This window comes from Bdellovibrionales bacterium, assembly GCA_016716765.1.
In the GTDB taxonomy this organism is placed as follows: Bacteria; Bdellovibrionota; Bdellovibrionia; order Bdellovibrionales; family UBA1609; genus JADJVA01.
On record JADJVA010000020.1, the window covers coordinates 980,415 to 1,441,787 of the forward strand.

The 461,373-nt window shown below is 45.3% G+C and carries 437 protein-coding genes, 5 tRNA genes, 3 rRNA genes, 1 other RNA gene and 6 pseudogenes (1 of these 452 cut by a window edge); 189 read left to right on the plus strand and 263 right to left on the minus strand.

All coding sequences use genetic code 11. The features are described from left to right. Positions 1 to 249: 249 nt before the first annotated feature. Positions 250 to 522 (plus strand): type II toxin-antitoxin system RelE/ParE family toxin, encoded by a 273-nt coding sequence (locus IPL83_13345; GenBank protein MBK9040126.1) that lies wholly within the window; start codon positions 250 to 252, stop codon positions 520 to 522. 574 nt (positions 523 to 1,096) lie between these two features. Here IPL83_13345 and IPL83_13350 read toward each other — a convergent pair. The 3 genes from IPL83_13350 to IPL83_13360 all read right to left on the minus strand — a co-directional run bounded on the left by IPL83_13350 (position 1,097) and on the right by IPL83_13360 (position 4,053). After that, entirely contained in the window at positions 1,097 to 2,212 is a 1,116-nt protein-coding gene (locus IPL83_13350) for a hypothetical protein (protein MBK9040127.1), read from the minus strand. Between the two features lie 15 nt (positions 2,213 to 2,227). Then, the gene (locus IPL83_13355; GenBank protein ID MBK9040128.1) at positions 2,228 to 3,352 is read right to left on the minus strand and encodes a hypothetical protein; all 1,125 of its coding nucleotides are present in this window, start codon (positions 3,350 to 3,352) and stop codon (positions 2,228 to 2,230) included. Positions 3,353 to 3,612: 260 nt separating this feature from the next. Continuing rightward, positions 3,613 to 4,053, minus strand: coding sequence for a DUF333 domain-containing protein (locus IPL83_13360; GenBank protein MBK9040129.1), 441 nt, complete (start codon positions 4,051 to 4,053; stop codon positions 3,613 to 3,615). 65 nt (positions 4,054 to 4,118) lie between these two features. Here IPL83_13360 and IPL83_13365 point away from each other — a divergent pair, with 65 nt between their 5' ends. From IPL83_13365 to IPL83_13405, 9 genes are all read left to right on the plus strand, one after another. Beyond that, positions 4,119 to 4,400, plus strand: coding sequence for a helix-turn-helix transcriptional regulator (locus tag IPL83_13365; protein ID MBK9040130.1), 282 nt, complete (start codon positions 4,119 to 4,121; stop codon positions 4,398 to 4,400). Beyond that, entirely contained in the window at positions 4,370 to 4,912 is a 543-nt protein-coding gene (locus IPL83_13370) for a DUF4423 domain-containing protein (protein MBK9040131.1), read from the plus strand. Before IPL83_13365 ends, IPL83_13370 begins: the two co-directional genes overlap by 31 nt. 124 nt (positions 4,913 to 5,036) lie before the next feature. Beyond that, positions 5,037 to 5,399, plus strand: a complete 363-nt coding sequence (locus IPL83_13375; protein ID MBK9040132.1) for a winged helix-turn-helix transcriptional regulator — start codon at positions 5,037 to 5,039, stop codon at positions 5,397 to 5,399. Beyond that, positions 5,383 to 6,348, plus strand: coding sequence for an SRPBCC domain-containing protein (locus IPL83_13380; GenBank protein MBK9040133.1), 966 nt, complete (start codon positions 5,383 to 5,385; stop codon positions 6,346 to 6,348). Before IPL83_13375 ends, IPL83_13380 begins: the two co-directional genes overlap by 17 nt. A 963-nt stretch (positions 6,349 to 7,311) precedes the next feature. Then, positions 7,312 to 7,902 carry a hypothetical protein gene (locus tag IPL83_13385; protein MBK9040134.1) on the plus strand — a complete coding sequence of 197 codons (591 nt, stop codon included), beginning with the start codon at positions 7,312 to 7,314 and terminating at the stop codon, positions 7,900 to 7,902. A 59-nt stretch (positions 7,903 to 7,961) separates the two neighbouring features. Beyond that, positions 7,962 to 9,542: a hypothetical protein gene (locus IPL83_13390; GenBank protein MBK9040135.1), complete on the plus strand. Its 1,581-nt coding sequence runs from the start codon at positions 7,962 to 7,964 to the stop codon at positions 9,540 to 9,542. Between the two features lie 73 nt (positions 9,543 to 9,615). Next, complete coding sequence (locus tag IPL83_13395) at positions 9,616 to 10,284, plus strand: response regulator transcription factor (protein MBK9040136.1); 669 nt, start codon at positions 9,616 to 9,618, stop codon at positions 10,282 to 10,284. Next, positions 10,281 to 11,765, plus strand: a complete 1,485-nt coding sequence (locus IPL83_13400; GenBank protein ID MBK9040137.1) for a hypothetical protein — start codon at positions 10,281 to 10,283, stop codon at positions 11,763 to 11,765. Before IPL83_13395 ends, IPL83_13400 begins: the two co-directional genes overlap by 4 nt. Before the next feature lie 433 nt (positions 11,766 to 12,198). Continuing rightward, positions 12,199 to 13,446 carry a hypothetical protein gene (locus IPL83_13405; GenBank protein MBK9040138.1) on the plus strand — a complete coding sequence of 416 codons (1,248 nt, stop codon included), beginning with the start codon at positions 12,199 to 12,201 and terminating at the stop codon, positions 13,444 to 13,446. A gap of 36 nt (positions 13,447 to 13,482) precedes the next feature. Here IPL83_13405 and IPL83_13410 read toward each other — a convergent pair whose 3' ends face one another. From IPL83_13410 to topA, 6 genes are all read right to left on the minus strand, one after another. Beyond that, the gene (locus tag IPL83_13410; protein MBK9040139.1) at positions 13,483 to 15,636 is read right to left on the minus strand and encodes a S9 family peptidase; all 2,154 of its coding nucleotides are present in this window, start codon (positions 15,634 to 15,636) and stop codon (positions 13,483 to 13,485) included. Positions 15,637 to 15,729: 93 nt separating this feature from the next. Next, entirely contained in the window at positions 15,730 to 16,542 is an 813-nt protein-coding gene (locus tag IPL83_13415) for a class I SAM-dependent methyltransferase (protein MBK9040140.1), read from the minus strand. 84 nt (positions 16,543 to 16,626) lie between these two features. Further along, on the minus strand, positions 16,627 to 17,682 hold the full coding sequence (locus tag IPL83_13420) for an alpha-ketoacid dehydrogenase subunit beta (protein ID MBK9040141.1): 1,056 nt from the start codon (positions 17,680 to 17,682) through the stop codon (positions 16,627 to 16,629). Next, complete coding sequence (locus IPL83_13425; GenBank protein MBK9040142.1) at positions 17,682 to 18,746, minus strand: thiamine pyrophosphate-dependent dehydrogenase E1 component subunit alpha; 1,065 nt, start codon at positions 18,744 to 18,746, stop codon at positions 17,682 to 17,684. Before IPL83_13425 ends, IPL83_13420 begins: the two co-directional genes overlap by 1 nt. A 143-nt stretch (positions 18,747 to 18,889) precedes the next feature. Next, positions 18,890 to 21,163 (minus strand): carboxy terminal-processing peptidase, encoded by a 2,274-nt coding sequence (locus IPL83_13430; protein MBK9040143.1) that lies wholly within the window; start codon positions 21,161 to 21,163, stop codon positions 18,890 to 18,892. Positions 21,164 to 21,426: 263 nt separating this feature from the next. Next, the gene (gene topA / locus IPL83_13435) at positions 21,427 to 24,228 is read right to left on the minus strand and encodes a type I DNA topoisomerase (GenBank protein ID MBK9040144.1); all 2,802 of its coding nucleotides are present in this window, start codon (positions 24,226 to 24,228) and stop codon (positions 21,427 to 21,429) included. A 229-nt stretch (positions 24,229 to 24,457) separates the two neighbouring features. Here topA and IPL83_13440 point away from each other — a divergent pair, with 229 nt between their 5' ends. Further along, positions 24,458 to 25,249, plus strand: a complete 792-nt coding sequence (locus IPL83_13440; protein MBK9040145.1) for an HAD-IIB family hydrolase — start codon at positions 24,458 to 24,460, stop codon at positions 25,247 to 25,249. A 54-nt stretch (positions 25,250 to 25,303) separates the two neighbouring features. Here the strand turns inward: IPL83_13440 and IPL83_13445 are convergent, their stop codons facing one another. The 3 genes from IPL83_13445 to IPL83_13455 form a co-directional block, all read right to left on the minus strand. Continuing rightward, entirely contained in the window at positions 25,304 to 27,769 is a 2,466-nt protein-coding gene (locus IPL83_13445) for a helix-hairpin-helix domain-containing protein (GenBank protein ID MBK9040146.1), read from the minus strand. A 94-nt stretch (positions 27,770 to 27,863) separates the two neighbouring features. Then, entirely contained in the window at positions 27,864 to 28,082 is a 219-nt protein-coding gene (gene infA / locus IPL83_13450) for a translation initiation factor IF-1 (GenBank protein MBK9040147.1), read from the minus strand. A gap of 122 nt (positions 28,083 to 28,204) precedes the next feature. Further along, on the minus strand, positions 28,205 to 28,855 hold the full coding sequence (locus IPL83_13455; GenBank protein ID MBK9040148.1) for a hypothetical protein: 651 nt from the start codon (positions 28,853 to 28,855) through the stop codon (positions 28,205 to 28,207). A gap of 183 nt (positions 28,856 to 29,038) precedes the next feature. On the opposite strand from IPL83_13455, the gene lpxD reads away from it, so the two are divergent. The 4 genes from lpxD (at position 29,039) to IPL83_13475 (ending at position 32,790) form a co-directional block, all read left to right on the plus strand. Continuing rightward, a complete protein-coding gene (lpxD, locus tag IPL83_13460) occupies positions 29,039 to 30,109 on the plus strand; it encodes a UDP-3-O-(3-hydroxymyristoyl)glucosamine N-acyltransferase (protein ID MBK9040149.1) in 1,071 nt (356 codons plus the stop codon). Positions 30,110 to 30,204: 95 nt separating this feature from the next. Further along, complete coding sequence (metG, locus tag IPL83_13465) at positions 30,205 to 31,758, plus strand: methionine--tRNA ligase (GenBank protein ID MBK9040150.1); 1,554 nt, start codon at positions 30,205 to 30,207, stop codon at positions 31,756 to 31,758. A 114-nt stretch (positions 31,759 to 31,872) separates the two neighbouring features. Beyond that, a complete protein-coding gene (locus IPL83_13470) occupies positions 31,873 to 32,235 on the plus strand; it encodes a hypothetical protein (GenBank protein ID MBK9040151.1) in 363 nt (120 codons plus the stop codon). A 387-nt stretch (positions 32,236 to 32,622) separates the two neighbouring features. Beyond that, positions 32,623 to 32,790: a hypothetical protein gene (locus IPL83_13475; GenBank protein ID MBK9040152.1), complete on the plus strand. Its 168-nt coding sequence runs from the start codon at positions 32,623 to 32,625 to the stop codon at positions 32,788 to 32,790. Between the two features lie 176 nt (positions 32,791 to 32,966). Here the strand turns inward: IPL83_13475 and IPL83_13480 are convergent, their stop codons facing one another. From IPL83_13480 to rpmB, 7 genes are all read right to left on the minus strand, one after another. Next, positions 32,967 to 34,097, minus strand: a complete 1,131-nt coding sequence (locus IPL83_13480; GenBank protein ID MBK9040153.1) for an RNA methyltransferase — start codon at positions 34,095 to 34,097, stop codon at positions 32,967 to 32,969. 72 nt (positions 34,098 to 34,169) lie between these two features. Next, the gene (locus IPL83_13485; protein MBK9040154.1) at positions 34,170 to 34,511 is read right to left on the minus strand and encodes a hypothetical protein; all 342 of its coding nucleotides are present in this window, start codon (positions 34,509 to 34,511) and stop codon (positions 34,170 to 34,172) included. 109 nt (positions 34,512 to 34,620) lie between these two features. Then, complete coding sequence (locus tag IPL83_13490) at positions 34,621 to 35,205, minus strand: hypothetical protein (GenBank protein MBK9040155.1); 585 nt, start codon at positions 35,203 to 35,205, stop codon at positions 34,621 to 34,623. 83 nt (positions 35,206 to 35,288) lie between these two features. Then, positions 35,289 to 36,167: a carbon-nitrogen hydrolase family protein gene (locus IPL83_13495; protein MBK9040156.1), complete on the minus strand. Its 879-nt coding sequence runs from the start codon at positions 36,165 to 36,167 to the stop codon at positions 35,289 to 35,291. A gap of 162 nt (positions 36,168 to 36,329) precedes the next feature. After that, positions 36,330 to 36,602: a hypothetical protein gene (locus IPL83_13500; GenBank protein ID MBK9040157.1), complete on the minus strand. Its 273-nt coding sequence runs from the start codon at positions 36,600 to 36,602 to the stop codon at positions 36,330 to 36,332. 83 nt (positions 36,603 to 36,685) lie between these two features. Further along, entirely contained in the window at positions 36,686 to 36,943 is a 258-nt protein-coding gene (locus tag IPL83_13505) for a KOW motif-containing protein (protein MBK9040158.1), read from the minus strand. After that, a complete protein-coding gene (rpmB, locus tag IPL83_13510) occupies positions 36,940 to 37,242 on the minus strand; it encodes a 50S ribosomal protein L28 (protein MBK9040159.1) in 303 nt (100 codons plus the stop codon). Before rpmB ends, IPL83_13505 begins: the two co-directional genes overlap by 4 nt. Positions 37,243 to 37,391: 149 nt before the next feature. Here rpmB and rpsR point away from each other — a divergent pair, with 149 nt between their 5' ends. Further along, on the plus strand, positions 37,392 to 37,664 hold the full coding sequence (rpsR, locus tag IPL83_13515; GenBank protein ID MBK9040160.1) for a 30S ribosomal protein S18: 273 nt from the start codon (positions 37,392 to 37,394) through the stop codon (positions 37,662 to 37,664). A 49-nt stretch (positions 37,665 to 37,713) separates the two neighbouring features. Here the strand turns inward: rpsR and IPL83_13520 are convergent, their stop codons facing one another. From IPL83_13520 to IPL83_13530, 3 genes are all read right to left on the minus strand, one after another. After that, positions 37,714 to 38,322: a hypothetical protein gene (locus IPL83_13520; protein ID MBK9040161.1), complete on the minus strand. Its 609-nt coding sequence runs from the start codon at positions 38,320 to 38,322 to the stop codon at positions 37,714 to 37,716. A gap of 10 nt (positions 38,323 to 38,332) precedes the next feature. Next, the gene (locus tag IPL83_13525; protein MBK9040162.1) at positions 38,333 to 38,962 is read right to left on the minus strand and encodes a DUF3347 domain-containing protein; all 630 of its coding nucleotides are present in this window, start codon (positions 38,960 to 38,962) and stop codon (positions 38,333 to 38,335) included. Positions 38,963 to 39,200: 238 nt separating this feature from the next. Continuing rightward, positions 39,201 to 40,568, minus strand: a complete 1,368-nt coding sequence (locus IPL83_13530) for an alginate export family protein (GenBank protein MBK9040163.1) — start codon at positions 40,566 to 40,568, stop codon at positions 39,201 to 39,203. 417 nt (positions 40,569 to 40,985) lie between these two features. Here IPL83_13530 and IPL83_13535 point away from each other — a divergent pair. Continuing rightward, positions 40,986 to 41,062: transfer RNA gene (locus IPL83_13535), tRNA-Pro, on the plus strand. 63 nt (positions 41,063 to 41,125) lie between these two features. On the opposite strand, the gene IPL83_13540 is transcribed toward IPL83_13535, so the two are convergent. Next, complete coding sequence (locus IPL83_13540; GenBank protein ID MBK9040164.1) at positions 41,126 to 42,139, minus strand: TerC family protein; 1,014 nt, start codon at positions 42,137 to 42,139, stop codon at positions 41,126 to 41,128. Positions 42,140 to 42,266: 127 nt separating this feature from the next. On the opposite strand from IPL83_13540, the gene IPL83_13545 reads away from it, so the two are divergent. The 4 genes from IPL83_13545 to IPL83_13560 all read left to right on the plus strand — a co-directional run bounded on the left by IPL83_13545 (position 42,267) and on the right by IPL83_13560 (position 45,229). Then, a complete protein-coding gene (locus IPL83_13545; GenBank protein ID MBK9040165.1) occupies positions 42,267 to 43,151 on the plus strand; it encodes a LysR family transcriptional regulator in 885 nt (294 codons plus the stop codon). A 112-nt stretch (positions 43,152 to 43,263) separates the two neighbouring features. Then, entirely contained in the window at positions 43,264 to 44,406 is a 1,143-nt protein-coding gene (locus tag IPL83_13550) for a hypothetical protein (protein ID MBK9040166.1), read from the plus strand. Then, on the plus strand, positions 44,403 to 44,795 hold the full coding sequence (locus tag IPL83_13555) for a hypothetical protein (GenBank protein ID MBK9040167.1): 393 nt from the start codon (positions 44,403 to 44,405) through the stop codon (positions 44,793 to 44,795). The genes IPL83_13550 and IPL83_13555 overlap by 4 nt, the downstream gene beginning before the upstream one ends. A 44-nt stretch (positions 44,796 to 44,839) precedes the next feature. Further along, on the plus strand, positions 44,840 to 45,229 hold the full coding sequence (locus tag IPL83_13560; GenBank protein ID MBK9040168.1) for an HPF/RaiA family ribosome-associated protein: 390 nt from the start codon (positions 44,840 to 44,842) through the stop codon (positions 45,227 to 45,229). A gap of 46 nt (positions 45,230 to 45,275) precedes the next feature. Here the strand turns inward: IPL83_13560 and IPL83_13565 are convergent, their stop codons facing one another. The 6 genes from IPL83_13565 to IPL83_13590 all read right to left on the minus strand — a co-directional run bounded on the left by IPL83_13565 (position 45,276) and on the right by IPL83_13590 (position 50,559). Then, the gene (locus IPL83_13565; GenBank protein ID MBK9040169.1) at positions 45,276 to 46,403 is read right to left on the minus strand and encodes a PQQ-dependent sugar dehydrogenase; all 1,128 of its coding nucleotides are present in this window, start codon (positions 46,401 to 46,403) and stop codon (positions 45,276 to 45,278) included. Between the two features lie 115 nt (positions 46,404 to 46,518). Then, positions 46,519 to 47,253, minus strand: coding sequence for an ATP-binding cassette domain-containing protein (locus tag IPL83_13570; protein ID MBK9040170.1), 735 nt, complete (start codon positions 47,251 to 47,253; stop codon positions 46,519 to 46,521). Further along, positions 47,226 to 48,044 carry an ABC transporter permease subunit gene (locus IPL83_13575; GenBank protein MBK9040171.1) on the minus strand — a complete coding sequence of 273 codons (819 nt, stop codon included), beginning with the start codon at positions 48,042 to 48,044 and terminating at the stop codon, positions 47,226 to 47,228. Before IPL83_13575 ends, IPL83_13570 begins: the two co-directional genes overlap by 28 nt. After that, a complete protein-coding gene (locus tag IPL83_13580; protein ID MBK9040172.1) occupies positions 48,041 to 48,886 on the minus strand; it encodes an ABC transporter permease subunit in 846 nt (281 codons plus the stop codon). The genes IPL83_13575 and IPL83_13580 overlap by 4 nt, the downstream gene beginning before the upstream one ends. Beyond that, positions 48,852 to 49,643, minus strand: a complete 792-nt coding sequence (locus IPL83_13585; GenBank protein ID MBK9040173.1) for a phosphate ABC transporter substrate-binding protein — start codon at positions 49,641 to 49,643, stop codon at positions 48,852 to 48,854. The genes IPL83_13580 and IPL83_13585 overlap by 35 nt, the downstream gene beginning before the upstream one ends. A gap of 4 nt (positions 49,644 to 49,647) precedes the next feature. After that, entirely contained in the window at positions 49,648 to 50,559 is a 912-nt protein-coding gene (locus IPL83_13590) for a sulfurtransferase (GenBank protein ID MBK9040174.1), read from the minus strand. A gap of 291 nt (positions 50,560 to 50,850) precedes the next feature. On the opposite strand from IPL83_13590, the gene IPL83_13595 reads away from it, so the two are divergent. Both IPL83_13595 and IPL83_13600 read left to right on the plus strand, forming a co-directional pair. Next, entirely contained in the window at positions 50,851 to 51,993 is a 1,143-nt protein-coding gene (locus IPL83_13595) for an ATP-binding protein (protein MBK9040175.1), read from the plus strand. A gap of 553 nt (positions 51,994 to 52,546) precedes the next feature. Next, the gene (locus tag IPL83_13600) at positions 52,547 to 52,846 is read left to right on the plus strand and encodes a winged helix-turn-helix transcriptional regulator (GenBank protein ID MBK9040176.1); all 300 of its coding nucleotides are present in this window, start codon (positions 52,547 to 52,549) and stop codon (positions 52,844 to 52,846) included. A 24-nt stretch (positions 52,847 to 52,870) separates the two neighbouring features. Here the strand turns inward: IPL83_13600 and IPL83_13605 are convergent, their stop codons facing one another. The 4 genes from IPL83_13605 to IPL83_13620 are packed head-to-tail and all read right to left on the minus strand — an operon-like array spanning position 52,871 to position 55,773. Then, complete coding sequence (locus IPL83_13605) at positions 52,871 to 53,323, minus strand: hypothetical protein (protein ID MBK9040177.1); 453 nt, start codon at positions 53,321 to 53,323, stop codon at positions 52,871 to 52,873. Between the two features lie 49 nt (positions 53,324 to 53,372). Further along, positions 53,373 to 53,912 (minus strand): hypothetical protein, encoded by a 540-nt coding sequence (locus IPL83_13610; GenBank protein ID MBK9040178.1) that lies wholly within the window; start codon positions 53,910 to 53,912, stop codon positions 53,373 to 53,375. Between the two features lie 23 nt (positions 53,913 to 53,935). After that, a complete protein-coding gene (locus IPL83_13615; GenBank protein ID MBK9040179.1) occupies positions 53,936 to 54,439 on the minus strand; it encodes a response regulator in 504 nt (167 codons plus the stop codon). After that, the gene (locus IPL83_13620) at positions 54,436 to 55,773 is read right to left on the minus strand and encodes a HAMP domain-containing histidine kinase (GenBank protein ID MBK9040180.1); all 1,338 of its coding nucleotides are present in this window, start codon (positions 55,771 to 55,773) and stop codon (positions 54,436 to 54,438) included. Before IPL83_13620 ends, IPL83_13615 begins: the two co-directional genes overlap by 4 nt. Before the next feature lie 272 nt (positions 55,774 to 56,045). Between IPL83_13620 and IPL83_13625 the strand changes: the two genes are divergently transcribed. Genes IPL83_13625 through IPL83_13635 form a run of 3 tightly spaced genes read left to right on the plus strand, consistent with a single transcriptional unit; the run spans position 56,046 to position 57,952 of the window. Then, positions 56,046 to 56,627 (plus strand): redoxin domain-containing protein, encoded by a 582-nt coding sequence (locus IPL83_13625; protein ID MBK9040181.1) that lies wholly within the window; start codon positions 56,046 to 56,048, stop codon positions 56,625 to 56,627. Then, positions 56,617 to 57,084 carry a hypothetical protein gene (locus IPL83_13630; GenBank protein ID MBK9040182.1) on the plus strand — a complete coding sequence of 156 codons (468 nt, stop codon included), beginning with the start codon at positions 56,617 to 56,619 and terminating at the stop codon, positions 57,082 to 57,084. The genes IPL83_13625 and IPL83_13630 overlap by 11 nt, the downstream gene beginning before the upstream one ends. Continuing rightward, a complete protein-coding gene (locus IPL83_13635) occupies positions 57,056 to 57,952 on the plus strand; it encodes a hypothetical protein (protein ID MBK9040183.1) in 897 nt (298 codons plus the stop codon). Before IPL83_13630 ends, IPL83_13635 begins: the two co-directional genes overlap by 29 nt. A gap of 100 nt (positions 57,953 to 58,052) precedes the next feature. Here IPL83_13635 and IPL83_13640 read toward each other — a convergent pair whose 3' ends face one another. From IPL83_13640 to IPL83_13655, 4 genes and pseudogenes are all read right to left on the minus strand, one after another. Next, a complete protein-coding gene (locus tag IPL83_13640; GenBank protein MBK9040184.1) occupies positions 58,053 to 58,622 on the minus strand; it encodes a VTT domain-containing protein in 570 nt (189 codons plus the stop codon). Then, a complete protein-coding gene (locus IPL83_13645; GenBank protein ID MBK9040185.1) occupies positions 58,619 to 59,590 on the minus strand; it encodes a TerC family protein in 972 nt (323 codons plus the stop codon). Before IPL83_13645 ends, IPL83_13640 begins: the two co-directional genes overlap by 4 nt. A 15-nt stretch (positions 59,591 to 59,605) precedes the next feature. Continuing rightward, complete coding sequence (locus IPL83_13650; GenBank protein MBK9040186.1) at positions 59,606 to 60,136, minus strand: TIGR00645 family protein; 531 nt, start codon at positions 60,134 to 60,136, stop codon at positions 59,606 to 59,608. Positions 60,137 to 60,228: 92 nt separating this feature from the next. After that, positions 60,229 to 61,137 (minus strand): annotated as a pseudogene (locus tag IPL83_13655) (LysR family transcriptional regulator). 105 nt (positions 61,138 to 61,242) lie between these two features. Between IPL83_13655 and htpX the strand changes: the two are divergent. The 7 genes from htpX to IPL83_13690 all read left to right on the plus strand — a co-directional run bounded on the left by htpX (position 61,243) and on the right by IPL83_13690 (position 67,610). Further along, positions 61,243 to 62,151 (plus strand): protease HtpX, encoded by a 909-nt coding sequence (gene htpX / locus IPL83_13660; GenBank protein ID MBK9040187.1) that lies wholly within the window; start codon positions 61,243 to 61,245, stop codon positions 62,149 to 62,151. Positions 62,152 to 62,225: 74 nt separating this feature from the next. Next, entirely contained in the window at positions 62,226 to 62,501 is a 276-nt protein-coding gene (locus tag IPL83_13665; GenBank protein ID MBK9040188.1) for a zf-TFIIB domain-containing protein, read from the plus strand. Positions 62,502 to 62,549: 48 nt separating this feature from the next. Further along, positions 62,550 to 63,170: a carbonic anhydrase gene (locus tag IPL83_13670; protein MBK9040189.1), complete on the plus strand. Its 621-nt coding sequence runs from the start codon at positions 62,550 to 62,552 to the stop codon at positions 63,168 to 63,170. A gap of 217 nt (positions 63,171 to 63,387) precedes the next feature. Beyond that, positions 63,388 to 64,974 carry a PAS domain S-box protein gene (locus IPL83_13675; protein MBK9040190.1) on the plus strand — a complete coding sequence of 529 codons (1,587 nt, stop codon included), beginning with the start codon at positions 63,388 to 63,390 and terminating at the stop codon, positions 64,972 to 64,974. Positions 64,975 to 65,097: 123 nt separating this feature from the next. Further along, positions 65,098 to 66,120: an ABC transporter substrate-binding protein gene (locus IPL83_13680; protein MBK9040191.1), complete on the plus strand. Its 1,023-nt coding sequence runs from the start codon at positions 65,098 to 65,100 to the stop codon at positions 66,118 to 66,120. Between the two features lie 115 nt (positions 66,121 to 66,235). After that, positions 66,236 to 66,886 (plus strand): ATP-binding cassette domain-containing protein, encoded by a 651-nt coding sequence (locus IPL83_13685; GenBank protein ID MBK9040192.1) that lies wholly within the window; start codon positions 66,236 to 66,238, stop codon positions 66,884 to 66,886. Next, positions 66,849 to 67,610 (plus strand): ABC transporter permease, encoded by a 762-nt coding sequence (locus IPL83_13690; GenBank protein ID MBK9040193.1) that lies wholly within the window; start codon positions 66,849 to 66,851, stop codon positions 67,608 to 67,610. Before IPL83_13685 ends, IPL83_13690 begins: the two co-directional genes overlap by 38 nt. A 95-nt stretch (positions 67,611 to 67,705) precedes the next feature. Here the strand turns inward: IPL83_13690 and IPL83_13695 are convergent, their stop codons facing one another. Next, a complete protein-coding gene (locus IPL83_13695) occupies positions 67,706 to 68,782 on the minus strand; it encodes a serine hydrolase (protein MBK9040194.1) in 1,077 nt (358 codons plus the stop codon). Positions 68,783 to 68,897: 115 nt separating this feature from the next. On the opposite strand from IPL83_13695, the gene IPL83_13700 reads away from it, so the two are divergent. Beyond that, entirely contained in the window at positions 68,898 to 69,932 is a 1,035-nt protein-coding gene (locus IPL83_13700) for a hypothetical protein (protein MBK9040195.1), read from the plus strand. A gap of 2 nt (positions 69,933 to 69,934) precedes the next feature. Here IPL83_13700 and IPL83_13705 read toward each other — a convergent pair whose 3' ends face one another. Genes IPL83_13705 through IPL83_13730 form a run of 6 tightly spaced genes read right to left on the minus strand, consistent with a single transcriptional unit; the run spans position 69,935 to position 75,824 of the window. Then, complete coding sequence (locus IPL83_13705; GenBank protein MBK9040196.1) at positions 69,935 to 71,290, minus strand: MBOAT family protein; 1,356 nt, start codon at positions 71,288 to 71,290, stop codon at positions 69,935 to 69,937. After that, a complete protein-coding gene (locus IPL83_13710) occupies positions 71,287 to 72,471 on the minus strand; it encodes a hypothetical protein (protein ID MBK9040197.1) in 1,185 nt (394 codons plus the stop codon). The genes IPL83_13705 and IPL83_13710 overlap by 4 nt, the downstream gene beginning before the upstream one ends. Next, positions 72,464 to 73,897 (minus strand): AMP-binding protein, encoded by a 1,434-nt coding sequence (locus IPL83_13715; protein MBK9040198.1) that lies wholly within the window; start codon positions 73,895 to 73,897, stop codon positions 72,464 to 72,466. The genes IPL83_13710 and IPL83_13715 overlap by 8 nt, the downstream gene beginning before the upstream one ends. Positions 73,898 to 73,908: 11 nt before the next feature. Then, on the minus strand, positions 73,909 to 74,178 hold the full coding sequence (locus tag IPL83_13720) for an acyl carrier protein (GenBank protein ID MBK9040199.1): 270 nt from the start codon (positions 74,176 to 74,178) through the stop codon (positions 73,909 to 73,911). 37 nt (positions 74,179 to 74,215) lie between these two features. After that, positions 74,216 to 74,452, minus strand: coding sequence for an acyl carrier protein (locus IPL83_13725; protein MBK9040200.1), 237 nt, complete (start codon positions 74,450 to 74,452; stop codon positions 74,216 to 74,218). Further along, positions 74,445 to 75,824: an acyl--CoA ligase gene (locus IPL83_13730; GenBank protein ID MBK9040201.1), complete on the minus strand. Its 1,380-nt coding sequence runs from the start codon at positions 75,822 to 75,824 to the stop codon at positions 74,445 to 74,447. Before IPL83_13730 ends, IPL83_13725 begins: the two co-directional genes overlap by 8 nt. Positions 75,825 to 75,887: 63 nt before the next feature. Here IPL83_13730 and IPL83_13735 point away from each other — a divergent pair, with 63 nt between their 5' ends. Continuing rightward, positions 75,888 to 77,327: an MBOAT family protein gene (locus IPL83_13735; protein ID MBK9040202.1), complete on the plus strand. Its 1,440-nt coding sequence runs from the start codon at positions 75,888 to 75,890 to the stop codon at positions 77,325 to 77,327. Here IPL83_13735 and IPL83_13740 read toward each other — a convergent pair. Further along, complete coding sequence (locus IPL83_13740) at positions 77,263 to 78,630, minus strand: hypothetical protein (protein MBK9040203.1); 1,368 nt, start codon at positions 78,628 to 78,630, stop codon at positions 77,263 to 77,265. The two genes, IPL83_13735 and IPL83_13740, sit on opposite strands and share 65 nt — an antisense overlap. Before the next feature lie 14 nt (positions 78,631 to 78,644). Between IPL83_13740 and IPL83_13745 the strand changes: the two genes are divergently transcribed. Further along, positions 78,645 to 80,084, plus strand: a complete 1,440-nt coding sequence (locus tag IPL83_13745; protein ID MBK9040204.1) for an MBOAT family protein — start codon at positions 78,645 to 78,647, stop codon at positions 80,082 to 80,084. Positions 80,085 to 80,107: 23 nt separating this feature from the next. Next, positions 80,108 to 81,133: an SGNH/GDSL hydrolase family protein gene (locus IPL83_13750; protein ID MBK9040205.1), complete on the plus strand. Its 1,026-nt coding sequence runs from the start codon at positions 80,108 to 80,110 to the stop codon at positions 81,131 to 81,133. Positions 81,134 to 81,153: 20 nt separating this feature from the next. Here IPL83_13750 and IPL83_13755 read toward each other — a convergent pair whose 3' ends face one another. The 7 genes from IPL83_13755 to IPL83_13785 form a co-directional block, all read right to left on the minus strand. After that, entirely contained in the window at positions 81,154 to 82,176 is a 1,023-nt protein-coding gene (locus IPL83_13755; protein MBK9040206.1) for a TRAP transporter substrate-binding protein, read from the minus strand. Positions 82,177 to 82,399: 223 nt separating this feature from the next. Beyond that, the gene (locus tag IPL83_13760) at positions 82,400 to 84,079 is read right to left on the minus strand and encodes a DEAD/DEAH box helicase (protein MBK9040207.1); all 1,680 of its coding nucleotides are present in this window, start codon (positions 84,077 to 84,079) and stop codon (positions 82,400 to 82,402) included. A gap of 169 nt (positions 84,080 to 84,248) precedes the next feature. After that, complete coding sequence (locus IPL83_13765) at positions 84,249 to 85,181, minus strand: hypothetical protein (protein MBK9040208.1); 933 nt, start codon at positions 85,179 to 85,181, stop codon at positions 84,249 to 84,251. Positions 85,182 to 85,200: 19 nt separating this feature from the next. Then, positions 85,201 to 85,722 (minus strand): tRNA (adenine(22)-N(1))-methyltransferase TrmK, encoded by a 522-nt coding sequence (locus tag IPL83_13770; protein MBK9040209.1) that lies wholly within the window; start codon positions 85,720 to 85,722, stop codon positions 85,201 to 85,203. Between the two features lie 104 nt (positions 85,723 to 85,826). Continuing rightward, positions 85,827 to 87,017 (minus strand): serine hydrolase, encoded by a 1,191-nt coding sequence (locus tag IPL83_13775; protein ID MBK9040210.1) that lies wholly within the window; start codon positions 87,015 to 87,017, stop codon positions 85,827 to 85,829. A gap of 17 nt (positions 87,018 to 87,034) precedes the next feature. Beyond that, on the minus strand, positions 87,035 to 88,057 hold the full coding sequence (locus IPL83_13780) for an ATP-grasp domain-containing protein (GenBank protein ID MBK9040211.1): 1,023 nt from the start codon (positions 88,055 to 88,057) through the stop codon (positions 87,035 to 87,037). Then, positions 88,054 to 89,067, minus strand: coding sequence for a putative zinc-binding metallopeptidase (locus IPL83_13785; GenBank protein MBK9040212.1), 1,014 nt, complete (start codon positions 89,065 to 89,067; stop codon positions 88,054 to 88,056). Before IPL83_13785 ends, IPL83_13780 begins: the two co-directional genes overlap by 4 nt. A gap of 287 nt (positions 89,068 to 89,354) precedes the next feature. Between IPL83_13785 and IPL83_13790 the strand changes: the two genes are divergently transcribed. Beyond that, the gene (locus IPL83_13790; GenBank protein MBK9040213.1) at positions 89,355 to 90,098 is read left to right on the plus strand and encodes a response regulator transcription factor; all 744 of its coding nucleotides are present in this window, start codon (positions 89,355 to 89,357) and stop codon (positions 90,096 to 90,098) included. A gap of 11 nt (positions 90,099 to 90,109) precedes the next feature. Here the strand turns inward: IPL83_13790 and IPL83_13795 are convergent, their stop codons facing one another. Further along, entirely contained in the window at positions 90,110 to 91,261 is a 1,152-nt protein-coding gene (locus tag IPL83_13795) for a hypothetical protein (GenBank protein MBK9040214.1), read from the minus strand. Between the two features lie 389 nt (positions 91,262 to 91,650). Between IPL83_13795 and IPL83_13800 the strand changes: the two genes are divergently transcribed. Beyond that, positions 91,651 to 92,289 (plus strand): hypothetical protein, encoded by a 639-nt coding sequence (locus IPL83_13800; GenBank protein ID MBK9040215.1) that lies wholly within the window; start codon positions 91,651 to 91,653, stop codon positions 92,287 to 92,289. A 79-nt stretch (positions 92,290 to 92,368) separates the two neighbouring features. On the opposite strand, the gene rrf is transcribed toward IPL83_13800, so the two are convergent. The 4 genes from rrf to IPL83_13820 all read right to left on the minus strand — a co-directional run bounded on the left by rrf (position 92,369) and on the right by IPL83_13820 (position 97,382). After that, positions 92,369 to 92,485: ribosomal RNA gene (gene rrf / locus IPL83_13805) — 5S ribosomal RNA — on the minus strand. A 67-nt stretch (positions 92,486 to 92,552) separates the two neighbouring features. After that, positions 92,553 to 95,542: ribosomal RNA gene (locus tag IPL83_13810) — 23S ribosomal RNA — on the minus strand. 145 nt (positions 95,543 to 95,687) lie between these two features. After that, positions 95,688 to 95,764: transfer RNA gene (locus IPL83_13815), tRNA-Ile, on the minus strand. 104 nt (positions 95,765 to 95,868) lie between these two features. After that, a 16S ribosomal RNA gene (locus IPL83_13820) occupies positions 95,869 to 97,382 on the minus strand. The 16S, 23S and 5S rRNA genes sit together here with 1 tRNA gene alongside, the layout of an rRNA operon. A 696-nt stretch (positions 97,383 to 98,078) precedes the next feature. Here IPL83_13820 and IPL83_13825 point away from each other — a divergent pair. From IPL83_13825 to IPL83_13845, 5 genes are read left to right on the plus strand one after another with little or no spacing between them, the layout of a single operon-like run. After that, on the plus strand, positions 98,079 to 98,360 hold the full coding sequence (locus IPL83_13825; protein MBK9040216.1) for a hypothetical protein: 282 nt from the start codon (positions 98,079 to 98,081) through the stop codon (positions 98,358 to 98,360). Then, positions 98,324 to 99,079, plus strand: a complete 756-nt coding sequence (locus IPL83_13830) for a hypothetical protein (GenBank protein MBK9040217.1) — start codon at positions 98,324 to 98,326, stop codon at positions 99,077 to 99,079. Before IPL83_13825 ends, IPL83_13830 begins: the two co-directional genes overlap by 37 nt. After that, positions 99,076 to 100,581, plus strand: coding sequence for a DUF1588 domain-containing protein (locus IPL83_13835; protein ID MBK9040218.1), 1,506 nt, complete (start codon positions 99,076 to 99,078; stop codon positions 100,579 to 100,581). The genes IPL83_13830 and IPL83_13835 overlap by 4 nt, the downstream gene beginning before the upstream one ends. Further along, a complete protein-coding gene (locus tag IPL83_13840; GenBank protein ID MBK9040219.1) occupies positions 100,578 to 101,387 on the plus strand; it encodes a hypothetical protein in 810 nt (269 codons plus the stop codon). Before IPL83_13835 ends, IPL83_13840 begins: the two co-directional genes overlap by 4 nt. 13 nt (positions 101,388 to 101,400) lie before the next feature. Continuing rightward, a complete protein-coding gene (locus IPL83_13845; GenBank protein MBK9040220.1) occupies positions 101,401 to 102,675 on the plus strand; it encodes a DUF1501 domain-containing protein in 1,275 nt (424 codons plus the stop codon). Between the two features lie 203 nt (positions 102,676 to 102,878). Here IPL83_13845 and IPL83_13850 read toward each other — a convergent pair. Continuing rightward, positions 102,879 to 102,954 (minus strand) — tRNA-Ala (locus IPL83_13850). A gap of 139 nt (positions 102,955 to 103,093) precedes the next feature. Beyond that, on the minus strand, positions 103,094 to 103,612 hold the full coding sequence (locus tag IPL83_13855) for a hypothetical protein (GenBank protein ID MBK9040221.1): 519 nt from the start codon (positions 103,610 to 103,612) through the stop codon (positions 103,094 to 103,096). A gap of 149 nt (positions 103,613 to 103,761) precedes the next feature. On the opposite strand from IPL83_13855, the gene IPL83_13860 reads away from it, so the two are divergent. Then, positions 103,762 to 104,067 (plus strand): cupin domain-containing protein, encoded by a 306-nt coding sequence (locus tag IPL83_13860; protein ID MBK9040222.1) that lies wholly within the window; start codon positions 103,762 to 103,764, stop codon positions 104,065 to 104,067. Positions 104,068 to 104,165: 98 nt separating this feature from the next. Here the strand turns inward: IPL83_13860 and IPL83_13865 are convergent, their stop codons facing one another. Beyond that, positions 104,166 to 105,500 carry a replication-associated recombination protein A gene (locus IPL83_13865; protein MBK9040223.1) on the minus strand — a complete coding sequence of 445 codons (1,335 nt, stop codon included), beginning with the start codon at positions 105,498 to 105,500 and terminating at the stop codon, positions 104,166 to 104,168. Positions 105,501 to 105,752: 252 nt separating this feature from the next. Here IPL83_13865 and IPL83_13870 point away from each other — a divergent pair, with 252 nt between their 5' ends. Continuing rightward, the gene (locus tag IPL83_13870) at positions 105,753 to 106,304 is read left to right on the plus strand and encodes a hypothetical protein (GenBank protein ID MBK9040224.1); all 552 of its coding nucleotides are present in this window, start codon (positions 105,753 to 105,755) and stop codon (positions 106,302 to 106,304) included. A 23-nt stretch (positions 106,305 to 106,327) separates the two neighbouring features. On the opposite strand, the gene pilQ is transcribed toward IPL83_13870, so the two are convergent. The 22 genes from pilQ to lptC all read right to left on the minus strand — a co-directional run bounded on the left by pilQ (position 106,328) and on the right by lptC (position 129,935). Further along, a complete protein-coding gene (gene pilQ, locus IPL83_13875) occupies positions 106,328 to 108,589 on the minus strand; it encodes a type IV pilus secretin PilQ (GenBank protein ID MBK9040225.1) in 2,262 nt (753 codons plus the stop codon). Positions 108,590 to 108,617: 28 nt separating this feature from the next. Further along, a complete protein-coding gene (locus IPL83_13880) occupies positions 108,618 to 109,316 on the minus strand; it encodes a pilus assembly protein PilP (GenBank protein ID MBK9040226.1) in 699 nt (232 codons plus the stop codon). Between the two features lie 20 nt (positions 109,317 to 109,336). Next, positions 109,337 to 109,969, minus strand: coding sequence for a type 4a pilus biogenesis protein PilO (pilO, locus tag IPL83_13885; GenBank protein MBK9040227.1), 633 nt, complete (start codon positions 109,967 to 109,969; stop codon positions 109,337 to 109,339). Then, positions 109,966 to 110,565 (minus strand): PilN domain-containing protein, encoded by a 600-nt coding sequence (locus IPL83_13890; GenBank protein MBK9040228.1) that lies wholly within the window; start codon positions 110,563 to 110,565, stop codon positions 109,966 to 109,968. Before IPL83_13890 ends, pilO begins: the two co-directional genes overlap by 4 nt. Positions 110,566 to 110,606: 41 nt before the next feature. Beyond that, positions 110,607 to 111,089, minus strand: a complete 483-nt coding sequence (locus IPL83_13895) for a hypothetical protein (protein ID MBK9040229.1) — start codon at positions 111,087 to 111,089, stop codon at positions 110,607 to 110,609. Then, positions 111,086 to 112,141 carry a type IV pilus assembly protein PilM gene (pilM, locus tag IPL83_13900; GenBank protein MBK9040230.1) on the minus strand — a complete coding sequence of 352 codons (1,056 nt, stop codon included), beginning with the start codon at positions 112,139 to 112,141 and terminating at the stop codon, positions 111,086 to 111,088. The genes IPL83_13895 and pilM overlap by 4 nt, the downstream gene beginning before the upstream one ends. An 84-nt stretch (positions 112,142 to 112,225) precedes the next feature. Then, positions 112,226 to 113,038, minus strand: a complete 813-nt coding sequence (locus IPL83_13905) for a prepilin peptidase (protein MBK9040231.1) — start codon at positions 113,036 to 113,038, stop codon at positions 112,226 to 112,228. Further along, positions 113,031 to 113,798 carry an ABC transporter permease gene (locus tag IPL83_13910; protein ID MBK9040232.1) on the minus strand — a complete coding sequence of 256 codons (768 nt, stop codon included), beginning with the start codon at positions 113,796 to 113,798 and terminating at the stop codon, positions 113,031 to 113,033. The genes IPL83_13905 and IPL83_13910 overlap by 8 nt, the downstream gene beginning before the upstream one ends. After that, positions 113,795 to 114,676 carry an ABC transporter ATP-binding protein gene (locus IPL83_13915; GenBank protein ID MBK9040233.1) on the minus strand — a complete coding sequence of 294 codons (882 nt, stop codon included), beginning with the start codon at positions 114,674 to 114,676 and terminating at the stop codon, positions 113,795 to 113,797. The genes IPL83_13910 and IPL83_13915 overlap by 4 nt, the downstream gene beginning before the upstream one ends. 127 nt (positions 114,677 to 114,803) lie before the next feature. Then, positions 114,804 to 117,938: a carbamoyl-phosphate synthase large subunit gene (gene carB, locus IPL83_13920; protein MBK9040234.1), complete on the minus strand. Its 3,135-nt coding sequence runs from the start codon at positions 117,936 to 117,938 to the stop codon at positions 114,804 to 114,806. Further along, positions 117,939 to 118,601 (minus strand): hypothetical protein, encoded by a 663-nt coding sequence (locus tag IPL83_13925; GenBank protein MBK9040235.1) that lies wholly within the window; start codon positions 118,599 to 118,601, stop codon positions 117,939 to 117,941. Further along, positions 118,598 to 119,668 carry a glutamine-hydrolyzing carbamoyl-phosphate synthase small subunit gene (carA, locus tag IPL83_13930; protein ID MBK9040236.1) on the minus strand — a complete coding sequence of 357 codons (1,071 nt, stop codon included), beginning with the start codon at positions 119,666 to 119,668 and terminating at the stop codon, positions 118,598 to 118,600. The genes IPL83_13925 and carA overlap by 4 nt, the downstream gene beginning before the upstream one ends. A gap of 1 nt (position 119,669) precedes the next feature. Further along, positions 119,670 to 120,617, minus strand: coding sequence for an aspartate carbamoyltransferase catalytic subunit (locus IPL83_13935; GenBank protein MBK9040237.1), 948 nt, complete (start codon positions 120,615 to 120,617; stop codon positions 119,670 to 119,672). Positions 120,618 to 120,651: 34 nt separating this feature from the next. Further along, positions 120,652 to 121,377, minus strand: a complete 726-nt coding sequence (gene lepB / locus IPL83_13940; GenBank protein MBK9040238.1) for a signal peptidase I — start codon at positions 121,375 to 121,377, stop codon at positions 120,652 to 120,654. 15 nt (positions 121,378 to 121,392) lie between these two features. Beyond that, positions 121,393 to 122,181 carry a signal peptidase I gene (gene lepB / locus IPL83_13945; GenBank protein ID MBK9040239.1) on the minus strand — a complete coding sequence of 263 codons (789 nt, stop codon included), beginning with the start codon at positions 122,179 to 122,181 and terminating at the stop codon, positions 121,393 to 121,395. Next, entirely contained in the window at positions 122,171 to 122,929 is a 759-nt protein-coding gene (gene lepB, locus IPL83_13950; GenBank protein ID MBK9040240.1) for a signal peptidase I, read from the minus strand. The genes lepB (IPL83_13945) and lepB (IPL83_13950) overlap by 11 nt, the downstream gene beginning before the upstream one ends. After that, a complete protein-coding gene (gene lepA, locus IPL83_13955; protein ID MBK9040241.1) occupies positions 122,926 to 124,752 on the minus strand; it encodes an elongation factor 4 in 1,827 nt (608 codons plus the stop codon). Before lepA ends, lepB (IPL83_13950) begins: the two co-directional genes overlap by 4 nt. A 92-nt stretch (positions 124,753 to 124,844) precedes the next feature. After that, a complete protein-coding gene (locus IPL83_13960) occupies positions 124,845 to 126,008 on the minus strand; it encodes a methionine adenosyltransferase (GenBank protein ID MBK9040242.1) in 1,164 nt (387 codons plus the stop codon). Between the two features lie 151 nt (positions 126,009 to 126,159). Continuing rightward, positions 126,160 to 126,561, minus strand: a complete 402-nt coding sequence (raiA, locus tag IPL83_13965; protein ID MBK9040243.1) for a ribosome-associated translation inhibitor RaiA — start codon at positions 126,559 to 126,561, stop codon at positions 126,160 to 126,162. 245 nt (positions 126,562 to 126,806) lie between these two features. Further along, entirely contained in the window at positions 126,807 to 128,264 is a 1,458-nt protein-coding gene (rpoN, locus tag IPL83_13970) for an RNA polymerase factor sigma-54 (GenBank protein ID MBK9040244.1), read from the minus strand. Between the two features lie 13 nt (positions 128,265 to 128,277). Then, complete coding sequence (gene lptB / locus IPL83_13975) at positions 128,278 to 129,000, minus strand: LPS export ABC transporter ATP-binding protein (GenBank protein ID MBK9040245.1); 723 nt, start codon at positions 128,998 to 129,000, stop codon at positions 128,278 to 128,280. Next, the gene (gene lptC, locus IPL83_13980; protein MBK9040246.1) at positions 128,997 to 129,935 is read right to left on the minus strand and encodes an LPS export ABC transporter periplasmic protein LptC; all 939 of its coding nucleotides are present in this window, start codon (positions 129,933 to 129,935) and stop codon (positions 128,997 to 128,999) included. Before lptC ends, lptB begins: the two co-directional genes overlap by 4 nt. 225 nt (positions 129,936 to 130,160) lie before the next feature. Between lptC and IPL83_13985 the strand changes: the two genes are divergently transcribed. Further along, positions 130,161 to 130,862 (plus strand): PilZ domain-containing protein, encoded by a 702-nt coding sequence (locus IPL83_13985; GenBank protein MBK9040247.1) that lies wholly within the window; start codon positions 130,161 to 130,163, stop codon positions 130,860 to 130,862. Positions 130,863 to 130,924: 62 nt separating this feature from the next. Here the strand turns inward: IPL83_13985 and IPL83_13990 are convergent, their stop codons facing one another. The 14 genes and pseudogenes from IPL83_13990 to ysxC form a co-directional block, all read right to left on the minus strand. Beyond that, entirely contained in the window at positions 130,925 to 131,515 is a 591-nt protein-coding gene (locus tag IPL83_13990) for a biopolymer transporter ExbD (GenBank protein ID MBK9040248.1), read from the minus strand. Then, a complete protein-coding gene (locus IPL83_13995; protein ID MBK9040249.1) occupies positions 131,515 to 131,991 on the minus strand; it encodes a biopolymer transporter ExbD in 477 nt (158 codons plus the stop codon). Before IPL83_13995 ends, IPL83_13990 begins: the two co-directional genes overlap by 1 nt. A 26-nt stretch (positions 131,992 to 132,017) precedes the next feature. After that, the gene (locus tag IPL83_14000; GenBank protein ID MBK9040250.1) at positions 132,018 to 132,614 is read right to left on the minus strand and encodes a MotA/TolQ/ExbB proton channel family protein; all 597 of its coding nucleotides are present in this window, start codon (positions 132,612 to 132,614) and stop codon (positions 132,018 to 132,020) included. Between the two features lie 101 nt (positions 132,615 to 132,715). After that, entirely contained in the window at positions 132,716 to 134,833 is a 2,118-nt protein-coding gene (locus IPL83_14005; GenBank protein MBK9040251.1) for an AgmX/PglI C-terminal domain-containing protein, read from the minus strand. Next, a complete protein-coding gene (locus tag IPL83_14010) occupies positions 134,830 to 135,117 on the minus strand; it encodes a hypothetical protein (GenBank protein ID MBK9040252.1) in 288 nt (95 codons plus the stop codon). The genes IPL83_14005 and IPL83_14010 overlap by 4 nt, the downstream gene beginning before the upstream one ends. Before the next feature lie 11 nt (positions 135,118 to 135,128). Then, positions 135,129 to 136,007: a hypothetical protein gene (locus IPL83_14015; GenBank protein ID MBK9040253.1), complete on the minus strand. Its 879-nt coding sequence runs from the start codon at positions 136,005 to 136,007 to the stop codon at positions 135,129 to 135,131. Beyond that, positions 136,008 to 139,235, minus strand: a complete 3,228-nt coding sequence (locus IPL83_14020) for a tetratricopeptide repeat protein (GenBank protein MBK9040254.1) — start codon at positions 139,233 to 139,235, stop codon at positions 136,008 to 136,010. Beyond that, complete coding sequence (locus IPL83_14025) at positions 139,210 to 140,823, minus strand: hypothetical protein (GenBank protein ID MBK9040255.1); 1,614 nt, start codon at positions 140,821 to 140,823, stop codon at positions 139,210 to 139,212. The genes IPL83_14020 and IPL83_14025 overlap by 26 nt, the downstream gene beginning before the upstream one ends. Continuing rightward, a complete protein-coding gene (locus IPL83_14030) occupies positions 140,820 to 141,713 on the minus strand; it encodes an outer membrane beta-barrel domain-containing protein (GenBank protein ID MBK9040256.1) in 894 nt (297 codons plus the stop codon). The genes IPL83_14025 and IPL83_14030 overlap by 4 nt, the downstream gene beginning before the upstream one ends. A gap of 100 nt (positions 141,714 to 141,813) precedes the next feature. After that, positions 141,814 to 142,542, minus strand: coding sequence for an outer membrane beta-barrel domain-containing protein (locus IPL83_14035; GenBank protein ID MBK9040257.1), 729 nt, complete (start codon positions 142,540 to 142,542; stop codon positions 141,814 to 141,816). Between the two features lie 166 nt (positions 142,543 to 142,708). Next, complete coding sequence (locus tag IPL83_14040; protein ID MBK9040258.1) at positions 142,709 to 143,701, minus strand: KpsF/GutQ family sugar-phosphate isomerase; 993 nt, start codon at positions 143,699 to 143,701, stop codon at positions 142,709 to 142,711. After that, positions 143,701 to 145,436 (minus strand): annotated as a pseudogene (locus IPL83_14045) (CTP synthase). Before IPL83_14045 ends, IPL83_14040 begins: the two are co-directional and overlap by 1 nt. Positions 145,437 to 145,487: 51 nt before the next feature. Continuing rightward, positions 145,488 to 146,246, minus strand: a complete 759-nt coding sequence (gene kdsB, locus IPL83_14050) for a 3-deoxy-manno-octulosonate cytidylyltransferase (protein MBK9040259.1) — start codon at positions 146,244 to 146,246, stop codon at positions 145,488 to 145,490. Continuing rightward, positions 146,243 to 146,827, minus strand: a complete 585-nt coding sequence (gene ysxC, locus IPL83_14055; protein MBK9040260.1) for a ribosome biogenesis GTP-binding protein YsxC — start codon at positions 146,825 to 146,827, stop codon at positions 146,243 to 146,245. The genes kdsB and ysxC overlap by 4 nt, the downstream gene beginning before the upstream one ends. Positions 146,828 to 147,032: 205 nt before the next feature. Here ysxC and IPL83_14060 point away from each other — a divergent pair, with 205 nt between their 5' ends. After that, positions 147,033 to 148,343 carry a sigma 54-interacting transcriptional regulator gene (locus tag IPL83_14060; GenBank protein ID MBK9040261.1) on the plus strand — a complete coding sequence of 437 codons (1,311 nt, stop codon included), beginning with the start codon at positions 147,033 to 147,035 and terminating at the stop codon, positions 148,341 to 148,343. Between the two features lie 25 nt (positions 148,344 to 148,368). On the opposite strand, the gene IPL83_14065 is transcribed toward IPL83_14060, so the two are convergent. Beyond that, entirely contained in the window at positions 148,369 to 149,361 is a 993-nt protein-coding gene (locus IPL83_14065) for a flagellar basal body-associated FliL family protein (protein MBK9040262.1), read from the minus strand. An 81-nt stretch (positions 149,362 to 149,442) separates the two neighbouring features. Here IPL83_14065 and IPL83_14070 point away from each other — a divergent pair, with 81 nt between their 5' ends. Next, the gene (locus IPL83_14070) at positions 149,443 to 150,096 is read left to right on the plus strand and encodes a hypothetical protein (GenBank protein ID MBK9040263.1); all 654 of its coding nucleotides are present in this window, start codon (positions 149,443 to 149,445) and stop codon (positions 150,094 to 150,096) included. Positions 150,097 to 150,114: 18 nt separating this feature from the next. On the opposite strand, the gene polA is transcribed toward IPL83_14070, so the two are convergent. The 11 genes from polA to IPL83_14125 all read right to left on the minus strand — a co-directional run bounded on the left by polA (position 150,115) and on the right by IPL83_14125 (position 160,406). Next, positions 150,115 to 152,706, minus strand: coding sequence for a DNA polymerase I (gene polA / locus IPL83_14075; protein ID MBK9040264.1), 2,592 nt, complete (start codon positions 152,704 to 152,706; stop codon positions 150,115 to 150,117). Further along, entirely contained in the window at positions 152,707 to 152,997 is a 291-nt protein-coding gene (locus IPL83_14080; GenBank protein ID MBK9040265.1) for a helix-turn-helix transcriptional regulator, read from the minus strand. 44 nt (positions 152,998 to 153,041) lie between these two features. Further along, positions 153,042 to 153,251: a cold shock domain-containing protein gene (locus tag IPL83_14085; GenBank protein MBK9040266.1), complete on the minus strand. Its 210-nt coding sequence runs from the start codon at positions 153,249 to 153,251 to the stop codon at positions 153,042 to 153,044. An 86-nt stretch (positions 153,252 to 153,337) separates the two neighbouring features. Then, complete coding sequence (locus IPL83_14090; GenBank protein MBK9040267.1) at positions 153,338 to 153,676, minus strand: septum formation initiator family protein; 339 nt, start codon at positions 153,674 to 153,676, stop codon at positions 153,338 to 153,340. A gap of 96 nt (positions 153,677 to 153,772) precedes the next feature. After that, positions 153,773 to 155,044 carry a phosphopyruvate hydratase gene (gene eno / locus IPL83_14095; GenBank protein MBK9040268.1) on the minus strand — a complete coding sequence of 424 codons (1,272 nt, stop codon included), beginning with the start codon at positions 155,042 to 155,044 and terminating at the stop codon, positions 153,773 to 153,775. Between the two features lie 29 nt (positions 155,045 to 155,073). Then, positions 155,074 to 156,081: a hypothetical protein gene (locus tag IPL83_14100; GenBank protein ID MBK9040269.1), complete on the minus strand. Its 1,008-nt coding sequence runs from the start codon at positions 156,079 to 156,081 to the stop codon at positions 155,074 to 155,076. A gap of 215 nt (positions 156,082 to 156,296) precedes the next feature. Continuing rightward, positions 156,297 to 157,409, minus strand: coding sequence for a CpaF family protein (locus IPL83_14105; protein ID MBK9040270.1), 1,113 nt, complete (start codon positions 157,407 to 157,409; stop codon positions 156,297 to 156,299). Between the two features lies 1 nt (position 157,410). Beyond that, positions 157,411 to 157,917, minus strand: coding sequence for a cupredoxin domain-containing protein (locus IPL83_14110; GenBank protein MBK9040271.1), 507 nt, complete (start codon positions 157,915 to 157,917; stop codon positions 157,411 to 157,413). Position 157,918: 1 nt separating this feature from the next. Continuing rightward, a complete protein-coding gene (locus IPL83_14115; GenBank protein ID MBK9040272.1) occupies positions 157,919 to 158,197 on the minus strand; it encodes a cytochrome in 279 nt (92 codons plus the stop codon). Positions 158,198 to 158,326: 129 nt separating this feature from the next. Next, entirely contained in the window at positions 158,327 to 159,655 is a 1,329-nt protein-coding gene (locus IPL83_14120; GenBank protein MBK9040273.1) for a PhoH family protein, read from the minus strand. A gap of 178 nt (positions 159,656 to 159,833) precedes the next feature. Next, positions 159,834 to 160,406 carry a PilZ domain-containing protein gene (locus tag IPL83_14125; GenBank protein ID MBK9040274.1) on the minus strand — a complete coding sequence of 191 codons (573 nt, stop codon included), beginning with the start codon at positions 160,404 to 160,406 and terminating at the stop codon, positions 159,834 to 159,836. An 88-nt stretch (positions 160,407 to 160,494) separates the two neighbouring features. On the opposite strand from IPL83_14125, the gene IPL83_14130 reads away from it, so the two are divergent. The 3 genes from IPL83_14130 to IPL83_14140 all read left to right on the plus strand — a co-directional run bounded on the left by IPL83_14130 (position 160,495) and on the right by IPL83_14140 (position 163,168). Further along, positions 160,495 to 161,439 carry a hypothetical protein gene (locus IPL83_14130; protein MBK9040275.1) on the plus strand — a complete coding sequence of 315 codons (945 nt, stop codon included), beginning with the start codon at positions 160,495 to 160,497 and terminating at the stop codon, positions 161,437 to 161,439. 188 nt (positions 161,440 to 161,627) lie between these two features. Further along, a complete protein-coding gene (locus tag IPL83_14135; protein ID MBK9040276.1) occupies positions 161,628 to 162,119 on the plus strand; it encodes a hypothetical protein in 492 nt (163 codons plus the stop codon). Positions 162,120 to 162,181: 62 nt separating this feature from the next. Further along, on the plus strand, positions 162,182 to 163,168 hold the full coding sequence (locus tag IPL83_14140; GenBank protein ID MBK9040277.1) for an aminopeptidase: 987 nt from the start codon (positions 162,182 to 162,184) through the stop codon (positions 163,166 to 163,168). 158 nt (positions 163,169 to 163,326) lie between these two features. Here IPL83_14140 and IPL83_14145 read toward each other — a convergent pair whose 3' ends face one another. Continuing rightward, on the minus strand, positions 163,327 to 168,276 hold the full coding sequence (locus tag IPL83_14145) for a hypothetical protein (GenBank protein MBK9040278.1): 4,950 nt from the start codon (positions 168,274 to 168,276) through the stop codon (positions 163,327 to 163,329). Between the two features lie 172 nt (positions 168,277 to 168,448). Here IPL83_14145 and IPL83_14150 point away from each other — a divergent pair, with 172 nt between their 5' ends. Beyond that, complete coding sequence (locus IPL83_14150; protein ID MBK9040279.1) at positions 168,449 to 169,564, plus strand: LysM peptidoglycan-binding domain-containing protein; 1,116 nt, start codon at positions 168,449 to 168,451, stop codon at positions 169,562 to 169,564. 80 nt (positions 169,565 to 169,644) lie between these two features. Here the strand turns inward: IPL83_14150 and IPL83_14155 are convergent, their stop codons facing one another. Further along, positions 169,645 to 170,805, minus strand: a complete 1,161-nt coding sequence (locus tag IPL83_14155; GenBank protein ID MBK9040280.1) for a hypothetical protein — start codon at positions 170,803 to 170,805, stop codon at positions 169,645 to 169,647. A gap of 25 nt (positions 170,806 to 170,830) precedes the next feature. Between IPL83_14155 and IPL83_14160 the strand changes: the two genes are divergently transcribed. Next, on the plus strand, positions 170,831 to 171,016 hold the full coding sequence (locus IPL83_14160) for a hypothetical protein (protein MBK9040281.1): 186 nt from the start codon (positions 170,831 to 170,833) through the stop codon (positions 171,014 to 171,016). 101 nt (positions 171,017 to 171,117) lie between these two features. Here the strand turns inward: IPL83_14160 and IPL83_14165 are convergent, their stop codons facing one another. The 8 genes from IPL83_14165 to rfaE1 all read right to left on the minus strand — a co-directional run bounded on the left by IPL83_14165 (position 171,118) and on the right by rfaE1 (position 180,208). Then, on the minus strand, positions 171,118 to 172,053 hold the full coding sequence (locus IPL83_14165; GenBank protein MBK9040282.1) for a GGDEF domain-containing protein: 936 nt from the start codon (positions 172,051 to 172,053) through the stop codon (positions 171,118 to 171,120). 30 nt (positions 172,054 to 172,083) lie between these two features. After that, positions 172,084 to 173,262: a glucose-6-phosphate isomerase gene (locus tag IPL83_14170; protein ID MBK9040283.1), complete on the minus strand. Its 1,179-nt coding sequence runs from the start codon at positions 173,260 to 173,262 to the stop codon at positions 172,084 to 172,086. A gap of 67 nt (positions 173,263 to 173,329) precedes the next feature. After that, complete coding sequence (locus tag IPL83_14175; protein MBK9040284.1) at positions 173,330 to 174,412, minus strand: metallophosphoesterase; 1,083 nt, start codon at positions 174,410 to 174,412, stop codon at positions 173,330 to 173,332. Beyond that, positions 174,412 to 175,803 carry a diguanylate cyclase gene (locus IPL83_14180; protein ID MBK9040285.1) on the minus strand — a complete coding sequence of 464 codons (1,392 nt, stop codon included), beginning with the start codon at positions 175,801 to 175,803 and terminating at the stop codon, positions 174,412 to 174,414. The genes IPL83_14175 and IPL83_14180 overlap by 1 nt, the downstream gene beginning before the upstream one ends. A gap of 3 nt (positions 175,804 to 175,806) precedes the next feature. Then, entirely contained in the window at positions 175,807 to 176,901 is a 1,095-nt protein-coding gene (locus IPL83_14185) for a hypothetical protein (protein ID MBK9040286.1), read from the minus strand. Positions 176,902 to 177,042: 141 nt separating this feature from the next. Then, positions 177,043 to 177,951 (minus strand): bifunctional hydroxymethylpyrimidine kinase/phosphomethylpyrimidine kinase, encoded by a 909-nt coding sequence (locus tag IPL83_14190; protein MBK9040287.1) that lies wholly within the window; start codon positions 177,949 to 177,951, stop codon positions 177,043 to 177,045. A gap of 47 nt (positions 177,952 to 177,998) precedes the next feature. Next, positions 177,999 to 179,081: a 23S rRNA (adenine(2503)-C(2))-methyltransferase RlmN gene (gene rlmN, locus IPL83_14195; GenBank protein MBK9040288.1), complete on the minus strand. Its 1,083-nt coding sequence runs from the start codon at positions 179,079 to 179,081 to the stop codon at positions 177,999 to 178,001. An 89-nt stretch (positions 179,082 to 179,170) separates the two neighbouring features. Then, positions 179,171 to 180,208 carry a D-glycero-beta-D-manno-heptose-7-phosphate kinase gene (rfaE1, locus tag IPL83_14200; GenBank protein ID MBK9040289.1) on the minus strand — a complete coding sequence of 346 codons (1,038 nt, stop codon included), beginning with the start codon at positions 180,206 to 180,208 and terminating at the stop codon, positions 179,171 to 179,173. Positions 180,209 to 180,424: 216 nt separating this feature from the next. Between rfaE1 and IPL83_14205 the strand changes: the two genes are divergently transcribed. The 6 genes from IPL83_14205 (at position 180,425) to IPL83_14230 (ending at position 186,202) form a co-directional block, all read left to right on the plus strand. Beyond that, a complete protein-coding gene (locus tag IPL83_14205) occupies positions 180,425 to 181,681 on the plus strand; it encodes a Glu/Leu/Phe/Val dehydrogenase (GenBank protein MBK9040290.1) in 1,257 nt (418 codons plus the stop codon). Between the two features lie 5 nt (positions 181,682 to 181,686). Beyond that, positions 181,687 to 182,703, plus strand: coding sequence for a quinone-dependent dihydroorotate dehydrogenase (locus IPL83_14210; GenBank protein MBK9040291.1), 1,017 nt, complete (start codon positions 181,687 to 181,689; stop codon positions 182,701 to 182,703). A gap of 8 nt (positions 182,704 to 182,711) precedes the next feature. Continuing rightward, a complete protein-coding gene (locus tag IPL83_14215) occupies positions 182,712 to 183,119 on the plus strand; it encodes a (deoxy)nucleoside triphosphate pyrophosphohydrolase (protein MBK9040292.1) in 408 nt (135 codons plus the stop codon). 15 nt (positions 183,120 to 183,134) lie between these two features. Then, the gene (locus IPL83_14220; protein MBK9040293.1) at positions 183,135 to 184,253 is read left to right on the plus strand and encodes a hypothetical protein; all 1,119 of its coding nucleotides are present in this window, start codon (positions 183,135 to 183,137) and stop codon (positions 184,251 to 184,253) included. A gap of 102 nt (positions 184,254 to 184,355) precedes the next feature. Then, positions 184,356 to 185,687, plus strand: a complete 1,332-nt coding sequence (locus IPL83_14225) for a glycosyltransferase family 4 protein (GenBank protein MBK9040294.1) — start codon at positions 184,356 to 184,358, stop codon at positions 185,685 to 185,687. Positions 185,688 to 185,920: 233 nt separating this feature from the next. After that, positions 185,921 to 186,202, plus strand: a complete 282-nt coding sequence (locus IPL83_14230; GenBank protein ID MBK9040295.1) for an integration host factor subunit beta — start codon at positions 185,921 to 185,923, stop codon at positions 186,200 to 186,202. Positions 186,203 to 186,218: 16 nt separating this feature from the next. Here IPL83_14230 and genX read toward each other — a convergent pair whose 3' ends face one another. Continuing rightward, positions 186,219 to 187,568 carry an EF-P lysine aminoacylase GenX gene (gene genX, locus IPL83_14235; protein MBK9040296.1) on the minus strand — a complete coding sequence of 450 codons (1,350 nt, stop codon included), beginning with the start codon at positions 187,566 to 187,568 and terminating at the stop codon, positions 186,219 to 186,221. Between the two features lie 142 nt (positions 187,569 to 187,710). On the opposite strand from genX, the gene IPL83_14240 reads away from it, so the two are divergent. From IPL83_14240 to IPL83_14265, 6 genes are all read left to right on the plus strand, one after another. Beyond that, positions 187,711 to 188,154 (plus strand): hypothetical protein, encoded by a 444-nt coding sequence (locus IPL83_14240; protein MBK9040297.1) that lies wholly within the window; start codon positions 187,711 to 187,713, stop codon positions 188,152 to 188,154. Between the two features lie 92 nt (positions 188,155 to 188,246). Continuing rightward, positions 188,247 to 188,744 (plus strand): Crp/Fnr family transcriptional regulator, encoded by a 498-nt coding sequence (locus tag IPL83_14245; protein ID MBK9040298.1) that lies wholly within the window; start codon positions 188,247 to 188,249, stop codon positions 188,742 to 188,744. A gap of 50 nt (positions 188,745 to 188,794) precedes the next feature. Continuing rightward, positions 188,795 to 191,671 carry an aminomethyl-transferring glycine dehydrogenase gene (gene gcvP, locus IPL83_14250; protein ID MBK9040299.1) on the plus strand — a complete coding sequence of 959 codons (2,877 nt, stop codon included), beginning with the start codon at positions 188,795 to 188,797 and terminating at the stop codon, positions 191,669 to 191,671. Continuing rightward, the gene (locus IPL83_14255; GenBank protein ID MBK9040300.1) at positions 191,634 to 193,115 is read left to right on the plus strand and encodes a twitch domain-containing radical SAM protein; all 1,482 of its coding nucleotides are present in this window, start codon (positions 191,634 to 191,636) and stop codon (positions 193,113 to 193,115) included. Before gcvP ends, IPL83_14255 begins: the two co-directional genes overlap by 38 nt. Beyond that, positions 193,112 to 194,455 (plus strand): twitch domain-containing radical SAM protein, encoded by a 1,344-nt coding sequence (locus tag IPL83_14260; GenBank protein ID MBK9040301.1) that lies wholly within the window; start codon positions 193,112 to 193,114, stop codon positions 194,453 to 194,455. Before IPL83_14255 ends, IPL83_14260 begins: the two co-directional genes overlap by 4 nt. Positions 194,456 to 194,642: 187 nt before the next feature. Beyond that, entirely contained in the window at positions 194,643 to 195,689 is a 1,047-nt protein-coding gene (locus tag IPL83_14265; GenBank protein MBK9040302.1) for a L,D-transpeptidase, read from the plus strand. Here the strand turns inward: IPL83_14265 and IPL83_14270 are convergent. Then, a complete protein-coding gene (locus IPL83_14270) occupies positions 195,686 to 195,880 on the minus strand; it encodes a hypothetical protein (GenBank protein MBK9040303.1) in 195 nt (64 codons plus the stop codon). The genes IPL83_14265 and IPL83_14270 overlap by 4 nt on opposite strands. A gap of 77 nt (positions 195,881 to 195,957) precedes the next feature. Here IPL83_14270 and IPL83_14275 point away from each other — a divergent pair, with 77 nt between their 5' ends. Further along, positions 195,958 to 196,194: a hypothetical protein gene (locus IPL83_14275; GenBank protein MBK9040304.1), complete on the plus strand. Its 237-nt coding sequence runs from the start codon at positions 195,958 to 195,960 to the stop codon at positions 196,192 to 196,194. 112 nt (positions 196,195 to 196,306) lie between these two features. Here the strand turns inward: IPL83_14275 and IPL83_14280 are convergent, their stop codons facing one another. Together IPL83_14280 and IPL83_14285 are read right to left on the minus strand one after the other, a co-directional pair. Beyond that, positions 196,307 to 197,167 carry an MTAP family purine nucleoside phosphorylase gene (locus IPL83_14280; protein MBK9040305.1) on the minus strand — a complete coding sequence of 287 codons (861 nt, stop codon included), beginning with the start codon at positions 197,165 to 197,167 and terminating at the stop codon, positions 196,307 to 196,309. A 34-nt stretch (positions 197,168 to 197,201) separates the two neighbouring features. Beyond that, entirely contained in the window at positions 197,202 to 197,861 is a 660-nt protein-coding gene (locus IPL83_14285) for a class II aldolase/adducin family protein (GenBank protein MBK9040306.1), read from the minus strand. A gap of 90 nt (positions 197,862 to 197,951) precedes the next feature. Between IPL83_14285 and IPL83_14290 the strand changes: the two genes are divergently transcribed. Next, positions 197,952 to 199,016: a hypothetical protein gene (locus IPL83_14290; protein MBK9040307.1), complete on the plus strand. Its 1,065-nt coding sequence runs from the start codon at positions 197,952 to 197,954 to the stop codon at positions 199,014 to 199,016. Positions 199,017 to 199,061: 45 nt separating this feature from the next. On the opposite strand, the gene IPL83_14295 is transcribed toward IPL83_14290, so the two are convergent. Both IPL83_14295 and IPL83_14300 read right to left on the minus strand, forming a co-directional pair. Then, a complete protein-coding gene (locus IPL83_14295) occupies positions 199,062 to 200,270 on the minus strand; it encodes an ankyrin repeat domain-containing protein (protein MBK9040308.1) in 1,209 nt (402 codons plus the stop codon). Between the two features lie 76 nt (positions 200,271 to 200,346). Further along, positions 200,347 to 201,369, minus strand: a complete 1,023-nt coding sequence (locus IPL83_14300) for a TIGR01212 family radical SAM protein (GenBank protein ID MBK9040309.1) — start codon at positions 201,367 to 201,369, stop codon at positions 200,347 to 200,349. 34 nt (positions 201,370 to 201,403) lie between these two features. On the opposite strand from IPL83_14300, the gene IPL83_14305 reads away from it, so the two are divergent. Continuing rightward, positions 201,404 to 202,171, plus strand: a complete 768-nt coding sequence (locus tag IPL83_14305; GenBank protein ID MBK9040310.1) for a hypothetical protein — start codon at positions 201,404 to 201,406, stop codon at positions 202,169 to 202,171. A gap of 10 nt (positions 202,172 to 202,181) precedes the next feature. On the opposite strand, the gene IPL83_14310 is transcribed toward IPL83_14305, so the two are convergent. Beyond that, positions 202,182 to 203,342 (minus strand): hypothetical protein, encoded by a 1,161-nt coding sequence (locus IPL83_14310; GenBank protein MBK9040311.1) that lies wholly within the window; start codon positions 203,340 to 203,342, stop codon positions 202,182 to 202,184. Here IPL83_14310 and IPL83_14315 point away from each other — a divergent pair. Further along, a complete protein-coding gene (locus tag IPL83_14315) occupies positions 203,325 to 204,254 on the plus strand; it encodes a penicillin-insensitive murein endopeptidase (GenBank protein ID MBK9040312.1) in 930 nt (309 codons plus the stop codon). The two genes, IPL83_14310 and IPL83_14315, sit on opposite strands and share 18 nt — an antisense overlap. A gap of 7 nt (positions 204,255 to 204,261) precedes the next feature. Here IPL83_14315 and IPL83_14320 read toward each other — a convergent pair whose 3' ends face one another. From IPL83_14320 to IPL83_14335, 4 genes are all read right to left on the minus strand, one after another. Further along, positions 204,262 to 204,546 (minus strand): metal-sensitive transcriptional regulator, encoded by a 285-nt coding sequence (locus IPL83_14320; GenBank protein MBK9040313.1) that lies wholly within the window; start codon positions 204,544 to 204,546, stop codon positions 204,262 to 204,264. Continuing rightward, entirely contained in the window at positions 204,546 to 205,253 is a 708-nt protein-coding gene (locus IPL83_14325) for an HAD-IC family P-type ATPase (GenBank protein MBK9040314.1), read from the minus strand. Before IPL83_14325 ends, IPL83_14320 begins: the two co-directional genes overlap by 1 nt. A 126-nt stretch (positions 205,254 to 205,379) precedes the next feature. Next, positions 205,380 to 206,522, minus strand: a complete 1,143-nt coding sequence (locus IPL83_14330; GenBank protein MBK9040315.1) for an HAD-IC family P-type ATPase — start codon at positions 206,520 to 206,522, stop codon at positions 205,380 to 205,382. 22 nt (positions 206,523 to 206,544) lie between these two features. After that, positions 206,545 to 206,838, minus strand: a complete 294-nt coding sequence (locus IPL83_14335) for a heavy-metal-associated domain-containing protein (GenBank protein MBK9040316.1) — start codon at positions 206,836 to 206,838, stop codon at positions 206,545 to 206,547. A 179-nt stretch (positions 206,839 to 207,017) separates the two neighbouring features. On the opposite strand from IPL83_14335, the gene IPL83_14340 reads away from it, so the two are divergent. After that, on the plus strand, positions 207,018 to 207,413 hold the full coding sequence (locus IPL83_14340) for a 6-pyruvoyl tetrahydropterin synthase family protein (protein MBK9040317.1): 396 nt from the start codon (positions 207,018 to 207,020) through the stop codon (positions 207,411 to 207,413). A gap of 260 nt (positions 207,414 to 207,673) precedes the next feature. Here the strand turns inward: IPL83_14340 and IPL83_14345 are convergent, their stop codons facing one another. The 3 genes and pseudogenes from IPL83_14345 to IPL83_14355 all read right to left on the minus strand — a co-directional run bounded on the left by IPL83_14345 (position 207,674) and on the right by IPL83_14355 (position 208,992). After that, positions 207,674 to 207,949, minus strand: a complete 276-nt coding sequence (locus IPL83_14345; protein ID MBK9040318.1) for a hypothetical protein — start codon at positions 207,947 to 207,949, stop codon at positions 207,674 to 207,676. 134 nt (positions 207,950 to 208,083) lie between these two features. Continuing rightward, complete coding sequence (locus tag IPL83_14350) at positions 208,084 to 208,284, minus strand: hypothetical protein (protein ID MBK9040319.1); 201 nt, start codon at positions 208,282 to 208,284, stop codon at positions 208,084 to 208,086. A gap of 246 nt (positions 208,285 to 208,530) precedes the next feature. After that, a pseudogene (locus IPL83_14355) lies at positions 208,531 to 208,992 on the minus strand (cobalamin-dependent protein). Positions 208,993 to 210,097: 1,105 nt separating this feature from the next. Here IPL83_14355 and IPL83_14360 point away from each other — a divergent pair. Next, entirely contained in the window at positions 210,098 to 210,412 is a 315-nt protein-coding gene (locus tag IPL83_14360; protein MBK9040320.1) for a hypothetical protein, read from the plus strand. Between the two features lie 899 nt (positions 210,413 to 211,311). Here the strand turns inward: IPL83_14360 and IPL83_14365 are convergent. The 4 genes and pseudogenes from IPL83_14365 to gcvT all read right to left on the minus strand — a co-directional run bounded on the left by IPL83_14365 (position 211,312) and on the right by gcvT (position 213,309). Beyond that, positions 211,312 to 211,593 carry a YheU family protein gene (locus IPL83_14365; GenBank protein ID MBK9040321.1) on the minus strand — a complete coding sequence of 94 codons (282 nt, stop codon included), beginning with the start codon at positions 211,591 to 211,593 and terminating at the stop codon, positions 211,312 to 211,314. A gap of 75 nt (positions 211,594 to 211,668) precedes the next feature. After that, positions 211,669 to 211,751 (minus strand) — tRNA-Leu (locus IPL83_14370). Between the two features lie 40 nt (positions 211,752 to 211,791). Further along, positions 211,792 to 212,180: pseudogene (gene gcvH / locus IPL83_14375) on the minus strand (glycine cleavage system protein GcvH). Positions 212,181 to 212,211: 31 nt separating this feature from the next. Then, positions 212,212 to 213,309 (minus strand): glycine cleavage system aminomethyltransferase GcvT, encoded by a 1,098-nt coding sequence (gcvT, locus tag IPL83_14380; protein ID MBK9040322.1) that lies wholly within the window; start codon positions 213,307 to 213,309, stop codon positions 212,212 to 212,214. A gap of 183 nt (positions 213,310 to 213,492) precedes the next feature. Here gcvT and IPL83_14385 point away from each other — a divergent pair, with 183 nt between their 5' ends. Both IPL83_14385 and IPL83_14390 read left to right on the plus strand, forming a co-directional pair. Next, positions 213,493 to 214,632: a hypothetical protein gene (locus tag IPL83_14385; protein ID MBK9040323.1), complete on the plus strand. Its 1,140-nt coding sequence runs from the start codon at positions 213,493 to 213,495 to the stop codon at positions 214,630 to 214,632. Next, positions 214,629 to 216,011: a hypothetical protein gene (locus IPL83_14390; protein MBK9040324.1), complete on the plus strand. Its 1,383-nt coding sequence runs from the start codon at positions 214,629 to 214,631 to the stop codon at positions 216,009 to 216,011. Before IPL83_14385 ends, IPL83_14390 begins: the two co-directional genes overlap by 4 nt. 4 nt (positions 216,012 to 216,015) lie before the next feature. On the opposite strand, the gene folD is transcribed toward IPL83_14390, so the two are convergent. Then, positions 216,016 to 216,879 (minus strand): bifunctional methylenetetrahydrofolate dehydrogenase/methenyltetrahydrofolate cyclohydrolase FolD, encoded by an 864-nt coding sequence (gene folD / locus IPL83_14395; GenBank protein MBK9040325.1) that lies wholly within the window; start codon positions 216,877 to 216,879, stop codon positions 216,016 to 216,018. Between the two features lie 181 nt (positions 216,880 to 217,060). Here folD and IPL83_14400 point away from each other — a divergent pair. The 6 genes and pseudogenes from IPL83_14400 (at position 217,061) to IPL83_14425 (ending at position 220,489) form a co-directional block, all read left to right on the plus strand. Next, positions 217,061 to 217,246, plus strand: a pseudogene (locus IPL83_14400) (hypothetical protein). 191 nt (positions 217,247 to 217,437) lie between these two features. Then, complete coding sequence (locus IPL83_14405; protein MBK9040326.1) at positions 217,438 to 217,716, plus strand: Flp family type IVb pilin; 279 nt, start codon at positions 217,438 to 217,440, stop codon at positions 217,714 to 217,716. After that, a complete protein-coding gene (locus IPL83_14410; GenBank protein MBK9040327.1) occupies positions 217,713 to 218,069 on the plus strand; it encodes a hypothetical protein in 357 nt (118 codons plus the stop codon). Before IPL83_14405 ends, IPL83_14410 begins: the two co-directional genes overlap by 4 nt. Continuing rightward, positions 218,066 to 218,770, plus strand: a complete 705-nt coding sequence (locus IPL83_14415; GenBank protein MBK9040328.1) for a hypothetical protein — start codon at positions 218,066 to 218,068, stop codon at positions 218,768 to 218,770. Before IPL83_14410 ends, IPL83_14415 begins: the two co-directional genes overlap by 4 nt. Positions 218,771 to 218,888: 118 nt before the next feature. Next, positions 218,889 to 219,401, plus strand: a complete 513-nt coding sequence (locus IPL83_14420; protein MBK9040329.1) for a hypothetical protein — start codon at positions 218,889 to 218,891, stop codon at positions 219,399 to 219,401. Continuing rightward, positions 219,398 to 220,489: a hypothetical protein gene (locus tag IPL83_14425; GenBank protein MBK9040330.1), complete on the plus strand. Its 1,092-nt coding sequence runs from the start codon at positions 219,398 to 219,400 to the stop codon at positions 220,487 to 220,489. The genes IPL83_14420 and IPL83_14425 overlap by 4 nt, the downstream gene beginning before the upstream one ends. Positions 220,490 to 220,611: 122 nt before the next feature. Here IPL83_14425 and IPL83_14430 read toward each other — a convergent pair whose 3' ends face one another. The 4 genes from IPL83_14430 to IPL83_14445 form a co-directional block, all read right to left on the minus strand. Continuing rightward, on the minus strand, positions 220,612 to 220,752 hold the full coding sequence (locus IPL83_14430) for a hypothetical protein (GenBank protein MBK9040331.1): 141 nt from the start codon (positions 220,750 to 220,752) through the stop codon (positions 220,612 to 220,614). A gap of 402 nt (positions 220,753 to 221,154) precedes the next feature. Continuing rightward, positions 221,155 to 222,489 carry an amidohydrolase family protein gene (locus tag IPL83_14435; protein MBK9040332.1) on the minus strand — a complete coding sequence of 445 codons (1,335 nt, stop codon included), beginning with the start codon at positions 222,487 to 222,489 and terminating at the stop codon, positions 221,155 to 221,157. A gap of 58 nt (positions 222,490 to 222,547) precedes the next feature. Next, entirely contained in the window at positions 222,548 to 223,066 is a 519-nt protein-coding gene (locus IPL83_14440; GenBank protein MBK9040333.1) for a hypothetical protein, read from the minus strand. Next, a complete protein-coding gene (locus IPL83_14445; GenBank protein ID MBK9040334.1) occupies positions 223,057 to 224,487 on the minus strand; it encodes a hypothetical protein in 1,431 nt (476 codons plus the stop codon). Before IPL83_14445 ends, IPL83_14440 begins: the two co-directional genes overlap by 10 nt. A gap of 215 nt (positions 224,488 to 224,702) precedes the next feature. On the opposite strand from IPL83_14445, the gene IPL83_14450 reads away from it, so the two are divergent. From IPL83_14450 to IPL83_14465, 4 genes are all read left to right on the plus strand, one after another. Beyond that, positions 224,703 to 225,812, plus strand: a complete 1,110-nt coding sequence (locus tag IPL83_14450) for a hybrid sensor histidine kinase/response regulator (protein MBK9040335.1) — start codon at positions 224,703 to 224,705, stop codon at positions 225,810 to 225,812. A 74-nt stretch (positions 225,813 to 225,886) separates the two neighbouring features. Further along, positions 225,887 to 226,642 (plus strand): hypothetical protein, encoded by a 756-nt coding sequence (locus IPL83_14455; protein MBK9040336.1) that lies wholly within the window; start codon positions 225,887 to 225,889, stop codon positions 226,640 to 226,642. Continuing rightward, entirely contained in the window at positions 226,578 to 227,246 is a 669-nt protein-coding gene (locus tag IPL83_14460) for a type II and III secretion system protein (protein MBK9040337.1), read from the plus strand. The genes IPL83_14455 and IPL83_14460 overlap by 65 nt, the downstream gene beginning before the upstream one ends. Further along, positions 227,236 to 228,342, plus strand: a complete 1,107-nt coding sequence (locus IPL83_14465; protein ID MBK9040338.1) for a CpaF family protein — start codon at positions 227,236 to 227,238, stop codon at positions 228,340 to 228,342. The genes IPL83_14460 and IPL83_14465 overlap by 11 nt, the downstream gene beginning before the upstream one ends. Before the next feature lie 5 nt (positions 228,343 to 228,347). Here IPL83_14465 and IPL83_14470 read toward each other — a convergent pair whose 3' ends face one another. Together IPL83_14470 and aspS are read right to left on the minus strand one after the other, a co-directional pair. Beyond that, positions 228,348 to 228,779, minus strand: a complete 432-nt coding sequence (locus tag IPL83_14470) for a hypothetical protein (GenBank protein MBK9040339.1) — start codon at positions 228,777 to 228,779, stop codon at positions 228,348 to 228,350. A 135-nt stretch (positions 228,780 to 228,914) separates the two neighbouring features. Next, complete coding sequence (aspS, locus tag IPL83_14475; GenBank protein ID MBK9040340.1) at positions 228,915 to 230,735, minus strand: aspartate--tRNA ligase; 1,821 nt, start codon at positions 230,733 to 230,735, stop codon at positions 228,915 to 228,917. Positions 230,736 to 230,973: 238 nt separating this feature from the next. On the opposite strand from aspS, the gene IPL83_14480 reads away from it, so the two are divergent. The 3 genes from IPL83_14480 (at position 230,974) to IPL83_14490 (ending at position 233,149) form a co-directional block, all read left to right on the plus strand. Beyond that, positions 230,974 to 231,282 carry a polyhydroxyalkanoic acid system family protein gene (locus IPL83_14480; protein ID MBK9040341.1) on the plus strand — a complete coding sequence of 103 codons (309 nt, stop codon included), beginning with the start codon at positions 230,974 to 230,976 and terminating at the stop codon, positions 231,280 to 231,282. Between the two features lie 11 nt (positions 231,283 to 231,293). Further along, complete coding sequence (locus IPL83_14485) at positions 231,294 to 232,529, plus strand: RNA polymerase factor sigma-32 (GenBank protein MBK9040342.1); 1,236 nt, start codon at positions 231,294 to 231,296, stop codon at positions 232,527 to 232,529. A gap of 146 nt (positions 232,530 to 232,675) precedes the next feature. Then, positions 232,676 to 233,149, plus strand: a complete 474-nt coding sequence (locus tag IPL83_14490) for a hypothetical protein (GenBank protein MBK9040343.1) — start codon at positions 232,676 to 232,678, stop codon at positions 233,147 to 233,149. Positions 233,150 to 233,222: 73 nt separating this feature from the next. Here the strand turns inward: IPL83_14490 and IPL83_14495 are convergent, their stop codons facing one another. The 13 genes from IPL83_14495 to IPL83_14555 all read right to left on the minus strand — a co-directional run bounded on the left by IPL83_14495 (position 233,223) and on the right by IPL83_14555 (position 245,605). Continuing rightward, positions 233,223 to 234,014, minus strand: a complete 792-nt coding sequence (locus tag IPL83_14495) for a FliA/WhiG family RNA polymerase sigma factor (protein MBK9040344.1) — start codon at positions 234,012 to 234,014, stop codon at positions 233,223 to 233,225. Between the two features lie 64 nt (positions 234,015 to 234,078). After that, positions 234,079 to 234,918: a MinD/ParA family protein gene (locus tag IPL83_14500; protein ID MBK9040345.1), complete on the minus strand. Its 840-nt coding sequence runs from the start codon at positions 234,916 to 234,918 to the stop codon at positions 234,079 to 234,081. Positions 234,919 to 234,932: 14 nt separating this feature from the next. Beyond that, positions 234,933 to 236,456, minus strand: coding sequence for a flagellar biosynthesis protein FlhF (locus IPL83_14505; protein ID MBK9040346.1), 1,524 nt, complete (start codon positions 236,454 to 236,456; stop codon positions 234,933 to 234,935). Further along, positions 236,446 to 238,542: a flagellar biosynthesis protein FlhA gene (flhA, locus tag IPL83_14510; protein ID MBK9040347.1), complete on the minus strand. Its 2,097-nt coding sequence runs from the start codon at positions 238,540 to 238,542 to the stop codon at positions 236,446 to 236,448. The genes IPL83_14505 and flhA overlap by 11 nt, the downstream gene beginning before the upstream one ends. Continuing rightward, positions 238,543 to 239,610: a flagellar biosynthesis protein FlhB gene (gene flhB / locus IPL83_14515; protein MBK9040348.1), complete on the minus strand. Its 1,068-nt coding sequence runs from the start codon at positions 239,608 to 239,610 to the stop codon at positions 238,543 to 238,545. A gap of 24 nt (positions 239,611 to 239,634) precedes the next feature. Continuing rightward, on the minus strand, positions 239,635 to 240,414 hold the full coding sequence (locus IPL83_14520; GenBank protein ID MBK9040349.1) for a flagellar biosynthetic protein FliR: 780 nt from the start codon (positions 240,412 to 240,414) through the stop codon (positions 239,635 to 239,637). Beyond that, positions 240,414 to 240,686: a flagellar biosynthesis protein FliQ gene (fliQ, locus tag IPL83_14525; protein ID MBK9040350.1), complete on the minus strand. Its 273-nt coding sequence runs from the start codon at positions 240,684 to 240,686 to the stop codon at positions 240,414 to 240,416. Before fliQ ends, IPL83_14520 begins: the two co-directional genes overlap by 1 nt. Before the next feature lie 11 nt (positions 240,687 to 240,697). Then, positions 240,698 to 241,375, minus strand: a complete 678-nt coding sequence (gene fliP / locus IPL83_14530; GenBank protein ID MBK9040351.1) for a flagellar type III secretion system pore protein FliP — start codon at positions 241,373 to 241,375, stop codon at positions 240,698 to 240,700. A 77-nt stretch (positions 241,376 to 241,452) separates the two neighbouring features. Continuing rightward, positions 241,453 to 242,553 (minus strand): FliO/MopB family protein, encoded by a 1,101-nt coding sequence (locus tag IPL83_14535; protein ID MBK9040352.1) that lies wholly within the window; start codon positions 242,551 to 242,553, stop codon positions 241,453 to 241,455. A 32-nt stretch (positions 242,554 to 242,585) separates the two neighbouring features. Next, positions 242,586 to 242,963 carry a flagellar motor switch protein FliN gene (gene fliN / locus IPL83_14540; protein ID MBK9040353.1) on the minus strand — a complete coding sequence of 126 codons (378 nt, stop codon included), beginning with the start codon at positions 242,961 to 242,963 and terminating at the stop codon, positions 242,586 to 242,588. Positions 242,964 to 242,977: 14 nt separating this feature from the next. Further along, positions 242,978 to 243,970 carry a flagellar motor switch protein FliM gene (gene fliM, locus IPL83_14545; GenBank protein MBK9040354.1) on the minus strand — a complete coding sequence of 331 codons (993 nt, stop codon included), beginning with the start codon at positions 243,968 to 243,970 and terminating at the stop codon, positions 242,978 to 242,980. A 15-nt stretch (positions 243,971 to 243,985) separates the two neighbouring features. Beyond that, positions 243,986 to 244,516, minus strand: coding sequence for a flagellar basal body-associated FliL family protein (locus IPL83_14550; protein MBK9040355.1), 531 nt, complete (start codon positions 244,514 to 244,516; stop codon positions 243,986 to 243,988). A 249-nt stretch (positions 244,517 to 244,765) separates the two neighbouring features. After that, the gene (locus IPL83_14555) at positions 244,766 to 245,605 is read right to left on the minus strand and encodes an inositol monophosphatase (GenBank protein MBK9040356.1); all 840 of its coding nucleotides are present in this window, start codon (positions 245,603 to 245,605) and stop codon (positions 244,766 to 244,768) included. 116 nt (positions 245,606 to 245,721) lie between these two features. On the opposite strand from IPL83_14555, the gene IPL83_14560 reads away from it, so the two are divergent. Further along, positions 245,722 to 246,516 (plus strand): SPOR domain-containing protein, encoded by a 795-nt coding sequence (locus tag IPL83_14560; protein MBK9040357.1) that lies wholly within the window; start codon positions 245,722 to 245,724, stop codon positions 246,514 to 246,516. A gap of 179 nt (positions 246,517 to 246,695) precedes the next feature. On the opposite strand, the gene IPL83_14565 is transcribed toward IPL83_14560, so the two are convergent. Further along, complete coding sequence (locus IPL83_14565) at positions 246,696 to 247,082, minus strand: hypothetical protein (protein MBK9040358.1); 387 nt, start codon at positions 247,080 to 247,082, stop codon at positions 246,696 to 246,698. Positions 247,083 to 247,183: 101 nt separating this feature from the next. Here IPL83_14565 and IPL83_14570 point away from each other — a divergent pair, with 101 nt between their 5' ends. After that, positions 247,184 to 248,002: a LysR family transcriptional regulator gene (locus tag IPL83_14570; GenBank protein ID MBK9040359.1), complete on the plus strand. Its 819-nt coding sequence runs from the start codon at positions 247,184 to 247,186 to the stop codon at positions 248,000 to 248,002. A gap of 15 nt (positions 248,003 to 248,017) precedes the next feature. On the opposite strand, the gene IPL83_14575 is transcribed toward IPL83_14570, so the two are convergent. Then, the gene (locus IPL83_14575; protein ID MBK9040360.1) at positions 248,018 to 248,653 is read right to left on the minus strand and encodes a hypothetical protein; all 636 of its coding nucleotides are present in this window, start codon (positions 248,651 to 248,653) and stop codon (positions 248,018 to 248,020) included. Continuing rightward, on the minus strand, positions 248,653 to 249,888 hold the full coding sequence (locus tag IPL83_14580) for a hypothetical protein (protein ID MBK9040361.1): 1,236 nt from the start codon (positions 249,886 to 249,888) through the stop codon (positions 248,653 to 248,655). Before IPL83_14580 ends, IPL83_14575 begins: the two co-directional genes overlap by 1 nt. Before the next feature lie 173 nt (positions 249,889 to 250,061). On the opposite strand from IPL83_14580, the gene IPL83_14585 reads away from it, so the two are divergent. Then, a complete protein-coding gene (locus tag IPL83_14585; protein ID MBK9040362.1) occupies positions 250,062 to 252,335 on the plus strand; it encodes a UvrD-helicase domain-containing protein in 2,274 nt (757 codons plus the stop codon). On the opposite strand, the gene IPL83_14590 is transcribed toward IPL83_14585, so the two are convergent. Further along, on the minus strand, positions 252,318 to 252,755 hold the full coding sequence (locus IPL83_14590) for a DUF4442 domain-containing protein (GenBank protein ID MBK9040363.1): 438 nt from the start codon (positions 252,753 to 252,755) through the stop codon (positions 252,318 to 252,320). The genes IPL83_14585 and IPL83_14590 overlap by 18 nt on opposite strands. Positions 252,756 to 252,831: 76 nt before the next feature. After that, positions 252,832 to 254,106, minus strand: coding sequence for a KamA family radical SAM protein (locus tag IPL83_14595; GenBank protein ID MBK9040364.1), 1,275 nt, complete (start codon positions 254,104 to 254,106; stop codon positions 252,832 to 252,834). 329 nt (positions 254,107 to 254,435) lie between these two features. On the opposite strand from IPL83_14595, the gene IPL83_14600 reads away from it, so the two are divergent. Beyond that, positions 254,436 to 255,755 carry a hypothetical protein gene (locus tag IPL83_14600; GenBank protein MBK9040365.1) on the plus strand — a complete coding sequence of 440 codons (1,320 nt, stop codon included), beginning with the start codon at positions 254,436 to 254,438 and terminating at the stop codon, positions 255,753 to 255,755. Positions 255,756 to 255,774: 19 nt separating this feature from the next. Here the strand turns inward: IPL83_14600 and IPL83_14605 are convergent, their stop codons facing one another. The 5 genes from IPL83_14605 to IPL83_14625 all read right to left on the minus strand — a co-directional run bounded on the left by IPL83_14605 (position 255,775) and on the right by IPL83_14625 (position 259,352). Beyond that, on the minus strand, positions 255,775 to 256,431 hold the full coding sequence (locus IPL83_14605; GenBank protein ID MBK9040366.1) for a hypothetical protein: 657 nt from the start codon (positions 256,429 to 256,431) through the stop codon (positions 255,775 to 255,777). 181 nt (positions 256,432 to 256,612) lie between these two features. Then, on the minus strand, positions 256,613 to 258,049 hold the full coding sequence (locus tag IPL83_14610; protein ID MBK9040367.1) for a hypothetical protein: 1,437 nt from the start codon (positions 258,047 to 258,049) through the stop codon (positions 256,613 to 256,615). Positions 258,050 to 258,116: 67 nt separating this feature from the next. Then, a complete protein-coding gene (locus tag IPL83_14615) occupies positions 258,117 to 258,473 on the minus strand; it encodes a co-chaperone GroES (GenBank protein ID MBK9040368.1) in 357 nt (118 codons plus the stop codon). A gap of 295 nt (positions 258,474 to 258,768) precedes the next feature. Then, positions 258,769 to 259,041, minus strand: a complete 273-nt coding sequence (locus IPL83_14620; protein MBK9040369.1) for a DUF507 family protein — start codon at positions 259,039 to 259,041, stop codon at positions 258,769 to 258,771. Further along, positions 259,038 to 259,352, minus strand: a complete 315-nt coding sequence (locus IPL83_14625; protein MBK9040370.1) for a DUF507 family protein — start codon at positions 259,350 to 259,352, stop codon at positions 259,038 to 259,040. The genes IPL83_14620 and IPL83_14625 overlap by 4 nt, the downstream gene beginning before the upstream one ends. Before the next feature lie 257 nt (positions 259,353 to 259,609). Between IPL83_14625 and IPL83_14630 the strand changes: the two genes are divergently transcribed. Further along, positions 259,610 to 261,703: a PBP1A family penicillin-binding protein gene (locus IPL83_14630; protein MBK9040371.1), complete on the plus strand. Its 2,094-nt coding sequence runs from the start codon at positions 259,610 to 259,612 to the stop codon at positions 261,701 to 261,703. 70 nt (positions 261,704 to 261,773) lie between these two features. Then, positions 261,774 to 262,265 (plus strand): hypothetical protein, encoded by a 492-nt coding sequence (locus IPL83_14635; GenBank protein ID MBK9040372.1) that lies wholly within the window; start codon positions 261,774 to 261,776, stop codon positions 262,263 to 262,265. A gap of 41 nt (positions 262,266 to 262,306) precedes the next feature. Here IPL83_14635 and IPL83_14640 read toward each other — a convergent pair whose 3' ends face one another. After that, positions 262,307 to 262,534: a hypothetical protein gene (locus IPL83_14640; protein MBK9040373.1), complete on the minus strand. Its 228-nt coding sequence runs from the start codon at positions 262,532 to 262,534 to the stop codon at positions 262,307 to 262,309. Positions 262,535 to 262,842: 308 nt separating this feature from the next. Between IPL83_14640 and IPL83_14645 the strand changes: the two genes are divergently transcribed. The 10 genes from IPL83_14645 to IPL83_14690 all read left to right on the plus strand — a co-directional run bounded on the left by IPL83_14645 (position 262,843) and on the right by IPL83_14690 (position 275,461). Further along, positions 262,843 to 263,052 carry a hypothetical protein gene (locus IPL83_14645; GenBank protein MBK9040374.1) on the plus strand — a complete coding sequence of 70 codons (210 nt, stop codon included), beginning with the start codon at positions 262,843 to 262,845 and terminating at the stop codon, positions 263,050 to 263,052. Further along, positions 263,000 to 263,842, plus strand: a complete 843-nt coding sequence (locus IPL83_14650; GenBank protein MBK9040375.1) for a hypothetical protein — start codon at positions 263,000 to 263,002, stop codon at positions 263,840 to 263,842. The genes IPL83_14645 and IPL83_14650 overlap by 53 nt, the downstream gene beginning before the upstream one ends. 175 nt (positions 263,843 to 264,017) lie before the next feature. Beyond that, on the plus strand, positions 264,018 to 265,328 hold the full coding sequence (locus IPL83_14655) for an SPASM domain-containing protein (protein ID MBK9040376.1): 1,311 nt from the start codon (positions 264,018 to 264,020) through the stop codon (positions 265,326 to 265,328). A 137-nt stretch (positions 265,329 to 265,465) separates the two neighbouring features. Further along, entirely contained in the window at positions 265,466 to 267,349 is a 1,884-nt protein-coding gene (locus IPL83_14660; protein MBK9040377.1) for a CHASE2 domain-containing protein, read from the plus strand. 23 nt (positions 267,350 to 267,372) lie between these two features. Then, positions 267,373 to 268,866 carry a sigma-54-dependent Fis family transcriptional regulator gene (locus IPL83_14665; GenBank protein MBK9040378.1) on the plus strand — a complete coding sequence of 498 codons (1,494 nt, stop codon included), beginning with the start codon at positions 267,373 to 267,375 and terminating at the stop codon, positions 268,864 to 268,866. A gap of 168 nt (positions 268,867 to 269,034) precedes the next feature. After that, positions 269,035 to 269,844, plus strand: coding sequence for a hypothetical protein (locus IPL83_14670; protein MBK9040379.1), 810 nt, complete (start codon positions 269,035 to 269,037; stop codon positions 269,842 to 269,844). A gap of 107 nt (positions 269,845 to 269,951) precedes the next feature. After that, entirely contained in the window at positions 269,952 to 272,723 is a 2,772-nt protein-coding gene (gene ileS, locus IPL83_14675) for an isoleucine--tRNA ligase (protein ID MBK9040380.1), read from the plus strand. A gap of 2 nt (positions 272,724 to 272,725) precedes the next feature. Beyond that, complete coding sequence (gene lspA / locus IPL83_14680; GenBank protein MBK9040381.1) at positions 272,726 to 273,289, plus strand: signal peptidase II; 564 nt, start codon at positions 272,726 to 272,728, stop codon at positions 273,287 to 273,289. 18 nt (positions 273,290 to 273,307) lie between these two features. After that, on the plus strand, positions 273,308 to 274,087 hold the full coding sequence (locus IPL83_14685) for a prolipoprotein diacylglyceryl transferase (protein ID MBK9040382.1): 780 nt from the start codon (positions 273,308 to 273,310) through the stop codon (positions 274,085 to 274,087). A gap of 147 nt (positions 274,088 to 274,234) precedes the next feature. After that, positions 274,235 to 275,461: a hypothetical protein gene (locus IPL83_14690; GenBank protein MBK9040383.1), complete on the plus strand. Its 1,227-nt coding sequence runs from the start codon at positions 274,235 to 274,237 to the stop codon at positions 275,459 to 275,461. 12 nt (positions 275,462 to 275,473) lie between these two features. On the opposite strand, the gene IPL83_14695 is transcribed toward IPL83_14690, so the two are convergent. Next, entirely contained in the window at positions 275,474 to 275,836 is a 363-nt protein-coding gene (locus IPL83_14695) for an RNA-binding protein (protein ID MBK9040384.1), read from the minus strand. A 300-nt stretch (positions 275,837 to 276,136) separates the two neighbouring features. Here IPL83_14695 and IPL83_14700 point away from each other — a divergent pair, with 300 nt between their 5' ends. The 7 genes from IPL83_14700 (at position 276,137) to IPL83_14730 (ending at position 282,877) form a co-directional block, all read left to right on the plus strand. Beyond that, positions 276,137 to 276,721: a hypothetical protein gene (locus IPL83_14700; GenBank protein ID MBK9040385.1), complete on the plus strand. Its 585-nt coding sequence runs from the start codon at positions 276,137 to 276,139 to the stop codon at positions 276,719 to 276,721. Between the two features lie 308 nt (positions 276,722 to 277,029). After that, positions 277,030 to 277,755: a hypothetical protein gene (locus IPL83_14705; GenBank protein ID MBK9040386.1), complete on the plus strand. Its 726-nt coding sequence runs from the start codon at positions 277,030 to 277,032 to the stop codon at positions 277,753 to 277,755. 247 nt (positions 277,756 to 278,002) lie between these two features. Next, positions 278,003 to 278,275 (plus strand): HU family DNA-binding protein, encoded by a 273-nt coding sequence (locus IPL83_14710; protein ID MBK9040387.1) that lies wholly within the window; start codon positions 278,003 to 278,005, stop codon positions 278,273 to 278,275. A 129-nt stretch (positions 278,276 to 278,404) separates the two neighbouring features. Next, positions 278,405 to 279,268 (plus strand): 6-phosphofructokinase, encoded by an 864-nt coding sequence (gene pfkA / locus IPL83_14715; GenBank protein MBK9040388.1) that lies wholly within the window; start codon positions 278,405 to 278,407, stop codon positions 279,266 to 279,268. A gap of 264 nt (positions 279,269 to 279,532) precedes the next feature. Next, the gene (locus IPL83_14720) at positions 279,533 to 280,696 is read left to right on the plus strand and encodes an ABC transporter substrate-binding protein (GenBank protein ID MBK9040389.1); all 1,164 of its coding nucleotides are present in this window, start codon (positions 279,533 to 279,535) and stop codon (positions 280,694 to 280,696) included. A gap of 162 nt (positions 280,697 to 280,858) precedes the next feature. Then, a complete protein-coding gene (locus IPL83_14725) occupies positions 280,859 to 281,365 on the plus strand; it encodes a hypothetical protein (protein MBK9040390.1) in 507 nt (168 codons plus the stop codon). A gap of 153 nt (positions 281,366 to 281,518) precedes the next feature. Then, positions 281,519 to 282,877, plus strand: a complete 1,359-nt coding sequence (locus IPL83_14730; GenBank protein ID MBK9040391.1) for a carbohydrate porin — start codon at positions 281,519 to 281,521, stop codon at positions 282,875 to 282,877. Positions 282,878 to 282,999: 122 nt separating this feature from the next. Here the strand turns inward: IPL83_14730 and IPL83_14735 are convergent, their stop codons facing one another. The 15 genes from IPL83_14735 to IPL83_14805 form a co-directional block, all read right to left on the minus strand. After that, positions 283,000 to 284,298, minus strand: coding sequence for a flagellar hook protein FlgE (locus tag IPL83_14735; protein MBK9040392.1), 1,299 nt, complete (start codon positions 284,296 to 284,298; stop codon positions 283,000 to 283,002). 130 nt (positions 284,299 to 284,428) lie between these two features. Beyond that, the gene (locus IPL83_14740; GenBank protein MBK9040393.1) at positions 284,429 to 284,863 is read right to left on the minus strand and encodes a hypothetical protein; all 435 of its coding nucleotides are present in this window, start codon (positions 284,861 to 284,863) and stop codon (positions 284,429 to 284,431) included. Continuing rightward, complete coding sequence (locus IPL83_14745; GenBank protein MBK9040394.1) at positions 284,857 to 285,858, minus strand: flagellar biosynthesis protein FlgD; 1,002 nt, start codon at positions 285,856 to 285,858, stop codon at positions 284,857 to 284,859. The genes IPL83_14740 and IPL83_14745 overlap by 7 nt, the downstream gene beginning before the upstream one ends. A gap of 18 nt (positions 285,859 to 285,876) precedes the next feature. Further along, positions 285,877 to 287,763 (minus strand): flagellar hook-length control protein FliK, encoded by a 1,887-nt coding sequence (locus tag IPL83_14750; GenBank protein MBK9040395.1) that lies wholly within the window; start codon positions 287,761 to 287,763, stop codon positions 285,877 to 285,879. 6 nt (positions 287,764 to 287,769) lie between these two features. Further along, positions 287,770 to 288,639, minus strand: a complete 870-nt coding sequence (locus IPL83_14755; protein MBK9040396.1) for a hypothetical protein — start codon at positions 288,637 to 288,639, stop codon at positions 287,770 to 287,772. Further along, complete coding sequence (locus IPL83_14760; protein MBK9040397.1) at positions 288,636 to 289,085, minus strand: flagellar FliJ family protein; 450 nt, start codon at positions 289,083 to 289,085, stop codon at positions 288,636 to 288,638. The genes IPL83_14755 and IPL83_14760 overlap by 4 nt, the downstream gene beginning before the upstream one ends. Positions 289,086 to 289,088: 3 nt before the next feature. Further along, positions 289,089 to 290,414 (minus strand): FliI/YscN family ATPase, encoded by a 1,326-nt coding sequence (locus IPL83_14765; protein MBK9040398.1) that lies wholly within the window; start codon positions 290,412 to 290,414, stop codon positions 289,089 to 289,091. Positions 290,415 to 290,420: 6 nt separating this feature from the next. Continuing rightward, positions 290,421 to 291,197: a hypothetical protein gene (locus IPL83_14770; protein ID MBK9040399.1), complete on the minus strand. Its 777-nt coding sequence runs from the start codon at positions 291,195 to 291,197 to the stop codon at positions 290,421 to 290,423. A gap of 21 nt (positions 291,198 to 291,218) precedes the next feature. Then, on the minus strand, positions 291,219 to 292,256 hold the full coding sequence (fliG, locus tag IPL83_14775) for a flagellar motor switch protein FliG (protein MBK9040400.1): 1,038 nt from the start codon (positions 292,254 to 292,256) through the stop codon (positions 291,219 to 291,221). Next, entirely contained in the window at positions 292,257 to 293,906 is a 1,650-nt protein-coding gene (gene fliF, locus IPL83_14780; GenBank protein ID MBK9040401.1) for a flagellar M-ring protein FliF, read from the minus strand. It abuts the gene before it with no gap. A gap of 58 nt (positions 293,907 to 293,964) precedes the next feature. Then, entirely contained in the window at positions 293,965 to 294,300 is a 336-nt protein-coding gene (gene fliE, locus IPL83_14785; protein ID MBK9040402.1) for a flagellar hook-basal body complex protein FliE, read from the minus strand. 60 nt (positions 294,301 to 294,360) lie between these two features. Continuing rightward, complete coding sequence (gene flgC, locus IPL83_14790) at positions 294,361 to 294,798, minus strand: flagellar basal body rod protein FlgC (GenBank protein ID MBK9040403.1); 438 nt, start codon at positions 294,796 to 294,798, stop codon at positions 294,361 to 294,363. Beyond that, positions 294,798 to 295,178 carry a flagellar basal body rod protein FlgB gene (gene flgB / locus IPL83_14795; GenBank protein ID MBK9040404.1) on the minus strand — a complete coding sequence of 127 codons (381 nt, stop codon included), beginning with the start codon at positions 295,176 to 295,178 and terminating at the stop codon, positions 294,798 to 294,800. Before flgB ends, flgC begins: the two co-directional genes overlap by 1 nt. A 31-nt stretch (positions 295,179 to 295,209) precedes the next feature. Next, on the minus strand, positions 295,210 to 296,169 hold the full coding sequence (locus tag IPL83_14800; GenBank protein MBK9040405.1) for a sigma-54-dependent Fis family transcriptional regulator: 960 nt from the start codon (positions 296,167 to 296,169) through the stop codon (positions 295,210 to 295,212). Between the two features lie 3 nt (positions 296,170 to 296,172). Next, entirely contained in the window at positions 296,173 to 299,097 is a 2,925-nt protein-coding gene (locus IPL83_14805; protein MBK9040406.1) for a tetratricopeptide repeat protein, read from the minus strand. A 255-nt stretch (positions 299,098 to 299,352) separates the two neighbouring features. Here IPL83_14805 and IPL83_14810 point away from each other — a divergent pair, with 255 nt between their 5' ends. The 4 genes from IPL83_14810 to IPL83_14825 are packed head-to-tail and all read left to right on the plus strand — an operon-like array spanning position 299,353 to position 302,217. Continuing rightward, complete coding sequence (locus IPL83_14810; protein ID MBK9040407.1) at positions 299,353 to 299,877, plus strand: hypothetical protein; 525 nt, start codon at positions 299,353 to 299,355, stop codon at positions 299,875 to 299,877. Next, positions 299,877 to 300,653, plus strand: coding sequence for an ABC transporter permease (locus IPL83_14815; GenBank protein MBK9040408.1), 777 nt, complete (start codon positions 299,877 to 299,879; stop codon positions 300,651 to 300,653). The genes IPL83_14810 and IPL83_14815 overlap by 1 nt, the downstream gene beginning before the upstream one ends. After that, positions 300,641 to 301,378 carry an ATP-binding cassette domain-containing protein gene (locus IPL83_14820; GenBank protein ID MBK9040409.1) on the plus strand — a complete coding sequence of 246 codons (738 nt, stop codon included), beginning with the start codon at positions 300,641 to 300,643 and terminating at the stop codon, positions 301,376 to 301,378. Before IPL83_14815 ends, IPL83_14820 begins: the two co-directional genes overlap by 13 nt. A 20-nt stretch (positions 301,379 to 301,398) precedes the next feature. After that, positions 301,399 to 302,217: an MCE family protein gene (locus IPL83_14825; GenBank protein ID MBK9040410.1), complete on the plus strand. Its 819-nt coding sequence runs from the start codon at positions 301,399 to 301,401 to the stop codon at positions 302,215 to 302,217. Between the two features lie 5 nt (positions 302,218 to 302,222). On the opposite strand, the gene IPL83_14830 is transcribed toward IPL83_14825, so the two are convergent. Then, positions 302,223 to 302,633: a DUF721 domain-containing protein gene (locus tag IPL83_14830; GenBank protein ID MBK9040411.1), complete on the minus strand. Its 411-nt coding sequence runs from the start codon at positions 302,631 to 302,633 to the stop codon at positions 302,223 to 302,225. A gap of 17 nt (positions 302,634 to 302,650) precedes the next feature. Between IPL83_14830 and trmFO the strand changes: the two genes are divergently transcribed. Continuing rightward, positions 302,651 to 303,988, plus strand: a complete 1,338-nt coding sequence (gene trmFO / locus IPL83_14835) for a methylenetetrahydrofolate--tRNA-(uracil(54)-C(5))-methyltransferase (FADH(2)-oxidizing) TrmFO (GenBank protein ID MBK9040412.1) — start codon at positions 302,651 to 302,653, stop codon at positions 303,986 to 303,988. Positions 303,989 to 304,215: 227 nt separating this feature from the next. On the opposite strand, the gene glmS is transcribed toward trmFO, so the two are convergent. After that, positions 304,216 to 306,099 carry a glutamine--fructose-6-phosphate transaminase (isomerizing) gene (glmS, locus tag IPL83_14840; GenBank protein ID MBK9040413.1) on the minus strand — a complete coding sequence of 628 codons (1,884 nt, stop codon included), beginning with the start codon at positions 306,097 to 306,099 and terminating at the stop codon, positions 304,216 to 304,218. Positions 306,100 to 306,149: 50 nt separating this feature from the next. Then, positions 306,150 to 307,610: a bifunctional UDP-N-acetylglucosamine diphosphorylase/glucosamine-1-phosphate N-acetyltransferase GlmU gene (glmU, locus tag IPL83_14845; protein MBK9040414.1), complete on the minus strand. Its 1,461-nt coding sequence runs from the start codon at positions 307,608 to 307,610 to the stop codon at positions 306,150 to 306,152. Between the two features lie 49 nt (positions 307,611 to 307,659). On the opposite strand from glmU, the gene IPL83_14850 reads away from it, so the two are divergent. The 3 genes from IPL83_14850 to IPL83_14860 all read left to right on the plus strand — a co-directional run bounded on the left by IPL83_14850 (position 307,660) and on the right by IPL83_14860 (position 311,884). Continuing rightward, the gene (locus IPL83_14850; GenBank protein ID MBK9040415.1) at positions 307,660 to 308,349 is read left to right on the plus strand and encodes a DUF2817 domain-containing protein; all 690 of its coding nucleotides are present in this window, start codon (positions 307,660 to 307,662) and stop codon (positions 308,347 to 308,349) included. 335 nt (positions 308,350 to 308,684) lie between these two features. Continuing rightward, positions 308,685 to 310,301, plus strand: a complete 1,617-nt coding sequence (locus IPL83_14855) for a hypothetical protein (protein ID MBK9040416.1) — start codon at positions 308,685 to 308,687, stop codon at positions 310,299 to 310,301. A 170-nt stretch (positions 310,302 to 310,471) separates the two neighbouring features. Further along, positions 310,472 to 311,884, plus strand: coding sequence for a sigma-54-dependent Fis family transcriptional regulator (locus tag IPL83_14860; GenBank protein ID MBK9040417.1), 1,413 nt, complete (start codon positions 310,472 to 310,474; stop codon positions 311,882 to 311,884). Between the two features lie 9 nt (positions 311,885 to 311,893). Here IPL83_14860 and IPL83_14865 read toward each other — a convergent pair whose 3' ends face one another. The 3 genes from IPL83_14865 to IPL83_14875 form a co-directional block, all read right to left on the minus strand. Then, the gene (locus IPL83_14865) at positions 311,894 to 312,481 is read right to left on the minus strand and encodes a hypothetical protein (GenBank protein ID MBK9040418.1); all 588 of its coding nucleotides are present in this window, start codon (positions 312,479 to 312,481) and stop codon (positions 311,894 to 311,896) included. A gap of 254 nt (positions 312,482 to 312,735) precedes the next feature. Then, complete coding sequence (locus tag IPL83_14870; GenBank protein ID MBK9040419.1) at positions 312,736 to 313,344, minus strand: hypothetical protein; 609 nt, start codon at positions 313,342 to 313,344, stop codon at positions 312,736 to 312,738. 29 nt (positions 313,345 to 313,373) lie between these two features. Continuing rightward, entirely contained in the window at positions 313,374 to 314,552 is a 1,179-nt protein-coding gene (locus IPL83_14875; GenBank protein ID MBK9040420.1) for a prepilin-type N-terminal cleavage/methylation domain-containing protein, read from the minus strand. A gap of 226 nt (positions 314,553 to 314,778) precedes the next feature. On the opposite strand from IPL83_14875, the gene IPL83_14880 reads away from it, so the two are divergent. The 3 genes from IPL83_14880 (at position 314,779) to IPL83_14890 (ending at position 317,477) form a co-directional block, all read left to right on the plus strand. Beyond that, positions 314,779 to 315,789, plus strand: a complete 1,011-nt coding sequence (locus IPL83_14880; GenBank protein MBK9040421.1) for a prepilin-type N-terminal cleavage/methylation domain-containing protein — start codon at positions 314,779 to 314,781, stop codon at positions 315,787 to 315,789. Then, positions 315,790 to 316,695 carry a hypothetical protein gene (locus IPL83_14885; GenBank protein ID MBK9040422.1) on the plus strand — a complete coding sequence of 302 codons (906 nt, stop codon included), beginning with the start codon at positions 315,790 to 315,792 and terminating at the stop codon, positions 316,693 to 316,695. It begins immediately after the preceding gene. A 65-nt stretch (positions 316,696 to 316,760) separates the two neighbouring features. Beyond that, positions 316,761 to 317,477 (plus strand): glycosyltransferase family 2 protein, encoded by a 717-nt coding sequence (locus IPL83_14890; GenBank protein ID MBK9040423.1) that lies wholly within the window; start codon positions 316,761 to 316,763, stop codon positions 317,475 to 317,477. Between the two features lie 40 nt (positions 317,478 to 317,517). On the opposite strand, the gene IPL83_14895 is transcribed toward IPL83_14890, so the two are convergent. After that, positions 317,518 to 318,528 (minus strand): NAD-dependent epimerase/dehydratase family protein, encoded by a 1,011-nt coding sequence (locus IPL83_14895; protein ID MBK9040424.1) that lies wholly within the window; start codon positions 318,526 to 318,528, stop codon positions 317,518 to 317,520. Positions 318,529 to 318,642: 114 nt separating this feature from the next. On the opposite strand from IPL83_14895, the gene IPL83_14900 reads away from it, so the two are divergent. Then, the gene (locus IPL83_14900) at positions 318,643 to 319,764 is read left to right on the plus strand and encodes a glycosyltransferase (protein ID MBK9040425.1); all 1,122 of its coding nucleotides are present in this window, start codon (positions 318,643 to 318,645) and stop codon (positions 319,762 to 319,764) included. On the opposite strand, the gene IPL83_14905 is transcribed toward IPL83_14900, so the two are convergent. Continuing rightward, positions 319,664 to 320,266: a threonylcarbamoyl-AMP synthase gene (locus IPL83_14905; protein MBK9040426.1), complete on the minus strand. Its 603-nt coding sequence runs from the start codon at positions 320,264 to 320,266 to the stop codon at positions 319,664 to 319,666. The genes IPL83_14900 and IPL83_14905 overlap by 101 nt on opposite strands. Further along, positions 320,266 to 321,531 carry a phosphoribosylamine--glycine ligase gene (gene purD, locus IPL83_14910; GenBank protein ID MBK9040427.1) on the minus strand — a complete coding sequence of 422 codons (1,266 nt, stop codon included), beginning with the start codon at positions 321,529 to 321,531 and terminating at the stop codon, positions 320,266 to 320,268. Before purD ends, IPL83_14905 begins: the two co-directional genes overlap by 1 nt. A gap of 196 nt (positions 321,532 to 321,727) precedes the next feature. On the opposite strand from purD, the gene IPL83_14915 reads away from it, so the two are divergent. Then, positions 321,728 to 322,669, plus strand: coding sequence for a glycosyltransferase (locus IPL83_14915; protein ID MBK9040428.1), 942 nt, complete (start codon positions 321,728 to 321,730; stop codon positions 322,667 to 322,669). Between the two features lie 24 nt (positions 322,670 to 322,693). Continuing rightward, entirely contained in the window at positions 322,694 to 325,027 is a 2,334-nt protein-coding gene (locus IPL83_14920; protein MBK9040429.1) for a glycosyltransferase, read from the plus strand. A 23-nt stretch (positions 325,028 to 325,050) separates the two neighbouring features. On the opposite strand, the gene IPL83_14925 is transcribed toward IPL83_14920, so the two are convergent. From IPL83_14925 to IPL83_14960, 8 genes are all read right to left on the minus strand, one after another. After that, positions 325,051 to 325,416, minus strand: a complete 366-nt coding sequence (locus IPL83_14925; protein MBK9040430.1) for an SPASM domain-containing protein — start codon at positions 325,414 to 325,416, stop codon at positions 325,051 to 325,053. Continuing rightward, positions 325,413 to 326,066 (minus strand): radical SAM protein, encoded by a 654-nt coding sequence (locus tag IPL83_14930; GenBank protein ID MBK9040431.1) that lies wholly within the window; start codon positions 326,064 to 326,066, stop codon positions 325,413 to 325,415. Before IPL83_14930 ends, IPL83_14925 begins: the two co-directional genes overlap by 4 nt. A gap of 74 nt (positions 326,067 to 326,140) precedes the next feature. After that, complete coding sequence (locus IPL83_14935) at positions 326,141 to 327,064, minus strand: glycosyltransferase (GenBank protein ID MBK9040432.1); 924 nt, start codon at positions 327,062 to 327,064, stop codon at positions 326,141 to 326,143. Between the two features lie 123 nt (positions 327,065 to 327,187). Further along, positions 327,188 to 328,318, minus strand: a complete 1,131-nt coding sequence (locus IPL83_14940) for a hypothetical protein (protein ID MBK9040433.1) — start codon at positions 328,316 to 328,318, stop codon at positions 327,188 to 327,190. Positions 328,319 to 328,451: 133 nt separating this feature from the next. Then, positions 328,452 to 329,114: a hypothetical protein gene (locus IPL83_14945; GenBank protein ID MBK9040434.1), complete on the minus strand. Its 663-nt coding sequence runs from the start codon at positions 329,112 to 329,114 to the stop codon at positions 328,452 to 328,454. A 168-nt stretch (positions 329,115 to 329,282) separates the two neighbouring features. Next, complete coding sequence (locus IPL83_14950; GenBank protein ID MBK9040435.1) at positions 329,283 to 329,525, minus strand: hypothetical protein; 243 nt, start codon at positions 329,523 to 329,525, stop codon at positions 329,283 to 329,285. A 36-nt stretch (positions 329,526 to 329,561) separates the two neighbouring features. Further along, positions 329,562 to 331,397, minus strand: a complete 1,836-nt coding sequence (locus tag IPL83_14955; protein ID MBK9040436.1) for a carbamoyltransferase — start codon at positions 331,395 to 331,397, stop codon at positions 329,562 to 329,564. A 101-nt stretch (positions 331,398 to 331,498) separates the two neighbouring features. After that, positions 331,499 to 332,806, minus strand: a complete 1,308-nt coding sequence (locus tag IPL83_14960) for an HD domain-containing protein (GenBank protein MBK9040437.1) — start codon at positions 332,804 to 332,806, stop codon at positions 331,499 to 331,501. Between the two features lie 131 nt (positions 332,807 to 332,937). On the opposite strand from IPL83_14960, the gene IPL83_14965 reads away from it, so the two are divergent. Continuing rightward, positions 332,938 to 333,732, plus strand: a complete 795-nt coding sequence (locus tag IPL83_14965; protein MBK9040438.1) for a thymidylate synthase — start codon at positions 332,938 to 332,940, stop codon at positions 333,730 to 333,732. Next, entirely contained in the window at positions 333,732 to 334,259 is a 528-nt protein-coding gene (locus IPL83_14970; protein ID MBK9040439.1) for a dihydrofolate reductase, read from the plus strand. The genes IPL83_14965 and IPL83_14970 overlap by 1 nt, the downstream gene beginning before the upstream one ends. On the opposite strand, the gene IPL83_14975 is transcribed toward IPL83_14970, so the two are convergent. Beyond that, entirely contained in the window at positions 334,198 to 335,589 is a 1,392-nt protein-coding gene (locus IPL83_14975) for a radical SAM protein (GenBank protein MBK9040440.1), read from the minus strand. The two genes, IPL83_14970 and IPL83_14975, sit on opposite strands and share 62 nt — an antisense overlap. A gap of 207 nt (positions 335,590 to 335,796) precedes the next feature. On the opposite strand from IPL83_14975, the gene IPL83_14980 reads away from it, so the two are divergent. Beyond that, a complete protein-coding gene (locus IPL83_14980) occupies positions 335,797 to 336,645 on the plus strand; it encodes a flagellin FliC (GenBank protein MBK9040441.1) in 849 nt (282 codons plus the stop codon). Positions 336,646 to 337,037: 392 nt separating this feature from the next. After that, positions 337,038 to 337,871: a flagellin FliC gene (locus IPL83_14985; protein ID MBK9040442.1), complete on the plus strand. Its 834-nt coding sequence runs from the start codon at positions 337,038 to 337,040 to the stop codon at positions 337,869 to 337,871. Between the two features lie 83 nt (positions 337,872 to 337,954). On the opposite strand, the gene IPL83_14990 is transcribed toward IPL83_14985, so the two are convergent. From IPL83_14990 to IPL83_15015, 6 genes are all read right to left on the minus strand, one after another. Then, entirely contained in the window at positions 337,955 to 339,481 is a 1,527-nt protein-coding gene (locus IPL83_14990; GenBank protein MBK9040443.1) for an AarF/ABC1/UbiB kinase family protein, read from the minus strand. A 16-nt stretch (positions 339,482 to 339,497) separates the two neighbouring features. Next, complete coding sequence (rnr, locus tag IPL83_14995; GenBank protein ID MBK9040444.1) at positions 339,498 to 341,558, minus strand: ribonuclease R; 2,061 nt, start codon at positions 341,556 to 341,558, stop codon at positions 339,498 to 339,500. A gap of 55 nt (positions 341,559 to 341,613) precedes the next feature. Next, positions 341,614 to 342,114 carry a hypothetical protein gene (locus tag IPL83_15000; GenBank protein MBK9040445.1) on the minus strand — a complete coding sequence of 167 codons (501 nt, stop codon included), beginning with the start codon at positions 342,112 to 342,114 and terminating at the stop codon, positions 341,614 to 341,616. Between the two features lie 34 nt (positions 342,115 to 342,148). Next, positions 342,149 to 343,123 (minus strand): MBL fold metallo-hydrolase, encoded by a 975-nt coding sequence (locus IPL83_15005; protein MBK9040446.1) that lies wholly within the window; start codon positions 343,121 to 343,123, stop codon positions 342,149 to 342,151. A gap of 22 nt (positions 343,124 to 343,145) precedes the next feature. Then, on the minus strand, positions 343,146 to 343,886 hold the full coding sequence (locus IPL83_15010) for an outer membrane beta-barrel protein (GenBank protein ID MBK9040447.1): 741 nt from the start codon (positions 343,884 to 343,886) through the stop codon (positions 343,146 to 343,148). A gap of 109 nt (positions 343,887 to 343,995) precedes the next feature. Further along, positions 343,996 to 344,853, minus strand: coding sequence for a hypothetical protein (locus IPL83_15015; protein ID MBK9040448.1), 858 nt, complete (start codon positions 344,851 to 344,853; stop codon positions 343,996 to 343,998). Between the two features lie 100 nt (positions 344,854 to 344,953). On the opposite strand from IPL83_15015, the gene IPL83_15020 reads away from it, so the two are divergent. Continuing rightward, positions 344,954 to 345,751, plus strand: coding sequence for a glycerophosphodiester phosphodiesterase (locus IPL83_15020; GenBank protein ID MBK9040449.1), 798 nt, complete (start codon positions 344,954 to 344,956; stop codon positions 345,749 to 345,751). Here IPL83_15020 and IPL83_15025 read toward each other — a convergent pair. The 3 genes from IPL83_15025 to IPL83_15035 all read right to left on the minus strand — a co-directional run bounded on the left by IPL83_15025 (position 345,743) and on the right by IPL83_15035 (position 350,097). Further along, positions 345,743 to 348,433: a valine--tRNA ligase gene (locus tag IPL83_15025; protein MBK9040450.1), complete on the minus strand. Its 2,691-nt coding sequence runs from the start codon at positions 348,431 to 348,433 to the stop codon at positions 345,743 to 345,745. The genes IPL83_15020 and IPL83_15025 overlap by 9 nt on opposite strands. A gap of 87 nt (positions 348,434 to 348,520) precedes the next feature. After that, a complete protein-coding gene (locus tag IPL83_15030) occupies positions 348,521 to 348,883 on the minus strand; it encodes a rhodanese-like domain-containing protein (protein ID MBK9040451.1) in 363 nt (120 codons plus the stop codon). Next, positions 348,880 to 350,097, minus strand: a complete 1,218-nt coding sequence (locus IPL83_15035) for an MFS transporter (protein ID MBK9040452.1) — start codon at positions 350,095 to 350,097, stop codon at positions 348,880 to 348,882. Before IPL83_15035 ends, IPL83_15030 begins: the two co-directional genes overlap by 4 nt. 27 nt (positions 350,098 to 350,124) lie before the next feature. Here IPL83_15035 and IPL83_15040 point away from each other — a divergent pair, with 27 nt between their 5' ends. Further along, the gene (locus IPL83_15040) at positions 350,125 to 351,222 is read left to right on the plus strand and encodes a hypothetical protein (protein ID MBK9040453.1); all 1,098 of its coding nucleotides are present in this window, start codon (positions 350,125 to 350,127) and stop codon (positions 351,220 to 351,222) included. A gap of 11 nt (positions 351,223 to 351,233) precedes the next feature. Here the strand turns inward: IPL83_15040 and IPL83_15045 are convergent, their stop codons facing one another. The 4 genes from IPL83_15045 to maf all read right to left on the minus strand — a co-directional run bounded on the left by IPL83_15045 (position 351,234) and on the right by maf (position 354,048). After that, positions 351,234 to 351,809: a DivIVA domain-containing protein gene (locus tag IPL83_15045; protein ID MBK9040454.1), complete on the minus strand. Its 576-nt coding sequence runs from the start codon at positions 351,807 to 351,809 to the stop codon at positions 351,234 to 351,236. 111 nt (positions 351,810 to 351,920) lie between these two features. Continuing rightward, complete coding sequence (locus IPL83_15050) at positions 351,921 to 352,757, minus strand: pyrroline-5-carboxylate reductase (protein ID MBK9040455.1); 837 nt, start codon at positions 352,755 to 352,757, stop codon at positions 351,921 to 351,923. A gap of 9 nt (positions 352,758 to 352,766) precedes the next feature. Continuing rightward, positions 352,767 to 353,477 (minus strand): YggS family pyridoxal phosphate-dependent enzyme, encoded by a 711-nt coding sequence (locus IPL83_15055; GenBank protein ID MBK9040456.1) that lies wholly within the window; start codon positions 353,475 to 353,477, stop codon positions 352,767 to 352,769. Beyond that, entirely contained in the window at positions 353,455 to 354,048 is a 594-nt protein-coding gene (gene maf, locus IPL83_15060) for a septum formation protein Maf (protein ID MBK9040457.1), read from the minus strand. The genes IPL83_15055 and maf overlap by 23 nt, the downstream gene beginning before the upstream one ends. 29 nt (positions 354,049 to 354,077) lie before the next feature. On the opposite strand from maf, the gene IPL83_15065 reads away from it, so the two are divergent. The 6 genes from IPL83_15065 to IPL83_15090 all read left to right on the plus strand — a co-directional run bounded on the left by IPL83_15065 (position 354,078) and on the right by IPL83_15090 (position 360,735). Beyond that, positions 354,078 to 354,983, plus strand: a complete 906-nt coding sequence (locus IPL83_15065) for a type II secretion system F family protein (GenBank protein ID MBK9040458.1) — start codon at positions 354,078 to 354,080, stop codon at positions 354,981 to 354,983. Next, positions 354,983 to 355,330 carry a DUF192 domain-containing protein gene (locus tag IPL83_15070; protein MBK9040459.1) on the plus strand — a complete coding sequence of 116 codons (348 nt, stop codon included), beginning with the start codon at positions 354,983 to 354,985 and terminating at the stop codon, positions 355,328 to 355,330. Before IPL83_15065 ends, IPL83_15070 begins: the two co-directional genes overlap by 1 nt. Continuing rightward, the gene (locus IPL83_15075; GenBank protein ID MBK9040460.1) at positions 355,317 to 356,963 is read left to right on the plus strand and encodes an FHA domain-containing protein; all 1,647 of its coding nucleotides are present in this window, start codon (positions 355,317 to 355,319) and stop codon (positions 356,961 to 356,963) included. The genes IPL83_15070 and IPL83_15075 overlap by 14 nt, the downstream gene beginning before the upstream one ends. Continuing rightward, positions 356,963 to 357,988, plus strand: coding sequence for an FHA domain-containing protein (locus IPL83_15080; GenBank protein ID MBK9040461.1), 1,026 nt, complete (start codon positions 356,963 to 356,965; stop codon positions 357,986 to 357,988). Before IPL83_15075 ends, IPL83_15080 begins: the two co-directional genes overlap by 1 nt. 473 nt (positions 357,989 to 358,461) lie before the next feature. Next, a complete protein-coding gene (locus tag IPL83_15085; GenBank protein ID MBK9040462.1) occupies positions 358,462 to 360,054 on the plus strand; it encodes an FHA domain-containing protein in 1,593 nt (530 codons plus the stop codon). Then, positions 360,055 to 360,735 (plus strand): hypothetical protein, encoded by a 681-nt coding sequence (locus tag IPL83_15090; GenBank protein MBK9040463.1) that lies wholly within the window; start codon positions 360,055 to 360,057, stop codon positions 360,733 to 360,735. Here IPL83_15090 and IPL83_15095 read toward each other — a convergent pair. After that, positions 360,732 to 361,691, minus strand: a complete 960-nt coding sequence (locus tag IPL83_15095) for a hypothetical protein (GenBank protein MBK9040464.1) — start codon at positions 361,689 to 361,691, stop codon at positions 360,732 to 360,734. The two genes, IPL83_15090 and IPL83_15095, sit on opposite strands and share 4 nt — an antisense overlap. A gap of 79 nt (positions 361,692 to 361,770) precedes the next feature. On the opposite strand from IPL83_15095, the gene IPL83_15100 reads away from it, so the two are divergent. Continuing rightward, positions 361,771 to 362,574: a radical SAM protein gene (locus IPL83_15100; GenBank protein ID MBK9040465.1), complete on the plus strand. Its 804-nt coding sequence runs from the start codon at positions 361,771 to 361,773 to the stop codon at positions 362,572 to 362,574. Positions 362,575 to 362,596: 22 nt separating this feature from the next. Here IPL83_15100 and IPL83_15105 read toward each other — a convergent pair whose 3' ends face one another. Then, positions 362,597 to 364,447 carry a sulfatase-like hydrolase/transferase gene (locus IPL83_15105; protein MBK9040466.1) on the minus strand — a complete coding sequence of 617 codons (1,851 nt, stop codon included), beginning with the start codon at positions 364,445 to 364,447 and terminating at the stop codon, positions 362,597 to 362,599. A gap of 134 nt (positions 364,448 to 364,581) precedes the next feature. On the opposite strand from IPL83_15105, the gene IPL83_15110 reads away from it, so the two are divergent. Both IPL83_15110 and IPL83_15115 read left to right on the plus strand, forming a co-directional pair. After that, positions 364,582 to 365,214, plus strand: a complete 633-nt coding sequence (locus tag IPL83_15110) for a MotA/TolQ/ExbB proton channel family protein (GenBank protein MBK9040467.1) — start codon at positions 364,582 to 364,584, stop codon at positions 365,212 to 365,214. A gap of 11 nt (positions 365,215 to 365,225) precedes the next feature. Continuing rightward, entirely contained in the window at positions 365,226 to 365,621 is a 396-nt protein-coding gene (locus IPL83_15115; protein ID MBK9040468.1) for a biopolymer transporter ExbD, read from the plus strand. Here IPL83_15115 and lipB read toward each other — a convergent pair whose 3' ends face one another. The 4 genes from lipB to lipA all read right to left on the minus strand — a co-directional run bounded on the left by lipB (position 365,622) and on the right by lipA (position 370,218). Continuing rightward, complete coding sequence (gene lipB, locus IPL83_15120; protein MBK9040469.1) at positions 365,622 to 366,323, minus strand: lipoyl(octanoyl) transferase LipB; 702 nt, start codon at positions 366,321 to 366,323, stop codon at positions 365,622 to 365,624. Then, on the minus strand, positions 366,316 to 367,770 hold the full coding sequence (lpdA, locus tag IPL83_15125; protein MBK9040470.1) for a dihydrolipoyl dehydrogenase: 1,455 nt from the start codon (positions 367,768 to 367,770) through the stop codon (positions 366,316 to 366,318). Before lpdA ends, lipB begins: the two co-directional genes overlap by 8 nt. 30 nt (positions 367,771 to 367,800) lie before the next feature. Beyond that, positions 367,801 to 369,165, minus strand: coding sequence for a 2-oxo acid dehydrogenase subunit E2 (locus IPL83_15130; protein MBK9040471.1), 1,365 nt, complete (start codon positions 369,163 to 369,165; stop codon positions 367,801 to 367,803). 93 nt (positions 369,166 to 369,258) lie between these two features. Next, the gene (lipA, locus tag IPL83_15135) at positions 369,259 to 370,218 is read right to left on the minus strand and encodes a lipoyl synthase (protein MBK9040472.1); all 960 of its coding nucleotides are present in this window, start codon (positions 370,216 to 370,218) and stop codon (positions 369,259 to 369,261) included. Between the two features lie 167 nt (positions 370,219 to 370,385). Here lipA and IPL83_15140 point away from each other — a divergent pair, with 167 nt between their 5' ends. After that, positions 370,386 to 371,171: a DNA/RNA nuclease SfsA gene (locus tag IPL83_15140; protein MBK9040473.1), complete on the plus strand. Its 786-nt coding sequence runs from the start codon at positions 370,386 to 370,388 to the stop codon at positions 371,169 to 371,171. 50 nt (positions 371,172 to 371,221) lie between these two features. Here the strand turns inward: IPL83_15140 and IPL83_15145 are convergent, their stop codons facing one another. Further along, positions 371,222 to 371,962 carry a thioredoxin domain-containing protein gene (locus IPL83_15145; GenBank protein ID MBK9040474.1) on the minus strand — a complete coding sequence of 247 codons (741 nt, stop codon included), beginning with the start codon at positions 371,960 to 371,962 and terminating at the stop codon, positions 371,222 to 371,224. A 245-nt stretch (positions 371,963 to 372,207) separates the two neighbouring features. Here IPL83_15145 and IPL83_15150 point away from each other — a divergent pair, with 245 nt between their 5' ends. Both IPL83_15150 and IPL83_15155 read left to right on the plus strand, forming a co-directional pair. Further along, positions 372,208 to 372,984, plus strand: coding sequence for a hypothetical protein (locus tag IPL83_15150; protein ID MBK9040475.1), 777 nt, complete (start codon positions 372,208 to 372,210; stop codon positions 372,982 to 372,984). Positions 372,985 to 373,179: 195 nt separating this feature from the next. Continuing rightward, on the plus strand, positions 373,180 to 373,704 hold the full coding sequence (locus tag IPL83_15155; protein MBK9040476.1) for a hypothetical protein: 525 nt from the start codon (positions 373,180 to 373,182) through the stop codon (positions 373,702 to 373,704). On the opposite strand, the gene IPL83_15160 is transcribed toward IPL83_15155, so the two are convergent. After that, positions 373,679 to 374,560, minus strand: coding sequence for a hypothetical protein (locus tag IPL83_15160; protein MBK9040477.1), 882 nt, complete (start codon positions 374,558 to 374,560; stop codon positions 373,679 to 373,681). The two genes, IPL83_15155 and IPL83_15160, sit on opposite strands and share 26 nt — an antisense overlap. Before the next feature lie 199 nt (positions 374,561 to 374,759). Between IPL83_15160 and IPL83_15165 the strand changes: the two genes are divergently transcribed. The 5 genes from IPL83_15165 to IPL83_15185 all read left to right on the plus strand — a co-directional run bounded on the left by IPL83_15165 (position 374,760) and on the right by IPL83_15185 (position 379,707). Continuing rightward, positions 374,760 to 375,395 carry a hypothetical protein gene (locus tag IPL83_15165; protein ID MBK9040478.1) on the plus strand — a complete coding sequence of 212 codons (636 nt, stop codon included), beginning with the start codon at positions 374,760 to 374,762 and terminating at the stop codon, positions 375,393 to 375,395. A 35-nt stretch (positions 375,396 to 375,430) separates the two neighbouring features. Next, positions 375,431 to 376,288 (plus strand): CDP-diacylglycerol--serine O-phosphatidyltransferase, encoded by an 858-nt coding sequence (pssA, locus tag IPL83_15170; protein MBK9040479.1) that lies wholly within the window; start codon positions 375,431 to 375,433, stop codon positions 376,286 to 376,288. After that, complete coding sequence (locus tag IPL83_15175; GenBank protein ID MBK9040480.1) at positions 376,285 to 377,313, plus strand: aspartate-semialdehyde dehydrogenase; 1,029 nt, start codon at positions 376,285 to 376,287, stop codon at positions 377,311 to 377,313. The genes pssA and IPL83_15175 overlap by 4 nt, the downstream gene beginning before the upstream one ends. A gap of 245 nt (positions 377,314 to 377,558) precedes the next feature. Then, on the plus strand, positions 377,559 to 378,866 hold the full coding sequence (locus IPL83_15180) for a hypothetical protein (protein MBK9040481.1): 1,308 nt from the start codon (positions 377,559 to 377,561) through the stop codon (positions 378,864 to 378,866). Next, positions 378,850 to 379,707: a hypothetical protein gene (locus IPL83_15185; protein MBK9040482.1), complete on the plus strand. Its 858-nt coding sequence runs from the start codon at positions 378,850 to 378,852 to the stop codon at positions 379,705 to 379,707. Before IPL83_15180 ends, IPL83_15185 begins: the two co-directional genes overlap by 17 nt. Positions 379,708 to 379,718: 11 nt before the next feature. On the opposite strand, the gene IPL83_15190 is transcribed toward IPL83_15185, so the two are convergent. Next, complete coding sequence (locus IPL83_15190) at positions 379,719 to 381,224, minus strand: hypothetical protein (protein MBK9040483.1); 1,506 nt, start codon at positions 381,222 to 381,224, stop codon at positions 379,719 to 379,721. 70 nt (positions 381,225 to 381,294) lie between these two features. On the opposite strand from IPL83_15190, the gene IPL83_15195 reads away from it, so the two are divergent. From IPL83_15195 to rpsI, 5 genes are all read left to right on the plus strand, one after another. Then, positions 381,295 to 382,011 (plus strand): hypothetical protein, encoded by a 717-nt coding sequence (locus IPL83_15195; GenBank protein MBK9040484.1) that lies wholly within the window; start codon positions 381,295 to 381,297, stop codon positions 382,009 to 382,011. Between the two features lie 279 nt (positions 382,012 to 382,290). Next, positions 382,291 to 383,493 carry a hypothetical protein gene (locus tag IPL83_15200; protein ID MBK9040485.1) on the plus strand — a complete coding sequence of 401 codons (1,203 nt, stop codon included), beginning with the start codon at positions 382,291 to 382,293 and terminating at the stop codon, positions 383,491 to 383,493. A 200-nt stretch (positions 383,494 to 383,693) separates the two neighbouring features. After that, positions 383,694 to 384,500, plus strand: coding sequence for a tRNA pseudouridine(38-40) synthase TruA (gene truA / locus IPL83_15205; GenBank protein MBK9040486.1), 807 nt, complete (start codon positions 383,694 to 383,696; stop codon positions 384,498 to 384,500). 62 nt (positions 384,501 to 384,562) lie between these two features. Then, a complete protein-coding gene (gene rplM / locus IPL83_15210; GenBank protein MBK9040487.1) occupies positions 384,563 to 384,997 on the plus strand; it encodes a 50S ribosomal protein L13 in 435 nt (144 codons plus the stop codon). Positions 384,998 to 385,012: 15 nt separating this feature from the next. Next, on the plus strand, positions 385,013 to 385,408 hold the full coding sequence (rpsI, locus tag IPL83_15215) for a 30S ribosomal protein S9 (GenBank protein ID MBK9040488.1): 396 nt from the start codon (positions 385,013 to 385,015) through the stop codon (positions 385,406 to 385,408). 107 nt (positions 385,409 to 385,515) lie between these two features. On the opposite strand, the gene IPL83_15220 is transcribed toward rpsI, so the two are convergent. Beyond that, a complete protein-coding gene (locus IPL83_15220; GenBank protein MBK9040489.1) occupies positions 385,516 to 386,523 on the minus strand; it encodes a M23 family metallopeptidase in 1,008 nt (335 codons plus the stop codon). A gap of 194 nt (positions 386,524 to 386,717) precedes the next feature. Then, complete coding sequence (locus IPL83_15225; protein ID MBK9040490.1) at positions 386,718 to 387,449, minus strand: Stp1/IreP family PP2C-type Ser/Thr phosphatase; 732 nt, start codon at positions 387,447 to 387,449, stop codon at positions 386,718 to 386,720. A gap of 142 nt (positions 387,450 to 387,591) precedes the next feature. Here IPL83_15225 and IPL83_15230 point away from each other — a divergent pair, with 142 nt between their 5' ends. From IPL83_15230 to IPL83_15270, 9 genes are all read left to right on the plus strand, one after another. Further along, positions 387,592 to 388,539, plus strand: a complete 948-nt coding sequence (locus IPL83_15230) for a TonB family protein (GenBank protein MBK9040491.1) — start codon at positions 387,592 to 387,594, stop codon at positions 388,537 to 388,539. After that, complete coding sequence (locus IPL83_15235) at positions 388,536 to 389,123, plus strand: nucleotidyltransferase family protein (GenBank protein ID MBK9040492.1); 588 nt, start codon at positions 388,536 to 388,538, stop codon at positions 389,121 to 389,123. Before IPL83_15230 ends, IPL83_15235 begins: the two co-directional genes overlap by 4 nt. A gap of 117 nt (positions 389,124 to 389,240) precedes the next feature. Further along, positions 389,241 to 392,048 carry a pyruvate dehydrogenase gene (locus IPL83_15240; protein ID MBK9040493.1) on the plus strand — a complete coding sequence of 936 codons (2,808 nt, stop codon included), beginning with the start codon at positions 389,241 to 389,243 and terminating at the stop codon, positions 392,046 to 392,048. Further along, entirely contained in the window at positions 392,036 to 392,863 is an 828-nt protein-coding gene (locus IPL83_15245; GenBank protein MBK9040494.1) for an alpha/beta hydrolase, read from the plus strand. The genes IPL83_15240 and IPL83_15245 overlap by 13 nt, the downstream gene beginning before the upstream one ends. Continuing rightward, complete coding sequence (locus IPL83_15250) at positions 392,860 to 393,504, plus strand: HAD hydrolase-like protein (protein MBK9040495.1); 645 nt, start codon at positions 392,860 to 392,862, stop codon at positions 393,502 to 393,504. The genes IPL83_15245 and IPL83_15250 overlap by 4 nt, the downstream gene beginning before the upstream one ends. A gap of 110 nt (positions 393,505 to 393,614) precedes the next feature. After that, the gene (locus IPL83_15255; protein ID MBK9040496.1) at positions 393,615 to 395,402 is read left to right on the plus strand and encodes an ABC transporter substrate-binding protein; all 1,788 of its coding nucleotides are present in this window, start codon (positions 393,615 to 393,617) and stop codon (positions 395,400 to 395,402) included. After that, positions 395,402 to 396,337: an ABC transporter permease gene (locus IPL83_15260; GenBank protein MBK9040497.1), complete on the plus strand. Its 936-nt coding sequence runs from the start codon at positions 395,402 to 395,404 to the stop codon at positions 396,335 to 396,337. Before IPL83_15255 ends, IPL83_15260 begins: the two co-directional genes overlap by 1 nt. Positions 396,338 to 396,353: 16 nt before the next feature. Beyond that, positions 396,354 to 397,271 (plus strand): ABC transporter permease, encoded by a 918-nt coding sequence (locus tag IPL83_15265; GenBank protein MBK9040498.1) that lies wholly within the window; start codon positions 396,354 to 396,356, stop codon positions 397,269 to 397,271. A gap of 66 nt (positions 397,272 to 397,337) precedes the next feature. Further along, complete coding sequence (locus IPL83_15270) at positions 397,338 to 399,065, plus strand: ABC transporter ATP-binding protein (protein MBK9040499.1); 1,728 nt, start codon at positions 397,338 to 397,340, stop codon at positions 399,063 to 399,065. A 30-nt stretch (positions 399,066 to 399,095) separates the two neighbouring features. Here the strand turns inward: IPL83_15270 and IPL83_15275 are convergent, their stop codons facing one another. From IPL83_15275 to IPL83_15290, 4 genes are all read right to left on the minus strand, one after another. Beyond that, positions 399,096 to 399,809 (minus strand): hypothetical protein, encoded by a 714-nt coding sequence (locus IPL83_15275; GenBank protein ID MBK9040500.1) that lies wholly within the window; start codon positions 399,807 to 399,809, stop codon positions 399,096 to 399,098. 150 nt (positions 399,810 to 399,959) lie between these two features. After that, positions 399,960 to 400,460 (minus strand): response regulator, encoded by a 501-nt coding sequence (locus tag IPL83_15280; protein MBK9040501.1) that lies wholly within the window; start codon positions 400,458 to 400,460, stop codon positions 399,960 to 399,962. Positions 400,461 to 400,513: 53 nt separating this feature from the next. Beyond that, the gene (gene trxB / locus IPL83_15285; GenBank protein ID MBK9040502.1) at positions 400,514 to 401,449 is read right to left on the minus strand and encodes a thioredoxin-disulfide reductase; all 936 of its coding nucleotides are present in this window, start codon (positions 401,447 to 401,449) and stop codon (positions 400,514 to 400,516) included. Between the two features lie 78 nt (positions 401,450 to 401,527). Beyond that, the gene (locus IPL83_15290) at positions 401,528 to 402,226 is read right to left on the minus strand and encodes an SDR family NAD(P)-dependent oxidoreductase (GenBank protein MBK9040503.1); all 699 of its coding nucleotides are present in this window, start codon (positions 402,224 to 402,226) and stop codon (positions 401,528 to 401,530) included. 146 nt (positions 402,227 to 402,372) lie between these two features. Between IPL83_15290 and IPL83_15295 the strand changes: the two genes are divergently transcribed. Continuing rightward, the gene (locus IPL83_15295) at positions 402,373 to 402,618 is read left to right on the plus strand and encodes a (2Fe-2S)-binding protein (GenBank protein ID MBK9040504.1); all 246 of its coding nucleotides are present in this window, start codon (positions 402,373 to 402,375) and stop codon (positions 402,616 to 402,618) included. A 63-nt stretch (positions 402,619 to 402,681) separates the two neighbouring features. Beyond that, positions 402,682 to 404,142 (plus strand): hypothetical protein, encoded by a 1,461-nt coding sequence (locus IPL83_15300; GenBank protein MBK9040505.1) that lies wholly within the window; start codon positions 402,682 to 402,684, stop codon positions 404,140 to 404,142. A 43-nt stretch (positions 404,143 to 404,185) separates the two neighbouring features. Here the strand turns inward: IPL83_15300 and IPL83_15305 are convergent, their stop codons facing one another. Next, positions 404,186 to 404,881 carry a tRNA (guanine-N7)-methyltransferase gene (locus IPL83_15305; protein ID MBK9040506.1) on the minus strand — a complete coding sequence of 232 codons (696 nt, stop codon included), beginning with the start codon at positions 404,879 to 404,881 and terminating at the stop codon, positions 404,186 to 404,188. Positions 404,882 to 405,038: 157 nt separating this feature from the next. On the opposite strand from IPL83_15305, the gene ggt reads away from it, so the two are divergent. Beyond that, a complete protein-coding gene (gene ggt / locus IPL83_15310) occupies positions 405,039 to 406,700 on the plus strand; it encodes a gamma-glutamyltransferase (GenBank protein ID MBK9040507.1) in 1,662 nt (553 codons plus the stop codon). On the opposite strand, the gene IPL83_15315 is transcribed toward ggt, so the two are convergent. Next, on the minus strand, positions 406,697 to 407,764 hold the full coding sequence (locus IPL83_15315; protein ID MBK9040508.1) for a cation transporter: 1,068 nt from the start codon (positions 407,762 to 407,764) through the stop codon (positions 406,697 to 406,699). The genes ggt and IPL83_15315 overlap by 4 nt on opposite strands. 26 nt (positions 407,765 to 407,790) lie before the next feature. Next, a complete protein-coding gene (locus tag IPL83_15320) occupies positions 407,791 to 408,783 on the minus strand; it encodes a diguanylate cyclase (protein MBK9040509.1) in 993 nt (330 codons plus the stop codon). A 245-nt stretch (positions 408,784 to 409,028) separates the two neighbouring features. Here IPL83_15320 and IPL83_15325 point away from each other — a divergent pair, with 245 nt between their 5' ends. Next, entirely contained in the window at positions 409,029 to 411,434 is a 2,406-nt protein-coding gene (locus IPL83_15325) for a leucine--tRNA ligase (GenBank protein MBK9040510.1), read from the plus strand. A gap of 6 nt (positions 411,435 to 411,440) precedes the next feature. Beyond that, the gene (speA, locus tag IPL83_15330) at positions 411,441 to 413,366 is read left to right on the plus strand and encodes a biosynthetic arginine decarboxylase (GenBank protein ID MBK9040511.1); all 1,926 of its coding nucleotides are present in this window, start codon (positions 411,441 to 411,443) and stop codon (positions 413,364 to 413,366) included. 55 nt (positions 413,367 to 413,421) lie between these two features. Here speA and IPL83_15335 read toward each other — a convergent pair whose 3' ends face one another. The 3 genes from IPL83_15335 to IPL83_15345 are packed head-to-tail and all read right to left on the minus strand — an operon-like array spanning position 413,422 to position 417,184. Further along, positions 413,422 to 414,441 carry an ABC transporter permease subunit gene (locus tag IPL83_15335; protein ID MBK9040512.1) on the minus strand — a complete coding sequence of 340 codons (1,020 nt, stop codon included), beginning with the start codon at positions 414,439 to 414,441 and terminating at the stop codon, positions 413,422 to 413,424. Further along, a complete protein-coding gene (locus tag IPL83_15340) occupies positions 414,441 to 415,466 on the minus strand; it encodes an ABC transporter permease subunit (GenBank protein ID MBK9040513.1) in 1,026 nt (341 codons plus the stop codon). The genes IPL83_15335 and IPL83_15340 overlap by 1 nt, the downstream gene beginning before the upstream one ends. A gap of 53 nt (positions 415,467 to 415,519) precedes the next feature. Next, on the minus strand, positions 415,520 to 417,184 hold the full coding sequence (locus tag IPL83_15345) for a peptide ABC transporter substrate-binding protein (GenBank protein MBK9040514.1): 1,665 nt from the start codon (positions 417,182 to 417,184) through the stop codon (positions 415,520 to 415,522). Positions 417,185 to 417,360: 176 nt separating this feature from the next. On the opposite strand from IPL83_15345, the gene IPL83_15350 reads away from it, so the two are divergent. After that, positions 417,361 to 417,816: a YkgJ family cysteine cluster protein gene (locus tag IPL83_15350; GenBank protein MBK9040515.1), complete on the plus strand. Its 456-nt coding sequence runs from the start codon at positions 417,361 to 417,363 to the stop codon at positions 417,814 to 417,816. Here the strand turns inward: IPL83_15350 and IPL83_15355 are convergent. From IPL83_15355 to xth, 4 genes are all read right to left on the minus strand, one after another. Next, positions 417,794 to 418,189 carry a TraR/DksA family transcriptional regulator gene (locus IPL83_15355; protein MBK9040516.1) on the minus strand — a complete coding sequence of 132 codons (396 nt, stop codon included), beginning with the start codon at positions 418,187 to 418,189 and terminating at the stop codon, positions 417,794 to 417,796. The two genes, IPL83_15350 and IPL83_15355, sit on opposite strands and share 23 nt — an antisense overlap. Positions 418,190 to 418,479: 290 nt before the next feature. Beyond that, complete coding sequence (locus tag IPL83_15360) at positions 418,480 to 418,938, minus strand: SH3 domain-containing protein (GenBank protein ID MBK9040517.1); 459 nt, start codon at positions 418,936 to 418,938, stop codon at positions 418,480 to 418,482. 47 nt (positions 418,939 to 418,985) lie between these two features. Further along, positions 418,986 to 419,495, minus strand: a complete 510-nt coding sequence (locus tag IPL83_15365; GenBank protein ID MBK9040518.1) for an FxsA family protein — start codon at positions 419,493 to 419,495, stop codon at positions 418,986 to 418,988. Next, positions 419,496 to 420,269 (minus strand): exodeoxyribonuclease III, encoded by a 774-nt coding sequence (xth, locus tag IPL83_15370; GenBank protein ID MBK9040519.1) that lies wholly within the window; start codon positions 420,267 to 420,269, stop codon positions 419,496 to 419,498. It lies immediately after the preceding gene. A gap of 208 nt (positions 420,270 to 420,477) precedes the next feature. On the opposite strand from xth, the gene IPL83_15375 reads away from it, so the two are divergent. From IPL83_15375 to IPL83_15395, 5 genes are all read left to right on the plus strand, one after another. After that, complete coding sequence (locus tag IPL83_15375) at positions 420,478 to 420,999, plus strand: peroxiredoxin (GenBank protein ID MBK9040520.1); 522 nt, start codon at positions 420,478 to 420,480, stop codon at positions 420,997 to 420,999. A gap of 11 nt (positions 421,000 to 421,010) precedes the next feature. Beyond that, positions 421,011 to 422,231 carry a hypothetical protein gene (locus IPL83_15380; protein MBK9040521.1) on the plus strand — a complete coding sequence of 407 codons (1,221 nt, stop codon included), beginning with the start codon at positions 421,011 to 421,013 and terminating at the stop codon, positions 422,229 to 422,231. 133 nt (positions 422,232 to 422,364) lie between these two features. Then, positions 422,365 to 424,269, plus strand: a complete 1,905-nt coding sequence (locus tag IPL83_15385; GenBank protein MBK9040522.1) for a hypothetical protein — start codon at positions 422,365 to 422,367, stop codon at positions 424,267 to 424,269. A gap of 102 nt (positions 424,270 to 424,371) precedes the next feature. Next, positions 424,372 to 425,343 carry an ADP-glyceromanno-heptose 6-epimerase gene (gene rfaD, locus IPL83_15390; protein ID MBK9040523.1) on the plus strand — a complete coding sequence of 324 codons (972 nt, stop codon included), beginning with the start codon at positions 424,372 to 424,374 and terminating at the stop codon, positions 425,341 to 425,343. Between the two features lie 131 nt (positions 425,344 to 425,474). Next, on the plus strand, positions 425,475 to 426,275 hold the full coding sequence (locus IPL83_15395; GenBank protein ID MBK9040524.1) for an RNA methyltransferase: 801 nt from the start codon (positions 425,475 to 425,477) through the stop codon (positions 426,273 to 426,275). 5 nt (positions 426,276 to 426,280) lie between these two features. Here the strand turns inward: IPL83_15395 and IPL83_15400 are convergent, their stop codons facing one another. The 8 genes from IPL83_15400 to ribD form a co-directional block, all read right to left on the minus strand. Then, complete coding sequence (locus IPL83_15400; protein ID MBK9040525.1) at positions 426,281 to 426,730, minus strand: hypothetical protein; 450 nt, start codon at positions 426,728 to 426,730, stop codon at positions 426,281 to 426,283. Next, positions 426,731 to 427,849, minus strand: a complete 1,119-nt coding sequence (locus IPL83_15405; GenBank protein MBK9040526.1) for a hypothetical protein — start codon at positions 427,847 to 427,849, stop codon at positions 426,731 to 426,733. It abuts the gene before it with no gap. Beyond that, entirely contained in the window at positions 427,837 to 428,217 is a 381-nt protein-coding gene (locus IPL83_15410; protein ID MBK9040527.1) for a response regulator, read from the minus strand. Before IPL83_15410 ends, IPL83_15405 begins: the two co-directional genes overlap by 13 nt. A 91-nt stretch (positions 428,218 to 428,308) precedes the next feature. Beyond that, positions 428,309 to 428,716, minus strand: a complete 408-nt coding sequence (locus IPL83_15415; GenBank protein ID MBK9040528.1) for a response regulator — start codon at positions 428,714 to 428,716, stop codon at positions 428,309 to 428,311. Positions 428,717 to 428,746: 30 nt separating this feature from the next. After that, the gene (locus IPL83_15420) at positions 428,747 to 430,711 is read right to left on the minus strand and encodes an Hpt domain-containing protein (GenBank protein ID MBK9040529.1); all 1,965 of its coding nucleotides are present in this window, start codon (positions 430,709 to 430,711) and stop codon (positions 428,747 to 428,749) included. Beyond that, a complete protein-coding gene (locus IPL83_15425; protein ID MBK9040530.1) occupies positions 430,711 to 431,193 on the minus strand; it encodes a hypothetical protein in 483 nt (160 codons plus the stop codon). Before IPL83_15425 ends, IPL83_15420 begins: the two co-directional genes overlap by 1 nt. A gap of 22 nt (positions 431,194 to 431,215) precedes the next feature. Continuing rightward, complete coding sequence (locus tag IPL83_15430; GenBank protein ID MBK9040531.1) at positions 431,216 to 432,097, minus strand: hypothetical protein; 882 nt, start codon at positions 432,095 to 432,097, stop codon at positions 431,216 to 431,218. Positions 432,098 to 432,262: 165 nt separating this feature from the next. After that, the gene (gene ribD / locus IPL83_15435) at positions 432,263 to 433,390 is read right to left on the minus strand and encodes a bifunctional diaminohydroxyphosphoribosylaminopyrimidine deaminase/5-amino-6-(5-phosphoribosylamino)uracil reductase RibD (protein ID MBK9040532.1); all 1,128 of its coding nucleotides are present in this window, start codon (positions 433,388 to 433,390) and stop codon (positions 432,263 to 432,265) included. A gap of 170 nt (positions 433,391 to 433,560) precedes the next feature. Between ribD and IPL83_15440 the strand changes: the two genes are divergently transcribed. The 8 genes from IPL83_15440 (at position 433,561) to IPL83_15475 (ending at position 440,246) form a co-directional block, all read left to right on the plus strand. Then, entirely contained in the window at positions 433,561 to 433,932 is a 372-nt protein-coding gene (locus tag IPL83_15440) for a rhodanese-like domain-containing protein (protein ID MBK9040533.1), read from the plus strand. A gap of 2 nt (positions 433,933 to 433,934) precedes the next feature. Next, on the plus strand, positions 433,935 to 435,323 hold the full coding sequence (locus tag IPL83_15445) for an HAD-IG family 5'-nucleotidase (protein ID MBK9040534.1): 1,389 nt from the start codon (positions 433,935 to 433,937) through the stop codon (positions 435,321 to 435,323). Between the two features lie 200 nt (positions 435,324 to 435,523). Continuing rightward, entirely contained in the window at positions 435,524 to 436,318 is a 795-nt protein-coding gene (locus IPL83_15450; GenBank protein MBK9040535.1) for a DUF2520 domain-containing protein, read from the plus strand. Further along, positions 436,297 to 437,085, plus strand: a complete 789-nt coding sequence (gene panB / locus IPL83_15455; GenBank protein ID MBK9040536.1) for a 3-methyl-2-oxobutanoate hydroxymethyltransferase — start codon at positions 436,297 to 436,299, stop codon at positions 437,083 to 437,085. Before IPL83_15450 ends, panB begins: the two co-directional genes overlap by 22 nt. Then, positions 437,085 to 437,849, plus strand: coding sequence for a pantoate--beta-alanine ligase (gene panC, locus IPL83_15460; protein ID MBK9040537.1), 765 nt, complete (start codon positions 437,085 to 437,087; stop codon positions 437,847 to 437,849). The genes panB and panC overlap by 1 nt, the downstream gene beginning before the upstream one ends. Beyond that, positions 437,833 to 439,092: a bifunctional phosphopantothenoylcysteine decarboxylase/phosphopantothenate--cysteine ligase CoaBC gene (gene coaBC, locus IPL83_15465; GenBank protein MBK9040538.1), complete on the plus strand. Its 1,260-nt coding sequence runs from the start codon at positions 437,833 to 437,835 to the stop codon at positions 439,090 to 439,092. Before panC ends, coaBC begins: the two co-directional genes overlap by 17 nt. After that, positions 439,089 to 439,859 (plus strand): type III pantothenate kinase, encoded by a 771-nt coding sequence (locus IPL83_15470; GenBank protein MBK9040539.1) that lies wholly within the window; start codon positions 439,089 to 439,091, stop codon positions 439,857 to 439,859. Before coaBC ends, IPL83_15470 begins: the two co-directional genes overlap by 4 nt. Positions 439,860 to 439,883: 24 nt before the next feature. Next, positions 439,884 to 440,246 (plus strand): aspartate 1-decarboxylase, encoded by a 363-nt coding sequence (locus IPL83_15475; GenBank protein MBK9040540.1) that lies wholly within the window; start codon positions 439,884 to 439,886, stop codon positions 440,244 to 440,246. Positions 440,247 to 440,255: 9 nt separating this feature from the next. Here the strand turns inward: IPL83_15475 and IPL83_15480 are convergent, their stop codons facing one another. Next, positions 440,256 to 440,675, minus strand: a complete 420-nt coding sequence (locus IPL83_15480) for a hypothetical protein (GenBank protein MBK9040541.1) — start codon at positions 440,673 to 440,675, stop codon at positions 440,256 to 440,258. Between IPL83_15480 and IPL83_15485 the strand changes: the two genes are divergently transcribed. Continuing rightward, a complete protein-coding gene (locus IPL83_15485; protein ID MBK9040542.1) occupies positions 440,665 to 440,958 on the plus strand; it encodes a hypothetical protein in 294 nt (97 codons plus the stop codon). The two genes, IPL83_15480 and IPL83_15485, sit on opposite strands and share 11 nt — an antisense overlap. On the opposite strand, the gene IPL83_15490 is transcribed toward IPL83_15485, so the two are convergent. From IPL83_15490 to IPL83_15515, 6 genes are read right to left on the minus strand one after another with little or no spacing between them, the layout of a single operon-like run. Continuing rightward, complete coding sequence (locus tag IPL83_15490; GenBank protein MBK9040543.1) at positions 440,922 to 441,851, minus strand: hydroxymethylglutaryl-CoA lyase; 930 nt, start codon at positions 441,849 to 441,851, stop codon at positions 440,922 to 440,924. The genes IPL83_15485 and IPL83_15490 overlap by 37 nt on opposite strands. A 3-nt stretch (positions 441,852 to 441,854) precedes the next feature. After that, on the minus strand, positions 441,855 to 442,235 hold the full coding sequence (locus IPL83_15495) for a hypothetical protein (protein MBK9040544.1): 381 nt from the start codon (positions 442,233 to 442,235) through the stop codon (positions 441,855 to 441,857). Beyond that, entirely contained in the window at positions 442,232 to 443,749 is a 1,518-nt protein-coding gene (locus IPL83_15500) for an ATP-grasp domain-containing protein (GenBank protein ID MBK9040545.1), read from the minus strand. Before IPL83_15500 ends, IPL83_15495 begins: the two co-directional genes overlap by 4 nt. Continuing rightward, positions 443,746 to 444,534, minus strand: coding sequence for an enoyl-CoA hydratase/isomerase family protein (locus IPL83_15505; GenBank protein ID MBK9040546.1), 789 nt, complete (start codon positions 444,532 to 444,534; stop codon positions 443,746 to 443,748). Before IPL83_15505 ends, IPL83_15500 begins: the two co-directional genes overlap by 4 nt. 57 nt (positions 444,535 to 444,591) lie before the next feature. Then, positions 444,592 to 446,199: a methylcrotonoyl-CoA carboxylase gene (locus tag IPL83_15510; protein ID MBK9040547.1), complete on the minus strand. Its 1,608-nt coding sequence runs from the start codon at positions 446,197 to 446,199 to the stop codon at positions 444,592 to 444,594. Between the two features lie 50 nt (positions 446,200 to 446,249). Next, a complete protein-coding gene (locus IPL83_15515) occupies positions 446,250 to 446,891 on the minus strand; it encodes a hypothetical protein (GenBank protein MBK9040548.1) in 642 nt (213 codons plus the stop codon). 67 nt (positions 446,892 to 446,958) lie between these two features. On the opposite strand from IPL83_15515, the gene IPL83_15520 reads away from it, so the two are divergent. Both IPL83_15520 and IPL83_15525 read left to right on the plus strand, forming a co-directional pair. Beyond that, positions 446,959 to 447,384, plus strand: coding sequence for a hypothetical protein (locus IPL83_15520; GenBank protein MBK9040549.1), 426 nt, complete (start codon positions 446,959 to 446,961; stop codon positions 447,382 to 447,384). Continuing rightward, a complete protein-coding gene (locus IPL83_15525; GenBank protein ID MBK9040550.1) occupies positions 447,381 to 448,421 on the plus strand; it encodes a methyltransferase domain-containing protein in 1,041 nt (346 codons plus the stop codon). The genes IPL83_15520 and IPL83_15525 overlap by 4 nt, the downstream gene beginning before the upstream one ends. A 60-nt stretch (positions 448,422 to 448,481) precedes the next feature. Here the strand turns inward: IPL83_15525 and rnpB are convergent. The 7 genes from rnpB to IPL83_15560 form a co-directional block, all read right to left on the minus strand. Beyond that, positions 448,482 to 448,841: RNase P RNA component class A (gene rnpB / locus IPL83_15530), an RNA gene on the minus strand. A 288-nt stretch (positions 448,842 to 449,129) separates the two neighbouring features. Beyond that, positions 449,130 to 449,450 carry a hypothetical protein gene (locus tag IPL83_15535; GenBank protein MBK9040551.1) on the minus strand — a complete coding sequence of 107 codons (321 nt, stop codon included), beginning with the start codon at positions 449,448 to 449,450 and terminating at the stop codon, positions 449,130 to 449,132. 20 nt (positions 449,451 to 449,470) lie between these two features. Further along, a tRNA-Ile gene (locus tag IPL83_15540) sits at positions 449,471 to 449,547 on the minus strand. Between the two features lie 138 nt (positions 449,548 to 449,685). Further along, complete coding sequence (rpoD, locus tag IPL83_15545; protein MBK9040552.1) at positions 449,686 to 451,536, minus strand: RNA polymerase sigma factor RpoD; 1,851 nt, start codon at positions 451,534 to 451,536, stop codon at positions 449,686 to 449,688. A 21-nt stretch (positions 451,537 to 451,557) separates the two neighbouring features. After that, positions 451,558 to 453,417 (minus strand): DNA primase, encoded by a 1,860-nt coding sequence (locus tag IPL83_15550; GenBank protein MBK9040553.1) that lies wholly within the window; start codon positions 453,415 to 453,417, stop codon positions 451,558 to 451,560. 109 nt (positions 453,418 to 453,526) lie between these two features. Beyond that, the gene (locus IPL83_15555) at positions 453,527 to 453,973 is read right to left on the minus strand and encodes a GatB/YqeY domain-containing protein (GenBank protein ID MBK9040554.1); all 447 of its coding nucleotides are present in this window, start codon (positions 453,971 to 453,973) and stop codon (positions 453,527 to 453,529) included. 35 nt (positions 453,974 to 454,008) lie between these two features. Then, entirely contained in the window at positions 454,009 to 454,215 is a 207-nt protein-coding gene (locus IPL83_15560) for a 30S ribosomal protein S21 (protein MBK9040555.1), read from the minus strand. A 171-nt stretch (positions 454,216 to 454,386) separates the two neighbouring features. Between IPL83_15560 and IPL83_15565 the strand changes: the two genes are divergently transcribed. The 3 genes from IPL83_15565 (at position 454,387) to IPL83_15575 (ending at position 456,994) form a co-directional block, all read left to right on the plus strand. Further along, a complete protein-coding gene (locus IPL83_15565; GenBank protein ID MBK9040556.1) occupies positions 454,387 to 454,851 on the plus strand; it encodes a nucleoside deaminase in 465 nt (154 codons plus the stop codon). Between the two features lie 135 nt (positions 454,852 to 454,986). After that, complete coding sequence (locus IPL83_15570) at positions 454,987 to 455,745, plus strand: hypothetical protein (protein ID MBK9040557.1); 759 nt, start codon at positions 454,987 to 454,989, stop codon at positions 455,743 to 455,745. Positions 455,746 to 455,779: 34 nt separating this feature from the next. Beyond that, complete coding sequence (locus IPL83_15575; GenBank protein MBK9040558.1) at positions 455,780 to 456,994, plus strand: hypothetical protein; 1,215 nt, start codon at positions 455,780 to 455,782, stop codon at positions 456,992 to 456,994. A 1-nt stretch (position 456,995) separates the two neighbouring features. Here the strand turns inward: IPL83_15575 and IPL83_15580 are convergent, their stop codons facing one another. Beyond that, positions 456,996 to 457,295, minus strand: coding sequence for a YggU family protein (locus IPL83_15580; GenBank protein ID MBK9040559.1), 300 nt, complete (start codon positions 457,293 to 457,295; stop codon positions 456,996 to 456,998). Between the two features lie 278 nt (positions 457,296 to 457,573). Here IPL83_15580 and IPL83_15585 point away from each other — a divergent pair. Further along, positions 457,574 to 458,751 (plus strand): annotated as a pseudogene (locus IPL83_15585) (aminotransferase class V-fold PLP-dependent enzyme). Between the two features lie 54 nt (positions 458,752 to 458,805). Here IPL83_15585 and IPL83_15590 read toward each other — a convergent pair. Further along, a complete protein-coding gene (locus IPL83_15590) occupies positions 458,806 to 459,468 on the minus strand; it encodes a hypothetical protein (protein ID MBK9040560.1) in 663 nt (220 codons plus the stop codon). A 214-nt stretch (positions 459,469 to 459,682) separates the two neighbouring features. On the opposite strand from IPL83_15590, the gene IPL83_15595 reads away from it, so the two are divergent. Then, complete coding sequence (locus IPL83_15595) at positions 459,683 to 460,519, plus strand: phosphatase PAP2 family protein (protein ID MBK9040561.1); 837 nt, start codon at positions 459,683 to 459,685, stop codon at positions 460,517 to 460,519. Between the two features lie 7 nt (positions 460,520 to 460,526). Further along, on the plus strand, positions 460,527 to 461,373 hold the 5' portion of the coding sequence (locus IPL83_15600; GenBank protein ID MBK9040562.1) for an ATP-binding cassette domain-containing protein. It continues 134 nt past the right edge of the window; only the first 847 of its 981 coding nucleotides appear in the window; its start codon is at positions 460,527 to 460,529; its stop codon lies off the right edge, out of view.

The window sequence follows — 461,373 nt, forward strand, 5'->3', positions numbered from 1 at the left end:
AAACTTGTTTTTCCAAGGTTTTTCATGGATAATAAAGATATGGAAAAACAGGCAACTCTTTCTACAAGTATTGATTCTGATCTTAAAAAAGCTTTGGCTGCATTTTGTAAAAGCGAGGGCTTAAAATTCAAAGTGTTGTTGAGAATGCTATTCGTGAGCAACTCGAAGATGAAATTGATCTTGCTAGCTATGACGAACGAAAGAACGAAGAAGAAATTCTCTGACTGCGGTACTGAAGAAGCTCAAAAAATGAGTTCTAAGGTTTACGAAGTCGTTTTTAAAAAGAGTGCAGCTAAAGAACTCCAGGGGTTGCCGCAAAAAATCCAGCGGAAGATAATAGATGCAATTCAGCTTATTTCATTAAATCCATACACAGAACTACTTCAAATAAAAAAGATGAAGGGTGCTGAATCCCTCTATCGAATTCGTATTCAAGATTATCGTGTCATCTACTTGATTGAAAACAAAATGATTAAAGTCACGATTATCAAAATCGGTCATCGCAAAGAGGTTTATGAGTAGACGACGCGTGTAGATCAAATTTCAAGAAAAAACAATAGTATCTGCCGCCCTTGTCGCGGATAATTTTTAGCTGAGAATGTCAAGATATATGTTTAGAAGAAACCCTCATTTCGCTGGAATTCTGTTCGAATCATCGGAAAGTATTCAAACGAGTTTTATGAATTTTGATCTCGATGTCGTTTTTCTTACGAAAACAAACTCCATTAGTAAGACCTTCTAAACCCTTATATAAGTCGGCCAGTCAGGAGAAATGGGTGCGATATTTAGAAACCTGCACACGCAGTTCTAAACGACTCAAGCTGGCCGCACCAATTTGTCAATTTGCAGTCCAAAAACGTTGGGTTTTAGACAACTTCAAAGAAATCTATTCCAAACGCCACAAGAGATTCCTCAGGAGACTTTTTAATTTTCTGTGAGACCTCCTCTATAAATTCTGAAATACGTCTCTGCAGTGATTTGATATCATCTTCGCTCAAAGTTACAACCATTGAAAGGTGCACATCAGTATTACGTGCAAGACGCATATTCTGCAGCGTTTGAAGCCGCCAGTTTTTATGAATCCAAGAGAACGCGTCTAATAGACGTAACTCATGGCCACGCGAGACATGATATTTCCACCAGTCAGAGTGCCACCGGAAGTTCCAAAACTTCCGTCGAGTTTGAACCCGCTAAAGTGAAGAGTCATACCACAGGCCACCGAAGTGGTGTCGGGATTGGACCTGTCCACAGACGAGGAACCCGTTACCTTGACTTTGTATTGATTGAGCAGAGTCGCCTGCGTAGCGGAGCCACGTAAACTCAACCATTTCGCGACTTGCCCTTCCGCCCCTAATCCAAGCTTAAGATCTAAGATGTCCGTGTTCTGGGTCGCTGCCCCTGAACCCATCTCCATATTCATGCTACGGAGTTCAGAGAAATAAAAGATCATCGACCGCTTGCCAAATTCCTCAACATGAGCCACTCCCGCCATCAAAAGAAGAGATCCAAAATCGGTGCTCGTCGAACTGGCGTCCGGCGTGTATTCCGCACCCTTTTTGAACAGACTCCCATAAAAACGATAGTGCTCCCCTTTATAGATGGCATTGAGTTGCAATCCCATTTCACCTTTGTAGTCGTCGCCGTCGGCCGCTGCTCCATCGGCTTCGTCAAACAGGTGTAAGATTCCAAAGAATTCGAGGTTATCGCCGATATAGGCTCCCGCACGCACTCCGGCGAAGGTCTCAGAACGATCAATTCCACCGGTAGTTTCATCGACGTTTTTGGAATAATTAAATCCAAACCCAAAACGATTGGCCGCACCAACATTGGTTCCCCAAGTCACATCGATGGTATTGTCAGGCTTTAAAAGCGAAGTGCTCAGAATGTTTCGTACAAAAATGGCTTCTTCGTTCTCGTTGCCTAAGTAAATCGCAAAGGGGATGCTGGCCTTGCCATCCCACCAGCCGCCCTCCCCCTTGGGGGTCGCGACGGTGTCTTCTTTGTTTGCTGTGCCGCTGACACCCCACTCAAAGCTGAGACGCCGATCTAGATTATGAATATAAGCGGGATTGAGAAAAATGTTGCGTTCATCCTGAATATAGAATGAACCCGATGAATTTTGTCCTAGAGCTTCCAGCCGCGACTTCGTCGCCCAAGCCACTGGCATCGGCAAAAAGGCCCCGCAGATAAAATAACAAATCACTCGCATCATCTAAAATCCACCCTGTTAATAAGTGTAGGCCATCGCAACGCGAGACATGAGGTTACCGGCATTCAATGTCCCACCGGCTGTCGTGAAACTGCCGTCGAGACGGAAGCCATTGAGTAGCACGGACATACCGCCCGCAACAGTCGCGGAATCCTCAATCGAGTTGGTGGTGGACGGAATTCCCGTCGTCTTATTCGTTTCATCATTGAGAAGCACCCCTTGAGTGACCGAACCACGCAGCGACAACCATCTTTTCACTTGGCCTTCAACACCAAAACCAACCAACAGTTGAGTGGTTTCACGCTTACGCTTGACGGATTCCCCTTGTTCCAAAGACTCACGCTCCAGTTGCGCGAAGCACATCAGAAACGCATGGCGGTTGCTCAATTCCTCCGTATGACTCGCGCCCACGGTCAACTCAAGTGCGCTTAAGTCCTGACTCGTGCCGCCGGCGACTTCATACCCAGAATCCTTTTTGCGGATTTGCCCCCAGATTCGGTATTTGTCGAGATTATAGATCGCACCTGCCTTCAATCCCAACTTGCCTTTGTAGTCATCGTCATCAACCGCCGCCCCTTCTGCTTCATCAACCAAAGCCAGATGACCGTAAAACTCCCAATTTTCACCCAAAAGAACACCCGCACGGAAACCAACAAAGGTCTCTGATTTTTCTACACTTGCGACGGTGGCTTCATCTTTGTTTTTTGAAAGAGTCGCTCCAAGGCCCCAGCGATTGGTCGTTTCCGACCCCATTCCCCAAGTAAAATCAAGAGTGTTATCAGGCATCAGGAACGTACCCGAAGCGGCAGAGCCGGCCAGATTTCGAAAGTAAATGGATTCATTATCCTCGTTACCGAGATAGATTGTGTATGGAAAAGAACCCTCATTTTCAAACCATCCGCCTTCTGCTTTCGGTGCAGTAACGGTATCGGTTTTACTGGCCCCTCCGTCATTGCCCCACTCGAGATTGATCCGTCGATCGATCTTATGAACATACGCCGGATTCAAAAAGATATTGCGCTCGTCTTTGATAAAGAAGGAGCCCATCGAATCTTGACTCAGAGCCTCGAGACGTGACTTGGTTGCAAAAGCCGGTGTTCCCCCGATGACTGCCGCGACCAACAAAAACCAAAACTCCCACATGATTTCGTCCCTCCCGAAAACACGAACATTGATGTAATGAACAGGAGGATTAAACACTCGGACAGCAAAAGAGCAATTCAAAAAAGCTGGAGAAAAAATCAATATTTCTAAAAGCAGACTCCTCTGTTCTCACTCAATCACCCAGGCGAGACTCTGTCGGACTTATTTGGAAAGTCCGACAGCAACTGGCAACTAGCAAATGGTGAACGGTGAATGGTTTCGCCGCTCCGCCCCTCTAGCCATTGCGGAAATCAGCAGGTTTAGGGCCGGGTGACAACATCGATGACGCGAAAGAGCGCCCACTGGTTTACTACGCAGTAGCCAGCTGTTCCTTCAGGCGTCTCGATCATCCTGAGAGTGCCTGCGATATCGAGGCAATTAACTGCTGCCGGGTTGGGCATCCCGCCTGGGCCGTAATTGTGGTCCTTGACTAGCCCCCGCTCCAACATAGCATGGAAGAGTGTCCATTGCTCGATCACGCAGTTGGCGTTTTCTCCCTCTGGCGTAACGACAGACTCCAAGGCGCCGCCTAGTTGAATGCAATTGACCGCAGCCGGATTGGCCGGACCGATACTAGACCCACCGCCCGCATGGGCTATGCCCTTCATTGAAGTAAGGATGAAAACTGACAGAATTAGTTTTTTCATTTTTGGTTCCCCTCTTTCTTCACTTGTTTTCGACCAATTCTTGTGAGAACTCAATTACCATGTTATCAAAATATGAAGGCTAAATTTGATAAAATATTAAATAGTAATGCAGACGAGTTATGCAGATCTTTAGACACAAAACTTACCATGCGATTCTTCAGGAATGGATTGCCCATGAAAAATCAAAGGGACCCCGGCTTCAGCTGGCACGAGCTGCAGGGTGTAGTCCGTCCTGGCTCACCCGGGTATTGGCCGATGAAGTTCAACTCACCCCGGACCAAGCTGCTGGGATCGCTGATTACTTGCATCTCACTGATGATGAAACGGACCCTTTCTGTTGCTTGTCGATCTGGAGCGGGCAGCAACGCCCTTGCTCAAGAGGTGGATCCAGCGCAAGCTGACGGAGCTTAGCCGCGAAAGCCGCAAACTGCGGAGTGCGCTTAAGGGCGAATCAGCAGTTTCACAAGAAAATGCGATCAAATATTATTCAAGTTGGATTTACGCAGGAGTCCACGTTGCTTGTATGATCAAAGTTCAGTCTCCCAGTGAAGTTGCAAAACTTTTGAATCTTTCTGAATCAAGGGTCGGGAGAGTCATCAAGGAACTGCGGGATATGGGACTTGTGAATTCTGAAAGTGAGGGATTTATAGCTGTTTCAAAGGGTGTGCACCTGCCGGCTGGTTCCGACCATGGCAATTCGGGTCACGCCATCTGGAGACAAAAAGTGATCCAGTATTTTCAGGAAGGGGGCGGGGAGGGCCTGCACTACTCCGGTGTCCACTGTCTCTCTCGGGCCGATATTGATCGTATTCAGGAGTTGCTAAAAAGCGCTGTGCTCAATTGCCGAGAAGTGATTAGGGATTCGCCATCAGAGACGCTAGCAGTGATGTGTGTTGATTGGTTTGAGTTGTGATCCCTTAAGGTGGGAGGAAAGGAAGGCCATTGACAGACACAAAGCCATCTCAATTTGACACGATTGACAAATTCTCTTTCTCCTTTATAATTAACTTATTGGCTAATTAACCGATAAGGTAATTATGAGGCAAGGCGAGGATAAATTAAATCTGACTTTTATGGCTCTCTCAGATCCTACTCGTAGAGCAATATTAGCTCAATTGTCCAGAGGCGAAAGTACTGTGCAAGAGCTCTCCAAGCCATTTGATATTTCCGCTCCGGCAATAACCAAACATCTTAAAGTCCTCGAAAAGGCCGGGCTTATTTCCAGAAGTAAAGAGGCTCAATGGCGCCCGTGCCGTATAAAAGCCGAGGCACTTAAAGACGCCGCAGATTGGATTGGTAACTATAGAATATTTTGGGAAGAAAGTTTCGACAGACTTGATACTTATTTAAAGAAATTAACAGGGAAGAAGAGGGGAAATAGAAATGGCCGCAAAAAATAAACCAAATGAACTCTATATCGAACGCATTTATGATGCTCCACTTAAGATGGTCTGGGAGGCTTGGGTTGACCCCAAACAAGTGGCTCAATGGTGGGGGCCGCGCGGGTTTACTCTGACCAGCCATAGTAAAGACGTGCGAACAGGCGGCCATTGGAACTACACAATGCATGGACCGGATGGGGTCGACTATCCCAACAAGACAAAATATCTTGAAGTCGAAAAATATTCTCGTATGGTTTATGATCATGGTGGGAACGATGATCAGCCGCCCCTGTTTCGTGTGACTGTCAATTTTATTGATCTTAAAGGCAAAACCAGAATGGAAATGACTATGGCCCTAGCTACAGCTGAAGCCGCATCTGAAACCAAGAAATTTATCAAAAAAGCTGGAGGAAATTCGACTTGGGACCGGCTTGCTGAATTCTTAGAAATGGAATCTACAAATCAAGATGTTTTTGTGATCAATCAAACTTTTGATGCTCCATTAAACTTGATGTTTGAATTGTGGACCGACCCAAAGCACCTTGGTCTTTGGATGGGGCCAGCTGGTTCTAGAATAGATTATTTAAAAGCTGACATTAAACCTGGTGGAAGTGCCTTTTATTGCATGACAGGCGCCGGAGACACAAAGATATACGGAAAAGCAAACTATCTAGAAATTGTTAAACCCCATCAACTTGTCTATACCCAACATTTCTGCGACAAAAATGAAAAGATGGCTCGTCACCCAATGGCCCCTACTTGGCCTGAGGTCATGAAGACAATTGTTAAACTGGAGGCTGAAGGCCCTGATAAAACCCGTGTGACTGTCAAATCTTGGTACTTCTATTCATATTGTGGAAAGCAACGAGAATTGAGGTTTTGGCCAAGCTTGCCTATCGCAATTCGAAAGGCGCATCTTATTGCAATTTTCCTGATAGAAATGACATTTATGGGCTCATTTTTGTAACACTTGACAATCATGAAGGATTACATAGTCATTCCATGATCTTCAAAAACCAACGTAATCTCGCTACTTAATCTCTGTCACCACTTTTGGTACTTCGCTTGCTTTGATATTCGATTACTATGAAAAGAAAAAATATCTTATTAAAATATATCATAAGCATCTCAATCGCAATTTTTCAAGTTGGCTGTGGCAAAGATCGCTCTAGTAGCACCTCAAACACAGGAACCACTACAGCATTCCAATGTTATTCAACATCTGGGACGGCAGTGACCAATAGCTCCTGTGCAAATACCACTGGATACTACTGTATTCAAACAAATGGTGGAACGACCGTATCAAACACTAATTGCTCCAGCAGTACATCGACGTATCAGTGCTACACGAGTACTGGTTCTTCAGTTGCAAACAGCTATTGCTCAAATTCGACAGGCTATTATTGTCTGTCGAATGGTGTTGCCGTCGCAAATAGTTATTGCGCGAGTAACTCCTCCACAACAACAAATGGTGTGTGCGCTGGATTCTATTATTATTCTGGCGGGTATGTAGGTGGATATTATTATCCGGCCGGTCAGTATTACTGCAACCCAACATCAACTAATTACAATAATTGTTCCGGCGTAACGATGACAAGCATGAACTCGTCTACATACGGTCAAACTATGACGTGTCAGTAAATTGTAATCGTATCAAATTGAGATAGTTCTTCTACCCAGATTGCCATGCCACATAATTCTAATCTTCGGAGTTTACGCAAGCCGTAAAGGCCATGAATGACCAGTCATTGAATGTCTTTAGGTCATCATGACTCAAAAGCAAGCCTATTTCGTTAAAGTCATTTTTCTATAAAAATATTTAGTTAGAAAGTCGGTTTTTTCCACAATTGCTCACAGTTTATGCTCGATGCTGTACATAAGGGAGCGAACTAAAATGTGCTCGAACTAATACGTACTATTGGAGAAAAATATGAAAATAAAAACACCCTTTGTCGCAAGCCTTCTAATTGGAGTGGTTTGCGCTCACGCAGAATCCCCCCGCCCAGAACTAAATCTAACCTCAGAACAGCGCAGTTGCCTAGAAGGCGAAATCGGCAAACCAGGTGAAGGCAGCCGCCCATCTAGAGAGCAAATGGAAGCGGCTTTCAACGCCTGCGAAGTACAAGCACCACAAGTTCCTCCTGGCGGCAGATTGAGGGGGCGTCAATTTACAGATCAGCAAAAAACCTGTCTTGAAGGAAAAATCGGTAAGCCTGGCGACCGAGGCAGCCGTCCTTCGAGAGAAAAAATGGAAGCCGCATTTAAATCTTGCGGAGTTCAACCGCCAAAACGACCTGTATTTTCGCGCGACCAATCTCTTAATTTTGATTCACTAAGCGAACGATTCGCAGCAGCAACTAATGATGATGAAAAATCAGCAATCCGAGAATCTATGAGTATCCTATTTCAAGCGACATCCGATGAGACGAAAAGAGATCAGATTAGAGAGTTCCTAAAACAAAACCCAGAAAATTGGATAACGCCAACAACTGAAAGACAGGCGTCGAGTGCAGTGAAATAACAATTCCTCTGAAACTAAATGAAATTCGGAAGCGAGATGAATATATGAGCCCTAATACAATGATTCAGAAATCTTTATTAATAACTGTGCTGGCACTTGGATCTGCCGCTTGGGCAGCGGGCGACTTTCCGCCTGGAGGCATGAGAGGTGGCCCTCAACTTTCTAACACTCAAAAAACCTGTTTAGAAACCAAGATGGGAAAGCCTGGCGATGAAGGGAGTCGGCCTTCGAGAGAAAAAATGGAAAGTGTCTTCAAGGAATGTGGAGTAACTCCGCCTTCGTCAGGTATACCCAGACTTCCGAGCAGGACAAATCAAAATCTTGGTGACACTCAAAAGACTTCAGCGACAAAGATAGATCCTTCCGCCGTCATTTCTGAATTAAAGCCATTGCGTGGTGAAAACAATGATTATCTGCGACTTGATGGAAAAATTCCAAAAGCATGCAAAGAAAAAATATCTATAAGGATGACCTGTGCGGATGAGGACAAGGTCTCATTCGCAATAAGTGAGCTAACCCAAGATGCCTTCGCCTGTTTGAAAGACAATCAAAAAAAATGCCAAGCCAAAAATTCTTCAGCGGAATGTATTTCATTTGATGAATTATCTAAGGACAGACAACTGCAAGGCAAGTTTACGTCCAAACTTGAGTTAAAAACGGCTAAGTCAGAATGTTCAAAAATTAAAATTCAATCTGCCAAAGTCACAATTCTCAAAAATTATTTCGATCCAAGTCTTGCGAAAACAGAGGCAGGCAAATGTACTGAGTGCCAATCGCAAAGTGGTCAATTTGAAAAGCTACAAGCTCAAGTTCAGGCGCTAAAGAACGTTGTTAATAAGCAGAACGAAACTCTCTCAAAAATGCCCGATCTTTCCAAGGGGCCTCCTGGCGGCAGAGATGATTTAGAAAGGAAATTTGCTGGTGGCCGACGCCCACCACGAGATGAAGATATGGATGAAAATTTCGATGAGGATATGCCAAAGCGCCCTCGCAGAGAAGCTGGAGGAGATCGAGGCATGATGGGTGGCATGAATATGGGCAGAGCTAATGGCGGAATGAACGCTATGGGCATGGGCGGAATGTCGTCCATGATGGGTGGCTATGGTGGCGGAATGAATATGATGGGCATGGGCGGAATGTCGTCCATGATGGGCGGTTATGGTGGCGGAATGAATATGATGGGCATGGGCGGAATGTCGTCCATGATGGGCGGTTATGGTGGCGGAATGAATATGATGGGCTTGGGCGGAATGTCGTCCATGATGGGCGGTTATGGTGGCGGAATGAATATGATGGGCTTGGGCGGAATGTCGTCCATGATGGGCGGTTATGGTGGCGGAATGAATATGATGGGCTTGGGCGGAATGTCGTCCATGATGGGCGGTTACAGTGGCGGAATGAATATGATGGGCTTGGGCGGAATGTCGTCCATGATGGGCGGTTACGGTGGCGGAATTGGAGGGATGTCACCGTACTCCAGCTACGGCAGCACAAATATTATGCCAATGGGTTGGATGGGCAGGATGAACAACAGGTCCTCTTACATGGGTTACTCTGGTGGCTCCTCATATTTAGGTGGGTATGGTAATTTTAATTTATCGTTGCCTAGTTCTTACTCAACTTATTTTAGGGGTTATTGAGTAAGACCAAATTATTAATTTCAGGTTTGTTCTAAATATGGCGAAAAAATCGTTAAGAATAGGAATGCAATATATGAATGTGCTTTTAGTTGAAGATGATCCAGCTTTAGCTCGAGGAATCCAAGTCATTTTAGAGATTGAGGGCTACCGGACCTTCTGGGCGTCCAATTTAAAATCAGCTTACGAAATTAATGAAGGAGAAAAATTAGGACTTGTCATACTCGACCTAGGGCTTGCGGATGGCAGTGGATTTGATTTTTTGACTAAAGTCCGAGAATCTGGCTCACGACTGCCGATCATTGTACTCACCGCAAAGACAGATGAAGACTCGATCGTTGAAGGACTTCAGCGCGGGGCTAATGATTATATGAAAAAGCCCTTTGGCAACCGGGAACTTTTGGCGCGAATCAAAGCTATTCTTAGGGAGCCGCAGTTAAGGGAAAATCAATTTCGCTTTGGTGATCTTCTTCTCTTGGTTGACCAACGAGTTGTAAAATATAAGGAAAAATTAATTGAAGTCAACCGACGCGAATTTGATATCCTTCTGTTTTTAGTTCAGCGTGCAAATACGATTGTTAATCGTGAAATCCTGCTTCAAGCTATGGACAAAGATGGTCAGATTTTTGATCGCACAATAGATTCGCACATCAGCCATCTTAGATCTCGATTCCGTAGTGCTAACATATCAACAATTAAAATTTCATCTGTCTATGGTCTCGGATATAGATTGGAAAAAGTATGATTCGCAACAAGATATTTCAAAAATATTTTCTGTTAGCATTTTCTTTGTTGGCTATATTTGTCGTTCTAGGTTTTATCTTCAATGGCGTTCTTATAAAATTGATGATACCAAGTCGAGAAATGGTCCCCCCAACCTTTATTGCCAAAATTATTGACAGAATTAACCCCTTAAACAAAGTGGACGCCATTAAAGAATTGCCTTCATGGCAGGGTGATATGCCTGGACCACAATTGGTCTTATTAAATGAAAATGGCGATGTGTTATATCCAGATGGGTACCAGCGAGATTTCAATTGGCAAGAAACAATAAAGCCAGAACAAGTTTATGATTTTACTTATATTGGGAAAGAAAATGAGCGAAGGTCGTCCCCCTCGATGTTTTTGACGGGAATTCCTTTGCCCGGCATGGGACCTGGCGGACCACGCGAAATGCAATCGGCCTTAGTTCGGCTCAGCGGCAGTTCTCCTCAGTTTCTACTTATCAATCCGCCATCATTTCCTCATGAGGATCGCCCTGCTTTTCTTCCATTTATCGGTTTAGCATCGTTAGTTCTATCTCTACTATTAGGAATTGGTGCAACAATTGCGATTATTTATAACTCAGTCAACAGAAGCGTGATTGTTGCGGATAATGTCATTTCGGAACTTCACAATGGAAATTTAAAGGCGCGCTTCCCAATTGGCAGGAAAGATGAGTTTGGTCAGGCCATGATGAGATTTAACTTCATGGCAGATGAAATTGAAAAGCTAGTGACCAATTTGCGAAACGTTGAACAAGCCCGAACAAAACTCCTTCAGGAACTTGCGCATGACTTGAGAACACCAATTGCGTCACTTAGAAGTCTGATGGAAACACTCGATTCGGATCGAAGCAGCCTTGATCCTCAGGTGCAACAGGAGCTAATGACACTATCCTTAAAAGAAATAGATTATTTTGGTCGCCTTGTCGAAGATCTATTGTTCCTGGCTCAAGTGAACGAACCAGCCTATCAGAGGAAAGGCCAATCGCTTAATTTATCCGAAATTCTTGCGGAGGAAGCTGATGATTGCCTCCATCGATATGAACATCAAGGCAAGAATGTAGTTCTCGATGAAGATATTAAGGATAAGAACATTTGTTTGGTTGGAGACAGTGCCCTGATTCGTAGGTTATTCAGAAACGCACTCGAAAATGCATTTTCATTCTCCAAATTCAAAGTTTCTGTCATGGCAGAATTGTCTGATTCCGGTCGAGTTCATATTACAATTGAAGATGATGGACCTGGTTTTAGCCAAGACAGTCTTAATTCATTTGGATATCGAAGAGTAACACGCAAAGTAGATAATAAACCAAATGGACGTCTGTCCGTAGGCCTTGGTTCAGTTGTTATGAAGACTATTTGCGATGCCCATCGCGGCACGATTGAGGTTTCCAATGCCATTGACTCAGAAAATCAGATCATGGGTGCAAAGATTAATATATCATTGCCTCAGCGGACTTGATTTGCTCGATCTGGCCTAAACGCGACAATAACTTGAGGGACGTTGAGGCTGCTCGAGTTTGTCGCGAAGATAGTACACTGCATTACCCCAGCCAGGGACTGACTTCGCGATCCGAAAGCAGACTTTTGAGACAGAATCTGGGATTAGAGATACCCCTATGATTGCAAGCTGAGGACTTACGCGGCAAACTCCGAAGCTATGCCGCTACGCTTCTCTTTCTAACCGTCTACAAATCTCTGAAATTTCTCTCTAGGCAAAAAGTCAATTTACATGGTTCAGAGAATAGGAACGACACGAAACGGTTTTCAGCTGGTTAAGTGTTGTGCACGATTCTTGCTTTGGAGGTTCCCTTTAATCCAATCTTCTCGCTCCCGCTAGGGCAATCAAGTTCAATGGATATTGGAATGGTGCTAAAAGCAAAAAGGAAAAACATATGAAAAACTACTTAGTCGTTATTTTAGGGCTGATTGCAACCTCATCGGCAATAGCAAATCCGATCGATTATTCAAGTTTATCGAAGAGATTCACTCGATTTCAAGATTCAAAACCTAAAGATTCAGCACCTAAGAAGTTAGTGGCTCCACCTGACGATCGCGTTGATTTGAACGAAAATTTCTTAAATCGAGACTATTTTTCGTCTGACGAATTGGTTTGGACCCAACCACTTCAGTATCTATTAAATCACATTCAAGAGTCAGTCACACTTCCTCAGACCGTTTTGCGCACTTTCATCTCAGTAGCGGAAAAATCACTCAAGCCTAAAGAAAACAATTATCCGATATCTCTAGATTCTTACCCTGAAGATTCCATATCTAGAACGTTTATTCAAGAGAGCATCTCTGCAGCTTTCTACTACCTTAAAGGATATTACCAGTTGCCGCACAGGATGCTCAGGCTTCTTTCCGATAGCTCTGAGAGAGTATCCCCACGGGTTTTGAGTGAAGTCCTAAGCGATTCATGGCACGAACGAGGAACTATTCAGGTTCTACTTGGAGATGAGGGAGCTAGTGGGGTTAGCAGTCTCGTCACTGAATATGCCAAAGCGAGTGAACGTCAACTTGTGCAAATTCATCCGAGGTGGAATTCTGATATCAGCGATTTAGCGGGGGAAATTCAGAGCCATGTTCGTCAGGGAAATGCTCCTATTCTATTTTTTGACCAACTGGGAAGACATCCTGCTGAGGTGCTTGAAGCGGTGGCAGCCTTGACCGAAAATCGAGCTCTCATTGGAAATGCCAGCTTGATCGTCTCCTTCAAGCCAGATGCCTTCAATATGAACAATAGTCATATTAAAAGAATAGTTTCTAGCTCAGAAGCTGTTCACATTGTAGGTCATCCAAGATCTTGGCATTATTATGCAGATTTCATTCAAATCAATCTGCCGGCCGCCTTGAATCAGATCGCTAGAAGAAATGATCACGCTAAAAATCTAAGCTTGATTAATGAGGGATTGATCGTAACTGAACTTGCAAAGGCCGCATGGGAACTCCAAGAGGCTACAGGACGTTCGACTTTTAGAGATCTGCAGTTGGCTCTCCGTAGTTTAGACCCTCAGGGATTTTTTGATAGTAAATGTGGGGGTATATTGAGATTCGCACTGTATCCCCAACACAATTTTGATCAAGCGGTAAGGCGATACAAAAGTGCGGTTCAAAAATCACTAGGAAACGGAATAGACTGAGTTTCGACAAAAAAACTTGTATTCGCTCGAGTCGCTCTACCTCAATCTGTTCCAAAAGTAAGTGTATTCCATGGCCATCACATGGGCTGTCTCTTCCAGGTTTGCTCGGCCCGCATGCCCTCCGTTGATATTCTCATAATAAAAAACAGAATGTCCTTGCTCCAACATGCGCGCAGCCATTTTACGTGCATGTCCAGGATGAACTCGATCATCCTTTGTTGAAGTTGTAAACAGGGGCTGAGGATATTGCGTTTTGGGATTGAGATTGTGATAGGGAGAATACTTCAACAGATGAGCACATTGCTTGGGATCATCTGGATCGCCGTATTCGGCCATCCAGCTGGCCCCTGCGAGTAATTTTGAATACCTCACCATATCAAGCAAAGGAACCTGCACAAGTGCCGCCTTATAGAGCTCTGGCCTTTGCACCATCGTCGCACCGACCAATAATCCTCCATTGCTTCCGCCTTCAATCCCCAATTTTTCAGGTGAAGTAATTTTGCGATCAATTAGGTCCCGCGACACAGCGATAAAATCGTCAAAAGCCACCTGACGATTTTCCCTCAGAGCGGCCTGATGCCACTCGGGCCCAAACTCGCCTCCTCCCCTAATATTAGCAATGACATAGACTCCTCCACGCTCTAGCCATATCTTCCCTATGGAAGCCGAATAATAAGGCGTCAGTGAAATTTCAAAGCCACCGTATCCATATTGAATTGTCGGGTGAGTCCCATCGAAGGCCATGTCTTTTGGTTTTAGAACAAAGTAGGGGATTTCAGTTCTATCTGAGCTCCGAGCAAAATATTGAACCACCTCATACTTGCTGGCATCAAATCGATCGGGAGATTTCTTAATCAACTCGAGCTCAAAGCTGTTATCTCCATCATTCACTAAATATTGGCTAGTCGGAGTTAAGTGATCAGTGTAGGTCATCGTCGTGATATCAGCAGGCTCCTCATCGCTCTTAAGGGCGAATGTAATGACTCCCGTGGTCGGGAAGGGAAGCTGGGTGGACACCCATCGGCCCTCCTGATCCAGTTTGATATCGAGAATCTTCCCTCTGATATTATCTAGAACATTCACGAAAACTCGATTTTTTCGTACTTGAACATCTTCTATTGACTGCCGAGGACCTGCTGTAAATACTGTTTCTACGCCATCAAGATTCGTGGCTTCTCTTTTGAAGCGAACAATTGAATTGACTGGAATTGTTCGCTTTTCCAGAACCAATTTTTCTTTCAAGATTAAGAAAATGTGATTTTCCTTTATTCCAAGAAAACTGGAACTTAAAGGCTTTGGAATTTGCCGAAGAGATCCATCTCCCTCTTGGATAAACAATTCGGTATTGTAAAAATCCATGATTCGATGAAATAGCACATGTTCTTTTTCTTCGTCCCGAATCAAAGAGGAATCGGCTTGTATATCTGACTCCTTTACCTCAAATTTGATCACCGCCTGATCGAGAGGCTGACCACGATGCCAAAGCCTAACCGTTCGAGGGTACCCAGACTTGGTTAAAGAACCTTCTCCAAATTCGCCCGCAATCAGAACGGTATTCTCATTTAATCCCACCAAAGAAGATTTTGATTCAGGCACAAAAAATCCATCCGTAACAAACTGCCGCGACTCAAGATCGAACTCTCGAACGACAGCAGCATCCTTTCCTCCGCGTGAAAGAGTGACCAGCAATCTCTGAGAATTTCTGGTCAGCCATTCGTATCCCTTAAAGACCCAGTTTTCTCCCTCTGCCTGAGACAATTTATCCAAATCCAGAATAACATCCCAGTTAGGACTTTCCTTCTTATATTCTTCCAGACTTGTTCGACGAATCACCCCATGCTTGTGCACTTCGTCCTGCCAAAAATTCCAGAAATATCCTTTGTGAAAGGAGGAAAATGGCACCCGGTCCGCGGCAAACAAAATGCCCTTTATGTCTGCGAAAATTGAGTGATAGGCGGGATCGGCTTCTAAGACATCGGTCGTCTTTTGATTTTGCCCGAGAACCCAAGCCATCGACCCTTCCCCCTCTATGTCCTCAAGACCATAAAATGGATCAGGAGGAACCTGGGTGGCTGCTGCCGAAAAGGGGAGGAGCACAGCCATAACTCCAGAAATCAGTGCAACTTGAAAAAGCTCCCTGAAAATCGAAAAAACAAAATCTTCTATTTTTGTTGGAAAAAAATGAACCACGAGCCCCCCCCGTACTACCAGATTTTCTTTTACTACTTATTTGGATTTCGAAGTACCACGAGTCTCAAGCCCACACAACGCCTGACAGGCTATTTACTTTTCCCCTACAATGTAGGCAACCCATGCGTCACAGTTTTCGTTGGTGACCTCTGCTCTCGTGAATTCACCATTCCCGTCACCGCTCTTGGTCGTTCCTTCCCAATAGACATGTGTTCGACGAAACCCGACTTCCTCCATAATGTCTCTCAACTCAGGGATAGACCACATTCTCCAATCGTAAGAAAACACATTCTTTCGCTTTCGTCCCTCACCCTTAACCTTGAAATGAATATGAAAAACAGCATGATGAGTGATGGCATCAAAACTTTCTTGATCCCAAAAATAGGAAAACCCCTTGTGAACGACCTTTTCTACGTTGGGCTCCTGACAGGCCGGCCCCCCAAAACAGTCGACGATGAAAAGTCCTCCCTCGTTCAGACAAGAAAACGCATTAGAAAAATACTCCTTCATGGACGATCGGGTCTTAAAAATAAAATAGGAGAAATTCATGGCCACTATGATGTCAGCCTTGGCCAGTTTTTTTGATAATACATTTTCGTTGTAGATCTGTACGTTTCTCTGCTGTGCGGGCTTGAGTCTTGCCAAATGGTGAGCCTTTCCATAGTCGGTAGGCTCATGATCCAAATCAAGTCCAACTCCAAGATAGGAAGGATGGAGCTTCACCCATTCACACAAGATCGAGAAAGTTCCGCAAAAATCTTCCCGGAGAACAGTCGGCCTTTTGCCTCTCAACTCCTTATAAACGTCTCGCAAAAACAAAACATCTGTGTCGGGAGATTGAACTGATTTGAGATAATAGGCATATTTGTCAAAGTTATCAGACGCACTCTTTCGATTTTTACTCATTCACCACGACCCAAAATTTGATGGTTATTCTCACGACAACAGGATTCTCTTAAATAAAAAAACTCAACTTCTGAAGCTTGATCTTCAAGGAGCTTCCTCAAGAAGCTCAAGAATGGCTTGTTTGATATCACCCACCTGTGGCACCGTCGCCTCCTCCAAATTTGGATGCAAGCCAATACCAGGAAGATTCTTTGCTGCCAATACCCGAGGAGCAGCCAAGAGCTCATAAAAAAGCTCCTTCGTCATTCGACAGGCCAGATGCTCTCCAAAATTTGTCACCTCGGTGTCTTCGTTGACAAACAAAACGCGCCCGGAACGGCGAACTGACTCTCGTATTGTGTCCCAATCATAGGGTATAAGACTTCGCAAATCGATCACTTCAATATTGATTCCATCGCGCTGGAGTTCATCAGCAACCTGATTGCACATGAGCACGTTTCTTCCATAGGTAACCACCGAAAGAGCTCTTCCATGACGAGTGATCTTAGCTTTTCCAATTGGCACCGCGTACTCAGCCAATTGCGGCCATTGAGGTCGCCATTGACTTCGATCTCCAACCGGTGCGTCAATCATTTTCTTCAATTGCTTTTCATCCTCAGGCTCACCGGGAAGCAATTCCTCACCTCTGACTCGCATGAGAGCTTTTGGCTTCAAAAATAACACGGGATTGGGGTCCTGAACGGCCGAGATCATCAAGCCATAGGCGTCCAGTGGTGTGCTAGGAAAAACTACTTTCCATCCAGGAAGTCGAGTGGCCCAGGCATCAAAACTGTGGCTATGGTAAATCGATCCTCGAATCCCCGCACCAACTGGAGTCATCACAACAATGGGAAGATGATAGGCACCGTTTGAAACCCAATGGGTATTGCCAGCAATCTTTAACAAATCAATTGTGTTAAAGATGTAATCACCGAACTGAATTTCAGCAACACAGCGATCTCCTGATAGACCGAGGCCAATTGCCATCCCAATGATACCTCTCTCATCCAAGGGTGAATTCCAAGCGGTCTCCAAACCTTGAGTTGCCGTAAAAACACCGCCTAAAGGAGGACCAACGTCCTGACCAAACACATCTTTCAAGTCTAAGTTCGTCTCACAGTAATGCAGAGCCATGCGGATCGCCTGTGCCATATTTGCCATCAGAATTTTCTCCAGTCCGCGTTTTCATTTTCGAAATACACGTGCTCCCAAATACTTTCTCTCGCTGGAGGAGCTTCGAGGCGCACCGTCTCCTGAGCTTCTTTGGCTTCTGCTTCATATTCCTTCCAAAGAGACTGAGCCTGTCGATCCGATAAAATTCCGGCCCGCTTCAATTTCTCCTCGAAAATTTCTACACAATCTTCCTCCGGTCGCCGAGAAGCTCCATCAGCAGAGGAGTGGCCGTAAAGGCGCGACACCTTTGCCTCAAGTAGGACAGGCTTTCTCTTAAGCCGAATGTAATCAAGGGATTCACGTAGCTTTATGTAGGACTCAATGGGGTCATTTCCGTTGATGACCAAAGTTTTTATATTAAAGGCCTTACCTCGATCAGCAATGTGACTTTCACCATGTTGCCCTTCGAAAGCTGTTGAAATTCCCCAACGATTATTTTGAACTGTGATGAGCATTGGCAACTCGGAACCCTTTCGAGAGGCCCAAACCAAACAGCTTGCGAAATCACCTTCGGCTGTCCCAGCATCTCCCCCCGTAACAATGGAAACTCCCTGACCACCGAAACGTCGCTGTGACCACGCCGTCCCCAATGCGATAGGGTACTGAACCTCTATTGGCGAAGACACCGGAGTGACATTCATTTCAGGAAAGCAATAATGATTAGCAAAATTTCTTCCGCCAGTGCAAGGATCAGTGGACCTGTTCATGATCAATCTGATGGAGTCGATCATGGGCATCCCCATCGCAACCAAAGTTGGTGAGCACCGATAATGAAGATGAAGGAAATCGTAGGCAGGGCCCTTGCCCTTGTGAATCAGTAGCCCAAGCGGAACGCCAAAGGCTTCCTCCCCCGGTCCGCCAATCCAAAAATAGGCATCTCCCGCCTTATATATCTTGATCAGGCGATCTTCCAGAACTCGTGATTTCACCATCAAACGATGGATGTTCAATAATAGATCTTTGGGCAAATCCAATTTCGAATTTGCCATCGATTTTTTCGCTCCAAGTCTAGGCGCGGAGGTCTTGCTTTTCTTCGCCTTTGAAGTGGCCATCTTAGAGCCTTGGAAGCCCTTCTTCTTTTCTTTGCCGCGTGCGGTTTGCACACTTGACATGACTACCTCTAAATATTTTCGTGGAACACGATCTGTGTCCCACAGAGTTACCGATCCTATTCTTTCTTGTCAAAACCAAATAGTCAGTTTGTTTTATCTTCTATTTTTGAATTTCCAGGTTTGGCGCCTATTGTGACCGTAGGGCTTGAACTGTATTCTGCCAACAGATCAACAGCAATATCAACAGCCTCTTGAACATCAGGACGCTTAAGATATTTTTCCTTGCGTTGCTCTCTGGTCAAACTGGTATCCTCATCATCAATTCCAGAAGAATCTGGATCTACAGCTTCTCCAGACGCTAGCGGAGCGATGGGGGTCCCTGAAGACACGGGAGCTGAATCCGCTGGCTGGTGTCCCTTTTTCTCTCCGGCAAGCTTCCCCGAACTATCAGGCTTATCGGTTTTGTTTGCCTTTGCGGATTTGCCTGACTTTCCGGGGCCATCGCCCTTCTTTGCCTGAGTCTTAAGTTTATATTGTTCGGCCACATCAATAATGTGTCCGCGCTTCTTCGCCTTAGCAATCTCTGTCTCTAGTTTCTTAAATTCCTCGTTCGACTTTATTCTCAAAGCCGATTTCTTCCGCAAAACACCCATCAACTCATTATTGACCGGTTTCCAAGCGCCCTCGCCCTCAGCAACATATGCTTTGCGGGAAAGAAACGGAGCAACCTGTTTTGGAGGCAAAGAATAGTCAAGATTCTTCTCCCCAATTTCATCTGTCGAGTAAGCGCTCGGCATCACAACATCCGAATCCACTCCAACATGCTGAGTTGATTTTCCACCGGCCGTAAAGAACATGCCCACTGTCGTTTTCATTGCTCCAAGTCCCTGCGGCAGTTTTTCAACTGACTGCACAGTGCCCTTTCCAAAAGTATGGTCACCACCAACCACGACGGCTCTCTTGTAGTCTTTCAAAGCTCCAGATACAATTTCCGAAGCGCTCGCCGAAACCCGGCTAATCAATACGACCAGCGGTCCAGCCCAATCCACATCCGTATCCCTGTCGGGAAGAATGAGTGGTTCCTGACTCTCTATGTCTCGACTCGACTGCTTAACGACATTTCCAACTCTGAAGAAAAGCCCAGCAATACGGACAGCATCATCAAGCGAACCTCCTCCGTTGCCACTGAGATCCAGAACCATTGCATCGGCTTTTTTCTCACGGGCTTCTGCAAGGAGTTTCTTCATGTCGTCAGCTGCCGAACGTCCCTTTTTTCGGCTATCCGAATAAAATGAGGGTAGGGTCAGTAGGGCAATTTTCTTCTTGGTTCCATTGAGCTCACGATCAAAATAAGAGATCTGGGCGGCTTCGTCTTCTAACTTGATTTTGTCTCGAGAAAGAACGACTTGAAAACGTTTGCTGCCATCAGCTTCTTTGCGAAGAATTGTGAGTTTAACCTTGGTACCTTTCTTCCCGCGTATCAAGCGCACAACATCTCTTAAATCCATTTCAATCACATTTTGAGGTTCGCCCTCTTCGCCTTGGGTCACTTCTATGATCTTATCCTTTGGCTTGAGTTTTCCCGATTCGTAAGCGGCACCGCCTGCGATCAACTGCTCGATGACAGTAAAACCATCCTGAGAACTTAAAGTGGCACCAATCCCCTCCAAGGACAAAGCCATTTGAATTTCAAAATCTTCGAGAGCATCCTTCGAAAGATAGGACGTATGTGGATCCAGGGCCCTCGCGAAAGAATCAAGATAGTTCGACCAAACCTCTCGTTGTGGTGTCTCTTCAACTCGGTGCATAACTCTCTCGTAGTTTCTCATCACACGTTGCTTGGATTCTTCGAGAGACATATCCGAGGCCATATAGCTGGCCACCTGGTATTGAAGATAGTTTTCATGAAAAGCATTTAATTCTGCCAAATTTTTTGGACGCTTGCGCTTTTCTGGGTCTAAAACAAACTTTATATTAGGATTGAACTTAAATTTGGGACCCAGAGCCTTTTTAACGAAGGCCACTCTCTCTGCCATCCTTTTAACAAAGAGCGCATTTATTTTGGTTATGGCCGAACAATCGTTGACTCGTAATTTCTCAAACAATTGAGCTGTCAGATTGTTAACGTCAGCCTCATCTTTTTCAAGGAGGTACATTTTACTTCCATCGAGGCGTTTAATAAACTGATCCGTCGTTCGCCTTTCAAGATTTGGAGCCCGAATGCTCGTATAATTTATATGACGACTAAGATAACGCTGCTGAATCTCATACAAGTGTTCACACCTTAACTCTAAAACCTGAGGGCTCATCAGCTGCGCCTGCACTAAGCGTGAACTGCTCGCTGTTGCACAGACGATGAACAAAACGGCCCAGACAGATCTTAAAAAATGGCCTGACCACTGTATCTTCTGATTCATAGAATTCCTCATTTGATAAATTGAATATCTCTTATCACTTCATCGGCAACAAGATTGCTAATCTATCGTATTATTTGTCCTTTATCAGTTACCTCGACGATTGACCAGTTGATATCTTCAGAGCGGAGTCCGTCTCGAGATGGTTTGAAAAGCTTCCACTCAATTGGCCTGTCCTCCGAGCCAGCAAATAGGCTAGCAGCGCGACAATTATTGTCGCGGCGTGATAAAACTGGAGCGCAAATGAAATTATATACTGCAGCGTATTATCTGCAGAGTTGAATGACGCGTCGATCCTGAGTTCTGTTCGAATCAATCTCTTCGATCCACCTTCTCAGTGGATGCCCGGCGCACATGACTCTTTTTGCAGACACCGGAGGAATCTTTTCGCTCTCAATCTCCTTCATGCTTGATTTTGATTTTGTCTTTCCTCTTGTCTTGGTCTCAGACTTTGCAACCGAGGGGACTTTTTTCCCTCTGGTGCTCTCAGCCTTTTTTACTGTTTTTTTATCCCCACCAAGCTTCTGGTTGATAAGTCCCAGGGCCATTTCCAGAGTGAGTGACTCAGGGTTCATTTTCTCAATCAGTGAGGCGTTTATTTTGCCACACTTCACATAGGGCCCGTACTTGCCCGAAAACAAGTTGATCTCCTCTCCTGTCTCCGGGTGTTTCCCTAACTCCTTCAAAGGCTGCGCCTTCCCTCGAAGCTTTTTCTCTTGAGCAAGAAGCTCCAGCGCAAAATTCAGGTCCACCAGAAAAAAATCCTGCGCTTTTGGCACGGACCGAAAATCTCCGTCGTGCACAATGTACGGACCAAACCGTCCAAGCCCCTTTTTGATTTCCTTTTTTGTCTCTGGATGAAGCCCAAGTACCTTCGGCAATTCTAGCAATTGAAGAGCCTGTTCAAGAGTCACGTCTTCGGGCGGAAGAGTGACAGGCAAAGCCATTCGCTTTGGTTTCTCATTCTCTCCTTGGCTGTCACCCAGCTGGACATAGGGTCCGTATCGACCCGACAACACATAAACAGACTTTCCCGTCACAGGATCCTGACCTAAGGCATCGGCCCCATTTATTTTTTGGTCTATCAGTTTATTGGCAATTTCAGAAGTGATGTCTCCCGGAAATTGATTGTCAGGCAAGGAAGCGCAGACTTCCTCTCCCGTTTTTGGCTCCACTCGACAAACATAAGCTCCGTAGCGCCCGATTCTGAAACTCAACTTTTCGAGCCCCTCTAAAACAATCGCACGTGAATCATCAGTTATTGATTTTTCCCTTTGGGCGACTTGGTTTCTGAGGCCACGATCTCCAAAGTAGACACTCTTCAAATATTTTCTGTGATCCAGGTCCCCTTGAGCCACTTCATCCAAGGATTTCTCCATCTCAGAAGTGAAACTCACGTCGACGTAATCTGGAAGATGGTTGCTCAAAAGTTTTGATACCACAAGCGCGGTAAAAGTCGGAACCAGGGCATTGCTCACTTTCTTCACGTAACCCCGATCCTGAATTGTCCCGATGATGGCCGCATAAGTTGAAGGGCGTCCGATGCCTTCCTTCTCCATCGTTTGGACCAAAGTTGCCTCCGTGTATCTCGCTGGCGGCTTTGTCTCATGTTCGGTCGATTTTAAATCACGACCGACAATCGTTTCTCCAACTTTCAGAGGAGGCAAGCGCACTTCTCTGTTGTCCAATGCGGCGTCAGGATCATCGCTTCCTTCGACGTAGGCTTTTAGGTATCCAGGAAATTCAATCGTCATACCCGAAGCTGAAAATACGGCATCTTCTACCGCAAACTTAACACTCACTTGTTTTTGACGGGCATTGACCATTTGGCTGGCCACGGTCCGTTTCCAAATAAGATCATAGAGTTTAAACTGAGATCCATCGAGTTCTGCATCCTCTGGTTTGACAAACTGGGTCCCAGCCGGACGAATTGCCTCATGAGCCTCTTGAGCCCCCTTCGCCTTCTTTCCTGAATAGTCACGCGGCGTTTCGGGAAGATAGTCCTTTCCATAAAGATCAAGGATGCAGCTCCGGGCTGCCTCAATCGCTTGCTGAGAGAGGTTCGTGGAATCTGTACGCATGTAGGTGATAAACCCTTTTTCGTAAAGCTTTTGAGCGAACTCCATGGTTTCGCGAGAACTGTATCCCAGCTTGCGATTCGCTTCCTGTTGAAGGGTTGAAGTAATGAAAGGAGGATATGGTTTGCGCGAAACGGGCTTTTCTTCAACCTCAGATACCTTGAACGGCTTTCCTTTGAGGCCAGTCACGAGTTTTTCGGCAGCTAATTGATCAAGGGCGACCACCGAAGAAGCCCTTTCGCTTGAAAGCTTCCCAGTCCGACTGTCAAAATCCTTTCCAACAGCTATCCTTTTATCTCCCAGACCAACCAAACGAGTTTCAAACTCGATTTTATCTTTTTCACACTTCGATGATATTCCCCAATATTGAGATTTCACAAAACGAATCCGCTGGTGTTCTCGTTCCGCAATCAGCCTCACAGCCACTGACTGAACACGTCCAGCCGACAGCCCATAGGCAACCTTCTTCCAGAGCAAAGGAGAAATGGTGTAGCCCACCAAACGATCCAAAATACGACGTGCTTCCTGCGCTCTCACCAAATTTTCGTCGATATCACGAAAGCTGCTCAGAGCTTTTTCAATGGCACCTTTTGTGATCTCGTGAAAAACCATTCGCTTTATTGGAACGCGAGGTTTCAATACCTCAACCAAATGCCAACTGATGCTCTCTCCCTCACGATCTTCGTCCGTTGCAAGAATGAGTTCGTCGGCATTCTTTAATTTGTCTTTTAATTCTTTGACAATTTTCAGCTTTGTTTTCGGAATGCAGTAAACAGGATCAAATCCCTCGTCCACATTCACTCCAAGGCTGGCCCACTGTTCCTTTTTTACCTTTTCAGGAATGTCCTTCGCAGATTGAGGCAAATCTCGCACATGTCCCATGCAGGACTCGACCACGAATCCTTTTCCTAAAAATTTCCTTATCGTTCGCGCCTTTGTGGGCGACTCAACGATGACCAACTTGATCCCGGTATCAGGTGATTTTGCCATGAGTATTGTTATCTCCGATTTGACCAGAACCCTTCGCCGCACAAACTCTCAAGATATCTATATATAATCGATACAGACACGACCGATAATTAAAGTCAGCGCAGGGCTCCTTTTATTCTTTGATCTCTGGCAATAAGATAGGAGATGTCACGAAATAGATTCAAGTCCTTATTGAGAAAAGGTAATATATCCCTTCATGACTCAGCGCAAACTCGACCTTGGAGCAGCCATGAAAAGCCTCAGCCATTTGGTGGACCACAAAATAAGGGTTCTATTTTCAGACATCGACGACACAATTACGACAAACGGAAAATTAAGACCTGAAGCTTACAGAGCAATTTGGGATCTACATGATCATGGTATTTCTGTCGTGCCAGTCACGGGAAGGCCAGCGGGCTGGTGTGAAATGATTGCCCGATTCTGGCCCGTAGCTGGTGTCATCGGCGAGAACGGAGGCTTTTACTTTCGCTACTCGGCCGAAACAAAAAAAATGAAACGCTTCTTTTGCCTCGATGCAAAAACAAGATCTGCTCATCAAAAGGCGCTCGAAACAATAAGGGAGGAGATTCTCAAGGAAATTCCAGACTCCGCCGTGGCCTCCGATCAATTTACCCGCATCTGTGATCTCGCCATCGATTTTTGTGAGGATATTCCTCCCCTCAACAATCAAGCCATCAAGAAAATCGTCTCAATTTTCGAGAAGCATGGTGCCATAGCCAAAATCAGTTCAATTCATGTCAATGGCTGGTTCGGAGGCTACGATAAACTTTCCACCTGTCAAGAATTCTGCCGCAATGAATTCGGTTGGAATTTGTCGGATCGCCTCAACGAAACCGCTTTTGTCGGTGACTCCCCCAATGATGAACCCATGTTTTCATTTTTTAAGCATTCATTTGCCGTGGCAAATATCCGCAGTTTTGTGAATGATCTTAAATATCAGCCCCACTACGTCACGAATGCAGAAGGCGGAGAAGGTTTTGCTGAACTTGCAAACAGGCTGCTTGTGACCAAACAAAGCTAATAAAACCAACGCCAACAAAATTAAATACGAGAGCAAAGATCGAGCGAGAGAGCGCTACCTCTCCCGTTTTGTGTTTCCCAATTGCAAAGCAGCGAACGGATTATTAAAGGGCTTCGCCGCAGGATGGCGCCCCTGTTGTTCACGATTGCGTTGCCTGTTATCTCCTCCACCTTTGTGAGGACCGGGCTTCTGTTGGCCACCGGCTTTGGCTCTGTCTCTATCTCTGTTGTTGCTATTGTCATTTTTATTATGGCTACCACGAGGGGCCGAGGCTCCAGCGGATCTACCTTCCTTCGAGCGATCGGCACGGCGAGGCTCGGCGGGGGGACGAGGCTCGGGCCTTCGTTCCGGCCTGTCTTCCAGCAGCATCGTGAGAGAAATTTGATTTTTATCCTTATCAACGCCCAAGACCTTTACGGTGACCTGATCCCCGGGTGCAACCACCTTGCGAGGATCATCAACAAAACTATGCGCCAATTGAGAAATGTGCACCAAACCATCCTGATGCACTCCAATATCCACAAACGCGCCGAAGTTAGTGACATTTGTAACGAGACCTGGACACACCATGCCATCCTTTAGGTCAGCTACCTCATGAATATCCTCTCTAAATTGAAATACCTTAAAAAGATCCCGAGGGTCCCTCCCTGGCTTCTTAAGTTCTTGAGTGATGTCATCAAAGGTAAATTCACCAATTAACTGGGCCCACTTGGGTTTCAGTTTTTCTAAGTTCGCGGCACTCTCGCCTGCCAATTGACGAGGCGTCAAGCCCAACTCATGGGCCATGTCCCGTACTGCCTGATACCTCTCAGGGTGGATTCCTGTTTCATCTAAAAAAGACTTGCCCCCGCGAATTCTCAAGAAACCGGCCGCTTGCTCAAATCCCTTCGTGGAAAATTTAGTCACATTTAAGAGATCTTGGCGATCTTGAAAAAGGCCATTTTTCTTTCGGTACTCAACAATGTTTTTGGCAAGGGCAGGACCGATGCCCGATACATACTGAAGCAAGGACTCGGAGGCGGTATTAAGGTCAATTCCAACTTGATTCACGCAGCTTTCAACGACGTCATGCAAAGATTTCTTCAACTGCACTTGACCCACATCATGCTGGTACTGACCAACCCCAATACTCTTAGGATCAATTTTTACAAGTTCCGCCAGAGGATCCTGCAGCCTTCGTGCAATTGAAATTGCTCCGCGAACTGTGATGTCCAATTCAGGAAACTCTTCGCGTGCAACATCAGAAGCTGAATACACACTGGCACCAGATTCGTTCACCATGATGACCGGTACGTCTGAACCAAGATCCTTCATCACTTTTCGAATAAACGACTCGGCTTCTCGCCCACCCGTTCCATTTCCAACCGCTATAGCTTCAATTTTGACCTGCTTAATCACTTCGCCGAAAAGTTTTTTCGCCGTTTCCTCAGCTCCATCTCCATGAACCTGAAGCACCGTTGATGACATATAAGAACCTGATTTATCCAGAAGGGCCAACTTACATCCAGTTCGAATACCTGGATCCACCCCGAGAACAACCCGAGCACCATAGGGACTTGACATCAAGACTTTACGAAGATTTTCTGCAAAAACGAGAATTGCATCCAAATCTGCCTTTTCTTTCAGTAACCGATGAACCTCATTTACAATTGATGGAATCACATGAACTTGCAGAGCAACTTTCGCCGCTTCCATCAAAAAAGCCTCAGCAACATGGCCCTTCGAGGAGCATGAAGCCCTCTCAAAATAGGATAACATCTTCGGCTCATCGGCCTCGATGGAAACCTTGAGCTCTTCTTCCTGCCAACCGCGCCGAATGGCCAAATAGCGATGAGAAGCCTTCGCCTGCTGAAGATTCTTTACTGACTCCTTGAAATCCGCATACATGTCAAATTTGGAGTGCGTTTTAAATTTTGTCGATTTTACCGAAGTCACAATGCCGTGGGTCATAAACTCGGCACGGACTAACTCTCGAAGTTCAGTGCTGTTGTTAAGGCGCTCGACAACAATGTGTTGGGCTCCCCTCAACACTTCATCGTAGGTAGCGTAACCAGCCATGGGATTAATGAATTCTTTGGCCTTTACTTCGAGAGCTACACTGCCCGAACTCTCTCCATGCCCAACGGCCCACAGCCAATCCGCCAGAGGCTCCAATCCCGCCTCGCGAGCCAAAGTTGCCTTTGTTTTCTTTTTTCTTTTATAAGGTCGGTAAAGTTCCTCGATATCTCCCAAATCCCAAGAACTCTCTATTCTTTCTCTCAGTGCCTGGGTCAGATTTCCCTGTTTCTCTATTTCAGAAAGGACAAAGCTTTTACGCTTTACCACCTCTGTCCAGGTCGCAAATGAATCTAAAATGCCCCGAATTTCCACTTCATCAAGGTTTCCGGTTTTTTCTTTGCGGTACCGAGCCATGAAAGGAACGGTAGCTCCCTCGGCACTCAATTCAAGAACAGCTTGAATCGACCTCTCACCGATTTTAGGAAACGATTTATGAAAATAAACTTTGTAGCTCTGATCCAAAAGAACAGCCATAATTCACTCAATTATTATAGTTATTATTTGATAAGGACTATGAACAAAAAGATGAACTCCATTAGCAATCATAATCGCAACATCACTTATGACGGTACATAATCAGTCCGTGCGAAGGGTCGTAGGGGGATACTCCAACGGTCACTTTATCTCCAACGACGACCCGAATATTAAAGCGTCGCATCTTTCCACAAAGTTTCGCCGAAATCTGAACATCATTCTCTAACTTAACCTTGTAGATTCCGCCAGCTGCAGCATCCACAATTTGTCCTTCCAATTGCGCCAAGTCATCTTTTGCCATGCAGGTACTTTTATCCTTATCTAAATCTAAAAATTCAAAAATCTCTAAAACCGAATTAAAATACAATGAAACAAAACTGATTAAATCCAACTTAACGCAGGACAGGAAAGAGCGCCGCGAACCTATCGGTAATTAGAAATCAAATACCGAACTCCATCCTTAAACAAAACCTCAAGACGATCATTTTTATTCGCCAAAATATAACCCCACCCCAAAACCTTGTGGTGAATGGCCGTCTTCGCCTCGTAAGTCCCGCGCATGCTATAGGGAGCTGACTCAATATCTTTTGCCTTACGGTTCAAAGATGTCCATTTTTGCGCGAGCCGACCCAACTTTTCGGAAGCTTGCGACTTGGACCGCCCTGCTTTTCCAGCTACTTCGACTTCAGCGTTTACTTGTGTTTCATTCTCAAGGCAAGGATCATTCGCAGCTAGCTCCCTTACTTTTGCCCCAGATTGGTTGCGATTCACGCTTTCCCTGCCCCGTCCTCTTTTGCCCCCAGCCTGGGTTTTACCTAAAACCGCCGGTTTGGAGCTTGCCTTGGTCATTGGCTCCGCTTTTGGCTTCTCTTTCTTCGCGACACTGATTTTCACCGCCTGCTTTGCGCTCGGATGCGGGGATTTCCCGTCTCGAAGAACCTTCGCCAAGGATTTCTTGGCTTTTTCTAATGGTTTGGCTGCAGCTGAAAGCTTTGACTTCACCTGCCCCTTCCGCTCACTCGATTTCTTTTTTAAAGTCTCTTTGCTCTTTGACATCTTTTCTTTTGACGGCATCGTTAATCCCCCCGGGTAGCTGTCACCTCTTACCGCAATTTCAATTAAATGGGTAGATTCAAAGGCGGTAAAAATGGATCTCCCAATATTCCTTCACAAATTAATGCTTTGTTTCACCGATTGTGACTGGACTCAGCTTACTGTTAGAGTAGGCATTTTTTCAAAGGCCTTATGAGGTTTCGATTGGGAATAATACTTGGCGACATAGTGAAAAGGTTTTCAGATCTCCTCGAACTTCGCCGAGGATCGGTCAAAACCGAATTGACCCGAATCAGCGATCCCGGTTCAGGAGAGACGGGATCAATCGCCTTTGCTTCAGGTCCGGAACACTTAGATAACTTGCGAACCGGAAATCCTTCCGCAGTGGTTATCCCGAAATCAGCAGAGCTTCAAATGAACGATATCCCTGAAGGAACGTCGGTCGTTCTGAGCCAAAATGTGAAACTCGCGATGGCTCTCGTCGCTAAAGAATTTTTTCCCCATCCGTTGGCGAAACAGACCTACGGAGGTGAGGGAGTGCATCCCAAAGCTGTCGTCGATCCAACCGCCCGGATTGGCCATCGAGTTACAATTGGTCCCCATTCAGTTGTCGGCCGAAATGTCATTATTGGGGACGATGTTTTCATTGGTCCCAATACAGTGGTCGAAGCCGGCTCAACACTCGGTTCCGGAACTTATCTTCATGCTCAGGTTTATATAGCCTACGATACCCACATCGGCCGCTATTGCGAAGTCCTCCCTCAATCGAGTCTTGGTTCAGAGGGTTTCGGTTACGCAACCGACGCTAAAGGACAACATCACCGGATCACACATTATGGGCGTCTTATTTTGGAGGATTTTGTTCACATTGGTTCTTGTGTCTGTATTGACCGGGGGACCTTCAAGGATTCCGTGATTGGGGCCGGAACAAAAATTGATAATCTCTGCCATCTCGGACACAACATCACGACGGGAAAAAACTGTTTTCTCACAGCTGGATTTATTTCCGCTGGATCAGCGACCTTGGGCAATAATAACTTTATGGGAGGGCGAACCTCGGTCGCAGGACACATTGTGATCTGCGACAATGTCCAAGCCGCAGGAGTGTCAACCATTCACAAAGATGTCCTTAAACCCGGAACCTACGGAGGATATCCCTTTATTGCGCTGAAGGATTTCTTAAAAGTACAGGCCTCCCTCGTTCATTTGCCTCGGATGCGCCGCAATCTTTCTCAAATAATGAATAAGCTGGGCCTGACAGACGAGTCAGACTAAGGAATACTGAGGAGTAATAAGAAAGACGGAACCTGATCGAAATGCACTCATTTGGTAAACCCGCGATTCATAGAGACTCAAGAAAGGTTCATTCCATGAAGCGATTCTACATCACGACTCCGCTCTACTATGTCAATGACCGTCCTCATATAGGAACGGCCTACACCACGATTATCGCTGACGTCTTGAATCGCTATCATCAGCTGTTCGGTGAGGAAACTCTTTTCCTGACGGGTACAGATGAGCACGGCCAGAAGTGCCAGCAAGCCGCCGAGAAGAGAAATCTCACTCCCCAGGCCCATTGCGACGACATGGTCCAGAATTTCAAAGCCGCTTGGAATAGCCTGAACATTAAATATGACATATTTTTCCGCACCACCGACGATTATCACAAATCAGCCGTCCAAAAAATCCTGCAAGAGCTTTACGAGCGGGGTGATATCTACGAGGCCACTTACGAAGGCTGGTACTGTGTCAGCGAAGAAATTTTTTATACCGAAAAAGAAATCATTGATGGGAAAAGTCCAACGGGTAAAGAGGTTCAGCGAATTTCCGAAAAGAATTATTTTTTCAAAATGTCCAAATACCAAAATACCCTCATCTCTCACATTCAAAATAATTCTGAATTTATTCAGCCAGAAAGTCGACGAAACGAAGTTCTAGGTTTCCTAAAAAAACCGCTCAATGATTTGTGTATCAGTCGTCCGAAGAGTCGCTTGAGTTGGGGAATTGAAATTCCTTTCGATCGCGACTATGTCACCTATGTGTGGTTTGACGCTCTGCTCAACTACGCAACGGGCGTTGGTTTGCGACAGGAAGGCCAGGATTCTCAGTTCAAAAAGTGGTGGATGGAGACGAGGCCAATCCACATTCTCGGAAAGGACATTATCACCACTCACTCAGTCTACTGGACCACTATGCTTCTCGCGATCGGTATCCCTCTGCCGACCACGATTTTTGCTCACGGGTGGATTCTTAACAAGGACAACGCCAAGATGAGCAAATCATCAGGAGAGGTCATTGATCCCTTGAGTATGAAAGACTTGGTTGGAGTGGACGCCTTCAGGTATTTTCTTGTTCGTGACATTCATTTTGGAAACGATGCCCCCTTTTCTCAGAGCCTTTTGATCAATCGAGTGAATACCGATCTTGCCAATAATCTTGGAAACCTTCTCAGTCGGACGGCCAATCTGATCACCAAGTTTTTTGACGCAAAGGCTCCTCAGTCTTCAGGCCAAGACGAAAAATCTCAAAATGTCAGAGCGATTGCATTGGCAACAGCAGGGGAAGTTCGCCGTGACATCGAAAGGCTGGCGCCTAGCTATGCCCTCGAACACATCGTCAAACTTCTCAACGAAGCCAACCGCCACCTAGAAGAGACGGCTCCATGGAAGCTTGCCAAAGAGAACTTGGAAGCAGCAGGCCAATCTCTTTACACGGCTCTTGAGTGTTTGCGAATTTCGGCCATTCTACTGCATCCGGTCATGCCGTCGAAAATGGAAGACTTACTGGATCGCCTCGGAAAGTCCAAAAATGATTTTTCTCTGGCGTCTCAGTGGGGCGTCATCCCAAAGGGAGCCCCTATTTTGAAAGGCGATCCTCTCTTTCCTCGATTGGACAGCTTAGATAGTAATGGCTTGGAATCATAGATTTGAACCCTCGAGAAACTACTGGCCAAGAAGTGATCTTTAATTCATAACCTGGAATCATTGAAAGACGCTGGTCAACAGTGGTCAACCCAAGTCACTCCCAAGGAGGCTCTCGTGAGTTACACCTTTTATATTTGTTTGCATCTCATTGGCCTTATTTCTCTGTTTTATGCGCTTGGAGGCGTTGCCCTTCACCTCAAAAATGGGGGAACAAGGGATTTTAAGCACCGCCGCTTTATCATGATCACCCACGGTGTCTCTTTGCTTGTGGTTTTCATTTCTGCCTTCGGCTTGCTTGCCCGAATTAATATCACCTGGCCATGGCCTCTCTGGGTATGGGCAAAATTAGTCTTGTGGCTTTCGTTGGGCGGCGTCGTTCGACTTTTTTTCAAGAAGCCTCAGCTCGCCGGGATTTTATATTTTGTCGTTTTGACATTAGGAGCTTTGGCCGTGCTCTTGGTTGAACTAAAGCCCTGAACCACAAGAGACCCCATCTTATTATAAACTGGCCCACTTGATTGTTGTTCCAAACTCCAAGGGCGCCTGGCTGAAGCAAATCTCAGGAGTCCAGGATCTTCAAACATGCGTCCGGCAGCAGCGCTCACGTTGTGAGCACTGCACCAAGCCGAACTCGATCCTGAACCCCTGAGATTGCTTCAGCCAGCTCCCTGTGTCTTTTGGACACAACAGAATCACTGACGGCTTGCGGGCCACAGCCAAGGATTCCAACTTCGGATGGCGATCATGACATATGATTTTTAAGGCTTCTGGAATCTCTCGTTGCACACCAAGTTTTGCGGATGAGGGGATTGACCTCCCCTTGGCCGGCATTCGATTCATGCAAAAATCAATATTCTATCGTCCATGACAAATGACCGTGAAAGCTTCGAGAAGAAGGATCTCGATTTTAATACAGTGGTTGGCCCGCAAGCCGTCAGTGATTCTGTTGTGTCTAAAAAACACAGGGAGCTGGCTGAAGCAATCTCAGGGGTTCAGGATCGAGTTCGGTTTGGTGCGGTGCTCACAACGTGAGCACTGCTGCCGGACGCATGTTTGAAGATCCTGGACTCCTGAGATTTGCTTCAGCCAGGCGCCCTTGGAGTTTGGAACAACAATCAAGTGGGCCAGTTTAAGCCTATTATCTTATTTGATGGCCCCCAAGTCTAAGCGGCCTTTCCTTTCAGAGAACCAAAATAATCTCAGCGATCTCAACGAATGTTGTATTCCAAAAAGCGACAGTCGAGATTCCCGTTGTAAACTTTTATTTTTCGCTCCGCCTTCAACCTCATGGCTCCCGTTAACTCTTCATTGCCTGAAAGCAAAAATAGCTTCCAGCCCTTGAAGTTCTGTTTGAGTGAGAAGGCCAAATCCCTGTAGACGTCTTTCAAATCCTCGCTGATCCCCATGCGTTCTCCGTACGGAGGATTGACAATGACAATTCCTGGAGGTGCTCCGGGAATTGCTTGAAGGGTCGTTACATTTCCTTTTTCAAAGATAATAGATTCTCTGACCCCTGCCGCCTCCGCGTTTTTTTTGGCTGATATCAATGCCTTTCCATCGCGATCATAACCATAAAGTTTGGCAGGAATATTATCGAATTCGCCTTCGACGACTTCGTCTAGGACTTGTGACCAAACTTCTGGCTGAAAAATCAAATGACCTTGAAAGGCAAAGTGCCTCCGAAATGTACCGGGCGCGACATTGAGAGCTTTGAGAGCTGCCTCGGTCAGAAAAGTTCCGGAACCACACATGGGGTCGAGCAAGGGCACTTTTCCATCCCATCCCGTCATCGCCAGAAGTCCCGCGGCCAAATGCTCACGAATCGGAGCCTCCACGGCGTGTTTTCTGTAACCGCGAATTGAAAGACTATCTCCCGACGTATTGATGGCAACTGATACCGTATTTTTTAACACGCGAACAACAATTTCTAGATCTGGATTGTCCCTCTCGACATTTGGACGAATATCAAATTTCTCCCGAAATTGGTCGACAATTGCGTCTTTGGTCTTCATGGCCACAAGACGCTGATCCTGAAGCGCACTTTCTCGAGTGTGGGCATCGACAGAAATCGTTTGGTCAGGTCTAATGTATTTCGTGAAATCATGTTTACGCAGATTATGATAGAGATCCTCTGGTTTGTAGGCCGGAAAGTCGAGAACCGGCAACAAGATCTTGGTTGCCGTTCGCAAACAGAGGTTAGCCCGATAGCAGCCAGCCCAATTGGACTCAAAGCTTAAGCCTGTTAAGTCCTTCTCAATAACCTTAAACCCTAAATCATTCAGTTCTTCTTCAAGAACGTCACGAAGCCCTATCGATGTGAGCGCCAAAAACTTTGCCATAACATCCCCTATCCCTTTTCATATTGAATTGCAAAGAATTGGGGCATTTAGGGAAGGATTACAAGAGTCTACTTACTCATCACTCTGAGGTTCCTCGTCATCCTGAATCTTGATTTTTAGGATCTCAGATTGAATAGCTTTGACGTTTATTTTTCTCTCGGGGACAACAAGAGTGGCCTGAACTTGAAGATTTTCCTCATCCGCACCTCCTGGATAGGTCCGATTTTTCGCCCTTTCTCTCATTGCCTCCACGTCGATCTTGGTCTGAGCTGTCGCAGATCCAAAAGAGACTAGCCGGGAATTCGAGGCCAGTATATGAGAGCGCTTAAGCAGATAACTGAAACCCGCATCCGACGCCAAAACAAAGAACAACACGATAACAAAAAAGAAAGCGTTTTTAAAAGGACCTTCCATTGGGGACCCTCCCTCATTTGCTGGCTCTGGCTCAGCTCAATCTTAACGAGTCATTCTAGCACTGACTCCGCCAGGCGAAAATCAGAATTGCGAGTAAATAGGGAACTAGCTATTTCTTTTTGGAAGATGGCTTGCGAAGGTTTATCTTGCTTGTCTGCGCGGCTTTGGTTGTCTTTTTTGGAGACTTTGCCGACGAAAGAGGCGTCTTTTTTCTGCCTTTTGCTGAAGATGCAGATTTTACTCCAGGTTTTTTTAACTTGTTGTCTGATAAATTCCCGGCGGGGCCTTGAGGGGATTTTCCCGACTCTGCAGCCTGTAACCGAGCGACGCTTTCTTCATTTTTGCGCTTTTTTTCCATTTCCATTTCATAACGAAGACGTAGTTTTTGATTTTCCTGAGCCATTTTGACTTTCTCGCGGTCATCTGGAGTGAAGGGTCTCTGTATCTGCCCCTGAAAGCCGTCAAACACCTGAGGTGCCAAGGGCGAAGGCGGTTCGGCACCATCCTTTAAACTTATATTTGCCTCTGGCTGCAATTGCTTGGCTTTCTCAATTCGCTGTCTCACAGCTTCAGTGATCGGATTGACAGCTTCAGAAGCAGTTACTTTTTCTTCAGCTAGGCTCAGGCAAGGGATTGACAGCAGCGTCAAAAAGCTACTTAAAAATAGGATTGAGAAAAAAGTGCCAAATTCCATTGTTCTCTCTTCGGATTTTCAAACGCGGAACTGATTGGATCTTGGTCCTGATGTCCTGCCCAATCTGTAAAACCTCAATGGGATCAGAGGCGACGGTGACTCTTCATTGGAATTTGATTGCGCACGGAGCTAATAAGTGAGGGATCAAGAGTGCTCTCAATGATCTGAGGAGACTCCTCTCCTTCATTTTTTGCCTGAGATAAGACCACTCCCCAGGGATCCACGATCATCGTGTGTCCCCAAGTTTTTCTGAGATCGCCCCTGCTGTTCAGGTGACTTCCTCCCTGGGCAGGAGCTAAAACGTAAGCCTGACTTTCGATGGCCCTCGCTCGCAGCAAGACCTCCCAATGGGCTCGTCCTGTCGGAACCAAAAAGGCCGAGGGGACCATCAACACATCAACTTGATGTTTCGCATAATTCAAGAATAGTTCAGAAAAACGCAAATCATAACAAATTGATAGGCCGATTTTCCAACCATCTATGTCGATGATTTTTGGCTCAGTTCCAGCGGTCAATTCATCCGATTCACGCGTTTGCTGAACTCCCAAGACGTTCACATCAAAAAGGTGGATCTTTCGATACACGACCTCAGGACTCTGATCACTTCTCAATCGAATCGTGGCGTTTACAGTCTGACCATTTTCCTCTAAAAGTGCCGTGGTGAGTAAAATGTCGCAAGCATGAATCCGACAGAACTCCATGAGTCGTAAAAACACCGGATCTTGAAGTCTTGGAGCCTGTAATATGGCATTTCGATCCAAACGCATAAAGAGAGAATTCTCTGGAAGCACGACCAGTCGAGCCCCACCCCGTTCAGCCAGCTTCCTCAATCCAAAAAAAATTCTCTCCTCGTTGAGTGCCATATCATCGACTGAGGTGAGCTGAAAAAGAGAGACTCTGAGAGGTTTAAGCCCAATCCCAGAACCAGTACCTTTTGAGTCCTTTTCTGCCTTATTACGCATAGAGCTATTCAGTTTTGGTAGCCGATGGTTCCGGCAAAGGGGAAATCGAAGATTTCGCTGTGATATCCTGACATTTCCAGTCCGCAACTTCCAAATTGCGACGAATATTTTCAGCAAATCGAAGACAACTGGACACGTTAATTCCAGAGCCCACACTGCGGTCTACCCCGATTTGGTATAGACCGTCTCACAAGTCCCATTATCTGCGGGCACGCGTTCAACTCGAATCGTGCGAATCATCTTTTTATTGCGAGAGAGAAAATAGGTCGAGGTCTCCTCTGCAAAAGCAAAATTCGAAGCCACCCGCAGAGAAGCCGAAAATGAAAATAAAAACAAAAATATAAAGGAAAACACCCAAATACGAGGATTTTTCGTCCAAGCCATAGGGAGCAGAATAACAAAGTGCGACTTGAAGCTCAAAACAATTATGAGCATAGAGCCACAAAGCCAATAAAAAGGCCAACCTTAACGATTAGCCTAAGAAAAAGCCTGACGACTTTTTTGAGGTGACCACTCTATTACTTACGAGCGGAAACTTTCTTTTTAGCTGTTTTCTTAGCGGCTGCAACTTGCTCAACCAATTTGACGTTTGAGTAGTTTAAATAGCCTTCCAAGGTTTTAAGTCCGTCTTTTTTATCAAAGTGAGTCTGCATCCTCACACCCTGAACACGGACAAGTAACTTACCAGGGTTGATTTCCAAAACAGAACCACGCTTGCCTTTGTCTGCTCCGGCTATCACTTCAACGGTTGCACCCTTTTTTATTTTCAATTTCATTTCTGGTCCCCTTTAGCGGGTCGATTGAGTTTCTTCATGATCCGACCCTTTATTTCCAATGCTCGTTTGGAGAGCACCTTGTCAGGCTGATTCAAAATAAAAGTATCAAAACCACCCACATGTTCCAGCGATCTGATCGTTCTGACTGCCATCTTGAGACTCACCAAAGAATTCAATGATCGGCTAAATACACGTTTTTGCTGAACATTAGGGAGCGCTCGAGACTTGGTTTTGATATTTGAATGGCTCACCAAATTTTTTACAATGGGGCCTTTTCCGGTCAATTCACAGCGAGACATTTTAAACTCCTCATCAGCTGGGCCTTCGCAATTTTCAAGAAGGACAATCTATATTTTAAAAAGGCCCTTGTTGGCAACCGATTTCTATCGTATAGAAACCCCATACTCTGGGTGCAGAGCAATTATCATAAAGTTATGGGTGAAACGTAATGGTTAAAAGAAATATGAGGACGAAGTTTCGTCCTGAATTCCCTGGTGATTTTAACTTTGACTATAAAGATCCGGTTACACTTGGTCGATTTTTGATGGAAGGTGGCAAAATCATCCCTTCGCGCATCAGTAAACTGAGTTTTAGCCAACAAAAGGCCGCTGCAGCAGCCGTCAAGAAGGCACGTAACCTGGCCCTCTTACCCCAGGGAACAATTGCTTATGACGCAAACTATCGCGCAGAAGCCATCTCTCCAAGACCTTTTGAAATTTAGAAGTAAAATTTAGAAATAGAATAGGGAATTGGTTTTTTGAACCTTTTCCTTATCGGTAAGCCTCACAGTTGGTGGAGAGCAGCATCATCTCCCAGCCTGTGGCCCGGTCGAGTTTATCGATACCGGGCAGGTTCTTGAACATTTTCTCTCGGAACTGCTCCCAGTTTGAATTTCCATATAAACGTTCTGCAGCCCTTTTCAGCCGGCAGTACAGCAGCACGTCTGGTGGCTCCAACCAATTTAGCTTGTTGTGATAGACCTCAGGCGGTTTTTGGCCCCAGGCCAACCGGGTCAATAGATCCAATGAATCCCAGATGGTCTGCCGAATCTTTGTATCTCCTCCAGCTTGCCCAGAACACTCAGGCGGCACTGAATCCAAATCTTTGAGAAGAGTTTTGAGGCGAAAAAAAAGCTCATAACAGCCGCCAGGACTATTGCTGGTTTTACAGCGATACATATCCAGCTCAAAATTTGTGGTTTTCTTTATTTTGTCCTTCGGGTCCAAATAGATGAAGTTCATTTGGGCGCTCTTAAAGGAGCCCATTTGAGAATCGCAGAGAGTGTGAGGAGGATTCATCGTGACGATGACGAAGATTCCCCCAAGAATGGCGGCTGCCGCGAGAATATTCTTGGGAAGGTTAGAAATAAAACGATCCAAGTCATCCTCACTATTTTACAAGTTTACCACAAGATCCATATTTCTCGGGGTGTATGGGATTGCTCGGCTTATAGCCTTTTTGCATCCAAACAGATTTATCCGAGGGGCAGAAAAAGATACGGTATTCCTCAAGCTTATAAACCTTAGCTATTTGAACCAAGTGATTGAAGGCTTCTTTAAGACTTTCCCGTCTTTTCTCTCCCGACCTGTTGAGCGTCATCATCAGGTGGCTAGATGCAGCGTTTAACATTCTATCAAGGTGAGGCTTTTGATCCTTGGCCAATTTGGATTTCTGCCCAGCCTTTTTTAGATTTTCAAGGAGGGCCCGAATCGATCGATCTACCTGTTTGCTGTTTTTTGAAAGACAGGACTTATGCAAATTGTCTGTGGCCTTCAACACTCCATTGAGTTCCTTTTCAAGAGATCCTTTGACATCAATCTTCCCGTATTTTCCCTTCGCCGCACTCGCTGGTTGAGAAGCCACCAACATCACAAGTATCACAAACGTCAGACCGGCAGTCCAACTCAAGCAACGCAGAAGCTCAGTCTCTATTCTATTCAAGTATTCCATGAGCTGAACTTGACTCTCCTTCTGATCTCGACGCAGAGGCCGACCACGCATCCGCAAAAAATTATGCACATCTATATAATCTCCATAGCCTGCTACCCTACAATCGGCTTCCTGGAAACAATTCTATCCATTTCAAGATCAGATTTTTTAACAGATGGCCAAAAGGCCAGATGGACCGGGTTATTGAATCGCCTGAGTTCGGCCCTGAGAACCATGCAGTCCTCACAAAATATAAGAGCCAGACCTTAAGTCCGGCTCTCCCTCGGCTTCTCTCCATTTCTCAAACCCATCGCCAATCGAGCGATTCTTAGAAAGCCATTTTGCCTTCAAGAAAGAGTTGGGTGTAAGCGTCGCTGTTTGTGCTCGCATACTCAGCGCCTGGGCTGAACATTCCGGCACGAGCTGTGATGGTGAGTCCACCCTCATATTTTTTTGCTACGGCAAGATCTAACTCAGTTCCGAGCGCATCCTCGGTGGCGTTAGTTGCTGCAGCTGCTCCTCCTGCAAAGGCGTTGCCCCCAGCCGATGTCGATCCAGTTTTTTCAGTTTGGCTAAATATCAAATATTGGGCTGCGAAGCTAAGGTCATCCATGATGTCCATAGTGTATCGCAATTGCATATAGGTCAGGTTGCCCCAAAGGTAAATATCCATCCATCCTGCATTGTCGTGTCTCTCATAAAAGTAAGGGTCATAAGTAGTTGCCTTGTTATCTGTAGCGCCATCCTTGTCTCCCGTGTCTGTGTGGTAGAGAAAAGAAATGCGACTGTTCATCCAATCAGGTAAACGGTAACCGAACTCGGCATCAATCATGCTGCCTTCGCGGTCAGTTGTTGTTGATGGCGCACCTGAATAGTTAGTGTATTTTCCAGTGTGGGCCGCATAGGTCAATCGGTAGTCCACATTCATGGCATCACCCGAAACAACAAGCCCATATCTCATTCGGCTTTCTTGGGGAATAGTTTGAACAGCAGTATTGGCCGCACCCATGCCTGCATCCACATTCACCTGAATCGCGTGAAAATTAACCATTTTTAGAAATTCAGGAAGAGTCTTCCAGTCCACATTCAAACCATAGGAATTGATCTCTGGATCAGAAACGCTAGGGCCGGGGTCGCTGCTGGCTAAGAGCTGTGCAAACTTCACCCCATAAGCATTGAATCGGGCGAACTCTTTATCCCAAGTGAACAACACTCCCTCAAAAGCATTGGGAGTTGGTCCCCAGTCATTGACTCCAATCACTCGGCCATCAGCCATCGCCAAGGCACCTCGACCAAAGCGAATCAACAATTCATTGGAAGCCATCCAAGAGCCATAGGCTTCATTCACAAGAACAAGATTTTCGCCATTCGCCACCCCATCCATTTTTGCCAGTTCTGAGTCTCCAGTCACACCAGCTACGGGATAGGTGGCAGCAGTATTACCCAACCCTGAATGTCCCCAAGTGGAATTGTGAAGTAATGTGAGTTGCCCTGTCAGCTTTTCGCCCGAACGAAAAGTAGAACCTAACTTAAATCTCTGCTTCCAATCGTTTGTGCTTCCTTTGCCACCTGATACACCATCTTTATCCTGATCCACCTGGTAGCGAAGTCGATATTCAGCACTGTGTGCCAGTTCACCAGCTTGGGCGCTTGGCAATAGCGCAAGCGCAGCGAGCAATCCTACTAATTTTTTCATGTGTTTCTCCTTGTTGTAATCTTGCTGTTGCCTAGTTCATCTATGCCCCAGCCTAATGCTTCAATATCTCCAAAAGGAATTCTCCGGGACTTTTCTCCAGCTGTTCCTCAAACTCCATTTCAAGCCCCAATTCAAACCCTGGCCTCACCCGCATCCCGCAGTTAAGCCCACCCGCTTAACCTCTCTACCCTTAAGTCCAAGCTTGACTGAGATTAATCCATCGACTGAACTGGACTGCAACGATTTTATTTAAGATGCCCATCCTCTATCGAGGCGCAATGCATAAAGACATTCGTTTGAGATTCGATCTCTAAAATAGACTTCATTTTCGAACATTTAACTGCTAGCGTCGCTTTGGAATAATTGACAACAAATGTTAATTCGCCTATTGATCCTCAAAAGAAAATAGCCAGTCGTCGGGGAGTAGCGCAGTCTGGTAGCGCATCTGGTTTGGGACCAGAGGGTCGCAGGTTCGAATCCTGTCTCCCCGACCATTTTTGGTTCTATTTTTTAATTTTCAACCACCAATTGTGGCTCTACGTTTCTGACTCCACGGTTCAAGTTAGCTTTTTTTTGTTTTTACGGTCAATGACGATCGAAGCCAATATGGATGAGCCGATCAGTGTCGCAATAATCATCAAAGACCAGTTGATTGGAAATTTTCCACCAAACATTTCGTTGAGCCAAACCATCTTAATCCCGACGAACACCAACACTGAAGCCAATCCATATTTTATATAGGCAAATCTATCCATAACACCCGCGAGCATGAAGTACATCGAGCGAAGTCCTAAGATGGCAAAGATATTAGAAGTAAAAACAATAAGCGGTTCTTTCGTTAAGGCGAAAATTGCCGGCACGGAGTCAACTGCAAAAATGATATCGGTGAGCTCTAAAAATACCAGAGCAAGAAATAGCGGAGTCACATAGGTAAGTCCCTCTTTTTTAAAGAAAAACTGCTGACCTTCAATCTGTGGATGAACTCGAAAAACCTTTTTTAGCTGCCTTACAATAAAGTTGTTTTCTAAATTTTGCGGCTTCGTACCTGCAAAAAACATCTTAAGACCTGTCAAAATCAATAAGGCACCGAAGAAAATCACAACCCAATGGTACTGCATAAGCACAGAGCCCATTGCGACAAAAATCCCTCGGAAGATAAGAGCGCCAAGAATTCCCCAAAACAAAACTCGGTGTTGATACACTTTAGGAATTCCAAAGTATGAAAATACCACAGCAAAAATGAAAATGTTGTCTATTGCCAAAGACTTCTCAACTACAAAGCCAGTAAGAAACTCCAAAGCCGTCGTCCTAGCTTGGGCATCGGGATCAAATCCTGATATTGAAGTGTAACGCTCATGAGTTGAAAACCGATATTGAGCATAAAGATAGAATAAATAATTGAAGATAAGGGCTAATCCAATCCAGACTGTAGTCCAAACGGAAGCCTCTTTAAAACCGACCTCGTGAGCTTTCTTGTGGAATACGCCAAGGTCAAGGGCAAGTACCACGAGCACAAATGCTGTAAAGCCTAAATAAAACCACCAATAGTCCAAAAAAGGGAATAGTATCATTGGGTATTTTCTCCTTGTCATTCTGACTCTTCCAATATCGCCGTGTATTTAGTATTTATCAAATCGATAATAGAATTGACTTGTATGCTTACAGACGATACTAAAAAGAGAAAGGGGGGAGGTAATTATGAATCAGTGGATTAACTATCACCATCTCTTTTACTTCAAAACCATTGCAGAAGAAGGGACTGTCTCAAAAGCGGCCGAAAAATTGCGCCTTGGCCAGCCCACTCTGTCTGCACAACTTAAACAGTTTGAAGAGACGCTTGGGGTTCAGCTGTTTGAAAGACATCACAAGAAACTTGTACTTACCGAGCAGGGTAAAGTCGCACTCGATTATTCAAAAAGCATCTTCAAGATGGGTTCCGAGATGTATGAGGTGCTACATGATCGCCTCAAGCCATTAAAACCTTCTCTTCACCTTGGTGCCTTAGATAGCGTACCAAAACAAATTGTCCTTCAACTTGTTAAGCATGCCTTTCGTATATCTCCCTGCCAAATCACTCTCTCCGAAGGGAAATCAGATGAGCTCTTAAGAGAGCTTACTTCACATCGTATGGATCTTATGGTGACTAACTTTTTACCGACAGGGACAGACGGCAAAGGACTCTACCCAAAATCAATTACAAAAAAAAATGTAGCATTTTACGGAGCACCTAAATTTAGAATTCTAAGAAAGGGCTTTCCAAAATCAATCTCAGGAGAGCCAATGATTCTTCCCACCTACGATAGCCGTCTGCGACAAGACCTCGATCATTGGGCGAAGCTAAATAAAATTGAACTTAATATTATTACTGAAAGCCAGGACATCTCTGTAAAGAAGCTTATGGCTGTGAGTGAGCTTGGATTAATTCCTACCGCAACTCACACGGTCACAGGTCAAGTCTTGCGAGGGGAACTAGTTGAAATTGGTCAACTTCAGGGCGTACATGAAGAACTTTTTTTAGTTACGGCTCAAAGAAAAATCGAAAATCCAATTGCCGCAAAACTGAAGGATTCATTCGTTGTATAGTTTTTAGCACTACTAATCAGCACTTTTATCTATTTTAACAATTCATAAATATTCCGTAAAGTAGTTTGTGTGAAGGCATAAAGCCATCACATGCAACCTACGGAGGATTTTTATGTTGACCTCAAAAAAGATGACTTTAAAGCCCCTACTCGAGTCATCAGATGGAGTTCATTTGACTGTTTACCTCGTTAATCCGGGCAAGCTGACTGATTTAAAAATTCAACTCCGCGAGGCAATCAATCAAGCCTCCGATTGGCTTCATCCAGTCATGTCCGTCGAAGAGCGAATTAAATTTCTAGAACCGCTGGATGCACTTCTTCTAGATACGCGGATTTTAAAGCAGATGAAGGGTAACATCGGATTATTTCGCAATCAAAGCTCATTCAGGGCATTAAATATTCCTGTCGATGTTGAACAAACATGTCAGGTCGCAACGAGCTTCCATGTCAAACCCCTGCTTCGATGGCTCCAAACAGACCAGGAGTTTTTACTATTGGGTCTAGAGAACAAAGCCGCCCACCTCTATTTAGGCAGCCAAGACTCGCTAAAGCTCGTGGATTCTGTTCTATTTCCTGAGTCATTCAAAAATGAAGATTCTCTGTGTGACTATTCAAGTCTAAAAAAATCGAGGCAGCAAAGTCTCAAACAAGACGAGACATTTGCTTGGCTCAACAACTGGATTTCTCAGCTCACCAAAAGGTCTAAACCAAAACTATTTGTGGCCGGAGAAAAGTCGCTGGTTGATCGCATGAATAGGAGTCTTAAGTACAAAATTGCAGCTAAAGCTCCTGTTGTGAACTTCTTTAGCAAGGACAAGGCTAGCGATATTTGCTTGGTCATTAGAAAAGCAATGAAAGCTGAGTCCAGAGCCTCTATTGAAAGGGCATTGCTGGAATTTCGATTTGCTGAAGAAAGTAAGATGACTCGAAAGAATGTATTTCAAATATCCAAGGCAGCTGTTGAGGGTCGAGTTAGAAAACTGATGGTCTCAGACGATTTGAGTATCTTTGGGAAAGTAGACAAAAAATCTGGTGAGCTTGCCATTCATCCCTTCGACCTCGACCACGAAGACGATGACATATTAGATGACTTAGCTCAGATAGTTCTAAGCCGAGGGGGTGAGGTTATAATTGCATCACGAAGTGAAATCCCGAACGGTCGCCCCATTCTAGCGATTTTGGATAATGACGGAACGGAATTGGAAAAGAGGAAAAACATTCAACAGGTCGAAGTCCTGCAAGAGAGGTTCGGATGAAACAGGATATATTTTTTGAACTTTCAAAAAAGTTAAAGTCACAACCAAGACTAAGGCGAAAAATTATGATTTTTGCCGTGGTAGGAGTTATTGGTTTATTCACGATAGGAGCATTGGCAGTCTGGGCGGGCATTTCAGTCATTAACTATGTGGCATCATCCGCTGGTCAAGTTGCTCAGTCACCGATAGCTCAGAGTCATGTTGAAAAGGTGAAGGGAGAATTAAAGAGTCTTCCCAAGTTTCAGCTAGTCAACTGCTGGGGCAAAGCTCAGGGCCTTTTGGTTGTTCAGCCTTGGATTGAACAAGCTGCTCTTGTTAATCTAGCTGACTTGAAACTTGCCTGTTTTGAACAGAAGCCAACCGCCTGCCAGGGAGCGGCCTGTGAATAGACATAGTGCTTTTACTTTATCAATACAATCGAAGGGAGAACGATATGATTCACATTAAATTTAAGAATTTAGATAAATCAGAGATGGCTCGTGAGGCGGTGCAGGATAGAATCGAAGCCTTGAAAGACAAGTTTCCTGACTTGAGTGAAAGTAAAGTACACGTCATTTTAGAAATGGAAAACTCTCCAACTCAAGCAGGTCCTGACCTTTTCAATGTTAAGGTTCGCGCTTTTCGTGGAAGGTATCATGGAATTGCGGTCGAAAAATCAGATTCAAATCTCTATGTCGCCTTGGCAGAAGTTGTTGACCACATGCTTGAGGCCATCAATCGATTCGGCGACCGAGTACGAGTTAAAGAAAGAAAAAATGCGCGGGAAATAGCCCGTAAAGCGGAACAAAATCCTGATTTTGGAGAAAATTTGCTTTCCAGATAGCCTGGGATTTGGAGTCTTTAGAATCTGTTTCAAAGCTCGGAAATATTCAGTTGCGTAATGACGCTGGAATAAGGCGGACAATTTTCCCATCGTCAGTCGATAGATAGAGCAATCCATCAGGACCGGTGCGTACGTTTCTCATTCGCATGAATTGGTCTTTTAGGAGTTCCTCTTGCTCGAGAACTCTTGAACCATCCAATTTCAAGCGACGGAGGTGCATGCCACTGAGGTTTGCAATAAAAATCTGACCTCTCCATTTGGAAAAGACTCGACCCGTATAGAAAGCCAAAGCCGAGGGTGATATGGACGGCACCCAGTAGGCGATTGGCTGTTCCATCCCTTCCTTCTTTGATCCCTCACCAATTTTAAATCCAGAATACTCTCGCCCATAAGTAATGATCGGCCAACCATAGTTTGCCCCGGCTCGAATGAGATTCAGCTCATCGCCACCCTTGGGACCAAGCTCTGTTGACCACAGTTCATTGGATTCGAAATTTCGAGCCAAACCCTGCGGATTTCTGTGACCAAAACTCCAGATCTCGGGTCTAGCCTCCTTGTTGTTCACAAAAGGATTATCACCAGGAATACTGCCATCTTCATTGAGTCGGATAATCTTTCCATTGTGATACTTCAGACTCTGCGCCCGAAAACGTTCATTCCTTTCTCCAACCGAAATCCACAAGTGACCTTTGCCATCAAATTCGATTCTGGAACCATAATGGACTTCTTTTGGACTCGGTTCATAGGCCGAAAATATCTTTCTGAAATTCTTGAGACTATTCTCCTCGACAATCGCAACACCCAATGCTGTTGTGGCACCGTTTTTCGATGGCTCTGAGTATGTCAGAAAAATTTTTGATTTTTGCGTTGGATGAACTCGTACGTCTAACAATCCACCTTGTCCTGAAGCGTTTACCTGGGGAACCCCTCTCAAATCCGTGACAAGCTTTGACTTTAGACTGAGTACTCGCAAAGAACCCCCACGCTCAGTAAAGATAATTTGGTCACTATCTAGAAAGTCAAAGCCCCACACGACGTCTTTCTGCTGAGTGAGAAGCTCCATTTGAAACTTCTCTCCTGCCGATTCGTAAACTTTTTTTGCATCACTCTGACTGGGAATTGAAACAATTATTACTATTATTATTATGGGGAGGCTAGCTATCAGTCGTGACATTCGATCTCCAAATCAAAATCATAACGATACGCTAAGCCAACAGTTTTAGTAAAGAGAACTCTGCACGTTGGCCCTGTCGATCAAATCATTTAGAAACCAATAGACAAAGCAATATCTAGCCGAGAAAACCGTTAAAATACTGACGAACAACTTCAAGTTTCGGATTGATGAAAATCTCTTGAACGCCCCCTTTCTCGACAATGGTACCGCCGAAACCCATGTCCCAGAGGACCATTACGTTTTGCGAAAGACGTCGCGCTTGACTCAGATTATGGGTGACGATCAGAACTGTTGTTTTTGATGATAGCCTCAATAATGTCTGCTCTATGCCTTGGGTGGCAATCGGGTCTAGACTCGAGCAGGGTTCATCCAGCAAAAGAACGGATGGCCTCAGCGCAAGTGTACGCGCTAAGCACAAGCGTTGCTGCTGCCCCCCTGAAAGCTTCAGTGCAGATTCATTGAGGCGATTTCTAACTTCAGACCACAGGCCGGCATCCGTGAGGGCTTCTTCGACTCGATGGCGAACGTCCCTTTCAGATGCTGTTATTTCACGCAATGCGAGTGCGACATTTTCATAAATTGACAGGCGAAAAGGCAGAGGTTTTTGAAATACAATTCCGAGATGTTCGCGCTCAAACCCTTCAATGGCTCCTCGGACATGTACCGAAGGAGCCTCTTCAAGTAGGCCCGCTAACACCAAGAGCAGCGTGCTTTTGCCGCATCCGGAAGGGCCAACAACCGAGGTGATTGCGTTGAGACACAATGAAAACGAAACCTCCGACAGCACTGCCTTGCAACCGTAACTGACAGATAAATGTCTAACTAGGTACTTTGATATCGAAGCTGCCAAGTAACTAAACCTTTCACAAAAAGACGACAGATCAAAATGAATGCAACCGTGATTAAGATCAATACAAAGGCACCTTGATATGCCATTTGATCAGCTCCTGTGATATTCAGGCTCAAATCGAAAATGTGAACAGACAAAGTTCGCCCGGAGTCAAACATCGACCGTGGCCATCTCATGGAGTACCCGGAAGTAAAAAGCAAAGCTGCTGTTTCACCCAGAGCTCTGGTCCAAGACAAGACAATTGCAGCGGTGATCGCCGGCCAAACCGATGGGATGAGAATTTGAAATGCGAGCGTTGTTGGGCTTAGACGAAGCGATTTCGCAATGAGCCGATATTCATTGGGCAATTCACGAAGCGAATCTTCAACAAGACGAATGAATAACGGCAAGGTCATCAAAGTGAGGGTCAACGAGCCGGCAAGAATAGAATAGCCCATACCTAAAGTACGGCAAAAAAATGCGTGCCCAAAAAGTCCGAAGACAATGGAAGGCGTACTTGCGAGAAGATCAAGTGAGACGGCCATCATTTTTTGAAACCTGGAGGCGGGGAGCTCTGCCAGTCGAAGCGAAACAGGCAAACCTAAAGAAAATGTCAATACCAATGCAAGGCCATTCATCCAAACTGTCGTGACAATGAGAGGAGCTACTCCACCTTCTCGCCCCATCACCAGGGGGTCGCTCGTTAAATAATTCCAATTGACAGCTGGCCACCCGTGCAACGCAATCGGACCCAAGACCATCGCCACAAAAGTACAAAAAAACAACATGGCAAAGATTGAGAGCCATTTCATGAGGCGTGCTTCTCCCGTGCGAGTAAACAAAGAGCAAGCGCAAGAACAAAGACTAAAAGCCCTAGAAAGAAAAGCGATGATCGATGCAAGCCGAGTGCGTACGGAATCTCGAGAGCAATTGTTGCGTTCACAGTCCGAAAAGATTCAAAGGCATTGCCCGGAATTTGTATCACGTTTCCAGCGACCATGAGAATAGCCAAAGTTTCTCCAACGGCCCGACCCATTGCAAGAACAACCGATTTCAAAAGTGGAACTCTCTTAGTTGGCCAGATCAATCGGGTGATGATGTGATGAAGTGGAATTCGCAAACTCGCTCCAACTTCCAGAGTTTCCTTGAGATCGATGCTCAATATTTCGACTGTATTGATAATTAAGGCTGGGATCAATAAGAAACTCAATACGGTACTTGCACACAATAGACCGTACCCAGGCGGAAAATGAACGGCCACCCACGGAACCAAAATCAATATTCCAAACAACCCAACGATAACAGATGGCGTTCCCGAAGCCACCTCAACAACAAAGCGAAGTATTTTTGTCGACCTAGAAGAAGTGTAGAAGACCAAGGCAACCGCGCTCAGCCAGGCAAAAGGAACGGCAATAACAACCCCTCCAAAAACCACGGCTAGAGTTCCAAAGGCAAGACTCAGCACGCCGAATTGATTTTCGGTTGGATACCACTTTGTCGATGTAAAAACCTGAGCGAAAGATCCTTGTTGAATGAACGGGAACGCTTCTTTCGCCACGAATAGAAAAACGACAAGAACGACAAATCCTACAACAAAGGTCGTCGCTCTTAGCCAGAAATTAAAGAGGAATGTACTTAAGCTTCTCAATGACACTTTGGCCTTCAGATGAGATCACATAATCAATAAATTTCTGAGTCGAGGCCTTTGCTTTTCCACAGACAACAAGATTTAAATAACGTGAAAGATGGTATTCCCCTTTTCGAACGGAAGCCATTTTCGGTTTTTGCCCATCCAGCTGTACTGTAAGAATTCGACTTTTACTATTAACCGCATTTTCAGCGGTGCTCACTGAAAGATAACCGATGGAGTTCGGGGTATTCGCAACTGTTTTAACTCCCTGTTCTTCGTCGCCAATGATGACCGAGGCTTTGATCTGAGATGACTTCAACTCAAAATAATGCATGAAAAGTTCAAGCGCAGCCCGTCCCTCTGCTTTGCTCATGACGAAGATTTTTGCATCCTTACCGCCAAGATCCCTCCAGTTGGTGATCTGGCCAGTGTAAATCTTGATGACTTGCTCGCGCGTGAGTTCTCGCACGGGATTTGATTCATGTACGATGAAAGCAAGTCCGTCGCGCGCGATTGGGGTTGCCGTGACATCTTTTTCGTCATCTTTCAAACTCCGAGAAATCATTCCAAAATCGTTGAGACGATCGCGACAATCGGTGATTCCGCGAGCAGAACCACCCGTCTGAACTTCAACTAGGATATTTGGCGATTTATTTTCAAAGTGCTTGGCGAGCTCGGCCACCAGCGGAGCGACCGTGCTTGAGCCCGTCGCAAGCAGCTTTTCGTTCGCGAGAGCAAAAGTCGAAACGACGACAAACAAAGAAATGGTGATATTTCGCATTGTTCTACCTTCTTGTACTGATTGGTGATGCTTCTGTGGAAGCAGGAAGTTCTTTCAACGCAGCATATTCCTTCCAGGACCCTTCGTACAATTTCACGTTCGGATACTGCGCCAAATGACTTAAATAGAAGCGCAAAAGACTTCCCTCTCGGGAAGTCCCGCAGTAAACAATCACCTCTTTATCAGGAGTCAATCCAAGACTTGAAAACAAAGCCTTAACCTCTGCAATATCTCGAAATTTGTGCGTGTTCTTCTCATCCATTACTTTTCGCCAAGGCAAACTAATAGCACCAGGGATGTGCCCTTTGCGCGGCCAAACTGTGTCATTTCCCAGGTATTCATTTTCAGGTCGGGCGTCCAACAAGACAACGTTGGGCTGCTCTTTCTTCTTCAAGACTGTCTTTACGTCGACTCCAATATGAGTGTTCATTTTGGTCGGAAGTTGGCCTTGCTTGGTTTTTGGATATTCTTGGGATAGCGGGAACTTCGCTTTGTAATCAGGTAAGCCCCCGTCCACAATCTTAATATCTTTGACGCCGTACTTTTCGAGCACATAGGCCACCATTGTAGTACTCAGAATTTCATCGCCAGTGCCGCCTTCGGCGTAAAGAATGTGAGTTCGTTCGCGATCAATTCCAGCCATTGTCAAAAGTTCTTTGGTTAACTTGATTGGCAAATACTGCACAGGCACACCGTTAACGTCAGTAGCACGTAGTGTGTCGAAATTGATGTGGCGTGCGTTGGGCAAGTGTCCACTAATATAGTCTTTGTATCCTCCTCGCGTATCAAGAATAACAGCCTTTGAACCGCCCTCTTGGGCAATTTGTGCCGCTTGCTCTGGCGAAATAAGACCAATCGAGGCATTGGCTTGGTGAAAAAACAAAAGGCTTAGTGCAAGCAAGACAAACCGACTCATAGATTGTGCCTCCAGATTGATTATATTTGGACAAGGATCGCAATCGACTTTTAAAGAATCAACTAAATAGTTGAATATATATTCATGTATTATCGCGTTAAGCTTGGATCGCTGCCGCTGATCAGATATGCTTTGAACGGTCAAACACGCGAGGGTCTGCAATTGAAAATTATGATTGGTCATCCTTCCTAACGGGTAGGCCGAGCTAGTGCTTCACTCCAATGCCACCTCAACGTCGAATAAGGATTCTAGGTTGACAAGGCAACAAAAAACGCCGTAATATGACGGCTTATGTATCAACGCTTAATCCAGCCACCTAAGGGCAGTTTTTTTCTATTGGGGCCGAGGGGCTCGGGAAAGTCGACGTGGGCCAAGTCGGTATTTGAAGGGGAAACTTACGTTAACCTGCTTCTCGAACGGGAATTCACGAAGTTTCTGGTTCGCCCGGACGCTTTGATTTCTGAATTGAGCGTTCTGAAAGCCGGTTCATGGGTGGTCATTGACGAAATTCAAAAAGTGCCTGCACTTCTAGATGCCGTACATCATCTCATTGAAGAAAAAAAACTTCGCTTCTGTTTGACGGGTTCATCTGCACGAAAAATTAGAAGAGGTGGAGCTAATTTATTGGGCGGGCGCGCAGTAAGTCGTGTCATGTTTCCATTTCTTCCCGAAGAATTGGGATCAGACTTTGATATTCGGGAGGCCATGCAATTTGGAACTTTGCCAATCGTTTTTGCTGCCGAAGATAAGATTGATGTTTTGCGATCTTACGTCCAAACCTATCTTAAGGAAGAAATTCAAGCCGAAGCCTTGGTAAAAAATTTACCTGGTTTCGCTCGCTTTTTACCAGTTGCGGGAATCTTTCATGGGCAGGCATTAAACGTTTCAAATGTTTCTCGGGAAGCTGAAGTTGCTCGGACTACCGTTCAGGCCTATTTCGAAATTCTTGAAGATACTCTTCTTGCTAATCGATTAGAAGCTTTTGCTCCAAAATTGAGGGCTCGAGAAAAGTCTCGTCCAAAATTTTATATCATTGATCCAGGTCTGGCCATGGCATTGAAGCAACGTCGGGGGGAGCCTTCAAATGAGGAGTTTGGTCATCTCCTTGAGGGGTTCATCTACATGCTTTTGCGCGCTTATAATCAAAAAAATGACCTTTACGACGAAATCAATTTTTGGAGTCCGGCTGAGGCAAAAATGACTGAAGTAGATTTTCTGTTATCGCGAGGTCAGGAAAAAATTGCGATTGAAATTAAGGCAAAAGAAAAGTGGTCGACCACTGACCTCAAAGGCCTCCATGCGGTTTCCGAGCTCAAGGGTCTTAAGAGAAAAATTCTCGTTACGTTGGGAAGTCGTAGAATGAAATTGGATTCGGGAATAGAGGTGTTTCCATTTTCCGCGTTTAATGAGCTCCTGAATAAGAATCAACTCTAACGGTCTTGCACTGTCATCAAACTTCTCCTTCCTATTCCTAATGGAGGTTTAGGAAAATATTTTATATTTCTTCATCAATCCCAAGTTCTTTCGCGATCCGATTTACACGTTTATTACGCACAGCCACTATCTTTGGGTTAAGAGATTGGAAATATGTCCCTTGCCAAAACCCGAAGTGCAGTCTCGGTTTCTGAATTGAGTTGGCGACTGAGCAGAACGCCCCTTGCGTTTCCAATTTTTTTTATTGTGTTGAAGAAAATTGTAAAATGTCGCTGAACGCCGACAAAATAATTGGCCCCGTAACGAGATCACGGTCGTGCTATGTCGCTTCTGAGTAGGACCCTCAATTAGCTGAAATGAAATTAAATTTTGAAGATTTAGGCAGCATTCTGGGCGTAACTCAGCCCTGGTGGGTGGCGAATAGACGATCGCAATCCACTTTTAAAGAATCAACTAAATAGTTGAATATATATTCATGTATTATCGCGTTAAGCTTGGATCGCTGCCGCTGATCAGATATGCTTTGAACGGTCAATCACGCGAGGTCCTGCAATTGAAAATTCTGATCGGCAATCCTTCCTATCTGTTCTCCGTGATTGGAGAACAAAGTCGCTTACAGGTTCTGGCGCTATTGCTCCAAAAGCCCAGTTTCGTTGAAGATATTCGTAAAAAACTAAAAGTCGAAGAAACTCTTCTTTCGAAACACCTCAAGGCCCTGCGAGACTCGGGCCTTGTGCAGGTGACCAGACATGGGCGAAGAATACTTTATGAAATTAACCCGTCAGTACGAAAAGGCAACTCTAAAGACTACCTCTGTTTGGATTGCTGCGAGATTAAGTTGAAGAATATCTAAGCGATCACTTGGTTTGACGGCCGCTCAATGATTGTGTCCACCGTGATCATCGCCTTCCACTACAATTGGCCATGTCTGAGTCTCTTCGCGATCGTCAGGGTACTTCATGGTGACCCGGATTTCCCAATCGGCCATCCTCAGAAAATACATGTTGGTTACAAGGTAGGTCCCGGTGACCACTTCTCCGTTTCTATTGAGAACAGCTTGGATCTGAGTGGGCCCGGATCCGTGACCCATCGAAGGCATCCAAAGAGAGACTGAGAACGGGAGACCAGGTTCAAACAACGCGTGAGTCGCGCCATCATGCCATTCCAACCTCATTTTTGATTCGCCACCGCTGCCATCAGGGCCATGCTCCCAAGAGAGGTGAGCATGGATTTTTCCGTCAGCGAACACGAGATGGCCTTCATGCCCAGAGTGGGCGAATGCACTCATCGAAAAAAATATTGCGCACAGAGAAAAAAGAACCGCTTTCATAGATGACTCCTTAGGTTTACTTATATAATTAATTTCAGCATTCATCGTTTCACATCTTTTCCAGGCGAACACAATCAAAGTTTCTTTCGGTTAAGATTTTTAGAACATGAATACGAGCACGCACAAGATCCTTTGTCTTAGGAGAGACTGTCAAAAAATAGTCATATTGGATGCCATCCTGCTTCTTGCCACCGCCAAAACTCTGGTTATAAAGACTCTCGGTGTCCTCTCCATAGATTTCATCACCCGATGTGGAGCCATCCACATTCATCGCGCAGGTGCGCAATCCCGGGTACTCAGAACGATGCAAGTTTGTGACCCGCGAATCGACGCGAAGAGCTTTCTTGGGGACATCTGTCCTCTCTGAGGCAAAAAGAAAATCAATGGAATGGCAATGCATGCCTTTTTCGGGAGCGAGGTCCACTCTGTGGATGGTGATAAAGCAGGAATTTCCGGTCAAGCGCTCATTCAGAGACTCTTTCCCCATGTAAACTTGTCCAGGCCTGAGATTCAAAATCGAGGCGTCTGCCTCAGAACAGATGACACTAAGACCGAGACCCATGCTCAGCAAAAAGAAGACTGTTTTCATTTTATTCCCCGTATTTCCTTTCATTAAGTGTACTTTTTGAGTTTTCTCTGAAGGCTTTGACGGTGAAGCCCCAAAGCTCTAGCTGTCTTTGAAATGTTCCCCTCATTTTTGGTCAGAATGAAATCGATGTAATCGTGCTCGACTTGAGAAAGCGAAGGAGCTTTGAACTCAGGGTCAGGAAGTGTTCGTTTGCCCAAAAGCGCAGCCTCAATGAGAGCGTAGCTCGCTGGCTTAGTGATATAGTCCACCGCCCCTCGTTTTAGCGCCTCGACCGCAGTTGCAATGCTGCCATACCCAGAGAGAATCACAATTCGGCTCTCAGGAGAGAACCGTTTGATCTTTTCTATAGCTTCAAGACCAAACTCTCCACCAAGCCTGAGATCAACGATAGCGAACAAAACCGGACGCTCAGAAATTTCTCGAATAGACTCCGCAATCGACACCTCATACCCGTGGTCTTCAAATTCTCTTGCCAAAGAACGGGCCAATCGGAGGTCATCTTCGAGAATGAGAAGGGACTTTTTCATGCCCGTTCCCTTTGTCTGGGCCACTCAAGGTGCACCTCCGCACCACCGAGTTCTTCAGATTGCCTAATGGTAAGTGATCCACCCAAAGACTGGCAAAAAAGATGCGACACATAGAGGCCGAGGCCCGTTCCCGTAGCCTTGGTCGTGACAAATGGTTCTCCAAACCGAGCGAGAACAGAAGCAGTGAAGCCTGGCCCTTGATCCGACACCTGCAGATGAAAACGGTCGTTTGAACATCGCAAAGCAACGTCGATTTCTTTTGCTGGTGCAGCTTCTCCGGCGTTGTCGAGCAGATTCAAAACAGCTTGGGCGAAGTTGATGGGAGGAATCATACCCGAAGAACGGTCCTCATAATTAAGTCGGACAGAGGTTTCTGGATGCTCTTCTTTCCAAGAATCTACGATATCTTTCAATAAATCAGCAAGTATGACCTCCCTGAACGCGAAATCACGGCTGTCCATCTGAGAGGAATTCATCTGGTGAACAACGGTTTCGCACTCCTTCACGGCTTCGAGAGCTTCAGTGATGTCCTCCGTGGGATGCTCGTGGCACGCACGCTCTAGACGAATCTTTGCGGAATTCAAAGGACTTGCAAATTCATGCGAAAAGCCTGCGGCGAGAGCACCAATGGCACGAAGCCGGTCCTGTTTTTCGATGATCATCTGCGCCTGAGCTTCGCGCTTGAGCTGACGCTCAAGGTGCACTCCGAGCGAGCGCATCACGAGCCAAAACGCCAAGACGAGAAAGTGACAAACGACAAATGTCCCCAACAGACTTGAATTGATTTCACCAATATCTTTTATCGCAAACTGAAACTGGAGGAAGGCCAGAAAGGTATGGGCCAGAAAAAGAAACGGCCAACTCAGGCGTCCTGGAATGAGCAGCCCACCGATTGCTACGTTAAGGAGGAACAGAACGACGAACGGATTCGCAAGTCCACCCGTGATCACAAGAAGAGTCGTCAAGACGCAGAGGTCGAACGCCATCTGAAAACAAATCCAGAATGGACCGATCCAACGCCCTTGCTCTGCGACGACCAACTGGGTCAATAAGTTCACCACGAGCAAGACACTCACCATTGCCAGGTAGACAAAAACAGTTTCTCGAGACAACAACCCCATCATCAAAGCTGGCCCAGTCAGCACAAAGAACAAGCCCACGGCGAGCCACCGCATTCGAATGAGCCAAAGTAGCTTGGCCAACTCACCCCCTGCAGGAATGTCCGCGAAGCGAAAGAAGCGGCCGAGCATTGACGTCACCCAATTGAAAGTGCGAGTCACAGGCTCAAATGGATTTTCGTGCAGATTAGAAATATCGACCTCGGTGAGTGGCATCAGTCCCGTTTTGTAACTGAAATCGAGGGAATTGGAAATACTTGACTTCCTGATGCAACATCATGTTGCGCTGCCATTCCATTTATCTGTTTTTCGTGCTATCTCACGAACCTCATGTTCATTCCACTTGCAATAGCTTTACTGGGTTACGATATGATTGACGTCACCAGTAAACTTGGTTCAGAGTTGAAACACAAATCGAAGAGCCTGATGGGTAGCAAGCGCCCGTTCGGCTCTCAGAGGAGCTGTGGGCGGAGACGCCTACTGTTGACTTGATGAATTCTGTCGCCTTGTTCTTTTCATTTTTTTTCGCGTTTCTTTTTCTCTTGAATGGATCTGGTGCGGCAGCACTTCCTCATCAGATTTCGGGTAAATCTGTCGTTGATGACCGACCAGTCCAGGCGGGAAAATCTCCAAAACGGGGGCTCGTGGTCGTGTTTCTTTCAGCTGTTTGTCCCTGTTCAAACAGTCATCTCGTCGAACTAAAAAACCTGAGTAAAGACTTCTCAGATTTTGATTTTGTCGGAATTCATTCAAATACAACTGAGAGCCAGGAAGTCACAGCCACTTACTTCAAGACCGCAAATCTTCCTTTTCCTGTCGTGCGGGATTCGGGAACAAAACTCGCTGATGAGTTCAAGGCACTCAAAACGCCCCATGCATTCGTGGTTTTGAAAGATGGAACGACAGCCTATCAAGGCGGCGTTTCAAGCAGTCGCCACTTTGATGACAAGACCGATCAAAAGTACCTCAGAGAGGCATTGAATGACCTTGCGGCTGGACACAAGGTCAAAACCCCTGAGGGCAGAACTCTCGGCTGCGTGATCTCCCGAGGAGGCAGTCATGTCTGGTAGAAAAAATCTGACACTGGCTTTTTTAGTCATTGGATTTTTTGGTTGCGCAAAACCCAGATACGAGACTGCACAACCGACTTCTTCAGGAAACACCTCTCAGATTCAGAAAGTGACAGATTGTGAAAGTCGTTTTCAAAATTCCGGTTATTGTTTATTATGGCAGTGGGAAAAAATGCCAACATCAACTCAGGTTGGCTCTCTCCTTTTTAAGGTCGTCCGGGCCAATGCCCTCGATGACTCTCCAATTCCTGTCGACCTACCCTCCGTTCCCGTATTGGTATTGCGGATGCCCTCGATGGGCCACGGCTCAAACCCCACCTTCGTTGAGCAGGTTGACACCGGAAGCTATCGAGCGAAGAATGTCTTCTTTGTTATGCCTGGCGAGTGGGAACTGAAATTTCAAGTCAAAGATGGGAATACGGTTCAAGATGAAACTGTGGTTACTCTTATTTTCTAACTTTGTCTTTGCTCCTTCGCTTTCATGGGCCGCCGCTTGCTGCGGAGGAGGGGTTGCCGCGCCTGCGATCATCGCGGGAGACGATAAAGCTCAACTGACAACCTCGTACTCATTTACAGAAGTCGCGATTGATAATGTCGACTCTCGCGGTATTTGGAGAAAATGGGACGAGCATCAGATGATACAGTCTTTCAGAATAGAAGGCGCTCATCTCATCTCCGATCGTTGGCAGACTGGATTCGCGCTGCCTCTCGTTCAGCGATCACGCATGAATCAAGATTTCTCAGGACTTGGGGATATCTCCACAACAATCGGCTACGAATATCTTCCAGATTGGGACTATAACCTGATCAGACCGAAAGGGATTGGCTATATTCAGCTGACACTTCCGACAGGCAAATCTCGCGCTGAATCGGAGGTCGGAGGCTTAGACAGTCGCGGCAATGGATTCTGGGCCCTCGGACTAGGAACTCTTCTCACGAAGGCCGTTGGCAAATACGATCTTTTTAGCTCATTGGAAATTCATCGTTCGTTTTCAAAGAGTGTTTCTAATTCCCAAATCCAAGGCAGCCTTGTGCCAGGTTTTGGTGGAAATTTTGGATTGGGGGGCGGGTACAATCTTCAATCCATTCGCATCGGAGGATCTCTCACATGGACCTATGAAGATCCCATTGATGTTCGAGGGAATACCGCATCCAAGGGTTTGCCCGAGAGACATACCACAGCACTCCTCTCTGCAAGCTATTTGACAAATGATGAGTGGGCCGGGAATTTGAGCTATTCAGACCAGACTCTTTTTGGGAGTCCCGTTAACACAAGCCTAGGGAAATCCGTTGTTTTGATGATTCAGAGGCGCTGGGGACGGTGATCTCAATGAAAAACTCTGAATCTAAGCGGAGAATAGTCCACTGCAATCATGATTGAGATCATGAATTTAAGAAGCATTTGGCCATTTAGGTATCTAGGCGCTATTTTAGTTTGATACCGACATCTTTCAGTTCGCCCTTAACTCCCCACATTTTTGTCAGCAAACGGGGAGCGTGAGAACCAATGTAGGCCATAATGAGAAATTTGATAAGGCGACCCAAAAAAATAACGGCAACAAGCTGAAAGAGAGGAGTGTCCGCAAGGCTCGCCAGAATGATTGCTGGTTGCTGCACGAAGGGCGTGGCCGCTACAACGAAAACTAAAAGAAGACCGTATTTTTCAAAAAATTCCAATGACCATTGCCATGCTTGAGTTTCATTGACCCCAGGATACATTTCAAGAATCAAAGGAAGCCCTTGGAGCTCGACCAGAGCGGCCAATACAAGCGCTCCAAGACTCGACCCCACAGCCACACTCAGAGCAAGAACAAACCAGCGCTTTGGAGTTAGCATGGAACTTGAAATCAAAATCCCATCGTTTGGAATAACAATTACAATGTTGTCGAGGGCAGCAAGAAATCCTATGAAGGGCGGATACCAAGAACGGTCGACAAAACGCTGAAGCAACCGAATGTAGTCTCTCACTCTCTGATGAATTCTTTCTGAGATCATATAAATGGATCCGTCTTCTCCCTATGCTTTGTCTCTATCCTTGCCACATACCACGAGCTGAGAGCCGCCGTTGTCAGGATGGAAAAAATAACAAGCAAAGAAATCCAGCTGGGAATTTTGAAGAAATCAACCAAAAGCATTTTAACACCTATAAATCCCAAAATGGCGGCAAGACCCGGCTTCAGATAGCGCATTTTTCCAACCCAATCCGCAAGAACAAAATAAAGAGCCCTAAGACCCAAAATTGCTAGGATATTCGAGGCAAAGGCAACGAAGGCATCTTGTGTGACAGCAAATACTGCGGGAATGGAATCCACTGCGAAAACGAGATCAGTGGCTTCAATCACAACAAGCGCGAGGAAAAGCGGTGTGGCCTTTCGTACACCGTTTTCCAAAACAAAGAAATGACCTCCACTTGATTTGTCGGTCGTGGGAAGAATTTTTTTCAAGAGGCGAATCGACCAATCCTTCTTAACATCAACTCTTTCATCGGTTTCACGCAAAAATTTAATTGCTGTGACAACAAGAATGAGTCCAAAAATATAAAGAACCCAATGAAACGAATGGAGCAGATGAGCACCCAAAAGAATAAATACAGCTCGCAGTACGATAGCGCCCAAGACACCATAAAAAAGGACTCGATGTTGATGAACTTCAGGGATTCGGAAGGAGCTGAAAATGAGTAAAATCACGAAGAGATTATCAACGCTCAGGCTCTTTTCCACCAGATAGCCCGTCAAGAATTCGAGCCCAAGTTCAGCCCCAAATGACACCGCAAACCAGGCATTGAAACAGATTGCAATCGCTATCCAGATTCCACTTTCAATCAAAGCTGTCTTCGTCTGAATCTTTTTATTTCCACGCCCAAATAGACTTAAATCAATGACCAACAACACAAGAACGCCAAGGGTAAATGCGACCCAAAGCCATGATGGTGCAGCGGAAACTTCGGAGGCGAATCCCGACATTCTCAACCCCCCTTTTTAGGAATGCTTTATTTTCGTGGAACCGCCTTCAGCTAAATGAAGTACCCTTTCAGTGTAGGCAAGCGCGAGAGTGGAAAATAGAAACACGACATGGATAATAATTTGCCATTTTATCTGATCTGTATCTTTCTTGCCAATGTCGACAAATGATTTCAGAAGATGGATTCCGGAGATACCGACCAAAGCTCCAGCCAATTTCACCTTCAGAGTTCCAGCGTTGATTTTTTCCAGCCAGTCAGGACGGTCCTCATGATTTTCCAGATGGATACGACTGACGAATGTTGCATACCCACCAATGATGACCATAATAAGCAGGTTCAAAACCATCGCAATATCCACTAGGGTTAATATTCCAAGCATGAGAACTTCTTCCGTAACTGAATTTACATTCACGCAGAGGTGTACAAGCTCGACCAGAAATTTATAGGTATAAAGAACGGACCCTACGATAAGACCGCCATAAATGGGCGCCTGTATCCATCTGCTGGAAAAAATGACAATTTCGAAAATATTCTCTAACTTCTTCAAGGTTGTCCCCCAATTCAAAAAACGTGACTCTAACGAATTTACTCTATTATTAAAATTAGATAAATCTAATACGACGCTTCGTATTAACCGAACTAATACAATGTGAAGCTTTTTACGAGCTTTGCAGCGATCGGATTTTCAAGTTTCCTTTGAGCTGAAACAAGCCACACTTCTTCGTAGACACCCTTTAACGTCCCAATCCGCTGAAGAGCTCCCGCTTGAACTAAATTCTCTGTCGATACCTCGGAAAGGGGCGCAAGCCCGATCCCCTGTTTTGCGAATAATATTTGCAAGCTCGTGTCTTGAGTCTCAGCGACAGGAATGATGGAAATATTTTGGAGCCTAAAATAGTGATTAAGATCATGTCTGAGCTTGCTGTGTGCCGTTGGAAGCACAAAGGGTTTTTCGTTGAGAGAATGCGGAAAGGATCTCTTGAGTGTGCGAAAAGTTGCGGCACCAAATATAGCTACAGGTAGCTTTGCCACAGATTTGGAAAAAACTTGCCTTTGCTCCAAGGCTGGCGGCGGAAAATTAGATAGAATGAGGTCGAGCTTATGGTTGTAAAGCTCACGAAAAAGCTCATCACCTTTTCCCTCTAAAATGGACACCGTGCACGATGGAGATATTTTATAAGCCTCTTTCACTAAAGAAAGGATGACACTTTTTGGTACGCTATCAAGCGCGCCAACCTGAAGGTGGATCTGATTGCCAATGCTCCGATCCTTGAGAACCTCAATCATCTCGTCGCCAAGTCTGAAAATCTCGTTGGCATAGTCAAGAGCGGCTTTCCCAGCGTCAGTGAGGATCATTCTTCGATTGCGACGCTCAAACAGAGATTTTCCAAGCATTTCTTCGAGCTGCTTGAGTTGGGTACTAAGAGTCGGTTGACCCAAGCGGAGCCTTTCGGCGGCCTTTGCAATTCCACCCTCCGTTGCAATCATTCGGAAATAGTAAAGGTGATGATAGTTCAACCACTGCATCGCTCAAACTCCGATAGGAATATAAATTTAATAATTTGTTTAAACAAAACTATATGATCGAATTTATCGTCTTTTAATAAGTTTTCGTCAAGGCTATACTGGCTGTATTCTTGGAGGTGCTCTTTTATGGCTTGGGCAAAAAGAATTGGTTTGTTTTTAGGTGTGAACCTGCTCGTGATGGTCACCATTTCTCTCATTTTGAATTTGTTGGGAGTCAAACCGTATTTAACCCAATATGGCCTCGACTTCCAATCGCTCATGATCTTCTGCCTTGTGTGGGGCATGGGTGGAGCCTTCATTTCACTGGCGCTTTCTCGAATCATGGCTAAGTGGATGATGGGTGTTCAAATTATCGATCCTGACACAAGAGATTTCGATCAGCGAGAACTCCTTCAAATGGTCCACGACCTCGCAAAATCGGCCCATTTGCCGGCTATGCCTCAAGTTGGAATCTTTGACTCTCCGGAAGTGAACGCATTCGCTACGGGACCAACCAAATCACGATCTCTTGTCGCTGTCTCCACTGGGCTGCTTCAAAGCATGAAGCGAGAGGAGATCAAGGGCGTTTTGGGGCATGAAATCGCCCATATTGCCAATGGCGATATGGTAACTATGACGTTGATCCAGGGCGTAGTGAATGCCTTTGTGATGTTCCTTGCGCGCGCGATCGCTTTTGCTCTCGTCATGGCTGGCAACAAGACTGAGGACAGGGAGGGCTCTGGTGCCCCGATAGCCTACTATGTGATTCAGTTTATTTTGGAGATTGTTTTCATGATTCTCGGTTCAATGGTGGTCGCCTGGTTTTCTCGTTATCGGGAGTTTCGGGCAGATAAAGGAGGTGCTCGTTTGGCGGGCCGTCAAAATATGATACAGGCGCTTCAAAGTTTGCAGCGAAACTTCGAGGAGATCGACCCAGCCGCTCAACCATCTATTCAAGCCCTTAAAATATCAAGTCGGCCAGGTGGAATTATGCGACTCTTCTCAACCCATCCGCCGCTGGAGGAAAGAATCGAACGTTTGAGAACAGCTGTCTAGACAAAATAGCCCTAGATCGATCAATCGAATGTGGTCTATAAAGTGAACGCAAACAAAAACGCGGAGGAAGGACAATGAACTGCCCAAATTGCAAGGAAGTTAGGCTGGTGATGTCAGAGCGACAAGGGATTGAAATTGACTACTGCCCCGAATGTCGTGGTGTATGGCTAGATCGTGGTGAACTTGACAAGCTTATCGAACGGGCGATTCCGGCCAATCCCATGCCCATCATTCAGGACTCGCCAAAGAAAAGTTATTACAGAAGAGACGACGACGACCGCGACCACGGCCATAAAAATGAGCATTACTATAAAAAGAAAAAATCCTTTCTTTCTGACATATTTGATTGAACTCAGCTGTTGACTAGGCTTGGCATTTAGTTGATTTTCAAGGGAGATATGGCCATTGAAAGTAGACAAAACCAAATCATACAAGAATTGAAGGAAGGAAATAAAAGATTTCTTGAAGGAAGATCACTCCAGACCTCAAAATCTTCGTTAAGAAAACTCAAAGAGTTTGCAATATCTGGCCAATCGCCAAAAGTGATCGTTTTGTGCTGCTCTGACTCTCGAGCCCCTGTGGAGATGATTTTCGATCAAGACATCGGAGATTTATTCGTCATCCGTGTGGCGGGCAATGTAGTGGCGCCATCCCTCATTGGAAGTGTGGAATTTGCGGCCAGCACATTTAAAACAAATCTAGTCTTGGTGATGGGACATACTCAATGTGGAGCAGTCACTGCAACACTCAAGCATATTGAAAGTTCCCTGGCGTCTTCTTCCGATAACATTCAGGATATTGTCAGTCGGATTCGACCTCACATATATCCTATTTCACAAATTTCGGGGATTTCACCTGAAGAAAAATTGAATCGCGCCATCGAGGCAAATGTGCGAGCTTCTGTCAGTCAACTATCGAATTCGAGCCGTTTGATCGAGGAACTTGTTTATAAAAATCAGCTCAAAATTTGGGGCGTTGTATTGAATCTTGCTTCGGGCCGGGTGGACTTTCTGAAGTGAGCGCCGAGACGGCAACCGAGCGATGGTCTTTACTCGGAGCCGTCGGAGACAATCCCCTTAGATCTAAGAAAAGCAGTGCACATCCTTAGGGCCAAAATGACCCATTTTAAGACTGGACTCAGCCGCCCACAATTACCGTCCGACAAATTAAGTGGGTATTTACGCATTGAACGAAACAGAAAGAACTAAGGACACTTAGCAAAATTCAGGAGACCATTTGTCCTCTTCAGGCGGATCGAAAAATTCTCATTCCCCAAAATCAAGTGCACATTTCGATGCTATCATTTCATCGCTTGTCACAGGCTTTGTCCTCCATGACAGCAGGGGCGGTATCATCGACTTCAATCCTGCAGCTCTTGAAATACTAGGCCTCACCTCGGATCAGTTACTGGGTCGAACTTCCATGGATCCCAGATGGAAATCCATTCGTCAGGATGGCTCCCCTTTCCCGGGAAACGAGCACCCCGCAATGCTGGCTCTAAAAACGGGCCAAAACCAAAAAAATGTCATTATGGGAATAGAACAGCCCAATTCTGCGAGACGATGGATAAAAATAAATGCGGTTCCGCTCTTCTCTCAAAGAAATTCATCGGAGCGGGGACCCGATCAAGTGATTTCGACATTCAATGACGTGACCGAGTTGGTAAACTTGAACCAAGCCCTTACCAAACTTAAAGAACGCCATGAAGTCGCTGTTCGATCCGTAACATTTTGCCTCTGGGAATGGGATTTAAAAACGGGAACTATCGTCTGGGATAAGAACATGTACGACCTCATGGAAATCGAGTGTGACAAGTTTTCTCCAGATTACGACACTTTTTTCAGATCGATTCTTCCGGAAGATTCTGAAAAAATAAAAAGTGTTATGTCACTCGCCTTCTCCAAAAAAGAACCAAATGTCCGATCGGTATTTAGAATTAGAACAAAAGCTGGAAGAATTAAGTATATCGAGTTCTACGCGGAGTGTTTTTATGACAACGAAGGAAAGATTGTACGGGTCCTAGGAAGTGATTGGGACGTCAGTAACTCTATCCAACAACAGCTCGAAAACGAAACCCAACGCACACGCCTCAAAGAGGCCTCAAAAATGGCCACATTGGGACAAATGGCGGGCGGAATCGCACATGAAATCAATAATCCATTGGCTATTATTCAAGGGCTATCCTCTCGGATTCATAAAATACTCACTCGAAATTCAATTGGTCCACTGGAACCAAAAGCCTCAGCAGAAGCCTTTAAGCACCTTGATACAATTATGTCTACTTGTGACAGAATTTCGCAAATCATTAAGGGTCTCAAGTCATTCTCGCGAAACGCAGACCGGGACCCTTTCGCGTTGACACCCTTAAAAGATACACTGAACGAAACCATTGAGCTCTGCAGAGAGAGATTTCATCTCTCCGGGATTGTCTTCAAAATTGCAACCATTCCAGATGTCAACATAAGCACACGCTCGTGCCAGATTTCTCAGGTCCTCTTGAACTTACTGAGTAACTCATACGACGCGACAAAAGATCAGAAGGAAAAGTGGATCGAATTGGGCATTTTGCGAGTCAACGAGTATCTGATTGATCTCAGCATCACTGACAGTGGTCATGGGATTCCAAAGGAAATTGCAGAAAAAATAATGAGCCCATTCTTTACCACCAAGCCAGTCGGAAAAGGTACGGGACTTGGCCTAAGCATTTCAAAAGAGATTATTGAAGGCCACTCTGGAACCCTCTCTCTTGATGATTCGTCACCTCACACGAGATTCGTGATTCGTCTTCCACTTGCCTCCGAATCACAAAAGATATCGGCATAATATGAGCCGACATCAATCGGCCTTCTCTTCTTCTTTCAGGTCAAATCACAATAATGCAGATCTCCCTTGCATTTTATTAGATATTTTTTGAATATAGTCGTTCCCTTTTCAAGGAGTCTCATTTTGAATAATTACTATAAGCTCTCCTTATCTCTATTTATTCTTCTTTCTTTTCTTTCTTCAGGGGCGACAGGTAATCGGCCCATAAAAGTTGGATCTTCTCCAGTTGTCAGCAGTGTCGGGATCTATATCGCTATGGATAAAGGATATTTTAAAGATGAAGGACTCGATGTAAATGTCACTGACTTTAAAAACTCCGGAGCCCCCATGACTCTTCTACTCGCCAAGGGAGAGTTAGATGTCGGAGCGGGAAATCTGACTTCTGGCCTCTTTAATGCGATGACAGAGGGACAACAGTTCAAGCTCGTCGCTGATAAAGGTCATTTGGCATTAGACCGCGACTACATAGGTCTCCTCGTTCGTGAAGATCATCTTGCCAATGGACGATATAAGAATTTCGGAGATCTAAAGGGATTCAAGATGGGTCTTACTGCTTTGGACGGAGTATCCCAACAAATAATCGCCGAAAGATTTCTTGCAAAAGCAGGCCTTACGGCCAAAGACGTAACTTTCGTTAAGCTTTCCTATGCCGAAATGAATGTTGCGCTCAGAACAAAACAAATCGACGCTTGCATTCAATTAGAACCATTCCTGACTCAAGCAGAAAAAGATGGCATCGGAAAAAGAGTGGTGGGCGGGGTGGAAGTGCACCCTCGTCAACAAAGTGCAGCTATTTTCTTTTCTCCCAATTTTATTTCTGAACGCCCTGCTGATGGAATTAAATTTATGAAGGCATATTTGCGAGGGGTTCGACTTTACAACAAGTCAATTGAAAACAAGTCTTTTGATAAGGATCTCCTTGTATCCCTGAAAAAACACATTCCGGTCGGTCAAGATACCTTATGGACTGAAATGCGACCCGTCGGATTAAATAACAATGGTCTTCTCGACTTAACCTCACTTCAACAGGATTTGGAATGGTATCGGAATAGGAAATACTTAACTAAGCCTCTCAAAGTCGAGGAAGTTGTAGAATTAGAATTTGCAAATCAAGCGACCACACTTTTAGACAATGCCACCAATTGATAATTTGTCGCCGCCTAGAAATGAGTTGATTGTATTTAAGGATGTTCACTTCTCCTTTGGAACCCGAGAAATTTTTAGGTCGCTCGACTTTGAATTGAGGCCTAAAGAGATAGTCGTGCTCATCGGTGGAAGTGGCTCTGGAAAAACGACCTTTCTTCGATTGGCGGCCGGCCTACTTAAGCCAGATTTGGGACAGATTCAGCTTTCTTCCCAAGTGCAAGAATGGGGGTACGTTAGCCAAAATTCAGGACTTGTTCCTTGGCTTGATGTCATGCAAAATCTTCGGGTTTTTCTAAAGAACACCAGTGAGACTTTTGAAAAATGTAAGGAATTGCTAAATCGTTTTGGATTGAGTTCCTACGAGGCTCTTTATCCCCGTGATCTCTCGGGGGGAATGAAACAAAAAGTTTCACTGATTCGAGCTTTTGCATCAAATCCTGAGATTGTTCTGATGGATGAGCCTTTTTCTCACCTCGACATGGCACTAAAAAGCGAGCTCTATCTTTTTGCACGCGAACTCTGGCAAACGACGGGGGCTGCCGTGATACTGGTGACCCACGACATAGATGAGGCCCTTCTTTTAGCCCATCGAATTCTTATTTGCTCAGCCCAAGACAAAAATCTTGCCGCGAGTCCTTCACCTCCCATTTTAGCTGATTCAATTGTTGAGTTACGTGCCAATCCTTCTTACATAGGCGAGTATTCTGCTCTTTTTAAGGTTTTAATTGATGAATATAACAAACAGAATTGGAATAGGCTTCATTAGTCTGTTCTCAGTGGCATTCATTTGGGAGATCCTTGCGCGACAAAACTTTGTCGACTCCAGTATCTTTCCCCCTCCCACGAGAATACTTTGGCGTCTTTGTGAACTTCTGTTTCAGGACCCTGATTTTTCGGTTCATCTCATCTCGAGTTCGCGGCGCTTTTTGATTGGTGGACTTCTTGGAGCTACTTCAGCCGTGATTTTAGCCTACCTGGTTAAGTCAAAAGACTTCTTTCAAAAATTCATTGATCCATGGATAGCTGTTCTCTATCCTCTTCCAAAAGTGGCTTTGGTCCCATTCTTTCTTCTCATTTTTGGCCTAGGGGACCTATCCAAAATTGCAATGATTGCCATGGGCGTATTTTTTCTGGTTTACATTAATATTTACGCAGGATTTTTGCGACTGAATCAATCGGCCTTACTCGATTTATTTCGCATCTATCATGTAAGTCCCTTTAAGACCCAATATGAATTCTATGGAAAAGGCGTTGTTCCTGATTTGTTGATCGGCCTTAAAACGGGGGCGGGTTACGGCCTTACCCTCATGGTTGTATCTGAATATACTGGCGGCCAAAATGGAATAGGCTACTTTATTTGGCGATCTTGGGATCTCTTCAAAATATTAGACCTTTACAGTGGAGTTATTTTCATAGGTGTCGCGGGTCTTCTGATCAATTCACTATTTGACTACGCAATCAATAAGATAAGTCGCCAATATGCTCTCTGAACCCTTCTCATGGAGGCCTCTCCCTCTGTTTGATTGGCTCTGTTCGATCGGTTCTATTTGAACGCTCGGCCTATTTATGGTAGATCACATCAACTCTAGGATTCTCGCTGGTTCCCCAGCCAAATCTTTCTAATAAACCAAGCCGCCTTCTCTACCCAAGACAATCTCGCCGCCAAGAAACTTTTGCACACCTCAGCCATCTGCTCATAGGACACTCCTTTGGATTCCTCTCCAAACTTTACGTCCGTCAGATGAATGAGGATCAGCTCGCTGGAGGGAAACAAAATGAGATGCTGTCCTCCAAAGCCCCAGCTTGAAAAAACCGGCTCTTTAAAAAGATTTTGTCCAAAGTGTCTACCTCCTGGAGAGGTCCACCACAATAAACCGAATCCTCCAAGCCGTCCCAAATCAGAGTAGGTGCTTGTGCTCAGATGAATCCAAGGTTTGCTCAAAAGGTTTTTTCCGTTCACTGGGCTACCGAGCATAACCCGCCCATATTCTGCTAATTCGACTGCCGATGTTCGCAAACCAAAACTTGAATAACGATGCTCCTTATCACTCAGAACAGAGTGCCGATCCCTTTTGGGAATTCCAAGGGGAAAAAGAAGTCTCTTGTCAATTGCACTTGCAATCGTCTCTCCCGAGATCTTCTCAAAAATATACCCCAGAACATCAAAGCCCCAGTCATTGTAGTGCCACTGTTCGCCCGGACGGTCACGCCCTCTCGGGGGCCGCCGGTTGATGTAGTATTGCATTTCTCTGACTGGCTCAATATAGACTCCAGATCGAGACTTTAAAAGATCGAAAATCGTAGCCTGAAGCTCTACTCTTGTCAGTGGAGCCTGGTCGTCATTGATTCCAAAATCGGCAAGAGAAGCATTCAGATCTATCAGATTGCTGTCCCAAAGAGTTCCAAATAGACCATTGAGAAAGGCTTTCTTTATCGAGTGAATATCAAATAATTCGTTGACTCGTCCATGAGAAATTAAAATACGGCCACGAATGTCCATAACTAAAAACGCGGCCGTATTGAGTTGGTCCAATTCCCTTAACAGAATCTCGACACGATTTTCGGATAAACCCAAGTCCTCATAGGTCGCCAAATCGGCTCGGGCTGAAAAGCCAATTCCAATCAGAAACAACAATAGAAACAGCATTGCAATGAATTTCAATCAACTCCCCAAGATTTCGCCCGCCTCAAAAAGTGGATCGCGCTTTACTGGGCAGCACTTCAACCATAGAATTCCAGTGTAATCAGCTTCCAAATGAGAGTGAAGGAAATTTGTCATGAACCAAATATTTAGCTTCCTTAATTTTTATCGCCGCTTCTTGTGCTTCATCTCTGTTACGCTCCTGATTTATTTTTGCTTTAGCTACCTTTTTCGACTCCATTTTCACCATGCATCAACTCACAAGCTTATCTACAACCAAAATCAAATTGAAAACAAATCACTTCCGTTCTACGAGAACCTCATTCTCGGAGACTCCACTGCTACTTTTTCTCTTTTCCCTAGGATCGTTCCGAATAGTCTCAACCTCTCTCAATTGGCCGGAGGAACAACAGAGGCCTTCATCCTACTCCGTAGGTATTTGAATCGCCACATCAAGCCAAAGAGAATTCTCATGAGTTTTTCCTTTAACGAGGGGTTTCGAACCTCGCACTTTTGGACGACATACGTCAGAAGCGGATTCTATTCATTGCCCGAGCTTTTTCAGGTTCTGAATGAATCCAGGAGATTTAATAGCTTTCCGGGCAGCCAGATTTCGCCCTTGCTCGCATTTCTTAAATTCTTCCAACATCACCTTTACCTTGACCAGACCTGGATAGCCAGCATCAGGTCCACCTTCTTCAGAGCAAAAAGACCCTCAGATGAAGATTCGTACGAGATAAATCGCGCCACTGAGGGACTCTTGGAGACCAGTGGAGGATCTCTCGGTGTTCAATACTTCAATTCGCCCGATATGAATGAATATAGCTATTTGCAAAGAGATTTTTCTCCCAGCCAGGACTACCTCCATTCTCTTGAAAAAATTCTGGATCTCTGTAAGGAACTGAAGATTGTGGCGCACCTTTCAATGTCCCCCTATTTGGATACCTTCAAAGCACCAATTGAATACCCATTTTTTTATGGATTGAACCGCTATCTGGAATCCATCAAAAATAGATACCCCCAACACCTTGTCTCATCAGAAATTAGATTTTTTCCCAATTCAAAAATGGCAGGTGGACACCACACAAACAACACAGGCGGAACGGAACTTTCACAGGCTATCGCAAGTGAAATATACCCGAAGACACCCCATGACCCGCCAGCCTTTTAGAGCTAAAAGGACAAATAGATGAACTCATATGAATTTGACCGACCCAAAGAGGCAATGAGCACAATAAGGCATGCTAACCGAAGATAATCTAGCATTGGCCATTCCTTTGCGCTTTCCCAATAAACTTCAACAAATAAAAGAAAAATCAGGGAAAAGAAACCAATTCCAAATTCGGTCGTCTGCAATCCCTCCAACCGCCAAAAACTGGAAAAAACTTCGCTCTCCCAGCTAAATAGTCTCAAGAAGTGAGACCAAAAATTTCCAGGAGAATGGCTCATAAAAAACAACGTACTAAAAGAAAGGCAGGCCAGCACATAAGCCCGTTTTAGCAAGACAGGTATCTTCTCCTTAAATCTGTGAAACCTGCGAGATTCGCTATCTAGAATTGTTAGACCCGTCCAGTAAAACGCCCACACAACATAGCTCCAGCTCAAGCTGTGCCAGATTCCAGTAATTAAAAATGAGATCAGCATAGCTGGATAAATTCGCTTGCCCTTTAAGACAAGCGGATAAAATATGAAATCCTTGATCCATGCGAGTAGGGACATATGCCAGCGACGCCAGGCCTCAGGAACTGAGGTCGCTAAGTACGGACGATCAAAATTAGGAGACAACCTAAATCCCAATAGTCGAGCTGATCCCTCGGCAATATTGGTATATCCCGAAAAATCGCAATACAGTTGAAAGAACGACAAAAGCAGGTAAAGCATCAAGCTCAGCCCGGCCAGTTTCTCCTCTCCTGGAGCTCCAAGCTTAATAAAGTCAAGAAACCGATCTGCCACGACAATCTTCTTAAATAGCCCAAGAAAAATCAGAGACAAGCCAATTCGAAAATCCTGTGAGGTTACTTGACCTTCAGTACGTATCTGACTTGCCATTTCACGAAATCGTTCAATCGGTCCAATCGTGACTTGAGCAAAAAAAGAGTTAAAAAAAAGGTACTCAGAAAACTTAAAAGGCTTCGCGATCAACCCGCGCTGGGATTCAATCAGGTAGGCCACCATTTGAAATACATAATAGGAAAGACCAACAGGTATGAGATTATCTCGAAGGACATCCACCCCGTAAGAACCAGCGACGGAGTTCATCAAACGCCACTTGTAAAAAATGAGTGCTCCAAAATTTCCAATGATAGCACCAGAAAAAATAAAAGCAGATCGATTTTGGCGATACCACCAAACCGCACAAGCGTTCATCATAAAAAGTGCGAAAAATACAATGAGAGTCAAACTGCCCCAAGAGCCCAAATAGATGAGGCTAGAAACAGTGATGATTATTTTCTTATGTCTCGAAAAAATGGAGCTTAATAATATTACGATCGATAAGAACAAAAAGTAATCAAGCGATGCGAAACTCATATAAAAACTTCACCCGGCTTTTTGCCGCACAAAAACTCAGTGGGACTAAACGATTTGCCGTAAGCTCCACTATTACAAACAAAAATATAGTCCCCCACTTCCAAACATGGCAACATGATGTCTTCCACCAAAACATCGGCCGAGTAGCAAGAGGGGCCTACCAAAGTCACCAGTTCCTCTGGCCGGTCATCGGGATGACCCAGAACGCGAAAAACATGTCTCTTCTTTATGATTTGATCAAAACCGACCAAACCCATATTTTGGGAAAATCCCCCATCCAAAATGGCCACACTTCTCTGGCCTATTTTTTTCTTTCGCAGCACCTTCATGACGAAAATCCCTGCAGGCGCCGAAATGTATCGACCCAACTCAAAGATAAAATTAGCCTGTTTAAGATATTCGTTCTTCTTTCTCTGCGAAAGATCTCGGGCAAGAAGTCTACAAAATCCAGGCAAGTCAAATTCGCTTTGTCCGGGAAAAACAGCTAACCCAAAACCACCCCCAAGATTCACCAATTGGGGAGAAAATCTAAACTCGACAGCGAGCCTTTCGACGAAATCAAGAAAGATCGCCAGATTTGATATCACTAAACTGTGATTCAAATAATTTGAACCCGCATGGTAATGAAAACCGAGCAGATTAACGAATGGCGCGGCGAGATAGTACCGAAATTCGCGTTCTACTTCATGCTCAGTTATTCCAAATTGAGAAAAATGCTCCTTCACCTTTCGGCCTGAGGCCAGATACGCCATGGACATATGCAATCGAATCATCACGTTGATTTTGAGATTGAGTGATCTACCCAATTTGGATACGTCATGAAGCTCTTCAGTTGACTCAACCACAACATGGGTGTGTGGGAAATCCTTCAAAACAGTCGCGATGTCTGCCTTTGTCTTTGCTGGCCCAACATAGCTCAAGTAGTTTGGAGATTTCTCAATCTCCAAGATGCGAGCGGCCTCTCCGGGTGTACTGATATCAAAGCCATCAACGAGATTTTTAAGATGGCCTAGAATATCGGAGTTCGGGTTGGCCTTCAGAGAGTATAGAATTTTTGTCTCCAGAGGTAAGTTTTCTCTTAATCTGTGTATCTGATCATTGAGTTTATCCCTCGAGTAAATGTAGCAAGGGGTGAGGAGCTTTGATAAATTTTCGTTTAAGTAAACTTCAATGCTATCCATTTTGGTCCACCATGGAGATCAGCTTTACCGTATCAATTTTATGAGATCGTGTTTCAGGCCAATCTTTAATTTGAATGATTTGATCAGGAATAAAAGGCTTACGAATAATGCTTGAAATATCTCCCTGCAAACTCTTCACAGAAGAAGTACCCCTCATTTCTACAAAGGCAAGAATTCTCCCCTTCGTTCCCCATCGATTTTCTCCCTCATCTGTCAGAACAACCACTCTTTCAATGGATTCGATTTTACCAAGGTCTCGTTCGATTTGTTCGAGATGAATTCTCTGTACAAATCTTTTGATCATCCTATCTTTTCGACCCAGAAATAAATATCCCTCGCTGGAAGTCCCGCGAAAATAATCTCCCGTTTGATGGCCACCTTGAAAATTTTCCGCATCCAAGCTTGCCTCTTTGCTCAATCCCTTTCCAAAATGAACCAAATTTCCCTCATTCGTTTTCCCTCCTATCTTCTTCGCTTTGTTTTCTTCATCTTCGATGAGTTGGACTTGCACTCCTGGAACGGGAAACCCAAGGTCATTAGGACATTCAAAATTCGGATTTGGATTGTAGAGCGTTCGCCCGGTTTCGGATTTTCCATATGTGCGAATGATCTGCTCAGGGAGGAAACATTCAGAAATCCGCTTGTGATTGAGTGACGAGAGCAGACCTCCTGAAATAGAGACCCAACGAGGAGTTTTTCCAGACAAACTATTTTTGGGAACAGTCTGGAGAATTCTCTCCCAAAAAAATGGAGTCGCCACAATGCCGGCAGGACGAATTTCTTTGATGGCAAGTAATATTTCACCACTGAAGGCTGCCGGAACTATATGCAAGCTCGCTCCTTGCATAAGAGTTGAAAAAATTTGAGTGAGTCCCAGCTCATGGGAAAATCCCAAGACGTTGAAGTTTACATCTCCCCTTCGAATACCGAATATCTTGGATTCAATCAGCGCACGGTCAAATACGGTGTTGAGAGGCAAAGTGACTAATTTATAATCTCCCGTACTTCCTGAGGTGAGGACAATGAGAGACCCCACTTCCTCTCCCATGGTAGGTTGCTGGAGATTCTTCCTCATTTTAGGCTCAGGAATGATAATTCCATTGGTCTCCTGATCCAGCCGAATAACTCCATTAAACTTATCCTCTAATGCAGCCACCCCTTTGACGACAAAGGATTGAGGGTCAATGACGAGAAAATTGAGACCATATGTCAGGCCAGCCAAGAGAAAAAGTGGAACGCGATCATCCGGGTATCCCACTAAGATAGCAGAATCCCCCATTTTCCAATTTCTTTCTCTAAATAGATTGTGAATTCTCTGAGTAAATAAAAAGGAATCTCTATAAGTCATCACTTTTTGTTTAAATACCAAAAACGCAGATCCGAAATTTCCTGCGTCACTCAGATGAGAGTGCACCCAATTATCCACTTTTGAAAACCTCATGTCTCTTGGAGAATTTCTCTCTTCTTCTGAATCCAGTTAGCAATTCTATTTAAATTTAGAAAGTTATCTTCAACTAAATCTGCCACTTCAATTGGAACTTGAAATTTCTTTTCAATATAAATGATGAGATTCATCATCCCTAGCGAATCAAGTGCACCACTGCGAACAAGATTGAATTCGTCAGAAAAATCAGTTGGCAAAATGGCTCTGTACATTTCATCGCCCAGGAGCTTCATTCGTATGTCCTCTTTAATATCCCACGTCATCAAACCCTATCCCTCTCGTTAAGGTAATTGAACTCTCCTAATTGGACTTATTTTTTTCGATAGCGAAATAAAAGTCACGCAAACTCGATGACTTGATAATAAGACCTGCATCCAGCTTCAAGGCAAATTCCTTTTGTAACTGAATTGCAAGTTCGATAACCTTGAGCGAATCCCACTGGGGAACTTTGTCTTTAAATATGTTTTCGTCACTGTCCAGGTATTTTGTGCCCATAACTCGGTTGAAGATCTCTATTGTCCTCTTCCAGCTATCCATTTCCGTCAAGCTTTCCAAATTCTTGTGCCACTTTCCTTCGATCAGTTTTACCTCGACTAGTTTTTGCAATATTTTGACAAAAATAGTAGATCTTTGGACACTTCGAAAATTCAATTCGGGAAGAAATCCAGGCATGCAGCTCGTTGGAACTGAGATCTGTCGTAATTGCCGCATAGACCTCTTCACCAACGGTTTCGTTCTGCTTTGAAAAGACACATACGTCATTTACCCGAGGATGTGACAAAAGCAGCCCCTCAAGACCCTCAATGCTGATCTTCACTCCAGCCCGATTGATAACATTCTTCACTCGCCCTCGAACCCTTAGTCTCCCATCGCCATCCAGAGCACCTATGTCACCCGTATTCAACCAATCCTCCCCGCTGTAAAATTCCCAGGTTTCATTGATCCTACAAGCGTCCATTATACCTTGAGAACGAAGGCTCACTTCCCCCCCATGACCAATCCTTATATCGCATCCCCATCCAGAACCCACCCCTCCAACTTTTCTGCCTACTCCCTGATGCTCACCACTGACCCAACTCCCCATCTCAGTCAATCCATAGACATTGTAAATTTCGGCATTTCCAAATCGCTGTGTGAGCCCATGACAAAGAGAGTCAAAAAGAGGTTCGGAAGCCGAATGAACCCTCAGAACCGACTCTCCCAAATTCAATGCCTCATTTGAAATAAGAAGAGTGCGCCAAATCGAGGAAGTGCCCGTCACAAAGCTAATTTGATATTTTTGAATGACTTCTTTTAAAGCTTCAGGAACCAGAATGTCTTGCAAGGGGTACAAAATGACGTGACAACCCGCAAGCAGCGGCATGAGGCAATTGGCGATGAGGCCATGACCAAATTGAAGCGGCATAAAACAAAGCGAAACAGTTAAGTCACGAGGAGGAATAAATCGATGAAGACTCTCAATTCTATGATTTAGACGACCCAGAGAATAGTAGCATGGCACGCCTAAGGAATGGGTCCCTGAAGTGAAAAGAATAAGACCTGGCCCCTCAATTTTCTTCAGAGAGAGATGACTAATTTCAGTGAGTTCTCTCGTGTGCCTTTGAATAGAATGCTGGTTCCAGTGAAAATCAATTTCTGCCCTCTGTTGCAGGTACTCCCTTTCAAAATCCTTGAGATTTTGAGAGCAGGAAACAACGACTGAGCTGTTTCTCCAAAGAGCAAATACCTTTGCAAGATTCGCAATCGAGCCGTCCATTTCAACTGACACGCGATCGTGAGCACCAACCCCCGCTTTCCTGACAACCTCCAATTCCTGTTCAACAACGGCTCTAAATTCGCTTGCTTTCAGCTTTTGATTTGAAAAGCCCTCAGTCAACTCACCAACCTGATTGAGCCACCTGTTCACCACTTGTATTACTCCCTCCCCTCGTGAATAATTCGATCCTAAGCCTTTAAACTGTGGTGGTAAACTGTGCAGGAAGTCAATCTTTCCATTTTCTCAAATGGATTTCTACTTCTTTTACTTGCATTGGTCGGGCACCTTCTATTGAAGTGGCTACCTCGCATTAGAAAGGAGATTTCCTTAGTTGGAATCTCTCTCGTTTTTTATTTATTCGTATCGGCACAGACCATTTGGATTCCGATTTACTGCACAACAGTTTGCTATTTTTCCACAATCCATTTTCAGAAAAATGGACGATTCCTGAAGAGATGGCTTTTCTGTTCAGTGGTTCTTCTCCTTATTCCGTTGGGGACTTACAAATACCTTCCCACTCTGCTGTCAAAGACATGGGCAACGCCCTTTGAGGCAATTGGCCTGCCTCTGGGAATATCCTTTTTCACCTTTCAAGCCGTCAGCTATCTGGTGGACCTTTCTCGCCTCTCTGTTTCTGCGCAACCTCATTGGATGAATCTATTCCTCTATCTATTGTATTTTCCTAAAATGCTTGCAGGACCAATTGAAAGGGCTGGGAGCTTTTTTGAGCAACTCAATCGCCGTTCATCTATCAGCTACGATCAGTCGCGAAGTGGAATTTGGCTCCTCAGCCTCGGCTTTTTTAAGAAATGCGCATTGGCCGATCCTCTTTTTCCCTTGGTCGACACGATATTCCGGAATCCTCAAAACATGAGTTTTGGAACTATTTTTATGTGCCTTGTGCTCGCTCGTTATCAGATTTTCTTCGATTTTTCCGGATACACGGATATCGCACGAGGAATCTCGAGGCTTTTGGGCATTGAGTTGATGTCCAACTTTGATGCTCCTTTTCAAGCGACCAATATCTCCAGCTATTGGCGTCGATGGCATATTTCTCTGTCCAGTTGGATTCGTGACTATGTCTTCGTGCCTCTCGCGCTTTACTGTAGGCAAAAGTGGCAGATTTGGCTCATCGTCGTCCTTAGTTTTATCGTCCTGGGCCTGTGGCACGGACCAAGCTCAAATTTTATAATCTATGGATTGATCCAGGGCCTTTTGATTGCCGCCTTCGAGTTAATTCGGCCACTTCTCGACGGGTTTAAAAGCAAATTTACATTTCCCTTTTCGAAAGCCGCTTACTCAGTGATCGGGTGGGGAATTACATTCCTCTTTTTCGTTTGCCCGCCCGTCGTTTTCTTCTGGCTCAGAGATCTCGTGATGATTAAGGACGTGTACGCACAAATGTGGACAAGCTTGATCTCAAACAAATTAACTAGCTCAACTAATCTCGCGTTGCATCAGGATTTTTATAAGTTTTTTATTTTTATTATCTTTGTCGAAGCCATGCAGTTTCTTCACCGACGACATCCGATAGACGCTTGGTTAAAATCACAGCCAAGTCTTATTCGCTGGGGAATCTACTGGCTTGGCCTTATCTTATTCTTCCTTTTTGTTGACCTCGGAAGTCCAATGACATTTTCATATTCGCACTTCTAAATGCAGGAATCCGAACGGGGCCCCGGCCGATATTCCCAGAAATATTCTCTAGTGCCCTTTCCATATATTCTATCACTAGCTCATTGATTCTCTTGGCAATCAGGCGATGACCTGCATCGACGTAGTGATTTGGGTCAGAATAGACCTGCTCGTGGTGAGGATTAAATATGCAGGTAAAATCATGAAAGTTTTCCTTTTTTGAATCCTTAATCTCATCCCTTAAAATAGAAAATATCTTTTGAGAACCAGAGATATAGTCGTTCCAACTTATCTTCCAGACCTCCCGCTCGAAAAATGACTTCATAGAGGCTTCACTTTCAAGAAGAACTTCCCCAGAACAAATATCCATCTGAGGATTTAGTACCCATAAAAAGTCAGCACCCACAGATCGAGAAATAGCCTCCATCTGCTTAATTTTCGAAATAAAGAGAGGGCCATAAGGCATTTTTGGATAGTTACTTTGTCGGTATCCGTAAACGGATTGGTGAGATCCCTTGACAAGGTGGCTCAACAAGACTGACGTGTAAGGAAGTATATTCAAGGGCATAAATATACTGTCAATTTTCGAAGCCTCCAAAAGAAGCTTTTGGGAGAAATGAGTCGAGAAATCAATCGAATTGCCGAAAAAATTCAGCTGACTCTTTGTCGGCCCGTTAAATGAAATAATCAAATGCGGATTCCAGTAACTTGTTTCCGCTGAAAGCCTTAATACCTCTTGCGCAACATTATGGGAAAAAACCGTGGTGTTAAAAACATAGACTCGAGAGATTCCCTTCCGTTTGAGCAATTCAAGATTATCGTTGAGTAGACGGTGAAGCTGCGAAGGCCAGGTATTTTCGTTGTTAGATGCACCCCAAATCGATGTTGAGGATCCTGAAATAACAATTCTGAAAATTGATGGATCTGAGACTATCTTGGACAAGTCGTAATCTTGGTCTTCGATCTTCGACGTGTGAGCAATCAAACCATATTTGTCGGTACGAAATCCGTTTGGAGAATAAATCGCTTTTCCATTTTCATCTGGAATGATCGCGAAAACCTCGGCGTTTGACTTGAAGCGAATACCCAAGATAGGGTCTATGACAAAATAGTCCATTCTCTTTCTATTTAGATCTGAATTTCTAAGCAACGAGTAATGGTTGTTCTCTGTGAAATCCACGAAGGGTGTGCGATGAGTAGCTGCAGGCGTTTTTTGTCGACCCGTTGGAGACAAATAGAACCAAACGGCAGACCCCAATTCAAGGAAAACAAGAACCACGAAAACAGCAGCCAGAAAATTGATAATGACTCTGAATAATTTCATCCCTAGAATTTAACATGCTTTTTGTCAGCAGCCAGTTTTTAATTTTTCTCACAGTTGTAATGATTTTATTTATTCTTATCCCGTGGACGAAGGGACGGCGACTTTTGCTGCTCGCAGCCAGCTATTATTTTTATGGATGCTGGGGATTACGATTTATTGTCTTTCTAGCTGTTATCACTCTTGTTTCTTATGTGACGGGCCATCTCGCTCTTCGCAAGGAAGCCTCGAGGCAGAAGTCTCTCATCAAGGCCGTAGGGATTGGCATTATTGTTCTAGTCGTGTTCTCCTGTAAAATCCCATCTTCCATAATTGACGCCGCGTTTGAGTTTGTCAGTCGCTCCCATGATTCAAATAGAATCTCTCTCCTCTTTCTGCTTCCGGCAGGGCTCTCCTTCTATTCTTTTCAAGCGATCTCCTATATTGTTGATCTCGAGAAAAAGGTGCCCAAGGATCATAGCTTTCTCGATTATGCTCTTTATCTCAGTTTTTTTCCTCAGATTCTTGCTGGTCCCATTGAAAAGCCTGACAATATGATCACTCAGTTGATCGGCCCACTGCGGTTTTCGAGGAATAATTTCTGTGCTGGCCTCGAAATCATTCTTCTCGGTCTATTTAAAAAAGTGGCAATTGCAGATCAACTTTTGTTTCTCACTGAGCCGCGCTTGGTTTCCTATTCGAGTCTATCCCTGCTTGAAACCTGGGAGTTGATGATTGCGTTTGCTCTCCAAATATATTTTGATTTTTCTGGATACACCAACATTGCAAAAGGTGTGGCACTGATGTTTGGCATTCGTTTATCAAATAATTATTATGCCCCATACATGGCAAGAAATATCTCCATCTATTGGCAAAGACGACACATGACACTTTCTCGCTGGTTCCGCGATTACCTGTACTTCCCCTTAGGGGGCAATCGCAAAGGACCCATTCGCCAAGTGGGAAATATTTACTTTATCATGCTGCTTTCTGGGATATGGCACGGATTCCAAATGGGGTATGTCGCTTGGGGTTTGCTTCATGCCACGGGCATATCTCTAAATAAAATTTATACCAGATTCAAACCCACCTTGATGAAATTCCCGATTTCAGCCGCTCCGAGGGCCGCCGCATTTAGACTATTGGGTTTTCTTGGTCCACAAATTCTTACATTTCTCGTCGTTGTCTCATTTTTTTCCTTTTTTTCTGCAGACAAATTCACAACCGGATGGACGATATTTGGAGATTTATTTTGGAACCATCGTTTGGGTGATTCTCGTCATCTTTTCACTATTTTCGGTCTCATGTTTGTCCTCTACTCAATGGACCTCCCTGTGTTACTCAAAAAAGATGAATGTTTTACCCAATATCTTTCAATCCCCTCTCGCATCGCAGTGAATGGCTTTATGCTCATAGCAAGCGTGTCCTCTCTGGGCTTGGGAGCCCCTCCCGGTCGATTTATGTATTTTGATTTCTGACCACCATCACAAATGAGGAAAATATGGAGAATAACTTGAAACAGATCATTTACCCAATTTTGGCTCTCGCTTTCTCACTTGCTATTGCGCTGGTCGGCGCAGAAATTTTTGTTAGATTAATTTCCCAATATCATCGCGTGTATTCAATCGAAATGTTGCGTTATTCAAACCAATTGAAGGTACCCAGTTCAATACCTGGCTTGTCCCACGTGCATAAAAGGGACCAATTGGCTGAACTGATGGGGGTTTCAATAAAGACAAATGATCTTGGAGCAAGGTCAGAGTCAATGAGTACACTTAATAACAGTCGTCTTCTCGCATTTTATGGAGGTTCTATTACCCTGGGATGGGGGGTTTCTTCGGATAGGACATTTTCTTCTGTGGTCGTGTCTAAGTTAAATGATTCTCTGGGAACCCATTTCAAACCAATTAACTTTGGGGTCGGAAATTACAATTTGGAGTCTTCGTTGAGGCTCTTATTAGAAAGCTCAAAGCAGTATGACGGAGAACATTTTTTTGTTTGTGTCTATCCCGATGATTTTGCAACGAAGAATCAAGGCGGAAATTCCTATTTTTTTCGCCATTCCTATTTGGGAAACTTCTTGTTTTATCGCTTTCATCAGATCTTAAATCCTCTTCTACAAGACTCAGAGAAGAGCCAGGAGCCCTCTCATGAGGCGGCGGTGAGCAAGGTTCTCCATGGACTCATTTTTCAAACACACGATTACCTTACCTCGAGAGGTGCAAGCTTAAGCTTTGTCTTTTTGCCAAGTTTACTTCTGGGAGGAGAAAAAAATGTGGAGGGGAAAATATTGGCAGAATTCTCTCAACTGTCTAAGGAATTGAATTTCTCAATTCTTGATATTCGAGGGGCTTTCGCCAACACTAACGATAAAAAGAGCCTCTGGGTGGCTCAGGACGACCCACACCCAAATGAGTTGGGCCACCGTCTCATCGCTAATGCCATTTTTGATATGCTCATTCAAGAAAAAAATCGTGACCAACAGACAAGCAAAATTGAGAAAGAGTCCCATCGGTTGTCGAATTGATGGGACCTTTACAGAAGAAACTATAGGTTGACGATCTCTTTGATCAAGCCTTTTGGAAATTCAGAATCAAACTTGTCATAAACAGGCTGCATTGCTGACCGAAAACGCTGACGCTCTTTTTGAGACATTTCAATAATCTTTATGCCTCGTTTTTGAATTTGTGCGCGAATGTCAGTGGTATCGCTCAAAGTTGTTGCCCGCTCATCACGTCCTGCCTGAATTGCAGCCTTTTTGAGACTTTCTTTGTATTTTGCAGGAAGCTTTTCATAAAAAGAATTATTAACAAGAATGCCTGTTAAGAAGAGCGTATGAAAAGTTTCATTCATGACAGGAGCTTTAGATTCCAAGTCAGAACTATACCGAACATAGGTCGTCTCCAACCCATCGAGCTTTCCCTTTCCGGTCAACTCAGCACCGGCATCAATTGAACCCGGAACCGAAACTGCGCCCAGACGCCGATAAACTTCTTCAGTAACAGGACTCAAAGCTGTTCTCACTTTCAGGCCTTTGAAATCCTCGTATCGGTTAATCTGTTTTGTCGCAGTTGGAATGATGCGATATCCACCGCTGTAGGTAAATGCCAATCCGCGTATGTTATGGGCGACCAAGCTCTCCATAAGCCGATTGCCCGTTGGCCCCTCGAGCACCCGTGCCGCATGTTCGTGGTCTCTGAACAAAAATGGAAGATCGAGCACATAAAAGGATTTCTCCAGCTGGCCCATCTGAAATGTATATGTTTGCGTCATTTGAATCTTGCCGGCCTGTACATCCTTGATCAGTCCCTCGATTGTGGCACCCTCACCCCCATACTCTTTGAGAGTCATGATCTTTACGCTCATTTGTCCTTTGGTTTCATCTGCCAATATCTTCTGAAAATTTACTGCAGCATGCCTGAAAACGGAAGAAGGTTCATGGGCAAGCACCCACTTTATCTCAATCTTCTCGGGTTGAGATTCTGCCGCCCAGCCAAGACCAGATCCCGCCATAGCACAAAATATTGCGACGCCAAAAAAGCTCAATAGTCTCCCTACTCGATTTTCCATGCTTTGCCCCCCAAAATAATTCTTACACCTGACAAGACGCCAAATGTCGACCACGAATCTCTAGATTCCTCTATAAATAAATCCGATTGGTAACAAACAACTTCTCAGCCTGTTCAGACTATACAAGTAAGTTCTGTTTTACCATTGATTCAGGAGAAGTTCTGGACCTTGGTCCTGTTTTACCAGAGCAACGGCCAAGTTGCTCTGGTTTTACAACTTCAGACTATCTCGCTCGAAAGCTGATCTTTGTTTTGTTCGTCGCAGATTTTTTATCCGTTTGCTTACGCGTCATCCAAAATGGCTGCTTGGCTCCATCACTTTTCGTCGAATTTTTACGCGAAAAGTCCATGTCTCTCTCACCAAATGGGCTTTTCTCCCTTTTACGACCTTCAGGCTTCACATCTGAATCACGGTGAACAGGACCTTTTCGGCCAATAAAACTTCTCTCTTGACTGCTCCGAGCGGTGGTCCGCCCATTTTCCGAGCGGCTGCTATTCTCTTGCCCCCGCCAAGACCCACTCTTCGCGGCGCCACCACGGCCCTCCGAACGAGGAGGAGGAGACCCAAATGGTCTGCTGCCATTCCCTCGAACTCCACCACGATCCTCCGGCTGATGAGATCCGCGGGGTCGGAATTCCTCTCTTCTTGGCTGAAAACGACGATCGCGTTCACCTTCGCCAGCGCCCTGATTTCGAAGGCCCCTCTCACCAGATGACCGGTAATCTGACGATGTTCTCTCTCGGCGCTGACCTCCTGCTGGCCTATCTCGACGATCTTTCTCAAAAGAGCCTGATCGTCCTCCCAATGGCAAATCTACGCCTTGAATTCGATACTTTTGAGCAATCACTCTCCAAGTTCGCACTTCGTTAGGAAGAACAAACGTGAGCGCCTCACCGCTCGCTCCATTACGGCCTGTTCGGCCAATGCGATGAACATAGTCCTCATCGACCATAGGGAGATCATAGTTAATCACATGCTCGATTGTGGGGATATCGAGACCTCGTGCCGCAACGTCTGTAGCGCACAAAATTCTAAATTTTCCCTCTCGAAATCCACGAATAACTTGATTTCTCTGTCCTTGAGTGCGCCCGCCATGAATGAGAGAAACTTCGTGACCATAATCCTTCAGAAACTTTGCTAAGATGTCTGTCTTTCTTTTGGTCTTAAGAAAAATAATGACGGAGCCCTTTCGCTGATTGAGTTCATCAAGAAGTTTATCGTTCTTCTCCCCAAGAGTCGTTTGGATGACTGATTGTTTGATGGTTGTGACAGGACGAGAGATCTGCCCAGCAGAAATACTCACAGGAAGATGCAAATAGGACTCTGCCAATTTGCGAACCTTAGCTGTAATGGTAGCTGTAAAAAAAACGGTCTGCCGTTGCTTTGGAAGAAACTTCAGAATCTCGTCTAACTGCGGAGCGAAACCCATGTCGATCATGCGGTCCCCCTCATCAAGAACTAAGACTCCTGTGCTTAAAAGATTTATCGATCTCCTGTTGAGGTGATCGATCAGTCTACCCGGAGTCGCAATGACGATGCGAGGGCCACGCTTAAGAGACGTCAATTGTCTTCTGATATCAGCCCCACCGACCAAGGTGCAAGAACTGACTTCCCTCGTGTGTATCGTCAAGCTTCTGATCACATCAGCTACTTGCTGGGCAAGTTCCCGCGTGGGCACCAGAAAAAGTGCGTTTTTCTTTGGATCACTTAAGACGCTCACAATAGCAGGCAAACCATACGCAGCTGTTTTTCCTGATCCTGTTTCAGCGCAAGCTATGAGATCCTTTCCTTCAAGAGCGAGGGGTATCGCCTTTGATTGAATTTCGGTTGGCTCAGTAAAATTTAGATCCTTTAGCGCCTTTTGTAGGGGCGCCGGGAACGGCATACTTTGAAATGTGGACATTTTTACCTCTGTTTTAGACATTAAGCCGCAAAAAAGAGGTCTGCTGACAAATTGAGCGAACTCTCGATAACGACAGCGCAACCTATCGTGATATATCGCGTCATGTCAAATGGCATTTTCTGTAATCGTAGGAGCTTGAATTGACTGATATTCAACCCATTTTGGCACCTTAAGATGGCAGTTGATTTGAACCAATTTCGATTTGAAGTAAACTATTTGGGCGAACCGGAAACTTCCTTAAGCTCTCGAGATAGATCTCGTAAGCGGGACGAAAAAGGTTCACGTAGGTCCTTATGAGTTCGGCGGACATTCCCTCGCGTCCCATAGCCACCATCGCTTCCTCCGCTCTTATCCTCCAGTTCGATATGAAATCCAAACTCTTGGGAGTCAGTTGAATAAAACTATCCAATATTTTGTACCAGACTTCATATTTCGGCAAAAATCCGTTGATGGCCCTCATGTGAACCTCGGATATTTGAGAAGAAGCAAGTGGTCTAAAACCAAGCATCCAACCTTCAAGAAATACAATGCTCAATGGTCCTGCAACTTTTGGCCACTCTGAAGTGGGTCGACGATCTCCCAATCCTTGATAAGCCGATTTATCATACCGAGGAATTTGAACCGTGCCGGCCTTCCCAAGACCTTTGAGATCGCTCAGCACTTGAAGACCCAATTCAATGTCATGAGTGCCAGGATATCCTCTCATCTGAAGATACGGATTCTCTCTATATTCTCTCGCCAATGCCACCTGCTGATCTCGACGAAGATAAAAATCGTCAATGGATAAGGATATCGCCTTCTCCCCATCAATCTCAAAACACTGACGTAAGGCCTCTGTCAGAGTCGTTTTTCCAACTCCCTGAGGGCCATTCAAGCCAATAAACAATGGATAGTCAGATTCATGATCTTTGAGTTTGCTGCGACACCAAAAGTAAACCGGCAGATAAAGTTGAACGGCCCTCTCTTCAAATTGATCAGATTTATGAGAGGGGTCGACTTTAGATCTAAGAGCCCGCAAGACCCGATCAAAGTCTTCTCTTCCTATGGGAGAATCCATTTCAAGTGAATCCAACAGACTCCTCACTTGCGGAGACAGCCCCATGTTCAATTTATCCTCAGAGTTAAACAATTTGTGCCTGCATGATCCAACGTTTTCGTCCCCTTTCAATGATTTCCTCATCAGTACGGATGGACCAGCCTCGCCTCTTCAGCTCGCTACGAACCATTTCAGGTGATTTGTTCGGCCCTAATACCAAATTTATATGTTTAACCGGTCCCAAACGCGACAAAAATTTAACAATGAGATGAGCGCCGACCCCGGATATCACAATATTTGCTCGCTCTGATGGCATTGCCATTTTTAACATATCGCCAACCCTCAGTTGAAGGGCGGCTCCAACACTCAGCAAGTCATACTGATATTTGTTCAACAAATTTCTCAACGGACCTACCGCAAGTTCTGACTTATCAACAAATATCACACCGGGAAACCGTCCCGACATCAAACATCTTCTCCCTACCAATCCGTGGTCACAACAAAGGTCCCATACTTCATAGGAAGGATCCAACAATTGATAAATTCTCTCCAATCGTTTGCTGAGCGACAGCTTCCTGACGTCCGTCCTCTCCTTCAAGTTCTCCACTCTGGGGACACCTCATTCTCCTCTGTTTCAGATGATTCTATTTGAACACCCACCTTGGGGCCATTTTGAGCTTTCTGCATCCAAGGCTCGATGTTTTTCCTAATTTAAAAATTCCATTGCTGCAAAAAAACTCTCACCTCATTTAATATTCGCCACGATCTTAAAGCAGGCTCTGCCTGTTTCTGTAAACGATCGTGGCCTTCTAAAGCCGCTAATACCCCGTAGTAGCCCCTACTAAAATCAACAAATGGATACCATCCAAAAACCCCCGGACACGAACGAGCATTCAGAGTTGAGCAGCCCTCTTTGCCACCAGGTTCGCATTCAATCCAATTGCCCAGACCAAAATGATAATTCTTTCCCAAGAGAGTCTTCATTGGCGATGCGTCCACCAACGTGGATGTTGAAAACTGGTCTGACATCATTTTATCCACTAAGGTATCCGAAATAAAACCATTTCTCTCGGCAATGAGTGCTTTAAGTATTCGAACAAAGTCCATCATGTTGATCACCAACCCCTCAAATCCGGACGGGTTTATTTCACCCTCACGATCGATTGGATCAGTGAAATAGGTTGTCTCCCGCTCCAAATCCAATGGCAATATCAGCTCACTTTTCACTATTTCCTTCCATTTTTTCTCCGCGGCCCTTTCAGCCATGGCCATTGCAATCTGGATATGAGAGGGGCCATAAGAAAAGGCCTCTCCCTCTTTGCGCAATGGAATTTTTTCCTCATAGAGATTCTTCTTAACTTCCACTGCGCAGCCTTGGAGGGTGCGATCAGAACGGCCAAAGCAATTAAAATTCTCGATTCTCCCTGGCAATCCTGATGTCATACTCAACAAGCCCCGAAGCGAAATCTTTCCCGCATCACCGGCCCACCCCAAGACAGATCCCGTCGTGCTGCTGAGCTTCAAATCTCCCTTATCCACTAACCTCAAAAGAACAACCGTTGAAACCCAAACAGAAGATGACCCAGCCGGAATCAAATCGGTGCCAGAGAAAGGTCGCTGCCCGCTCGGGCTCTCAATGTGACCGAGAGCTTTTGCAAATATCAGCTGCCCATCTCGACGAAACAAAAACAAACCCACACCTGTTCGTTTTTCTTTACCCATTTGATCCACGAGAAGAGCGGTCAATTCATCTTTGAATTTCTGACTATCCACTCGAGCTACTTTAGTGTGTCCTCCGCGACGATGTTTAAGCCATCCTTCGTCTTGTTCCTCTCGCACAGAATGACAAGATAATAGAAAATGAAGCAATATTACTGTTAAGACAAAAAGAGATCCATTCAAAGTTTTTTGCCCCCTTATTAAGTTCCTACTGGTTTCCAGGTCAATCCTAATGAAAGAATTTTATCAATAAGAATCGTGTAGCTGAGGCCATAGGCAACTGCTGATGCCGCAAAGTCCTCCCCGTTTCCAATATCCGGATTTGGATTGGCTTCAATGACATAAATATTGCCTTCGGCGTCCATGCGCATATCGATTCGAGCATAGCCACTCAATCCCAAAGCCGAATATGTTCTCTTTGCCACTTTTTGCATGCGGATCAACAAAGACTGATTTAGGTCTTGAGCAAGTCCAGTATCTATTCCAAATTTTTTGCGATATCGAGAGTCCCACTTTACCCTGCGGGTCGCCACCTTTGGCACTCGTTCTGAAGTGTTCTTAAAAGTAAGTTCCCATAGCGGGAAGACTTGAAGTCGTTTATTACCAATGACTCCTACATAAAATTCTCTTCCGTCTATATAAGATTCTACGATGACATCCGAATCTACTTTTTCTGAAAAATAGGATATTCTCTCTCGTAAATTCGCCTCATTCCAAACAACGCTATCCTGAGTGATTCCCATACTGGCCTCTTCGGTCAGCGATTTAACAAACAACGGATATTGCAACTTTTTAGGGAGGTGATGGGGGCCCGATTTTGAAAAAACCAAAAAATCAGGGGTTGGAATCCGATGAAATCTCATTAATTTTTTTGCTAAATCCTTGCTCCTTGCGATAATCAATCCACGCGGATTGCACCCCGTATAACTAACACCTAACATTTCAAGGTAACTCACCACATGCTGATCAAAAGTCGCCTGTCCCGCAAATTCCTCAAGAAGATTGAAAATGATATGAGGCGAAAAACTCTGAATTGTCTGACGAATCACATGGGTATCATCTCTGACGCCAAGAAGACTGACTTCGTGACCCGCTTCAACGAGGCCCTCTCGAACATTATATTCTGTCTTCCAAGAAACATCGTCCAAATCCTGGCCAACTGGAACCTTCTCCGGAGGAACAAGGTCTTCATGGACGAGCACAAGAACCCTTAATCTTTTCATAGAATTATATGGTGCCGCTTTCCTGCAAAGTCATCAAGAGCCTGAGCCGTCACAATGTCCAGAATAGGACCTATTTTTTGATCTGGAGCAACCCTCAAACCAAGTTCTCTCGCACGATGGGTCAACCGCCGAATGACTTGATTCACCCGATATTTGTATTCTCCCAATCCTTCAGCCACCTGACCGCAAAGATAGGATCGATTTTCCATGATGAATTGGTCCACCTTTGGTCCACTAAAACATGAGCGGCCAAATGCAGTAGATAATTTCTCGTCGAGATCGATGACATTATCAAGACCCAGTTGGCGTCGCTTCTTCATAAAATACTGACCCAAGGTAAGCTGGCTGCGATGAAGGGGTTCATAGGTGCTCTTTAATCGATTTAACGGCCTCCGTCCCTTGATGCTGGTCATTATTGCGTCCATCGCTTGAACTTTTTTGAGAGCAGACCATCCGCTGTATCTGGTTCTCCAGTTTGAAGTCGGGTCTAGCCAGACCGCAAAGGTTTCTGCAAAGTCCTCGTCTGGATGACTTTGGGCATAGTTATTTGCCAAATGCCGGACAAATCTCCGACTATATGGCTGAGGCAAATAAGAGCGAGGATAGGGGGTCTGAGAAGAGCCAAAGACCTCAATTCTCAATCGATCCTTGCGGAGCCGGTAGGCATTCTCAAGGGCGTGCCCTGTTTCATGCCGCAATACCCTCAGAAGATCCAACGGCTTTTCTCCCTCCGCAAATCCGATAAATCTCTTTTCTAATTCCAATAATCGAGAATCTAATAGATAGAATGGAATTGAAATTCCCGGAATATAATCGGGACAAAACCACTCTTCTCCAATCCAAAAATGAGGAGCAAATACCAAACCCTTTCTTTGCAATTCACTACGAAGAGTTCTGATACCACGAACAAGGTTTGGCATCTCCAGGCTCAACTGAAAGGACCTTAAGGGCCTGTTCAATAGCTCTTGATCTGAACCTTGAACTCCACTTTTCACCTGCCGACCCTTCACAGCTGCTCCTATTGCTATTCCAAGCCAAACGCGAGAGCCAACCCAGCCATGCCCGATTTAACTCGAACATGGCAGCTGATCAAGTGCGGAGAATTTACCCCTCTGCGGAAAGGATATATCGGGTACCCAATTGAAAAATTTATTCAATTTGTCTCAAGGACGCGCTGAACTGTATCATCTTGACCCGCCTGAATCCTGGCAGTTCTCCTCAGGGGCCCCGTCCTTTCGTTTTGATGGATCAATAATGATACCTTCAGCAGAGCAGGCAGAATGTCGATAAACATTCGATGGGTAAAACTAAGACCAAAGTTCTAGTAGCCTCGACAGATTCCGGTTTCCTTCAAGAAACAATGGGCCCTCTCAGGATTGACTACGATGTCCAAGTGGCTACTTCGACCGAAGCTGCCACTTTTTTAATCAGAGAATGGGAACCCTTAATTCTACTGATTGACGGCGATTCTCTCATTTTTAATTCTCTCTCTCAGATTCGCCACTTGGTGCCTATTGCTCAAATGGGAATAATGGTTTTAAGTTCCTTCCAAAATCCAGAAAAGGAGGAGAGATCCTTTCGGGACGGTTCGGACTATTTTCTATCATCAAACTCATCGCCTAAAGGATTGCGACTTAGAATCTCCTCACTTTTAAGAAGAATTTCATCCGGGAGCTCCTCTCTTCCGGTTAATACCCCTCTCACATCGATGGGAGGGTCCTGGAATGCCGAAAATAATATGATTAAATTTAATGATATCCTCATTTATCCCAATGATTTCTTGGTCAAAAGAAATAGCGAAATCATCAACACTACGCCAACTCAATTTAAGTTGCTATTGGCCTTTGTTTCTCGGCCCGAACATCTTCTGTCACGCCAGTGGTTAAAGGAGAATGTTTGGGAGAACGCAAGTATATCCTACAGGTCAATTGACGCGCAAATCTCAAAACTAAAACGCCAAATTCCAGAGCTTGAGAACATATTGATAAATATTTACGGAAAAGGCTATATCCTAACGAAGCCACACAATCTCGCAGCCTAAAAGAAATTCAATTACTTTGGACAAGTGACATCTACACTTACTGTCGTTCCTGGTGGTGGCTGAGGATTAAAGGTCAATAATCGCTCACTATTTACATTAAAGTTTATTTGAGTCCCTGGGGTCGGGGAAAAGGCCACCTTGATCTTATCATTGGTCGGAACGCATGGAAGTACTTTTATATTGGCATTTACAGCTGCCAGGTTTCCAATATCTCCCATCTGTGCACCATAGTCTCCTGCACAAATGCTCCCCGAGCGCCCGGCAAGAAAGCTGGAATGTGCCGCCTTTAACTCAGGATCTTGGTTAGCATTTGCAAGCCTGGCGTACTGATAACCATAATACCCTTTCACTCCCGTTTGACTATTCTGAATGTTAAAGCAAGAAGTGTCTCCTGGCTGAATAATAATAGTATGGACGCTCACCGTCTTGCTGGCCCCCAACTGGGTATGAATTTTTTGTGCAAAAGTCAGGGGCAGATCATAGGTTTCGAGAGGATACCCAGATATATTGCCCCCATTTGTTCGCTCATCTTCATCCGACAGAATGACGACAGCCAAATGCGAATCACTCCGAAAAAATTTCCCATCTGCCTGATCCAAAGCCATATTGAGAGCAAATATTCCACGTTCATCGCCCGAGGGACATGCGCTTCCTGTTGCGGTATCACAGTCCGAGGTTTCGTTTCGTTTTATCGTTTCCCTAAATTTCTGAACCACTTCAGGAGTATTGGCGCTGATAAGCGTATCGCCGTTCGAAAACTTCAGAAACTTTCCATCTTGAAAGGCTCCGTTGCCGTTTGCTTTCCGAGGGGCACTATTACCGGGGCTGGAGGAAATATCTGTTGTGACAATTGCAATTTGATAGTCTAGACCTGAGATTTCGTTCAGTAAGTTTGGAAATCGATCAGCCATAGAAGTCTGTTCGACATACATGGATCCAGAATTGTCATCAACGAAGAGTATGTCCATTCTACCAACCTTGAACTCAAAATGGTAATTCAGCCAACCTGGGGCCTCAAAACAGGAACTGTTAGTCGGATCACTATTTGCCTCCGCACATTGATCACTGGGAACCGACTGAAACTTAACGTCGGAGCATCCCACATAGATAGTGATTGCGGTCATTACTATAAGGTGTCTGCTGTATTTTCTAATAAAACTCATATTTGAGCCTTCCTGCTATTACACCTCCCTAAGTCCAATTGTTGTGCCATTTTGGCTCAATTCATAAGGCATTGTTTTTATTGATATTTTTTAAACCATCTGAGTTCCTCATTCCAATTAAGAGATGTAAACGAACATGAAATGAGCCAATAATTGTCCCATATTACGACATAACTCTTCGCCCCTTTAGAGAAACCAATTCTCTTCTCCATCACATTGCCGGGCGAACCAGCAGCGAGTTGTAAAATCCCCTCAAACATTCAATTTGCTGAATACTTCAGCGGCCTTACAGAGACCTAAGTCCACTATAGCGGAGTTGGAGCTTGGCATTCTAAGGTCCAATTGAGAAAATCAGTCACCACCCCAGCAAGGAAAGAGAAAAAAACTCAATGCCCAAGTCACGGCTCCTCAAGACGTTGAAAGCAATTAACAATATTGCTCCCCTCATAGTTATCTTTCTCGCTCTCGGTTGGACCTTGAGTTCCCTCTTGACTCAAGCGCAGTTTCTCAACTCAACTCAAGTAGAAAGACTTCAATCTCTATGGAACCAAGATGTTACTGATTTGGAGAATGCAAAAGCCCTTCCTGAGGGATGGTATCGTATCAAAAGTATAGAATTCTATTCGGGAGACAATGGGGCCCAAAAATGGATTGATGAAAAGCTGCGTCCACCTCAAAAAACACTACCTAATGGCACGCACAGATTGGAGATTCTACTCCTATCATTTGAAGATAAGGGAAAAATCGGTGCTATCGTCCAGTACAATTTGGTTGATATAAAAACTCAAAATATGGAATGGGAACTCGGTCGAACATTCTACCTAAATAGCAATAAAAATGAATGGATTGAATGGTATGAAGAAAAAAAGGAGAGTATTCAAAATCATTTTGCCCACTATCTTCCTATTACTCAAAATCCACCAAATCAAAATTCTTCTCTCTCTCATCCATCGGCGCCAAAAGTACCAAATACACCGCCATCAAAGAATTCAGCGCCATTAAGGGAAGAAAAAACATCCGACAAATAATCTCTGAATAAATATTTCAATACAAATTTTAGACATAAAAAAAACCCAACCGGTTTTCACCGATTGGGTTCAAAAAAAGAGCTGGCATCGTGCTACTCTCCCACAGGGTTACCCCTGCAATACCATCGCCGCTGGCGGGCTTAACTTCTGAGTTCGGAATGGGATCAGGTGTACCCCCGCCGCTAGAGACACCAGCAAAACTGCTTAAATTTTCATATCCAATTGCACTCAAGTCATTCTTAGCAAGAATATACCTAAAGTTATAAAAAAAGCCTCACGAACAATTAGTACAGGTCAGCTAAACACGTTACCGTGCGTATACCTCCTGCCTATCAACCTTCTAGTCTCGAAGGAGTCTTAAGGGGGCCGAAGCCCCAGGGAAAATTAATCTTGTGGTTGGCTTCCCGCTTAGATGCTTTCAGCGGTTATCCGATCCAAACATAGCTACCCTGCGGTGCCGCTGGCGCGACAACAGGAACACCAGAGGTTTGTCCATCCCGGTCCTCTCGTACTAAGGACAGCTCCACTCAATTTTCCTACGCCCACAGAGGATAAGGACCAAACTGTCTCACGACGTTCTGAACCCAGCTCGCGTACCTCTTTAAATGGCGAACAGCCATACCCTTGGGACCTGCTCCAGCCCCAGGATGAGATGAGCCGACATCGAGGTGCCAAACACCGCCGTCGATGTGAACTCTTGGGCGGTATCAGCCTGTTATCCCCGGAGTACCTTTTATCCGTTTAGCGATGGCCCTTCCACGCGGGACCACCGGATCACTTTGACCTGCTTTCGCACCTGCTCGACTTGTAGGTCTTGCAGTTAAGCTCCCTTATGCCAATGCACTCGACGCCTGGTTTCCGATCAGGCTGAGGGAACCTTCGTACGCCTCCGTTACTTTTTTGGAGGCGACCGCCCCAGTCAAACTCCCCACCAGACAGTGTCCCTCGCCCAGATAATGAGCGCAGGTTAGATCTCAAAGCCAACAAGGGTGGTATTTCAATGATGCCTCCACCAAGACTAGCGTCCTGGCTTCAAAGGCTCCCACCTATGCTACACATATTGAATCTAAGATCACTGCCAAGCTAGAGTAAAGGTTCACGGGGTCTTTCCGTCCATCTGCGGGAACGCAGCATTTTCACTGCGAGTTCAAATTCGCTAGGCACCTGGTTGAGACACCGGAGAAGTCGTTACGCCATTCGTGCAGGTCGGAACTTACCCGACAAGGAATTTCGCTACCTTAGGACCGTTATAGTTACGGCCGCCGTTTACTGGGGCTTCGATTCTCTGCTTCGCCGAAGCTGACAAATCCTCTTAACCTTCCAGCACCGGGCAGGCGTCAGCATGTATACGTCGTCTTGAGACTTTGCACATGCCTGTGTTTTTGATAAACAGTCGCTACTCCCTAGCCTCTGCGACCACCGAAAGCTTCAGCCGTAAAGGCTTACACTCGCGATGGCACACCTTATCCCGAAGTTACGGTGTCAAGTTGCCGAGTTCCTTAACCAGGTTTAACCTAATCGCCTGAGAATTCTCATCTCACCCACCTGAGTCGGTTTACGGTACGAGCGATTCTGAAAACATACCGAAGATTTTCTTGGAACCATAGATTCTACCACTTCCGGGGATAACCCCCTCGCATTCACGCCTCAGAGTTAATGTGGAGCGGATTTGCCAACTCCACCTCTTACACGCTTACACCTGAATCCAATAACAGGCTGGTATATCTTAGTCCGTCTCTCCTGTACTTACATCAAAATCGGTAACGGAATATTAACCGTTCATCCATCGACTACGCCAATTGGCCTCGCCTTAGGTCTCGACTAACCCTGGGAGGATTATCCTTGCCCAGGAACCCTTGGGTTTTCGGCGGACGGGTTTTTCACCCGTCTTTAAACGCTACTTATGTCAGCATGATCACTTCTAGTTCGTCCAGCTGTCCTCACGGTCAACCTTCAGCCTACGCTAGAACGCTCTCCTACCGCTTATAGAATAATTTCTATAAGCTCGCAGCTTCGGTAACATACTTTAGCCCCGTTAAATCTTCCGCGCAGAGCCACTAGACCAGTGAGCTATTACGCTTTCTTTAAAGGCTTGCTGCTTCTAAGCCAACCTCCTGGTTGTCTCAGTAGCTCCACAACGTTTACCACTTAGTATGTATTTTGGGACCTTAGCTGGCGATCTGGGCTCTTTCCCTCTCGTCTCATGACCTTATCACCCTGAGACTGCCTCTTGGGATAACTATCACCGGCATTCGGAGTTTGATTGGGTTTGGTAATCTGGTAAAGACCCCTAGCCCATTCAGTGCTCTACCTCCGGGATAGAATTTCCCAAGGCTATACCTAAATATATTTCGGAGAGAACCAGCTATCACCCGGTTTGATTGGCCTTTCACCCCTAATCACAGCTCATCCAAAGAGTTTTCAACCTCAACTAGTTCGGCCCTCCACGCGGTATTACCCGCGCTTCACCCTGGCCATGATTAGATCACCGGGTTTCGGGTCTATTCTCTGCAGACTAACGCCCATTTCAGACTCGCTTTCGCTACGGCTCCACCTAACGGCTTAACCTTGCCTGCAACAATAACTCGCTGACTCATTATGCAAAAGGTACGCGGTCACACTGGCACATTCGTGCATAGTGCTTCCACTGCTTGTAAGCCTATGGTTTCAGATTCTATTTCACTCCCCTCTCGGGGTTCTTTTCACCTTTCCCTCACGGTACTAGTGCACTATCGGTCATCAGGGAATATTTAGTCTTAGAGAGTGGTCTCCCCAAATTCCCACCGGGTTTCACGTGTCCGGTGGTACTCGGGATCCTTTCCAGAGGCTAAAGCTTTTTATTTACAGGGCTATCACCTTCTATGGCCGATTTTTCCAAATCGTTCTACTAAACTTTAACTTTTAACTCTGCGAAGTCATCCTAGCGACTTCTGAAAGTCCCGCGACCCCTCTTGTACAACGCCTAGGAGCTTTAACATACAAAAGGTTTAGACTTTTCCCCGTTCGCTCGCCACTACTGAGGGAATCTCGTTGATTTCTTTTCCTGAGGGTACTGAGATGTTTCACTTCCCCTCGTTCGCTTCTTGAAACTATGTATTCGTCTCAAGATACCAGTAAAACTGGTGGGTTTCCCCATTCGGACATCTCCGGATCAAAGCGTGTGTGCCGCTCCCCGAAGCTTATCGCAGCTTACCGCGTCCTTCATAGCTTCCTGATGCCAAGGCATCCACCATAAGCTCTTAGTAGCTTCATAACTTAATAGGTATTTACCTTGCTAAAAACTAAAACTAAATTAAGCAATTTCTAATATCTAAATCACAATCTATTTAATTTTCAAAGATCAATTCAAACTTTCCAAGCTCATCATGTAATCATCCAAAACAAATTGGCGAATTACATGGTGGGCCTGGGAAGACTTGAACTTCCGACCCCACGCTTATCAAGCGTGTGCTCTAACCAACTGAGCTACAGGCCCAAGTCACCTGAACGAGTTCACTCTCTCAAAACTAAACAGCTAGTCAAAGGTCTTGGGTTGACCATAGAATGGAGACTTTCTTACGAAAATCTCTGCATCCTTAGAAAGGAGGTGATCCAGCCGCAGGTTCCCCTACGGCTACCTTGTTACGACTTCACCCCAATCATCGACCATACCTTGGGCGCCTGCCTCCTTGCGGTTAGCACAGCGACTTCTGGTACAACCAACTTTCATGGTGTGACGGGCGGTGTGTACAAGGCCCGGGAACGTATTCACCGCGGCGTGCTGATCCGCGATTACTAGCGATTCCAACTTCATGGAGTCGAGTTGCAGACTCCAATCCGAACTTAGATCGGCTTTTTGGGATTTGCGAGATCTTGCGATTTTGCTTCCCTTTGTACCGACCATTGTAGCACGTGTGTAGCCCTGGACATAAGGGCCATGAGGACTTGACGTCATCCCCACCTTCCTCCGACTTAACGTCGGCAGTCTCTCTAGAGTGCCCAACTTAATGCTGGCAACTAAAGACAGGGGTTGCGCTCGTTGCGGGACTTAACCCAACATCTCACGACACGAGCTGACGACAGCCATGCAGCACCTATATAGCGGCCCGAAGGCGACCCTGTCTCCAGGTGTCTTCCACTACATTTCGAGCCCAGGTAAGGTTTTTCGCGTTGCATCGAATTAAACCACATGCTCCACCGCTTGTGCGGGCCCCCGTCAATTTCTTTGAGTTTTAACCTTGCGGCCGTACTTCCCAGGCGGGATACTTAACGCGTTAGCTACGGCACTGAAGGGGTCAATACCTCCAACACCAAGTATCCATAGTTTACAGCGTGGACTACCAGGGTATCTAATCCTGTTTGCTCCCCACGCTTTCGGGTCTGAGCGTCAGTGTTGGGCCAGATAGCCGCCTTCGCCACCGGTATTCCTCCTGATATCTACGTATTTCACCACTACACCAGGAATTCTACTATCCTCTCCCACACTCAAGCCAACCAGTTTCAAAAGCACTTCCCGGGTTGAGCCCGGGGCTTTCACTTCTGACTTAGTTGGCCGCCTACACCCGCTTTACGCCCAATGATTCCGAACAACGCTAGGACCCTTCGTATTACCGCGGCTGCTGGCACGAAGTTAGCCGGTCCTTTCTTCTGCGGTACCGTCATTTATTTCTTCCCGCAGAACAGAGCTTTACAACCCGAAGGCCTTCATCACTCACGCGGCGTCGCTGCATCAGGGTTTCCCCCATTGTGCAATATTCCCTACTGCTGCCTCCCGTAGGAGTCTGGACCGTGTCTCAGTTCCAGTGTGGCTGATCATCCTCTCAGACCAGCTACCGATCGTCGCCTTGGTAGGCCATTACCCCACCAACTAGCTAATCGGACGCGGACTCATCTTTTGGCGATAAATCTTTGACCCCTATATCCGAAGATATTGTGGTCTCATGCGGTATTATCTAATCTTTCGACTAGTTATTCCCCACCAAAAGGCAGATTATCCACGTGTTACTCACCCGTGCGCCACTAGTACTCATTCCGAAGAACTTTCCCCGTTCGACTTGCATGTATTAGGCACGCCGCCAGCGTTTGCTCTGAGCCAGAATCAAACTCTTCAGTTAAAAAATGAAATTCAAATTTCAACAACAAGAGCGTAATCTGCCTCCAAATTTTTGGAGCTTAATATACGCTTGCTTAAAAAATTGACCCTTACAGTTGTAACTATTTCTAGCTACTTCTGAAGGGACCCAAAACCATTATTTTGACTAGCTATTCAGTTTTCAAAGATCGAAATTCGAGAGGCTGAGAAAATAGGGCAATGAGGCGATTAGGTCAATAGTCTTTTTTATTTTAATTGGAATTCTGGAATATTTATTTTCAAAGGAGAGTTAGTCTTTTTTAATCCAATATAAGCCATTGATTTTACGATGTTTTATGAATTTTGCTGGACAGGGCAGCTTCAAGAGCGGTGAGTCGATAACACTCGACATGGTGTGTTTTCTGCTCACCAGTGCGATTTCTTGAGCTCTCTTCTCAAATTGCGCGAAGCGGCACTTTCTTCTTTTTTGAAAATTGCTGAGGCTCAAGGCTCAATCTTGAAACGTGATTCTCACCTACTGTGGATAGACGGCATCCGTAACGGATGGTGTGCGTATCGGGGTCCCGCTTGAATGACAAATTTTGCCCATCGGTGACATTTCACGTGAGTCCTGTTTTGTTTTCCCGCATTTTCCGTCTAGACAATAATCCTGAATTGAAATGCAGATGGGGCGTCTTTTGCATACCAACCTGCAACTAACCCATTTCTTGAGGATCACATGTTGAGCGTGGAACAGATAGTCTCGAAGCTAGCCCGTGCAGCAGTTTGTCTCATTCTTTGTCAAACTGGTTTGGCCGAAGATCAGAACGAAAACCCCATAATTGTTAAAAAGGTTGGTGAACCCGTTATCATACAGTTGGCGAACGGCAACACTGTTGAACTGAAACAAGTGGAAAGGTTGATCCCTTTGTCGTCAACGATCACTCTCTCTGAAAATTCTTGTTCCAACAAACTGGGATTGAAATGGGGATACGTGGTTCCAGTCGTCGTAAAAGCTTGATTCCCATCTGGAAGACCCACCCTTCAAAGCAAGGTGAATTGGTAACTAGATTCAACACAGATGAAAAAAAGTATGAGGTCGCATCCGAAACCTCACTGCAGTCGAGAAATGGCAGAAGTAGTTTTTTTGAAGCGGACTTGGCGAGAATGATTTCACAAGACATACAAGTTCAAGAGATTCAAAGAATCGCCGTTGAAAACCCTTCTGCTGTCGGTTGGTTTGAATGTAAAGAATCATGTGAAGGCGTCTTGCCTAAAGACGTCACGGCCCTTCTTTGGGACGAGAATTTCGAGATGGAAAATCGCGAGCTCGACCTAACTCGAAAGTCACAGACCACTGCAGTCAATCAAATCACGAGCCGCTTTGAAGGCATACCACTTAAGGTCAGTGGCAACCGGATCGAGTTCGGGCGTCCACGCAAGGCATATGGCGTCATCTCCGCATTTCTTCCAATGGGCGTAACTTATCAAATCCAGCTCAGCTTCCAAGCCCCAAATCTCGTTGATCCAGATGATGATCTCTGTCAGATGAAATGGGACATGGATTTTACAAGTATTTTCACCGAGTTTACACAAGCGCTTAACCAAGTCAGAGACACCGAAAGGATTAACCTACTGGAGTTAACAAATTACTCATTTCGAGCCGAGGACGAAGCAAATGCTTCCTTCAATGGGTTGTTTTCAGATTGGACGTACAGAGGAGAGGAGTACAAGAAATGAAATTCCTCATTTCTTTCGCCGTGGGTTTGGTGATAACTACCTCATCTATTGCCAAGCCGTTGAGCACGGAAGGCTACCTCACCAAAATTTCGGAGCGCTTAACAGGAAAATGGCCCTCACCACATGAGTTTTCAAAGCTCAAAAACGAAAAGTTGCGAACGGGCTGTTCTCAAGTGCCTTGCCTACAAGACTTCTTTCGGACGTATATTCGCGAAAAAATGGACTCCGGCGATTTTTACTCGGAGGCCGTTCTTAAAACTTACGAGCGCTTTGGGTTGAGAGCACCCGAGCGCCCACCGTTTCCAATAGATGGGAATGGAATCACTTCTTTTTATAATGATTCGACTGAAGATCTTCTCATCTACCGAGTCTTTAAGCTCAATCGTCCAATTGATGAGTTATTCACTAGTCAGGTCTATTGGCGCAGATTTGTCCCTAGTGACGGGCCCTTTGCCGACTACATTGGGCTTGATATTGACGGCAAGCGCGAAAGTGCCATTCAGGAGATGGGCGAGGACGAGCGTAAGCGGTATCCGGAAATCAGCAGTCTTGTTCCTCAGGTGATAGACCTCAACGGTCATCCCAATATAGCTGGACTCTTTTCTACCAAGCGCTTTTTGGAACGCTACTGGAATAGTCCGGCCAACGGCAATCGCAAACGTGCGGCAGCTATCTTCAAAATCATGCTCTGTGACCAAATGGCACCCGCACTCGAGCGTGACCAGCAGCAAGGGCGCGAAGAGGCATTGGCTCTCGGCGTGAGCGAGGCACAAACCACAGTTCGTAGCCTTGAGGAAATTCACCGCACCCGCCACGCCAATCAGAAGGACTGTCGGCAATGCCACATGCGCCTTGATCCGATGGCGCGAACTATGCGCCCTCTTGAACTTGGCGTAGCGGCATTCCCTTCACCTGGGAATCTCAAGTTCTACAATTCCTTTGATGATATCCAAGACATTCCCGTCAAGAATTTCTCGGATTTGATCAGGAAAGCGACGCAACAGCAAAAATACCTCGATTGCCAGCTCAATTGGCTAGTGACATGGATAATGGGGAGGGACGTGAACATCCATCCCGTCCGGTTTGCAACACTCATTGAGGACTTCGAGAAATCTGGCCGCAATATTAAATCATCAGTTGAAAACCTCCTTTTGTCTCCCGAATTCCAGGGAATTCCCAGCCAATTTGAGGAACCAACCTCGTTGACCAAATCGAATGTCGTATTTGAGGAATGTCAGTTCTGTCACGGATCGTTCCTGAAAACTCGGGGTGACAAGTTAAAACTGAACCTCGCAAAGATTGCGGTTGCTTTGGACTTGACCAATGACGGCGCGAACCGAACCATGCCGCCCAAGAGCCATTGGTGGGAACCGACAGAACAAGAAGTCCAAGATGTGAAGACTTGGATCCAAGAAGGTGCACCGCTCGTTAAAGGAGAACATCCGATCCTGAGCCCCGATGAAATTCAGCGTCTCTTGCAAAATCCAAGGAGTAAGAAATGACAATCCGCCAGTTTGCCATGATTTTTTCATCTGCGGTGATCGCATCCCAGGTCTCTGCTTTTTCAAAAAAGCCAGAGGCGAATCGGATGCGAAATTCGCTGCCTAATACTGCGAGTTTTGAGGAAAATTATGAAAGATTTCCGTCACCCTATGGAGTAATACAACAATTTCAGCGCATTTTCCCGGTGATAAATGACTATGTTAGGTCATCGTCCTGCTTGAGGATCGATGAGAAATCCGCTCCCGTTATCGGAGCCATTGATCCCCTTCAAGGCAGTGCTTTGGAAAAGGAGCCCGGAGCCCTTTTTTATCAGTTCTATCAAGATTGTGTCTACGAGTTATCGAAGAGCACATTTATGGACCAAATGCTTGCACACCAGAATTCGCAATTGATTCTTGGCAACGAACTGGACGCAGCGATCTCAAAGCGCTTGGAAAAATTTCCTTGCGATCAAGAAATGGGATTGGCTGAGGCTTGCGCCTATTCTGAGAGACAAACAAAAAAATGGGCCTTTTGGACTCGCGTTCAGTTTCACAGTCTTGATATGGATTTGCGTCTTTCTATGATGAGCCAATTTATCGAATTCCTCATCGGACCAGAAGAGATTCTGGAGGAGCGGAGCTACATCGGCCAGAAGACAGTTTTCGGTTTGTCGATCGCACACAAAGGTGAGCTTGCCCGCTTTATTTTAAAACAACTTGCCGATCTTGAAAGTCGTGACGGAAACGCAAAGTCGCCACTCGTTTATGAAATTTATGCCGAAACTGCGATCTTGCTACGCTTGGGGCCGGTATTGCAGGTTTGAGAGAGGATCAGTCATGTCAGATCGTCGCGAATTCTTAAAAAATATTGGTGGGCTGACTTGCCTGTCGGCCTTTGAGCACCTCGTACCTCCTTCATTGTCTTCACTTGTTTTAGGTGCTCAACGGGCCTTGGCGTCAGGACAGACTGATCCAAGTGCTCGCTTTGTGCTGTTCCGAGTGCATGGAGCTATGGACTCCACTTTGGGACTTCACCCACACCTTGGCTCTATACAAGGGATTGATCCCCAGGATTTGTTTCTTGGGTATGAAGGTGAAAACCAGCCACTCGAGAAAGTGGATGGCACTCAGATTTCACTCGGTCCATCCGCTCGTGCAATAGCACCTTTCGCCAAAGAGATGGCCATCTTGCGCGGGATTTACGTTGGACCCAACGACCTTGGCCACCCATTTGCTATTCAACATATGTCGAGTGGCCGCACTCAAGAATCAGCACCTCATTTTAGCGCCTATATCGGAAATCAGTTCGCTCACACAGGTGCATACGTCGTAACCAATTCCCCCCTTCAAACTGGCCATATCACATCTTTCCCAACGCTGCTGACCTCCGTCTTAAGGGAACAATTGATCAATATGGCTCACGGGACGAAAAGTTCAACACTGTCAGTTTACGTAAACTCAAAACAAAGTGTGACACGCTTTCTCGATCTCCAAGGACAGACCGAGAAGTTGGCTCGTTTTGTTGAGATTCTGGGTCATCAGGAAGGTGAACTTGACCAGCAGGAGTATGATCAACAAATTCGCAGAGGCGCTTCCCCCTCCATGGCCAGCGCGAGGGCCAAAGCTAAAAATTTGAAAGATGAGGATCTCGCTTTTGCAAGTCTTTATTCCGGCATCGCAAGGGTCGCTCAAATTGATCTGCGTACGGAAGAGGAACAGACCCTTGATACTCACGTCCAGCACGCGGAGACACATCTTGCCGCTCAAAGAAAACGCTGGGAACGCATTGCCAAATTTTTGGGCAACTTGCGACAGCATGATCTCCTGAAACAAACGCTCGTTGTGGTCGTGAGTGAGTTCAATCGCACGCCTGGACTCAACGCGAACGGCGGCAAGGATCATAATTACAGCGACAATGCTGTGGCTCTATTTGGCCGCGGAGTCAACGGAGGGACTGTCATTGGTGATCGGAGCCTTTTAAACGAAGCGATGGGTTTCCCTACGCTTTCTGGGCCGGGTCCTTCATTGACTTCGACTCAGGGGAGGTCGTCCCAATCAGCAAAGAGCTATGGCAGTCGGAGGGGCGCGCCACAGCAATACCGCAAAACGTAAATTTGATTCGTCCTGGGGATCTTTGGGCCTCGGTGATCCAGAGTCTCGACCCCAAGATGACGCGCTTAGCTCCCGATTCCTCACTCGGCATTCCGAGAATCTTTCACCGCAGTTAGGATGTGACACATTGCGCTAGACCATCGGATCAATGCAGCCTGGGTTACCGATTCGTCTGTGATTTCTTTGAAATTTCAAGGATTCTTTGGTGGAGGCAACAGGGATCGAACCTGCGACCTTCTGAATGCAAATCAGATGCTCTCCCAGCTGAGCTATGCCCCCACTTGTATTTAAGAGACGGTGGCAACATTGCCCAATTTAATCTGCGCGGTCAATAGGAAATAATTATCGTGATGATCCCATTTTGCCGGCCTGCTTTAATTTTTGAAAAAGGGCGAAAATGGGGGCTAAATTCAAATATTCAGGCTGAGTGTTTGCTGTTGACGTGGCTGATTCGGGTCAGCCATATCCTTTCCGACGAGAGATCAAAGCCGATGGCTTCGCCGCCCTCTAGAACGCTTCCAAAGACACGCCTCAAAATCTCTAACTCTTCGACTTGCGTCGCTCCAGAGCTGAGGGATTCCTCAATGGCGTCAACAACACTGATCAGGTCTGGGGTTGTCACCACAGAAGGTAGCTTTGCCATGTCGAGGCCCGGATTCACTGCGGGCTTGAATCCAACTAAACTTTCAGTTAATAAGATTTTCTTTCCTGAGTTAAAATTTATCTGTAGAAACGGATTTCCATCAGCGTCTGCTCGAGGAATCACTTCTTCGATTTCAGCCACCGGAAAACTGATGCTTTTGCCATCTGCTTTCTGAAATATCTTGAGAACAGAAGAAGAAGAGCCCTGATTGACCAAACCATCAGAATCTTCGATGTAATCAAGAATTTCAATCGCTGTTGGGTGCGGCCCAGCGGGCTTTTCTCTTTTTTTCAAAAACACAATCTCCTCAAGCAAAAGAATCCTGTCTGTTTTTCGACTTCTGCCCCTAAGACTTGAGGTTTTCTATTATTTTTGGTTTATTGTCCTGTGTCCGATTACGACGTTTCAAGGTGGAACAATATTCCTCAAGTTTGGAGTAGCTGATGTTAGTGACAAGATGGCAAGCCGCAATAGTCCCCGACATCAAGCAAATCACTGCAGTTTTTCAGGCTGAGGGTCTCGAGCCATTTGAGGAAGGTCTGGATCCTGACTCAGTTATTGGCGACCATCGCCATCCCTTCGACGAGGTCAGGATGGTGGCGTCTGGTCAGATGTTGATTGATATTTCTGGCAACAAACTGCTCTTACGGGCGGGGGACCGAATTGTTATTCCATCCAACACAAGGCACTCAAAAAAAGTGGAAGGCCCTCATGCCTGTGTTTGTATTTGTGCTTACAAGACCTACTGAGCACTGGCTCAGTCTCACTCAATTTCTATCTCATCTGACTTTGCATTGCGATTTTTAGGTAATGATCTCACTTTGGATAACAATCTCGAAAGACATCCTCAGGGCTTGGACTTTCCTTTCATCCAATCTAAGTACTGTTGCATGTTCTTTTCAAAACCACGAGAACACGGCTCGTAAAACTTATGCCCTATCGCCTCCTCAGGTAGAAACTTCTGATCGACCCATCCCGTTGGTCCCTCGTGGGAATAGGCGTATCCCAGGCCAAATCCCAACTGTTTTCCTGCCAAATTATTCTCAGATCGCAGAGATTTTGGAATAGCCAGAGAGCCTGTTTTTCTCACAAAGGACTGAGCCTTCCTGAAACCAAGGTAACTGCGGTTAGACTTTGGCGCGCAAGCCAAGTAAGTCACAACTTGAGCCAAATTAATTCCAGCTTCTGGCAATCCAACGGCTTCCACTGCCTGCAGCCCAGAAACAGCTACCCCAAGGGCCCGCGGGTCTGCATTGCCAACGTCCTCAGAAGCCAATACGATCAATCGTCGAGCAATATAAACTGGATCTTCGCCACCTTCTAACATTCTTGCAAGGTAGTAAAGTCCCGCATCAGGATCGCTTCCTCGAATGCTTTTTATGAAGGCAGAAATTGAATCATAATGAGATTCACCCGAGCGATCATGCCTCACCAAACTCTGAGAACAAACCGCCCACACAGATTTTTCATTTAAAGGGAAATTCCAATTGCTATCGCTTGCGGGAAGTTGAAAGGCCTCCACAAGCTGTTCAATCCAGGTAATAAATCGGCGCGCATCCCCATCTGCACTTTCAGTCAGTACTTTCAAAGCTTCTTCTGATAGAACTTCGAGAGAATTGAGCTTCAACAATTCAAACGCGCGCATGCTAATTTTTTTCAACTCCCCAGCTAACAGGGGGGCAAAGACAACAAGGCGACTACGGCTCAGCAGCGAGTTATTTAATTCATACCCAGGATTTTCAGTTGTGGCGCCAACAAGAACGAAGTCTCCTCTTTCCATATAGGGCAGAAGTACGTCCTGCTGCGCTTTGTTGAACCGATGGATTTCATCAACAAACAATAAAGTCTTTTGTCGATGCCCAAGCCTCCGAAATCGGGACTCCTCGCCAATATTTTTTAAAATTTTAACGCCTGTATCTACTGCGCTGACTTCCAAGAATTGGGCATTGACGTATTTTGCAAGCAAGCGACTGAATGTCGTCTTTCCCGTGCCAGGCGGCCCCCATAGAATGAGATTTGGCACTTCGGCCTTCTCCTCTATCTGTCGTCGGAGCGGAGAATTCTCGCCCAGTGCGCTTGTTTGCCCAACAAACTCGGCAAAAGACTGGGGCCTCAATCTTTCTGGCAACGGCTGATTGCTGCCCATTCGGCTGAGGCTATCTTGTGCTGAAAAAAGATCCATGCCTTGGTGATAGGGCCTGCAAGCCAGAAGTGCAAGACTGTAGCGACACTCTTTTTTTAGCCATGGCCTTCGCTTGCTTCTAAAACAAGTGCTTGCGCTATTCTGAGACATCCCTTGAACTTTATAAGTTGACATTTCGCATTAATGTTCCATCCCACTGATGAATCCCCATATACAACTGAAAGATTTTTGAGCTGAATCCTCCAAAAATCCCAGGAATAGGTCGATAGAGTACCAAGGGGGGCAGAGGGGATGAACCCAAATAGACTGATACTCTGTGGGCGCACAGTTCTTTTGACCTTAAGTCTTTCGCTCGCCCAGTGCAGTAGCGATTCTGGAGTGAGCAGCAAGGTTGCTTTCGATAACAATCCCAAGCAACCCGTTGTTATTGACACTGACTTCATTATCAAACGAGACGATGGCGACGGAGACCCGACCACTTTTGAAACTGAAACCATAACAGGACCTTGGTTTTTATTTGGTTACACAGTCAAAAATAGCTCAAGTAAAACAATCACTATCGTTAATTTTAAACTTCTTATCACCGGGAAGAAGGGAGGACTCGACGTGGAATATGAAAAAGAATTGGATCTAACAGACCTCGGTGACAACGTGACATTTTTGGAAGAAATTGCCCCGGGCAGTTCAGCTAGCAATTACACAAACTATCGATGGTACATTGGAGGCCTTCCAAAAATCGACAATTTTGCCTATTCGGTGAAAGTAACTGTACAAGGATGGGTAGGAAAATCGACGGAGCCAGAGGAACGCCTTACCGGGTCCTGGTCTTTTACTACTGAGTAACCTAAGCCAAGTGAGAAATCGGTTCAGCCGACGGCGAAGTTGAACCTTTGAGATATTGACGACGTTTCGATGTCCTCCTGTTTGCCCTGTTCTCCAAAGTTAATAACTCGTGGAGTCAAAAAGATCAGTAATTCGTTTTTCTGAGAATCTCGCTGGCGATACTTGAAAAGCCAACCGAGCACAGGGATGTCCTTTAACACAGGCACCCCCGTTTCGCCTTGTGAGGCATCGCTTTGATAAACACCGCCAATCACAGCTGTCTGGCCATTGTCGACCAGTACTTTCGTTTTTGCCTCCCGAGTATTGATCGCTCGCGCCAACGATTCTGGGTCCACAATCCCTGTCGCAAACTGACGTTTTACAAGAACAGAAAGTATAACGCTTCCTACGGCGGTGATTTGAGGAGTGACGGTCAAATTCAAGGTTACTGGATTTCGCTCTATGGAAGACTTCTTGTTTCCAGTTGGATCCGTAACCGTAGATCTTGTTAACACCTGCCCCTCTTGAGTGATTTGAGCAGATTCCTTATTGAGAGTTACAATACGAGGAGAGGACAGTATCTTAATTGTTGATTCTGTTTCTGCAAGAGAAAGGACAGCACCCAGTTCACCAAGAAAATCAAGCCTACCAACAGTTAAATCCAGAGCCAATGGATTTCCTAGCAGTGATGCTCGACTTATTGGGTTGATACTCAGGCCAGCCCTTAAGTCCAAGGGTCCCCCATTAGTTCCACCACTAGGGCTGAGGTTCACTTTTTCACCATCAAAACTCCAGTTAACTCCGACGCTCCTCTGAAACTCTTCGGTGGCTTCGACAATCTTTCCCTCAATCATCACTTGCAGTGGAGGAACATCAAGGCTTTTTACTAACTTTGCAATTCGGTTGATGATTTCGTCTGTATCAGTAATTATCAACGAGCTTGTACGATTATCGAAGGCGATTTTTCCTCGTTTATCGGAGAGAAATGGGCCCAGTTGCTTTGTCAAACTGTCAACGTCAGCATAGCTAACTGGAATAACTTTCACGCGGACCGGCGTGAGAGATTTTTGAGATTCAAGAATAGCTCGAGAAGAATCCGCCTCGGCCTGCAAAGTTGTCAAGGTGGAAATCCGAATAACATTGCCCTGGCGAATATATCCCAAGCGCTTCGATCGCATGATTGTCACAAGGGCTTGGTCCCATGGAACCTGACGCAATTTCAATGAAATTGTGCCAGTGACGTCATCCGAGATAATCATATTCACACCAGAATATTCTGCGATAAAATTGAGCGCATCACGGACATCGGCATCTTTGGTTTGGATAGACAGACGTCTACCATAAAATCTATTGTCTCCAGAAAAATATTCTTCCAAAGATTTTGCCCCGAGCATTTTCTCGTTCCGTTCGGCCGACTGAACATCATAAGATGCTTCTTTTGTTTCTTTTTTTTCTGCGGTTTCCGCATCTTCGGGATTAACAGCATCTCCAGCCTCGGCATCATCGACAGATGCCGCCAAATTATCAGCGGTTGGAGGCAATACCAAGATGGAATTCCCTTCTCTCTGAACCAGAGCCTTACCTGGATTGCGCATCTGCACAACAATCCTCGCTGTTGAGGAGCCCGCTGATTGGTAAGCATTTATCGCGGCAAACTCTCCCTCAAACTCTTTCATAATGTAAGGCCGCTTGAGCCGACTTGGGAGATTTACGTTGGCAATTTCCAAAACAAACTGATTCGTGGATTCGTTCACTCGAGTTTTATATTTCGCTGGCCCCGTGGTATCAACGACGACTGTGCCTCCGGCCTGATTGGCTAAAAACTTAATATCAGAGATAGAATTTCTGTTCTGATTGCTTTCGCCTTCCAAAGGCTCCCCTTCATTACTCGCAGACTCAATGGGAAGTTTTTCAGATGCAACTCCTTGTGGCTCGTCAGGAGCATTTGCAAAAGGGTCTTCTCCTTTTTCGCTCGTACTATCAAGCTCCCCGTCACCATCCTTCAAATCATCTTTCGCAAATTCTTCATCTTTAAACTCACTCGAACCGGATTCCTCATCAGACGGCGTATCGCTGTCCAGCTCATTGGCAATATCACTGTCCTCTGTGCCATCTTTGGTATTATCAGACGGGAGGCCTTCTGAAGGGTCATCGCCATCTTCCCCGGCTGTAAAGTCATCACCATCTGAATCGAGAACTAGATCATCTGAACTCGAGGAACTATTCGGCGATGTCGTGGTACATGAGACCAGACATGATAGAGCCAATAAAAAAACTAAGAGGCATTTCAAATTTAATTGTATCATCCCTGACACCCCTCTTATCTATAACAGACTATCTTGAAATTTTCATCACGGTCGTTGTATAAATCACTTCATCCTCTTTGCGAGTCGCCTCGACGATCACAACCTCGCCCTCACGAATCATAGCAATATAACCGTTGTTTCGGCCAATCCTTTCGTTCTTACCTATGATATGAACCGTATTGGTTGGATCAAGGAACATCGCCTGCGGTGATCCTACGTCCCAGATAATACCCACCAAATGGATCTCGTTGAGATCAAATCTCTGCAAAGGAAGCAGAGGGCCTTGCATCTCGCCCTGATCGAGCGAATCAATCTCGACGTAGGGCTTGAATGGGTCCTTGCGGTTTTTCGGATCATAAATGAAGGGCTCCAGAAAGGTTTGAAAGTCAGTAAACCGAGGAACGGGAGCTTTGGCCTCATTTTCTCCTCCCGTCTGCGTAGGAACACCAGTCGCACCTGGAGGAGTAAAAGAAGCCTCTGGAGCTGAAGCACCAGCAGGAACCTGCGCAGGTGCTGGGTTAATAGACCCATCTGGCGATGCAGATGTTGTTGGATTTGGATTCACAGTCAAATTCTCTGGTCCCTCCGAATTTGGAGGTGTATTGCTTCCCTGGGGAGTTGGAGCTGGACTCTGAGAAAAGGATGGAGTGATAAACTGCGAGGCCAAATACATAGCAAGGCCAAATCCAACTACGCCTACGCTAAAATACTGAATTTTCCCGGTCATAGAGCCACCCCTCCTAAGGTTCATTGCTTCGCGGGTTCGGTTGACGCAGTCGGCTCATTCTTTACGTAGCGGTAACCTTTGATCTGACACCTAAAAGTGATGATTGGCGATTCCCTATCTCCAATCTTGGCCTGACTGACCATGGATAATTGTGAAATAGTTAGAATTTTGTCCAACTTTGTTAAATACGAAAGAAACAATAGAATTTGAGAGTAAGTGCCTTGCAGTTCAACTTCAACTCCCATCTCTTCATAGAACTGACGATCAGCCCCAGGCTGTTTAGCCTGGGCAGTCAGATTCTGAAGTTCTCCAATTCCATTCACGCTGACCCCCGCGGCTCGGGCCTCCGTTGAGATCATCCGCATAAGCTCAGGTAAACTGAGTTTCTCTGGTATATAAGAGAGAAAAGACTCAAACTCCTCGCCCAGAACTTCCATCACTTTCCTCATCGTAGCGATTCGGCTGATCTGATTTTCTAAAGTTTTTATTTCAGTTTCAGAATCCTGAATCTGCTCCTTAGCTTTCTCAATGGCCAACTTCAGCGTAGACCCACTGTTATATCCGATAGAATAGTAAAGACCGGCGAAAAATAGTCCTAATCCAAGCGCCTTACCAAAAGTCAATTGCTGCTGGAGACGTTCCGCTAAGGTCATTCCTGCCCCTCAATGGTTGTCGTCAACTCAAAATTCTTTAAGGTACCATCTCTTGACGTCGTTTCTTTCGCTTGCAAAAGCACAACCTCAGAGAAAAATGAGCTCTTATCTAGAGCCTGAATCAAATCGGTCAAATCGTCATCAGTTAGGGCTAGGCCTTTCAGGCGAAACTTCTCGTCGATATAATCCAAACTATTTAGCCAAACTCTTTCAGGTATCATTGTTTGCAAAAAATCCAGTGCCTTCAACTCCCTCAATCGTGTTCTAGAAAGAGCCTTCATGATCTTCATCTTGTCTTCAAGCTCTTTTCCTTGCCTTTCAAATTCAGAGACCTTGTTCGCTTCTTCCTTTAGCTTTTTTACCTTTGCTTGTAACTCTTCAAGCTGTATAGCAAAAACCTGTTCTTCTTTTTTTAAATTGTCTACGTTATTGCTTTCAAAGAACACGAGAATCACAGTGAAAACTGACATCAGCATAATCTTGATGACGGCTTCTTTTTGAACTTCGCTTCCAGCCCCTTTTTCAACCGTAATAGCATAAGTGGTATCACCACCGCTCGCTATCGATCTATTTTTAAGCAGGTTTATCCTAATCATTTTTCCTCTGACTCACTCAATCCAAATAGGAAATTCTAAGATCACTTCCATTGCAACACATTCTGTTGCATGTGCTTGGCCCCCTCAATGACGGGCATTAAATCAAAATCTCTCAAAATGATATCCTCTGAAATCACATTACTATCCTCCACTGGAGGTTTCCCATAAGATTTTGGCTTCTTGTCTAAAGATTGAACCAGATCCCCAAGATCCGAATCAGTGAGGGCCACGCCCTGAAAACAAAATTTCTTATCAGTGTATTCAAAATTTGTCAGCCAAACCCGCTGGCGCACAATTTTTTTCAAGAAGTTCCAAACATTCAAGTCTCCCATTGAGGTCCTTGAAAGAATCATTATGACCCTGGTGATCAACAGAAAAGTCGTGAACAAAGAAACCAAAATGATCTTCAGAGAGCTCTCCCTCTTAAGGCCAATTGCTTCCCTCGCATCAGCCGGAACTTGGAAGGGATGAAGATCGCCACCTCCGCCTGTCGATTTGTCTCTGAGTAGATTCAATTTGATCATGAATCCCCTATCTCCCGCATTCCGAGCCCAATAGCAACGGCCGAAAAATCACGAACCTGTGCGATGTAATCTGGTGAAAAAACCCGATCATTGTAGGTAATGGAAATAAAGGGATTGAAGCTCTCGATTCGAACACCCATCCGCTTGGATAAGGCATCCACCAAACCTCCGGTTCGCGATCCGCCACCAGTCACAAAACATTGTGTTATCGCACCGGAATTCGAGGTATTTCTAAAAAAATCAAGACTGGCCTGGACCTCATCGCAAACGACATCGTGAGTACTAAGAATGATTTTGCCCAATTCCTCGGGTCCTGGCTGCCCAGAAGAAAACGCAATTTTCAAGGCCTCCGCCTCCTCAATAGTGACTCCCATTGCCTTTTGAATCTCAGCGTTATAGGTCCCGCCGCCCACAGGCACATCTCTACAAAAAACAACCTCTCCATTTTCAAAAACAACATAATTTATAACGCTTGCGCCAATGTTGAGCAAACAGACAACCTGTCCCTCCATAATCCCGTAATTTTTCTCAAAACAATTGGCTAAGGCAAATCCGCCAACATCCAAAATCGAACAGATCAAACCCGAACTCTCAACGATCTCTGCGTACCGAAATACATGTTCCTGCCGAGCTGCAATAAGAATGATGTCCATTGTTTCAGCGCTCTGATTGATCTTCTCCAAGACCTTGTATTCTAGGTTAACGTCATTCACATCGAAAGGAATATACTGTTCAGCTTCCCATCTGATCTGCTCGGCAACTAAACTCTCATCCATGCGTGGAATCGAAATTTTCTTGACGATGACCGAAGAACCCCATAGCCCCGTTGAAACGTGGCGACGCTTTGTCTTTACCTCGCTCATCATTCTGCGAATTGCATCGGCAACAATTTGAGAATCCAAGACTTCGCCACTAGAAACTCCACCAGCGGGAGTCGGCGTAAGTCCAAAAGAAACCAATTTTGCTCCCGAACGACTAACATCAAGTTCAGCAATCTTGATCGTACTGGTACCAACGTCGAGGCCGATGATCTTTTTGCTCGAGAAAAACATTTCTAGTTACCCTTTAAAGATGAATGCTTCGGCGCAGTAAATACGCTAATACTTTAGAGATTAAATCGAACGACACATTAAATGTCAATTGGGGGGAAAAAGGCTTGGCAGAAAGAACCCGAGATACCACCGCCCGATACTTTCTCCGCCAAAAATGTAGAGAACTGCTGAAAATGCGAGATAAGGACCAAATGGAATCGTGCTCTTTAGCCCACCCTTTCTCCTAATTGCTAGGGCTATACCGACAAGACTACCGATTATGCTGGAAGCTAGAATCACAAATGGAACGCTTTGCCAACCTAAAACGGCCCCAATCCAACCCATGAGCTTAATATCTCCGCCTCCCATTCCTTCCTCTTTGCGCAATACCAAGTAGACATAGGCCACGGCCCATAGAAATCCAAATCCCATCCCAAATCCAGCCAAGGATTCATAAAAGCTTCTCTCAGGAGAAATCGCAGCCCCCAGAAGCCCAAGCGCAATTCCAGGCCAAGTAAAAACATCGGGCAAAAGCATGTGATCGCAATCGATAAAGGAGACAACGATCAATCCAAAGACAAACAGAGAATACTCTGCAAAGGTCCAGGAAAATCCCAGACGAAGGTACAAGCTTGCCAAAAGAATACCTGAAAGGAACTCGACGAATGGATATCTAAAGGAGATGGACTGCTGACAATTTCGGCACTTTCCCTTAAGCACCAACCAAGAGAGAATCGGAATATTGTCTCTCCAAGAAATCGAAACACCACATTTTGGGCAGGCGCTTCCTGGCCAAGCTACGTTTTTCTTTAGCGGCACTCGGTGGATTAAAACATTGGCAAAGCTGCCAAAAATGGAACCAAACAAAAAAATAGAAACAAAGACCAGCCAAGTTTCAAGGCTTGCAAAGTCAGGCAAAGTCTTTTCTCCGCAAAATGATCGAAGTGAGCGTCATAAGAAGCACAAACCAAGCAAGAGAATATCCAAGTGCAGCAATTACTTCAACTCCGCTTATCTTTTCCTGGTATATAACGGCCGAACGCCAATTGAACTTCTCTAGGTTTGGAAGGAAGGACGAAACCAAATCACTAAATCTAAGAAAGGCCTCAGATTTACTTTTACTGGCGAAAAAACTTAAATCGTTGAGCCAATGGCCAATTAAAAAAAATCCAATCGAAGAAGTTACGACCATGGCTGGACTCGCAAAACTGCCGAAAAATATCGTCAGCCCCAAAAGAACAAAAGATTCCAAAATAATTCCGAAAAGCGCCGTAAGATATTGAATATCAATGGGTACGCTCAGTCCCAAAAAAACAAAACACAGCATGACGGCCAATCCCATAACAACCGTCAATGTGACCATTGTGAGTCCCAAACATTTACCCAAAAGGAACTGAGGACGCGACAAAGGACGTGCAAGAAGAGTAAAAATAGTTTTCTTGTCCAATTCCTTGGCCACCAAGGTACTTCCAACAAAGATGCTCAGCACGACCATGCTGAGGTGAATCGCCGTAAAGCCAAAGTTAGCCGATATTCGGGACTGTTCCGCAAAGCTCAGTTGCCCAAGAGCGAGACTCAAACCAATCAACAATACAGCAAAAACCAAAAGACCATACAAAATGCGGTCTCGAATCAATTCAAGGAAAGTGTTTTTAGCCAAAACCCAGATGCTGTTCATGGAGAGTTTTCTCGCATTGCCATACGGACAAAAGCCTCTTCAAGGCTTATCCTTTCCTGCCGCACTTCAAAGATCTGCGCTCCCCCTTTGAGCAAATTGGCCAAATTCAATTGAATTTCGTTTGGGCTCGATGCAGAGAGAACCTTCTTGTGCCCATGATCAAAATAGGTGATTGTTGCGGCACTCTCCATACTGCCCAAAAGAGCTTCGGTCTTTCCCTGGTACACAACCTGGCCCGATTTCAAAATGACCAAGTCCTCACAGAGTCTTTCAGCATCCAATAAATGATGGCTGCTAAAAAACACAGATTTGCCCATTTTGGCTGTTTCCTTAATTATCTCAGCCAAATAATATCGACCATCGGGATCCAACCCACTCATTGGCTCATCAAGAATGATAAAATCTGGGTCATGAATAAGTGCCTGAGCGACGCCAATTTTCTGCAACATTCCCTTAGAATATTCGCGCAATTTTCGATTTTGCGCATAAACCAAATCGACCCGCTTCAAAAGACTCTCAATCCTGATTTTTAAATCCCTTGCCTTCAGATTTGCAGACAATTCACCATAAAAACGAAGAAACTCAAACCCTGTCAGATAATTGTAGAAATAGGGGTGCTCCGGCAGGAAACCAATGCGTCTTTTTATGTTCTGAGAAATCGGCTGACTGCCAAAATATTCTATTTGGCCTGAATCAGGGAATACTAAGCCAAGAAGACACTTCATTGTCGTTGTCTTGCCAGCGCCATTTGCACCCAGAAACCCAGTTATGGTCCCCTCGGCCACATCAAACGACATTCCCTTTAGAACTTCATGTCTTCGAGGAATGAATCCCTTCTTAAAGGACTTCTTCAAATTTCTCACAGTAACGACTGACATGAAATCATTGGATCACAATCAACTTCAACAAGCAACGGAGGTAATAAGCCAACAAGGCAGAAAAACTCCAAGCTGGATTTACTGAAATCCCCAGACCTGGCTCGTTAGGACCTTTGTCGGGATTTGCCTAAACCAAGCTCTGCGGTTTAGGTAAAGAGAAAACATCAAAATCACCCGCGTGGTGTTTCCTGAGAGCAATTAAAAATGCTCTCACCGCGTCACTCTCGGTAATGCACGGAATAGAATAATCAATACAACTGCGCCGAATTCCAAAACTGGTTTCGATGGATGGCCTTCCAGATGTCGTATTGATCACCACCGCCACTTCTCCCGAACGTATGCGATCGACGCAATGAGGCCGACCCTCTTGAACCTTCTTGACGACAGTAACAGGGAGACCTAGGGATTTTATGAATGTGGCCGTACCTGAGGTTGCCGAGAGCGTATAACCCATGTCACACAAATCACGAATGACAGGAGCCAATTCAGTCTTATCTTTGTCACGCAAAGATAAGAAGACCTCGCCGTCCATTGGGAACGTCATCTGACTTGAAAACAGAGCCTTCAACAGAGCTTCTGAATAATCCGCTCCGCGCCCCATGCTTTCTCCCGTTGACTTCATTTCTGGACCCAGAATTGAATCAGCCTCAGCAAATTTTTTAAATGGAAAAACGACTCCCTTCACCGCTACGTGCGAGATATCCCTCCAGTTGAAACGCTCAGGCCTCACGCGAGCTCTATCCCAACCAAGAAGCGCCAACACACCAAGGTCCACCAGAGGTATTCCTGTGGCTTTGGCTATAAAAGGGATGCTCCGAGAGGACCTGGGGTTGGCCTCAATCATGAAAATCTCATCATCTTTGATGGCCAACTGAAGATTCAGAAAACCAATGACCCCAAGACGATCCGCCAGTTCAAGGCTGAGCTGCTCGATCCGTTCCAAAGTATCATCCCTCAATCTTTGAGGAGGAATGACTCCCATACTGTCACCACTGTGAACTCCAGCCGCCTCGATATGCTCAACCACACCACCAACCAAAGACCAGTCCTTGCCCCGCACTAAATCGACATCAACCTCAAGAGCTCGATCAAGAAATTGATCCATGAGACACGGAATTTTTGACGATATGTAGGTTCCATGACGAGAGAAATAGGATCTTAGTTCATCCTCTTCTTCGATTATCTCCATCCTTCTGCCACCCAACACATAACTCGGCCGACAGATGAGAGGATACCCTATCTCTTGGGCCACGCTGAGTGCACTTTTCAGTTCACTTACCATCGCCGATTTAGGAATTTGAAAAGCAAGTTCTGTGCATACCTTCGCAAAAAGGCCCCTGTCTTCCGCCAGATCTATCGTTTCCAAAGTCGATCCAAGCAAGTTAAATCCATTTTCAACAATAATACGCGCCAGAGAAATCGGAGTCTGTCCTCCGAGTTGGCACACGACACCTTTAGGATTCACGTAACGAAGGATTTCTAGCACATGCTCTTCGTTCAAGGGTTCAAAGTAAAGTTCATCAGAGGTGTCGTAATCAGTTGACACCGTCTCGGGATTGGAATTGATCATCACCACATGACAGCCAGCTTTTTGTAACTGGGCCACACTTCGCACGCAGCTATAGTCAAATTCAATTCCTTGACCAATGCGATTGGGGCCACTCCCCAAGATTACGACAGCGTCTTTTGTCTGTTGTCTTGGTCTCTGAGAGCTCCAATAACTTGAGTAAAGATAGGGCGTATTGGAAAAAAATTCTCCCGCACAGGTGTCCACGTTAAAATACACTGGGTGAATCCCAAGTTTATGCCTACGATTCCTAATCTCAAGTTTATCAACACTCGCCAATCGTGCAATGGTCGCATCTGAAAATCCCAGACGCTTTGCCTTAAGTAAGACATTTTCGTCAATCTCAGATGAGGATTGAGTCAGTCTGCAAATTTCTTCAACAGTCACGCCTTCGCGTAGCGCCTGAAAAACGTGAAAAATTCTCTGGCTATTGGGATAGGTAACCGAATCCTCATTAAACGAAATAACTGGAAATCCCCCGTCAGATTCATTCAATGAATGGATCGCCTTATGAAATGATTCTTTGAAGGTTCGCCCTATACTCATCACTTCACCGACACTTTTCATTTGAGTACTCAGAGAATCCTTCGCTCCAGGAAATTTTTCAAAGGCAAACCGAGGAATCTTGGTGACAACGTAATCAAGAGCTGGCTCGTAACAAGAAGGCGTTGAGCCAGTGATGTCGTTGCGCAACTCATCAAGCGTATATCCAACAGCTAACAAAGCGGCAATTTTTGCGATAGGAAATCCTGTGGCCTTACTGGCAAGAGCAGAAGATCGACTCACTCGAGGATTCATTTCAATGACGAGTCGCTCCCCCGTTTCAGGATGAACAGCAAACTGAATGTTCGCGCCCCCAGTCTCAACCCCCACGCAGTCAATGATTTTACGAGCCTCGTCTCTCATCTCTTGGTACTGGCGATCAGTGAGGGTCTGCTGGGGAGCTACTGTAATACTATCTCCCGTATGAACTCCACAGGGATCCAGATTTTCAATTGTGCAAATCACAACGAAAGTTCCGGCTTTATCCCTCATCACCTCAAGTTCAAATTCCTTCCAACCAAGAATACTCTCCTCAACCAAACACTCTGAAGTGGGGCTCTCATGTAAGGCCCCCGCTATCTTCATTTTGTACTCTTCCAATGAATAGGCAATACCACCCCCACCGCCCCCGAGGGTATAATTGGGACGCAAAATAAGCGGAAACCCTAAGTCATCAGCCGCCCTCAGTCCTTGCTCAAAAGTGCGGACCATTTCACTCCGCGGGTACTTCGCTCCAATTTTATCAAGGAGGGAGCGAAAGATTTCTCTGTCCTCTGCTGCTTTTATAGATTCTACCCTTGCACCCAAAAGCTCAATATTTAGTTCCTTTAAAATACCTTCCCGATCAAGATCCAATGCCAAATTGAGAGCTGTTTGCCCTCCCAATGTCGGTATGATTGCATCTGGACGTTCCTTCTCGAGTATCTTTCTGACAAAAGGAACCTTCAGAGGCTCAATGTAAACCCGTGTTGCAAGCTCTGGATCAGTCATGATCGTCGCCGGATTAGAGTTTATCAAAACAACCTCATACCCCTCTTTCATCAAAGCTTTGCAGGCTTGAGTTCCTGAATAGTCAAATTCACAGGCCTGCCCTATGACAATAGGACCAGAACCAATGAGAACAATCTTTTTTAAATCTTCACGTTTTCCCACTTAAATTCTTAACCTCGGCTTATTGGTATAGATCTCTTGAAGATCAACATGTTTATACTGCTCAATCTTGTATCGCATCCTGAATAACTTGATAATCAAAGATTCCTGTTCGCGGGCCCTTTCTTCAACATCTTTCAGTTTGCGCACTCTTTTGATTTCTTTAAAAATATAACGACTCGCTCGAGGCGGATGAAAACAAAATGAAGTCCCGAAAACAAATGTGTCCCCGCGGGTGAAGAGTCGAGATTCAAACAGCTGCTCTTTCTCAAAACCCACCGTCACCAATGAATTTTTAATCACTATTTTTTCGTTGGCCAACAAATCCCTCAAGTAAATATCTTTGTTCTTTAACTTCAGAAACTCGAAAATACTGTGACGTCCGCTGCTCAAATATTTGAGATCCTGACTCGTGAACTCATTTGAAAAAAAGTCACCTTTCTCTTGCCCTATCATTTGAATAGGCGAAAGGCCTGTCGACTGCAATGGCCTCGTAAAAATATACCAATCAATAAACTGAGTCATTTTCTGTTCAAACCCGTCTGATTCTTCATCAAAGACGCCCGCTAAATCAAAAAACTGCTTTTTTGCTCCCACAACTTCATCGGCAAAAACACCAGAAGAGAAATGCTGTAGAATTTCGTCTATCAATGGTTCGTATGTCATACTAACTGCTTTATAAAATAATCAAACAAACCTTCAGCATCATGAGGACCAGGATGACTCTCAGGATGGAACTGAACGCCCCAACATTTTTTTTCAACACATGTAATTCCGCTCACAGTATCATCATTGAGATTTACGTGGCTAACGATAACCCCCTCCGGCAATGAACTCGGATCCAAAGCATAACCGTGATTCTGGCTTGTCACATAAATGCGATTTAGGATTTTATCACGAACAGGGTGATTGCTCCCTCTGTGTCCAAACTTCAATTTATATGTCTTTGCTCCGAGAGCCATCCCCAAAATCTGATTTCCCATGCATATACCAAAAATAAATCTCCACCCCAAAAGGGATCTCACTGTTTCGACAGATTTTTCCACCAAGGCTGGATCACCGGGCCCATTCGAAAGAAGAATTCCGTCCGGTGCCCACTGACGAATCTCGTCCACCGAAACTCGAGAAGGGAAGATTTTCACTTTCGAACATCTTTTTCTTAACTCTCTCAAAATGTTATTCTTACACCCAAAGTCAATAACTGCCACTCTTGGCCCACCAACTCGATCTCCTGAAATATCCTCCGACTCCTTCCGAGAAACCAAATTCGCCCAATCACCATCTAACTGACGCCCCTTGGATATAAGGCCTTTCGCCCTATCCAGAGCAGATGTCTCGTCTCCCGCACGAACCAAAGCCCCCCACATCGTTCCGCTCTCACGCAAAAACAAAGTCAACTGTCTCGTGTCAATCTGATCGACAACAGGCACCCCATGAGAGACAAGTTTCTGCAACCAGCTCGAATCCCTCCGTGAATTTTGCATTTCAAGACACACGAAGCCGTTAATCCACAGCTTCGAAGATTCCCAAACTTTATCATCCACACCGTAATTACCCTGCATTGAAGCTGTCGTAACTATGATCTGTGAAAAGTAAGAAGGATCCGTAGCCATTTCTTCGTAGCCCGTGTGGGAGGTATTAAAAACCACCTCTCCAGCCCTCTCTTCACCACCAAGCCACTGCCCCGAAAAGCACTGACCTGACTCCAAAACTAAAAATGCCTTTTCTTTCAATCTACACCTCTAAACCAAGAATTAAAGAATAGAGAGCCGCTCGAACAAATAGCCCATTCGTCACTTGCTCCAAGACCAAACAACGCCGGTCTTGTAGCACATCAGAGGAAAACTCAACACCACGAATGACGGGACCTGGATGCAGAATAATCCCATTGTCCGACAGACTTTCTAAATGAACTCGGTCCACACGATATTGATCCCAAATTTCAATGGCAGAATTGGAAATGCCTACTTCCTCGTGCCGCTCTTTTTGAATTCTCAATCCCATTAATACCTGACACCATGAAACCGCAAGCCTCAGATCTGAAAATCTCTTTACATTTTTCCAATCACCGAGAGCCGGAGGCAACATGACCTCTGGACCACAAATACCAACCTCTGCTCCCAGCCTATTTAGCAGCTGAATATTGGAATTTGCTACGCGACTGTGTACAACATCGCCAACCATCAGAACCCTTTGACCCGCAATCGACCCACGAGCCTCAAGAATCGTAAAGGCGTCTAAAAGCGCTTGCGTTGGGTGTTCTCCAGTGCCGCTTCCAGCACTTATCACCGGACAATTCATTGTGTCTAAAATGCCCTCTACTTCTGGAGAATTCCCGTAGCGAACGACCATCAGATCAGGCAACATAGCCGAAATATTTCTCAGAGTATCGTATTGACTCTCGCCCTTTTGCATACTTGAAGAAGTTGCACTATCAAAGATGATTGTCCGAAAACCAAACCGATATGCCGCCGCCTGAAAGCTCACTCTCGTACGAGTACTTGGCTCAAGGAACACCATCGCCACAACAATCGGCCGATTACTGTGCTGACGAATGAGATGATCGAATCTCCTCGATTTACGAAACTCCTCCTTGAATGCTTTTGCCCTCGAGAATAGGAGTTTAACATTTTCGGTATCAAGATTCTGGATACTGAGAAGAGACTTTTCGAAAAATGACATCGCTCGAAACTATACACAAGAGGTACTACCAGAGTCAATCAACAGACTGGAAGAGTCGGGGCCAGCGAACCTGAGGAAGCCAGGATCCTCGCTGTTCCTCCCACCCCAGTGAGAGCCAAATAAAGCCTAGCTTCGCCTCCAGGCTCCTCACCGCAACAACGCCCCAAGACCGGGAGTCCTCTCCCTGGTCCCGGTGGTCACTCATTACAAATACGTGCCCAGGAGGAACAATTGTTGGTCCGAAGTTCTCCGAATCCCTTCGAGGCCCGACAAGAATTTTATGGCTCGAATTTCCCAGCGTCTCCTGAAGGGCGACACTGTAATTACCAAACCCCTCCAAAATTTCAGTCTCTCCCTCAACTTTCATATATTGAGCGGCTTCCCCATTTACAATCAGGCGCTTGCCCCGAATGACCAGCCGATCCCCAGGGAGACCTATGATCCGCCGGATACAACTTGAATCAGGGTTGTTTGGACACGGAAATATGGCAATGTCTCCCCTGCGCAAAGGCCCTCCTCCCAGTTTTACCTTTTCCATCAAGGGTAGAGGAATGCCAAAAGGAAGCTTATAGGCAAATATGAAGTCCCCAGGGAAAAGAGATGGCATCATACTTGTAGAGGGAATTCGGTAGGCAGACACAATAAAAGTTCTAAAGAAAAATGCTAAAAGAACAGCGTAAAAAAGAGCCTCTGCATAATCTCGAAGAAGATGCTTGAGTGAAGTCTCAATTTTAGAGGCATTGAGCTTGGATGGTTTCAACCTGTCTCCTCTATCCTATTGAATAATATGAAAGAAGCGCCTCCATCGAATTTTGGCTGGATCACAAACGAATGGCGCTGTGACCAAGGTCTCCGTGCAACTCAGCCAAACAAAGGAGGCTCTTCCTAGAAGATTTTCAAACGGCAGTGTGCCCCAAATTCGACTGTCTCTCGAATTATCCCGATTGTCTCCCATCACAAAAATGTGTCCTGCCGGAACTTCGACCTCCGACTCTGACCATCGATAGGAATTTGAAATAAGCATCCCAAGGTGTGTCCGATCTCCTAAAGTCTCTTCAAAAAACTCGAAGCCACTTAGGTCACCACCAATATCTTCGGCGGTGAGGCTATAAAAGGAAGTCTTATTGCCTCCAAACTGAGGCTTCTCTAAGACATGACTTTTGAGAGGAATCCCATTCACGACAATTTGGCCTTTTTCGTCCACACGAATCAGGTCCCCGGGAAGCCCAATCACTCTCTTAATCATATATAGAGATTCGTCCTCCAACGATCTAAAAACAACCACATCGCCTCTATTGGGATATGAAAATTTGACTAACCAATATTTGGTAAAAGGGACCCGTAAACCGAAAGCAAATTTATTCACCAGTATGTGATCATGAATGAGAAGACTCGGAATCATACTCCCAGATGGTATTACGTAGGGCTCCGCAACGACCCATCGCAAAACCAGGATCATTAAAATGGCACCAAAAAAACTCAGTAGTGATCCAGCTAAAGTTGCCCTTCGATTTGCTGGTTTGCACTTGCCCTTTTCTGGATCGGACGATGATTCAATGGACATTGTGAAAAAACCGATTCCACCTGATTGTAAGTGGATTACAAAAGAATGAACTCGAAGAAAAAGTCTCTTCGCAACTAAACCATACGAACATCGCTCGACCTACCAAATACTCGCGCGGCACAAATTGCTTGCCTCTTTCCCAAAATCGACTGTCCTGGGAGTTGTCACGATTATCTCCCATTACAAAGAAATGCCTATCTGGAACCTGGTAGGGACCGTAAGCCACATTGGTCTGATTTTCACTTTTCAAAAGAATACTATGAACATGATGGTCCAAAACTTCCTGCCAATGAACATAGCGCCCCCTTGCTCCGGGTCCATCCCCTGGAAAGTGCTCGTCGCGCAACCAGCCAAATTCAGACATCAATTCTTGAGGCACCTGCTTTTCTATCAATTTGTCATTAATAAAGAGGTTCCCCTTTTCATAAAAGATTCGATCCCCGGGAAGCCCTACGACCCTTTTGATATAAAACATGCTTGGCCTTTCGGGGTACTTAAATACAACGACCTCGCCACGACTGGGACTAGAAAATTCGACCAACCAGTCCGTGGTAAATGGGATCCTAAGACCATAAACAATTTTGTTCACAAAGATATGATCATGGACAAGCAGGCTTGGGAGCATACTACCTGAGGGAATGACATATGCTTCAATAAATGCCCATCGAAGAGTCAAAGCAACTAAAACGGCCAACAACAAAGACCCCGTGCCCTCTGTCCAAAATTGCCGTCCTCTCTTCAAACTCAGTCCTCCACCTTGAGGATAGCCAAAAAGGCCTCCTGGGGCACCTCAATGTGACCAATGGCCTTCATGCGCTTCTTTCCTTCCTTCTGCTTTTCCAGAAGTTTCCGCTTGCGACTAATATCTCCCCCATAACATTTGGCTGTCACGTCTTTTCTCAAAGCTCCCAGAGTTTCGCGAGCAATAATTTTCGCACCTATGGCCGCTTGAATGGCCACCTGATATTGCTGTCTCGGAATGAGTTCTTTGAGTTTCTTGACCAATTGACGACCTCGCCAATCTGCCTTAGTTCGATGCACAATTATTGATAGCGCATCGATAGGTTCGCCATTTATCAGAATATCCATTTTGACAAGATCTGCAGCCTGAAAATCCGCAATTTCATATTCCAAAGAGGCGTATCCGCGAGAAATTGTTTTCAATTTGTCATAAAAATCCATCACCATTTCGTTAAGAGGCAATCTATACTCTATGATGACCTTTGTATCGGTAATGTATTCCATGCGCTGCTGAATCCCGCGCTTATCTTCACACAATTTTAAAATCCCTCCAATAAACTGGCTGGGAGTATGAATGATCACCTTGACCAAAGGTTCTTCTAAACGCTCAATTCGGGAAAGATCGGGTAGTTTGGCTGGATTCTCAAGCTCAATGACAGTCCCATCATGTAAATAGACTCTATAAATCACCGTTGGCGCCGTCGTAATGAGATCAAGATTGAATTCTCGCTCCAACCTCTCTTGGACGATTTCCATGTGAAGAAGCCCTAGAAAACCCACTCGGTACCCAAAACCCAATGCAACGGAGGACTCGATTTCGTAGCTAAGACTCGAGTCATTGAGAGATAACTTATCAAGGGCCACTTTTAGATTTTCATAGTCGGCCGAAACAATCGGAAATATGCCAGCAAAGACCATGGGTTTTATTCGACGAAACCCAGGTAAAGACTCCGTTGCTCCATTCTTGGCAACTGTTATTGTATCGCCAACTTTGACATTCCGAATATCCTTTATGCCGCAAACCAAGAATCCCACTTCACCAGCATTCAATTCCGTCAAATGTCGCGCAAAAGGAGCAAAAACTCCCAATTTAAGCACCTCATAATCTCGGTATGTCGCCAGGAATTTAATTTTGTCCCCCACTTTTATCTTCCCATCAACAATACGACAGAGAGTCACAACCCCCTGATAGGAATCGAACCAAGAATCAAAAATAAGTGCCCGCAGAGGAATGTTTCGATTCGCTTGAGGGGGAGGAATAAACTTAACTATCGCCTCCAATATTTCCTCGATCCCCTTCATTTCTTTGGCACTGGCTAGAATTGTATTTGATGTATCAAGTCCAATTGCATCCTCAATCTGGCGTTTGACTCCCTCAGGGTCTGCAGAAGGAAGATCTATCTTATTTAGAACGGGGATAATTTCAAGATTGCTCTCCAGGGCCAAATAAACATTAGCCAAAGTTTGAGCCTCAACCCCTTGGGCAGCATCTACCACGAGAATGGCTCCCTCACAGGCGGCCAAGGATCTAGAAACCTCGTAGGTGAAGTCAACATGGCCGGGGGTATCAATGAGGTTCAGCTGGTAAGTTAATCCATTTTTTGCTTTGTAATTCAGGCGAACAGTTTGAGCCTTTATCGTGATCCCGCGTTCTCTCTCGAGATCCATGCTATCTAAAAACTGCTCTTTGGATTCTCTATCGGATAAAGAACCCGTGTACTTCAGTAGGCTGTCAGCTAAAGTTGATTTCCCGTGATCAATATGAGCTATAATAGAAAAATTGCGAATATGTTCAGCCGAAGTTTCTGCCAATTCCACTTCATTTTCCATGTCTCCACTATATCAGTGGGCTGTATCAGTGGGTATCTGCAAAGGCCAATCAGCCAACCACCCTTGTCCAAAGGTTGTACGAGCGAGTTCTATCAAGAAAAGGCCTTTACTGCATCCTTTATCGCCTCGACCTTGTCCGTCCTCTCCCAAGTAAATTCCGCTTCATTGCGACCAAAATGGCCATACGCAGCTGTTTTCAAGTAGCGTGGCTTTAGCAAATCAAACTGCTTTACAATCTCCGCTGGCTTCAAATTCCAAACTTCCCGCACAGCCTTAGAAAGAATCTCCGACGACACTTTGCCGGTACCATAGTCATTTATCATAACACTCACTGGTTCAGCTATTCCAATAGCATAAGCCAACTGCACGAGAACTCTGTCTGCCAATCCCGCCGCAACAATATTTTTAGCTACGTGTCGGGCCGCATAAGCTGCCGATCGATCCACCTTAGAGGGGTCCTTACCAGAGAAGGCTCCGCCTCCATGGGCACCATGCCCGCCATAAGTATCAACAATAATCTTACGTCCGGTAAGACCGCAGTCTCCAAGAGGCCCCCCTACGACAAACCTGCCCGTGGGGTTAACAAAAAACTTTGTGCCCGCATCAAGAAACTCGCGCGGAACCACTCGAGGGATGAGCTCCTCCTGCACAAACGACTTAATCGTGGCCTGATCGACGTCGGGACTATGTTGAGTACTCAAAACGATTGAATCAATTCTGGCCGCCTTGCCATTGACATACTCCACCGTCACCTGACTTTTGCTGTCTGGGCGTAAAAAAGGAACTCTTCCGCTTTTACGTAAACTCGCCAGCTCACGCACCAATTTGTGGGCCAAGGAGATAGTGAGGGGCATATACTCAGCCGTCTCGTTGACGGCATAACCAAACATAATGCCTTGATCGCCGGCACCTTGCTCTCGCTGATCAGAGCTATCTACCCCGCGCGCAATATCCTGACTCTGGCGGTCAAGAGCCACCTGAACAGCACAGGAGTCTGCATCAAATCCTATCTCGCTGTTTGTATAACCAATTTCGCGAAGGGTTTTTCGCACAAGCGTAGAGATATCCACCTGCACCTTGGAAGTAACTTCACCAGCCAGCATGACAAAACCCGTAGAAATCATCGTTTCACAAGCCACACGAGAATTTGAATCACCGGAAAGAAAAGCGTCAAGAACAGCGTCACTAATTTGATCAGCCACTTTGTCGGGGTGGCCTTCCGAAACGGACTCACTTGTAAATAGAAAATTTCGCATGCTAAGACCTCTCTGGGCAGGATTGAAGTATATCTTTGGAGAGGTGATTTCTTAACAGGAACAAAATCCCTAGGTCAACACAATCCAGGGCCGAATCAGGAGGTCCAGCTCAGATGAATGGCCTATCTTTAACCAACAGAGCATCCTTGTCTTAACTTGCCTTCTTGCTATCCAAATTGAACTCCTGCTCTATCTCAAGCTGCATCTGCATTTCGATTTGCTCCTGCAGTTTCTTTGCTCTGTGCCCCCTGGTATATTCAGGCGAATGATGATTCTTTTTTTTCTGCTTGTGCTTAGACATCTGCCTTTGAAGTTTCAAAGAGACTTGGTCGACAACTGCTTGAAAACTCTCTCCCTCCCCTCGGGCTGCAATAGATCTGGTCCCTCCCACGATGTGCATCTCCACCGTTTTAATATGGCGCTCTGCGCTGTATGTGACGTGAATATGGACTGGTTTCATCTCAAATTTTACCAGCCTCTGCAGCTTTTCCTCCGTGTATTGAACAAGGCTTTCTGACCAATCCAAACTCTTGAACTGATAACTTATTTTCATGCTCAAACCTCCGGTTTAGCTCCTAAAACCTTACTTCGCTTCTCTCAAATTTAAATTGATACGATGAAGATAGCCCACTGACCCTGTCAGCGAAATGAACCAAGCAAAAGACCCCTCGGCTCCATAAACCCCGCAAATGAACGAACCATGAACCCCGGCAACTCATCTGATAACTTGTCGGACTATTCAAACTAAAGTTGAGGTTCTGCCTCCTGTTTCTTAATTTGGTACAGACTGCAAAAAATCTAATAATATTTCTTGCGTTTGCTTGACGGCAAAATCTTAAGTACGTCTCGATATTTCGCTACAGTCCGTCGAGCAATTTTAATTCCGTCCTTTTTTAATAGTTCGACGAGCCTTTGATCTGAAAGCGGATCTTTTAAATCCTCTTGATCAACAAGGGATTTGATTTTCATTTTGACTGATTCACTTGCGAGCAATTCTCCATCCGTCTTATTAATTCCGGAGTTAAAGAAATACTTTAATTCGAAGATTCCACGCGAAGTGTGAAGGTACTTATTTGTGGTAACACGACTCACTGTTGATTCATGCATTCCAATATCATTGGCAATATCACGAAGAATCATTGGTCGAATAAACCCTGATCCCTTATCAAAAAAATCTTTTTGATAGCGAACGATACTCTCCGTCACTTTATAAATCGTCCTCTGACGTTGAGCGATAGATTTGATCAACCAGAGCGCCGAACGAAGCTTGTCCTGAATGTAGGCCTGAGCCTGAGGAGTCGCCGACTGATCACTCCCACCTTTCATCACATTCTTGTATAGATTGGAAATACGCAAGCGAGGCAATCCATCCTCATTCAGTGAAACAATGTATTCATCTCCGACCTTATACACGTAAACATCTGGAGTAATGAACTGAGTCTCTTGAGGCAGATAAGCTCGCCCCGGCTTTGGATCCATGGATAAAATAATTTTGCAAATGTCTATAACATCTTCAAGATCCAAATTCATCGCCTTTGCGATGGCAGGATAATTCTTTTTTTCTAGATCTTTCAAATGATCATTTATCAATCGCACCAAATCGTTCGTGTCCTCTTCAATATATTTGGCCTGAATGAGCAAACACTCACGCAAATTCCTGGCTCCAACGCCCGGCGGGTCAAACTCCTGGAGAAAAGGCAACATTTCCTCCAACTCACTTGCATTAAGACCTTCCTCTTCGGCAATAGCCTCAAGCGAAACCTTTATGTAACCATCATCATCCACATAGGAAACCAACACTGAGACAAGAGAGAACTCTTCTTCATTGAACCCAGCTAAACCAGCCTGCCACATCAAATAGTCATGAAACGATTGATGAGTTGAAATCAAATTTTCGTAATTCATGATCTCTTCGTTGCCACCTCCGGAGGACTGTGGAGGCTTGTATTGATTGTCAAAGTAGTTGTCCCAATCAAACTCATCCTGCTTTCTCGGATCTTGCGAACCCTCTTGAGACTCTGGAGTGACTGTGTCTGCCCCTATCTCCGAGTCTGCATTTTGAAGAGATTTCGGGATAGGTTCGTCATCTGTGGTTTCCTGCACTTCCTCTAAAATGGGATTTTCCGTAAGTTCCTTGCGAACTTGCGTCTCCAATTCAAGACGCGACAGTTGAAGTAACTTTATCGCTTGCTGGAGCTGCGGAGTCATCCGGAGCTGCTGAGAAAGCTTCATGCTCATTTTAAGATGCATCGCCATATCGAAGTGCCTCCTACAATCTAAAACCTTCACCCAAATAAAATTTTCTGGCTACGGGAGATTCTGCTATCTCCATCGCGCTCCCTTGTACTTCTATCCTACCATCTTTCAGAATATGGGCGCGATCACATATTCCAAGAGTTTCTCGAACATTGTGGTCTGTTATCAAAATACCGATCCCTTTGGTCTTTAAATCACGAATAATTTCTTGAATATCGCCCACTGCAATAGGATCAATTCCCGCAAAAGGTTCATCGAGAAGCAGAAATTTGGGTTTCCCAGCTAAGGCACGTGCAATCTCGACCCGTCGTCTTTCTCCTCCCGACAAAGAATACCCATAACTACTTCTTACGTGTTCTATCCGAAACTCCTTCAGCAACAGATCTAACCTCTCGTGCTTATCTGACCCCGTGTAGCCGTGGGCTTCAAGGGCCACCAAAATATTTTCTGCTACCGTAAGACGACGAAAGATACTTGCTTCTTGAGGAAGATAACTCAAGCCAATCCTCGCTCTCTTGTACATTGGCATATCTCCGATGGAACCATCGTCTAACAAAATCTCTCCTTCATCCGGATTTAAAAGCCCCACAACCATGTAAAAACTGGTTGTCTTTCCAGCCCCATTTGGACCAAGAATTCCCACGATTTCGCCAGATTGAACTTGAAATGAAACTTCCCTTACCACTTGGCGCAACTTGAATCGCTTGGAAATCTTATTTACAATCAATACACTCAATTTGCTTTCTCCAGTTCCCGACTCTCCACATTTGCTCTTGCCTTAAAAACTTCGACTTTTTTTCCGCCCTCAAGAAAAACAATTTCCTCTCCCTGAAGCTCGTCATTGTTCTGAACAACCCTTGGATTTCCGCTAAACACATAGCGATCCTTATCAAAGTTCACATTCACCTTTTGTGAAGTAACCCATTTTTCTAAATCACTCACCCGCACTCCACCAGAGACTTGAACGGATTTAACAAGATTCTGCTCTCTCCCATATTCAAATACGGCCTCTGGTCCCGTAATTCGCATTGTTTCAAAATCCATCACAACGTCCTCGCTAAAACGAGCAAGATTGGATTTGCCACTGAACGCAGCTTTCTGGGCTCGAATCAAAAGTCGGCGATCTCCCTTGAACGCCTTTTCTCCCTTCACTCCTCCATTGACTGTCATCAAAGAATTGTTCAGGTCAGCGCTTAAGGAATTCCCACGCAGGATCAATGAAAACCCCTCCCCATCCTTTGGGCCCCGCATAAAAACTGGAAGAGGCGCTACAAATTGACGTTCCTTCGAATGATAAATCATCTTCTCCGTTTCGAAAGCATAACCGTTGGACGAGCGAATGACGACCTTCCCTTTCACATCCATATCCTTGGTCTTTACGTCTATTGAACCCTCATCGCCAGTCACAATAAAGAACACACCGTCCTTACCAAATAATCTTGTTTTCACTTTGCGTAAAGACCAACTTGGTTTCAATTTGTATGCAACTGCCGACTCTGCCCACAGCTCCCACTCTTTTTCTCCCTCTCGGGTCTCAACAAGATGAGCCCCCCGCATAATTTGCTCAATTCCCTTACTAACTCCATCATCTGGCGCAACGGGACCCGACTGTGGCTTTGCCTTATCATCTAGGTCCCTTGGAAAAATCACAATGATTTCGATAATTAACACTACAAACAGCACCCCTAGAAGGAACTTCCCCAGCCTAATACTGATGTACTTACTACCATGTATACCCACTGCCGACATTGTAACATAGAACTGGCACGGAATTAGCATGATTTCAAAATTTGTTTAGCTTTATTTTTTTACCTTGCTTCTATAAATTGAGATACCGCATTCCGAATTTTCATTAAACACTCTAAAGTCAGCCTCTTAAAGAGCCGATAGCAAAGTATGGTCATTCAATGGTTTTTGAATAATGACGAAGACATTTCTGGCCCTTTTTCGACAGAGGATATCCAAAAACAGATTGAGAGCGGTCTCCCAAAGGACTGCTTCATTTGGGGCAAAGCACAAAAGGACTGGATTACTGTCCATCAATGGAGTGTGTCTTTGCCGACCCTGCTGCATGCTTCCGATAAAAAATTGACCTCACTAAAATGGCACATGGCCCGGGAAGGTAAATCTGAGGGGCCATACACGCGCGAAGATTTGTTGCATGTGTTGAGCAACCTAAGCTCTCTTGAGGGAGTTCTGCTATGGAACAAGGAAATGACAGGTTGGGTATCGGTTTTTGATTTACATGATCTAATGGAAGAAATCGGTGTCGACCGCCGACACACCCCTCGAGCAAAAATCCGCGGAACAGTAAAGGTAACAAGTGGGGATATGTCATCAATTGGTCAGATTCAGACCATTAGCGAAGGTGGGCTTGGAATTATTGGGCTTAAAAATGGATTTCCCGGACAAGAATTACAGGTGGAAATAAGGGCCGCCGTACTGGGCGGGCCTATCCGAGCGAAAGCCGAAATCAAATATGTCACGAAATCCGGATTTACGGGACTCCATTTTACTCAAATCTCAATGGAAGCAAAGTCCACTCTCATTGATTACATTCGACATACGACCCATCCATCTTACGGAAAAGCGGCCTGAGCTTGTCGGCCATTGTCCTTCTCTGACTCTGCGCCCATGCAAGCATCCCTTCAGTTAAACCATCAACTTCCTTTGGGAGTGTCGGGCAGTTTTATCACAGCAAAATTGATTTCGGCGATTCCGGCCTCAGTTACCGTATACATGATTTTCTTCACCGTAAGAAAATCAACTTTTTTATCAGCTTGAATTGTGATTTTTTTGTACTGAGGAATTTCATTGACCTCAGGATTATCTCCAGACTTTGCTCCTTCAATGGCTCTTCGAACTTTATTGCCCAAATTCGATTCTGCTATTCGCCCCTCCTCAATCAGCTTTATGACTTGGCTCTTGAGACTTTCTACCTCCCAATCATTTTGTTCTTTCACCGTCCGAAACTCAGCAATAAACTCACTGTTGAGCATGATCTTATCGGGGGCAATAACAACGACATTTGAAGGCTTCAACTCTTTAACTGTGTGAGCCTCAGGTAATTTTACTTCCTTTGGAAGCGCAATAACCTCCCCTGTACTTGCATAATTCTGAAGGAGGAAAACCGTCAATACCGTGAACATATCGACCATCGCAGTCAGTGACAACACAGCCACCGCATTTCGCTTGACTGGCTTCTTTTGCCGCCCAGTTCGATTGCGATGTCCCGGGACGTGAATGGGCATTATTTAACTCCTCCCGTTGCGACCGATATTTCGGGAAACCCCGAGGTCAAGAGCGCATCCATACCTTTTATAAGGTATCCGTATTCAAGGTCGTCAGACATACTGATAATTGCATCGACCTTTTCTGGATAGAGATCCTTAACCATTTTCAATTCAGCCACCAATCTCAAGTCGTCATATTCTCCGCTAACTTTTGGCACCGAGACGTTCTTTTGTCCGACAACAACAAGATACCCCTCTTCCTTGACATCTAACCGAAAAGGAATTTCCGCTCGAGGGGGAGGCTTTGCGGATTCAATATCTTCTGATTTTTTACCGTACAGGGAACTCCCTATTTGAATCATAGAAACTTGGGACCAAACAGCTGTGATCAGGAGAAAAATAATGCACACACTCATCAAATCAATAAAGGGAACCAAGTTGATATCAACCGCTACCTTTCTATCATCTCCACCAGCATCATCTATATGGCCCATACAGTTCCACTTCCTCAGATTAGGTGTTAGTACTTAATCTTGTCTCGATTCGATACAATTAAGTTCATCAGATTCATGCTGCTCTCAAGCATATCATTGATTGCACGTCCTATTTTAATCTGAAAAAATCCAAATGAAACAATTGCCACGATCGCGACCAGAAGGCCGAAAGCCGTGCAGTTAAGAGCCTCAGAAATTCCCAGAGAAAGTCGGGCCGCCTTGGTTGCGGCATCTGCTTCTGCAACTCCTGAAAATGATCGAATCAAACCAACAATCGTTCCAAAAAGCCCAATCAGAACAGAGACGTTGCCAAACACCGCAAGAAAAGAGGTCCATCCTTCAAGTCGCGGAGTCTCTCGGAGAACCGCTGCATCCATGGCTACCTGCACTTCTTCATCTGGGCGCTTATTCATGACCTGCACCAAACCCGATTTCAGGGTATTTGTGAGAGGTGTTGGACGACTATCACAAAAGGCAATCGCCTGCTTGATATCTCCTCGCAACAACATACTAAACAAGTTCTCATTGAGGCTGATTTTGTCCAGAGTCAGCTTTGAAAGGCTCATCGTCCTTTCCAGAATGAGAAAAACTGTTAATATCCCGACAAGCAGGATTAAATACATCACGGTCCCGCCCTCGCAAAAGGCGCGCCCGATAAAATTCCCGTATTCAGCACAATGGCTGACGACCGCCGCTGGTTGATTCAATTTTCATCCCTCCCCTTTTATTGTGAAGTAAAAACAAACGGATACGTCACCCGACCCACTTGATCAGGCGGCGGCTCCGGAAATCTCCAAGTTTTCAAACGTTGAACCAAACAATCAACAACTGACTTGTCTCCCAAGCTTGTGCTGACCACGACCACATTAGACACTCTGCCTCGTTCCTCAATATCCCATTGAACAACAAGTTTCCCATAAAGGTCGGGACTCCGAGCAAGAGCCATTTCATAACAATTCCGAATGACTCGTTTTTCTGCCAAGATCACTCGACGGATAGCTTCTCTGTCAATCGATCCTACAAACTCCGCATCCTGCCCTCCGACCTGCACCTCTACCCGACTCTTCTTTCCAATACCGCCCGAACCGTAACCAAAAGCGCCACTTGTTTTTCCTGTCGTCCCTACACCGGCTATCCCAACTGTCGCACTTCCTTTGCCACCCACTCCCGTACTTTTGAGTTTTGATCCGATATTGTCGCCAGCGCGATCTTCGGCCTGCCCAGCAAAGCCTGTTGCTGAGTCCGCAAGACCACTCAATTCACCTGCCCCTGAATAGGCTTTGTCCAACTTTGTTTGGGTTCCTCTTGAGCCAAAAGCACCCAACAATCCCACTTTTGAAACATCGACTTTTTCGCTCGAAGGGCTCGCTCCCGACTTCCCGGTATTTATGGCTCCCCCTTCACGATTTGAAGTCAGATTCTTCTTGTTCGTCTTATTAGGATTTGGTTTTGCCTGTGCTGGCGTGCCCGCATTTTCTTTAGACTCAGATTTAGGACTTGGTTTTGCCGCAGGAGCTGGCACGGCAACAGCCTTAGGCGTTGGAGCGGGGACGGTTGCAGTGTTCTTTTGTTCAACAATCTTCACAATTTTCTTCTCAGGAATCGGCTCCACCTTCGCTTCCACCACTTCCTTAGGCTCTGGTCGAGGTGGATTAAAAATGACAAGAGCCTTGCGCATGGGTTCTTCAAGCAAGGACTCATCGTTTAATTTTTTTGGAGCGTACACCATCATGTACAATCCAAAAGTCAGAGCAACAACAGCAGCTAAAATAACTCCTGTCACTTCCGAGGCCGTCAAATCCAGGAGAGGAGCTACAAGGGGTTTGGGGGCCTCAGGAACATAGCGCACATATAAATTAATTAGATCCCCGTAAATCCCTACTCTGGCCATCTCACCTTGTTTGAGGCCAATTTCGTATCCGACTGTATTTCGAACCAAACGGTTTTGTCTGATCAATTCAGAGAAGCTCTTGGTTCCTTCTTCTGATATCAATTCACCGGACATTTCTCCGGAGACACAAACCGTCGCAAGCGAATCAATACGCACAAGAGAATGGGAGAAATTCGACCCTAAATTTGGCAGAATGATTTGATTCCCGGGATTGGAACCAACTTTCACCATACCCCTTTCAGAGAAATGATAAGTACTCAAAATCCGTTCACGCCATGCAACGATGACTTCAACGACCGTTCCCTTGCCCGGCCTCAGCACCTCATTGAGACTTCCAAATTCGCTCGGCGGCGCGTAGGTTCCATTTTTATGAGAGATAACTGCCTTTGTGTTTTCCTTGGATTCCTTAGGCGGACTCCATCCTTCAGATCTGCCAACAAAAGAAGGAAGAGATTGAGGCATTTTGATTTCTGGAGTGAGGCTTGGCGCCGCTGAGTGAACCGTCTCTTCTCGGATAACTGGACTTGTCACATTTGAAATGAGAGGCGGACTTGCGCTAGCTTCGGAGTTCAATCCCTCCAGAGGGATTCCTGCCTTGACATCCACAGCGCCAGGACCCCTCGTCTCAACACTGGGGGGCGACATGGGCTTTGGAATCCCAATGTAAAAATCGAGCTGATATGGACCCACCAGGAAAGAATCACCAGACTCGATTCGTTCATCCAAAATTTTTCTGCCCTTAAACAAAGTACCTGTTTGGGAACCGAGATCCGAAATGTAAAATCCTGAGTCCCTTTCCTCAATCAAAGTATGCAAGGGGGCAATCGAATCTGCTTTCAATTGAATTTGCGAATTAATGCTCGTTCCCACTACGATCTGAGAATCGGAAAACTGTTTTACAGATTCAAGCTGCGTACCTTTATAGATGCGTATGACTATTGGCAGCTTCAATCTGAACTCCCACCACGAGGCATGTCCTCAGCGGTTCTTCTCATCTCTGGAAGGAAATTCTCGCGAAGCTTAATCAGTCTTTTGAAATTAAATTGCTTCTTTTGAAGAAGGTAAAAAAGCTCTGGCTTTTTTACTTCGCCTTCTATCAATTCATCTTCGAAATTGATAGAAGTTCGGCGTTTCTTGGCATCAGCCGATTCTTCTCCAAGAGTTGAAGCCGAAATAACCAAGAAAGATAAAGTCAAAACTAAAGAGATAAAAACTCTAATGATCCATTCCCCCATGGCTACCTCATTTATTCCCCAGACTTGAGTTTCTTTTCCAATTCCTCAGCCCTGCGAATAGCCTTTGGATCATCTGCGACAAATTTGATCTTACTGATCACTTTCAAAGCATCATCCTTGGCTTTCAATCGCTCAGTTAAAAGTGTAGCATAGTTTAGCAAAACAGTAATATTCCTTGCAGTTCCCCTACCAATTTCTTCATAAATATCGCGTGCCCTATTTGCCTGTCCCTCGAAACTCAAGGCAACCGCTAGGTTATTTGCCACCCCAACGGCCTCTTCCTTTCCCTCTCGCAGACCCGATTTAACCATTTTATAGCCGCTGTCCAACGGGGCCAAGGCCCTGTTGTAGTCCCGGTATTCCAAATATATGGATGCCAAATTTGTTGCACCGATGACATAGCCTTGTCTCATTTCTAGACTCTTCTTAAACGACGAAATTGCCGACCTCTGATCTCCCTCAGTCAAAAACACAATGCCCAAATTATTATGCAAAGCTGGCTCTTTTGGATGAACACTCAAGGCACGTCGTAAAATGATTTTAGCAAGCCCCAGATTGTTCCTTCCAAAATAATGCAATGCAAGCGTATTGAGAGCAACCAGGTGACCAGGGTCTTTCCCCAATATCCTAGAAGTTGCCGCAATAATTTGGGGTTCAAGACCAGCCCGGCGGGCAGCCAGCAATGCCTCAACATCCTCTTTTTCCGTGGTCTCAGGTCTTTCCCTTTTTGCGAGTTTCTCATTAGATACTCCACGGACCTCATTGTTGTCCGCGCCCGTTTCTTCGACAGGATCTGAGCCATCAAGATCATCAAACTGAAAGGCTCCAGCTGGCCAAACACCGAAGCTGGACGAGATCATCAAAAGCAAAAATAAGAAACATTTTCTCACTTAATTCTCCAGGTAGTCTGGAACCTTGGTCAAAATAGCTTCCTCTCCAAAATTAGGAAATTTCTCACTATTCAACCGGTTCGCTTCGACAAATGCGGCTTTCAACCACTCGTTGTAACCTTCTAGCCTGTATCCCTTTTCTATCGCAGCTGTGTAATTACTCAATGCCTCGTCCTGAAAAGGTCTTGCGACCTTGTCAACGCCCATTTTATATTCCTTCAATTGGTCCGGAGAAAGATTGTTTGGAAGCGCAACTGAATAAAGGGCTGCACTCATGTGTTGATTTGCCTGACCAGATAAAGTAAGCGCTGCAACAACCATATATGCATCATCATATTTGATAACCTCCTTTAGTCGCTCCTTCAGCTTGCTGATCAGATCAAGCTTTCTACGTACGGCGTTATCCTGCCCCGAGGGATCGGAGGGAATTTTTATGGACCGCAATTCGTCGTAAACCCTGTAGACGATTTTGAATTGAGCTTCGGCCGCATGCGCGACGCCCACCGGATTTCCATTTTTTGAAAATCCCTTCTGCACTGCGACTGTCCTTTTAAAATAGTCGTCAGAGGCCTTTTTTCTCCCCAACTTTTCTTCAATTACTCCAAGCTGAAAAAGTGCCTCGATAAGCGCTGAGGCATTTGCTGGATTCAGATCGACGTACTGGCTGTAGTAGCTTCGAGCATTCTTCAAATTCCCTCTCTTTTGCCAGATCTTCGCCATAAGAAAAATGACCTCCATACGATCACGACGCTTACTTCGATCAAAATACTTTTGGTAATTATCAAGAGCTGAGTTATAGAAATTCATGCCGTCCCGAATAACTCCAGCATTGTAGAAAAAATCGACAGCATCCTTATCGCCCTTGGCGTTTTCATTTGCATACTTCTCAAAAAATTCAGCGGCCTCTTTGTATTGCCCAGATTTTTCATACAACAAAGCCATAAATTTCAAAGATTTTTGCTTTAAATCCTCGTGCCCCTTGCTCGAACCCTTAAGGACTGATCCGTACATCGCTAAAGCCTTCAATAGGTCGCCCGCTCTTTCGTAGTTTACCGCCGAATTGAATCGCGCGGAAGTTGCCAATTCAGAGCGTCCGTTCTTATTCGAAAAAGACTCAAACTGCTTTGCACTGGAAATAAAATCCTTTCCGGCTTCCATATTTTGAGCACGTTTGAAGGATGATTTTTCCAGAATTGATTGCACCTGAGCGCCTACCGGGGACGCGGCCAACTGAGGTATGCTGAGGATTTCCTGTCCAGCCTTTTCTAACCCCTCATAGTCATTCTTTAGATTGTAGATATCGAGAGTCAAATTTGCCGAATACTCGGCAAATTTAGTACTTGGCGCCGTTTTAATTATATCCTGAAATGACAAGAGGGCGCGATCAAATTGATTGTAATAGTAATAAAGGGCACCAAGCCGATACTTAATCGCGATTGCATCCGAACCTTTTGGAAAATCTTTAAGAAATCTCAAAACCACTTTCTCAAACTTCTTGATCGTGGAATCAAATTCGACTGGTGATGTTGTACCTCCAACAATCTTTTTAACTTCTTCAGAAGTGGGTAATTTCTTTTCCAAAGAAAGAATTGCATTTAAAACTGATTTATCAAAATAGGCGCTGTTAGGAGCATTCTCGGCAACCCATAGATAGTGATCCGATGCGCGCTCATATTCCTCGATATCAAAAAGCAACTCTGCAAAGAAAAAATGCATCTCATCTAATTTAGGAGAATCCTTGAAAACGCGGAAATACAATTCATATCCACTTTTGGCCATGGCTTGAGCATTTGGAGCTCTTGAATTCTGCGCCGTTTGGTGCTGTTGCAAAATGTAGTTCCGCAAAGTTGTCTCTATCAACTGTGTCGCCTTAGCAATGAGCTCACGGTTGCGACCATTTGTTTTTTGCCACGCACTATCTGGCCCATAACCCTGAATCCAGTTATAGAGCTCCTGTTTAAAAATTTTGGCCTCTCCCGTCGCCGCGTACATTGTTACGATTTGATACTGATAATCATAAGCCTTTGGGGAACTTTGATTTGCTTCAATCAGCTCGTGAAAGGTAAAGCGAGCTCCTGTTCTCTGCCCCATATCTGCATAATAATATGCGAGTTTTTCTTGCAGCGAATAAACATTTTTTGGACCTGCAACTTGAGCAAAGTAGTCCTTTGCTGCTTTGTAACTCCCTACTTCAGCATAAAAAATGACGAGATCCTTAAGTGCTTCGGTAGCTAAGCGAATGCGACTAACACCTCCAATTGTTTTTTCCTCTTGGCTCTTTGCCATACGCCCTGCCTTTATGACTCTTTCAAGTGATTGCAAAGCCTCCTTAACTGACCCCGCTTTGTATTGGCACCAAGCCGATTTATAGAGAGCAAATGAGAATAATCGTGCCCTCCTATTGTTTGCCACTTGTTGATAATGAGGCAAGGCCTCGGACCAACGCTCATTTTCAAAGTGAAATTCGCCAATGGCAAAGTTAGACTCGTCGACGAAAGGACTCTTTGGAAATTCCTTTGTCAGTCTTTGATAATAAGACATGCCTTTCTTTTCGTCGTTTAATTCAAAATAATTAAATCCGAGAAAAAAGAGAGCCTGGTCAACTTTCTCATCCTTCGGAAAATCCCGCAAAAACCACTCATATAGCTGAACGGCTTTTCTATTGTACTCCTGCGCCGGACCCAAGTTGAGTTTTTGCTTTGGAGAACCTTCCTTTGATTCTCGAACTTTTCGATCGAACTCCTGATGCAATCGAAATTCAATCAGACGCGATTTTTCCACGTAGAGTTCTGCTAATCTCAGCCACAACTCCCCACGCTTCTTGCTTGATTTAAATTTATTTGTTAGCTTAAAAAGCTGATCTATTCCGTCATCGGTCACTTTTTCAAGAACTGCTTCTTCAGAACCTTCGTCATAATAAAGAGAAGTGGACGACGGAGGCTTGACCGTCTGAAGATTTGTTTGCTTGCGGGATTCAAGCTCCTGAAATTGGGGCAGTTTTGAATCTCCTTTTTTTATAGAGAGATTCTTTCCTTCTATTTTTCTGAGGACATCACCAACCGTTTTCACCTTTTTTGCCTCTGCTGGCGCTCTTTCACTGGGAGCGCCAACAGCAAAATGATGGGAAGTTGATAGGAATGTGGTGAGCACAGCTCCGGTAAGAAGAAATCTTCGCCGCTGATTCCATATCAGGAATTCAATTTTAGTTACAACTTTGTGTTCCAACATAATGATAGTTACCTAACTCATCCAACCAGTACTCACCCCTAAAAGGCCAATACTCGAAACCATTTTGAATGTAATAATCACGCTCAGTATCTTCATCAACTTGGGCTTGTTCTGGAAGGTCCTTTCCCGCCAACTTTTTCTTCAATGATTCCTTTTTCCCATTGATCATTTCGTAACGGATAAAGCCCTCCTGTTCAAAGAGATCGAAAAGGTCTTCTCTGATTGCGTCGAGGTGACCCCTAATTTGAAGACCCGTCCGTTTCCGAGCCTTGATAAGGCGCTTTTGTACGATCCTCTTTGCATAACGTCCCAGTGCAGAATTCTTCCAACCCGGTTCCATTTTTTCAATTAGGGCCTTCTCGGCCAATAGCTTCTTTATGTAAGCGTACGAACGAAGAAAATCACCCTCTTTGAAGATTTTTCGAGCCACAATCAATGGGATTTTATGTTGAGATTCCTTGATCGGATTGTCTCCACTCTCACGCCATTCTTTCAAGCTCGAAACCGTCTCAGAGAAATACTGATCGGGAGCCGAAGTCTTAAGGAAATTGACAACATCCCGATAAACAGGCTTATATATCTGATTAAAGAGATTCAGCACTTTTTCCATTTCATCATATTTACATATGTATAAATACACTATTGACCTGAGCAAAAGCGACTCAGGAAGGTATCGATCTTCATAATAGTCAGAATGTAGGGAATGAAAATTACTGAGAGCAGAGCGAAATCGGCCTGAACGCAACATAGCCCAACTCGACTCGAAAAGAGTATCATGCCAAGCCGGAGTGTCGCGAGGAATCTGACGATAGCCTTCTATTGCCTCATCCCATTTCTTTGCCTGATAGAGAACTCGTGCCTTACCAATAAGTCCAGATACACGGCTGACATCGGTCACTCCATACCGCTCGCGCGCATCCACGAGTTCATCAAAGGCCGAGTAGGCCTCCTTGGACTTCCCGCTTTCTGAAGAGGCCAATCCCTCAAGATATTTGGCTCTTGGGAAAAGTGAACTCGTGTTTGCCACTCGTTTGAAGCTCTCTGCTGCTTCGGCAAATTGTTGGTTGCGAAGTTGAAATTCACCAATTCGATAAAAAAGCATGTCGCGGTGAACGCGAGGAAAATCATCGACCTTAACACGAGAGATTGCGTAGTTAAGAAGTGTGTCGTCTCCCAAGGAATCTGCAGCCAATGACAGCTTCTCCAGAGATTGCCTCAGATACTTGTTATTTCCGTCCTTAATTACGCTGATAAATTGAAAAGCCGCAATTTGTGGCATTTTCATTTGGTACAACATGAGTCCCAGCAAGTATTTTACTTGCATTTTTCGATCGCGAAATCGAGGGTTGTGGCTCAACTGAAACAGCTTGATGCTTGCCTCTTGAAAGCGACCAGCCTTAACCAACTTGAGAGCTTCCACCAATTCTTGGCGATTTTTACTTTCTGCTGTCATAGCGGATCCAGAACGAGAGGAGGGAGAGCGATCAGTTACAGCTTCCTTTTTAACAGCCGCAGCCTCCGAATTGGCTGCGGCATTCAAGGTAAAAGATAGGAAAGCCATCAAACAGCAGAATACCAATCCATTCATCTGTATGTGGCCTCCGGAAAGAAGAAGCTAAGTCCCAAGGCAACATAGACATCATCATGATTTGCCTTCACGCTTTGGAGCGAACCGCCCTTTAGAACTTCACTCTCGGCCTGATAGAAATTCCAATTTATGTCCCAACGGAAGGCCATGCTCTTTGAAAGGGCAAAGGACTGCCCTCCCCCGAGGTGAATGGTCGGAAAACTTCCTCCCTGATCCGTGCTCGTCATACCGGCACCCCCCGAAAAATAGAAATCAAAGGGAACAATCCGCTTATTCATAAACGTCGTTTTGCCGTACATGGGGGTCCATTTGAAATTTACCGCAACAAAATTCTTTGGAGTGACGAGGCTCTCAGTCTTAACACTTCTTTTGGTCCGTAAATTATCTGTAACCGCTCTTTCGGAGGAAGATAAGATGAAATAGAGAAGCTCGACTCCATATCTCTCTTGAAAATAGTAGCCACCGCGAATCGCCGCACCCATATTGAGAAAGAATGGATTGTTTATTGTTCCCAAAACGCTCCCAGACAATTCATAGCGCTTTGTTTTGGGTAAAAATCTTTTTTGGATAATCGCTATATCAGCAAGCGGAGCGAGCGTCGAAAGTTCAGAAAGCGTCGTTGGATCTGGCTTTGCCTTTTCTGTCGCTTTTATTTTTTGTTCTGAGCTTCTCTTCTCTGCCTTTTTCTCAGTTTCTTTATCTTCAAACTTATCATAAAGATCTTCCACTTCGTCGTCAGGTGTATCCGACTCGCCCCCACCTCGCAGATCAGTACCTGAACTCTCGGAATTGGTTGAGAGATTCTGAGAGAATCCTGGTGTGGGATTAAGAGCTATTCCCAAGGTACTCAAGATAATAATGAATGGGATTTTTAACACCGCTGTCCTCACCTAAGATGATCTCATTATTAAACAGTATCAGTAAAATCGTGTTTTTTTGAACTCATCTCCTCTAATTCTGGACGTCCTCTGGGATTCTCAGGACAAACATCTAGAGGAGATAGACGAGGGCAAGGGTCATCAAGGCATGAATGAATGTTGTTTCATCAAACGCCGAACTCGGTTGAACTGAATCCGTTGGCAAAAGTGCCTTTGTTGTGGGATCTGGACCTCTGTAGATAAGAGCACGCAAATCAAGACGAAGCGCCAGATTTGGAGTAAAATAGAATTTCTCTCCTGCTCCAACGTTCAGGGCGACAACGCTCTGGTCATCGAGTCCAATCATTCCTACACCCACCAAACTAAACATCGATAAATTCATAACTAAACTCTTCGAGTAGCTTATTTTTCCGTAATAAGCGGTATACTGGTAGTTGGCCATAAACATATATTTAGGATGAGGAGCTCGACTGGCATCAAAATATGATAAATCTAGTCCTTCTCCCTTCCTCAATTGCTCTCCATAGCTGGAAAGACCACTTTGCCAAAAGGCCGCTGCCAGATTGACCCCATGAATTTCATCAAAATGATAGGAAAGGGAGCCATTAAAATTGAGCGGATTATAGAAAGGATCCATCAAATTAAAGCCAAATCCTCCTCCTAGTTCAATTCTCTTTTCCGTTACAACATTTCGATTCTTCACGTTCGCCAATTTGTCAAAAACGGGCAAAACGGATTCGCTCGCCAGCTCATCCTCAGGAAATTCAATCTTGTCGGCATAACCTGGAGTGGAAAAAACGGCCGTTAGCAAAAGACAAAGTGAGCCCAATACCAAGTTCATGAATTCATCTCGCATAATTAAATACCGAACTCCAAAGACCTGCCTTTCGGCAACTTCATCATAAGGTTATCTTCGGTTTATGGCTACCGTTTCGAAGATCTCAGGGCTTTGGTCTCATGCCATGGGAGTTCAGCGAACCAAAAATGAAAAAGAAGGGCCCAAGATCCTAGCGAACTTTAGCTCGTAATAAATCTTGAAGGTGAATGATCCCTATGGGGGCAGAAGGATTTGTGGCCGTCTTGTCGACGACAAAAAGAATTTGAATTTGAAATTGCTCCATGACAAAAAGCGCCCGTTCCGCCAATTCGTTCACGTCAATGGTCTTGGGATGACGAGACATGAGTGCACTTGCCTTTTCAAGAAGTGGAGATTTACTCTTCTCCAGTCGCCGACGAATATCTCCATCGGTCACAACACCAATCAAAGTCCCATTCTCCTGAACAACTCCTGCCACTCCGCGGACCTCTTTAGCGGTCATTTGGCTGACGACTATGGCCATTTCCTCATCCGGAGAAACCAATGGAAGGGCTTCTCCGACATGCATCACATCTCGAACTCGAGTTAACAACCGGCGACCCAAGGCCCCACCCGGATGAAACTCAGCAAAATCATCCCTGCTAAAGCCTCGACGCTTCAAAACTGCCATCGCCAGCGCATCGCACAAGGCTAAATTTACTGTCGTACTCGCCGTCGGTGCTAGACCAAGCGGACAAGCTTCTTCTGCGACGCCAATATCTAAACAGACTGTTCCTGCTCGTCCGAGAGTGCTTTCTGAATTAGCAGTCATCGCAATAAGTACCAGGTTTTTTCGAGCACAATAAGAAATGATAGGAACCAGCTCGGCCGATTCCCCGCCGTAGCTCATCGCAATAACTAAATCATCCTTTGTAACAATACCTAAGTCTCCGTGAGAGCCTTCGGCTGGGTGAAGATATATTGTCGGCGTACCGGTGGAAGTAAAGGTGGACGCCAATTTACGAGCAATAATTCCCGATTTCCCAATTCCTGTCGAAATAATTCTGCCTTCGCAGGCGAGTACAAGTTCTACCGCTTTTGAGAATTCCCGACCCAGCCTTTCACGCAAATGTAAAATACTTCGAGCTTCTATTTCCAATACTGATCGCGCCTCATCTAAGTCGGCTTGCCGCTCCCGATCCATCAGGAACTTGCCTCTGAAGCTGGGAAAAGACGATCTTTCCATTTTGAACCAGTGACTCCATTCCTTCTGGTCTTGGAAGCCATTTCTGATTTTAAAGATGAAGTTTTTAAGATTGCGGCTTTAACAAAGGAGGTAAACAAGGGATGTGGTTGCAAAGGACGTGATTTAAATTCAGGATGAAACTGAACGCCGATAAACCAAGGGTGCTCATTAATTTCGACTATCTCAACCAAATCCCGCTCTTTACAAACTCCAGAAGAAACCATGCCCTTCTTCTCAAAAAGAGCTCGATATTTGTTATTGAACTCAAAACGATGACGATGTCGTTCATGGACCAATGCCTCACCATAAATTTCACGTACTCGAGTCCCATGAACGAGGTTACAGGGGTAAGATCCCAATCTCATCGTTCCGCCTTTGTCCGAGACCCCGCGCTGCTCCTCCATCATATCAATAACCAAATTGTAGTTTTTCTTTATTGGTATATTAAACTCACGGCTCGTCGCATCCTTTATTCCACAAACATGACGAGCAAACTCAATTGCCGCCAATTGCATTCCGAAACAGATTCCAAAAAAGGGAACTTTATTTTCGCGTGCATACTGAATTGCGGCCATCTTCCCCTCAGCACCCCTCTCCCCAAATCCACCGGGAACCAAAATTCCATCTACTCCAGCAAGAGCATCCTTTGCGTTCTTGGTGTTGAGTCGTTCAGAATCAATATAAACCACATTCACTTTGGTGTGATTGGCAATTCCTCCATGAATGATCGCTTCATGTAATGATTTATAACTCTCCTTCAGATCCACATATTTTCCCACGATCCCAATCTTTGTTTCGTACTTTGGATTCATGAGGGTGGCGACCATTTTGCCCATTCCTGAATAGCTGGCTCACCGACTTCAATGCCTAGACGTTTTGCAACTTTCTCGTCAAAGCCTTCTTTGTGAAGAGTCAGAGGCACTTGATAAATACTCGCAGAATCAGGCGCTGCAATAACATTATCGGGATGAACGGAACAAAAGAGAGCAATCTTGGATTTCAATTCAAGTGGAATGGGTTTTTCAGTGCGACAGATCAGAAAATCCGGCTGAATTCCCACCTCGCGAAGCTCTTTGACTGAGTGCTGAGTTGGTTTGCTTTTTAGCTCGCCTGCAGCAGCAATGTAAGGAACATAGGTCACATGCACAAATATGGAATTCTGAATTCCAACGTCAACTCGCAATTGTCGAATGGCCTCAATAAACGGAAGTCCTTCTATATCACCAATCGTCCCGCCAATTTCAACGATGATGACTTCGGCTCCTTGAGCAGCCTGAAATATCCGAGATTTAATCTCATCAGTGATGTGAGGAATGACCTGGACCGTACCTCCCAGATAATCTCCCCGGCGCTCCTTTGAGATCACGCTTTCGTAAATCTGACCTGCTGTAACTGAATTTGAACGAGTCAAAGAAACTCGCACAAATCGCTCATAGTGCCCTAAATCCAAATCTGTCTCGGCCCCATCTTCGGTAACGTAAACTTCGCCGTGTTGCAAAGGGGACATTGTCCCAGGATCAACATTAATATAGGGGTCACACTTCATCAGGGACACTTTAAGGCCACGGGATTCCAACAAAGTACCTAAACTTGCCGCCGTCAGTCCCTTTCCAATAGAGGAAACGACCCCCCCTGTCACAAATATAAACTTTGGTTCAAAGATCTCAGACGTCGACCTGAGAGGCGACTTCATTTTTTCAGAGAGTTCTTCATCCGAGAAGATCTCTGAGAGTTCCTTTTTAGACTAGATTTTTTTGTTCCTGCCATGTCCTCGCCTTTTTTGGATCATTGCCTCAATCTTCGCCACATCCTCAGGCGTGTCAACACCCCAAGAATCCTCTTCAACCACCACCATACGGATCCGTGCTCCCAAATACAAAGCGCGCAATTGCTCTAAGCCCTCTGCCAATTCAAGATTGGTGGGTCCGTGCTCACAAAAAACCTTTAGAAAGCTCTTACGATAGGCATAAAGCCCTATATGCTTGTAACATACTTGAGGAAGTTGCCTCGCGTCAATTCGTGAATATGGTATCGGAAATCGACTAAAATAAATGGCCTCGTGACCTTGGTTTACAATCACCTTTGCGGCTGACATAGATTCGAGATCTCCCGGCTTTAATGCACGTCCTAAAGTCGCCATTTCAAGGTGAATATCCTCTTCAAAAGGAGCGACCAGGGAATCCAGAAGATCACCTGTGAGGAGCGGCTCGTCTCCTTGTATGTTCACAGCCACTTCACACTCCATATCCTTCAAAGCTGCCCACACACGATCGCTTCCCGATGCTAGATCTGGCTCAGTCATAATGGCACGAACTCCGCAATTCTCTGCCAATTGAAAGATCTCGGAGTGATCTGTTGCAACATATATCTCTGATAGGCATTTCGCTGTTCGGGCCCCCTCGATTACCCATTGCAGCAAGGGTTTCCCGGCAATCGGCACCAATGGCTTTCCAGGAAATCGACTAGATCCGTAACGAGCTGGAATGACTCCGATAATTTTCATTTGAGCGAGCTCCAGTTACGAATCCATCTCTCGAAAATTGCCTCTTCCACTACGGCAATTCCGGTTTTCTTGAGGCTAGACACCATAAATACACTTTCCTTGCCAACAATCTCGGCCACTGGGCCCATCTGCCTCAACTTCTCTTGTCTGGCAAGCTTATCCTCTTTTGTCATAATTACCAGAAGGGGCAAGTCCGCTCCGATTGCATATTCACGAAGTAATTCTTCGTCCTCCGTCCATTTTCGCCTTGCATCCATGATCAAGAGAAGGCCTGTCAAACAGGAGCGCTCCATCATATAAACCTCGACCATTTTTCGCCAACTCTTGATTTCGTTACGGCTCCGCGACGCAAAACCATATCCAGGCATATCAACGTATCTGTAGTTCTCTCCGGCCGAATAAAAATTCAATAAGCGCGTCTTTCCTGGGGAGGCCGAAACTTTTGCAATTTTTTTATTGGCAAGAGCATTGATAAACGAAGACTTCCCCGAATTGGAACGTCCCAGAAGGGCCACCTCAGGCAGGTCAGGCGAGGGATAATCTTTGGGTTGAACACCACTCATCAGAAAATCGATTTTCATGTGGGCCAAGCTAAGCTTTTTCCAACATCATGACAAGGATCAATGAGTATCCCCATCCAAATCCTGGGACGCAAATCCGAGAATCTGGACTCTCTCGACGAAATGAGGCGCAAAGGGGGCAAAATCACCTCGGCACCAAAATTGTAATTACTTTTTCTCAAAGAGCACTCCGCCACTATATTTAACCCCTTTTGCGAGGTATTTTATGGACACCCAAACGACTCAATCTATTTCTCGCCCCAAAAGTCCGCAAGCTTTCCTCTCTCACCTTGAAGGTCCAGCCCACGAAGTTCACGAACTCAGCGAGTTTTTAACGATTGGACGAGACGAAAACAACCTGTTTCAAGTCAACGATCCCTCCGTTTCATCCCGTCATGCACGGATCGAATGGCGCAACGGCATTTATGTATTAAAGGATTTGCGTAGTCGCCACGGAACTTTGGTCAACGGAGCACAAATTTTGGAGGCTCCTCTTTCCCACAATGATAGAATCCGCATTGGAAGTTCTGAGCTTATTTTTCGCACTGAAAGGGACAAACGCCCCTTGTCTTTATTGTTAACGAGTAAGAATACCTCTTGGAATAGCAAACTACGATCGCTTCCAAACTTCAGCAGATCGGACCTTGCCATTCTCATCGGCGGCCCCTCTGGGACAGGGAAAGAAATTCTCGCTCAAATGATCCATCGCTACTCTGCCCGTCGCGAGGGCCCATTTGTCAGCGTCAATTGCAGTGCTATGAGCGAATCCCTGGCCGAAAGTGAGCTCTTTGGTCATACAAAAGGGAGCTTTACAGATGCAACCCATGACCGCAAAGGAGCCTTTGAATCGGCCCGCGCGGGAACTCTTTTTCTTGACGAAATCGGCGACTTGCCATTGAGTCTCCAACCAAAACTTCTCAGATGTCTCGAAAACCGAGAGATCCGGCCCGTCGGCGCAGATCGCACGATTACAACTGATGTCAGAATTGTTGCCGCCACCCATCACAACCTAAAAGAAAGAGTTATTCAGGGAGAGTTTCGCGCAGATCTCTATTTTCGCCTAAATATCTTAAACATAAAAGCACCTGCATTGAAAAATCGAATGGAAGATTTTGAAAATTTACTCCATCATTTTGCCCGAGAATACAAAGTGGCCTTCTCGACCGAGGCGATTGACAGACTAAAGGAACATCGTTGGCCAGGAAATATCCGAGAGCTCAAAAACGTGGTGGCTAGAGCAAAAACCCTCTGCCAGGATAGAGTCATGGCCTCTGACGTAGAAAGCCTGATCGATATCCTACCCGAAGACTTTGGTGTTTCTCTCTCGAAAATCTCTCCCATCGGACCAGAACCTCTGTCTGGAAATGTAATCAAAGATTTAGAAAGAGCTCTCATAGAGAGAAGGCTCCAAATAAATAATGGAAATCAGCGAAAAACAGCCGCTGATTTGGGTCTGCCCAAGAGCACTCTTCATGACCGCATAAGAACCTACCAAATAGACCTTCGATCCCTCACATCAGAAGGCGCCAATAATTAGACACAGCGAGGAGTTTGGGATAGAGCTAAGGCTTCGTGATCATCATTTCAATGTCTATTTCTAGGGCCCGGCCTTGGCTCAAAACTCGATTGATCTCATTTCTAACAAGAGACTTGATTGTTGTTTTGCCCCCAGGACCGTTGGCCTCTTCGTAAGTGAGTTCTTCGAGGGCTCTTTGCATGCCATCCAACAATTCGATTTGCCGATCCTTAACTTCGACAGCTGTTTCCTGTGAGTCAACGCGCACATAAAACTTAAATGCCCCCATGGGATTTTGATGTTCTGATGTTTTTCGAAAATTCAGTACGATCTTTTCAAGTAATACCGTAAAAAAAGGTTGAGGAAAGGCATCAGAGAGTAAAATCTGCTTTTGACTGTCGTAAGCCTGCACCCGATTTGCGATCAGACCAAGATCTCTTGTGTAGTCCAGAAAAAGTGAGGGCAGCCACCTCCCCTTCATGTTTTTTGCTACCATTGAGCTAAATCCAACAAAGAACACCAAAGCAGATCCATAGAGGATTTTCTCCTTCCAAGTCTTTGCCCAAAATCTGCGATTAAGTTCAAAGCAGAAGGCAATAGCCGTCTGGATTTGACAAAACAAAAATCTCAGTCTGTCAGGAAGTTCATGACGACAAAAACTCCAAAATCCAAATAGAACCGAGAGAAATTCATTGCGCAATTTCAAGACAATGGTTCTGGATTTTGTTGGAATTCCCTTTATAGGTACAAGACTTTTGGCGATTGCCGTTTGCACGTTTGGATATCTATCCAAAAAACTCTTTTTTTTCTCCTTTTGCTCATCATCTTCAGCAAGTGCCTTTTCATCCAGGTCCAAGGAACTTATCTCGGCATCGGTCTTTAACTCCTCCGGAACAATGTCTGCCAAAGACATACTAAATGCTGGATCAGATTCCTCTAAAAACTTATCGATATCCTCAAGAGAGATTGAGCCCACCTGGGCCTCAGAAATTCCATTTTCGCTGCTTTTTTCAACATTCGTGGTTTTTAGGTCCGCCATTTGAACATTATGACAAAATTTAGCCGATCCTTGGACTTAAAAATTCTTGTTTCATACCGATATCGAATCAGGAGGTCCCAGATGCTGCAAAGCTGCGTTCTCTTCGTTTCACTCTTAATGATTGGACTTTCGTCCTGCTCCCTGCTGCAGCGCCATCCTGAGAGCGGCTATTTGGGGGCAGAATTTCAAGAATCCAATTCTGCGGTTGATTTCTATCAAAGCCGAAGATTGCGCCAAGAACAGCTAGCCATCGAGGAGCTAGGCATAAATCCCTCTCAATCTTTAAATGAGAACGATCAAGCAAGCATCGAACAAAGACTGCGGCTCAAGCGCATGGAAGCTGCAATTCCAACAAAACTTCAAAAGCAACAGTATTACCGCTATCAGGCGTTTCTAAAAAATGACCTAGACCGCATCCTGTTTCTACAGATCCCAACCATCGAAGCTCGTGAACGATGGGTTCAAAGCCTTGGGATTTCTGAGATCGACAACGGAGGCTACTCTGATGAAATGGCCAAACTTATTGAGAGCAATGATATTGTGATTGGAATGAGCCAAAAAGCAGTCACAGAATCCTGGGGAGATCCAGAAATTGTTGAAGTTGCAGGAAATCCCATTTATCGAAACGAGTGTTGGAAGTATTCAAAATATGTCTCCTCGGAGGATGGCTATCGACGGGAAATGAGGCTCATCTATTTCGAAGGAGGACGTGTTGTTGGATGGGAAACGATGTAGCCGACAAGGTCGGTGTATCTAAGAGTGGGCCTCCTCCCAGTTTCTGCCCCAAGCCAAGTTCACTTTTAGGGGAATATCCAGCTTGGCCACCTTCTCCATTATTTTTTTTATTTCAGAAGACTGACTCTCAACAACTTTCTCTTCGCACTCAAAGAGCAGCTCGTCATGTACCTGCAAAATCATTGGAGATTCGATCTCCTCGTGAAGTTGAATCATGGCCATTTTTACCAGGTCACTGGCCGCACCTTGAATCGGAGCATTAATGGCAGCCCTTTCTCCAAAGGCTCTGATTGCTGGACGAGAGGATTTCAGCTCCTGAATGTATCTGCGACGCCCGAAAATTGTTTCCACAAATCCATTGTTCTTTGCCTTTTCGACTGTCTCCGTCATGTACTCTTTTACTTTTCTAAAACGTTCAAAATATTTCTTTATAATTTCGGCAGACTCTCCACGTGAAATCCCCAAAGTCTGGGCCAATCCAAAAACCCCTTGTCCATAAGCAATTCCAAAGTTCACAGCTTTTGCTTTTCGTCTGAACTCAGAAGTCACATCTTTGAGAGGAAGATTAAAAATTTCAGAAGCCGTCGCAGAATGGATATCGAGATCTTCCTTGAATGCTCGAACGAGCCCCTCATCGCCCGTGACATGAGCAAGAATTCGGAGTTCGATTTGACTGTAATCCACCGAAATAAATAATTTTCCTTTGTCTGCGACAAAGGCCTTGCGAACCATTCTCCCTCTTTCAGTGCGAATTGGAATATTTTGCAGATTTGGATTTACGCTTGAGAGTCTTCCCGTAGACGTGGCTGCCTGTCGATAGTGCGTATGTAATCTGCCCGTCTCTTTACTGATAAGTTGAGGGAGTGCATCGACATAAGTCGATTTTAACTTTGCCAATTCACGATACTTGAGAACCAAACCGCAAATTGGAAACTCAACAGCCAATTTCTCAATTACATCGCTGGCCGTTGAATATCCAGATTTTGTTTTTTTACCCGCCGGGATTTGCATTTTCTCAAAAAGAATCTCGCCGAGTTGCTTTGGACTCGCAATATTAAAGGATTGACCAGCTGCTTTGTGAATTTCAATTTGTAAAAGAGACAGATCCTGAGCGAGAAGTTTGCCTTGTTCACTCAGCTCCGCAACATCTATACCTATTCCCTGTTTCTCCATATTATAAAGTACGGGAACAAGAGGGATCTCTAGATGTTCATAAATCCCTTTTCCTCCCATTTCATCCAGCTTTTCAAGAAGAACAAACTTGATTTCCGAATGACAACTTATAATTTGACCTGCAGAAGCCAAATCAGGGACATTCCTTTCGCAATATCTTTGATAGATCTGGTTGAAATCATCAACACTTCCTGGATCAAGAACATAAGCGGCGAGCATTGCATCCCATACCACCAAAGGATCACTGATCTGCAAGGACCGAAAAACCTCTTTGAGATCAAAGCCTTTCCACTTCAGAAATTTACCAGACAGTGCTCCTCCGATTTCTCTATCCTCACCGTCTGCGTATCCGACCCGACCCTTATATCCAATTAAAAAACCACGATCGGACTTGAGCCCCCAAATCTTCGAATAAGGTTCAATCGAAGACTTCAACTCCTCAATGGTCCAATTTTTTTCGATCCACTTTTGTGATTTGTTTTTTCCCTCAGTATTCGATTGTTTGTCAGATTTTCTATCAGGTAAATTCTTCCTCATCTTATTGATGGCCTCCACTTTTGGAAGCCCTGCTTGAATATTGTTATTGCTTTCGCCCAGAAGACTTTTTTCAAATGATTTGAATCCCATTTCCAATAGGAAATCCCTAAGTCGGTCCTTATCAATGGGTTTGAGGCGAAAATCATCCCACTTAAAATCAAGATCAATATCCTGAACTATTGTGACTAACTTTTGAGAAAGCAGTGCCATGTCTTTGTTTTCTATCAAACGGGCTTTCTGAGCCTTGGCAGAAATTTTGTCAATATTTTGATAGATTCCATCTAAAGTTCGAAATTCATTTAATAGATGAATGGCGCCCTTAGGCCCTATCCCCCTGACTCCAGGAATATTATCACTGGAATCTCCAACCAAGGCCAAGTAGTCGATCATTTGTTCGGGAGCCACTCCCCATTTTCCAATAACTCCCTGGCTATCGTATTTTACGTTTTTCATCGTGTCATATAGTACAGTGAAAGGAGAGACGAGCTGTGCAAAGTCCTTGTCTCCACTCACAATGGTTACCTCTAAGTTATTCGCTCTTCCCATTGTGGCGAGGGTACCAATCAGATCATCAGCCTCGTAGCCCAGACAATCTAGCGCGGCAATTCCTAAAATTTCTGGCATCTTCTTAAGGTAAGGAACTTGTGGCACGAGCTCTTCGGGCATTTCCTTGCGATTGGCTTTGTATTCGGGGTAGAGGCCCTGCCGAAAGGAAGGCTCTATCCGATCATAACAAAAAACCATGTAGTCAGGTTTGTTCTCTCGCAACAATTTTATTGTCATCGACAGCAACCCATACAATGCATTTGTCGGCATGCCCTTTGGGCTAGAGAGTGGAGGTATAGCGTAAAAGGCTCGAAAGAACATCGAGCTAACGTCAACAAGAAATAGCTTTTTCATTTACTGGACCTTATCTGTCAGCCTATAGATCTCTTCGCGATTTATTTGCTGTAGTCCATTCTCCCTGATTAAATTGTCAGCCAAGTTTCTTTGCTTGATCCATTCGGCGTTGGCTTCAGCAAAAGAGAGTAAGGTTTTTAAGGGAGAAAAATATCGAGGATCGGGCAATGCTTCTCCCAATTCCCAACTCAAAATTGTCCTCTGGGAGCAGTCTAAACGGCGCGCCATATTCGCCGTGCACCAACCAAGCCTCAGGCGTAACTGCCTGACCATTAGACCATCCCACTCCATTCGAATCCCCCTCCAAAATGCTTTCCACTCAAAATCGAGAATTTTCATCTTCTCAAAGGCCGAATATTCGTTGCCTCCGGCCCCCTTGATGTTTCCAAAAGATCGTAATCGACATCTAATCCAACGATTGAGTCGTCGACTCTACCACCATCACCCCATGAGGTATAATGAAAATATATGGGTCTACCATCGTGATGCTGTATGTATCCATAACCTTGGTGGCAAAAAAAACACTTCACCCGACCTAATGCCATAAGAAAGCCTCCTTTAAAAAAGTAACTTTTTTATTTGGTACTCTGGACGATTTGGATAGTGCATAAAAAATTTTGAACTCGACATCTTAAAGAGCTTCATTCGTGGTTGCCGATTCTTCTTCATCATCAGAAAAAACAAAAACAAGATCGCCTTGCCCCACTAGGTCAAATCGATCACGAGCTTCCCTCTCAATAAACAAGGGATCCGAGGCATGACGCAGTTTTTCATCTAGCTCCAGAGAACGAGCTTCGAGAACGGAGGTCTGATTTTGGATTTTGTAGAAATCATTATGCAATTCCCACAGACGAATCAAACTTCCGTCGGCAAACAGATTGAAAAATGCAAGAGCAGCACAAAACCACAAAACCCGAAGAGGGTGATTCAACTGCTCTTGTATCCACTGAAACATACGGGTTATACCCATCACCTCTATCATACCTCAAAAAAGGAAGGATAAAAGTCCAGGTATTGAGGAGTTCCTCTGGAATTCATTGAAACTCCTCCCCATGCGAAGCCCAGACTAAGCTTGAAAAGCCTGAGATCCCCAGTATTTAGCCTTTGAACCAAGATCTTCCTCGATTCGCAAAAGCTGATTGTATTTCGCTGTCCGCTCACCTCGGCAAAGAGATCCAGTCTTGATCTGCTCCGTTTCCAAGCCCACAGCCAAGTCGGCAATTGTTGCATCTTCAGTTTCACCGCTGCGATGTGACATTACTGTGCGATAAGAGGCCTGTTGCGCCATCTTAACGGCTTTGATTGTTTCTGAAAGCGTTCCAATTTGATTCACCTTAACCAAGAGGGCATTCGCAGCTCCCCGGCTAATTCCCTCCTGGAGGCGTTTTGGGTTGGTCACAAACAAATCATCACCAACCAACTGAATCTTATCACCAACTGATTTCGTAAATTGGATCCATCCCTCCCAGTCATCTTCAGAAAACCCATCTTCAATTGAAACAAGCGGATACTCTTTCATCCAAGACTTATAGATATCAGACAATTCCTCAGAGGATATCGACCGACCTTCCCAAGAATATTTACCATTGCTATACATTTCAGTTGCTGCAACATCGAGAGCGAGGAAAACCTCTTGACCAGGTTTATAACCGGCCTTCTCTATGGCTTTCATAATAAGTTGAAGTGCATCTTGATTGCGCGATAATTTGGGAGCAAAACCGCCCTCATCTCCGACTGCCGTCGTCATTCCCTTTTCATTTATGATTTTCTTCAAAGAATGAAATATTTCACAACCCGCTCGAAGCGATTCAGAAAATGACTCACCCACAACGGGTACAATCATGAATTCCTGAACGTCTACGCCATTATTTGCATGGGCGCCCCCATTTACAACATTCATGAGTGGCACAGGAAGCTTCGTTGCCCCGGCGCCCCCAAGATAACGATAAAAAACCAAATTTTCTGATAAGGCCGCGGCTTTGGCGGCGGCAACGGAAACACCAAGAATTGCGTTGGCGCCAATTTTTGATTTGTTCTCAGTTCCGTCAATATTTAGGAGCAAATTATCGAAAGCCTCTACACCAACGAACTTCTCGCCAACAAGTCTCTTAGACAAAATATTATTGATGTTCTCAACTGCAATTCTAACTCCCTTACCAAAATGTCTTTTGGGATCTTTGTCGCGGAGCTCATGGGCCTCGTAGGCTCCAGTCGAAGCTCCAGATGGAACTGCAAATCGTCCCATATGTCCTGAATCAAATGTCACTTCCACTTCAACAGTCGGGGTGCCGCGACTGTCCAATATTTCTCTGCCATGAATGCTCTTTATCTTCGCCACTAATGCTCTCCTTTAATGTTGCTTCTCATTTAAAGATTTAACTGCCGATTCATATTGCCACGATGAGGCCAATCGGAAGAATTGGTAGTCCCCTGCTCCGAAGGCAATTGGATCGCCGCCCCCCGCAGCTCCGTCTGCAATCCAACCAAACTTGCTACCATATCTTTGATGAGCTGAGGAAACGTCGAACGCAAGTAATCCCAATCCACTCGCTTCATCGCCTCATTGACCTGAGCATCCTTGCGGCCTTGACCCACAAGTATGGTTACGAGTTGTTGCGCTCGAACCATATAATCGTCAAGGCGTCTCAACTGAGATTTTAACAGATCAAGACGCCCATCAAAATTTCGAGACTCCGAAAACTCACGAACTCCTTGCTGGTTATTTTCAGCCAGGCAAACCAAGTTCTCAAGCTGAGTCCGGTATTTGTCAATTTGAAAGTCTTTAAGAACCAGTTCCCTCTTGCGCTCTTCAAGCTCCCTTTGAGCCAACTCCAGAGATTGTCGCATTGTTTTAACAAGTTCTGGCTTAAAGTTCGCGTCACTGTCTTCGTCTTCAAAAAAACTCTGTTGAGCGTCAGACCACCCAATAGAAATGAGGTGACCACGCCAACGCACCAGGGCCCGCTGTTTTCCCACATAGGAAGGCAAGGCCTCAAGAGCCGCTCGTAGATACTCCGAGGTCAACGGATATTCTTCAGCTACCCAAGGCATTTCAAAGCTTATTGATTCGCTCTCTCGATGAACCTGTGCGAGGTCAGGTGCCGGCGATACAAAATAGGACAAGAAACGATGGGGCTGTTGATATACATCCTGAGCATTGGGCATCATTCGCAAAACGCTATCCAATACGCCCCAAGACCAAAGCTCATGACAACTGTGTCCAACGCTTTCCATTAGATTCCAATTGCCCATCCTATCGCCATACTCCCGACTTACGGCGCCTAAAAATTGCTCCACTTTTTGAGAATCAAGCCAACAGGAAGGATCACGCAGAAATTCCTCGGGAAGATCTGTAAGATCGTATAGCCCTTCCATTCCCGCTCCCTGGCGGCTCACGTGAGCTAGAACCGAATTAGTAATCTTTCCACTGAAATGCACATCTTCGTTGTAACGACTATGAAGGTCGAAAACAAATGATATTCCCTTGTTTTTTCACTCTGTTGTAGAGACTCAATAGAATTGATATGCAGCGATGGAGGCGTCGTGCCAAAAAGATATACGATCACTTTTAGCCTTATTTCGTCATCTATTTAGGACGCCTTCGATCCAAATTTACTGCGCGAAAAGGGAATCTGATTGTCCTCGATCTCAGCCATAAAGGATGGGACTTCCCCGGTAGGCTGCAACTGGCCTATTAGTTTTCCATCTGGCCCCTTCGTCAGACGACTCAAATTTAACAAAGGCACAACATCATAGGAACCATCGGAGGTAAATCCTCTGACCTCCGCAATGCTCCCTAACCGCCTGGAGCCATCAGAATACCGAGAGACTTGTACAATCAAATCTATGGCCGAGGCAATTTGGTAGCGAAGAGCCTTTTCACTGAGACCTTTATCTCCGCCTTGGGCAAGGGCCTCCAAGCGTACGATTGCATCACTGGGCGAATTCGCGTGTACGGTACCCAAACAACCTTTGTGCCCGGTGTTCATGGCTTGCACGAGTTCAAGAGCCTCTGACCCACGCACCTCACCAACAATAATACGATCGGGCCGTAGGCGCAAACTGCTCTTGAGCAAATCACGAATTGTCACTTCGCCACGGCCTTGCTCGTCCGCAAGCCTCGTTTCAAAAAAGACAACATGCTCGTATTCAACCCTCAACTCGCTGGCGTCTTCAATGACAATAATCCTCTGTCCTTTGGGTATCCGATTGCACAAAACACCTAGTAGAGTTGTCTTTCCCGATCCAGTGCCTCCGCTGACCAAAATATTTTTTCCCAATTTCATACACACATCTAGAAATTGGGCCGCGTCGACAGTCATAGCTCCGATATTCACATAGTCCTTAAATGACATTTGCTTAGTAGAAAATTTTCGAATTGCAACCGTCGTTCCCTTTCTCGAACAGGGCGGAATCACCGCATGGATCCGATAGCCGTTGGGCAACCGAGCATCGAGCCGGGGCTCCTCGTCGCTGATTCGCCTTCCTACGCTTTGGGCAATGTTGTTGACCGCCGCTCGCAAGGCGTCCTCGTTCTTGAAACTGAGATTTGTTTTTTGAATTTTTCCAGCTACTTCAACCCAGATCTCATTGTGACCATTAATCATCACTTCAGTGACTCGCTCGTCCTCCAGCAGAGGTACAACTGGTCCAAGAAAATTTCGAATAGCCTGCTCAAAAACACTGCCGTCCCCATTTGCCATATCACTCCTCTGCGGCGGGACGCCGAATCCCCGCCTCAGCGGAGACTGCATGCACGACCACTCTCCCTTGAGCAGAGGTCTCGGGACAGACAAACGAATAGATACCTTCCTTTTTGGGACTCATTACAAAGGACCTCATTTTTCCAAAATACGTGGCATGGTGCTCACTAAACGAATCCATCACAAAACTGACGTTTTTTTCCTTTTCATTCACGTTCACAACATGAATTTTGTAACTCTCTCCTTCTCGAACTCTCACGGTATTTGGAATAAATCCACCATCGGTATTCAAGATAACTATTTCTTGAACGCCCTCTCGGCTCTGAGAAGAAATCAAGCGATCAAAGATGGTCGTATCTTGCGTTCTTCCCTCTGGAGCTGATTCCTTCATTTCACCTTTTCGTTGGTCCTTAAATCTTTTTGAAAAATCAACAGCCCACTCACCGTGAACTTCGCCACTCAATCCTAAAATGACAAATAGAACTCCAGCCACCAACTTTAGAATCATATTAATGTAAAATCTCTCGCGCGTGAAAATCGGCATACTCACGAGCTACCTCCATGGCCAAGTATTTAAGAGCTGACTCATTTAATTTTTTCAATTCATCCATGAGAGTTTTCTTATCATCCTGATAGAGATTTGCCGCACCAATCGCCTTGTGATAGTGATCAAGGTGATGCGGCATCTGCTCAAGAGCCTGCCCCCAATCCATTTGTAAGACTGGATCAATGATTCCAAGCTCATAAAGCGCATCAAAGACTTGTTGTAGATTGCCCTGTAAATACATAGACATCCTTTGTGCAAAGGTTCTCTACGCATCTCTTCGGCATTTTTAGGCTGTTGAATGAGGCCCCGGGGCCAACGTCGAATTCGAACGTCAAGCTTCTTGAGATTGACGTTACGAGTCGATATCTTTCTATAGAATATTGGCGGCAAGCTCCGCTAATTCAGATCTCTCGCCCTTAGTCAGGGTGACATGGGCCGAGATGTGCTGACCCTTGAATCGCTCCACCGCATAAGTCAGACCGCTGTTAGCAGAGTCGACGTAAGGATTATCAATCTGATAACAGTCGCCTGTCAGGACGACTTTTGTCTTCTGCCCAGCTCGAGTGATAATAGTCTTGATTTCATGTGGAGTGAGATTCTGCGCCTCATCAACAATAAGGTACTGGTTCGGAATACTGCGGCCTCTGATATAGGTCAAAGGTTCGATATTCAACATACCCTGATTGATCAACTCTTGAGCGCGACCCGCCGCCTTCTTATCAGCACCTAAAAGGAACTCCACATTGTCAAAAATTGGTTGCATCCAGGGGTTGAGTTTCTGCTCCACGTCCCCCGGAAGATACCCGATATCTCGACCCATCGGAAAGATCGGTCGGCTCACTAACAACCTTTGGAAATATCCGTCATCCAGGGTTTTATGAAGACCTGCTGCAATCGCCATAAGAGTTTTTCCAGTTCCCGCCTTACCGACAAGTGAAACAAACAAGAGCTCGTCATTGAGCAGTGCATCCAAAGCAAAACTCTGCTCTACATTTCGAGGGTGAATACCCCAAATACTCTCGGTGGGACAGATGAGCGAAACAATTCTTCCTTGAAGTCCGCTAAATCTGCCAATAGCGCTATGATTTGGGTTCGAGGAATCCTTCATTACCACATATTGATTCGAATGTAGCTTCTGAGTTCCTTCATATACAACTGACTTCTCTCGATAAAAACGATCTATGATAAGAGGATCTACCTCCAATTCCTTGACCCCAGTGTACATCTCCTCAAATGAGGTCTCATCTGGATCGTAATCCTTGGCATTGATACCAAAAACATCTGCCTTGATACGAAGATTGATATCTTTTGTGACCAATTCGACCTGACCAATCGGAAATTTTCGTTGCAAACTCAGAGCTGTTGCCAAAATCCGATTGTCAGCTTTCATACTGTCAAGCTCTGGAGGCATGCCCTCAAGGCTCATATCAGTGCTCACATATACGTAACTTTTGCTATTTTCTAGCAAGACTCCGCTAGCCAAAGGTCCTTGGCTTCTCAAAACATCGATAAATCGAGAAAAGTGGCGGGCATTGCGCCCATTCTCTCCCAAATCTCTTTTGAATCGGTCAACTTCTTCAATAACGGAAAATGGAATGAAGATATCCGAGTCTTTGAATTTTGTGATCGCCAGAGCATCAAATAAAATCACATTGGTATCGAGAACAATTTTACGACTTGCACGCCCCTCAATTGCCATGAAATACCTCCCAAGTTGACCAACTGCCATCCGTTCCGCAACCAAGTCCGCGGAGCTGCTTCCATTCGATCTTATTTACTTATATAAGTATATGGAAAAATAAAGGAAAATGGTGATACGAATGAGCTACGTACAACAGCCTTAGCGCAGAAAATATCAACTGATTCGAGGCCTATCGCTATTCCTTGAGATTGGAGACCATGACATCTCCCCCGTCCCTCTCCAAGCTAGCCGAAACGGTTTCTATGAACTTGACAAAATGACCCAAGGCAACGTCATTAACGGAACCCTTTACAAAATCAGCTCCATGACGAAAGACTCCTTCTGGGCCTTCCTGTCGCTGATTTCTCACTTTGATCACAAAAGGAAAATAAGTGTATTGGTTGAGGTAGACTCGCATGGCAATTTCTTCGCCCTTGGCAAATTTTCCGAGGTCCATTTCCACGTCAAATGACATTCCATTCTCTGAAATATCATAAAGAGAGACCTTCATGAGACCCATTTGAGGCAAGACCGCAAATGCGCCAATAAACTCAGTCAGTATTGTGCGCTTTACTGTGCGTCGCTCCTTTTGGATCTGCTCGATTCGCCGCACGGTCATATCCACGATAGGGGCCTGTTCTTCGCTGAGAATTTGGTTCTCAGTATGGTTTATTTCGTTGCTGACCGGGAACTCATCCCTTTTTTTAGACTTTTTTCTAGTCTGACGCCTTTTCGCTAAATCTATGACATTACTCGCTTTAGGTCTCATGTAACCCCCACTCTCTCCTTATCGGCAGAAATTGTCTCAACTTTAAGCGGAGTCTTCGATATATTGCTGTCATGAACGGAGTCCTGTATTGAGAAAACACCAATCCTTTCAGGTGATTGTTTTATGTACTGGGATTCTTCTCAGCCTTTTTATTCATATCGGTGTTTATTTTGGAGCCCTTCATTTACCCACTCCTGTCAGATTTTTACCAAGTCTCCCTATCGAAGTCGTCTACAGTCATCCTCCCTCCTCATCCAAAAAACAGTCTTTCGTTACTGATCCAGATTTGGGTGTTCTCGAAAAAGAAATCACAGATAGGTCCCGCTTTCTCTCAAAATTCACTCGCCGAGTGAAAGAGGAATCGGTTGCTCGCCTCAACGGTCCTTCTCACAATCGCCCCCCCGGGCACCCGTTTGCCCGCAATTCCCCGCAAAAATCTGAAAAAACAGAAACCTCAAAACTTCAAACAAATTATTTTAAAAACTGGAAGGATCTGAAGCCTCAGGGAGATTTGTTCATTCACAAAGACTCAAGACCGCTTCACCTAACTCCGAGATCAGCTGAGGAAGGTATTTCTTCATCAAGAACCTTGGCGTTCGGAGGTTCCACAAACGGAGAGTACATTCCAAATGTAAGAGAGGGAGAATTCACCTCTTTGAACACAGATCAATTTCTCTACTACACCTTCTTTGCTCGGGTAAACGAACAAGTGCGCTCTCGCTGGGTGAATGCCATGGCCGAATATTCCTCCTCTCTGAGCGCCAGTGATTTAAGTAAACTCGCCCTTGTCCCACGAATAACAGTCGTCGAAGTCCTTCTTCAGTCTGACGGGTATCTCAAGAATATTTTGATAAATAAGGAATCTGGAAGCAAAGGCCTGGATCAGACTGCTATTTTGGCCTTCTCCAAATCAGCTCCTTTTTTAAATCCACCTTCAGAAATGATCAAGGAGGACGGTCTGATTCATCTTATTTATTCCTTTCGAGTCGAATGGCAACCCCGATATTTTGTGAGACAGAGCGAAGAGCGATGATTCCCTCTTTCAAGGGCATTTATTGCCTAGACATTGCGCTTGAATGGAGTGAGAGCACAATGTTCTGGACCCCTGTATTGCTCTGCTTTTGGTAAAATATCACCATGAGGATTTCCCAAGCGCTCTTTTATTTCTTCCTTTTTCTCTTCATTACTTCTTGTTTTTCGGCAAAAGCGGGAGTTATAGAAATGGGCACTTCAGCGACCTTCAGAAGGTCCACGATAGACGAGAATAACTTCCAGGAGAGCACCAGCTACACAGGTACCGTCAGCTACTATTTTTGGGAAATGTCAGCACTTGAATTGAGCTATACCGAGGGTTCTTCCCTTCTGAGTGTGAAGCCTGTTGATGACACAAAGGTGATTACAAGATCCACTTTTCGGCTTATCGGACTGGATCTGGTGATCACTCTCGCCTCTCAACAATCAAGCCTCCAGCCCTATATTAAAATTGGAGGTGCCCGTATTTCGAAAAAAATAGTGCGGCAACCAGAAGGCCTTGATGCCTCAGAAATTGAATCTCCAACGGGAGTGGTTCCCAGCGCCGGTCTCGGACTCAAAATAGTTCTCGGCAAAGCCTTCTCGATAAAAGTTGGAGTGGATGCCTGGACCAGTCCTCTTTCTGAAAGCAAGCCCTCCATCGACTATGCCGGCCGAGCCGGAATCTCCTGGATGTTTTGATGTGGTTTTCACTGCGATTTGCCTGTCTCACCTCGCTTGTCTTTCAATTGAGTAGCTGCCAGATCACATATTATATGAAAAGTGCCTACAACCAGGCCAAAATACTCAATGCCCGGGTGAGCATCGATAGGGCGCTAGAAAATCAAAACCTCAACGAAAACACCAAACATAAATTGAGATTGGCACTCGACGCGCGCCATTTCTCTGAACAAAGTTTGGGACTCAAATCAACTCAAAACTACACGACCTACTCAGACATAGGCAGACCCTATGTGTCTTGGATTGTTCACGCCTCTCCCGCCTTCGAACTCAAACACCATCTTTGGAGATTTCCGATCGTCGGAAGCCTCCCCTACAAGGGTTTCTTTTCAGAAGAGGAAGCAAAACAAGAAGCACAAATTTTCTCGGACAAAAACTTTGACACTTATGTTCGAGGTGTCACCGCTTATTCAACCCTTGGATGGTTTGAAGACCCAATTCTCAACACGATGATGAATTACTCTGATCATGATTTGGTCAACTTAATCATACACGAAACCGTTCACACGACTCTTTATATAAAAAGTCAGGCTGATTTTAACGAACAATTGGCAACATTTATTGGCAATACCGGCACTGAACTCTTTTATCGTGCAAGAGAAGGCAACCACTCTCAAACTCTGGAATTGATCTCTAAAGAATCTCAGGACGAAAAAATTTTCTCAGATTTCATAAGCCAGGAAATCGATGAACTCACCAAATGGTATCAGACCGAAAGATCCTCCCTGAACACCGACGCAAAAAAAATCCGTCTTCGACAGATCAATGAGCGCTTCAAATCCAATATCTTGCCACAGATGAAAACTGAAAATTTCAAATTCTTTAGCCAGCAAGAATTAAATAACGCCAAATTGCTCGCCCTCAAAACCTACGTCTATGATTTATCAGTTTTTGAGCGAACTTTTGATAAACTCAACCGGAATTTTTCCGATTTTCTGAAGCTGTGCAAGTCGTTAGAAGAGGAACAGGATCCAAAAGCAAAACTCGAAGATTATATTATCTCTCTGTGAGGGTTGATTTCATTTTTGAAGTGGTCATTCTTCTGACTGAGTACGTGATAAAAATCAGGGTTTCCAAGGTGAAAACGCTGTGGCAAGCTCGCCGAAATTGCAAACTAAATCGCTGAACTCGCTCTAGGCATAACTTGTAGTCTTATGTATGTTCTATATTAAGGAGACAAATACTCAACTACTCCAAATAGTCCTCCCTGCTCAACCGGAAAAATAAGACTGTCGCGGGTCGCATTGTAGATCAGACTTCTTCCCGTGCAACCGATTGTTGCAACCGGCCAACTGAGGGGGATATCAGTGGCGCCATTGATATCTTTTTTGTGAATTTTTTTATCGGTAGTCGAGCAGTAGTACACAATATTCACTGTTAACCCCGCATTGCGACGATAGGCAAAGGAGGAGGCAGGGCTGGACAGTGATGTCAATGTGCCAATATTGCCGTTGGGGGGAAGGGTTCGGATTGAGTTCGTTCCATTTGTCAATAGCAACCACGTATTTGAAAAAGTGTCCCAGGTTGCACGTGTATTCTTTAAGCCGTAGCTGCCAGTGATAGCGCATGCAGAGAGTGGAGTTCCATCTGCGCAAAGCGAATTGTTGGGAACAGGGCCAAGAATGCCAGCTAAAGAAGACTGATTTCCTGTCACGCTATTATAGAGTTTTAAGAATGCGTCCGAATGAGATGATCCATTCCAACTGTTTTTCGCAGACAAAATATTTGTCCCATCATATCCAATGACGACGTTTGGATAACCATTACCCGCTATATTCGAGCCGTCGAGACCGTCAGCTAAGGCATAATTTGTAGCACCGCCGCCAACAAGTTGGCTCCACTTGCCAGTGCCTCGATCCAGCTTCCCAATCCCCCCATTTAGGAGGTAATAGACGTTCCCATTTGAATCAACTCGAAAGTCATCCCAGTAGGGTCCGGCAGAAGTCAGAACAATTGGCTGAGTATTTGCTGGACTGGAAGTATTTGGATATGCGTTTGTTCCATTTCCCGCGATGGTAGAAATGGTACCTCCAATCAAAAATTCTCTCATTCTATACTCAATTTGATCGAGTATCACGATGGGTCCTGTGTCGGCACTTTGATCGAGGCTATTGATGCGATCAAATCTTGCTGAAAGAGGATGGCCCCCATCACCAAAACTTAAGGATTGCCCAAAAATGGTTAGAACCAATCCGTTCGCGTCAATAGTTCGAAGACGACCGGCATCAATAAAATATATTTGTCCCGTTGCTGAAATAAAAACATCATATAATAAAAATTTACAAGAAAGAGCTGGAGTTCCATCGTTGCAACTTCCTAAATCTCCAGTGCCTGCCAGAGTATTCCAAGTTTTAGATTGTGAATCAAATTCGTAAATTTTTGCCCCATGTTTAGAAAAGCCATAGCTCTTTCCATTGGAGGATACAACTTTCTGAACATTGTAGTTATTAAATGCATTTGCAGGATGGGGTCCATTGGCAACGGCAGTGCTTGGATTTAAGTTGACATTTGGATAACTTGGGTTGCCGTAGCAAACCATTTGCATGCTTGTTAGAGCGGAAGAGATTGGATCAAAAGAGAGAGTAAAGTTGTGAACGCCACAGGTAGAAACATCATAACTAGGTTGTCCATATGTGCCGAGCCCTGAGGGATAAATGCTTTCGACCTGGTCTAAGGTTGATTTATAGACTCGTACTCTTGAACTACTAGAGGTAGTTTCAGATTGAAAATAGATATCACCATTTGGAAGCGCGATAAGTGGCATCTGTCCTGCGGCCGTATAAGTTGCATAGTTGCCGGGGTTATTAATTTTAGCAGATAATGGGGCCACGATATCACTTGTGGAGCTTCCTCCTCCAATGATCGTTGTGATTGTCATGGGATTGGCATTCGTATCAATTCGACGAATTTTCGTATCGTCAAAAACGAGGAGCCTTTCTTGAGAATCGAGAGCAATTTTAAAGGGTTTCTTTAATGTCGCACTGGATATCGGACCACCGTCGCCGCTGGCGACTCCCGTTGTCGGAATTAGGAGCTTTTGAATTCCGTCAGCAGGATTGACGTACAGAATACCGCGATAGACATCTCGAAAATAGAAAACCCCCGAAGCAGTGACTACGAAGCTTTGAGGATCCGATACCATGGCTTGCACTTTATCATTGAAGAACACGGCGGAGGCAGCGCTTCCATTAATTCCCGGGTCGAGGTTTCCAGCGAGAAAATTAACGGGATAGCTATTAAGAGCCTGTGAAGGGCTGGCTGTGTTTACACCATTTAGGTCGGTGGCAACGACTCGAATGCGAAAGTAGCTACCAACGGGGACTCCAGAGTCCCATAGGTAGCAGCCGTTGTGAGATCCATCAGTAGAACATCCACCGTTGCTGGAATTTGGAATACTCAGGACAATAGGAACATAGGTCGTGTCATTGATCGTGTAGTAAAGGGAGATGGGAGTGGGGTCAAATCCGATCGAGGAAGAGGCCTGCCATTTAATGAATAAATTGGCAGCGGGCGAGACATTGATGTCTCCATGAGCCAGTGGACTTGAGGGAGTGTCTGATCCAGTGGCTTGAACATTGATGACTAAAGGTGGAGCACCCTGGCTGTAGTTAACATCGGCAAGATCCTGGCCAGCAGTCCCTAAGCCAGAATTTGTAAGTGTGGAAACATTTCCGACTTCATCTCGCACCCAGGCTCTAATGGAATTCACTCCCGGAGTGAATCCAACAAGGAAATTAAAATTACTAAGGCTCAAAGATTTCGCTGGAGTCAAGCCCGGAGGAGTAGCAGAAATAGCTACCCAACAGGTAGCATTGAGTGCAGGGAGTGAGACATCTCCTACTTTTAGACAGAAGTGAGATATATTGGTGTGAGTGTCAGTCGCAGCCAAACTCACTTGAACATAATTACTCACGGAGAGGGGAGTGCTACCAGATGGAGCACCGTTGATGGTCATCGAGGCAGGATTCAAACTCGGAGATGTGCTATCAACTGTTAAACTGGCGCTGGATATGGCTGAGGCACAATTTCCTGCTGTATCGCATCCGCTCACATTAATCTGGAATTGATCCGTATTTAGGCTTGGCAATATGAAGTTTTCACTTGCATCATTGGCTGTGCCCATTGCCAGAGGAATCCAGTTGGTTCCATTGTCTTCAGTGTATTGAATATCAATGGTTTGTGAGCCCCAATTGGTATCGGTGGCCGTCCAGGTGACGGTCTGAGTAGTTCCACCCTTAAATGACCCAGAATTAAAGCTAGTCAGGGTGATCATAGGGCTAGTTTGATCAAGAGTCATGGTAACTGAATTTGATGAGGAAATATTTCCCGCAGAATCCTTGGAGTAGGCGTAGACTGTTTTTGCCCCATCTCCAGAAGGTACCGAGAACGCCATAGTGGATACACAAGATGTCCAGCCACTGTCCGTGGCTAGTGGAGCCGTCGCCGAACTTGAAAAAAGAATTCCAGCATATTCGCTATCGCAGATAACTGAGATCACCACCGAGGTGGAATTTGAATATTGGGCTGAGCTTCTGACAATAACCGGAGCAATAGGAGGTATTGAATCAATAATCAAATCTGTCGAAGACTGGACAGAACCAGTATTCCCAGCTAAGTCGATCATGGTTATCCGAACTTTTATGGTGGTTGAATCTATTGCCGGAACCGTCCAATTGTAGCTGCCTGAATTAGACACACCAGCCGCTAATGAATTCCAAGAGGATCCGCTATCTGTCGAGTAATCGATGCTAATGGGATTGCCAGCAGGGTTGATCTCTGTGGCAGTCCAAGAGATCATCGCATCGCTTCCTCCCTGCAAAATTTCTCCCCCATTGAGGCTCATCAAAGCAATCGATGGGCCCACTCGGTCTAAAACCAGAGTGACGTCTTGAGAACCTAAGGAGATGTTGCCAGCAGCATCTCGCGCCCAGAGCCTCAAGACTCGAATACCATCAGTTCCTGAGAGGTTGAAGTTGACATCTTGTTGAGACGCAGTTGTGCAGTCAATATCATAGGAGCTAGAAAGAAGCGGTGCTATGCCGAAGGCGGGAAAACTTTCTTCAACCAGTGCCAAATTGGAGAAACTTCTGCAGTTCTGAGATCGTCCGTCAACAAGAGACCCCGTCGCCATGCTTATGGTGGCTAATAGACTCGATGTGTATTGGGGTGAAGCCAATAAAACACTGGGCGAAACAGGAGGTATTGAATTCTGGATCAAAATTGGGAAAGTTTCTTGCCTATAGGCTTTAGAGGTATCTACACTTCCCAACCCATTATCTCGCCCGATAAAAAGCTGTATCATGTGAGACCCTTGAGAATTAGCTGATGGGGTAAACGTAAAGTTAGAGGAGTTAGAAAGTGTGATTGAGCCCAATTTCCAAGCGTAAGCCAGGGTATAATTGTGGGACCAATGCGTTGCCTGAACCGACATCGTCTGCCCAATTTCTTCACTGAAGGTTGTCGGAACGCTGGTCGACTTTACATTGGGTACGGCATCCTCTAAAACACTCGGATCCAAGCCAAAAATAGTTTGAAACTTTGCTGTTAAATAGGGATTTGAATTTAACGTAGAAAACGCCTCAGTTAAAGAGCCAGCTCGTTCTAGGGCTTGATAGAAATCAATCCAATCTTGAGCCGCTCTCTGTCGAACCAAGGCCGAAGCATCAGTCAAAGAAATCCAAGCCATCAGAGTCGTGCCATTACTTAAATTCTGATCAGATGTGCCAGTCACAAATCTTTGAAAAATAGAAGTCCCGCAAGAAAACTCAATCAGATATTTAGTGGCCTGCGACTCCCTCGATAGGTCTATTCCGAGACGATGAAGTCCAGAGAAAACAAAACTGCCTGAGCTTTCAATGGGCGTTTCTAAGAGGAAAGCACTTTTTTTCCCATGATCATCTAAAGAGTACAAACTGGCCAATTTTCCTAAACAAGTGGATTGAGAGCTGAAATCTGCAGATTCTGCGCTCATACTGGAAAAGCTGGAGATCGATCCGCTAATGGTATCAGATACCGATGACTTAAAGGTCAGATCTTTAGACTTGCATCCCAACGACATCACTAGGACGGCAGCACAAAGTAGCATTGCCAAAAAACGGGAGGTATTTGCAAGCATCATCGCTTATCGGGACATCAGACGAAAGTCTTGAACGTGCCAGAATCAACCAAGCGTCTTAAAAATGCAATAAACACCTGCTCGACGCTGTATTAAAAATAGACCTGGCTCTTTTAGGGATCTATTTAAACTCCGATACAAGTAGATGAGGCTCATCCCGAAGAAATCTCTCAAAATGAGTCTAGCTTTTCTTGTTTTGATTATTAGCATCAAAAGTTCAGCCGCCAGTAAGTTCTATTTTTACGTAGTCAAAAAAAATGATGTCATATCGAGAATTCTTCATCGAATTGGCTTGAAACCAATCTACGAAAAGAATGGTTCAATTCATCGATTGAAGAGACTCAATCCATCTATTCTAGATCTAAATGTTATTTATCCAAGTCAAAAAATCAGATTTTCTAGTCGGTTGGTTGGAAAAGGAATTTCATTGGGTTTAATTAGGGTAACTGAAATAAATGAAATTCAATTCATCGATTCCAGGGCAGGCGAATCAAGTCAATCGCCGGAATCGCCCCAATTGGCGGACAAGTGCCCAAAAAATCCAGTTGCTAAAATTGGACCCATTTTAACTTCACCATTGTCTCCATCTCAGGTTTTATCTAGGTATATTGCGATTGGGACTGGTATCACTTTTTTAAATTTTTCCCAAAATGGAAACGAAATGGAAAGCCTAGAATACTCCAGTTTTTTGAGTTCCAGTTTCTCGATTCGAGGTGGCATTGAATGGCACAATCAATTCGGAATTGACGCAGTTTATGCCTCCTATCCTGGAGAGATCAATTCTTCCACCAATCTTGTTACAAATGGCAAGTTTTCCTGGGCAAATGAAAGTCTGGAAGCGACTTACAAAATAAACAGACACATTCCTAGCAGATTTCGCCTCCGAGCCAGAGCAGGGATGCAATACCATGATCTCCCATATGTTCAACTTCCAACGGCGTCTTCAGCTGATGTAAGAAAACACCAAATTTATATGGCCTCCATTGGCCTCGATAACGTGTTTGAAATTTCATCCACATGGACAGCTGAATTTTTACTAAGATACCAATATCCTGTCTCTCAGTCCACCACTTCGGATCTAGTAAAGTTTAACAATCAATTTGCCTTCGATGGTTCAATTGGCGCGAACTACCATTGGGGAAATCATTGGCGTTTGGGTAGTTTCTGGCACGGCCAATGGCAAGAGTTTCGCTATTCAATGTTCAATGAAGCTTTTGGGCAGATGGACGTTGGAAGAAATAGATTTTTTTTCTCAGCCATTGAATTTAGAATGTCTTTTGCCTTTTATTAGCAGGTGCGTTGGATATCCTACATCAATTACTTGCTTCGATGATTAATTGCGTGCCGTTAGAAAAGGAACGGGATCCAAAATCAAAATTCGAAGAATAAGTTCATCATTTCATGACCATAATCTTGATCTTGGTGACGAGGCTCCTTCAATGAAGGCTTCTGAGGAAGTCTTCCGTCCTCTTGCAGCTTTAGGATGATCGCCTGATTGTCTGGAGATATCTTCCCAAAGGCTCTTGAAAACTCAAAATAAGCTAAGATTGCGTTCACGATATCTTGATCAGCAGAATCACTCTGATACCAGGAGATCAAATTTGAAATGACTTGGCGAAATTCCATATCAATTGCGAGATAAAGAGAAAGAATAGAATTTACTACGATATCGTCGAGCTGAGACTGCTGCTTTACGAAGTGACGAAGCTCCGAGGCCCACAGAGAGGCAAACATCAGTCTTTCCCTGAAATGCCGCGAAGTTTGCCCCAGGAGTTCCCTCGGTGCCTGGTCCGTTACGACCTGGTAAGCTCGTCTTTCAGCAGCTTCGATTCTTTTTTTTAAAAAATTCTCATCGAAATTTTCCTGAACAAGCTCCATTTTGTCTTGGCCACGACCCATTGCAAAACCGATGAGGTCAACAGATAGTGGATTTCGACTCAAGTCCAAGGTCAAACCATGAAGTTGAATTTGTGTTAGATAGATCTCCATCAAAGTCAGACTCAATTCGGCAACCGAAAAGTCTCTAGAAGAGATCTTCATCTGTGGGAGGAACTTGATTCCCTCACCCAGTTGTACACCCTTGAGAATTCTTATTCGAATATATTGACTCAGTTTTAAGAAAAGCTCTGTCGAGTCTGGAAATACTCCATTGGTCTGCCGAAAATAGAGCAATATTGCTGAAGCAGATGAATCGGCCTTTACAAAGTCCTGCTTATTTTTGCGCATAAATTCCCGCATACTTTGATGAGAATAGATCCCCCCCAAGGATCGGGCTATTCTTTCCAAAAGCATAACCTTATGACGAAAGGATGTCGTCAATTGTGGCACAATTCCAATCGGTTGAGCGGGAGCCTCCGCAGCAGAATGCAACTTCAAAACAGCCCGGCAAGAGCGTGGCCCTTGATATTTTTCTGGAACAGGATTCTGTAAGAATTTCTCGTTTGCCAAGATTCCACTCAAGGAACATGTGGCGAATATGAAGGCTATCACGCGCACAGAACAATACGGAAAACGCTTGTAAATGAAGTCCATTCAAAATCCTATGAGGCAGGGTTACATGAAGCCATTGCGGCCTTTTGTGCAACACCAGTGCCAAGAACAAAAAGGGACAAAAGTAAAAAATAGAGTTGTCATGATTGAACTGGCCCACTTGATTGTTGTTCCAAACTCCAAGGGCGCCTCGCTGAAGCAGATCTCAGGGGTTCAGGATCGAGTTCGGCTTGGTGCAGTGCTCACAACGTGAGCGCTGCTGCCGGACGTATGTTTGAAGATCCTGGACTCCTGAGATCTGCTTCAGCGAGGCGCCCTTGGAGTTTGGATCAACAATCAAGTGACTGGTAAAGTTTAGGTGCCTACATGGACACGATTTCGCCCTGCTCTTTTCGATACATAGAGAGCTTTGTCCGCACGTTCAAAGACATCGCCCCAGGTCTTGTCCTGAGGATTTCTGGTTGCAACCCCTGCCGATATTGTAATTGGAATCTTTCGCCCCTCAAACAAGAATTCATGTATTTCAATTGTGTGTCTGATCCTCTCCCCAATTTCGTGAGCTTGATTAAGCCCGCTACCCAACAGAATCAGGCAAAACTCCTCACCCCCTGCGCGAGCAAAGAAGTCACCTTCCCTGATGAGCTTGTCACGAATGACCCGAGAGATTTCCACCAAAACATGATCGCCCGCCGGATGGCCAAAGGAATCGTTGACTGACTTAAAATGATCGATGTCAAAAGTTACAATACTAAAAGGAACTCCCAGCAAGTCCGAGCGACGAAACGAATCCATGGCCCGAGAATTTAATCCACCACGATTGGCAATACCCGTCAGGGCATCGGTATGGGCCTTTTCATAAGTCATGCCCGTCGCAACAGTTTCTATGTTTCCTCTCTCTAGAAACTTAAAGATCACGTTCCCTGTTTTTATTTGATCATTGCTCACCAACTTGTGAGGAACCAATGGCGTCAAGACACGACCATTTATCACTGTTTTATTTGTAGAATCCAAATCAATGATCGAGACGTCCCCGCTAGACAGAATTAGCTTGCAGTGTGACTTGCTCACGCTACGGTCATCCACAGAAACATGGGCCGTAGCTGCACGACCCAGAATTCGGTCGGTGTCCTCAATGGGCCATTGTCTCCCGACAGCACTGGCAGGCCCCACAAGAAGTATCAGAGACGGAGGTGCCTGACCAGCCTGGGCCAGGCGAACCTTAAAGGTCTCACTCTGAACCACGCTGGTTTTGTCGAGAGGGGCTTCTTCATCATCTTTACCACGACCCATAGACTTCCAATTCAAAAAAACTATTTTTTTCTATTCGCCAACCCTTCTCATCAAAAGCTCTTTGGTCAACTTTTTTCCCAACTCGACACCAGGCTGATCAAAAGCATTAATGCCCATGATCTCACCTACTCCACCAATCACCAACTCCATGAGAAAAAATAGGGCGCCTATTGTTTTCGGTGAAAGTTCAGAGAGGCTTAAGGATATGATTGGAATCCCATTTTGAATCAAAGCTGACTGCGTTGCGTCGGCCTGCGCCAAGACCAATTCATTCATATTTCTGCCAACGCGCAGCTCACTGCTCCCAAAAAGACTCTTCTTCAGTCGGGGCCCATCCTGTTCTGATTTTCTATTTTTTAGAATCCAAACCCACCTTGGTTGAGGACACTCCATGACTTGCTGAAGAGTCGAGTGCTGATCACGAGGCCCAAGGCTTGGCACGGGAACAGCGACCATGTCAGCTTGTTTGCCATCTCTTCGCACAGACTTCCCAAGAGATTCAGCCCACAGCTGCTGAAACCATCCGCCAAACACCTCACATCCCTGAAAATAGGGCCAAAAATAAAGTGCCTGATCTCTGCGTTTAATGCTCTCTGCAGCAGCAGCAACCAAATCTTCCACCAAGCCTGTTGCTTGCTTTGTCCATTGCATACCTGCTCGAATATCCTCTAGAGAACATCCCATTAAGGCCGCTGGCAGCAAACCCACTGGAGAAAGCACAGAAAACCGACCCCCAACATCTTCTGGAATCTCGAGAATCGGTATGTGATGAGACCTCGCCCAATCAGAGAGGCTATTCGATCTTACCTCTGAAACAACCGTGCACTGGGAGCTCAACTCACTCCCGTGGTCCTTTAAAAAAATATCAATGAAATCCGCCATCGCCAAGGTTTCCAAGGTCGTTCCTGACTTTGAAACAAGGACAAAGTGGACTTCCCTCGGATTTTTCAGCTCTTTTAGGGTTCGATAAAAGACCGTGCTATCCAGATTATCCAAAAAAATCATCTGATCCAACTCGCCCTTGTCTTTTCCGAAACAATCCCAAAAAACTTTCGGACCCAAGCTACTTCCGCCCATTCCCAGTAACACGACCCGACGCACTCCCTCCTGCTTGAGTTGAGAGGCCCTTTCTTGGGACTGGCTCCAGAGTCTAGATCTCTCTGCCAAATGGAGAAATCCCAATTCACTCCTTTGCCAAAGCTTGTCCATGGCTAGCCTTTGATTGCTCACGAAATACCGACGTCAATTCTGGATAAATTTTCTCTAGTTTAATCATTTATGAAACCGCCACATCTTCTTCGATTCTGTGATACCCATGCCATTCCTTGAGACGTCCGCGTGGACGCCCTCCATCATCAGGATAATCAAGCAAAACATAGGTGAGTTTAGTTATCATTCCTAGGGAAGAAATATCAAGAGACGTAATCTCTGTCCATGTTCCGGTATTAAAGTATTCCATTTCGGCCCCCCACTGACGATACTGGTAAACATGAGTATGTCCAAAAATGACAGTATGCACTCTTTCATCCAAAAGAATGCGGCGGGCCGATTCACTCAGATCTGGAAAAATTGTTCGCTCAAAAACCACTTGCAAAATTCTTTTGATTGGAATGTTACGACGAGGGTCCTTTGAAAACAAAGCCTTCACAAAATAAAAAACAAATCCAATCCCCGACTTTATCGTGAACCAGGTTTCATTTAGCAGAGCCCAACGCATCATCCTGTTTACAGGACGAATTTTGTCCACATGCGGATACAGTTGTTTGATTTTCAATACAAATTCAACAAAAAAATGAGATCCAAAGGGCAAATTCAAAACTGGTTCAGGTAAATTTCTTCTTAAAAAGAATTTTCGTGGATTCAAACGATTCGCGGCCTCATGCATATGACCATGCTCGATATGCACTCCATCAAAAAAGTAGACAATATTTTTAAACCGAATAGTTGTTCCTAGAGTCTCGTTCAGGTGGGCCCGTACTCCGGGCCAAAGAATGCATTGGTCATGATTCCCCACCACATAAGTCACGACGTTACCCTCTTTTTTTACAAAATCTTTGATTGCTTGAAAAAATTGGGGGTGTCCCTCAATAATACGTTTCGTTTTATCCAAAGACACTGACTCAGTTATAACTGTTAGAAAATGTCCTCTATAATCAACCTGAAGAAAATTGAAAATATCTCCATTCAAAACAAGTTCAACTTCATATTCTGAATATTTTCCAGTCGTATAGAAATGCAAAAATTCCACAAACTTCTCGTCGTAGAGGAATTCTTCGAGAGGGTTTGTTTGCCCTGTCTCCAAAACCCTACCCAGACCAAGGTGGAGATCGCTTACAATCAATTTTATTCGCTTTTTCATTAGCTCGCCAAATACACTAAATTTCGACTTTTATTCTTACCTGAGTACATAGCCTGGTCAGCTATTTTGAGTACTTCCTCTTTAGTCAGACCATGTTGTGGATAGGCGGCAACTCCAATACTCACCGTCACGGAGAGAGTCTGGCCGTCGACCTCAAATATCTTGTCTGCAATGTCGCGACGAATCCGCTCCGCCACTGACTTTCCAGCCTCTGCTCCCGTTCCAGTTAAAATAATCACGAACTCATCACCGCCATAGCGAAAACCATAATCGCAAGACCTAATATTCTCAAAAAGCATTTGTCCCAGCTGTTGAATAATCTTGGAACCAATCCAATGACCGCGAGTATCATTAACTAATTTAAAATAATCAACGTCTAGAAAAAGAACTGTAAATTCTCCCTCCGTCCTTTTGCAGCGGTTTATCTCGTTATCAATTACCAAAGACAGAAATTTCTGGTTATACAGAGGCGTTAGAATGTCCTTAAACCCTTGTGACTCAGCCTCCCAGCAGCGCAAGCCCATGACAAGCAAAGGCATGATATATCGCATCGATGCGATAATTTGACTCGCCAGAAAATCAATATGGTCTGCTTCGATTTCCTCGAGAAGGAGATGTCCGATGACATGGTCGCCGTCTCCTCCTCTCAATTCAACAAGAGCATGGTGTTTCCCCAAAGCCTCCCAATTTAAAAATGATTCATTTGCTTTGAAGCCGGATTTTCCCCACGGATTTTTCCTCAGTATGCTGTGAACTCGACTCAAATCCCCCTCGTGATAAGACCGCAAGAGTGGATTCGTCATGAATCGATGTGTCAACTCTGACTTATATAAATTCTCATCAAGACCGAAGAGACGAAGCATTTCAGAATGAGTGATCCAATGCACATTGCGGGCTGGGATCAAAGGTCCAAAATGACCAAGCATTCTATCGATTATGTGATTTATCTCTAAGCTATCAAACATTGCCAAAGGATTTATTTGTACGGCGTTACGCAATCCCTTTTCTTGTTCATGCAAGCGGCGACGGAGAGATCCTAAACTCAAGAGATTTTTTAGAACTTGCCGTTTTCGACCTTTCGATTCTCGTTCAAACAAAAAGAGACGCAGCTCGTCTTCTCCAAATTCAGATCGACCCAGATCTTTTGTGGGAAGTGCAAAAGCGGCTGGAAAACTTGGATACTTCTGTAGGATAGCGAGTGTCACCTTCCAGATTGAGGTTCCAGATTTTCCATCGAAAAACAGGCCGTCAATGCGTTCCTTTCGTACAATGGACTCCACCTCCGCGGGATCATCGCAGCGAATCACCGTGTAGCCTTCCTTCTTGAGAAAGGCCAGCCAAGGAGACTTTCGTGAACGCCTATCCGATAAATATAGCCAAGTCAGTGCCATGCCCTATTTCACTTTCCTTACGGAACCCTCATCGGCCCCTTCAAGCATAGTCAATGCAATGCGCAGTGCTTTAACTGTGCGCTTCACCATTTCCTGTTTTTCTCCCAATTGTTTATTCAACTCACCGCTTTTATGGCGATAATTATCTAGCTCCATATTTAGCTGATCGGTCTGTCGCTTCAGCTCAAGAACAAATTCATCCTTAGTACGAACGACAGCAGAGCTTTCCATTTTCACAAGTTCTAATCGATTTTCTAACTCACGCTCTCGCACTCGCACCTTCTGCATTGTTGAATTGAGTCTTAGCTCCAATTCTTCGATCTGTGTTTTAAGCCTTTCAATGTCTTTGTCTCGTGAGTTCAAAGAACTTTTAAGGATATCTTTTTCGTCTTGGAGAGAGGAAATATCGAGGTCATATTTTGCTTCCATCGCCTCGGATTTCGCAGCAAGCTCATCGGCCTTTTTTCGAATCATCTCCCCAGCCGTTATCAGGTTAGCATTTTCATTGCGCATCTTATCCATGACCTGTTCCAATTCCGAGATTCTTTGTTGAGCAATCCTCAAGTTTTCACTCTGTGCGAGTGAGGCGCTGGCCGGATTAACAGCTCCACCCCCCGTACGCCCAGCAGCAAATTTTCCTATCGACTGCCGCACAGAATCAGTTGGTGAAGATTGTAGCTTTTCTGCTGAGGCTTTAGGCGCTGATCGCTCAGCCAAAATAAAAGTGCTCGAAGACGTGTTTCCCTCTTTACCAATCGGGATTTTTGGCACCTCAGGCTGAGCAACAATTTTTGATTCATTTAACTGCCAGGTTTTATCTAGAGCACTTGTGGCAGTTCCCTCTTTCGTTTTCGGAGCCCCCGTCTTGAATGAACCAACTTTAGAATCTAAGGACAAACTTCCGGCATTGCTCTCAATATCAAGCTCTACCACATCGCCTTCCCGCTTTGTGACAGGAGGACGTGGCTGTGATTTTTTGAGCCTACTTTGATCATTGGATTCCATCTTTGACGAAGATGAGAACGGCTCTTTCCCATCTTCGAAGAGATCATCCAAGATCATGCTCTCCGCAATGTCTTTTCCTTTTTTTGCCTTCATTCACATAACTTATCGGAAAATCAGGCAAATCGATAAAGACGCAACCTCCAAAAAAGCGCAGTGAACAGCCATAAAGAGGGAAAAAAGACCTCCCCACTTTCTCTTCTCTACAAGGCTAACGGCGAGGCTACTGACCTCATTTTAGTGATGAGAAACCACGGTCCGGTATTCGGCCATTCGTTTCTCGATCATAGGCCAGTCGAGGTGACGAATGGCATTCAATCCAAAACCTTGAACCGTATGGCTCGCCATCACACAACCATGCATGCAAGCTTGTTTCAAATGACTTAAATTCCACCCAGATCCAATTCTAGCCAGATAGCCAAAAAATCCTCCAGCAAAAGTATCGCCAGCACCTGTCGGGTCAACCACATGTGAAATGGGAAAAGAAGGCAGAATAAAAAATTGCTCTTCAGCGTAAAGAACAAATCCATATTCTCCTCGTTTGATCACCACACCACGCGGACCCATGCCCACGATCTCTCTGGCTGCTTGAATGGTGTTTCTTTGGCCTGTCAACTGCTGAGCCTCTGCCTCATTTAGCAACAACAGATCCACGCGACGTAAGACATCGGCCAGTTGTGAACGTCTCGAAGTGATCCAAAAATTCATGGTGTCAGATCCCACAAACTTCGGATCCTCAACTTGATCGAGAACTCGCAACTGAAGCTCGGGGCTAATATTAGCTAAAAATACAAATTGAGATTTGCGATAGGACTCTGGCAGTTTCGGATCAAAATCCTCAAAAACATTAAGTTGAGTTTTTAAAGTGATCGCATCGTTCATGTCACGCTCATATTTACCTTCCCAATGAAAGGTTTTGCCAGACACTTGCTTCAAGCCCTCAAGATTGATGGAACGCCCAGACAACAAATCGAAGTCCTCTTTGCGATAGTCGCTCCCTACAACGCCGACCACATTCACTGGCGCGTATAGCGAGGCTGCCACAGAAAAATAATTGGCACTTCCACCAAGTGTACACTCCACCCTGTCTTCAGGAGTCGAAATGGTATCATAGGCCATGCTACCAACTACCAAAATCTCTGACATAACTATCCCCTTCCCCGCTATTTTCCTTCTCAATTGCTCAATCAGACTCAAGTTGTCAGGAGTTGAGGCTGTTCCTTATTGGCTGTCGTCAACTGACCGCAAGCCGCATAAATATCCCGCCCCATCGTTCGGCGGCGTAACACATGGGCCCCTCTTCGCATCAGTTCTTCCTGAAAAGCGACTACCCTGCTATCACTCGGTCGCTCAAATCCCGAATTTGGATGTTCATTAAACGGAATTATGTTGATCTTGCAAGGAACATCCTTGGTTAATTCATATAGCCGCCGTGCGTCCTCTAAGGAATCCGTGACTCCCTTAAGAAGGACATATTCTAAAGTCACTTTGTCTTTCGAAATTCTCGCATGCTCGCGACAGGCTTCAATCAAAGCGCGCAAAGGCCATTTTTTATTAATGGGCATAATTTGATCGCGTATTTCATCGCTCACTGCATTTAGACTGACAGCTAACCGCGCGCCACTTGCTGTAACCAAAGGTATCTGTGGAATCAATCCCGAAGTTGAAACTGTCACTTTCCGAAGCGACAAATTATAACCCCAGGGATTATGCCAAATATCGATGGCATCAAAGACGGCCTGCGGATTATCAAGTGGCTCCCCCATTCCCATGAACACGACATTCGTTATGCGTCGCGATTCTCCGTACAAACGATCCTGAATCTGAACGAACTGCCCCACGACTTCCCATGTTTCCAAACGACGAATCAGTTTTTGTTTGCCTGTGAAGCAAAACCGACAAGCCATATTGCAACCCACCTCAGTCGAAACACATAAGGTCAACCTGCCTTTGGAGGGAATTAGAACCGCCTCCACAGAACGACCTTCACCCATGTCAAAAAGAAATTTTTTAGTTCCATCCTCGCTCATCCATTCCTTGATTATTTGGGGGAGAGAAAAGTCAAATATTTCAGGAAGTTGTGACCGAAGCTTCTTAGAAATATTGGTCATTAAGTCAACGTCAAGAACCCTCAGGCCATATACCCAACGGAACAATTGTTGAGCTCGAAACCTCTCCTTCCCCTGGCCAATGAGCAGCTCTTCGAGTTGAGACTGAGTCAGTCCATAGAACTTTACCCTACTACCATTTGGATCCGATATCGTTGAATTTTCCATAACTCCCTCATGATCACAACATAACACTGTGCAATGTGCCAGCACCGGCTTTTAGCACAAAACCAGAAAAAAAACACGAAGGCAGAATTTTAAGAAAGTTGATTTATGTACTCGACGAGCTCTTCCGTATGACAAGGCACACACCCAATCTTACCTACCACCACTCCGGCAGCGTAATTTCCAAGTACGCAGGCTTCCGGCAAGCTAAATCCTGAGACCCAGGCCAGTCCCAAGGCAGCAATGACCGTGTCCCCCGCACCCGTCACATCAAAAACCTGGCGAGCAAAGGTTGGAAATTGAAAAACTCTGCCTTCGGTAAACAAGCTCATTCCCTGCTTGCCCTCAGTAATAACCAAATGCTCAAGTCCCAAATTTTTGACGAGGGTCTCTCCGACCTTGAAAAGTAAGTCAGGAGTGTCTTGAAGGTCATCGACTTGTAAACCCGATAATCCATAGGCCTCGTCACGATTGGGTGTCATCAAAGTGGCGCCCCTGTAAAAGTTCGATGGAGTTTGTCGGTTTGGATCTACCATCAAGGGTTTTCCGGCCCCGCGACAAATCTTAGTCAACTCCTGAGCGCATCTCTCGCTGACAACGCCTTTGGCATAGTCCTCGAGAACAACCCCATCTGCCTGGCCGAGAAGATCCCCGACGATCGACAGCAACTGGTTCTCCCTTTCCAAGTCCAAATATCGACGGTGTTCATAATCGACCCGCACAAGATGGTGATGACCAGACATCACTCGTAATTTACGAGTGGTTGGTCGATGAGGATCTACAACCAGATAATCTGTAGAAACACGAGCTGAAGTGAGAAGACCTTTTAAGTCTTCACAGGCTTGATCTCTTCCAACAACCCCTACCAGCAACGGAACTCCACCTAAACTCGCAATATTTTGAGCCACGTTGGTAGCCAAACCAAGACGTTGATCCTCCGATACGACCTCCAAGACTGGAACCGGCCCCTCCGGACTGATTCTGCGAACCTCTCCATGAACATACTGGTCCAGTCCCAAGTCACCAACGACAATCAACTTCCTCCCTCTCAAAGAAGGTAGCTTTCTGAGAATCTTCTCCCTCATTCCGTCGAGACTATTCCCACTGACTGTTGTATCGGCTGCTTTCATAGAGCTCCCAGTGATACCATAATCCCTATTTCAGTCACCCTTCACAAAGAGGGAAGTCGTTATGCGTTATAGATCGGGTTTTGACGTTCCTATTCTCAAACCTCCTAAAACGATGAACAAATTTTGGTTGTCTCTGAGTTGCAGCCGAGGCAAATTCGAGGGGTATTCCGAAGTCATGAAACTCTTGAACTCGATCTCCTAAAAGGGGGCAAAACAATGGAAGGTTTGACGGACGGGTCGCTTTACCGCAACGTTCTCGAAATCCTCGAGAATGCTGGTAAACTCATAAAGGTCAATCAGAACGTTCACGAAAGATTGCGGGCGCCTCGCCGTGCTATCGTTATCGGAATACCCGTTACGATGGATGATCGCCGGATCCAAATTTTCTCTGGCTACCGAGTGCAGCACAATCAAACTCTCGGACCGTTCAAAGGGGGGCTACGGTACCATCCCTCAGTAACTTTGAGTGAGGTTGCAGGCTTAGCGGCCTTGATGACATTTAAAAATTCACTCCTTGGGCTACCTCTTGGAGGGGCAAAGGGTGGCGTGCAGTGCGACCCCAATTCGCTCAGCAAATCAGAGCTCGAAAATCTCACCCGCCGTTTTACTTCCGAATTGGGTCCATTTATTGGGCCAGACAAGGACATTCCTGCTCCGGACGTAGGAACAGACTCCCAGACGATGGCTTGGATTTTGGACACTTACTCTAACGAAGCTGGGTTTTGTCACACGGGGGTAGTTACTGGAAAACCGATTGAAATCGGCGGTTCTCTCGGCCGAGAATCTGCAACCGGATTAGGGGTTGTTTATATTGCACAGAAAGCACTCCACACTAAAAATCGCAAAATCAATCAAGCCACCTTTGCTATTCAAGGATTCGGAAAAGTCGGAATGCACGCAGCTATTGAAGCATCAGCCCTGGGCGCCAACATCGTCGCTTTAAGTGACGTTTCGGGGGCTGTTTACAACCCAAAGGGATTTGATGTCGCCGACGTCGTTCGCTATGTGAAAGAACACCACTTCCTCAAGGGATACCCCAATGCAGAACACATTTCCAATGAAGACCTTCTCGGACTTGAGGTAGATGTCTTAGCCCCCTGCGCCCTTGACGGAGTGATAACTCTTGAAAATGCGGAGAGCATTCGAGCAAAGATAATCATTGAGGGAGCAAATGGTCCTGTCACAACAGGCGCCTCTCGTATTCTTCACCAGAGAGGAATCATGGTCGTCCCAGACATCTTGGCCAATGGCGGAGGGGTCGTTGTCAGCTACTTTGAATGGGTCCAAGATATTGTTTGGCTCTTCTGGTCAGAAGATGAAGTGCGCAGTAAACTCAAAACAATCATGGATAGGGCCTTTGATCGAGTTTATGAATTCTCAAGTCAATACAACACAGAAATGCGGATTTCTGCCATGGCCGTTTCCCTTAAACGACTAGAAAAGGCGATGCTGCTTCGGGGGCAGGCTTGGTAGCAAATTTGAAACCTTGGCTGTGGATGCCTCCGCAATTTGCACATCGCATAAGTCCCTTTTTTTTGCAGTTCTACGCTCGCATCAGACCTTTGCAAACTCTGACCTGGGCACCTTTTACATGGCGTGGCCTTGATTTTTCAAACCCCCTAGGAATAGCGGGAGGTGTCGATAAGAATGCAGAATGCATTGATGGATGGTGGTCCTTGGGTCCTGGTTTTTTGGAGGTGGGCACAGTAACTCCACTTTCGCAGTCAGGTAACTCGGGAGTCGTGATTCGAAGAAACTTAAAGGCAAAGGCCGTGTGGAACCGCCTTGGTTTTCCCAGCAAAGGCCTGGACTCTCTTGTTTCGCAACTAAAGGATCTCTATCAACCACACTTCACACCTATTTTTGTCAATATTGGAAAAAATAAGGATACCCCTTTCGCGAAGGCCCATGAGGACTACATCAAATGCATCGAGAAAGTTGGTCAATCGGCTGACGTTTTCGTCATCAATATTAGCAGCCCAAACACTGAGGGCCTGCGAAACCTTCTAAAACCGGAAAATTTGCGTGCTTTTTTAAAGCCTATCGTCGCCGCTAATACTGAAATTACCGGATTGAAAAAAATTGATCGAGCAACCCCCCTCCTTTTGAAAGTAAGTCCTGATATCTCTGTTGACGAGCTCAGAGAAATTATTGAAATCTCTCTCGACCTTGATATTAGCGGTTGGGTGCTGACCAATAGCAGCTTAGGGATGAGGGAAGGCCTGGATTTTTCAACCGAAGGTGGTCTCTCTGGCCAGCCTTTGGCCCAAAAATCCAAAGAAATGTTGGCTGCAACAATTCAAATTCTTGGCGAACGCCGCACTGGAAAGCTGATCGTCTCATCTGGGGGTATCCTTTCCGCAGAGGATGCCTTTGAACGCCTTAAAATGGGAGCCGATCTTGTGCAGGTTTATTCGGCCTTGGTCTTTGAAGGTCCTCTGTTTTTTCGGAAGGTTGCCTACCGTGCTTCACTCAATCCCGATATCAAGAGTTAGGAAGCTAAATGAAAAAGCGCAGACCTAATTGGATTCCAGTGGTTGCTGGGCTTATCCGCAAGAACAATCAATTTCTCGTTGGCCTCCGACCAGCTGGAGGAGGAATGTCCACCGTCTGGGAATTCCCTGGTGGCAAAATTGAACCGGGCGAGGATCCTCCCAAAGCGCTCTCTCGTGAGCTGATGGAAGAGCTTGGAATTGAAGCCCAAATTGGTGAGCTGCAATTTGTAACTTCACATCAATATGGAGATACAAATATTCTTTTGATTTTTTTTGATGTCCTGTACTGGAAGGGCGAACCTAAGCCCATACACCATGAGACTCTCAAATGGGTGACCTTGAGCGATTTGGCCAAGATGGAACTGCCTGATGCAAATCGCACGATCTTGCCAAGAATACGTGAAGTTCTCCCTTAACGGCGGAGGCACCAAGTGGCCCGTGTTGTCTTGATCGCTCCGTCTCTGCCGCCATCCCCGGCCCCAGAAGCTCTGTTGGCCTGGAGACTAGCGAATTCTCTGGCAGAATGCCAACATGAAATTAAACTCCTGACGGGCAAGCACCCCTACCAATTGTTTCCGCAATTCCACCCCCGAGTTGAGCTCCTTCAGATCTTCCAGCGCTGGTCCGTTTTTGAAATTCCAAAAGTTCTCCAGCTTTTGCATCAATGGAGACCTGATGTTTTACATCTTCTTCCACCCCCAGAGTTAAGTCCCGTTTGGACGAGTCTCCCCTATACTGCAGGTCTGATGAATCCCAACAAACCGGCTAAAGTCGTCTTCTCTTTTTGGAGACTGCCGACCTCCATTTCCAAAATCCCAATGCATCGTGCAGATGCGATCACCGTAGCAAATAATACCCAGAAACATATTTTATCCTCTCGACCGGGCCAATTGCCGCGCATTGAAACCCTCGAACTCATTGATAGTCGAGTCCCATTTGATTCAAAATCGGATATTCTGCCCGATGAGAAGTTCTGTCCTTTCTTATTCATTCCGGGGAATCTCCAAGATCATTATGATTTTGAACAGACACTTTGTATGGCTTTGGCCACTCTGAAAGGGCATTCTGACTGGCATATTATTTCTTCAGGCTCACTCTCCCATTTGGGCTACAAACGGGAACAAGAATGGCAACTGAAAATAAGGAGGGAAAACCTCACAGGCCAATGGTACTTTGCTGGAGATTTGGATTTAACTTCAACGGATCAATTTGCAAAATTGGCAAATGTGGTTTTGGGTTCCCATCTAAAAATTGAAACGGCTATTCTACCTGTTGTAGCGCACGCCTGTCGAAATAGCGGCATACCCCTCATTTTGAATCGTCTCCAAGCTCAAGCAGATCCCTTTCCCTGGGCTCACGGGGACAATGTTTTGCTTTCTAGCCGCGACGGGCAAGAACAGATTGATCTCATTGAAAGAATTCTCAAAGACTCGCAGCTCCGTCAAAAGTTCAGTCTTCGACTCCTTGGGCTTAGTGATCACAATCCCACAGATCATTTTTCTAACATAATGAGCCGAGTTTATTCGGAGACATCTCGAAATTTTTTTTAATTGCTGATCTCTTCCAAATCATAGAATAACAAATCTATGGATCGCTTAGCAATTGAAGATGTGGCATACTTGCAGTGACGGAATAAACAGATCGAGAAATCAATGGCAAAACTTCCCATGCCCGAAAAACTGAATATCTGCATGATCTGCCAAAGGTTCCCTATCTTAGGACGGGCCTCTGATCATGGATTCTTGTGGCCAATTGCTCGGCGCCTGGCCCTCGACGGCCACCAAGTGACGGTGTTGTCTTGGAAAAACCCTCAGGGAAAAAAGGAAATTCTTCAGGAAAACGTCATGGCATTTTTTCTGGGAGAATCTGGGTATCGCACGATTGATCAGTTTCCCGAGCTAGTAAAAAACAAATTTTTAGCTCTCCATGCCGAAAACCCATTTCATATTGTCCACAGCATTGATCGCGGCGGATATCTTATAGGTAAAAGAAGTCGGCTTCTTAAAGTCGCTATGGCCTATGATGTCGAGGCAACAGGAATGAGCGAAATATTTTCCTTGCTGGGAATGGCTCGAGAAACCTTAGGTGGCCTTTTACGAACAGCCGTTTTGGTGGGCTCAAGATTTATCATTTCTTATTACGGACGGGATCGCCAACTGTTGAAAACAGCTCATTCTGTGTTTGTCACAAGTCCCCAGCAGAGAATTGCTCTTGAAAGGTACTATCTCTACCCGGAGCTAAAAACCCACAGTGTTCCCTACGGAATTGAAATCACCGATCTTTCTCCGAGAGAAAAATCAGAGGAGTTGGGGGAAAAGGTCGGACTCCCCGCAAACGCCCAAACAATCGTGACAATAACAGATATGACGGAATTGGGCGAAGTGATTAACTTGCTGAGAGCCTTTGAGAAAGTAGCGGTGAAAAAACCGGCTTCTCGAATGATCGTACTCGGACATGGACCGCTAAAAAAAGAAATTGAATTTGAGATGCTCAACCTCGCCCTCGGGAATAGGGTCATTTTTACGGGAGCAATTCCCAACACTGCCCTGCCCGACTACATCGCTCTTGCTGATGTGTTCGTCAATCTCAGCTCGCGAACCTCTGGATTTGAACCAAGTCTCCTCGAAGCGATGGCCCAGAAAAAGGTGATTATCGGCTCTGAGGTAAGTCCAATTTCTACCATTGTAGAAGACGGACGTGATGGTTTTTTGGTCAGACCCGCTGACGTGAATTCACTTAGCACTCTGCTAATTCAAATTTTTTCTGATCAACTTCCCACCCGCGAAATTGGCGAAAACGCCCGCAATAAAACTCTCAATCTTTTTGATATGGGTAAAATGGTGAGCCAAACGGTCGAGGCCTATCGCCAGACTCTCTGGTCAACTGGATGGTATGAAAAGAAAAAAGCTAAGAAGGCATTTCGTGGTTCTTCCCATTCTAACACGACCGTATCCGACCCTCCTCTTGAGCAATCGCATTCTTAAGATCAAATCAAGATCGCAAATTAATGCATTACGACAATCTGTTTTGTCGAAATAATGCGAAGCATTGAACTGCCAAAGATTTTCTTTTTCAAAAGAAATCGCATCGGATTGATAAAATGATCTTTTCAATGGGATTCCAAGGAGATACCATAGCCAAGTAGTTTCGATAGTTTAGGGAACTGAGCGGGTTTAGAACATGGCTAGAAAACCTTGCTGCCACCTCAGGGGATAACATGACGAAAGCGGATCTCATTAACCACATCTCAGAGCGCGCCGGAATAACAAGAGTGAAGGCGGAAACTGTTGTGAATGCCATCTTCGATTCGATGGTTGAGGCCTTGATGCGCAATGATCGCATTGAAATCCGAGGATTTGGATCCTTTGTGAACCGTCTTTATGGTGCCTACAAGGGACGCAACCCACGAACGGGCGAAGTTATTAATGTCGGCGAAAAAAAACTACCCTTTTTTAAGGTTGGGAAAGAGCTCAAAGAAGACATCAACGGTGCCGAATAGCAATGAGATGATCTTATCAGGTATCAAATGTAAAAATTTTCAAGTCACCTAGGTCCCTTACTCCCCAGGCCGCCATAAATAAGCGCTCAAGACCCAAAGCAATTCCCCCGGATGGCGGCATTCCGCTCTCGAGAGCAGCCATGAAATTCTGATCAATGGGAAGGGGATTTTTGCCCATGAGCACTCGCTCTCGATTGTCAGAATTATTTCGGTGCTGCTGCTCTGCTGGATCGTTGAGTTCATGAAAGGCATTCGCTATTTCCAAGCCATTCCAATAGAATTCAAGCCGATCGGCCCATCCGTCTTTGGTTATTCGCGCCAAAGCCGCCTGACTCGGTGGAAATCTTTCGAGAAAAACCAAGCCCATCTGTTTCAAATGAGGTTCAATTTTCTCAATAAAGACGAGGTGAAACAGATCATTCCAAGTCTCAACTGATCCGGTGTAGATTCCAAGTCTTCGGCAAAGTTGAAGCAGATCCGCTTTTGTTGTTGTCACCCGCAGCTCAAAACTCAAAACCTCCTGAAATAGTTCCGCCATAGTGACCTCCCTTGGTTGAGAGATCGGAGTCGGAATCAGTGCCTCTTCAGCTAAAAAGCTAAGAAGGCCCATCAAATCAAACTTGATTGAATCAAGGCTTGAGTAAGCTCGATACCACTCAAGCATCCAAAACTCAGGCTGGTGACAGTGACTGAATTCTCCGTCGCGAAAACACTTTTTTATTTCAAATAGATGAGTTGCGCCCAACGCCAAAAGCCTCTTTAGGCTGAGTTCAGGAGATGTTGGCAAGTAAACTCCCCTCTCCCCTCCTTTGTAGTGAAGAGTAACTGGAAAAGGATCAAGAGTCGGTTCCATCCCGGGACAAGTTACCAAATAAGGAGTATCTGCTTCCCAAAAACCGTTCTCTAAAAAATAACTTCGAACTCCTCGAATCAACTTTTCCCAACGTCTCAATGAGACCCACTTTTCCGAAGTTTCGCAGATATGTCTGTGACAGGGAGCTAAAAGTGTAAACTGAACTCCAGAAAGGAACCAAACGGTCTTGCCAACTCTCTCCTCAACAGCCCCACATTCAATCGCAAGCACATCACCCGGAGAAAGGACCAAAAACGGATCGCCCACTTCAGGAGAAGGACCCCAAACCGCTGGGCCTAAAACAACAATTTTCAATTGCTGGTCTCCTTGGTAGACCACCATCGAACGCTCTTCTGGCGAGATTTCTAAAACTTTTCCGGCTAAGCGAAGTGACATTCCCAATGTCGATGTCGATGGATTGAAGGAGCAACACTGAGAGACCGTCATAAACGACCCCTGGATTGCGGGATAAGGCAGCCAAACCGATTTCAGATAGCGATCTCGTGGGGACATCAAAAACTCCATGGTATACGCTCACGTAAGTTAAAAGGAATTACAAAGCAAGGTCATAGACCTGCTAACCTTGACAATCAGGAATTTTTTTCCCATTTTAGTAACACCAAGAAATCTTAACCTCCAATAAGGGAGACTACTTATGCAATTCGATCTGAACATAAAGAAGGTAAAAGAGGAGATTCAAAAGCTCGGTGACCTCCAATACGTAAAGGGAGAGATTCGCCGCCTTACCGATGAAATCCGTCAGTTCGATATCCATGAGAAGCTAAGCCCTTCGGCTCGAAAAAAACTAAAAAAGCTCGAAACCCGCTACGAAACATGGGTTCGTTCTCTCTCAAAAGCTCAGAAACAACTGGATAGAGAATTCAGCAAAGCTTTGAGAAACATCAAAAAAACCCATTTGGACGTTCAAAAAGGATTCAGCTCTGTGCGTCAGACTGTGGATAAACAGAAGACTAAGATTGCGAAGTCTTCGGGCGAACTGAAAACACAACTGGGAACAAAAAGAAGTGCCGCAAAGAAGAAACTTACTTCTCAGAGAAAGCCAGTCCAGTCTAAGTCCGCTTCGCCCAAGAAGAAGTAGTCCGAGGTTCAAATTAGTATCCCCTTGCTTGCAATCTAGATTTAAAAACTAGAGTTGGTCATCTGTTTGTGCGAAGAAGAGTGGAGCTGTCAGTGAATAATAAAATGAGTAGCAAAAATGGACTCGAGAAAATCACCTTCAAGACGGGAGACCTCCTCTTCAAGGAAGGAGACTTGTCACGCCATTTTTATATCATCCAAGAAGGCAATGTAGAGATTTTCCAAAGTGGATTTCATGGAGAGAAAATTCCCCTTTCAGTTGTAGGGGCAGGCCAATCTCTCGGTGAATTTGCGATGATTGACGACTCTCCTCGCTCGGCAACTGCGCGCTGTCTCACTCGCGTCGAGGCGATATTGGTAAATGAAGAGGCATATCAGTACATGATTGAGAAACTGCCCGATTGGGTTGTTTCAATGATGCAGGGTTTGATTTCCCGCATTCGAGAAACCAATGAGATTCTAAAACGCCATGGGATTGTCGATCAAACTGTCACTCAGAAAATTGCCTCGACTGAGTTTGAAGGCGATGTTACAACCGCTATCAACATTGATCTGAATGACTTGAATGATGAGGGCGATAAAGACGAGTAGTCCCTCGTTTTCATAAAATCAATCGAATTCATACAGGAGGTTCCACTTCGATGGAAGGTCGCTCTCAATCCAAACTTCAAGGTGAGACCTTTTCTCATAGACACATAGGTCCAAATACAACTGATCAACAAAAGATGTTGGAGACTCTTGATCTTAAGAATGGAAGTGATCTTCTTAATAGGACACTCCCGCAAGATATCCTTTATAAAGGCAAACTCGATCTGCCCTCTCAAGGGCTCGCTGAATCAGAGTTTTTATCGAGAGCCCGCTCCGTAGCAAGTAAAAATCAAATCTATAAAAGTTATCTCGGACAGGGCTACTATGATACCCACGTACCAGGAATTATTCTTCGTACCATTCTGGAAAATCCAAGTTGGTACACAGCCTATACGCCCTACCAAGCCGAAATTTCACAGGGTCGTATGGAGGCCCTTCTTAATTTCCAAACTATGGTTGCTGATTTGACAGGTCTTCCGATTGCCAATTCCTCACTTCTCGATGAAGGAACGGCTGCTGCCGAGGCCATGACGATGAGTCAGTCGGTCAACAAAAAAAACTCATCCAACATCTTTGTTGTTGATGAGGATATTTTCCCACAGACTCTCGAGGTTTTGCAAACACGAGCTGAGCCTTTGGGCATTGAAATCAAAAATGTGAATTTAAAAAAATGGGATTTCTCCACTCCTGCGTTTGGTATTTATGTCCAATACCCTTCCTTCTCGGGAGCGATTTGTGATCTAACTGAAATATGTGAAAGAGCTCATCGTCATGGTTCCTTGGTTATTGCTGGAACCGATTTGTTAGCATTAACTCTTCTGAGGCCACCTGGAGAAATGGGCGTCGATATCACCGTTGGGTCAAGTCAAAGATTTGGAGTGCCCATGAGTTTTGGGGGGCCTCATGCGGCCTTCATTTCCACTCGCCAAGAATATATTCGATCAATTCCTGGTCGCCTCATTGGGGTAAGCAAGGACATCGATGGGAAGCTCGCCCTTCGTCTCACCCTACAAACACGCGAACAACATATTCGCCGAGAAAAGGCCACGAGCAATATTTGTACGGCACAGGTTCTTCTCGCGGTAATGGCTTCAATGTATGCTGTTTATCACGGTCCGAATGGGCTGAGAAGAATCGCCTCTGACATCCACCTATTGGCAAAAACCGCAGCAAACCTGCTAAAAAATCTCGGATTCAAAATTGTCCATGAACATTTTTTTGATACATTGAGAGTGGAACTTCCGGAAGATCAAAAAAAATCGATCCTCTTTTTGGCCAAAGCTAAAAAGATTAACTTAGCTGATTTTGGAAATAATACTCTCGGGATATCCTTTGATGAAACAAAGACAGCTCGAGACCTTGAAGAACTCATCAGTTTGTTCAGTGCCAATGCCCTAAATCAAATTTATGATTTATTGAATCGGGCGGAATGCAACTTTGGGCTTCTCTCCAGAAAGAGTTCCTTTCTGACTCACCCGACTTTTAATTCCTACCATTCCGAAACAGAAATGCTTCGCTATATCCGTCGTCTCGAATGCAAGGATTTAACGCTGGCAAATGCGATGATTCCGCTTGGTTCATGTACCATGAAGCTCAATGCCGTAAGCGAGATGATTCCTGTTACCTGGCCTGAATTCGCGAAAATTCACCCCTTTGCTCCCTTAGAACAAACTCAAGGCTACCAGCTATTGATTTCTGAACTTGAAAACTGGTTGTGTCAGCTAACGGGTTTTGCTGGAATTTCTTTTCAACCCAATGCCGGTTCTCAAGGGGAATACGCAGGCCTTTTAGCTATTCGCAAGTTTCACCAGTCCCGCCAACAAGGTCACCGAAATATCTGTCTCATCCCCCGATCGGCCCACGGAACAAATCCAGCGAGTGCCGCCATGGCCGGCATGGAAGTCGTTGTCGTCGGTTGCGATACGAACGGAAACATCGACATTGATGACCTGCAAATCAAGGCACATACTCATAGAAATAAGCTTGCCGCACTCATGGTGACTTATCCGTCTACACACGGAGTTTTTGAAGAAGAAATCATTAAAATCTGTCAAATTGTGCATGAATTTGGTGGACAAGTTTACATGGATGGGGCCAATTTCAACGCCATGGTTGGACTCGCCCGACCTCACGAAATTGGCGCCGACGTCTGCCACCTCAACCTTCACAAAACCTTTAGCATTCCGCATGGCGGAGGAGGGCCTGGGGTTGGTCCCATCGGAGTGGCAGAGCATCTGATGCCTTTTCTTCCGACTCATAAACAACAAAGTCGTTGCGGACCTAAAACTGGGATTTCGGCTGTCTCTTCAGCCCCGTGGGGAAGCGCTGGAATCTTACCCATTTCTTGGGCCTATGTTCATATGATGGGCTTGGAGGGTTTGAAGAAAGCGACGGAAGTGGCCATACTCTCGGCAAATTATATTGCAAAACGTTTAAGTCCACACTACCCAGTTGTTTACCGGGGGAAGCAAGGCTTTGTAGCCCATGAGTGTATTTTAGATTGCAGTGAATTTCGTGGATCCTCCGGTATTCAAGTCGATGATATTGCGAAGAGATTGATGGACTACGGTTTTCACGCTCCCACAATGTCATGGCCCGTGCCAGGAACCCTCATGGTTGAGCCAACAGAGAGCGAATCCCTCGCTGAGCTTGATCGTTTCTGCGATGCCATGATTCAAATTCGCAAAGAGATCAAACAGATTGAAATGGGCCATACAGACCGAGAGAATAACCCGCTTCGTAATGCCCCCCATTCCATCGAACACTTAACATCAGACGAGTGGAAACATCCTTACACGAGGGAGGAAGCGAGCTTTCCACTGACGTGGGTGAAAGATCATAAGTTTTGGACTCCCATCAGACGAATCGATAACGCTTACGGAGACAGAAATCTTGTCTGCAGTTGTCCCAGCCCTGACGAGTATGTATGATGGCGCTCAACTTATGAACGCACCTCCTTCTCAACTGGAACAGCTACGACTCTCAAGCTTTTGCGCTTATCCATTTGTTCAGCTATCGACGATTCCCGCCGGTTTTTTTCGACCATGCTGCTATTATACAAAAATGTTGCAAGCACCTACAGGACGAAATTTTTCTGTCGCAACTGACTCGATAGAAAAGGTTTGGAACAGCGACAGTCTTCGCATGATTCGAAAAAAAATGTTGAGCGGAGAAGCCCTTCATCAGTGTCGTCAGTGTTATCAGGAGGAGGCCTCTGGCTCTACAAGCATGCGTCAACGAAGTCTCCAAGATTGGGGAGACCACGAGGGCCTTGGCAAGGCGATCAAAGAAGCTGAAAGTAATGACTACCAGCTTTCTTCCTTGCCTTATTTTCTTGAACTCAAGCCGGGTAACCTCTGTAATTTAAAATGCAGAATGTGTAATCAGTTTGATAGTAGCTCCGTTGCCAATGAACTCAAAACTCTGGCAAACAAGTACAGTCATCTCATTTCACTTAAGGATCCAAGGCTTTTCGACAAAGAAACCTTTGAAGTTGATTTTACTATTGACCAAATGCCGAACTGGTCGGCTATTCCAGGATTTTGGGCAGAAATCACCAGTTTTATCCCATATATCGAGACTCTTAGCTTCGCCGGAGGCGAACCAGCCCTCCTTCCTGAAGTTTTCTCTCTGTTGAAGGCTTGTGTCGACAGCGGACATTCGAAACGTATTCGAGTATTTTTATCTTCAAATTTTACTTATTTGAGCACTGAATTGATTGAAGTTTCCACCCAGTTTAATCCCTTTGAATTCATAGCAAGTATTGATGGGACAGGTTCTGTTCAAGAGTACATTCGGTTTCCTTCTAAATGGAACGTGGTTGCAGAAAACTTTCTGCTCGTGAAAGAGCGCGTAAAGGAAGGGAGAGTAAAGCTCCTGGTAAACCTGACCCTACAAATGTATAATATTCTGTCTTTCACCGATGTTCTAGATTGGATTGAAACTCTCGCATTGGAACAGCCTCATTTTTATCAGTATCCTTACTCAATAAACATTCTCTTTAAGCCTCGGTTTTTGAATATCGACATTCTTCCCCTTTCTGTGAGAGAGATCGCCATTGAGAGAATTAATTCCTATTTGAAGCGTTCCCATCTCATCAAAAATCTCGAGGGATTAGGTGATCGCTTCGACCTCATACTTCATCAACTCAAACAACCGCTACCGCCAGATTATGAGGAAAATCTGAAAAAGTTTTGGGCTTACACCCAGCTCCTTGATGACCACCGAAAACAGAAACTCAAGCACGTGGATCCCATTCTCTACGCTGCCGTCGCAAGTGAGGCTGCTAGATTGGGTTTTGAGAACTGGAGTTTTTCGGAATCTCACCTCAAAAATGTGTCAGTTGCAACCTTGGTTGGCGAGCAAAGTCCATGAATGATCTCACGGACTCGGACCCCGATCAAAATCAACCCCTCCTACCCAAGGGAATTTGTCCTTTGCCCTGGCTGCATTTTAGCGTCAATACAGACACGTCAATTCGAGTGTGTTGCAATACAGATCATGGTGGCCACATTCGCGATGAAAATAATAACCCCATTTACCTCTCGAATCTCGCATCGGTTGATCAAGCATTCAATGGCCCCTTTATGAAGAGATTTCGTTTGGCTATGGCAAATGGTGAGAAGCCAACTTTTTGTAACAATTGTTATCGCGTTGAAGACAATGGTGGTGTTTCCTTACGCAATATCTACCTCAAGCAATATGAGGAGAGCTTTCATCATCTTCTCGAGGCGACGGGAGAAGATGGTACAGCGACAAATGAAATTTCATTTTTAGACCTGTCACTGAGTAACCACTGCAATTTGAAATGCCGCATGTGCGGGCCAACCTCTTCCTACGCTCTACACGATGACTTTGAGTCCCTTAAAATTCATTTCTCCAAAGAACATACACAAAGAGCCCATCTCGACTGGCAGGATGACAGCCATCTTACTATGATTTTTTCAAAAATTCTGCCTGGCCTGAAAGAAGTACTCACCACAGGGGGGGAACCCTTTCTCTCGCGATTGCATTTGAAACTTCTCGAATTGGCAGTTCAAAATGGATCGAGTCGCAACATTGTTCTCCGCTACCATTCAAACATTTCTGTTCTTCCTCCTCGGCTTCTTGAATTGTGGTCAGAATTTAAGGCAATTGAAATTCATATTAGCGTGGAGGGTTACGGGGATATCAACGATTATATTCGCTTCCCTCTCAAGTGGAGTGTCTTTCGCAAAAACTTTGAAAGCTTGATTGAATTGAAGAAAAGGCTTCCTCTCTGGCTGGAAATTCACACCTGTTTTCAGGCCTATAATATTTTACGACTTCCAGAATTTCTCGATTTTCTTATCAACTACCGTGATTCCCTTCCAGCCATGCCTTATTTTATTTCCCTGGGAAATCCATCGTACCTTTCCGCCTCTGTTCTTCCTTCAGCCCTTAAAGAACTAGCGATGGAAAAAATCTACCGCCACCTTGATAGAAATATTTCCCACTACGATGAGCACTTTGGCCAATTCAATCGAGAAAAGATTGAGATACTATTGAGTCATTTCAAATCTTTGAATCACTCAATTGAAACCGAGATCCAGCGCCATATTTCCTGGAAGAAGTTTATGGACTATACCTCATCATTTGATCGCCTTCGGAACCAATCTATTCTAGAACTCCTTCCTGAGATGAAATCCTTTTGGAAACCTGGAAATGCCGAAAGCGATTTTAACGCCACTGTATAGTAATACTATAAGGGCGACCTTTCCTCCTCCCCTTTCATTGTGTAACTTTTTTCCCATGTAACTCGATAAGAGACTGCACATTCTTAGCAAAATGTTCAAATTAAGACCCCCCATTCCTTTTCTGTCTGATCAAAGTACAATTTAAACAAGGTCGCGGGCATCCAATTCTTATTGGGGAGGAATATACATGCTGAATCCACTTTCTCGTCGTCGTGTTCTTCAGGCACTTTCATTGACAATGACCGGAAGCCCTTGGCTGTCTGCTCTTGCTGAAAGGCAAGCCAATCAAAATATCCCCAAATTAAGTTTAAAAGCTCGGATTGTTGAGACCGGCGAAATTGTAGATATCGATAACGATGAGGTCGGACAGTTGATTTTCGAAGGGAAGGCTCAGATTGTAGAGGACAAATCGAGTGTTGTCGAAAAACTTGAGTATTTTTCCTCGCTCGCAATTCCTCGATTTATGAAGTTTGAAAATGTTATGAAATCTATTACGCCTGAAATTGAAGCCCATTTTGATTACTTCATTTGTGTAAATACAGCAAAAGCTGATTCCTCTCCAACAAACTTTGTGCCTGCCCAATTCATGTCAGTCATTGGGCGTCCACGAAAGGGCCGAAATATTTTTGAACGCAATTCCTCTCAAGAAATTATTGGCATCACCGCCGAGTCTCAGAAATTTCAGAGCGATTTTTTTGAAACCTATTTCGAAAATGCACTCAAGCAATCCGCCGAATATGCTCGTCGCAATGATATCAACCTCAATTACCAAAATGATCAACTGCCGTACGCCCTTCCCGTTTCATCTGGGTTGGCGGGATCGGGATCCATATTGACAATATCTGGGGCCTTTCAAGTTCATTTTGCAAAAACAAGGGATCACCAGCAAGGCACGATTGGTTCTCCCATGTCTCATGCCATGTATATCTATTATCGCTATAGTTCTGGAGGCCGTTGGTCCGGAATCGCCATCCATGGCACTCCACCAAGCAATTGGAAAAAACTGGGGGTTTCCAGGGCCAGCCATGGTTGTGTCAGAACACTACCACACGTGGCAAAGGCCCTTCGCGGGGCCTTTTTTGAGTCGAGCTCTTTTTTATCGCCCAACCTGCCTGAATTTGATGCGAACTCAGCCTTGCCCAAATTAACCGGAAAAAATATCTCAGAAAGCCGCCCGAAGGCGGTCATCGTCTTATTTGAGGGATATCAGCGACCCACCATTCACCTGGGCTAAAATCGCATGAACTGGCCCACTTGATTGTTGTTCCAAACTCCAAGGGAGCCGGCTGAACTAAATCTCAGGAGTCCAGGATCTTCAAACATGCGTCCGGCAGCAGCGCTCACGTTGTGAGCACTGCACCAAGCCGAACTCGATCCTGAACCCCTAAGATCTGCTTCAGCCAGCTCCCTGTGTCTTTTGGACACAACAGAATCACCGAAGGCTTGTGGGCCAACCGCTGCATTAAAAACGAGATCCTTCTTCTCAAATTATTGATTTTTGCATGAGTCGAATGCCGGCCAAGGGGAGGTCAATCGCCTCATCCGCAAAACCTGGTGTACAAGGAAAGATTCCAGAAGCCTTAGAAATCATATGTCATCATCGCCATCCGAAGTTGGAATCCTTGGTTGGCCCACAAGCCTTCGGTGATTCTGTTGTGTCCAAAAGACACAGGGAGCTGGCTGAAGCAATCTCAGGGGTTCAGGATCGAGTTCGGCTTGGTGCAGTGCTCACAACGTGAGCGCTGCTGCCGGACGCATGTTTGAAGATCCTGGACTCCTGAGATTTGGTTCAGCCGGAGCCCTTGGAGTTTGGAACAACAATCAAGTGGGCCAGTTCAATGATTGCAAACATCAATGGTTTGATTGGGATAAAAGTATTTCAAGCCAAGCTCTGGCATTTATTGGAAACGCGTCTCGAGAAGTCAATAATCCTGACCGAAGGCTCTGCTCAGAACACTTGCAATCTTTAAACAAGGTGTCCCCAGTATCCAAAATTCTTTCTGTCATTTGGAATGCCTTGGCATTATTCGCACGCATCGTCTGAATCACATCGTCCAAGGTCACATGCGGTATCGAATCATCCCAGCAGTCATAATCTGTCACAAAACAACAAGGCAGATACGGAAGACCTGCCTCTCGGGCCAAGGCATATTCCGGAAAATGCGTCATTCCAATGATATCCGCACCCATGGAACGATAATGAATGGATTCCGCTTGAGTTGAAAAGTAAGGACCTTCCACACAAATGTAGGTTTGGCCCACGTGGCTTTCAAAAGGCAAGCCCTCTGCCAGTTCGATCGTTCTGCTTGCCATTGACTGACAAACTGGCTTGGCTAAAGACACATGGCCAACGACACCGTCTCCACAGAAGCTATGATGACGAAGACCTTTCGTGCGATCAATATACTGAATCGGAATGACCATATCTCCAGGTTTATAATGCTGTTGGAGGCTACCAACAGCTGAAAAGCTAAGAATTGCCTTTGCACCATATTTCTTTAAGGCCCAAATATTTGCTCTATAGTTAACTTCGCTAGGCAAAAGTTCATGGTGATCTCCATGCCGAGAAACAAATAAACATTCATGATCCCCTATCTTGACGGTTTTTAATCCGCTCGATGCAGAGCCGAAGGGTGTTTCTCTACCTAATAAAGAAATCGTTTTAAAATTTTCAAATTTTTCGAAACCTGACCCACCTATGATGGCCCACATACTAAAACCTCCTCATAAACTAAAAATAAAATATTCACAAAGTTCTCTCGCCTATGCCCCGACGCATTTCGCGTAATGCTTCAACCTCTTCGGTTGGCAAAAAACTGAGTCCACCCATTTGCTTAGCTAAAGCCAGTATTTGAGCAGAATGCTCCAGTCTCTCCATTCCATTCACCGCTTCATCCAAATCCTCTCCCCAACTCAAACCGCCGTGCCGACTCAGTATCATCAAACGGTGATGAGGAAGAAAGGAACCCAAGACCTCTCCCATTCCCACAGTTGTTGGTCGCGCATAGGGAACTATAGGTATGGAGCCAACAGCCAAGATTATTTCGCTCAGACAATCACTTGGTAATTCTGAAAGCTGCGGGTGCGAAATAGACCAAGCCACTGCGTAAGGAGGATGAGCATGTACAACAGCCCTAGCCTTTTTAACTTGTCGGTAGACTTCAAGATGCATCGACATCTCTCCAGAAGGCTTTCCCTCCAGTACGCGGCCCTTCAGGTCAATGACGCAGAGATCTTCGACCTTAATAAAAGCCTTGGCTACTCCAGAAGGCGTAATGACAATCCTCTCGTCACTCAAACGATAACTGAGATTCCCGTCTGCAGCGGCCAGCATTCCTCGATCATAAAGACGTCGAGAACCCAAAAGTATTTGCTGTCTCACCGTCAACTCTAATTCCATGCTCATTTAGATTCCCTTCTGGCAGGCAAGTATTCTATGCAGGAGAAACTGAGTCAAGCTAGACGAACTCAGAATAACGTGGGATATTCGGCCATCATGAAAATTCGACACTTGCATCATTTTAGCCTCCCAGAATCCATCACGGAACGAATTCAATGGGGCCTTGCTCGAGAGCAGTTCAATTTGGAACAAAAGCATTCATTGAGTGAGGCCATTTTAGATCTTTCAAGGCAATATTTGGATAGAACAATTGACCCTCAACTGTGGACGAATCGTCGTCATCGTGCCGCCTATTGGGCTTACTTTCTCCCACTCAACTTTCTACGCCTGACCGCAGTTCTCGAGGAGGGACTCCGTCTTAATTTCTTTAAAAATATTAAGGAAGTTGTTGATTTTGGATCTGGTCCAGGAACAGGCTTACTCGCATGGGATCTCCTCCAAATCCCAATACCTCTCGATTGTTACCAATCCATCGACTCAGCTCGCGAACCACTGGATATCATAAGAGCAATGATTGATAAATTTCCAGTGACCATGCAAACAGAAATCCACCAGAGTCGTACTCTTCCGCGAGCTCCCCATTCACAGAGTCTCGCCTTATTGAGTTATTCACTTAACGAGGGACATTCAATACCCGAAAATTTGGATGGCTATTCACATGTCCTTATCTTAGAACCTAGCAGTCGAACACAAGGACGGCAGCTCATGGTTTGGAGAAATGAACTTCTCGAGAAGGGTTATCATATTTGGGCACCTTGCACCCATCAGATGGCTTGTCCATTGCTTGAAATGTCCAAGTCAGATTGGTGCCATGATCGTATATTATTGCGACGACCTGATTGGCTGATTCACCTGGAGGACCTGCTTCCCCTTGATAACCGCAGCCTCACCTTTTCCTATTTGATGGCCTCTCGAATCGCTCCTCCCGAATGGTCTGTAGCAAGGATCATTGGAGATACTCTTGAGGAAAAGGGAAAGACAAAACAAGCACTTTGCCGAGGCCCAAAGAGAGAGTTTTTATCATGGCTCAAGAAAGAAGGGCGGGCTCCACTTATTCCTCGCGGTTCAAGAGTTGAGCTGCCGACGGACTTAACTATCAAGGCAAACGAACTGCGTTCAAAATCAGAAATTAGAATTCATTCCACACACGGAAAAATCTAAATGCAGTTTTTAAGGCCCATGGGCCAATGAAACCCTGATTCGGGTTTAGGCAACCTTTGTATTTGTGAGAAGCTCAATAATACTATCGTAAACGGCGACTCTTTCGGGTGTCTCTTTGTAAGCCCTTCTTCGAACTCCCATGGCTAAATCAGCAGCCGTAATACTCAAGTTTGGAGACCTATAAGTTGGATCGGCTCCGAATGAAAGAAATAGCTTAGCAGATTCCAAATCACCCTCACGAGCCGCATACATCAGCGGATTCCATCCCTTGTTATCGATGTCATTTACATTGAATCCACCGAGGTTCCACACCAACTGTGCCATTTCGACTCGTCCGCTCTGAGCGGCCGCAATCAGAAGGGTTGCTCGTTCATTTGAAACAATCTTCTGATCTGAGCCCTTTTCAATTAAAATCTTAACTGCCTCGATGTGACATTTTCGAACGGCCTTCATCAAAGCATTCTCTCCCAGCATATCCTTGCACGCAACGTCAATAGAAGGATTATCAAGAAGGTTGAGCACGATCTCCTCAGCACCCATTGTTTCCAAAGCAATCATAAGGGAATTCTTTCCTCTTGTAGAGACGAGATTTCCTCCTCCTCCCATCCAATTCGGATCGGCCCCTTTACTCAAGAAATATTTGACCTCTTTTTGATTCTTCTCCAGAATGGCCTTCACCAAAGGGGAATACCCTGAGGGAAGGATCGTATTCATACTTGCCCCTTGTTCCAAACACCAATTCATCTGATCAACTAAGTTTTCATCTATGGCCCACACAAAGGCGTCCTGAATATCTGCACCGGCCTCCTTAAAAAAGAGGGCAACTTTTGGTTTTCCCTTCTCCAGTGCTATGTTAATGAGGTTTCGTCCGCGATGGTCAACTTTCTCCATACCTTTTTCAGGACTTTGCATCATTGCCACTATGGCCCTTTGGAAGTTGAGCTCGGTCGCTAGCATAATCGGCGTATATTTTGTGGATCTTTCAGGGATATCAGCTCTCGCCTTGTTTTTTATCAATAATTCAATGAGCGGCAAGGCATTTGCCTTAACAGCAAAATACAAAGTCGTCTTTTCCGTATCACGATCAATGGTATTGATATCCGCACCCAAATTAATTGCCATCAAAACGCCAGAGATGTTACCACCACGGGCCTGTGATATCAGCATTTTCTCATTCTTACCCTGATGGCCATCTGCCGAGGTCTTCGGCTGTACAATTTTCTCAAAAATTCGCTTTATTCGAAATGGAACCATAATCTCCTCAATAGATGCTTTGATCATATCAAATAATTATTTTATTCGGTCTAACTTATGCCCAAAATTTTTAGAATCAGGTCGAAAGTATTTGGCTGTTCAAGCCCAAATATTGAATTGAACTCGCAACATCAGGATCTTTGTCCAGAATCAGGGGGGCCTTCCATTTTCTTCCCTGAAAAGTCTTTTGACGACGGAATTCGTCCAGAAACATTTGATAGGTTTCCATTTTACTCGATGCCCAAGCTGGAGCGACCAACTCATCATGACGACTCGCAACTGCAGCAAGCCGATGCACAGATAGCTCCGGCCGCAGGTGTTCGAGAAACAAGATCGTTCTTCGAATATAAACCTCACGAGAGAGAGGTATAAATTGACCATCATTCCAAATCTTCTCGAGCGGAGTATTTCGCAATACATGAAGATTATGAAGCTTTACATTGTTGATCGGCAATTGGTTAACCAGCTTTGCGGTCGCAATGACTTGATCATCCGTTTCTCCTGGAAATCCAAAAATCAGATGAATCCCCAGATCTACCTGAGTTTTCTCTTTTATTCTCAAAATGGAATCGATTGCTCTTTGCCCAGAATGTCCACGTTGCATCCACACAAGCTGTTTTTCATCAAAAGATTGAACTCCCAGTTCAACTGCCACAAATCGATCTGATCTCGTTGTCTCATTCCATAAATCCAGAACAGCATCTGAAATACAATCCGGCCTGGTCCCAACGACCACTCCCTTTACATCGGGAAATGAAAAAGCCGTTTTAAACTGCTCACGCAAATGAATCGTTCGACTAAAAGTAGTCGTGTAGGCCTGAAAGTAGACCAAAAACATCTCCCCATTAAATCGTCGCTGCAATCTCGCGCGAGTTTCCTCAATTTGCCGATGCAGAGGTTCTTGAGAGTATTCGGGAAAAGCGGCTGATCCCCACTGATCACAAAAAATGCAGACTTTTCCTCCTCCCAGCCCCTCGCGGTTTGGGCAAGTTTCAGAAATGCTGACGGGAATCTTATAAACTTTTCCACCAAAACGATGACGGTAAAATTGGCTGATCGCATGATAGGGCAAACCTTGCCAGGGTGAAGCTAATGACATATGTGATACTTAAGCAAAATATTGGAGTTTGGCAATGCCATTGAGAGATGAGCTTGATTCGAACAATCCGTTTCAGATTGAAATCACCCAAGATGGCAGTCCGACCCTCAGACTAAGGGATTCATCGGGTCTTGGAGAATCCATGCATAATCTTAAGGGAGCTTTTTCAGAAACTATATATATTTACCTTCCCACCCTTCAAAGGGCCTTCGAATGGCAAGAGCCAGAAACTCGCCTGCTTTCAGTAGGGCTAGGACTTGGTTACAATGAACTTCTCTCCGCAGCCTTTACACTTAAAAATTATCCGAACCACCCCTGGCGCCTGCTCAGTTACGAAAGCAAGGATTTTCTTCGCCGCTACTTCATCAGCTGGCTCGATGAAAACCCTCGAGTCTCCCAAACTGATTCTGATCTATTTGGCGTCTATGATGTTATATTAGATTTGGTGAGTCGCGAGATGAACCTGACTCAAACCGCTGTCCGGAATCAATTGAAGCAAATGGCAGCAGAGAAAACCTGGATGCTCTACGAGACGCTCAAGCCATGTGAACATCCACCATTTCGGGTGCACGGAATTTTTTACGATGCTTTTTCATCTCAAACGAGTCCAGAGCTCTGGAATGAAAGTAACTTAGATCAGTTTTTTATCCAATTTGCGGACGTTCCCTGCGTTTTGTCTACTTACGCTGCCACCGGATCTCTCAAGCGGGCACTGAAAAGAGCAAATTTCAAAGTTGAATTCGTTCCAGGATTTGGCGGAAAGAGACAGAGCACCACGGCGATGAGAGATCGTCATTACTGAAAATCGAACATTAATAGGCGATTTTTTTTCTTGCCGAAGCCGGCCTTCGAACTTTTGGCTCTTGGCGAGCAATGCTCTCTCTTGGCTGAGCTAAATGAGCTATGATTTCTTGATGACAGCCATTGACGCAGGTGAGGCCCCAATCGCTCCCGGCATTGCGAAGCTTATCTAGTAGATCATATCGTGTTCTGAACTCTATGAGCATCTCAGGAGTTACCATGTTGGATCCGCCAAACTGAGTCGTGAAAATCTGATGCCTTCCAGATGAATCCCGAATGAGAATATTCTTTAGACCCCAGGAATCAAATTCATAAGTCATACTTCTGAGAACTCCCTTCGATTCCGAAAATTCAACTGCCAGCAATTGATCAGTAACTCCATCTATCCAATTTAATTCCAGTCGGGGATGATTTTTATCTCTCTGAACGATAACCTCAAGCTTTCCCTTTTCGCAGCGTGGGATATCCAGCAATTTTATCTTGGCTAGCTTTAAGTGTTGGGACAACATCAATTCTGCCTCAAGACAGCGACTATGAGGCTGAGAAAAATAAAGAGAATACATGACAGAGAGAAGAAATACTCCTCCCTTTTCTCTTGGATAGGGATCGGCTCGTAGAGCTCTCGCAAGTCCGCTATTTTCACTATGCCTGGCCATTTTGAGGCTCAAGATTTCTTCTACTCGCATCAGATCAGAGGCTATTCCCGCCGTTGGCGTCAAAAGGAATTTCTCCTCGTTAACTAAAAATAGCCCCAAATCCAAGTTTTGAATCTGAATTGAATCAACATATTCTTGCGCTTCCTTACTATTGGTCAGCTTCCAATGAACTTCAATGGCGGCTTCTCTACCTCTGATTTCAATTCGATGAGGAGCCTTTTCAATTCCTTGCAGTAATGAGTACTCCATCAAACGTGATCGATTGATGCTTTCTTGAGGGAGCAATCGTTTGATAAAATCCTTCGCTGATTCGTCTTTCACACCTGATTTGATCAGTCCCCTATTTCCTATATTATGGATAGCCGAGGATGCGCTTGCAATGGAGAACCTGGCCAAACTGGCTTTCGTTAAGAGAAATTCTCCGGCAGACAGAAAAATGAGAAAACAGAAAATTCGTTCTCTCACACTTTTCCGAGATATTTTCAAATAGAGCACTGAATGAGCATTGAAATACACGAGCTTCCCCGATTTCCGTCAGTTTCCTCTATCGGACGTTTGTCGGGTCGGGTTAACGAAGGTAGGGGTTCGTCTCAAAATGGATCGAATCTGCTTGCTCACTCGAGCTTGTTAGAATCTGATATTGTTATGAGTGCAAAAAAGCTAGGTATTTTGTTAGTCCTTCTTTTTTCAGTGGCAACCGAAGCAACGGAATGGGACGAAAAGGATCAACTCACGCCTGCGGAGTTAAATGAGCTGATCGGAATAGAAAAAGGTCCTGTTGAGAAATCTCAGTTACCTGGAATTGAACAGGCCATCGGATTCTTCTCGCGTGGTGATCTTATTAATTCCAATAGTCTCCCCTCGGAGTCCCAGGGCCTCTTGAAAATCATGCAGGGCAGAAAGCGAGCCTACGCAACTGATGACGTGGTTAAAATACTTGCCGATATTGCAAAAAGCATCTCTCGGGACTGTCCAAATGGGGAGCGACTTCAGATTGGCGATATCAGCGGAGCAGGTGGAGGCCCCCTGGGGCGCCACGGGAGTCATCAAAACGGTCTTGATGTCGATATTGCCTACTATCGCCACAATCACAAAGAACAGAATCCCGATAACAATCTTGGATTTGATGAAGATTTTGCCCCGAGAGGAAAACTCTCCCTAAACTTTGACTCAGATCGAAACGGAGAAGTCTTTAGCCGCCTTATTCAGACGGGTCGAGTGAATCGAATATTTGTCGACGAGGTCATCAAAAAGCATTTTTGCCTAAAATGGAAAAATCAAGACTCAGATCTAAAGGTGGCCGCAGTTCTCAGAAGCTTGCGTCCCCTGAAAAACCACCACGATCATTTTCACCTCCGACTGACCTGTCCACCAACAAGTCCACGCTGCATAGAACAGGAACCTCCTCCTGTTGGGACAGGATGTTAGAACTCACCTATCTTGCTCGCGCAGACTCCAGCAACTCCATGATTTCTTTGATCACCAAGCCCTTTTCATTTTTATCATTCGATCCAATCGCCTTCCTGACACAATGATCAATGTGCTGTTCAATGATTTTCTCTTCCAAAGAACCCAATGCCGAACGCACCGCTTTGATTTGAGTCAAAATGTCCATGCAGTAGCGCTTCTCTTCAACCATCTTGGCGATCCCACGAATTTGTCCTTCAAGGCGCTTCAAGCGATTGAGATGACTCGTGTGAGAAGTTCCCTTTTTTTCCATTAGATGCCTCCAAGATTTTTACTTTTCAGTCGAAGGCTATTGAGTACTACAGAGATACTGCTCAAGGCCATAGCTATTGCAGCAAAAACAGGAGGAAGCAAGGTCCCTGTTGTCGGAAACAAGACTCCCGCCGCCAAGGGAATTCCAAGACCATTGTAAACAAATGATAGAAATAGATTCTGACGAACAACCTTCATGGTGCCCCTGGAGATTTTCAAAGCGATCGGCAAAAGCTCCAAATCGCCATTAATCAGAGTCATGTCAGCAGATTCAATTGCGATATCCGTTCCAGTGCTCATGGCAATACCTAAATCAGATTGAGCCAGGGCAGGTGCATCATTGATACCATCCCCAGCCATTGCCACTCGGCGACCTGCCGATTGCAATTCCTTGACCTTCATAAGTTTGTCCCCTGGCAAAACCTCTCCCGCAAATCTCATGATCCCAACTTGGTTCGCTACACTTCCCGCAGCCCTTTGCGAATCCCCTGTCATCATCCAAACTTCAATACCCATTTCTCCAAGTTCACGTACAACCCCAGGAGCCCTCTCTTTTATCGGATCAGCCACTGCTATCATCATGACAAGACAAGCTTCTACCGCCACAAACACAGGAGTATGACCCAGTGAGCCCCATTCCTCCAGAGTTCTCATCACTTCTTCGTTGAGTTGGACGGATTCATTGAGCATCAATTTTTGATTGCCCACCAATATTCTCTTTTTTCTGCAAGCCCTATGATGCCTAAACCTGTTAAGGACTGAAAGCTCTCCACTTCCACGTTCATGCCACCATTATCTTTTGCAAATTCTGAAATCGCTTGACCCAGTGGGTGCTCAGATCGACTCTCCAGGCTCAAGAGCCAGTTGTAAATTTCTTTTTTTCCAACGACCATCATTGTTCAATATTTTTGTCACAAGGACTTTTGGATGACCCTCCGTGATTGTTCCTGTTTTATCCAAAATGATCGCTGTTATCTTTTCACCCACCTCTATTGCCTCAGCACTTCGAAACAAAATTCCTCGCTGAGCTCCTCGACCGATTCCGACGATGATTGCCGTGGGTGTCGCTAATCCCAGGGCGCAGGGACATGCAATGATGAGCACAGAAACAAAGGCAACAAGACCGTAAGTCAATCGAGGCTCGGGCCCTACGAGCATCCAAATGCTAAAACTCAAACAAGCCAAAATGAAAACAGTGGGGACAAAAATTGAACTCACTCGATCCGCAAACCGCTCGATGGGAGCCTTCGAATTTTGAGCATCTTGAACCAATCTAATAATTTGAGAAAGGAAAGTTTCGCTCCCAACCTTGCAAGCTCTCATTTGAAAAGCGCCCTTTTGATTGAGCGTCCCACCAATGACCTCAGAACCAGACCTTTTCTCTACCGGAATTGGCTCTCCTGTCACCATGGACTCGTCGACGAGCGAATTACCTTCTAACACCGTGCCATCAACAGGAATTCGTTCTCCCGGACGAACCGAAACAGTATCACCAACGACAACATTCTCAATTGCAACCCTTGTAAACTCACCATTGACAACCACCAGAGCTTCTTTGCTCTTCAGCTCAAATAAACCACGTACGGCCATTGAAGTCTTCAGTTTGGCTCTGTTTTCAAGAAATTGGCCGAATAAAATAAATAGCACGATGAATCCAACAGACTCGTAATACACGTGTGCAGAAAGTCCCTCATATCTAAAGAGATTGGGGCTAAGAGTTAGAACGAGACTATATACAAAGGCCGAGAGGGTTCCCAGTCCCACCAAAGTATTCATGTTGGCATGACCCGTTCTCAGAGTGAGGAACAGACCAAAGATAAATCTCTTCCCAGACCAAAACAATATGGGAAGAACGCACATTAACTGCATCATGTGATTAACAAAAGTCGACCATTCACGAGCAAAAGGAACCAAATCCATTCCCAATAAAAAAAGTGGAATGGTCAAAATTCCCGCCACAATCATGCGAATTCGCAAATTTTTGTCTTCTTCTGATTGATCATAAGCTTCTCTGAGGTCGATAGGATCTGCACGATCTGAAATTTCTGCGGAGATTGGCGATTGGCCACTTTTTTATTTCGATGAATTCGTATCCGATGTCCTTCGCTGTCTTGCGGACGGCGATGAGAGTCGCTTCAATACTCCCCAAGCCTTCCTTGATAATAAGTGTCGCCCGATTGGTCACAAAATTAACTTTGGCGCTTTCAATCTCAGGCATTCGCCTGAGGGACGCCTCAATATTTCTCGCACAAGAAGCGCAGGTCATACCCTGAACCAAGTATTCTTGTCTCACAAAGTAACCTCCAGATCAGATAGCAATTGCAAACGCACAAGCTTAGACCTTCATCTTCAAATCGGCTCAACTTTTTATTATTCTACTATACCCCATAGGGTATGTCAAAATATCTCAAATGTTGACTGAATCCTCGCAATAACGCATTCTCCGTTCCCATGAGCAGACCTATTGTAACTTTGACAACCACGTTTTCATTTGAAGCCGCACACCGCTTGGTTAAGGGCTATCCAGGACGCTGTCAGAATCTTCATGGCCATTCTTTTCGAATTACCTGTGAAATAAAGGGCTTGCAGCTCAACCAATTTGGCATGCTCAAAGACTTTGCTGACTTTAAGGTCATTAAAGACTGGTGCAAGGAAAACTGGGATCACGCCACGCTCTTGGCTGATTCAGATGAATTGACCATTGAATTTTTAAGATCCACCCACCAGAGGCATTTTGTATTTAGTGACAATCCCACTTCTGAAGTGATCGCACTTTATCTACTTGAAAAATCTGCAGATCTAGGCTTTCCATTGGATGCCGTAACCATCGATGAAACTTGCACTCATTCCTGCACAGTCAGACGCTAAAAACTGATCCAAGCGATTCGATTCCTGAAGTCGACCCAGCTCATCCAGTTCGATTTTGTGACCATCTTGTGTGGTCACGAACTGGGCTTGCCTAATTGCTTGACTAAAAGTTCCGTCTTAAATTTGAGATTGGGATACCGACCTTTGTCGATTGATAAAATATAAAACCCCCCGATTTCAGACAATCAGAAAAAAGGGCCAAACCACAATCATCCTGACGCTCAATAAAAGATCCGACAAAGACTGGTCCCTTTCAAGTTTCAGTCCTTTAAGGTGATTAAAATTCGATTCACAATAAAAAGGGTATAAATGTCTTGACGAGAAAAACTCTCAGATTCATGTGCAACTGCGGTGGTGCGAGCTTTGAAATGATCTGCTTCGCTCAGTGAATTTCCCAATTTAAGGGCCATTGGCGATTGGGGCGTCAGATAAAATATAGAAGCACCTAAAAGCACCGGCAGTCGAATATTGAAAGCTAAAGTCTGCATCATGCGGTCTAGATTTTCGTTAGGCAATCCTAAAATTTGATAAGACACAATATGAAATCCCAAAGAATGCGCCCTGTGAACGACTCGTGATATGCCTCGAGGGTATGAGGACGCTTCGTGGTTTCCCGTACCACTTTATCGGAGCTGACCAAAGCCAAATTGAGATGAGTAAATCCTGCCTTCTACATGAGTTCAAGTAGCTCATCATCAAGACTCAAATAACTGATTCCATTCATCGCCACAACTTGCATTTCTCGGTTGGGAAATCTCTCAATCAAAGCGCCACACAGGCGCTTCATTTCATCCTTATAAAAAGTGAGATTATCGTCTTCAAAATCAATGACGCGATAACCCTGCTCATATCGAAGTTCGATCTCACACAAAACATCCTCGGGAGAGCGCCTCTGATATCGATGACCAAAAGTCAAATGAACCGAGCAGAAGGAACACTTATGGGGGGGCAACTTCTGAAGTAATCATAAAAGCCAGAGGGAGGTGACCGTATTTGTAAGTTCCTAATGAGAATGACCCAAGATCTGGATAAGGTAGCTCCCCAATATCAAAGTTCTCCTTGATTGGATTAAATTGGAGCTCCCCATTGATTTTATATCCGAGACCTCCGACCTCTGTTATCGCCAGCTTTCCTGAAGGAAAGATACAAAATCAACGATAGATTTTTCACCCTCTCCGCGGATGATAAAATCCACTGAGTCGTGTTGCAATACAGATTCTGGTACAGCAGAGACATGCGAACCTCCCATGAGCACCGGAATGTTTCGAAAATTCTTTACCCTTTTGGAAATTTCGTGAGCTTCCCGAAAGTAGGGAGTAAACAAACAGGATACACCAACGAGATCGGGCTGAATTCTCGCAATGTCGTCAGCGATCAGATCGAAGCTCGCGCCGAAGTGATAATAATTATAAAAAGTAGAAAATGGACTTCGATCTAAAATCGAATAATATTCGCGAAGATATTCAAGCTCTTTCGGCCACCGCAGAGTTTGGCGTCCATATCCAGTATGATAGTCCCGAATGACAACTTCAACCTCAGGATGATGTTTCTGAAGGGCTGCTTTGAGATACGCAAGCCCAGTGGTTGCAAACGCAACTGAGTCTCATAAAAATCCTGAATGGGAGGCTGAATGAAGAGAATTCTCAAGAAGCGCCACCAGAGACAGGCCCTGAACAAATACAGAATTTTGGCGCCAAATGCTAAGAATCGTCCTCTGACCAAATACATGTCATCAGTTCTAAACTGAATGGCATGGAAAGGGAAGGCCTATGATGGCGGATCCGAAGCTGACAACCTTGCCGGATCAACAAGTCGTTTGAACTTTCACATTTTAAAGTCAGCTTTTTGTTTAGACTGAGTGCACGACCAACAATGACGATATTCAAAAGTCTAGTGCAACCGAAATTCAACTTAACACTGACCGACTGCTGACGGAAACACACCACTCTATTCATATATGCTCATAGCGTCCAATGTTCGCAACAGACAACACACGGAGGTTTTTCATATGATGAATGTTCAGACGAAGGAATTTAGAAAACCACGATCTCGGGATATTTTTGACTTCATAAATATTCGGCAGGCATCTTGTCTCGACGACAATCACGTCGCTGACCTTCTCGTGAAATCGTTCACCGAAACCTACGCACAAAACTTCTACAGATTGTTACTCCCAGCAAAGAATTTCAGAACTTCGAGACATTAAGAGCCGGAGAGAGAATGGCGAAGTCTGTGTACTTGAACTTGGATATCGGATCATTGGAACCTTTTCGCTAGTTAATCCTGATTCAAACCTGTCGGAGTGTTGGATTCAGAAGGCAGCTAACCTCAGATGCCTGGGAGCTATTGACCCAGAATTTCATGGTCTTGGTTTTTCAGAGGTTCTCCTGACCGAATCAGAACGGATCGCGCGTTATTGGTCGCTGACCTTCGCATTTGTCTGCACGTACAGAAAGGTGCAGATGGTGTCGCAAACCTTTACAAAAAGAGAGAGGCTACATTCGCGATCCTCTACGGAGATTTCCAAAGTCATGGCCTGGACTACCTGTCGAGGCCTATTTTCTGCCTTTTAAAAGCGAAATCGGCATGCCTCTGGCAGATCAGTAGATGTTCTTAAAATGGAACCGAAACTATTGAGTTGAGTGGGAGCACTATCGTAGAGCAACGCGGCGAAACAGCCATTCTTGTCGCCTGCATCTTTTCGGCGGCGACGGGCGCCGCGTTTTGCGGCCCATCAAGAAGATCCAAGTTTTTCGAGTTTTGGCTGGAAGCTTTGTTCGGGTGATAGCGAATCTCCTTTTCATCTCACTTCCGTTTATAAGAACAAATTGTCGGCTCATTTATCTCCGCTTAGGCATAGAGCTCTCTGGCTATGGGGAGTGTTCGGCGCGATGACGGTTACGACCTATTTTGCGGCAGTCGCCTTGGTTGGTAGCGGCCAAACTGCATTCTTTGGGGGCGAGCAGCGGCATCTTTTATCGCCGCTCTTTCGCCTTTGATCGCGAGGCAGAGGGTCAACCCGCTGAACTGGCTTGCCAGTAGGTTCCATCTTCGGTCTTTATATGATGTGTGCCAATGGAAAAATCGATGGTTCCTTCTTGGAGCAGTCCCTCGCTATCGCCTCGGGATTGTTTGGCGCCTTAGCCTACCTGATGATTGCTCGAACCAAATCTACCTACTCTACGTCGCAAATTTTGATGACATGGTGTCTGTCCGCGATCACCGCACATCTGCTTATCTTCTGTTTTCACAATGTCACGGGCCGACGAGACCAGGAGTTTGGTTGCTGCTGCTCTTGGCAGGTCGCGCGGCAAGTCTGTCCCAACACCTGACCACATATGCATTTCAACGAGCACCCGCGAGTCAAATTGCATCGCTCAGTTATCTCGCTCCGGTGCTGAGTCTCATCCTCGACATGATATTATTTGGATTTATACCACCGCAACTGCCGGAATCGGCGCCTCCATTATTTTTACCTTCGGTGTTGTCGTGCCGGTTCTCAAACGAACTTAGCTTAGAATGCTTCACCTTTTCGCATTCGATCCTTGATAGCCGAAACAACTTTCCAGCGATGGCGGAATTCAAATTTGACTTGAAAAAAAAAGATTGAACTATCTCCTTTGGCAACCATTCCGCACGGTAAATCTGGTTAGGTATGACCGAATTTTTCCTTTCCTATGGAGGCGCGCCATTTCCACACCACAGAACCTTGCGGGGTCACTTCGATGATGGAGCTCTGTTTACAACCGTAAGAAATTAGGGTGTTTCCATTTCTTAGTCCCCTGTGCCGATCCAAATCGATCACAGTACAACTCAGCATATTGGGTTGTTTGAGACAAGGGCCACCACGGAACCCTAGGCTTTAACCCAGGCTGGAAGGAGACTCCCCTAAGGCGAGTCAAGAAATTAATTTTGGTCCATTTGAACTGATGAGTAATTTGAATTCGCGATTTGTCAGTAAATTTATAGTCTCTGAGTCCTGAACAAAAACAATCTTTATTTCCCCACAATCAATTTGTTGGCGAATTTGCTCTGATTTTCTTTCAAAGGACACTTCGACAGATCCGTAGTCAGTTCCCTCGCGTAAGATAAAATTTTCGATAATTCCCGCGATAGCCTCATCAGAAAGCTGTTCAAGCTGAATCTCGATAGGAATTTCATCACTTTTTAAATCAAACATCAGGGGCTCTTCACAATTGGGGCATTTCCGGCTCTCCACTGTTGGCAGTGGGATACGACTTTGCCTTCGTCAACGTGGTACCCGGGACAGGACTTGAACCTGCACCTTACGGCACTAGATCCTAAGTCTAGCGTGTCTGCCAATTCCACCACCCGGGCACAATTTTCTTGCTCAAAACCCTGTGAAAGCCTTCGATCTCTATTTGCTAATGAGTTTCCTATAATCAGGTGCTCGCATCAAATTGGCAAGTTCCTTCTCTGTGTCCATTCGATTCGAACCATCCATCCCTCATTCATTGGATCATCGTTAATAGTTCCAGGCGAATCACCCAATGAAGCATTGACCTCAATGACAGTCCCTGAAACAGGAGCGTAAAGATCATTGGCAGCCTTAACACTTTCAATCACTCCAAACGGCTCGCCTTGGGTTACTTTTGCACCTTCTTCAGGAAGCTCGACATAGACAATCTCACCCAACTGATCCTGAGCAAACTCTGTCACACCAACAGTGACCACATTTTCATCCACCTGAGCCCATTCATGTTCTTTAGTGTAATAGTTTTCTTCAGGAATCTGATAAGTTGCCATTTTTCTCCATCTCCCTTGCTTTTCTCAAAGCTCAAAATTTCAAAAGCACAAACGGTGTCTTAACAATGATCGCCTTTAACTTTCGACCCCTTATCTCTACCATTAAATCGGCTCCGATTTCTGCCAGATCAGCCCTGACGTAACCCACGCCAATATTTTCATTGAGACTGGGTGAAACCGTTCCACTTGTTACCTTGCCGATTTCTTTATTGTCAAAAGAAAACAACTTGTAACCCTGTCGAGCTATCCCACGATCCACCATTTTGAATCCAATGAGCTTTGATTTTAGTCCTGAGGCCTTAATCGCACAAATTGGTTCTCTCCCAATAAAGTCCTTCTTGTCGGGCTTTACAACCCAACCTAAACCTGCTTCATAAGGATTTGTCTGGTCATCAATTTCATGCCCATACAAGGGATACTTCATCTCCGTACGCAGAGTGTCCCGAGCCCCAAGCCCAATAGGAGCAACTCCAAGATCGTGACCCTTATTGAGTAAGCTGTCCCAAAGGGAAACGGTGTGAATTGAGGGCACAAAGATTTCAAAACCATCCTCTCCAGTGTAGCCTGTCCGTGCAATATAAACCTTCGAATCCAGAAAGGCGGACTCAATAAACTCGAAATGAGGAACATCAAAAACCCGCTCTCCGAATATTCTGGAAGTCAGCTCTCGGGCCTTGGGACCTTGCACCGCAATTTGGCCCCATTTTGAGCTCTCATTGGTCAGCTCAGCCCCACGATTATTTTCGACAATCCAGGCGAAATCCTTATCCGTATTAGAAGCATTAACACAAAGTAAATAATCTTCGTTCTTTTTTAAACAGTAGATAATGAGATCATCGACAACACCGCCGTCAAAATTTGTCAGCAAAGAGTATTGGGCCTGGCCATTCTCGAGTCTTCCCACCCAATTGGAAGTCAACCACTCGAGAGTTTCAAGGGCCTTTGGACCTCGAACTCTCACCTCACCCATGTGGGAGACATCAAACAGGCCAACAATTTGTCGCACATTCAAATGCTCTTTGCGGAGGCCCGAATACTCAACTGGCATGCGCCAGCCAGCAAACTCTACCATCTTTCCGCCGAGCTCCTCATGGCGTTCACACAAGGGCGTTCGCTTTTCAAAGGCCATACAACCACCTCATAAAAAAACTTAATTTGCCTCCCCAACTCCAACCTGTCAAAGAATAGCCATTTTCCGCACCTCGACGACCCCAAAATGACAAATTAGGGCCCCAAAAAATCGCCAACTCAAAGGAATTGCAACTAAACATTGGATTGTATTTTGCTTGCAATCTACCGAAGGAGGCTTCTCGTGAAGGGGTCAGATAGCCAACCGAAAAAAGCTGAGCGAAAGGGTTCCTGGGCATGCCTTGTAGGCCCCTGGACTTTTGTGTTTTTGGCAATGCCTCTTCTGATGAGCTGCCAAGACAATTGGTCCAGTGGAAAGAAGAATATTCTCCCCATGCCCTCAGAGGATTCCCAACTCACTGGGGCCGCAAAAATTGTCGAAGACCCAGAATTTGGCGACTCAGAGCTCGTCCCGTACACTGGCTCGGGACACACAGCGATCATAACCAGATTGCGCAGCAGTATGAACCAAAGACTCTTTAGCCCAGAATTGAGTCGCCAGTTGACGGGCGCAAAGGTCGTCGTGGACTCCAAAACGGATGGCACTCCAGAGAAACTGCAAGTCTCTGTTGGAATGCGCCCTCCTCATGGTGGCGTTTCTAGACAATTGGAATTTGAGGTTCCTCTTGAACGTCGTTCTGATGGTCATCTGGGTCGCTCCTCCGTCAGGACAAGGAGTGTTGAGGGCTCAGGAGATCAGGGGTATCTGATTGACGCAGATTGCAAAGATGCCAGCTGCTCCAAAGTAGAAGTCGTCTTAAAGCAAGAAAATCTTGGACCTCAAAGGAGACCAGAGGAGAAACCCCAAATACAAGCCGAGACGGCGTTTCTATTCTCAAAAGAGGAAACACAGGCCCGTGTTAAATTGCCTTCAAAGTCAAAAGGAACTCCCGAGCCTTTGTCCGAGAGCGATCTAGACAATCCATTGGTAGCGGTGCAAGAGAGTGTCGAAGTTCTCGAAGGGCCTTCTTTTGTCCGCGTGACGATACCTGGAAAGGATGCTGATCATGATATTTTAAACATCGAAGGGGAACTTCTCAGAACAACCGACCGCACTTCAGATTTGCAGAAGGCGACTATTGGGGACAAATCCTATGCGGGGTCCTTAATCGGCAATGACGAGGAAGGCGATATCGCAGTTCGAATCAAGATGTCACCGGAGCCGGAGCCAGATAGCAAAGAGGGCTTGAAAAGCGAATCTCAACCAGAAAGCCCCAGCCCCAGCCCCAGCCCCAGCCCCAGCCCCAGCCCCAGCCCCAGCCCCAGCCCCAGCCCCAATCTGCAGACAAAGCCACCGCAGATGAAAATGAAGGAGGGGATTTGACTGTCTTTATTGAGAAGCCTAAAGCTCGGCAAATTGTCCCAAGTAGAAGCGCTCCCAGAGATATGAGGCCTGACCCAACAGATAAGAGGCCTGGTTCAAAAGAGCAACCTGGCACCCCAAAACCTCATGAACAGGGAACGCCTAAGAATCCCGATTCCAAAGGGCCTGCGCAAAAAGGCGGATTGCCACAAGTTCAACCGGCTAAACCTGTTAAACCCGCTCAGCCCGTTAAACCCGTTAAGCCCGCTCCATCTGTTAAGCCCACTAAAGCTACTCCAATTCACAAACCGAAAATACAAAGTCCTCAGATTCCGGAACCGACGCGACAAATTCCCGCGGACAAAAGAGACCTACCACCACCCACGCCGCCCTCACCGCTCAAGCCTGAAGACGAGAAAGCAGATCTTCCTAATGAGCAACGGGAGACATTCCAGATTGTGGATAAAGATATCTGGGCAAGCTCCCCCTCCGCCGTCGTCCCTGTTGATTTTTCTGATCCTAAGCTGAGAAAGGCCCAAAGAATCACCCGCAACCTAGAGAGTTTGAGAAATGATTCCAATGTCATAAAATTCATGTCTTATTGGACTCAAGAAAATAAATATCAACGGTGTGGAAAGGGTCGCCGTTCTAATTTAAAACCCATCGCCACTCAATTTTTTCATCGATTAAAACCTCTTGTTCCCTTTACAACTCCGATCTTTCAGGCCCTTGATACCACTCCAGAGGTTCTGTATATAAGTGCTCTGGAATCAAAGTATGCAGTAAACGATGGCTGGGTCATAGAGTCCGCCAAATGCGGAAAAGGCCAAAGCTGTTCGACTGCGGCGGGCCCTTATCAGATCACCGAAATTGCCGCTCGCTATCTGAGATCAGTTCGTCAGCAAGCCTTGAATTTTATCACACTTCCGCTGAGCTCCTCACGCCAAGTAAGCCCAAATGACGATCGCTCCAAATTTTTACCGTCAACCTTTGCTATGGCCGCCTACGCCAAAGACATGATGGACTGGTTCCCAGAGCACCCGGAGCTGTGGCCTTTGGGCTACACAGAGGGGCAGGGTGGACTTGCCCTATCAATGAAGTGTTCTCAAGAAAAAACTCAAGCCGCACGAACATCTTGTCTGCGCTCTTCGATGGCTGGAAAAGCCTTTAGAAACAGAGATCGCTACCGATCTACGACACTTGATGAAATCGTTCGTTTCAAAATGGCTCCCTGTGATAAATTGGATTACGTTCTTATGTATCACGCTTTGAGATTTGTGGGTGCAAACCCCAACCGCTTTGGAATGTCTCTGGAGGAATCGAAAATAGCAAAGAAGCTTCCTCCCCTTTATCGGCAAGGGCAAAACAGCAAGAACCTTGTCCATACAATGTTGAAATGAGGGACTAGGTCTGAGCGAGCTCTGCCAAACGCAGAGTATTTTCCAGAAGCATGGTGATCGTCATTGGTCCAACTCCACCTGGCACAGGAGTAGCCGCTCTCGCCCATCCCTCAAGTTCTTCGTACCGAACGTCGCCGCACAGTTTTGATTTGCCATCTGGAAGAACTTGTCTATGAATCCCCACATCAACAATGACCGAATTCTTTTTAAAATCATCTCTTCCCAAAAATCTCGATTGACCCGCGGCTGCAACTACCAGATCAGCCTCGCGAGTATAAGATCTGAGATCTTTTGTTCGAGAATGACAGACAGTCACTGTTGCGTCGGCACTTATCAGCAAATGCGCCATTGGCTTACCAACAATATTGCTTCGGCCAATGACAACGGCGTCGATCCCTTTCAGAGAGATTTGATAATGCTCGAGAATTGCCATAACACCGGCTGGAGTGCAGGGAATCACACGTGGCTGATTTGTCCATAAATACCCCATCGATTCTGCTCGCAAACCATCAACGTCCTTTTCAACGTCCAAGCAAGCCATGATCTGGTACTCGTTGAGATGCTGAGGCAAAGGGAGCTGGACCAAAATGCCATGAATATTTTTTTGATCGTTCAGTCCCCGAATGAGGGCCTGTACCTCGTCTGAGGAGACCTCGTTCTTCAGGCGATACTCAAAGGACTGAATTCCCACTTCCTGACAAGATTTTATCTTGGATCCCACGTACACCTGACTGGCCGGATCGTCCCCAATCAAAACAACAGCAAGGCCAGGACGAACTCCGGTCCTTTCAAAAAACTCCGCAATTTTTACTTTTAAGGCTTCTCGCCTTGTTTCACTGACTATTTTTCCATCCAAACGAATCACGATCCACTCCCTGACCAAATGAGGCTATTTATCTCTCATTTTTTGAACTTATAGGCTGAATCCTCCTTATTTCCAAAGGGAGAAACAAATTTTGCAGCAATCGAGCTAGGACATTGACTCGCCACACAAACTCCTCTATTTATGGGGGTTAGCAAGAGAATTTCAAAATGGGAGGTCATGTTACATGGCAGTTAGAGTTAAATTAACCGACGATGGCAGTTCAATTGACTTTCAAACTTCCGATACACTCCCCTCCTCCCTAAAAAAATTTAGACGTAGCCCCGAAATTGAAGGATTCTACCGATTCATCTACGAGAACGATTTGCGTATCGAAACAGGTGATGTCTTAGATAGAATCATTGTTCGCCGCTCACAGGAGCGAAAATCAAAACGCAAGAAAACCTAGATTTCTTTTCGATTTCTTAATGTTAAATCCGAGATTTTTCACTTTTTCGGACACCTGGTACGCCCTTCTCTCCTAAACCTCTCCTATCAAGGCGATACCTCTTTGCAAAGATTCTGACCAAGTTCGGCTAGAACCGCATTTGGAGGAATTTTTTGATGCCGTTAAATACGCCAACCATAGGACGAACCCGCCAGGGCGGACAAAGTCTCATAGAATATCTCATCCTCGTGGCACTGATGGGTGTAGCAACTATCGGGATTATTCGAACCCTGCAGGGCGCTCTTAATTCCCGCTATGCTTCCGTGATCCACTCTCTTCAGGGCACCAGTAAGCGCGCAGAAATCGTACCGATCAATGAATCAGATCTAAAACGAAAAGATCTCGGTGATTTTATGAACGGAGCAGCTTCTCGCGATGGAAATAGTGAAAAGTGAACTATCTAAGTAATAGCCAAAAAGGCAACTCCCTGGTCGAGACAAGCATCTTGCTGACCCTCATTTTTCCTTGCATCATAGCGGGCCTCTCGCTTGCTGGCGCGGCGGGAGCACGAGTTCTCGCGCAAAAATGTCTTTATGAAGGCCTTATCTGCATAATCGAAGCGAAGAAAGCAAGCGAATGCAAGAAAATTGTCAAAGCTCAGCTAAAGCTCATCATTCCCTTTGGGTATCTGAGTCGTCTTGTGCTCGAACAGAATGCCTATTCGATCAAGGGAGAACTTCATTGGCAATGGAACAAACACTGGTCCATGAAAATTCATGATCTTCTCCCTCTCGAGTTGAAACCATGAAGGGTTCTTTTCAAACAAATAGCCTGAGCAACGAAGACGGAATGGCCCTGATCGTCCTTTTGGCGCTGATGCCAACCCTCTTCTTGCTATTTGTTGGATATTCCATCATTGGACATCAATCGCTCACACAATCCAGAGCTCTCCACACCTGCCGAGTTGAAGGGCTGAAATCTCAATTCACAGTTGCGACAACTCTAGACCTCCTCTTAAAACTAAATCCCCTGGCGCATCGACTTCGAGTCTCTAGAATGGCGACTCGGGCCGCCCTGACCGTCGCAATCCTCGGACCGCCCCATGTGTTTATCGCTGCACAAAGGGCAGATAAATTGGTTGCAGCTAAGCAAGAAGCTCTCCACTTTCGCCAGCAATCATTATTGGCTTCTATGCAGACTCAGCTAAGACTTGGATATTTTAATCTACAGGCCAAACTCCGCCACCTTCGATTGCAATCCATTGAGGGTATCCAACCAAAAATTGCGATTGCCGCCTTGCCGGCGGGATCCCCCACTCCAAATTATCATCCTTTACCTAACTTTACTGAGCTTAGCAAAATTCAGTTTCGTTGGCGCATCCCTACCAAAGAGGATCCTTGGCTAGAAAAAAAATCAAAGCTCTCTCAAAACTTCCTCAATTCGGCTTGCGCCGTAGGAATAAAGGAAAGGTTTAAAATGTGGAAACCCTCTCTGATCGCGGTCAAATAATTATTGAGGCTCTCTGGGTTAGCCTCGTTCTCTTTTCTCTCTTGCTCTTCCTGACCTATTTCAGCTCCAAAGTTGAGGAAGAGCATCGCAGAAACCAATTCCATATCTGGGAGAAACGGTGATCACGCGGGTTCGAACAATCGGAAATAAAATTCGCAGGCTGAGCCTCAAGCGCCAGCTTGCCCTTTTGTTCTTGATCTCAATTCTTCCTGTTTTTTTGAGTCTGACTCGTGAGGGAAAATCAGAGAAGCTGGGAGATGGCGTTCTGGGTCCTCAATCGATAGACACACTCATTCCCACTGGCTTTGCTTTGGTCCCCATTGAGGTGCAAAACTCTGAATCCTTAGATTCAATTCTTGGAAATAAGGGTGTTGTCAACTTATTGGCCCCCCCACGCGAGGCTGGAAAAAAGAGCCGTCTCATCGCCCGCAGAGTCCCGATTCTCCGTGCCCCCCTTAACCCATCCCATTTTGCGGTTCTTGTGCCTGAGTCAATCAGCCGGGATATCACCCAAGAACAAGGTCCTTTTTGGGTTGTCATTCAGAATCCAAACGAAAGTGGAATGAGTTTCGAAAAGAAAAACTTCTCCAATCGACCAAACGCCAGAATCATTGATGGAGGTGTGGATTGAAAAAATTTTTCTTCTGTATTTCGCTTGTTATTCACTCCATTCAAACCGTTCAAGCAGAGGCGCAATCTAGGATTTTAGTCAAAGCAAGAAACGCTTCTTCCATTGGATTTGAAGCCTACCTCTATTCACAAGACAATTTATCGACTCACTCGCGATGGAGTCTTGAAAGATATATTGATCCAGAAATCATCAAGACCCTTCAAGATGAAATTGAAGAAATCCTTCGAGGAGAGAAAGCTCTACCCACACAAACTCGAATTAACACTTACAATGATTTGCTGTCGAAGGCCCAAAGCTACAATTGGCCCGTCAAAATAAGAAAACTAATTTCCAGAGTCTGGCTATTTGCCTACCAACTCGAACCATCTCTACCCGAAAAGCGAAATCTCATAAAACATCTCGCCCTTTTTTTTCCCGACTTTAAACCCTCGGATAAGGAGTTCCTTCCTCAGAGCATCAAGGATTGGAACGAAGAACTTGGCTCCAAGCCTTTTCTCGGTTGGCAGCCTGATTCAAAGTGGGATGATTTTAGATATTTGGTCATCAATGGTCAGGTTTACGACTTGTCCGAGAGAGCGACAATTTCAATTCCTGATCGTTCTGTTCGGATCACCGGTTTCTCTGATACTTTTATTCTATTTGATCGAATCCTAGAGGGACGGGACCTCTTCCATTTTTCTCCACCAAAAGAATATTTAGTCAGCGGAGATTGCGAGGCGCCAATATATCACCCACGAACGGACCGTAGTCTGTTCAAGATTTATTTTAACGATCAATGTGTCAAACAGGAAGGGCCTCAATCTGCGGACGCTGGCACGGGAACGGGTACGGGTACGGGTACGGATGCGGGCACAGGCTCCAGCGCAAGATCGAATAACCTCAATAGCCCAGCCTGGCCAGCCTCATTGACTGATGATTTTTCAATGTCAAAAGGGGGATCCGAATTAAAAATTCCAAAATGGGGTTGGTTCGTCATTGGAACCATTGCAATTGGCCTCCTCGTTCGCTCTCAAGAAAGGGATTCCTCCACAACTCACCAAGGCGACGCGAGCAAAAAAACTGAGCCGGTTGTCCATCAAGGCTTTTGAAGCCTTTTTAATGCCTTAATATCCTGAACTGGCCCACTTGATTGTTGTTCCAAACTCCAAGGGCGCCGGCTGAAGCAATCTCAGGGGTTCAGGATCTTCAAACATGCGTCCGGCAGCAGCGCTCACGTTGCGAGCACTGCACCAAGCCGAACTCGATCCTGAACCCCTGAGATTGCTTCAGCCAGCTCCCTGTGTTTTTTGGATACAACAGAATCACCGACGGCTTGCGGGCCAACCAAGGATTCCAACTTCGGGTCGATCATGACATATGATCCTTAAGGCTTCTGGAAGCTTTCGTTGTACACCAGGTTTTGCGGATGAGGCGATTGATATTGACCTCCCCTTGGCCGGCATTCGACTCATGCAAAAATCAATAGTTCGAGAAGAAGGATCTCGATTTTAATGCAGCGGCTGGCCCGCAAGCCTTCGGTGATTCTGTTGTGTCCAAGGGAAACAGGGAGCTGGCTGAAGCAATCTCAGGAGTCCAGGATCGAGTTCGGCTTGGTGCAGTGCTCGCAACGTGAGCGCTGCTGCCGGACGCATGTTTGAAGATCCTGGACTCCTGAGATTGCTTCAGCCAGCTCCCTTGGAGTTTGGAACAACAATCAAGTGGGCCAGTTTATTAATATCCTATCAACCTATCAATCCTATCAAATAGCTGAGCACTAGATAAGATGAACACCCTTAAAAACAACGGAAGTCGGAATACCATTTGTAAAGTGTGAAAAACAACTCGGGACCCAAGTCCCATCTGGATGCGAGTGGTACAAGAGAGGATCTCCAAACAATTTGGGGATTTCCTCGTGAGGACTTTCCTCAATCGCTAGAAGCGTATTTTGAATTGAAGGCTTTTCAATGGGACTGTCGGAGCCAAAGAAAAAAGGAATTCCCGCTTCCTGAAGAGCTCGCCAAGGAAATGCGTGCGGATACAGGGAACCCAATTTTTTCCTCAGCCATTTGCGGTCAGACAACCAATGACAAGGTTGAAGATGGCATATTACCGAATCGGCAGGCATTTGAAAAATTGTCTCAGGCCTGAGCATCTGCGCATGTTCAAGATGAAGCTTGCCTTTGATTCCCTTTTCCCAAACTCCTTGTGCCGCCAAAATCACACGATGGGCAGCTTCATCACCGATTGTGTGAACCGCCAGATCGAAACCTGACTCCCAAGCTAGATGCATAAAGCCCTGGATATCCGACTTGCTCAAAAGTTCAAGTCCTCGACCCGATCCGGACTGATAATCGGAACTCAGCAAGGCCCCCTCGGAACCGAGGGCACCATCATAATAAACTTTTATACTCTGCGCACGCACCAGATCCAAATTCTGTCGGCGGGCCCGGATAGCTAAGTCCAGTGCCGCTTCGAAATCATTCGGATTCTCTGCTGAAAATGTCTGCTCGACAGCCATTGTGAGAAGCTCTGCCTCTGCCAAATGAACCACCTCGGTCCATTGTTCCTCAGAGCAAGACATGTCTCGGATATGAGTGATTCCTGCTCGATTGAATTCTTGCATTCCCTTCAAAAGAAAACTCTTTACCTGCTGCCGATTGATTTGGGGAATCAGCGAATCAACCAGAGATTTAGCCAAATCAATCAATATTCCTGTTGGGCTCCCGCTATCATCCAAGACGATTCGGCCTCCGACCACAGGAGGAATATGGCCATTTTCGCCTCCCTTCGCTCCGAGCATTCCAAGCCTTTGTAAAGCCACCGAGTTGACCCAAACAGCATGACCGTCTGCTCGCGACAAGGCCACCGGAAAATTGGGAAATAACTTATCGAGAGCGCTGCGATGTGGGAATTCGCCTCCTGGCCAAAGATTATTGTCCCACCCGAATCCAACGAGCCACTCTCCACGAAAATAACTTGGTTTCAGAGTTTCTTTGCTGAGATCCAAAGCTGATTTGAGATGATGGAGACGCCAACTCGTGGCTACTTGTCCTGTGGCCAACCAATGAACATGGCTATCATAGCAATTACTGACGAGACGATGTCCCATACAACTCCTCAAGAGTGGTAAGGGAATCTTATTTTAAGCCCAAGTCAACTTATGATGCCTAGCGGGTATTCCCACCGCGAGGATTGGTACTTGGAGTACCCGTTGAGGGTAGCGACGAGCCACCACTGGTTGTTCCACTGCCACCATAGCTGGAGCTACCGTAACCGCCATACATGATTTGTTGCATCTGCATTTGAATTTGATAAAGCTCCATTTGCAGTCGCTGAACAGTCTGCATTCTCATCATTGCATCTTGTTGGGCCTGTTGCTGTTGGGCCATATAGATCCCCATGTCCATGCCGCCCATCATGCCCATGTTGCCCATCATACCCATCGCGCCGCCCATCATGCCCATGTTGCCCATCATACCCATCGCGCCGCCCATCATTCCCATGTTACCCATCATGCCCATCGCGCCGCCCATCATGCCCATGTTGCCCATCATACCCATCGCGCCGCCCATCATTCCCATGTTACCCATCATGCCCATCGCGCCGCCCATCATGCCCATGTTACCCATGTAACCCATCATGCCCATCGCGCCGCCCATCATTCCCATGTTACCCATCATGCCCATCGGCCGCCCATCATACCCATGTTACCCATCATGCCCATCATTCCCATGTTACCCATCATGCCCATCGCGCCGCCCATCATGCCCATGTTACCCATGTAACCCATCATGCCCATCGCGCCGCCCATCATACCCATGTTACCCATCATGCCCATCATTCCCATGTTACCCATCATGCCCATCATGCCGCCTGCCATACCCCAAGGACCCATCCCGGGCATGTAAAGTCCTCCTCCAAATCCAAGACCCATCATACCCATGGGATATCCAAAAGGTCCTCCCATCCCACCATATAGGCCCATGCCGCCGTTCATGCCATAAGGTCCCATTCCATACCCGCCGCCTCCGACCCCACCCGCGCAAGCAAAGGCCCCGCCTCCTATGCCTCCGCCAATCGCGCCATAAAGGCCGTTCATCAAAAACGGATAACCCATTGCGGCCGCTGCATAAGGCTGCGTTGGCCATCCCAAACGGGAGTTCTGGTCGATCGCGTATTTAGCTCCCTTATAGGCGAGCACTCCACCGAGCACTGACATTCCAATAGAGCCAATCGTCTCTAAAGTTGTGGGCGATCGCACTCTCCCGCGACGACGCGATTCACATTCAGGGCAGTAAGCTTCGCTCCCATCGTCTCCCTCGCCAATTCTGCTCTGCAGACGCTCCCTTTCGCTGTCGAGAGTCCGATCGAACTCCTTCAAGTCTTGCTTCATTGCTGCAAGTTCAGCAGCCAATTCATTAAATTGCCCAGAGACGTCATAATAGTCTTGGATGGCAGCCTTGCAGTCCATTTTGTGCTCAGCCGTCGCAGAATTCTTAATAAATGGGCTGTTGCAAACCTCGGGGTCAACGGCGCCACCATCTTTGGCATAGTCTGGCCAGTAGCTAACATCACAAGAGGGAGTTTCGAACCCTGCCATCCGACAGCTGGCAGGATTATTCTCTACATGGGTGCAGAAAGCGCTTTTTGAAGGATATAGAGAACCTCCTCCCGATCCATTTCGCCCTATGCCCCTGGAGGCACGGGTAATCACCCAGTTAGGCATACCAGGTGAACCATCTGTCACATTTCCAGGGCTGCATTGTTCGGCATAGCTATCGGCATTGCGCTCACGATCATCCATGTGCTCGATGACGGTTGATGCCTCATTCGATTTGAGAACTTTGCGAATATCTCTTTCAAAATTCCTCTTTTTTAGACGGAGATCATCCTGCTTTTTCTTTTTGCGATCGTACTCTTTTTTCTTTTGAGCGCGCATGCGTTTGAGATTTTGAATGCCATCATCATCATCGATAGAACCTTCTCCGGCCCCGTATTCGTATGGGCAGCCCTGATTTCCACCCCAAACTCCGGCCCCCCATTGGCCCTTCGCCGCTCCCGAAGTAAAGAAGCTCGCCATCAACAACGCGAGTAATAATCGTTTCATAAGCCCAAACTCCCCACGATATTAAGGTACTTGACTCCAAACTTATCGACAGAGATCACAAGCCTCTTGACTCAAGTTCGTGCAAACCGGACCTAGATCCTGCCAAATCTGAGGCTCCAAAATCAAACCCTGGCGCCACAGGCAAAACTCTCTGATGACCCGACCTTATCTTGATTGCAATCTCCGCATCTCAATTCTACACTCAAAATTATCTCATGAAACATTCCATTCTTTGCGTTGATGACGAACTAGACAATGTTGATGCGCTTGAACGCATATTTAGACGTAAATATCGTGTTCTAAAAGCGACCTCTGGCGACGAAGGTCTAGCCATTTTAAAAAATGAACCTGCTGTTTCTTTGATTATCAGCGATCAAAGAATGCCAAAAATGACTGGGGTCGAATTTTTAAAGAAATCCCTACGAACGCATCCGGAAGCAATACGCATCTTGCTCACTGGTTACACAGACATAGAATCTGTGGTGAATGCGATCAATGCCGGGGAAGTTTACCGTTATTTAACAAAACCCTGGGATCCAATTGACCTTTCAAACACAGTAGACAAGGCGATTGAGAAATTTGAGCTCCGCCAGGAATTGGTCGAAAAAAATCGTGCCCTCGAGACGGCACTCGTTGAGCTCAGATCCCTTGATCAAGCCAAGACCCAGTTTATGGTTCTTATTAATCATGAACTCAAAACCCCATTGACCACCCTTCTCAGCTTTCTCGAGCTTCTTGGGGAGTCACGCCTTTCGGAAGAACAAAAAAAATACCATTTACGCATTGATCAAAGCGCCCAACGATTAAAGACAATCATTGATGAAGTTCTTGAATTGGTTTCAGCCGAAACCGGACAAACAAAAATTCATCCAGTGAAATTGGACCTGGCTTCCCTTCTTGCGAACGTTCAGAGTCTGTGGAGCCAGCGCTGTAAGGAGCGAGATTTAGAATGGTCAGTCCAACTCAGCCATCACAAGGTGAAGGGTGACAAGCGCATTGTTGAAAGCGTCTTAAGTAGGCTGGCTGACAATGCCACAAAATTTGCCAACGAGGATTCAACCATCGAGATTGTCGCAACCCAAGACAAAGACAATGAGAATGAAGTGCGGATTGGAATCAGAAATCAGGGAAAAGTACTGTCACCTAAGACCATCGATAAAATATTGAAACCCTTCACTCTGGACGAAGATATGCTTCACCACTCGAAAGGTCTCGGGATGGGTCTCAGCCTCTGCCAAGCACTCCTAAAAACTCACGGCCGAACTCTCGAAATTGAAAGTTCGAAAGGCTCCGTTGAGATTTCCTTCCGCCTCCCTTCCGGCTGACGGACTGAAAGTTTTCTGCGCAAATCATACGCTCACTCAAGCGCCACAACTCTATTGCAAGGAGAGGATAGACTATGTGCTCTGCATTCATTAGCTGTCTTCTTTCTCTGTTGTTTCCCTTAGGCCCATCGGGCGCCGTTGCTGCCGAGCCACACAGCAGCGGCGCCCTCATGGATGAGCGTCAGGAGACTCTCGTGCTGGCCAAAGGAGAATACGCTACTTTCCCAAATCGGGGTGCCCGGGTCGTCCACAATGCCTCAGGGAAAATGGTAAAAATCAGTGACGATGGACGAATGCTTCATCTCCTCGGCAGATCCTTCGGCGATACCTCCATGAGCATCGGCACCAAAGTTATTCGCCTACTCGTTACTACAACCCAACAAAAAAATGCTGCCAAGGAATTTGCGGCATATCTTTCCACTCGCCCGGGACTTATTTTTCTGCCAGCTCACCCCTGTCACTTTTTCACAGGGGAGCTTTTGCGGTGGATCGACTGGCTCGCTCTCAGAGATATCGCTGCCTCAAACCAAGCCTGCTATCGATTCAATGTGAAAATACCCGACGAGATAAAAGCCCAGATAAACACTCATATCGTCTCTCAATTCAATCGTTCTCTTTGGGGCACGCCTTCAATCGTCAACTATGATCCCATTTCACTTGAATTTCCAGATTCAGCGAAGACTCCAGACTGCTTCATTGAGCAAAGAGCTAGAATCTTGGGGGCTAACGCCAAGCTTTTCAATGAACACGATCGATATCAAACCAATGATCCGAATCAAAATCATCGTCGCCGAAGTAAGTCAGAACATTGCACGCACCATGGGAATTAGTTGGCCTGGAGCCTACCAAGCAAAAGTAGTCCCAAAACCGAAATTAAATGAAGACTGGGAGATTGAACTCAAAGCGCTGGAGTCAAAAGGCAAGGGGAAAGTCTTAGCCAGCCCAACCCTCCTCAGCCGCAGCGGAGAATCAGCAGAATTTCTAGCCGGCGGAGAAATACCCTTGCTCGTTGCCAGCCACAAAATAAAAGAGGTTGTGTGGAAGAAATATGGTATTTCTGTTCAGGTCACTCCTTTCGCTGATCAGCGTGGTCATCTAAAAATTGAACTCGCTGCCGAAATTTCAAATCCAGACTCGAGTTTCTCAAGCGATGGCCTTCCGGCATTCAAAACACACCGAATTCGCTCTCAATTCAATCTTCTGGAAGCACAAACAATCACCATCAGTGGCTTGCTGAGAGAAGAACAGAGTCACAGTCGTTCGAGTCTACCCGGACTCGGAAATATTCCAATCCTTGGTCCTTTGTTTTCAAGTCGGAACTTTTTAGAAAATCGAACGGAACTCGTTATCCTCGTCACTCCCAATCTCATTCAAGCATCCTCAGAATCCGCTCAATCAAATTCAGAAAATCTGCTCCATGACGATGAACGATGAGCTACTTGAGATTTGTCAATTCATCGAGGACAAGATTGCCCGGGCTCCCGGAATCAACTTTCGCTCCCTTGATGATGATGGAGGACATGGAAATTCTCACCACATCTTGAAACTTTTGCAAAATCACACACGGTCCATATCAAGCTGCGATCAACAGAGAATTCTTCAAGAGTTCTGCGAGACAGGACCGCTCATCCGCCTCATCGACGATCAAACCGTGACGGAGATTCTAATTAATGGACAAAGAGAAATTTGGTATGAGAAAGCGGGAAAGCTGGAGCGATTGCCTGACAATTTTTTTTCGGCCTTCACTTATGAAAACTTTGTTCAAAAGGTATTTTGTGAGTCAGGATCCCACATTGATTTAAGGCGGCCCGCCGTCGATGGAAATTGGCTGGGGTTTCGTTTTCATGCCATCGGCGTTCCCCTCTCTCTCAATGGCACGATCCTAAGCCTGCGTCGGCATCCCGAAAATCCATGGACAATTGATGAACTCTGCCAAGCAGAATGGGCGAGCAGGGATATTTGTCGTAGGCTTGAGTCCCTTGTGACCGACAACGAATCCTTGCTCATCGCGGGAACAACCGGAAGCGGCAAGACGTCCATTCTCAGCGCCTGTCTTCAAAATCTTCGCGCAAATGAGAGAGCGATCATCTTGGAGGACACAAAGGAAATCGCATTGCCCAACCAAGTTTCTCTGCGTCTTTTGACGAGAAGTGAGGCCCGGTCAGAACTCCCTGATTATAGCCTTTCGGATCTTGTTCGGCAGTCTCTTCGAATGCGTCCTGATCGCCTTGTTATGGGGGAGATTCGTGGGCCTGAAGCAAAGGATCTGCTCCTATCTTTATCAACTGGACACAAGGGAGCCATGGCAACAATTCATGCACGAAGTCCTCACGAAGCTCTCATGAGACTGGAGATTCTTATTCAATTGGGAGCCCCCATGTGGAGAACAGAAACGGTAAGAAAACTCATCTTTCATGGGATTCAATATATCATTCTCACTCAACGCGAAAATCACCGACGTCGATTTGCTGGAGCCTATCGAATTAGCTCTCTTGAATCGAGCGGTTTTCTCCTCGATCGTGAATTCTAAACACATCAAGCGCTTATGTTAAGATAGGAACCAGGCGGCAGTACCGCTCGATCAACCATTTCTCCAGATTCTGGATCTCTAAATAATCTAGGTACAGATGAAACCTGATCGGCCGCAACTTCGGTTTGATCATCGATCTTTGAATCTCTTTGTCCATCCTCGATCTCAGGCTGCACCCGCTTCATAAAAAAACCATCAGAAAGCCGCTTCACTGATTCGGCATCCCGCAGTTCCTTCGAGCGCAATCCCAACAATTCATCATGCCTCTGCCCGGCAATCTGCGCTGTGGATATTTTAACGTCCCCACGAGACGATAGTTCGGAAACTCCCACGGGCCGACCAAAGGAGGGCCCTCCGGGTCGCAGAGCTGAACTTTCATTCATATCTACTGATGCAATGCGTGGTGTACTTGGGAGAATTCCACTGATTTTTTGCACTTCACACCTCCATGTGTCCTCGGAGGCATGCAATCTGCCAAATGAACTTCATGTCCACCATTCATTGCCTCCGCCCTACTTATCGGTACCAAAGTTCAAGGGACAAGGGTCCAAACGTCCAATTTTAATACACAATCACAGGACATTTCCTTTGTTCTGATTGATGCTCAGTTCCGCCGCAGACCCTAGTCTAATACCGAGCTCCAACAATTGCTCCTGAGCAACCGTGCTAGGTGTATCGGACATAAGACAGGACGCCTTGGCCGTTTTTGGAAATGCGATGACGTCCCTGATGGCGTTCGTCCCTACCAATAGCATCGTTAAGCGATCCATACCCCAAGCAATTCCACCATGCGGAGGAGTTCCATATGACAAAGCCTCAATAAAAAAACCAAATTTGTGGTGAACCTCTTCATCGGAAAGACCTAGTGCTTTAAATAAGGACCTTTGCACGTTCTGATTGTGAATCCGGATACTACCACCGGCGATTTCATATCCATTGCACACGAGATCGTAGGCTTTCGCTAACAGATAAGGATATTCGGCTTCTTGTTCGTTGGCCAAAATTGACAAGTGCTCGTTCTTTGGCGATGTAAAAGGGTGATGCCGAGCCACCCATCGTTTCTCGTTTGAATCATATTCAAATAAAGGAAAATCAACCACCCAAAGAAAACTATCACGAGCCACATCAACCAAATTCAATTCATGCCCAAGATGGTCACGAAGTGCAGACAGCGACGAACAGACGACCGAAAAATCATCGGCCACAATAAATACCCCACCTCCATTGGTGCCACCCGCTGCCTGAAACACCTGTCGTAACAGAATCTCAGAAACAAATTTAGAGATGGATGAACTCAAAACTCCGCTGGCATCCGACTTAATCCACACCAGCCCTTTCGCCCCCATTTGTTTGACCATTTCCGTCAGTTTATCTAAATCTTTGCGGCTGTATCCACCGGTTGCTGGCGCCGCTAAGGCTCGAACCACACCCCCTCTGGCTAGGACATCTTCAAAAACTTTAAAACCACACCCCTTAAGAACTTCACCTACATCCTTTAGCTCCAGTGGATTGCGCAAATCTGGCTTATCAGAACCAAACCGATCCATGACTTCTTTGTAAGAAAGACGCGGAAATTCGGCCAGCTCAACTCCCTTGATTTCAGCCCATATTTTCTGCGCCATTTTCTCGTTCATCTCAATGAGGTCTTCCTCATCAACAAAACTCATTTCTAAGTCAATTTGGCTAAATTCCGGCTGCCTATCCGCCCGTAAATCTTCATCACGAAAACAACGAGCAATTTGAAAATATCGATCCACACCGCCTATCATCAGCAATTGCTTGAGTGTCTGAGGACTTTGGGGAAGAGCATAAAAGTGACCCAAATGAACCCGCGATGGAACCAGATAATCACGAGCCCCTTCTGGCGTGCTTTTGTATAAAATTGGCGTTTCGACTTCGAGAAATCCTTCATCAGACAAATGCTGACGCACAACTTTCGCTACCAAATGCCTCACCCTGAGATGTTCCTGCAGTTTTGGGGACCGCAACTCCAAGTATCGATATTTAAGCCTCAAGGTCTCTGAGACCTTGTCATCACCAATGTGAATGGGGGTAGCCGCTGCCTCAGATAGGATATCGAGGTTCTGCGCTTCAATCTCAATGGCCCCTGTAGCAATTTTATCATTTATCATGCCCGGAGGCCGAGCTCTGACCTTGCCCTTAATTGCTACAACATATTCGTTGCGGACATCTTTAGCTCCGGCATTTTCAACTCGAGTGGGATCCAAAACAACCTGCACCAGGCCCTCACGATCACGCAAATCGATAAAAACAAGACCCCCATGATCACGACGCTTGTCAACCCATCCCATCAAAATCACTTCAAGATCAACATGAGTCTTTCGAATCTGTCCACAATAATGGGTTCTCTTCAATTTGCTAAAAAAACTCACTTCATTTCTCCTTTTTTCAAATTGGAAACAAATACTCGAAAAATCAGATATTTTTTTCAGGAATCAACTTGAAAAACATGTTTCGTACCTGAAATTTCGCTTAATCTCTCATGATCCTGATTCACAATCAAGGAGAGGGCCTTCTCCTCTTCCTCCAAAACGAACAGTCACTTGTCGAAGGCATAGAGAAAAGAGAAAGGATGGACAGACCCCCTATTCAAGGCGTATTCTCAGACGCATGCCAAAAGTTATGATTACATGTCAATCCGCCAGTGATGAGAAAGAAGCCTTTGCTCGCGTGCGCAAAATTCTTGAAGAAGATAAAGACTTACGCAAGCTTGATTCAAAACTCGCATACGACTTTGACGAAACGACCCTCTCCGGGCGCGCGACGGGTCATCACTTCAATGCTGAGATGTCCGTTTCCAAAACAAATTTGGGCTCCCGAGTTGAAATTACAGTCGACTTGCCCTTTCACCTAGGACTGGTCAAAAGTATTGTTCAAAAGACTTTGCAAAGAAAACTTGATGAAGCCTTGTTGACCTAAAGAGCGATTATATGGAAAGTACTAAGAAGAAAAAACCTGTGCGTCTCCGTGAGGGCCACAAAGCAGCGGCGAAGCCGACTGAACGAAAGAGAAAGACTCCAACGTCTCCGGTCAAAAATAAACTCGCTTCTAAACTCACTTCAAAAAGTAAATCAAATAAGCCAATTGTATCTCCTATTCTGAATCCCGAAATTGTATCAAGCCAGGGGCCAGCTTCACAAAGAGGCAGACCTGCTTTCCAGGATGTCGATGGTCCTGTGATTCCTGAAATCAATGATTTGAGCACTCCCGCCTTTGATCGATCAGAAGTCATAGAAGAATATCAACTGGACCTGCCTGAAATGAAATCAAAAGGAGGCTCCCTTGTTCCTTCCAGTTCAGTGCCTCTGTCAAGCGTCGACCCTGTGTCACGATATATGGCAGAAATTGCACGCTACCCCCTCCTGACCCGAACCCAGGAAGAAGAAGTTGCAAAACGCTACTTTGAAACAAAAGACCCACGTCTAGCCGAAGTTCTTGTGACCGCCAACTTGCGATTTGTCGTCAAAGTTGCTGCAGAATATTCTAAATTTGGAGCCAGACTCATCGATCTTATACAAGAAGGCAATGTGGGACTGATGCACGCAGTAAAGGAATTTGATCCCTATAAGGGAGTTAAATTGATCACCTATGCCGTTTGGTGGATTCGAGGCTATATCCAAGAGTATCTCATGCGACAGTACTCCATGGTGCGAATCGGAACGACCCAAAATCAGCGAACATTGTTTTATAAGCTGCAAAAACAAAAACAGGACCTTGAGCAATTGGGTGAAGAAAATGGAATTCGGCAAATCAGTGGACGACTTGGTATCCCAGAAGACGAAGTGGCGGAAATGCACAAACGCCTTTCCGGCCGTGATGTCAGCCTCAGTCAGCCTCTAGGACAAGGGGAATCATCGCGTCTTTTAGATCTTCAAACAGGAGATCAGGGCACCGAAATGGACGACATGATTGAGTTAAAGGAACATCTCGGACTCCTTAACAATGCCCTCGCCCATCTTCGCCCCCTTCTCAGCGAAAAGGAAACATACATTCTCGATCAGAGATTGCTCTCCGATTCCGCTTTGACCTTGCAAGATATTGGAAGTGAATGGGGAGTTACAAGAGAAGCCGTTCGCCAAATGGAGGCTCGCCTCCTTGCCAAAATAAAAGATGCAATTTTGAAAGGGGGACTCCCTCCCTTATCTGAACCCACTACCACCTCATAGAAATCATATAAATTACAGAACCTGAAAAAAATCCTCTGACTCGATTGGCTATTGTAGCTTTGCCCTATTCAAACTCCAAAAAGAAATACAACATTGACTCCAGTTAAAACTTTTTATCAAGTAACAGTGCGTGGGGGGGAATCCATATGAATAAAGCGATTCTATATGTGTTTTTTATTTTTTCTTTTCCAGTCTTAGCCGCTCAGCCTCTCATTCAAAGAGAGTTTACGGCTGGGTTTACACCCTATCCAGTAAACTCTGTCATCACAATTGCAAGTGATGGGAAAGTGACAGCAACCTTAAAATATCCCAGATCCGGAAAAATTGAAAACCTCAGTCTAGCTACCATTGACTATCAAGCCCTTGAGGTAATTAAGGAAGCGGTTGGCTCCATTTCAAAAAAGGAACTTGTTGACACAAATCCTGAAGAACCCAAATGCCTAGATGCGCCCTCTCTGCAATACACTCTTTCAAAGGCAGACGGAACGTCTTTCCCTTTTTATCGGGAACACAGCTGTCATGAATTCACATTGTCGGGCGATGACGGATGGTCCGCGTTGAAGTTGAAGCGCCTTCTCGATGGATTCGATTCACTGATTCAGCAGGGGTTTCTAGACTAGAGCAAACTGGCTTACTTGATTGTTGTTCCAAAATCAGAGGGTGCCTGGCTGAACGAAATCTCAGGAGTTCAGCCTAGCTGGCCTCCAGCTCCTGGTCCTCAAAGAATTGAGAAAGCTTGGCTCTCAAGCGCGAGATAGCTTGAGCATGAAGCTGGGAAACTCGGCTTTCTGTAACGCGTAAAATTTGCCCTATTTCCTTCAGATTCAGATCTTCGTAATAATACAAAGAAAGCACCAGCCTCTGCCGTTCTGGCAAGTCCTCAATGGCCTTCGTTACGACTTCTTTTACGGCCTTTAAATTCAATTGAGTGTATGGATTATTGAGCTTGCAGCCCTCAAGAAGATTAAGAATCGATTTTTTATCGACATTGCTAAAGGTCGCTGCGTCGTCGATAGATAGAATGGACACTGGTCTTACTTGATTCACTAAATCGTAAAATTCATCCATCGTGATTCCCAGATTCGAGGCCACTTCTTCATCACTGGCTGAACGACCAAGTTCCGCTTCCATAGCGATCAGCGTTCGATCAAGCATTTTTGCCTTATCACGCACCGAGCGAGGAACCCAATCCTGCGCTCTCAATTCGTCAAGAATTGAGCCACGTATGCGAAATTCCGCATAAGTTTTAAATTTGTTATCACGGGTTGGATCATACTTCTCTATCGCATCCATCAATCCAATGACTCCGCTCGAAATCAAATCATCCAACTCAATATTCGAAGGCAACCGAATAGCAATCTTTTGAGCGATGAATTTAATCAAAGGGGCATACTCCATTATCAGCTTGTCTTTCTGCTGTGGAGTTAGTTTGTTTGGCTCCTCTTTGTATTTCTGTAACAAGGAACTCGCATTATTATTTGACATGTATTCTCACCCTCACCAATTCCAGCTTATCAAAATGAGAAGCGGGCAAAAAGTCCAAATCTTTTCATGCCACACCTACCAGCTGCCTCCAAAAAAACTGAATCCCGCCCTTGGCCTCGCTTAGGTGCTCAAAACCACTAAACTTTTCTCCAATGGCCCGAATCGCCTGACTGGCCGGACTCCTTGGCTCAGCATCCAACACCAACTGTTGCAACTTTGTGGCCTTCACCATGTTTGGATCAGCAGGGACGAATCCGCGATAGTCTAGACTTACACACAAAAATCGATCCGCGACCTCGCTCAACCTACGAAAGACCTGGAGGCCCTCTTTTTCATCTCTCACCATGTTGCAGAGAATAGAGAAGCGATTTTCTCGACATCGTGAGTGCAGAACCTTGATTAGCGCGTAGGCATCAGTTACCGAGGCTGGATCAGGAGTAACGACCACAACAATCTCTCCGGCCGCAGAGTTAAGATAGAGAACGTTGTCATCAATTCCAGGAGCAGTATCAATGAACATTAAATCATAAGACGTATGAAGCTGATTGATCTTGTCCATCAAATATTGCTTCATAGATGCCGGCAATCTCTGCAATTCATAAATGCCGCTTCCTCCCGGAATGAGATCTATGTTGGGGCCGACTGATACCAAGGCCTCATTGATCGGTATGTCCTCAAACAACACTCGGTCGAGCTGGTTCCGTGCAGATACGCCAAATAGAATGTCTAGGTTAGCCATACCCAAATCACCGTCCAAGACCAAGATTCGCTGCCCCGATCGGCTCAAGGAAAGCGCGAGATTTGCAACTAAAGTCGATTTTCCAACACCCCCTTTTCCAGAAGTGATGCTAATCGTTCTCGTCCGGCCCTTTCCAATATTGATCCCATTTGCTGAAGAACTCATTTCACCCTCTCCCCTCAAATCTTTCGAATTTTTGTTAGTTTGAAAATCAAATCGACGACTCTCTCTTTGGTCGCACTTTCCCAGTCCTCTGGAATCTTTGGACCTATACCGAACGAAAAGAGTGGCAGTCGAAATTTTTTCTGAAAATTATAGATCAGTCCATGCTGAGATGATTCATCCAAACAGGTAAAAATCACATCCTGAATACCCAGTGGAATATAGCGTTCAGCGAGATCAAAGACGTTGGCATCATTTGCCAAAATTGATTGCACATAGTGTAGAACTCGACCAGCCTGAATAGGAGGAAGTAAATTGCGAACAAAATCAAACTCTCCCATTGATTTTAAGTTCATGCCCGGAAAATCAACCAAAAAATAGTCCGACATATCCAATTTCCTTTGGATAACTCCCCAGTCTTCTTTACGCCTTATCACGGCAAATGGGACATTTAGAATTTGAGAATATATTCGAAGTTGTTCAGCGGCTCCAACTTTTCCGAAATCAGCAGAAAGAATACTCACCTTTTTCTTTTCGTTTATCACAAGATGACTGGCAAGCTTTACCAATGAGCTCGTTTTTCCTCCTCCAGACGGACCTAGAAATACATGGAATCGATCCTGCGGCCTTCTTTCACTAACCAAAATCTCATCCAATAAATATTTAGCTACCCAGGCGTCTACAAATGCCCGCTTTTTAATATTTATTGGATCCATGTGGCTCATGCACTCCTTGAGGAGATACACGACGTTGCTTGCCGAAATACCAGCACGAGTTAACTTCTCGTAGGTGGAGCTCATTTCGTAGGGAATTCCCTCCTCAGCTCCTGGATGCATACTCACAAAAGACTGAGGTAATTTGTGAAATTTCTCTAGAATCTCCTTGAGATATTTGACTTCACTTCTCAAAATCTTCACATCTTGAGATTCCTCTCCACCGGCCAAATCATGCTGAGTCATTTTACGACTTTTAGGATGATCAACGCCACTGAGATTCATCTTTGTCATGCCGGAAACAGCGCTTTGCACTGCGGATCGAATGCGTTCCTCTGCTAGCCGCGAATTCGCCCTGCTGATCTCATCATTTCCTGTCACCTTATCAGCTAAATTGACCGGCGGGGAGGAAACACCAGGACGCACCTGATTCGATCTGGATTGAGACCTCAAGGCCGAGCTGGGAGTCATACCTGAACTTGCTTCGACTTCTTCGTCAATATCGATGTAAGGCGTTGTGGTCAGCGGACGAACGATTCGTTCCACTGTTGGTATTGACGCCTTTTCTATAAATTGCTTTTGTAATTTTGCAGAGCTCTGTTGATACTTAGTCTTTGATTCAGCATTCATTTTTGTTTCAGCCAGAATTTTTTTTCTGAGAGTTTCTTCCGAAATGGCCGCCGTGACTTCAATACTCGCTTTTCCCCCGAGCCCAAAGCCATGACTGTTGTCTCGGGCCGAGAGAATAATGGCCTCTGGTCCAAGATGTAATTTTACCATTTCCAAGGCCTCTTTCATGGATTTTGCTTCAAATTTCTTAACTTGCATGTGACATCTCCACTAAGCCCACCGAAGAGACCCTCGCATCAGGTGAAAGTTCACTGTGGGACAACACAATCAATTGCGGAATAAATCTAGACACCAGTTTAAACAGATGACGGCGAATACTTGGGCTTGTTAAGAGAATCGGTTGCCCCGCTATTTCTGGGTGACTCTCGATCGTGCGCGAAACGCCAGTTATGAGACGCTGTGCCGCTGTTGGGTCCATTACCAACTGCACACCCTGTTCAGTTTGCAAGAGAGAATTTGCGATAAGCTCCTCCACCTGAGAATCGAGAGTCATGACTGGCATAGCCCCCCCATCGGACTTGTATTTTGCCGTAATCGAACGATTCAGCGCCTTTCGAACGGATTCAGTTAGAATTTCAGGATCCTTGTATTTGCCTCCCTCGTCGCCCAGGGTTTCCAGGATCGTTCGCAAGTCACGAATGGAGACCTGTTCTCGTAATAAATTCTGAAAGACCCTTACCACTGTCCCCAAGGGCAACAAACTCGGAACCAGATCATCGACAATTTTAGGATAGCTCTTTTTAAAATTCTCAAGTAGACCGTCAGCTTCTTGTCTCCCAAATAGTTCGTGGGCATGGGTACGAACAATTTCTGTGAGGTGGGTCGCCATAACCGTGGGCAAATCAACAACGGTGTAGCCCGCCACTTCCGCCTGCTCCTTTTGACTTTTCGAGATCCATAGAGCATCCAACCCGAAAGCGGGTTCGCGAGTGGGAATTCCATCCATTCGATCAACAACGCTACCAGGGTCCATAGCTAAGTGACAGTCAGATCGCAGCAACCCTCCACCAACCTTGTTTCCCTTGATAAGGACCCGATATTCGCCAGGCTCGAGTTGCAAATTGTCGCGAATATGAATACTGGGAATCACAATTCCCATATCAAGCGCAAACTGCTTTCTTAAACTCACAATTCGTTCAAGCAGGTCCCCAGTTTCTCCCGACTCCACCACATTGATCAGCCCATATCCAACCTCCAATTCAATCAAATCCAGCGCCAAGAGGTTCTCTACGTTTTCCTTCTGTGGTTTAGCAGCTTTTTCTTGCTCTTCCGCTCTCGCCAAGCTTATCTTTTCTTCTGCAAACTGAGTGATGAGCCAAGCAATTCCACCCATTACACCGCCCACCAAAAAAAAGGGCAATCCGGGCAATCCTGGAACCATCCCCAATGAGAACAGTATCCCACCAACGATAGCGACCGCACGTGGCTTTGTAAAAAGTTGGCTGGCAATTTCAACACCAATATTATTTTCAGTAGAACTTCGAGTGACAACAGCACCAGCCGCTGTTGAAATAATCAGGGCAGGTATTTGAGTCACAAGGCCATCACCAATAGTCAACATCGTATAATATTCGGCCGCAACCTTTAGGCTAAGACCCTTTTGAAGAACTCCGATCAATAGCCCCCCAACAATATTTATAACCGTAATGATTATCCCTGCGATCGCATCGCCGCGAACAAATTTGCTCGCACCATCCATTGCTCCATAAAAATCGGCTTCCTTTTCGATTTCACGACGCCTTTTTCTGGCCTCGGCTTCAGTGATGAGACCTGCGTTCATGTCCGCATCAATCGACATTTGTTTGCCGGGCATCGCATCCAAGGTGAATCGTGCAGCAACCTCTGCGATACGACCAGAACCCTTCGTTATAACAATAAAGTTGATGACAACCAAAATGACAAAGACAATGAGACCTATGACATAATTATTCCCAACAACAAAGTTTCCAAAGGAAGCAATCACCTGGCCCACTGAGGTCGGACCGTTATGACCTTCAGTCAAAATCATTCGTGTCGACGCAACGTTCAAGGAAAGCCGAAAGAGAGTGCTTAAAAGGAGAAGACTTGGGAAAACACTAAAATCTAATGACTTGTCCGTATAAATTGCAACCAACAGGATTAAGAGGGCCAGAGTCAATGACAGCGTCAATGAAATATCGATCATCCATGCAGGAAGAGGAATGATCATAACAGTCAAAATCCCAATCAGCCCAAAAGCGACCAAGAGATCCAGATTCTTAGCGAGAGCTTCAAAACGTTTTAGGAATTGAAAGATATTATCCATTTATTGCATCACCCTCTTCTTCAGTTTGAAGACGTATGACAGAACTTCAGCCACAGCCGTATAGAGTTCTCTTGGAATGACTTGGCCTATCTTTAAGGTTTTATAGATCGTTCTCGCTAGCGGCTTATTTTCAACAATGGGTATCTTGTGCAGACGAGCTACTTCTTTGATTTTTTGAGCCAAATGATCGGCGCCCTTCGCCACGACCTTTGGAGCTACAGTATTTTCATCGTACTTCAGTGCCACGGCAATATGTGTCGGATTTGTAATGATCACATCGGCCTTTGGAACTTCCTCCATCATTCGACGCTGAGCCATTTCCCTTTGTATGCGCCGAATCCGAGCCTTGATAAGAGGGTCCCCTTCCCGTGATTTTACTTCCTCCTTCACCTCCTGCTTAGTCATGCGCATTTTTCGTTCCAATTCCCATCTTTGAAAAAAGTAATCAACGCCAGAGACTATCCCCATAAGTATCCCAATTCCTCCAAAAAGCTTTAGAGACCCCTCTCCTACATAAAGAAAAAGTTGCTCTACAGAGAAATTCACTAATTTCGGAACAACCGCGACTTCGGATTTCAAAATCATTGTCGCTACAGCCCCAACAATGATGACCTTCAGGAGGGCTTTCATCCCTTCAAAGACAGAATTCAAACTGCAAACTCTCTTGAATCCCTCGACTGGGTTGAGTCGGTCGAAATTGAACTTGAGAGCCTCCTCATTATGTAGAGCTCCAATTTGAAGAGCTGAGGAGGCCACTCCAGCAATCCATAGAATTCCAAAAATGGGAGCAACAATCATCAAGCCTTTTGCCCCAGCAAACTTGGCTGCTGCGATCCAGTCTCCTTGCCGAACAGAACTCGCAAGATGGGAACCTAGTGTTTGAACAAAAACATCATGAACTTGAACAAAAAAGAATTTTCCTAACAGCCACATCGCTAAAATGGAACACAGAAGCATCAGAACAGATCCCAACTCACGCGTCTGAGCCACCTGCCCACGCTTTCGAAAGTCCTCGCGTCGCTGCTGCGTCGCCTCTTCTGACCTTTCTTCCTGCTCTGAATCAGCCATGTTCCATCCTAGAACTAATAAAAATCAAAATGCTTTAACCATTTGGAAAAGCCTCTCAGCTGTCCCTCTCAATAATTCGGGCATTTGCCACATCACCATTGGCAATGAGACAAACAAAACCAGAAATCCCGCCAAAATATTAATAGGCAAACTTGAAACCAAGACATTGATTTGAGGGACTGCACGGCCGACAACGGCCATGGCGATATTCAAAAACAAGATAGAAATCATAACAGGTGACGCCAACTTGATTCCGATGATGGTAATCTCCTGAAGGATCTGGCCAACATCCTTAAAATAGGCAAGCGAGAGAGATTCTTGAGACATTGGCACCAGTCCATAACTGTCTCGAAGAGCCCCAATAAATAAGTGATGGCCGTTAAAGCTTAGGAAAAATAGAAGTCCCATAGACAAAAATAGCTGATCTAGCGAGCTAACTCTGTCACTGACAGTTGGGTTGAACAACTGAGTGCTCGACAGACCCATGCTAACACTGACCACTTCCCCGGAAATAGATAGAACAAAAACAAATGCTCGACTCAGAAATCCAATACACAACCCGACAAATAATTCCCTCAAAGCCATCCATACAATCTGATAAGATCCGAGATCCACGATGATATTTGACCAGTCCAACGTAGGGAATAGGACAAGACTGATACTGAGACTAAATAAGATCTTCATTGGAGCCGAAACTGTTTCAGAACCAAGAACAGGAGAACTTACAATATATGCTGACACCCTCAATATCACCAGAAAGAAGGCCAAAATTTCCAGTTCATTAAATTGATAAATACTCGACACTATTCCCTCACAAAATGAGAAATGTTCTGAAAAATTCCTATTGCAAACTCAGTCATTACATCGAGCATCCAAGGTCCCGCAATGACAATAACAAGAGCCACGACCACCATTTTCGGAATGAATGTTAGCGTGGCCTCGTTTATTTGAGTGACAGCCTGGAGTACGCTTACAATCAATCCTATAATGAGGGCTCCCCCTAACATTGGACCCGCCAACATTGCTGTTGTTCTTATTGTATCTTGACCCAACTTGATAATGAGTTCTTCAGTCATGTTATCTATTCCTAACCAAAGCTTTCAACCAGCCCGCCTATCAGCAAGGACCAGCCATCAACTAAAACAAAAAGCATAATTTTAAACGGAAGAGAAATAATCACCGGAGGCAACATCATCATACCCATCGCCATGAGGACACTAGCAGCCACCATGTCAATCACCAAAAAGGGAAGATAAATGATAAATCCAATTTGAAAGGCTGTCTTAAGTTCGGACACAATGAATGCTGGAATTAAAACTATTGTCGATACGTCCGCCCGTGTTTTAGGAGTCTTCGATTTAGACATTTTGATAAACAATGAAAGATCTGAATCTCTCGTTTGACTGAACATAAATTTCCGCAACGGAACAAGTCCCTCATCAAGAGCCTTCTCTTGACTGATAGCGCCCTTCAGGTAAGGCTGGATCGCGTTCTCGTTTATCTTTGTCAAAAATGGGGCCATCACAAATAAAGTCAGAAACAGTCCTAAACCAACCAAGAGCTGATTTGGTGGCAATTGCTGAGTTCCAATTGCTTGGCGAACAAATGACAGTACAATCACAATGCGGGTGAAACTTGTCATCATAATTAAAATGGCAGGGGCCAAAGTGAGAACCGTCAGAATTATGATCACTCTAATTGCACTTACTACTTCGTTTGGATCGCTTGTATTCTTAAATCCCAAGCTCACACTGGGAAGGGTCATCTGAGCGATGGCTGTTTGAGCGATCCCAACTGCAGAAGCAAGAACCAGTGGCAATATGAGCCAACTTCTCCCTTTTATCACAAAGTCCTCATTTCCCGTAACCGACTCGTTATCATTGTCTGGATGCTCTTCAAATTCACATCTTCTGCCGTCGATTTCTCTTTAGACCTCTTTTGCGAGGACTGAATTTGAACTCGATCGCGAACTTCTCCCATAGACGGTAGGTTGGAAAACTCCTCCAACTCTCCCAGAAAATGACTTGGTGACGTTGTCGGTATTTCATCATCGATGAGAGCCAATGGTTTAATTAGATTGATACTTTGATCAGTCATTCCCAACAAGAGACTTTCACCAGCCACCTGAACAATGACCAGGCTCTTTTTGGGGCCCAGGTGATATTGAGAGAGAATTTGAATTTTTGTTTGATCCTGAAATCCCAATCGCTTTCTTGTCCAGTACTTCGCGCCATAGCCGATTGCAATTGCCAAAGTTAAAACCAATCCTAGACTCATCAACAAACGCGAAGTAGTTCCTCCAGATCTATGCTCCCGACTGGCCGTAGAGGCCGTGAGAACAGGAATCTTTGCTTCATCCTGGCTGAGTGAACTTTCGCCCTCCCGATTCTCTTTTACCGAATTTTGGGTTTGACTTCGAACCAGTCCCTTCGTCAGAGGTCTATCCTCAGGCTTATCCTCAGCCCCATTTTTGGGCTGACCGCCTGACTTCTGTAGAACAGAGTCGCTCTCGAACAAATCTACTCGTTTGGGCGGAAGCTCCTTCGGAAAGTCCAAATCAGTTGCCAAGATTCTTCGAGATTGCAGATCGATATCAGGTGCCGCCTTGTTAGCTATAGCCTCGTCAGTGGCGCCAGCCATTCCCTTCACTTTAGATCCGCCTGATCCGTCCGAGTCATTTGAGTCGTCTGGGTCGTCTGAGTCCTCCAAGCTCAATGCGCTAGTCTCTCCTTGATCAATGTCATTGGGGCCTACAGAAAGTAAAGGCCGTTGATCTTGCGCTCTTGAGTCAATGGGCTTGGCTCCTTCGACCCGAAGACCCTCTCTTTTTATCTGTCGGACCTCTCGAGCGAAAGCAGCCTCAAAATAGATCCCGATCATGAAGATAATCAGCGCCCCACGAACCAACACAGCTCCCCCCTCTCGCGCAATGCCTTTTCTCAAATTACAAACGCCCCAAATGTCTCGAAAAAATCTTAATTGCTACCTAATTGCTCCACACGCTCTGTTGGCGAAATAATGTCGGTCAAACGAACTCCAAATTTTTCATTCACCACTACCGCCTCTCCGCGAGCAACTAACTTATCATTTACGAGAACCTCCATAGGTTCGCCCGCCAGCTTACTCAGCTCTATGACTGATCCTTGCCCCAGATTGAGTAGTTCACTCACTATCATCTTTGTTCTTCCCAACTCGACCGTAACCCTCAGTGGAATATCAAGAATCAAATTGAGGTTCGCATCTCGCCCTTCACTTTTTGTGTCATTTTTTTTGGAATCATCCTTGGGGGCATCAGAAGTCTTTTCGAATTCACTTTCGATATTCTTAGCAAGATTTGACTTGTCGTCGGCCATGGCTTCCCCTCTTTTTATTTTTTTATCTCTCTAGTTACCTGCACAGCTAATGTTCCGTGGTGTATTCCATAGAATGCCTTAAATTTTTTCACGTTTTCCACCTGAACATCTAGTTCTCCAGTCGCATCCTGATTCAGCAATAATACGTCGCCAGTCTTGAGACCCATGAGATCGTTGAGAGTGATTGACGACTCGCCCAGGTTGACCTTGATCTCGATTTTTGTGCCCATCATTTGCTCAGTAAATGTTTTGGCCCAAATATTTTTATCAGTCTGATCAGATTCAACTTGAAATCCAGTTGAAAGCTTTTGCTTAATTGGTTCAATGGTCGAATATGGAATAACCAAGGTTATTGTTCCGTTCGCGTTCTCCAATTCAACGTCAAAAGTGGAGGCTATGACAATGTCAGTAGGAGGCACAATTCCAACAAACTGTGGATTGATTTCTGTACGGACAAAGGAGCAATCTATTTTTTCGACAGATGACCAAGCAATTTCAAGATCCTCTATTGCCAAATCCACAACTTTCCGAATAATTGAGAGTTCAATCGGAGTAAAATCCTTTCCTTCAATTTTTGTGTAGGGTCTATCTGCCCCTCCAAAAAAATTGTCTACAAGAGCATAGGCTAGCTTGCTCTCGATGACAAAAAGAGCAGATCCACGCAAGTTGTTGAAACGAAGCACACTCATGCAGGTGGGCATCGGAAGCGTATTGATGAATTCACCAAATTTCAAAAAATCTGTACTCGCATGATTGAGTGATGCAATTTTTCTCAGGGCCGAAGAAAGCGAAACCCGAAATGAACGCATGAATTTTTCATAAATGACATCCAATTGAGGCAGACGACCGCGAATAATTCTGTCTTGGCTGGTAAGATCATAGACCACCACCACCTTGTCATCGGGGCCACCAGTTCTCTGCTGTCCCTCTCCAGTTTCAGATAGTTCACCATCTGAAACCGCAGCTAGGAGGGCATCTACTTCACTTTGCGATAGAACCTGGCTCATCCTGAACCCACCTCTTTAATTAAAAATGAACTCCGTAAAATAGACTCGCTTGATCTTCCCTTTGGTCAGGAATAGATTTACTTGATCCTTGATCTCGTCTCGCATTCCCTCTTTACCCTCTCGAGTACTGACCTCCGCATAAGTTTTGCTCGAAAGAGTGATGATAATGATGTCGCGAATCTTTGGTTTCAGCTTTTCCAATTCGCCCTGCACTTCATTTCCATCCACTTCCAATTCCATATTGATTTTTAGAAGCTTTCGGCCACGACTACCAGCTACGTTAACCAAAAACGTCTCCAACGGAATCAATTTTCCAATAAAATCAGCTTCTTCGAGCTCCTTCTTTTGGGCGGCACTTTCTCCGCGAATCACATCATCAATTCCCGGGTGAGCAGCTTCCTTTTTCTTTCCTAAATAAATCATTGCGCCCACTCCAGCCACAACCAACATATTGATCACAGCTAAGACAATAAATAGGGTTGGACTTTTTCCTGACGAAGCAGGAGAAACCCTTTCTGCTTGAGGTGCTGCGTTTGCTTCTGCCACTTCATCCTCCTTGTCATGTGGCCAGTTTCAACCGTCTCTCATCTTACCAAAGAATGTAGATCGAAAAATCTGGCGCCCCACAGATCTCCTGAGCAAGTCGGATGCCAACTAGACTTGATTCCCATTTCGATTGAAAGTGAGACAAAATTCCGACTGAAAGGACCAAAATTTGGGTTTTGATCCAAGAAAAGGTCTCTATTGGACATTAAAACGGACAGGGATTTGACAGGACTGAATGAAGTCCTGACGTTAATTTGTCAATGACAAAGTCGAGGTCATAGCTGAGTGAATGTTTGGATTTGAAGCTAAAATTGAATTCATCTGAACAGAATAGGGCTGACCTGCATAGTTTGTCACAATCCCACCAGCTTCTCTCACCAATAGAAGTCCAGCAGCTGTATCCCATGGACTTAAATTTTTTTCCCAAAATCCATCGAAAATCCCCTCGGCCACCTGACAAAGGTCATAGGCCGCCGCACCAGCTCGACGAATTCCTCTCGTTTCCCTCATTAGTTTTGAAAAAATTTGCATCTGCTCAATCAAAACGTCTTCATCATAGGGTGAAAATCCCGTGGCCAACAGGGATTCTCTCAGAGACTTCCTTCGGCTGACGCTAAGTCTCCGATCCTTTCCTTTCTCCCTGACAAATGCACCGCCGCCTCTTGTTGCGTAGTACGTCTGATCCAGCTTTGGCATGTCGACAATTCCTACTAACATTTCTCCGCGAAATTGAAGCCCCACCGAAATACAAAACACATGAAAACCGTAGACGTAATTAGTTGTTCCATCCAAAGGATCAATGATCCAAGTTGGAAATTCAGATTGAATCACACCTGGACTTTGGTTCATATTATCAGAACTTTGCTCTTCACCAATTATTTTGTGATGTGGAAAATACCCCAACAATGAATTCACGATGGCCTTTTCACTGGCGACGTCTGCCTCTGATACTAGACCCGCTTGATACTTCTCAGAAACCTGAGTTAAGTGTCCGAAATAATCCAACAAAATCTTTCGTCCCTGTTTGACAGCTGAAAATCCTTGTTCCAAAGCGATGCTCAAATCAAGATCCACTTCTCTGTTCTTCACTTCTATCTCCTCAGTCAAATTCAAACGATCGTCTTTGTTTTGCTAGATTGACCCACTCCGTCTATGTCGCTACGATAAAAGAGTCAAGCTATACTCGGGTTAAGGAGGGGTCAATCATGTTGAGTCAGAGGGGCGGATCAAAAGCCGACACCGTTGTTAAACTCGTTCTAATTTTTTTTATATCACTTCTATCTTTTTCGGTGGGCACCTTTGTTGGAAAGCAAGTGAGCGATAGCGATTACAAACGTGCCTCACTTGAGGAGGACTACAAGAGTTTTCGGCAGGTCTCCCACGGCGAGGAAGGCAAGGACGACCCAACAAAGAAATTATCCAATGAAGAACTCACAAGCTTAACTGAGGAATTTGTAAATACCGAAAAGGAAGTTTTGGCAGCCAACAAAGCAGAGTCTATCGAAAAAGAAAAGACCGAAGAGCTTGAAACTCCAGTCAAAGCCGAAAATGCAAGCGGAACTGGATATAAAAAGTATTCCAAAGATCAGTCGGAGCCCTCTACCCCATCGAAGACAGTCGAACACAACGCCGACAATGGTAAAAAAATTGCTGAACATAAAAGTCAAATCAAGAAGGTTGAAATCGAAAGATCCAGCTCTTCTGTCCCTAAGGAAGCACAGCGAGTCGCCGATGGAAAGGCTCCTGTCGCAGATCAAAAAGAGATTCGCAGACCGACGAGCATCTTGCCCTCTGTAGCTACTTCTTCGATTGGCAAGTACACCATTCAAGTGGCTTCTTACGCAAACGAGGATGAAGCGAAAGCTCATGCCAGCGAACTTAAGCAGAAGGGCTGGAATGCCTTCTATTTGCCCGCTGAAATTAGCTCGAAGACTTGGTTTCGCGTCAGTATTGGTCTCTTCACCGATCAAAAAGTGCCGGGGCCTTTCGCGAGGAATTGATGAAACAGTCGGCAATTTCCTCTTCAATTATTCAAAGGATTGTGGAGTAGCAGAGACCACGGCAGAGCTCAATGGATATTGGACTACTTGCGCAAATAGCAACACTGTCCCTATCGTCAAAAATGTTACATGATTCATTTTGTTTCCTTTCCCTTTTTTATAGAAAATAATTTTTCTAACTATGCTGAACAAACAATCCTTATTCTGTGTCCGTGATCCTCCAAATCCTCCTTTTCGACAAGATCTCCCCTTTCAATCGCAACAAAATCCTCAGATTCCAAATTGAAACTATGATTGTGACTACCGCCCAACAGAACATAGACGCCCGGAGTTGCATTCATTAGTTCTTCGAGACTCAAACTGATTTCTGTGTGGAAATGGCCTGGATTTGTGTAGGCTGTCATTGGTGCCTCCGCACAGGTTTCTTTGACTTCTGCGCTTTTTGGCTGCTCTCTCGGAGGACTCTGACTGTGGCCACCTCCGCAAGCGGAAATCAACACACCAAGTCCTATTAACCCAGCCTGACTCAAAAACTGCCGCCTCGATCGAAGTGTCCTATTTTTCATTCTGCCTCCTATTTTCAAAATTAAAGCTATTACAAAAAATTGAATTCCCATAGCCCCAGTTTGGAATAGATACTATTCTCATTTGGAATACCTGAGGTCATATGTCGCCATTTTCAAATGAAATTGAATATGTTCTGATCCTGGCTCAAACTCTGAATATCTCACGAGCTGCTGAATTGTGTGGAATCAAACAATCGGGACTATCGAAGGCGCTCATGAAGGTTGAGGAACGACTTGAAGTCAAACTTTTCTCACGCAGCAAGAGTGGCCTTCAACTGACCCATGAAGGACTTCGCGTGATCAAACTATTGTCTGATCTGAAGAGCAGTTGGGATACGGCCTGGCGAGCTTCAAATCGGGATGACTTTATCGGAACGGTAAAAATTGGCTGCCATACATCGATTGCACAAAGTTCCTTTTCAAATTTCTTTTCAGATCTTGTCGAAAATCACCCTGGCGTAAATATGGATATGACTTTTGATCGTTCATTGGCTATCACAAGGAAGGTCATTAATTCCGAGATTGATTTGGGACTTGTCATCAGTCCGCAACGACATCCTGAGCTTGTTATATCTCTCCTTCGCCGCGAAACTGTTGGTGTCTGGAAAAGTCAAAAAGCCAAAAAATCAATTAATCTAGTTTATTTCAATCCTGAGATGATTGACATTTATTCCTACTTACGAGCTTTTACCGGATATAAGTTGGTCCCTATTTCAGATTACATCACGATATCAGCGATTTTAAGGGAGAGCCAGGGTTGTGGCATATTGCCTTCTTGTACGGCCGCGATGATGGGTGATCTGAAACTCGAAAAGGAACTGAAGGCAACACAACTCAATTTGATTTATAGAAAGGATCGTTCCTATAACAGAACATTACAGGCAGTCATACGCATTATTAAGGATGGATTTCGGCCTTAAAGCTCAGAGAGCTCCTTAAAAGAAATAGCCCAGCATAACTCCGAAAGAAAAACTGCTTGAGGGACGAACATTCCAAAAATAGACTCGAGTATTTGCATCGAGAAAAATTTTAGACGTCAGCCAAAAAACGGCATCGGCCCTGAGACCGAGACGAAAAAGATCGGTGGTAGAAGAGCTGAGTGTTTCCGAGTAGAGACGATTTGAAACTGATTGGTAGCTCCACCCCAGTCCAGCTCCAATCCACAAAGAAAGGCGACGCGCACGCTGTCCCGTGCGCAGGAACCACAAATTGAAATCATGGCGTTTTTCTTTGACTTCAAAGGTCTGAGATCCCTCGCCCTGTGAATTGTAAATATAGTCGAAGGCACTCCTGTATTTTGTGGAAAAGGTGTAACCGATTTCAAGGGATGGGATCACTCTTCGGTCATACTCGAGACCATTCAGCTTTTTCCGATAGAATAGATTCGACGAGACACCAAGGCTCCAAATTTGTTTGTGAGAAGCCCCCTGCTGCACCTCTGCGTGCAGTACTTTCTGTTCTTCCTTCGTTGGAACTTTCGACTCTTGACCAACTTCAGCACGGGAAAAAGAAGGAAAAACAGAGGACCACGCAATCAAAATTAAAATTAAAATTCTATATAACACGTGCATCAAATGGAATCTCCGTCGACTGGAGTCTTGCAACTTTTGGAAAAATGCTTCCAAGAAATTGGGTCGACGGACTCTCCAAGAATTTTGCAAATTCCCTCAGAACTCATTTTCCGATCGTCCGAAAAAATAGCCTTCAAAATGTCGGCAGGCTGAACAGGGACTGTTGGTGATTGAATCACCAACTCATTTTTGACGTGCGCAAGGGAAGCTATGATTGCCTTTCCCAATTGCTTTTTTGAGTCTAGCGGAGGAAAAGAAGATGGTCCATCTGGAACTTCCGAGATCAACTTAAGAATTCGAGCCAAACGAGATCCATTCCGATAGATCTGACCGGTGTGAGCAATGCCCCCATCCTCCTTTGCCCCCTTCTCCATTCTTTCTCTAAACTTCTCCCAGTTGGGCAAGTCAACAGGCCCTATATCCAGCCGACGATAATCCAAACCCAGGCCCATAGAAATGGTCTTAGATATAAACCTTGGATCGCGATTGTATAAAAATCCCCAATAGTCAGCGAGGCCTTCATTCCACGAGCGAATTAGCTGAATATTTGTTTTCATGCTCGATATCGCCTCGGATTTTTCATGCATATGATCTAAGCCCCAAATGGGATTCAGATCTCTTGTCAGACTTGCATGAAAGTGAGCATGAAAATGCTCGTGAGCGATGACTCCTCCATTCATAGCAATCGGCAGCCCCTCTAAATTCGAGGGAGAAACAAGGGTCAGGTCCCATTTCGAAAAATAACGGGCGTTATTATGATCTATTTCACCATCAGGTAGCTTGATCTTCATTTGTATGCCAACTCGGCGGGGCCAGGAAAGGTTGGACTCAATGCCCAATTCACGATCCAGCAGCTGCAGCCGCTCAAAATGGGCATAGGTCGCAATTGCCAAAGCACTCTCGACATCCGCAGGCATGTAGCGATGGTGCCCCCTTGGTATCAGACGGGGCCTCGCAATATCTCCCACGAATTGACCATCATTTATCCCTGCACTCACATAAATCTGAGCGGCAGAACCGTCCAATATATCCGCCTGGCGGAGGGTCTTAACTTCTACATCCTGAAGATGATATTCTCCCTGCGGGTCCGGCCATGGCAAAAGGTAGGTAACAGGGCCTTCAATTTGATCTCTTTGACAACTGGACATGAATAGGAAAATCGGAATAGAACCTAAGACGACGGCAAAGGGAAGAACGGCCAGCTGGAGGCTCCGCAATGTATTCGTTCGCGACATTATGGTCCACTTCCTCCACCAGGGGTTCTTCTCAAGTTTTAATCGACCGAGCAACAGGCGACTTTATCGAATATTACGCGACGCGCTATAGTACTGAGAAAACACTTTCTGCGCAAGAAAAATTTCCCAATTTTTTTAGGTATTTGGTACCTATCTGAGAGCTGAGGAACCCTATGATTCAAGAGACATTTCTCCATCAATTAAACCCCTCCCAGAAAAGAGCTGCTGAAACCACGGCAGGCCCCCTTTTGATTCTTGCTGGTGCAGGCTCAGGAAAGACAAGAGTTTTAACCTATCGAATCGCGCAGCTTATTGCTTCAGGCGAAGCGAGCCCCCAACAGGTTCTGGCTGTGACTTTTACGAATAAGGCCGCAAGGGAAATGGAACACCGTACGGTTCAGCTCCTCAAGAAAATTGGTATTCCGGTCTTTGAGCCAATGTGGATCAGCACTTTCCACTCGATTTGTGCCCGAATTTTACGGGACGAAATTCACCACTTTGGCTATCCCTCATTTTTTGGAATTTACGATGATTCTGACCAACAAAGCATGATTAAGAAAGTCCTCAACGCCCTTAACATCAATGAAAAAATCCATCCTCCAAAAGGTTTTCAATCAAGAATAAATGAGGCAAAACAACTCGGACTGACTCCGCAACAGATCGGACACCGCGGCCATTTTATCATGGATGACAAATCTCTGGAAGTGTACAAGCGCTACGAAATTGAAATGGAGAAAGCCAGCGCTCTTGATTTTGGAGATCTCTTGCTCAAGACTTATTTGCTTTTTACTCAGTTTCCCCAAGTTTTGACCAACTACCGCGAAAAGTTCCAGTACATTCTTGTCGACGAATATCAAGACACGAATCATATACAGTATTTGATGGTGAAACAGTTGGCCGAGGGACACAGGAACCTATGTGTTGTGGGAGACGAGGATCAGAGTATTTATAGCTGGCGAGGAGCCGATATTGCAAATATTTTAAGTTTTGAAAAAGACTTTCCAGAGACCCAGGTCGTTAAACTAGAACAAAATTATCGGTCGACCAAAACAATCGTCGCCGCAGCCAGCTCTATGATTCAAAACAATCAGCAACGCAAGGGCAAGGTTCTCTTCACTGAAAATGATTCTGGAGACAAGATCACTTTACGCGAAGAACGCAACGAATACGAAGAGGCCCGCTATGTCGTCGAACGAATTGAAGGGATAATGAAGGCGCGTCCTGATCGTCAATTTCGAGACTTTGCTGTTTTTTATCGAACTAACGCCCAATCGAGAGTTCTCGAGGATTTGCTAAGGGGACATTCTGTTCCCTATAAGCTGGTTGGGGGAATCAAATTTTACGCACGCAAAGAAGTAAAAGACATCATTGCTTACTTGAGGCTATCGCTCAATCCAAAAGACGATGTGGCTTTAAAGAGAATCATCAATGTACCCGCAAGAGGGATTGGACGGACCACCGTCGACAGAATAGAAGAGGAAGCTCTTTCAAGAAACATTTCCTTCTATGAAGCCCTTCAGATTGTGGCGGAGCACCGACTCGTTCACGCAGGGGCCACTAAGAAATTACAAAATTTCAGCCATTTGCTCGAAGAAATAAGAGAGAAAATGGGATCTCTGAAAGTATCAGAAATATACCACCTTGTCCTTGATCTCACGAAATATGCATTGCTGCTAAAAGAGGAAAACACTCCAGAATCACAATCGAGAATCGAAAATCTGGAAGAGCTTGATAATGCCATTCGCCAATTCGAAGAAGAGCGAGAGGAAGAGGCCTCGCTTCAAAACTTCCTTGAGGAAATGGCCCTCGTCTCTGAAGTAGATAGAATGGCTGACGAAGACAACTCTGTGACTCTCATGACTCTGCATATTTCCAAAGGCCTCGAATTTCCTGTCGTGTTTATTGTCGGCATGGAAGAGGGACTCTTCCCATCTTCGCGCAGCTTTGGTTCTGGAAACGAAGAAGACGTCGAAGAAGAGAGACGTCTTGCCTATGTTGGAATCACCAGGGCACGCGAGAAATTGTTTTTGACCCACGCACGCTCTCGGCGGGTCTGGGGGCAAGAGCAGAATCACGCTCCCAGTCGTTTTCTTTCAGAAATTCCCAGTGAATTTCTGGAAAATTCCTCTAGTTTAGGTTCATCTTCGGATTTTCTCGGTCGATTTCGTCAAAAATTCGGCGGTCATAATATCCCGAAACACAGCCATGCCGCTCTGGAAGACCCCTTTCCAAACGATGATGTGCCTTCGACTGATGAAGAATCAGATGATCAATTTTTAGATCAAAATCTCTCAAAGGGGACACGGGTTCGGCATCCCACGTTCGGTGATGGTTCAGTCTTTGCGGTTGAGGGACAGGGAGAGAACCAAAAAGTATCTGTGCTCTTCCGCAATTCAATTACCAAAAAGTTTGTTGTCAAATTCGCGCGGTTACAAATTCTTGGATGAGCTGGGCAACTCAAGATTTTTTAACGAAAGTGTGAGAGTGAATTTGGCAACTGGTTCACTTCCCAAGAGTGAAGGCACTGTCGCGTAAACTTCAACGGGAAGATTCATACGCTCAAAACTAGAAGCCGCCTTCTGAACAAAGTCAGAAATCTCTTTGCCTTTTTCGCAGGTAAAAAACACATCGGCTTCAGCTCGTTTAAGGTAATCGGACTTGAAATCCTTAAAAATAAATTCAATATCCTTTCCCGTCTTCTCAATGTATCTGTGAGCCATCGTCCCAACAACCAAATCCGCTCCGACCGCCATTGATCCAAAATACATCGAACCCAAGTGATTCTTGCTTCGATAGTTCAGCGGAATGCGAACTGTAATTTTATCTTCAGTCAACTCCACGACTCGTGGAGACAAAAAAGCTATCATCGGAATTTTCCATATAGTGAAGGCGTTGATTCTGATGGTCTCCTTGAGGCTTGGAGGAACAAAGCCCCAATAAGTTTCAACGCTCGACAGAACCTTCTCTTTTATTCCCAGAATTTGTTGATTGAGATTCACGGTTTAACCTCCGGTCGTGTGGGACTGTGCCATAGACACCATTGCGAATGACCGCCCATTCCGCAATGTACTGATTGACATCAGCAGGGGTCAAGATTTCTGAAAAATCCGGACTTATGTACTCTTGTTCCACGCCATCCCAGCCTCTGTAACAACGAGATCTCGTTGAGCGGCGCACCTCAAAGTTAGGGACCAATCCGACTTTGCCACCACCTCCAGGGATATCGAGAGAAAGGTTTGGCAATGCGAGTCCCGACAATCTCCCCCAGAGTTCCCGTTGAATCTCCAGTGAGTTCTCAACTGAAGTACGTAAGTGATCAGTTCCTTCTGAAGGGTCGCACTGAAACATGTAGTAAGGCTTCACGCGCAGATAGAGAAGACGACGTGACAAGGCCTGAACGATCGCCGGATGATTGTTTACGCCGTTCAAAAGCACCATTTGGTTCATGACCGGAATACCATGATCAACAAGGTAGCCCAGTGCCTCCGCGGCCTCAGCAGTCAGTTCCCGAGGATGATTAAAGTGAGCCATAAAAAAGAGGGGCGAATATTGACGCATCATTTGCGCCAATCGCTTTGTGATTCGCATCGGACATACCACTGGCATTCGTGACCCAATCCGAATGATCTCAACATGCTCAATTGAGCGCAAATCAGAAAGAACTCTTTCCAGTTTGAGATCGCTGAGCGTAAGGGGGTCCCCACCACTGAGTATCACCTCTCGAATTCCCGGACGTGACTTTATATAAGACAAAGCCTCATCATACTCTGAAGCAGAAGGAAAGGCGCGGTCCTTGCCAGTGAAGTGCTTTCTTGTGCAGTATCTGCAATAAACACTGCAAAAATCGGTCACCAAAAACAAAGCCCGATCGGGGTAGCGATGAATGATTCGAGAGGTGGGCCGATTTAAATTTTCTCCCAAAGGATCACGCATTGCTTGATTTCCAGGTACCAGCTCAGACCGATGAGGCATCAATATGCGCCGAATCGGATCAAGGGGGTTTGTTGTGTCTGCCAATCGAGCATAGTAGGGAGTCACCCGAATCTGAAAAAGCTCATTTGTTCCAATAAAAGCCTCTTTCTCTTGAGAGGACAGGACAAACCGGCTTTCAAAGTCCGCCAAGGTAGTGAGGCAATTTCTCATCTGCCAAGCAGGATTTTCCCAATCCTCCGTTGAAATCCCCTGAAATGGCGTGAGATGTTTAAACTCTAGCTTCATGTCGCATCTCTTAGCCCGAAATCTGGAGACTCACAAATCAATTGCCCATAATTTTAGGCACTTACCATGATGGCCCATTTTTGCCCCTGGACCTGTATCGAGAGCACACACGTCTAACCAACTGAAATGACAAACTTTTTTTCTCGATAAAATATAACTGTCACGAGAGAGGCATTTGCGGACTCTTGTTCTTGAGAGAGTAAAACAGACAAATATCATGTGAATTCAGAGACTTACTCTCAGTTTAAAAAATTGGACGAGTTTTTGGAATACAAAGAGCAGAAGGCTACTTACCTCTGATGGGTAAGTAGATATGGAGGTTTCTTTTTATGAAGGCTCGATCCAAAAATCACATGGGACTCAAAGTTCTCTTGGTGCTGATGGTGGCACTCAATATGTCCTGGGTACAAAAAGTCTTCGATAGGAACATCAATACCATTGAGATGGCCTCGAACAGCCGTCATTCTGATGCTGCGGACTCCATCGTTGCGAATCCTGCAACCCGGTCTGTGACGTACAACCGGCAAATTCGTGTCAGAAGCGGAAGAACGACAGAAGATCAGCAGTGGACTGTGAGGATCACCAAAGCACAAATCACGAAAACAGATCCATGGACAGGAGCAAATGAGGGACAAGAGGATGTTTATCAGGTCTCTGCTCAGGCGGAAGGCTGCTACGGAATAAATTGCCAGGCCAGCGCCACGTTCAGGACAGCCGAAATCGGAGGGAATACTTCTGATGTCGCAGCTGTTGTCGCGCAAATTCAGCAAAAATTTGATCCTACGCTGGACAGAAAGGCATCACTGAAAAGCAAAGAAGCCGAAGAGGCCCGAATCGAAGAAGAAAAGGATAAGAAAGAAGCAAAGAGAATCGAAAAATTGGAGCGCGCAATCGCCGAGTGCAAGGCTGATCCAGATACTGAAAAGCCATTTCGATCTGAATATGCCCGACTGAGCTGCCGAGCAGAAAAACTCGGATCCAAAGATGGAGCTGAAGCCGAAGGGGAATTTGCTGAAATTCGTGAAGATCTTCGTGCACTCTTAACCAGTGGAAATCTCAGCGAGATGGCCAGAGCGAAGGAGCTCTTAGGAAGTATGAATAGCGACAGCAGTTTGCCCCGCTCAATGAGAGCACAATTGAGTGCCATGAGGGCTGGCTCGTATTATAATGAACAGTATCCGCAAGCACTCCAAAACTACCTGACAACACGTAACCCTATACAAATGCAGATATCCTTAGGAAAAATGAAACAACTCGATCAAGGATTTAAGGCGGACACGGCCCGATTTGGAAATTCCTTTTACGGAAGTCAGGAATTCACTTTTTGGCAAAATGAGCTTCAACACAATATGGACCTTGTCCTCAAAGATCCGCGCACGGCCCTCATCGGCAATAGAGAATATTCCAATGGATCTGATTTCCCAAGCCAGAGCTTTAACATTGAGGGGCGGTTAGCGCGAGGAGGAGGCCAATCAGCCTCTGCTGGCACAGGTTATCTGGGAGGCTCGCAAGGACAATTTTGGCGCGGAGGAGATGCAAATGGATCACGCACTCCCCTCTATGATCGAAACTCTTCTATTGGCAGTAGAGGTTCATCAGCAACCGTAGGTGGAATTCCACAGCTCGGTCAATCGGTGAGTGGACACTGAAACTAGGTGCCCCCTAGTTTCAGTCTCCCCTAAAATAATCAACCCAAGAATCTAGTTTTAATCCGAGAGCCACAAAGGCCTGGCCCCATAATTCCCCTCGATGGCCAAAACCGGCTCTCACTTCAAATTTTAAGTCCATTTTTTTGTGAACCGTTGTGGTGAGGCCATAGCCGACTCCCCCCGCGAGCGCTTTCTGCTTGCGATCGTCATCATGAATATTAATGACCCCAACGAAAATTCTGCCCATAGGCGATACCTGCGAGGGAAAATTAACAAATTGCCAACGAAGTGAAGCTAGCCCAAGCCCAACCGTCACTCCTTCAGCTCCACCAACTCCGCCCAAAATATCAAGATATTGCTGACAGGTTTGGCTCAAGGAAAAAAGGCATCTCCCCACGTGAAACCCCAGCTCTCCTCCCAGCCAATACATATTTTTTCTTTCCCACATAGAACCAATATCAAGGAAGTACTCCCGGTTTTGAGGAATATAAGTCTGAAGATCGACCCATTTTCCCTGCGAGGATTTTCTACCTCCAAATGTCTCTTGAACAGTGGCAAAAGCCGCACCTTCTTCGGCCTGAGCTTGATTCCAAATGACCGGCCACAAAATGAAACTAAAAATAAAAATCAGAGTATTCAAAAAAAGTCGAAAACCAATTTGTGAATTGAACATCATGTTAATTCTCCTTTGCAGGGGTCTCTTTTGTCACCATTTGCCTGATATTTTGATCTGGTTTCTCAAAGGAAAATAAAAAATCCAGGGGTTTCCCCCTGGATCATCCACCATCGACCCATAAGATATTTTCAGGACGAATTACCCAGTTGCTAATCTAAGGTGTGTTCAAAGACGGATATAATTAAAAGCTGATGGCGGCCTTTGTTGACATTCCGTAGCTAAATTTTGAATCAAGAGTTCCATCCCCCTCAAAAGCTTGGCCTGGCATTAAAAGACCAAGACCAGTCTGCCAGACGACTCCCTTTTTAAGAGCATAGTTCAATTTAAAATCCAATTCGTAGCCCAAATCCGATGCGACCTCTATATTGAGGAGTGGATCGCGATTCAAGTACCCGGTTACAACTGAGGATACCAATTCCCATTTCTCGTCGATTTTATATTCGAGATAGGGGGCAAAATAAACGACATTGCTAATGGCTTCGGTATCGATCCCCTCAATGGGATCCTTGCCCGCACCTGAGCCAGACAAAGTCGTTCTTAAAAAGTCCCTCTTGCCGAGAGGATGGTTAAATAACAAAATAGCCACGTCATAATTCTTGTTAAAAACGAAACCCTCATATTTGGAATCAGTGCTAGGATCATCCCCGCTGGCAATACCGGCTTTGAGTCCATATTTGAAATTCTTGGAATCAGGCCGGTATTCAAATTCCCCGGCAATTCCAAAAGCTGAAACCGAAGTCCTTTCACCGTCAGCCGCTCGAACCCCTGATTTCCCTCCCTGAAAAGTTACCTCAACCCCTACTCTCATGTTCTCGCGGTCGCGAACAGCATAAAGACTCGTGTTTTGAAGATCCACTTTATCACGACCGGCAGCAGCTCCTCCCAAGTTCTCTCCTGGACTTGTCCCCAAAGGAGCATCACTTCCACTCTCGTTCGAGGTACGCACTTGATGAAAAATACCCATTTCTAAATCAGTTTCAGGATTCTCGTATTGAAGTTGAATCAAGTACTCCGTGACGTCATCGCTACGACTGACGGTCCCCTCATTGATTTTAGCCAACATGGGTAAAAGATAGAAATTGCCCATCATAATTTTGTAGCCAATTAAATCGCGTGTGTCATACCAATGATCAAAAAGACCATTCCCTGAGTTGTAGGTCATGCCTAAGCCAAAATGCACGGGCGCTCTCCCTGCAATCAAAGCACCGTGCTCCTGAACAAAGGTCAAGTACAGTTGAGTCACCTCAAGAGATTGAGCCTTTTGCCTTTGAGACAAGACATTGGAATCATTCACGTTTGAAGGAGTGCTATCTCCCAGTCCACTGCCAAAAAATTGACCCGCTTGTGAGTTACTGGTGAGAGTCCCTGCATCTGAATTGAACAAATCAAAGCGACCGTAAATAGTGAGTCCATCACCGGCAATAATTTTCGGTTTCAACACCAAATGATGCAAACCGTATCCCTGTTCTCTATTTCCGCTAGAGAGTTCTGAATTCACCAAATGATAGCCCTCGATCCGATAGATGCCCGTCCAGTCAAGATCTACAGCCCCCGCAGAACAAAGTATCCCAGTTGTACCTATTAGCCCAATAAATGTCAGAAGTGCTTTGCGTATCATGTCTACCTCGTATGAAATTGACTTCCTCCACTGCGCCAGGAAGCCACGAAAACTAACAGAGTGGTTGTCAGGCCTTGGTCACTCCGAGAACATCTCCCTCACGTAAAATAAGCAATTTCTGACCGTCGACTTCAATTTCGTCACCCGCATACTTTGGAAACAAGACGCGATCTCCAACCTTCACATCCACCGGTCTGACTCGACCTTTTGCGCTCCGATGCCCTCTCCCCACAGCCACAATAGTGCCCATCTGGGGTTTCTCATTAACAGAATCTGGAATGATAATTCCTCCCGCTGTCACATTCGATGCTTCAACAGGTTGAACAACCACACGATCATCTAGTGGCGATAAAACGACTGACCAGTTTTGTAATTTTTTTGAACTGCCTGCTGAATTTTGCTTTTTTTTTGGTTCCTGAAGAATGAAAGCATTTGGTCGAGACTTCACAGCCTCTTTCGCTTTAGGTTTAGGTTTAGGAACCGCTTGAGCCGGTATCTTCCTGACCGAAGCTTTCTTTGACACAACAGGCTTGGTTTTACCCGCCCCTTTTTTTGCCGACTTCTTTGCTGGAACGGCTTTCACCTTCGCGACAGTCTTGCCCCTTGTCGATTTCTTCACGGGAGCAGCTTTGATTGATTTCTTTTCCTTAGCTAACTTCTTAGCAGAAGTGAGCTTCTTTTTTGCTGCTTTAGGTGCAGCTTTTTTGTTTTGAGATTTTCTAGTTGCCACGTCTCTTCATCTCCTCTTGGAAGTATTTACTATATAACACGTCCCATTCGGGACTTCCCTCTTGAACGCCTCTTTTTAAACTATTCACTTTTTCTCGAGCAAAAATGTCGAGCGCCTCAAGCTCTGTAACAAAGGCCGAGACCGCCTGTTTGCCAATGCGCATCGCTTTGTCCTCGTCCGTGTAGTCAACCATGTCATCATTCCAAATACCATCAACCACAATACGTGCAAGGTGAGATTGCCTTTCTTCTGAAATAGTCACAAGACGATCCCTTTCTCTTTAGCGAGTCTCTTCTTGAGCAAAGTAAACATCTTGAAGCGCTGAAAACTACCCGGATTTTGTCTTTCAAGATCATCTATCATCTTGTTGACTTCGATATCTAATGACCTCTCTCTTGCGAAATCAGACTTTAAAATATCCAAGGCCCTCTGTCGAACCTTCTCCTCGGTTTCCTTTAAGACAAGCACTCTCTGTTCTATTAATTTATCTATGATGAGTTTAGCCAAACGGCCCATTTGTTTGTCTGTCATTTTCATAACTTTGACTAAACGAATCCCTGGACCTATTGTCAATAATAACTTCTAGGGAATTACTTTGATTACTATTTCTTCTCGTTATAAAAAGTTCCTCATTGTTCCCCTCCTAGGGATTCTTTTTACTTTTCATAGCCTTTATCCTGTGGGTAATTAAACTCGATGATGAGTTACGTGGGCGCATAGAGGGTTCTTGGTTTGTCCCCCCCGTCGAGATTTACTCGGCTCCAACTCAAATTAAGCTCGGCCAATTGCTTTCCCCGGACGAATTGACTCAATACCTCGTAAAATTTGGAATGCGTCAACGAGATCCCGATCTGAGGCTCTTCTCCGGCGACTTTACGATCTTGAACAAAGATCAATGCCAACTCCAATTGAATCAGACCATTCCCGAAGATGCGAGCGTTTGCGTCACGTTTGTTTTCAAATCCAAGTCTCCCCAATTTCACCCTTTCCAGTCAGGTCTACCCCTCTCAGTTGTTGTTCTTTCTGGCGAAGGCTCCGTCATTGCCATTTTTGGAGGAAACCCGATATCCATGCAGGACAGCCTTGAACTTGATTCACACCTGTTTGCAGAGTTCTACGCGGGAGAACCCATCCTTCGCCATATTGTTCAACTTGGCGAAGTTCCCCTCTTCTGCTTGCAGGGCATCACCGCAATTGAGGACAGTGAGTTTCTGGAGCACCGAGGCATAAGCCCCTCGGGATTGTTTCGAGCATTCGCAAAAAATCTCATGCAAGGGCGCTATGCACAGGGCGGCTCAACAATCACCCAGCAACTGATTAAGATCTATTTTTTGAATAGCCAAAAAACTTTGAAAAGAAAAATAACTGAATTGATCATGGCAATATTGCTCGAAACCCGAATTGAAAAAGATAAAATACTTGTCAACTATCTGAATGCTGTTTACATGGGGCAAAATGGTCCTTTTCAGGTCATGGGATTTGGCGCCGCTGCACAACATTATTTCCAAAAGCCAACGAGTGACTTAAACCTTTCAGAATGTGCCCTGCTCTCAGCAATGGTCAACAGTCCTGGAAGATACAGTCCTTTTGCATCCAGCCAAAATGCTATGAAACGCCGCCAAAAAGTTTTAGACCGCATGCTCGAAATGAAGATGATTGACCAGGAGCAGGCTAAGCAAGCCAACGAATTCCCCCTTCCTGAGCGACCTCCACGTTCTTTGACCGACCCCGCTCCCTATTTTGTCCAATCCGTCGAGCGAGAAATACAATCCCTTCAAATTGACTCCAGTAATGGCCTACGGATTTTCACGACTCTTGACGAAAAGTCTCAGGAAAAAGCTCAGCAGACAATTGGGCAGCAAATCGAAAGACTGGAAAGGGACTTCAAATCACTCGCTCAGCTCAAAGCCAAGGGGAAAGAACTCCAAGCTACTTTGATTTCAGTGAACGTGGCCAGCGGAGACATCATGGCTCTCGTTGGCGGAAGAAGTTATAAAAGGACACAGTTCAATCGAGCGATTGATGGGCACCGACAAGTAGGCTCCATCATGAAGCCATTTGTTTATTTGGCTGCGCTAGAATCACGCACATCCGAAGGAGAATTTTACAACCCTCTCACTCCCGTTCTCGATGAAGCTTTTGTCTACAAGCAAGGTGGACAGAAGTGGTCTCCTGAAAACTACGATAAGAAATTTCTTGGAACAATCCCTTTGTTTGCTGCCCTAAAAAACTCAATTAACTCGGCGACCGCAAAACTGGGCCTTGAGGTAGGTCTAGGAACGATCCTAGACGTCGCTCGTCGTGCGGGAATAAAATCTCCGATTTCCCTGGTGCCCTCTCTGACCCTTGGGGCCTTCGAGCTTTATCCATCTGAAGTGGCTCAAAGCTACCTTACCTTGGCACGCATGGGAAGCTACAAGCCAATCAGTCAAATCCGGCGTATCGAAGATCTCAAAGGAACACTCGTTTACGAACCCAGTCATCAGTCTGAGCAAAGGTTTGCTCCGGAAAATGCAGCCATTCTTGTTGGGATGATGAAACAAACTGTTTTGGCAGGTACCGCTCGCTCTCTAGCAAACCAAGGTTTTGATTATCCTGCTGCGGGCAAAACAGGCACGACCAGCGATTCAAAAGACGCCTGGTTTGCTGGCTTTACACCTGAAATTGTCACTGTTGTTTGGGTCGGATACGACGACAATACTCCCCATGGCCTCACCGGTGCCTCGGGTGCCCTGCCTATTTGGGCAGACTACATGAAAGCTGAATCACAACGAAGACCCAAGCGGGATTTTGACTGGCCCGAAGGAACCGTTCTTTACCCCCTTTCAGTTATGAGATACAATTCAATCCTCAAGTATCCCGAGGATCTTCCCTTAACGGAATTTAACCTGGTCTTCCGAACAGGTGAACAGCCGGGCTTCTAGCCCTCCCCATTTTCTGAGATGAATTCTTGCTCGTTTAAGGGCAGGCCCTCTTTCCTCCGATAGGAGGTTTGTGTTCCACTTCAAGATTTGCCTAATTGCTATTATTACTTTTTTAAGATGGGAACCTTTTGCATGGTCCCAAGAACACGCCACTCGCAATCTCAAGGGACTCTCGCTCAAGAAAGAAGCCCTCGTCCGCCAAAGGCAAGATCACTCGCTCGGTGAGTTATCTCAACCGGCTTCTCGACCTGAGGTCAAGCCCGCTCCGCATCTCGCCAACGAGGCCACACCCACTCCAGTGATTCGGGCGATTCCAAGGCGACTCCCTAAAAAGCGGGGACCCGCCTCAATCAACGCGGGCAGCAGAACCCTGAAAAATCCTTGCCCTTTCTATTTTTATCCAAATCCTCTTGATTCCGAGGCGGGAAAACTCAAAGCAGGCACTAAAATCTGGCTGGAAGGCATTGATTCAGAATGGATGAGAGGATTTATCAAAAGAAAATCCATCTATGTCCCCGCCAAATGCATTGAACAGGAATCAGAAACGACGACTGCCGAGTAAGAAGGCCAATGACAGCTCGCCATTGGCCACTCTTTGACAACTCACTTTGAAGATTTCTCTTTCTCTCCAAGCTTTTCTTTTTCTGAACACTTTTCTTTTTCTGAACATTTCTCTTTGTCCCCGCACTTGTCACAGCTCATGCACTTTGAGCTCTCTGTCCCACGATCTTTTCCACAAGAGTGGTGACCAAAATGCCCACAAGAGGCGGTTAAAAATAAGACGAAAAAATTAACTGCAATGAAAAACACTAGATTTTTTGACTTGTTCATAGGCTCTCCTTTGGTTCAAAGGTCGAGTACATCCCAAAGTCCCTTCGCAATCAAGTCGTCACTTGGCAAATGGAGAGAATTCCAGACCGCAGCGAAGATCGGACCTGGACTCACCAACCATCTCGAGCGAATTTAGCCTCCATCATAGCCTCCATCATAGCCTCCTTCTCTGTGACGTTTTCAGTCATTCATTTGAAGGGAAATGACATTTCCCGGCAAAAGAAAGGGCCACCCGCCAGCTGAAGCTTAAGGAGTCTCCGCAAGGATGGGTACAGGGATTGCACTTTTTCGCGCTGATTGGAGTGTTTATGAATACATACCCTAATTTTATATCGTCTGTTCTTGTGGGAACCCTTCTTTTTAATTTGGCTCTCATTGGTTGCGGACCAGACAATGGGAAGCGAAGGGAAAGGATCCGAAAGGACCAAGGAGTTGCGGGTAAGCAATTGGCAGTCAAGCCGGCCGATGCGGCAGCCAACGGCCGATCCTTCGAAACAGCCACCAGCAGCAACGGCTGATCCTTCGAAACAAGTAGGGGCACCTCCACCAGACATTCAGCAAAAGGCGCAACCTGGTGTCGTCCCCGGCGACAGCTCTGCGCTACCGCCGGCCACAAAAGATACAGCGCTGGTGCCGCCCACTGGTGAGAATCAATCAGTAAGCGCCGAAATCGAAAAAAGGCTTAAGGTTTTTCAAACAGATCAGGCGATTTTAGTTAAAGATATCCCTGAAGGACAATTTGGTCTCGCTAAGATATTTGGAAAAATAACTTACGAAGAGATTCCCAATTTCCAAGCACTTTTAATTTCAAACCCGATCTGTCAGGATGACACATGTTCAAAAGTGGAGTTTGCGCAGAAGGAGTTTTTAATTAATTACTCGAACCATGGTAGCCCAATCCCATTGACCAGCAAGTTGACAATTCCCTTCGTCATCAAGAAGGATTCTGCTGGCCTTGTTGCTTTCGAAAAAGATATCGGCCTTAAGTATGAAATTGAAAATGGAAACCTCGGAAAAGACATTGGAAAATTGGATCAAATCAGCGGTCCAACGAGTGGTGCTTCCACCAACTCCGGGGGAGTTCTTGCCATCACTCTGAATGATAGAGACCCCAAATTGACAATACCAAGCGACTCTGATGGTGTTACCTATAAGGTCGGCTCCGGTCCAGATTCCGGTGCCGAAATATCATTTGCAGTAGCTCAAAATGACGTCAGCGAAATCCGCGTGTTTGTCGATCTCCCTAAAAAGAATAAAACAATCAGCAATTTTGTTTTGATCTATCAAAAGCCAAGCCCGTCCAAGTAGGGTCATTTTGACACCATAGAAATCCTTTGGTGAAAAATTATCACTGGATTCTTGGTGTCTATAATGAAAATTCCTGCCTATGTGCCACTGGTTTGAATAGAGGCATCTGTGCCTGCTCATTCTGGTGGCAAAGAGATTGCTCTATGTTCCGTTAGGGAAAGGCCCTGGGGTAAATGTGAACCTAAGACGATTTTACAATTTGGTTGCTCTACGAACCACTTCGGGTGAGTCGATTGGATTTCATCCCGGAAGACTTGAGGTGGCATCCCTTGATCCGCAAGCATGGGAGGCATCTGCTCGCCCTTACGACAAGGAATCATCTGCAGTACAGGAGCTTCTCAGTTGGAGCCAGGAGCCGGCCAACACCCTTCTCTCTGAGAATGGCGCTCAGGTTCAAGTGACAGATTTTTCCTTGAATTTGGCGCAGATCTGCAACCTTCGTTGCACCTATTGTGGGGCCGGGGACGGAAGCTACGGAGGCCAAAAATTTCGGTCTGACTTAGGCCTCGTCGAAAAGCAATTGAGGGGATTTCTCTCTCGGCTCACTTCTGGGGAAACCTTTCGCATTCAGTTTCTGGGCGGAGAACCTCTTTTGTACCCCCATGATCTTGTTAAAATCACGAAGCTTGCCAAAGAAATCGCTCTCGAAAACGGAGTGAAACTCGAGCTTTCGATTATTACCAACGGCACTCTCATAACAAAAGATATCGCTTCATTTTTAGGCCAGGAAAACTTCCAGGTCACACTCAGCTGGGACGGTCCCTCCGATGTCCAAGATCAATTCCGACCAACTAAGTCTGGCAGTGGCTCGTCAAAAGATGTGCGTCGCGGTCTTGATTTGCTTTTAGAAAATCGATCGGGTCTGCGTTCTCTTCATGTTAATTCTGTCATGGGAGTCCACAATCAGGACGTCGTGAGTTCTTATGAGTTTTTGAGATCATTTGATTTTGATCTCTATAATTTTGGATTTGCCTCGGCAGCTCAGGATGAAGCCGCGTCCTCTAGCTATATCAGAAATATGACGGTTTTGGCTGAGAACGTTTACAAATCTGAGGGGATCAACGGACTCGCAAAAATCACCCCCTTCGGTCGCTTTTTGCGAACTCTCGATCAGCAACGACCTGTTAAAAACTTTTGTGGAGCCGGAAAAAATTTTATTCACTCTGACACCGAAGGACGTCTCTATTCCTGCAATTGGTTCTCCGGAAATTCCAAAGAACAAATCGGAGAAATAGACAAGTTGGATTTTTCAAGACGATCTCAGTGGCTCGATCCTCTCACCACTCGCCACAACTGTGGCACCTGTTGGGCCAAAACCCTGTGCGGAGGAGGCTGTGCCTTCGTTTTTAAAACCAAGAATTCTGACCCAGAGCATCGCGACGAGCAATTTTGTGATCGAATCACCCATCTTGCTGCATTGAGTGTCCTTTATTTTGGAAAAGAATTAAAAAAAAGAACCGAAGGAGAAGAAAATGAAACATGTTAAAAAACTCAATCCCAAGCCAATCGATAGTGGAACAAACACCACGACTCCAGCCGGAGAAGGAAGCATTCCGCCCGTTGTGGCAACAGGACCCAACCCCGGCTGCATTCCTCTCGGCACCTAAAAAAATAGAGTACTGAGTGAAGATTTGGAGATTATTGATTTTACATAAGTCCTGGCTCGCTCCTATGGTGCGAGTCGGGGTGGCGCTTGTCATCGCCTTTCTGCTCACTCAAGTTCCGATGGAATATCTGGAGGCCTGGACTTACGATCTCAGAGTAAAAACCAAAGCCCTGACTCCTCCCTCAGGCAAACTGGTCCTCATTGCTATTGATCCATTGACTATCGAAGGCCTCAAGCGTGATCCAAACGCCATGGACCATGTTCGTTTGCTCAATGCACTGAAAATGAGTCGGCCGCGGGCCGTTGTTTATGTCCAGTCACCAAACGATCTTGATGGCAGCAGCGAAGATTTGAAGGCTTTTGCCCAGGCAGCTAAAAATTTGGACCATTTTTTTGTCGTAGCCAACCAGATTCCTATGAGAGGACAAGAAGATCAACTGAGGCTCGAACCACCACTTCAGTCTCTCAAAGTCGTCCCAGGTCCCAAAACTTCAGACTTGACGAGCTTTGCAAAGGACGATGTGACGCGAAGAATGATAGTATCCTATCACGGCCTACCCACCGTTCATGCGCTTCTGGCGGACTCCATCTATGGGAAAGACGATGAAGACAAGGGAGCTATCAACCACTACCGCGGACTCTTTGAATTCTTCGGAACCGGTCAGAGTTACATTGATTTTCGACCCTCGGGAACATATAAGCCATTATCATTTATTAAAATTCTCCAGGGAGCATATTCTCCCGATCAGTTTCACGACAAGATCATTTTTGTTGGAACCGATACCATCATGTCTTCCTCGGATTATATACGCACTCCATTTTCGAGAACGGTCGTCGCAATGAGCACTCTCGAAATGCACGCGAATATGACTGATACTCTCATTAAGAATTCCTCACCTCAGAAGACTTCAGTGTGGCTGGATTCATTGCTGACCGGATTGATCTCAGTTTTGACAGTCTTTGTCGTCCTGACGGCCCGACCCGCCAATGGACTCCTTATTTTAGTGACAACATTTTCGATATTTTCTTTGGTTTGTTACCTGGCTTTTAACTTCTTTGGGTATTGGGTTGCAATGGCACATCCCATGTTAACTCTCTTTGTTTGTTATTATTTTTTTATTCCCTATCGTCTCATTATGGAAAATCGAATGAGTTGGGAATATTTTCAACGAAACCAACTCCTCACCCAAGTGGAAGAGCTTAAGAGCAACTTTCTAAGAATGATGTCTCATGATTTAAAAACCCCTCTGGCTCGAATTCAGGGAATGACAGAAATGGTGAAGTCGGATTCGAATCCGCTGAGTTTAAAACAGAGAGAAGCTATTGACAGAATCCATCAGTCGAGCAAGGAACTATCTGATTTTATTAGTTCAATTCTGAGTTTAGGTCGAATCGAATCGAAGGAAATCAAGCTCCAACTAAAAAGTAAGGATATCAATACCTTGCTTAGCGAGGTGATTCAACAGTGCGAATACCTTGCTGGCACAAAAAATATTGAGATAATGACCGAATTTGAACCCCTATTTAGTATAAAAATCGATGAGGACTTGCTTCGTCAGGTATTTACCAACCTCATAGAAAATGCTATCAAGTACAGCCTTGATAACTCGAGAATTTTGGTGAGCACCGAAGAGGTCGATGAGACCTTGATTATTCAAGTTGCCGATCATGGAATCGGGATACCTGAGGAAGCCTTACCTCATGTTTTTTCAAAGTTTTATCGGTCATTAGAGGTAAAGAATTCCTCAGTTAAAGGATCTGGATTGGGGCTTTATTTGGCAAAATATTTTGTGGAATTACATCAGGGAACACTTTCAGTAGAAAGTGAAATTGACAAAGGATCTACTTTCACTGTGAAGCTTCCGATGGTATTGGAAAGTGACGGGTCTTTGCCGATTTGAGCTTTGAACTGAAGGAGATCAAGATGTCTAAAATTTTAGTCGTAGATGACGATTCTGGACTGCGACTATCAGTGAAGTCCACACTTCAGGCCACCAAGAGATTTGAAGTGGACGAAGCCTTTGATGGTCTCGATGCCTTAGAAAAAGTAAAGCGTCAGAATTACAATGCCGTGCTTCTTGATGTGGACATGCCAAGAATGTCGGGAGTGGAGGCTCTCAGAGCAATAAAAGAATACGATCCTTCAATTATTGTGCTGATCATGACAGCCTATGCAACCATTGATGATGCCGTCAAATCTGTCAAAGATGGAGCTTATAACTACGTTTCAAAACCCGTTAAGGGAGATGAGCTGACTCAGATGGTAGACAGAGCAATTCGGGCCCATGAGCTTATCTCTGAGGTGGCAAGAAGTGCTCCCATTCTCCACGAGGCAGGGCGCAAGATCGTTGGCAATACAGCTCAAATGCAGAAGGTATTTAATATTATTCTACGTCTCTCCAAGGTGGAAACACCCGTACTCATTCGAGGCGCTTCGGGCACAGGCAAGGAGCTTGTCGCTCGGGCTATTCATTGCAATGGCGGAAACAAAGATGGCAAGTTTGTCGCCCTCAACTGTTCTGCAATTCCCGAGAATCTCTTTGAAAGTGAATTGTTTGGGCATGAGAAGGGAGCCTTTACCGGGGCCGAACAGCGTAAGATCGGAAAATTTCAATTTGCCGAGGGCGGAACTCTTTTCCTCGATGAAATTGGTGATATGCCTCTCTTGATGCAAGTCAAACTATTGCGCGTGTTGCAAGAGAAGCTATTTACTCCAGTGGGGTCCAATCGAGAAATCGAAACCAATGTCAGAATCATTGCAGCAACGAACCGCCCTCTAGAAGAGATGAATAAAAATGGTTCCTTTCGGGAAGATCTCTACTACCGGTTAAATGTCATGCCGATTTTTCTTCCTTCTTTGGCTGAGCGGCGCGATGATCTCGATCACCTCATTCATACCTTTATTAAGAAATTCAATCTGATTCAGAGGAAAAAGATTATCGGAATTACGCCCAGCACTCTCGCCGCTCTAAAAAAATATGATTGGCCCGGGAACATTCGTGAATTGGAAAATGTTATCGAGCACTCTTTCATTCTTGAAGAATCCAATCAGCTGACCATTGGCTCATTGCCAGAGTCATTTTTGCGCTCCACCGGCATTCATTTGGAAAATCACCTTTTGAGGGACTCGTCAAAGCAAGACTTCACAGACGAAGAATCTGAAGATTTTTCTGACCTCGATAACCTCGACGATGGAGAGACAACTGGAAACGAAAATGAAGTTGTACCCCTCCTGGGAGGAGGGTCCGCTCTCGATTTTAACGTCCACAAAGAGGCTTTTGAAAGGGAATTCATTGTGAAGGCCCTGAAAGCTTTTAAAGGACGAATTAACCAGACTGCCTTGCATGCTAATATTCCAAAAAAGACGCTCTTACGAAAAATAGAAAAATACGGAATTGTAGCAAAGGACTATGCATAATTTATGCAGGAGTCTTTGATAAAAGATTGTCAGCCAAACAACAAACGCAAGCATCCTTCCATTCTTGTCAAGAAAGAAGAAGTTATAGGAATTAATAATTTTTCTGTTTTGAGTTCTCACTTCTTTCCATTTGAATGACTGGAAGATTTGCCCTAATGTATATCGTCCATGGCTACATCAAGTGCTCCCCCACAAGCTTATACGCGCGAAACACTGGCTCAGGCTTATATCTGGCTGAAATCTCAACCGGAATCCATTAAGGAGCGGGCCAAAAACGCTGATGCTCTCGTAAGTCTTTATTTGCATGCCTGTCGGCACGGTCTCGACGTTTTTAAGGAAGTCTCTCCAGCCGCAGCAGATGCCCCTCGCTCGACAGAAAATTTCAGAAATACGCTCAAGGATTTGAGCGAAGGATTTCGGCAATTTGACGAACCCGCTGAAACTCCTGCTAAAGTCAGCCATTTAAATGTTGCACCCTCAAGGCCCACTTCTGTATCTCATCAAGCCCCCCCTTCAATCTCAACTGAAACAAATATCCGTCCTCATCCAGAGACAAATTCTCTCCATGCGAACAGGAATTTTCCTCAAGACAGGGGTGGGGCGAGTTCTTCGCAACAGAGAGGTCCGGTAGCCCAGCATTCCAACCATTCTTCAGACGACGAAATGATGAGTCAGCAGCAGGTCCGAGTTCATCAGCAACAGGGACCCACGCAGACCCCACAGCCACCAAGGGACCCTTTTCCAGCCTATCGCGCCTATCTCCAAGATGACGAATGGGCTCGTCAAACCGGACACTCCGTGTCACTTGACCCCCCATTTCCGCCTTTTGCGAATCCGGCTAGCGAACTGACCGTCGATTCGAGGAGTCATGAAATTCTCAGGCGCGTGCGCAGAAAAATGAATTTAAGTTCAGAAAATGAAGCACTCAGGATGCTGATCAGCCTTGGATTCGAAAGACTTCGAGATATTGTCCCCTAAGATTCTTATTTGCGACTATTTGGAAGTCCTCATTGCGAGGCCTCAGTTATTGACAAGGCGCGTTTTGTAACCTAGGTTTGGCGAATTCAATGAGGAGCAGCATCGCCGTGGCAGATATCTTCGCAGATCAATATAAAAATTCTATTCACCTTCCCAAAACCAGCTTTCCTATGAAAGGGAATCTTCCACAAACGGAACCACAAAAAATAGAAGATTGGGCTCAAATTGGTATTTATGAAAAACTCATCAAGCGCAATGAAGGGCGCCCTCTATTCGTAATGCCTGATGGTCCTCCCTATGCAAATGGATATCTTCACTTGGGACATGTTCTCAATAAAGTTCTCAAAGATATTGTTATTAAGTTTAAAAATATGTCGGGTTATCAAGCTGCTTTCATTCCAGGATGGGATTGTCACGGTTTGCCTATCGAGCTCAACGTCACAAAGAAGCTCGGAGACAAAAGATCTCAAATCTCAGATGCCGAGGTTCGCCAATTGTGCCGGCAAGAAGCCCTTAGTTGGGTGGATAAACAAAGAAAGCAATTCGTGAGACTCGGAATTCTAGGTGATTGGGATCACCCCTATCTCACCCTGCAACCGAAATACGAAGCCGAAGAAGTACGAGTCTTGGCACAAATTCTAGAAAATGGAGTGCTTTATCGCGGAGAAAAGCCAGTCTACTGGTGCCCCGCTCTTCAAACGGCCCTGGCCGCAGCAGAAGTCGAATACCTTGACCACAAAAGCCCCTCAATCTATGTCAAATTTCCCCTTGAAAATGAGAGTGACCTTAAAAAAATTGGTGGCCCTCAAAAGCCCGTGTCTTTTGTCATTTGGACGACCACTCCTTGGACTTTGCCAGCCAATTATGGAATCTGCGTTAACGCCGACTTTGACTATGGATTATTCGACAGCGGCTCTGAGCTATTGATTGTCGCCGAACAGCTGCAAGGCGATTTCGAGAAAAATACCGGTCTGTCTTTAACAAAAACAGCCAGTTTTAAAGGTATTGATTTTGATTTGATGAAAGCGCGTCACCCATTTATGGGAAGAGACTCTTTGCTGATGATCGGTGATCATGTCACTCTCGATGCTGGAACTGGCTGTGTTCACACGGCTCCTGGACATGGTCTGGAAGATTACCAAGTTGGGTTGAAGTACGGGCTTCCGATACATAGCCCAGTCGATAAATCTGGCCGATTTACTCAAGATGTCCAACAGTACAAGGGAATTAAAATCTGGGAAGGGAATAAACTGATTGTTGCCGATCTAAAAGAATCGGGCCATCTTCTCGGCTACAAAGAAATCAGTCACAGCTATCCCCATAACCCACGATCAAAAACACCATTGATTTTTCGTTCTACACCCCAGTGGTTTATTCGCCTGGACGACGATAAATTTCCCGTTAGAAAAATGGCTCTAGCTGCAGCCGAAAAAGATATTCAATATTTTCCAAGCTGGGGAAGCCAGCGTCTGATCTCGATGATCGCCAACTCCCCTGACTGGTGTCTCAGTCGTCAGAGAATCTGGGGAGTCCCAATTCCCGTATTTTATTGTACAAAATGTGAAGAGCCCTTGGCAGATCCAGAAGTTATGCGTCGAATTGCCGACCAAATGGAAAAATCAGGCGAAGGACTTGAAGCCTACTACCGCCTCCCCTCCTCAAGCTTCACAAATGACAAGAAATGCAACAAGTGTGGGAGCGATGAATTCGCGAAGGGCCAAGATATTCTCGATGTCTGGTTTGACAGTGGAGTTTGCCATTCAGCCGTGCAACGCAATCGAGAAAAAATGGCTTTCCCTGCTGATATTTACCTAGAAGGAAGTGACCAACATCGGGGATGGTTTCAGACAAGTCTCATATCCGCCATTGCCTCAGTTGGAAAGACCCCTTACAAGGCCCTTATCACTCATGGCTTTGTCACGGATTCTTCCGGATACAAGATGAGTAAATCACAAGGCAATGTCATTGATCCCTCTGAAGTTATCAATAAGGCCGGAGCCGAGATACTGCGATTGTGGGTGGCCCACGAAGACTATGGTCAAGACGTCAATGTGGGCGATGAAATCTTTCAACGAGTCACTGAAACCTATCGCCGTTTTCGCAACACCTTTCGCTTTATGTTGGGAAATTTGGATGACTTCAATTTTAAACAGGACGGTATCCCCTTTGAAAAGATGCCGGAGCTAGACCAGTGGGCCTTGGTCCGCTTGAATGATTTGATAAAAAAGGTCCATTCGGCGTATGAAAATTATGAATTCTACAAAGTATTTCATGCTCTGAATAATTTCTTCACGACAGATTTGTCTGCAACCTATTTGGATATTTTGAAAGATCGACTTTATACCTGGAAAACTGATGGCTTGGGCCGGAGATCGGCTCAGACTGTTCTTTTTGAAATGACCGAAAAAACTCTCGTGATGATGGCCCCCATTCTCTCTTTTCTATCGGAAGAGGTTTATTCCCAATTCCCCGGAAAGACAGGCGAGAGCGCTTTCCTTTGTGAGTTCCCAAAGCCCAATCCGCAATGGACCAAGCCTGGAATCGAGGCCAAGTTCCTCGAGCTCCTTGAGATTCGCTCGCTCGTGCAAAAAGTATTGGAGGATCTAAGAACCAGTCGCGTTATCGGATCAAGCTTAGAAGCACATGTGACAATCACCTCAGAGGGATCAAGCTTCCGAACTCTAAAGGAGTACATAAAGGACCTGAAGGAGTTTTTTATTGTTTCGTCTGTGACCCTCATTGATGGCCCCGGCCCAAAAGTCGAGGCTAAACGTGCCGAGGGAACCAAATGTTTGCGTTGCTGGCACTACAGCATTGATACTGGTAAGAATCTTAGTTTTCCGGGCACCTGTTCAAAATGTGTTGAGGCTTTAGGATGAAAATTGGCCGTAGATATTTTTTTTTAGCGGCTCTCGCTGGCGCAGTCGTTACTCTTGATCAACTGACTAAAATGTATGTTCACACTCAATTCTACCTGGGAGAGACGCTCCCTCTTTTGGAAGATTTCTTTAACTTCACTTATGTAAGAAACACAGGAGCGGCATTCGGCATTTTTCGTGATGCGCCGGAGTCCTTTCGGGACATTTTTTTTCTGTCGATGCCACCCCTCGCTATGCTTGTCATTCTTTCTATTTTGTGGAACGTAGAGGACCGCGATCACCTCCAAATCTTTGCTCTCAGCAATATTTTTGGAGGGGCCATCGGCAATTATATCGATCGCCTTCGCTTTGGCTACGTCATTGATTTTCTCGATTTGCACTATAAACACATCTATACCTGGCCCGCATTTAATATTGCTGACTCCTGTATCGTTGGAGGAGTTAGTATTCTGCTTCTTATTATGGTAAGGCAGTACATTTCCGACCGCTCAAGAACGCATTCCAATCGAAATGACGTCCTCCCGAATTCAGCTTCTGACGTGGAAAAAGCAAATAAAACTACCTAGAGCGAAGGATCCGAAGCTTTGTATCCAGAAATTCATATAACTTCTGAGATTTCCCTGCCCACGTACCTGGTTACAGTCAGTTTAACCTACTGTATGGGACTTTTGTGGTTGGTGAAGCGTACTGCTGACAAAGATATGGATCGAGCCACGGCTTTGGATGTGGCCTTTGCTGTCATGGTGGGAGGATTTCTTGGCTCGCGGCTGTTTCATGTCTTTTATGAATTGCCCGATTATTACAGGGCGCATCCGATAGAAGTTTTTAAGTTTTGGAATGGTGGTTTTGTTTTTTATGGAGGAGCCTTTCTCGCTTTTGCTTCCGGATTTGCTTTGGTAAAGTGGAAGGGGCAGCAGGCAGGTCAATGGGCAGATGTCTTTGCTCCCGTGGCTGCTTTCGGATACGCGCTCGGCCGTATTGGCTGCCTTCTTAATGGGTGTTGCTACGGAAAACATTGCGATCTCCCCTGGAATATCAATGGCCGCCACCCCGCCCCTGCCTATGCAACTCTTTTGGAATTTGGCATTCTGGGCATCCTACTTTTTTGCGAACGCATGCAGTCCAGGTCACCCAAAAAGTGGCTGTTACTTCACCACCCTGGTCGACTTTTTGTCCTTTGGATGGGACTCCATGGAATCAGTCGTCTCTTCCTAGAATCTGTAAGGGCCGACGACAGGGGCCCCGCTCTGATTTTTGATCTCAGTATTTCATCATGGATAAGTCTCTGCTTTGTCGGTTTCTCAGCTGGCGTTTTCTTGAGAGATTTTATTCTCAATATGAGATTATCAAAGATCTCCACATGATTTAATCCCAATATGAGTCAATTGATCTGTCGATCTCGTTAACGATAAAACGCAACTTGACGCTCTTCTGCCATTAGGGCCCCGCAGTTTGCTTAGCTATGGCACTAAATTTGAAGTTCACCTCCTACGGGGACCATGGGGGGCTCGATGAAAAATAGACGGATCTTTGCGATACATCTAGTAACCATCCTTCTGCTTATTTCCGGCTCAATTTTTAATTCGTGTTCCGATATCAATTTTTCAGGTGCTCAATTCACAAACACGGATCCCGATCAACCAGGAACTGGTCTTGGAGATCGAACCTGCAGGGGCAAAGAATGCGAACCCTGCTATGAAAGTTTCTCTGCAGATTGCGGAGACCCAAAAGTTCCTGTTCCACATGAAACCTCCTATACGGTTCCTAGCTCCTCCTCAAAGGTCGATATCTTGGCAGTGATAGACAATAGCGGGTCCATGGAACAGGAGCACCAGAAACTCTCAGATCGACTTGAAAACCTCATTGATGTCCTGAATGCCGCAGCAATCGATTGGCAGATCTGTTACACATTAACTCATGTAACCAACCGCAGAAACGAAGTCCTGAGTGATGCGGGTGCCATTCATGACTGGTTCAAAAGGAAGGCTAACAATAATCGGGAATTCGAATCCACAGGATTGAGAATCCTAGGGAAAGACACGCCGAATTCCAAACAGATATTTTCGGATACGCTAGACACCATTGGTGTTTTTGATTCCGGTAGCGGCAACGGTTCTGAACAGGCTGTTGCAGCAGCTCGCTACGCGGTCGAACGTCAGAGCAATGACATTTGCTTCCGTTCCGATGCAGCTCTTGCCATGATTACAGTCACCGATGAAGATGAACGAAGTTGCGGAGGACGTTGCCAGATCACTCCGGATGAATTTGTGCCATTTCCGGGAAGACCTTTGATTGATTACACCGGACAGTATCGTCCCCTTACTGACATGGATAATCCCGAAAAACTCATAAAGGATATTCAAATCAAGTGGCCCGGAAAGCCATTCACTGCTCATTCCATCTCTATTCTTCGGGGAGACAAAGCTTGCTACGACCAACAGGACAAAGATCACCCTGCCTTTTATGGCTATGTCTATCAATCTTTGAGTGATCTTACCGACGGTATCAAAGGAAATATTTGCTCAAATGATTATTCATCACAACTCACCAGCATGGGCGAGAGAACTGTTAAATCTCTAAATGCTCTTACGCTTGAATGCGCTCCTCAGTCGGTCGAACAAATCACAATCGATCCCAACAATGGGAACACTTGGACCCTCAGTGGAGATAAAATCTATTTCAATCCACCTCTCACCGAGGGAACCAGGGTCTTAATCAAGTACACTTGTCTTGAATAAAAGAACTATTTTTTAGTAGCGCGATGATCTTCCGCCGCCACCACCGCCGTAGCCGCCGCCGCCACTTCGGCCGCCGCCACCGCCGTAGCCACCGCCACCACTTCGGCCACCACCGCCCTCACGAGGCGCTTGAGGCTTGGCCTCACTCACATTGATCGCACGACCTGACTGCTCAGTGCCATTGAGTTTCGCGATGGCTTCCGACGCCTCGCTGTCTGCTGACATCTCAACAAACGCAAAGCCTTTGCTACGGCCGGAGTCCCGATCTGTAACTACTCGAGCGGACTCTACAGTGCCAAACTCAGAGAAGAGAGATGCCAAAGACTGGTCATCCATGTTATAGGACAGGTTACCGACATATATTTTTTTTCCCATTTAAGCCTCCATTGAAAGCTAGGGGCCATTCGCAAAAGACAATAGAACATCTAGTGAATTACGAGAACGGACATTGAACTCTACTAGAAACATGATTCACTTAGGAAAGCCAGATAATTCTCCCTAATACCCATTGTTCGACAGGAGAATTGGGTATTCTGCAAGACAAAAGGGGATTTATTTAAAAAAATGGGACCCATTCGCACCCAGGCTCCCCTTGACAGTCCTCGCCTCTCAAAGGAGATTGCACAGCATAAATCTGTTTCCATTCTCCTGAAATCGCAAGAAAGGGGCTTTTTTATGCGGTTTATGCGGAAAATAAGCGTATTCTGGCTGATTGGCTTTCTCATTTTTTGGTCTTCCGTTGGTTTGGCTCATAACCGTATGGGGGCCGATCTCGGCATTGGATGGCGGTCTGACTACGGGCTTTTGGGAGTCGGTGGGCGCTATTTTTTGACTGAAACCCAGGACCTTCATTTAACTGCCGGCTTTGATGTCATCGGCCTTATCTTGGGTCTCGGATCTCGACGATACATCCAGCCCAATCATACGCGTTGCTTTTTTATGTTTGAATGCGAGCCCCGCTATTTCGTCGGCGCAACGCTCCTTAGGGCAAATGGAGCGAGCATTACCATAGAAGGGGATGGTTTAAGTGGAAAATACAGCGAAAGCGGTGGGTATGGAGCAAATTTCAGCACAGGGTTTTACGACACTTTTGGAGAGTTCTTCACAATGGGATTAGAATTGGGATACAGATTGTGGTTTGATCGACCTACCATCCATTTTCAGTCCGGCAGCTACCTAAAAAAACACCAGAATTCATTGGAAGAATTTCTTGAAGATTCTTTTACAGCTTCCGTAAGCTTTGGCTGGTCATTTTTGTGATGAGACCGAAATGCCTTTTGTTGTGAAATTCTCACCGTAAGAAAAAGCGAGTGCGTTCGAGCACATGATACCCGGAGTAAATTCCGAGCAGATAGATACTTCCGTAGCCAATTTTGGTCACACTGTGTGCCCTTTTTCTTTAATTGGGCCATTTAAGTCGGCCGGCAGCCCCCTATATGCGATCTCATTTGGTACATTTACTGAATTCTCTCTTATTGATCTAGACCGCGGTCTCTTGGAGATCGGTCTCTGTCCAGGCTTTAAATTGTGTTTTAGGTGGCCTGTTGGTGCCACGGGAGAGATTAGCTATGCCTTCACAAGTAAGAACTGTTCTTGGGAGAACCCTTCTTTCTTTTGCCATCTCTATCCTTACCATTGCCGTCTTTGTGGGTTGCGGTGGTAAAAGCAAATCGGGAAGTCCAGCTCCAGCTCCAGCTCCGACTCCGACTCCAGCTGGCACTTGTGCCGCCGGACAGATTTGGTCTCCTCAACACAACGCCTGCCTCCAGCAGTGCGCGCAGGCGGGATATGGAATTGATCCTGCAACCAACCAATGTGTTTACGTTCAGGGCGGAGTCCCCGGAAACAACTCTTCCTTCTCAAATCTTTGGGGCGGGAGAATGATCATCACTGACCATGGTCTTTACCGTGATTTCCTGCGCGACTATGCACGAATATGCGATCCCTATATTGGGTGGAATTGGGGTTCCTATAGCTGTGATTCCTGGGACAGTGTAGGAAGTTTCAGTTTGGTCTCTATTGGTACAAGCCTGCCCACTTATGGAGCTGCGACTATTTATGCCTACAATGATTACTCCCCTGGGTATTATGTTCCGATTTCTATCAACGGAAATTTTGAGCCCATCAATGACAATACTGGATTCGAGCTGCGCCGCACGGGTTATGGCGGAACACCAAGCTACAATGACATTTTGAGCGTCCAGGCCGACCCAGGAAAACTGACAGATTCGACGCTCTATATATATCTCTCATATAACGGTAAAGATTTTGCGAGAATTGAAGCGAAGAAATAAGGGCTGATTGCAACGGAGCGCGCAATCTGCCCCGTCCAATATTTTCCGGTTTCCTAGCCTATCATGAAAAGCTCAGAATTTTGGCGCTCGCTGTTTCAGCCAATCGTATTGTCTGTCAAGTGAATCTCAAAAAAAACAAATCACTCGACCAAAATTAAAAAAGCCATTGACCCTAGGCCCAATTAAAAGTTCAATTTCTATACTTAATAAATTCACCAACCTAGTTTTTCAACGGGAGTAATTCAGAATGAACAAAGCGCAACTTATCGAAAGAGTCGCTGCCGACACAAACATGACAAAAGCTCAAGCTGAGCGTGTTTTGGATACCACCATCGACACAATCAGAAAGTCTGTTAAAAAGGGCGATGATGTGAAGCTTGTTGGCTTTGGCACTTTTACGAAAACCAAGCGCAAAGCCCGCGTCGGCCGCAATCCACAAACTGGTAAAGCAATTAAAATTCCTGCCGGCTGGTATCCTAAGTTTCGTCCTGGTGCTGAGTTTAAAGAATCCGTCCGCTAGTTGAATCTCATCCTATCAACTGAAAAAAGGCCAATTTGGATATCAAATTTGGCCTTTTTTTTCTTCTTTTGATCTTTTTAAAAAAGTTTAACTTTTTTTTAGCGAAAAAATGATCCATATTCATCGCCTATGCCAACATTTAATTCTTCCGATCTTAAAAAAATAGGTGTTTTCACAAGCGGCGGCGATGCGCCTGGAATGAACGCTGCCATTCGCGCCGTCGTTCGTTCCGCAATAGGTTCCGGAATTCAAGTCGACGCCATTTACCAGGGTTTCAAGGGAATGCTAAATGGCGACTTTGAAACGCTCGGACTTCGTTCGATGGCAAATACCATTCAGCGAGGTGGGACTGTCATCAAAACTGGGCGCTGTATGGAATTTCATCGACCGGAGGAGAGGCGCCGTGCAGCTGAAAATCTTCGGCAAAGAGAAATTCAGGCCCTTGTCTGTATTGGTGGAGATGGTTCCTTCGCGGGTGCCCACGCCTTGTGGGTTGAGCAAAAAGTTCCCTACGTCGGAATTCCTGGAACGATTGACAACGATATTTTTGGTACGGACCTGACGATCGGATTTGATACGGCCGTCAATACAGCCCTTGAAGCCATTGATCGTATCCGTGATACAGCTGCAAGTCACGATCGACTGTTCATTGTCGAGGTTATGGGGCGTGACTCAGGCTATATTGCTGTTGATGTAGGCATTGCTGGAGGAGCGGAGGGCGTTTTTATTCCAGAATCTCCTTTGTCTGTAGATTCTGCGATCGAGAAAATAAGGAGCGGAATCAAAGCAGGAAAGACTTCAAGTATTCTTGTTGCAGCTGAGGGGCAAAAGCCAGGCCGCGCTTACGATCTTGCAGAAGCGATCCGAAAAAAATCTGGATTTGAAGCTAAGGTTTGTATCCTGGGGCATATCCAGAGAGGTGGCGCCCCTACAGCAGTCGATCGAATTCTAGGAAGTCGTCTTGGTGCTCAGGCCGTCCATAGTTTTTGTTAAGGGGTCTGTGACATTATGGTGGGAATTCAGGCAGGACAAATCATCGAAAAGGAAATGGCCAAATGCCTGGGACAAAAAAAGGCTCTCCCATTGGGAGTTCTTGGTTTAGTGGATCAACTCTCTCACTAGTTACTGGGAGAGTGTGGCAGCAAAAGGCAATGACACACATAAGCACTCTCTATGGTCGGCGACCAAGGCATTTGACGAAAAATTAACAAATTGTTAAGAACAGCCTTCGGAGTCCGGGTGGGGAGTGTTTTGGTTATGAGAAATGGACTTAAAAAGGGGCTGGTTTGTCTGGCCACCATCCACCTGTTTCTTTGGCTCTCCTCGTGCCTCTTAAATCGGCATCAAAAATTGGAAAATCAAAAAACTGTTCGCGTTGGCAGTTTTCTTTCGCTGACAGGGCCGGATGCTTCTTTCGGATGGAGCACTCGCAAGGGACTGGAACTTGCCGTATCTCAAATAAATGAAAATGGAGGAGTGAGCGGGCGAACTCTTGAGCTCATCATTCGAGACGACGGCGGTAAGATAGATAAGGCCATCAAAGCGGTTGATGATTTTGGATCTGATCCCGCATTTGTTGCAATTCTTGGGCAAGCCGCAAGTCAGTTATCGCTAGCCGCAGCACCTCATGCCCAGAAATATGGAATCCCTATGATTAGCCCCAGCTCTACAAACCCCCGGGTCACAGAAGTGGGAGATTTTATCTTTAGAGTTTGTTTTATTGATCCCTTCCAAGGCTACGTCATGGCAAAATTCGCTCGGGAAAACTTGAAAGCTTCACGGGTTGCGATCATTCGCGACCGTCGATCCGAATACAGCATGGGGCTTGCCGAATATTTCGATCGGACATTTAGGTCTTTAGGCGGATTCATCGTCGCAGAGGAAGAGTTCGCGGCAGGAGACACTGATTTTAGCAGCCAACTCAGTCACATCCGCTCCAAAGGACCTGATGCGATATTCATTCCCGGCTATTATTCAGAGGTGGCCCTCATTGCTAAGCAGGCGCGACTGATGAGAATTCGGACCCGTTTGCTGGGGGGTGACGGCTGGGACTCTGGAAAATTATTTGAGCTCACCCAAGGAGCTCTCAACGGAGCTTACTTTTCCAGTCATTTTTCTCCCGAAAGAAATTCGGCTCCTGTTAAAAAATTTGTTGAAACTTATAAGGAAAAATTTGGCGAAAGCCCTGATGGCTTTGCTGCAATGGCTTACGATGCTGCCTTTATTTTAGTTGATGCAATCGAAAAAGCGACTCCTTTCACTCGAAAACAGGTTCGTGACCAAATCGCCCTGACGCGACACTTTCCCGGTGTTACGGGCTCTATCTCTTTGAATTCAAATAGAAATGCTGACAAATCTGCCGTCATTTTTAGAATTGATGGCCCCAATAACCGCTTTGTCACGACAGTTGAGCCCAACTGAGGCGCTCCCATAATACCGTCCCCAAATTCCATAACTGTAAAATATTCCTATTGCAGCAACGGGAATGACGCGTCAGAATAGGCTCGAAGGTCTGCGTAGAGTCCATTCTGTTCCAAATTTGCACCAGCAGGTCCCGGAACTTTCCAAAAATAGGAAGAGCAGATGTACATTTTTCGAATCCTTCTTTTGACCCTTGCGATTTTGCTGGCCTCCTTTCGGTCGTCCGCCCAAAATCAAGATTTGGAGGAGCTATCCAATCCTTCGGTCATTAATCAAAAAATACTCTCCTTTAAGACTTGCAGGGAAAATCGGCACGTTATCAGCTCTTCCAAATCCAATATTTCACAAATCTGCCTTTCTTCTGATAGTGAATTTCGCGATGCAATCAATGATTTTCAAATCTTTACAGTTGTTTATATAGACGGAACAGTAGCGGAATACACGCTCTCCTCTTTCAAGCTTGATCAGCTTCTTTCCCATAGACTTCAGAGCAATGTGATGAAGGGGATTCTCTTAAATAGAGTTCAGAGTTCTCCTTCGGCCCCTAGTATTTTGATTGAGGGAGCTGTTTTCTTGGTTTTCAAAAAAGGCCAAGAATCGTCAAACACAACCCCGCCCCTTATTGTCGGACGCACACCACTTGACGAAGCTTTTTTTGTACCGCAATAAAGAAGCCTCTGAGCCCGAGCTAGGCCATAGAAAGGCCTTTCGCCGCAACCAATCATAAAAAAATCGAGACAAAAGGTAAATCCATCGTTATGTTCCACCCGCTCTGGAGGGAGGGAGAATATCCACATCTCAACCTATAAGAAGGAATGCAAAATGAAAAATTGTTTATATGGCCTATGCGCCGCAATCCTAGCTGCCTCCACGCTTCAGTCACAGGCGAATCCCTCAGAAGGATTTGAATATACCGGTTATTTCCGATCAGGAACCGGAACCAATTCCTTGGGCGGAAACTACGAATGCTTCAACAATAAGAAGACGAGCGGAAATGAATTTCGCATCGGAAACGAATGCGCGACCTATGGCGAAGCCACTTTCACCTTTCACCACCTCAAGAGTGAAAAAAATGATCCCTTCTTTAAAAGCCAAATTCGCTTGGCCTATGTCGCCAATGATTTTGGAAAAGCAGGAACAGGCACACCAGTCACCTATACGAATAATGGCGATGCCGTGTTCTCATTGGCAGAAGCCTATGTTCAAGGTGGGAAATTTCAAGATGTTCCCTATACCTTTTGGGCTGGAAAGCGATTCTATCGTGAACCCGATCTTTTTATGAACGATTGGTTCTATTATGGCAACACGGTCGGCAACGGAGCCGGCGTTGAAGAAATACCAGTGGGTATTGGAAAACTCGCCATCGCCCAACTTCGCCAGGTGAATACGGATGCCGCGGATGGTGGTAGAACCGAAAAGGGACGACCAGGTATCACTTTGTGGGATGCACGTCTCAAAGACATCGCCATCACCGAAAATGACAAGCTTGAATTTTGGGTGGCCTATGGGCATTCGCCAGAGGGCACAAGCGTTGCGACTCCCACTGATGTTTATGAAAAAGGCACCGGACTTATTGTTGGCGCCAAAAATCACTATGAATTTGATGGTGGTTTCTATGATGCCGCATTGATTCGAGGTTCGGGTCTCATGCAATCGCTCGAACTGTCAGGGGATTCTACTCCAATCAAAGAAACGAGCACACCGACCACACAGAAGAGCACACAACAAGACGCTCTTCGTTGGCGTTTAGTCAATCATGTCCAATATGAGATACCTAATAGCAAATGGGCTTTTCATGCGGGAATCAGTCACGAACGTTGGGATAGTGGAGCGGCCACTAAGAACCTGGGCAAATGGACCAGCGTCGGAATTCTCCCTGTTTATTTCCTGACCGACCATATTCAATTGACTGGCCAATTGGGAGCCTCACTCGTCGATGACGAGAGTGAGCTTAATGGAAGTGATCCGTTGGGACAGCGCACTCTTTACCGAGCCACGATCGCCCCACAAATCGCCATCAATACGAAATTGAGTGCCCGCCCTGTGTTAAGAGCTTATTACACTCAGAGCTGGTGGAACGACAAGAATAAGGGAGCTTCATACGTTGGAGCAAATGCACCGTCTTTTGTCGACAAAACCAGCGGTGCTTCTTACGGTTTCCAAGCGGAAGTTTGGTTCTAAGCCAAGTCAGTTTGGCTGAACAAATATCAGTTTATTCTGAAAGTGCAGAAACGGGCCTCAATGGCCCGTTTCTCTTTGTGTTGAACATTGCTTTAGTTTCTCAATTCATCTCAGTTTTCTGATTAACGTTTCAGATTGATCACCTCGGCCAATAATTCATCTGTGGTGGTGATCGTTTTGGCATTCGCTTGAAATCCTCTCTGATTTTGTATGAGGTTGACGAATTCCAGAGCCAAATCCACCGTTGAGCGCTCTAGTGATTTAGCAAAAATCTTCCCACGCCCGGCACGATTTGGTTTTCCAACAGCAGGAGAACCCGAATCACGAGCTTCTTTCAATCGGTTGTTTCCCACTTTGAAAAGGGCTTCTGGGTTTTCGAACTTCGCCAAAGCAATTTGCGCCAAATCCTTGGTTGCACCATTGCTGTACAATGCCGTGAGAACACCTTCATCGTTGAAAGAAAGGTTGGTGATGGTTCCTGCCGCTGACCCGTCTTGGTTCCAACTCATCATGTCAGAATCTTTGCCATACTGCTTCGTCCCGTCAAGCCCCTTTCCTTTGTCAGTCGTGATGGAATCGCCAAAATCAACCTTGATCTGCTGGTTCTGAAAGGCTCCACCTTTGAAATTGAAAGTTGAGGAAACCATTTCTTCTGTATCTAGTTTGCCATCGACGTTAAAAGTGAGCTTTCCCTTGCAAGCTTCACTCAATCCATCTTCAACCCCTCCCATCATCTCCTTTCCATCTACCATTCCTCGATACTCCCAGGTCCGGTCAGCGATTTTATTGAAAAACATTGTCATTAAATGCTTATTCCCTTGAGAGTCGTAAATTTCAACTCCCGTCGAATAGTTAGAGGTATCATAGGGATTTTTGGGATCGAAGACCTTTACCATTCCCGGTTCTTGAGCGACCCGAGAGTCCAGATTGAGCTCCATCCTAATTTTGGTTGTTCCTTTGGCTGGAATCAAAGCCCGAGGAAATTTAATATCTTCCACCTTATTAATGACAGTCCCGTTTTCATCAGCCTCAAATCCCTGCACCCGCTGATTGTCATTTGTCACCAAATAGCCTTCCTTATCAAAGTGAAAGGATCCATCTCGAGAAAAGGACTCACCGTCTGAACCCTTCAAGATGTAGTAACCGTCTCCTGAGATGGCGAGATCTGTCGCTTTCTCCGTTGCATCGACATTTCCTTGAACGAGAATGGGATTGACGGCCCCAATTTTCACACCGCGACCTATTTGGTTTCCACCCAAAATGCCTTTTAAACTTTTTGAGATGATATCTTGAAATTCTGCTCGACTGGCTTTGAATCCAATTGTGTTGGCATTGGCGATATTATCACCAATCACACCCAAGGCTTCACCCTGTGCGCTCAAACCGGATACACCGGTATAAAGTGAAGAAAGAACACCCATACAAGACCTCCATGTCTTCCGCCACCTCAATCAATCAGTGACGTTTACGGAGGGGCCCCCTCTACGAGGTCCAGCCCCTATTATTTTTTTAAAGCACCCAAACATCCTGTTCGGGCCCTACAAACCCAACTCAAATGACGACAGTGGAGTCGATGTTAGTAAATACATTGTCCTTCAATGAATTCCTGTCCATCACCGTCACTACCGTATTATTCTTCACGCTCACAATCATGGCTGAATCATCAGTCAATATGAGAGTTTCCTTCGCCCCCTTTCCAGCGGCTCTTTCAACTGCACTTTCAATTTTTCCTAAACATTCTGGTGAGAATACAATCCCTCGGGATTGCATTCGCTCAATGGCATGATTCGAAAATCGAATACTTTCAGATGGAGAATTCTCTCCACGTAAGGCCAATTGACCGCTAGCTCCCTGATCAATTTGGCGCAAAGTTTGTCTAAATTCCCCTTTTTCATCTAATCCCTTTGGGGCCAAACCAGTGGTTCGTGGCCTCTGCAAACCTTCAAGTGATTGAATCTTTCCAGTGTTGAACACCTGACTCACAATCCCGCCTCAATCCCCTGCTTTTTCATCTCATTCACCATTTCCCGACTCATGCCCACAGTTTCCAAATTGCTCTCCAAGGGCGATGCAACCGAGCCCGAAGAATCTGGAACCGATGGCCTCTTCGTCTGCGGACCGGACTTCTGAACAGCAGGCGACACCGTATTGACTTGTCTTCCCACTTTCGCTTGTGTCAATTGGGAAGGATCCACTATTTTCTTAACCTCACTCAATTGAATGCTTTGATTGCCCACAAGCAGCAGTGGACCCTTCGGAGTAAAATTCACGCCGCTGATTGTTCCCTCAAATTTCGTCTCAGTCCCAACCTTAACACCATTGGAGGCGACGGCTTCAATTACAATTCGATACTCTCCCGCACGAGCTGGCTGGCCGTCTTCAGTTAATCCGTTCCAACTCAACTCATTCTTGCCTTTTTTAACCTCGCTCAAACTCAACTCACGAACAGTTTGATTATTAGCATCCATAATTTTGACTTTAACATCGCTTGCGTCACCGAGTAGATCATAGGCCACATCGTGAGTTTCCTTCTCGTCAGTTCGGCTGATTCGTGACGAATCTCCACTGACCCCTTTGCCTATAAGACCGAGAGCCGCAAAATCATTTTTCGGAGCTGCGGCCTTTGCGAGATCTCCAATCCCCTTGTCAATATTTCCCAGACTTTCGAGTGAAGAGAACTGAGCCAATTGCGCTGCCATTTGATGATTTTCCATTGGATTTGTTGGATCCTGATTTTTCAATTGAGCAAGAAGTAGTTTTAAAAAGGCATCCCGATCCAGCTCATTGTTTCCGACTTTCCTCGTTTTAGCGGGATCTACCCAGTTTGGATCGGCAACTTTATTTAATACCTCACCAAGGTCCTTGCTCCCAAAGGCCTTTTTGTAATCTTCTGGGGAAACCTCATTTCCAACGTCTGGCTTCAATGCCGATTGCTGAACTGAATTTGACCACGTTTGAGTGGAATTCTTAATGTTAATCATTAAAGCTCCGGTCGTTCATCATGCCACCAAATCCAGTCTTCGATTCCCATTTCTAGGTTTTGACCTCATCGAGAGAATTGATTGATCCGAACTGTCATCCTGAGCTTGTGATCGATAATTTTTCATTGCAGGCATGTCAACGAACCCTTGGCGCCAATTTTGATTGTTCTGCCGAAATTCCTCCAGGAACTGACGAACATGACTTTGATTTTGATCCTGCATGTTCTGATCCATGTGCTTCGAAACGCTATCAGGCGAACCAATTTTGATTTGGTCAACATTTATACGATGTGAAGAAAAGGTCTCCCTGAGATCAGCAAGCCCGTTTTCCAGAAGCTTCTTCGTATTCGCGTTCGACGCAATCATTTCGATATTGACTCGACCGCCGTCGCTGATGACCTTGAGTGTAACCTCGCCGACTCCTTCCGGATTCAGCTTGATCTTCATTTCTCCACCGCCGTTTTTCACCAAGACTTGTGCCTGATCCACAACATCACGAACATTGGAAGATTCTTGAGCTGAACTCATTTTTGGCATTTGAACTAAAAATTGATTGCCCTTTGTTCCTTCATTTTTTGCAGTATTTGCCAAGCCAGACATCTGATCAGAAAGTTGCTGTTCGCCCTGGAATTCTCTTTTTCCTTCCTTTTGACTCTCCACTCTTGACTGCGAAATTGAATGTGCCGGCAAATCGCTCTTCTCAGATCTCCGACTCCCCCACTCAGGACCAGTGAAGCGAGTGTCTGCCTGATCAAGAATACCCTCAAGGTCTTGTGACTCAAAGAATTCTTCCTGGGATTCTTCCTGACCCATGCCGGAAAGACTCACCGGAAATGCCATTGCTTGATCAACTTCGGTGCTCGGGGAATATGCCGAAGTTTCATTTCGAATAGGCAAAATTTCTGCATCACTCAAGTTGTCGGCATCAGCGCCAATATCAGATTGTCCAGCTGCTGCAACTTCTGATTTCAACCTCTCAGATTCAGTCGCACTTGTCTCGATGGATTGATTCTCGCCCCTGAGTGTCTCCAACCCACGAGATCTCACTCCGCTTGAGGTATTCTGGCTTGTGGACATTTCACCCCCAGTGCTTGAAGTAAATCCCTGGGGTGTAATTTGGCCGCTTTCACTGACGCTGGTTGAAGATAATCCATTTGAGGGGCTCAGACTGGCAGCAGAAGGTATTCCTAAATCAAACTCACTGGCAACACCCTTTTGGTCTCCCAAGGGCCCAATCATTTCATCGCTTTTAGCTTCCTGGTCCTCGCGCACCATTTGATTATCTACAAAAAATGCCTGCGACATTCTATCCAAGGATGCATTTAGGGCTTTCTTTCGAGCTTCATCTGCCGAAATAACTTCAAGAGAAACCTGCCGATCATTTCCCTTTAGATATTCCCCAACATTGGACGGCGACGTCTGTTTAAGCAAGTTTTGAAAGAGCTCAAGGGCACGTCCTCTTTCGCTGCTATCAAGCCCCAATTGATCAACAATTTTTTCTACTGATGCCTCCGGTGGGGCGACAAGATCATTGGCCGAAAGCTGAGAAAAGGCCGCTACAATTTGACCTGCACCAACTCCGACATCCTCCTCCATCTTTTTCAAAAAGCCCTGCATTGCCAGGCGGCGGGTCAATTGATCCACCGAAGGATTCAATCGATTTTGCAATTCTGGATTTATATCTTCAGACGAGTCTTCGATCTCTTCCATCACATTCTGAGAATTCGATCTCCCGACCTTTTCTATCTTTTCTTTTGGAGAATCCGAAAGGCTCATCTGCTTTTCGATATTCTTTCTAAAATCGCGACCAACTTTTGAATCACCCTGACGAATGGGCGAAGTCATTTTATCTGACTGATCTCTCGGGATTTGATTTGCACTCAAAGCTGACAAATTGTTTATCATACTGAACTATCGCCTTTTATATCCTGCAAATTTTTCTGAAATAATCTGTGCCTTGCTCGGTTCGAGCAAATTCATGATCTCCGCAGCATTTTTTTTCTTCATTTGACCCAGAACTTCGATCGCAAGGTCTTCATTCAAAGTCCCGATTACCTTTGCAGCCTGTTGCGGTTTCATATTCGAATAAAACTCCACCAATGTTTTCACCTTTTGCTGATCAACTTCAACTTTATCCTTTAGGACCCCGGCAATTTGAACTCGGATCCTCTCCAGATGTTGAATACGTTCTTCAATCTCACTCTTCTGCTTATGCAATTCCTCTTCCAACTCGTTCAGCTCCTTTTCTCTTAGGTCCAACTCCTTTTTCCTCTCATTTAACTTGCTGAAATAACTCAGATCATTAGAATCTACTGATTTTGAAAGATCAGCTTCGGGACCAAGGTCGGAGGCCTTTTTTTCCGCATCTGAATCTTTATTAGCGGATATATTTTCCCCTTCCTTGCCAGACTTTTGAGCCGTTCCGGTGCTTGGTTCATTCGCAAAAACCTCAGAAAAAAAACCGAATTCGATCCGATCAATGAACTTTTCTACGAGTCCTGGTTCAGAGACAAACAGAACCAAAAATCCAAATCCCGACATCATGAGCAAAGAAATGCTCAGAAAGGCGGGATTCAATCTACCACTTTTTAATTTTTTTCGCTTTATTCCCACGGCCTTTCGCAGAGACTGTTCAGCATCTATCGATCCCGCAGATCCGTGACTGGAAACCGAATTCGAATTCGATGCTCGACCAAGAGATAAATTAACGGCTCTTTTTGAAGGAACCTGCCCAGAGTTTTCTTTCGCCTTTTTGAAAAAATGATCATATCCCGAATTCATTCTGACGCCTCCGTTTTGTGCCGCATCGTTACCATTTCATCGATGTCCTTAATTTCTTCGCGCCTCATCTTACGAACAAAATCAAAGTATCTTCGGGATTTTAGCTTTTCTAAAGATTTGAATTGCTTCACTGTTTCAAGAAGGGCTTCATGCTTGGATTCTGCTTCCATCATGAGAGCTCTAACACTTGTTCTCTCGGCTTCAATTTTGGATTTTATTCCATTTAAAAAATCAACTCGCATCTGGATAAACGCTACTTGCCCACTCTCCATACTTTGGATTTCCTGTATTTCGAGGCGTGTTCGATCTGTGAGGAGATACAATTCATTGATCCGATCAAGCGCATCATCAACCCTCTTTTTAGCTTCATAATAAAGAACCTGAGCTTCCTCTTTGAGGCGCTGTCGGTACGCAAGTGCCGATTGGAGTGGAAATCGAAACTTCAATTCCTATCCTCCTAAAATCCGTTGCATCAATTTCAGGGTCTGGAGTGGAGCACTTGTCTCACGCTCACCTTGCCGCAAAAATCCTTCGATAGATTCATGAACGTCTACAGCCCGATCTATTTTGGCATTTGAACCCGCCTTGTAGGCTCCAATATTAATCAGATCTTCTGCCTCTCCGTAAATCGCTAGATTTTCACGCAGGCCAAGAGCGAGTGCCTGATGCTCCTTTGATATAATGTGCCTCATCACACGGCTTGTGCTTTGCAAAACATCAATCGCGGGAAAGTGCCCCTTTTGCGCCATTGAACGGCTCAATACAATGTGGCCATCCACAATCGACCGAACCGAGTCAGCGATTGGGTCATCCATATCGTCTCCCTCAACCAAAACTGTGTACAAGCCAGTGATAGATCCACAATTCTCAAATCTTCCGGCCCGCTCAAGTAATTTTGGGAGGAGTGAAAAAACACTCGGGGTGTAACCCTTTTGTGCTGGCGGCTCTCCTGTGCTCAAACCAATTTCCCTTTGGGCCATTCCGAATCGAGTTAAGGAATCCATCATCAACAGAACATTTCGTCCCTGTTCACAAAAGTACTCTGCAATTGTTGTTGCAAAAAATGCGGCCCGCATTCGCAGGAGCGGACTTTGGTCCGGAGTTGCCACAATAACCACAGATTTCTTAAGACCCTCAGGTCCCAGATTTTGCTCCATAAATTCGCGAACTTCTCGCCCACGCTCACCAATAAGAGCAATCACGTTAATATCGGCCGTTGTATTTCGCGCAATCATTCCCAATAGCACAGATTTCCCAACGCCCGAACCTGCCATGATGCCCACTCTTTGCCCCTGCCCGATCGTCAGTAACCCATCAATAGCCCTCACACCTAGGCTCAAAGGCGTATCGATGGGTGGACGAAAAAGGGGGTTTGTTATATCATTGTAGAGTGGTCTATCTCCCGATACGTTGAGGTCACCTTTGCCATCGATTGCCTTTCCCAGACCATCAACCACTCTACCCAACAATTCCATTCCCGTGGGCACCGTGGCTCTCAGGCGCAAAAGTTCGATTTTCGAACCCAGTCCCACCCCCCTCATTTCTCCAAGGGGCATCAGCACAATCTGCCTATCATGAAATCCAACAACCTCCGCAAAAAACGAGGATTTCAGACCGCTCGGATAAACCGCACAAACACTCCCGACACATGCTCCAGGTAAAAATCCCTTCAGAGTAAAACCTGTCACTTGCGTGATTTTCCCGATATCTTTTGTCACTTTGGTCATTGATAGGGCAGAAAGATACTTTTGCGCATCAAACTCGGTTTGACTCATGACTTATCAATTCTCTCCACTCGTAGATATTTTTGGCATGCGGTCTCGCAGATCAGCCAATACTCGGTCAACTCGTTGTTCAATTGTCGCATCGATGGCTCCGTAATTTGTCTCAACCACGCATCCACCTGACCGAATACCATCACCAATCTCCAGTTTTATTCGTTTCAGCTCCTCAGCCTTTTTCCCACCTTTTTTTCGAAACTCCTCTATTGTCGCTTGATCTTCAGCCGACACAAATAAAGTGATATCTTCATCCTTATGGACATCCGCCATAACTACTTGAAGAGTATAAAATATGCTTTGGGGATCATCGGAAATTTGGCGAAGAGCTATGCGGCCTGCAACCTGGACAAGTAGCTCCATCAGTTGTCTTTCATTTTCTGCCAAAAATCGGTTTCTTAAATTTTCAAAATGGTTAAGTAGACCATCTAGTTTTACTAGCTTCTCTTCAATTTCCGACTTCTTCTCTCCAAAGGCGAGCTCTCTACCCTCAATAAGACCAAGGTCAAAGGCTTCACGATATCCTTTTTCCTCAAACTCTTTAACCTTTTGCAAAACCAACTCTTCGATCTTGTCGTCAAGTCCCTTCTTATGAAGGTCGGCCATTCTGGTTTGAGTTAAAACTAAATCAGAAATCTTAAAGTCAGAAGCCATGGAACCCTGGGACGATAGGAAATCACTCGTCTGCTCACTCACAGCTAAGGGGAATGTCTTCGGATGATAGTCGAAAATAATTTTTTCGGAATTTTCACTTTTCACAATGCTTGAGCTCTGCTTCATACAGTCCCATTTGTAAATCGATTACACAAGAGCATCTTCAGAACCACCGCGTGCAATAAGAATCTTACCTTCGGTTTCAAGTCGCCTCGCCACATTTACAATTTCTACTTGCGCCGTTTCGACATCGGAGAGTCGAGAAGGTCCCAAATTTGCCAAATCATCTTTAAGAAGATTTGCAGCCCTCTGCGAGATATTTTTGAAAATTTTGAGTCGAATTTCTTCGTTCGCTGTCTTCAAAGCCAACAATAATTTGTCGTTCGGAACTTCCTTGAGAAGAGTCTGAATGCCACGATCATCGATTTTAACAATGTCCTCAAATACAAACATGAGTTTGCGTATTTCCTCGGCAAGTATGGGATCCTTTTCTTCGATTCTCGCCATAATAGCTGTTTCTGTGTTCTTATCCATAACGTTGAGCATTTCAGCAACCGGCTGAACTCCGCCAAGAGCAGCCTGTTCAACTGTGCCGACGCTTGCCAATTCGGCCTTGAGCACGCGGTCCACTTCTGCGATAAGTTCGGGGGCCACATGATCCAAGTTTGCCAATCGCAAGACCACTTCGGACTGCAGAGTTTCAGGCAATCTCTTAAGTACCTCACCCTTCTTTTCTGGCTCCAGATGAGCCAAAATAACCGCAATCGTCTGCGGATGCTCATTGATGAGAAAATTGGAGAGAGACTTCGCGTCTACCATTTCCAAACTCTCCAACTGCCGCTGAGCAGGTGAATTGACATTCAAGTGCCCCAAAATTCCACGTGCCCGTTCCTCTCCAACCGCATCGACAACCGTTTCCTTATTGGTTGTCTTTTCCGAGAAAATGTACTCCGAAGTTTCACTGACCATTTCGTAGTATTCCTCAAGAACACGCTTAGTGACCTCTACCGGAACAATTCTGTACTTTTGCATGGTCGCGAGTAGTTTTCGAATTTCGGCATCTTCAGTGTGCTTGAAGAGAGTTTTTGCTGCTTCAGGACCCAAATAATTGAGCAAGATGGCAGCTTTTTCAAATCCACGTAAATTACCGAACTGAATATCTTCAACTTTAATTAGGCGTACCACTTAAGCATCCCTCTTTGATAACCATAAAGCAAAAGCTCCCGCTGCTTTTTCCTGATCCTGTTCCAAATGAGCCATGATACGTTCTTTCAGTAATTCACTCTCCGCCTTGTTTGGATCGATTGAATCATTCATAATAGGAAGAGCTCCCGACATTCCTGGCAGGGAATTATCAACCGACTGTAGTTCTTCCAGCTCCTCGATCGTTCGAGGCAACATATCTTCCACCGTTTCCTGAAAAGAATCTGTAATCCATCGCATAAATGGTCTAATTACGATAAAGAAGAAGAGCGCGAGACTTAAGCTGAGAATCGACCATTTGAAAAGTGAATGTAATAGCTTCTTCCTTTCGAGATTGGTTAACAGTCTCTCTGATTCTGTAAAATCCTCTGTCTGAAATGCTATATTTTCTATTTTAACACTATCTCCCCGTGCTGCAGAAAAACCGATCGCATTTTTTACGATTGTCTCATACTTGATCAAATCGTCTGCTGATCGGGCCACATATTTGTCAGTAACATCCCCTTGATCGTTCTTTTCTCGAACCATTATTCCATCGACCAATACGGCGACTGTAATCCGCTCAATGCTACCTGCTGCTTCCTTCACATTTCTAACAGTTTTTGGTACAGAAAAATTGGTGGTTTTCATCTCTTTGCGCACGTTCTGCTTAAATCCGACTTCACCTGTATCCTCGGCACCAGGTAAATTCGCCCGAGACCCTGGTATTCCCGTGGGATTTGTTCGCGATCCATCCAGTAGTTCTTCTTCAACTGCTGAACTGCTGATAGCAGTCATTTCAGGATCGACTTTTTCTTCAACCATATTGGATTGTTTCATATTGAGAGCGGCGTCAACTCTGGCCACTATTTTTCCTGATCCGAGAACTTTGGATAATATCCCCTCGATGCGTTCCTCTAGATTCTCTTCGACTTTTCGTTTTAGATCGAGCAGATCAGAAGATTCGCCGGCCTCACCACCCATCTTCCTGGATAACAACTTTCCACGAGAATCCAGCACAGTGATTCTGTCTGGATCCAGGGATTCCACAGCACTTCCAATCAGATTCGTTATACCTCGAACTTGTTCGGGGCTCAGATGTTTGCCCGGATGAAGATCGAGTACGACCGAAGCTGAGGGCTGTCCACCCTCTTCAAGAAATGTCTTTTTGGGAGGGATGGCAAGGATCACCTTTGATTGTTTAACCGAAGAGAGCGTATTGATCGCGCGCATGAGCTCACCTTGAAGAGCTCTTTGATAATTTATCCGCTGGGCATAGGAAGTGACTCCAAAATCCTGTTTCTCAAATAATTCCAATCCCACTTGGCCAACCTGGGAACTACCAATCTCAGTCATCACTGCCATTTGTGTGGAGTGCAAAAGATCTGAGGGAACAAGTACAGTTGAACCTCCCTCCTCGAGCTTGAATGGAATATTATTTTTTTGTAGCTTGTCTAAAATCAACGCGAGTTGATCGGGTGGTATATTTTTGAAAAGAGCCACATGGTGCGTTCCACTGAGCATGGCCATAACTATTGAAACAGAAATGACCACCATTACTGAGGCGGCAAGGAGGGACATCCTCTTCATCGGAGTCAGTCCCTGATAAAACTCCTTAAACTGAGAGACTATCTGGCCAAACAGTTTCTGCAAAATCTACCTCCTAAAACCGGGAACAAGGATCACGAGACATCATTCAGTTAATCACTCTTTAAACTTGCATTTTCATTACTTCATGATAGGCGTCGATAATCTTATTTCTCACTTGCATCATCAACTTTAATGCAATATCGGCCTTTTCAGTGGCAATCATCACTTCCGGAATATTTTTTGACTCGCCAGTTGCAAGTTTTTGCATCGCCACATCTTCGTCTTTTTGTAAAGTATTGACTGACTGAACTGCCGATTTCAGAGTTTCAGCGAAGGTCTTCTGGCTTGGATCGCTGGGAATTCCAGCTTCCTGGTTTATTTTAGTTGTTCTCTGCTCGCTGAGTGTACGACCCGTGTGCAATAAATTTTCAGCATTACTTATGGTCAAACCATCCATGGCTCGCCTCCCTCATTAGTTTATCAAAAACTCTCAAAACATTCTCTATACATCTTAGAATTAGCGACCAATCTCCAGCGCGCTGATTGCCATATCTTTGCTCGCTTGCATTGCCGAGACGTTTGCCTCGTAGGATCGCGTGGCTTGAATCATATTTGCCATCTCCTCCATGAGATTGATATTTGGATAGGCAACGTAGCCCTGATCATTGGCATCTGGATGATCTGGCTCATATTTGAGAACTGGGGCCTTCCGATCGACAGTCACGTCGGTTACCTGGACTCTCTGAATATTGCGATCCGGCAGACTAGTGACAATTTCTCCAAAATTCCTGGTCTCAGGCATCGACTCAAAAACGACGTCCTTTCGTCGATACGGTCCCCCTTCGGGAGTTTTTGTTGTATTAATATTGGCGATATTTGATGAGATCGTATTCATTCTCATTCTTTGCGCCGTCAGTCCACTTGCCGAGACGTTCATTGATTTAGAAAAGTCCATTACCTGTTACCCTCTGTCACAGCATACTTTAATGCCGCCATTTTTTTATTAATCAGCTGAAGGGCCGCTTTATATAAAATCGAATTTTCTGCCAGGGTGACCATTTCGTGCTCGAGATCGACGGTATTTCCATCATTTGTCACATTGATATCGGGATTATCATAGACATCGGCCTTAACGCGGGAAATAGCTCCTGGACCGGTGACAAGTTGCTCTCCCGTACTTTCAGTCATTTGCCTTATCCCTTCTGTATCGAGAGCCCGGGAGAGAGCCGCTTCGAAGTCAACCTGCTTTGCTTTGTATCCAGGCGTTTCGGCATTCGCGATATTTGCTGACGTCACTGATTGGCGAAGTAGTCTCAAATTTATCGATGCCCCCAGGGCACTTGTTGTCTTGTCAAAAGGTTATTACTCACGGATTCAAATTCCTTTCGCATCCACGATATTCCCTGATCTTATTTCTTAAAGTCCGAATGCTAATCCCAAGCAAATCTGCTGCCTGAGTGCGATTGTGTCCTGTGTGTTCAAGGGTTTTTAAAATTAACACTTTCTCCATTTCTGATACGGTCATTCCGGCCTGAACTTTGTCTTCTTGCCGGATTTCCTGATAGTCAGAGATCAATATAGAATTGGGAGACAATTCCGTATCTGTACTTAACAACACCGATCGCTCTATGACATTTTTCAGTTCTCGGACATTCCCTGGCCAATTCCAAGTCTGGAGTTTTTTGAACGCCTCGGCTCCAATACGCTTAAGAGGAATGCCGTTTTCTCGACAGGAGTTTTCAATAAACCATTGACTGAGAAATTCAATATCCTTTGGCCGCTCCCGAAGAGGAGGCAACACCAAAGGAATGGCATTGAGGCGATAGAAAAGATCCTCTCGAAACTGATTTCGACGAACCATATCTTTCAAATCACGATTGGTGGCCGCAAGAATTCGAACATTTATTTTGATCGGCGCAGCTCCACCTAATCGCTCCACTTCTCCCTCTTGTATGACCCTTAAGAGTTTTGCCTGAAGAACAAGCGGCATTTCACTGATTTCATCAAGGAGAAATGTACTGTGATTGGCCATTTCAAACCGCCCCACTCGCCGAGAATCCGCGCCAGTAAAAGCTCCCCTCTCATATCCAAAAAGCTCACTTTCGAGAAGTCCCTCAGGCACCGCCGCACAATTCAGGGCCGAGAATCGCTGAGAGGCTCGCGGACTCAGTGCATGAATGTAGCGAGCAAGCAGCTCCTTGCCCGTGCCACTTTCTCCCTGAATTAATACAGAGGCCCGGCTCGATGCGATACACTCAGCGATTTCCAGTACTCTTTTCATCCGTGGATCTGCAGTTTGAATCACTCCGGCCTTTCGATCATCCATCTGTTACTCCCCTTTGACGCCAGACATAGCTGGAATTCTGTTCAGATACTTCTTATAGGAATCTTGCCATTCCGCCTGTTGAAGCCGTTCGGCCGCGAGTTTTTTATAGATTTGACCGTTCTGATCCTTCAGTAGCCCCCAAACTTTTTCGGCCGCCCGAATGTCTCCCGTTTCATAGAGGATCGATCCCACTTTATAGCGAACATAAGCAAGGGGACGCTTGTCTTCAAATTGATCCAAAAGCTCGAGGTAGGCCTCCACAGCTCCGATATTCTTCTTTTGTTGATATAGAACATCCCCTTGTTTTTCTAATGCCGAGACCCAGACGTCATTACCCACTGGCATCTTCTGAGTTTTCATAGTTCGAATGAGATTCAAAGTGGTCTCGGCATCAGGCCACTGCTTTTGACGAATCTGCATCTCCGCCAGCTTCAAGTAAACAGGGGCAAGCATTTCGGGAGATTTCTTCCAAGCCTCAATTAACTCCAGAAGATATTTTACCACTTCTCCAGTTTGCCCTTTTTCTTCGGCGACTTTGGCCAAATTTCCTATCCATTCAATTTTTGATTGAGATGAAAAGGCTTCAGGATTTTTAATTTCTGTCAAATATCCATGCGCCTTGGTGACATCTCTTTGCAACAGGCAGTTTGTTGAAAGCCGCAGATAAAGCTCGTCAAACTGAGGAAGGTGCTCTATGACTCGTCTTTCCTTCTCTTCTTGAGTGCCCCTTATTTTTTTTAAATTGGCGAGAAGCTCTGAATATATCTTCTCTGACTCATGGTATACGCCAGCCTGTTCATAGGCCTGTCCAAGAAAATATGGAATATCCAGCCGGTCCGGCTTCTTCAACCAAGTCGCCGACAGTTTAGAAAATTTTCCCAGCACATCCATATACCTTTTCTCTTCAGCCATTTTTTTTAGATCATCAGTGATATTTTTTAGAATTCGCTTATGGAAGAACGGCAAACTCGACGAAGTCGGATGACTTTGATAAAAGCTCACCAGGTACCCTAGGGCTCTCTCATACTCTCCCCGACGATAAAATCCATCAGAGACCATAAGATTTATGAATTCATCCATTTTAGGAAGAGATGATTTGACCGCGATCTCGGTCATTTCATCGACAGCGCGTTTCAGTTCCTTTTCCTTCATTCCCTTCATCTGCTGACTGAGCATCCGAACTCTGGCCACGCCAGCGCCTGGACTATCATGAAATCTAAAGTAACTTTCGAGATAGCCTCCCATCACCCTGCTTTGGTCAACTCCCATAATCTCCATGAGTTCTCCCACCCGGGTCATCGCATACCCATCATGATCATGGGTTGGAAAATATTTGAGAAAATTTACGTAAGCCTCAAGGCTGTTCCGGTAATCACCGGTCCAAAAATAGCTTTCTGCCATATTATAGAGAGCATTTGGAAACCTCTTTTCAAGATTCGGCAACGACCTTATTGCAGCCTGATACAGAGCAATGGCCTCTTTATAATCACGCCGCGAAAACGCGACATCCCCTAACCGATAGGTCGCCTCATTTGAAAAGGTCTTATCTTTGGCGGTTTCGCCCAATTTTTGGTAGGCCTGTGTGGCTTCCTCATACTTTCCCAATTGAACATAGACGGCTCCAATGGCGCGTCGAACCGGATCCGTGTGGGGGGATTCTGGATACTTTTCTAGAAATCGTTGAAGATTCTGAAGAGCTGCGAGGGCTTCGCCCCGCTCAAGAACCGAATAGCTCAGAATGAGTTCTGTTCGCTCCGCCAAAGGTGAATCCGGATACTTTGCCAGAAGATATTGATACTCGTCATAGGCCCTTTGAAAATGGTACGTCAACTTTTCCTCCTGATAGAGGGAATAGTGTATCTCTGCAGCCATATTGCGCACAATTTCGTCGTAAATGCTTTTTGGAAACTTACGATTGAAATGCTCGTATGCCTTAAGAAATGCGGCCTTTCGACCCTTCAAAAAGAGGGTCAACAAGAAGCGGGCCTGTTTGTTTTCGGGGTCATTTCGTGGTGCAATGACGTACTCAGGACTATTTTCCAAAAGCCTTGGTAACTCGCTGGACGACATTTGCAACATGGGAAATCTTATAAAAATATTCTGCTTGCTCGCTATTATTGCGTCCTCTTTGATTTCAAATTCCTTTACGCGAAATCGATTGAAGTCCGGATCATTTCCGTCGAAAACACCGCCCGTTTGTGAAAGGGATTTTTTGGTTTGCTCCAAGCTCTTTTCTCCTGCTTGATCCACGGTGAGCAATTCGCTCCCGGAAGGAGATCGCTGAAGACCCTTTTTGACGTAATCCTGCGAGACTGCTGCTATTTTTCCAGTCCTTTTCCTTGCTACCTCAGATTTTCGTTCCTCTGGAGTCGAAGCAGTTGCATTCGGCTTGCTCTTTGTTTGTGGATTTGGAGCCTCTCGATAGATATCAATAATGAGTCGCGAGGGATCATCCGTAAGATAATCAAAGCTATCAATATTGTTTTCGGTCAAGTTAAAGGTCACAACATATTTTCCGTCCGCGCCCCCTTTGTCTAACTCTACCGACGACACGAGGGCATCAGACCAAGTTTTGAGCTTCGCTTCAGTTGGTAAATCAAATGGTGATAACACCAGGCGTAGAGAACGTTTTCCCACCCGTGTAACTTCGTATTCCCACTGATTTTGACCACGAAACTCAATGTGGGTGGCATCGCCTATCCGGGAAATCTCTCCGGAGACTCCTGTGGCTAAGGCTGGACCCGACGTTAATAAATAGAGAAAGGGGAGAATCAAAGCATTCAGAGGATTCGGCGTATTTAGAAGATCAGACCAAAATGAGCCGTCAAAATGGCGACTGAAACTCGTGCGAATCAACCATGGTCTAGGCTGAGCTTTGCCGCAGGTTTTCAATAAGTTAATCTGTGCTTTGTCAATTTTTCTCACCATGACCCCAACGCAAGCCTCCACTGTCAAATCATATAAGCAGAAGGAATGCCAAGTCTGTTCTCTATTGGGGTTGGCAATCGCGTCGAATTGGAGTATTTTGACCAGCCGAATTCTTGTCACTTACGACAAAGACCTGACGCTCAACCAAAGTCAGTAAGTTGACACCGAGTACAGGTCATGGGTGCTTTCATTTCAATTTAACTCAAAGGGACAAACTATAATTCCGATAAATGGAAAGAAACATGGAAGGGCAAAATGTCCAGTTTGTTAAGCAACACCGTTAAGACCGCAATAGGTCTTCTTTTGATCTCTGGTGCCTCCAACTCGTGTGTGTCTATTGATATCTCGAAAACAAACCAGGTGCGGGATAGCAATATCAAGTTCCATGCCCCAGATAAACCCTATCAAGTCGTTCCTCTTTCCTCAGTTGATGGGGCCTGGAGAAACACCGAGACCGGAGATAGCATTTCCTATATTTCTGAGTGCGACAGCTCGACCGACCCCTCTCTCGACTCAATTCACAAGGGCATTTTACAAGGAATTGAAAATCTCAAAATTGTCAGTTCGGAATACAAGAAATACAATAGTCGACAGGCTCTTTTTACGACAGTAAATGGCGAATTAGATGGTATTGGCACTCAAATGCAATTCGTCATATTCAAGAAGAATCAGTGTATCTATGTCCTGACCAACATCTCATATATGAAAGGCGCAAATACAAACGGGGCTACTTCTTCTCAGGACTTTCAAATATTTGTTGAAAAGTTTGAGGTTCCTTGATGAAAATCAATTGGCCTAGCATTCGCATTGTTGAGTTTCTTGGCGGAACATTTCTCCTTGCTCGCCAAACTTTCAAGGAAGGCTTCGTAGGTCCAGCTTATCCCGCACTCATTGTTGAGCAAATATATTTGATAGGTGTGAAATCACTTCCGCTGATCATCGTCGTCTCGGCCAGCACAGGGATGGTCATGGCCCTTCAGTTTGGTATCGGACTTGAAAAATTTGGTGGTGAACTCTATGTTCCAAATATCGTATCTGTCTCAATAATTCGGGAACTGGGGCCAGTCTTTGCATCTCTCATGCTCGCGGCACGAGTGGGAGCTGGAATCACAAGTGAAATTGGCTCAATGAAGGTGAGCCAGCAAATTGATGCAATCAGAGCACTGGGAACATCACCCATTAAAAAAATCGTTTTTCCTCGAGTCCTCGCGTGCCTCATCTCTGTCCCTCTTGTCTGCGTCGTCGCAAATTCAGTCGGAGTTCTGGGTGGACTCGTCGTTGGTACTATTGATTTAGGCATTGAACCCAACTTCTATTTCAACAAGATTATTTCGACAATTAAGTTCTCGGACTATGTTTCTGGTCTTGGAAAGACGGTCTTTTTTGCGCTCTTTATTTCTATTCCTGCATGTTACTACGGCTTAAGGGCTAAGGGTGGAACTCAAGGCGTTGGACAGGCGACAACTAAATCCGTGGTAACTTCTTCAATTTTTATTGTTGTGGGTGACTTCTTTCTCACCAAGTTATTTTATCTCATCGAAAGGTGGATAGGGTGATTAGCGTAAGAAAATTTCGCAAGTCATTTGATCGAAAAATAATCCATCGAGGAGTTACTTTTGACGTCAATGAGGGAGAATGCCTCGGATTGGTCGGTGGTTCTGGTTCGGGAAAAAGTGTCATTTTAAGAAGCCTCATTGGCCTAGAGAAGCCGGATGCGGGTGAGATTTTCATCAATCAGGAAAATATTGTCCCGTTCAGTGAGCAAGAGCTTTTGCCAATCAGAAAGAAAGTGGCATATGTATTCCAAAATGGCGCTCTCTTTGATTCGATGACGGTTTACGAAAATCTTGCCTATCCCCTTCGTGCTCACACAAATATGAGCAAAATAGAAATTCGGAATAGGATAGAAGAGCAACTCGAGGAATTCGGCTTGTCTGGAACGGAAAATCTTTATCCGGCGGAACTCTCTGGAGGCATGCAAAAGCGAGTGGGACTCGCAAGAGCCATTGTCAACCGCCCCTCTATTGTACTCTACGATGAACCAACAGCGGGGCTAGACCCCTTTAACACCAAAAAACTTCAGGAGATGATTCTGCGGCTCAAGCAAAGAGGAGTCACCTCTATCTTTGTAACCCACGATATGCCCAGTGCTTTCGTTGTTTGCGATCGAATTGCCTTGTTATTGAATGGCGAAATTATGACTACTGGAACTATAGAGGAAATGAAATCCGATCCCGAGGGAGTTTTACAAAGATTTATTAACGGGTCTTTTGCTTATTAGATTGAGTTGGAGAATAAGATATGGAGTCTTTAGCAAAAAATGAAATTCGCGTTGGCTTATTTGTGGCGGGAGGTCTGGCCCTACTTCTGACTTCTATTTTACTTTTAGGTGGAGATAAATATTTTTTTCGGGACACTTACCAACTGCGAACACAGATGAATCATGTCCAAGGCTTAGTCGAGGGCAGCGTGGTCAGTTTGTCCGGCATTAATATTGGCGTCGTAAAGAAAATGAATTTCACTTCTGATTCAAAATTGGATTTAAACTTACAACTCGACAGAGATTTTTCTAGTCGCATCACCGAAAGCTCCGTTGCTTCAATTAGAACTCAAGGAGCACTTGGCGACAAATATATTTACATCGAACCTGGTCCCTCAGGCAAACGACCCCTTAAAGATGGCGAATACATAACCGCTGATCTCTCGGGCGATATTTTTGATCTTATAAAGGAAAAGGGCAGCGAACTTGGACATCTCGTTGATGTCATAAGGGAAGTTCACACTTTATTGAAGGGACTCAATGATGAAAATCGCGCGACCGTCCTTATGTCTAATATGGTCTCATCTAGCGAGAATCTGAATAAGTTGCTTATAGATGCACGGGGGGCCATCCAAGATATTCGTGGCGAAAAGAGTGAAAAAGGGGGAATCAAGGTTGCCGTAAATTATTTGGTAAATATCCTCGAAAAAGTCGATTCAGGCAAAGGGACACTCGGTGAAATCATAAACAATCCTTCGATTCATGAGCGACTGATTTCACTATTGGGCGATTCGCCCCGAAACAAGTTTTTAAAGCCGCTTATCCGAGAAAGTGTCGCTCCCAAAAGCAGCGAACCCTAAAAAAATTAGTCTCGATCTGCTTCTCCAGGTCTAAATGGTTTCGAGAGGAAATCCCGCATATTCTCGTCGCTGCCATCAATACTTGGGACGGATTTTCGATCGGTCGTGAACCTTAAATAATAAACCCAACGTCGCCCTAAATGATCATTCACCTTTTGAATGAGCACGTCTTTGACGTAGTGAAGATCTTGAATTCGCGCTGGATGATCCACCCAAATGATCAAGGTTCCGTTCTGATAGCCAACTGGATTGGTCGTCTTGGCCAATTCTGGCCCAACCACTTGGGGCCATTGGCGCCAAAGACGCCATCTCTGAAATCCTTCTACAAGACCTGACTTGCCTTCCGTCAAAAGACTCTGTAGGACATCGCTAGCAGTATTAAGTCTGTTATTGTGATTGTTTTTTTTTGTTTTCATACTACATAAGGCCTAACATGAGATCAGGAAGACAGCCAGTTCATATCGTAGGGGCGGGCCTTGCGGGAAGCGAGTGCGCCTTTCAATTGGCTGAGCGCGGACACTCAGTCATATTGCATGAAATGCGCGAAAAGACCATGACTCCGGCCCACTTAACTGGTTTTTTTGGAGAACTCGTTTGCTCCAATTCCTTTGGCAGCCAAACGGACTATTCAGCTCCGGGCCAACTCAAATGGGAGGCTGAAAAACTCGGGAGTCTGGTCTTACGCACTGCCAGAGAATGCGCTGTTCCAGCCGGCATGGCGCTTGGAGTTGATCGGACTCTGTTTGCCCGCTCCCTGACTCAACTGCTTGAATCTCATCCTCGCATTGAGGTGCGCCGAGAACTCATCTCAGATTTTGCAGAAATTCCGCGACCTGTTGTGATTGCGACAGGCCCCCTCACCCACGACCCTCTTGCCCAAGCTATGGCTAGGCATTTTGGCAAGGATTTTCTCTATTTTTTTGATGCCATTGCACCCATTATTGATAAGGACAGTATCAATCTTGATATTGCTTGGCGAGAGGATCGCTGGGGAAAAGGAAATGGCGATTACTTAAATTGTCCCTTAAATAAGGAGCAATATCTCAACTTTGTAAATGAAATCAAAAGCGCTCGCAAGGTTGAGCCAAAGGATTTTGAAAAGACTCCCTACTTCGAAGGCTGTATGCCCATTGAGGTTATGGCCGACAGAGGCATCGAGACCTTGCGGTTTGGACCTCTGTCGCCAAAAGGCTTGGTAAATCCTCACAGTGAAGAGCGTCCCTACGCCGTTGTTCAGCTTCGGCAGGATAACCTCGCGGGAACTTCATATAATATGGTTGGGTTTCAGAATAAAATGGCTTATCCAGAACAAACACGAATTTTTAGAACAATTCCAGGACTGGAGGAAGCTGAGTTTCTCAAATTGGGTAGCATGCACCGAAATCTCTATATCCATTCCCCAAAAATGCTCACCCCAAACTTAGCCAGTCGTCATGATCCAGATCTCTACTTTGCAGGACAGATAACAGGAGTCGAAGGATATTTTGAATCGACCTGCATCGGTCTGCTTGTGGCATTATTTATACATCAAAAGCAAAATAACTTTGAATTTTCACCTCCTCCTCGCTCAAGCGCGATGGGCTCTCTTTTGACAGCTATCACAGAAGACAAGGAACAATTTCAACCCACCAACATAAACTTTGGATTACTTCCCGATCCCCCTTCGAAAAGCAAACAACAAGGGAAAAGTCGGCGTGAAGCGAAAAGGGATCAACAAATACAAGAGGCCAGACTCTCCTTTTCCGATTGGGTGCATCTCTTAAAGCAATAAATGTTTAAACTGGCCCACTTGTTTGTTGTTCCAAACTCCAAGGGAGCCTGGCTGAACCAATCTCAGGGGTTCAGGATCGAGTTCGGCTTGGTGCAGTGCTCACAACGTGAGCACTGCTGCCGGACGCATGTTTGAAGATCCTGGACTCCTGAGCTTGGTTCAGCCAGGCTCCCTTGGAGTTTGGAACAACAAACAAGCGGACCAGTTCAATAAATGTTCCTAACAACCTACTCAACTGTCACCGACTTAGCCAAGTTCCGTGGCTGGTCAACGTCGTGACCAAGACTGGATGCCACGTGATATGCAAGTAGCTGAAGTGGAATAACTATCAATAAAGGATTTACCGTCCATGAAGCAGGAGGAATGGCCAAATAGTGACTCGAAAGGCTCTCAAGTCTTTTGTCCTCGCCGGTTCCGATGGCAATAATAACTCCTCCCCGCGCCTTGGCCTCTTCCAAATTACTGATCGTTTTTTCATGCAGTTCATCCTGAGGCGCCAACATAACTACGGCCATTTTTTCATCAATCAAAGCCAAGGGACCATGTTTCATCTCTCCAGCCGCATAGCCTTCGGCGTGCATGTAGGCAAGCTCTTTAAGCTTGAGGGCTCCTTCAAGTGCCATTGGATAGCTGGTTCCTCGCCCCAGATAGAGAAAGCCCTTGTGTTTTTTCAGAGTATCAGCCGCATCCTCAAAAAACTGGCTATGAGCCAACACATGTTCCATTTGGCTAGGGGCCATTAACAAAGCCTCAATATACTTCTCGACTTCTCTGGAGTCAGCCCCCCGTTCCTGAGCAAATGCAAGGGCCAATACATTTAGAAGCGCCATTGTCGAAACCAAGGCCTTTGTGCTTGCCACTCCAATTTCAACCCCTGCATTCATATAGAGGTGCCCGTGAGCCTCGCGATCAATTGAAGAGCTGCGAACATTTGTAATACTTAAAATATTTATTCCAGACTCTTTAGCAAGGCGCAATGCCGCCAAGGTGTCAGCAGTTTCACCACTTTGTGAAATTGCAATCAACAAAGAATTTTTTGGCAATACGGGATGACGATATCGAAATTCACTAGCGAGATCAACCTCCGTTGGAAGACCTGCTATCCTCTCCAAAAGATACTCTCCGACCATCGCCGCATAATAGGAGGTTCCACACGCGACAATAAAAACTCTTTCAATATTTTTAAATAGAAGAGAAGTACTATTCCAATCCTCTGTGGAATCGAGCTCAGCAAGATCTTCAACAGACTTCCCACCAAATCCAACTTGATGAAGCCGGATTGATCTATTTTCTAATCGAATGTGGGGGGCAATGGCCTGGGCTACGGCTCTCGGTTGCTCAAATATTTCCTTGAGCATAAAATGGGGATATCCTAGTTTCTGAGCCTGCTCAGAAGACCAATGCACCCTTGTCGTTTTGATCGGCAAAGACTTTCCTGACTCATCAAATAACTCAAATGATTTGTCCTTTACCAACAAGATTTCATGGTCCTTCAAATATATAACTTCTCTGGTGTAAGGAAGAATCGCCTGAACATCGCTCGCAATAACTACTTCTTGATCATTTCCGCCTACAACCAAAGGAGGGCCATTTTTGAACGCGACAAGTTTATTGGGCTGTTCTGCCCACACACTGAGAATCGAATAGGCACCACGCAAACGCGGAAGCACCGCCAATACAGCCATATAAAGATCCTGGGTCAATTCGACGGCTCTAGCCAGCAGGTGAGCAACTAGTTCAGAATCAGTATCGGAATCAAAATGAGAGCCTTTATCTGCAAGTTCTGCTCGTAATTCAGCATAATTCTCAATAATGCCGTTATGAACGATGCTGATGCCATTAACGGTATGAGGGTGAGCATTCTTTTCGTTTGGCGGGCCGTGGGTGGCCCAACGAGTATGCCCAATGCCAATGTGTCCATCAAAACTGAAGTTCTTCAATTTTTTTTCTAGATTAGATAATTTTCCTTCAGCACGAACTCTCTTGAACTCTCCCTTATCTAAAATCGCCACTCCTGCTGAATCATAGCCACGATATTCCAGAGTGCGAAGTCCACTGAGGATCACTTCCTTTGGATCTCGGGGCCCCGCATATCCAACAATTCCACACATTGACCATTCACTCCCGGCTCTCGCGCCACAGATGCTTTAATTCACAACCTCTACTTTGATGATCTTTCTCCCTTTATCGCCCCAACTCCCACAGCAGGGACCTCCTCCGAAGAACCAGTGGAATTGGGGGAATTAGAATGAGAGCTTCTCGGTACATAATTCTCTCTTACGATTTGCTTAGCGCGAGCGACTGCTAGCGCCCCTGGAGGAACACTCTTAGTGATTGTCGACCCCGAAGCGATAACCGCTCCGTCCCCCACCTCTATGGGAGCAACGAATTGACTGTCACTCCCAACGAATACATTTTTACCAATCTTTGTTTTGTATTTTTTGTGATCGACCGCATAGTTACAAGTGATTGTGCCACAACCTATATTCGTGTCCTCTCCCACTTCGGCGTCACCTAAGTAAGTCAAATGAGAAGCCTTGGCCCGATCTCCAAACTGAACTTTCTTCAGTTCCACAAAGTTTCCAACCTTTGCTTCGACACCCACAGTCGTCTCTGGTCTGATGTGTGCGTAGGGGCCAATCTGAGCTCTGTCCCTTATTTGGGCACCCTGAATATAGCTTCCACCTTTGACTTCAACTCCATCTCCCAATTGACAACGAATCAGCATTGCGTGGGGCTCCACCACGCAAAATGATCCTAGTTCACTTGGCCCTTTGATCATGACACCAGGATAGATGACAGATCCTGATCCGATAGTGACGTTGTCCTCGATGTAAGTCGCTCGTGGATCAATGATCACAACGCCCTTTTCTAACAACTCACGTGCCTTCCTTCGAAAGATCAATCCGGTGGCCTTAGCTAAGTCCAGCTGGCTATTGACCCCAAAGGCCAATTGTCGGCTCCCTTTTACCCCTTCTACTCTCATCTTTTCTTCGATCGCCAAAGACAGAATGTCTGTGAGGTAAAACTCACCTTGTACGTTCTCATTCTTTATTTTCGGTAGCAAAATATTGAGAATTTCGGAGCGAACCAGGTAAAAACCTGCATTAACCTCACAGATCTTCCTCGTCTCATGCGAAGCATCCTTTTCTTCGATAATTGCACATATCTTATTTTGCCGTCTGAGGATACGTCCAAATCCTGTTGGATTGGTCAACTCAACAGTCACAACTTGCAAATCATCATTTGACTGTTCAAACTCAGTTATCAAACTCCGCAACTCATCTGCCCGAATGAGCGGGTGATCTCCATTCAGAATCAAAACCGTTCCTTCTAGATTTTCAGGCTGGGCCGCCCTCACCGCGTCTCCAGTGCCCCTTTGCTGTTTTTGATGAAAACAACAAACTCCGTGAGGTTCCACCACACTTCTGACAAGAGATTCACCAAAGCCCAGGACAACTCGAATCTCTTTCGCCCCAGCCTGCTTCACCTCGGTGATCATCCGTTGAATCATCGGAACACCCGCCACAGGATGAAGTACCTTTGGTAGAGGAGATCTCATCCGGGTGCCCTTGCCTGCCGCCAATAGAATCGCAGAAAAACCTTTTTTTGCCATGACCATTTGTTATGATTGACTCAATGAAAGGTCAAGAAAGGACCCGTTATATTTTATGCTTCATATTTTAAGTGACTGGGCGCAATCTTCAACTGGACAGCAAATTTCGCTTCACAGCTCATTGCCTCTGACGCACTTGAAAACCTGTGCGCCTCTTATTTGTATCGGTGGCGTCCATGGAGACGAGCCAGAAGGAGTTTTGCTCGCAACAGCTCTACTGGAGTGGCTTAAAAGCCACAGCGGGAAAAATCGTCATGAATGGGTGATTATTCCTTGTCTCAATGTGGATGGTTTCAAGCTGAACCAGCGGACCAATGGTCGAGGCGTTGATCTGAATCGAAATTTTCCCAGTACGGATTGGACAAATGAGCACAATGCTCCACGCTATTATCCCGGATCGTCGAAGGGAAGCGAAAACGAAATAAAGGCTCTCAGTCAGTTGGTCCATGACCTACAGCCACGTCTCATTATTCACTTTCATTCATGGGTACCCGCCGTGATCTTTGCCGGAAAACTCCCTCACCCAGCTCCTCATTTTCTTGCCGAAAGCTCTGGCTACCCATTGAAGGAAGACATTGGATATCCCACTCCCGGCAGTCTTGGACAGTGGGCCTGGCTAGACCTCGGTATTCCGGTTATATGCACGGAGGAGTGCGAGGGCGCCACTCAGCACGAAACCTGGACTCGATTCGGGCCGGGTTTGCAAAAGATCTTTGAGCATCCTCTGCCTCTTCCCGTAAAATGAATTATGGTTAGTGAAGTTTATTCGGATCCACCATTTCCCAAGTCTCAGACACTTTCGCAGAGCCAACTGGGAGCCGAGTGGATCAAAGACATCAAGGAAGCCGAGGATCGGCTTCTTACGAACTCATTTCCGGTGATTATCTTTCAGATTCCCCGTGAAGATCTCGGTGCTCTCTCCTCAAGTGTCTCCAGGAATATCGAAAAAGATCACCTCGAACCAACATTATCTTTATAACCGATGGGTTCAGCTGGAGTGATCTTCTCCAGATCACGAATAAGTGTAAGCCCTTTCGGCTAATTAATACTCACCAAGATCCCAATCTTGAACTCTCTGTCATGGAGGCCTTTAGTAACTACTGCCATTCCAAGCAAAATTCTGAATTCGCTCAACTGCTCGAAGACCAAAATGAAGGTCTAAAAAAGCTTAACAATGAAGTCAGTTCGAAAATCACCAACCACCAAATACGCCTTGATCGATCTCGGACCAAGCAGCACCAAACAAATCTCCAAGTTGCTTATCTGCGCAAAACTATGTTCGCTATAAATCAGGCAAAAAGTCCAAGAGAAATTGAAAGCCTGTTAGATAGAATACTCACAAAATACCTCAAGCTCTCCGACGTAAGAATCGATTTCTTTTCAAAAAAAAATAGCCGCCTGAAGGCCGAACCCATAGCGTCTCCGAATAATCCTCTCCTCCATAAAACGCCCATTTATTCAGATGATTTTCAGATAGGAAATGTCCATTTTGCCCGATCTATTCAAGCCGGGGACTTCACAAAAATGGAAAAGGAATTTCTCCATCAAGTCACCGAAGCGATTGCACTGGCAATCAATAGATTCCGATCATTTGAAAACATTCAAAGTCTCAAGGCTCAATGGCAATCGACATTTGATGCCATAGCAGAGCCTCTGTGTATCACTGATGAGCAATTTCGAATTATTCGAACAAATTTTGCTTTTAGGAATGCCTGTGAAATGAGCCACAATGACCTTCTCAATACAAATTGCTTTTTATCTCTCACTGACCGTTCGACACCGCCCGAAATTCGCGACGGCCATTTTTCCTTTCGTCTGTCGGTACCGGCCCAAGATGGCATCGATAGCAAGATTCATGACGTGCGCATACAACCCCTCCGATCAAAATTAAATCAGCACCCCACATTTCTGGTTATTTTCAGAGATATAACCCTCCAGCTCCGACTAGAAAGACAAGTCTTAGAGTCAGAAAAAATGGCTGAACTCGGAATAATTAGCAGTAGCATAGCTCACGAGCTTAACAATCCCTTGGGCGGTATCATGTCCTTTTTGCAACTTATACGCATGGAACTAGAAGAAGATTCTGAAATTCTTGAAGATATTGTCGCAATGGAAGAAGCAACAAATCGCTGCAAAGAGCTTGTAGAAAACCTGCTGGGATTTGCGCGCCAGGAAGAGGCTGGTTCAACCATCGGCTTCGACCTGCGCGATACAATTGATCAAACTATCAAAATTCTCGATATCCGAACGCGAAGTCGAGGCATTCAAATTAAAGTCCACTCGCCGAAAGAGTCCTGCTATATCTATGGCCAATTGCAAAACATTTCCCAAGCAATTCGTCATGTTTTACTAAATGCGATCGAAGCTGTTGAAGATAGAATGGACAAAGATCCTGGCCACCTAGGAGAGATCCAAATCACACTGATGAAAACTTTCGATGAAATTCAATTGACTATCAATGACAATGGATTTGGATTTTCAGAAGAAAATAAATCGAAAATTTTTAATCCACTCTACTCGACAAAGACCTCGAAACAGAATGCAGGCCTGGGATTAACAAAGGCATTCAAAATAATGAGAGACCATTTTGGAAACCTGGAAATATCTTCTAAACTGGGGTCCGGCACTTCGGCAAAAATTACCTTAAAACGTCCAGATTTAAAAGATGACAGCCAAGTTTTTGGCTCAAAAATTTGACACTGTTTGGTTGTCTCACTTAACATTATCCTAACGGAACCTGATGCGTTTTGAGTTATGTGCGTCAACCCATCAGTCCCAGCCTCAGTAAAGTAGACGCGGCTTGCAGTTAATGATTGTAAAAAGCACCTCAAGGATTGAGTTGCTGCATCGCCAAGGAAGGGAGCTCAATGCAAGCTCATAGAATTCTTGTAGTTGAAGATGAATCCATTCTTCGCACCACTCTGTTTCGGGCCCTCAGCCGCATTGGCTACCAGGTATTGACCGCTGCCACTCGAGCAGAGGCCCAGACCCTGGCCAAATCAGATGCGCCTCTTGATCTCGCCTTTATCGATTTACGCCTTCCTGATGGCAACGGAATGGATCTGATGGCAGAACTCCTGCAGATTTATCCAAAAATTAAAGTCATTATTCTCACAGGATACGGCACCATTGATTTGGCCGTTCAAGCGACTCGAAAAGGTGCTTTTCATTTTGTCACTAAGCCCTTCAATGTGGACGAAGTTCTTAGTCTTGCAGAAAAGGCCCTCTTGAGTGAAAAATCTCGTTCAGAGAATTTCGCGCTCGACAGTGCTCTCCACAAGAAATATCTTTTTGAGAATATCGTGGGTCAGAGCTCAGAAATCATGAACGTTCTCAGAATTATTGAGAAAGTTGCTGAATCCGATGCCACTGTCCTTATTACCGGAGAAAGTGGAACAGGAAAGGAACTTGTCGCAAAGGCGATCCATTTTAATTCTCGCCGCGCGGGCAAGCCATTTATTCCAATCAATTGCGGTGCCATTCCCGCAGAACTCTTGGAAAGTGAATTGTTCGGTCATATTAAAGGCGCCTTCACGGGGGCTATTGCAAATCGCACCGGACGTTTTGAGCTGGCCGAAGGTGGAACTCTCTTTCTCGATGAAATCGGCGATATGAGTCCGAACCTCCAAGTCAAGCTGTTGCGCGTGCTTCAAGAACGCCGCTTTGAGCCCTTGGGTAGTACTAAAACCATTTCTACTGATGTCCGTGTGTTGGCAGCGACGAACGCAAATCTTGAAAAGGCAGTTGCAGATGGTCGATTCAGAGAGGATCTTTATTACCGCCTCAACGTGATACCCATCACGGTTCCCCCACTTCGGGAACGGCGATCTGACATCCCGACTCTCTTTCAACATTTTCTCACTCATTTCAATCGCAATCGCGACAAAAAATTGGCTGGAATTTCAGGAGAGGCCATGGATTTTTTGCTTCGCTACAATTGGCCTGGCAATATTCGTGAATTGGAAAATCTCGTAGAGCGACTAACGATTCTGAAAGGTGAAGGTTTGGTTGATACTGAGGACTTGCCCGTAAAATACAAGAAATGCGACGGCACCAACGAGAGATCAGATTTCCTGGCGGGCCATATGGAGTCAGCTCCTGAATCGGGAATGGACTTCAATTCTGCTGTCGATAATTTTGAGAATTCTCTCATACTGAAAGCTCTTGAAAAGACGGGATGGAATCGCAATCAGGCCGCCATTTTATTAAAACTAAATCGTACAACTTTGGTTGAAAAAATAAAGAAGAAGGGCCTTGTTCCTCCAGATGTCTCCATCTGAGAACAGAAGTTAGAACACCCACTGCAAGGTCAGCATATTTCTCACATCGCCTGAAGAGGCCTTGTGATTGAACGCTAATTTTGTATCTTGGTTCAAATGACCACTCATTTCGAAACCAAGTTCACTTTTGTCGATTTGATAGGCCAATTGGGCTTGCAGGTATCCACTGTAATTGATTGCAGCTCTTGTTTCTGCGGCTCTCAGAGCGAATTGCACTTTATGTTTGATTTTCGAACTGGCTGATTCGATCTGAATGCTTGAGTTGAGAGACTGAGTCAAAGTATTTGCTGCTTGTCCGATGGATGAATTGCGAATCTTTGGTGAGCTAAGCACACTTCCCAAGCTGTGCGCGACAATTCTTGACGCTACATAATTGGCATCATCGCTAGGCACCAAACAAGTGGGAATGTAATCTTCAGTGCGAAATTGTAAGTCGAGCGGTCTCGGACGTATTTTCTCAATATAACTGAGATCTAATATCTTAGAATCAGTCTCATGCATCAAAAAGGGATTTCGAACGGCAGCCCAAAGACATTCGGGACTGACCAACAAGATTGCTATTATCAGGCTGAGTATTTGATGAACTCTTCTCTTCACCAGATCCTTCCCCCGTCTCGTTTCGAGACAATATCACATCCTCATATTAAGCTACTGATGAGATAGAGAGCAAGGTCCAGACCAAGCTTGGGCCTCTGTTGAGGCGCTTAATGGGCGATAATTGGTGCATGACTGTCAAGATCCAGCTGAGTGATAGAATGGTCGACACTGAAGGGATTTTTTCCCGCAACACAAACCGAGATTCTCAAATTGAATTGAATTGAAACTAAATCAAATGAATTCGTCTATCCCAATTATGGACAGGCACCACAGCGAAAATAACCGGTTCCAGTGCCGCCAGATACCAAAGGTCCACACCACAATCCGCAGCGAGGAAACTCAACAATGTTTGCTGCACCGGTGGTCGTGTGATCGATTCTGGCCATTCGAGAGAGATTCCCGGCCGTATCAATGGCCTGAACATCAAGCTGAATGACGCATCCAGAAGTTAGGTTATTGAATGTCATCAAATAATTTTTTTGGGTAGGAGTTGATGTTGCGACGGATATTGCGGGAGTCGCATTGCAAACCGTGGCCTGATCACATGGCACCCAGACATTATTTCCATCTTGAATATAGGTGATTGGCGGATGACCAGCGGCAGTCCAGTTATTGACTCCACCCAGTGAAATATTTAAATAGGGAACATCAAAGGTTCCGCCAGGATTTGGCGCCCAGTTGCTTGGAATCGATCTTTGCGGTCGAGGCAATCCATCTGTAGGCAGAATCAACCAACCTGGGCTCGGAAAAAACGCGGTGGGCGGATACTGGGGACCAGCATCTGGAAAACCACCTGGTTGGCAGATAGATGAATAGCCAACTGTCTCAGGTGGCGGCAGCCGATAAGATCGATTCCGACACAAAAGAACTGATCCAGGCTCATTGCCAGCCGCTACAAAACCGACCTGAATACGAACCTGATTGGTATTTCTTGCGACACAATTGACATGAGCCGCAGCTCCAGATGGTACCGAAGGAGCAGTGGGCCATTCATTAAGGCGCTTTTGCGTTCCTGCTCCCCTCCCATACCACTTGACCACGTGGTATTCGTGAGGACTGTGATTGTGGGGGTCGTCGGAATCGATCCGTCCTCAGGGTATTGAAGACGCATTTCGCCGGAACAGCCGACGGGAACTGCATTTTTATCGACGTAGGTGGCCGTGAGATTCACTAACAAACCATAGTCATTGCGAAGATTGGGCCCAAACGCAATGCCATTATTAATTTGAGTGCTGCAATAGTTCCCTCCCTGAGGAGCTGGCGCTACCAGAGTCGTACCTCCAGGACAAGCTCCAACACTTAACGCTATTTGTCCTGAATTGATCTGTCCAATGTTAAGAGGTGCCGGAAACCCTGTTGGCATAAAGTTAGACATCGCCTTGGGATTCCCCCTCGGCGCTATAATAAGAGGGGAAATGCAGGGCTGGATCGCTCCAGTTGCGAGATCGAAAGGACGTATTCGAATCGTGGTCTGCAAATTGGTCAGCGCCTTATTTGAAACCGTAGGAGTGAAGAGCTGACTGAGTATCCCCCCTGCAGCATTGTAAACTCCACCGGTAGGCGCAACGCAAAAGATGGCGTTATTGGAGTTGGAAATTGCCAACATACCACTCATGATTCCCTGAATCAGATGCGCATTCTGTAGTCTGACCGGATTAACTCCAACCGGCACGTCCGAGATATTGAAATTTACGTTGGCAGGATATCGATCTGCAATGAGAATATCGCCTCCGCCCGGATCTCCCTCAATGAGGACCGTTCCCTGAAGATTACTTGCCCACCGCACTTGAGCGGGCCCAGGGGGGGACGCAGGCAACAAATAATCTCCAATAGTAAGTCGGGTTCCCAACGAGCGTATTCGATTGACGACTGTATTTAAGTGATTTGTGCACTCACTTGATTCACCCATTTTTCGCATGGCTTTATGGCCGCTGACAAAAATTTGGGAAACTCCAAGAGCGGTTACTGCAATAATAGCGACAGAAACCATCACTTCGGGGAGAGAAAATCCCCGATTGGCTCCTGGCTTACACCAATTCCTAAACAGCCTCGTCTTCCCATTGAAATTCAAAAAAATCACTCCCTGCTACATGCAATCAATCACCTCTACTATCATCGGCTGTTCTATTTTTTTTCCCAATAACAATCTGATCTCGTCTCAAGATGAAACTGCCAGTCCATAGCAATATGAGAATGCTCTAGTTTTCTGCACAAATGCCGATGGCAATGAGGTATTCCGCTGGAGTCGCTTGCATTACCAAACTCCCACATGGACAGAATGCCATGAGGAATGGATCGTGACCAGAATGAGACTTTTGAAAGATAAAATGATTTACAAAAGAGAATGCAGGTCCTGTCTAATTTCTATGCACTTAAAGCACCAGGGTGGATTTACTCTTCCCGAGCTCATGATATCTACTGTTGTCGCCTCAATTGTTTTTCTGGGAGCAGGAACTCTCATTGTCGAAACAAATAGAGGCATCAAAGTGAGCCAGCAACGCCAACATATGATGGACAACATGATTACTGTTAACATGGCTCTCCTTAAGTACGGAAATCAAGCCATAGGCATGAGATGGCAAGGTAACGTGGACATAGACGCACAAGCTGTTGGCGTCGGAGCCAATGGAGATTGCTTTAACGTGGGAACCAATTGCGGGCGAATTCGCCAATATGCCGCCCCCGGGACAGTTGCAAGCGCCTACCCCGGAGCCGTTCCCACTCCGCCTGTCGACACTTTGGCCATTTTTTTGAGAGAATCGCGTCCGAGCGGGGTTGACGGAGGAGCTGGGGCTCCCAAACTGAGCCAACTAACCGGAGCAGGAATTTTCTATCAACATCAAACATCAGCGTATTCTGGAGTCCTCTGGATCACCGAAGCAAGAGCTGTCGGAGTTAACCAAACCTTGCGTGCCGCAGAAGCGGGAGCCAACAAGGGATCTATTTCTTTTGAAAATATTGTCGATCTTCAAATAGCAAACCCAGATCCCCCGGGGGCAGTTGCTGGCACTCTTCTTCGTGGCGTGGATATTGTTCTTCGCATGAGAGCCTTCAGCGATTCAGATAGAACACTTTGGCGCTTTTGCAGGCCAGCAGAAGCCGCTGCGCTAATGTGCCAAGTCACATCGCCTTACTCCGATGTCGACAGAACGATTCATTTGGTTTTTCGAAACAATATTCTCGCTCCTCCTGCTCAACAAAATGGCGTACTTAATCAGAAATTTTTTGAACGAGTAAATGGAGCTCTGTATTTTTTTGATTTCAATTTTCCGAGTCTTTCCAGCGCGAATACCTCGGAGGGATTATAAATGGAAAAACAAATTCTTAAAAATGAAAGAGGTCTCTCCACTCTTGCCGCCGCGATTGCGACTATTTTTTTGCTTGGCATTGGCATTTCCCTCATGATGACGGACATCTCGAACTCTTCCCAGATCCGCAACAAAATGCGCGTTTCGATGCAGTCATATACGATCATGGAACAACTCGCCTTGCGCTTTGGCAATGCTTTCCAACTGCGCAACCCTCCCTGGTTTATTGAACCAGTCTGTCCACTTCTCCCCGTTGCGACGGTTGATATGGGCCCTGCCCCTGGCGGTCGTTACTGTTCATACCCAGCCCAGGCCTGCCCCGCTGGTACCACGCTAAGAACGATAACAGGGGTCAATGGATTTGGGCTTCCAACATTTGGAGTTTGCCTGACCAACGATCTGGATGGAAACGCAAGCCCCGACGACTGTGTCCGCACCGCTACCGGAGCTAATTATTGCGTCGACGTCAATGCACTCTTCTCTTCGATCGATTTCGACAGCGACGGAACTTCAATTCCGACTTTGGAAGTTCCACTCATTGATAAAACGCCCTGGTCCGTCAAAGTCAAATCCAATGCCATCGCTCTTTTTGAAAATTCGATTCAGATGATAGCACCCTATCTCGATCCCATGGAGTCCGCACAAGCTCAGATCGGCGCAGAAAATTTGCTGACAGCTCGGCCCAATGCGCCTCCACTGGCAGCAACAAACAATCTTGTTTCGGTACCAGCCTGTGTTGATGCTGTTGGAGGCGGCGCCGCGGCCGGTCTCAGCTGTGTTCGCTGTGCCGACCCAGACACCTTTTGTGTTCAAATCAAACTTTGCTTGCCTCCGGGATGTGCCGGTGGTGCTGCCCGAACTCTTTACCAGCGCATAGCGATCTTGCGGCTGCGCCCTCAAATTTAATTGAACTGATTTAGAATTCCATTTAATCTCCCATTTGAAAAAAGCAAGATATGGAGAATTCCTTCGTGCGCCTGTCAGTTGTGCTTCCCTGCCATAATGAAGAATCCGCTATTCCTATCGTTCTTCCAAAGCTGCTTTCTATGCGCTCTGAAATATTGAGGCAGACGGGATTGTCAGAAATCGAAATCATAGCGGTCAATGACGGATCAACTGATCAAAGCGAAACTTTGCTTCATCAGTATTTGCCTGAGATTTCTCTGCTCTCATTTGCTACGAATAGAGGATATGGACATGCCCTCAAAGAAGGATTTCGTCAATCAAAAGGGGATTTCATTGCTTTTTATGACCTAGACGATACTTGCCAACCCGAAGACCTGATTTCGATGGTCAATTTGCTCAAAGAAGATCGGGCTGGAATGGTCTGTGGCAGTCGCCTCAACGTTCACTCAAAAATGCCTTTTCTTCGCTACTTTGGCAATTGGCTCTACCGAAGACTCACAATCCTCCTCTTAGGTATAGAACTGAACGATTGCTGCACTGGAATGCGAGTTTTTCGATCAGAGTACCGGCAGATGTTTTGCTCTCACCTGCCTCAAGATCTCAATTTTGCCCTGGCTATGACAGTTCTCTTTTTGCGGCAGAATGGTGTCTATCGAGAAATACCGATTCAATACCATCGCCGCTTGGGCGATTCAAAATTGTCGATTTTTTCTGACGGCCCTCTCTTCCTTTGGACGCTTTTCAAATTCTCGCTTTTACCATTTTACAAGAAGACACTCTAAGCATTGGGCCACATTGATTTTTCAGATCTTAGCTCTCCCCTTAAATGATGGCCTCTCGCCATGTGCGGGGCAAAAGTTGATTTTTGATCTCGATGTCTATGTTGTACTGAAAAGGCTTCGGACCCTTTATTTGAATCCAATCCACCATTTCTTTGATTCCCTGGTATAAGGTATATTTGGTTTCGTAAGAGAAAAGTTTTCGAGCCTTCTCTGCTGAGCAATTAGCAAGATTGTCTTCTCCGGGACGACCATCTACAAAGATCGGCATTAACTCAAAGCCAATTATTCCTGCAATTGTCTTCGCCAACTCAAACACACTTACGAATTCCTCATCCGGCCCCACATTGATAATCTGACCTACGGCCGCTTTGTCAAAAACCAATTTTTCCAAAACCTGCAGTGTATCCTTGACATAACTAAAACAGCGTTTCTGCAGCCCGTTCCCATATATCACGGGCTGTTTTCCAAGCAACATTCGATTGATCATGATAGCTGCAACATTTCGGAATGGATCATCATATTTTTGCCGCGGCCCAATAATGTTATGGGGAACACAGATCACGTACTCCCGCTGATGAATGCGGCAAAGACTCTCTATTGTTTTCTCCGCCGCATACTTGGCAATTCCGTAAGGGGTGCGCGGGGCCGGAATCATCTCCTCTTGAAAAGGCACCGCTTGTTTCCCATAGCGCGCCATCGAAGAACAAAAGACAAAACGACGAACATTGTTATCTATGGCTGCCGCCAGCAGAGAAATCGTGTTTGAATAAACATTTTGAGTGATAAAATGAGGGCTGAACACGCTCAGCCCATCATAAGCTGTGGCCGCCGTATGAAACACAACATCGACATGGCGCACCAATTTGTTGATGACTTTGTAGTCATTGAGATCCGCAACATGAAAATCGGCCTGGGAAGGAACATTCTCCCTATCTCCACCGATGAGGCTGTCACAACCCACCACACGATGTCCTTGGGCCAACATCGAATCCGCCAGGTGGCTCCCCAAAAAACCAGCTATTCCAGATATAAAAATCGTCTGCTTCTTCATTTACCCCTAAGACTTCGATTTTGGGCGATTATAAGATATGAAAACATAAGTGCTGAAGAGAAGAAGGTAAACGACTTTCTCCACAGCTTATTCTATTTTTCTCGGTAGGGGCCTATGCCTAGCAAAAAGATAAACGTCGGCCTTGCAATTGTTACCTTCCGTGAGGGCCCTCAGCTAATAAAACTTTTCAAAACTCTTCTTTCTGATGCTGCTGGAGACTGGCCCGACGAAGTCATTGTCGTTCACAACGGGGGAGTCAATGAAACTCTCTGTCTGCTTCAAAAGATCCTCCCTTCATTACCTATCCGGTCCAAACTATTGGTCAATCGCACGAACCACCTTGGGGGTGCGCGACAACTTGCTGTCGACTATTGCCATTGTGACCTGATCGCCTTTACCGATGGAGACTGCCTTCTCCCTCGCTCCTGGCTCTCTCACCTCACTCAGACATTTTTTAATCTAAGGCAATTACATCCAAATCTCGCCGGAATAGGTGGGCCTAATCGGCTTTCTGGAGACAAATACTTTGATCAATCGCTCAATTTGATGCTTTTGAGCCCACTTGGACATGGTGGCAGCCCTCAATCAAAACTCGTCAATGAAGTCTCATTAGCCGATCACCTCCCCACCTCCAATGCTCTGTTTTGCCGCAGAGCACTCCTCACCGCTGGTAATTTTTCCCTTAATTTCGCCTCTACCTGCGAAGATGTGGAAATGGGGTTAAGATTAACGAAATTCGGTTTTACATTATTGCTTTTGCCGTCCCCCCTCGTGATTAACCAAAGCGCAAATACCTGGAGGGAGTGGTCTCTACGTATGCTCCGATTTGGCTATTACCAATCTTTTGCAATTGCACCTTTGCGACGGAATTTCCACTTTCCTAGTATGATTTCTGCCGTAGGCGTCTTTGGCTTCTTGCTGCTTTTGGCTCTCGCGCCCTTGGCACCTTGGGTTCTCAGCGTTTTTGGAATATACCTTCTTCTTGTTGTCTCGGAAGGTCTGCGCCTCAGTCTTTCGTCAAATTCATTCTCTCTATCGATTTTATTGAGAGTGACAATGGCCTTTCTCCTCACTCATTTTTCCTACGGCCTAGGAAGTTTACTTGGGCTTGGAAATCGAATTCTCCTTCCGTTCTTCAAAAAATCAGATCACAAGATTGGGCCAATCGAACCAGTTCTTCTCGAGCAATGGCCCCCTCACGAAGCAAAAAGATCTTGTCAGCTTCAATCCGAATGACTGTCGAAGGTTTAATACCTTCAGATTCTTCTTGTCCCAAAATTCCCACATTCATTGGAAGCCAAGCCAATTCAGCTCGCGATCGAGCCGAAGCTTGACCACTTTCATTAGCACTGGTTGTCGTAAGAGGTTCAGAAAGCATGACCATCAATTTTTGTACCAAATGATGACTGGACAGCCTTAGGCCCACTTCGCCTGTTCCCCCATGAACCAGAGGATCAACAACAGGCCTGGCCTTTAATACAACTGTCAAGGGACCAGGCCACACGATTTGCAAGAATCTCTTTATCCGTTGATCTGAAATAAATGCCACTTCCTCTGCCATCGCGATATCGGCAACGAGAAGACTCATCCCCTTCGCAACTTCACGCCCCTTTAATTTGATCACGTGAGCGAGAGCCTCGGGTCTCCTATTTAAAGCCCCAAGCCCCCAAACCGTCTCGGTGGGATAGGCCACCACACCGCCATCTAACAAATGAGAGACGGCTTGATCGACATCCATCACTTTTGCACCGACATCTTTTTGCCAATATCAATTCGCATTTGACGGCCCTTCCAAGACACCTTCTCCGCCTGAGAGTAGGCTCTCTTCAAAGCCACCTCCATTGATGGCCCACAACCGACAGCATTCAGAACCCTTCCTCCCGCTGTCAGCCAATTCCCATCCGAATCTTTTGTACTTCCCGCATGCAGAAAATATTGAGAGAAATTATCAGAATCCAAACCACCCTCTATTTTAACTCCCAACTTGGGACGCTCTGGATAGCCTTCTGCAGCCAAAACGACGCAGGCACAATGAGCCGATTTCCATTTCAAAGTCTGCAAACGCCCCTCGGCAACCTCCTTCAGAATCTGTCCCCAATCCCCATCTAAAAGAGGCAATACAACTTGAGCCTCGGGATCTCCGAATCGCACATTGTATTCCAGAACCATGGGTCCTTTTTCTGTTACCATAATCCCCACATACAAAACTCCTCGATAAAACAGGGATTCCTTTTGCAACTGAGCGACTGATGGAGCCAAGATCCTTTTATCAATTTCGCGATACAATTCTTCCGGAATAGTGAGGGGACCGACCACCCCCATACCCCCGGTGTTTGGCCCCTCATCCCCATCATTGAGCCGCTTGTGATCTTGACTCAAGGGTAGTGGTTCATACTCGTTCCCATTGGTCAGTACCAAGAAACTAAGTTCCCATCCTGGCAAAAATTCTTCAAGCAATGCTTCGTGTCCCGCATCGCCAAAAATTCTATCCACAAAAATCGAATGGGCGGATTCCTGCAATTCTTTAAGTGAACGACAAATGAATACTCCCTTGCCTCCGGCAAGGCCATCGGCCTTTAGAACATAAGGTGGTACGAAAGAATTGGCTGCCGCCATGACTTGTTCAACTGAATTCACGACCCGATAACCTGAGGTGGGGACCCCTGCTCTTTCCATAAATCTTTTAGAAAAGACTTTACTTGCTTCTAACTGCGCAGCCTGAGCAGAAGGACCAAAGACTGAGACACCGGCTTCCCTGAGGCGATCTGCCAATCCCTCAGCAAGTGGCCCTTCAGGACCGATAACGACCAAATCGATCTTCCTATCTCGAATCTCAGCAATCAATTTTTCAGGCGGAGTCAATGAATGAGAAAGGCAAAGGGCATCATTTTCCATTCCCATGCTACCTGGAATCGCAATCACTTTATCGACACAGGGGGACTGTTTTAAGGCCCGAACGAGGGCATGCTCTCGTCCTCCCTGGCCTACCACAAGAACTTTCATTTTATTTACCTCCATACCGCTTGTAGTTAAACCTCTGAGAGGAGTCAATCAGCAGCCGCAAATCGCCTTTTATTAACTGGTAACAGTCACAGCGATAAACCTCAGAAAGCTGACTTCCCTTGCATCCCTGACGATGAGCGGCAGATCCTCCCAAAATGCGTTGTGGAGGAACGGCGCAATTGATAGATCATTGATTATGCTTGCATCAATAATAATTCCTACCCACCGCCGTCATCGCTCCGTCTTAAATCTTCTGAGCTCGCTCGAGAACCAGGATTTTCCGAAGGACGAATTTGAAATTCTTATTATCAGTAACCTTCCCGATCCGTCTCTTAGAAAACAAATAGAAAAACAAATTGATGGACGTCTGCTTTATGATTTTTTTGAAGTGGGGGAGCTTGGCGTCAACAGAGCCCGCAATTTGGGTATTTCCAAAGCAAAGGGAAAGTTTCTCTTTTTTCTTGATGATGATTGTTTTGCCAATCAAAGCTTCTACCTGAAAAAGGGCATTGAGCTACTCCGACGATGGCCAGAAGCCTCAGCTGTTGGTGGACCTTATTCTCTCGGACCTAAGTCAAGTACGATCGAACAGGTATACAACAGTATTTGCCGCCAATGGCTTGAGAATTCCGTTCGAAAAAGTGGATATACCGTTAATCTTGTCGGAGGAAATATGGTATTCCACGCGACCGTCTTCTCAAGTGGCCTTCGTTTTAACGAAAGTATTGTCTTTGGTGGCGCTGAAACTGAACTCAATTCGCGACTCGTGCAGCAGGGCTATCGTTTAAAGTATGATCCGAATTATTCCATTGAACATCATGTTCATTTGACTTTGCGAACCTTCTTCTCCAAGGCATTTTGGCAGGGATTCGGCGCTCAAAGGCGCGAACAAGCGAATCTCCCTCCAGACATCGGACTTTCCTCCATCTTCTCCGCTTGTCCCTACCCATCCAGGTTGAACGAATTCTATTTGGCTTTTTTTAATCATGGCTTTCAGATGGGTCAGGAATGGGCGAAATGCCACTTGGAAGGGCGCCCCTCGCTCATTGAGTTAGCTACACTCTTTGTTTTTTTCTTTAAAAAAGATCTAGAGTTCAAAAGATACAAAAAATGGATCAAATTAAAAGCTGGTCACTAAAACAACATCAAGGAAACTTTGGTCATGCAACGAGGTCCCGCAGCTCTAGATCCATTAAACAGTGAACCTAGCTCGTATAACGACATTGACGATTGGCAAGGTCGACTCTATTTTTTGCCCTTTTCTCAAGAAGAGAAGTGCCTCTGTGGAAAATGCTTTGAAACTGGGAGTCTCAGCGAGAACAAATCACGGTCAGAGATTTTCCTTAGTCTAGATAAAGCAAAGAGGGGTGAATATTTAGGGGTGATTTTTCCTTGCTACCTTGTGCTGCAAGATGACGCCCTGGAAATCATTAATGCGGCAAAACAACGTGGCCTTAAGGTATTTACACAGGTATCCGCAATAGTTTGGGTGAGTGAATTTCGAGACACTCTCATCAAGTTGGTCGAACAGGGGCTTCTTCTGAACCTTATCCTCGGTCGGCCCGGAGTTGCTGAAAATGAATTTATCAACTACGCCTCGTCTTCACTTCGGTATGTCTACTATACTCTTGTTGGCGAAAGCTTTGGCGGCCTTGCAAAATACGTCTCTCAACTTCCTCAACCGGTTTTAAATCAGCTTCACTTCTACTTTCCTCTCGATCCTGTTGAAACTCGCAGAATGTTTCTCACTCCCAGTATCCATGAGTCATTGAGGAAAATATCGAATCAAGTGAGACGAAAGGGCAAGCATCTGTCGATTCGAGGTCCGAAGGGCGTGGATATCTTTGAACCACACATCCCATCGGACCGAGATTTAGAACCCGAACTGAAGCCTTCTTTTGAATCACAAGTTGCCATGACTGAATCGATTGAAGTTTCTGTGATTATCCCAAGCTTCAATTGCAAAAGTTACATTAAAAATGTTGTTCGTCATATTTTTAAGCAAAGCCTGAGTCCAGATAAGTATGAGGTTATTGTTGTTGACGATGGAAGCAATGATGGAACCCAAGAGGATTTTTTTAAATTTGTCACACCCTTTCAAAATCAAAGAAATTTTAAATTTCTGTTTTTTTCAAGGTTAACTCCTCGAAAGCGCGGCGATAGCCAATTTCGAGCAGGGATAGCCAGGAATGTTGGAGTCAAACATTCTCGGGGTCGCATTCTCCTTTTTTTAGATTCTGATATGTTGATCCCGGCGAACTATCTCTCCGATCTTATTTCAAAAATGAATGAATACGAAGTTGTTCAAGGGAAGCGTCTTTTTCTTAATGAAGATGTCAGCAATGAATTGACGAGCTACAATCTCATTGATCCTGAGATTGATACCTACCCTGAAGATCCTTATTGGGCTTCGTTTCAAAATTCGAGTGATTGGAATACGCTTCACAATCATTGGAAATACACCTGCACTCATTCACTGGCCATAAAAACAGCCGATTTTAAGAGACTTGGATGGTTTAGAAAAACCTTTCTCTACTATGGATTTGAAGATGTCGATCTTGGTTATCGATTGGCTAAAGACGGTGCTCGCTTCTTATTGAGCGATATGGCCCTTTACCATTTGCACCCACCTCCCTCCCAATCAGAATATGAAAGATCTCCTGTGCGCCGCCAAATGATTTTGGCAAAGACCTGTCGGATCTTTTTTCACCACTCTCTCGATGATTCTGCCTATCAAGACTTTCGAGGCCTTTTGGCACCAACTGAGTCTTTTACAATTTCTCTTCCGACGATGAGCAAACATAGCACCTCGTTTTGGTTTTCCCATTACCTGCAGATGATGAAATGGAGGATGATGTGGTTCTTACTTCATCCCGCGCCAAAATCAGGAGTTCGCCTCACAGGGGGGCTCCTTCGCAGAACTTATTGGGGCATCATTTGGCCAAGTGCTTGCTGGCTCCTCTGGCGAGGCAAAGTGATCTCAAATTGGCTTTATTGGCGTAGCTATGGTCTTTCCCATCTTTTACGCTGGAAAATTCTTGGCACGATCCGTTGGAAAATCGTTATGCCCGCGTATTACAAGGGTCTTATGCCCGTGTATTACAAGGGTCTCATGCCGACCTATTACAAAAGTGTTCATTCCGTATATGACAACCCGTTCATTCGTCTTTACTGGCGGATTGTTTGGCCTTCACTCTGTTGGTCTTTCTGGCGGATAAAAAGTCTTTTACTCATTTTGAGCATCTTCAAGAATTGGGTTTTTTGGCGGTTGTTCGAATTGAGAGGATTTCTCTATTGCAAAGTTTGGGGCACTTTAAAATGGAAAATCGCAGTTCCCTTTTATCAAATCGGAGTACGAGGGTTCTTCCACAAAATTCTTATACCAGGATTATGGCTGGCCTTTGACTTATCTCTGCCTCTCAGAAAGCCTTTTTATGTATTGAGTTATCAATACCGAAAACGAATTCTAGGGCAAAATATGGAGAAAAGCATTTAAAAGTTCTCATAAAAGACAAAACCTCAGAGGGATTCGCTGACCTCTTGAACTGTAACCCAATTTTTCATTTCTTTAATGGCTTTAAAATGATGGCAGTTGGTACAAGGGATATCTGCACGTTCCATTGCCTCCCCAGCCAACATCCGGCGACCATATCGCATTTTTTCATTGTTAATAGCTTCAAATAAACTTGGATAGTCAAATACACTCCCAAAATCTCCCCAATAATTAGCACAGCAGCCCAGTATTTTTCCGTCAGCGTGAATTTGTGGTTGAGTCCATAGCTGATAACATATTCCCTTATAATACTGATTTTTATTGGCCTCCAAGCGAACAATAGTTTCAGCCAAGGATTGCTCTTGATCGACAGAATCAATTTCTTCGCTCATACCTGAATGACCTCACCTTCATCATTTTTAGCTGCCAATTTTTCATCCCAAGAGACCTTGGTATAAAATTCCATACCAAGTTCAGAAGCCAGTTCTTTGGCCCGATTCAGTTCATGCTTGTTGTGTTGAAACATCACAAATTGCCAAGTCAGCCGTGGAAGGGGACTTCTGTAGGCCGTTTTGAAATCGTTTAGACGGCGGATGTTCGCTATAACTCGATCAAAATTCCCTCTTACCCGGTATTGTACATAAGTTTCCTGCGAGGCTCCATCTATAGAACAGGTCAAGGCCTTGACCCGATACTTCACCAAGCCTTCAAGTGCCTCCTCCGATACGTTGTTAAAATTGACGCCATTATAGGCCACTAGCTCAATTTTTCTCTTGAATGCGTAGTTCATTATTTTAACAATATCTGGATTGAGAAAAATTTCGCCCCAATTTGATAGTTCAATTTCCTTAAGCCAATCCGCCCCGTCAACGATCCGCTTAAAATCATCTATTTTTAGGAATTTTGAACCCACGACGCTCTTGTGTATGAGACCTTGAGATGTCGGGCAAGACGGGCACTTCAGTTGACAATACGACGAAGCCTCGATCCGAATCTCCTTGGGATACGCCAGGGAGATATCAACCGCTTCATCCTTTTTCATCAAATGCCTGTTTCCCTCATTTGGTTTTGAACTAGAAAACTGAAATATCTTTTTTGCTGAACTCCAAGCCATGACTATACAGTTCCCTTCACAAAAGTTGATCTTTTCCTCTCCCAAATAAGCATCTTCTCAAGAATGAGGGTCCTCTTCCAGAAACCAATATTTAGAACCAAATAATAGAAAAATAGCCCCGCAATCAGGGTGCAGCCTTTTGAAGTGCGCAAACCAATGCAATGAAGGTTCATAATTTTGCCCACCAGCGCCCAGGTCTGTTTCAAAGACAATGCTGATTTTCCAATTCGATTTGATTGAACTTTAGCAACTCCATGACGAAAAGCATTTGTAAAAAGCCTCCGAAACCCACCTTGAAATTCATGGACAACCGAGAGTTCATCGAGCAACAAAGGAGGACAACCCAGCAAATTCAGCCGCTCACACAACCGATCCTCTTCCCCCGCATCCTGCGCAGCTTCCGCAAACCCACCTGCTCTCTGAAACAACTGCCGTCCTACGAGGAAGCAGCCTCCCAGAAGCACAGGATTCCACACATTCTTTCCTGCTCGACATTTCATCAACCAGAGTCCGGCAGCAGCATTGTATATGATCTCAGAGATCTTTGCCTCAGGCCTGATCAGATAGTAACCGCCCGCCGCCACCTCAGAAACACTTTCCAAAACGAGCTTCCACAATCCAGTCCAAAATTGGAAATGAGGAATTTGGACATCATCGTCAAGAAACAAAAGATTCTCTCCCCTTGAATGCTCAACTCCCAAATTTCTTGCCCGATTCGTTCCAACTCTATTTGAGCCAATATACTTTACCGGAAAATTGCAACCGTTAAAGCTTTCAACCACCCCTTTTACTTTTAGATTACAGGGATTGCACACGACAAGAACTTCAAATGACGGTCCAACAGGGATATTCTCCCTGAGAGAAGTGAGAGACTTTTTCAAGGTTTCACACCGACCAGACGTCGGGATGATAACTGAAATATGCAAATTTCCTCCGTCCCATTCTGTTCACTTGCATAAGTGGATGGCAAATACTCTCCATCAAAATCAAAATTGAATCAATGCTTGTTCGAAAGAATAGGAGAAAACTACAAATTTATCCGTTTTAGCTTAGAAATTTTTGTCATAGGCAAAGAGAAAAAATAAGTTCTCTCGGATAGTAAAATCAAGAGGTGGATGAGCTGAAATGCCAATTTCAGGAACCTCGGCGGAGATCAAAAAGTACTGAAATTTTTCTCTCACGGTTCCCCAGGACATTGAATCATCATAAGCACTGACGAATCCGTCCGATCTCTCGACCATCAGGTCGTCGAGCGGAGCGAATGCGCCATTATTGGGAATTGAATAAAAGTACACCGATCGACCAAATATTGAAGGAACAAGATCACGTGGTTCAGCATACTCTGGCACTGCGAAGGATGGCGCTTCTATTAAGCGAATCACTCTGTCAAGATCAACCAGGCTGACCTTTCTGTAAGATTTTCCCATCCAATCTGTCGCCACTGTTCTGTTTTCGTCAATTTTAAATTTTGCTCCGCGTGCATACACACCATTACCAAACGGCAAATAGGACCGACTCAGCAGACCACTGATCTGCGGTTCTAGAAAATTCATCTTTTTCGTGTAAAAAATAAAGCTCGGAGAAGCTTCAATCAATTGAGAAAAAGCATCCCTATTTTGTGAACCCTGGTTAGGCCCAACAAAGGCCAAAACGGCCTCGTGATCGGGAAGACTGCCAACGACATCATAATAGCGCACCCGACCCTGATTATTGAAATATCGTGTCATGTCTTCAATAAACTGTATCTGATCCCAATTCCCGCTCCGCGAAAAGACCCGAGTCACGGACCATCCAATAGATAACAGGCATAATCCTACGACCAGGATCTCAGCATATTTGTACCGCTTTGAAAATCCAGGACTCCAAGACTTAACCAGGTAGGTTAATTTAAAAAAGATATAGGTGACAAAACGAACTCCGGGAAGACTCAACACAGGAAGTAAACCAACTAATAGAAATGGATATTTCTCTGGAAAAATAACAAAAATGCAAATAAGGAAAAAACAGTACAAATAGTAGGAAGAGATACGGTCAGCCCAGTTCTTTCCAGAAAAAAATCGGCGAACCATTCGAGCAACTGCAAACACAATTGGCAAATAAACAAACAAACTCCAGACCACATTTTCCTGCAAGAAATACCGAACATGAAAAAAAGATTCGGGAGAAAAATATTCGGGCATCCCTGCTCCATGACCTATCGATTCGGACAAATAATCGATAGTGCCAAAGAAAACCTCAAAAAAATCTGTTTTAAACCCAAAATATTGAATTAAGATCAATCCGATCAAGAATAGGTCAAGTTCTGCTCGTAGCTTACGCAGAACCCCAGCCTTTAGCTCCCCTCCGCCTTTGTGAGTGAACTCCCTGAATACTGACAAAATAGAGGACATGTAAGGAGACGAATATAACTGTTCCCTTTATCGTCGTCGCCAATAAAAGACTCTCCAAAAGAACAAGACCCAAAATCTGTAAACTTCCGGGAGCCTCGCCTTCCTTTCGATAAAGCCAGTATTTAAAATAATACCAAATGATGAGAAGATGCCAGGTCGCAGCTAAATTGTCGGCCCTGACCCTAAATCCTCGCTCTACATAAAAGCTGAATCCCAAAATGAAAAGAATGGTCACGGCCTCTAAGCGGGGGCGACGAAAAACCATCCGGTAGAGGGATGCAGCCAAGACAAGATTTAAAACTCCAACGAGACCAAAAATAAATCTTGAAAAGAGAATTGAATTGGCCTCATGAAATTCAAACAGAGAAATGAATCGAAGAAACACAGAAAACAGCAATTTATAGGCCTGCCCGCGATCTATGGTCTCGGTGGATCTCGTGATCAATAGAGAAAAAAGCTCAGAATCCGCAAAATAGATTTTTTGTGAAAGCCATAAAAAAAGACAACACGAAAAAGCGACCAAAGCCCACTGGTAAAAACCAAAGAACCTTGAAAGCCCTTCAATAGCCGCCTTCAGTCTCGTCACTCCGTTTAACCCTGCTCTAAAAAAGTGGGTAAACAAATGGCGCCAAAGGACTCGTTTGGGCAAAAATAAGTAGGAGACCCAAAAGTACCATCACCAAAATAATGGGTGCTAACCAAAATTTCTTGCGAACTTTCATAAAGCCCCAGAGGTCTACAAGAAGATCTTTTATCAATAGGGAAACTCCATGTGTTGTGGATCCAATTTATCACTGATTTCTCGGTAACTCACTCTTCCTTTTTCCCACTTTACTTGAAGTGGATCGTGCCCCAAAAGACGCCATAAGAGCCCAACAGGAGTAATAATTGAACAGTAAAATATGGACAGCCAAAATCCTGAGACAATCCCACCCAAGATTTCGCTAAACTTCATCCAAAGATGATAAATGCGCTTCAAGCTGCTCATGTCACTCATATTACTCAATTTGCTCCATCGAAAAGTCTAGAAAACTCAATCATCACCATAAACCTGCACAAAATCCTCAGTTTTTCCAGGCTGCGCACTCTTTTCTAAAAGAAATGAGCCCAAAACCAAATAATCAATATCTGTACCCATGAAACAATTGTACGCTTCCTTTGGATCGCAAACAATAGGTTCTCCGCGCACATTAAAGGATGTGTTTACCAGTAAGGGGGTATTTGTCCTTTGCTCAAAAGCCTTAATCAAATCATAGAACAAAGGATTTGTTTCTCGGTAAACAGATTGAACTCTCGCCGAATAGTCGACATGAGTGATCGCCGGAACCCTCGATCTCTGGACTTTTAGCAAGTCAAGTCCACGCTGTGGTTTCTCTGCTTCCGCAACGGGTTTTCTCCAGGCCTCGGCGACATGACCCACGATCATCATATATGGATTTGACTCATTTATTGAGAATATCTCACTGGATTTGTCAGCCAAAACGGCGGGAGCAAATGGTCTGAAAGATTCACGAAATTTAATCTTTAAATTCATTGTTGCCTGCATCAAAGGATTCCGCGGATCTCCCAAGATAGATCTATTTCCCAAGGCGCGTGGGCCAAACTCCATCCGGCCCTGATGCCATCCTATGATATGACCTTCTGCTAGCAAACGAGCAACCTCAGCAATTAAATCTTGATCTCCGAGTCGAACATATTTTGCATTCTGTTGATCCAAAAACTTCTGTATAGCCGAAGAATCGAAGTGAGGTCCTAAATACGAACCTTTCATTTTGTCTTTCTTGTCGACTTTTCGCTCGCGGCCCAAGTGTTGATGCCAAACGCAGAGCGCCGCACCCAAAGCTCCCCCGGCATCCCCTGCCGCTGGCTGAACCCAAAGACCATCAAAGATCCTTTGGCGAGCCAATTCTCCATTTGCTACACAATTCAAAGCCACTCCGCCCGCCAGGCAAAGATATTTCTGTTTTGTTTCTTTTCGTATTGTTCTGGCGAGTTTCAATATAATTTCTTCGGTGACAACCTGAATAGATTTGGCAATGTCCATCTCGCGCAAAGTCAAAAGAGAATCTTTGGCTCTCTCCGGCCCTCCAAAAAGAGAATTGAATTTTTTGTTGGTCATCTTTAAGCCAGTGGCGAACCCAAAATAATCCATATTTAAACGAAAAGTGCCGTCTTCTTTTATGTCAATGAGATGATCGCGAATCAGGTTGACGTAGGTGGGCTCTCCGTAGGGAGCTAGACCCATCAATTTGTATTCTCCAGAGTTGACCTTAAATCCCGCAAAATAAGTAAAGGCAGAATACAATAGACCCAAAGAATGGGGAAATCGGATTTCCCACTCCGGCACAAGATCCTTTCCTGCACCCGTCCAAACTGAAGTGGTGGCCCATTCTCCCACTCCGTCAAGACACAGAACCGCGGCATTTTCATAGGGACTTGGGTAAAAGGCGCTTGCTGCATGAGACAAATGATGACGAGAGAAAAGCAGTGGTGGCAGTTCATGTGTTTTTAGACCTGGCTCAATTTCTCTCAGTTGCCTTTTTAAAAGCCACTTGAGGTTCAACTTCTCTTTTAACCAGGTTGGCATCGCCGTCACAAAGGATCGCAGACCCCTTGGGGCCGTTGCAATGTAAGTTTCCAAAAGTCGTTCGAAAGTTATAAAGGGCTTATCGTAATAACTAATATAACTGATTTTTTTGAGATCAATCCCCGCCTCGCTCAGACAAAATCGAATGGCTTGTGTCGGAAAGGAAGGATCATGTTTGACTCGAGTAAATCTCTCCTCTTGGGCTGCCGCAATGATTTCCCCGTCTTTAATCAGAACTGCAGCACTATCATGGTAATAGCAAGAAAGACCCAGAATATACATTTACTCATTCCTTGAGAAAAAAATCACCTTTTGAGGCTAGCAAGAGATATTTCAACAAACAATCTATTCTTCTGAAAGAAGAACAACTGAGTCCCTTCGGTTTACAAATCATTTTTCGTAAGGATCTCCTCACCACGATCAAAATTCTCAGGGGCTACATAAATTCTCTCAATGCGGCGAATCTCTCCGTATTTCTGAAAAATTTGTGTCGACTCCTCGATGGGATATGGTTTTGAGTGTCGATCATACTGATCGACGACATATATCTGAGTTTCACGCTCAATTTCACTCGGACTATGATACTTGCTGAGGCGCGCTGTTGAACTCGCAAATACGGTTTCTATGCCTTCTCCATTTAAAAAAATCTCCATGTCCTCTGTTCGAGAATTTTCTTCAGTGGAGTGAAATTCAAATAGCATTTTAAATGGCCGTCGTTCGGCAACTCGCCTCGCCCAGGGATTATCGACCTGCGCCAAGTGCTGAAAGAGTGCGTAGTCTGTATAACCAATATAATCCTCGATATTTGAAGGCAGAAAAAACTCACAATCTTCACTTATCAAATATCGCATCAACATTTCTTCAAAGATGATGCTCTTATGGTGAAAATAAACCATCAAATGCATATGATGACGGGCCAGAAGAAAATCGTCAAAAGTGTAGAGAGCCCTGCGATTGAGCGCAAGGTGTAAATCCCCCTCTTTTTCATGGTAAGTTAGATTTCCAATCAACCAACCCAATTCAACTCGGCCATAGTTTGTCCCACAGAAATAGGCATCGCGTTCCAAATAATCCATGCGATCAACGTCCAATTCTGAGCTCACAATCTGGCTTAAGATCGTCCTGAATTCATGGTCTCCAACGAGAAAAAAATCATCCGGACACTTCAGAGATTTGTCTACAAGGCAGGCGATATGTAAGGGGGAGATATCCGGAAATTGAGCCTTCAAGACAGAGGTCAAAGAAGAATCTGTGATAAACTTGATCGTGTAATCCTCGTGGTTGGCCTGTACCAATGTTTGATTGGCAGTGGCAGGCTTTAACCGCCGGTGCTGATAGGCCGAGATGTTCAGGTCCTTCAGTGGAGGCATGACCTCCTCAATCGTATGACTTAGCGGGCCATGGCCTATGTCATGCAGCAAGGCCGCCAAACGCATACATTGTCTCAATCTACGACCCGTTGCGCTATTTGGAAAAGGATAATTCCCAAAAATCTGATCAAAAGCGCGACCAGCCAAGTGACAGACCCCAAGAGAATGCAAGTATCGGTTATGGGTGGCTCCTGGAAAACTGAATTCCATGAATCCCAATTGCTTGATCGCTCTGAGCCTCTGATAGGCCAAGTGATCGATCACCGCAATCTCACTCTCCTCAAAACTCAATGATCCATGAATTGGGTCTCGAATTTCCATTCTCTCTCCTTCATTCAGCCAAAACTCATCTCTTCACTATCAGATATGTCGCGCCGAGCAAACAAGGTTCAACTGATCTTGGAACTTGCCTGAGGGCAGGTTATGCTCGCCCAAAAAATTGAGGAACCCAGATGACGCCCTACCTAAATTTAGTCTCTCACATCCTAGATCGCGGTACAGAAAAATCAGATAGAACTGGAACCGGGACTCTCAGCGTTTTTGGTCACCAAATGCGTTTTGACTTACAAGATGGATTTCCACTGCTTACAACTAAAAAGCTTCATTTGCGGTCGATTATTCACGAATTGCTTTGGTTTCTTTCAGGCGACACGAATATTGGCTACCTGAAGGACAATAAAGTCAGCATCTGGGATGATTGGGCTGATGAGGAAGGGAATCTTGGACCCGTCTATGGAGCCCAGTGGAGATCATGGAAAACTCCAGATGGTCAAGTCATCGACCAAATCACCCAACTTGTCGAACAAATTAAGAATTTTCCGGATTCACGCCGCCTGATGGTGGTTGCCTACAATCCTGGTGAAATAGATAAAATGGCACTGCCGCCCTGCCATGCACTCTTTCAGTTTTACGTGGCAAACCGTCGCTTGAGTTGCCAGATGTACCAAAGAAGTGCTGATGTCTTTTTAGGAGTCCCTTTTAATATCGCAAGCTACAGCCTACTTACGCTGATGGTGGCTCAGGTCTGCGACCTCATACCAGGTGAATTTATTCATACTCTCGGCGATGCTCACCTCTACCTCAATCACCTGGATCAGGCCCGTCTGCAGCTCACGCGTGTACCTAAAAAGCCTCCCCAGATGACGATCAATCCTGAAGTTAAAAATATATTCGGTTTTAAATATGACGACTTTCAACTCGTTGGGTATGAGCCACACCCCCATATTAAGGCCGAGGTATCAGTGTGATCACTATTTCTCACATCGTGGCAGCAGCAACAAATGGAGTCATTGGTCGCGACGGTGGCCTCCCTTGGCATTTACCTGAAGATCTGAAATTTTTTAAAGAAAAAACTCTTGGACACGCGATCATCATGGGTCGAAAGACCTTTGAATCAATTGGCCGTCCACTTCCCAAGCGTCTCAATATCATTGTGACCCGACAAAAGAATTATCAACCCGAGGGAACCTTGGTTTTTGCAGATTTAATTGAGGCACTGGCCCACTGTCAAAAGGAGGTCCTCACTTGGGGTAACGAAGTGTTTATCGTTGGAGGCGGAGAAATCTTTACGCAATCAATGGAGCTTGTGGAGCGCATTTACCTGACGAGAATCCATCAAGAAATTCAGGGTGATACTTTCTACCCTCAGCCTGATAAAACCAAATTTATAGAGACTTCTCGCTCAGATAGAGAGGAACCCTTGCCCTTTTCTTTCATAACACTTGAACGAATCCCATCTCCTCGCTCATCGAAGGATTATTTGAGCCTTTGCTGAAAGGCTCGTGAAAGAGATAGTTTTTCAAAATATTAAATTCAGGAATTACCTCAAAAAGGTTTTCATTTCGAAGCGCATCTTTAGAAGAAGCGGCTCTCATGAAGCTTGGAATTAACTGCTGACGATCCTCACTCTCCATAAATTCAATCGCCTCGTCGACAAGATCGAGGTAGAACCGATACCTCTTCATTCTCACTCGACGCCTCATTACTTTTTCTGCTTCAGCCCTCGTAATAAGCAAACGCTCCTTGGCCAAGGTCTTTAGTTCTTGAGGTAACACTTGGGTTCGATAATGATAGGGATGATGGAGATTTACTAACTTGGGAATCGGAATGATTCGCTCAAACTGACTCAAATATTCAAATAAACGATCAAGTTGAGTGACGTTATACATCTGAACCGTCGTGTTGATCAGAACCAATCGTATCCCATACTTCTCAAAATTCTGTTCAAGGTCTAAAAGATTTTTTTCAACGGTCTTCCACTTTGCTGGAAAGCGAATGTAGTCATTTAGGCTCCCATAGGCGTCAACACTTGCATAAATTCGGATGTGGTTGAAATGAGGCCACAGTTCCTTTACCTCATCTGGAATAATCGTCATGTTGGTGTTGTAGGAGATCCAAATATTTTTCGCCCTTCCTTCTTCAATACACATCCTCATCACCCAGATCATTTGGGCAACGATCATAGGCTCACCACCTGCAAAATGAAGGTGCCTGAGGTACGGAATTTGCTTCCTAAAACTCTCCCAAATTTGAGGATCTTCATAATAGCGATAGCGACGATACTGATCCAATTCAGATTCGGATTGACCAAACCATTCCTGATCGATCTTCCCCCAATCCTTGATCCACTTGGAAGAAGAGCGAGGATTACACATTCGACATGCCAAATTGCAAAGATTTCCCAATCTGTAGTCGGCGGATCGAATTCTGACTTTAATTCCTCCATCGGGTCGAGTGTCATTGATGGCCCGTGTGATAAACTGATGATAGGTTGCGTTCTCAAACTGACGACGACTGAACCCCCCATTATTTTCTGTGATTCGACACCTTTCACAGATCCTAGACCACTCCCCCTTCATCTGTTGAACTCTGAGTGACTTCATAAAATTGGTATTCATCAAAACTTCGTCATCATGAATCCTACTGATATTGATCGGGATTCCATTCTGATCAAGATTGTTACTATTGTACTCCTCACTCACACAACAAACCTGAACCTCACCGCCGACGTTTGTGAATCGATGAATCCAAGGAAGAACGCAAAAGGTCGGAGATACGCGATCACCTCGGTTAGGTTTAAAATCATCGTCACTCATATCACCCAAGGCTCCTCCCACTCAGTTTGCCCTTAAAATGAAGCTATAAAATCAGAAATTCATCATCAGTTCAATGCCAAAGACCAGATCTCATTGCAATCTATTAAGCCTCGCAATGAGACGCCGATGAGTTTATTGAGAGAATAGCAACCCTCAGATCAAAGATTGATCTGTTGGCTTCACAAAGTGATGCCGTGTTCTTCAAGGAGGAGGAAAATGGGTTTAAGAATCAACACCAATACCGCGAGTCTAAATGCCCAAAGAAATTTGATGGGCACCAAACTCGCACTCGACAAGAGTCTGGAAAGATTGTCGTCTGGCTTTAGAATCAATAGAGCCGGGGACGATGCGGCCGGACTCGCAATCAGCGAGAACCTCAGAGCCCAAACACGTGGCTTGAAACAAGCTTCACGAAATGCCCAGGACGGCATTTCACTTGTCCAAGTTGCAGAAGGTGGTCTGAACGAGGTCAGCTCCATATTGATTCGACTGAGGGAGCTTGCTGTGCAAGCGGCTTCTGATACGATCGGACCAGTGGAGAGACAGTTCCTCAACGTCGAATATGATCAACTCGTATCCGAGGTTGATCGCATTGCCGATGGAACTGAATTCAATGGAACTCAATTGTTGAGCGGAACGGGCTCAATACTTGATTTTCAGGTTGGCACTCGTAACGATCCAAACATTGATCGCTTAAGTTTTGACGCTTCAAAAGCAGACTCTAATGCAGCTGCTTTAGGGGTGAATTTAACTAGTGTGGCAGATAAGGCCTCGGCTCAGAACAGTTTAAGTGCTATCGATTCAGCAATTGTGAGTGTTTCAGCAATGCGAGCTGATTTTGGAGCCATCCAAAACAGGCTGCAGTCATCGCTGAACAACATTGCGGTATCGATCGAAAACATGTCTGCAGCCAACAGCCGGATTCGCGACGCGGATATTGCCGAAGAAACAGGCGAACTCACAAGGAACAATATCCTTTTGAATGCTGGCACTTCGGTTCTCGCACAAGCAAATCAATCTGCACAAGTTGCACTGGGTCTCTTGAACCGCTCACTCGGTAGTTAATTAAATTACTGAGTGTACTTTAGGTTCACGAACTTTAGCTCACGGGCGCGGAGTTAGGCTCCCGCCTCCCCGGCAAATAGTCGGTGGGTACTTGAACGAATGTCTACTGTTTCCTGCGGGAAACCGCCCTATTCATAGTGGCGGTTTCCAATTTGAGTGAAGCCAACGCAAGGGAATACGAGCAAGACTCCGTAGAGCGCATCAGTGTCTCTTGGATCATCAAAAATAATACTGGAAATCTGGACTTAAACTCCTTCTCAAATATGACGATCTGACTATGGGGCTCTTTGGATTCTCCAAAGAACCATTTATAAAACAATGAGTGCATGACGCACTCAAATGCCAATGGAAGGCAGCTATCAAGGAGGATAAGCCATGCAAGGAGGATAATTATGGCCTTAAGGATATCAACCAATGTGGCATCACTAAATGCCCAGAGAAACTTGGTAAATACCAACCGAGCAATGGATCAGTCTCTCGCTCGACTGAGTTCGGGTTTCCGAATCAATCAAGCGGCTGACGATGCGGCAGGACTCGCAATCAGCGAGAATCTTCGAGCGCAAATTCGAGGTTTGGGACAAGCCAATCGAAATGCCCAAGACGGTGTTTCTCTGGTTCAGATAGCGGAGGGAGGATTGAATGAGGTCTCGGCAATGATGATTCGTCTGCGTGAGCTGGCAATTCAAGCGGCTTCAGACACCATCGGTGATGTTGAACGAAAATTCCTTGATGTGGAATATCAACAGCTCAAGTCGGAGATTCAGCGAATTGCTGAAGTCACTTCATTCAATGGGTATGATTTGTTAAATGGAACGGGTGGAGTCATGGACATTCAAGTCGGAGTGAACAATGACCCCTTCAAAGATAGGATCTCGTTTAATACATCAGCGGCCAATTCTTCGCTCGAAGCTCTCGGAATTACAGCCGAGTCCGTCGCCACAAAGGAGCAGGCACAGATGAGCCTGAGTGCCGTCGATATTGGAATGGTTTCGGTCAATGCGATGCGAGCAAATTTTGGGGCCATGCAGAATCGTCTGCAATCCACCATCAATAACCTTAACATCGCCCATGAGAATCTGTCGGCAGCAAACTCACGAATTCGTGATTCTGATGTCGCAGCTGAATCTGCCGAATTGACGAGAAACTCAATCCTGACACAGGCTGGAGTTTCAGTACTCAGTCAGGCCAATTCAATTCAACAGGTGGCACTCAAACTATTGGGTTAGTCAACGAGAAGTTAACAGCGGGTATGCGGTGGTGATTTTTAAAATCGCCACCGCCATAGATTCCTGATCCAACGACCCTTGTTTTATGGTCTGAGATAACGATAAAAAGCAACAAGACCAAGTGCACACGCAATTCCGTAACCCAAGGCCGCCAAAATAGGCAATTCAAATACCTTTGGACCGCGATCAATCACCATCAAGAGCGAAGATGATATCAATAGGCCTCCAATAACAAGACCCAAAAAAATTGTGTGAGCAGACTTTACCACCGTCAAAGACATTTGAGTCATCTGCAAAATATCTAACTTAATCGCATAAGAGGGACTATTGATCTTTCTCAGGTACTGTTTTAAATGCCGAGGAAATCCCGACATGACAGAACTCAGATCTTTTCCAGCAGCAGTCAGGTCGCGCATCACCTTTGAAGTCTCATATCGATTTTTTACCAATTCATCGGCGAACTCAAGCGAGTGGGATAAGAAGTCAAAATCCTTCATCACGATCCGTCCCATCCCCTCAATAGAAACGATCGATTTAAAAAATAAGACAAGCTCCGTCGGTAGCTTTAACTCGTGGCGAGAGGCAACTCCAGTTGAGTCAAGGAGAAGGCGACCGGCATTCACATTTTTTAGAGTGAGACCGTAATAGGGAGCTATTAAATCGCGCAAATCCCTAGCAAATCGATCGACGTCCACATGACCGGTGTAAGGCGCCATATCAACGTACTCATAAGCCAGCCGCTCATAGTCTTCAGTAAATAAAGCTACCAGCATGCTGGCAATTGCATTTTGAGTTTTCTTATTTAACCGACCCACTAGACCAAAATCAATGAGACCGATCTGGTTGTTGGGCAATACAAGAAGATTTCCTGCATGTAGGTCACCGTGAAAAAGCCCATCTGTAAAAACCATTTTTAGATAGCACTTAAGCCCCACTCTTAAAATGGCCTCCCGATCAACCCCCTCCTGTGCCAGAGCATTTTTGTGACTCAGTGGCACGCCCTCCAACTCTTCAAGAACAATCACTTTTCTTCCGGTCAACTCCATGAATACGTTGGGAATTTTTATGCTCGGCTCACTCGCAAAATTTCTTTGAAATCGGCGAATGTTGTTTGCCTCTATGACAAAATTTGTTTCCTGCTCCAGAGCGCGAAAAAATTCATTCACGATAGCGGTGGGAGAATAGAATCGAGCCTCATCAACATGCTTCTCTAGCAATCCGGCAAGGGTGTACATGATACTCAGGTCTTCAGCAATAATATCCTGAATCCCAGGTCTCTGAATCTTGACCACAACGTGGGAGCCATCCTTCAATATTGCACGATGAACCTGAGCAATACTCGCAGCAGTCATTGGCTCTCGTTGAATTGATTCAAAAATATCTTGTAAGTGGGCCCCAAACTGTTCCTCCAAAATGACCTGCATGAGTGAAAAATCGAGAGTTGGAGCCTGGTCATGGAGCTTCTTTAATTCTTCAGCTACATCCGCGGGAACAAGATCGGGGCGAGTCGCCAACAATTGACCTAATTTGACAAAAACGGGTCCCAACTTTTCAAAACAAAGGCGCAGCCTCTCGCCAGTTGATAAACCAGCTAGCTCTTGGGAACTCAACTTGTCAAAAATGAATCTACCGAGATTTGCCCTTTCGGCGACCTCTTGAAACCCGTGCCTTGCGAATACCGCCACTATCTCTCTGAGTCTGAGAGCGCTTGTGATTGGATTCTGTTTCTTTAGATAGGACCTGAGCACGCTTGCCTTCCAATACAGGTAGAAAATCTATTTTTCCATCCTGAGTGTCAGTTCTAGCTACCGCCACCCGAATGACATCACCAATGTTATAAGATACTCCAGACTTTTTACCAATCAATCTCAAATGATCTTCATCAAATTTAAGATCATTTTGAGGAAGGGCTTCCGTTCTTACCAAACCATCGACGTCAAATTGGCGAAGCAGGACAAAAATCCCAAATTTTGCCACGGAGCTGATGATGCCATCAAATTCCTCTCCCAAATGTTTGGCCATGAACCTGGCCTTCTTGATCGCCTTAACTTGACGCTCTGCTTTTGCCGCTCGTTGTTCGCGCGCACTCGTCATTGTCCCAATCGACTGCAGCTGAGGATAAGGAATAAACCCATAGCCCCTCTCTGGTATGATGGCAGCCTTAAGCAGTCGATGAACAATGAGATCTGGATAACGCCTGATCGGAGAAGTAAAGTGAGTGTAAAACTCAAAGCCTAAGCCAAAATGTCCCACATTATCGGGGCTATATTTAGCCTGACTCATCGTTCGTAAGGTCAATATATGAAGAATTTGTTCTTGAGGTTGTCCCTCAAAATGCTCCAATGCTTGACCAATTTTCTTCTGAAGCTTTCCTCCTCCGAGTCCTTTACTAAAACCAAAAATCTGCAAAAATCTTTCAAGTTCTATAATACTATCTGCGTTTGGAACTTCATGTATGCGATACAAGGAGGAAACTTCCCTCTCGTGAAAAAATTTGGCGACGGCAACATTGGCTGCAAGCATCATTTCTTCAATCAATCGGTGAGAAAAAAGTCGATCCGCTCGAATGATATCTACCGGTTGCCCCCCTTCATCAACTTCAACTTCAGTTTCTGGAATTTCCAGATCAAGGGAGCCTTCCCTGATCCGCTTGTCCATAAAAATATGAGCCAAATCACTCGCCCGTGAAAGCATGCTTTTTACATGTTCCAAATGACTAGGACAATTTCCATCAACTATCTCTTGTGCTTCACCGTAAGTTATTCTCGCCTTGCTCTCAATCACAGCTTCATAAAAATTCTGTGAAGACAAACTCCCACTAAAATCAAATTTCATATCCGCCACAAGAGCCAATCGCGGCACACCGGGACGCAGAGAGCACAAATCATTACTCAAGCTTTCAGGTAACATCGGCGAAACAAAATTCGGAAAATAAACGCTGGTGCCTCGCTCATAAGCCTCTTCATCAATGGAAGATCCGGGCTTTACGTAGTGACTCACGTCAGCGATCGCCACGATCAAATGAAATCCCTCAGGTAAGGTTTCTACAAAAATGGCATCGTCAAAATCCTTCGCTGTCACACCATCAATCGTCACAAAATTAAAAGAACGAAGATCGGTCCGACGCTTAAATTCGAGATCGTTCAAATCGTCTCTGATTCCTTCTGATTCCCTCAGGGTTTTTGATGAAAAATCGTAGGGAATAGACTGAGTATGCAAAACCCTCATCGCATCATTGAGTGGATCAAGAGCATCGCCAATAACCGATATCACTTCTCCACAAAACCCCCCTTTGTCTCCCGGAAAAGATTTGATCTGCACCAACACCCAATCGCCTTCAGTGATTTCCAGGTGAGTTGGGCAAATTGCAGTCAGATCTTCTCCCCACCCATGACTGACATCATGAAGAATTCCCCGTTCCTTCCCTTGCGCCCAATACTGACCCGTCGCACGGGCTGTGTTTCTGACCAATATTTCGATCAATTCTCCGCGCAGGCGATGTGTCGCCTTTTCAACAATGACTCGGATCTTAATCCGATCGTTAGTCATGACCCCACTCATCTCTCTTCGAGAAATATAGATATCTGGAATATCAGGACTTTCCGGTACAAAAAATCCGAAGCCGTCGGGATGTCGTTTGACAACCCCTTCCAATATATTGGGTAGTTTGGTTCGTCGCTTGTTCATTGATTCTCACTTGGTATGCTATGATAGAAGTCTGCATTGGTGATGTGACCCTATCCTATTTTCGATATTTTAGAAAGTTGAAATATCGTTCCTTGAGTACGTCGAGTTCTGCGACAGCACCACATTTCGGGCAGGCGAAACCATCCTGAACCAAAATCCCCTCCTTTGCATCTGCTGTTCCTTCCTTATAATCCTTCCCGCGATGAACGAGGTGCATTTCGGTGTGATCACATCCGGAGCAGTAATAGGGGATATAGAAGGATTCAACCAGAGCATTTGATGGGAGAAACCCCTCTAAAATATTCATTTGATCCACCACATTTCTAGGACACTTTACAAATTGAAGCTCCATTCCAGAAGCCTTTCTAATCCATAACAACCAGCCCCGCAGTCCAATTGAATTGACAAAGCGAATACCCGAAAAGTCAAAGGTCGCCTTCTTAACACCTGTGAGATCAATTTTAGAAAATTCAGCATTCTCGTCAATATCCCCTTGAAAAGACAAAATAAGCCGATCTCCCTGCCACTTTTTATCGGTTTTAAATTCGTTTTTCATTTTTTGAGCCTCTCTCTGGTAGAATTACGTACAGCTATATCTCAAAAACCATCCCCTCAACGCCAAAACACCACTCTAATTTATTTGAATCCAATCTCTGCTCTTTTGCCATTCGAATCGCAGATTCGTGATAGGAACGAGTCTGTTGTTCCACTTTCTGAATTTTTTCATCTGTGGCTGCTGGGTCATGATGAATGAAGACCATTTTTTTCACTCTCTCACGCATCCCAATATCGATTCCAATCGGAGCTGAGGCATGGCCCCAATTTATTTTTTCTGCTGCTTCAAGGAAGGTGTACTGGGCATCATAGATGAGCAAATCGACATCTTCATACAGCGGAAGATCCTGTCCTAGGTCTTTCCTGCTGACTCGAGTCCCTTCAGTGTCCACACAATGAGAAAAAACCTTCCCACCACTTTCGCAACGATATCCCCAACAGGGATCTGGATGATCCAATTGATAAGGGGTGACCGCTACATCATGCAGGACAAAAGGAGCTCTCGGCTTCAGTCGATGAAAGGAAATCTGAGCTCCAAGCTGTTCAAAGGAAACTGGAAAGTGAGGTTTACAAAACATCCCACGCACTCTGTCCTCAAGATCCTCTTGAACAGCATAAAAATGAATTCTATTTCCTGGAATAAAGATGGGGACAAAAAATGGCAAGCCGATCAAATGGTCCCAATGAAAATGAGTCATGAAAATATGGACCTCACCCTTGCCTAAACCACAAGGCCCCATCATAAGAGACTCCCCATAGCGACGAATTCCACTCCCCCCATCAATAACGAAGTCGGCCTCGTGACTCGTCACCTGAATGCAGGCCGTGTGTCCTCCATAGCCTCCCACTCGATAGGGAGGAAGACTCTCAAGGAAGGCTTTCGCTCCTCCTGAATTGGATCTCTGAAAAATTTCATACTCTTCGAGCAAATTCTGTATTTTGCTGCGAAGGTATTGAGGTGGAACGGGGGCCGGAAGTGATCCACGCGTCCCCCACAATCTGATTCGCAAATTCATGATCAGTGTCTTTCATCTAAAAGTAGAAATTATACCCCACAAATCCCTCAATACCTGACAAGGTAACTCCTAAGTCATTTCCATCAAGCTCGACTTCTTTGCCGTTTTGCGCCTGACTCAAACTCGCAGGGCTGGGAGACCCAGAGGTAAAATCGCCCGAAACCGAAGACGCCTTAAGCCTTTCAATACCCAGAATTCTCAAGTTACCTTCAAGACTAAAACAGTGGTTTGGACTCAGAAAACAAAATTCAGCTCCGATGCCACCCAGATAACCAAGATCATTGCCAGAAAATTCAAGAGAGTTGTTGCCCTCTTTTATGTCTCCAGAAACGGATCCCCACCCCAAACCTAACTGGGTATAAAATTTGATCATTGTATCTTCGAGAAGATAAAATCTAAACATCGGAAATACTGTTACCCCGATGAGGCCGTACTCATAATTATTGCCAAGTGTATCTGAGCCGTCCCCGTTTTGATACATCATTCCGAGACGTAACTGAAAAGCTGTCATTCCAGAAAAGCGATAGCTGATGAAACCATTTCCTTCCCAGGCATTGCCAAGTTGAGGAGTTGAAATTCCCCCAGCTCGCTGATTTGATCGAGTGGACAGTTTGTTCAAATCTGATTGGTCGGCAGCCGTAATACCTAGGTTTAAACCCAATGACCAGCCACCCCCGCCTCCTTTTGCAGCAAAAGACCCCATCGCAGGCAAGATCGTCATCAAAACTGCTAGTAAACGAACCATAGATGTCAGCATTTTCCCCTCCCTTTCTGTCAATGATCGAGGAAAACACATTGGAGTTCAATCAGAGGTAAAAACCCTAGACTTTCAGCGGTCCGCTATTTCTTGAACCGTTCTCAATTAATTAAGAAAGTGTTAACTTATTATGGAAATATTTCGCCCATTCAACGGATAACTGCCGACCGAGCAGATTCTTAAACTCCTTCTCTTCGAAGGTCTTGCCGTTGATTGAATATCGGGCAGCCGCCTTTTCGCCCTGACCATCATCGAAAACTTCCATAACAGCTTTTGCGTGCAAGTCCTTTGAACGTATCGAAATGACCAATTTCTTTGCCCCTCCTTGAGAAAGGGATTCTACACTGCTTTCCATTCTTAAGAAAAAAACACCCTTTTTCTGAGACCGCATTGATCCCTCGAAAAAAACATTTGATCGTTTCCCGCCCCGATCTTCAAGGGAACTCACCAAACCCGAAAGGGACACTTGATCTATATCATTGAGCTGGCGGTAGCCTGAATCTAACACCTGATACTTGTATTCCAGATTGATATTTTCTTCCAAACCTTGCACTTTCGTTTCGACTCGAGAAGAAAAAGCGATAGGACAAACTGTACCCTCCACAACCAGAGATTCATTTTTCAGGCTGGTAGCCTCCCCTCCAAAGGAGGAAGAATCGATACGACAGAATTGGCGCCCGATCTTTGTAGCCATCTTACTGACGAAGGGATCTTCTTTTTCGCTGAAAAAATCTTCAAGATTTTGACTCGCCGAGTCCGAAGAGATCTTCCTTTTTGTTCCCTCTTCCCTCTCTGATCGAGCTTTCTCAACGGCATTGGCCGCTCGATCTAAAGAGCCAGTGATTGATCCCAACAAACTGAGCTCTTCACCACTGAGCGGAATATCGGGGTCATTTGACAATTGAGAGTCACATCCTGCAAATAGGAGAATTCCACTCAGAGAGCTTATTGCCAAAACTTTTTTCACAATAAATTCCATTCCTTAAGTCTGAAGATGAAATCACTGTCTGTCTATTCAATTTCTGAGACTGTTGACCCGTCGCACGACCTCCCTTTATGGTAGACCAATGAGTTTCGAATTCCTTACCGATGTTCTGCAATATTCTGTCGATGGTTTTTTCGCACAACTTCCACAGAAGAAACCCTCATTCAAGCACTTGCGTTTCTCTAAGATCATAGCTCACCGAGGCCATCACGATAACACTCAGGTTTTTGAAAATACTTTGACCGCCTTTGATAGCTGCTTGAAAAACCAGATTTGGGGAATCGAGCTCGACGTCCGTTGGACCGAAGATCTCTTTCCTGTTGTGCTCCACGATCAGGACTGTGGCAGAGTTTTTGGCCGCCCGAGCCTCAAGCCTTCTCGTTACACTTTAAGAATGCTCAGACAACATGCTCCCATGATACCAAGCCTTCAAGAAGTGGTAGATATTTTTGGTTTACAGATTCACTTGATGATTGAGTTGAAGGAAAGTCTTTCTGATCCCGATAACATTAAGATTCAAAGACTTCTCGATATACTTAAAGCTCTGAGACCCGGGATCGATTATCATTTGATGTCATTTTCAAAGGAAATTCTTAAGCGTGTTGATTTTCTGCCTCCTGATTCTATGCTGGGCATCGCAGATTGGGACCTTGGTGAAATGAGCAAAGAATGCCTCAACCGAAATTATGGAGGTTTAACGGGACATTATCTTTTTATGACACCTTCTCTCATTGAACTTCATCACCACCACCAGCAAAAAATTGGTGTCGGATTCATCAAATCACCAAACAGTCTTTACCGAGAAATTAACCGCAAAGTTGATTGGATTTTCACCAATCATCCCTTGCAGTTAAAGCAATGGATGCTTGAATTACCTTAGTCGAGCCAAATTCTCCCGCAGACTGGCAAGTTTGGTCTGGTGTTCCTCCAATTGAGCTCGAGCCAGAATGACAATTTCTGGAGGTGCATTTTTGACAAAATTGTCGTTTTGTAAGCGCATTGAGATTCCAGCAGCATCCTTTTCGCCCTTCTCAATAACCTTTTCTAGACGCTTAACTTCCTCTTCCAGATCTACAATTCCCTCGAGCGGAACAACCACCATGACTTTATTTTCACCTACCACAAAGGGACTGATCGCGCATTTTTTTAAAGAGCCTGTTTCCCCAATCTCACAAGAGCCCAGTTTAGCAAGTCTCATGATCGCGACCTTATTCGACTGCAAAATCTTCTGCAATTTATCTTCCGATGGAACCAACCGCGCAGTAATTTCTTGTCCGGGCTTAATTTGATTCTCACCGCGAATATTTCGAAGGGCTGTGATAACTCCCTTCACTACATCCAATTCAAATGCCTGTTCCTGAGAACCCCCCTTGAGCCAGTTTCTCTCGCTCAAAACTGTGGGATAGCGATCCACAACACAAGCTTCCCCTCTGATTGGAAGCTTTTGATATAACTCTTCCGAAATAAAGGGGACAAACGGATGCAACAATCTCATTAACCTATTAAGAACCTGAGCCAAAACAATCTGGGTTGCTCTCTTTTCGCTGCTGTCCCTTCCATATACGACTGGTTTGATAAATTCCAAGTACCAATCACAAAATTCATGCCAGGCAAAAGAGTAGATGGCATTGGCAGCGTCTGAAAATCGGTACGATTCTAAAGATGTCTCGACTTCCTTCATACAGATGCTCATCTTATAGATAATCCACTGGTCAGCGTGAGAAAGGTCATTCAGTGGAGGCAAATCGTCAATGCTGACTGATTTGAAATCCACATCCTCTATGGCTTTAAGCGCAAATCGAGTGGCATTCCATAGTTTGTTCATGAAATTGCGATATCCCTCAAGTCTCTGATCCGAAAACTTGAGATCCTTACCCGTAGAAACCTGAGACAACAAAGTAAAACGAAGCGCGTCGGCCCCGAACTTTTCAATCAGTTCAACTGGGTCAGCTGAATTGCCCAGCGATTTAGACATTTTTCTGCCTTCAGAATCTCTCACTAATCCATGAATGTACACGGATCTAAAAGGAACATCCTTTTTAAATTCCAGGCCCGCCATCATCATGCGAGCAACCCAAAAGAAAATGATATCGTGACCAGTTACCACGACATTCGTGGGATAAAAGGTTCGCAATGCCTCCGTCTCGTTTGGCCATCCCATGGTGCTAAATGGCCAAAGCGCCGACGAGAACCAAGTATCTAAAACGTCCTCCTCTTGATGAATTTGGGTGCTACCACAGCTTTCGCAGTTTTGAGGGTCTGCCTCCACAACCGTCACATGGCTACAATCATCGCAATGCCAAGCCGGAATACGGTGCCCCCACCACAGCTGACGGGAAATGCACCAATCTTGGATGATATTCATCCAATGCAAATAGGTCTTGGTCCATGACTCGGGTTCAAACAGAACGGTTCCACTTTCAACAACTCGCTTGGCTGGGAGGGATATCTCTGAGGTTTTCACAAACCACTGCTCCGAAAGCAAAGGTTCTACAACGACACCCGATCGGGAGCAGTGCCCAACAGAGTGTATATGAGCTTCAATTTTCTCTAAAAAACCACCACTTTCAAGATCACTAACAACCTGTTCACGGGCCTTTTTTGCAGTCAAACCCTGATAGGCCTTCGGAACGTTCTCATTGAGAGCACCTTTCCTATCTAGAATATTAAGTGAATCTAACTGATGTCTCTTGCCAATCTCATAGTCATTAAAGTCATGAGCTGGAGTAATTTTTACGACTCCTGAACCAAACTCCCTATCAACATAATCGTCCCCAATTATTTTTATCAACCGATCTGTGAGTGGAAGTTTGACACTTTTTCCAATGAGCGAATTATATCTTTCATCCTCTGGATGAACAGCGACGGCTGTGTCGCCCAATAAAGTCTCAGGTCGAGTGGTTGCAACCACGAGATGTCCCGTCCCGTCTTGAAGTGGATAACGGATATGCCAGAGACTTCCCTTAACTTCTTTGTAATCCACTTCCAAATCAGAAAGCGCAGACTCTAACTTCGGACTCCAATTGATCAGGCGAGTGCCCTTATATATCCAATTTTTCTTATAAAGCTGAACAAATACCTTCCGAACGGCCGTTGACACGCCCTCATCCAGAGTAAAGCAGAGACGATCCCAGTCACAAGAATCACCCAACCTCTTCATCTGCTCAATGATCCGCTCGCCATACTGCTCTTTCCATTCCCAAACCTTCGCAACAAAATCCGCGCGGCCCATCTGATGGCGAGTCTTTCCTTCTTTGGCCAACTGCTTTTCAACAACACTCTGAGTGGCAATTCCCGCATGGTCAGTTCCCGGAAGCCAGAGAGCATTAAATCCACTCATCCGCTTCCACCGAATAAGGGCGTCTTGAATACTGTGATTAAGTGCGTGGCCCATATGCAGAGACCCTGTAACGTTTGGTGGCGGCAAAATGATGCAATAGGGAGGCTTCGTGGAAACATCCTGCGCTTTGAAATAACCTTTATCCATCCACCATTGATACAGCCGACCTTCAACCTCTTCGGGACTATAACGATCAGGCAATTCCAAAAAAACCTCCTTCAACCATTGCAACGATTGGAAAAAAATCCAAAATATCGACCACAGAATTTACCATTAATCTCAGCAGGGAAACAAGGCTGGAAGACTCGATTACACTCCCGACTCAATAAAGGTTCGAAGCGATTTCACTCCTCCATCTAAAATGTAAATATTCACATACCCCTGTGTCCCAAGATCTTTAGCCACCTTTGATGATACTTTTCCATTTTGACATACAAGGATAACAGGAGAATCCAACCCGGCTGATGCCTCCGAAAGCGAACTCTTCACCAGTTTTGGAGATAGCCTTCGAGCCCCTGACAGAAAAGGTGCGAAGAGGAGTTCCTCCTTTTCCAAAAGCAGTTTCGGCTCACGCAAATCAAACAGAAAAAAATGGCCAGAATTTTGGATAATATTCTCAAGCTGAAAAGGGCCAATCTTCCAGACATCCAATTTCTTAAAAAACCGCTTCAAACGACAACCTGTGCCTTCGTTGGTATACTTTGAAAAATTGAAATCCCGATGAGCAAAGAAATTCCAACGACCAAACTTGCCGCCCAAAACGGCGACTGATGACTGACATCACGATAAAGTAAGCCTCCCAATACGGGCCCCAAGATACGCCCCAGCGCACTTAAACTTTGATTGATGCCCATCACGGAACCCTGTTCAGATTCCTTTGTGAGCAAACTAATGCTGCCTGATAACGAAGGATTAATGAAACCCGTTCCAAGGCCCAAAAAAGTGACAGCAACGGCCAACTGCCAAACTTCACTCGATGCGGCGATGCCTGCAAGCCCCAGCCCTTTCATGACCAGACCAGACATCAACATACTTCGTTCCCCGACCAAAGGAAGAAATTTGCGGATAAAATACCCCTGGGTGATAACCATAACAATCCCAACGTAGGCAAAACCGAGACCCGCATTCATGAGGCTCCAATTAAACTTATCCTGAACAAAAAGAAAAAGGGCTGCTTCCATGTGTGCCATTGCAAAGGATGCTAAAAAATACATCACCTGAAGTTGACCTATCACCGGATAAAACAGGTGCTTTCTCATCAGGCCAAAGCGCGATTTCCTTTCGGTCACAATTTTTAATTCAGCAGGTCGAGATTCCACAAGGACATGCCAAGCAAAAAATGCATTCAACAAACAAATCACAGCCGCAACGACAGCCGCAAAACTCGGACCAAAGGGCGGACTACTTCCGAGGCTTTCGCCTACATGACCAGCTAATGCTCCTAAGGCAGGCCCCAAGACAAAACCTAAACCAAAGGCTGCCCCGATGATGCCCATATTTTTAGAACGAGATTTTTCATCTGTTATGTCCGCAATATAAGCCATTGTTGCCGATATGTTTGCGCCAAAAATACCAGCCAATAGTCGGGCCACAAAAAGGAGAGTGTAGGTCGTCGAAAAGGCAAATATCAAATGCGACAGACCGGCCCCCACCAAACTCAGCAATATGATGGGTCTACGCCCCCAACGATCGCTCAGTTGCCCCCAAAACGGCGAAAATACAAACTGAGCTCCAGAATATACCGCCATCAAGAGCCCAACCTGAAGGGCATCAGCACCAAAGGCCCTGGCCAAATAGGGACTCAATGGAATAATGATGCCAAATCCAATGAGATCAATGAAAACTGTTAAGAAAATGACAACTAAAGGTTTGTTTTTTATGCTCAAAGGAATTCCTGTTGTAGAATATCAATCATGAAAATAGAGATTATGGAACGATGTGGGATATTAGCGCAGTTTGTACTCCGAATCCAGCTTTGTGCTGTATTCAGTGTCGGATTCCTTGCCACCGCTGATCCGGTGATTTTTCGCCCAAAATCAAATCGAGCTATTTTTGATGCTAAACTTTTTAGCAGCGAAGATAATTTTGACTCTATTGATGGCACTTTTGAAAAGTTGGGACCGAATAAATATTTCAATGTGAATACCTATAGGCTTGAATGGAATTACGTGGCAACCAGTAGGAAAGCTTATAAATTGGGACTTACCGCAAGTCAGGGTGAAAGCTCAGATGGAGTCTCTTTGCGAAAAAACTCTGTCCTTAGCAACGCCTTTTTAGGTATGCAGTACTTTCTCCTAACAAATCCTATGAAGATAAAGCCAGAACTGATGGTCCTTTACTCAAACACACCAATTGACCCCAATGGCGACGACGTCATCCTCAGCGAAGGGGTTCTAGAGGTTAAATTTGGAACTTGGCTGCAGAAAAAGGCCTTGTCGTTGGACAATTACATTTATTTGGGAGCAGATTATCGCGCTGATGGAAGGGCGAGCCTGGCAGAATATGTCATTGGTACAAAAATAGATTTTGATGGCCTGGCTTTGGGAGGTGAAGCCTTTGGATACCAAAGTATCACGGACGATGAGCTAACAAATACTCCATCTCAACGCACAGCAGTTACTTCTCGAGTCAACGGTGGCTCCCTCAAATATTATTCTATCAATCCAAATCTTCTCTCGGCAAAGGCATATGTGGAAGCCCAGATCAGTGAAGCACTCGCTCTGAAGGGAGAATACACCTTTGATCTTCAGGGCAAAAACTCGGCCAAAGGAAATACGATTGGAGTTCTGGTTGTCTGGGACTTCAATTCTGTCCAAGGAGAATTTACGAAAACTCGCCGGAAAGAAGTAAATAACGATGATCTAAAGAAGTTCAATATTGAAAGCACAGAATACAATGAAAGACTCTTTCAGGAAGATTCTCCAAAACCATTTCGCCGCAAGAAAGAAAAAACTGACGAAGAAATCTTAAACGAAGCTGAAAAACACTTAGATAAAAAATTCAAAAAATAAAGTGATTTTTATCACTGAAAACTTTTGGCCGATTTGCTTCCTTTGGTCACTGCATCGTGGACTTTTGATCGAATAAGATCCTCTTCATGAATCTGATCAACTTCTCGAGTTATCGAAAGACTCAAATCGGGACTCGGCATAATCTTCTGCCCTTGATCAAGCATTGTCAGATGACTCTGAATCAAAGCTTTTAAATTGCTCTCAAACTGCAGTCTAATTCTTTTTAAATCGGTGATTTCGCTGTAGATTTTTTTGAGTGAATCACGGGCATCTCTCACAATAAGTTCACTCTTCTGATTGGCATCTCCCACAATCAAACGAGATTCCCGCTCCCCATCTTCGCGAATCTTTTCAGCCATGCGCGTGGCCGTTGTAATAGTTGTTTTTAAAAGCTCATCACGCTCTCTAAAATCCACAATGGTTAAATCTCGCTCCCTGAGTGTTTCACGTAAATTATTTCTCTCTCTCACAAGCGCTTCCATCTCATCAGCAACCACCCGCAAAAAATCAATGACCTCATCAGCATCAAGGCCCATGAATCTACGACCAAATGTCTTGTGCGCGATATCTATTGGTGCAATTTTCACCGCTCCCCCCATGTTCAAACTTATTCAAATATTCAGATCGTATCATTTGTCGCCAGAGAATTCTAGCAGAGAGAGGCAGGAACCTCAACCTGTCGCTCATAAACTGCTGATCTAGACTGATGTCTGTCCAATTTCGCGATCCCTTAATACAGATTTTTCGAAGCTGTAACGAAGAGCTCGTTCGATCTCAAGTTCTCGCATAGAATCCAATCCCGCGGCCGTGACACCTTTTTTAGATACCACTCTGTTTTGCAGTTCCTGCAAGGCTGTTTCTGGCGCCTGATCTGCCAAAAGAGAGGCTCCTAAAAAGGTACTCACCGTCATTGTTTTCGCAATTTCCGCCTCGAACCCATGCTCTTCTAACCATTCTTGCCAGTAAATCATCAATTCGAATACGAACCCAATACCACTTGAACATGAAACTGTGAGTGCCTCAAACTCTTCCCCTTCTTCTACCTGCACCACAGTCCCTAAGGCACTCAATAAATCTTCGGCAACACCTTCCATGCCTTTCGCTGACTCTGCCAAACAAAAACCCACAACGGATTTATTGATTATGGCAGCCGTATTTGGCATAGCTCTGATCAGATTCCTCACGTTTGGCATCGCTTTTTTTAAAGTCCTCAGTGAAACTCCCGCCATGAGACTGATCACCGTATGATTGAGGCCAAAGGCAGAAGAAATAGGCTCAATCCCTGAAATAAAATCCTGAGGTTTTACGGATATGATCACCACGTCACAATGCTCCAGCAACTCCTCATTGTTAACTAGAGCTCGAATTCCCATCTGTTCAGCGAGCTTTTGCAGTTTTCCCTGAGTGCGATTCGTTGCAAAAATTCTTTCGGCAGGAATTTTATTGGTATTCACTAGAGCTCGAATAATGGCCTGACCCATATTACCAGTACCTATAAAACCTATGTTGCGACCTTTTAAGAAATCTCCGGTCATGCATTCCCCTCAACCTTGCCGTTCACCAAACAAACGGGTTCCCAAACGTATGTAAGTAGCTCCCTCTTCGAGAGCATATTGGAAATCTTGGCTCGTTCCCATCGATAATTCATGCAAATGATGCCCAGCCGACCCTCCTGAAACCTCAGAGGTCCACTCGTCTCGCATATGACGAAGCCGAGCAAACCCTCGCCGAGTTTCCTCCGGCAGCCTACCAGGCGCCGGAAGAGCCATCAAACCACAAATTTTGATCCCATCAATCTTTTGGAGGGCCTCTAGAAAAACTCTACCCTCTCGAAAGTCTATTCCTGATTTATTCGGCTCGTCATCGATATTAATCTCAACCAGTATCTTCTGTATTAATTTTTGAGCTGCTGCCCTCTGGCCAATCAATTGGGCAATACTAACGCGATCCACAGAGTGTATAAGATCTATTTTTCCAACCAAATCCCTCACCTTGTTGCTCTGAATGTGGCCAATAAAGTGCCATTCCAGTTGAGGGTCACCCAGCAAGGACACCTTTTTTAAATATTCTTGAACATAATTTTCGCCCACAATTTTAAGACCTGCAGCGACAGCTTCCTGGATTCTTGCAATACTTTGTCCCTTTGCCACTCCAACAATTCTGGCAGAGTCCTCTGTTCGTCCCGCCCTTACCAGGGCAGTTTTCATCTCAGCCTTTATTTCAAACCAATTCTCACGCACGGATTTTCCAGCCATTTCGCGCCTCCAATTCTTTAAAGAGCTCGAGCGGAAATCCCACCACATTGGAAAAGGAGCCCTCCAACTTGCTCACAAAGACGCCTGCCGCTCCTTGAATCCCGTATCCTCCCGCCTTGTCAAATGGCTCCCCGCTGGCGATATACGCGAGGATTTCATCGCTTGTCAGCGTCCGAAACCAAACTCGACTTTCATCTGAAACCAAAGTCTCTTTGTTGCTGTCTACGTCCAGCACGCAAAAACCTGTGATAACGCTATGCATTTTTCCCGATAATCTTTTGAGAAAGTCCCCGGCTTCAGCCGAGTTTTTTGGCTTCCCCAATACTTCGCCCTTGAATACAACGACAGTGTCTGCAGAAAGAATCAAAAAACCTTGTCCTTTCGTTGGGTTAGTCTGAGCTATGTAGGCCTGACCTTTCTCCCTCGCGAGAGACTCTGCCACTGACCGAGGCATCAGGTTTTTGTCAATTGTTTCCGATAGTTTAACAGCATCCACACGAAACCGATAACCTGCCGCAGTGAGGAGATCACGACGACGCGGCGACTGAGAAACAAGGATAAGCTGGTGCATGGCAACTTTAGATCACAAAAGGACCATAGATGTTAAGCTTTGATTTCTTAATCCTGTTGAGCGGACTGGGTTTGGCAGCTCTCGCGGTCTATTTGTTCGCCACAGCAGTTTTTACAAATAACACCGATTCCGATGCTCTCGCCTGGGCCTCAGGCGATGAACCTCGCAAATCCAAATCTCCACTCGTAAATATCTCGCGCCCTCTCGTTCATAATTTCACTCTTCAGCATGCGACGCGCATTAAAAATGAGAAATATCGCAAAAAAGTTGAAAAATTGATTCTTACCTCTGGACTGTCTCAAGAACTCAATGTGGATGAATTCATTGGACTGCAAATTCTTTGGGGAGTGATGGTCCCCATCTTTCTCATTATCCTCAATTTTGCCCTCCAGCTTGGTTATCCGTATTGGCTCTGCGCCATTATCGGAGTCACCGGACTGCAGTTTCCTCACCTCTACTGCGGGTCCATGAAAAAATCCCGCTATATTTCTGTCGTTGTCGACTTGCCATTTTTCATAGACCTTCTTGCGCTTTCGACAGAAGCAGGTCTTGATTTCATTAATTCCATTCAACGAATCGTAGAAAAAGCTGAAAACAGCGTCCTCGCCGACGAATTCTCAATTGTACTTAAAGACATTAAACTGGGCAGCTCAAGATCCGATGCCCTTAAGGCCTTTGCACAGCGCCTAGATATTCCAGAAATCACAAGCTTCGTTGCGATGATCAGAGATGCCGACTACACTGGTGCTCCAATCGCATCAGTGCTGAAAGATCAAAGCGCCCAGATGCGCCTCGAACGCTTTATTCGGGCCGAAAAAGCTGGATCAAAAGCCTCTCAGGCCATGCTCATTCCAATGATGGTATTCATCTTACCAGCGGTATTTATCATGGTCTTCGCACCTGTGGTTCTTCAATTTTTTTATGGAGCGAAATAGTGGCCCACCTACTAAACACCTCGAAAAACAAAATAGTCTTTTCTGAAGTCATCATCGCTAAAACACTTTGGCAACGGTCCAAGGGGCTACTCGGTCGAGCCTCCCTGAGCGAAGATTCAGTCATGTGGATTTTGGACTGCAACTGGATTCACACCTACTTTATGCAGTTCCCCATTGACGCTGTTTTTGTCGATCAAAACCTCATTGTGAAAGCAATAAAGTCGAATATATTGCCACAAAGAATGACTATCCCATCCTGGGGCTCGCATTCGGTGTTCGAAATGACAAGTGGCTTAGCTGAAAAGCAAACAATTGAAATCGGAGATCAACTCTATGTGGGCGCTTAGAGTTCTTTCGGGTCCTCAGGCGGGACAAATTTTCAAGCTCAAAAATGGCACGAACACAATTGGTCGCGAGCCAGGCTGCAATGTCATTCTCTCCAGCGCCGGCGTCTCCAAGCAACACGCCAAACTGGACGTCTTTGATGATAAAATAATTATCTCTGACCTAGGATCTCGCAATGGAACATTTGCAAATGGGGTCAAAATTCAAAGTCTGCGACTAAATGGAAGCGAAAAACTCGCTTTGCATGAAATTATTTTTGAAATTATCGAAATGAGCCAGGCCGAACTACTTCGACTGACGACTGCTGCCACTGCTCCACAAAACCACCATCAAGCCAGTCCTCAATCAGCCTCCTATCAACAGCAATTCGGTCAACCCTACGGGAATGTAGGATATCAACATCAACCAGAAACAAATTCCCCTCATCAAGCAACGTCCCATACCTCCCGTGGCCCACAAGCAAAGGCCACTGTCCTTCTTCTTGCTGAGAAATATCTAAACGAAGTCGTTTTGCCTGGCGTATACAAACTTCCCGAGATAATGGAGTTTCGCCTGGTTCTCGCCATATTTGTGGGGGCTTTCATCCTATTTGTAACCTCTCTCTCAGCTATTCCACTGATGCGAATCCTTAAGGCCAGTGTAGAAAAAGAGAGTCAGCGAAGGGCGCTCACCATCGCTCGCACATTGGCAAAAATAAATCGAGCTCCCCTGATGCAAGGAATCGAATCAGCCGTTTCCATTGAAATTGCCCAAAGGGAACCTGGAGTGGAAAGGGCTCTCATTATTTCAAATGTGGACGGAAACATCATCGCACCGGCTTCGCTTGCTGGGCAGGTTCCCGATCTTCCCTTTATCCATGAGGCGCGTCGAGAAGGAAGAGAAATTGTCAAACAGATTGATGACAGCACAATCGGGGCCTTGGTTCCGATCGAATTTTACAATCCTGAAACGGGATCTCAAGCGGTCACGGCCTGTGCCGCCGTTATTTACAATATGGGTTCACTGGCCGTAGATGATGCACGCACTCTCAGTCTATTTATTCAGACATTCTTTATCGCTTTAATCGTCGGCTCTATTCTCTTCTATTTTCTTCTAAAAACAATTGAGTTTCCCTTAGTAACGCTCAACCAACAGCTTGATCTCGCACTAAAGGAAAACCATGATAATTTGCGGACCACTTATCAATTTCCGGTCTTGCAAACCTTGGTCTCAAATATCAACAGCGCTCTATCTCGAATGGGAAGCTCGGATCCATCAAAAAATCCCACCAGAGTCGAGTATGATCGTGGTGCGGAATTGAACAATCTTGTACAGCTTATAGGATTTGGTGCCATTGGAATCACCGCACACGATCTCACTATTCAATCTGTTAATCCCGAATTTGAAGATCGAACAGGAATGAAATCCTCGGATCTCGTCTTCCAAACTGTTGACAGAATCACAGATCAGGCTATGCGCCTGAGCATCAGGGATCTCATAGAGAGAGCCCTTCAGAATCCTCACCAGATCGCATCGAATGATCTTGATATCCGCGGAGAAACATTCGAAATAGCTCTTCAGGCAGTTCATGGCAGCGACCAAGTGGCTTACTTTATTGTGAGCATCTTGCCCTCTTACCAAGGAGGTAACTCCTAATGACTGAGGGAAGTTTTGCTCCATCTATACCCCCCGGGTTTGAATTCTCTCTCGTTGTAATGAACGGGAAGGACCAAGGGGTGACTTATCGTTTGACTGGACAACGAGTAACGCTCGGACGCGGAGAGGAGAACGATATCCAATTCCAAAGCGATATGAAGTGCAGTCGCCAACACGCAGTCATAGAATTTGGAGAACATGGGGTGTTCATTGAAAACATCTCTGATTCAAATGTCTTGATTGTGGATAAAATCGAGGTGCAAAAATCCCGAATAAAAAACCTCTCGCATATTGTTCTGGGGGAAACTGAGTTAAAACTAAGGATCAAAACTCCCCAAGACCTGGGCCTCGTTGCTGTTCCCAATCAAATCGCAGCTTCTTCCATACCAACAAGTCCAAAGACACTTGGCCCAGGATCCGGAAGGTCAAACCACAACTTTCAGGGAAGCTTCCATCAACAGTCTTCCTCGTCCCAATCCCAATCCCGCAACTCTTCGTCAATGATTCGCTATCTAGTTGGTGGCTTAGCCATCCTTTTTTTATATCTGATCTTGTCTGAAACCTCAAAAAAGAAGGATATCACTGAGATCCGCACAGATGAGGCCGTCGATGCGGAAATAGAAAAGACTCAAAAATTACGTGAATCAGTCATAGAGCAGCGTCAAAAGCAGGGAAAAAATTCCCAGCAATACAATGAAGCGCAGGCCGTCTATCTTCAGGGATTTCGCGACTACAAGCAAGGTATCTATGGCCGATCCCTTGAACTGTTTCAAGCATGCCTTTCCCTTTTTCCTGAACATACTCTTTGTTTGCGTTATTTAAAACTGGCACAGAGAAAGTACAATGAATTGACTCAATACCATATGATTTTGGGACGGAAGTATCGGGAACACGCCCAATTCTCAGCTTGTAAGGCATCTTTTCGAAATGTCATGGTCATGGTCGTCGATGCAAATAGCGCCATCTACAAAGAAGCAAAGGCCAACTATGACGCATGTGACACGATGGTTGAGGAAAGATATTGATGGCTAAACTGGTCATAAGGCTCCATGGTAAGAAATTTATGACCGTCGACCTCGTCGATGGTAAGCAATATTTTGCCGGGCGCAACCAAAATTGTGAGATCCCTCTCAATAACCAAAAGGGAATTTCTCGAAGTCATTTAAAAATTTTTCAGAAAAACGAAATCTGGATCGCCGAGCTCGTTTCGCGCTATGGTAGTCTCATTTTTGAAGGCGAGTCCGCTGAATCAATTCAATTAGAGAAAAATTTAGTCTTCCAAGTTCCTCCTTATGAGTTCTCATTTCAAGAGTCAGCAACAACCCCCTCCGATACCGACCACCCAAATAAAAACGAAAAATCAGCTGTCGCAACTTTGAGTCCAAAATCCAACAGTAGAAACAATACCTCCGGCAATCCAATAAATAACGATCAGTTCTTTCCTGCTAACGAACCGCAACCGTCCACTCATAAAAGAGGTGAACTCATCACCTCAGATATGAAAGCAAATAGTATTTCCCGCGAGGGCAATTTAGAGGCCACAGCTCCCGGCATTAACAACTTGTCTGCCTTCTTACGAATTAAGTTTCCTGACCGCGACAGAGATGAGGTTCTTGAACTGGTAGGGCATCTCTGGGTTGCAGGACGAGACGCGAATTGCGAAATACCCATCGAAGATGGACATGTCAGTCGCAACCATTTTGAACTGAGTCAAACAAATGATGGGATGTATATAACCGACCTTGGCAGCGCAAACGGAACTTCAATAAATGGTCAAATACTCACCCCACATGAGCCCTTCAAGATAGTTAGTGGCGATCATATTACAATCATGGATCTCACGATTATTCTTGAAATGAGGGATCGGGATTTCAAAAATAAGCTGATGGTTGCTAGTCAAATGCCACTTCCCGATCAACCCGCGCAAATGTTACTACCTGCTCCATTCAATCCAAACATATACTTTGACCCAGAGGGGCCATCTGCCGTCAGACTCGAGGCTCCTCCCCCCGTGGGGCTCAAAGGATTCATAGCTAGTTTAAAAAGAAATAAGGTCCGTCTGGCCCTTGTTCTCTCCGTACCTTTACTCTTCCTTGGTTCCTTATTTAATTCAGAGACAAATAAAACCCAAAAAGCCACCTCCTCAAGTAAAGAGGGATCAAGTTTTGACAGACTTAGTCCCGAAAAGAAATTTGCCGTAAAGGACATCTTTAATCTCGCTCGGGGACATTACACACAAGGAAGGTATGAGCTTTGCGTCGCGGAGCTAATAAAGTTGCATGAGATTATCCCACTCTATGAAGATTCAAAATCACTTCAAGCTCACTGCACACAGGGTTCTGAGATGACTCGGGAAAATCAGGAACTCGAACGAAAAGAGCGAGCCCGAATAGAAACTCAACAGAAGATTTCATTCATCGTAAAAGACTGTAAATCACGTTTGGGCCACGGCGCCTCTGTTGACGAGGCAAAGGAATGCTTGAGTTTGGCGATCGAACTAGATCCCAGTAACTCGGGAGTAGTCAGCATTCTTTCAGAAATCCAGGCCAAAGAGGATGCCGACAAACAGGAACAAGCCGATGCCCTTGCAAGACAGTCTCGGAACAGGGCAGGAGAATCCCAATATCGAAAAGCCAAGGAATTATATAAAAAGGGACGACTCAACGATTCCATAAGTGAATTCGAAAGATTTCTTCGCGGTGGATATCCTGGTCTGCAAAATCTCGAAAATATTGCGACTCGCGAGCTTGCCAGCACCAAAAAGGAATTGGACAAAAAAATTCAGACTGGACTCTCTCTTTGCAAAAGCCATTATGAAAAGAAAAACTATCGACCAGCTATAGAAGCCTGCGATCAAGCCCTTAACGAAGACCCGAACAACAAGGAGGTCCTTTCAACGAGAGATCAAGTTCTCTCAGACCTTCGTCGAGAAATGAGATCAATTTACGAGGACAGCGCCCTTGAGGAGAGCCTGGGTGAAATTGAAGGTGCAAAGGAAAAGTGGAAGAAGATTCTCCAAAATGATATCGAGTCCGACGAATACTATCAAAGAGCCAAACGAAAATTGCAAAAATATGGAACCGGAAGCTGAATGAAACTAGTAGAAAGATCCTACAACGGACGATTCTCCCGCCCTCGTCCTGAAATCTTTATTGAGGAGCAGTCGGGACTCCTCATTGTTGCTACTCCGTGGGGCTCCCGAAATGCAGCACGAAAGGCCATTCAAACCATTACTGAATTTTTTCTAGCCGCCAAAGATGACATTGAAGTGACATCCCCTTTTCAAAAGCTCACTTGCCTTTCGTCTATCGCCAATTCTCTGAGAACGGCCGTCATGCTGGCTAACGATCTCGTCTATCAGGAAGAAAATCGCGAGGAATATCTCTCTAGCCTTGAGCTTTTCGCTGCCGCTATCTCTGCAAATGAACTTTCTTTTGTTCAATTGGGCCATCCTCAAGTTTTTTTGGATAGAAATGGGTACCCTCCCATAACCAGTGGTTCGCTTACTGATTTGTCTCTTGATTTCAGTAGGAAGGGCAATGTTTTGCCCCCACTGCCTAGCACTCTTTTGGGAGTTCATTCTACAAGTGCCTTGAATATTCGAACGATTCGCGTAAACAAAGAAGATCGCCTGCTTCTCGTTAGCCACTCATTCATGCCAAGTTCATTTTTCAATCTAGGATTCGAGGAAAGATCGATCGAAAAAATATCCTCAATTATTTCAAAGCAATCGCCCCAGGAACCCTTTTGGGTTGGACAGGTGACTTTTTAGAGTTCCACATCGCGATCTTTATCTCCCGATTCATCATTATAGTATTTTTCAATATCATATGATTTGGCTGGATTATCACTTTTTTCGGTAGACTTCTGCGGCTTTTTTGGTGGTGGTGTGCGTACGGATTGCGAGGAATCTTTCTTGTATTTAATTGGCTTTGCAGTTTCTTTTTTTGAAGGCTCCTTTTTTGTCTTGACCGGCTTCTTTGCAATTTCATCATTCGGGTCAGACAACTTCTGGTGAGATTCCTTGATTACCTGAGTTTCTTCTCTTCGCGGCTTCTTTTTTTTCGGTTTTGGATTCGTTACCTTTGGCTCAGCAAAATCGGACTCGAAATCTTCAAAGTCATCAGAGCTATCCTCTGATTCAGCTGATTGCGGTTCTGTCTCCTGACGTTTCTTATATTTTGAGTCAAAATAGTAAGTGATTCCAATTCCGCCTTGAAGTCCGCCCGATGTTCGCCCACTGAGATAAAGCACAGGAGAAACCTCCAACCGAAGAGACCAAATTGCCTTCGGCAAGAGGTATTCAAAGGCGCCCCCCGCCCTTAATCCCAACTGCGATTCCTCTTCCCTTTTGTCCCCTAAATAAACGCCAGCTACAATTCCGCCAAATACAGAAAACATGACCGTTCCCACACTTTGGCTCATTTTCCACCGATCATCTTCACTCAACAAATAATAGATATAATTCGCATCAAAAATGAGAAACTCATCAAGCTGATATCCAAAATCTGCATTCCACGCTCTTTTCCAATTGAGCCACTTTTGATATCGAATTGAAATCGGCTGACCTATCATCCCAGCCAATCCATATTGACCAGACTTAAATCCTGGAAAACGCGAATCACCCTGCGAAACAGTCTGTACCGCAGAGCTCGAATACGAGAGCGGGCAAAAAAATAGACTGAAAACCACCGCAGGCAGAAGAAGGAATTTTATCTGAGCATCCACTCTAACTTCCCCTTACATCTCATCAAACGCGAATACCTAAAAGATTGAATTATTCCATAAAATAAGACTTAATATTAATATGAATGTTCCCATAAAGACAGCTGAATACGAACATCTTGATGAGTTGCCACCCATTTCGGGGGCCGCTTACGGCCCTTTTACTAGTCGACTTCTGGGCCCAGTGCTAGGAATCAATTTTTTCAACGAAAAAAAAGTGTGCTCCTTTGATTGCCCCTATTGCGAACTTGGGCGTACGACTATTCGAATGAATCAATTGAAAAGGGAATTGCCTTTTTCACCACCTGAGCAGTTAATTTTGGAAATCCGCAATAAGTTAAAAGAATTTTCTCAGTCCTCCTTCAGTAAACTGCTTATTTCAGGAAATGGAGAACCCACTTTATATCCCCATTTGCCAGAGATTATCGATCTCCTGATCACCGCAAGAGACGAATATTTTGGAAAATTACCTATCGCCCTTATGACTAACGGAGTCCACCTTGACAATCGCAGAACATTGGAATGTCTAGATAAATTGGACGAAGTATTGGTGAAACTTGACGCAGGAAATGAATCCGTCTTTAAGTTGGTAAATAATCCCATCGTCAGAGCTCATCTCCCAAAGGTCATTTCTGGAACCCGCAAGCTGAAATCATTTACTATACAGTCATTTTTTGTTCGGGGAATTATCGATAATACTAAAGATGCCATGATTGATGAATGGATTGAGGTTGTCGGTATGATGAAACCTGAAAAAATTTACCTTTATACTTTAAAACACACTCCTCCAATCAAAGGGCTGATTAAGGCCGATGAAGACACACTTTACACGATAGCCTCAAAACTCAAGCGGCGCACTCAAATCGAGGCACTCGTATTTCCCTGAAGGGACACACGCACTTCCTCGATTACAGTGGATTCTCGCCCTGAAGAATTTGATTGACCATCTTTGCGTATCTTTGATTTTCGGGCAAAGAAAGAAATAATTCAGCTAAGGAGGGTTCGCTCGGCTCTTCAATGTTCACATCCCACTTTAAACTATTTACGTAATTCCATCCTGCTATACGACGATCAGTCAAGTTCTGATGGAACAGGCGAGTGAATTGCTCACGCGCCAGCTGTTTTGACCCAAGATTCTTTTCCTCTATCCAACGCAATAAGCTCATGAGCACTTCGTCCTCACATTCGTGAGGTTTCGGACGTTGAAATCGTTTTTTACCCCAAAGAAAAATGCCTTGGCAGCCATGTGACGAAAGACGAAAGGACCTACCCAAATTTTTTTCACCGACATATCTCCATGTCTCCTTGTTGTATCTTTCCCCCAATACCCTGAGCCACTTCCAATTTTTTTCGCGCAAAGCAATCAGAGCCTTCCAACCCCAGAGTTGTTGATCCCAAGGCGCTGCCCGAGTGAGACCAACAAGCTTCTTTATTAAGAATTCACTGCTTTTTTCCTCAAGCCACAATGCTTTTCCGATCTGAAGCTTTTCCACCAATATCTGAGGTGGAAAGGACCATGGCACAAAGGCCTTATTTTGAAGCGACAACAAAATCTCATTGGAAATGGACCGAAAAATCTGGTCACTCTCAGAAAGAGGTGCAATTTCTTGCCTATCAATAAGAGTATTAAAGACCTTTACCTTCTCGTCGTACAAAAGAAGGTAATGCCCTCGCCGCAGAGAAAAGCGGCTACCTCCCAGTCCACGCCATTGTGGCCACCCAGACTCCACCAATATAAGTCTATCCTGATCCCAAGACACTTGTGGTCGATCCAAAGCGCCAAGAAGGGAGACCACTGGCAAGCGCTCCTCACCACTTTGTGCAAGGGGCATCCCAAAAAAATCAAATAGAGTCACACCAACATCAACGAGAGAAACATTTTTGTCTATCTTCCATTCTAGACCAAGATCACGCTTGCTTCTCGCCGGCTTGATATATAGCGCAACCTGTGACGCCTCAGAATGAAGATCATAAGCTTCGAGCTCTCCTGGTCGCTGCACTTTTGACCTTCCATTGAGTCCAACCAGTATGACAGTCGTGCTATCCCACCGACCCAACGCCCTTAAGTCAGTAATGAGAGATCCCAAACTTTCCCCCACCTCCCTTAGTTGACCCGAAGAAGATTTCTCACGTATTTCTCCAAAGTCATTTTTAGTTTCTATTCCGGGAAACTGAAGGTCTGGGACATAAATGAAGGAAAAAAACGGGTCATGAAGCGATTCCTTTTTAAGCCAATTCAAAAATTCGCCAAAATTCTCCTCGACTGGACGATACGGATGGCTTGCCGTGGGATTGACATTGTCCTCAAAAACCTCGAAGCCCTGTGCAAATCCAGATTTTCGCCAGATTGGAGGCCCCCCTGAAAAAAATGAGGTTCGGTACTTTTTTTCAATCGCAGTTTCTTGGATAGTTTTAAAATGGGCGCTGAGGTACTGAAAACCGTTATGCCAAACCCCGTGCTCAAACGGGTAACGCCCTGTCAAAATTGAAGCTATGGCCGCCTGACTCATTATTGAGGAGGTATATGCATGTGTGAAACGCACAGATTCTTCACAGAAAACATGAAACCCTGAGAAATCACGGAGAGATACGGTCTCTTGGGTGCCGCAGGAAAAGGAATCAAAGCCAAGATATTCTACCGCGACAACCAACAGAGACGGTGAAGATCGATCCCGCCACCCACAGCTGGTTAGGAACACGGCAAAAAATATAGAAATGCAAACGTAGTTTTGAAGTCTCAACACGTCCTGAGTGTTCACGATTGCTCCCCATAAGTGAATATTTCTTCGATGTTAACGCTGATCATCATCCCTCTTGACCCCTCGTCCGCGCCCCGTAGATAATAAACAGATCTCGAATATTCATATTGTATCTCCACCAGGAGTTCTCGAACATGTTAACTGATAAATTTTTTTTAATAGCAGAAGCGGGCCACGAAATCACACTTTGGGTACTTGTCACTCTCAGTGTCTTGAGTGTGGCTTTCATTTTGGAGCGATACCTTTCGATCAGGCAGGTGCGTATCTCCAGCCGCAAAACAAGAGACCGAATTCGCGAGACCTTACATAGTAATAATTTGCTTGAGATAGAAGATCTCGGTCGAGATCGCGACACTTTAGAGGGTCGAGCTCTCTCTTACGGCTTGAGGCATATCAAAGCAAATGGCTGTGTGGGGCTGGAGGAAATATTTAATTCTTATGCTCGCCTTGAGCGCCACCAACTTGAGAAACATTTGAATTTTCTTGCAACAGTTGGCTCAAACGCCCCTTTTATTGGCCTTCTCGGTACAGTTTTTGGAATCATGGACGCATTTCGCGGGTTGGCCACAAGCCAAGGCGATGCCGCAGCCGTGATGATTGGCATTTCAAAAGCACTGGTGGCGACCGCTATCGGGCTTATCGTCGCCATTCCGGCTGTGGTTGCGTACAATTATTACAACAAACAGGTCCGTTCTATTTTTCAAGGACTTGAGGGCGTCCGAGACCTTTGTATAGCCTATGCCAAATCAATCAAAGGAAAAACCTAATGGCTGGAAGAATGTCTGAAGATGAAGACGGCACAATCTCCGATATTAATATCGTGCCTTTCGTTGATATTACCCTTGTCGTATTGATTATTTTTATGGTTACAACCCCGCTGATTATGAAACCGAGTATAAATATCAACCTTCCAAAAGCAGCAAGCGGAAGTGACTCCACTCCCTCGCAGTTAACCATCACAATGACAAATGAAGGAAAAATCTTTCTCAATGGCCGAGTGGTTGTAAATGAGGAAATTAGCATCTACGCGTCTAATATCTCAAAGACGGAACCAGATATTCAAGCGATCATCTCGGCAGACCGAGACGTGTCTCACGGCCAAGTCGTGGCCATGATAGATCTCATCAAGGAAGCTGGCGTAAAAAAATTCGCTATCACGATCGATAAAAAGTAATCATGAAAAGGAGAGAAGAAATTGAGTAAGGATCCTCTGCTTTAATTCCTTACGATCAATTTGATAACCCAGAAGCTCCTCCATTGAAACCATTGTGGAGGAATCAAATCCACAGGGCTTTATTCCTTGAAAGGCCTGAGGATCCAGGTCCACATTCAATGCAAGGCCATGGTAGGTAACCCAAGAACGTATAGAAACTCCAATAGAAGCTATTTTCCTATTTCCAACCCAGACTCCCGTCATTCGTAAACTCGTATTGTCCATAACACCCACTGATTTAACTTCCGCGGGCAATTCGTATGAAACTAAGCTTGCTACCAAACAAGCTTCAAGGCATCTCAAATAGCTGTGCACATCCCTCGGACGTGCCAGATAACCTCTTTCTCGTTCCAGCGAAAAAATAGGGTAAACCACGAGCTGACTGGGGCCATGATAAGTAGCCCTGCCTCCCCGTGAAGCTTCATGGATCTCTCCTTGCCAACCTTGAATATCTTCTTCCTCTGTGGCGCGCCCCAAGGTCACGACTGGGTGATGTTGACAAAAGACAAGGGTGTCTGGCTTGCTGCCATTCTTGACCGCCTGAACCAATTCCATCTGCTTCTGCACAGCCTCCTGGTAGACAATTAGCCCCCAGTCCTCAATCACAAAGGGAGATAGCTCTCCCTTTGTCGATAAATTGCGAGCAGATTCAACTTCAAACATCAGCCCTCACGTTAGATCCGTTTCCCTTACTGAGGGGGCGCTGAATGATATGAATGGCATGACCCAGCGCTGCTTCAGCAGCTTCCATCATGGTTTCGCCCAATGTGGGATGTGGATGAATCGTAAGTGCTAAATCCTCAAGTGTTGCCCCCGTCTCAAGAGCCAAAACCGCCTCACTGATAAGGTTACTGGCTTCTGGCCCGACGATATGAACTCCCAATATCAAATGAGTCTTAGCGTCTGCAATAACCTTAACAAATCCGTCGGTTTCCATCATTGAAACCGCCCGACCGTTGGCTGCAAAGGGAAACTTGCCCACCTTTAAATCAACAATCCCATTTGCTTTACACTCCTCTTCTGTCCAGCCAGCAGAGGCAATTTCAGGATCAGTAAAGATAACTGCTGGAACAGCCTTCGCATCGTAGGCCCGATTCACCCCAGCGATCACCTCAGCAACCAAAACCCCCTCATGACTTGCCTTGTGTGCCAACATGGGCTGACCAGCAATATCTCCGATGGCAAAAATATGCCCCAGATTCGTGCGCCGTTGAGCATTTACCTTAATAAATCCTTTCTCATCAATCGCAAGACCTATACCCCTTAAATTCATTTGATCAGAACAGGGGCGTCGACCCACTGTCACCAACACTTTATCAACTTTGATTTTCTCTTCCTTGCCCTTCACCTCAAAGCTAACCTCAACAGCCCTCCCTGATACCTTATAGGATTTCGCCTTTGCACCCAGATGAATTTTTACACCGTTCTTCGCCAAACGACGCTGAACCACTTGCACGCAATCTGGATCAGCAGCTCCTACGAGTAATCCTGATGTTGCTTCCAACACCTCCACTTCAGATCCTAACTTCGCAAGATAAGAACTGATTTCCAGTCCTATGTAGCCACCACCGATGACCGCGATTCGTTCCGGTATATGGTCTAGATCCAAAGCTCCTGTCGAAGACAAAATCCACTTTTCATCGAAGGCAAAGCCGGGTATCTCAATAGGGCGAGAGCCTGTAGCAATGATATAATGCTTGGCCCTGATTTTCTCAGTGCCGCCTGATGATTTCACGCTCAATTCCTGAGCTGTAACAAAGCTCGCATCGCCCTTCATAATCTTGACTCTATTGGCTTTTAACAACATGCCGACGCCACCTGACATCTTGTCGCAAACTGATTTCTTCCAGCTGACGAGTTTCTTCATGTTGACCGTGATGTCTCCTTTGATCTCGAATCCCATCTCGGGAGCATCGTGCTTGGCTCGATGAAGAAAGTGGGCCGCTGTAATCATCGCTTTCGAAGGAATGCATCCAATATTTAAACAGACCCCTCCCAATGCCTCACGTTCGATGATCACCGTATTAAGCCCCTTCTGAGCTGCACGTATGGCAGCCACGTAACCACCAGGACCAGCACCGATTACGCAAACATCAAAAATCTGGCTCACAAAATCCTCCCTTATTTCTTGAGAAATAAATCAAACCATCTCTAACATTAACTGTGATGGGCTTTCGATCCTTGCAGCAAAATCCCTCATAAAATTTGCCGCAACAGCCCCATCAATCAAGCGATGGTCACAAGTAATTGTATAATTCATGAACTTAGCAGGCACCCACTGATTATTCTTCCAAATAGGTCGATCAGAAATTTTATACATTCCCAAAATGGCGACCTCGGGGTGATTGATTATCGGCGTCGCATAAACACCACCAACACTGCCAATATTAGTTATCGTAATTGTTGCACCCTTCATCGACTCAAGGGGCAACTTTCCATCACGAGCTTGACCTGCCAATTCTGAAATCTCCCGACTGAGATCCAAAATAGTTTTCTGATTGGCATTTTTAATAACTGGAACCAGCAAGCCATTTGGCGTGTCTGCTGCAAATCCAATATTAAAATAATTTTTATAGACAACTTCAGAAGCCGCATCGTCAATCGAAGCATTAAACATTGGGTACTTACGAATTGTCGCTATCAATGCCTTAATAACAAAGGGCAAATACGTGACCTTAACTCCGACCTTGTCGCCAACAGATTTAGCTTGCTCCCGAAACTTGACAAGTTCGGTGACGTCGACCTCTTCCATTAAGGTAAAATGGGGAACGATCTGCTTAGCCAATTGCAGGTTCTCTGCTATTTTCTTACGAATGCCTCGCAAAGGAATACGCTCTTCTGGAGCTCCTACAGGTCCCTGGTAAGACGGTCGTTGAATGTTTGACTCTTTGACATGCCCTACAACTGTCGGACGTCCTGCCACAGTGGCACCGACTCCACTCGTCATGTTCTTGGCCTTTACCACATCTTCTCTCGTCACTCGCCCCAATTGACCAGAACCACTGATGTTGTTAATGTCGACTCCCGATTCACGCGCCAGACGGCGAGTTCCCGGGGTGGCCAAAGTTCTGAAATCAGCCACAGGAGGATAGATATCGGGTGATGCACTGAGAACTGAAAGAGCCAAATCACCTGGAGATTTGACTGAGCCAGTTGCGACATTCAAACCCTGATCCATTGGAGAAACCGAAAGCGATTGAGAAGAAACTTGTGGAGTTTTTGGAGCTGGCGATGATGATGAAACCTTCTCAGTATCTCCAATATCCCCCGTTTCCAAAGACAACATAGCCGTTTCTATCGGAATGATATCTCCCTCTTTGCGAAGAAGCATTTTTACGACTCCCGCAATCGGAGTCGGAATTTCGACAGTTGCCTTGTCTGTGAGTACCTCTGCAACTGGTTGGTCGGCAGCGACCCGATCCCCCGATTTCACGAGCCACTTTACCAACTCCCCTTCAGTTACGCCCTCTCCGATATCCGGTAACTTCACTTCTTGAATCGCCATTTTTACTCTCCAGTTGAAATTTTTTGTATTGAATCAAAAAAATATAATTGGGGTAATTCCCAATTGGTTGAATCCTCGAAATTGAGCTCTTCCTCACTTTTCATTGCGTTCGATACCAAGAGTCTGGGTCTGCGTTCGGCGCCGTTTCTCAATCATTCCACGCATAAAAAACTCCCCCGCTCGATAAGAACTTCTCACCAAAGGACCGCTTGCAACGTATAAAAAGCCAAGTTCCTCGGCCGTCTGTTTCCAAAATTGAAACTCTTCCGGCCGATAGAATTTTTCCACTCGCAAGTGTCTTTTCGTTGGTTGAAGGTACTGACCAAACGTAACGACATCACAGTCAATGGCACGAAGATCATGAAGCGTCTTCATGATCTCTTCCTCCCTTTCGCCCAATCCCAACATAAGCGAGGTCTTTGTGTGAGAACCTGAATCTAGCTCCTTAACCAACTCCAACACTTTGAGAGACTGTGAATAACCTGCTCGTGGATCTCGAACGGGACGCTGCAATCGCTCCACAGTTTCCAGATTGTGGGCAAAAACATTTGGCCCAGCTCGCACAATTTTCTCGATATGTGAGGAGCAACCGCGAAAATCGGGTGTTAGAACCTCGACAATAAGGTCAGGAGAATTTTCCTTTATAACGCTGACAGTCCGTGCAAAGTGACCTGAACCTTCATCGGGTAAATCGTCACGGTCCACGCTGGTTAAAACCACATATTTAAGACCCATTTGACTTATTGCGTAGCCTACCTTTTCAGGTTCATTCTCATCAAGTGCTCCTCGTGGATTGCCTGTCTTAACAGCACAAAAGCGACACCCACGAGTACAAACCTCACCCAACAGCATAAAGGTCGCTGTTCCGCCACTCCAACATTCTCCCATATTTGGGCATCTGGCTTGCTGACAAACCGTCGCAAGGCTCAAAGTGCCAAGTAATTCTTTGATGGCAAGATAGTTTTCGCCGCCCGGAGCTCGAACTTTTAGCCAATGTGGCTTTGGTTGGCCCTCTTTAGGCGATAACCCTCCGCCCGGGGAGTCATGCAGCATATCTGTTTTCTCCTCTCATCTGACCGCAGAAGCTAAGTCTGTACGGCCTTCAATAAGGCTGGTTTTATCTACCGCCTCATCAATTGTCCATGCTTGAACCATAAGGAAACTTGATAATACTCCGCAATAGAATTTAAAGATAACCTCCTTGAATGGAGGGATGACACATGAAATTCCAGGGTTTGCTAAAAAGTGGCAGATTGTTAAAACGCTATAAAAGGTTTTTTGCAGACATCCAGCTTTCTGATTCGTCCATAGTCACGGCTCATGTTCCGAATACAGGCAGTCTGATGGGTTGCCTGGACCCTGGCAGTCCATGCCGAATGACTTACCTTAACAGTCCCAAACGAAAGCTCAAATACACACTGCAAATGATCAAGTCCCCCGCCAGCTGGGTCGGAATAAACACAGGTCTTAGCAACCATTTGGTGTGGGAGGCCTTTTCAACTCGTTCTATTCCTCATTGGAAAGGGATAGAATTTGGCCAACGTGAGGTGAAAATCAGCCCTGATTCCAGAATTGACTTAGTTCTATGGAAAAATAACTTCGTGCCCTCGTCTCCCGAGCAACGCTTGTCCATCGCAGATTTTGAAAATCAAAAATTCCATTTTGTCGAAATCAAAAATGTCACGCTTGCTCGAGGTAGACAGGCGCAATTCCCCGACGCCCAGACGGAAAGGGGACGCAAGCATTTGAGGGAACTCATGACCCTACTGGCAAAAGGCCACTCCGCCGAAATTTTCTTTACTGTGCAAAGAGAAGACTGCGATCTGTTCTGTCCTGCCTTAGACATTGATCCAGAATATGCCAGGCTTCTCGCCCAGGCTATAGACAAGGGCTTGGTCGTGACAGCAATCCCATGCCTCTTGCTCGCAGAAGGCATTGAGCTGAATCCATCCCGACCTCTAAAAATACAAATCTCCCCCTTTCTGACAGATAAGGGGGAGACTTAAACACCTTCAATTTAGAAGTCCGGAACTCAACAACTCAAAGAGGAAAAATTCTACTTTTTACTCTCAAGCTGCCGATCGATGATCTTTTTGAATTCTTCAAATGGATAGGCCCCTTTGAGAGATACGCCATTTACAAGGAATCCCGGAGTTCCCGAGAAATCAAATTTTCTTGCTTCCTCCATGTCTGCACGGATAACTTCCTTTACGCTCTCACTCGTAAGATCTTTCTTCAATTTACCCATATCAACACCAACAGATTTCGCTGTTTTTTCAAGAAAGCCTTCTTTGCCTTCGCTTAGCCCCTTTTGATTGTCAAAAATAGCATCATGAAATTTTTCGGCTTTAGACTTGTCTTGAAGGGCAATGGCTTCAAAATACTTGGCAGCAGGCTCTGCAAGGGGGTGAAAATCCAGAGGCAGGTGTTTGTAGATGACCTGAACCTTCCCAGCATACTCCTGTAATACCTTTTTTACTGTCTCATATCCTTTAGAACAGTATGGACACTGGAAATCAGAGTATTCAATGATAGTGATTGGAGCACCTTTCGTCCCAAAAACCACACGACTATCAGATATTGTCGGAACCTTTGGGTTCTTAAACTCCTCTTCCATTCGAGTCTGCTCAGCTTTTGCTTCATTTTCTCTCGCCTTTGATTGGGCCTCACGAGCAGCTTTATTCACCACTTCAATAAACTTGTCAGGATGCTTCTCAATGGCTCCAAAAACGATATCCGGATTATTTTCCACCACTTTTTTGAGTTCGGATGGAGAGGGGGAACAGCCAAAACCAATGGCCGCAACGGCAAGACTTAAAGAGAGTAAGACAAAACTTCTCAAGGGACGACTCCTAGTTAATGGTGAATGTTCAGCGATTTGGTCATTGTGTCATAACTTCAGAAGGTGTGGCAGTAGATTTTTTGTTGACTGCCTTGTGGCCGCTCTATGTCAAATTCTCACGCGTCCTTGATAGCCGCCCCAACTAACTTTACCTTTTGTGTTGGACCCTGGTGGGCAATTCAAAAATGAGGAGATATCAAATGCGGGGGCGCTTCTGTTTTTACTTTCTGTCCCTTTTTGTCTGCAATGCTCTGTTCCCCGCTCAAACTTTAGCCGAGAATTTTAAATATAGCGAGCTACAGATCAAAGACTACGATGAAATGAAGACTTCAGTCAGGGACCGGATCACGGCCTCTAAGAAGGCCTATCTTGATAGACAAAAAAAGGGAAAGAACTCAGAAGAGGCCGATCGACAAGCCATAGAAGTCTTGCGCAACGCTTTAAAATTCATCTTATCACGCCCCAACGATGACAACATGCTCGCCAAACTCATACCCTTTGTGAGATCAGAATTGAACAACTATAACGCTTTTGAAGATACCCTGACGAGTCTCACTCAAGAATCAGTTCGCTCACTAACGAATGATAAAATTTCATCAGTGTACCGCAGCACAAGTCTATTTTTGCTGGAAAATGTGATGAGTGAAATTCGACCTGAAATCAGCAAAAAGGAGGACTTCAAAAAGCTCATTGAGTTCATTCGCGATGCCAAAATTGTCGTTCCTGAATCCGTTAGGAATGAACGGCGACTCCGAAGCATGTACAGAAGCAAAAATCCTTCCGAGATGGCCGAAACCATTCTCAAAGAGGAAGGAACCGACGAAGCCACGCGCAGCGCCAGGGCCGCCAAACTTGTGCAAGAAGCCATCGATAAAGACGCAATAGAAAAGGCCAAAAAAGATGAAAAGAAAATCATTGAAAACAAGAGCGCTCACCAGGAAGACTCAGAATTGGAAAACCTCGATCCTGACAAATGACTGAGTTCCCCATATTCCGAAACGTCTCTAATTTCGACGTCTCAATTATAGATTCTGGCATTAGCCCATAAATGATTATGGCGATTTAAAATGAATCACATTTGAATTTCATTTGACGACCCCTTGGTTCGTGCATGTTTGTCGCAGAGCTTAAGGCAAATTAAAGCCCTGTCGAACGAAATCCGATCACCTTCAGTGGTACAAGGCAAGCATTTGCAAAATCTGATTCTTGTTACTGGGACCGCAGTCATAGCTCTGGGCGGAGTGGCCTGGTCTACCCTTCACCCTCCAAAAATAGATGGCACTGAAATTCAAACAAAAGTGAATCGTGAGCCAACTGGCATGGTCAGCGTTGTGGAAAGTTCCCATCTCCTCACTGTAAGTGATCAAATTGATACAATTAATATTGATTGCCTCGTGAGCGGCCTCGCGCCTGAGATAGAAACACAAGCAAGGCAAGTCCGTTTGGTGGGCCGACTCTGCCAGACAGAATCCAAGGAGCCCACCCGACTGGAGAATCCACAAATCGTCAACCAAACAAATGGTTTCCTAGCGACCGTCTTTGTACCTCAAACCAATTTATTCACCTCGGACTACATCTATCTCACAATTGGAAAAAACCAGTTCCTCATCAGCTGGGAGGAAAATGGAAAATCAAAATTATCTAGCAATTTCAGTCTGGTACGTCGATCAATTAATAATTCCAAGACAGTCCAATAATAAGCTTATTTTCCTTGCTAGAATCTTCAATGTAGGTTGAACCAGTGATTGAAGTTGAAATGCCGTTCTCAAGAGCTTTGTACCCGGCCAAAGAAAACTGTCCTGCGCGAAATCCATAGTAGGATCCTAACGCGACCGAACGAGTCAAGGTGTACCTGATCTTTAATGTCGCTTCATCAATCACCCCAGGTCCTAGGGAGTTTTCATCCATTTGAAAAATACATTTGGTTTCGATATCCAGAGGATTCTCAAAGTCCAAATCCAAGTAATTCCCGCTCAGAGAATAATGAATTTTTAATCTATAGCCCCTTTTGACCTCGATTTTAATATTACTCAATCTCTCTTTGGCTTCGTAAACTGGCCTTATACTTGGACTCGCTTTCGCATACCGGTCAGCATGATACTCCATGAGGCGCCGGACCACATACTCTCCATAGGCCCTCTCTCTCGCATTTTGTAGTTCCGGAGATTCATTTATTCCTGAGAAATTTTGCTGCAAATAGGAGCTCCGCGAAACATTTAAACTTTGCTCCGAAACAGTATAGCCAAATTGCTTCTCGTACTTGCCTTGGAACTCCTTTTCTAGTTCCGGTACAAAAATAAGACTATTAAAAGAAACTCCCTCTTTGCTGGGGGGCCGCTCGACCATCTCCATTTCGACAATTTGAAGTTCCCTTTCACCGCTAACATCTTGCAAATAGCCCCAATGCTCGCTGACAACCGCCGCAATCCGAACCTCCGAACCAAAGGCAGAATGGCTAAGATTGAGAAATAGGATCAAAAAGAGGGCTAAAAACCGCTGATAGATTTGCAAAATTCTTCCTCCTGTTTCATCTAATTGCAACCCCAAGACCATTTTTGGCCTTCGTAAGTATCTGAAATTATTATCTTTATGTTTTACTAGCCAATCGATTCAAAAAGCTCTAAAAAGGATTTGACGGGGTCTTCGGGAGTGCATGGAAACTCGAGTCAATTCAGCTTGTTAGTCTTGCGAATTGAGTGACAGGTAAGTGCCGCGAATGAGCCTCAAGCAAAACGAGGGAAATTCATTGGAAATGGGCGGACATTTTTTAAAACAACGATCAGATATTCACCTCGCTCGAAAGTTATGGCATTTTCTTGGAGTTCTTTTGATCCTTGTCATCTATCACAATGTGAGCCGCTCAATGGCTCTTCAGCTCATCACTTTTTTCACATGTTTATTTGTTGTTTTTGATATCATGCGCAGTTATTTCCCAGACGTAAATAACTTTTTGGTTTCAGTTTTTTACGCATTCATGAGGGAACATGAACGCAATTCCTTAGCGGGAACTACCTATTTACTGAGTGGAACCTTTCTCATTATGTTTTTGTTTCCAAAGCCTATCGTCACGCTTGCTCTCATCTTTTTGGCCATAGCTGATCCTCTTGCTGGATATGTGGGAGTCCTCTACGGCAAAGACAAAATAATGGGAGAAAAAAGTCTCCAGGGTTTTGTTACAGCCTTTATTTGTTGCTCCGTCATCGCGGGTTTCTTTTTTTTCGTGCACAAAATCATGATTGACCGAATTCTCATCGTCAGCATTCTTTCGGGGCTCATTGGAGCCTTTGCTGAACTCATTCCTATATTTAAACTGGATGATAATTTTACCTTTCCGGTGGTTAGCTCAATCGGATTGTGGTTGCTGTTTTATTTATTCGGAGGATTTTAAACAAAATGCTTTCTGTCGACAGGGAAACAACAATTATGAATCAACCACAGCGTCCTTTTAATCGTTTAAATCAAGGGACGAAACGTCTTCGTCGACGACTTACAATGCACATCTATGTTCTGCCAAATCTTCTGACGACCATGAACATGTTTTTTGGTTTTTATGGGATCGTTCATGCTATCAAGGGAAATTTCACACATGCCGCATATGCTATTGTGGCCGCTGCAGTTTTCGATCTTCTTGATGGAAGGGTCGCTCGACTCACGCATTCTACCAGCAAATTTGGAGCCGAATACGACTCCCTTTGCGATCTTGTCAGTTTTGGAATTGCTCCCGCTCTACTTCTGTATTTGTGGTCCCTACAGCCCTTTGGACGCGTTGGATGGTTGGCCAGCTTTTTCTTTGTCGCCTGCGGAGCTCTGAGGTTGGCTCGATTCAATGTTCAACAAAATATAATTGAAAAATCCTATTTTCAAGGCCTACCAATCCCTATGGCTGCTGGAATCGTCGCCAGCTCCGTTATGGCCCTGCAGGACCTTGAGATTCTTGCCCACCGTAATCATTGGATTTTGGCTATGACCTTCCTGCTCGGCTTCGTGATGGTCTCTACCTTTAGATATCGAAGTTTTAAAGACATCGAATTAAAACGAAGGTTGCCTTTTGCTTATTTGGTTCTCGGAGTATTTATTCTAGCGCTCATCGCAATAAGACCTGAAGTGATGTTATTTGTCTTGTTTTTAACCTACGCCATACTTGGTGCCGTTTTCGGGGTATTGCGCCTTGGTCGGCCCCTCAGAAAAACAGAAGCCTCCTCTGAAGGTGACGAAGAGAGTGAGAATGCGCTTGCTGTTCATGAAGATGACCTTCACGAAGAAATTGAGGAGGGCACATGAGTTTAAACGTAGGAGTCATTGGTGCAACAGGAATGGTCGGTGAAGAATTTCTTCGCCTGATTGAACAACGTCGCTTTCCAATTAAGAAGCTCAAGCTCTTTGCAAGCAATGAAAGCAAGGGAAAGCAAGTCGGGTGTCTCGGTAAAAATTGGACGATTGAAACTTTAGAGGCTGGTTGTTTTGAAGGTTTGGATTTGGCGTTTTTTTCGTCTGGGGACGAAATTAGCAAGGAGTGGGGCCCTAGGGCCGTTTCTGAAGGCTCATTTGCCATTGATAACTCAGCTGCCTTTCGGATGGACTCAAATGTTCATCTGATCGTTCCCGAAATCAATGGAGACCTTCTTTCCACTTCCAGTTCACCCACCCTGATTGCCAACCCCAACTGCTCAACGATTCAGTTGGTCATGGCCCTTGCGCCGCTGCAGAAGGACTTTGGAATCTCCCAAATCAAAGTGGCCACCTACCAGTCCGTGAGTGGAGCAGGAAAGGCGGCGCGGGACGAGCTCATCGCACAGCTCAAGTCAGAATTGAGTATGAATTCAAATACAGAGAGAGACACTCATCATATCCCTCAGGTTTTCCCGCATCCCATTGCGTTCAACTGTCTACCACACATCGGTGGCTTCGATAGCAACGGATTTTCGAGTGAAGAATTGAAAATTATCAAAGAGACAAAAAAAATATTGAGAGATCCCAAACTAAGTGTCAGTGCTTTTACCGTGAGGGTTCCCACTCTCAACGGACATTCTGAGGTTGCCTGGGTGAAGCTTAATAAAAATGTCGAACGGGCCGACCTTTTAAGATCCTGGTCCCATCTTTCTGCAGTTGAGATTCTGGATAATCCGCAGGAAGCTCTATATCCTACGACACGGCAGGCCTCAGGTCATGACCCCGTTTATATTGGGCGAATTCACCGGGATTTTGACGATCCACTGACTTGGGTGATGTGGATTGTGGCTGATAATCTTCGTGTGGGTGCTGCTCTTAATGGTATCCGAATCGCCGAGAAAATTTTTAGACTTTGATTGCCCTCCTTCTCACTCTGCTACTGAGGTGAGGGCGAATACTAGATGATCGTCGGCCCCTGCTCGATTCATGATTTTTGACAAGAGGCACAAAGCATGATCGAATGGTCTCAATGAGATTTAAGCCTGTTTCCAACAGTTTAAGTTTATTGGGGTTGCTTTCGGTGGGGGGCCTGTGTTGGTTACTTTCACCTTGCGCCTTCGCATCGATTACCATTCACTCAATTTCGGGAGTTTCAAATTGGGTGAAAGAAGGTGGTTCCATTATTGTTTATGGCGGCTTTGCGGGCAGCGAAGCGACCGGCTGTACTTCAAATTCGGATGGAACCTGCAACAACTGCATCTTAGGAGCAGGTCCTCTTGCGTGCAACGAAAAGCGCGCAATGCTGAATTCTGATGTGGAGATTTCTGTGTCTTCTGATTCTTTATCCAAATCTGGGCCAATTATCCTTACCTCAGGAGATGGCAACACGAAAATTGGATCAAATGGGACCACGGTCGGAAAAGGTGAGACCGGCGTGGTTAAAATCCCATGGACAACCATCTGTGCCAGTGCTTTTAGTGCCTATGCTGCAGGTGCCTGCGTGAGCTCAGCCAGTGCTGCCAATGCAAGCCCCCCCGCTCAAACATTAAAAATTGGCGTGGACGAAGATAGCAACGGTCAACTCGGTAGTGGTGAAGGTGACAGTATCATTTTCAAAGTCCACATGCCCCTCAGTGCAGATACCATCGAACACTGCAGCGATACGGGGGCCACCTTTACTGATGGAGTTTGTGCCTTTACTGCTTTTCCAGGAGATGAGAAGGTCTTCATCGAGGATCTGGAGCCAACTGAAACTTTTCCCAATGCTGGAAATATTCAGTTTTCAAAAGCCCGCTTTTACTACTCTACCGTGGGCTTTGCCTACGGAGCCACGGGTCCCAATCCGGGTTCTAATTTTGGCTCTTTTGATATCGATATCGAAACCGAGAACGACGAGTATTTTCTTGGCAATAATTCTATCAGTGGATTGACAAATGGAGAGTACTATTTCTTTCGAATCGGAATGCTGGATCAAGCAAATAATATCTCGTTTATCACTTCAGATACGGCCATTGCACATGCCTGCGGAAATACAGCCACCTCACTTGGCCCTAACCCTACAGACGATGCGGCATGCCCCTTCATTGCCCGCCCCGATGAAGTCGTTGGCCTTCTGACTGAAGACGTAAATTGCTTTGTCGCCACCGCGGCCTATGGCTCCGCTCTTGACCGGCATCTCGATACCTTTCGTAAATTTCGCCAGAAGTTTCTTCTCCCCTACAAACTTGGTAAAGACTTTGTGAGGACCTACTATCGACTGGGTCCATTTGCCGCGCGATGGATAGACAAACACCCATTTTGGAGGCCGCTCTTTCGAACTGTCCTTTGGCCTGTTTGGGGTTTTGCGTGGCTATCTATTAAATACGGGCTCTCTACTATTTTGGCTTCCTTGTTATTCGTTTTTTTTAGTTGTTTCACCCTGATCTATTGCTTTTCCAGACGGAGAAATAAAAATGAACGACTGGCTTAGGCCCGTCTCGATCAATTTACTACTTCTCCTTTCTGGATTTGAGATCCTTCGCGCTCATAAAACCTCATCGGGCCCGAGTCTGTTTGATTTTTTTTGCAGCTCAGCAGAGGCCCAAGAAAAATCTTTAGTGGATCCTAGCTCCACAAAAGAGCAGTTGGTGCCACACCCTCTTGCAGATAAGGGTTTGGTCCGTATCACAAGCGATAAAACCTATCTGTACCAGACACCCAAATCAGATCAGAATCACTCCTCTTCTGTTCGGTTTGGAATGTTTGACCCCGCAGAGCTTGCCAACTCTGAGACGGGCGTCACTTTTTCAACTCTTTACGAAGACAGCGAGATGCCCTTGATCATGTACGACTACGAGTGGCAACTCTGGCAGGGACGACTGGGTAAATTGGGTTGGAAACTCGGAACGGGCATTTACGCCGCTCATGGAAATGGGTCCTTTAAAAGCCCCGAAAACGCAGGCATCAGACCGCGCGAGTCGTTTACTTTTTTGGCTCTTCCCAATAATGTCGCTGCGATTTACCGCATGCAGATATGGGAAAAACAGCCGCTCGTTCCGTTTATTGAGGGAGGCGGAGATGCGATCACCTTTGCCGAAATTCGCGATGACAGCAAAGGACCAAAATTTGGGCTTGCAACGGCCGCTCATGCTGCCGGAGGGATTGCTTTCAATCTTGGTGCACTCGACAAGGACGCTTTGATCACCCTCGATCGAGAATTTGGCATCAATTCCGTTTGGGTGGCAGTTGAGTACCGGGTTCTGGTCGCCTTAGGAAAGAAATTTGATTTCTCGGCTGATTTTTTGAATGGTGGCATCTATGTCGAATTTTAGATTTCAGCACCCTAGGCGGCAAGCCCCTTGTTTTTGAGTTTAAATAGGGTGGATCTTCCCTTGCCAATCTGCTCAACAAATTCGGCCTCACAGGCCTCTTTTAAGAGACGATTCACTGTCCTTTGCGAAATTTGCAATTCAGCAGCAAGGTCTTTTGCGGAAAAGGAAACTCTAGCTCGATTGGCTCTTTGAAGATACAAAACCAAATGCTCAATCTTATTAGGGCGAAATGTCGATTTCGAAGAAGCCCTCAGCCGCATTGAGATACCTTCTCCCAGTCGGAGCCGGTAATATCCATGAGCCTGATCAATCACCATCGGTAGATCCTTCTCAATAAACCAGGCGCGAGCTCGCTGCACAACCTTGTAAACCTTTTCAGGTGAAGTGACTGGATTAAAGTACTCGTTTGGAAATAAGGACCCAAACAAAGATCCCATTTTTTTTGGTGAATACAAATCGGCGGCAAGTACGGAGATCAAAGCATGGCTCAGCTGACCTGGGGTTAAATGCCCTGCATCTCCCTCCCCACTCCAGTCGCCCAAATCGACGACTTTTCTTATCGGATCTTTGTTCCTACCGCCAACCCAATCAAAATGTTTTTCCAATTTGCCAGAATGAGAAAATTCTCGAAGCAACAAATCCCTGAAATGAGTAAAAGGGGTTCCATGATAGAGTCTATTGAATAGGTGCGCATCCTGACTATCAACCGCAATATGTCGATCACAGTCTCTCACTGTTTCCCATAACTTCATTTTTCGAGCTTGAAGCTGAACTTCCTTTATCTCGTCATACGAATTTTTTTGAGAAGTTTTGAGTCCTAAGACAGCTTTCCATTTAAGAGAAAATAGCAAACTATCATGGTGAGAATTTTCCAATAATTTTATACTTTGGTCCAAATTTCTTGCAGCTGCTGACCAATCTCTCATTTGAATATCAAGCTGTGCTCTCAATTCAAGAATGTTTCCAAGAAGCAAATGTCTCTGTTCAGTCCGTGCGCGAAGTTCTAAATGATCAAGTAGACCTCGAGCCTCTTCCCACTCCGGAGTTTGAACCAGTGCTGCAGCCAAATTAACCTGCCCCACCAATTGGGCATACAAATCCAAATGGCATTTTAGATAACTCCTTAGGTGAGCCCCAGCACCAATTGAATTCCACTCGCGGAAGTCTAAAAATGCCAAGTAAAGCAAGGCCTGTGGGGCCTCCCTGGGGCTCACTGCTAACAAAAGATTTCTCGCCTCTTCGAGTGATCCCAGTTCCATCAGAGCATTTGAGTATTCACAAATTTCTTCGACCGACGAAAAGACCTCTTTGTTCTCACTACGAACAATCGGATACAGAAGTTGCATCCCCCAATTTTCGAGCCGCACTCGACGAGCTACGTTTGCAACTCTATGCAATTCCCGCCGCGGCACTTCCGTGCGATTGACTTTCATGATATCAAGACGAACCTGCCCACCCCTCCCCTCTTTGATCAGCTCATCCCATGTATCAATTTGATATTTCCACTTGTCTTTCACGACAAATTTATCGGTTTTTTTATGGACCTGTTAAACTAATAATAGAAGGACCAAGATTTGGAGATATTTCGTGAATCGCAGCCATAGCAAATTGATTGTCAGATTTTTCTCAATGATATTTGGAATTCTTTTGTTCTTGGTTCCTTTTCAAAGTTGCGATTTGATCGACATTCTGAAAAAAAATGGAAACGGTGGTGGCTACACTGGAATGAAAAATGATGACTTCGCAGAAGCTAACATTGATGGATTGTACGGCCCCTTTGATCCAAGCCACAGCCCGTTTGAATTGCCCTCCTCGGGAGGGGATCTCAATCCCGTTCTCGAAATTCAATCTCGAACCTATTTCCGATTTTCTGAAGCTAAAACATGTCTCAATGCGAACAGAATCTCTGAACTTGCAGTGAGCAGTCTTATTTTTTCCGTTGGAAATAATCCAAGATTGAGTCATATCGACTGCGGAATCCGCTCCGACGGGCCTCCAGGTCTCCTCAATCCTGTCATTTCTTCCTACAACCCTTGGCACATAGCGCTTGGAGAAAAAATATTTCAGTACGTCAGCGATTCGTCAAAGAGTGAAGACTTTCCTTACACCCACGTGCTTTGTCGGCAGATTCAGAATATGGATTCAACGGGAACTGATTATGGAATTGACGTCGTCATACAGAAACTTCGAGGAAGCTTCATCGGTCAGCTCATCAAGGGATCTAAAATTGCCGAAGGAAGAGGGATTCGAAAGATCGCGGATCGCGGATCTCGGATCTTTGGATCGTCATCAATCTGCCACTGATCTTTCATTTCAGGGCGATAGCTTTGAGCTACATATCAGAGCCTTTGAGGGCCGCCCAAGTGGCTCAATATCAGGGCAACTGCATACCTTGTTGGACAATGCAGTCGTAGATTTGCCAGCAATGACCTGTTGGATTCAAAACCAGCCCCTTTAAAAATCGCGACAAAGACGTCCGTTGTGATACCTACCTCCTTTGTCTATTCTTATTAAAAGCCGCTCAATTCCCGTTTCCGAAGGTGGCTCGCCAATTCAACGCTTATCGAAAAGGAGATGGGTCCTATGGAGAAGAAGCAATCGCTTTGCCTCATTTTTTCGTTGCTACTAGTTGGAAGCCTAAGTTCGTGCAAAGTCATCTTTTCAACTTTAGACGATGACAACAACGGCAATGGCATCGGGGGCTGCGCAACAATAGCTCCGGATTCTGACAATAATTACGTTTTTGACTTCGATGGTTCAGGCCAGTTGAAACGATTCTCTCCCGCAAACTCCCAAAATCATGGAGACGCCCTTTTTTTTAAATTTAAGGGGACAGCGCAAAGCAATAATTACAGATCTTGTAGCATTGAAAATAGGGAGGAAAGGTGTCTGCTCCTTGAGCGAGCCCCAGCCCCTTACCAATTTCTGTCTGCAACAGCGGACCATGAGGTCAGATTTGGCTTGTATGAGCTTTCAGATGGTGAACAGCCGACAGTTGGAGCCATTAAACTCAGCCGGAAATTGATCGAAAGTCAAACTTCTCGAAGAGCTCCCGTCCTCTGCGTTGAAAACATCCAATTTATTGATAACACACTCGCAATTGACAAGGAGACTGCGAAAGAGCCTTGGCCTCTCCCTAAAGATCCAAGCATAGACCAGAATTATCCCACATATTTTCCGGACGAATTTCCTGCTCCAGGTATTCTAAGAGGCGAAATCCGAATCACAACAAGGGACCACGGGGTTATTACTCTTAAGGACGATAGCTCACTTCCACCCTTACCAGTCAATTGCACAAGGGTCCCACTGCAGACATCTGGCACTTACGATTTCCAATATGTTTCAGTCGGCGATCTCGTTCTCCGCTCGGCCAAAGACGTTATCCAAGGAGCCTCTGACAATGATCAAATTGGATTCTACTTGGCCACTGGAAAGGCAATCAAAGATTGCACAGGAAGATGCAGTTTAGACCCCGTAAATCCGCGTTTTGAATTTGCCCGAACAATCAATGATGATCATTCGATCAACCTCTCGATTGCAGGATTGCGAATAGATTCCGAAAATCATCAGGAGTTTGCAGTCCCCAGTTTTGGAGTTGTTCGCCTCTCTGCAAAAAGAATTCTAGATCCCAAAACCGGCAGACCAGTGACTCCGCCTGATTCCCTCTGCATTAAGGAATTGAAAATGGATGTTGCCCTTTACCCCTTTGACTCAAGAGCCGTAGGCAGTTTGAAAGGTCCCGTGTCAGTGCATTTGCGAGATTTTGGGGTAATTGAGCTGAAGTAACGGATACTTTAGAACTGGTTGCCTTGGGGTTGGGTTGGTTCAGCTTTTTCCTTGCGAGCCTCGCTCGGGTTTCAATTCTCTCTCCCTTCTTTGAGGGCCAATTCATTCTGAATTGGCCCTTCCTTTTTTTATGAAAGCATGATGAATAGTATTCGCTGGATTCCAAGCAAGGATCCAAATATTCCAAGGAGTTCCGAAGAATGTGTCCGGAAGTGAGCGCCGATCTTGGACCACCGTACAGAATTCGGCTTCTGATTTCTTATGATGGAACTGATTTTGGCGGCTGGCAAAAGCAACCAAGAGGAAAACCAACAATACAAGGTGCTCTCGAGGAAGTTTTCACTCAACTTTTTGATGAACCTATAAAAGTGATTGGATCTGGGCGGACAGATTCTGGAGTTCATGCGATAGGACAGGTTGCGCACCTCGTTACCACAAAAAACCCAAAACGCTACAAACTCTTGAGAGCTGCAAACAGCCTTCTTCCTTCAGGGATTGTCATTCGCCGGGCTTGGGAGGCCCCTAGAGAATTTCATGCGATGGCTTCGGCAACTCATAAGACCTACCGCTATTGGATCCTCAACCGGCCTTTTCCTTCGGCCCTGCGCGGTCGTTACGTCAGCTGGTTCCCAAGACCCCTTCATCTGGAATACCTTCAAACCTGTGCACGGTTTATTCAGGGCACCCATGATTTTGCCAGCTTTCAAACTACGGGCTCGGATATCACAGAAACTGTGCGGCATATCAGAAGGGCACAATGGGGATCTAAAGGACCAGAATTACTCTATTTTTCAGTAACTGGAGAGGGTTTTCTCAAGCAGATGGTCAGGAACCTTGTGGGGACCATGACAGACCTCTTTTATGCCGGTAGACCAGCATCAGACATGAAGTCAATTCTAGAACTAAGGGACCGCCGGATGGCTTTGGGGACGGCGCAACCAGAAGGACTTCGCCTTTGCCAGGTCTTCTATCCGCCGGACCTTGACAACAAGTGCCGAACCCTTTAAAACCAGCGATCTTACTCTATCAAAGAAACTAGACAGCTAATCGGAAAATGAGGATATAAAGAATGAAAACCTGGAACGCAAAGACAGGTGAGGTCGATCGAAATTGGTGGGTCATTGATGCTACTGATGCAACCCTTGGCCGCCTGGCAACCCAAGTTGCTGGCTTACTCAAAGGTAAGCATAAACCCCAATTCACACCTCACGTAGATACAGGGGATTTTGTGGTCGTTCTGAACACCGATAAAATCAAAATGTCGGGCAATAAGATGGACGCAAAAAAATATTTTACGCGCTCCCGATATTTTGGTTCGATTCGGGAAAAAACAGCCAAGCAATGGATGGAAAAAGATTCTACTCACATTGTTCGTGAGGCTGTTAAAGGAATGTTGCCTAAGAATAAGCTTTCGAGCCGCGTGATCTTGAAATTGAAGATGTATAAAAGCGGAGAACATCCTCATTCAGCCCAGAAACCAACCGCCTTTTCATTAATTAAGTAATGGAGCGACATTAGAATGGCTAACGACAAAGTTTTTTATGCAACAGGTAGAAGAAAAACGAGCGCGGCTCGTGTTTTCCTCAAGCCTGGAACCGGTAAGATCACAATCAATGGAAAATTGGCCAATGAGTATTTAACGACGGCTTCAGGCAAGGCTGCCATTCAAGTCCCATTCAGTACAACTGATACGAGTGGAAGATTTGATGCTTTCGTTACAGTTAAGGGAGGCGGTCCTACGGGGCAGTCCGAGGCCATTCGTCACGGACTCTCAAGAGCTCTTCTCGTTGCCGATGAAGCCTTGCGCGGTGTTTTGAAAAAAGCGGGTCTTCTCACCCGAGACTCTCGTAAGGTTGAACGGAAGAAATACGGTTTGCACGGAGCAAGACGTCGTCCTCAATACTCCAAGCGCTAAGACTGAGTTTCTCTTGGCTTTCTCTGGAGTCATTTGAACCTGTACTCAATGAAATCATCTGCTGGTTATTTTGTGCCAGCAGAGCTTTTTCTTATTCTAAAATTTGTTTATCCTTCATCTAGAATATAATTGATCGGATCAACAGGAACTCCATGAACTCGGACTTCGTAATGACAATGAGGTCCAGAGGATCGACCTGTGGAACCTATCGCTGAGATGATGTCACGACGCTTTACTTTTTGTCCTGCCTCCACAAAAATTTGGGAATTGTGAGCAAAACGGGTGACAACGCCATAACCGTGGTCAATAGAAACGAGTTTTCCATAGCCAGATTCGTAACCCACAAATGAAACCACCCCATCAGCTGGCGCAACAATGGAAGTTCCAGGGGGACCAGCAATATCAAGCCCTGCATGCATGACGGGCTTCCCCGTAAATGGATCGATCCGATAGCCAAACCGGGATGTGAACCAACCGGAAGCTGGTTTTATACTTGGAGTCGCGTTTAAGAGACTTTGTCTCTCAGAAAGAGATTCCCATAACTGTAGTACTCCCAGCTCGCGAAGTTGAGTCTCCTTAACCGCTCGGTCAATTCGAATGGAAAGTTTGGCGTAATCCTTTTGATTAAGTGCTGTCATTTCCCCGCCCGATTCGTCGAGAGGCGGCTTGTCCATAAATATCGAATCCTTCACCAAAAACTCTGAGGCCGGCCCACGATCCTGAACGGCTTCATTGTATTCAGACACAGACTGCCCGGGCTTGGGTTCAGACCCGACAGCCAATTTAACTGTTCTGTCTTCATCCTCAATACTGGTAATCAGCCGAAGTTTGGTAGAGTAACTCTTCACTCGTTCCAGACTATTCTCCAATGATCCAATTTTACTCTCTACAATCTGGAACTGCCGTTTTATTTGAACATTTTCTGCCCTCAGAATCTTATTTTCTCCAGCTTCAAGAAGCAAACCAACATAGTCCACCGTGGCCGCTCCAAAAGTGACCATCAGCACTCCGCACAAAAAAACAATCGCCTTCAGCCAAGCCGCAGAGATTGTGATTGATTGAGTTCGACCCCGGCGGTTACTCGTTAAAAGTATTGTGAATGATTTCTTTTCCATTCCTTGACCTTCAAGTAGAGATTAAAATTTCGCCATGACACCAATTTCCCTCGTGCCAGGTCGATATGAGAGGATTGACCTGACTGTAGAAAAACTAGCTTTACGCGTCAATGAATAAGTCAAGATTTCAGTATTTCCAAAGGCTTCTGCAAGGTTTTGAATGAATCTAAATTTTCCACTGCTTTAAATCCCTCTCACTGTCGCGTCCGTATGAATATGACAGAAACATTGTCATCGCCACCAGCTGATTTCGCCTTTTCAATGCATCGCGATACGACCTCGGAGGGATCATTCTTCTGACATAGCTCATTGATGCGAAGGTCAGGAACCAAACCTGAGAGACCGTCCGAACAGAGTAAATAAAATTCTCCGGGATGAAAATCTCTGACCACAACATCTGCTACCACGTCATTTTCATATCCTACGCTGCGTGTAATGACGTTGCGACCAATCACATGAGGTGCATCATTCTCGTTTATCACTCCTGCCTTAATCTGTTCGTTGATCAGGGAATGATCCTCCGTCAATTGCCAAAGAAATGGATCCCGATAGATGTAAGCCCTCGAATCTCCAACATTTCCAATATAGATTTTGTCATTGTACCCCCAAAGTAACACCATCGTTGTTCCCATTCCCATAAGCTCAGGATTTTCGCGAGTGCTTTTGCTATGAATTCGTGCGCTAGAAGCTCGAAAGGCTTCAGCAATCACTTCTCTCGGATTAATTCTGCCCTTTGCCTGCAACCGACTACGAATAACTTCCTGAACGGTTTCCACAGCCAAAGCGGAGGCCACTTCTCCCCCTTTATGACCGCCCATGCCGTCGGCCACAATGAAAAGATGAAGCTCAGGATCGACCAAGATAGTGTCTTGGTTTATTTCTCTCTTTAGGCCGACATCGGTCTTTGCCCATACATCGAATTCCATCCCCTTATCCTACGTTACCGAACTAACTCGACCAAGTGATTTTCAGCTTTTCAATCTCAGAAACCCGATCTCAATTTAACGGCCACCCTCTTTGTGCCTCAATTTTTGGGGATTCCTATCCGATACCCCTTAGCGAGGATGTATGGCCGGTAAACTCCGCAAGTCTTTGATTGCATTTATACTCTGCTCATTTCTTTTGCACCTCTTCCTTTGGGAAGGATTAAATCTCTTTCGCTCTCAAAAAAACGAATCTCACCAAGCTAAAGTCGAGGTTGTCATCATTGATAAACCAGAACAAAAACCCAGGGCCCCTACAAAAGATAGCCTTTCGCAACAAATCGTTGAACAGAATAAGCAGCCACTCAATGACGAGCTTCCTGACCAAGCCCGATTTTTGAGCCAACACAATCAAAGGGTTCAAGAGGAAACACGGGCGCAGGCAACCGGCAAATTCACAAATTTGGCACAGCCGGGAACGCCCCAACCAGGTGATACAGACGGAGAGAAACGAGAAGAAATCACCAAAAACCAAAAGAGACCGAAGGGTGGCCATCTCCCAGACCTTTCTGCCCTCAAGCCAGACTTTAGCCTCACTCCAGATCTCAGGGTGACCCCACCCGAATTGCCCGCCGGACGCCCCAGTCAAACGGACGACTACCTGAAGGATACAAAGGTTGGCATCCAAACCCTCCTGAGCACTAAGGAATTTGTTTATTATTCCTACTATAATCGAATCAAAGAGAAAATCCGGCAACACTGGGAGCCCACGATTCGGGAAAACGTGAGAATGGCCATTCGACGGGGACGTTCGATTGCTTCGACCCGGGATCGAGTGACACGAGTTCTCATCACCCTGGACAAAGACGGGACTTTGCTCCAGGTTCAAGTCCTAGGAGAAAGTGGTATCGTAGAACTCGATGAAGCCGCTGTTCAGGCTTTTAAGGAGGCGGCACCCTTTCCTAATCCTCCCCAAGGAATGGTCGAACAGGACGGCTACATCAGGATTCGATGGGATTTTATTTTGGAGGCTAGCTTTAACTATCGTCTTCAACATGAATTGGAAGAGCTCAAAGAAGAGGACCTTGCGTGAACGTCTTATTGCTTGCAGGAGATAGTAACAGCTTTGATAGATCTCCCACCCAAGCTCTGTTACAAATCCAAGGACAATACCTCATCGACCGCCAAATAAGAGCACTTAAGCAATGTGGATTTAATGTCTTGGTGGTACTTAACCAAGGAGACTGCGAAAATATTCTCCGACAATCAAAGGAAATTGCTTCCTCCGAACTTGTCTTCGACCCAAACCCGGATTCAGATTTTTTCTCCCTCTTGATTTCCGGGTGCCACGCGGTCAGTGAAAGATGCTTCGTCTTGCCTCTCCATACAATGAGCCCATCAAGGGAGGTCTATTCCCGTCTTGAGCGACACTTCTTTACAAATTCCGACAGTTTTCGGTGCCACCTTATCCGACCCTTCGCCCCCGTTCGAGGAGAAATGGTTCCTCGATTTCCCTTTTTATTGACCAGGCAAGGGATTTCACTTTTTCGCTATGAGCGAAAATTCACAAGTCTTGATGATCGCCGCATCGTGTGGTCACCCGTTCCTATATTATCTGAAGAGATGATCGGCATTTTAGAGATCCATCAACAAACAGTATCTGAGGTTCTTGCCTAATTTGAAGTTTTGTCGTTTAGTCCATTGCCGCGAAATAAAATAAATAGGTGGGATCAAACCGAATATTGGTCAGAGGCGTAAGCCTGAGCCAACGGTCTGCACTATAAGGAAAGAAAAATGGCAAAAAAAAATATTCCGGCCAAGCCGGACATTGAAATTCTTAACTCTATTGCACAACGCGCCCAATATTTGGCAACGCAAATGATCTATATTGCGAATCATCGGGCAAATAAGGAGAAGGGTGATCCTAAAATCGGAGGACACGCCGCCGCCAGTGCGAGCTCGCTTCATATTCTAGCTGCGATCCATCTTATCGCCAAATCTGGATTCGATCACATCGCAAATAAGCCCCACGCCTCACCAACAGATCATGCTTACAACTATCTTTTGGGACTTCATCTTCATCAAGACAACTCCAGGCTCACACGAGAAGAATCAAACAAGGCCATGAGCAACCTGCGAGCGTTTCCACATGATAATGAGGAAGTCTTTCAATCCTATCACTCAGCCTACGATCCGGATCGACACAATTTTTTCCCTACTGGTACCGTTGGAATCCCTCCTGTCCAAGCGGGCTATCTTGCCCTCGCCTATCGCTATGCCAAGGACCACGGGCACCAGGTACCCGAAGCTCATTTTTGGAGCATCATTGGCGACTCTGAGTTCCGAGAAGGTTCTCTTTTTGAAGCGGTGCCTGATTTCGCAGAAAGGGAGATTGGGAACCTGACCTGGATTCTCGATTACAATCGACAAAGCCTTGATGGTCATCGGATTACCAACGCGAACATCATGGGAGGGACTGACGACGAACGAATTGCTAAAACCATGGCCGCAAACGGTTGGCACGTTATTCAATTACGACACGGTTCAAAGCGCAAAGCTCTGATGAAAAAAGTGGGTGGCGATTCTTTCTGTAAATGGCTCGAAGAAGAGCTTTCAGACTATGGCCTCCAGGTTCTCCTGCAAATAAAAGACGGCGCTCTCTTGAGAAAAGAACTAGAAAAGAATCATTCTATTTTGCATAAATTTCTTGAAAATGTAACCGATCAGGAATTGTGGATGGCACTCAGAGACTTGGGCGGGCACGATATTGAGTGCCTGATCGATGCTCTCGAAGAAAGCAAGAAAGAAACTCGACGGCCCACCATTATCATTGCTCATACATTGAAGGGCTGGGGTCTAAAAATGGCCGCAACCCCAGGCAACCATTCTGCGCTTCCCGATGCTGACGAAATTGAATCGCTCAAGAAGGCAACCGGCATTTTAACCAGCGATCCATTCTCCCCGTTTCCTGACAACTCTCCCGAAGAGAAATTCCTGAAAGCCCGAGGAGATCAGCTTTACAATGAAATTCTAGAGCAAGAAAAACTCAAGGAATCCAATATTGCTTTGTTTCAATCACTGGGTGAGAAACTTGGCGAAGTTCCAGAAACCATGGATATCAATTTAAAATTAGCATCCTATCCTCACACTCAGTGGATGCTGGGCCAATTAACTGCGAAGTTAACTCGAATAGCAAACACTCCTCTTGATGAGCAAGCTCTTCAGAAAAAGCAAAAAGCTCTGGGTCCCGCTGAGCGCTCTTTTAAAATAGCGAGTGAAATGCTCGTCTCAATGGCTCCCGATGTGGGAACAAGTACGAACCTGAATCCAGCTATGGACGGACATATATTTGGAGTCCAAGTCGAAAGTGATTATGAGGCTTCCGTTGGAGTAAAGGATTCCAAATTGCCCGATCTCATTCCTGGCGAAGAGCCTGACGACCGTTATTTGAGATTTGAAATCGCCGAAGCTAACGTCATGTCTTGCATGGGATCATTTGGAAAGATTCGCGACTTTCTGGGCATCCCTCTTCTACCCCTGATGACCGTCTATGATTTTTTTATTAAACGCGCTCATGATCAGTACTTTTATGACCAATACTGGAAATCCAGTTTTATCCTTTGTGGGACTCCATCGGGAGTAACTCTTTCTCCTGAAGGGGCTCAGCATGGTTGGAAATCGGATCTGCAAATCCCTAATCAAATTACCTGGGAACCCTTTTTCTGCCAGGAATTGGATTGGATTCTCTGCGATGCTATTAAGCGGCACCTCACTTTTGATAACAAGAATCGCTCTGGAGTTGTTATTCGTGGCGTTACTCGAGGCGTCGAACAGAAGGATCTCTTGCGGCTTTTGCGAAACCAGAGACGCTTTAAAGTCGGCCTAAATGAAGATGTTTTACTTACACCAAATGACATTGATTCTCCAGGAACCACTCCTGAGGGACTCGTGGAGTGCCAGTCCGATGAACAAATCCTTGCCACTGTTCGCCGCGAAGTTTTGGCGGGCGGCTATTCACTGATCGATTACAGTGGATATGCGGGCTACGAGCCTGGAGACAATGTCGTTAATATCTTTGCAATGGGTTCACTTGGCACCGAGGCCATTCAAGCTTCACAACAGCTTCTAAAAATAGGCATTTTTGCAAATGTGATCATGGTTACGAGTCCAGATCTCCTTGTAGGAAACTTGGGCTTTGAAACAAACTACTGTCATCTAAAAGAATATTTGCGAATCAACAGCAACCTGCATCTTGTCCCGATGATCAATGGTTCGGCCACTCGCTCTGATGTCACAACACTGGCTGGACGGCGCATTCCTATTGTCAGCGTCCACGACGGGGAGCCAGGCCTATTGGATAATATTGGTTCTATCGTTGGGGTTAAACAAGAAGCTCTCGCGGTCAGAAAGCATTCACGATGTGGCCGACCCGCTGACATCTATGCCTATCACGGAATTGACGCCGCATCTGTCATTAAAGCTTGTGGAAAAGTGCTGGCAGAAACAGCCCTGGAACACATCGAACTCAGTTCATATCTCGTGGAGGATGTAGGGAGAGCACAACCCGCAGTAAAACACTGGCGTGAATTGTGGCCAACATAAACAATCCAGACATGAAAAATCCCGAAGAACCACTTCCCTATTCAGGATTTCGGCGAAGAGCCCCCCAAAAAAAATACGAGGAGGTCATCGTCTTCGTTCACCATTTTGGTGGCTCTCCGATCGCGTTGGCCCGACATCTCCTTTTAGCAAATGAAATGGGGTTTGATGCGGTTGCTTTTCAACTCAAGTTTAACCGAATCCGTCTTATGCAATTTCCGCCACTCACTCGAAATTTTCGATTTGGAGCCCCAGAAGTTTGGGCCGAGCAAATTTCAGATATCTTAGCCTCTATCCCCGAGCGCAAAGTTCTTTTTACTCTCTCAAGCCCTGGTTCGGGAGCTCTTCTCTCTATCGCTCGGCGAAATCCCCAGGACATCATTGGATGGATATGTGACGGCGGACCTTTTGCGCAAATACAAAGATGTCTCTGGAATCTCTTCACTCATGAATACACGGTGACAAATCCAATAACTCGAATAGCTAAAACCAGGTTTGCCGTCCAATTGCTTGGAGGAAGGCGCTATAAAAAAACATGCGACGATGCCCTTTCACAGCTCCCACCTCGATTTCCAATTCTGAGCATTCGCGCCTGGGAGGACAAATTAGTCCCCATGCAAGCCATTGAGGAGTTTTTCGCGGGAGCCAATCATTTGCAGCTCGAGGTCTTTAGCATTCCTGAAGTCGGCCATCTACAAGGGCTGAGTCGATCACCAAAGGAATATAAGCTAAGAGTGCAAAAATTCCTCCAAGGGATTTCCACCCCGGCAAGTCGACCAAAAAGCGAATCCACTGGTCCACGAGAGAGTTCTCAATGACCCGACTCTTGATGTTTGATTTTGATGGGACTCTTGTAGATACCGGTTCCGACATTGCCGCTGCTGTAAATGAGCTTCTCGAACTTCACAATAAACCACAGCTCCCCTACGAGGTTATCATCACCTATATTGGAGGAGGGCTTGGCAAGCTTATAGAGAAAGTTGCTCCTGAGGCCACAGGAAATCTGGATCAAATAAAAAAAATAGAGTTCGAATTTCTCGAAATCTATGACCGACACATTCTCAATAGCCCTCGGCCTCTAAAAGATGCTGAAAAATTCTTGGATACCTGCCCACATCAAATCGCTATTGTCTCCAATAAAAGGGAGCATCACATAAGAAAACTTCTGAACCATCTCGGATGGGACCACTTTCCTTGGGTTTCTGTTTTTGGCGGAGATTCCTTTGACAAAAAAAAGCCCCATCCTTTTCCTCTTCTGCAGACAATGCACCGCGCTAATGCTGCCCCTGAAAGTTCTGTCCTTGTTGGAGATGGAATTCCAGATGTGGAGGCAGCTCTTAGCTGTGGTGTCACCTCAATTGCTGTCACTTTTGGCTATGCCCCAGTTGCAGAACTTTTAAAAAGAGGCGCCCACGAGCAAATCAATTCCTTCTCTGAGCTCAACTTATTGTTTCCCTAGCCGAACATGGCACTTGATAATTCAACGCATTATCATGCTTCATCAAGTGAGGTTATTGACAACTTCGACCCCTAACGCTACACAACACAAGCTATTGGAAGGAGACTGAAATGTTCAATCACAAGACTTTGCGAACATTCTCTGGGGGAATCATCGCCTCCTTTTTTGTGACTCTGATTATGACTCAGGCGGCATGCACAAAAAAGACGACGGAAGGTGAAAATACATTAAATACGGTTGTTCGAGCGAACGTGAAGGGACTTGATCCTATTTATGCTTCCGATGTCTACTCGAACACCGTCGTGTCACAGATCTATGAGACACTTCTCCAGTACCACTACCTAAAACGTCCTCTGGAGCTTCAGCCACTCCTCGCTGATTCTCTGCCCACCGTTTCAAATGATGGTTTGGTGCATACTTTTAAGATTCGCAAGGGCGTTAGGTTTCATGACAGTGAGGCCTTCCCTGATGGCAAGGGGCGAGAAATAACCGCTCAAGATTTTGTCTATTCTTGGAAGAGACTAATGGATCCTTCTAATTCTTCAGATGGAGCTTGGATTTTTGAAGGGCGAATTGCAGGTCTTGACGCCTGGAGAAATGGAATTTCAAAAAAGGAAGCGACCTTTGACTCGCCGGTCGAGGGACTACAGACCCCAGACAACCACACCCTTGTTATCAAACTCACTAAGCCGTTTTACCAACTTCACTACGTCTTGGCCTTAGGCTACGCCTCCGTCGTTCCTAAGGAAGCCGTCGATAAATACGGCAAAGAATTTCTCAATCACCCCGTAGGGACTGGGCCTTTCAAATTCGAAAGTTGGGTTCGAAATAGCCAAATTGTTCTTCTTAAAAATCCGAATTGGTTGGGCCACACTTACCCCACCGAAGGCGAACCTACGGATGAGGCCAATGGTTTTCTTAAAGACGCAGGTAAAAAAATCCCTTTTATCGATAAAGTTGTCATACACGAAATCATCGAAGATCAACCGGCCTGGCTGAAATTTCAAAAGGGAGAGCTTGATACATTAAATATCCCCAAAGATAACTTTGACAGTGCTGTTGTTAACAACCAGCTCTCGCCCGAGATGAAAAAAAAGGGAATCAGGCTTGAAGTCACCGTCGAACCTGATGTGACTTACACTTCCTTCAATATGCTGGACCCTCTGGTCGGAAAGAATGAAAACCTTCGCAAGGCCATATCTTATGGGGAAGACACTGCAACTGCGATTCAAAAATTTTACAATGGTCGCGCGGTGAGTGCACAAAGTCCCATTCCTCCCGGGGTTGATGCTTACGATCCTGAATTTAAAAACCCATACAAAGAATTTAATGTCTCCAAGGCGAAGGAGTTTTTGGCTAAGGCGGGCTTTCCAGAAGGAAAGGGGCTTCCCGAACTTGTCTACTCAACAACAAATACTTCGACGGCCGCTCAAATGGCTGAACTTTTTAAAATCAATATGGAAAAAATTGGAGTAAAAATCAAAATCGAGGCAACTTCGTGGCCCCAGTTCACTGAAAAAGTCAGAGATAAAAAGGCCCAGATTTGGGGAATTGCTTGGCTGGCAGATTACCCAGACGCAGAAAACTTTCTGCAGCTGCTTTACGGTAAGAACGTATCACCAGGCCCAAATGGTTCTAATTTTGTAGATCCCTCATTCGACCAGCTCTATGAAAAGGCAGCCTTGCTTCCCCCCGGACCTGAACGGACCCAGGTCTATCGCAAAATGAGAGATATCGCTGTTGAAAAGTCACCTTGGGTTCCTGGAGTTCACCGCTTGGGATACCAAATGTACCAAGGTTGGGTAGATAACTTCAAAACCCATTCCATCATCAATGGCTCCTTTAAGTATTACAAAGTTAATCTTCAGACCCAAAAGGACCTTAAGGCGAAATTTTAATGATCAAATATGTCATTCGACGTGTCTTTTATATGATCCCCATTATTTTGGGGATCACGTTGGTCACCTTCTTTCTATTTAATGTTGCCGGAGGAGATCCCGCGGCTCAAGCTGCTGGGAAACACGCAACAGCCGAACATATCCAGCAGTTTAGGGCTGAATTGGGTCTCGATCGATCACTTCCCCAACAATACCTTTTCTTCTTGGGTCAAATAGCGACTTTCGATTTTGGTAGAAGCTGGGCGACGAAACAAAAGGTCGCGAGCATGATTGTTGATGGCATAGGAGTGAGCCTCAGCCTCACTCTTCCAGCCTTTGCTCTCACGCTTATTTTGACAGTGTCCCTTGCCCTCATAACGGCCCATCTCCGAGGAACTCTCTTTGATCGATGCGTCATGGTTCTTTGCCTTGGACTGATGAGCCTGAGTTCTCTGGTCTATATTCTTTATGGGCAGTACTACTTTGCCTATCAGCTTGGCATTTTTCCTATTTCAGGATGGGACCCTAGCTGGATAGGTCGCTGGCAATATTTGACCCTCCCAATTATCATTTTTGTATCGTTCTCCTTGGGTGGAGACATCCTTTTCTATCGCACGGCCTTTCTTGACGAGATCTACCAAGACTATGTACGAACTGCCCGCTCCAAAGGATTAAGCACCTCGGTAATCTTGTTTAAGCATGTTTTAAAAAATGCCATGGTCACAATTATCACCTTGGTCGTACTTCAAATGCCATTTCTTATTACTGGATCACTGCTGCTCGAATCCTTCTTTGGAATTCCAGGGCTCGGGGGCCTGGTTTTTCAGGGCATCCAAAATTCCGATTTTCCAGTGATCAAAGCAATGACTGTTATGGGGGCAGTGCTTTACATGATTTTTCAACTTCTGTCAGACGTACTTTATGCTGTGGTCGACCCAAAAATTCAATTACGTTAGCTAAATGGAAGAAATCATGAGTTTAATACGCCCAGTCACTGCGAGTCTCCTCCAAAAGTCCGCTCTTAGCACGAGGGGTCTGCGAAATTCTTTGTGGTGGGATGCCTATCGCCGCTTAAAAAGAGACAAAATAGCTATCATCAGCGCCTGGCTTCTCTTTGGATATCTCCTCATGGTACTTCTCTGCTCTTTGGGGTTCATTTTTACTGATTACGGAGTTACCAACAATGAAATTGCCTATCAAGCACCGAGCTGGAACCATTGGCTGGGAACAGATATCTTTGGCCGCGATGTCCTCGCCAGGGCCTCACATGGAGCTGTCACCTCCTTGATTGTGGGCTTTTTTGGAGCCGGCATATCTGTTTTTATTGGCACTCTTTTGGGATCTGTTGCTGGGTATTTTGGTGGCAAGATTGATGATCTCATTGTTTGGTTTTACACGACAATCGATACAATACCTTACATTCTGTTGGTCGTGGCCTTTTCTCTCGTAATGGGACCTAGCCTAAGAACTCTTTGCATTGCTATTGGGCTGACCAGCTGGGTAGGTCTTTGCCGAGTTGTCAGAGCTGAATTCATGAAACATCGTGATCGAGAATACGTCCAGGGCGCTTTTGCCCTGGGAGCCAGCCATTTGCGTCGAATTTTTCTCCACATCTTGCCCAACGTCACTCACCTCGTTTTGATTAATTTCAGTTTGGGGTTCGTCGGAGCCGTAAAAGGTGAAGTGATCCTCAGCTACCTTGGTTTGGGAGTTGAGCCTGGAACTCCCTCTTGGGGAACCATGATTAACTACGCCAAGCAGGAACTGGCCCGCGGTGTATGGTGGGGGCTTCTCGCTGCAACCCTATTTATGTTCTTCTTAGTGTTGGCTTTTAACTTGTTTAATGATGCGTTAAGAGATGCACTAGATCCTAAACTGAAAAATAAGTAGATCCCAATGGATCAGCTCACTGAATCTTGTTGCAACAAGGACCAAGTGGGCGAGAGGCGGAGTAAAATGAGTTCTTCTCAAAATATCTTGCTAAGAATCGAAAATTTATCGGTTGATTTCAAAACTGACGATGGAACGGTAAATGCCGTCAAAAATATTTCGTTTCATATTCCAAAGGGAAAAACCGTGGGCCTGGTCGGAGAGTCCGGTTCCGGCAAGAGCGTAACCTCTTTGGCTATTATGAGATTGATTCCAAATCCCCCAGGAAAAATCACAAACGGATCCTGTTTTTTCGAAGGCAAAGACCTCCTAAAATTGTCCGAATCCGAAATGCGCCAGGTTCGTGGCAACAAAATATCGATGATTTTTCAAGAACCCATGACCAGTTTAAATCCTGTTTTCACGGTTGGAGATCAAATTGCTGAGACGCTCATTCTTCATCAACGTCTTGATAAAAAGCAAGCCCTTGCCAAGTCATTGAGCTTATTGGACCAAGTGGGCATTCCGCACCCAGAAGAGCGAATCAACTCCTACCCCCATGAGTTGAGCGGTGGCCAGAGGCAAAGAGTCATGATTGCAATGGCTATCGCCTGTGAACCCGATTTATTGATCGCTGATGAGCCCACAACAGCACTTGATGTAACGATTCAAAAGCAAATACTCGACTTGTTGGCAGACCTACAAAAGAAATATAAAATGAGCATCCTCTTTATCACGCACGATCTTGGCGTAATTGCGGATATTGCTGATGAAGTTGTGGTCATGTATCGCGGTGACATCGTGGAAAATGAAAGTTCTCACGAACTCTTTACCAAACCAAAACACCCGTACACCAAAGGTCTTCTCGCCTGTCGTCCTTCGCTCGATCGCAATCCCCTTCGTCTTCCGACTGTCTCAGATTTTATGAGCGAAGATGGAAAGGAGAAGTATTTTGATGTTGCGACTCTCAACCACATTAAAGAAGTAAGACCTCTCACCAAAGACAATCCCGTTCTGCTTGAAATCAAAAATCTGAAAAAATACTTTCCTCTCAAAAAGGGAATCTTTGGAAGTATTCTCTCTAGCATTCATGCCGTCGACGATGTGAGTCTCACTGTGAGAAAGGGACGAACTCTTGGCCTTGTCGGTGAATCCGGATGCGGTAAAACAACCTTAGGGCGGGCTTTGCTTCGTCTTGTTGAGCCAACATCTGGAGAGATCATTTACAACGGCGTCGATATCACCAAGCTTGGCCGGAACGAGATGAGAGCCATGCGCCGAAAAATGCAGATTATTTTTCAGGATCCCTATGCCTCTTTAAATCCGAGAATGACGATTGGCGCTGCCATTATGGAACCTATGGTTATCCACAATCTTGGTAACTCTAAAAATGATCGAATTGAAATGGCGGGAAAACTGATGGAGAGAGTGGGGTTGAGTCGAGCCATGCTCAATCGATATCCCCATGAATTCTCTGGCGGACAACGCCAACGAATTTGCATTGCTCGAGCGCTCGCCGTTGAACCTGAATTCATTGTCTGCGACGAATCCGTCAGTGCCTTAGATGTTTCCATCCAGGCACAAATTCTCAATCTCTTGCTTGATCTACAAGACGAATTTAACCTCACTTATATTTTTATCTCCCACGATCTTGCTGTGGTAAAGTTTATTTCAGATGAAATTGCCGTCATGAACAAAGGAGTGATTGTTGAGATGGCTGATGCCGTTCAAATTTATCGCCAACCTCAGCACGCCTACACTAAAAAATTATTAAGTGCGATTCCCAAGGGAACCCCAAAGGATATCTCCCTGTAGGTGAGATATCCAAACTCAACTTCACCCTTGCTATTTTGTTCCTGTCGAGTGGATGTTAAAGGGAGTTACGCCCAATCCGATGTTGATGTCGCTGGTTGTTTTGACGTCTCCAGTTACATCTACGGTGTTCGTTGTACCACCAGCCACATTGACGTCGGCCTTCATATTGGTCATCCCTTTGTAGAGAAAATATCCAAATAGCCCCGCCGCTGCGACTACCGCAAGAGGCCAGAGCCAAGCCTCCGCATGGGGCAAAATCTCTTTGCCCAATCTATCAAATAAGGATGCATTTTTTTGACGATCTTTAAGAACGAGGGCCTCAATTTTATTTAAGGCCGCATCGACATCTTCAAAATCGGCATTTGGTATAGAGACACCGGAAACTGAAATAACTGCCTCAGGATTCCGCTCAGCCTGGAGTCTGATAGCATCCCCGCCCTCTTTTAAAAATAGCTTGTTTGCTTCTATGGTCACTTCAGGTAGCTCATTTTTCTTGTAGGGCTCGACATATTTTGCAAATTTCTTGTACTGAACCTCTGTCATAAGAGGTTTCAGCCTCTCAAGGAATTGACCCATCGAGATCCTCTTAACACTGTCTGGTTTTGACTTGTTATATGAAATTCCCAACTGGCTCGAAAGAATCTTCATTCTTAAATTGACCGACTGTGGCTCGGCAAGCGCTGGTCCAAAGGACCAGACGACCGAAAAAACCGTCGCAATGGCACTTCTAAATAGAGAATTCATCGTCTCTCCTCACCTTTTCTTAGGAAATACTTCCAGTTATATCTGGTCGTCCATTTATCGGAACAATCAATTCCTAACTAAAAATCCGCCACAAAATTTTAGTAAGACCAAAATAGATTCTCTCTATCATTTACTCGCTCGACACCCTGACTAGATCCTATTAAGACATAAAAGAGTTTTAACGGTTTTCCTTATCTTCTCGACAGCAAACGGCTTCTTGATAAAATCCACTGCCCCCAATTCAAATCCCCTTCTAACGTCAAGATCTCCGGTTCGACCACTGACAAAAATGATAGGAATTTCCTTTAAACTAAGGTCTCGTTTCATCAATTGGGCAATTTCAAATCCATTGATCCAAGGCAGACCAATATCTAAAATAATGAGATCAATCGGAGTGTCATCTAACACCTGAGTCAAGGCCGTACCATCGGCCACCGACATCACTTTATATCCATCCGCTTCAAAAATCCTCTTCATGGCCTTCCGCATTGCTTCATCATCTTCTATGATGAGAATTTGTCGAGGATGTCCCTTTTCCAGTGATCGAAATGAATCCAGGGAAACGACCTCTCCCTCTGACATTCGATCTTTGGCCATGCGCTTTACTTTTTTTAAAAATTCGCTTGTATCCATTCTTCTGGAGTTGCCCATGGGTAATTTCAGTCCCTTCCTTTGAACTTTAATTCTTAACTTCGTGAACTCGTTCAATGATCATTTTGCTCAAGCCAACGTTCACAATCAATCGCAGCCATGCAACCTGACCCTGCAGCAGTTATGGCCTGCCGATACACATGATCTTGAACATCACCTGAAGCAAAAACCCCATCTACCGATGTGAAGGTCGATTTTCCTTTGGTTACCAGATATCCCATCTCATTCATCTGCAATTGCCCCTTGAAAATCTCTGTATTTGGTCGATGACCGATAGCTAAAAATACTCCATCCATGGCCATTTCATGAGTTTCATTTGTGAGACCATTAAAAAGCCGAATACCTGTCACTGAATTCTCTCCCAAAACTTCCTTCAATTCAGAATTATATATTACCTCAATTTTTGGATTTCGGAGAACTCGATCGACCATTATTTTTGAAGCCCGAAACGAATCCCGTCGATGAATAATCCAGACCTTTGTCGCAAATCGGGTCAAAAAGCTAGCTTCTTCCATAGCTGTGTCACCACCGCCAACAACTGCCACCTTCTGGTTACGAAAAAATGCACCATCACAAGTGGCACAGGCCGAGACTCCTCGACCACGAAGCCTCATTTCGCTCGGCAATCCTAAATACCTCGCGCTGGCTCCTGTCGATACAATTATTGATTTCGAATAATAAACATCCTTACCAACAACCACTTTAAAGGGAGGTTTGGAAAAATCCACGGAAGTCACATTCTTTGTGATAAAACGAGTCCCGAATCGCTCTGCCTGTTTGCGCATCAGACTCATCAGTTCCGGTCCCGTCACTCCGTCAGGAAATCCGGGGTAATTTTCGACGTCATTGGTCGTCATTAATTGTCCCCCGGCTTCTTCCCCCTCTATCATGAGAGGTTTTAGATTTGCACGTGCCGCATATATCGCAGAAGTCAAACCAGCAGGTCCCGAACCAACAATCAATAAATTTTCTAATTCTGAATCAGCCATAATGGCCCTCCACATGATGATAGATAAACTGGCGCCAGTTTAGCCAAAGACAAAAAAAAAGCAATTAAAGGAAGAATTCTATTCGGAGACGAGATGACGATCCAAAGTATCTAAATTGGACCATTTCCAAAGAATCTCAACAACCTCTTCAGGAGACCTTACCAATTCGGACTGACGTGGCGGAGCGTGAAGGGGCAGCAAATCTGTATCCATATACCCTGGGCTAAAAAGCCTTAAGTCAAAGGAAGGGTTCTCGAGATGAATACTCCGATACAATCCAAGGAGGCCATGTTTTGCCGCGCTGTAACTAGCACCTCGCGGATCACCTGCCGATTCAGATATCGCAGAACCGATCAACACAACTTGCTGAACTCCATGTTCCATCGCCCAATGTACAACTCTCGCCGCAAATAAGAATGTAACTTGAAAAGACCACCAATGGTCTTTCCAGGCTTTCTTTTCAAAAGCCCCATAGGGTCCGCCACCCGCAAAGTAGAAAACACGCTCTGGTCGAAAAATTTCAAGTTGATGGAAGGCCTGTATCTGCCCCTCTTCTCTCGAAAAATCGCAGGAAAAAAATTCAACAAGATCATTTTTCTGGCCTGTGCCTTGTTTAAGTTCAAGAAGATGTTGTTTCAACTCGCTCAGAAGCTCTGCTTTGCGAGCCACTAAAAACACTCGCCTATCCTCTGAATCCTCCCACATCCTACGACAGAATGAACGCCCGAACCCGCGACTCGCACCAAGAACTGCCAAACTTTTATTGCCATTTCCCATGCTTGGAGAATACCATACTTCAATGGTTCCATCCAAGACGTGACACGGCCCATAGGGCCAGCCCTAGCCCAAAGGAGAGCCCCTCACAGTGAGGCAATGATTTCATGCCAAATGTTCACCTCCCCCAAAAAAATATGAGCCTTTTTTTGAATCATCGGGCACCGCTCATGAAGAGCCTTCTGGCTGCCGGACTTCCGGTCGCCTCCTCATGTGGAGGCGATGGCGTTTGCGGAAAGTGTCGAGTGGAAGTTGTCTCTCATCCTGAAAATCTCACTCCACCAACTGAAATTGAAATGAGACGAATGCGAGAGCTTCATTTGACCCAACAAGAAAGACTCAGCTGTCAGGCGATGGTGATTGGGGACACATCGATCGAGTCATTCTATTGGTAGATTTTACTTTTCTCTAGAATTCTCGGCATTGCATTTGCTCTCCTGATTTGTCAGGAGGCATCTATGACCTATTTTTGTACTCATTTTAAAAGGCATCTGGTTCTCGTCCTAAATCTCGGACTCCTTGCTTGCCAAAAGGCAAAGATTTCTGAGCCAATCCTCGGTAGGCATGAAATCAAAATTGAGATCTCAAAGTCAGATACTCTCAATATGAATTCCTCACTCATACCCTCCCTGTCGCGCCATTGGGGCAATCTCCTTGCTTCAGATCATCTCAGTATAGGTTTGAAGGTGGAAACTCTACACGCACCGGTCAAACTACTTTGGATCACTACGTGTGTGGCCAAAGATAAAAAAATTGTTCAACAGGGTAGCATTCCACTCCCTGCGGAGATAAGAGCTTCCGAACTTCTCCCCCAAGATTTCTTTTTTGACCCGCAGGATAGCTACCCGATAGATATTCCCTGCTCGTTTAACTTCACGGCCAAGCAAGATTTGACGGGAGCCGTGCATACCTTTACCTATGAAACCCCCATCTATCTTGATCATTCAGGCCAAATTGTCATTCAAGATTTGATAACCAAAAAGCCAATTGATGATCTTGCTGAATTTGCCATCATCACAAAAGAATATTTCACCAAGGCGATGATTCAATTTCCCTTAGAGCAAATGATCGAGCTCACCTGTACACGCTTTCGCAGTCCCCTCACTGTTGAGCAGAACAATTCACTCGTAGTCGGAAGGCCCCTTTGGATTCATGAGAAAGCCCAAACTACAAATCCTCTTCAGGAATTCCCCCTGCAAACCTGCCGATTCATCGGCAAAGAGGACGGGCGAATCTCGTCATGGTCCCCCTATTTTGTTTTGAGATCAGAGCCAGAAAAACTGAATTTCACTTGGTCCTCCTCACATGAAATTGACAGGTATTCTCTTGAACTTCCCCTTCCTGCCATTGATCTCGGAAACCTCAATATCGAAAATGCTCACGGATATCCCCAACTCGTAGCCATTCCTAAGGCAGCAGAATTTGATATTCTCCCCCTCTGTTTCACCTCCGTCCAAGCTCGCCCTGGGCCGCTGATTCGCGTGGCCCAAGCAGAAATTTCTCCTCAATCAAATGCAAACTACAAACTCATTGGCGAAGAAGGGAATGCATGGATTCTTGAGCTTCTGCCTCAAAAATCAATTCGGGTTATCTACCGCTCAACTGTCAATCTCGAGTGCAGATGTCCTGTCGTAAGTGGCTCTACGTTTGGTGCGGCTATCGCCTACGGACACCTCGATCATAGAGAAGGTGGATATTATTTCCGGCATAGGAACGGAAATTCTCCATTGATTAAGGTGATGGTAGAAAATCCAATTAAAACCAATTTTTTTGTTCCCTTCTCGACCTGGACAAGAGAATCGCCTCTCCCTTTGACCTGGATCATCGCAATGAAAGCTCCTAAGATTAGTGACTACAGCGAACGCTTTGGCAACGAATCTATGCTGGGATGGCCAATCATCTCTTCTATTTGCCGTTAATAGAATTGCCATCGCCTTAGCGAGGGCAATTCTAGCATTTTGACTACTTGTACAAAATTGCGTAATGAATTGGATGACCTTGTCGAGTAAATATTTGTTCGAAATGCGTGACGAAATTGCCCTGTCCAAATTCAGACCGATGGAGATCGTAGGTCAAACCGCCTATTCGGTATGAGCTTCGTTTGAACCTCTCAACAGACCAATCAAAATAATCGCGACTATCTGTTTTGAATTCTAAGAAACAATCTGATCGCTGAAGCTGGAATAGCTTCGCCAAATAAGAATCCTGAATCAAACGATGCTTGTGCTTCTTCTTTTTATCCCAGGGATCTGGATGATGAATAAAAATATTGTTCAACTCTCCCTCTTCAAAAAGAAGATCCACAAGAGAGGCATTAAATCGTGCCATCCGCGCATTGCTCGCCCCTCCCCTTAGGGCACGCCGAATCGTTTGAATCAGTGGCTTAAATTTGATCTCAATACCCACTAAGCCACGATCAGATTCGACCTGACATCGATGAGCAAAGAAGTAACCATTTCCGGTCCCTACCTCTAGGTCAACCGGGTAATCAGCTCCCTGTCCAAATACCTTCTCCCGCCAGAGTCCTTTTAGGTGAAGGGCCCTCTCTTCGTTAAATGCCCACTCAGAAAAGTCCCCATCGAGAGCTTTTACGTAGGCATTGGGCCGAGGAATCTCCTTGGATCGTGAAAGGCGCAGATGGGCTGAAGTGGTCTCCATATGGGTTCTTCCTAGCAAATCGTCGGGTATTGAGCAACCATTCCTGTTTTAGTTTCGGTAAATAATATCTGATCTGCATCTGATCTCGCCCATTAGGTTGAAAAATTCAAAGATAAGTGCCAATTACAGTGGCTGATCACTTTTTTAGGAGAAATAGATGAAAAAATTGGCTGCTCGCTTGTTCGCCTTTTTCTTAATGATCGCACCTCAATGGATGGCTTTCGCCGTGCCGGCTGAAGGCACTAAAATGATGGTCTCTGGACCTTCACCCCATGCCATTGAAATCGCCAAAATAATTTCGGAAAAAGGCGGGAACGTCGTGGATGTTGCGGTTGGAGTGGGGCTCTCATTGAGTATCACCAATCCCTATTATGCGGCTTTAGGTGGAGGTGGATTTGCACTGATCAAAATGGATGGACCAGCTGAGGCGCTGGATTTTCGAGAGGTCGCTCCGGCAGCAACCTCTCCCACCTTTTATGCTGATAAGGATAAGGAGGCTTCGATCACAGGAGGAAAAGCCGTTGGAGTTCCAGGATTTCCTGCTGGTCTCTGGGCTATGCATAAAAAATACGGAAAATTGAAATGGTCACAACTCTTTGACGCCCCTCTTGTTCTCGCTGAAAAAGGATTTCGAGTGTCTGGGGAATGGCATGAAAAAACAAAGTCTACCTCAACCCGATTCAATGGAGCAGGAAAACGACACTATTTTAAAGTGGGTGCGCAGCCACAGCCCTACTTGCCCGGTGAAACCTTTCAACAAAGAGATCTTGCAAAGGCCTTGAGAATCTTTCGCGACAAGAACATTCAAGGCTTCTATCAGGGAGAAGTAGCCCAAGACATTGTTAAAGCCATACAAAGCTCAGGTGGAGTCGTTACTTTAAATGATTTAAAAAACTATACAGTCCGATGGCTGAAGCCACTCGAAGCCGATTTCAAGGGCTATCACCTGTATCTGATGCCTCCTCCTTCAAGCGGAGGCGTCGTCATCAAATCTGCGCTGAGTCTTATAGACCAACTTGAGCTAGAAAAACAAAAGCCGTTCAGCGTCGACGAGCTCCACCTTCTCGGAGAAATCCTCAGTCGATCCTTCCGGGGACGCTCCCTCTTAGGCGATCCCGACTTCTACAAAAATCCCTTAGATCTGCTATTGTCTAGTACCTATTTTAAAGAAATGGCAAAATCGATAAACATTCGAAAAACGGCTAAGTTGGATCCTCTGGCAGAATCCGAGGGGAAGGAAAGCGAAAATACGACTCATTTTTCTGTCATGGACAGTGATGGACGCTCTGTCGCCCTCACTGTAACACTCAATGGTGTTTACGGTTCAGCCGTGGTCAGTGATCGGTTTGGAATAGCTCTCAATAACGAAATGGATGATTTTACCACGCGGCCCAATGAGCCAAATATGTACGGGCTGATACAGGGCCAAGGCAATTTTGTTCAAGCGGGAAAAAGACCATTGAGTTCGATGAGTCCAGCTCTTGTGGCTAAAGACGATAAAATCGTTCTGTCCATCGGCTCTCCCGGGGGACCACGCATTATCAGCGGTGTCATTCAAGTTCTTTACCGAAGTTTAGTGACCGGGCTGAACATGGACGAAGCTATCCAGGCACCTAGAATTCACCACCAATTTCTGCCCCACACCCTCTACGTTGATAACCGCAGATTCTCGCCTGAGACCTTAGATGGCTTAAGAAAAAAACAACACTCCGTCGAGGAAAGTTGGATGGGACGAGTCTACGGTATTAGAAAAAACGAAAAGGGTTTTGTCGAGGCAGCTCACGATTTGCGCGGGGAAGGCGCATCGGGAGGATTCTAACGCCGCTGCTTGAGAAATTCATTGGGTTCAACTCGTGAACGCAGATGCTCGAGTTGAACCGGCATACGCTTTTCAAACTTTTCGTATCGGATCGGACAATCCTTCAAATCACAGACGCGACAATAGGCTCTTCGACAGGGATCAAGATGGAAATTCATTTCCCCACCGTAGAGATAGTTTTCGATGACTTGGCGTTCAAAATTTGTCGTTTTCCGATGTGCCTCGGTGACATTCCAAAACTCCGGAATCACAAGATGAGCATCAATATGGTGAAAGGCCCCAGAGCGAATGACCTTTAAATGATGAATCTGAATTATCCCTTCGAAAGACAGTTTCTGAAAAATCCGCTCAAGCTCTGCCAATGATTCAGGATCCTCCTCGTCTAAAAGCCCGGCCACGGACCTGCGGACCAATTTGATGCCCTCCCAAATAAGTAGCATTCCCGCCAGAATCGCAGTTGCGCTGTCTATCCATTGGAATCTTGTCAAAAATACGAGACCTAACCCTCCGATCACACCGATGCTCGTAACAAAATCTGAAATGAGATGCTTACCACTCGCAATCAAAGCTATGGAGTTATGCTTTTTCCCAAGTTTCATGATCACCAATCCCATGCCAAGATTGATAACTCCCGCAATGCCTACAACGACAAGCCCCATTCTTGGATTGTGTATGACTTGACGATTTGCCAAAGCATAAATTGCTTCGATGACAATAAGAACCCCGGCGAAGGAAATAAGTCCCCCCTCAAAGGCTGCCGAAAAAAATTCGATTTTTCCGTGGCCATAGGGATGATTCTCGTCTACGGGCTTGGCCGAATAGTAAACCACAAACAGTGCCAACCCGGCCGCTATAACATTGACGATGCTTTCCATAGCATCAGAGAAAACGGCCTGAGAACCGGATTGGCTATAGCCCCAGAACTTAAACAGCATCAAAAAGGAGCCCACCAACAGGGAAGAAATGGCAGCCCCTTTTATTATCGAAGATGAATGGCTTTGGCCACCGCCAAAAATTGTATTCGATGCTCCCCTAGACTCGCGGGAAAGCTCAGCATTGCCCATTTCTCCATCTCCTCCGGAAAGATCCTCTAGCGCACCTTTCTCATAAGTTTATTGTCAGAGGGCATACTAAGCTGATTTTGGTTATTTGATAAGTCAAATACAACAACGCAGTTACGACCTGCTTCCTTCGCCTGGTAAAGGGCTTGGTCTGCGTAACGAACCAAAGCTCGGGCATCTACAGATTGAGTCCCCTTTTCAGTGACGGCGAGTCCAATACTGACGGTTTGGCGAGCCACATGTCCATCGGTCTTGAATTCATGATCGCCTATGATTCGGCGCAACCGGTCGGCAAATGACCTTGCTCCCGCTAGCCCAATTTCGTTAAGAACGATCAGAAACTCATCTCCACCGTATCTCGCTCCGTAGTCAACGCTCCGAATATTGGTTCTGATGATGCGGCCGACTTCTGCAAGAACGAAGCTCCCAAAGAGATGATCATGGTTATCATTCACTGATTTAAAATAGTCCATATCCATCATTAACACGCTGACACAACGCTCATAGCGGCGAGCCCTATCAAGTTCGTTATCCAATTTGTCATAAAGAGAGCGCATATTGAACAGGCCGGTTAGATCATCCTTATCGACAAGGTCTTTGAGCTTCAGGTTTGCGCAACTAAGATCGTCATTCAACTGTTTAATACGTAACTGAGTTCGAACTCTTGAGAGAAGCTCCTTTGGGTCAAACGGCTTTCGTATGTAATCATCAGCGCCCGCATCCAATCCACGAACGACGTCATTCACATCCGACTTGCCCGAGACAAAAAGAGTGGATACATACTCGCTGCGCTCTCGCAAATATTTAAGCGTCTCAATGCCATCAAGACCGGGCATGCTGACATCAAGCAGCACCAGATGAGGCTGCCAGGCCGACATCTTTTCGATTGCCTCCTCGCCTGATCTAGCAACAACAACTGGATACCCTTCACATTCAAGCGCCACGCGAACAATACGGACGCTGGCCGGGTCATCATCGACAACCAATATCTTGGTTTTTGAGGTCGGTATAAGTTCACTCATGCAATCAGAATACCCCGTCCCGACCTGTCCTGTTGAACAAAATCGCCAGCCCTGGTCCAAAGACAGCCATCAGATTTAAGTCGACATCAAAGTCTTGAGGCAAAGTCCTTGATAAATCGTTACAATCTGAACTAGATATGAATCGGATGTTTAACAAAAATTTAACTTAAAGAGTCGGATACAGCCTTGTTTCTCTCTCCTGACTCGATGTGGAGCGATCGGTCTGCAAGCCGGTCGATAAACGAATGGCCTACCATCATAACCAAATCGATGAAAAGTGGCAGAGGACCTGGGAAAAAATGAAGGCATTTCAGGCCGAAATCGACCCCCATAAACCCAAGTATTACGCTCTGGATATGTTTCCATACCCTTCAGGGGCGGGACTTCACGTAGGACATCTGGCTTCTTATATTCCAACGGATATAGTGGCCCGATTTAAAAGGGCCAAAGGGTTCAATGTTCTTCATCCCATGGGATACGACGCCTTTGGATTACCTGCTGAACAGTACGCAATCAAAACCGGTATTCATCCGGCAGAGACGACAAAAAGCGCAATTGGAAATTTCCGTCGACAGCTAAAGTCTTTTGGAATCAGCTTCGACTGGAAGCGAGAAATCTCGACTTGTGAACCCGATTTTTATAAATGGACTCAATTTATTTTTTTAAAACTCTACGAAAGAGGTTTGGTCTACGAGAAGAAAGTTCCCGTTAACTGGTGTCCCGCACTCAGGACCGTCTTGGCAAATGAAGAGGTCGTTGATGGTAAAAGCGAACGAGGAGGACATGAGGTTCTCCGCGTACCGATGCGACAGTGGATGCTCAAGATAACTGAATATGCTGAGCGTTTATTAAAAGATCTTGATAAACTCGATTGGCCAGAGAGGACAAAAGAAGCACAGAGAAATTGGATTGGAAAGAGCGAAGGAGCAAGTCTCCGATTCAGGATAAAGGGACAAGATGATTTAGAAATAGAGGTTTTTACCACTCGGCCTGATACTCTTTTTGGAGCAAGCTTTTTGGTCATCGCTCCCGAGCACCCTCTTTCGATCCGACTCACCGGACCTTCACAAAAAGAGGCCGTTGATCAATATTGCCGGATCACTGCCGCCAAATCGGAGATAGATCGAAAAGTTGGAGCTGACAAAACCGGAGTGTTCACCGGCTCTTTTGCAATTAATCCCGTCAATGGAGAGGAAATTCCTGTTTGGATTGCTGACTATGTCCTTATGGACTATGGCACCGGGGCGATCATGGCAGTTCCAGCTCACGATAGTCGCGATTTTGAGTTTGCCCAAAAGTATCACCTGAAGATCAAGCAAGTCCTGCAATCGGATTTTGAATTGCCCTATGAGGGAGATGGCGTTCTCATCAATTCGGATTTTCTCAATGGCCAGAGCAAGGAAAAGGCTATTCACCTTATGATCAGTCACCTCGAAAGGACTGGCACTGGACATGGCAAAGTCCAATTCAAATTGCGCGATTGGCTTTTTAGCAGACAACGATATTGGGGAGAGCCGATCCCTGTCGTACATTACCAAAAGGGAGAGACCAGTCCCCTTAATTTTGACGAATTGCCTGTTTTGCTTCCACAAGTAGCGGACTACGAGCCATCGGAGGCGGGCGAACCACCCCTCGCCCGAGTCGAACATTTTGTTAACTATGTGAACCCAAAAACCGGTGAAAAAGGAAAACGATGCGCTGACACTATGCCCGGGTCAGCCGGATCGTCCTGGTATTTTCTTCGGTACACCGATCCCCAAAATGGATCCGCACCCTTCAGCAAAGATGCAGACAAATACTGGATGCCGGTCGATCTTTATGTGGGAGGGCCAGAGCACACGGTTGGCCACTTGCTGTATGCTCGATTTTGGCAAAAGGTCTTGTTTGATGCAGGCCTGACCGCACATGACGAACCCTTCCTCAAGCTTGCTCATCAAGGTGACATCCTAGGTCCTGATGGGCGTCGAATGTCAAAATCCCTCGGTAACGTGATTAATCCAGACGATATTCGAGAGAAATATGGAGCCGATTGTTGCCGCCTCTATATTTGTTTTTTGGGGCCCTTCGACAAAGCAAAGCCCTGGGCCAGCCAGGGAATTGAAGGCGTCAGGCGTTTCTTAGAACGTCTTTGGAGAGCTTGTGTCGATGATGAGGGAGCAACCATTGCCGACGAGAGCGCCCCCTCCCTCGAACTGACCAAAGTTCTTCACAAAACTATCAAAAAGGTAACATCGGATATCGAATCTCTTAGCTTCAATACGGCCATTTCCTCAATGATGATTTTGGTCAACGAGATGTATAAAGAGAATTCTCGCTCTCAGCTAATTTTACGACCTCTCCTTCAGCTTCTGATGCCCTTTGCCCCTCATATCGCTGAAGAACTTTGGGAAAGGCTCGGAGGAACAAGTTTAGTTTCTCTCGAGACCTGGCCTGAATTTGACCCTAACCTTGTTGTTGATGAAACCATCACCCTGGGGGTTCAGGTAAACGGAAAAATGCGCGGAACAATTGAAGTCTCCCCAGATTGCCCCGAAGAAAATGCGGTAGAGATCGCGAAATCATTGACAGGAGTTGGGAATGCGATAGATGGGAAGACAGTGGGGAAAGTCATCTACAAGCCAGGAAAGATCTTGAACCTTATAGTAAAGTAGAAATGCATTCCAGAGTTAAAATGGAGAGATAAATTGAATTGGTCTAAAGAACAGAGCTTACAACTTTATGGAATAAAAAACTGGGGCAGCGGATATTTTGGCCTTAATGAATCTGGAAATATTGAGGTTTCTCCTCAGGGGACTACTGGACCCAAGTTGGATCTATTCAATCTCGTTCAAGACTTACGCGAACGAGGAATTCGTTCACCTATCCTTATTCGGTTTCCCGATATCGTGAAGGCGCGAATTGGCCTTATCGCTGAATGCTTTCGAAAGGCCATTAACGAATGCGGATACAAGTCCCATTACCGTGGTGTGTATCCGATCAAAGTGAATCAACAACGGCACCTCGTTCAGGAAATCGTCGCCTTCGGACAAAAGACCCTTTTGGGGCTTGAGTGCGGCAGCAAACCCGAACTCTTGGTCGGTCTGGCCATGCTCGATACCCCTAACGCGCTTATCATATGTAATGGATTTAAAGATTGGGAGTATATTGAAACAGCTCTCCTTTCCAGAAAAATGGGAAAAGACACCATCGTGGTTGTCGATCGCCGGAGTGAGCTTGACACAATTCTTGAAGTTGCCAAACGGCTTGATATCAGACCAAAAATCGGTTTGCGTACAAAATTGATTACGCAGGGATCAGGCCGTTGGGTAGAATCCTCGGGAGCAAGGTCAAAATTTGGTCTCACTCCTTCGGAGATTGTCAATTGTGTGGATAAGCTGAAAGCAGAAGGCATGTTGGATTCCTTGGCCCTCCTCCACTACCATATCGGCTCCCAAATTCCCTCCATTCAAGCCGTCAAGGCCTCGATGAAAGAGGGAGCCCGTCTCTTTACCGAGCTTTATGCCTTAGGAGCAACTCCGACTTACATAGACGTCGGGGGTGGACTCGGCGTTGACTACGATGGATCTGGAAAAAGTGAAAGTTCGACAAATTACAGTGAACAAGAATATGCCAATGATATCGTCTCGATTCTTCAATCCGTATGCGATGAAAAAAATGTTCCACACCCTCATATTGTCACAGAATCAGGAAGGGCCACTGTGGCTCACGGAGCCGTGCTCGTCTTTGATGTCTTAGGACTCAATGAGGTCGCCAAAAAGGACGTCTCGCCTGTTGAAAAGGGAAAAGACAGTCGCCTTGTCGAGGAACTCTGGGAGATTTATCAAAATTTAAACGAGCAAAATCTCAACGAATTTTACAACGATTTGATTGAGAAGAAGCGAGATACTCTCCAGCTTTTCACCTACGGAGTTCTCAGTCTCGAACAACGAGCTAAAGCTGAGGATCTCTGTTGGGCAATCACCACGAAAATGGCTCAGTTGGCAAAGCGGACCGGAGATGACGAGATTCGCTACGAACTGGAGGCCGAACTCTCTGACACCTATTTTTGCAATTTTTCTGTGTTCCAATCACTTCCCGATTCGTGGGCCCTCGGTCAGATTTTTCCGGTCATGCCAATCCACCGCCATACCGAAAAGCCCGACCGACGCGCTGTACTCGTTGACCTTACTTGTGATTCGGACGGAAAAATTGCAGAGTTTATTGACGTCAGTACTGGCGATACCCAAAAATATTTGGAAGTTCACTCCTTAAAAGAATCTGAGCCCTATTATATCGGCGCTTTCCTGTGTGGAGCCTACCAAGAAATTTTGGGTGACCTTCATAATCTTTTTGGTGATACGGATACCGTTCATGTGTCCATTCATGAGAATGGCTACAATCTCGATCATGTGGTCGAAGGAGACTCCGTTGCTGAAGTGCTATCCTTCGTAGAATACAATAAGAGCGAGCTCGTCGAAAAATTAAGGCAGTTTACGGAGGCTGCCATTACTGAAGGCCGCCTCACCCGACAAGAAGCCCGCTTGCTGATGAAAAACTATGAGGTTGGATTGTCGGGATACACTTATCTTGAGGACCCCGAATGAGCTTTGATATTGGGATGCGCTTTTTTATGAGCCAAACCCATCCGTTTTAAAAAACTCAGACATGCCTGGGATCAAAAGCGTTTCTAACACCCTCTCCAATGAGATTCAGAACCGTCAGCGTGATGATCATGGCTGCCGAAGGAAAGGCAGCGAGCCACCAGGCAATTGTGAAGTAACTGTTGGCTTGCTGAAGTAATTCTCCCCAACTTGGCGTGGGCGGGGGCAGTCCGAATCCCAAATAATCGAGAGCCGCTAAGGAATAGACATTTCCCGCAATCGAAAAAGGTGAAAATGTTAAAATTGGCCCCAAGGCGTTGGGCAGCACGTGTTTAAACATCACCTGCCAAGACGACAACCCCAGCGCACGACCCGCTTCCACGAATTCTCGTTTTCGCAATTTTAAAAACTCGGCCCTCACATAAAGTGAAATTAACATCCAACCAAATACTGAGGTAAAAATCACGAGTGTCCAAAGTCCAGCTCCAAAAATGGAGACGAGAGTAATAAGTAAAATAAACACAGGAACTGACTCAAATACTTCGACCACCCTCTGTCCGATCAGATCGCTCTTGCCCCCCATGAAGCCCATGATGGATCCAAAAATAACACCTAAAAAATATGAAAAAAACCAAGCCAAAACGGAAAACCCGATGCTGTATCGAAATCCATAGATCAGGCGAGACAAAACATCGCGACCGCGATCGTCAGTCCCAAACCAGTTCTGTGAGGTCGGTGGCGCTGGATAAGATGCTAATCCATTATTTGATTCCAGAGGATCCCAACGAACCAATGGCCAAACGACCCAATCATCAAAGCTCATTTCCAACCGACGATAATTAGTCACGTAAATATCTGTTTGGCCAAATTCTGTTGGATGATAGGTTTTGAAAACTGGGAAATACAAATGCCCGCGATATTTCATTGCTATGGGTTTGGAATTAGACCAAATTTCGGCCGTCAAACTCAAGAACAACAAAAATCCCAAAACCCAAATTGAAACAACCGAGCGCCTCATCTGCTTGAAGCGCCTCCACCGCTTTAAAGTGAGCTCGTTTTGTATATACCGCTCAATCATCATGAGAAATCAATCCTTGGATCAATAAGGGTGTAGCTAAGATCACTGAGGAATCGACCCACTAGCATCAAGATGCTCTGAAAAAAGATCAGGCCCATGATCACATTGTAGTCTCGATCAAGAGCTGCCTTGTAACTCAATAGACCCATCCCATCCAAATTAAATACTTGTTCGATTACAACCGAACCGGCAAAGAAAAAGCCCAAAAAGGACGCTAAGCCTGTGGCAATTGGAATCAAGGCATTTCTCAAGGCATGTTTGTAAACGACTGACTTCTCAGCTAGCCCCTTCGCTCGCGCCGTTCGTACGTAATCCAGTCTAATTTCATCTAAAAGAGAGTTTTTCATTAAAAAGGTCAGAACAGTGAAGTTTCCAATGACATAACAGATGAGCGGCAAAATAAAATGGCGACATCGGTCTATTAATTGATCCCACACGCCCATTTCCAAGTAATTGTCAGAATAGAGATCTCCCAGAGGGAACAAATCCAGAAAAGCCCCTCCGGCCAGATAAACCCTCAATAAAATGGCTAAAATCAAAGGCGGTATAGAATAAAGGATCATAAGAAAAAAACTGGAGATCACATCAAATTTTGAACCGTCCCGAATCGCCTTCGCAATTCCCAAAGGAACGCAAACAAAGTAGGTCATTAAGAGCGATATAATTCCAAATTGCAAAGAAACAGGAAATTTGCTTGCTATGACAGAAGTTACAGGCTCTTCGTAGCTAAAACTTTCTCCAAAATTAAGAGTGATAATGTTTTTAAGCCACAATCCATAGCGAACGTAAACGGGCTTATCGAAACCATATTGCTTTTTTAAGGCCTCTACTACTTGAGATGAAACTCCAAGCTCAGAAGTCTGATTGGATCCACCACCTCCCATAGCCCCACCGAACCTCATCTTCATTATCTTCTGTTCGACAGGACTTCCAGGCGCCAAATTAATAATAGCAAAAGAGAGGAGAGTTATTCCTATCAGGGTTGGGATCATCATAAAGAAGCGACGAACGACGTACCTCAGCATGAAAACACCTCCGACCCAGGGGCCGAGACACACAGGCCAATTTTACCAACTGCCTAATCCTTTCGAATCCACCATGTTTCAATCCCAACTCCAAAGGAATAAGCAGGTTTCTCCATTTTCATCTTAGAGGTGTGGGCGTAAAGGAAGGACTTGTTGTTAAATAAAAAAGCATACGGAGCATCGTCTGCGATTTTTTCATAAATCTCTTGATAGATTTTGATCCTTTTCGCTCGATCCAGTTCCTGGCGACCCAAATCAATCAATTTATCTACTTCAGGATTTTTGTAATTGATGAAATTAGAGCCACCGGCTTGAGCACTTTCTGAGTGCCAAATTTGCTTCGGATCATTGTCAACGCTCCCCCCTCCCCATCCGAGGCTTACGGCATCAAACTTCCGCTCATCCAGGGCCTTCACGAAGCTATTCCATTCAACCAGCTTTATCTCCATGTTAATTCCAGACTTTTTGAGGTCCTCCTTGTAGATCGTCATATATTTTTCAGCGTCTTTGCTCGCCATCATCAAAGTAAATTTAAACGGAACAAGCTTCCCATCAATCTTTTTTTCAAGAATGCCATCTTTGTCCAAATCATCCCAACCCTGCTTCTTCAGGAGAGCCACGGCTTTGTCTGAATTGTACAAAATTGGTTTCACTGAAGGATTTGCGTAGGGACTTTGCTGATACCAGGGACCTGTCGCCAAAAGAGATAATCCAAACCGAAATTTTTCAATCATCAATTCCCGGTTCATGAGATGGGCCATCGCAATTCGAACATCTCGTTCCTTAAATAAAGGACTCGAGAAATTCCAACCGACAAATCCATAAGGGCGAGGACCTTGGTGATCAACTTTCTTTTTAATCGCCGTTTTTCCCCATGGCTGATGATTTGTCTTCTGAACATAGGCCTCGGGAGTAATTTCAGGGATGAGGTCAATTTCGCCCTTCTCCAGCCTAGCCAACTGAGCCATTTCCTCTTTGATAAACCGAAACTGAATTTTATCCCACTTGAACTGACCAGCATATCTTGGATCTGTATACCCCCACCAATTCGCGTTTCTCTTAAGAAGAATTCCTTTTCCTTTATCGTACTTTTCGAGCTGATAGGGGCCCGACCCAATTAAAATTTTCGTATTCTTTTGCGAAACATCTCCATAGATGTGCTCGGGAACAATGCTTAAAAATCCGCCGCTAGCCAATACCTTGAAGTTATTGAAATATTTTTTCTTTATTGAGAATTTGATCGTGTGTTCATCAACCACCTCAGCTTTCTCAATATTTTCAAAATAAGGTCGGATATGAGCCGTGTCGAATTTACTGTCTTTATCAGCCACAGCATCAAAACTAAATTTCACATCTTTCGCGGTGAGGGGTTTGCCATCGTGCCATTTCACATTTTTTCTCAAATGAAATACATACCACATCCCCTTGGGATCCTCTTCGTAGCTTTCGGCAAGGGCTGGATCCATTTCATTTGTTTCAACATTTGTCGTCATAAGGCCATCAATCACAAACTGAGAAACCTGGCTTGAATAGTTGTCCGTGCTCGTCAATGGATTGAGTTTTTCGGGCTCTGATTGGAGGACATAATAAAATGTGCCCCCGACGGGAGCCTTTACGTTGCCGAGAATTGGATTCTGAATTTTATTGCTCGTCGCAAATGCCTGTCCCAAAGTCAAAAAAATACCAATCGCAGACAACACCAGTATAAATATTTTCATAACTACTTCCCCCTCTTTCACCTGACTCACACAAGAAGCCATGCTGTTTCAATCTATCCGACACAAAAATTTTTTCAAGGCGATACAGACATGGTCGTAGGAATATTTAGGTTTTTATCGACTTAATGGTCGAATCAAGCCTATATTGATCCTCAATAAAATGAGGTTTAGTTACTATGTCCCAGAAACCCTGGTTTGCCAAAGGGCTGAAATTTGAATGTCAAGGGAGCGGAAACTGCTGTATTTCCCGAGGACAATACGGATTCGTTTATCTAACGAAGGAGGATCGGAAGCGCCTTGCTAAGATACTGGATCTGACTACCTCGGCTTTTGTAAAAAAATACTGCGATAAAAGTGATGGTTTCTTTCATCTCAAAGAAATTCAGAATAGACCGGAGTGCGTTTTTTTACTTAAAAACAAATGCAAGGTTTATAAAGCTCGACCCACTCAATGTCGCACCTGGCCTTTTTGGCCGGAGACCCTCTCTCCAAAGTCATGGAAAAAAGAAGTTGTCAATTTCTGTCCTGGAACTAACAAGGGTCAGGTCCACTCTGCTCACGAGATAAGAGAGCAGAGAGACCAACAGATTGAATGCGATCGCCAGTTGATCAGCGAGCGTACTTTTTCCTAAGACTCTCGCGAATCTCAGCTCCTTCAATGCTTAAACGGGTCCAAGGAATTGCCAACAGCCGATCAGGCTCAATCGCCTCTTCAGTCTCCTCGCAGATTCCATAGTTCCCACTTTCAATGCGAGACAAAGCAATCTCGATTTCCATGAGTTGCTTTCGCAGACGTTCCGTCATACTTAGGAACTCGCTCTCGGCCAGAGCCCTCATCGTCTGGTCTCCTTCGTCGCCCCCCCGATCCTCGGATGTATGCAGATCCATGCGAGCTTCCTTGACTCGATTCAAAAGCTCAGCTTTTGTCTCGAGTAATTTTCTTTTGCATTTGTTGATTAAATCACCTGATAGACTGCTCATTTTAGCTCCCCCCCTTGTATGCATTTCAGTGCCAAAATGGAACTGAACTATTTACACACAACCGCTGCTGTCTTGGCAAGATAAATTCTTACATGCTCTTAAATCTTTTAACTTCTCTACTTGCAAGAAAAATGACAGCCATGGAGCGTGCTGGCGAATTCTTGCTTCCCTTCCTTAAATCAAATTCCAATTTTTCATATTGCTGAAAAGCACATCGTCTCATAAAGAGAATCATTACAAAAAATATGCTTAATTTGTAGGCAGTTCATCCATAAATAACTAAAACAAATCTTCATTATTTATGAAGCGGCTTACTAAAATCCAATTCGACTCACAGTGACAGGACGCCACACTGCCGAATCGTGAACCCAAAAGGAGTTCCCAAAATCATCTTCTACTTGATACCAATCCTCTCGGCGATCAATTCGCTTGAATGGCCAATATTTATCAGCAGTCGCGTAGGCCGCTATAGGAAACTCTGTTCCGGGCCCAGCTCTAAGATTGGCAGTCTTTCCTCTCACTGAGACACACTGATACTGAGTCGTCACGAATCTCGCGGAGACCCAGTGTTGATCGCCATTTTGATCCTCCACCTTGTACCAAGCGCCCTTTTTTTCCAATCGAACAAGGGGAGTAAATTTTCCTACAGTCCACGTGATAGGGGAATTGGGATCCGGCGATGACCTCAAATTGGCCTCAACAACCTTGACACAAAGGCCTTGAGCCGTCGATGTCACAAAACAAAAAAAGTAAACTACAGCCTGCCACTTCACTGTTATCTCCTTCCCCTTGAGCCTAGCAAGTCTGGAAGGCTGATGCATCAATTCTTATCCACATTTTCTTTTAGCTTGATTGGACTGATATCTATGATTTCCCCCTCCCCTCGATTATGAGGCGAGGTTACCGATGATGACTTCTCCTCTTGGCGAAAATCCCAGGAAGCTCTGTAGATTTTAAACTCTCCACTTCGTACTTTTGATTCCACCGAGCGTTTAATGAGCACAACAATCACTCGTCTCGAAATCGGAAGCAACAGGAATAGGCCGAGGAAATCAGTTAAAAATCCAGGCGCAACAAGCATAATGCCACCAAATACAGTCAATGCTCCCTCGAGGAGAGAATCCGCCGGCATCTGTCCATTGAGTAAACTCTCATTTATCTTTCGCCAAATCACTCGACCCTGGCTTTTAGCTAAGAAAATTCCCAAGAATCCACTCACTAAAACTGCCAGAAGAACCACACCGACCCCAACAATTCCCCCCATGCGAATCAGCAGGATCAAATCAAAAATGGGCAATACAAATAGTAACAAAACTATCCAAGCAAACATTTACATCTCCAAGATTGCACTAACTGGACAATGATCCGAACCCAGCTGATCCCTTTGTATCTCTACAGATTGGACGCAACTCAAAAGCCCTTTGCTTACGCAAATATGATCTATTCTCCATCCTCGATTATCAGTCCGAGCCATTTTTTCACGATAAGACCACCAAGTGTACATACCCTTTTCCTCCGGATAAAACTTGGCTACCAGGTCAACAAAACCTAAATCTAAAAATCGTTCAAACCATTCTCTTTCTTCAGGTAAGAAGCCGCTCACCTGACTCAGTCTCACCGGATCAAACACATCAATATTGCGATAGGCCACATTGTAATCGCCCACCACTATGAGTTCTCGCCCCCCATCAATTCCTGATTTCAAGTGACGGCAAAATTTCTCCAAAAAATCCTGCTTGAAAGCATGCCTCTCTTCGCTGGCCGAACCATTGGGAAAATAGACGTTATAAAGAACAAAATTTTTATGTTCCGTGATGACAAAGCGGCCCTCATGGTCAAATTTTCGAATACCTATTCCATGACGGACCTTCAACGGCTTATCTTTCAGGTAAGTCGCTGTTCCACTGTAACCCGGCCGATGAGCGGATGACCAATGTACCTCCCTTTCTGGAAGCTGCAACAGTTCTTGACTCAATTGCTGAGGGTGAGCCTTCGTCTCTTGCAGGCAGAAAATATCCGGATCCTCTTGCTTCACATAATCAAAGAAGCCCTTTTTTGCCACTGATCGAATTCCGTTCACATTCCAAGTTACAAGCTTCACAATTCCTCCATGTCAGATCGAATCTATCCCACAGCTGAGCCACCCTGTGCAATGAGGGTGTAACACCGCAGTATTTTTCATACCCTGGGCCGCGCTCCCTTTGCTATAGTTTGTATTTCTTGCCGCTCAATTCGTGATGTGGCAGATTCGAGTTCCGGTATTTAAATAAGAAGCCTGAGTTTCGGTGTTTTTGTTAAATAAGGAGGAATCCATGCCAATGATAGGTCAACCGGCCCCTCAGTTCAGAGCCCCCGCCGTCGTCGGAGGAGACTTCAAAGACATCAGTCTCACAGATTACAAAGGAAAATGGGTTGTTTTGTACTTCTATCCTCTTGATTTTACTTATGTCTGCCCTACCGAAATCACTCAATTCCGAGACAGTCTTCCCAAGTTTAAAGAGGCCGGTGCTGAGGTGATTGGTGTTTCCATAGACTCCGTCCACTCCCATCGTCGTTGGATTAAAGACGACTTGGGTGATCTAGGTTACCCTCTGATTGGAGATGTCACCAAGCGGGTTTGTCGCGATTATGGCGTTCTCATTGAAGATGCCGGGATAGCGACGAGAGGGACTTATATTATTGATCCCGAAGGAGTGATCCAATACATTGCCTTGCATAACCTGAAAGTCGGTCGGGACACAAATGAAATTCTCCGCGTTTTGCAAGGGCTTAAAACGGGTGAGCTTTGTGGCGCTGGCTGGAGACCCGGAACAAAACACGTCTCCATCAGTTGATCTTTCTTTCGATGAATAATGATCTTTTTTATCAAGAGTTTAAGAGAAAACTTTTTGAGAATTATCCTTCGACAGAAGCCATCCCCGACCTGGATCTTCTCCATATGGTTTCTCCTTATGTGATCGAAGTTGAAAATGGGACCATTGAAAGAATTCGCAGTTTTATTGAGTCCGCCTATTCTCTTTCTCGAACAGCTGAATATCAGGCGAAGATCCAAAAAGACGATACAGAGGTGTTCTCGCATCCAAGCAGAAATCAATCGGTGTTGATGGCTTATGATTTTCATACACCCCTGCAGCGAGAATCTCTGATTGAAATAAACACCAACGCAGCCATGTTTTTGATATCAGATTTACTCAACCAGATTCAGGGAATACACCTGAAGTCAAAGAATGGCTTGAGTCCCATTCAGGCGCTAAAGGAATCATTTCTTGAAGAGTTCAGAGCTTTTTCTCGGAGTCCCACGTTCTCACCCAAAAAAATCGTCATTACTGACGAAAATTTGAAACAACAGAAAAGATATGTCGAGTTTCTCATGTATAAGGATCTCTTCGCCAGCTGGGGCTGGAATCCCGAAATTGTCGAATTTCAGGACCTGCGTCCGGACCCAAGCTCTCGATCGCTGCTAACTCCAGCTGGAGAAAGAATTGACCTTCTCTATAACCGATATTGCGATTTCTATTTATCTCGTCCCGAATCTCAACACCTTCGTCGTGCTTACTTAGAGGGCTGGTGCTGTGTCTCGCCAAACCCATTTGAGTATCTTTTACTCGCGGATAAAAATCGAATGGCGGAGCTCAGCTCGCCCACCTTTCAAGATCAACTTTCAAATGCCATCTCACCGGCCTCCTGGAAAGCTCTTAAATCATCAATTCTTCCGACCTTTGATATTCAGTCTTTTCAGGACCGAGAAACTCTTTGGAACAATCGAAAAAAGTTCATTTTTAAGCCAAAAAATCAGTATGGAGGTAAATCTGTTTATCGAGGAGACGGACTTACACACAGTGTCTTTGAGAGAGCCGTGAATGAAAACTTTTTGGTTCAGGAATACGTTCCCGCCCCCGAACCAAGGCTTACAAAGCCGTCTCCTTTACCCAAGGCTTGGAAATATGATCTCCGCTTTTATGTCTATCGAGATGAAATTCAAAATATTGTAGCCCGACTTTATAAGGGTCAAGTCACTAACTTCCATGAACCTCTTGGTGGTTTCGCGTCGATAAATATCATCTGATAATAATTGGATAAAAACAGACAAAATGAGCCTTGATTCTTGGCAAATCCAGCTGAAGAGCTGAGAAATAACGCCGATAAGAAAAAGTAGGCGCCAACATAGCGAAGTCCAATCATATTGGGAGTGTGTCGATTTGAGTCAAAAACACCTTGCTTATGACAACACAAAATTATTCGAGAAAAGCCCAGATAATTCGAATAATCAAACTTCCTATTCTGCCTTTGACCAGCTCAACGGTGATCATCCCTGGCGCGATTTTGTTCCAGAGGGATTAATCAATTATCCCGTCCGAATCCTGCCAAAGGGACAGATCGCATATTTTAATTACTCACTTGCAAAGGAAATGGGCCTTCTCCCCGAAAGCCACCCTTCCGAGCTCAATGCGGAACTGAGAAAAAAAATAATCTCTACTTTTAGTTTGCGAATTATCAATGAATACGATCAAGAGCAGGGAATTCAGTATCCAAAAAAGCATATGAAATCTCATCCCTATATGGCGACGCGCTATCTTCAGCTTCAACACCCAGACAAATGCGGAAGAACCAGTGGTGATGGCCGATGCATTTGGAATGGTTTGGTCACCCATCAGGGAGTCATATGGGATGTGAGCAGCCGAGGAACGGGCGTCACGGCCCTTGCCCCGGGCTCGGTAGAAGCCGGCAGACCCCTTCAGTCTGGCGCTACTCATTTTGGATACGGCTGTGGAATGGCTGATCTAGACGAACTTTACGGAGCAGCTATTCTGGCCGAGATTTTTCACAATCAAGGAATCGAGACCGAGAGAATCCTAACCATCATTGATTTGGGGAATGGTACTGGCATTGGCGTGCGGGCCGGAAAAAATCTCATTCGACCTGCTCATATGTTTCTTTATTTGAAACAAGGCAATCTGGAAGCTCTCCGCCGCTCTGTCGACTATTTCATCATTCGTCAGCACCGAAATGGGGAATGGAATTTTGGCATTCATCATCCCCATAAATACCAACTTATGCTAAAAAAGATCATTTCAAATTTTGCCAAATTTGTCGCTAAACTAGATCGTCAGTACATATTCGCATGGCTTGACTGGGATGGAGATAACGTTTTAGCGTCCGCAGGAATTATCGATTACGGAAGTGTGCGACAATTCGGTATCCGTCACGATCAGTATCGATATGACGATGCAGACAGATATTCAACCAGTCTGAATCAGCAAATACCCAAAGCCCGAAAAATGATGCAAGCATTTGTTCAAATTGTTAATTACTTGGAAACCGGCCTCAGACAACCCTTCGTTTCCTATGCCCAAAGCTCGTCTCTTCATGATTTTGACCGTCTCGTTGAAAGGGAATTGCATTTCGAATTTTTAAAACAGTTAGGTTTTTCCATGAAGGAGGCTCATTCTCTCATGGAAAAGCATTTACCAAAGATAAAAGAGCTCTACCTTAATTTTTCGTTCTTGGAGCGAAAAAAGACCCGGCGCCAGGCAAGGAAGGTCGCCGATGGAATCAACAGGCCTGCCGTCTATAATTTGAGGGTTGTTATCTATCAACTCGCACTGTTTTTTAATGACTGGGCAGCAAACTTGACGAATGCACAGTATCCTATTGATGAACTTTTTGGATGCATGCTCTCAGAGCATGCATCCAGCAAAGATTCAATCTTGACCACTTCTACCGAAAGGCGTTTGACTCGATTTCAAGAACAATACCGGCAGATTATTGAGATTACGATACAGGCATCGAAGCGAAGCCCCACATCTGTGATGTTCGAGATTTTTCAGCGAGCGAACCTCATCAATCGCAAAGACCGAATAACGGGCAATGCACTGATACATATTGTCGGCGAGCTGATGGATGCGAAAAAAGAGGGCCTCTCTTTTGCCGAAACACAGAAAGTCATCGACGAATTCATTTCCAGTCAAAGCCTGAATCTGGAAGCTATCAGCTCTCCAAGGGAGCCTAACCGCCTCCCTAAGCCAATAATATTCAATAGGCGAGAAAAGAAGCTCTTGTCCGCTGTGCTCACACTTATTGAAGGTCATAAAGAAGATATTTAGGCGAATTCCTGCGAGAAATATTGCGCAGCATTATTTTAGTGCCCATACAATTGAACAGCTCTAGATGATAGTGATATGGGGTTACACCATGAGGAGCTGTTGATGATTGTGATTACAGGGGCCACAGGCTTTATAGGTAGCGCTCTACTTTGGGAATTAAATCAAGGGGGTCGCGAGAATATCCTCATTTCTGACCACATCCCACCAACTGAACGTCCCCAGCTTTTCTCCAAGCTTTCCTTCGAAAAATTTGTCTTGGCCAATGAGTTGCTCGAATATCTCAAAGCCCTAGAGAATCCTCCTGAATACATTTTCCACATGGGGGCATGCTCCTCGACCACCGAAAAAGACATAAATTATCTGAAAAAAAACAACACTCTCTTTACAGAGGATCTTTTTGATTACTGCGCAAGAAATGAAGTTCCCTTTCTCTACGCGAGCAGTGGTGCTGTTTATGGAAATGGAGAACACGGATTCGATGATCAAAGTCCTCCCACTCTCTTTAGTCCCTTAAACCCCTACGGTTGGTCAAAACTCAATTTCGATGTGATCGCTTTGCAGAAAGATCAATGTCCCCCTCACTGGTACGGCTTGCGTTTCTTTAATGTCTACGGCCCCAATGAGTATCATAAGGGAAGCATGGCAAGTGTGGCTTATAAGGCCTTTCTCCAAATTCGTAAAAGCGGCGAGTTAAATTTATTCAGGTCCCACAATCCTCTCTACCCGGACGGAGGACAACTGCGAGATTTCATTTACATCAAAGACATTACAGAGTGGATGTTAGAAATAATGAACAGAAAAGGCCAAGTGGGGTCCGGAATATACAACATGGGATTTGGAAAAGCTCGAAGTTGGCTAAACCTCGCTTCCTCTGTATTTCATGCACTGGATAGACCCGTGAAAATCAATTGGATCCCTGTCCCTGAAGACATTCGTGCTCAGTATCAATATTTTACCGAAGCCAAATTGGACAAGTTACTCTCGGCCAGTATGCCATCACCAAAATGGTCACTCGAAGATGGTATTTTTGATTATGTGACCAAGTACCTACAAAGACCTGACCCTTATCTATAAAATGATAGTTCTTCCAAGGAATAATGAGTGGCGCTGACAATAAGACGAATGGAATTTTCCTATTCTCTCAGAAAACTTCAACCCGCATGAAAACTGGATGTTTCAATAAATGCCAAATAGATATTAATCTTGTGCTTGTCAGAACAATTTATCCAAGTAATATTGGCTCGGTCGCCAGAGTTATGGGAAACATGGGGGCCCGCCGCCTCATTTTGATTGACCCCCAGTGTGAGATCAATTCAAAGGCTCGAGAGAGTGCCGCTGGCGCTCAAAAATACTTGGCTTCGCGATCAACATACTCTCATTGGGATGAATTTTACCAAAATGAAATGTCTGGAGTCAGGATTGGACTGACACGCAGGACTGGAAAACTCCGCACTGACATCTCATTGAACAACGTACTTTCCAAATTAAATCTGAATCTTTCTGAGTCATATCCTCTGCAAATCTATTTGGTTTTTGGTCCAGAAGACAATGGACTCTCTGCCGATGATTTGGCCCTATTAAACTTTTCAGCATGCCTTCCCATCTTTGGTAAGTTTCCCAGCATGAATTTATCACACGCAGTTTTACTGGCTTGCTACCTCGTAAAAGATTGGGCCCAAGCCCTGACCCTGACGATCGACCAAATAAACCCAGATATAATTGACCAGCCAAAAAATAAACCTCAAGAGAGCCTCATCGGTAAGCGCAAAGCAAATGGTCTCTATTTTCCCGATGAGTCAATCCGAATTTGGTTGGAAGCAATCGGATTTTCACTAGAAAAACGTCGTGCCAGCGCCTATACAACCATTCGACGCCTCCTACTTCAGAATCAACCTAGCGAAACAGAACTCCACGTTCTCGAAGCGGTTCTCCAGCAAAATATCAGAAAACTCCGAAATGCTTCAATGGCAAGTGATCGCTCAGCTGGTGACTCGACTCCAAAGTGAGCTAATTATTTCTTTGTCTGCTTTTTGAAAAGGCGACCGACGATCGAAGTGAGCTCTCCCGTAAACGTATCAGTATTAGTATCTCTAGGCATTCGAAGGCTTGCAATCTCCCTCCTGACATCAATCATCCCCGGCTCAATAGCGAGCGCCTTATCAAACTGAGCCAGAGCTCCATCCAAATCGCCTGATACCTTCTTAACAAGTCCAGAGACAAATAGATAGACTGGATTCCTGCGATCTTCCGCCTTAATTCGATCCATTTTTTTTTGAACTTCCTTGAGCACATCCTCAGGCAGTCTGTCTCCGTAGGCCTTGATTGTCGCCCAGCTCCAGTACAAGTACAGATTGTCACTCGGATAGGACTTGATGCTTTCGTTTAGCTTTACAAGAGATTCTTTAACCTTTCCACGGCGCAATAGTTCCAATCCTTCTTCCGTCAACTTCTCAGAAATCATTTACTTCTCAGCCTCTTTCTGCTTCTTTGATTGTATAAATCGATCTCTCTTCCCCTCATTACCCACAATATCATAGGCATCGGATACAAGTGCATAAACTCTGTTCACAATTGACTTCAATTCCTCTGGGGCCGCTGAAGAAATCTTATCTGGGTGATTGGCTCTGGCAAATTCCTTGTAGATTTTTTCTGCGTCCTTAATTTCAACTTTTCCCCCTGCCCCGAAGTACTTAAAAATCTCGAACGGATCCTTTCCGTCGATATCACGAAGTATGGTTTTCAGTCGTAGAAGCTGATCGTCTCCACCTTTTGCCCGCTTGACATCATCAAATATGATCAGTCGTCGAAGTGCGATCAAATGTATAAGCCTGTAGAATTTTGTCTTGTCCCAATCATGTGCCTGAAGAAGTTCCTCGATTGTCTTCTCACTTGGAAGTTCCTCGAGAAAGGTGGGACTTACTTCGCTCACAATCTTGTCATAAACTTCATGGGAACTCGAAAAGTCGGGACCCAATCTCATCGGATGATCAAGCCAAGGAGAATAGAATTCCTCTAACCACTTCAAAGGATAATACTTATTGATCACCTTGTAATAAAAGGAATCCAGCATTGAAGAGGAAACCCCCTCACCTAAAGATTTTACTCTCTCCGGTACAAAATTAATTTGAAGTTTCGATTCCTTTACCAGTTTTTCTAGGTCGTAAATGATTTGATCCTTTTTTATAAGTCCGGATGCGTGAGGACTGATTAGATTTTCAGCTATAAGATTTTTAACCACGTCTCCCCGACGTTGCTTCTCAGGGAGTTCATCAAAATCAACGGTGGTTAAAAAGCCTGCATCAACCAGTAGTTTTCCCAACATGGATCCGCTGTCGGCGGTATCTACTTTGTCAATAAATCCGTTGTTAAAATTAATTCCCGAAATATCACCATTTTCTGTCGCAAGATTCAAAAATCCTGAAGACTCTGCATCTAGAAGAATAGAAATAATCAAGGGTAGATCAAGACCACTGATCTCATCAATGCTCTCCAAGGCTTTAACACGCTCTCTGTCCGAGGCGTAAGGCTTCGATAATAATGCATGGAGCGGCACCTTTGGAAGGTCAATCAGCCGCTCCAACTCCTTTTCAGGACATCTACCAGAGCAGCATTTGAAATTGGTTTGGTAAAATACTCTTTGGCCTGAGTTTTATTAATCGCATCTTGAGCAAAGGCCTTATCTTTGAAGATTCCGCTGACAAAAATAATAGGACCGTCACCGAATCGACTTTTGCGTAACTCTTGCGCCAATTGCACACCATTCATTTTTGGCAACATACAGTCAATGATTGCACCGTGTACAGGTTTGATCCTTACCGAATTCAAGGCATTTTCGGCTTTAGCTACAACAGTTGTCTTAAATCCCGCCCTTACCACAACTTCATTCAGCGCTTGCCTCGAGTTCTCATCATCGTCGACAATCAAAATGTTGATTTCATTCTTGTTCATGCAGTAACTTGTCGGAAAAACATAGAAAAAAAATGATAGCCTATCGATTTATTGGAACTTTTTAATTACCATCCAAACGCCCGGTGTACTGTTACTCTGGGACGTGTTTTCTCCATGCATCTTCAAGACGCCTGGCCAGTGTCTCCAAATTAAACGGTTTAATTACATAACCACTAACGCCACCAATCGCCGCAGTAATAACCGATCCCTTTTCATTTTCTGTCGTCACAAGTAGAAAGGGCAAAGTTTTGAATTTCTCATCACTTCGAACCGTGCGAAGAAAATCAAGCCCGCTGGGACCAGGCATATTCAAATCAGACAATACGAGTTGAATAGGCGTTGGACTATTAATATAAAAATTAAGTTTACCTAGACCCTCATTCACATCTGAGGCAGCCACAATTTTTCTGAAACCAAGACTAGCCAATCCATCGACTATCACTCGACGAATATTGACGGAGTCATCGACCACCAAAATATGTGTGTCCTTGTTAAACATTTCCTCACCAATTAAAAAATGGACCCAACTTTAGGCGGATTTAGCCGGTCTAATTTCCCCTGCCTTATCCGGTACTACAATAATAAACTTTGTACCCAAATCCACTTCCGACTCCACCCTCACTCTCCCTCCCAAACGCTGAACTTCATTTTTGACTGCATCCATCCCTACCCCTCTTCCTGAAAATTCACCAGGAATAGAGCGAGTCGATAGTCCGGGATGAAATATAAATTGGATGACCTCACGATCATCATTGATCGTTCGCTCGTCCAAACCAGGAATCATATCTTTTACAATCCTTCTGACGGCCTCTGGAGAGATACCAGACCCATCATCAGAAATTATCAATTCAATCGACTCCCTATTTTCTAAGATGACTTTTCTCGTCGAAACGAGGATTTTTCCTGCCTCGCTTTTTCCTTTTTTCATCCGTGAAACAGAATCTTCCAAACCATGATCTACAGCATTTCTGAACACATGAACCAGCGATTCTACAAGATAACCATAGCGATCAAGAGAAACGCGAATGTCCTCTCCGACAAATTCGATAGCAGCCACGGTTTTTCCCTGCTTTTCTGCGATAACCTGAATGACTTCATTATAATAGGACAAGAGCGACCTGATCGATTGATTCAAGTGTTTGTCGTGGATTTGAGATAGCTCTGCATGGGGCATTCCAAGCTCTTGTAGACGCCTGAGAATCGCAAGAAATTCTGATGCCTCCAATTCCACCCTGGAGTCAGAATCATCTGGCAACGCCCGCAATATCTCCTGAAACTCGCCAATAAACCCCTTATATCTTTGTTCAAATCTCTTCAATGACACACGATAAGGCTTTAACAGATGAGAAGGATCCTCCCCTGCTTCAAGTATTCTTAACGGCTGAAGACAATCTTGACATTCCCTGCAGGCATCTCGAATCTCAGCAGCCGAAAATACGCTCGACTCTCCTTCAATTGTGTGCAATCGCCTAAAAGCCTCATCTGAATCAAAATCACGAGCAGCTCCCTCTGAAACTTGATCTCTCAAAAAATCAATCGCTGTACGGGTGCCTTTTAAAAATCTTTCGAATTGCTTACGATTTCTGAAAACTTTTAAGATCAATTGAGCGTGCTTCTTTTCCTTTTCTAATTCTCTTTGAGCTTCTCTCTCCAGGGTTTTATCCGTAGCAACTAAAACAAGCTGTGAGGGAGCCTTTCCTTCTTCTGCAATTGGGTAATAATCAAGGCAAATTTCGTGCCCTTTTGTATGTTTGTAGCGATTCGGGGCTAAATCAACTAGACTTTCGAATGGCAAAGACTGAGCAAAAACTGCTTTGCACCACATCTCAAATTGCTCCCGATCTGCTCCCTCAAGTCTCAGAACATCATCTATAAATTTTCCTCCCGGTGATGACTCCAGAATTTTCAAACAGGCTCTGGTAAAGATCTCTGAGACTTTTCTATCAGCACCAAATACCAAAAAACCTTGTCCCAAACTTTCCATGATGGCTCTCAACAAACGACTCACTTCAGATAATTCAAGAGTACGCTCGTTCACCATTTTCTCAAGATTTCTCGAGTAATCCTCCAACTTCGCCTGAGCTTTTTGAAGGCGCTGAATATATTCTTCCTTTTCTACAATTTCTGACCTGTATTTTCCAACCAGGACTTCCTCAAGCGTTACATCCCGCAAAATGATCATCCAATGGGAACAATCTTCTTGCTTAGCAAGCGGAAGTATTGCGATTTGTACCTTTCCGTTTTTTCCGCTTCTCAATTTATATTGCACTTCACGGTAGGCCGTTTCTTCAGCCATGCCCCAAGTTCCTCCAGGCATGACAAACAAAGAAAGATCATCAAACTCAACAAATTCATGGAGCGGAGCAGCCTTGGAGAGTCTACGAAGGGATGTTTCCAAAAATGATGTTGCCGCTTCGTTCGCATAGGCCACTCTCCGATTTTCATCGACGACAAATACGGGATCAAGAAATGGGTCATACAAACTGTAGTTCATCAGCTCTTTTTCAGGAATTTAAAGTACTTGTTTTCGATAACATCCATTTCCATAACATCTCCTGACTTATCACATTTGATTTCCGATGGAGGCATGATCTCACCATCATCCTTGAATTCCATTCCCTTTCTAAAAATGACCATTTTTTCAGATCCTGAACTTTCACAATAATAGGGCACATAAAAGCTATCAACCGAACCATCCTTAGGAAGAAATCCGGCCACCATGTTGATCTGATCAACGATGACTTTAGGACAGTGTCGATAGATGATTTTACTACCCTGCGGAGCAGTCCTTATCCACTTTATCCATTCGCGAATGCCACAGGAATTAATAGATGCCACTTTATCTAGATCCAAGACAACTTGAGTGCCGGGCGGAAACTCAATATTTCCGAAATTGGCATCTTCATTGATAGATCCAGAAATAACCATCAGCAGATTTTCCTTATCCTTCTTTTTCTCGACCCTAAATTCGCTCATTTTTCCCTCCTCCTTTTAATATTCAAAATTCATAAAAATGTAAATTTTTTGGCTCTTCCTCGCGCTTTCTTGCACTCATACCCAAGGGAATTTTACAGAACACCAAGGTCTGACGACCCTTTTGAACCGCGATGTGGTAGGAAACAGAAAGCTTAAATAACATAAATGAACCGATGCCTGCACCGCCGACTCCGGACCAATTCACATTTTCAGCAATACCACCGGTAAAACACGCCTGTATCCTCTTCAGCAAACTATCAATTTGCAAGCTGCCATATTCGTCAACGCAGCCAATGACCAATTGTTTCTCGTGCACTCCCGCAAATAATAACCCCAACTTGCCAGCTCCTCTTCTTACTTTTTCAGAATCCAAAGCTGGCGCTTCGAGTTTTCCCAAAGAATTCACAAAAGGAGCATTGTATATCGCATTCATCACCATTTCATCGGCCGCACCCAAAGATTCCGTCACTAAAGTTTGATTCCTTAATTCCTTTTCCGCCCACAATCTAAAAGAATCCAAAACTGACTTCTTATCATCAGATCCTGAAAATCGCATAGAGAATCCACGCAAAGAAGACTCCACTTGGTCACAGAAAACACCGGGACGGAGCATCGCTGACAATGGATACTGCATTGCTCTCTGTGGATACGCCGCCAAGTAGGAGGCTGCCAAAATCTCTGTAGCAAAATAGGTCCCATTTGCCTGGCAAATATGATTTGTTCTCTGGGATATTGCAAAATCAATCACTTTTTCCGGACTTTCGCTGGAGCAAACCCCTATCAAATTGCCCCCCGATACCCGCAAAGGGGAACTTTGTGGCAAATCAACAATTTGGATTCTATGGCGGAGGTCTATGGGTATAATATCCACCACAGAATTTTCATTTTTTTTGGCTACGTTCACAGTTTTCTCCGACACCTGTACTCACTCAACCGCTGAAATTGATTCATAGAATCGCATTCTATCAGAGGTCTCCCCTGAGGTACTTATCGGCATTTTTTGGCAACGATTAAGAAAACGGCTAATTTGAAGTGACAGATCTCAATATGGTGCATTCGCGAGAGTTGGCTAGCGAAATTTGAGACGACCCGAAATAAGGACATCCCCATCGTATCCCGTAATTCGGGGCGAATCCAACTCGGGACATCGTTCTAGTTCCTGACCAATCAACCCACAGGTCCAGGACAAGCCCGACGGATAACCTAGAATCTTAGGAGCCAAAAACAAATACATTCGATCCACAGCACCTTGAACCAGATAGTTCGAAAAAGTGCTTGCTCCACCTTCGACAAAAACAGAGCAAATTCCCATTTCAAAGAGACGCCGAGAAAGATCATTCAAATCAATTTTAGAATCTTCCAACTTCACAAGCATTTCATGGTGTCCATCACTTGGTCGTGAAGAACTGGATTTCGAAATAACCTGAATAATGTCGCTTGGAGAATGTGACTGAGAAAATCTGTAAATACTCAAATTGCTACCAAGTCGCATCTGTGGATCGAGTACTACCACCTTATTGGGTTTCTCCCCAAACCACTCACTTCGAACATTTAGCTGTGGATTATCTGACCTAATTGTCCCATTGCCGACCAATATGGCCTGATAACATCCTCTCAAATAATGAACGGCTTCTCTGGACTTTGCATTAGTGATCCACTTGGCCTTTCCGCTACGATCCGCAACAAATCCATCCAATGTAATGGCCGCTTTCATCCCAACAAATGCTCGTTTTTCAAGAATATTAACCAAAAAAACTTCCACCAGCTCCGCCAGCTCAAGCTTAAAAGGCCCACTCCACTCCGCTACATTGATACCAAATTGACGAATTTTTTCTATGCCCCGCCCCGCCACCATTGGGTTAGGATCCTTCATACCAAATACAACTCTCCTCAGAGGCAGCTTTGCCAACTGATCCGCGCAAGGAGGAGTTCTGCCAAAATGCCCACAGGGCTCTAAAGTAACAAAAACCGAGGCGCCTTTCAGACACTCAGTATCCCTAACTGTTCTAATTGCCTCCACTTCGGCGTGAGGCGCTCCATATTTTGTGTGAAAACCCTTCCCTATCAAGAATCCATTTTTATCCAAAATAACACAGCCAACGGGGGGGTTTGGAGCAACAAATCCTATTCCCTTTCTTGCTTCAAGAATAGCCATATTCATCGCTTCTTCGTCGGACAAAGCTGCCTCTCCCATCACTCAGGAAATCCCCATGCTAAGACCATCAAACATCCTCTCATTGCAAAAATTTTCATTAAGATTTGGATCTTCAATTGATCTAAAAGATCATGACAGCTATAGATAGTAACGGTTCTGCCTCCTTTTTCCCGTGAAGCCCAAACCTAAGGCAGATTGGCGAGGATTTTACTATGACAAAAACGCGCGTTGATTTTAGCTCGAAAATGTCAAATCCACATTTTCCCGGAGTCGTTGACATCTCTCCGGAAGAGCTTTTTGAAAAGAGATCCCATGTCAAACTTATTGACGTCAGAGAATCTCGCGAATTCACCGATGAACTCGGGCATATTCACGGCGCAGAACTCATCACTCTTAATCTCATTCCAGAAAAGATCGGGGAAGTCCCGCGAGATACCACTGTTGTATTTATTTGTCGCAGCGGTGGCCGTAGCGCACAAGCAACAGCCTTCGCTCTAGAAAATGGTTTTTCTTCTGTTTACAATATGAAGGGTGGAATGCTTTTATGGAATCAACTCGGATTTGAAACAGAAGGGGGAAAATAAACTTGAACCAAAAAAGTGTAAGCAAGGTATTCGTTAACCGCACACTGAGCTTGAAAAAAATTACCCATATTGGCTTTGACATGGATCACACTCTCATCCGCTACAATAGCCGAAAGTTTGAAGAATTAGCGCATAATATGATGCTTGAAAAGCTCATCAAGGACCACGGATACCCAAATGTCATTCAGTCCCTCAAATTCGACTTTGATCGTTCCAGACGAGGCCTCGTTATCGATATTCATCGAGGCAACATCCTCAAACTCAGTCGCCATGCTTCTATTCGCGTGAGCTATCATGGATTGACTCCCATTAGCTATTCCCAACAGCGCAAGGTCTATAAGAGTTCTTACATTGACCTGGGTGAGCCGGGTTTTGACATTGTTAACACCACTTTCTCCATTGCTATCTGTGGGTTGTTCGCCCAACTCGTAGATTTGAAAGATAGCTCAGAGACCAAGACATTGCCTGACTATTCAACAATCGCTGCCGATCTCACATCCTGCCTCGATAAGGCTCACCGTGATGGAAGCCTAAAAGGCGTCGTCGCCTCTAATCTCGACGACTACATTTACAAGGATGCTCGAGTTGTCCATGGTCTAGAGAGATTCATTCGTCATGGAAAGAAGATCTTTATTGTTACCAATAGTGATTTTCACTACACGAAGCTTTTGCTCGATTATGCTATCAACCCCTTTCTCAAAAATACTACTTGGGAAAATTTTTTCGAAGTCGTGATAACTTCTGCAGATAAACCACGATTTTTTTATGATAATCTTAAGTTTTTAAAGATTAATTCAAAAGATGGAACGATGACTAACCTTCAAGGAAAAGTCTCTTCAGGTGTTTATCAGGGTGGTTGTGCCTCTATTTTTACCAATGATTTAAATTTGACCGCAGACGAAATATTGTACATTGGCGATCACATCTATGGAGATATCGTGCGGTTAAAAAAAGACTGCGCATGGAGAACAGCTTTGGTTGTCGAAGAACTGGATGAAGAAATTGAGTGTTTGCGAAAGGCCGACCAATTTGTCGAACAAATCAATAGCTTGATGAATATGAAGATTCCGTTGGAAACTGAAGTCGACCAACTCATCTCTGAAAAAATTGAGACGGGAAAAAATATTCACGAAACAAAAATCTCTCAACTGCTCATGGAAATCTCAGAACTCGATAAAAAGATTTCTCCTCTCATCAAACGCCAGCAGGAAGTGTATAATCCTTGGTGGGGAGACGTCATGAGGGTTGGCATTGAGGAGAGTTTTTTTGCCTATCAAATGGAGAGATATGCTTGCATCTATATGGCGAAGATTCAGGATCTCTTGGATGTATGTCCCAGAACATACTTTAGGTCTTCCAAACGCTTAATGCCCCATGAAATTGTGACCTAAAAAAATCGCTCGACTGATATTTTTTTCTGTTTTCTGAATCCTGGATTTTTCTGGTTGGTGATTCGGTGCTTTTCTGCTATCGTGCCCAGGTTCGCTGAGCGACCACTTTTTGGTAAACGAAGGGTCGACTGAGTGACCATTCCGTAGCGGAATGCCTTGTGTTGATTTTAACTTGATCAGAAGAGGACGGGACTTGATCCATGGGACGAGTACCTCAGGACCAAAAAGATTTTTTTTCATCCGACACAAATTTTTTATTGATCGGCTCCGGTCGACTTGCCCGCCATCTGGCCTATTTCTTTAACCACCTTGATATTCCTTTGAGTTTCTGGTCACGAAATAATGATCCAAACTTTAATACCTTAGATCCCAGCGATGGAACGCCCCAGCAACGCCTCCGTAAACTTGCAAAGGTGGCCTCGCACATTTGGATTCTTACCAAAGATGAGTCCATTGCTGAAATCAGTGAGCTGTGTGCGGATTCACGCGGCGCTCTTCTTCACTGCTCAGGAAGTCTCAATTTAGTGGGAGTTTATGGAGCCCATCCGCTGATGTCCTTTGGCTGGAATTTATATCCCCATGCTACCTACTTGAAAATCCCCTTTGTTCTAGATTCGAAAACTCCGAACCTCATTGAAATCTGGCCCGGATTGATCAATCCACAGATTCGATTAGAGGAGGATCAAAAGCCTCTCTATCACGCTCTTTGCGTAGCCAGCGGAAACTTCAGCACTCTGCTTTGGCAAATAGCTAAGGAAGATTTCTCCAGATTGGGAATATCTTGGTCCCATCTTCAACCCTATTTGAATCAGATTTTTTTAAATCTCTCTCATTCTCCCGACAAGGCCCTCACTGGTCCACTCGCTCGTTTTGACACAATGACTATTGAAAAAAATCTCCAAGCCCTCAACGGGCACGATTTAGGAGATGTCTATTCTCTTTTCTGGAAGATTTATCAAAAAAGGAGAGCAATATGTCCCTACCCAATTTTATAAAAATGAAGCAATCAGGTAGAAAAATTTCTATGATCACTTGCTATGATTTTTGGTCAGCAAAACTGTTAAACCAATCAAGTGTCGATTGCATTTTGGTTGGAGATAGTGCCGCCATGGTCATGCATGGACACAATACGACTCTTCCAGCTTCTCTTGAAATGATGGCCCTGCATTGCGCTGCCGTTTCCAAGGGAGCACCCGATAAATTCATTGTCGGCGATCTGCCTTTTCTCTCATTCAGAAAATCTCTTACTAGCAATATGAAAGCTGTTGAGCGCTTGATGAAGACGGGCGTTCAGGCCGTGAAACTCGAGGGCGCAAGCGGAAATTTGAAACTCATTAAGCATCTGGTTGAATCGGGCGTTCCCGTAATGGGGCACCTCGGACTAACCCCCCAGTCTATCCATCAACTCGGTGGTTTTAGAGTTCAAGGCAGAGATCTTGACTCCGCCCGTCTCCTCGAACGCCAAGCCGTAGAGCTACAGGAATACGGCTGCTTTTCCTTGGTTTTGGAATGTGTTCCTAGCACATTGAGTGAGATTATCACAAAGAATCTTGTAATTCCCACTATCGGAATAGGAGCGGGACCAAATACCGACGGACAAGTTCTCGTCCTACAAGATATGCTTGGCCTCAACCAAGGTTTTAAGCCAAAATTTCTTCGTCAATTTCTCAACGGAAGTGAACTTATAATTTCTGCCGTCAACCAATACGATCAAAAAGTTAAAGAACGAAGTTTTCCAGATCTTAACGAAAGCTACGAATAATGGACATTTTCTTCAAAGGCCAACACTGGCGCAATCAAAGAAAAGCCGATCGAATTGAAGGACTCTCATTGGGGATGATTCCGACTATGGGAGCGCTTCATAGAGGGCACCTTTCCCTCATAGAAAGGTCATTGAAAGAGAATGATAGAACAATTGTCAGCATTTTTGTCAATCCAACTCAATTTGATAATCCGGATGATTTCGCGAATTACCCAATACAATTAGAGACAGATATTGAAACTCTAAGAATCTCGGGAGTCCATTATTTGGTGCTCCCCGATTACGAGGAAATATACCCAGACAATTTCCGCTACCAAGTTATAGAAAATGAGGAAAGTCACCTGCTCTGCGGAGCTCATCGTCCTGGTCACTTCAATGGCGTATTGACCGTCGTCATGAAACTCCTTCATCTTGCTGATGCCGAGCGAGCCTATTTTGGCGAAAAAGACTATCAACAACTTCAATTGATCCGCGACATGGTCAAGGCATTTTTTATGAACGTAAATGTGATTGGATGTCCCACCCTAAGAGAAGAGAGCGGATTGGCTATGAGTTCCAGAAATCAACATTTAAGTCCAATTCAATTGGAAATGGCTTCGCAATTCAATCAGATTCTGAGATCTGCAGCCAGCTCGGAGCAAGCGACGGACGCGCTCAGACAGGTTGGATTCGGTGTTGATTACGTCGAAGAGAGGTGGGGACGTCGATTGGGCGCCGTTCATCTCGGCAATGTAAGGTTAATAGACAATGTCGAACTCAAATAGGAAGCAAAAAAATATTTTATTTCAAATCACCGGATCTGTGGCGGCCTTTAAGGCTTGTTCGGTTATTTCCGCTCTTGTTCAGAAGAAGTACCAAGTTCAGGTTGTAACGTCAGCCTCGGCCCTCAAATTCGTTGGACCAGCAACCCTCGAAGGCCTAACAGGCAGATCTGTTGTACACGATACTTTCGAGCCTGGCCACATGATGAATCACATCAACTTAGCCCGGTGGGCAGATGCTTTTGTGCTTTGTCCTGCGACAGCCAGTGTTATCAATCGGCTGGCCCACGGATTAGGAGACGATTTGATTGGTTCGATTTTTTTATCCCAAGATTTTCGAAAGCCTTATCTCGTTTTTCCGGCTATGAATTCGAATATGCTTGAACACCCCGCAACCAGGGAGTCCATATCTAAATTGAAGGCAATGGGTGTGAGGATTTTTCCAACTGAGAAAGGAATCCTCGCTTGCGGAGAAGTTGGATTTGGTAAGCTCATGAACCCAGACCTGATAGTCGAAGAAATTTCTCGTGTCGCAGTCAGCAGCACCGCCAACTTGGCATTCAGAAAATTGAATATTCTTGTTACCGCTGGGGGTACCACTGAACCCATTGACAGCGTAAGATTCATTAGCAATCGCAGTTCAGGGCAGACTGGTTGCCAGATTGCAGACGCCCTTGCAGATCTGGGACACAAGATTGTTCTTTTGCGATCCAAGACCGGAGCAAGTGCAATATCAAATGGAGATCTCGTTTCACATGATTTTGAAAGTTGTGAGGATCTCAGAAAACTCCTCATTGAACATTTAAGGAACAATTCCTTCGATGCTATTATTCACTCAGCCGCCGTCAGTGACTTTACTGTAGACACGATTGTGGATCAAACAGGTCGCTTTTGCCATCACAACCAGAAAATTTCCTCAGACGGTAACATCTCGATCAATCTCAAGAAAAATCCAAAGCTTATTCGCGAGCTTCGACATTGGTCAGTTAACAAAAGTATATTGGTGATTGGCTTTAAACTCACTTCTACTCACAACATCGAAGATCGGTTGAATTCCCTAAAAAAGCTCCAGCAGGAAGCCTCGCCCGATTTTGTTGTGTTAAACGACCTTTCAGATATTTCTGAGAAGTCACACATATTTTCCATTTATAAAGATGAAACGATCTGTAAGAGCGGCAATACAAAGTCAGATCTGGAACTGGCTATTATCCAGCTCCTATCACAAACCGAGGTACATGGCATATGATTATGTGTTTAGACGTTGGTAATAGCCAAATGTTTGGTGGCGTATTTAAGGACCAAAAGTTGCTTTTCCAATTTCGTCGAAACTCAAGAGGTGGCGCTTCTTCGGATGAATATGGTCTCTTCCTGAGGAGCGTTTTGAGAGAAAATGGTATTGATCCAAATTCCATTGAGAGAATAGCAATATGCACCGTTGTTCCAGAGATTCTTCATTCTTTAAAAAATTGCTGCTTGAAATATTTTACTCGCTCTCCGTTCATCCTTCAGGCGGGAGTTAAGACTGGTCTCAAAATCAATTATCGAAATCCGGGAGAGGTCGGCGCTGATCGAATCGCAAATGCAATCGCAGCCTATCATCTGTATCCAAATCAAGATCTCATCATCATTGACTTCGGAACAGCCACAACATTCTGTGCCGTCTCCTCAAGTCGACAATACCTCGGCGGAGTCATCCTTGCTGGTCTGAGAATTTCTATGGAAGCAATGGAGAGCCGAACCTCGAAATTGCCATCCGTTGAGATCCTTCGTCCCGGTGACGCTCTTGGACGTTCAACAGTAGAAAGCATTCAGTCGGGGCTTTATTTTGGAACCTTGGGTGCAGTACGGGAGATAGTTCATCGGCTTCAAAGAGAGGCCTTTTCTGGGGGCAAGGCGCAAGTCATCGGAACTGGTGGGCTCTCCAGTCTCTTCGAAAATGAAGATATTTTCGACTTAACAGTTCCCGACCTTGTGCTCGTGGGACTTCGGTTTGCGATAGATATGAACACCTAAAGTAGAGAGAGTGAGGATCTCAATATGACATTGACCATGCTTAAATCTAAGATTCATCGGGCTACCGTGACTGATGCGAACCTTTCGTACGAGGGCTCCGTCTCCATCGACCCTCGCCTATGCGAACTGGCGCATCTCCACCAATTTGAAAAGGTGGATATTTATAACTGCAACAATGGCGCTCGCTTTTCAACCTACGTTATTTACGGAGGACCAGGTGAAATTTGTCTCAATGGCGCTGCCGCGAGACACGTTCACAAGGGCGACTTAGTTATTATCGCTTGTTATCTCAATCTGAGTCCTCTTGAAGCCCCAACTCACAAACCCAAGCTTGTATTTGTCGACCAAAAAAATTGCCCTGTAGAAAAACTCGCACCGGAGATATAGTTAATTTCTCTAATCTGGCCCACCTGATTGTTGTTCCAAACTCCAAGGGACCCTGGCTGAACCAAATCTCAGGAATTCAGGATCTTCAAACATGCGTCCGGCAGCAGCGCTCCCGTTGTGAGCACTGCACCAAGCCGAACTCGATCCTGAACCCCTGAGATTTACTTCAGCCAACTCCCTGTGTCTTTGATACAACAGATTCACCGATGGCTTGTGGGCCAACCACTCAATTAAAGTGAAGAAACTTTCGAACGACCTGAGAGAGAATCCGAAGTCTGGATCCTTTCTCAGAAAGTCGGGCGGACGCCGACTCAAGAGATTTTGTTGCAAGCAATGTCGACTGAGCTTCTCAGAAGCTACGGGACAAACCAACGAAAGAGGCCCTGCAAGAGAGAAGCTCTTCAGCAATGTTTCATCATTGACTGACATAAAAAAGATTCTCGGTTTTAATACTGCGGCTGGCCCACAAGCCTTCGGTGATTCTGTTGTGTCCAAAAGACACAGGGAGCAGGCTGAAGCAAATCTCAGGGGTTCAGGATCGAGTTCGGCTTGGTGCAGTGCTCACAACGGGAGCGCTGCTGCCGGACGCATGTTTGAAGATCCTGAATTCCTGAGATTTACTTCAGCCAGGGTCCCTTGGAGTTTGGAACAACAATCAGGTGGGCCAGCTTATGATCACCTGATCGTCCCTGGAAGGGGAAGGCCGGCCTGACCAACATGAGAAAGAAGTCTTCTGCCAATGATAGGTTCAATCCACCTTTTTGTTTCAATGAGACCTTCTAGATCTACGTCTGTTCTGACTCCCATTGCATGCATCATATAGACTAAATCTTCGGTCGCCAAATTTCCAGAGGCTCCTTTGGCATATGGACAGCCTCCCAAGCCTCCCACGCTCGAATCAAAGGATCGAATCCCCAACTCATAACTCTTGGCTACATTGGCAAGCGCCGTACCTCGTGTATCGTGAAAATGCATGGCCAGCCGCCGAGCCGGGATTTTCTTTAAAATTTTCTTTAATAGAATCTCCACCTGTCGGGGGGATGCCACTCCAATCGTATCTCCAATTGAAACCTCATAAACGCCTAGCTCTAAGAGGGCAGTTGCCAGTTTAACAACGTATCCTGGATCGACATACCCATCGTAAGGGCAACCAAAAGCCGTGCTGAGATACCCTCTGACTTTTATTTTTCGAGTTTTAGCTTCTTTTATAACCTGTCGAAAACGATCAAAGCTCTCTGCTATGCTGCAGTTGATGTTTTTTTTTGAAAAGCCTTCGCTGCAGGATCCAAATATTGCGATGTCACGCAACTCCGTCCGCACCGCATCCTCCATCCCACGAAAATTGGGCACGAGGGCCGAAATGCGAATTTTCTTTCCTAATTCACCGCATCTCTGTGACTCGAAAAGCTCTGTGATCAACTCCCCACTTTCTTGCATCTGGGGCACCCACTTAGAAGAAACAAAAGCGCCAACCTCAATTATTTTAAGTCCAGCCCGACCTAATCTCAGGACAAGTTCCTTGCGAACCTTTAAACTCAAGCGTTGGGCTTCATTCTGAAGTCCATCACGAGGTCCTACCTCAATGATACGAATTGAATTTGCCATTTTCTATTGTCCCTCGCCGACTTTTCCCACTGAAATCAATGTGATTCCGAGGGCCACTTGATCTCCAATTTTACAATTTATTTGATCAATCAGACCTTCCTGTCTAGCTTCCAAAGTGTATTCCATTTTCATCGCTTCCATCATTACCACAGGCTGACCAGAATTCACTTTGTCGCCAACTTTCACTAGGATCTTGATAATCTTGCCCGGCATCGGAGACACCACATCGGAATGAGAAATTGCACCACGTCCACCGCCCCTTGCTTTCACCGGAGGAGAATATTGATATGTTTCTCCTTCATAGTGATACCATATTTGCTGGCCCAACCGCTCGCCCCAAACTTGCACCTGCCGACCTTCAATCGAAACTGTATAGCGTTTCATCGTCTTTCCTCCCACTGATGGGTCCAAGGGCTGATTGGCTTTGCTTCATTCCCATTATCCGAGCTTGCTGCAATCGAGCAACCCGAGGAGCTCACGCCAACCGGAATCCGCCGATATAACTCTGCTTCCATATTCTGCAAGAAGGATGATTTTTCCTTTTGCTTGATTCCATGAGGGAAATAACAATCGATAAAATCAGTTTTCATCGTCCCATCAATGAATTGGGGATGGGATAAAATTTGAATAAGATAGGGTATGTTCGTCTTCACTCCGAAAATAATTGTGTCTTTCAAAGTGCGAATCATTTTTTGAATGGCCCGCCCACGCGTTTCATCCCAGACAATTACTTTTGCAATCATTGGATCGTAAAAGCTCGTTATCTCATCCCCAGAATCAAACCCGATTTCTAATCTACGCCCTGGACCAAACGGAAAATAATACGAACCCAAGCGACCCGTACTTGGGATTCCAGCTTGATAAGGATCCTCGGCATAAATTCGACATTCAATGGCGTGACCGTGTGGAATCGGCAATTTTGGCCACACCAGACTTTGTCCCATCGCCGCAAATATTTGAGCCTTTACCAAATCGACGCCCATCACTAGTTCAGTGACAGGATGCTCCACCTGCAAGCGGGTGTTCATTTCCATGAAATAGATTTCTCCATCCTGTAGAAGAAATTCGATGGTTCCGGCACCGATATATTTGGCCTCCTTCGCAATTTGAATTGACGTTAGAGCTATTTTTTCGCGAAGTTCTTCTGACAAAGAAGGCGACATTGCCTCTTCAATGATTTTTTGATGCCGTCTTTGAACCGAACACTCTCGATCAAACAGGTGATACACTTTTCCACTGCAATCTCCAAAAATCTGAACCTCTATATGTTTGGCCTTGTCGAGATATTTTTCGAGAAAAATCCGATCTGAACCAAAAGAACTGAGACCCTCACGTTGTGAAGATGCAATGGCATCCTTAGCCTCTCTGAGGTGCCGGACGACTTTCAGACCGCGACCTCCCCCGCCCCCTGCTACTTTAACAATAACCGGAAATCCAATTTTCTCCATTTCCGATAGCAAGCGAGATTCAGATTGATCATTGCCTTGGTACCCGGGGATGACGGGGCCACCTGCTCTTTCGACCATTTTTTTTGCCGATATTTTATCCCCAAATAATCGAATCACTTCTGGAGAAGGACCGATAAAACCAATTCTTGCCTTCGAACAAGCATCGGCAAAATCCGCATTCTCAGAAAGAAAACCAAATCCTGGATGTATAGCATCGACTCCTGCACTCAAAGCCCCTTGGATATTTGTCTCGATATTTAAATAGCTTTGATTTGTTGGTGCAGGGCCGATACAAACTCTCTCATCTGCCAAACGAAAAGCTGTCGTTTCTCTGTCCACATCCGAATGAAGTAAAACTGTCCGCATCCCCAATTCCTGACAAGCACGTATGATGCGAACAGCAACTTCTCCTCTATTAGCAATCCCAATTTTTTCAATTTTTAAGCTCATGTTTTTTTCGATTGCCATTTTGGCGATCGCCTCTCAAAAAAAGAACGAATTCCCTCCTGCCCTTCAAGACCAACTCTTTTCTGAGCAATTGCCTGGGTCGTCATTTTTTTTATTTCTGACCAGTCCTGGCAATCTCTTACTCTGGCAATGAGCGACTTCGTCTCCCGTACAGCCTCCGGACCCGCTTGTTTTACAAGGTTCAGATTCTCCAAAATCTTGCCATTGCACTCAGCTTCAGACCCTACAAACTGAATAAGTTCAGCATTCAAAGCCTCCAATGCTGAAAAATTCCGTCCCGTTAGCATGAGTTCCCGACCTGCCGCGATTTTTATTTTCTTAAATACAAATGGACAAATCACGGCTGGAATCAAACCAATCTTCACTTCGCTAAAACATAATTTTGTCGACGAATCGGCAGTTGCAAAATCAGAAATTGCCACTAAACCAATTGCCCCACCCATCACGCTGCCATGAACATGAGTGAAGACCGGAACCGGACACTTTAAGCCCGCATCAAACATCAAAAAGAGAGACTCTGCGTCACGCTGATTTTCCTCAAAAGAAAATTTAGCCATGGAGCGCATATATTCGAGATCTGCTCCCGCGCAAAAACTTCTTCCCTCTCCCCTCAGGACCACAGCTCGAATGGACCTATTCGATGAAGGCAAAGCAAAGGCCTCTGTTAGTTTTTCAATCATCTCAGTGTCCATGGCATTATGCACATTTGGACGCGTGAGAGTTATGTTTAGTATCTCATCCTGAATATTGATCTCAATTTTTGCCATGACTCCACCCTGCGTTTCTTGCTTTGCATTTCCAGCTTTGGGTCTTTAGCTCTCAACTTACATTCTAAAAACGCCTTGAGACTTTTCTGGCCAGGGCCGATGAAGGCTAGCGCTCAAGCCTAAGGCCAGCACTCGACGAGTGTCCGCCGGATCGATAATGCCATCATCCCAAATGCGAGCACTGGCATAGTAGGCTGAACTCTCTGCAGCATATTTTTCCAGAATAGGACGTTTGAATTGCTCCTGTTCAGCTTCGCTGAGCTCCCGTCCCTCTAGGGCCATCTGGTCTAATTTTACTCGCAATAAGACATTGGCCGCTTGTTCTCCACCCATCACCGAGATTCGAGAGTTTGGCCACATCCACATCTGCCGAGGTTGATAGGCGCGCCCGCACATCCCATAGTTTCCGGCACCATGAGACCCACCAATGACAACTGTGTATTTGGGCACACGAGCTGTACTGACAGCCATCACCATCTTCGCCCCATGCTTTGCGATCCCTTCATTTTCATATTTCTGCCCCACCATAAATCCCGTAATATTCTGAATAAATACCAATGGGATGCTCCTCTGGTCGCAAAGTTCAATAAAATGCGTGGCCTTCAAGGCACTCTCACTAAACAAAACTCCATTATTGGCAATGACACCAATAGGATACCCCCAAATATGAGCAAACCCAGTAACGAGTGTTGTTCCGTAATTTTCCTTAAATTCATGGAAGCGACTTCCGTCAACAAGGCGGGCTAGTATTTCACGTACGTCGTACGGCACGCGATGATCACGTGGAATAATTCCATAAATCTCTTCGGCACCAAAAAGCGGTTCCTCCACAGCTTGAGTTTGAATGGAAACCATTTTTCGTCGATTCAAATAAGAAACTATGTCCCGCGTAATTTCGAGGGCATGCTCGTCGTCCTCTGCAAAATGATCTGTAACCCCACTCACTTCGCAATGTACCTTTGCTCCACCCAAGTCTTCAGCAGAGACGACTTCGCCCGTTGCTGCCTTGACGAGAGGAGGCCCTCCCAAAAAAATTGTACCGCGATCTTTTACAATCACATTCTCATCGCTCATAGCGGGAACGTAGGCTCCTCCTGCTGTGCAACTTCCCATGACCACTGAAATCTGCGGGATTCCCTCCGCAGACAAGCGAGCCTGATTGTAAAAAATTCTTCCAAAGTGATCCCGATCAGGAAATACTTCGGCCTGCAGAGGTAAAAATGCCCCCCCACTGTCGACGAGGTAAATACAAGGAAGACCATTTTCTAAAGCTATCTCCTGTGCCCGAAGATGTTTTTTGACTGTGATTGGAAAATAAGTCCCCCCTTTTACTGTCGCGTCGTTGGCCACAATCATGCACTCTTGCCCGTTAATGGAGCCAACTCCCGTCACAATCCCAGCGCACGGAGCTGAGCTACTGTACATTTCAAAAGCCGCAAAGGACGAAAACTCCAAAAATTGCGATCCGGGATCAAGAAGACGCCGAATCCTTTCGCGCACAAATAATTTACCTCGACTCTCATGCTTTTCCCGAGCCTCTTTGCCGCCTCCTTGCTCTATGACAGACAGTCGGCTTCGATGGCTCGCAATTATGCGAGCCATGTGTTCAGAATTTGAACGAAACTCTGCGGAACTTCGATTTATGCGAGACTTTAATATGGTCATTTTTTTACCTCAGCAAAAATTGACTTGCCCTGCTCAATCCAAATAAACATCTACACGCCCAAAGATAGGCGGGTCTGCCATTCAATTTTAAAACTCACTTCAGCCACCAACAAATCCTGATCATTGAGTACCGACAAAGAAAGATCGTATTCACCCAGCCCACTTTGCCCTTGGGCCACCCGAATCCTTTCTCTATCCTGTGCCGTCAATCCGTAGCGAATTTTTAAAGACGGACCCCACTCCCCAAGTCTATTTAACCGAACTTCTGTGACGGTCAAGCGATCAGCCCCGGACAACATATACCTTTCCCAAAACAGGCGTAAAGTCTTCTCTGCCCCATAAGTAATATGGGAAGCTTCCATTCTTGAACCGAAACCAGGAGAAACAGAAATCGCGGCCGTTAGCACCTCGCCATTCCAATCCCATAAACTATAGCTGGGCGAACGTCTGAAAAATCTCGAAGACTCTAACGCGATGTTTAAAGCCAGTTGAGTCGCCTTGGGACTCACAGATTCAAACAAGTAAACAAATTTGTTGGGCCTGCTTCGGAGTTCACCCCAGAAGGAAGAATGAAGTTCCTCGCCTATTTTAAGCTTTGTCTCCTGAAGACTCGTCTTAAGTCTTTTGTTTGCCTCAGATATCCACTTTCGAGGATCTAGCTCTTTTAACCTCTTATTTGCAAATTTACTCATGGTTGTTCCTACATAAAAGGTAAGTTAGAATGATCCCGCAGCATACTCTGGCTCATAGGATTGGAAAATGAAATACCTTAGTTTGATCGTATTCTTGATTGCGTTACAATGGACTTGGTCCTTCAGCCATCGTCCCTCGAATATATCTGAATCCGCACATGTCGGCATTCAAAGTGATTTAAAGAAAATTATCTCGGACTACATCACAGAGAACTTACCCACCTCTCGCAATTTAAGATTTGAAAAATTTTGGAGTGAGCAACTAAAGAAGAACAAGGTTAAAGCTTCCTTTGTCTATTCCTTCGATGATGAAGATCAGGAATCGGGAAATGCTCGTGTCGTGATCGAAGGCTATGCTATTCTCAATCGTGACTCGAAGCTTGACGAAACTTTTGATTACTGGAACTTGGACGAATTGTACATACTAAATAATAAAATTGATTTTAAGGATCCAATGCTCATTGACCTCCAGAAGGACGGCACAAAAAAGTGAGCGAAAAATTCATTGCCATCGATGAAGATGGTTTCTTCCTCATTATGGGTCAGCGGCTTGAAAACGAGGACTACTGTCACACTCTTTTTTTGAATCTACAGAGAGATGAAAAGGGGAGATTTTTTAGCGCTGTAAAAGACCAAAAGCTGTGGGTCGAAGCTTTTGATGAGCCTCTCATTGCAAGACAAATCACCAAAAATCCAGATGGCACATGGACTATTCATTTTCACTACGGATACTCCACACCACTTATTCTCGAGAGACTTTCGCTGGATGAATGGGATCGATTTCACGGTGTGACGCCTAACGGAGTTCCGTTTGTTCTTTCTCGATCGGCGCAGGCTGATTTTTTTCAGAAATTGGATAGCTTTGACGACGACTCCATTGTCGTCGACGGCAATTCGATTCCCATTCCACCCTGGCTGCTCGATGACCGCGCCGTTGACAGAGGCGAATTCTGGAATCAGAGGTACCAGAACAAAGACACGCCCTGGGACCTTGACAGACCCGCCCAGGCTCTTGAACAGGCCATTTCCCAACTGAAGATTCCGAGACAACGAATTCTGGTACTTGGCTGTGGAACGGGAACCGATGCTGCCTACCTCGCGAAACTTGGCCACATAACGACGGGGGTGGATATTTCTGTCGATGCCATTCGGCAGGCAAAGGAAAAATTCGGCCATGTGAAAAATCTCAATTTCCTCAATGCAGATATTTTCAACCTTCCTCAGACTCTTCATAAGTCATTTGACTTGGTTTTCGAACATACCTGTTATTGTGCCATCTCTCCCTCTCGACGCAATGAGCTTGTCGAGATCTGGAGACGAGTCCTTGTGAGTGATGGCCACATTTTGGGAATATTTTTTACCATGGATCGCAGAGAGGCTCCCCCTTTTGGAGGCAGCGAATGGGAGATTCGCCAACGCCTGCATAAGAGTTTCGACTTTCTTTATTGGACCCGCTGGAAAAAATCGATTGAAAGCCGACAAGGTGCAGAACTCGTCATTTTTGCGAGACGCAAAGACAATCTCATCTGATTTTTTGTTATCAAAAAAAAAAAGAGGGACGGGCTTAACCCCGTCCCACAAATGAGACATCTCTGCGGATATACGATAAGCCGGATTCTGTCCGGCCGATAAAAGATGTCTTTTATCGGCCTGGCGGTCATTCCTCTGAGAGCAATATTGCTATTACCCTTATGCAACCTACCCGAAAGCTTCGCGCTGGCCGCGCTCCATCGCTTTCCTATTTGGTCTTGCTCCGCGCAGAGTTTGGCTGTTTTCACTCCAGCAGCTCCCTAAGAGTCTCCCATTTCCAACTCAAAGATCAGTGCCCTGGACATTCTCTCTGTTCCACTGTTCCTCACCTCACGGTGGAGGGGCGTTACCCCCTGCGCTGCCATATGGAGTCCGGACTTTCCTCTCAACCCGAAGGCGAGCGACTGCCTGTACATCCGCGCCTGCCTTGTATCACAATCTGTCTTTATCTACAATCAACCAGAATGAGAGATCTCCAGATGACTTAAAAAGATATTGATTTGCCTCGTTTGGAGAACTCTCTAGAATTTTTTTAATAAAACAACGACAATGGAAAGGTCAAATCAGTCCGTTGGAGGGAGACCGTCATGCCTAGGCAAATATTTATTATTACAATTCTTGCTGCTGGTTCAATTGCCCTTGTTTTCCAGAATCTCAGTTTTTTTCAGTAGCAGCTTAAAACAAAAGAACGCTTGTCTAGTCCTGTCTTTAGGGCTTCAAATGACCAGGATCGGCATTTAAAATCTCCAATATATCCTGTTCGACAAATTTATCGGCGGCCTTACGGCATTCCGCAAAATATCCCTTTTTTCCCTGCTCGATGTAGGTCCTCACACAACCGGCACTATAGGCTGAGCGAGCCAATTCGACCGCTGCTTTTAAGGATATAAGATCCTCCCCATTTTTTAGCGCTGATTCGAAAGACTCAGACTTACGGGAACTTGCACACCCATTTCCCAATAAGAGACACAGCGTTGCGATGTATACCAGGGGGCGAAAAATTATTGAAAAGACTTTTGAGTTGGGCAAGTACTCCCCAAAATTGTTATTGGTAGGGGCTCCAGGACTTGAACCTGGGATCCTCCGGTTATGAGCCGGATGCTTTAACCAACTAAGCTAAGCCCCCAAATGACTCGCCAAATGAGTGGCACACCATACCCCAGAAATTCAGCGTTAATCAAGCCACCACTTTGACAACATTCAAGTTTTTCAGTCTCTGCTGTGGGCTTCCCGATCAGCCCTCGCCCTCATCGGCGCGATCCTTTCACCTGTCTTCCGTACTGCTGCTACCCTCAATAAACGTTTTAAGCTTATTCGATCGGCTCGGATGACGAAGTTTTCGCAATGCCTTTGCCTCAATTTGCCGAATTCTCTCACGAGTCACGTTAAAATCTTGACCTACCTCTTCGAGTGTATGGTCACTTTCCTCACCAATGCCGAATCTCATTCGGAGAACCTTTTCCTCGCGAGTTGTAAGGGTCGAAAGGACTCGCCGAGTCTGCTCAGCAAGATTCAGATTAACTATCGCTTCAGCAGGATTAATAACCTTTTTATCCTCAATAAAATCGCCCAAATGAGAATCTTCTTCTTCTCCTACTGGAGTCTCGAGGCTGATCGGCTCCTTCGCAATTTTGAGAACCTTGCGAACCTTATCAACTGCCATATCCATTTTTTCAGCTATTTCCTCGGGCAGGGGTTCTCGACCCAGCTCCTGAGTCAGGTACCGAGATGTCCTCACCAATTTATTGATGGTTTCGATCATGTGCACAGGTATCCGAATTGTACGGGCCTGATCGGCAATGGCACGAGTGATCGCCTGACGAATCCACCAGGTGGCGTAGGTCGAAAATTTATACCCACGACGATATTCAAATTTATCCACGGCTTTCATCAATCCAATATTTCCCTCTTGGATTAAATCCAAAAATTGGAGACCCCGGTTTGTATATTTCTTGGCAATCGAGACCACCAAACGCAAATTGGCCTCGACCAACTCTGCCTTGGCCTTATCCGCTTCGCGCTCGCCTCTCCAAATCGCCGTATAAATATTGCGAATTGCCTCAAAAGTCATTTCTGTCTCTCGTGAAAGGCGATCCAGACGAGTCTCAGCATTCTCAGCACGAAGATAATAGGAGCGAAATTGATTGTAAGACAAGCCTGTCTCACGAGTCATCTTAGCTCCTTCTTGGTCACTCGACTCTACAGCTTTAAAACGAACCTTGAGCGCCGCAAGGTCGGCAGCAAAAGCATATTTACAAGCATCACGAATCCGATTGCGCAGCTCCTGCATTCGGTTACGAAGGTTTCTAAACTTAATCACAATGCGATTGATGGTCTTGCGATTAAAATTGATAGATTCAAACTTAGCCATCAAATCAACTAATAATTTATCAATTTCATCGTTTGCTTCTTTGTATTCGGGAGAGGTCAAGGATTGGGTCATCAGAATTGGAAAACACAGGCGAGCCCGCTTTTCATATTTCTTCACATGACCTATCATTTCGTGAATTTTCTCAATATATTCGGCCTCATCGTACTGAGTCTCCTCATCTTCGAGACCACGAAAAATTGCCTTAATTTTGATTCGCCCCTGATCCAAACGCTCGCCCAGCTGGACAATCTCTGAAATACCAATAGGAGACATTAAGATGGCACGGACAATTTCCCGTTCACCATCCTCAATTCGCCGGGCAATCTCCACCTCTCCTTCACGGGTTAGCAGAGACACAGACCCCATTTTACGCAAATAGAGCCTAACGGGATCGTTGCTCCGAGTGTCTGTGGCCTCTTCCTCTTCTTCCTCTTTTTCTACTTGCTCTTCAGCACTATCGAGGAAAAAGCCTCCCTCTCCCTCTTCGTCCTCTTTCTTCTTTTCTGTCGATTCAGTAATGTTTACACCACCAACCTGTAGAGACTGCATAAAATGGTCTAGAACCGCAGAGTCCAATACTTCAGGAGGTAAAATCTCATTAATCTCTTCAATGGTTAGGCTGCCACGCTCCTTCGATAACTTCGTAAATCTCTGGATTTCATCACGAATGATAGCCATCTGCTCATCAATAGAGAGAACTTTTACAACTTGATCTGGCACTGATTTTTGCGGTTCTTTTGTCATTAAATAGCTCCCAAATGCTCCTTAGATGGTTTCTTTATCGATCTTTTGGACTCGCCGATCCAATTGGATATTCATAATCTGTTCCAGTTTTTCTAGTTGTTCGGAAGTGGGGCGGCCACGCAGATCCACGGCTAACTGGCGGCTCCGGGATTTCAAGTTGGCATCGCGTACCATCCGACTGCAGTCCTCCACTAACTTATGAGCCTCTTCCGAATTAAGGTCCGCCAAATGCTTTTCTAGGTGCTGAAACAAAACCTCAGGGACGTCCACCTGAGAAACCAGCAAGGCTGTTAACTTATCAAATTCATTAGGCATTTGTCCATACAATAGAAGGATCCTATGAAGAACTTCACGTAGACCTGGATGAGAAAACATTTCGATGATCCCAGACTCGCCAATCTTTTGTAAATAACGCGAGTTCATAAGAGCCAAATTCACTAATTGTTCCTCAGCTTTAGGCCGCTTCCCGGAGATTACAATCTGCTCTTCTAATACCTCTTTCGGAAGAGATTTGCTTGAGCCAATTGAACTCTCATCTGCAACGCCCTGTATTCCTGTCGCTGCGCGTTCACCTTTTTCCGATTGTTCCAGCGCCTTAATGAGCCAATTTTTATCGACGCCAAGGCGATCTCCGAGCTCCTGCAGATAAAGATCCTTCAATCTGTTGTCAGCGATATTTTTGAGTGTGCGTGAAACTCTATCAATAATTAAAATTTTATCAGATGAAGAGCCCCGATAGTCCTTCATCCAACGGTCTAAGATCAAAATAAAAAGTTCCGGAGCTGCCGCCAAGGATTCGTGCAAAATCTTTGGCCCCTTCTTGCGGAGGAAATCATCTGGATCCATCCCTTCGGAAAGAGTTAGACCTCTCGGAAATAGTCCGGCCTGCAGAAGAGTTGGTAGGCTTCTTTCTGTGGCGGCCTGACCTGCTTGGTCCCCGTCGAACAAAACCACAACATTTGATGTAAATCTCTTCAGGAGACGGGCATGATCCATTGTCAACGCAGTCCCCAACAGAGCCACAACATTCTGAATTCCAGCCTGAAAAAGCGCCAGAAGATCCATGTAACCCTCGACAACGATCACCTGATCTTTGGCTCGAATATACTTTGCTGTTTCACTTAATCCGTAAAAAACCTTCCCCTTGTGAAAGAGAGGTGACTCCGCACTGTTAAAATACTTAGGCTCCCCCTCTCCCAGAATTCGACCGCCAAAACCCAAACAGCGACCGTCCAAACCAAATATCGGAAAAATGAGCCTGTTTCGAAACAAATCGTAATATCCCGCCTTCCCGCTTCCCCGCTGCCGGACAAGCCCCAAAATCTCTGCTTCCTTGAATGGGATTCGTCGAGCAGCAAAAAGCGAAGACAACTTTTCCCATTCGTTAGGAGCGTAGCCCAGGCGAAATAGCTTAGCGGTCTCAGGACTAATTCCCCTCTTTACGAGATAGTCCTTTGCAGAGCTCCGGTCGAAACCACGGGCCAATTCATCTTCATAAAATTTAATCGCCACTTCGTTAATATTTAGGAATATTTGACGTTCATGTTCTTTGGTCTCTTTGCGTTCTCCAGAGAGATAGACTTCATCAGGGATGGGAATTCCTGCCTGTCTGGCTAACCACTCTACCGTTTCGGGAAAACTCATGCCCATGATTGATTCGACAAACTTAAAGATATTTCCAGCCTCTTTGCATCCAAAACAGTAATACAGTTGTTTGCTTTCGGAGACCGAGAAACTAGGCGTCTTCTCTCTGTGGTTGGGGAACGGACAAAGCCCCAACATCTGACCTCCAGCTCGCTTGAGCTCAGTCTGACGAGAGATGATATCCACGATGTTATTAGCATCCCGAACTTTATCGATAAAATCGCGAGAAAACTTCATAGGGACAATTAACAATCTTGTTTTTTGGAGCTCGGCGAATGAAAGGGTTCAATACAATCGTCACTGAGTGATCGCCGAATGCCTGTTTATCGTTTTATCGTTCACATTCTTACTGCAATTTCGCCTTAACAATTTCACTCACAAGCTTCCCATCAGCGGAGCCCGCTGTTTTCGCCAAAACCTCTTTTATCACAGCACCCATTTGTTTCATTGAAGTTGCATTCAGGGTCTTGATGACAGTTTCGACGACCTCCTCAACTTCAGCACGGTTCATCTGATGTGGCAAATACCCTTCAAGAACAGATAGCTCATACTTTTCTTTATCGACGAGATCCTTGCGCCCAGCCTTCTCAAACTGATCAATGGACTCTTTTCTTTGCTTTACCTGCTTTGTCACAACACCAATGATTTCAGCATCATTGATAAGCCCCGGACGCAACTCAATCTCTTTATACCTAACCGCACTCTGCAAAAAACGAAGCACTTCGAGCCGATGAGAGTCCTTGGCTTTCATTGCTTCTTTCATATCTGCAAGAATTTTTTCTTTTAGATTCATTTCACCTTCCAAAAATAACGAAAGGATCGGGCGCGCTAAACGCGCCCGCGACCGACTTTTTTCAACTTCTTAACGAGACGCTTTCGCGCCGCGATAGACTTTTTCTTCTTCTGCACGCTGGGCTTTTCGTAATGCTCACGCTTTTTTACTTCTGACAAAATCCCAGATTTCTCGCAAGATTTTTTGAATCGTCGGAAGGCCTGTTCAAAAGCTTCGCTGTCACGTATTCTGATCAGTGCCAAGGATAATCACCTGCCCTTCGTGTAAAATCAGTCCAAACGGACTGGATTTGCTGCTTTAAATAACAGCAAAGAAGGCCAGGTCTATCAAAGGATTCCCCGCTTGACAAACCCTATTCCAAACCTGGATTCTGCGAGTTCGAAGCAACCCCCCAACCGGCTTATGTTCTTTCTATGAGTTTAAATGAGAAATGGATGAGGCTTGCCCTTGAAATGGCAAAACAGGGGGAAGCAATAGGAGAAGTCCCCGTTGGAGCGGTCATCGTTTGCGAAGGGGAGCTTGTCGCAAAAGCCCACAACCTGAGAGAATCCTGCTTAAATCCAACCTATCACGCTGAGGTTTTGGCTATTCAGGAGGCCTCTCAGAAGCTGGGGCGCTGGCGCCTAACGGGCTGTGAGCTCTACGTAAGCCTGGAACCCTGTGTGATGTGTTCGGGAGCTATCGTTCAGTCTCGTCTTGACCGCGTCATTTATGGCGCCAGGGATCCCAAAGCCGGGGCCGTTGAGTCCCTCTATCAGATTCTTTCCGACTCTCGGTTGAATCATCGTCCTTTGATATCTGGGGGCATTCTCGAAGAAGAGTGTAGTCACATTCTGAAAACCTTTTTTCGCCGAAAGCGGCTGGCCGATTTTCGTTAGATCTCGGACGAAAAGCAGCCTCCATTGTTTGTTCTGATGGCTCTGAGTGCATCAAGAACGCGACAAAGCACGGCACGAAATATGCTACCACCACAATGCTAACAAACTATTAGCCATTTTTTGGAGTCACGTAATATGAAGAAAACTTCTGTCATGATCGCCATCTGCATCTTAACTACAATCAACAGCTTCGCCGAACAGAATGAACCAGCACGCAGATCGCTTAAAAATATTGCGTCTAGCTACACTCATGATGAACAAACAAATATCCTCGCGTTTCAAGGCCTATTGGCCCTCTTGGATATAGGAGTGGCATCGAAAATGTATAGCGCTGCAAAATCTCTGCAGCCCGATGCAATAGCAATTCGTGAATTAGAGTCCAAAATTCGTATCACAAAAGCAGAAGTAGCCGTTCTTGAAGAGGTCGACAAAAGCACGTTCGACGACATAAATAAAGCGCATGCCGCAGCTCAAGAGTTTAATGTTTCTTCAACTGTGAAGCAAGAAGTTGGAATAGCAAACAATGCAAGACTCGATGAGATAACAGCTCACCAAACGATTGCCGACAAATTAAAAGCTAAACAAAGAGAACTCTCGAATTTTGAATCCCAACTAAAAAAACTAAAGGTGGGCATGTTCTCCCGATGGGGTCGCAAGGGACTCACTGCCGTCGCAACCACTGTTGGCGTGGTTATGATTGCAAATCTCGGAACAAGAACTTACCTCGTGTTTGTTGACGGATCCGATCCAGGATTATTTCCCGTCTTAGACTTAGCAGCCGAGAAAGTTGATTCCATCGGTGGGCAAGAACTGATTGATACTATTTCGAACAATAGCACAGGAACTGTGAGTTCGATTTATAGTGCCTTGGCCGCTAAAATCGGCGGTCAATAATTTACCATAGTTGTTGGGAGGGGAGGCATCACTCATGAAACATGCGGTTTTGCCTCCCATAGTTCTGCTCTTTATTTTTGCCGTAACCAGCTTCTCTCCCGCTTGGTCAGAAGCTAATTTCGGGCAGCAAACGGGCCTCTGCAGACGCCTGGTGACAGCTGCGATAGAGTCCACCTCTAAAATCGCATCGGGCACGGCTATCAAAACAAAACAGTACCTCACAGAAGTAAGAGAATCTAATGGTCGAAGAATAATTGCAAAGCCGGCCGAATTGGGTGAAGTCGAGACTCAGTGGATGGGACTACTGACTAAAGTCAATCCCACTCAAGCCGACTTTTCCCGTTGGCAAAGATGGACTCGTTGGTTGAGAGCTCCTTCCCGGTGGCTAGCAAGACTGATGGGCCAACCAAATTACCGACTCACGCCAGGAACCTTTTACTACCAGACTGGCGTGGAACGACCCGTGCGATCTCTGTTTAGACGGATTCGAAACGAGAACATGAGGCCCACTCTTCTCACAGCCATGCTCATGACGGCAATCTACACGACACCCATCACATTAGCCCTAGACAGCGCTTTAGAGGCTCGCAGCCAACAAAATACCACTCAAATTGAATTACTCATTGAACACGATTACCGATTCCAATCCATCTTAGAGCTTCGGCGCTCAGAGCAAATTGACAGATCAGAGGCAGCACAGGCGGCTTTTCTTTTAAAGATGGCCTGGGAAGAATATTGGCAGCGATTTGGTAGCCTCCCACCAGAACAACTTCTTTCCGAAGACGCCGCTCGAGTGGCAAGTGGCCATCCTCTATATATTCACCTCAACCAACTCTTCACCCGGGGTATCGAAGCTAAACCTGAAGCTCAACACACAGACCGAGGAATCGGCCCCCTCAGTCCGGAAGAAAAAAGGGATCTGTTACTTCTCACCTATCAGTCTTACGCTCGAGCAGCGCTCTCGGTAGATTGGCTTCTCGGCCATATTCCATCGCGAACCAGAATACCAGACTGGATCTCAGAGAACATTTCTCAGTTTGAGAACGACAGTTTTGCTCTCCAAATACGATCCAGAATTCAGGCGGGTGAGATTTCTAAACTTCAAGGGGTGAAGTTACTCCAAGAAGATATTTCTAACCAATTGACATTGGCCATCAATTTACGACTTGGAATCACCTTTGTAATTGAAGAATCTGGTCAAACCATCACACTTGAGATGTTGCGAGACGAGCTACTCGGAACAAAATAAATCAGGGACTACTGATTCCCCGCTTGGCCAAAATCGCTTTTGCCTGAATCATTCCTATTCCAGTCACTTCAATCATTTTTTTTCGACTGCTCGTCCCTCGTTGCACAGTTACTTGCCTCTGACGTACCTCAAAAAGCTCAGATATAAACGATTCTACGGCCTCGTTGGCTTTTCCATCGACGGGCGGGGCCTTAATTCGAATCTTCAGACTGCCATTGTGCTCCCCAATGATCTCTGATTTGGATGCATTGGGCTGTACGATCAAACTCAATTGAATACCATTTTTGATTTCCCTTAACATAGCTTCAAATCCGACTCCCTCAGTAGTGCCAAGAACATACCTCAAATTGACTCTTGAAGTCATGAACAACGAGCCTGAAAAACAGATCTTTTTACTTTTTGCCTTATCTTCAGATTCTAAGATAGATGATAGTCGTCAGGAAACAGGCTCTCACAGCCGATTTGGTCGGCCAAAAAGTTTTGATGATGAAGAATAGGCAGGACAAAATGAAAATAAGCGAGAATTCGAAAACAAAGGCATCTATAAAGCCGCTTGATCCAGTTGAGTCGCTGGCCGAAATGCACCACGAATTTGGCGAACATGGCGGAGTTAATATGTCTATCGAGGCCAGCACGACTTTTTCTGTGATGGATGCAAAGACTCTCCCTGCGATATTTCGTGGACAAGTCGGCCCTAACCAGGGTGGGTGTTTTCTTTACGGAAGGCATTTCAATCCAACCGTATACAATTTAGGTAAGCAGTTGGCCCAAATGGAAGGATCTGAGACTGGCTATTGCACCTCCTCCGGAATGGGCGCGATTTCATCTACCGTTCTCCAATATTGCAATAGCGGGGACGAAATCTTGGCAAGTCACACCATCTACGGCGGAACCTTTGCTTTTTTTAAAGATTTTCTCCCTTAAAGTGTGGCATTAAAACCAATTTCGTGGATATTTTGAATTTAGATTTGGTCGAAAGGGCTTTCACCAAAAATACACGTATCCTCTATATCGAGACCATGTCCAATCCCATGCTGAGTATTCCAGACATTCCGAAGCTGGCATCCCTCGCTCACAAGCATGGAGTTAAGCTAGTCGTTGACAATACTTTCACTCCCCTGATTGTATCCCCAATAAAATGGGGCGCCGACGTTGTCGTTCACTCTCTTACCAAGTTCATAAACGGCGCTTCTGATATTATTGCAGGAGCCATTTGTGGACCGACCTCGCTGATCGAATCTCTGATGGATCTCCATTTGGGTTCAATGATGCTTCTCGGTCCAACTCTGGACCCCCATTCGGCATCCTCCATTGGTCTTCGAATTCCTCATTTATCCCTTCGAATGAAGGAACACTCTCATCGTGCCTTGATTTTTGCTCAACGATTGGAGGAACTAAAAGTCCCGGTCATTTATCCAGGCCTTCCTTCTCATCCAGGTCGCTCTACCTTGGATCAAATCCGAAACAAGGAATACGGCTACGGAGGCCTCCTGTGCATCGATATGGAAACAACTGAACGGGCGTATCGACTCATGGATCTGCTTCAAAATGGAGAAAAATTTGGCATTATGGCTGTGAGCCTCGGCTACTCTGAAACCTTAATGACATGTCCTGCGAGCACCACCTCCAGCGAGTTGAGTGAAGAGGAACTCAAAAGTGCAGGAATACGGCCAGGACTGGTGCGCCTCTCAATTGGCTACACTGGCTCCCTTGAGCAAAGATGGAGCCAGTTTGAAAGAGCACTTGATAAAATTTGAATAGAAAGCACTTGAGGAGAGATTTTTCGGTTCCAAAAAAATGAGAGAAGCCCGTCAATCCCCGTCCATTTTTCCCTGAAGATTGGAGTAGACTTTGTAGCCTCCTCCAGTGACTTCAAAAATAGAAGAAGTAAGTCCGCTCACAGAAGCATGAACGAGATAACCAGAGGCTAATTCCTGTTTAGCTCCGCTCGATGAAAAGCCCACGACGGAATTTCTTCCTGCAGCAGCTAAAAAGTCAAAATTTTTCTGAAGCGAGACAGCAGTGCCCGTGTTGGTCACCCTCATCGTCTTTGTGCCCGCAGAATTGGCTCTCATCGCACAAACGGAGACGCCATTGATGTCAGAATTAGTGCACGGAGCGCCTGTCACCCCAGCCCCACTCAAAATTTGGTAGTCAGGACGATAGTTGGCCACCAACCTTCCATCAGAATTAATCAGTCTGATCAAAATATAGAGTGGCGTCTGACCATCGGCAATTCCCGACCCGCTCACAATAATTTCAGATTTACCAAAATCATTTCCACTGCTGCCAATCCCAATATGTCCCTTTATTTGATTATTAACATTACAGCCAAAGAGGGACAAACTCAGGCTAAAAAAGACGAGGGCGCGTACTGCTCTTACAGATAAAGCCGGTGAAGGTGAAGCTTTCGCACCTCCGGATCCCATCGACGCAAACAACACAAAAGGATTCATTCTCTGCCAACCTGTCATAATAAAACCCCTGAATCTAATATCAAAGTGCCAAGAAAAAGCTCGCTGTTATCATTATAATAATAAATCCTCCCGCCCTTCGCAAAGAAGTCTCAGCCTCCGACTCCAAATGGGTCATCGTGATCGACTCCTTTTGATAAAAAGCTATCCCCTCTCGTTTTAAAGATCAGTCAAGCATTGAAAATGGGGATCGGTCAGCATATGGTGAACGGCGATGAATAACCGTCAATTTTATTTGCCACGAATTTTTGTTCGCTTTTTATTGATTGCCTTACAAGTGACTGCCATCATGCCAGTAGCAGAAGCCTCCGGCGATCCCGAACCTGCTAGCTCCAATCACTCGCAATATTTTGAACCTCAACTGATCCGAGATGAGTTAACTTCTCCACTGAAGACGGACGCTAGGAATTGGCTTATCGGCGGCACCACATTGACTGCCGCTCTCGTCCTCTTAAAAGGAGAAGTTGTCGATCCCATTCAAAGAGATTTTTCTCAACGCAAGCCGCTGGGAGACTTCTCCGTTCTTGGTGACTATGGTGGCAGATTTATCCCCAATGCAATTTACTCGGGGGCGATGTACTGGGCCTACAAAGTTACAGATGAGAATTCATATCTTGAGTTTAGTCTTATCATGATGAAAGCCAGTGTGTATGCCGTCGCGACATCTACCCTGCTCAAAGTCACAATTCAAGAACCGCGCCCCAACGACAGAAATGATACAAAATCATTTCCTTCAGGACACACCACGGCCGCTTTTGCATTTTCATCTGTGGTGACAGCCGAACATGGTTTTTTCCCTTATGGTCTCATGGCCACAGCTCTCTCTACATTGACAGGCTTGAGTCGCATCAACGACAATAAACACTACCTCCACGATGTTGTGGCTGGCGCCACCATTGGTACAGTTTTTGGCCTCGGAGTCTCAAGGGTCAACAAATCCAGAACGAGCAGCAGCCGGGAACAATCAGAGAATTCCATTCCAAGGTGGCAAATCGCTCCCGCATTGACGAAGGATTTCGTCGGTCTTTTTCTCAGCTACGAATTAGGATAAATTGAGCATGGTTCCATTTGAAAACCAACGTCCTCTCGCTATTAGTGCCTCGCAGTTATTTAAGCGCTTTGCTCCGTCTCTGCCCCCTGCTGTCAATCATCTTGATCTTCAAGTATCGGTTGGAGAATCCGTTGCGTTTCTAGGGCCAAATGGCGCTGGCAAGAGCACCACTATCAAATTACTCTGCGGGATTCTAGTTCCAGATCATGGCGAAGTGAAGATCATGGGAGCCCCAGCTGGATCAAAAAAAGCCAATCTGCTGCTCGGTTTGGTTTTTGGAGCCAGATCACAACTGTATTTTCATATGACCGTACACCAGTGTCTCATTTTGCAAGCTGAAACCTATTACGTCAGTGGTGCAGATCAGAAAAAGCGCATTGGTGAACTGAGTGAAATATTTGGCGCCACAAACCTTTTAAAAAGGCGGGTTCGAGAGCTCTCTTTGGGAGAGCGAATGCGCTGTGAGATTATCGCAAGCCTTGTTCACCGTCCAAAAGTCATACTTTTGGACGAACCAACAATCGGCTTAGACATAGGAGCTAAACTAAGTCTTCGAGAAAAATTGAAGGAATGGCAAAGGAATGAAAAGACAACGATGCTTCTCACCAGTCATGACTTGGGCGATGTCGAAGCCCTTTGTGAGCGGTGTATCCTTATCAATCACGGAGAAAAGGCCTATGACGGACGTCTCGAACAAGTCAGAGGGGACTTGTCTACCATTCGAAGAATTAAGCTTTTACTTGGTGAAGGCGCCGCTTCAACTCAAGACCTTATCAATGGGCTGCATGAAATCGAAAGCAACAACCCCATGGAAAAGAACTTTGAATTTTGTTTGGATAAGACCCCCCTCCCCA

What these genes read in the sequence shown, in the direction of transcription:
- IPL83_13345 (MBK9040126.1), top strand. Translation starts at nt 250, where the DNA reads ATGAGTTCTAAGGTTTACGAAGTCGTTTTTAAAAAGAGTGCAGCTAAA.
- IPL83_13350 (MBK9040127.1), bottom strand. Translation starts at nt 2,212, where the DNA reads ATGATGCGAGTGATTTGTTATTTTATCTGCGGGGCCTTTTTGCCGATG.
- IPL83_13355 (MBK9040128.1), bottom strand. Translation starts at nt 3,352, where the DNA reads ATGTGGGAGTTTTGGTTTTTGTTGGTCGCGGCAGTCATCGGGGGAACA.
- IPL83_13365 (MBK9040130.1), top strand. Translation starts at nt 4,119, where the DNA reads ATGCAGATCTTTAGACACAAAACTTACCATGCGATTCTTCAGGAATGG.
- IPL83_13375 (MBK9040132.1), top strand. Translation starts at nt 5,037, where the DNA reads ATGAGGCAAGGCGAGGATAAATTAAATCTGACTTTTATGGCTCTCTCA.
- IPL83_13380 (MBK9040133.1), top strand. Translation starts at nt 5,383, where the DNA reads ATGGCCGCAAAAAATAAACCAAATGAACTCTATATCGAACGCATTTAT.
- IPL83_13385 (MBK9040134.1), top strand. Translation starts at nt 7,312, where the DNA reads ATGAAAATAAAAACACCCTTTGTCGCAAGCCTTCTAATTGGAGTGGTT.
- IPL83_13390 (MBK9040135.1), top strand. Translation starts at nt 7,962, where the DNA reads ATGATTCAGAAATCTTTATTAATAACTGTGCTGGCACTTGGATCTGCC.
- IPL83_13395 (MBK9040136.1), top strand. Translation starts at nt 9,616, where the DNA reads ATGAATGTGCTTTTAGTTGAAGATGATCCAGCTTTAGCTCGAGGAATC.
- IPL83_13400 (MBK9040137.1), top strand. Translation starts at nt 10,281, where the DNA reads ATGATTCGCAACAAGATATTTCAAAAATATTTTCTGTTAGCATTTTCT.
- IPL83_13405 (MBK9040138.1), top strand. Translation starts at nt 12,199, where the DNA reads ATGAAAAACTACTTAGTCGTTATTTTAGGGCTGATTGCAACCTCATCG.
- IPL83_13415 (MBK9040140.1), bottom strand. Translation starts at nt 16,542, where the DNA reads ATGAGTAAAAATCGAAAGAGTGCGTCTGATAACTTTGACAAATATGCC.
- IPL83_13420 (MBK9040141.1), bottom strand. Translation starts at nt 17,682, where the DNA reads ATGGCAAATATGGCACAGGCGATCCGCATGGCTCTGCATTACTGTGAG.
- IPL83_13425 (MBK9040142.1), bottom strand. Translation starts at nt 18,746, where the DNA reads ATGGCCACTTCAAAGGCGAAGAAAAGCAAGACCTCCGCGCCTAGACTT.
- IPL83_13430 (MBK9040143.1), bottom strand. Translation starts at nt 21,163, where the DNA reads ATGAATCAGAAGATACAGTGGTCAGGCCATTTTTTAAGATCTGTCTGG.
- topA (MBK9040144.1), bottom strand. Translation starts at nt 24,228, where the DNA reads ATGGCAAAATCACCTGATACCGGGATCAAGTTGGTCATCGTTGAGTCG.
- IPL83_13440 (MBK9040145.1), top strand. Translation starts at nt 24,458, where the DNA reads ATGAAAAGCCTCAGCCATTTGGTGGACCACAAAATAAGGGTTCTATTT.
- infA (MBK9040147.1), bottom strand. Translation starts at nt 28,082, where the DNA reads ATGGCAAAAGATGACTTGGCGCAATTGGAAGGACAAATTGTGGATGCT.
- IPL83_13455 (MBK9040148.1), bottom strand. Translation starts at nt 28,855, where the DNA reads ATGCCGTCAAAAGAAAAGATGTCAAAGAGCAAAGAGACTTTAAAAAAG.
- metG (MBK9040150.1), top strand. Translation starts at nt 30,205, where the DNA reads ATGAAGCGATTCTACATCACGACTCCGCTCTACTATGTCAATGACCGT.
- IPL83_13475 (MBK9040152.1), top strand. Translation starts at nt 32,623, where the DNA reads ATGACAAATGACCGTGAAAGCTTCGAGAAGAAGGATCTCGATTTTAAT.
- IPL83_13480 (MBK9040153.1), bottom strand. Translation starts at nt 34,097, where the DNA reads ATGGCAAAGTTTTTGGCGCTCACATCGATAGGGCTTCGTGACGTTCTT.
- IPL83_13485 (MBK9040154.1), bottom strand. Translation starts at nt 34,511, where the DNA reads ATGGAAGGTCCTTTTAAAAACGCTTTCTTTTTTGTTATCGTGTTGTTC.
- IPL83_13490 (MBK9040155.1), bottom strand. Translation starts at nt 35,205, where the DNA reads ATGGAATTTGGCACTTTTTTCTCAATCCTATTTTTAAGTAGCTTTTTG.
- IPL83_13495 (MBK9040156.1), bottom strand. Translation starts at nt 36,167, where the DNA reads ATGCGTAATAAGGCAGAAAAGGACTCAAAAGGTACTGGTTCTGGGATT.
- IPL83_13500 (MBK9040157.1), bottom strand. Translation starts at nt 36,602, where the DNA reads ATGCTCATAATTGTTTTGAGCTTCAAGTCGCACTTTGTTATTCTGCTC.
- IPL83_13505 (MBK9040158.1), bottom strand. Translation starts at nt 36,943, where the DNA reads ATGAAATTGAAAATAAAAAAGGGTGCAACCGTTGAAGTGATAGCCGGA.
- rpmB (MBK9040159.1), bottom strand. Translation starts at nt 37,242, where the DNA reads ATGTCTCGCTGTGAATTGACCGGAAAAGGCCCCATTGTAAAAAATTTG.
- rpsR (MBK9040160.1), top strand. Translation starts at nt 37,392, where the DNA reads ATGGTTAAAAGAAATATGAGGACGAAGTTTCGTCCTGAATTCCCTGGT.
- IPL83_13530 (MBK9040163.1), bottom strand. Translation starts at nt 40,568, where the DNA reads ATGAAAAAATTAGTAGGATTGCTCGCTGCGCTTGCGCTATTGCCAAGC.
- IPL83_13540 (MBK9040164.1), bottom strand. Translation starts at nt 42,139, where the DNA reads ATGATACTATTCCCTTTTTTGGACTATTGGTGGTTTTATTTAGGCTTT.
- IPL83_13545 (MBK9040165.1), top strand. Translation starts at nt 42,267, where the DNA reads ATGAATCAGTGGATTAACTATCACCATCTCTTTTACTTCAAAACCATT.
- IPL83_13550 (MBK9040166.1), top strand. Translation starts at nt 43,264, where the DNA reads ATGTTGACCTCAAAAAAGATGACTTTAAAGCCCCTACTCGAGTCATCA.
- IPL83_13555 (MBK9040167.1), top strand. Translation starts at nt 44,403, where the DNA reads ATGAAACAGGATATATTTTTTGAACTTTCAAAAAAGTTAAAGTCACAA.
- IPL83_13560 (MBK9040168.1), top strand. Translation starts at nt 44,840, where the DNA reads ATGATTCACATTAAATTTAAGAATTTAGATAAATCAGAGATGGCTCGT.
- IPL83_13565 (MBK9040169.1), bottom strand. Translation starts at nt 46,403, where the DNA reads ATGTCACGACTGATAGCTAGCCTCCCCATAATAATAATAGTAATAATT.
- IPL83_13575 (MBK9040171.1), bottom strand. Translation starts at nt 48,044, where the DNA reads ATGAAATGGCTCTCAATCTTTGCCATGTTGTTTTTTTGTACTTTTGTG.
- IPL83_13585 (MBK9040173.1), bottom strand. Translation starts at nt 49,643, where the DNA reads ATGCGAAATATCACCATTTCTTTGTTTGTCGTCGTTTCGACTTTTGCT.
- IPL83_13590 (MBK9040174.1), bottom strand. Translation starts at nt 50,559, where the DNA reads ATGAGTCGGTTTGTCTTGCTTGCACTAAGCCTTTTGTTTTTTCACCAA.
- IPL83_13595 (MBK9040175.1), top strand. Translation starts at nt 50,851, where the DNA reads ATGTATCAACGCTTAATCCAGCCACCTAAGGGCAGTTTTTTTCTATTG.
- IPL83_13605 (MBK9040177.1), bottom strand. Translation starts at nt 53,323, where the DNA reads ATGAAAGCGGTTCTTTTTTCTCTGTGCGCAATATTTTTTTCGATGAGT.
- IPL83_13610 (MBK9040178.1), bottom strand. Translation starts at nt 53,912, where the DNA reads ATGAAAACAGTCTTCTTTTTGCTGAGCATGGGTCTCGGTCTTAGTGTC.
- IPL83_13615 (MBK9040179.1), bottom strand. Translation starts at nt 54,439, where the DNA reads ATGAAAAAGTCCCTTCTCATTCTCGAAGATGACCTCCGATTGGCCCGT.
- IPL83_13620 (MBK9040180.1), bottom strand. Translation starts at nt 55,773, where the DNA reads ATGCCACTCACCGAGGTCGATATTTCTAATCTGCACGAAAATCCATTT.
- IPL83_13630 (MBK9040182.1), top strand. Translation starts at nt 56,617, where the DNA reads ATGTCTGGTAGAAAAAATCTGACACTGGCTTTTTTAGTCATTGGATTT.
- IPL83_13635 (MBK9040183.1), top strand. Translation starts at nt 57,056, where the DNA reads ATGAAACTGTGGTTACTCTTATTTTCTAACTTTGTCTTTGCTCCTTCG.
- IPL83_13640 (MBK9040184.1), bottom strand. Translation starts at nt 58,622, where the DNA reads ATGATCTCAGAAAGAATTCATCAGAGAGTGAGAGACTACATTCGGTTG.
- IPL83_13645 (MBK9040185.1), bottom strand. Translation starts at nt 59,590, where the DNA reads ATGTCGGGATTCGCCTCCGAAGTTTCCGCTGCACCATCATGGCTTTGG.
- htpX (MBK9040187.1), top strand. Translation starts at nt 61,243, where the DNA reads ATGGCTTGGGCAAAAAGAATTGGTTTGTTTTTAGGTGTGAACCTGCTC.
- IPL83_13665 (MBK9040188.1), top strand. Translation starts at nt 62,226, where the DNA reads ATGAACTGCCCAAATTGCAAGGAAGTTAGGCTGGTGATGTCAGAGCGA.
- IPL83_13670 (MBK9040189.1), top strand. Translation starts at nt 62,550, where the DNA reads ATGGCCATTGAAAGTAGACAAAACCAAATCATACAAGAATTGAAGGAA.
- IPL83_13690 (MBK9040193.1), top strand. Translation starts at nt 66,849, where the DNA reads ATGAATATAACAAACAGAATTGGAATAGGCTTCATTAGTCTGTTCTCA.
- IPL83_13700 (MBK9040195.1), top strand. Translation starts at nt 68,898, where the DNA reads ATGAACCAAATATTTAGCTTCCTTAATTTTTATCGCCGCTTCTTGTGC.
- IPL83_13705 (MBK9040196.1), bottom strand. Translation starts at nt 71,290, where the DNA reads ATGAGTTTCGCATCGCTTGATTACTTTTTGTTCTTATCGATCGTAATA.
- IPL83_13710 (MBK9040197.1), bottom strand. Translation starts at nt 72,471, where the DNA reads ATGGATAGCATTGAAGTTTACTTAAACGAAAATTTATCAAAGCTCCTC.
- IPL83_13720 (MBK9040199.1), bottom strand. Translation starts at nt 74,178, where the DNA reads ATGACGTGGGATATTAAAGAGGACATACGAATGAAGCTCCTGGGCGAT.
- IPL83_13725 (MBK9040200.1), bottom strand. Translation starts at nt 74,452, where the DNA reads ATGGATAGCTGGAAGAGGACAATAGAGATCTTCAACCGAGTTATGGGC.
- IPL83_13740 (MBK9040203.1), bottom strand. Translation starts at nt 78,630, where the DNA reads ATGAAATTATTCAGAGTCATTATCAATTTTCTGGCTGCTGTTTTCGTG.
- IPL83_13745 (MBK9040204.1), top strand. Translation starts at nt 78,645, where the DNA reads ATGCTTTTTGTCAGCAGCCAGTTTTTAATTTTTCTCACAGTTGTAATG.
- IPL83_13750 (MBK9040205.1), top strand. Translation starts at nt 80,108, where the DNA reads ATGGAGAATAACTTGAAACAGATCATTTACCCAATTTTGGCTCTCGCT.
- IPL83_13755 (MBK9040206.1), bottom strand. Translation starts at nt 82,176, where the DNA reads ATGGAAAATCGAGTAGGGAGACTATTGAGCTTTTTTGGCGTCGCAATA.
- IPL83_13760 (MBK9040207.1), bottom strand. Translation starts at nt 84,079, where the DNA reads ATGTCCACATTTCAAAGTATGCCGTTCCCGGCGCCCCTACAAAAGGCG.
- IPL83_13765 (MBK9040208.1), bottom strand. Translation starts at nt 85,181, where the DNA reads ATGGGGCTGTCTCCGCAAGTGAGGAGTCTGTTGGATTCACTTGAAATG.
- IPL83_13780 (MBK9040211.1), bottom strand. Translation starts at nt 88,057, where the DNA reads ATGAAAAGATTAAGGGTTCTTGTGCTCGTCCATGAAGACCTTGTTCCT.
- IPL83_13790 (MBK9040213.1), top strand. Translation starts at nt 89,355, where the DNA reads ATGGGTAAAACTAAGACCAAAGTTCTAGTAGCCTCGACAGATTCCGGT.
- IPL83_13795 (MBK9040214.1), bottom strand. Translation starts at nt 91,261, where the DNA reads ATGAGTTTTATTAGAAAATACAGCAGACACCTTATAGTAATGACCGCA.
- IPL83_13800 (MBK9040215.1), top strand. Translation starts at nt 91,651, where the DNA reads ATGCCCAAGTCACGGCTCCTCAAGACGTTGAAAGCAATTAACAATATT.
- IPL83_13825 (MBK9040216.1), top strand. Translation starts at nt 98,079, where the DNA reads ATGTTGAGCGTGGAACAGATAGTCTCGAAGCTAGCCCGTGCAGCAGTT.
- IPL83_13830 (MBK9040217.1), top strand. Translation starts at nt 98,324, where the DNA reads ATGGGGATACGTGGTTCCAGTCGTCGTAAAAGCTTGATTCCCATCTGG.
- IPL83_13835 (MBK9040218.1), top strand. Translation starts at nt 99,076, where the DNA reads ATGAAATTCCTCATTTCTTTCGCCGTGGGTTTGGTGATAACTACCTCA.
- IPL83_13840 (MBK9040219.1), top strand. Translation starts at nt 100,578, where the DNA reads ATGACAATCCGCCAGTTTGCCATGATTTTTTCATCTGCGGTGATCGCA.
- IPL83_13845 (MBK9040220.1), top strand. Translation starts at nt 101,401, where the DNA reads ATGTCAGATCGTCGCGAATTCTTAAAAAATATTGGTGGGCTGACTTGC.
- IPL83_13860 (MBK9040222.1), top strand. Translation starts at nt 103,762, where the DNA reads ATGTTAGTGACAAGATGGCAAGCCGCAATAGTCCCCGACATCAAGCAA.
- IPL83_13865 (MBK9040223.1), bottom strand. Translation starts at nt 105,500, where the DNA reads ATGGATCTTTTTTCAGCACAAGATAGCCTCAGCCGAATGGGCAGCAAT.
- IPL83_13870 (MBK9040224.1), top strand. Translation starts at nt 105,753, where the DNA reads ATGAACCCAAATAGACTGATACTCTGTGGGCGCACAGTTCTTTTGACC.
- pilQ (MBK9040225.1), bottom strand. Translation starts at nt 108,589, where the DNA reads ATGATACAATTAAATTTGAAATGCCTCTTAGTTTTTTTATTGGCTCTA.
- IPL83_13880 (MBK9040226.1), bottom strand. Translation starts at nt 109,316, where the DNA reads ATGACCGGGAAAATTCAGTATTTTAGCGTAGGCGTAGTTGGATTTGGC.
- pilO (MBK9040227.1), bottom strand. Translation starts at nt 109,969, where the DNA reads ATGACCTTAGCGGAACGTCTCCAGCAGCAATTGACTTTTGGTAAGGCG.
- IPL83_13890 (MBK9040228.1), bottom strand. Translation starts at nt 110,565, where the DNA reads ATGATTAGGATAAACCTGCTTAAAAATAGATCGATAGCGAGCGGTGGT.
- IPL83_13895 (MBK9040229.1), bottom strand. Translation starts at nt 111,089, where the DNA reads ATGATCAAATTGAATCTACTCAGAGACAAATCGACAGGCGGAGGTGGC.
- pilM (MBK9040230.1), bottom strand. Translation starts at nt 112,141, where the DNA reads ATGTTTTTCTCGAGCAAAAAGATCATCGGCCTCGACGTTGGTACCAGT.
- IPL83_13910 (MBK9040232.1), bottom strand. Translation starts at nt 113,798, where the DNA reads ATGAACAGCATCTGGGTTTTGGCTAAAAACACTTTCCTTGAATTGATT.
- IPL83_13915 (MBK9040233.1), bottom strand. Translation starts at nt 114,676, where the DNA reads ATGTCAGTCGTTACTGTGAGAAATTTGAAGAAGTCCTTTAAGAAGGGA.
- IPL83_13925 (MBK9040235.1), bottom strand. Translation starts at nt 118,601, where the DNA reads ATGACATACGAACCATTGATAGACGAAATTCTACAGCATTTCTCTTCT.
- IPL83_13935 (MBK9040237.1), bottom strand. Translation starts at nt 120,617, where the DNA reads ATGTCATTTTTCGAAAAGTCTCTTCTCAGTATCCAGAATCTTGATACC.
- lepB (MBK9040239.1), bottom strand. Translation starts at nt 122,181, where the DNA reads ATGTCCATTGAATCATCGTCCGATCCAGAAAAGGGCAAGTGCAAACCA.
- lepA (MBK9040241.1), bottom strand. Translation starts at nt 124,752, where the DNA reads ATGGAAAATGAAGTGGAATTGGCAGAAACTTCGGCTGAACATATTCGC.
- IPL83_13960 (MBK9040242.1), bottom strand. Translation starts at nt 126,008, where the DNA reads ATGCGAAATTTTCTATTTACAAGTGAGTCCGTTTCGGAAGGCCACCCC.
- raiA (MBK9040243.1), bottom strand. Translation starts at nt 126,561, where the DNA reads ATGAAAATAAGTTATCAGTTCAAGAGTTTGGATTGGTCAGAAAGCCTT.
- rpoN (MBK9040244.1), bottom strand. Translation starts at nt 128,264, where the DNA reads ATGGCGATGCATCTTAAAATGAGCATGAAGCTTTCTCAGCAGCTCCGG.
- IPL83_13985 (MBK9040247.1), top strand. Translation starts at nt 130,161, where the DNA reads ATGGTCATTCAATGGTTTTTGAATAATGACGAAGACATTTCTGGCCCT.
- IPL83_13990 (MBK9040248.1), bottom strand. Translation starts at nt 131,515, where the DNA reads ATGCCCATTCACGTCCCGGGACATCGCAATCGAACTGGGCGGCAAAAG.
- IPL83_13995 (MBK9040249.1), bottom strand. Translation starts at nt 131,991, where the DNA reads ATGGGCCATATAGATGATGCTGGTGGAGATGATAGAAAGGTAGCGGTT.
- IPL83_14000 (MBK9040250.1), bottom strand. Translation starts at nt 132,614, where the DNA reads ATGTATTTAATCCTGCTTGTCGGGATATTAACAGTTTTTCTCATTCTG.
- IPL83_14010 (MBK9040252.1), bottom strand. Translation starts at nt 135,117, where the DNA reads ATGGGGGAATGGATCATTAGAGTTTTTATCTCTTTAGTTTTGACTTTA.
- IPL83_14020 (MBK9040254.1), bottom strand. Translation starts at nt 139,235, where the DNA reads ATGTTGGAACACAAAGTTGTAACTAAAATTGAATTCCTGATATGGAAT.
- IPL83_14025 (MBK9040255.1), bottom strand. Translation starts at nt 140,823, where the DNA reads ATGAATGGATTGGTATTCTGCTGTTTGATGGCTTTCCTATCTTTTACC.
- IPL83_14035 (MBK9040257.1), bottom strand. Translation starts at nt 142,542, where the DNA reads ATGAACTTGGTATTGGGCTCACTTTGTCTTTTGCTAACGGCCGTTTTT.
- IPL83_14040 (MBK9040258.1), bottom strand. Translation starts at nt 143,701, where the DNA reads ATGGATCGGGAGCGGCAAGCCGACTTAGATGAGGCGCGATCAGTATTG.
- kdsB (MBK9040259.1), bottom strand. Translation starts at nt 146,246, where the DNA reads ATGAAAATTATCGGAGTCATTCCAGCTCGTTACGGATCTAGTCGATTT.
- ysxC (MBK9040260.1), bottom strand. Translation starts at nt 146,827, where the DNA reads ATGAAAATCGATTTTCTGATGAGTGGTGTTCAACCCAAAGATTATCCC.
- IPL83_14060 (MBK9040261.1), top strand. Translation starts at nt 147,033, where the DNA reads ATGGACACCCAAACGACTCAATCTATTTCTCGCCCCAAAAGTCCGCAA.
- IPL83_14065 (MBK9040262.1), bottom strand. Translation starts at nt 149,361, where the DNA reads ATGGCGGACCTAAAAACCACGAATGTTGAAAAAAGCAGCGAAAATGGA.
- IPL83_14070 (MBK9040263.1), top strand. Translation starts at nt 149,443, where the DNA reads ATGCTGCAAAGCTGCGTTCTCTTCGTTTCACTCTTAATGATTGGACTT.
- polA (MBK9040264.1), bottom strand. Translation starts at nt 152,706, where the DNA reads ATGAAAAAGCTATTTCTTGTTGACGTTAGCTCGATGTTCTTTCGAGCC.
- IPL83_14080 (MBK9040265.1), bottom strand. Translation starts at nt 152,997, where the DNA reads ATGGAGTGGGATGGTCTAATGGTCAGGCAGTTACGCCTGAGGCTTGGT.
- IPL83_14085 (MBK9040266.1), bottom strand. Translation starts at nt 153,251, where the DNA reads ATGGCATTAGGTCGGGTGAAGTGTTTTTTTTGCCACCAAGGTTATGGA.
- IPL83_14090 (MBK9040267.1), bottom strand. Translation starts at nt 153,676, where the DNA reads ATGGGTATAACCCGTATGTTTCAGTGGATACAAGAGCAGTTGAATCAC.
- IPL83_14100 (MBK9040269.1), bottom strand. Translation starts at nt 156,081, where the DNA reads ATGGAAGGGCTATACGATCTTACAGATCTTCCCGAGGAATTTCTGCGT.
- IPL83_14105 (MBK9040270.1), bottom strand. Translation starts at nt 157,409, where the DNA reads ATGGCAAATGGGGACGGCAGTGTTTTTGAGCAGGCTATTCGAAATTTT.
- IPL83_14110 (MBK9040271.1), bottom strand. Translation starts at nt 157,917, where the DNA reads ATGATTCTAAAGTTGGTGGCTGGAGTTCTATTTGTCATTTTAGGATTG.
- IPL83_14115 (MBK9040272.1), bottom strand. Translation starts at nt 158,197, where the DNA reads ATGTATTTACAGGGCAATCTACAACAAGTCTTTGATGCGCTTTATGAG.
- IPL83_14120 (MBK9040273.1), bottom strand. Translation starts at nt 159,655, where the DNA reads ATGGCAATTGAGGGGCGTGCAAGTCGTAAAATTGTTCTCGATACCAAT.
- IPL83_14125 (MBK9040274.1), bottom strand. Translation starts at nt 160,406, where the DNA reads ATGAGACCTAAAGCGAGTAATGTCATAGATTTAGCGAAAAGGCGTCAG.
- IPL83_14135 (MBK9040276.1), top strand. Translation starts at nt 161,628, where the DNA reads ATGGGCACTTCAGCGACCTTCAGAAGGTCCACGATAGACGAGAATAAC.
- IPL83_14145 (MBK9040278.1), bottom strand. Translation starts at nt 168,276, where the DNA reads ATGATGCTTGCAAATACCTCCCGTTTTTTGGCAATGCTACTTTGTGCT.
- IPL83_14150 (MBK9040279.1), top strand. Translation starts at nt 168,449, where the DNA reads ATGAGTCTAGCTTTTCTTGTTTTGATTATTAGCATCAAAAGTTCAGCC.
- IPL83_14155 (MBK9040280.1), bottom strand. Translation starts at nt 170,805, where the DNA reads ATGGACTTCATTTACAAGCGTTTTCCGTATTGTTCTGTGCGCGTGATA.
- IPL83_14160 (MBK9040281.1), top strand. Translation starts at nt 170,831, where the DNA reads ATGAAGCCATTGCGGCCTTTTGTGCAACACCAGTGCCAAGAACAAAAA.
- IPL83_14165 (MBK9040282.1), bottom strand. Translation starts at nt 172,053, where the DNA reads ATGGGTCGTGGTAAAGATGATGAAGAAGCCCCTCTCGACAAAACCAGC.
- IPL83_14170 (MBK9040283.1), bottom strand. Translation starts at nt 173,262, where the DNA reads ATGGACAAGCTTTGGCAAAGGAGTGAATTGGGATTTCTCCATTTGGCA.
- IPL83_14175 (MBK9040284.1), bottom strand. Translation starts at nt 174,412, where the DNA reads ATGAAAAAGCGAATAAAATTGATTGTAAGCGATCTCCACCTTGGTCTG.
- IPL83_14180 (MBK9040285.1), bottom strand. Translation starts at nt 175,803, where the DNA reads ATGGCACTGACTTGGCTATATTTATCGGATAGGCGTTCACGAAAGTCT.
- IPL83_14185 (MBK9040286.1), bottom strand. Translation starts at nt 176,901, where the DNA reads ATGAAGGCAAAAAAAGGAAAAGACATTGCGGAGAGCATGATCTTGGAT.
- IPL83_14190 (MBK9040287.1), bottom strand. Translation starts at nt 177,951, where the DNA reads ATGTCAGAGATTTTGGTAGTTGGTAGCATGGCCTATGATACCATTTCG.
- rlmN (MBK9040288.1), bottom strand. Translation starts at nt 179,081, where the DNA reads ATGGAAAATTCAACGATATCGGATCCAAATGGTAGTAGGGTAAAGTTC.
- rfaE1 (MBK9040289.1), bottom strand. Translation starts at nt 180,208, where the DNA reads ATGAAAGCAGCCGATACAACAGTCAGTGGGAATAGTCTCGACGGAATG.
- IPL83_14205 (MBK9040290.1), top strand. Translation starts at nt 180,425, where the DNA reads ATGGAAGGTTTGACGGACGGGTCGCTTTACCGCAACGTTCTCGAAATC.
- IPL83_14215 (MBK9040292.1), top strand. Translation starts at nt 182,712, where the DNA reads ATGAAAAAGCGCAGACCTAATTGGATTCCAGTGGTTGCTGGGCTTATC.
- IPL83_14225 (MBK9040294.1), top strand. Translation starts at nt 184,356, where the DNA reads ATGGCAAAACTTCCCATGCCCGAAAAACTGAATATCTGCATGATCTGC.
- IPL83_14230 (MBK9040295.1), top strand. Translation starts at nt 185,921, where the DNA reads ATGACGAAAGCGGATCTCATTAACCACATCTCAGAGCGCGCCGGAATA.
- genX (MBK9040296.1), bottom strand. Translation starts at nt 187,568, where the DNA reads ATGTCCCCACGAGATCGCTATCTGAAATCGGTTTGGCTGCCTTATCCC.
- IPL83_14240 (MBK9040297.1), top strand. Translation starts at nt 187,711, where the DNA reads ATGCAATTCGATCTGAACATAAAGAAGGTAAAAGAGGAGATTCAAAAG.
- gcvP (MBK9040299.1), top strand. Translation starts at nt 188,795, where the DNA reads ATGGAAGGTCGCTCTCAATCCAAACTTCAAGGTGAGACCTTTTCTCAT.
- IPL83_14260 (MBK9040301.1), top strand. Translation starts at nt 193,112, where the DNA reads ATGAATGATCTCACGGACTCGGACCCCGATCAAAATCAACCCCTCCTA.
- IPL83_14265 (MBK9040302.1), top strand. Translation starts at nt 194,643, where the DNA reads ATGCTGAATCCACTTTCTCGTCGTCGTGTTCTTCAGGCACTTTCATTG.
- IPL83_14275 (MBK9040304.1), top strand. Translation starts at nt 195,958, where the DNA reads ATGAGTCGAATGCCGGCCAAGGGGAGGTCAATCGCCTCATCCGCAAAA.
- IPL83_14280 (MBK9040305.1), bottom strand. Translation starts at nt 197,167, where the DNA reads ATGTGGGCCATCATAGGTGGGTCAGGTTTCGAAAAATTTGAAAATTTT.
- IPL83_14285 (MBK9040306.1), bottom strand. Translation starts at nt 197,861, where the DNA reads ATGAGCATGGAATTAGAGTTGACGGTGAGACAGCAAATACTTTTGGGT.
- IPL83_14290 (MBK9040307.1), top strand. Translation starts at nt 197,952, where the DNA reads ATGAAAATTCGACACTTGCATCATTTTAGCCTCCCAGAATCCATCACG.
- IPL83_14295 (MBK9040308.1), bottom strand. Translation starts at nt 200,270, where the DNA reads ATGGTTCCATTTCGAATAAAGCGAATTTTTGAGAAAATTGTACAGCCG.
- IPL83_14300 (MBK9040309.1), bottom strand. Translation starts at nt 201,369, where the DNA reads ATGTCATTAGCTTCACCCTGGCAAGGTTTGCCCTATCATGCGATCAGC.
- IPL83_14305 (MBK9040310.1), top strand. Translation starts at nt 201,404, where the DNA reads ATGCCATTGAGAGATGAGCTTGATTCGAACAATCCGTTTCAGATTGAA.
- IPL83_14315 (MBK9040312.1), top strand. Translation starts at nt 203,325, where the DNA reads ATGAGCATTGAAATACACGAGCTTCCCCGATTTCCGTCAGTTTCCTCT.
- IPL83_14320 (MBK9040313.1), bottom strand. Translation starts at nt 204,546, where the DNA reads ATGGAAAAAAAGGGAACTTCTCACACGAGTCATCTCAATCGCTTGAAG.
- IPL83_14365 (MBK9040321.1), bottom strand. Translation starts at nt 211,593, where the DNA reads ATGTTTGATTTAAAAAGTGATGAAATTCCTATCGAGATTCAGCTTGAA.
- gcvT (MBK9040322.1), bottom strand. Translation starts at nt 213,309, where the DNA reads ATGGCCTTTGAAAAGCGAACGCCCTTGTGTGAACGCCATGAGGAGCTC.
- IPL83_14405 (MBK9040326.1), top strand. Translation starts at nt 217,438, where the DNA reads ATGCCGTTAAATACGCCAACCATAGGACGAACCCGCCAGGGCGGACAA.
- IPL83_14415 (MBK9040328.1), top strand. Translation starts at nt 218,066, where the DNA reads ATGAAGGGTTCTTTTCAAACAAATAGCCTGAGCAACGAAGACGGAATG.
- IPL83_14430 (MBK9040331.1), bottom strand. Translation starts at nt 220,752, where the DNA reads ATGATCGACCCGAAGTTGGAATCCTTGGTTGGCCCGCAAGCCGTCGGT.
- IPL83_14435 (MBK9040332.1), bottom strand. Translation starts at nt 222,489, where the DNA reads ATGGGACATCGTCTCGTCAGTAATTGCTATGATAGCCATGTTCATTGG.
- IPL83_14440 (MBK9040333.1), bottom strand. Translation starts at nt 223,066, where the DNA reads ATGGGCATGATGGGTAACATGGGAATGATGGGCGGCGCGATGGGCATG.
- IPL83_14445 (MBK9040334.1), bottom strand. Translation starts at nt 224,487, where the DNA reads ATGAAACGATTATTACTCGCGTTGTTGATGGCGAGCTTCTTTACTTCG.
- IPL83_14450 (MBK9040335.1), top strand. Translation starts at nt 224,703, where the DNA reads ATGAAACATTCCATTCTTTGCGTTGATGACGAACTAGACAATGTTGAT.
- IPL83_14455 (MBK9040336.1), top strand. Translation starts at nt 225,887, where the DNA reads ATGTGCTCTGCATTCATTAGCTGTCTTCTTTCTCTGTTGTTTCCCTTA.
- IPL83_14460 (MBK9040337.1), top strand. Translation starts at nt 226,578, where the DNA reads ATGATCCGAATCAAAATCATCGTCGCCGAAGTAAGTCAGAACATTGCA.
- IPL83_14465 (MBK9040338.1), top strand. Translation starts at nt 227,236, where the DNA reads ATGAACGATGAGCTACTTGAGATTTGTCAATTCATCGAGGACAAGATT.
- IPL83_14480 (MBK9040341.1), top strand. Translation starts at nt 230,974, where the DNA reads ATGCCAAAAGTTATGATTACATGTCAATCCGCCAGTGATGAGAAAGAA.
- IPL83_14485 (MBK9040342.1), top strand. Translation starts at nt 231,294, where the DNA reads ATGGAAAGTACTAAGAAGAAAAAACCTGTGCGTCTCCGTGAGGGCCAC.
- IPL83_14490 (MBK9040343.1), top strand. Translation starts at nt 232,676, where the DNA reads ATGAATAAAGCGATTCTATATGTGTTTTTTATTTTTTCTTTTCCAGTC.
- IPL83_14495 (MBK9040344.1), bottom strand. Translation starts at nt 234,014, where the DNA reads ATGTCAAATAATAATGCGAGTTCCTTGTTACAGAAATACAAAGAGGAG.
- IPL83_14500 (MBK9040345.1), bottom strand. Translation starts at nt 234,918, where the DNA reads ATGAGTTCTTCAGCAAATGGGATCAATATTGGAAAGGGCCGGACGAGA.
- IPL83_14505 (MBK9040346.1), bottom strand. Translation starts at nt 236,456, where the DNA reads ATGCAAGTTAAGAAATTTGAAGCAAAATCCATGAAAGAGGCCTTGGAA.
- flhA (MBK9040347.1), bottom strand. Translation starts at nt 238,542, where the DNA reads ATGGATAATATCTTTCAATTCCTAAAACGTTTTGAAGCTCTCGCTAAG.
- flhB (MBK9040348.1), bottom strand. Translation starts at nt 239,610, where the DNA reads ATGGCTGATTCAGAGCAGGAAGAAAGGTCAGAAGAGGCGACGCAGCAG.
- fliQ (MBK9040350.1), bottom strand. Translation starts at nt 240,686, where the DNA reads ATGACTGAAGAACTCATTATCAAGTTGGGTCAAGATACAATAAGAACA.
- fliP (MBK9040351.1), bottom strand. Translation starts at nt 241,375, where the DNA reads ATGACCCTTCCCAGTGTGAGCTTGGGATTTAAGAATACAAGCGATCCA.
- fliN (MBK9040353.1), bottom strand. Translation starts at nt 242,963, where the DNA reads ATGGCCGACGACAAGTCAAATCTTGCTAAGAATATCGAAAGTGAATTC.
- fliM (MBK9040354.1), bottom strand. Translation starts at nt 243,970, where the DNA reads ATGAGCCAGGTTCTATCGCAAAGTGAAGTAGATGCCCTCCTAGCTGCG.
- IPL83_14560 (MBK9040357.1), top strand. Translation starts at nt 245,722, where the DNA reads ATGTTGAGTCAGAGGGGCGGATCAAAAGCCGACACCGTTGTTAAACTC.
- IPL83_14565 (MBK9040358.1), bottom strand. Translation starts at nt 247,082, where the DNA reads ATGAAAAATAGGACACTTCGATCGAGGCGGCAGTTTTTGAGTCAGGCT.
- IPL83_14570 (MBK9040359.1), top strand. Translation starts at nt 247,184, where the DNA reads ATGTCGCCATTTTCAAATGAAATTGAATATGTTCTGATCCTGGCTCAA.
- IPL83_14575 (MBK9040360.1), bottom strand. Translation starts at nt 248,653, where the DNA reads ATGCACGTGTTATATAGAATTTTAATTTTAATTTTGATTGCGTGGTCC.
- IPL83_14580 (MBK9040361.1), bottom strand. Translation starts at nt 249,888, where the DNA reads ATGTCGCGAACGAATACATTGCGGAGCCTCCAGCTGGCCGTTCTTCCC.
- IPL83_14585 (MBK9040362.1), top strand. Translation starts at nt 250,062, where the DNA reads ATGATTCAAGAGACATTTCTCCATCAATTAAACCCCTCCCAGAAAAGA.
- IPL83_14590 (MBK9040363.1), bottom strand. Translation starts at nt 252,755, where the DNA reads ATGATAGCTTTTTTGTCTCCACGAGTCGTGGAGTTGACTGAAGATAAA.
- IPL83_14595 (MBK9040364.1), bottom strand. Translation starts at nt 254,106, where the DNA reads ATGAAGCTAGAGTTTAAACATCTCACGCCATTTCAGGGGATTTCAACG.
- IPL83_14600 (MBK9040365.1), top strand. Translation starts at nt 254,436, where the DNA reads ATGAAGGCTCGATCCAAAAATCACATGGGACTCAAAGTTCTCTTGGTG.
- IPL83_14605 (MBK9040366.1), bottom strand. Translation starts at nt 256,431, where the DNA reads ATGATGTTCAATTCACAAATTGGTTTTCGACTTTTTTTGAATACTCTG.
- IPL83_14610 (MBK9040367.1), bottom strand. Translation starts at nt 258,049, where the DNA reads ATGATACGCAAAGCACTTCTGACATTTATTGGGCTAATAGGTACAACT.
- IPL83_14630 (MBK9040371.1), top strand. Translation starts at nt 259,610, where the DNA reads ATGCGTCAACGAGATCCCGATCTGAGGCTCTTCTCCGGCGACTTTACG.
- IPL83_14640 (MBK9040373.1), bottom strand. Translation starts at nt 262,534, where the DNA reads ATGAACAAGTCAAAAAATCTAGTGTTTTTCATTGCAGTTAATTTTTTC.
- IPL83_14645 (MBK9040374.1), top strand. Translation starts at nt 262,843, where the DNA reads ATGAATACATACCCTAATTTTATATCGTCTGTTCTTGTGGGAACCCTT.
- IPL83_14650 (MBK9040375.1), top strand. Translation starts at nt 263,000, where the DNA reads ATGCGGCAGCCAACGGCCGATCCTTCGAAACAGCCACCAGCAGCAACG.
- IPL83_14665 (MBK9040378.1), top strand. Translation starts at nt 267,373, where the DNA reads ATGTCTAAAATTTTAGTCGTAGATGACGATTCTGGACTGCGACTATCA.
- IPL83_14670 (MBK9040379.1), top strand. Translation starts at nt 269,035, where the DNA reads ATGGCTACATCAAGTGCTCCCCCACAAGCTTATACGCGCGAAACACTG.
- IPL83_14690 (MBK9040383.1), top strand. Translation starts at nt 274,235, where the DNA reads ATGAAAAATAGACGGATCTTTGCGATACATCTAGTAACCATCCTTCTG.
- IPL83_14695 (MBK9040384.1), bottom strand. Translation starts at nt 275,836, where the DNA reads ATGGGAAAAAAAATATATGTCGGTAACCTGTCCTATAACATGGATGAC.
- IPL83_14700 (MBK9040385.1), top strand. Translation starts at nt 276,137, where the DNA reads ATGCGGTTTATGCGGAAAATAAGCGTATTCTGGCTGATTGGCTTTCTC.
- IPL83_14705 (MBK9040386.1), top strand. Translation starts at nt 277,030, where the DNA reads ATGCCTTCACAAGTAAGAACTGTTCTTGGGAGAACCCTTCTTTCTTTT.
- IPL83_14710 (MBK9040387.1), top strand. Translation starts at nt 278,003, where the DNA reads ATGAACAAAGCGCAACTTATCGAAAGAGTCGCTGCCGACACAAACATG.
- pfkA (MBK9040388.1), top strand. Translation starts at nt 278,405, where the DNA reads ATGCCAACATTTAATTCTTCCGATCTTAAAAAAATAGGTGTTTTCACA.
- IPL83_14720 (MBK9040389.1), top strand. Translation starts at nt 279,533, where the DNA reads ATGAGAAATGGACTTAAAAAGGGGCTGGTTTGTCTGGCCACCATCCAC.
- IPL83_14725 (MBK9040390.1), top strand. Translation starts at nt 280,859, where the DNA reads ATGTACATTTTTCGAATCCTTCTTTTGACCCTTGCGATTTTGCTGGCC.
- IPL83_14730 (MBK9040391.1), top strand. Translation starts at nt 281,519, where the DNA reads ATGAAAAATTGTTTATATGGCCTATGCGCCGCAATCCTAGCTGCCTCC.
- IPL83_14735 (MBK9040392.1), bottom strand. Translation starts at nt 284,298, where the DNA reads ATGGGTGTTCTTTCTTCACTTTATACCGGTGTATCCGGTTTGAGCGCA.
- IPL83_14745 (MBK9040394.1), bottom strand. Translation starts at nt 285,858, where the DNA reads ATGATTAACATTAAGAATTCCACTCAAACGTGGTCAAATTCAGTTCAG.
- IPL83_14750 (MBK9040395.1), bottom strand. Translation starts at nt 287,763, where the DNA reads ATGATAAACAATTTGTCAGCTTTGAGTGCAAATCAAATCCCGAGAGAT.
- IPL83_14755 (MBK9040396.1), bottom strand. Translation starts at nt 288,639, where the DNA reads ATGAATTCGGGATATGATCATTTTTTCAAAAAGGCGAAAGAAAACTCT.
- IPL83_14765 (MBK9040398.1), bottom strand. Translation starts at nt 290,414, where the DNA reads ATGAGTCAAACCGAGTTTGATGCGCAAAAGTATCTTTCTGCCCTATCA.
- IPL83_14770 (MBK9040399.1), bottom strand. Translation starts at nt 291,197, where the DNA reads ATGAAGCAGAGCTCAAGCATTGTGAAAAGTGAAAATTCCGAAAAAATT.
- fliE (MBK9040402.1), bottom strand. Translation starts at nt 294,300, where the DNA reads ATGGATGGTTTGACCATAAGTAATGCTGAAAATTTATTGCACACGGGT.
- flgC (MBK9040403.1), bottom strand. Translation starts at nt 294,798, where the DNA reads ATGGACTTTTCTAAATCAATGAACGTCTCGGCAAGTGGACTGACGGCG.
- IPL83_14800 (MBK9040405.1), bottom strand. Translation starts at nt 296,169, where the DNA reads ATGGATGATCGAAAGGCCGGAGTGATTCAAACTGCAGATCCACGGATG.
- IPL83_14805 (MBK9040406.1), bottom strand. Translation starts at nt 299,097, where the DNA reads ATGGTGAGAAAAATTGACAAAGCACAGATTAACTTATTGAAAACCTGC.
- IPL83_14810 (MBK9040407.1), top strand. Translation starts at nt 299,353, where the DNA reads ATGTCCAGTTTGTTAAGCAACACCGTTAAGACCGCAATAGGTCTTCTT.
- IPL83_14815 (MBK9040408.1), top strand. Translation starts at nt 299,877, where the DNA reads ATGAAAATCAATTGGCCTAGCATTCGCATTGTTGAGTTTCTTGGCGGA.
- IPL83_14825 (MBK9040410.1), top strand. Translation starts at nt 301,399, where the DNA reads ATGGAGTCTTTAGCAAAAAATGAAATTCGCGTTGGCTTATTTGTGGCG.
- IPL83_14830 (MBK9040411.1), bottom strand. Translation starts at nt 302,633, where the DNA reads ATGAAAACAAAAAAAAACAATCACAATAACAGACTTAATACTGCTAGC.
- trmFO (MBK9040412.1), top strand. Translation starts at nt 302,651, where the DNA reads ATGAGATCAGGAAGACAGCCAGTTCATATCGTAGGGGCGGGCCTTGCG.
- glmS (MBK9040413.1), bottom strand. Translation starts at nt 306,099, where the DNA reads ATGTGTGGAATTGTTGGATATGCGGGGCCCCGAGATCCAAAGGAAGTG.
- glmU (MBK9040414.1), bottom strand. Translation starts at nt 307,610, where the DNA reads ATGGTCATGGCAAAAAAAGGTTTTTCTGCGATTCTATTGGCGGCAGGC.
- IPL83_14850 (MBK9040415.1), top strand. Translation starts at nt 307,660, where the DNA reads ATGCTTCATATTTTAAGTGACTGGGCGCAATCTTCAACTGGACAGCAA.
- IPL83_14855 (MBK9040416.1), top strand. Translation starts at nt 308,685, where the DNA reads ATGGAGGCCTTTAGTAACTACTGCCATTCCAAGCAAAATTCTGAATTC.
- IPL83_14860 (MBK9040417.1), top strand. Translation starts at nt 310,472, where the DNA reads ATGCAAGCTCATAGAATTCTTGTAGTTGAAGATGAATCCATTCTTCGC.
- IPL83_14885 (MBK9040422.1), top strand. Translation starts at nt 315,790, where the DNA reads ATGGAAAAACAAATTCTTAAAAATGAAAGAGGTCTCTCCACTCTTGCC.
- IPL83_14895 (MBK9040424.1), bottom strand. Translation starts at nt 318,528, where the DNA reads ATGAAGAAGCAGACGATTTTTATATCTGGAATAGCTGGTTTTTTGGGG.
- IPL83_14900 (MBK9040425.1), top strand. Translation starts at nt 318,643, where the DNA reads ATGCCTAGCAAAAAGATAAACGTCGGCCTTGCAATTGTTACCTTCCGT.
- IPL83_14905 (MBK9040426.1), bottom strand. Translation starts at nt 320,266, where the DNA reads ATGGATGTCGATCAAGCCGTCTCTCATTTGTTAGATGGCGGTGTGGTG.
- purD (MBK9040427.1), bottom strand. Translation starts at nt 321,531, where the DNA reads ATGAAAGTTCTTGTGGTAGGCCAGGGAGGACGAGAGCATGCCCTCGTT.
- IPL83_14915 (MBK9040428.1), top strand. Translation starts at nt 321,728, where the DNA reads ATGCTTGCATCAATAATAATTCCTACCCACCGCCGTCATCGCTCCGTC.
- IPL83_14920 (MBK9040429.1), top strand. Translation starts at nt 322,694, where the DNA reads ATGCAACGAGGTCCCGCAGCTCTAGATCCATTAAACAGTGAACCTAGC.
- IPL83_14925 (MBK9040430.1), bottom strand. Translation starts at nt 325,416, where the DNA reads ATGAGCGAAGAAATTGATTCTGTCGATCAAGAGCAATCCTTGGCTGAA.
- IPL83_14930 (MBK9040431.1), bottom strand. Translation starts at nt 326,066, where the DNA reads ATGAAAAAGGATGAAGCGGTTGATATCTCCCTGGCGTATCCCAAGGAG.
- IPL83_14940 (MBK9040433.1), bottom strand. Translation starts at nt 328,318, where the DNA reads ATGCCCGAATATTTTTCTCCCGAATCTTTTTTTCATGTTCGGTATTTC.
- IPL83_14950 (MBK9040435.1), bottom strand. Translation starts at nt 329,525, where the DNA reads ATGAGTGACATGAGCAGCTTGAAGCGCATTTATCATCTTTGGATGAAG.
- IPL83_14955 (MBK9040436.1), bottom strand. Translation starts at nt 331,397, where the DNA reads ATGTATATTCTGGGTCTTTCTTGCTATTACCATGATAGTGCTGCAGTT.
- IPL83_14960 (MBK9040437.1), bottom strand. Translation starts at nt 332,806, where the DNA reads ATGGAAATTCGAGACCCAATTCATGGATCATTGAGTTTTGAGGAGAGT.
- IPL83_14965 (MBK9040438.1), top strand. Translation starts at nt 332,938, where the DNA reads ATGACGCCCTACCTAAATTTAGTCTCTCACATCCTAGATCGCGGTACA.
- IPL83_14980 (MBK9040441.1), top strand. Translation starts at nt 335,797, where the DNA reads ATGGGTTTAAGAATCAACACCAATACCGCGAGTCTAAATGCCCAAAGA.
- IPL83_14985 (MBK9040442.1), top strand. Translation starts at nt 337,038, where the DNA reads ATGGCCTTAAGGATATCAACCAATGTGGCATCACTAAATGCCCAGAGA.
- rnr (MBK9040444.1), bottom strand. Translation starts at nt 341,558, where the DNA reads ATGAACAAGCGACGAACCAAACTACCCAATATATTGGAAGGGGTTGTC.
- IPL83_15000 (MBK9040445.1), bottom strand. Translation starts at nt 342,114, where the DNA reads ATGAAAAACGAATTTAAAACCGATAAAAAGTGGCAGGGAGATCGGCTT.
- IPL83_15010 (MBK9040447.1), bottom strand. Translation starts at nt 343,886, where the DNA reads ATGCTGACATCTATGGTTCGTTTACTAGCAGTTTTGATGACGATCTTG.
- IPL83_15020 (MBK9040449.1), top strand. Translation starts at nt 344,954, where the DNA reads ATGAGTTTCGAATTCCTTACCGATGTTCTGCAATATTCTGTCGATGGT.
- IPL83_15040 (MBK9040453.1), top strand. Translation starts at nt 350,125, where the DNA reads ATGAAAATAGAGATTATGGAACGATGTGGGATATTAGCGCAGTTTGTA.
- IPL83_15050 (MBK9040455.1), bottom strand. Translation starts at nt 352,757, where the DNA reads ATGACCGGAGATTTCTTAAAAGGTCGCAACATAGGTTTTATAGGTACT.
- IPL83_15055 (MBK9040456.1), bottom strand. Translation starts at nt 353,477, where the DNA reads ATGGCTGGAAAATCCGTGCGTGAGAATTGGTTTGAAATAAAGGCTGAG.
- maf (MBK9040457.1), bottom strand. Translation starts at nt 354,048, where the DNA reads ATGCACCAGCTTATCCTTGTTTCTCAGTCGCCGCGTCGTCGTGATCTC.
- IPL83_15065 (MBK9040458.1), top strand. Translation starts at nt 354,078, where the DNA reads ATGTTAAGCTTTGATTTCTTAATCCTGTTGAGCGGACTGGGTTTGGCA.
- IPL83_15075 (MBK9040460.1), top strand. Translation starts at nt 355,317, where the DNA reads ATGTGGGCGCTTAGAGTTCTTTCGGGTCCTCAGGCGGGACAAATTTTC.
- IPL83_15080 (MBK9040461.1), top strand. Translation starts at nt 356,963, where the DNA reads ATGACTGAGGGAAGTTTTGCTCCATCTATACCCCCCGGGTTTGAATTC.
- IPL83_15085 (MBK9040462.1), top strand. Translation starts at nt 358,462, where the DNA reads ATGAAAGCAAATAGTATTTCCCGCGAGGGCAATTTAGAGGCCACAGCT.
- IPL83_15090 (MBK9040463.1), top strand. Translation starts at nt 360,055, where the DNA reads ATGAAACTAGTAGAAAGATCCTACAACGGACGATTCTCCCGCCCTCGT.
- IPL83_15100 (MBK9040465.1), top strand. Translation starts at nt 361,771, where the DNA reads ATGAATGTTCCCATAAAGACAGCTGAATACGAACATCTTGATGAGTTG.
- IPL83_15110 (MBK9040467.1), top strand. Translation starts at nt 364,582, where the DNA reads ATGTTAACTGATAAATTTTTTTTAATAGCAGAAGCGGGCCACGAAATC.
- IPL83_15115 (MBK9040468.1), top strand. Translation starts at nt 365,226, where the DNA reads ATGTCTGAAGATGAAGACGGCACAATCTCCGATATTAATATCGTGCCT.
- lipB (MBK9040469.1), bottom strand. Translation starts at nt 366,323, where the DNA reads ATGTTTGAAGTTGAATCTGCTCGCAATTTATCGACAAAGGGAGAGCTA.
- IPL83_15130 (MBK9040471.1), bottom strand. Translation starts at nt 369,165, where the DNA reads ATGGCGATTCAAGAAGTGAAGTTACCGGATATCGGAGAGGGCGTAACT.
- lipA (MBK9040472.1), bottom strand. Translation starts at nt 370,218, where the DNA reads ATGCTGCATGACTCCCCGGGCGGAGGGTTATCGCCTAAAGAGGGCCAA.
- IPL83_15140 (MBK9040473.1), top strand. Translation starts at nt 370,386, where the DNA reads ATGAAATTCCAGGGTTTGCTAAAAAGTGGCAGATTGTTAAAACGCTAT.
- IPL83_15150 (MBK9040475.1), top strand. Translation starts at nt 372,208, where the DNA reads ATGCGGGGGCGCTTCTGTTTTTACTTTCTGTCCCTTTTTGTCTGCAAT.
- IPL83_15160 (MBK9040477.1), bottom strand. Translation starts at nt 374,560, where the DNA reads ATGGTCTTGGGGTTGCAATTAGATGAAACAGGAGGAAGAATTTTGCAA.
- IPL83_15165 (MBK9040478.1), top strand. Translation starts at nt 374,760, where the DNA reads ATGGGCGGACATTTTTTAAAACAACGATCAGATATTCACCTCGCTCGA.
- pssA (MBK9040479.1), top strand. Translation starts at nt 375,431, where the DNA reads ATGAATCAACCACAGCGTCCTTTTAATCGTTTAAATCAAGGGACGAAA.
- IPL83_15175 (MBK9040480.1), top strand. Translation starts at nt 376,285, where the DNA reads ATGAGTTTAAACGTAGGAGTCATTGGTGCAACAGGAATGGTCGGTGAA.
- IPL83_15185 (MBK9040482.1), top strand. Translation starts at nt 378,850, where the DNA reads ATGAACGACTGGCTTAGGCCCGTCTCGATCAATTTACTACTTCTCCTT.
- IPL83_15200 (MBK9040485.1), top strand. Translation starts at nt 382,291, where the DNA reads ATGGAGAAGAAGCAATCGCTTTGCCTCATTTTTTCGTTGCTACTAGTT.
- truA (MBK9040486.1), top strand. Translation starts at nt 383,694, where the DNA reads ATGTGTCCGGAAGTGAGCGCCGATCTTGGACCACCGTACAGAATTCGG.
- rplM (MBK9040487.1), top strand. Translation starts at nt 384,563, where the DNA reads ATGAAAACCTGGAACGCAAAGACAGGTGAGGTCGATCGAAATTGGTGG.
- rpsI (MBK9040488.1), top strand. Translation starts at nt 385,013, where the DNA reads ATGGCTAACGACAAAGTTTTTTATGCAACAGGTAGAAGAAAAACGAGC.
- IPL83_15220 (MBK9040489.1), bottom strand. Translation starts at nt 386,523, where the DNA reads ATGGAAAAGAAATCATTCACAATACTTTTAACGAGTAACCGCCGGGGT.
- IPL83_15225 (MBK9040490.1), bottom strand. Translation starts at nt 387,449, where the DNA reads ATGGAATTCGATGTATGGGCAAAGACCGATGTCGGCCTAAAGAGAGAA.
- IPL83_15230 (MBK9040491.1), top strand. Translation starts at nt 387,592, where the DNA reads ATGGCCGGTAAACTCCGCAAGTCTTTGATTGCATTTATACTCTGCTCA.
- IPL83_15240 (MBK9040493.1), top strand. Translation starts at nt 389,241, where the DNA reads ATGGCAAAAAAAAATATTCCGGCCAAGCCGGACATTGAAATTCTTAAC.
- IPL83_15250 (MBK9040495.1), top strand. Translation starts at nt 392,860, where the DNA reads ATGACCCGACTCTTGATGTTTGATTTTGATGGGACTCTTGTAGATACC.
- IPL83_15255 (MBK9040496.1), top strand. Translation starts at nt 393,615, where the DNA reads ATGTTCAATCACAAGACTTTGCGAACATTCTCTGGGGGAATCATCGCC.
- IPL83_15260 (MBK9040497.1), top strand. Translation starts at nt 395,402, where the DNA reads ATGATCAAATATGTCATTCGACGTGTCTTTTATATGATCCCCATTATT.
- IPL83_15265 (MBK9040498.1), top strand. Translation starts at nt 396,354, where the DNA reads ATGAGTTTAATACGCCCAGTCACTGCGAGTCTCCTCCAAAAGTCCGCT.
- IPL83_15270 (MBK9040499.1), top strand. Translation starts at nt 397,338, where the DNA reads ATGAGTTCTTCTCAAAATATCTTGCTAAGAATCGAAAATTTATCGGTT.
- IPL83_15275 (MBK9040500.1), bottom strand. Translation starts at nt 399,809, where the DNA reads ATGAATTCTCTATTTAGAAGTGCCATTGCGACGGTTTTTTCGGTCGTC.
- IPL83_15280 (MBK9040501.1), bottom strand. Translation starts at nt 400,460, where the DNA reads ATGGGCAACTCCAGAAGAATGGATACAAGCGAATTTTTAAAAAAAGTA.
- trxB (MBK9040502.1), bottom strand. Translation starts at nt 401,449, where the DNA reads ATGGCTGATTCAGAATTAGAAAATTTATTGATTGTTGGTTCGGGACCT.
- IPL83_15290 (MBK9040503.1), bottom strand. Translation starts at nt 402,226, where the DNA reads ATGGGAAATGGCAATAAAAGTTTGGCAGTTCTTGGTGCGAGTCGCGGG.
- IPL83_15300 (MBK9040505.1), top strand. Translation starts at nt 402,682, where the DNA reads ATGACCTATTTTTGTACTCATTTTAAAAGGCATCTGGTTCTCGTCCTA.
- IPL83_15305 (MBK9040506.1), bottom strand. Translation starts at nt 404,881, where the DNA reads ATGGAGACCACTTCAGCCCATCTGCGCCTTTCACGATCCAAGGAGATT.
- ggt (MBK9040507.1), top strand. Translation starts at nt 405,039, where the DNA reads ATGAAAAAATTGGCTGCTCGCTTGTTCGCCTTTTTCTTAATGATCGCA.
- IPL83_15315 (MBK9040508.1), bottom strand. Translation starts at nt 407,764, where the DNA reads ATGGGCAATGCTGAGCTTTCCCGCGAGTCTAGGGGAGCATCGAATACA.
- IPL83_15320 (MBK9040509.1), bottom strand. Translation starts at nt 408,783, where the DNA reads ATGAGTGAACTTATACCGACCTCAAAAACCAAGATATTGGTTGTCGAT.
- IPL83_15325 (MBK9040510.1), top strand. Translation starts at nt 409,029, where the DNA reads ATGGCCTACCATCATAACCAAATCGATGAAAAGTGGCAGAGGACCTGG.
- IPL83_15335 (MBK9040512.1), bottom strand. Translation starts at nt 414,441, where the DNA reads ATGATTGAGCGGTATATACAAAACGAGCTCACTTTAAAGCGGTGGAGG.
- IPL83_15340 (MBK9040513.1), bottom strand. Translation starts at nt 415,466, where the DNA reads ATGCTGAGGTACGTCGTTCGTCGCTTCTTTATGATGATCCCAACCCTG.
- IPL83_15345 (MBK9040514.1), bottom strand. Translation starts at nt 417,184, where the DNA reads ATGAAAATATTTATACTGGTGTTGTCTGCGATTGGTATTTTTTTGACT.
- IPL83_15350 (MBK9040515.1), top strand. Translation starts at nt 417,361, where the DNA reads ATGTCCCAGAAACCCTGGTTTGCCAAAGGGCTGAAATTTGAATGTCAA.
- IPL83_15355 (MBK9040516.1), bottom strand. Translation starts at nt 418,189, where the DNA reads ATGCATACAAGGGGGGGAGCTAAAATGAGCAGTCTATCAGGTGATTTA.
- IPL83_15365 (MBK9040518.1), bottom strand. Translation starts at nt 419,495, where the DNA reads ATGTTTGCTTGGATAGTTTTGTTACTATTTGTATTGCCCATTTTTGAT.
- IPL83_15375 (MBK9040520.1), top strand. Translation starts at nt 420,478, where the DNA reads ATGCCAATGATAGGTCAACCGGCCCCTCAGTTCAGAGCCCCCGCCGTC.
- IPL83_15380 (MBK9040521.1), top strand. Translation starts at nt 421,011, where the DNA reads ATGAATAATGATCTTTTTTATCAAGAGTTTAAGAGAAAACTTTTTGAG.
- rfaD (MBK9040523.1), top strand. Translation starts at nt 424,372, where the DNA reads ATGATTGTGATTACAGGGGCCACAGGCTTTATAGGTAGCGCTCTACTT.
- IPL83_15400 (MBK9040525.1), bottom strand. Translation starts at nt 426,730, where the DNA reads ATGATTTCTGAGAAGTTGACGGAAGAAGGATTGGAACTATTGCGCCGT.
- IPL83_15410 (MBK9040527.1), bottom strand. Translation starts at nt 428,217, where the DNA reads ATGAACAAGAATGAAATCAACATTTTGATTGTCGACGATGATGAGAAC.
- IPL83_15415 (MBK9040528.1), bottom strand. Translation starts at nt 428,716, where the DNA reads ATGTTTAACAAGGACACACATATTTTGGTGGTCGATGACTCCGTCAAT.
- IPL83_15420 (MBK9040529.1), bottom strand. Translation starts at nt 430,711, where the DNA reads ATGAACTACAGTTTGTATGACCCATTTCTTGATCCCGTATTTGTCGTC.
- IPL83_15425 (MBK9040530.1), bottom strand. Translation starts at nt 431,193, where the DNA reads ATGAGCGAATTTAGGGTCGAGAAAAAGAAGGATAAGGAAAATCTGCTG.
- IPL83_15440 (MBK9040533.1), top strand. Translation starts at nt 433,561, where the DNA reads ATGACAAAAACGCGCGTTGATTTTAGCTCGAAAATGTCAAATCCACAT.
- IPL83_15450 (MBK9040535.1), top strand. Translation starts at nt 435,524, where the DNA reads ATGGGACGAGTACCTCAGGACCAAAAAGATTTTTTTTCATCCGACACA.
- panB (MBK9040536.1), top strand. Translation starts at nt 436,297, where the DNA reads ATGTCCCTACCCAATTTTATAAAAATGAAGCAATCAGGTAGAAAAATT.
- panC (MBK9040537.1), top strand. Translation starts at nt 437,085, where the DNA reads ATGGACATTTTCTTCAAAGGCCAACACTGGCGCAATCAAAGAAAAGCC.
- coaBC (MBK9040538.1), top strand. Translation starts at nt 437,833, where the DNA reads ATGTCGAACTCAAATAGGAAGCAAAAAAATATTTTATTTCAAATCACC.
- IPL83_15470 (MBK9040539.1), top strand. Translation starts at nt 439,089, where the DNA reads ATGATTATGTGTTTAGACGTTGGTAATAGCCAAATGTTTGGTGGCGTA.
- IPL83_15475 (MBK9040540.1), top strand. Translation starts at nt 439,884, where the DNA reads ATGACATTGACCATGCTTAAATCTAAGATTCATCGGGCTACCGTGACT.
- IPL83_15480 (MBK9040541.1), bottom strand. Translation starts at nt 440,675, where the DNA reads ATGTCAGTCAATGATGAAACATTGCTGAAGAGCTTCTCTCTTGCAGGG.
- IPL83_15490 (MBK9040543.1), bottom strand. Translation starts at nt 441,851, where the DNA reads ATGGCAAATTCAATTCGTATCATTGAGGTAGGACCTCGTGATGGACTT.
- IPL83_15495 (MBK9040544.1), bottom strand. Translation starts at nt 442,235, where the DNA reads ATGAAACGCTATACAGTTTCGATTGAAGGTCGGCAGGTGCAAGTTTGG.
- IPL83_15500 (MBK9040545.1), bottom strand. Translation starts at nt 443,749, where the DNA reads ATGAGCTTAAAAATTGAAAAAATTGGGATTGCTAATAGAGGAGAAGTT.
- IPL83_15505 (MBK9040546.1), bottom strand. Translation starts at nt 444,534, where the DNA reads ATGGCAAAAATTGAGATCAATATTCAGGATGAGATACTAAACATAACT.
- IPL83_15510 (MBK9040547.1), bottom strand. Translation starts at nt 446,199, where the DNA reads ATGACCATATTAAAGTCTCGCATAAATCGAAGTTCCGCAGAGTTTCGT.
- IPL83_15515 (MBK9040548.1), bottom strand. Translation starts at nt 446,891, where the DNA reads ATGAGTAAATTTGCAAATAAGAGGTTAAAAGAGCTAGATCCTCGAAAG.
- IPL83_15520 (MBK9040549.1), top strand. Translation starts at nt 446,959, where the DNA reads ATGAAATACCTTAGTTTGATCGTATTCTTGATTGCGTTACAATGGACT.
- rpoD (MBK9040552.1), bottom strand. Translation starts at nt 451,536, where the DNA reads ATGACAAAAGAACCGCAAAAATCAGTGCCAGATCAAGTTGTAAAAGTT.
- IPL83_15550 (MBK9040553.1), bottom strand. Translation starts at nt 453,417, where the DNA reads ATGAAGTTTTCTCGCGATTTTATCGATAAAGTTCGGGATGCTAATAAC.
- IPL83_15555 (MBK9040554.1), bottom strand. Translation starts at nt 453,973, where the DNA reads ATGAATCTAAAAGAAAAAATTCTTGCAGATATGAAAGAAGCAATGAAA.
- IPL83_15565 (MBK9040556.1), top strand. Translation starts at nt 454,387, where the DNA reads ATGAGTTTAAATGAGAAATGGATGAGGCTTGCCCTTGAAATGGCAAAA.
- IPL83_15570 (MBK9040557.1), top strand. Translation starts at nt 454,987, where the DNA reads ATGAAGAAAACTTCTGTCATGATCGCCATCTGCATCTTAACTACAATC.
- IPL83_15575 (MBK9040558.1), top strand. Translation starts at nt 455,780, where the DNA reads ATGAAACATGCGGTTTTGCCTCCCATAGTTCTGCTCTTTATTTTTGCC.
- IPL83_15580 (MBK9040559.1), bottom strand. Translation starts at nt 457,295, where the DNA reads ATGTTAAGGGAAATCAAAAATGGTATTCAATTGAGTTTGATCGTACAG.
- IPL83_15590 (MBK9040560.1), bottom strand. Translation starts at nt 459,468, where the DNA reads ATGACAGGTTGGCAGAGAATGAATCCTTTTGTGTTGTTTGCGTCGATG.
- IPL83_15595 (MBK9040561.1), top strand. Translation starts at nt 459,683, where the DNA reads ATGAATAACCGTCAATTTTATTTGCCACGAATTTTTGTTCGCTTTTTA.